The sequence below is a fragment of the Psychrobacter sp. AntiMn-1 genome (assembly GCF_001854065.1).
GTDB lineage: Bacteria > Pseudomonadota > Gammaproteobacteria > Pseudomonadales > Moraxellaceae > Psychrobacter > Psychrobacter pacificensis.
This window is the reverse complement of record NZ_CP012969.1, coordinates 576,713-1,038,085: the sequence shown is the minus strand read 5'-3', so window position 1 is coordinate 1,038,085 and position 461,373 is coordinate 576,713. Positions and strand designations below refer to the sequence as shown.

General features: G+C 43.6%; 378 protein-coding genes, 5 tRNA genes, 10 pseudogenes, 3 riboswitches and 3 other annotated features (2 of these 399 only partly in view). Of the genes and pseudogenes, 204 read left to right on the top strand and 189 right to left on the bottom strand.

Annotated elements, in window-relative coordinates; translation table 11 throughout:
• Positions 1–1,270, bottom strand: the 5' portion of a protein-coding gene (locus tag AOT82_RS04255) for an aminotransferase class I/II-fold pyridoxal phosphate-dependent enzyme (protein ID WP_071001952.1). 374 nt of this gene lie to the left of the window's left edge; the window shows 1,270 of its 1,644 coding nt (coding positions 1–1,270); it begins with the start codon at positions 1,268–1,270; its stop codon lies beyond the left edge, outside the window.
• 390 nt (positions 1,271–1,660) lie between these two features.
• Between AOT82_RS04255 and msrB the strand changes: the two genes are divergently transcribed.
• From msrB to AOT82_RS04210, 9 genes are all read left to right on the top strand, one after another.
• Positions 1,661–2,086, top strand: a complete 426-nt coding sequence (msrB, locus tag AOT82_RS04250) for a peptide-methionine (R)-S-oxide reductase MsrB (protein WP_071001951.1) — start codon at positions 1,661–1,663, stop codon at positions 2,084–2,086.
• Between the two features lie 134 nt (positions 2,087–2,220).
• Entirely contained in the window at positions 2,221–2,706 is a 486-nt protein-coding gene (locus AOT82_RS04245) for a glutathione peroxidase (RefSeq protein WP_071001950.1), read from the top strand.
• 327 nt (positions 2,707–3,033) lie between these two features.
• A tRNA-Val gene (locus AOT82_RS04240) sits at positions 3,034–3,109 on the top strand.
• A 52-nt stretch (positions 3,110–3,161) separates the two neighbouring features.
• Positions 3,162–3,238, top strand: a tRNA-Asp gene (locus tag AOT82_RS04235).
• A gap of 460 nt (positions 3,239–3,698) precedes the next feature.
• On the top strand, positions 3,699–3,854 hold the full coding sequence (locus AOT82_RS14315) for a YrhK family protein (RefSeq protein ID WP_197496725.1): 156 nt from the start codon (positions 3,699–3,701) through the stop codon (positions 3,852–3,854).
• Positions 3,855–4,076: 222 nt separating this feature from the next.
• Positions 4,077–4,439 carry an ArsR/SmtB family transcription factor gene (locus tag AOT82_RS04225; protein ID WP_071001949.1) on the top strand — a complete coding sequence of 121 codons (363 nt, stop codon included), beginning with the start codon at positions 4,077–4,079 and terminating at the stop codon, positions 4,437–4,439.
• A gap of 48 nt (positions 4,440–4,487) precedes the next feature.
• Positions 4,488–4,895: an arsenate reductase (glutaredoxin) gene (gene arsC, locus AOT82_RS04220; RefSeq protein ID WP_071001948.1), complete on the top strand. Its 408-nt coding sequence runs from the start codon at positions 4,488–4,490 to the stop codon at positions 4,893–4,895.
• 19 nt (positions 4,896–4,914) lie between these two features.
• The gene (gene arsH / locus AOT82_RS04215; protein WP_071003651.1) at positions 4,915–5,655 is read left to right on the top strand and encodes an arsenical resistance protein ArsH; all 741 of its coding nucleotides are present in this window, start codon (positions 4,915–4,917) and stop codon (positions 5,653–5,655) included.
• A 68-nt stretch (positions 5,656–5,723) separates the two neighbouring features.
• Positions 5,724–7,031, top strand: a complete 1,308-nt coding sequence (locus tag AOT82_RS04210) for an arsenic transporter (RefSeq protein ID WP_071001947.1) — start codon at positions 5,724–5,726, stop codon at positions 7,029–7,031.
• Between the two features lie 131 nt (positions 7,032–7,162).
• Here the strand turns inward: AOT82_RS04210 and AOT82_RS04205 are convergent.
• A tRNA-Asn gene (locus tag AOT82_RS04205) sits at positions 7,163–7,238 on the bottom strand.
• A gap of 258 nt (positions 7,239–7,496) precedes the next feature.
• A complete protein-coding gene (locus tag AOT82_RS04200) occupies positions 7,497–8,699 on the bottom strand; it encodes a pyridoxal phosphate-dependent aminotransferase (protein ID WP_071001946.1) in 1,203 nt (400 codons plus the stop codon).
• A gap of 522 nt (positions 8,700–9,221) precedes the next feature.
• On the opposite strand from AOT82_RS04200, the gene AOT82_RS04195 reads away from it, so the two are divergent.
• The 4 genes from AOT82_RS04195 (at position 9,222) to AOT82_RS04180 (ending at position 14,487) form a co-directional block, all read left to right on the top strand.
• Positions 9,222–9,959 (top strand): SDR family NAD(P)-dependent oxidoreductase, encoded by a 738-nt coding sequence (locus AOT82_RS04195; protein ID WP_071001945.1) that lies wholly within the window; start codon positions 9,222–9,224, stop codon positions 9,957–9,959.
• Between the two features lie 66 nt (positions 9,960–10,025).
• Complete coding sequence (locus AOT82_RS04190) at positions 10,026–11,747, top strand: NAD(P)/FAD-dependent oxidoreductase (RefSeq protein WP_071001944.1); 1,722 nt, start codon at positions 10,026–10,028, stop codon at positions 11,745–11,747.
• Positions 11,748–11,807: 60 nt separating this feature from the next.
• Positions 11,808–12,950 carry a DUF1365 domain-containing protein gene (locus AOT82_RS04185; protein ID WP_071001943.1) on the top strand — a complete coding sequence of 381 codons (1,143 nt, stop codon included), beginning with the start codon at positions 11,808–11,810 and terminating at the stop codon, positions 12,948–12,950.
• A gap of 82 nt (positions 12,951–13,032) precedes the next feature.
• A complete protein-coding gene (locus tag AOT82_RS04180; protein ID WP_083328843.1) occupies positions 13,033–14,487 on the top strand; it encodes an SAM-dependent methyltransferase in 1,455 nt (484 codons plus the stop codon).
• Positions 14,488–14,603: 116 nt separating this feature from the next.
• On the opposite strand, the gene AOT82_RS04175 is transcribed toward AOT82_RS04180, so the two are convergent.
• The gene (locus AOT82_RS04175; protein WP_071001942.1) at positions 14,604–15,776 is read right to left on the bottom strand and encodes an MFS transporter; all 1,173 of its coding nucleotides are present in this window, start codon (positions 15,774–15,776) and stop codon (positions 14,604–14,606) included.
• A gap of 105 nt (positions 15,777–15,881) precedes the next feature.
• Between AOT82_RS04175 and AOT82_RS04170 the strand changes: the two genes are divergently transcribed.
• The 4 genes from AOT82_RS04170 (at position 15,882) to AOT82_RS04155 (ending at position 19,188) form a co-directional block, all read left to right on the top strand.
• Entirely contained in the window at positions 15,882–16,772 is an 891-nt protein-coding gene (locus AOT82_RS04170) for a LysR family transcriptional regulator (RefSeq protein WP_228724559.1), read from the top strand.
• 39 nt (positions 16,773–16,811) lie between these two features.
• Positions 16,812–17,222, top strand: a complete 411-nt coding sequence (locus tag AOT82_RS04165; RefSeq protein ID WP_071001940.1) for a DUF2177 family protein — start codon at positions 16,812–16,814, stop codon at positions 17,220–17,222.
• 154 nt (positions 17,223–17,376) lie between these two features.
• A complete protein-coding gene (locus AOT82_RS04160) occupies positions 17,377–17,928 on the top strand; it encodes an acyl-CoA thioesterase (protein WP_071001939.1) in 552 nt (183 codons plus the stop codon).
• Positions 17,929–18,099: 171 nt separating this feature from the next.
• On the top strand, positions 18,100–19,188 hold the full coding sequence (locus AOT82_RS04155) for a cation diffusion facilitator family transporter (RefSeq protein WP_083328842.1): 1,089 nt from the start codon (positions 18,100–18,102) through the stop codon (positions 19,186–19,188).
• A 189-nt stretch (positions 19,189–19,377) separates the two neighbouring features.
• On the opposite strand, the gene dps is transcribed toward AOT82_RS04155, so the two are convergent.
• Entirely contained in the window at positions 19,378–19,860 is a 483-nt protein-coding gene (dps, locus tag AOT82_RS04150; protein WP_071001938.1) for a DNA starvation/stationary phase protection protein Dps, read from the bottom strand.
• Positions 19,861–20,315: 455 nt separating this feature from the next.
• Between dps and uvrB the strand changes: the two genes are divergently transcribed.
• The 3 genes from uvrB to AOT82_RS04140 all read left to right on the top strand — a co-directional run bounded on the left by uvrB (position 20,316) and on the right by AOT82_RS04140 (position 23,480).
• A complete protein-coding gene (gene uvrB / locus AOT82_RS04145) occupies positions 20,316–22,427 on the top strand; it encodes an excinuclease ABC subunit UvrB (protein ID WP_071001937.1) in 2,112 nt (703 codons plus the stop codon).
• Positions 22,428–22,607: 180 nt separating this feature from the next.
• Entirely contained in the window at positions 22,608–22,880 is a 273-nt protein-coding gene (locus AOT82_RS13810; protein WP_237182787.1) for a hypothetical protein, read from the top strand.
• 222 nt (positions 22,881–23,102) lie between these two features.
• Positions 23,103–23,480 carry a hypothetical protein gene (locus AOT82_RS04140; protein WP_071001936.1) on the top strand — a complete coding sequence of 126 codons (378 nt, stop codon included), beginning with the start codon at positions 23,103–23,105 and terminating at the stop codon, positions 23,478–23,480.
• A 122-nt stretch (positions 23,481–23,602) separates the two neighbouring features.
• Here the strand turns inward: AOT82_RS04140 and AOT82_RS04135 are convergent, their stop codons facing one another.
• From AOT82_RS04135 to AOT82_RS04125, 3 genes are all read right to left on the bottom strand, one after another.
• Positions 23,603–23,992 carry a hypothetical protein gene (locus AOT82_RS04135; RefSeq protein ID WP_071001935.1) on the bottom strand — a complete coding sequence of 130 codons (390 nt, stop codon included), beginning with the start codon at positions 23,990–23,992 and terminating at the stop codon, positions 23,603–23,605.
• A 173-nt stretch (positions 23,993–24,165) separates the two neighbouring features.
• Positions 24,166–24,681, bottom strand: coding sequence for a hypothetical protein (locus AOT82_RS04130; RefSeq protein WP_071001934.1), 516 nt, complete (start codon positions 24,679–24,681; stop codon positions 24,166–24,168).
• Between the two features lie 237 nt (positions 24,682–24,918).
• Entirely contained in the window at positions 24,919–25,845 is a 927-nt protein-coding gene (locus AOT82_RS04125; RefSeq protein WP_025643743.1) for an IS30 family transposase, read from the bottom strand.
• 212 nt (positions 25,846–26,057) lie between these two features.
• Between AOT82_RS04125 and recJ the strand changes: the two genes are divergently transcribed.
• Positions 26,058–27,896 (top strand): single-stranded-DNA-specific exonuclease RecJ, encoded by a 1,839-nt coding sequence (recJ, locus tag AOT82_RS04120; RefSeq protein WP_071001933.1) that lies wholly within the window; start codon positions 26,058–26,060, stop codon positions 27,894–27,896.
• 68 nt (positions 27,897–27,964) lie between these two features.
• Here the strand turns inward: recJ and AOT82_RS04115 are convergent, their stop codons facing one another.
• From AOT82_RS04115 to AOT82_RS04085, 7 genes are all read right to left on the bottom strand, one after another.
• Positions 27,965–28,630, bottom strand: coding sequence for a trimeric intracellular cation channel family protein (locus AOT82_RS04115; protein WP_071001932.1), 666 nt, complete (start codon positions 28,628–28,630; stop codon positions 27,965–27,967).
• A gap of 71 nt (positions 28,631–28,701) precedes the next feature.
• Positions 28,702–29,337 carry a trimeric intracellular cation channel family protein gene (locus tag AOT82_RS04110; RefSeq protein ID WP_071001931.1) on the bottom strand — a complete coding sequence of 212 codons (636 nt, stop codon included), beginning with the start codon at positions 29,335–29,337 and terminating at the stop codon, positions 28,702–28,704.
• A 105-nt stretch (positions 29,338–29,442) separates the two neighbouring features.
• Positions 29,443–30,555, bottom strand: coding sequence for a multidrug resistance efflux transporter family protein (locus AOT82_RS04105; RefSeq protein WP_071001930.1), 1,113 nt, complete (start codon positions 30,553–30,555; stop codon positions 29,443–29,445).
• A 98-nt stretch (positions 30,556–30,653) separates the two neighbouring features.
• Positions 30,654–31,385 carry a 7-carboxy-7-deazaguanine synthase QueE gene (gene queE / locus AOT82_RS04100; protein WP_071001929.1) on the bottom strand — a complete coding sequence of 244 codons (732 nt, stop codon included), beginning with the start codon at positions 31,383–31,385 and terminating at the stop codon, positions 30,654–30,656.
• Positions 31,386–31,630: 245 nt separating this feature from the next.
• Entirely contained in the window at positions 31,631–32,452 is an 822-nt protein-coding gene (gene dapD, locus AOT82_RS04095; protein WP_071001928.1) for a 2,3,4,5-tetrahydropyridine-2,6-dicarboxylate N-succinyltransferase, read from the bottom strand.
• A gap of 247 nt (positions 32,453–32,699) precedes the next feature.
• Complete coding sequence (locus AOT82_RS04090) at positions 32,700–33,656, bottom strand: alpha/beta fold hydrolase (RefSeq protein WP_071001927.1); 957 nt, start codon at positions 33,654–33,656, stop codon at positions 32,700–32,702.
• Positions 33,657–34,021: 365 nt separating this feature from the next.
• Positions 34,022–34,906 (bottom strand): LysR family transcriptional regulator, encoded by an 885-nt coding sequence (locus tag AOT82_RS04085; protein ID WP_071003649.1) that lies wholly within the window; start codon positions 34,904–34,906, stop codon positions 34,022–34,024.
• Between the two features lie 164 nt (positions 34,907–35,070).
• On the opposite strand from AOT82_RS04085, the gene AOT82_RS04080 reads away from it, so the two are divergent.
• From AOT82_RS04080 to AOT82_RS04065, 4 genes are all read left to right on the top strand, one after another.
• Positions 35,071–36,210, top strand: a complete 1,140-nt coding sequence (locus tag AOT82_RS04080) for an alkene reductase (RefSeq protein ID WP_071001926.1) — start codon at positions 35,071–35,073, stop codon at positions 36,208–36,210.
• Positions 36,211–36,775: 565 nt separating this feature from the next.
• On the top strand, positions 36,776–37,795 hold the full coding sequence (locus AOT82_RS04075; RefSeq protein WP_071001925.1) for a TAXI family TRAP transporter solute-binding subunit: 1,020 nt from the start codon (positions 36,776–36,778) through the stop codon (positions 37,793–37,795).
• Positions 37,773–38,333 (top strand): DUF1850 domain-containing protein, encoded by a 561-nt coding sequence (locus AOT82_RS04070; RefSeq protein WP_071001924.1) that lies wholly within the window; start codon positions 37,773–37,775, stop codon positions 38,331–38,333. Before AOT82_RS04075 ends, AOT82_RS04070 begins: the two co-directional genes overlap by 23 nt.
• Complete coding sequence (locus tag AOT82_RS04065; protein ID WP_083328841.1) at positions 38,305–40,347, top strand: TRAP transporter permease; 2,043 nt, start codon at positions 38,305–38,307, stop codon at positions 40,345–40,347. Before AOT82_RS04070 ends, AOT82_RS04065 begins: the two co-directional genes overlap by 29 nt.
• 127 nt (positions 40,348–40,474) lie before the next feature.
• On the opposite strand, the gene lipA is transcribed toward AOT82_RS04065, so the two are convergent.
• On the bottom strand, positions 40,475–41,518 hold the full coding sequence (gene lipA, locus AOT82_RS04060; protein ID WP_071001923.1) for a lipoyl synthase: 1,044 nt from the start codon (positions 41,516–41,518) through the stop codon (positions 40,475–40,477).
• A 117-nt stretch (positions 41,519–41,635) separates the two neighbouring features.
• Entirely contained in the window at positions 41,636–42,049 is a 414-nt protein-coding gene (locus AOT82_RS04055) for a carboxymuconolactone decarboxylase family protein (RefSeq protein ID WP_058025284.1), read from the bottom strand.
• A 323-nt stretch (positions 42,050–42,372) separates the two neighbouring features.
• Here AOT82_RS04055 and acnB point away from each other — a divergent pair, with 323 nt between their 5' ends.
• Both acnB and AOT82_RS04045 read left to right on the top strand, forming a co-directional pair.
• A complete protein-coding gene (gene acnB / locus AOT82_RS04050; protein ID WP_071001922.1) occupies positions 42,373–44,976 on the top strand; it encodes a bifunctional aconitate hydratase 2/2-methylisocitrate dehydratase in 2,604 nt (867 codons plus the stop codon).
• Positions 44,977–45,220: 244 nt separating this feature from the next.
• Complete coding sequence (locus tag AOT82_RS04045) at positions 45,221–45,664, top strand: PACE efflux transporter (protein ID WP_083328840.1); 444 nt, start codon at positions 45,221–45,223, stop codon at positions 45,662–45,664.
• Between the two features lie 120 nt (positions 45,665–45,784).
• Here AOT82_RS04045 and AOT82_RS04040 read toward each other — a convergent pair whose 3' ends face one another.
• Entirely contained in the window at positions 45,785–46,582 is a 798-nt protein-coding gene (locus AOT82_RS04040) for an enoyl-CoA hydratase/isomerase family protein (protein ID WP_071001921.1), read from the bottom strand.
• A gap of 372 nt (positions 46,583–46,954) precedes the next feature.
• Between AOT82_RS04040 and AOT82_RS04035 the strand changes: the two genes are divergently transcribed.
• Positions 46,955–47,767, top strand: coding sequence for an alpha/beta fold hydrolase (locus AOT82_RS04035; RefSeq protein WP_071001920.1), 813 nt, complete (start codon positions 46,955–46,957; stop codon positions 47,765–47,767).
• 130 nt (positions 47,768–47,897) lie between these two features.
• Here the strand turns inward: AOT82_RS04035 and AOT82_RS04030 are convergent, their stop codons facing one another.
• The 7 genes from AOT82_RS04030 to AOT82_RS04000 all read right to left on the bottom strand — a co-directional run bounded on the left by AOT82_RS04030 (position 47,898) and on the right by AOT82_RS04000 (position 56,142).
• The gene (locus AOT82_RS04030) at positions 47,898–48,977 is read right to left on the bottom strand and encodes an HpcH/HpaI aldolase/citrate lyase family protein (RefSeq protein ID WP_083328839.1); all 1,080 of its coding nucleotides are present in this window, start codon (positions 48,975–48,977) and stop codon (positions 47,898–47,900) included.
• A 70-nt stretch (positions 48,978–49,047) separates the two neighbouring features.
• The gene (locus AOT82_RS04025) at positions 49,048–50,229 is read right to left on the bottom strand and encodes a cysteine protease StiP domain-containing protein (protein ID WP_071001919.1); all 1,182 of its coding nucleotides are present in this window, start codon (positions 50,227–50,229) and stop codon (positions 49,048–49,050) included.
• Between the two features lie 102 nt (positions 50,230–50,331).
• Complete coding sequence (locus tag AOT82_RS04020; RefSeq protein ID WP_071001918.1) at positions 50,332–51,150, bottom strand: HAD hydrolase family protein; 819 nt, start codon at positions 51,148–51,150, stop codon at positions 50,332–50,334.
• 42 nt (positions 51,151–51,192) lie between these two features.
• On the bottom strand, positions 51,193–52,509 hold the full coding sequence (locus AOT82_RS04015; protein ID WP_071001917.1) for a phosphoribosyltransferase domain-containing protein: 1,317 nt from the start codon (positions 52,507–52,509) through the stop codon (positions 51,193–51,195).
• Positions 52,510–52,557: 48 nt separating this feature from the next.
• The gene (locus tag AOT82_RS04010) at positions 52,558–53,646 is read right to left on the bottom strand and encodes an NYN domain-containing protein (RefSeq protein ID WP_071001916.1); all 1,089 of its coding nucleotides are present in this window, start codon (positions 53,644–53,646) and stop codon (positions 52,558–52,560) included.
• Positions 53,647–53,706: 60 nt separating this feature from the next.
• Positions 53,707–54,930: a S1 family peptidase gene (locus tag AOT82_RS04005; protein ID WP_071001915.1), complete on the bottom strand. Its 1,224-nt coding sequence runs from the start codon at positions 54,928–54,930 to the stop codon at positions 53,707–53,709.
• A gap of 66 nt (positions 54,931–54,996) precedes the next feature.
• Positions 54,997–56,142: an ATP-grasp domain-containing protein gene (locus AOT82_RS04000; RefSeq protein WP_071001914.1), complete on the bottom strand. Its 1,146-nt coding sequence runs from the start codon at positions 56,140–56,142 to the stop codon at positions 54,997–54,999.
• 293 nt (positions 56,143–56,435) lie between these two features.
• Here AOT82_RS04000 and AOT82_RS03990 point away from each other — a divergent pair, with 293 nt between their 5' ends.
• Positions 56,436–57,683: a TerD family protein gene (locus tag AOT82_RS03990; protein WP_071001912.1), complete on the top strand. Its 1,248-nt coding sequence runs from the start codon at positions 56,436–56,438 to the stop codon at positions 57,681–57,683.
• A gap of 280 nt (positions 57,684–57,963) precedes the next feature.
• Here AOT82_RS03990 and AOT82_RS03985 read toward each other — a convergent pair whose 3' ends face one another.
• The 11 genes from AOT82_RS03985 to queC form a co-directional block, all read right to left on the bottom strand.
• On the bottom strand, positions 57,964–58,572 hold the full coding sequence (locus AOT82_RS03985; protein WP_071001911.1) for a TerD family protein: 609 nt from the start codon (positions 58,570–58,572) through the stop codon (positions 57,964–57,966).
• A 57-nt stretch (positions 58,573–58,629) separates the two neighbouring features.
• Positions 58,630–59,382, bottom strand: a complete 753-nt coding sequence (locus AOT82_RS03980) for a TIGR00266 family protein (protein WP_071001910.1) — start codon at positions 59,380–59,382, stop codon at positions 58,630–58,632.
• Positions 59,383–59,592: 210 nt separating this feature from the next.
• Positions 59,593–60,168, bottom strand: a complete 576-nt coding sequence (locus AOT82_RS03975; protein ID WP_071001909.1) for a TerD family protein — start codon at positions 60,166–60,168, stop codon at positions 59,593–59,595.
• 586 nt (positions 60,169–60,754) lie between these two features.
• Positions 60,755–61,816 (bottom strand): DUF475 domain-containing protein, encoded by a 1,062-nt coding sequence (locus AOT82_RS03970; RefSeq protein ID WP_071001908.1) that lies wholly within the window; start codon positions 61,814–61,816, stop codon positions 60,755–60,757.
• A 222-nt stretch (positions 61,817–62,038) separates the two neighbouring features.
• A complete protein-coding gene (locus AOT82_RS03965) occupies positions 62,039–62,614 on the bottom strand; it encodes a TerD family protein (RefSeq protein ID WP_058024753.1) in 576 nt (191 codons plus the stop codon).
• A gap of 259 nt (positions 62,615–62,873) precedes the next feature.
• On the bottom strand, positions 62,874–65,168 hold the full coding sequence (gene rlmKL / locus AOT82_RS03960) for a bifunctional 23S rRNA (guanine(2069)-N(7))-methyltransferase RlmK/23S rRNA (guanine(2445)-N(2))-methyltransferase RlmL (protein ID WP_071001907.1): 2,295 nt from the start codon (positions 65,166–65,168) through the stop codon (positions 62,874–62,876).
• Between the two features lie 242 nt (positions 65,169–65,410).
• Entirely contained in the window at positions 65,411–66,595 is a 1,185-nt protein-coding gene (locus AOT82_RS03955) for a mechanosensitive ion channel family protein (RefSeq protein ID WP_227517180.1), read from the bottom strand.
• Positions 66,596–66,742: 147 nt separating this feature from the next.
• A complete protein-coding gene (locus tag AOT82_RS03950) occupies positions 66,743–68,233 on the bottom strand; it encodes a dihydrolipoyl dehydrogenase (RefSeq protein WP_071001905.1) in 1,491 nt (496 codons plus the stop codon).
• 116 nt (positions 68,234–68,349) lie between these two features.
• Positions 68,350–68,847, bottom strand: a complete 498-nt coding sequence (locus AOT82_RS03945) for a peroxiredoxin (RefSeq protein ID WP_071001904.1) — start codon at positions 68,845–68,847, stop codon at positions 68,350–68,352.
• A gap of 187 nt (positions 68,848–69,034) precedes the next feature.
• Positions 69,035–69,364, bottom strand: a complete 330-nt coding sequence (locus tag AOT82_RS03940; protein ID WP_071001903.1) for a hypothetical protein — start codon at positions 69,362–69,364, stop codon at positions 69,035–69,037.
• 275 nt (positions 69,365–69,639) lie between these two features.
• Positions 69,640–70,389, bottom strand: a complete 750-nt coding sequence (gene queC, locus AOT82_RS03935) for a 7-cyano-7-deazaguanine synthase QueC (protein WP_197496773.1) — start codon at positions 70,387–70,389, stop codon at positions 69,640–69,642.
• A 309-nt stretch (positions 70,390–70,698) separates the two neighbouring features.
• Between queC and ttcA the strand changes: the two genes are divergently transcribed.
• Entirely contained in the window at positions 70,699–71,841 is a 1,143-nt protein-coding gene (ttcA, locus tag AOT82_RS03930; protein ID WP_071001901.1) for a tRNA 2-thiocytidine(32) synthetase TtcA, read from the top strand.
• A 104-nt stretch (positions 71,842–71,945) separates the two neighbouring features.
• Here ttcA and AOT82_RS03925 read toward each other — a convergent pair whose 3' ends face one another.
• From AOT82_RS03925 to ccoN, 6 genes are all read right to left on the bottom strand, one after another.
• Complete coding sequence (locus AOT82_RS03925; protein ID WP_058024761.1) at positions 71,946–72,527, bottom strand: FixH family protein; 582 nt, start codon at positions 72,525–72,527, stop codon at positions 71,946–71,948.
• 193 nt (positions 72,528–72,720) lie between these two features.
• Positions 72,721–74,133, bottom strand: a complete 1,413-nt coding sequence (gene ccoG, locus AOT82_RS03920; protein WP_071001900.1) for a cytochrome c oxidase accessory protein CcoG — start codon at positions 74,131–74,133, stop codon at positions 72,721–72,723.
• Positions 74,134–74,551: 418 nt separating this feature from the next.
• Positions 74,552–75,697 carry a cytochrome-c oxidase, cbb3-type subunit III gene (gene ccoP / locus AOT82_RS03915; protein ID WP_071001899.1) on the bottom strand — a complete coding sequence of 382 codons (1,146 nt, stop codon included), beginning with the start codon at positions 75,695–75,697 and terminating at the stop codon, positions 74,552–74,554.
• Entirely contained in the window at positions 75,697–75,876 is a 180-nt protein-coding gene (locus tag AOT82_RS03910; protein ID WP_058024764.1) for a CcoQ/FixQ family Cbb3-type cytochrome c oxidase assembly chaperone, read from the bottom strand. The genes ccoP and AOT82_RS03910 overlap by 1 nt, the downstream gene beginning before the upstream one ends.
• Positions 75,876–76,514, bottom strand: a complete 639-nt coding sequence (ccoO, locus tag AOT82_RS03905) for a cytochrome-c oxidase, cbb3-type subunit II (protein WP_071001898.1) — start codon at positions 76,512–76,514, stop codon at positions 75,876–75,878. Before ccoO ends, AOT82_RS03910 begins: the two co-directional genes overlap by 1 nt.
• A 9-nt stretch (positions 76,515–76,523) precedes the next feature.
• On the bottom strand, positions 76,524–78,005 hold the full coding sequence (ccoN, locus tag AOT82_RS03900) for a cytochrome-c oxidase, cbb3-type subunit I (RefSeq protein ID WP_071001897.1): 1,482 nt from the start codon (positions 78,003–78,005) through the stop codon (positions 76,524–76,526).
• An 855-nt stretch (positions 78,006–78,860) separates the two neighbouring features.
• Here ccoN and AOT82_RS03895 point away from each other — a divergent pair.
• Positions 78,861–79,250, top strand: a complete 390-nt coding sequence (locus AOT82_RS03895) for an SCP-2 sterol transfer family protein (RefSeq protein WP_071001896.1) — start codon at positions 78,861–78,863, stop codon at positions 79,248–79,250.
• Between the two features lie 137 nt (positions 79,251–79,387).
• Here the strand turns inward: AOT82_RS03895 and AOT82_RS03890 are convergent, their stop codons facing one another.
• Entirely contained in the window at positions 79,388–80,359 is a 972-nt protein-coding gene (locus AOT82_RS03890; protein ID WP_071001895.1) for a hypothetical protein, read from the bottom strand.
• 449 nt (positions 80,360–80,808) lie between these two features.
• Between AOT82_RS03890 and AOT82_RS03885 the strand changes: the two genes are divergently transcribed.
• From AOT82_RS03885 to AOT82_RS03875, 3 genes are all read left to right on the top strand, one after another.
• Entirely contained in the window at positions 80,809–82,044 is a 1,236-nt protein-coding gene (locus AOT82_RS03885; protein WP_071001894.1) for a lipoprotein-releasing ABC transporter permease subunit, read from the top strand.
• A 32-nt stretch (positions 82,045–82,076) separates the two neighbouring features.
• Positions 82,077–82,757, top strand: coding sequence for a lipoprotein-releasing ABC transporter ATP-binding protein LolD (gene lolD / locus AOT82_RS03880; RefSeq protein ID WP_071001893.1), 681 nt, complete (start codon positions 82,077–82,079; stop codon positions 82,755–82,757).
• A 168-nt stretch (positions 82,758–82,925) separates the two neighbouring features.
• Positions 82,926–83,231: a hypothetical protein gene (locus AOT82_RS03875; protein WP_058024771.1), complete on the top strand. Its 306-nt coding sequence runs from the start codon at positions 82,926–82,928 to the stop codon at positions 83,229–83,231.
• Positions 83,232–83,300: 69 nt separating this feature from the next.
• Here the strand turns inward: AOT82_RS03875 and AOT82_RS03870 are convergent, their stop codons facing one another.
• Positions 83,301–83,876 (bottom strand): DUF2062 domain-containing protein, encoded by a 576-nt coding sequence (locus AOT82_RS03870; protein WP_227517179.1) that lies wholly within the window; start codon positions 83,874–83,876, stop codon positions 83,301–83,303.
• Positions 83,877–84,174: 298 nt separating this feature from the next.
• Here AOT82_RS03870 and AOT82_RS03865 point away from each other — a divergent pair, with 298 nt between their 5' ends.
• From AOT82_RS03865 to AOT82_RS03850, 4 genes are all read left to right on the top strand, one after another.
• Positions 84,175–87,132 (top strand): ComEC/Rec2 family competence protein, encoded by a 2,958-nt coding sequence (locus AOT82_RS03865; RefSeq protein WP_071001892.1) that lies wholly within the window; start codon positions 84,175–84,177, stop codon positions 87,130–87,132.
• A 196-nt stretch (positions 87,133–87,328) separates the two neighbouring features.
• Positions 87,329–88,384, top strand: coding sequence for a signal peptide peptidase SppA (gene sppA / locus AOT82_RS03860; RefSeq protein WP_071001891.1), 1,056 nt, complete (start codon positions 87,329–87,331; stop codon positions 88,382–88,384).
• A gap of 154 nt (positions 88,385–88,538) precedes the next feature.
• Entirely contained in the window at positions 88,539–89,429 is an 891-nt protein-coding gene (locus AOT82_RS03855) for an alpha/beta fold hydrolase (protein WP_071001890.1), read from the top strand.
• A 69-nt stretch (positions 89,430–89,498) separates the two neighbouring features.
• Positions 89,499–90,287 (top strand): CPBP family intramembrane glutamic endopeptidase, encoded by a 789-nt coding sequence (locus tag AOT82_RS03850; RefSeq protein ID WP_071001889.1) that lies wholly within the window; start codon positions 89,499–89,501, stop codon positions 90,285–90,287.
• A 66-nt stretch (positions 90,288–90,353) separates the two neighbouring features.
• Here AOT82_RS03850 and dusA read toward each other — a convergent pair whose 3' ends face one another.
• The 3 genes from dusA to AOT82_RS03835 form a co-directional block, all read right to left on the bottom strand.
• The gene (dusA, locus tag AOT82_RS03845; protein WP_071001888.1) at positions 90,354–91,337 is read right to left on the bottom strand and encodes a tRNA dihydrouridine(20/20a) synthase DusA; all 984 of its coding nucleotides are present in this window, start codon (positions 91,335–91,337) and stop codon (positions 90,354–90,356) included.
• A 109-nt stretch (positions 91,338–91,446) separates the two neighbouring features.
• The gene (locus tag AOT82_RS03840) at positions 91,447–92,751 is read right to left on the bottom strand and encodes an MFS transporter (RefSeq protein WP_071001887.1); all 1,305 of its coding nucleotides are present in this window, start codon (positions 92,749–92,751) and stop codon (positions 91,447–91,449) included.
• Positions 92,752–92,973: 222 nt separating this feature from the next.
• Positions 92,974–94,617, bottom strand: a complete 1,644-nt coding sequence (locus AOT82_RS03835) for a phospholipase D family protein (RefSeq protein ID WP_071001886.1) — start codon at positions 94,615–94,617, stop codon at positions 92,974–92,976.
• A 437-nt stretch (positions 94,618–95,054) separates the two neighbouring features.
• Here AOT82_RS03835 and AOT82_RS03830 point away from each other — a divergent pair, with 437 nt between their 5' ends.
• From AOT82_RS03830 to AOT82_RS03815, 4 genes are all read left to right on the top strand, one after another.
• Positions 95,055–96,347: an O-succinylhomoserine sulfhydrylase gene (locus AOT82_RS03830; protein ID WP_071001885.1), complete on the top strand. Its 1,293-nt coding sequence runs from the start codon at positions 95,055–95,057 to the stop codon at positions 96,345–96,347.
• Between the two features lie 80 nt (positions 96,348–96,427).
• Positions 96,428–96,757: a YbaB/EbfC family nucleoid-associated protein gene (locus AOT82_RS03825; protein WP_025651278.1), complete on the top strand. Its 330-nt coding sequence runs from the start codon at positions 96,428–96,430 to the stop codon at positions 96,755–96,757.
• Between the two features lie 118 nt (positions 96,758–96,875).
• A complete protein-coding gene (gene recR / locus AOT82_RS03820; protein ID WP_071001884.1) occupies positions 96,876–97,469 on the top strand; it encodes a recombination mediator RecR in 594 nt (197 codons plus the stop codon).
• 136 nt (positions 97,470–97,605) lie between these two features.
• Entirely contained in the window at positions 97,606–98,940 is a 1,335-nt protein-coding gene (locus AOT82_RS03815; protein WP_335725902.1) for a ribonuclease D, read from the top strand.
• Here AOT82_RS03815 and AOT82_RS13800 read toward each other — a convergent pair.
• Entirely contained in the window at positions 98,933–99,091 is a 159-nt protein-coding gene (locus tag AOT82_RS13800; protein ID WP_156770969.1) for a hypothetical protein, read from the bottom strand. The two genes, AOT82_RS03815 and AOT82_RS13800, sit on opposite strands and share 8 nt — an antisense overlap.
• A gap of 54 nt (positions 99,092–99,145) precedes the next feature.
• Complete coding sequence (locus tag AOT82_RS03810; protein WP_227517178.1) at positions 99,146–99,850, bottom strand: lipase family alpha/beta hydrolase; 705 nt, start codon at positions 99,848–99,850, stop codon at positions 99,146–99,148.
• A gap of 349 nt (positions 99,851–100,199) precedes the next feature.
• Here AOT82_RS03810 and AOT82_RS03805 point away from each other — a divergent pair, with 349 nt between their 5' ends.
• Positions 100,200–100,583, top strand: coding sequence for a hypothetical protein (locus AOT82_RS03805; RefSeq protein ID WP_071001883.1), 384 nt, complete (start codon positions 100,200–100,202; stop codon positions 100,581–100,583).
• 113 nt (positions 100,584–100,696) lie between these two features.
• Here the strand turns inward: AOT82_RS03805 and gcvP are convergent, their stop codons facing one another.
• The 4 genes from gcvP to gcvT form a co-directional block, all read right to left on the bottom strand.
• Positions 100,697–103,594, bottom strand: a complete 2,898-nt coding sequence (gene gcvP / locus AOT82_RS03800) for an aminomethyl-transferring glycine dehydrogenase (protein WP_071001882.1) — start codon at positions 103,592–103,594, stop codon at positions 100,697–100,699.
• Positions 103,595–103,679: 85 nt separating this feature from the next.
• On the bottom strand, positions 103,680–104,438 hold the full coding sequence (locus tag AOT82_RS03795; RefSeq protein WP_156770968.1) for a nitroreductase family protein: 759 nt from the start codon (positions 104,436–104,438) through the stop codon (positions 103,680–103,682).
• A 311-nt stretch (positions 104,439–104,749) separates the two neighbouring features.
• The gene (gcvH, locus tag AOT82_RS03790; RefSeq protein WP_071001880.1) at positions 104,750–105,130 is read right to left on the bottom strand and encodes a glycine cleavage system protein GcvH; all 381 of its coding nucleotides are present in this window, start codon (positions 105,128–105,130) and stop codon (positions 104,750–104,752) included.
• Between the two features lie 117 nt (positions 105,131–105,247).
• The gene (gene gcvT, locus AOT82_RS03785; RefSeq protein ID WP_071001879.1) at positions 105,248–106,429 is read right to left on the bottom strand and encodes a glycine cleavage system aminomethyltransferase GcvT; all 1,182 of its coding nucleotides are present in this window, start codon (positions 106,427–106,429) and stop codon (positions 105,248–105,250) included.
• A gap of 165 nt (positions 106,430–106,594) precedes the next feature.
• A riboswitch (glycine riboswitch) is annotated at positions 106,595–106,739 on the bottom strand.
• Positions 106,740–106,805: 66 nt separating this feature from the next.
• Positions 106,806–106,944, bottom strand: a riboswitch (glycine riboswitch).
• A gap of 260 nt (positions 106,945–107,204) precedes the next feature.
• Here gcvT and AOT82_RS03780 point away from each other — a divergent pair.
• From AOT82_RS03780 to AOT82_RS03765, 4 genes are all read left to right on the top strand, one after another.
• Positions 107,205–107,525, top strand: coding sequence for a YcgL domain-containing protein (locus tag AOT82_RS03780; RefSeq protein WP_071001878.1), 321 nt, complete (start codon positions 107,205–107,207; stop codon positions 107,523–107,525).
• Positions 107,526–107,837: 312 nt separating this feature from the next.
• Positions 107,838–108,470, top strand: coding sequence for a hypothetical protein (locus AOT82_RS03775; RefSeq protein WP_071003642.1), 633 nt, complete (start codon positions 107,838–107,840; stop codon positions 108,468–108,470).
• A 308-nt stretch (positions 108,471–108,778) separates the two neighbouring features.
• Positions 108,779–109,627, top strand: a complete 849-nt coding sequence (locus AOT82_RS03770; protein WP_071001877.1) for an AAA family ATPase — start codon at positions 108,779–108,781, stop codon at positions 109,625–109,627.
• A gap of 57 nt (positions 109,628–109,684) precedes the next feature.
• Positions 109,685–110,908, top strand: a complete 1,224-nt coding sequence (locus tag AOT82_RS03765) for a vWA domain-containing protein (protein WP_071001876.1) — start codon at positions 109,685–109,687, stop codon at positions 110,906–110,908.
• A gap of 156 nt (positions 110,909–111,064) precedes the next feature.
• Here AOT82_RS03765 and AOT82_RS03760 read toward each other — a convergent pair whose 3' ends face one another.
• The 6 genes from AOT82_RS03760 to AOT82_RS03735 all read right to left on the bottom strand — a co-directional run bounded on the left by AOT82_RS03760 (position 111,065) and on the right by AOT82_RS03735 (position 117,847).
• Positions 111,065–111,874, bottom strand: a complete 810-nt coding sequence (locus AOT82_RS03760; protein ID WP_071001875.1) for a phosphodiester glycosidase family protein — start codon at positions 111,872–111,874, stop codon at positions 111,065–111,067.
• A gap of 74 nt (positions 111,875–111,948) precedes the next feature.
• On the bottom strand, positions 111,949–113,772 hold the full coding sequence (locus AOT82_RS03755; RefSeq protein WP_071001874.1) for an FMN-binding glutamate synthase family protein: 1,824 nt from the start codon (positions 113,770–113,772) through the stop codon (positions 111,949–111,951).
• Positions 113,773–113,893: 121 nt separating this feature from the next.
• Positions 113,894–114,997, bottom strand: coding sequence for an RNA 3'-terminal phosphate cyclase (gene rtcA / locus AOT82_RS03750; RefSeq protein WP_071001873.1), 1,104 nt, complete (start codon positions 114,995–114,997; stop codon positions 113,894–113,896).
• A 343-nt stretch (positions 114,998–115,340) separates the two neighbouring features.
• Positions 115,341–115,799 (bottom strand): DIP1984 family protein, encoded by a 459-nt coding sequence (locus AOT82_RS03745; RefSeq protein ID WP_071001872.1) that lies wholly within the window; start codon positions 115,797–115,799, stop codon positions 115,341–115,343.
• An 11-nt stretch (positions 115,800–115,810) separates the two neighbouring features.
• Entirely contained in the window at positions 115,811–116,539 is a 729-nt protein-coding gene (locus tag AOT82_RS03740) for a hypothetical protein (RefSeq protein WP_071001871.1), read from the bottom strand.
• A gap of 75 nt (positions 116,540–116,614) precedes the next feature.
• On the bottom strand, positions 116,615–117,847 hold the full coding sequence (locus AOT82_RS03735) for an RtcB family protein (RefSeq protein ID WP_071001870.1): 1,233 nt from the start codon (positions 117,845–117,847) through the stop codon (positions 116,615–116,617).
• Positions 117,848–118,133: 286 nt separating this feature from the next.
• Here AOT82_RS03735 and AOT82_RS03730 point away from each other — a divergent pair, with 286 nt between their 5' ends.
• Genes AOT82_RS03730 through AOT82_RS03710 form a run of 5 tightly spaced genes read left to right on the top strand, consistent with a single transcriptional unit; the run spans position 118,134 to position 123,309 of the window.
• Positions 118,134–119,021 carry an alpha/beta hydrolase family protein gene (locus AOT82_RS03730; RefSeq protein ID WP_167669370.1) on the top strand — a complete coding sequence of 296 codons (888 nt, stop codon included), beginning with the start codon at positions 118,134–118,136 and terminating at the stop codon, positions 119,019–119,021.
• Between the two features lie 45 nt (positions 119,022–119,066).
• Positions 119,067–120,728, top strand: coding sequence for an RNA repair transcriptional activator RtcR (rtcR, locus tag AOT82_RS03725; protein ID WP_071001868.1), 1,662 nt, complete (start codon positions 119,067–119,069; stop codon positions 120,726–120,728).
• Between the two features lie 18 nt (positions 120,729–120,746).
• Entirely contained in the window at positions 120,747–121,736 is a 990-nt protein-coding gene (locus AOT82_RS03720; protein ID WP_071001867.1) for a Hint domain-containing protein, read from the top strand.
• A gap of 29 nt (positions 121,737–121,765) precedes the next feature.
• A complete protein-coding gene (locus tag AOT82_RS03715; RefSeq protein ID WP_071001866.1) occupies positions 121,766–122,587 on the top strand; it encodes a hypothetical protein in 822 nt (273 codons plus the stop codon).
• Between the two features lie 29 nt (positions 122,588–122,616).
• The gene (locus AOT82_RS03710) at positions 122,617–123,309 is read left to right on the top strand and encodes a Hint domain-containing protein (RefSeq protein ID WP_071001865.1); all 693 of its coding nucleotides are present in this window, start codon (positions 122,617–122,619) and stop codon (positions 123,307–123,309) included.
• On the opposite strand, the gene AOT82_RS03705 is transcribed toward AOT82_RS03710, so the two are convergent.
• Positions 123,273–124,492, bottom strand: a protein-coding gene (locus tag AOT82_RS03705; protein ID WP_379542907.1) for an IS3 family transposase whose coding sequence is annotated in 2 segments (ribosomal slippage) — positions 123,273–124,216 and positions 124,216–124,492 — 1,221 coding nt in all. Because the reading frame shifts where the segments join, the coding sequence is not laid out codon by codon here. The genes AOT82_RS03710 and AOT82_RS03705 overlap by 37 nt on opposite strands.
• Positions 124,101–124,217, bottom strand: a sequence feature (AL1L pseudoknot). (Overlaps the previous gene by 117 nt.)
• Positions 124,493–124,585: 93 nt before the next feature.
• Between AOT82_RS03705 and AOT82_RS03695 the strand changes: the two genes are divergently transcribed.
• Both AOT82_RS03695 and AOT82_RS03690 read left to right on the top strand, forming a co-directional pair.
• Positions 124,586–124,912 carry a hypothetical protein gene (locus AOT82_RS03695; protein WP_071001864.1) on the top strand — a complete coding sequence of 109 codons (327 nt, stop codon included), beginning with the start codon at positions 124,586–124,588 and terminating at the stop codon, positions 124,910–124,912.
• A 57-nt stretch (positions 124,913–124,969) separates the two neighbouring features.
• Positions 124,970–125,665, top strand: coding sequence for a haloacid dehalogenase type II (locus tag AOT82_RS03690; protein WP_071001863.1), 696 nt, complete (start codon positions 124,970–124,972; stop codon positions 125,663–125,665).
• Between the two features lie 96 nt (positions 125,666–125,761).
• Here AOT82_RS03690 and AOT82_RS03685 read toward each other — a convergent pair whose 3' ends face one another.
• Positions 125,762–126,667 carry a LysR family transcriptional regulator gene (locus AOT82_RS03685; RefSeq protein ID WP_083328836.1) on the bottom strand — a complete coding sequence of 302 codons (906 nt, stop codon included), beginning with the start codon at positions 126,665–126,667 and terminating at the stop codon, positions 125,762–125,764.
• Positions 126,668–126,903: 236 nt separating this feature from the next.
• On the opposite strand from AOT82_RS03685, the gene AOT82_RS03680 reads away from it, so the two are divergent.
• Complete coding sequence (locus tag AOT82_RS03680) at positions 126,904–128,607, top strand: L-lactate permease (protein WP_071001862.1); 1,704 nt, start codon at positions 126,904–126,906, stop codon at positions 128,605–128,607.
• 26 nt (positions 128,608–128,633) lie between these two features.
• Positions 128,634–130,376: a D-lactate dehydrogenase gene (gene dld / locus AOT82_RS03675; RefSeq protein ID WP_071003640.1), complete on the top strand. Its 1,743-nt coding sequence runs from the start codon at positions 128,634–128,636 to the stop codon at positions 130,374–130,376.
• A gap of 44 nt (positions 130,377–130,420) precedes the next feature.
• Here the strand turns inward: dld and AOT82_RS03670 are convergent, their stop codons facing one another.
• Positions 130,421–131,251 (bottom strand): IclR family transcriptional regulator, encoded by an 831-nt coding sequence (locus AOT82_RS03670; RefSeq protein ID WP_071001861.1) that lies wholly within the window; start codon positions 131,249–131,251, stop codon positions 130,421–130,423.
• Between the two features lie 205 nt (positions 131,252–131,456).
• Here AOT82_RS03670 and AOT82_RS03665 point away from each other — a divergent pair, with 205 nt between their 5' ends.
• The 3 genes from AOT82_RS03665 to AOT82_RS03655 all read left to right on the top strand — a co-directional run bounded on the left by AOT82_RS03665 (position 131,457) and on the right by AOT82_RS03655 (position 134,394).
• A complete protein-coding gene (locus tag AOT82_RS03665) occupies positions 131,457–132,641 on the top strand; it encodes an acyl-CoA dehydrogenase (RefSeq protein ID WP_071001860.1) in 1,185 nt (394 codons plus the stop codon).
• 217 nt (positions 132,642–132,858) lie between these two features.
• Positions 132,859–134,076, top strand: coding sequence for a CaiB/BaiF CoA transferase family protein (locus AOT82_RS03660; protein WP_071001859.1), 1,218 nt, complete (start codon positions 132,859–132,861; stop codon positions 134,074–134,076).
• A gap of 102 nt (positions 134,077–134,178) precedes the next feature.
• Positions 134,179–134,394 (top strand): hypothetical protein, encoded by a 216-nt coding sequence (locus AOT82_RS03655; RefSeq protein ID WP_071001858.1) that lies wholly within the window; start codon positions 134,179–134,181, stop codon positions 134,392–134,394.
• Between the two features lie 8 nt (positions 134,395–134,402).
• Here AOT82_RS03655 and AOT82_RS03650 read toward each other — a convergent pair whose 3' ends face one another.
• On the bottom strand, positions 134,403–135,167 hold the full coding sequence (locus AOT82_RS03650; protein WP_071001857.1) for an IclR family transcriptional regulator: 765 nt from the start codon (positions 135,165–135,167) through the stop codon (positions 134,403–134,405).
• Positions 135,168–135,391: 224 nt separating this feature from the next.
• Here AOT82_RS03650 and AOT82_RS03645 point away from each other — a divergent pair, with 224 nt between their 5' ends.
• The 3 genes from AOT82_RS03645 (at position 135,392) to AOT82_RS03635 (ending at position 140,033) form a co-directional block, all read left to right on the top strand.
• Positions 135,392–136,855 (top strand): NAD-dependent succinate-semialdehyde dehydrogenase, encoded by a 1,464-nt coding sequence (locus AOT82_RS03645; RefSeq protein ID WP_071001856.1) that lies wholly within the window; start codon positions 135,392–135,394, stop codon positions 136,853–136,855.
• Between the two features lie 177 nt (positions 136,856–137,032).
• Positions 137,033–138,292 (top strand): 4-aminobutyrate--2-oxoglutarate transaminase, encoded by a 1,260-nt coding sequence (gabT, locus tag AOT82_RS03640; protein ID WP_071001855.1) that lies wholly within the window; start codon positions 137,033–137,035, stop codon positions 138,290–138,292.
• Between the two features lie 301 nt (positions 138,293–138,593).
• Positions 138,594–140,033, top strand: a complete 1,440-nt coding sequence (locus AOT82_RS03635; RefSeq protein ID WP_071001854.1) for an APC family permease — start codon at positions 138,594–138,596, stop codon at positions 140,031–140,033.
• An 88-nt stretch (positions 140,034–140,121) separates the two neighbouring features.
• Here the strand turns inward: AOT82_RS03635 and AOT82_RS03630 are convergent, their stop codons facing one another.
• From AOT82_RS03630 to AOT82_RS03590, 10 genes are all read right to left on the bottom strand, one after another.
• The gene (locus tag AOT82_RS03630; protein WP_071001853.1) at positions 140,122–141,495 is read right to left on the bottom strand and encodes an NAD-dependent succinate-semialdehyde dehydrogenase; all 1,374 of its coding nucleotides are present in this window, start codon (positions 141,493–141,495) and stop codon (positions 140,122–140,124) included.
• A complete protein-coding gene (locus tag AOT82_RS14060; protein WP_227517199.1) occupies positions 141,428–141,760 on the bottom strand; it encodes an agmatine deiminase family protein in 333 nt (110 codons plus the stop codon). The genes AOT82_RS03630 and AOT82_RS14060 overlap by 68 nt, the downstream gene beginning before the upstream one ends.
• Positions 141,761–141,872: 112 nt before the next feature.
• On the bottom strand, positions 141,873–143,249 hold the full coding sequence (locus tag AOT82_RS03625; protein WP_083328834.1) for a glycosyltransferase: 1,377 nt from the start codon (positions 143,247–143,249) through the stop codon (positions 141,873–141,875).
• Positions 143,250–143,402: 153 nt separating this feature from the next.
• Entirely contained in the window at positions 143,403–144,275 is an 873-nt protein-coding gene (locus AOT82_RS03620) for a TIGR03915 family putative DNA repair protein (RefSeq protein ID WP_071001852.1), read from the bottom strand.
• A 318-nt stretch (positions 144,276–144,593) separates the two neighbouring features.
• Complete coding sequence (locus tag AOT82_RS03615) at positions 144,594–145,862, bottom strand: putative DNA modification/repair radical SAM protein (RefSeq protein WP_071001851.1); 1,269 nt, start codon at positions 145,860–145,862, stop codon at positions 144,594–144,596.
• A gap of 237 nt (positions 145,863–146,099) precedes the next feature.
• The gene (locus AOT82_RS03610) at positions 146,100–147,002 is read right to left on the bottom strand and encodes a hypothetical protein (protein ID WP_071001850.1); all 903 of its coding nucleotides are present in this window, start codon (positions 147,000–147,002) and stop codon (positions 146,100–146,102) included.
• 502 nt (positions 147,003–147,504) lie between these two features.
• Positions 147,505–147,981 carry a transcription elongation factor GreA gene (gene greA, locus AOT82_RS03605; protein ID WP_071001849.1) on the bottom strand — a complete coding sequence of 159 codons (477 nt, stop codon included), beginning with the start codon at positions 147,979–147,981 and terminating at the stop codon, positions 147,505–147,507.
• A gap of 326 nt (positions 147,982–148,307) precedes the next feature.
• The gene (gene carB / locus AOT82_RS03600) at positions 148,308–151,571 is read right to left on the bottom strand and encodes a carbamoyl-phosphate synthase large subunit (RefSeq protein ID WP_071001848.1); all 3,264 of its coding nucleotides are present in this window, start codon (positions 151,569–151,571) and stop codon (positions 148,308–148,310) included.
• Between the two features lie 152 nt (positions 151,572–151,723).
• Complete coding sequence (carA, locus tag AOT82_RS03595) at positions 151,724–152,965, bottom strand: glutamine-hydrolyzing carbamoyl-phosphate synthase small subunit (RefSeq protein ID WP_071001847.1); 1,242 nt, start codon at positions 152,963–152,965, stop codon at positions 151,724–151,726.
• Positions 152,966–153,249: 284 nt separating this feature from the next.
• Positions 153,250–153,801: a phosphatase PAP2 family protein gene (locus AOT82_RS03590; RefSeq protein WP_071001846.1), complete on the bottom strand. Its 552-nt coding sequence runs from the start codon at positions 153,799–153,801 to the stop codon at positions 153,250–153,252.
• Positions 153,802–154,071: 270 nt separating this feature from the next.
• Between AOT82_RS03590 and AOT82_RS03585 the strand changes: the two genes are divergently transcribed.
• The 11 genes from AOT82_RS03585 (at position 154,072) to AOT82_RS03535 (ending at position 167,995) form a co-directional block, all read left to right on the top strand.
• On the top strand, positions 154,072–154,608 hold the full coding sequence (locus AOT82_RS03585; protein ID WP_071001845.1) for a gamma carbonic anhydrase family protein: 537 nt from the start codon (positions 154,072–154,074) through the stop codon (positions 154,606–154,608).
• Positions 154,609–154,845: 237 nt separating this feature from the next.
• The gene (locus tag AOT82_RS03580) at positions 154,846–155,547 is read left to right on the top strand and encodes an HAD family hydrolase (protein ID WP_071001844.1); all 702 of its coding nucleotides are present in this window, start codon (positions 154,846–154,848) and stop codon (positions 155,545–155,547) included.
• 115 nt (positions 155,548–155,662) lie between these two features.
• Positions 155,663–156,758 (top strand): peptide chain release factor 2 gene (prfB, locus tag AOT82_RS03575; RefSeq protein WP_156770966.1). Its coding sequence is split into 2 segments (ribosomal slippage): positions 155,663–155,734 and positions 155,736–156,758, totalling 1,095 coding nucleotides; the frame shifts between segments, so codons are not numbered across the junction.
• Between the two features lie 42 nt (positions 156,759–156,800).
• The gene (gene ppnP / locus AOT82_RS03570) at positions 156,801–157,085 is read left to right on the top strand and encodes a pyrimidine/purine nucleoside phosphorylase (RefSeq protein ID WP_071001842.1); all 285 of its coding nucleotides are present in this window, start codon (positions 156,801–156,803) and stop codon (positions 157,083–157,085) included.
• Positions 157,086–157,397: 312 nt separating this feature from the next.
• The gene (locus AOT82_RS03565) at positions 157,398–158,516 is read left to right on the top strand and encodes a DNA topoisomerase IB (protein WP_071001841.1); all 1,119 of its coding nucleotides are present in this window, start codon (positions 157,398–157,400) and stop codon (positions 158,514–158,516) included.
• A 267-nt stretch (positions 158,517–158,783) separates the two neighbouring features.
• Positions 158,784–160,487: an AMP-binding protein gene (locus tag AOT82_RS03560; protein WP_071001840.1), complete on the top strand. Its 1,704-nt coding sequence runs from the start codon at positions 158,784–158,786 to the stop codon at positions 160,485–160,487.
• A 72-nt stretch (positions 160,488–160,559) separates the two neighbouring features.
• Complete coding sequence (locus tag AOT82_RS03555) at positions 160,560–161,366, top strand: SDR family NAD(P)-dependent oxidoreductase (RefSeq protein ID WP_071001839.1); 807 nt, start codon at positions 160,560–160,562, stop codon at positions 161,364–161,366.
• Positions 161,367–161,473: 107 nt separating this feature from the next.
• Positions 161,474–161,815: a L,D-transpeptidase family protein gene (locus AOT82_RS03550; protein ID WP_228724567.1), complete on the top strand. Its 342-nt coding sequence runs from the start codon at positions 161,474–161,476 to the stop codon at positions 161,813–161,815.
• Between the two features lie 298 nt (positions 161,816–162,113).
• On the top strand, positions 162,114–164,711 hold the full coding sequence (gene clpB, locus AOT82_RS03545) for an ATP-dependent chaperone ClpB (RefSeq protein WP_071001838.1): 2,598 nt from the start codon (positions 162,114–162,116) through the stop codon (positions 164,709–164,711).
• A gap of 208 nt (positions 164,712–164,919) precedes the next feature.
• Positions 164,920–166,185, top strand: a complete 1,266-nt coding sequence (locus AOT82_RS03540; protein ID WP_071001837.1) for a PQQ-dependent sugar dehydrogenase — start codon at positions 164,920–164,922, stop codon at positions 166,183–166,185.
• A 166-nt stretch (positions 166,186–166,351) separates the two neighbouring features.
• The gene (locus tag AOT82_RS03535; protein WP_071001836.1) at positions 166,352–167,995 is read left to right on the top strand and encodes a BCCT family transporter; all 1,644 of its coding nucleotides are present in this window, start codon (positions 166,352–166,354) and stop codon (positions 167,993–167,995) included.
• 121 nt (positions 167,996–168,116) lie between these two features.
• Here the strand turns inward: AOT82_RS03535 and AOT82_RS03530 are convergent, their stop codons facing one another.
• Positions 168,117–168,458 carry a hypothetical protein gene (locus tag AOT82_RS03530; protein ID WP_071001835.1) on the bottom strand — a complete coding sequence of 114 codons (342 nt, stop codon included), beginning with the start codon at positions 168,456–168,458 and terminating at the stop codon, positions 168,117–168,119.
• A gap of 178 nt (positions 168,459–168,636) precedes the next feature.
• On the opposite strand from AOT82_RS03530, the pseudogene AOT82_RS13620 reads away from it, so the two are divergent.
• From AOT82_RS13620 to AOT82_RS13615, 3 genes and pseudogenes are all read left to right on the top strand, one after another.
• A pseudogene (locus tag AOT82_RS13620) lies at positions 168,637–169,583 on the top strand (IS3 family transposase); the annotation flags it as partial.
• 50 nt (positions 169,584–169,633) lie between these two features.
• A protein-coding gene (locus AOT82_RS03510) for an IS3 family transposase (protein WP_379542907.1) occupies positions 169,634–170,853 on the top strand; the annotation gives its coding sequence in 2 pieces (ribosomal slippage) (positions 169,634–169,910 and positions 169,910–170,853; 1,221 coding nt in all).
• Positions 169,909–170,025 (top strand) — a sequence feature (AL1L pseudoknot). (Overlaps the previous gene by 117 nt.)
• Positions 170,854–170,892: 39 nt before the next feature.
• Positions 170,893–171,036 (top strand): annotated as a pseudogene (locus tag AOT82_RS13615) (integrase core domain-containing protein); the annotation flags it as partial.
• A 143-nt stretch (positions 171,037–171,179) separates the two neighbouring features.
• On the opposite strand, the gene AOT82_RS03505 reads toward AOT82_RS13615, so the two are convergent.
• The 5 genes from AOT82_RS03505 to AOT82_RS03485 all read right to left on the bottom strand — a co-directional run bounded on the left by AOT82_RS03505 (position 171,180) and on the right by AOT82_RS03485 (position 176,103).
• On the bottom strand, positions 171,180–171,539 hold the full coding sequence (locus AOT82_RS03505) for a DUF3144 domain-containing protein (RefSeq protein ID WP_071001833.1): 360 nt from the start codon (positions 171,537–171,539) through the stop codon (positions 171,180–171,182).
• Between the two features lie 83 nt (positions 171,540–171,622).
• Positions 171,623–172,789 (bottom strand): methionine adenosyltransferase, encoded by a 1,167-nt coding sequence (gene metK, locus AOT82_RS03500; RefSeq protein ID WP_071001832.1) that lies wholly within the window; start codon positions 172,787–172,789, stop codon positions 171,623–171,625.
• A gap of 479 nt (positions 172,790–173,268) precedes the next feature.
• Entirely contained in the window at positions 173,269–173,964 is a 696-nt protein-coding gene (gene nth / locus AOT82_RS03495) for an endonuclease III (protein WP_058025991.1), read from the bottom strand.
• A 91-nt stretch (positions 173,965–174,055) separates the two neighbouring features.
• Positions 174,056–174,913, bottom strand: a complete 858-nt coding sequence (locus AOT82_RS03490; RefSeq protein WP_071003639.1) for an RnfABCDGE type electron transport complex subunit B — start codon at positions 174,911–174,913, stop codon at positions 174,056–174,058.
• Between the two features lie 299 nt (positions 174,914–175,212).
• Positions 175,213–176,103 carry a LysR family transcriptional regulator gene (locus AOT82_RS03485; protein WP_071001831.1) on the bottom strand — a complete coding sequence of 297 codons (891 nt, stop codon included), beginning with the start codon at positions 176,101–176,103 and terminating at the stop codon, positions 175,213–175,215.
• 93 nt (positions 176,104–176,196) lie between these two features.
• On the opposite strand from AOT82_RS03485, the gene AOT82_RS03480 reads away from it, so the two are divergent.
• Complete coding sequence (locus AOT82_RS03480; protein ID WP_071001830.1) at positions 176,197–177,126, top strand: DMT family transporter; 930 nt, start codon at positions 176,197–176,199, stop codon at positions 177,124–177,126.
• Between the two features lie 65 nt (positions 177,127–177,191).
• Here AOT82_RS03480 and nudC read toward each other — a convergent pair whose 3' ends face one another.
• From nudC to dnaQ, 3 genes are all read right to left on the bottom strand, one after another.
• Positions 177,192–178,136: an NAD(+) diphosphatase gene (gene nudC / locus AOT82_RS03475; RefSeq protein ID WP_071001829.1), complete on the bottom strand. Its 945-nt coding sequence runs from the start codon at positions 178,134–178,136 to the stop codon at positions 177,192–177,194.
• Positions 178,137–178,267: 131 nt separating this feature from the next.
• Positions 178,268–179,950 (bottom strand): hypothetical protein, encoded by a 1,683-nt coding sequence (locus AOT82_RS03470; protein WP_071001828.1) that lies wholly within the window; start codon positions 179,948–179,950, stop codon positions 178,268–178,270.
• Positions 179,951–180,098: 148 nt separating this feature from the next.
• Complete coding sequence (dnaQ, locus tag AOT82_RS03465; RefSeq protein WP_071001827.1) at positions 180,099–181,739, bottom strand: DNA polymerase III subunit epsilon; 1,641 nt, start codon at positions 181,737–181,739, stop codon at positions 180,099–180,101.
• Between the two features lie 388 nt (positions 181,740–182,127).
• On the opposite strand from dnaQ, the gene AOT82_RS03460 reads away from it, so the two are divergent.
• On the top strand, positions 182,128–182,679 hold the full coding sequence (locus tag AOT82_RS03460) for a hypothetical protein (RefSeq protein ID WP_392397117.1): 552 nt from the start codon (positions 182,128–182,130) through the stop codon (positions 182,677–182,679).
• A gap of 100 nt (positions 182,680–182,779) precedes the next feature.
• The gene (locus tag AOT82_RS03455; protein WP_071003638.1) at positions 182,780–183,085 is read left to right on the top strand and encodes a hypothetical protein; all 306 of its coding nucleotides are present in this window, start codon (positions 182,780–182,782) and stop codon (positions 183,083–183,085) included.
• 122 nt (positions 183,086–183,207) lie between these two features.
• Here AOT82_RS03455 and AOT82_RS03450 read toward each other — a convergent pair whose 3' ends face one another.
• Positions 183,208–183,687: a YkvA family protein gene (locus AOT82_RS03450; protein ID WP_071001825.1), complete on the bottom strand. Its 480-nt coding sequence runs from the start codon at positions 183,685–183,687 to the stop codon at positions 183,208–183,210.
• A gap of 236 nt (positions 183,688–183,923) precedes the next feature.
• Between AOT82_RS03450 and AOT82_RS03445 the strand changes: the two genes are divergently transcribed.
• Positions 183,924–185,204: an LD-carboxypeptidase gene (locus tag AOT82_RS03445; RefSeq protein WP_083328832.1), complete on the top strand. Its 1,281-nt coding sequence runs from the start codon at positions 183,924–183,926 to the stop codon at positions 185,202–185,204.
• A gap of 27 nt (positions 185,205–185,231) precedes the next feature.
• Here AOT82_RS03445 and AOT82_RS03440 read toward each other — a convergent pair whose 3' ends face one another.
• Positions 185,232–186,242: a GlxA family transcriptional regulator gene (locus tag AOT82_RS03440; RefSeq protein WP_071001824.1), complete on the bottom strand. Its 1,011-nt coding sequence runs from the start codon at positions 186,240–186,242 to the stop codon at positions 185,232–185,234.
• Between the two features lie 272 nt (positions 186,243–186,514).
• Here AOT82_RS03440 and AOT82_RS03435 point away from each other — a divergent pair, with 272 nt between their 5' ends.
• The 6 genes from AOT82_RS03435 to arfB all read left to right on the top strand — a co-directional run bounded on the left by AOT82_RS03435 (position 186,515) and on the right by arfB (position 192,494).
• Positions 186,515–188,320 (top strand): acyl-CoA dehydrogenase, encoded by a 1,806-nt coding sequence (locus AOT82_RS03435; RefSeq protein WP_071001823.1) that lies wholly within the window; start codon positions 186,515–186,517, stop codon positions 188,318–188,320.
• Positions 188,321–188,342: 22 nt separating this feature from the next.
• The gene (locus AOT82_RS03430; RefSeq protein WP_071001822.1) at positions 188,343–189,350 is read left to right on the top strand and encodes an NADP-dependent oxidoreductase; all 1,008 of its coding nucleotides are present in this window, start codon (positions 188,343–188,345) and stop codon (positions 189,348–189,350) included.
• 3 nt (positions 189,351–189,353) lie between these two features.
• Complete coding sequence (locus AOT82_RS03425) at positions 189,354–190,136, top strand: SDR family NAD(P)-dependent oxidoreductase (protein WP_071001821.1); 783 nt, start codon at positions 189,354–189,356, stop codon at positions 190,134–190,136.
• A gap of 46 nt (positions 190,137–190,182) precedes the next feature.
• A complete protein-coding gene (locus AOT82_RS03420; RefSeq protein ID WP_071001820.1) occupies positions 190,183–190,944 on the top strand; it encodes an SDR family oxidoreductase in 762 nt (253 codons plus the stop codon).
• A gap of 205 nt (positions 190,945–191,149) precedes the next feature.
• On the top strand, positions 191,150–192,022 hold the full coding sequence (locus AOT82_RS03415) for an HpcH/HpaI aldolase/citrate lyase family protein (protein WP_071001819.1): 873 nt from the start codon (positions 191,150–191,152) through the stop codon (positions 192,020–192,022).
• A gap of 58 nt (positions 192,023–192,080) precedes the next feature.
• Positions 192,081–192,494 (top strand): alternative ribosome rescue aminoacyl-tRNA hydrolase ArfB, encoded by a 414-nt coding sequence (arfB, locus tag AOT82_RS03410; protein WP_071001818.1) that lies wholly within the window; start codon positions 192,081–192,083, stop codon positions 192,492–192,494.
• A gap of 151 nt (positions 192,495–192,645) precedes the next feature.
• On the opposite strand, the gene AOT82_RS03405 is transcribed toward arfB, so the two are convergent.
• Positions 192,646–194,523, bottom strand: coding sequence for an autotransporter domain-containing protein (locus AOT82_RS03405; RefSeq protein WP_071001817.1), 1,878 nt, complete (start codon positions 194,521–194,523; stop codon positions 192,646–192,648).
• A 342-nt stretch (positions 194,524–194,865) separates the two neighbouring features.
• Positions 194,866–196,065: a sugar transporter gene (locus tag AOT82_RS03400; RefSeq protein WP_071001816.1), complete on the bottom strand. Its 1,200-nt coding sequence runs from the start codon at positions 196,063–196,065 to the stop codon at positions 194,866–194,868.
• Positions 196,066–197,133: 1,068 nt separating this feature from the next.
• Here AOT82_RS03400 and AOT82_RS03390 point away from each other — a divergent pair.
• The 3 genes from AOT82_RS03390 (at position 197,134) to AOT82_RS03380 (ending at position 199,258) form a co-directional block, all read left to right on the top strand.
• Entirely contained in the window at positions 197,134–197,769 is a 636-nt protein-coding gene (locus AOT82_RS03390; protein WP_156770965.1) for a hypothetical protein, read from the top strand.
• A 143-nt stretch (positions 197,770–197,912) separates the two neighbouring features.
• The gene (locus AOT82_RS03385) at positions 197,913–198,431 is read left to right on the top strand and encodes a helix-turn-helix domain-containing protein (RefSeq protein WP_071001283.1); all 519 of its coding nucleotides are present in this window, start codon (positions 197,913–197,915) and stop codon (positions 198,429–198,431) included.
• Positions 198,419–199,258, top strand: coding sequence for an IS3 family transposase (locus AOT82_RS03380; protein WP_227517198.1), 840 nt, complete (start codon positions 198,419–198,421; stop codon positions 199,256–199,258). Before AOT82_RS03385 ends, AOT82_RS03380 begins: the two co-directional genes overlap by 13 nt.
• 1 nt (position 199,259) lies before the next feature.
• On the opposite strand, the gene AOT82_RS03375 is transcribed toward AOT82_RS03380, so the two are convergent.
• Complete coding sequence (locus tag AOT82_RS03375) at positions 199,260–199,970, bottom strand: TetR/AcrR family transcriptional regulator (protein ID WP_083328831.1); 711 nt, start codon at positions 199,968–199,970, stop codon at positions 199,260–199,262.
• 272 nt (positions 199,971–200,242) lie between these two features.
• On the opposite strand from AOT82_RS03375, the gene AOT82_RS03370 reads away from it, so the two are divergent.
• The 6 genes from AOT82_RS03370 to AOT82_RS03345 all read left to right on the top strand — a co-directional run bounded on the left by AOT82_RS03370 (position 200,243) and on the right by AOT82_RS03345 (position 207,586).
• Positions 200,243–201,394 carry an acyl-CoA dehydrogenase family protein gene (locus AOT82_RS03370; RefSeq protein ID WP_071001813.1) on the top strand — a complete coding sequence of 384 codons (1,152 nt, stop codon included), beginning with the start codon at positions 200,243–200,245 and terminating at the stop codon, positions 201,392–201,394.
• 62 nt (positions 201,395–201,456) lie between these two features.
• Positions 201,457–202,665, top strand: a complete 1,209-nt coding sequence (locus tag AOT82_RS03365; RefSeq protein ID WP_071001812.1) for an acetyl-CoA C-acetyltransferase — start codon at positions 201,457–201,459, stop codon at positions 202,663–202,665.
• Between the two features lie 72 nt (positions 202,666–202,737).
• Positions 202,738–204,927, top strand: coding sequence for a 3-hydroxyacyl-CoA dehydrogenase NAD-binding domain-containing protein (locus AOT82_RS03360; protein WP_227517177.1), 2,190 nt, complete (start codon positions 202,738–202,740; stop codon positions 204,925–204,927).
• Positions 204,920–206,083 carry a CaiB/BaiF CoA transferase family protein gene (locus AOT82_RS03355; protein ID WP_071001810.1) on the top strand — a complete coding sequence of 388 codons (1,164 nt, stop codon included), beginning with the start codon at positions 204,920–204,922 and terminating at the stop codon, positions 206,081–206,083. Before AOT82_RS03360 ends, AOT82_RS03355 begins: the two co-directional genes overlap by 8 nt.
• 227 nt (positions 206,084–206,310) lie before the next feature.
• Positions 206,311–207,015 carry a hypothetical protein gene (locus tag AOT82_RS03350; RefSeq protein WP_071001809.1) on the top strand — a complete coding sequence of 235 codons (705 nt, stop codon included), beginning with the start codon at positions 206,311–206,313 and terminating at the stop codon, positions 207,013–207,015.
• Between the two features lie 127 nt (positions 207,016–207,142).
• On the top strand, positions 207,143–207,586 hold the full coding sequence (locus tag AOT82_RS03345) for an SRPBCC family protein (protein ID WP_071001808.1): 444 nt from the start codon (positions 207,143–207,145) through the stop codon (positions 207,584–207,586).
• A gap of 74 nt (positions 207,587–207,660) precedes the next feature.
• Here AOT82_RS03345 and AOT82_RS03340 read toward each other — a convergent pair whose 3' ends face one another.
• Together AOT82_RS03340 and AOT82_RS03335 are read right to left on the bottom strand one after the other, a co-directional pair.
• A complete protein-coding gene (locus AOT82_RS03340) occupies positions 207,661–207,972 on the bottom strand; it encodes a DUF1244 domain-containing protein (RefSeq protein ID WP_071001807.1) in 312 nt (103 codons plus the stop codon).
• A gap of 355 nt (positions 207,973–208,327) precedes the next feature.
• Positions 208,328–208,402: transfer RNA gene (locus AOT82_RS03335), tRNA-Gly, on the bottom strand.
• A 258-nt stretch (positions 208,403–208,660) separates the two neighbouring features.
• On the opposite strand from AOT82_RS03335, the gene AOT82_RS03330 reads away from it, so the two are divergent.
• The 3 genes from AOT82_RS03330 (at position 208,661) to AOT82_RS03320 (ending at position 213,036) form a co-directional block, all read left to right on the top strand.
• Complete coding sequence (locus tag AOT82_RS03330; RefSeq protein ID WP_071001806.1) at positions 208,661–210,331, top strand: alpha-keto acid decarboxylase family protein; 1,671 nt, start codon at positions 208,661–208,663, stop codon at positions 210,329–210,331.
• 192 nt (positions 210,332–210,523) lie between these two features.
• The gene (locus AOT82_RS03325) at positions 210,524–210,859 is read left to right on the top strand and encodes a GlpM family protein (protein ID WP_083328830.1); all 336 of its coding nucleotides are present in this window, start codon (positions 210,524–210,526) and stop codon (positions 210,857–210,859) included.
• 383 nt (positions 210,860–211,242) lie between these two features.
• On the top strand, positions 211,243–213,036 hold the full coding sequence (locus tag AOT82_RS03320) for a potassium/proton antiporter (RefSeq protein ID WP_071001804.1): 1,794 nt from the start codon (positions 211,243–211,245) through the stop codon (positions 213,034–213,036).
• A gap of 14 nt (positions 213,037–213,050) precedes the next feature.
• On the opposite strand, the gene AOT82_RS03315 is transcribed toward AOT82_RS03320, so the two are convergent.
• From AOT82_RS03315 to AOT82_RS03295, 4 genes are all read right to left on the bottom strand, one after another.
• The gene (locus AOT82_RS03315) at positions 213,051–213,629 is read right to left on the bottom strand and encodes a substrate-binding domain-containing protein (protein ID WP_269466040.1); all 579 of its coding nucleotides are present in this window, start codon (positions 213,627–213,629) and stop codon (positions 213,051–213,053) included.
• 357 nt (positions 213,630–213,986) lie between these two features.
• On the bottom strand, positions 213,987–214,307 hold the full coding sequence (locus tag AOT82_RS14180) for a hypothetical protein (RefSeq protein WP_071001803.1): 321 nt from the start codon (positions 214,305–214,307) through the stop codon (positions 213,987–213,989).
• On the bottom strand, positions 214,276–214,437 hold the full coding sequence (locus AOT82_RS14175) for a hypothetical protein (RefSeq protein ID WP_237182786.1): 162 nt from the start codon (positions 214,435–214,437) through the stop codon (positions 214,276–214,278). Before AOT82_RS14175 ends, AOT82_RS14180 begins: the two co-directional genes overlap by 32 nt.
• 658 nt (positions 214,438–215,095) lie before the next feature.
• Positions 215,096–215,629, bottom strand: coding sequence for a DUF2058 domain-containing protein (locus tag AOT82_RS03295; RefSeq protein WP_058025874.1), 534 nt, complete (start codon positions 215,627–215,629; stop codon positions 215,096–215,098).
• Positions 215,630–215,961: 332 nt separating this feature from the next.
• Here AOT82_RS03295 and AOT82_RS03290 point away from each other — a divergent pair, with 332 nt between their 5' ends.
• Both AOT82_RS03290 and AOT82_RS03285 read left to right on the top strand, forming a co-directional pair.
• On the top strand, positions 215,962–216,825 hold the full coding sequence (locus tag AOT82_RS03290) for a universal stress protein (RefSeq protein WP_071001800.1): 864 nt from the start codon (positions 215,962–215,964) through the stop codon (positions 216,823–216,825).
• Positions 216,826–217,039: 214 nt separating this feature from the next.
• Positions 217,040–217,723 (top strand): cupin domain-containing protein, encoded by a 684-nt coding sequence (locus tag AOT82_RS03285; RefSeq protein WP_071001799.1) that lies wholly within the window; start codon positions 217,040–217,042, stop codon positions 217,721–217,723.
• A gap of 524 nt (positions 217,724–218,247) precedes the next feature.
• Here the strand turns inward: AOT82_RS03285 and AOT82_RS03280 are convergent.
• Positions 218,248–219,210, bottom strand: coding sequence for an acyltransferase (locus AOT82_RS03280; protein ID WP_071001798.1), 963 nt, complete (start codon positions 219,208–219,210; stop codon positions 218,248–218,250).
• 204 nt (positions 219,211–219,414) lie between these two features.
• Positions 219,415–219,609, bottom strand: a pseudogene (locus AOT82_RS13605) (integrase core domain-containing protein); the annotation flags it as partial.
• 16 nt (positions 219,610–219,625) lie between these two features.
• Between AOT82_RS13605 and AOT82_RS03275 the strand changes: the two are divergent.
• Positions 219,626–219,865 carry a glutathione binding-like protein gene (locus AOT82_RS03275; RefSeq protein WP_228724572.1) on the top strand — a complete coding sequence of 80 codons (240 nt, stop codon included), beginning with the start codon at positions 219,626–219,628 and terminating at the stop codon, positions 219,863–219,865.
• Between the two features lie 256 nt (positions 219,866–220,121).
• Positions 220,122–220,409, top strand: a complete 288-nt coding sequence (locus AOT82_RS14170) for a TetR/AcrR family transcriptional regulator (protein ID WP_071001797.1) — start codon at positions 220,122–220,124, stop codon at positions 220,407–220,409.
• Between the two features lie 69 nt (positions 220,410–220,478).
• Here the strand turns inward: AOT82_RS14170 and AOT82_RS03265 are convergent, their stop codons facing one another.
• A complete protein-coding gene (locus tag AOT82_RS03265; RefSeq protein WP_071001796.1) occupies positions 220,479–221,741 on the bottom strand; it encodes a siderophore-interacting protein in 1,263 nt (420 codons plus the stop codon).
• A gap of 188 nt (positions 221,742–221,929) precedes the next feature.
• Here AOT82_RS03265 and AOT82_RS03260 point away from each other — a divergent pair, with 188 nt between their 5' ends.
• From AOT82_RS03260 to AOT82_RS13595, 13 genes and pseudogenes are all read left to right on the top strand, one after another.
• Complete coding sequence (locus AOT82_RS03260; protein ID WP_058025721.1) at positions 221,930–222,694, top strand: ABC transporter ATP-binding protein; 765 nt, start codon at positions 221,930–221,932, stop codon at positions 222,692–222,694.
• A gap of 50 nt (positions 222,695–222,744) precedes the next feature.
• A complete protein-coding gene (locus tag AOT82_RS03255; protein WP_227517176.1) occupies positions 222,745–223,791 on the top strand; it encodes an ABC transporter substrate-binding protein in 1,047 nt (348 codons plus the stop codon).
• A complete protein-coding gene (fhuB, locus tag AOT82_RS03250; RefSeq protein WP_071001795.1) occupies positions 223,791–225,920 on the top strand; it encodes a Fe(3+)-hydroxamate ABC transporter permease FhuB in 2,130 nt (709 codons plus the stop codon). Before AOT82_RS03255 ends, fhuB begins: the two co-directional genes overlap by 1 nt.
• A 41-nt stretch (positions 225,921–225,961) precedes the next feature.
• On the top strand, positions 225,962–227,410 hold the full coding sequence (locus AOT82_RS03245; RefSeq protein WP_071001794.1) for an MFS transporter: 1,449 nt from the start codon (positions 225,962–225,964) through the stop codon (positions 227,408–227,410).
• Positions 227,411–227,760: 350 nt separating this feature from the next.
• Positions 227,761–230,145: a TonB-dependent receptor gene (locus AOT82_RS03240; protein ID WP_071001793.1), complete on the top strand. Its 2,385-nt coding sequence runs from the start codon at positions 227,761–227,763 to the stop codon at positions 230,143–230,145.
• A gap of 190 nt (positions 230,146–230,335) precedes the next feature.
• Positions 230,336–230,503: riboswitch (yybP-ykoY riboswitch) on the top strand.
• 7 nt (positions 230,504–230,510) lie between these two features.
• Positions 230,511–231,083 (top strand): manganese efflux pump MntP, encoded by a 573-nt coding sequence (locus AOT82_RS03235; RefSeq protein WP_071001792.1) that lies wholly within the window; start codon positions 230,511–230,513, stop codon positions 231,081–231,083.
• Positions 231,084–231,642: 559 nt separating this feature from the next.
• A complete protein-coding gene (locus AOT82_RS03230; RefSeq protein ID WP_058023721.1) occupies positions 231,643–233,325 on the top strand; it encodes an NAD-dependent malic enzyme in 1,683 nt (560 codons plus the stop codon).
• Positions 233,326–233,502: 177 nt separating this feature from the next.
• A pseudogene (locus tag AOT82_RS14045) lies at positions 233,503–233,622 on the top strand (IS630 transposase-related protein); the annotation flags it as partial.
• Entirely contained in the window at positions 233,597–234,121 is a 525-nt protein-coding gene (locus AOT82_RS03225; RefSeq protein WP_227517197.1) for a transposase, read from the top strand. The pseudogene AOT82_RS14045 and the gene AOT82_RS03225, both read left to right, overlap by 26 nt.
• A 370-nt stretch (positions 234,122–234,491) precedes the next feature.
• Positions 234,492–235,034 (top strand): hypothetical protein, encoded by a 543-nt coding sequence (locus AOT82_RS03220; RefSeq protein WP_071003634.1) that lies wholly within the window; start codon positions 234,492–234,494, stop codon positions 235,032–235,034.
• Between the two features lie 90 nt (positions 235,035–235,124).
• Positions 235,125–236,687: a Dyp-type peroxidase gene (locus AOT82_RS03215; protein WP_071001791.1), complete on the top strand. Its 1,563-nt coding sequence runs from the start codon at positions 235,125–235,127 to the stop codon at positions 236,685–236,687.
• A 66-nt stretch (positions 236,688–236,753) separates the two neighbouring features.
• Complete coding sequence (locus AOT82_RS03210) at positions 236,754–237,902, top strand: catalase family protein (RefSeq protein ID WP_071001790.1); 1,149 nt, start codon at positions 236,754–236,756, stop codon at positions 237,900–237,902.
• Between the two features lie 53 nt (positions 237,903–237,955).
• Positions 237,956–238,449: pseudogene (locus AOT82_RS13595) on the top strand (IS1595 family transposase).
• 271 nt (positions 238,450–238,720) lie between these two features.
• On the opposite strand, the gene AOT82_RS03195 reads toward AOT82_RS13595, so the two are convergent.
• Positions 238,721–239,428, bottom strand: coding sequence for an IS1 family transposase (locus tag AOT82_RS03195; protein WP_071001787.1), 708 nt, complete (start codon positions 239,426–239,428; stop codon positions 238,721–238,723).
• Positions 239,429–239,509: 81 nt separating this feature from the next.
• Entirely contained in the window at positions 239,510–240,574 is a 1,065-nt protein-coding gene (locus AOT82_RS03190; RefSeq protein ID WP_083328829.1) for a TIGR03571 family LLM class oxidoreductase, read from the bottom strand.
• A 150-nt stretch (positions 240,575–240,724) separates the two neighbouring features.
• On the opposite strand from AOT82_RS03190, the gene AOT82_RS03185 reads away from it, so the two are divergent.
• Complete coding sequence (locus AOT82_RS03185; RefSeq protein ID WP_197496723.1) at positions 240,725–241,630, top strand: LysR family transcriptional regulator; 906 nt, start codon at positions 240,725–240,727, stop codon at positions 241,628–241,630.
• 670 nt (positions 241,631–242,300) lie between these two features.
• Positions 242,301–242,564: pseudogene (locus tag AOT82_RS13590) on the top strand (transposase); the annotation flags it as partial.
• Between the two features lie 286 nt (positions 242,565–242,850).
• On the opposite strand, the gene AOT82_RS03175 reads toward AOT82_RS13590, so the two are convergent.
• Positions 242,851–244,404 (bottom strand): ATP-binding protein, encoded by a 1,554-nt coding sequence (locus tag AOT82_RS03175; protein WP_071001785.1) that lies wholly within the window; start codon positions 244,402–244,404, stop codon positions 242,851–242,853.
• Positions 244,394–245,128 carry a heavy metal response regulator transcription factor gene (locus AOT82_RS03170; RefSeq protein WP_025645672.1) on the bottom strand — a complete coding sequence of 245 codons (735 nt, stop codon included), beginning with the start codon at positions 245,126–245,128 and terminating at the stop codon, positions 244,394–244,396. Before AOT82_RS03170 ends, AOT82_RS03175 begins: the two co-directional genes overlap by 11 nt.
• 236 nt (positions 245,129–245,364) lie before the next feature.
• Between AOT82_RS03170 and AOT82_RS03165 the strand changes: the two genes are divergently transcribed.
• The 19 genes from AOT82_RS03165 (at position 245,365) to AOT82_RS03080 (ending at position 261,420) form a co-directional block, all read left to right on the top strand.
• A complete protein-coding gene (locus AOT82_RS03165) occupies positions 245,365–245,691 on the top strand; it encodes a hypothetical protein (RefSeq protein ID WP_071001784.1) in 327 nt (108 codons plus the stop codon).
• Between the two features lie 150 nt (positions 245,692–245,841).
• A complete protein-coding gene (locus tag AOT82_RS03160; RefSeq protein ID WP_071001783.1) occupies positions 245,842–246,120 on the top strand; it encodes a hypothetical protein in 279 nt (92 codons plus the stop codon).
• Between the two features lie 125 nt (positions 246,121–246,245).
• Positions 246,246–246,812, top strand: a complete 567-nt coding sequence (locus AOT82_RS03155) for a c-type cytochrome (RefSeq protein WP_071001782.1) — start codon at positions 246,246–246,248, stop codon at positions 246,810–246,812.
• Positions 246,813–246,951: 139 nt separating this feature from the next.
• Entirely contained in the window at positions 246,952–247,581 is a 630-nt protein-coding gene (locus AOT82_RS03150) for a DUF411 domain-containing protein (protein WP_071001781.1), read from the top strand.
• A 67-nt stretch (positions 247,582–247,648) separates the two neighbouring features.
• Positions 247,649–249,346, top strand: a complete 1,698-nt coding sequence (locus AOT82_RS03145; protein WP_071001780.1) for a copper resistance system multicopper oxidase — start codon at positions 247,649–247,651, stop codon at positions 249,344–249,346.
• Positions 249,347–249,371: 25 nt separating this feature from the next.
• The gene (locus tag AOT82_RS03140; RefSeq protein ID WP_071001779.1) at positions 249,372–250,463 is read left to right on the top strand and encodes a copper resistance protein B; all 1,092 of its coding nucleotides are present in this window, start codon (positions 249,372–249,374) and stop codon (positions 250,461–250,463) included.
• 95 nt (positions 250,464–250,558) lie between these two features.
• The gene (locus tag AOT82_RS03135; protein WP_071001778.1) at positions 250,559–251,035 is read left to right on the top strand and encodes a DUF305 domain-containing protein; all 477 of its coding nucleotides are present in this window, start codon (positions 250,559–250,561) and stop codon (positions 251,033–251,035) included.
• 145 nt (positions 251,036–251,180) lie between these two features.
• Positions 251,181–252,524, top strand: a complete 1,344-nt coding sequence (locus AOT82_RS03130; RefSeq protein WP_071001777.1) for an APC family permease — start codon at positions 251,181–251,183, stop codon at positions 252,522–252,524.
• A 130-nt stretch (positions 252,525–252,654) separates the two neighbouring features.
• Positions 252,655–253,308 carry a methyltransferase family protein gene (locus AOT82_RS03125; RefSeq protein WP_068037334.1) on the top strand — a complete coding sequence of 218 codons (654 nt, stop codon included), beginning with the start codon at positions 252,655–252,657 and terminating at the stop codon, positions 253,306–253,308.
• Positions 253,309–253,420: 112 nt separating this feature from the next.
• Positions 253,421–253,699 (top strand): DUF5676 family membrane protein, encoded by a 279-nt coding sequence (locus AOT82_RS14275; protein WP_025645689.1) that lies wholly within the window; start codon positions 253,421–253,423, stop codon positions 253,697–253,699.
• Between the two features lie 98 nt (positions 253,700–253,797).
• Positions 253,798–253,953, top strand: coding sequence for a hypothetical protein (locus AOT82_RS13790; RefSeq protein ID WP_156770962.1), 156 nt, complete (start codon positions 253,798–253,800; stop codon positions 253,951–253,953).
• Between the two features lie 417 nt (positions 253,954–254,370).
• The gene (locus AOT82_RS03115) at positions 254,371–256,980 is read left to right on the top strand and encodes a copper-transporting P-type ATPase (protein ID WP_156770961.1); all 2,610 of its coding nucleotides are present in this window, start codon (positions 254,371–254,373) and stop codon (positions 256,978–256,980) included.
• Between the two features lie 80 nt (positions 256,981–257,060).
• Positions 257,061–257,345, top strand: a complete 285-nt coding sequence (gene tatA, locus AOT82_RS03110; protein ID WP_011959992.1) for a Sec-independent protein translocase subunit TatA — start codon at positions 257,061–257,063, stop codon at positions 257,343–257,345.
• A gap of 55 nt (positions 257,346–257,400) precedes the next feature.
• On the top strand, positions 257,401–257,787 hold the full coding sequence (tatB, locus tag AOT82_RS03105; RefSeq protein WP_025645695.1) for a Sec-independent protein translocase protein TatB: 387 nt from the start codon (positions 257,401–257,403) through the stop codon (positions 257,785–257,787).
• A gap of 122 nt (positions 257,788–257,909) precedes the next feature.
• Positions 257,910–258,626 (top strand): twin-arginine translocase subunit TatC, encoded by a 717-nt coding sequence (gene tatC, locus AOT82_RS03100; protein ID WP_392397126.1) that lies wholly within the window; start codon positions 257,910–257,912, stop codon positions 258,624–258,626.
• Positions 258,627–258,801: 175 nt separating this feature from the next.
• On the top strand, positions 258,802–260,094 hold the full coding sequence (locus AOT82_RS03095) for a hypothetical protein (protein ID WP_071001775.1): 1,293 nt from the start codon (positions 258,802–258,804) through the stop codon (positions 260,092–260,094).
• Positions 260,095–260,195: 101 nt separating this feature from the next.
• Positions 260,196–260,525, top strand: a complete 330-nt coding sequence (locus tag AOT82_RS14035) for a DUF6122 family protein (protein WP_226945081.1) — start codon at positions 260,196–260,198, stop codon at positions 260,523–260,525.
• 124 nt (positions 260,526–260,649) lie between these two features.
• Entirely contained in the window at positions 260,650–261,072 is a 423-nt protein-coding gene (locus tag AOT82_RS03085; protein WP_197496721.1) for an ion channel, read from the top strand.
• Positions 261,073–261,198: 126 nt separating this feature from the next.
• The gene (locus AOT82_RS03080) at positions 261,199–261,420 is read left to right on the top strand and encodes a hypothetical protein (protein ID WP_071001773.1); all 222 of its coding nucleotides are present in this window, start codon (positions 261,199–261,201) and stop codon (positions 261,418–261,420) included.
• Between the two features lie 42 nt (positions 261,421–261,462).
• On the opposite strand, the gene AOT82_RS03075 is transcribed toward AOT82_RS03080, so the two are convergent.
• Positions 261,463–262,628 (bottom strand): IS3 family transposase gene (locus AOT82_RS03075; RefSeq protein WP_156770960.1). Its coding sequence is split into 2 segments (ribosomal slippage): positions 261,463–262,370 and positions 262,370–262,628, totalling 1,167 coding nucleotides; the frame shifts between segments, so codons are not numbered across the junction.
• Between the two features lie 332 nt (positions 262,629–262,960).
• Between AOT82_RS03075 and AOT82_RS03065 the strand changes: the two genes are divergently transcribed.
• Both AOT82_RS03065 and AOT82_RS03060 read left to right on the top strand, forming a co-directional pair.
• The gene (locus AOT82_RS03065) at positions 262,961–263,962 is read left to right on the top strand and encodes a leucine-rich repeat domain-containing protein (protein WP_071001770.1); all 1,002 of its coding nucleotides are present in this window, start codon (positions 262,961–262,963) and stop codon (positions 263,960–263,962) included.
• A 73-nt stretch (positions 263,963–264,035) separates the two neighbouring features.
• On the top strand, positions 264,036–265,706 hold the full coding sequence (locus AOT82_RS03060) for a hypothetical protein (protein ID WP_156770959.1): 1,671 nt from the start codon (positions 264,036–264,038) through the stop codon (positions 265,704–265,706).
• A 180-nt stretch (positions 265,707–265,886) separates the two neighbouring features.
• On the opposite strand, the gene AOT82_RS14310 is transcribed toward AOT82_RS03060, so the two are convergent.
• From AOT82_RS14310 to AOT82_RS02995, 14 genes and pseudogenes are all read right to left on the bottom strand, one after another.
• Entirely contained in the window at positions 265,887–266,105 is a 219-nt protein-coding gene (locus AOT82_RS14310; protein WP_156770958.1) for a helix-turn-helix domain-containing protein, read from the bottom strand.
• Positions 266,106–266,169: 64 nt separating this feature from the next.
• Positions 266,170–266,553 (bottom strand): annotated as a pseudogene (locus AOT82_RS03055) (transposase family protein); the annotation flags it as partial.
• A gap of 8 nt (positions 266,554–266,561) precedes the next feature.
• Complete coding sequence (locus AOT82_RS03050) at positions 266,562–267,002, bottom strand: IS5/IS1182 family transposase (RefSeq protein WP_071001767.1); 441 nt, start codon at positions 267,000–267,002, stop codon at positions 266,562–266,564.
• 402 nt (positions 267,003–267,404) lie between these two features.
• On the bottom strand, positions 267,405–268,691 hold the full coding sequence (locus tag AOT82_RS03045) for a Wadjet anti-phage system protein JetD domain-containing protein (protein WP_083328828.1): 1,287 nt from the start codon (positions 268,689–268,691) through the stop codon (positions 267,405–267,407).
• Positions 268,684–272,073: an ATP-binding protein gene (locus AOT82_RS03040; RefSeq protein ID WP_071001766.1), complete on the bottom strand. Its 3,390-nt coding sequence runs from the start codon at positions 272,071–272,073 to the stop codon at positions 268,684–268,686. Before AOT82_RS03040 ends, AOT82_RS03045 begins: the two co-directional genes overlap by 8 nt.
• A gap of 11 nt (positions 272,074–272,084) precedes the next feature.
• Positions 272,085–273,062, bottom strand: a complete 978-nt coding sequence (locus AOT82_RS03035) for a DUF4194 domain-containing protein (protein ID WP_071001765.1) — start codon at positions 273,060–273,062, stop codon at positions 272,085–272,087.
• A gap of 65 nt (positions 273,063–273,127) precedes the next feature.
• Positions 273,128–274,588: a DUF3375 domain-containing protein gene (locus AOT82_RS03030; protein ID WP_071001764.1), complete on the bottom strand. Its 1,461-nt coding sequence runs from the start codon at positions 274,586–274,588 to the stop codon at positions 273,128–273,130.
• Between the two features lie 308 nt (positions 274,589–274,896).
• Entirely contained in the window at positions 274,897–276,288 is a 1,392-nt protein-coding gene (locus AOT82_RS03025) for a GIY-YIG nuclease family protein (protein ID WP_071001763.1), read from the bottom strand.
• The gene (locus AOT82_RS03020) at positions 276,242–278,443 is read right to left on the bottom strand and encodes a DEAD/DEAH box helicase (RefSeq protein WP_197496719.1); all 2,202 of its coding nucleotides are present in this window, start codon (positions 278,441–278,443) and stop codon (positions 276,242–276,244) included. The genes AOT82_RS03025 and AOT82_RS03020 overlap by 47 nt, the downstream gene beginning before the upstream one ends.
• 70 nt (positions 278,444–278,513) lie before the next feature.
• Positions 278,514–281,303 carry a class I SAM-dependent DNA methyltransferase gene (locus AOT82_RS03015; RefSeq protein WP_071001762.1) on the bottom strand — a complete coding sequence of 930 codons (2,790 nt, stop codon included), beginning with the start codon at positions 281,301–281,303 and terminating at the stop codon, positions 278,514–278,516.
• A 492-nt stretch (positions 281,304–281,795) separates the two neighbouring features.
• Positions 281,796–282,062: a hypothetical protein gene (locus tag AOT82_RS03010; protein ID WP_071001761.1), complete on the bottom strand. Its 267-nt coding sequence runs from the start codon at positions 282,060–282,062 to the stop codon at positions 281,796–281,798.
• A 75-nt stretch (positions 282,063–282,137) separates the two neighbouring features.
• Positions 282,138–282,362, bottom strand: coding sequence for a hypothetical protein (locus tag AOT82_RS03005; RefSeq protein WP_071001760.1), 225 nt, complete (start codon positions 282,360–282,362; stop codon positions 282,138–282,140).
• 233 nt (positions 282,363–282,595) lie between these two features.
• Positions 282,596–282,916 carry a hypothetical protein gene (locus tag AOT82_RS03000; RefSeq protein ID WP_071001759.1) on the bottom strand — a complete coding sequence of 107 codons (321 nt, stop codon included), beginning with the start codon at positions 282,914–282,916 and terminating at the stop codon, positions 282,596–282,598.
• 810 nt (positions 282,917–283,726) lie between these two features.
• Positions 283,727–284,746: an AraC family transcriptional regulator gene (locus AOT82_RS02995; protein WP_071001758.1), complete on the bottom strand. Its 1,020-nt coding sequence runs from the start codon at positions 284,744–284,746 to the stop codon at positions 283,727–283,729.
• A gap of 174 nt (positions 284,747–284,920) precedes the next feature.
• Between AOT82_RS02995 and AOT82_RS02990 the strand changes: the two genes are divergently transcribed.
• The 4 genes from AOT82_RS02990 to AOT82_RS02975 all read left to right on the top strand — a co-directional run bounded on the left by AOT82_RS02990 (position 284,921) and on the right by AOT82_RS02975 (position 292,015).
• Positions 284,921–286,354: a coniferyl aldehyde dehydrogenase gene (locus AOT82_RS02990; protein ID WP_071001757.1), complete on the top strand. Its 1,434-nt coding sequence runs from the start codon at positions 284,921–284,923 to the stop codon at positions 286,352–286,354.
• Positions 286,355–286,463: 109 nt separating this feature from the next.
• The gene (locus AOT82_RS02985) at positions 286,464–288,224 is read left to right on the top strand and encodes a GMC oxidoreductase (RefSeq protein ID WP_071001756.1); all 1,761 of its coding nucleotides are present in this window, start codon (positions 286,464–286,466) and stop codon (positions 288,222–288,224) included.
• The gene (locus AOT82_RS02980; protein WP_071001755.1) at positions 288,224–290,191 is read left to right on the top strand and encodes an alkyl/aryl-sulfatase; all 1,968 of its coding nucleotides are present in this window, start codon (positions 288,224–288,226) and stop codon (positions 290,189–290,191) included. Before AOT82_RS02985 ends, AOT82_RS02980 begins: the two co-directional genes overlap by 1 nt.
• Positions 290,192–290,389: 198 nt before the next feature.
• Complete coding sequence (locus tag AOT82_RS02975; protein WP_071001754.1) at positions 290,390–292,015, top strand: long-chain-fatty-acid--CoA ligase; 1,626 nt, start codon at positions 290,390–290,392, stop codon at positions 292,013–292,015.
• Between the two features lie 133 nt (positions 292,016–292,148).
• Here AOT82_RS02975 and AOT82_RS02970 read toward each other — a convergent pair whose 3' ends face one another.
• Positions 292,149–293,075 carry an IS30 family transposase gene (locus AOT82_RS02970; protein WP_025643743.1) on the bottom strand — a complete coding sequence of 309 codons (927 nt, stop codon included), beginning with the start codon at positions 293,073–293,075 and terminating at the stop codon, positions 292,149–292,151.
• Between the two features lie 233 nt (positions 293,076–293,308).
• Between AOT82_RS02970 and AOT82_RS02965 the strand changes: the two genes are divergently transcribed.
• The 3 genes from AOT82_RS02965 (at position 293,309) to AOT82_RS02955 (ending at position 299,446) form a co-directional block, all read left to right on the top strand.
• Positions 293,309–293,869: a hypothetical protein gene (locus AOT82_RS02965; RefSeq protein ID WP_071001753.1), complete on the top strand. Its 561-nt coding sequence runs from the start codon at positions 293,309–293,311 to the stop codon at positions 293,867–293,869.
• A gap of 161 nt (positions 293,870–294,030) precedes the next feature.
• Entirely contained in the window at positions 294,031–296,193 is a 2,163-nt protein-coding gene (locus AOT82_RS02960) for a hypothetical protein (RefSeq protein ID WP_156770956.1), read from the top strand.
• On the top strand, positions 296,186–299,446 hold the full coding sequence (locus AOT82_RS02955) for a site-specific integrase (protein ID WP_071001751.1): 3,261 nt from the start codon (positions 296,186–296,188) through the stop codon (positions 299,444–299,446). Before AOT82_RS02960 ends, AOT82_RS02955 begins: the two co-directional genes overlap by 8 nt.
• A gap of 28 nt (positions 299,447–299,474) precedes the next feature.
• Here the strand turns inward: AOT82_RS02955 and AOT82_RS02950 are convergent, their stop codons facing one another.
• The 7 genes from AOT82_RS02950 to AOT82_RS02910 all read right to left on the bottom strand — a co-directional run bounded on the left by AOT82_RS02950 (position 299,475) and on the right by AOT82_RS02910 (position 307,885).
• Entirely contained in the window at positions 299,475–299,894 is a 420-nt protein-coding gene (locus tag AOT82_RS02950; protein WP_071001750.1) for a hypothetical protein, read from the bottom strand.
• Positions 299,895–299,946: 52 nt separating this feature from the next.
• A protein-coding gene (locus tag AOT82_RS02945) for an IS3 family transposase (protein ID WP_379542921.1) occupies positions 299,947–301,022 on the bottom strand; the annotation gives its coding sequence in 2 pieces (ribosomal slippage) (positions 299,947–300,801 and positions 300,804–301,022; 1,074 coding nt in all).
• Positions 301,023–301,077: 55 nt separating this feature from the next.
• Positions 301,078–301,812 (bottom strand): hypothetical protein, encoded by a 735-nt coding sequence (locus tag AOT82_RS02935; protein WP_071001747.1) that lies wholly within the window; start codon positions 301,810–301,812, stop codon positions 301,078–301,080.
• Between the two features lie 306 nt (positions 301,813–302,118).
• A complete protein-coding gene (locus tag AOT82_RS02930; RefSeq protein WP_071001746.1) occupies positions 302,119–302,418 on the bottom strand; it encodes a hypothetical protein in 300 nt (99 codons plus the stop codon).
• Positions 302,419–302,502: 84 nt separating this feature from the next.
• A protein-coding gene (locus tag AOT82_RS02925; protein ID WP_379542907.1) for an IS3 family transposase occupies positions 302,503–303,722 on the bottom strand; the annotation gives its coding sequence in 2 pieces (ribosomal slippage) (positions 302,503–303,446 and positions 303,446–303,722; 1,221 coding nt in all).
• Positions 303,331–303,447 (bottom strand) — a sequence feature (AL1L pseudoknot). (Overlaps the previous gene by 117 nt.)
• 47 nt (positions 303,723–303,769) lie before the next feature.
• Complete coding sequence (locus tag AOT82_RS02915; RefSeq protein WP_071001744.1) at positions 303,770–307,447, bottom strand: AAA family ATPase; 3,678 nt, start codon at positions 307,445–307,447, stop codon at positions 303,770–303,772.
• Positions 307,448–307,885 (bottom strand): hypothetical protein, encoded by a 438-nt coding sequence (locus tag AOT82_RS02910; RefSeq protein ID WP_156770955.1) that lies wholly within the window; start codon positions 307,883–307,885, stop codon positions 307,448–307,450.
• Positions 307,886–308,101: 216 nt separating this feature from the next.
• Between AOT82_RS02910 and AOT82_RS02900 the strand changes: the two genes are divergently transcribed.
• A protein-coding gene (locus AOT82_RS02900; RefSeq protein WP_156770954.1) for an IS3 family transposase occupies positions 308,102–309,267 on the top strand; the annotation gives its coding sequence in 2 pieces (ribosomal slippage) (positions 308,102–308,357 and positions 308,357–309,267; 1,167 coding nt in all).
• Here the strand turns inward: AOT82_RS02900 and AOT82_RS02895 are convergent.
• From AOT82_RS02895 to AOT82_RS02855, 9 genes are all read right to left on the bottom strand, one after another.
• Positions 309,268–312,261, bottom strand: coding sequence for an SIR2 family NAD-dependent protein deacylase (locus tag AOT82_RS02895; protein WP_071001741.1), 2,994 nt, complete (start codon positions 312,259–312,261; stop codon positions 309,268–309,270).
• Between the two features lie 328 nt (positions 312,262–312,589).
• Positions 312,590–313,861: an integrase family protein gene (locus tag AOT82_RS02890; protein ID WP_071001740.1), complete on the bottom strand. Its 1,272-nt coding sequence runs from the start codon at positions 313,859–313,861 to the stop codon at positions 312,590–312,592.
• A 170-nt stretch (positions 313,862–314,031) separates the two neighbouring features.
• Positions 314,032–314,108 (bottom strand) — tRNA-Ile (locus tag AOT82_RS02885).
• A 93-nt stretch (positions 314,109–314,201) separates the two neighbouring features.
• Complete coding sequence (locus tag AOT82_RS02880) at positions 314,202–315,014, bottom strand: pteridine reductase (RefSeq protein WP_083328827.1); 813 nt, start codon at positions 315,012–315,014, stop codon at positions 314,202–314,204.
• A gap of 35 nt (positions 315,015–315,049) precedes the next feature.
• Positions 315,050–316,228 carry a tRNA nucleotidyltransferase gene (locus AOT82_RS02875; protein ID WP_071001738.1) on the bottom strand — a complete coding sequence of 393 codons (1,179 nt, stop codon included), beginning with the start codon at positions 316,226–316,228 and terminating at the stop codon, positions 315,050–315,052.
• Positions 316,229–316,498: 270 nt separating this feature from the next.
• On the bottom strand, positions 316,499–318,817 hold the full coding sequence (locus AOT82_RS02870) for an NADP-dependent malic enzyme (RefSeq protein WP_071001737.1): 2,319 nt from the start codon (positions 318,815–318,817) through the stop codon (positions 316,499–316,501).
• A 351-nt stretch (positions 318,818–319,168) separates the two neighbouring features.
• Positions 319,169–320,635: a protein adenylyltransferase SelO gene (locus AOT82_RS02865; RefSeq protein WP_071001736.1), complete on the bottom strand. Its 1,467-nt coding sequence runs from the start codon at positions 320,633–320,635 to the stop codon at positions 319,169–319,171.
• A 447-nt stretch (positions 320,636–321,082) separates the two neighbouring features.
• Positions 321,083–322,261 carry an acyl-CoA desaturase gene (locus AOT82_RS02860; RefSeq protein ID WP_197496770.1) on the bottom strand — a complete coding sequence of 393 codons (1,179 nt, stop codon included), beginning with the start codon at positions 322,259–322,261 and terminating at the stop codon, positions 321,083–321,085.
• Positions 322,262–322,733: 472 nt separating this feature from the next.
• Positions 322,734–323,462: a glycerophosphodiester phosphodiesterase gene (locus AOT82_RS02855; protein WP_071001734.1), complete on the bottom strand. Its 729-nt coding sequence runs from the start codon at positions 323,460–323,462 to the stop codon at positions 322,734–322,736.
• Positions 323,463–323,808: 346 nt separating this feature from the next.
• Here AOT82_RS02855 and AOT82_RS02850 point away from each other — a divergent pair, with 346 nt between their 5' ends.
• On the top strand, positions 323,809–324,756 hold the full coding sequence (locus AOT82_RS02850; RefSeq protein WP_071001733.1) for a hypothetical protein: 948 nt from the start codon (positions 323,809–323,811) through the stop codon (positions 324,754–324,756).
• Between the two features lie 290 nt (positions 324,757–325,046).
• Here AOT82_RS02850 and AOT82_RS02845 read toward each other — a convergent pair whose 3' ends face one another.
• Positions 325,047–325,643, bottom strand: coding sequence for a cob(I)yrinic acid a,c-diamide adenosyltransferase (locus tag AOT82_RS02845; RefSeq protein WP_071001732.1), 597 nt, complete (start codon positions 325,641–325,643; stop codon positions 325,047–325,049).
• A gap of 191 nt (positions 325,644–325,834) precedes the next feature.
• Here AOT82_RS02845 and cysS point away from each other — a divergent pair, with 191 nt between their 5' ends.
• The 5 genes from cysS to pdxH all read left to right on the top strand — a co-directional run bounded on the left by cysS (position 325,835) and on the right by pdxH (position 333,466).
• A complete protein-coding gene (cysS, locus tag AOT82_RS02840) occupies positions 325,835–327,295 on the top strand; it encodes a cysteine--tRNA ligase (RefSeq protein WP_071001731.1) in 1,461 nt (486 codons plus the stop codon).
• A gap of 164 nt (positions 327,296–327,459) precedes the next feature.
• Positions 327,460–329,424: a mechanosensitive ion channel family protein gene (locus tag AOT82_RS02835; RefSeq protein WP_227517175.1), complete on the top strand. Its 1,965-nt coding sequence runs from the start codon at positions 327,460–327,462 to the stop codon at positions 329,422–329,424.
• Positions 329,425–329,683: 259 nt separating this feature from the next.
• Complete coding sequence (gene guaB / locus AOT82_RS02830; RefSeq protein WP_071001730.1) at positions 329,684–331,156, top strand: IMP dehydrogenase; 1,473 nt, start codon at positions 329,684–329,686, stop codon at positions 331,154–331,156.
• Positions 331,157–331,353: 197 nt separating this feature from the next.
• Positions 331,354–332,721: a phosphoglucosamine mutase gene (glmM, locus tag AOT82_RS02825; RefSeq protein ID WP_071001729.1), complete on the top strand. Its 1,368-nt coding sequence runs from the start codon at positions 331,354–331,356 to the stop codon at positions 332,719–332,721.
• An 88-nt stretch (positions 332,722–332,809) separates the two neighbouring features.
• The gene (gene pdxH / locus AOT82_RS02820) at positions 332,810–333,466 is read left to right on the top strand and encodes a pyridoxamine 5'-phosphate oxidase (RefSeq protein ID WP_071003626.1); all 657 of its coding nucleotides are present in this window, start codon (positions 332,810–332,812) and stop codon (positions 333,464–333,466) included.
• A gap of 116 nt (positions 333,467–333,582) precedes the next feature.
• Here pdxH and AOT82_RS02815 read toward each other — a convergent pair whose 3' ends face one another.
• The 7 genes from AOT82_RS02815 to AOT82_RS02785 all read right to left on the bottom strand — a co-directional run bounded on the left by AOT82_RS02815 (position 333,583) and on the right by AOT82_RS02785 (position 342,076).
• A complete protein-coding gene (locus AOT82_RS02815; protein ID WP_083328825.1) occupies positions 333,583–334,899 on the bottom strand; it encodes an HlyD family secretion protein in 1,317 nt (438 codons plus the stop codon).
• Between the two features lie 88 nt (positions 334,900–334,987).
• Entirely contained in the window at positions 334,988–336,676 is a 1,689-nt protein-coding gene (locus tag AOT82_RS02810; RefSeq protein WP_071001728.1) for an MFS transporter, read from the bottom strand.
• A 368-nt stretch (positions 336,677–337,044) separates the two neighbouring features.
• Positions 337,045–337,674, bottom strand: a complete 630-nt coding sequence (locus AOT82_RS02805; RefSeq protein WP_071003624.1) for a glutathione S-transferase family protein — start codon at positions 337,672–337,674, stop codon at positions 337,045–337,047.
• 43 nt (positions 337,675–337,717) lie between these two features.
• Entirely contained in the window at positions 337,718–338,395 is a 678-nt protein-coding gene (locus AOT82_RS02800; protein WP_071001727.1) for a type 1 glutamine amidotransferase domain-containing protein, read from the bottom strand.
• 254 nt (positions 338,396–338,649) lie between these two features.
• Entirely contained in the window at positions 338,650–339,699 is a 1,050-nt protein-coding gene (locus AOT82_RS02795; protein ID WP_071001726.1) for an NADP-dependent oxidoreductase, read from the bottom strand.
• Positions 339,700–339,969: 270 nt separating this feature from the next.
• On the bottom strand, positions 339,970–341,181 hold the full coding sequence (locus AOT82_RS02790; protein WP_071001725.1) for an iron-containing alcohol dehydrogenase: 1,212 nt from the start codon (positions 341,179–341,181) through the stop codon (positions 339,970–339,972).
• Positions 341,182–341,470: 289 nt separating this feature from the next.
• Positions 341,471–342,076: a TetR/AcrR family transcriptional regulator gene (locus tag AOT82_RS02785; RefSeq protein WP_071001724.1), complete on the bottom strand. Its 606-nt coding sequence runs from the start codon at positions 342,074–342,076 to the stop codon at positions 341,471–341,473.
• Positions 342,077–342,424: 348 nt separating this feature from the next.
• Here AOT82_RS02785 and AOT82_RS02780 point away from each other — a divergent pair, with 348 nt between their 5' ends.
• Positions 342,425–343,909, top strand: a complete 1,485-nt coding sequence (locus AOT82_RS02780) for an aldehyde dehydrogenase family protein (protein WP_071001723.1) — start codon at positions 342,425–342,427, stop codon at positions 343,907–343,909.
• Between the two features lie 118 nt (positions 343,910–344,027).
• On the opposite strand, the gene AOT82_RS02775 is transcribed toward AOT82_RS02780, so the two are convergent.
• Entirely contained in the window at positions 344,028–344,273 is a 246-nt protein-coding gene (locus AOT82_RS02775) for a hypothetical protein (RefSeq protein ID WP_071001722.1), read from the bottom strand.
• Positions 344,274–344,775: 502 nt separating this feature from the next.
• Between AOT82_RS02775 and AOT82_RS02770 the strand changes: the two genes are divergently transcribed.
• On the top strand, positions 344,776–346,143 hold the full coding sequence (locus AOT82_RS02770; RefSeq protein ID WP_071001721.1) for a DASH family cryptochrome: 1,368 nt from the start codon (positions 344,776–344,778) through the stop codon (positions 346,141–346,143).
• 207 nt (positions 346,144–346,350) lie between these two features.
• Here the strand turns inward: AOT82_RS02770 and AOT82_RS02765 are convergent, their stop codons facing one another.
• Both AOT82_RS02765 and AOT82_RS02760 read right to left on the bottom strand, forming a co-directional pair.
• Complete coding sequence (locus tag AOT82_RS02765) at positions 346,351–347,097, bottom strand: hypothetical protein (protein WP_071001720.1); 747 nt, start codon at positions 347,095–347,097, stop codon at positions 346,351–346,353.
• A gap of 88 nt (positions 347,098–347,185) precedes the next feature.
• Positions 347,186–347,932, bottom strand: a complete 747-nt coding sequence (locus AOT82_RS02760) for a hypothetical protein (protein ID WP_071001719.1) — start codon at positions 347,930–347,932, stop codon at positions 347,186–347,188.
• A 465-nt stretch (positions 347,933–348,397) separates the two neighbouring features.
• Between AOT82_RS02760 and AOT82_RS02755 the strand changes: the two genes are divergently transcribed.
• From AOT82_RS02755 to mmsB, 8 genes are all read left to right on the top strand, one after another.
• Positions 348,398–349,552, top strand: coding sequence for an MFS transporter (locus AOT82_RS02755; protein ID WP_257785224.1), 1,155 nt, complete (start codon positions 348,398–348,400; stop codon positions 349,550–349,552).
• Positions 349,553–349,859: 307 nt separating this feature from the next.
• Positions 349,860–351,530 carry a fatty acid--CoA ligase gene (locus AOT82_RS02750; protein ID WP_071001717.1) on the top strand — a complete coding sequence of 557 codons (1,671 nt, stop codon included), beginning with the start codon at positions 349,860–349,862 and terminating at the stop codon, positions 351,528–351,530.
• 313 nt (positions 351,531–351,843) lie between these two features.
• Entirely contained in the window at positions 351,844–353,865 is a 2,022-nt protein-coding gene (locus tag AOT82_RS02745) for a propionate--CoA ligase (protein WP_071001716.1), read from the top strand.
• Between the two features lie 317 nt (positions 353,866–354,182).
• Positions 354,183–355,667 carry a CoA-acylating methylmalonate-semialdehyde dehydrogenase gene (locus AOT82_RS02740; RefSeq protein WP_071001715.1) on the top strand — a complete coding sequence of 495 codons (1,485 nt, stop codon included), beginning with the start codon at positions 354,183–354,185 and terminating at the stop codon, positions 355,665–355,667.
• A 186-nt stretch (positions 355,668–355,853) separates the two neighbouring features.
• Positions 355,854–357,014, top strand: a complete 1,161-nt coding sequence (locus AOT82_RS02735) for an acyl-CoA dehydrogenase family protein (RefSeq protein WP_071001714.1) — start codon at positions 355,854–355,856, stop codon at positions 357,012–357,014.
• A gap of 32 nt (positions 357,015–357,046) precedes the next feature.
• Positions 357,047–357,829: an enoyl-CoA hydratase gene (locus AOT82_RS02730; RefSeq protein ID WP_071001713.1), complete on the top strand. Its 783-nt coding sequence runs from the start codon at positions 357,047–357,049 to the stop codon at positions 357,827–357,829.
• A 71-nt stretch (positions 357,830–357,900) separates the two neighbouring features.
• A complete protein-coding gene (locus tag AOT82_RS02725) occupies positions 357,901–359,160 on the top strand; it encodes an enoyl-CoA hydratase/isomerase family protein (RefSeq protein ID WP_071001712.1) in 1,260 nt (419 codons plus the stop codon).
• A gap of 71 nt (positions 359,161–359,231) precedes the next feature.
• Positions 359,232–360,173, top strand: coding sequence for a 3-hydroxyisobutyrate dehydrogenase (gene mmsB / locus AOT82_RS02720; protein ID WP_071001711.1), 942 nt, complete (start codon positions 359,232–359,234; stop codon positions 360,171–360,173).
• Positions 360,174–360,334: 161 nt separating this feature from the next.
• Here mmsB and AOT82_RS02715 read toward each other — a convergent pair whose 3' ends face one another.
• Positions 360,335–361,093 carry an IclR family transcriptional regulator gene (locus AOT82_RS02715; protein ID WP_058025592.1) on the bottom strand — a complete coding sequence of 253 codons (759 nt, stop codon included), beginning with the start codon at positions 361,091–361,093 and terminating at the stop codon, positions 360,335–360,337.
• A 594-nt stretch (positions 361,094–361,687) separates the two neighbouring features.
• Here AOT82_RS02715 and AOT82_RS02710 point away from each other — a divergent pair.
• The gene (locus AOT82_RS02710; RefSeq protein WP_083328824.1) at positions 361,688–362,569 is read left to right on the top strand and encodes a hypothetical protein; all 882 of its coding nucleotides are present in this window, start codon (positions 361,688–361,690) and stop codon (positions 362,567–362,569) included.
• Positions 362,570–362,685: 116 nt separating this feature from the next.
• On the opposite strand, the gene AOT82_RS02705 is transcribed toward AOT82_RS02710, so the two are convergent.
• The 3 genes from AOT82_RS02705 to AOT82_RS02695 all read right to left on the bottom strand — a co-directional run bounded on the left by AOT82_RS02705 (position 362,686) and on the right by AOT82_RS02695 (position 365,286).
• Positions 362,686–363,489 carry a 4'-phosphopantetheinyl transferase superfamily protein gene (locus AOT82_RS02705; protein ID WP_083328823.1) on the bottom strand — a complete coding sequence of 268 codons (804 nt, stop codon included), beginning with the start codon at positions 363,487–363,489 and terminating at the stop codon, positions 362,686–362,688.
• A gap of 329 nt (positions 363,490–363,818) precedes the next feature.
• Positions 363,819–364,337: a peptidoglycan-associated lipoprotein Pal gene (gene pal / locus AOT82_RS02700; RefSeq protein WP_071001710.1), complete on the bottom strand. Its 519-nt coding sequence runs from the start codon at positions 364,335–364,337 to the stop codon at positions 363,819–363,821.
• Between the two features lie 313 nt (positions 364,338–364,650).
• Positions 364,651–365,286 carry a DUF6231 family protein gene (locus tag AOT82_RS02695; protein WP_071001709.1) on the bottom strand — a complete coding sequence of 212 codons (636 nt, stop codon included), beginning with the start codon at positions 365,284–365,286 and terminating at the stop codon, positions 364,651–364,653.
• Positions 365,287–365,652: 366 nt separating this feature from the next.
• Here AOT82_RS02695 and pepN point away from each other — a divergent pair, with 366 nt between their 5' ends.
• A complete protein-coding gene (pepN, locus tag AOT82_RS02690) occupies positions 365,653–368,295 on the top strand; it encodes an aminopeptidase N (protein WP_083328822.1) in 2,643 nt (880 codons plus the stop codon).
• 229 nt (positions 368,296–368,524) lie between these two features.
• Here the strand turns inward: pepN and AOT82_RS02685 are convergent, their stop codons facing one another.
• Entirely contained in the window at positions 368,525–369,607 is a 1,083-nt protein-coding gene (locus AOT82_RS02685; protein WP_058025756.1) for a 3-deoxy-7-phosphoheptulonate synthase, read from the bottom strand.
• 452 nt (positions 369,608–370,059) lie between these two features.
• Here AOT82_RS02685 and lpxB point away from each other — a divergent pair, with 452 nt between their 5' ends.
• The 3 genes from lpxB (at position 370,060) to AOT82_RS02670 (ending at position 373,696) form a co-directional block, all read left to right on the top strand.
• The gene (gene lpxB / locus AOT82_RS02680) at positions 370,060–371,376 is read left to right on the top strand and encodes a lipid-A-disaccharide synthase (RefSeq protein ID WP_071001708.1); all 1,317 of its coding nucleotides are present in this window, start codon (positions 370,060–370,062) and stop codon (positions 371,374–371,376) included.
• 22 nt (positions 371,377–371,398) lie between these two features.
• Positions 371,399–372,271: a ribonuclease HII gene (locus AOT82_RS02675; RefSeq protein WP_083328821.1), complete on the top strand. Its 873-nt coding sequence runs from the start codon at positions 371,399–371,401 to the stop codon at positions 372,269–372,271.
• Between the two features lie 246 nt (positions 372,272–372,517).
• Complete coding sequence (locus tag AOT82_RS02670; RefSeq protein ID WP_071001706.1) at positions 372,518–373,696, top strand: CAP domain-containing protein; 1,179 nt, start codon at positions 372,518–372,520, stop codon at positions 373,694–373,696.
• A 120-nt stretch (positions 373,697–373,816) separates the two neighbouring features.
• Here the strand turns inward: AOT82_RS02670 and AOT82_RS02665 are convergent, their stop codons facing one another.
• Positions 373,817–374,482, bottom strand: coding sequence for a DUF924 family protein (locus AOT82_RS02665; RefSeq protein WP_083328820.1), 666 nt, complete (start codon positions 374,480–374,482; stop codon positions 373,817–373,819).
• A gap of 99 nt (positions 374,483–374,581) precedes the next feature.
• Between AOT82_RS02665 and AOT82_RS02660 the strand changes: the two genes are divergently transcribed.
• The 3 genes from AOT82_RS02660 to AOT82_RS13920 all read left to right on the top strand — a co-directional run bounded on the left by AOT82_RS02660 (position 374,582) and on the right by AOT82_RS13920 (position 378,540).
• Positions 374,582–375,823 (top strand): carboxynorspermidine decarboxylase, encoded by a 1,242-nt coding sequence (locus AOT82_RS02660; RefSeq protein WP_071001704.1) that lies wholly within the window; start codon positions 374,582–374,584, stop codon positions 375,821–375,823.
• A 305-nt stretch (positions 375,824–376,128) separates the two neighbouring features.
• Positions 376,129–377,403, top strand: a complete 1,275-nt coding sequence (locus AOT82_RS02655) for a saccharopine dehydrogenase family protein (protein ID WP_071001702.1) — start codon at positions 376,129–376,131, stop codon at positions 377,401–377,403.
• A gap of 195 nt (positions 377,404–377,598) precedes the next feature.
• Positions 377,599–378,540 carry an SEC-C metal-binding domain-containing protein gene (locus AOT82_RS13920; RefSeq protein WP_197496717.1) on the top strand — a complete coding sequence of 314 codons (942 nt, stop codon included), beginning with the start codon at positions 377,599–377,601 and terminating at the stop codon, positions 378,538–378,540.
• A 214-nt stretch (positions 378,541–378,754) separates the two neighbouring features.
• Here the strand turns inward: AOT82_RS13920 and htpX are convergent, their stop codons facing one another.
• Positions 378,755–379,669 carry a protease HtpX gene (gene htpX, locus AOT82_RS02645; RefSeq protein ID WP_071001698.1) on the bottom strand — a complete coding sequence of 305 codons (915 nt, stop codon included), beginning with the start codon at positions 379,667–379,669 and terminating at the stop codon, positions 378,755–378,757.
• A 356-nt stretch (positions 379,670–380,025) separates the two neighbouring features.
• Between htpX and AOT82_RS02640 the strand changes: the two genes are divergently transcribed.
• Both AOT82_RS02640 and AOT82_RS13780 read left to right on the top strand, forming a co-directional pair.
• Positions 380,026–380,838, top strand: a complete 813-nt coding sequence (locus AOT82_RS02640) for a PhzF family phenazine biosynthesis protein (protein ID WP_071001696.1) — start codon at positions 380,026–380,028, stop codon at positions 380,836–380,838.
• A 6-nt stretch (positions 380,839–380,844) separates the two neighbouring features.
• Entirely contained in the window at positions 380,845–381,177 is a 333-nt protein-coding gene (locus AOT82_RS13780) for a YnfA family protein (RefSeq protein ID WP_071001695.1), read from the top strand.
• Between the two features lie 74 nt (positions 381,178–381,251).
• Here AOT82_RS13780 and AOT82_RS13915 read toward each other — a convergent pair whose 3' ends face one another.
• Positions 381,252–381,389, bottom strand: coding sequence for a hypothetical protein (locus AOT82_RS13915; protein ID WP_197496715.1), 138 nt, complete (start codon positions 381,387–381,389; stop codon positions 381,252–381,254).
• Positions 381,390–381,731: 342 nt separating this feature from the next.
• Between AOT82_RS13915 and AOT82_RS02630 the strand changes: the two genes are divergently transcribed.
• From AOT82_RS02630 to radA, 11 genes are all read left to right on the top strand, one after another.
• Entirely contained in the window at positions 381,732–382,352 is a 621-nt protein-coding gene (locus tag AOT82_RS02630) for a 6-pyruvoyl trahydropterin synthase family protein (RefSeq protein WP_071001693.1), read from the top strand.
• On the top strand, positions 382,352–382,882 hold the full coding sequence (gene tsaE / locus AOT82_RS02625) for a tRNA (adenosine(37)-N6)-threonylcarbamoyltransferase complex ATPase subunit type 1 TsaE (protein ID WP_071001691.1): 531 nt from the start codon (positions 382,352–382,354) through the stop codon (positions 382,880–382,882). The genes AOT82_RS02630 and tsaE overlap by 1 nt, the downstream gene beginning before the upstream one ends.
• A 41-nt stretch (positions 382,883–382,923) precedes the next feature.
• The gene (gene mutL, locus AOT82_RS02620; RefSeq protein ID WP_071001690.1) at positions 382,924–384,660 is read left to right on the top strand and encodes a DNA mismatch repair endonuclease MutL; all 1,737 of its coding nucleotides are present in this window, start codon (positions 382,924–382,926) and stop codon (positions 384,658–384,660) included.
• A gap of 52 nt (positions 384,661–384,712) precedes the next feature.
• Positions 384,713–385,876, top strand: a complete 1,164-nt coding sequence (miaA, locus tag AOT82_RS02615) for a tRNA (adenosine(37)-N6)-dimethylallyltransferase MiaA (protein WP_071001689.1) — start codon at positions 384,713–384,715, stop codon at positions 385,874–385,876.
• A gap of 417 nt (positions 385,877–386,293) precedes the next feature.
• A complete protein-coding gene (hfq, locus tag AOT82_RS02610; protein ID WP_071001687.1) occupies positions 386,294–386,824 on the top strand; it encodes an RNA chaperone Hfq in 531 nt (176 codons plus the stop codon).
• Positions 386,825–387,045: 221 nt separating this feature from the next.
• Complete coding sequence (locus AOT82_RS02605; RefSeq protein WP_071001686.1) at positions 387,046–388,038, top strand: KpsF/GutQ family sugar-phosphate isomerase; 993 nt, start codon at positions 387,046–387,048, stop codon at positions 388,036–388,038.
• Between the two features lie 76 nt (positions 388,039–388,114).
• Complete coding sequence (locus AOT82_RS02600; protein ID WP_071001685.1) at positions 388,115–388,681, top strand: KdsC family phosphatase; 567 nt, start codon at positions 388,115–388,117, stop codon at positions 388,679–388,681.
• Positions 388,678–389,262 (top strand): LPS export ABC transporter periplasmic protein LptC, encoded by a 585-nt coding sequence (gene lptC, locus AOT82_RS02595; RefSeq protein WP_058024069.1) that lies wholly within the window; start codon positions 388,678–388,680, stop codon positions 389,260–389,262. The genes AOT82_RS02600 and lptC overlap by 4 nt, the downstream gene beginning before the upstream one ends.
• A gap of 153 nt (positions 389,263–389,415) precedes the next feature.
• On the top strand, positions 389,416–389,898 hold the full coding sequence (gene lptA, locus AOT82_RS02590) for a lipopolysaccharide transport periplasmic protein LptA (protein WP_223334273.1): 483 nt from the start codon (positions 389,416–389,418) through the stop codon (positions 389,896–389,898).
• Positions 389,899–389,964: 66 nt separating this feature from the next.
• Positions 389,965–390,744 (top strand): LPS export ABC transporter ATP-binding protein, encoded by a 780-nt coding sequence (gene lptB / locus AOT82_RS02585; protein WP_071001684.1) that lies wholly within the window; start codon positions 389,965–389,967, stop codon positions 390,742–390,744.
• A 267-nt stretch (positions 390,745–391,011) separates the two neighbouring features.
• Positions 391,012–392,448 carry a DNA repair protein RadA gene (radA, locus tag AOT82_RS02580; protein WP_071001683.1) on the top strand — a complete coding sequence of 479 codons (1,437 nt, stop codon included), beginning with the start codon at positions 391,012–391,014 and terminating at the stop codon, positions 392,446–392,448.
• Positions 392,449–392,537: 89 nt separating this feature from the next.
• Here radA and AOT82_RS02575 read toward each other — a convergent pair whose 3' ends face one another.
• A complete protein-coding gene (locus AOT82_RS02575; protein WP_071001681.1) occupies positions 392,538–393,152 on the bottom strand; it encodes a septal ring lytic transglycosylase RlpA family protein in 615 nt (204 codons plus the stop codon).
• A 909-nt stretch (positions 393,153–394,061) separates the two neighbouring features.
• Positions 394,062–395,204, bottom strand: coding sequence for a rod shape-determining protein RodA (gene rodA, locus AOT82_RS02570; RefSeq protein ID WP_071001679.1), 1,143 nt, complete (start codon positions 395,202–395,204; stop codon positions 394,062–394,064).
• A 348-nt stretch (positions 395,205–395,552) separates the two neighbouring features.
• Between rodA and AOT82_RS02565 the strand changes: the two genes are divergently transcribed.
• A complete protein-coding gene (locus AOT82_RS02565; protein WP_227517174.1) occupies positions 395,553–396,455 on the top strand; it encodes a D-Ala-D-Ala carboxypeptidase family metallohydrolase in 903 nt (300 codons plus the stop codon).
• 398 nt (positions 396,456–396,853) lie between these two features.
• On the top strand, positions 396,854–397,447 hold the full coding sequence (locus AOT82_RS02560) for a hypothetical protein (protein WP_143007420.1): 594 nt from the start codon (positions 396,854–396,856) through the stop codon (positions 397,445–397,447).
• A 132-nt stretch (positions 397,448–397,579) separates the two neighbouring features.
• On the opposite strand, the gene AOT82_RS02555 is transcribed toward AOT82_RS02560, so the two are convergent.
• The 3 genes from AOT82_RS02555 to AOT82_RS13775 all read right to left on the bottom strand — a co-directional run bounded on the left by AOT82_RS02555 (position 397,580) and on the right by AOT82_RS13775 (position 400,939).
• Positions 397,580–399,022: a M16 family metallopeptidase gene (locus AOT82_RS02555; protein ID WP_227517173.1), complete on the bottom strand. Its 1,443-nt coding sequence runs from the start codon at positions 399,020–399,022 to the stop codon at positions 397,580–397,582.
• Positions 399,023–399,222: 200 nt separating this feature from the next.
• Complete coding sequence (locus AOT82_RS02550) at positions 399,223–400,722, bottom strand: M16 family metallopeptidase (RefSeq protein ID WP_392397109.1); 1,500 nt, start codon at positions 400,720–400,722, stop codon at positions 399,223–399,225.
• Between the two features lie 64 nt (positions 400,723–400,786).
• On the bottom strand, positions 400,787–400,939 hold the full coding sequence (locus AOT82_RS13775) for a hypothetical protein (RefSeq protein WP_156770952.1): 153 nt from the start codon (positions 400,937–400,939) through the stop codon (positions 400,787–400,789).
• A gap of 424 nt (positions 400,940–401,363) precedes the next feature.
• Between AOT82_RS13775 and ftsY the strand changes: the two genes are divergently transcribed.
• Together ftsY and AOT82_RS02540 are read left to right on the top strand one after the other, a co-directional pair.
• A complete protein-coding gene (ftsY, locus tag AOT82_RS02545) occupies positions 401,364–402,734 on the top strand; it encodes a signal recognition particle-docking protein FtsY (protein ID WP_071001672.1) in 1,371 nt (456 codons plus the stop codon).
• Positions 402,735–402,789: 55 nt separating this feature from the next.
• The gene (locus tag AOT82_RS02540) at positions 402,790–403,374 is read left to right on the top strand and encodes a methylated-DNA--[protein]-cysteine S-methyltransferase (protein ID WP_071003615.1); all 585 of its coding nucleotides are present in this window, start codon (positions 402,790–402,792) and stop codon (positions 403,372–403,374) included.
• Between the two features lie 114 nt (positions 403,375–403,488).
• Here the strand turns inward: AOT82_RS02540 and AOT82_RS02535 are convergent, their stop codons facing one another.
• Positions 403,489–404,238 (bottom strand): YebC/PmpR family DNA-binding transcriptional regulator, encoded by a 750-nt coding sequence (locus AOT82_RS02535; protein WP_071001671.1) that lies wholly within the window; start codon positions 404,236–404,238, stop codon positions 403,489–403,491.
• 318 nt (positions 404,239–404,556) lie between these two features.
• On the opposite strand from AOT82_RS02535, the gene AOT82_RS02530 reads away from it, so the two are divergent.
• Positions 404,557–405,387: an ion transporter gene (locus AOT82_RS02530; RefSeq protein WP_057760421.1), complete on the top strand. Its 831-nt coding sequence runs from the start codon at positions 404,557–404,559 to the stop codon at positions 405,385–405,387.
• A gap of 46 nt (positions 405,388–405,433) precedes the next feature.
• On the opposite strand, the gene AOT82_RS02525 is transcribed toward AOT82_RS02530, so the two are convergent.
• Together AOT82_RS02525 and aroQ are read right to left on the bottom strand one after the other, a co-directional pair.
• A complete protein-coding gene (locus tag AOT82_RS02525) occupies positions 405,434–406,735 on the bottom strand; it encodes an ABC1 kinase family protein (RefSeq protein ID WP_071001670.1) in 1,302 nt (433 codons plus the stop codon).
• A 157-nt stretch (positions 406,736–406,892) separates the two neighbouring features.
• Complete coding sequence (gene aroQ, locus AOT82_RS02520; RefSeq protein ID WP_071001668.1) at positions 406,893–407,429, bottom strand: type II 3-dehydroquinate dehydratase; 537 nt, start codon at positions 407,427–407,429, stop codon at positions 406,893–406,895.
• 417 nt (positions 407,430–407,846) lie between these two features.
• Between aroQ and AOT82_RS02515 the strand changes: the two genes are divergently transcribed.
• Positions 407,847–408,062 carry a cold-shock protein gene (locus tag AOT82_RS02515; RefSeq protein WP_058024053.1) on the top strand — a complete coding sequence of 72 codons (216 nt, stop codon included), beginning with the start codon at positions 407,847–407,849 and terminating at the stop codon, positions 408,060–408,062.
• A 278-nt stretch (positions 408,063–408,340) separates the two neighbouring features.
• Complete coding sequence (locus AOT82_RS02510; RefSeq protein ID WP_071001666.1) at positions 408,341–409,495, top strand: DEAD/DEAH box helicase; 1,155 nt, start codon at positions 408,341–408,343, stop codon at positions 409,493–409,495.
• A 113-nt stretch (positions 409,496–409,608) separates the two neighbouring features.
• Here the strand turns inward: AOT82_RS02510 and AOT82_RS02505 are convergent, their stop codons facing one another.
• The 7 genes from AOT82_RS02505 to ilvA all read right to left on the bottom strand — a co-directional run bounded on the left by AOT82_RS02505 (position 409,609) and on the right by ilvA (position 415,953).
• Positions 409,609–410,487 carry a sulfite exporter TauE/SafE family protein gene (locus tag AOT82_RS02505; RefSeq protein WP_071001664.1) on the bottom strand — a complete coding sequence of 293 codons (879 nt, stop codon included), beginning with the start codon at positions 410,485–410,487 and terminating at the stop codon, positions 409,609–409,611.
• Between the two features lie 99 nt (positions 410,488–410,586).
• On the bottom strand, positions 410,587–410,862 hold the full coding sequence (gene ccoS / locus AOT82_RS14030) for a cbb3-type cytochrome oxidase assembly protein CcoS (protein WP_058024050.1): 276 nt from the start codon (positions 410,860–410,862) through the stop codon (positions 410,587–410,589).
• Positions 410,863–410,991: 129 nt separating this feature from the next.
• Positions 410,992–411,765 (bottom strand): YdcF family protein, encoded by a 774-nt coding sequence (locus tag AOT82_RS02495; RefSeq protein WP_071001661.1) that lies wholly within the window; start codon positions 411,763–411,765, stop codon positions 410,992–410,994.
• The gene (gene murB / locus AOT82_RS02490) at positions 411,755–412,864 is read right to left on the bottom strand and encodes a UDP-N-acetylmuramate dehydrogenase (protein WP_071003614.1); all 1,110 of its coding nucleotides are present in this window, start codon (positions 412,862–412,864) and stop codon (positions 411,755–411,757) included. Before murB ends, AOT82_RS02495 begins: the two co-directional genes overlap by 11 nt.
• Before the next feature lie 237 nt (positions 412,865–413,101).
• A complete protein-coding gene (locus AOT82_RS02485) occupies positions 413,102–413,599 on the bottom strand; it encodes a low molecular weight protein-tyrosine-phosphatase (RefSeq protein WP_083328818.1) in 498 nt (165 codons plus the stop codon).
• Between the two features lie 206 nt (positions 413,600–413,805).
• Positions 413,806–414,228 carry an RNA-binding S4 domain-containing protein gene (locus tag AOT82_RS02480; protein ID WP_071001659.1) on the bottom strand — a complete coding sequence of 141 codons (423 nt, stop codon included), beginning with the start codon at positions 414,226–414,228 and terminating at the stop codon, positions 413,806–413,808.
• A 171-nt stretch (positions 414,229–414,399) separates the two neighbouring features.
• Positions 414,400–415,953, bottom strand: a complete 1,554-nt coding sequence (gene ilvA / locus AOT82_RS02475) for a threonine ammonia-lyase, biosynthetic (RefSeq protein ID WP_071001658.1) — start codon at positions 415,951–415,953, stop codon at positions 414,400–414,402.
• A gap of 288 nt (positions 415,954–416,241) precedes the next feature.
• On the opposite strand from ilvA, the gene rpiA reads away from it, so the two are divergent.
• Positions 416,242–416,901: a ribose-5-phosphate isomerase RpiA gene (gene rpiA / locus AOT82_RS02470; RefSeq protein ID WP_071001657.1), complete on the top strand. Its 660-nt coding sequence runs from the start codon at positions 416,242–416,244 to the stop codon at positions 416,899–416,901.
• Positions 416,902–417,020: 119 nt separating this feature from the next.
• Here rpiA and argF read toward each other — a convergent pair whose 3' ends face one another.
• The 3 genes from argF to dnaB form a co-directional block, all read right to left on the bottom strand.
• On the bottom strand, positions 417,021–417,944 hold the full coding sequence (gene argF / locus AOT82_RS02465; RefSeq protein WP_071001655.1) for an ornithine carbamoyltransferase: 924 nt from the start codon (positions 417,942–417,944) through the stop codon (positions 417,021–417,023).
• A gap of 216 nt (positions 417,945–418,160) precedes the next feature.
• Positions 418,161–419,267, bottom strand: coding sequence for an alanine racemase (alr, locus tag AOT82_RS02460; RefSeq protein ID WP_071001654.1), 1,107 nt, complete (start codon positions 419,265–419,267; stop codon positions 418,161–418,163).
• Between the two features lie 164 nt (positions 419,268–419,431).
• Positions 419,432–420,835 (bottom strand): replicative DNA helicase, encoded by a 1,404-nt coding sequence (gene dnaB / locus AOT82_RS02455; protein ID WP_071001653.1) that lies wholly within the window; start codon positions 420,833–420,835, stop codon positions 419,432–419,434.
• 298 nt (positions 420,836–421,133) lie between these two features.
• Here dnaB and pdxA point away from each other — a divergent pair, with 298 nt between their 5' ends.
• The 6 genes and pseudogenes from pdxA to merA all read left to right on the top strand — a co-directional run.
• The gene (pdxA, locus tag AOT82_RS02450; RefSeq protein WP_071001651.1) at positions 421,134–422,216 is read left to right on the top strand and encodes a 4-hydroxythreonine-4-phosphate dehydrogenase PdxA; all 1,083 of its coding nucleotides are present in this window, start codon (positions 421,134–421,136) and stop codon (positions 422,214–422,216) included.
• 409 nt (positions 422,217–422,625) lie between these two features.
• Entirely contained in the window at positions 422,626–423,018 is a 393-nt protein-coding gene (gene merR / locus AOT82_RS02445) for an Hg(II)-responsive transcriptional regulator (RefSeq protein WP_442965709.1), read from the top strand.
• Between the two features lie 187 nt (positions 423,019–423,205).
• On the top strand, positions 423,206–423,553 hold the full coding sequence (locus AOT82_RS02440; protein WP_016899520.1) for a mercuric transporter MerT family protein: 348 nt from the start codon (positions 423,206–423,208) through the stop codon (positions 423,551–423,553).
• A 46-nt stretch (positions 423,554–423,599) separates the two neighbouring features.
• Positions 423,600–423,884: a mercury resistance system periplasmic binding protein MerP gene (gene merP, locus AOT82_RS02435; protein ID WP_008110847.1), complete on the top strand. Its 285-nt coding sequence runs from the start codon at positions 423,600–423,602 to the stop codon at positions 423,882–423,884.
• The gene (gene merC / locus AOT82_RS02430; protein WP_008467331.1) at positions 423,884–424,303 is read left to right on the top strand and encodes an organomercurial transporter MerC; all 420 of its coding nucleotides are present in this window, start codon (positions 423,884–423,886) and stop codon (positions 424,301–424,303) included. The genes merP and merC overlap by 1 nt, the downstream gene beginning before the upstream one ends.
• Before the next feature lie 68 nt (positions 424,304–424,371).
• Positions 424,372–425,763: pseudogene (gene merA, locus AOT82_RS02425) on the top strand (mercury(II) reductase); the annotation flags it as partial.
• 605 nt (positions 425,764–426,368) lie between these two features.
• Here the strand turns inward: merA and lspA are convergent.
• The 5 genes and pseudogenes from lspA to AOT82_RS02395 all read right to left on the bottom strand — a co-directional run bounded on the left by lspA (position 426,369) and on the right by AOT82_RS02395 (position 430,109).
• Positions 426,369–427,076, bottom strand: a complete 708-nt coding sequence (gene lspA, locus AOT82_RS02415) for a signal peptidase II (protein WP_071001646.1) — start codon at positions 427,074–427,076, stop codon at positions 426,369–426,371.
• 156 nt (positions 427,077–427,232) lie between these two features.
• The gene (locus AOT82_RS02410; protein WP_071001645.1) at positions 427,233–427,883 is read right to left on the bottom strand and encodes an IS1595-like element ISPssp3 family transposase; all 651 of its coding nucleotides are present in this window, start codon (positions 427,881–427,883) and stop codon (positions 427,233–427,235) included.
• Positions 427,884–428,085: 202 nt separating this feature from the next.
• A complete protein-coding gene (locus AOT82_RS02405) occupies positions 428,086–428,829 on the bottom strand; it encodes a TorF family putative porin (RefSeq protein WP_071001644.1) in 744 nt (247 codons plus the stop codon).
• Positions 428,830–429,177: 348 nt separating this feature from the next.
• Positions 429,178–429,405, bottom strand: a pseudogene (locus AOT82_RS02400) (threonine synthase); the annotation flags it as partial.
• Positions 429,406–429,458: 53 nt separating this feature from the next.
• A complete protein-coding gene (locus AOT82_RS02395; RefSeq protein WP_071001643.1) occupies positions 429,459–430,109 on the bottom strand; it encodes an IS1595-like element ISPssp3 family transposase in 651 nt (216 codons plus the stop codon).
• 55 nt (positions 430,110–430,164) lie between these two features.
• Between AOT82_RS02395 and AOT82_RS02390 the strand changes: the two are divergent.
• Together AOT82_RS02390 and AOT82_RS02385 are read left to right on the top strand one after the other, a co-directional pair.
• Positions 430,165–430,368: pseudogene (locus tag AOT82_RS02390) on the top strand (transposase); the annotation flags it as partial.
• Between the two features lie 113 nt (positions 430,369–430,481).
• On the top strand, positions 430,482–432,653 hold the full coding sequence (locus AOT82_RS02385) for a cytochrome c biogenesis protein CcdA (RefSeq protein WP_071001641.1): 2,172 nt from the start codon (positions 430,482–430,484) through the stop codon (positions 432,651–432,653).
• 205 nt (positions 432,654–432,858) lie between these two features.
• Here AOT82_RS02385 and AOT82_RS02380 read toward each other — a convergent pair whose 3' ends face one another.
• Positions 432,859–433,740, bottom strand: a complete 882-nt coding sequence (locus tag AOT82_RS02380; RefSeq protein ID WP_071001640.1) for an IS982 family transposase — start codon at positions 433,738–433,740, stop codon at positions 432,859–432,861.
• Between the two features lie 129 nt (positions 433,741–433,869).
• On the opposite strand from AOT82_RS02380, the gene AOT82_RS02375 reads away from it, so the two are divergent.
• From AOT82_RS02375 to AOT82_RS02365, 3 genes are all read left to right on the top strand, one after another.
• Positions 433,870–434,703 (top strand): cation transporter, encoded by an 834-nt coding sequence (locus AOT82_RS02375; protein ID WP_058023794.1) that lies wholly within the window; start codon positions 433,870–433,872, stop codon positions 434,701–434,703.
• Between the two features lie 621 nt (positions 434,704–435,324).
• Positions 435,325–436,179, top strand: a complete 855-nt coding sequence (gene rsmA, locus AOT82_RS02370) for a 16S rRNA (adenine(1518)-N(6)/adenine(1519)-N(6))-dimethyltransferase RsmA (protein WP_071001639.1) — start codon at positions 435,325–435,327, stop codon at positions 436,177–436,179.
• A gap of 51 nt (positions 436,180–436,230) precedes the next feature.
• Positions 436,231–437,067, top strand: coding sequence for a symmetrical bis(5'-nucleosyl)-tetraphosphatase (locus AOT82_RS02365; protein ID WP_071001638.1), 837 nt, complete (start codon positions 436,231–436,233; stop codon positions 437,065–437,067).
• Positions 437,068–437,261: 194 nt separating this feature from the next.
• Here AOT82_RS02365 and AOT82_RS02360 read toward each other — a convergent pair whose 3' ends face one another.
• The 9 genes from AOT82_RS02360 to AOT82_RS02320 form a co-directional block, all read right to left on the bottom strand.
• Entirely contained in the window at positions 437,262–437,897 is a 636-nt protein-coding gene (locus AOT82_RS02360) for a BLUF domain-containing protein (protein WP_071001637.1), read from the bottom strand.
• A 234-nt stretch (positions 437,898–438,131) separates the two neighbouring features.
• On the bottom strand, positions 438,132–440,579 hold the full coding sequence (locus tag AOT82_RS02355) for a site-specific recombinase (protein WP_071001636.1): 2,448 nt from the start codon (positions 440,577–440,579) through the stop codon (positions 438,132–438,134).
• Between the two features lie 233 nt (positions 440,580–440,812).
• Positions 440,813–442,597, bottom strand: coding sequence for an acyl-CoA dehydrogenase C-terminal domain-containing protein (locus AOT82_RS02350; RefSeq protein WP_071001635.1), 1,785 nt, complete (start codon positions 442,595–442,597; stop codon positions 440,813–440,815).
• Between the two features lie 329 nt (positions 442,598–442,926).
• On the bottom strand, positions 442,927–444,720 hold the full coding sequence (locus tag AOT82_RS02345) for an acyl-CoA dehydrogenase C-terminal domain-containing protein (RefSeq protein ID WP_071001634.1): 1,794 nt from the start codon (positions 444,718–444,720) through the stop codon (positions 442,927–442,929).
• A gap of 494 nt (positions 444,721–445,214) precedes the next feature.
• The gene (locus tag AOT82_RS02340) at positions 445,215–446,927 is read right to left on the bottom strand and encodes a putative bifunctional diguanylate cyclase/phosphodiesterase (protein ID WP_071001633.1); all 1,713 of its coding nucleotides are present in this window, start codon (positions 446,925–446,927) and stop codon (positions 445,215–445,217) included.
• 160 nt (positions 446,928–447,087) lie between these two features.
• On the bottom strand, positions 447,088–447,954 hold the full coding sequence (locus AOT82_RS02335; protein ID WP_071001632.1) for a 16S rRNA (uracil(1498)-N(3))-methyltransferase: 867 nt from the start codon (positions 447,952–447,954) through the stop codon (positions 447,088–447,090).
• 297 nt (positions 447,955–448,251) lie between these two features.
• Positions 448,252–449,100, bottom strand: a complete 849-nt coding sequence (metF, locus tag AOT82_RS02330) for a methylenetetrahydrofolate reductase [NAD(P)H] (protein WP_071001631.1) — start codon at positions 449,098–449,100, stop codon at positions 448,252–448,254.
• A 13-nt stretch (positions 449,101–449,113) separates the two neighbouring features.
• Positions 449,114–450,538, bottom strand: a complete 1,425-nt coding sequence (ahcY, locus tag AOT82_RS02325) for an adenosylhomocysteinase (RefSeq protein ID WP_071001630.1) — start codon at positions 450,536–450,538, stop codon at positions 449,114–449,116.
• 334 nt (positions 450,539–450,872) lie between these two features.
• Positions 450,873–452,786: a TonB-dependent receptor plug domain-containing protein gene (locus AOT82_RS02320; RefSeq protein ID WP_071003612.1), complete on the bottom strand. Its 1,914-nt coding sequence runs from the start codon at positions 452,784–452,786 to the stop codon at positions 450,873–450,875.
• A 457-nt stretch (positions 452,787–453,243) separates the two neighbouring features.
• On the opposite strand from AOT82_RS02320, the gene AOT82_RS02315 reads away from it, so the two are divergent.
• Complete coding sequence (locus tag AOT82_RS02315) at positions 453,244–455,157, top strand: mechanosensitive ion channel family protein (RefSeq protein WP_406947895.1); 1,914 nt, start codon at positions 453,244–453,246, stop codon at positions 455,155–455,157.
• Between the two features lie 40 nt (positions 455,158–455,197).
• Here the strand turns inward: AOT82_RS02315 and AOT82_RS02310 are convergent, their stop codons facing one another.
• The 5 genes from AOT82_RS02310 to AOT82_RS02290 form a co-directional block, all read right to left on the bottom strand.
• Positions 455,198–455,830, bottom strand: coding sequence for a DNA-3-methyladenine glycosylase family protein (locus AOT82_RS02310; protein ID WP_071001628.1), 633 nt, complete (start codon positions 455,828–455,830; stop codon positions 455,198–455,200).
• A gap of 171 nt (positions 455,831–456,001) precedes the next feature.
• Positions 456,002–456,733: a Smr/MutS family protein gene (locus AOT82_RS02305; protein ID WP_071001627.1), complete on the bottom strand. Its 732-nt coding sequence runs from the start codon at positions 456,731–456,733 to the stop codon at positions 456,002–456,004.
• Between the two features lie 107 nt (positions 456,734–456,840).
• Positions 456,841–457,716, bottom strand: a complete 876-nt coding sequence (gene trpC, locus AOT82_RS02300; RefSeq protein ID WP_071001626.1) for an indole-3-glycerol phosphate synthase TrpC — start codon at positions 457,714–457,716, stop codon at positions 456,841–456,843.
• 72 nt (positions 457,717–457,788) lie between these two features.
• The gene (trpD, locus tag AOT82_RS02295; RefSeq protein ID WP_071001625.1) at positions 457,789–458,910 is read right to left on the bottom strand and encodes an anthranilate phosphoribosyltransferase; all 1,122 of its coding nucleotides are present in this window, start codon (positions 458,908–458,910) and stop codon (positions 457,789–457,791) included.
• Between the two features lie 100 nt (positions 458,911–459,010).
• Positions 459,011–459,634, bottom strand: coding sequence for an anthranilate synthase component II (locus AOT82_RS02290; protein WP_071001624.1), 624 nt, complete (start codon positions 459,632–459,634; stop codon positions 459,011–459,013).
• Between the two features lie 810 nt (positions 459,635–460,444).
• On the opposite strand from AOT82_RS02290, the gene glnA reads away from it, so the two are divergent.
• On the top strand, positions 460,445–461,373 hold the 5' portion of the coding sequence (gene glnA / locus AOT82_RS02285; RefSeq protein WP_071001623.1) for a type I glutamate--ammonia ligase. 481 nt of this gene lie beyond the right edge of the window; the window shows 929 of its 1,410 coding nt (coding positions 1–929); the start codon lies at positions 460,445–460,447; its stop codon lies off the right edge, out of view.

Genomic DNA, 461,373 nt, shown 5'->3' with positions numbered 1-461,373 from the left:
TGGCATACTGTCCTTGAACATTCGAGCAAAGGCGCATGGATGCCAGCATATCCAAGCCTTCAATAAAGTCAGTCGCGTGTTGCTTGCGTCCAGACACCATCATCCAGCCTGAGCGAAATCCGGCAATACGGTGTGATTTTGACAAGCCATTGTATGAGAGTACCAGTACTTCATCGGTCAAGGTGCTCATCGGTGTATGTACATTATCATCATAGAGAATACGATCGTAAATCTCGTCCGCCATGATGATTAAGTTGTGCTCTTTAGCAACTTCGATAATTTGTTTTAATAACTCGTCGCTATAAAGGGAGCCTGTCGGGTTATTGGGGTTGATAACCACGATGCCCTTTGTTTTGCTAGTGATTTTAGATTTAATATCCTCAACATCAGGATGCCAGTTGTCCGCTTCATTACAGCGATAATGCACAGCGGTGCCGCCAGCGAGGTTAGCCGCTGCTGTCCAAAGTGGGTAATCTGGCATCGGAATCAGCACTTCATCGCCATCGTTCATTAGCGCTTGCATGGTCATGACAATCAACTCAGAGACACCATTACCCAGATAGACGTCACGCACATCAACTGCTGATAAGAGGCCTTTAGACTGGTAATATTGCAAAATGGCTTTGCGCGCCGAAAAAATCCCTTGTGAGTCCGAATAACCCGTTGCCTCAGATAAATTCATCGCCACGTCACGCAAGATTTCATGAGGCGCTTCTAAACCAAACGGCGCTGGATTGCCTACATTTAGCTTCAGTATGCGCTTACCCTCTGCTTCCATTCTATTGGCAGTTTGGAGTAGGGGGCCGCGAATGTCGTAGCAGACGTTTTGTAATTTATCGGATTTTTTTATGGTGTTCATAGCGTGACCCTTTGTCGGGTAGGTTTGTGAATGTTTATCGGTGTCGGGAAAAGTCTCAAGCTGAGTCTTAGCTGCCCCATTGTCTGATGAGCTAGCTGAAGCGTGAGCTGTCTCTAAATCCATACTTTGAGATAAATAGTTGTCTTCGGATAAAAGCATACTAGTATCTTCACTTTGAAGATCACCGCGCAAGAGATAGCCTTCGCTACAGCCTAAAATACGAGCCAGTGTGGGTAGCTTGGATGAGACAATACCGTTAGTGCCGCGCTCCCAGTTGGAGATAGCGCCGCGACTCACCTTTGCACCAGCGGCTGTCATTGCCTGTGCTAGCTGCTCTGCGGTAAATCCTTTGTCTCGGCGTAGCTGTACTAGCCGCTCTGCTTGCGTGCTTTTACTATTGCTATCGGACATTGTTATTTGAGCCTTTATCAATCAGTGAACGTGTATAGATGATACAAAATTGAATATTGTTTTCATAACTTACCAATGCAAGATATTATTGCATTGCAAAACATATTGCAAGAGATAGAAACGCTTTTTATGAAATGCAAGAATAACTTGCAATATTGTGTATTTTCCCCTTTGCCTTGATGCTCATATCTATAGATAAGCGAATATTATTGACTGTATTTTATTCGAAGGGTGCTGCCCAAAGCACTGTAAATCACATAGCATTGGCAGTACTCTTTTTAAATATGCCTTGAATAGTGAGTTGTAAACCTTCACATATAACCCATCGTTTTTATAATAATATGGCGATAAAATAGTTATCAATAATAAATAATCGAATAAGGGTACATTATGCAAGACAATCAATTGAGTAAAGAAGAAATCAGCCAATTGACCGAAGCTGACTGGAAAGAGCGTTTGAGTGCTGAAGAGTACCGTGTCATGCGCGAAAAAGGCACGGAGCGTCCGTTTACTGGCGTCTATAACGATGCGACTGATGATGGGGTTTATCGCTGCAAAGGCTGCGGTGCCAGTTTGTTTGATTCAAGCAACAAGTTTGATGCGGGTTGTGGTTGGCCAAGTTTCGATCAAGGGATTGATAACAGCGCGATAGACGAGCATGTTGACAACTCATTGGGTATGATTCGTACCGAAGTCACCTGTAGCAACTGCGGTGCACATTTAGGGCACGTGTTCCCTGATGGTCCACGTGAGACGACAGGTATGCGCTATTGTATCAACTCAGTATCTATTGATTTGGATAAATCTGAGAAGTAAGTCCTTTATCTGATTTTAGAAGTGTGAGAGGGGAAGTACAGAGTGCTTCCTTTTCAAGGGTTTCTAATATTCATGTGACAAAGAAAACGGCGTTATTGAAACAAATAATAAAATTCTCAATTTAAGGATAGATGATGAGTACTATTTATGACTTCACCGCTGAGCGTATGGACGGCAGCTCGCAAGCGTTTTCCGAGTATAAAGATAAAGTATTGCTAATCGTTAATACGGCAAGCAAATGTGGATTCACTCCGCAGTTCGAGGGGTTAGAATCGTTATATCAACAATACAAAGATCAAGGGCTGGTCGTTATCGGCTTTCCTTGTAATCAATTTGGCAGCCAAGATCCCGGTAGCAATGATGAGATCGGCGCGTTTTGCCAAAAGAACTATGGTGTCAGCTTTCCTATGATGGCGAAAATTGATGTCAATGGCGCAGACGCTCATCCTATCTATGACTGGCTTAAAGACCAAAAAGGCGGCCTACTGACAGATGGCATCAAATGGAATTTTACCAAGTTTTTAATTGACAGCAAAGGGCAGGTCATCGATCGTTATGCGCCAACAACCAAGCCAGATGCCATCAAAAAAGACATTGAGCAAGCATTAACCAATAAGTAAGTATCGAGTCTAAAAAAAATGATTTTTTATGAAAATATAAAATCAATAAAAACATATGCTTGCTAAAAATTTCGATATAAAATTGAAAAATATTTAAAAAATTGAAAAATAGCGTTTGACAGCCAAGTGTAAATCTATATAATACACACCCACAGCAAGAGGACTTACTTAGATAAGCCCAGCTGATTAAGTTAACATTGAGTGTGACAGCTGATGATAGCTTTAGAAGTTGAAAAGCTTGATTGCTTTAAAAGCTTCAGAAAATTCCCTTTAAGGAATTTTCTCTTGCGAACCTAAAATTGCAGTGCAATTTTTTAACGGTTCTCAGGGTGATTAGCTCAGTTGGTAGAGCGTCTGCCTTACACGCAGAATGTCGGCGGTTCGAATCCGTCATCACCCACCACTTTTTAGCAAGTGGGCTCTTTAAATAAGAGCAAGAAGCTAAGACGACCTAAGCAGCGGTAGTTCAGTTGGTTAGAATACCGGCCTGTCACGCCGGGGGTCGCGGGTTCGAGTCCCGTCCGCTGCGCCATATTTAAAACGAATTTAGACTGTAAAGTTTAAGCAAGTTTCGCCTCAAGTATTAGTTTACTTGGGGTTTTTTTGTGTTTAGGTGTTTTTGCTTAATGTCATCATATTTTGGTATATTGCAGATGAGCCACCCACGATAGCACGATCATCAATCGAAAATCCTTTTTGCCACTATTTTCAGTAATATGTAATATAAGTAAAAATTAGTCTTAAAATTATTGGATAAATAAGCCATAGCAGGTATTAATCTCTTTATTTTCGTACGCCTTACAGCGCCTTCTGTTGACAGCGGCATTTGCAGCCTGATATATCTGTTTGCCTAATAAATATAGATATATAAGGGATGCATTTTGAGTGATAGTAAAAAGCTAGATTTAGGGGTTGGACAAGATCATATTGTGATACAGCGACGTTACGATGCGTTGGGCGCAGTCAATGATTTACTTATCGCTATTTAGTTTTTGATTGGTAGGTCTTTCTTTTTAAAAGAGTCGCTCACCACAGATGGGACGTGGCTGTTTATTCTTGGTAGTGCACAGCTACTTATAAAGCCACTGATCAAGCTGATCAGCTTGATTCATGTCGGTCGAGTATACAACCTATCAAATCAGCGGTAAGTTATAGCGTTAGGTAATACCGCGCTTGTTATAACCCATAAGCTGTAACTATAAATACAAATACAATCAATTTATCCAGTATTACTCCTAAGGATAATAGCTATTAGTGCTAGAAGTAGTTTGGTTCATTGAACGATGGTGAGTGTTCTTTGATACTTCCAAAAGAAAAAATTTCATCCAAAAATCATTGAATTATTTCCATATGTCTATATAATTGGACATATGGAAATAACTACTGCTACTGCAAGCTTTGCAGCACTTTCTCAAGACACTCGTCTAAAGGCTTTTAGGTTGTTGGTCAGCCACGAGCCTGAAGGACTCCCTGCGGGTGAAATAGCCCGTCAGCTCTCTGTGCCGCACAATACCATGTCGGCGCATCTAGCAGTGCTGGCACGAGCAGGGTGGGTGGTCTCACAGCGACAGAGTCGGCAAATTATCTATCGGGCGTCGCTCTCACATATGGATAGCGTCATTCAGTTTTTACTACAAGACTGCTGTGCAGGCCATCCAGAATTGTGTGCCTCACTCATCGACAGTTTAAGTGGCTGCAGGGTAAGTGAATCTGCTGAGCAAGATAATCATTAAACCAATAATCGATTCAATAAACATACTGATAAAATAGGTAAGATGACGATGAAACCTTTAATTTTTCATAACCCTAATTGTGGAACCTCTCGCAACACACTTGCCATTATGAAAGCATCAGGAGAGACGCCAGAAGTGGTGGAATATCTAAAAAACCCACCAACACGAGCACGCTTAGTTGAGTTATTAGCCCAAATGCAAATCTCTCCAAGAGAGTTGCTAAGAAGCAAAGAGGCGATTAATGATGAGCTTGGCCTAGACAATCCTGAGCTCTCTGATGATCACATCATCGATGCCATGATCGCGCATCCTATTTTGATCAATCGTCCGATCGTGGTGACTGATAAAGGTGCGGCCTTATGTCGTCCTTCAGAGCGCGTGTTTGAACTGCTAGCAAACCCTGTCAGTAGCTTCACAAAAGAAGATGGAGAGGTCATTTATCATGGCAAACACTAAGGCCGAACCAGCATCAATAATGGAGTCTACTGCTTCAGCAAATTCTAGCTTTGACGATTTACCCAATATCGATGTCGACAATATTCAACCCATCGATATTGAGTCGTTAATCGCGCCCAATGACCCACGTCATGCGCCCAAAATATTGGTGTTGTACGGCTCTGTCCGCGCGCGCTCATTCTCTAGATTGGCCGCGGAAGAGTCGAGCCGACTGTTACGCTGGTATGGTTGTGAGGTGCGGATGTTTGACCCATCAGGCTTGCCACTGCCTGACGATGTAGATTCAGATCATCCCAAAGTGCAAGAATTGCGCGAGTTGGCGCAGTGGTCAGAAGGGATGCTGTGGGTGAGTCCAGAGCGTCATGGCAGTATCACCAGTATCATGAAAGCGCAAATCGATTGGATTCCGCTGTCTTTGGGTGGCGTGCGTCCAACACAGGGTAAAACCTTAGCACTAATGCAAGTCAGTGGCGGCAGTCAAAGCTTTAATACGGTCAATCAGATGCGTATTCTTGGACGTTGGATGCGGATGATCACTATCCCTAATCAGTCCTCTATACCCAAAGCCTTTTTAGAATTTAACGATAACAATCGTATGGATATGTCGCCGTTATATCTGCGTCTTGTCGATGTCTGCGAAGAGTTGGTGAAATTTACTTGGCTTACCCGCGGACGCTCAGCGTATCTTACCGATCGCTATTCAGAACGCGTCGAGAGCGCTGAAGAAGTATCGAACCGCGTCAATCAAAAGTCGCTTTGATACGGATACGCTAAGACTGTCACCCCAATACAATCACATTAATATTATTATCTAAGTAAGGCTGTGCCATGCTTGCGTTCGCTATTTTTGTTGTCACTCTGGTGCTGGTCATATGGCAACCGAAAGGGTTGGGTATCGGTTGGAGTGCGATGGGCGGCGCCTTGGTCGCGTTAGCGCTTGGCGTCGTGCAGCTATCAGATGTCGGTATCGTGTGGGATATTGTTTGGGATGCGACCTTTACTTTTGTGGCGCTGATCATCATCTCGCTTATCTTGGATAGAGCAGGATTTTTTGGTTGGGCAGCGCTGCATGTGGCACGCCTTGGCAATGGGCAAGGGCGACTGCTGTTTCCGATGATTGTTATATTGGGTGCGTTTATTTCTGCGTTTTTTGCCAATGATGGGGCGGCGCTATTACTGACGCCCATTGTGATTGCGATCTTGCTGCGCCTAAATTTTGCACCACCTTCCGCTTTAGCTTTTATCATCGCGACGGGTTTTATCGCTGATACAGCAAGTCTGCCCTTGGTCACCTCAAATTTAGTTAATATCGTTAGCGCCAATTATTTTGATATTGGTTTTGGGCGTTATGCGGCAGTTATGGTGCCCGTGAATATTGTGTCCGTATTGGCGACGCTACTGGTATTGTGGATGGTCTATGCCCGTCATATTCCTAAGCACTATCCAGTCGATAATCTAAGTGCCCCTGCATCCGCTATTACCGATCCATTGGTCTTTCGCGCCGCTTTTCCATTGTTGGGTTTGCTACTGGTTGCTTATTTTGCGACCGAGCCGCTAGGGTTACCTATTTCACTTGTCACTGGCGCTATCGCATTGTTGCTAATGGCCATCGCTGGTCGTTTGTGGCAAGGCGGACGCGGCGCGGTGATTTCTGTCAGTGATGTCGTACGCAAAGCTCCTTGGCAAATCGTCCTGTTTTCGATTGGTATGTATTTGGTGGTGTATGGCTTGGGCAATGCAGGTCTTACCGCCTATGGCGCGCGCGTGCTTAACTGGCTAGGAGGGCAGGGCGCAGTCATTGCCACAGTAGGGACTGGGTTTTTATCTGCTATTGTCGCCTCTATTATGAACAATATGCCAGCGACTTTGGTCGGTGCGCTTGCGATTGATCAGGCGCAAGTGCCCGCTGCGACGCGAGAACTGATGATTTATGCCAATGTAATCGGCAACGATTTGGGCCCTAAGTTTACACCGATTGGCAGTCTTGCGACGTTATTATGGTTGCATGTATTGGCAGAAAAAAACTACAAAATTAGCTGGGGACAATATATAAAAATAGGCCTGCTGATTACGCCTCCTGTGTTACTAGTGACGCTTTTGGCCTTGGTTGTTTGGCTGCCTATGCTGCCAAGCTAATTAAGACAGTAGAGTCAGTGCAGAGTTGCTTTCAAATACAAGCCATAAAAAAACCCCCATCAAACTGATGGGGGTTTTGGCAAATGCCATAATTGAATCTATAGTGACTCAAAAGGTTTACTACTAAAATGTGGCTCTCCAACCTGGGCTCGAACCAGGGACACACGGATTAACAGTCCGTTGCTCTACCAACTGAGCTATTGGAGAATAGGTTGTAAGTAACTAATCGCTTACAACGAGCCTTAGAAGTCTCTAACGAGTTCTTGCTAAGTGGGGCGTATTCTAGCAAAGATAAAAAATACGTCAAGCGTTTTTTTTCATAACTCGTAAAAAATATCACTTTAATGATGAGGGAGAGGGCTTTTACGGATAAATAGCAAAAACAACCATAAAAAAGACGCCGCATAGAAACGACGCGGCGTCTTTTTTGTTAAAGCACTTGTAAGGCTAACGATGCTTTGTGACTTATTCGGCAACGTCCAAGTCAGCAATGGCTTTTTCGATACGTGACAAGGCATCTTGCAATGTGGCTTCATCAGTCGCGTAAGAGATACGCATATAGCCACCAAGACCGAAAGCATCACCAGGTACGACCGCGACACCGACTTTTTCTAGTAACCATGCTGAAAACTCAGTACATGATGATAGGCCAGCGGCTTTGATGAGTGGCTTGATTTCAGGATACACGTAGAACGCACCGTCAGGGCGCAAGCAAGTGATCCCTTTGATGGCGTTTAGACCATTAACGACTAGGTCGCAGCGCTTCTCAAATGCCGCTACCATTGGCTCAAGTACGCTCTGATCGCCACTGATGGCTGCTTCTGCAGCCACTTGGCTGATGGAGGTTGGGCATGAAGTAGACTGTGACTGTACTTTTTTCATCGCGCCGATGAGTTTGGCAGGGCCACCAGCATAGCCAATACGCCAGCCTGTCATCGCATAGGCTTTAGACACACCGTTTAGGATAATGGCACGGTCTTTTAGCTCAGGCGCGGCATTGAGGATATTGTAGAACTTATCACCCGTCCAGCGGATGTGCTCGTACATGTCGTCTGATGCCACATACACGTGTGGATGCTTTTTCAATACTTCAGCGATGGCTTTTAGCTCATCCAAGGTATAAATCATACCAGTCGGGTTAGAAGGGCTGTTCAATACCAACAGTTTGGTTTTTTCAGTGATGGCGTCTTCTAGCTGCTCAGCGGTGATTTTGAAATCTTGCTCAGCGGGGCATTTTACGATGACTGGTACGCCTTCTGCGATGATAACCATATCAGGATAGCTCACCCAGTATGGTGCTGGGATGATGACTTCGTCGCCAGGATTGATAAACGCTTGGGCAAGGTTAAAGAATGACTGCTTACCACCGACCGATACTAGGATTTCGTTTGGCTCGTAGCTGATGTCATTGTCACGCTTGAATTTCTCTATGATGGCGGTTTTTAGCTCTGGCGTACCATCAACAGCGGTGTATTTGGTGAAGCCATTATTGATGGCATCGATTGCTGCTTTTTTGATGTGGTCAGGGGTATCAAAATCAGGCTCGCCTGCACCCAAACCGATAATGTCTTTGCCAGCTGCTTTTAGTTCTTTTGCTTTATTAGTAATCGCTAGCGTAGGAGAGGGTTTGATGCTATTGACGCGGTCAGACAGTTGCAACTCGCTCATGAGAGATCCTTTTTTATATGGGAGTGGGATTGGTAAAAATCGATATTAATTATATAACGCTTTTATCACTATCAGGACAAGATATCGGGCAGTTTAGACAATCACCTCATCTTGTCGTGAAGATAGCCACAATTCGATCATAAATGAGACGCTCATCCATGTCTGCGCGGCTATTTTAATATTGTAGCATGCTGATATAGCGCTGTCTTATTACCCCGATAACAAAACATTGCGGACTGTCTTTTAGCATGACTCACTGTATAAATATGAAGACCACAGCAAAGTTAAGATGCTTTTGTTGTGGCAATTGCGAAGACACAACAATAAACCTATAGCCGACCACTATAATTATTTAGGTTTGTTAAATAAGATGGCGTATAGGTTAATAAAAACAAGCCATATAACAGAGCACAAATACGCTCAGATGAAAGCTTGCATCCGAATTTAAAGACAGCTCTATTCAGCTCTTTGTTGAGCGATACGCTTTTCATATTATAAGAACATTTAAAAAGGATATTCACGATGACAGATTCTGCTGAAAAACAACACATTCTTATTACTGGTGCGACCTCCGGTATTGGCAATCAATTGACCAAGGATTATCTGCTAGAGGGCCATACCGTGTATGCTGTCGGCCGTGATGACGAGGCGCTGGCTGAGCTAAAATCGCTCGGCGCAGAGACGATTGATTTGGATCTCATGGATCGTGACAAAGTCATTGCAGCGTTTGAAAAAGTCGACACCATTGATTTGGCGATTTGCGGTGCTGGCATGTGTGAGTATTTAGATATGCCAAACTTCGATAGCGAAGTATTTATGAAAGTGATGTCAGTCAATATGGGCACGTTGTCTCATGCCATCGAAGGCGTATTGCCAAAGCTCATTGCGTCTAAAGGTCGCCTAGTCGGTATCGGTTCAGCGTCTGCTTATGTGCCGTTTGCGCGTGCTGAAGCTTATGGTAGCTCAAAAGCTGCTATCCATTATCTGATGAAAACATTACAGATTAGCCTCGCACCACACGATGTATCGGTGAGCTTGGTCGTACCGGGTTTTGTTGAAACGCCAATGACTGAGCAAAATGATTTCCCTATGCCGTTTATCCAGACGCCAAAGCAGGCCAGTCAAGCCATCCGTGATGGCATAGAAAGCGGTCATGAGGTTATTGAGTTTCCCAAAAAACTAACGATGCCACTAAAAGCATTGGGCACACTACCTGACTTGGTCTGGCAGCAAGTCAGTGAAAAGCTCAATAAAAAGTAATTCATCATTATTAACAAACCTATTATCCACTATAAAAACAGCAAAAATATAGAAGGGAATGCTTTTATGCCGTTTATTCGTTTCAAGCGTGCAATTAGCCAAAAAACTGACAATCAAAATACTGATAAGAGCAATCATGCCAAAAATGCTGACCATCAGAGAGCACAAAAACGTATCGCCATTATTGGCTCCGGTGTGTCAGGGCTGACCTGTGCGCATTACCTAGGCGCGCAACATGAGGTGACCGTTTTTGAGGCCAATGATTATATCGGCGGGCATGTAAATACCATTGATGTGGCACTACAGGACGGCAAAAAAGCAAAGACTAGTAACGTAGAGAGCAGCGCCATAGACACCGGTTTTATTGTTTTTAATGAGCGTACTTATCCCAATTTCTTCCGTTTGCTCCACGATCTGCAAGTGCCATTTCAGGCGACGGATATGAGCTTTTCGGTCAAAAATACCGCACGTCGTTTTGAATACAATGGGCATACGCTCAACACCTTATTATCGCAGCGCAAAAACGTACTCAATCCGAAGTTCTGGCAGTTTATCAAAGATATCTTGCAGTTTAATAAGCACATCAAGCAGCTCCGTCAAGAGTATGATAGTGCGCGTGCTGCGGGGCAAGACATTAGCGGATTTACTGAGCAGACGCTAGGTAATTACTTGGCTCAAAAAAACTATGGTCAGCTATTTACTGATAACTATCTGCTGCCAATGGTCTCAGCCATTTGGTCAACCAGTCTGGATGAAGTGCAAGATTTCCCACTGGTGTTTTTTGCGCAATTTTTTGACAATCATGGCTTGCTCGATGTGGTCAATCGTCCGCAGTGGTTCACGGTCAAAGGCGGCTCAAAACAATACGTTAATAAGTTGATTCCACGCTTTATCAAAGCAGGTGGCAAAGTGCGAGTCAATAGTCCAGTACAGTCTGTGACACGTGATGGTGAGCAAGTGCTGTTGACGGTTCAGAACAAAGGTGATGCCAACAACAGCGAGAACCTTGTATTTGATGAGGTTGTTTTTGCCTGTCATGCAGACACCGCACTGAAAATTCTAACAGATGCCAGTACCACTGAAACTGAGGTGCTGAGTCACTTCCGCTTCACCAAAAACACGGTGATATTGCATACCGATACGAGCGTCTTGCCCAAGAAGCCACTGGCATGGGCAAGCTGGAACTACCTTATTGATAGAAAGACTTCAGACAATGTGACAGACAAGAATCAAGCTAGCGTAAATACACAAGCACCTGCAAAACCCGTGCTAACGTATCATATGAATATCTTGCAACGTCTGACCAAGAAGCATAATTATTTGGTTACGCTTAACCATGAAGTCGATGATCAGCAAATCGTCAAAAGCATTGATTATAGCCATCCAGTGTTCGATCTAAAAATGATTGAGGCGCAAACCAAATGGTCAAGTATCTCTGGCACAGGGTTGCATACGCATTTTTGCGGGGCATATTGGTTTAATGGCTTTCATGAAGATGGCGTACGCAGCGGTCTACGTGTGTGTCAGGCGCTCGGCCATGATATCGATATAAAAGACGAGGTTGATCCAGCGCATTTGCCTGCTGCGGATAGCGTACATACGCCGTTTCGTTATAAAGACTTGCCAGTAAAAGCTGACACAAAGGCACGCACCCTTGATAAGCGTCAGATTAACACTGCGACCACCAACCAGGAGCTGGTTGAGTATGCTGAGCGCTTACAGAGTGCGGCTGATGATAATAATCAAAATAAAAAACGTGGTTTATTTGCTCGCCGTAAAGCCAAATAGCCTTGCGAGCAATATTGCAAATTTTTCTATCATCATGTGCCTTTACCGAAGAGAGTGTCTATGACCGTGTCCACCAAACCTACTAATGATATGTTACGTCATGAGCTAGCTTGTGATACTACTGCATTAGCGCATCAATTGCTTGAGGGCACGACATGGCATAGCCGTTTGCTACCTAGTGTGAATAATTTTGTTTATCCGTATCGCTATTGGGGCATCAATATCAGTGCATTGGCGGCAGGACAGGCACTGCCAGAAGTAAACACGGCAGCTTTTGGTGAGCATAAGGTTTTAGGCGAGTCACACCTGAGCAAGATATTACCAAAGAAGTTACTGGCAAAGGGATTGCCTTTATTTTCAGCTAAGACAAAGGCGCTACAACAATTTTGCCCTAATGATTATCTAGAGGGTTTCAATAGCCTAAGTAGTAATGAAAGCCTAAATGACAATGAAAGCCTAAATGACAATGAGAGCATAAGTGACAATGAGAGCATAAGTGACAATGAGAGCATAAGTGACAATGAGAGCATAAATAGCAACGAAGATATTGATAATGACCTACCGTCTAATCAAGCACTAGAGCAGCGTCTGAGCCAAGCATTTATCAAACATGCAGGTAGCAGTCCTACAGGAGATATGTTGGGATTACTCGTATGCCGTAATGCAGGTATGTATTTTAGCCCAGTCAATTTTTACCTAGGGTTTAATGAGCAGCAGACGCCGACGCACTTATTGGCTGAAGTATCCAATACACCATGGGACAAGCGTCATTACTATGGGTTTTTGTTAGAAGGAGAGGAGACTGAGTTTTGTCATGACAAGGACTTTCATGTGTCACCTTTTAATCCTATCGATCAGCTATACCGCTGGCAGGTGACGGTAAAACGTACACAACAACATACGGTAGATAAGCAGTCAAGCACAGGCTTGCAAGTTCGTATCGCTATTGATATCAGTGATGAGCGTGGGGAGGTCCTAAAAACGGGTATAAAGATATCAGGGGTGCCGCTGACAGAAACCACCGTTCGCAATAGCTTACGAAAAAACCCACTGATGAACATGACCTCGTTAGCGCGTATTTATGGGCAAGCCTTTAAACTCTATGCGATCAAAAAGGTGCCTTATATCAATTATGATGAAAAGCTAGCCGACAGTAATCAGAAAACATCTGCCTCTTTAAAAAGCGAAACTTTAAACGATTGATAATCTAGAAATCCAAAAATCAGCAACACATTTTATATAGTCAATTTCAAAACAAAAGAACCTAGACAAGGACAACCATACGATGTCAGTACGACCGACCGACCGAGCACCAGTGACAAAATTAGAGAAATTAACCGCTCGCATGAGTAAAGTGGTTAACGAAAGTGCCGTACTACAACCCGTCAGCGATGGGATGAATCATTTAGCTAGAAAGCTTATATTTCGCGCATTACAGCATATCCAGTTTGGCAGTCTTACTTTGATTGAGACCTTTGGTGAGCAAACAGCAAAGACAACTAGCTTTGGCAAAGTCACTCCTCAGGTAGCAAGTAGTTCAGCAGTAGGTCGACATTCTCTAAACGTCACGTTAGAGATTCATGATAGTGCGGTTTATCGTCAACTGCTGCTTGGTGGCTCTATCGCTTTGGCAGACAGGTATATCGATGGCGAATGGGACACGGATGATTTGACGGGCCTGATCCGTTTGGCGGCGCGTAATTTGGAAGTGCTTAATAAATTAGAAAATCGTTTTGCGGGCGTTAGTAAAGCATTTGAGAAAGCAAAGCATCAGCTACGTAGTAATGACAAATCTGGTTCTAAATCCAATATCCTAGCGCATTATGACTTGGGCAATGATATGTATCAGCGTTTTTTGGATGATACGATGATGTACTCATCGGCAGTCTATCCTACGCCTGACGTGACGCTTAGCGATGCTCAGCAGCACAAACTGTCGCTCATATGCCAACGTTTACAGCTGAGTGCTGATGATAGTGTCATTGAGATTGGTACAGGCTGGGGTGGTTTTGCGATTTATGCAGCTACTCATTATGGCTGCCATGTGACCACCACGACTATCTCTGATGCTCAGTATGATGAAGCGAAGCGACGAGTCGAAGCGGCAGGATTGTCTGATAAGATCACGCTACTCAAACAAGATTACCGCGAGTTGACAGGTCAATATGACAAGCTAGTCAGTATCGAGATGATTGAGGCGGTGGGACATGAGTACTTACCGACGTTCTTTGCTAAATGTAATAGCTTGCTCAAACCGACAGGTCTTATGGTATTGCAGGCCATCACTTTTAATGATCAGAATTATCAAGACTATATCGATTCGGTCGATTTTATCCAAACGCATATTTTTCCAGGGGGCTGTCTGCTATCCAATCAAGAGCTGACGACACAGTTTACTGAGCAGACGGACATGGTCATCAAGCAACTACATGATTATGGCTTTGATTATGCATACACGCTGCGTGATTGGCGTGCTGCATTTATGGCACAGCGTGCAGAGATTCAGGCGCTTGGCTATGACGATGCCTTTATCCGCCTATGGGCGTTTTATTTCTGTTACTGCGAAGGGGGATTCTTGGAGCGTACCATCGGTGTGGTTCAAGTCACTGCGGTGAAGCCTAACAATATTGACACGCTGCATTTTTCCGATTTACCAAGTGCGGTCTTAAAAAACGAAACGGTTTCGAACGATGAGACGGCCTTTAATGACGCAGATATGGCAAACACAGCGACAGTATAAGTTAAGTGATATAGATACGGCTTTTTCATAACACTTATATGGTCTCATACTGTATAGACAGTTTGAGACCCTTATGTTGAGAGGTTGTATATTGAAAAGTTTTACATTGAAAGGTTCTATGATGTTTGCAGGGCACGCTTATCAAGTAGACCTGAATAGCGTGTTACCGCTAATGCCATTAAAGAGATAACAGCACCGATCCAAGCTGTATCTTGCAGTGACATATTTTCAACCACGCTACCACCGATGACTGAGCCCAGTGCAATACCGATATTAAATGCAGCAATGTTCAATCCAGAAGCGACATCGACAGCGTTCGGTGTATATTTTTCAGCTTGTTTGACCACGTAGATTTGTAGGCCCGGTACATTACCAAAGGCAAACGCACCCCATACCAAAATAGTGAGTACAGCAGCGATCTTGGATTGCATAGTAAAGGTGAATAATAAAAGAATAATGCTTAAGGCGCTAAATATAATGCTAAGCGCACTAATAGGGCCACGTTTATCTGCAAGTTTGCCGCCCCAGATATTACCGATAGCAACGGACACGCCATATACGAGCATGATAATACCGATGGCTGATGGCGCAAATTTGGTTTGTTGTTCTAAGATAGGTGCTAGGTAGGTAAATGCCGTAAACGTACCGCCATAGCCGAGAATAGTCATTAAATAGACCAGTAGTAATTGCGGTTTTACAATGACTTGTAATTGCTCTTTGAAGGTTGCAGGGATAGATTTTTTTAGGTTTTTTGGTACTAATATCGCGCTACCAATTAAAGCGATTAAACCCAGTGCTGAGACGACCAAAAACGTAGCGCGCCAACCGAAATGCTGTCCAATCCATGTACCAAGGGGGACGCCAGTGACGAGCGCCACAGTGAGTCCGGCAAACATAATGGCAATTGCACTGGCTTCTTTTTCTTTACTGACAAGGCTAGTAGCTATCATGGAACCAATAGAGAAAAACACACCATGTGCCAGACCAGTCAAGATACGGGCAAGTATTAAGGTTTCATAACTGGGTGCTTGCCAAGCCAGCAAGTTGCCGATGACAAACAGACCCATTAGGCTCATCAGTACTATTTTACGATTCCAGCGACCAGTGAGTGCAGTAAGGATAGGGGCACCGATAGCGACACCAACGGCATATAGGCTGACGAGCAACCCTGCTGAAGGCAAGCTCACGCCCAAATCGGTGGCAATAGTTGGTACCAATCCAACAATGACAAATTCGGTTGTCCCAATTGCAAATGCGCTTAGAGTAAGCGCCCATAAAGCGAGTGGCATAACGACATCCTAATAATTAAATAATGCGCGTAGTTTGACCGATTTATAGTTTGCAAAAAACAGCACAAATGACAAAATACCTTTGTTAATTTTGTAAAGGTCATCATGATGATGGGACATGCTAAAACAGAAGATATAGAGATATTTTTGACCGTAGTGGATACGGGCAGTTTTACTGGCGCTGCCAACTTGCTGAATCAGCAAGTCGCTAAAGTGTCTCGTGCGGTGTCCAGACTCGAAGATACGCTGCAATGCACGCTATTAAATAGAACGACACGGCGCTTAGAGCTGACGGAGGAAGGACATGTCTTTATTAGATATGCGCGTGAGAGTTTAAATACGTTATATACCGGTGAAGAGGCAATTAAGCTGTTAAAACAAGCGCCGAGTGGGCATCTACGAATTGACGCTGCGAGTCCGTTTGTATTGCATCAGCTGACGCCTTTGGTTGGTGAGTTTGTGCAGCAGTATCCGCATATTACGCTTGATTTGACCTCGCATGACAATATCATCGACTTGCTTGAGCATAAGACGGATCTGGCTATCAGAATTGGCGATTTAAAAGACTCAAACTTGCATGCGCGTCTATTGGGTAAAAGTCAGCTGCGGCTAGTAGTCAGTCCTGAATATTTATATCAGCATAATGAAGTAGCTCATATTAATGATTTAAGCACTCATAAATTAATTGGCTTTAACGATGCGTCAAAGCTAAATAGCTGGCCACTAAAAACACCAGTGAAACTGAACTTTCATATGACTGGCAGTAGCGGCGAGACTTTGCGTCAGCTGTGTTTAAATCATCAAGGTATCGCTTTACTGTCAAATTTTATGATTGGTGACGATTTGAAATCTGGACGATTGGTTGAGGTGTTGCCTGAGGCTATAGTAACACCAAACAATCGCGAATCCATACAGGCGGTCTATTACAAAAACAGTGCCGTATCATCGCGTATTTTAGCATTTTTAGATTTTATTCAGCCACGACTGACATTATAAGTTTTATCCGTTTTTATTCATTTTATAAGGGGTATTATCATGGGTTACGTTTTTATTTATCTTGCCGCGGTGGTTATCTTTCTAGGAGTGGATGCTGTTTGGCTGACGACCATGAAAGGGGCTTTTTATGAGTCGCGCATCGGTCATCTATTGGCGGATGAGCCTAACATGATGGCAGCTGGTATCTTTTATATGTTTTATATCTTGGCACTCTGCATATTGATTCTATATCCACAAATCAAAGCAGGTGCATCAGTTGGTCATATTTTCTTACTTGGTGGTTTGATTGGTCTAATGGCCTACGGTACATATGACTTTACTAACTTGGCACTATATAAGGGCTTTACGCTAGATACAGCGCTCGTTGACTTTGTATGGGGCGGTGTTTTAACGGGGTCAGTCAGCGCGATTGTCGCTTGGCTGGCTTATCGTTTTCATTGGTTGAGCTAACCAAGATCGCCCTTATTCATAAAAGCTGGCCCTATATAGCTTTGATTTACATAACCTAGACCGATTAGAGACATAGGGCTGTTTGCGCTATTTGGTGTCCTACTGTATAAATGGTAGGCACAACAAATAAGTGTCAAACCATTTAAGGAACGTTATGCCGCAATACAATACCAGCTCGACTGCCAAAAAAGCCCCACTGAATCATGAACTATATATGTCGATATTGATGACGCCTGATATGGCAAATTTTATCGGTAATGTCCATGGCGGTGATTTGCTAAAGATGCTCGATCAGGTCGCTTACGCTTGTGCCAGTCGTTATAGTGGTAGCTATGTCGTGACATTGTCCGTGGACCAAGTTATGTTTCGTGAGCCTATTTATGTGGGCGAATTAGTAACCTTTGCAGCCAGTGTCAATCATGTGGGAAATACCTCAATGGAGATTGGCATTCGTGTTGAGGCAGAAGATGTGCGTGCTCGTACCGTGCGCCATACCAATAGCTGCTATTTTACAATGGTTGCTATCGATGATAATGGCAAGCCAACTCCTGTCCCTCCGCTTGTCATCAAAAATAAATTACAGCAATGCCGAGCAGATGCAGCGATAGAGCGAAAAAAACTGCGTATGGAAAGCGCACATCGTCCCAGTTGTGATATTGAAAGCTTGAATCAAAATTTTGGCGAGCCTGAAGATATTGCCAAATAGAGTCACTAGATCTGGTTATCAGATGTTGATGATATAACGGCCTTACGCTACAACGACTCACTAAAAAGACACTGATATTGTAAAGCGCTTACTTTAAGCTGATAGGTATTTCAAGCCATTCGTCCATGGTGAATATATTCACTATCAACATGTTATTCCAGTGAGTTTAGTATGAGTCTAAAGCCATCCGTTGGTAATCCCCAACATCATTCGTCAGCTTCTTCTAAAGTGCCGAGTCATCGTGCGCGTGGAGGTGGCAACCTGACAACCTTCAATGATCCTAAATTAAAGCATACCCTTAACCAAAGTCCTGAAACCAACGATGAGCACTCAGGCTCGCTCATTACGGTGTTGATTGCCGTTGGTGCCAATGTCATTATCGCGATTGCAAAAACCGTGGCTGCCTTTTTGACAGGATCTGCTTCCATGATTGCTGAAGCAGCTCATTCATGGGCGGATGCGTGCAATGGTACGTTGCTCATTGTCGCCGAAAAAAAATCTGTTAAACCTGCTGATAAGAGCCATCCATTAGGCTATGGCAAAGAATCCTATGTCTGGTCAATGATTGCTGCTTTTGGTGTATTTACGGCAGGCTCGATTGTGTCTATTTATACGGGTATTAAGGAGTGGAACGCTACTGAATCTGAGACCAATTATACGATTGCTTTTATCGTTTTAGCAGTCGCCTTTGTGCTTGAGGGGTTTTCGCTGGTTCAGGCTTATAGACAGAGTAAAAAGCACGGCGAAGCATTAGATGTGAGTGCGCTTGGCTATGTGGTAGATACCTCTAATCCGACTTTGCGTGGTGTGTTTTTTGAGGATTTAGCTGCCGTTATTGGCTTGGTGGTTGCCGCCGCCGCTATGGGCATGCATGCCTATACTGGAGAGGCTTATTGGGATGCGCTTGGTTCTATCATTGTAGGCTTATTACTGGGGGTGGTCGCGATATTTTTGATTAGCCGTAACCGTGATTTTTTGGTGGGGTATAGAGTCACTGACCGTATGCACGAGTATGTGTTGAGCGAACTGCTCAATCATCCAGATATCGATAGTGTGTCCTATCTACACCTAGAGTGGGTTGGTCCTAAAAAGATCTTTATGGTCGCCGCAGTGGATATCGCAGGCAATCAGAAAGAAGAACATGTCGCTCAAAAGTTTGAGGAGATTGAAAACTTGTTCCGAGATAACCCTGTATTCCAAGAGGCAATTTTGACACTATCGGCACCGAATGCTGATATTCTGAAATTAGAAGATATTTGAGCTATAAAGCAAGTCAATAAAAGAGAATACAGTGGACGGATTTATTGGCAGCAGGTAGATTGTTAAATATTCGATACGTCATTCATTGTGTAAGACACAAAAAAGTGTAAGGCACAAAAAAGCCGTCAATAATGACGGCTTTTTTTATTCGCAATTATGAGTCTAAAATACCCATTAATTCACGGATACTTATTTCTTTGGCGCATTCGCACCGATGAACCAAGCATCTTTATCGACGATGCGACTAGCTTCAGTGAATAGGTCAGCGGTATCTTCATCACCAGCGTCGCCAGCAGTAGCAATAGCTTCTCTTAATGTCTCTGCTACTTTTTTGTAGCGGCTAGTTAGCTCGCGTACGTGTTGATCTACTTCAGTAATATCAGTTGGGTAGTCATCTAGAATAGACTCTTTTACCACACGACTTGCCAGACCGTTTGGTTGACCACCCAAAATCACAATACGCTCAGCAATAGTATCTGATACTTCAAGGATACGATCTGACGTTTCGTCTAACAACTGATGCACACCGATGAAACCAGTACCTTGTAGGTTCCAATGACACTGTTTGCCATCTAGGGTTAGATCAATCACGTTTGCTAAGTTAGCATTTAGCAAATCAATCATTTTTTTTGCGGTATCGTCTGAAATTCCACTTGCGTAACGTTCTCTCATATTTTACTCCGTTATTTATTTAAAATTATTATATTGAATGAAAATCTCAATGTATTGTTATTAGTCTTTTACTCTTACCTGATGACAATCAATCCAAAATAAATATCAGAAATATCTCTATCTGCCGGCTGATAAGTCACCTGCTTGTTAATTCATGATCGATAATAGCAGCTTGAATCGATGTTGGAACCCCTCAGTGTTAGGCTTTGTTAGGTGGTCGTGTAACGGGTTTGTTAACCGTGAAAATCTTTGTAAATTTATCAAAGTCTATGTGCGTTTTTTATAACAACGGCAGGTTTATTTATCGATAAATAGTATCTTTACAGACTTATATTTTGTGTAGCGCGATATGGCAATATGTATAAGATAAGACTCGTCATTATCCGTTAAAAAGCCTTTAAAAACCGCTGCTCAGACTCCATATTGTTATAAACTTTAATAAGAAGAAAATTACTATGAGAATGCCTGAACCGCGCTCATCGCGTCAGTTAAACCAATTGGCCGCTCAGCTCCAAGGCGAAGCTGAAATCAGTGGTGTCAATGCGTCTGGAACGAAAATATCCAGCCGTGCCTTTGAGATGGTCACCGATTTTGAGCCAGCAGGCGATCAGCCGCAAGCCATCGAAAAGCTGGTCAAAGGTATTGACTCTGGTATGGATGAACAGCTATTGCTAGGTGTGACGGGCTCTGGTAAAACTTATACCATGGCTAAGGTCATCTCTGAATGTCAGCGCCCAACCATCATCATGGCGCATAATAAGACCCTTGCCGCGCAGCTATATGGCGAGTTTAAGTCGTTTTTCCCAAACAATGCGGTTGAGTATTTTGTCAGTTATTATGACTACTATCAGCCAGAGGCCTATGTCGCTGCTAGCGATACCTTTATCGAAAAGGACAGCGCCATCAATGATCACATTGATCAGATGCGTTTGTCTGCCACTCGTGCACTACTTGAGCGTCGTGATGCGATTATCGTTGCATCGGTATCGTGTATTTATGGCTTGGGTGATCCAGAAAGTTATTTAAAAATGCTATTGCATGTGGTGGTTGGTGATCAGATAGACCGTACCGCAACTATTAAGCGTTTGGTTGAAATGCAATACACCCGTAACGAGTTAGATTTTGGCCGTGGTACTTATCGTTTGCGTGGTGAACTGCTAGATATCTATCCTGCTGAGTCTGAGCAACTGGCGGTACGTGTGCATTTGTTTGACAATGAAGTGGAGAAAATCACGTGGTTTGATCCGTTAACGGGCAAGACCGTACGTAGTGTGCCGCGTATTACCATTTATCCAAAATCACATTATGTGACGCCGCGCAATAAGTTAGAAGCGGCCAGTGAAACCATACGCGCTGAGCTTGAGTCGCGTTTGGAGTATTTTCGCGAAAACAACAAGCTGATTGAAGCACAGCGTCTCAAAGAGCGTACCCAGTATGATCTTGAGATGATTCAGCAGCTTGGCTACTGTAATGGTATCGAAAACTACTCACAGCATCTCTCTGGTCGTCCATCAGGGGAAGCGCCGCCGACGTTGTTTGATTACATTCCAGAAGATGCTCTGCTGTTCATCGACGAGTCACACGTGACCGTCTCTCAGATCGGTGCAATGTATAAAGGGGATAGATCACGCAAAGAGAACTTGGTCAACTATGGCTTTCGTCTGCCAAGTGCGATGAACAACCGCCCGATGAAGTTTGAAGAATGGGAGCGCATTAAGCCCAAAACCATTTATGTCAGTGCCACGCCAGCGCTGTATGAGCTTGAACATAGTGAGCAGGTGGTAGAGCAGGTTGTACGTCCAACGGGTCTGATTGATCCTGAGATCGAGATACGTCCGGTCTTGACACAGGTCGATGATGTGCTGTCTGAGATTACCAAACGCCGTGAAAAAGACGAGCGCGTATTGATTACCACCCTGACTAAGCGCATGTCAGAGGACTTGACCAGCTATCTAAAAGAATATGGTGTCAAGGTCGCTTATCTGCATTCAGATATCGACACGGTAGAGCGTATGGAGATCATTCATGAGCTACGTACTGGTAAGTATGATGTGTTGGTCGGCATTAACTTGCTGCGCGAAGGTTTGGATATGCCTGAGGTCTCATTGGTGGCGATATTCGACGCAGATAAAGAAGGGTTTTTGCGTTCTGAGCGTTCACTTATTCAGACCATTGGTCGTGCAGCACGTCATTTGAACGGCAAGGCCATTCTCTATGCAGATAGCATTACTCCAAGTATGCAAAAGGCGATAGATGAGACAGAACGTCGCCGCGACAAACAGATTGCTTTTAACCTTGAGCATAATATTACGCCAAAAGGCGCGCGCCGTAGCATCACTGATAAGATTGATACAGGCGAAAGCCTAGATGCCAATGACAATCAGGCTATCCCAGTCAAGAGCAATTTGCCTGATGTCGATATCAATATCTTGCATAGTCCTGATTTATTGGCCAAAGAAATCAAACGTCTTGAGAAGCAAATGCAGCAAATGTCGCGTGATTTGAAATTTGAAGAGGCGGCGAAGACCCGCGATAAAGTGCTGGAGCTTAAAGCACATTTGAGCTGATTGTCTGTATTAAATAATATAAAAAATGGGGTGCGCACTGAGCACCTCATTTTTTTGGTCTATTCGATAAGAGGGCGCTGACAAAGATTGGAATAGAACCCAGTGCCACTTACCATATCGGTATCAATCTTATAATTCATACAGCATTCCAAAGCATTGACTCATGATGGGTTCGGTAGTTTGCCATATGCAGCGGAGTTTTTGGAATCGACACAATTTAGGCGTATTGTTTATGGTGCTTACCAATATCTACCCTCACAAGCCAGCTTTATATTTCATGAGGTAAAGGGGGACGTACAAACCTATGTCAACAGAATGCACGAGCATGGTATTGCGGTTGGTCGCGAGTTTGCGCCCATCACAGGTTTCAATCGTCTAACGCTTGGCAGACCTGATGAGATGGCAGTATTCGTTGAGGTGCTCAAATCATTTCGTGAACAAAGCTGGGTTTAATCACTATAAATAGGATAGTGTCATGATAAGACTTGAGGCAAGCTCTTTATTTTTACCAAAATCAAACGCAGTTTTACATATCGCACCTTAAAAAATCGCTCTCTATCTTATAGAATAGCCGCATAAAGCATGATCTACTCAGCATATACATAAAAGCTTTATTACAGCAATAGAAGTAGGCATGCTCTTGTATTTTATAATTATAAAGTTAGGGAAGTACTTATGTTTGATATCAAGTCGTTTTTTAAGCGGGAAGTAGAAAAAAAGCTTATCAACGTGGACGATTATATTTTTATGCCTGAGCGGGTAGAGATGGAGCTTGAAGGTGGTCAACTAAACTGTGTGTTAAATAGTGATGGGCGTGTAGATATTTTTTATAGCAAGGAAGGGGTAACTGAGGTTGGTTCAGCGTCACGCAAGCATCCTTTTACCGCATTTGAAAAAGAGCTGTATCATGGTGTTTATGATGATGTTATTACCGAATTAGTAAAAGAGGTGGATAAAATTATTGATGGCTCCTCTAAGTATTTCCGGCGCAGCCAGACATTGCCTTTTACAGCTGCTCTATCCCAAAACCCAGCTGATTCAAACAAATTTTAGGCAAATGCGATAACGTAAGTAGGTAGTAAGTAGGTAGATAGTATAAAGCGTCAAAAAAAGGGGAGTGCTATTGGTAGCGTACCCCTTTTTTCGTGACGTTTTTTATTTATTAATATTGTGCTCTATTTGACAAAACTGGCATAGCAGCTTTGAAGCGATTTGGCGACAACTCTAGTGACCAGTTGAGCGCGATACTGAGAATCGATAGCGGCATTACCCAATTCAACGATGGTCACTTGCTGCGGGGCTTGCTCACTCACGCAACCACAAACGTTACTTTTAACAGACTCTTGCTGCGCTTCCGTCATGGCGACACTTGCAACACGCCAAGCGGTTTGTTTTTCAATTTGGCTACGGCATTGGTTGTCGATCGCCGCTTTAAAGACATTCATGCCAATCTCATTTGCGGTACCAATTGCTGTGCCTGTGCCGTCATTTGTAGCACCCGTCGTGGTGCAGCCTGCTAGCGCGACAGTAGCCAGCATAACGGTCGATGCCAAAAGTTTTTTCATAAGTGAATCCTTTAAGGTATTTGATAATCTCTAAAGTGCTATATTATCAGTAAAATATAGTAATGGCATCATTAACCCGTCGCCTGAGACAGTCTACAATGCGCTTACTCACAAAAAAGCCAGCTAAAAAATCTCATAGCTGGCTTTGTAAATATAGCGTTGCCTAATGTTTATTAAACATTTTTACCATGTTCTTTTTGCTGAATGTCTTTTGCAAGCTTATAGCATTCGTTGATATGGTCAGTAGCGATTTTCTTAAAAATCGTATAACCCATGGTCGCAGCAACCAGTTGACCGCCTAATGGGACAAATTTGGTGACTTGTTTGGCGGCAATACGACCACCAAAACCTTGAATGGTTTTCTTAACGATACCACGTGTTGCCATCAATCCTGCAAAATCTACAGTGCGATCTTTGACAGCGCTCCAATGCACTTCGCGTGACTGAAGATCGATTGCTGACTGACGGTCTTCAATCAAACCAAAACGTTCGCTAATCTCAGGAATCAATTGCGTCAGCATGCCGGCATCAACCGCCACATCAAAGAACGGTACAGGCACGATGGCAACACCAGCAGATATTCTGGCGCGTTTTTTTACCATATCGAGGCATTCTTTTTTGACTTTATCAAGATCTAAGCTAGGATCGATCGTATTTGGTAATTTTTCAGCAGCTGGTGTGGTTTTCATAAAGTATCCTTATAAATAGTTAAAATATTGATGATGTAACCGTCAATAATTAGCAAGTCTCTCAGTTGTTTACTATTCTATGAATTTATAGGCGCCATACAATCATTGCTTTGTAGCAAAATGCAGAAAACTACGGTCACTATGCATCCTTTTTGTAAATGAAGAGCCACATGCGATACGTTTTCACTGAATAAATCCTTTTTCCAAATTACTTAGATTAACACACCAAGTGCAACGCTAATTAATATTATAGAACGCCTGCATAGGCGTTTTAAACCCTAATCGTTTTCTTGGTCTGTTGTTTAGTTTGTTCTCAATGTCCTGTATTTCATTATCAGAGACTTGTCTAAAGTCACAACCCTTAGGCAAGTACTCTCTGATAAGGCCATTGGTATTCTCGTTGGTTCCTCGCTGCCATGACGCATAAGCATCGGCAAAGAAGAAAGGGCTAAAGAGCTTTTGTTTCACCTTCTTATGCTGAGCAAACTCTTTACCATTGTCAGAGGTAATGGTCTTAACCTGCAACCTCACTGGCGCTAAGAGTTCTATCATTGCCTCTGATACTTGCTGTGCTGTTTTATGACCCACACGCTTCATCTTCAGCAGCCCCGTTTTACGTTCAACGAGCGTGACAATCGCTTGCTTGTGATGCTGACCGATAACGGTATCCGCTTCCCAATCTCCAATACGTGAGCGTTCTTCAACAATACAAGGGCGCTCATGAATCGAGACTCTGTCATTGATACGGCCTCGAGTCTCAGCGGTTAGACGCTGCCGGTATGGTTTTCCTTTACGTCTGAGACACTGCCACAATGTACCGCCCTGCCTCTTATCACGCCAAATATAGCGATAAATGCTCATATGACTGATACCAGCATGAACGCCAGATATTTGCTCAGGACTCCAGTTCTCTTTAAGCTTGTCTGTCACCCATGCCCAGAGGTCAGTCACAATAGTTGTGGCGTTGTTAGCCCGTCTGTCACAAGCCTTGTTATTAGCATGCTTTGCTCGGTAACCTCGTAGGCTTTTATTACGCCTAAGCTCTCTTGATATGGTACTGGGACTTCTGTTTAACACCCTCGCTATAAAATTAATACTATGTTTTGCCCCTTTAAGGGCATAAATCTGGTATCGTTCACCTAGGCTTAGATGTGTATAGCTCATGGTTGCAATCTCACTTTGGTCGGTGGATAAAAACTTTGATGCTAGCGCATCTAGGTCTTTTTTTCACCTTGCATTTGGTATTGCACTTCATGTGTTAATCTAAGTTACCATTTAAGCCAACATCTTTGGTAAATAAATGCAATATTAGCTAGTGTACAGAGACGCTATAAATTGTCGTTGTGACCCTGCATTAAAGGCAGTAAAATACGCTCATGCTAAATTTAACCCCCCGTAATACCAGCACTCGCATTGACGAGTTGCCCGCCGCGTTGCAACCACTTGCCGCACAATCATTGACGCTTGCTCGCTTATATGCAGGCCGAGGTATCACTGCACCTGATGAGCTGGAGACTGGTTTGTCTGGCCTGTTGCCTGCTGACATGCTGCACGGTATCACTGAAGCCGTGCGTCTATTGGACATCGCTATCGATGACGGTCAGCGTATCCTGATCGTTGGTGACTTTGACTGTGATGGCGCAACCAGTACCGCGCTGATGATGCGCGCACTCACAAAGATGGGGGCAGTCGTCGATTTTTTGGTGCCCGATCGTTTTAAATATGGTTATGGGCTAACGCCAGAGATTGTCGAATTGGGCATCGAAACCTATCAGCCGGACATGATCGTGACAGTCGATAATGGTATTTCCAGTCATGAAGGTGTGGCGCGCGCCCAAGCGGATGGTATTACGGTAATTATCACTGACCATCATCTCACGACCAAAGAAACACCACCTGCTGAAGCCGTCGTCAATCCCAATCAGCTTGATTGCAATTTCACCAGTAAAGCACTGGTCGGGGTAGGGGTCGCGTTTTATGTGCTCGGACGATTGGCAAAGCTGCGCCGCGACGCTGGCAAGTCTACGGTGCAGGTTAGTCAGTATTTAGATTTGGTAGCGCTTGGTACGATCGCAGATGTCGGCGTACTCGATAAAAACAATCGTATCTTGGTCCATCATGGGCTATCTGCTATTCGTCAAGGTCGCTGTTGTATGGGTATTTTAGCGTTACTTGAGCAAGCAGGCCGTGACCCCAAGCAATTACACGCACAGGATTTTGGCTTTGTGTTAGGGCCACGTATCAATGCGGCTGGACGTATGGATAATATGCGTATCGGGATTGAGTGCCTATTGACCGAAGACTGGAGCACCGCCCAGCGTTTGGCGCAAGAGCTTGAGCAACTAAACCGTACACGCCGTCATGTAGAAGGCGAGATGCGTGCGCAGGCAGATAGTATTGTACAGACATTGGCTACTGAAACTGATATTGAGGTCGATGAAAATACAAGCGACAGTGGCGATGACATTACTCAGGAAGTTAATACTCAATTCGCCACTACTCATAAGACAAGCCATACAGACACTCGTAGTATCGTTCTGTATCAGGATGATTGGCATCAAGGGGTGATTGGTATTGTCGCTGGACGTTTAAAAGAAAGTCATTATCTACCTAGCATTGTTTTTGCGCCAGCAGATACGGAGCAGACTGGTGAAGACGATGCGATTAAGGGATCAGCACGGTCAATTGCTGGCGTGCATATTCGTGATGCGATTGAGCAAGTCGCTGAGCGTCAGCCTGATCTCATCAGTCATTTTGGCGGTCACGCGATGGCAGCAGGTCTGACCCTCAAGCGTCGTAATTTTGAGCCATTTGTCGCCGCGTTTAACGAAGTTATGGCACAAATGGATGATGACGTGTTTGCAGAGCAGAAATTCACTGATGGACCTTTGCAAGCGGGAGATTTTAGCTTGTGGTTTGCTGAACATTTAGCAGATGCTAGCATTTGGGGTCATGGATTTGCACCGCCGATATTTGACGGTGTGTTTGAGGTATTGAGTTTTAAGATATTAAAAGACAAGCATCTTAAACTATCGCTGCGTTATCCAGACGTCCAATATCCAATCGAGGCAATCTGTTTTAACTTTGATAATGACGCTTGGGATTATCGTGCCAAAAAAGTGCATTTACTATTTCAGCTAGATATCAATGAATGGAATGGCAAACAAAGCTTACAGCTGATGGTAAAAGACTTGGCTGTGGTAGAGCAAGGTTAAGGCTTAAATGCTATCAGTACAGTCAAGTTTGAGTGTGCTGATAGCATTTGCTACTTTTTGACTTAACGTCAGTATTTCCACTCAAGAGTGGGGAACTGCCAATCATAACGAATAGCCAGCATACGCAAGGTAAAAATCGTACTCATCGCAGAGATATCAGCAACCCAATCGGTAACGCCTAAGTTCTTTAGAGCAAAATATAGAATACCCCCAGTTAACGCCGCAGTGATATAAATCTCTTGCTGCAATACCAGTGGAATCTCATTACAAATCATATCGCGAATGATGCCACCAACGATGATGGTAATCACCCCCAACAACAGTGCCACTGGCACATTGGTACCCATACTATCAGCGACTTTGATACCGATGAGCGTAAAGGCAGATAGACCGATGGTATCGGAGAGCTTAAGAAACTTATCAACGCGTCTTGAGTTTGGATGAAAAAATATCTGCATGGCTAGGGAAGAGATCGTAATGAGTGTCAGATAGCTCATATCTACCATCCAAAACAGCGGATGACGATCCAAAATCACATCGCGTACGGTGCCGCCACCGATGGCTGTGACAATAGACACCAGCAAGCAACCAAAGACATCAAAGTTCTTATGCTTGGCTAGTATCGTCCCTGAAACGCTACAGGCGATAATCCCAATCATATCAAAAAAATAGATCAAAGAGCGCGGATCAAAAGTCGTGATTAGGACAGCAGGATCTAATACGATAGCCAACATAAGCCATTCTCACTATTTTTGATGATTGTCAGCTTTTATGTACAAAAAGCATTGCATTTTTGATCAGCTATTTAAGCAACCAAACGGATAGAGGGCAAATGCCAGTCGAATCTGAGCGCCAGCATGCGTACCGCAAAGATGACAAACAACATAATAAACTCATTGATACCAGCGCTGACACCGACATACTGCATGCATAAATACGTTACAGATCCTGCGATACTGGCCGTGATATAAATCTCACGCTGTAATACTAATGGTATCTCATTGCAGATAATATCACGGAGCATCCCACCAATAATGGCTGTCCAGACGCCCATCATGATAGCAATAAGAGGTGACATGTCTTGGGTCAATGCGACCTTAAAGCCAATCACGCTAAATGCCGCGAGACCAATGGCATCGAAAAGCTTAAGCGCATTGTCGATCTTGTGATATAGATGAAAGAATATTTGTAATACAAGGGATGTCACGGTAATGACGATCACATAGTTGAGATCCGTCATCCAAAATAGTGGGTGACGATCTAGTGCCATGTCACGTAGCGTACCGCCGCCGATGGCATTGACCATCGAAACCAAGATGCAGCCAGCAATATCAAAGCCTTTGTGCTGAGCGAGCAATGTCCCTGCAATTGCGCAGGCGATGATACCCACCATGTCCAATAAATATAATAGAATATCAGGAAAAATTAAATCATTAACCATACTTATATTGCCAATTCTTGATCATAAAAAATGATGGGTATTCTCGTTTTAAATGGGTGTCTTGTAGATGAGCCAAACAAAATCAGCCCATTGTTAAATTGTCGTCTAGCCGTCTTTTGCAAACAGTATCAAGCCGATGATAATCAGTACAATACCGATCAAACCCATTGCCGACGGTAGCGGATTGCCCAACAAAATCATCCCTCCGATCAAGGCAAAAATGATTTCACTGGCTTGGGTTGAGTCCACACCAGCCACTTCACTTGAAGTTACCGCCTGCTCACGCGCATACAAGAACAGACTGGTCGCAGCCACCCCTGATAACAAAGCAACCAGCAAGGTATTGAATACCTGACCGCTGCCAGGTAACTCAGGGCGCACCATGATGCCTAAAACGAGCCAAAATGGCAAACTCCCTACGGTCATCAACCACACTTTGTTAAAGGCGTTCTGTAACAGATCCGTCTCGATAACAGGAATACGTCTGATCAGGGTTTGCAGTGTGGAGTTGTTCGCAGTATCACGGTCAGCGCTATGCGTATCAGTAGCATTGTGGGCACTGGCCAATAGCGCTGTTTCGGCACGCATCGGCTGCGAGTGGTGCTCACTATCTTGATGCCTATCTTGGTGTCTAGCTTTATGCTGTTTCGCATTGTAAGAGGCCTGCCAAACCAACTGATTGCCAATAGGATAGCTAAACGCCGCGATCAGTGCTGGCAGCGCGCCATACAGTAGCATTTGCGTCAGTGGTATGGCATTGGCATCACTAGGTGCGTGCAAACCTTCACTAACGTTGACCAGTACCACGCCTACGAAGACAATCAGGGCATAAAAAATGAATTTTTTATCAAAGCGTTGTCCGAATGCCAGTAAGACAAGCAAACTGGTCACGACGGTAAACATAAAGGTCGCCGCCACGACCCAACCACTGGCGTGATCACCTGCATAACAGATGCCAGTATAAAACACGCCGAAGCCAATACTACCAGTAATGCACCAGAAGCCTATATGTTGACGAAAAATCGCCCAAAGCTCTTTGATGCGTCCCATACCGTGTTGAACAGCAATCATTGCCGTCAGTAGTAGTAGCACAAATACGTAGCGCAAGCTCGCTGACCAAAACCAATGCCCACCAGCAGCGCTCATCAGCTCATTTAATACAAAGGTTGAGCTAAAAAATGCACCTGACAGTAGTCCTAGCAAGATCAGCCGAATCATGTTTCCTCCTTGAAAGTACGTGCCTGTATTTGTATTTATATTTATATTTATTGTTCTAAATGGATGTTCTATCAGTGACTAGCGTATGGTTTGTCTTTTTATTTGCCTTTAGCATCTGCCCAAATAATTTTGTGTAGTTGCAGCTGAAAACGAACGGGCAAGGCATCTGCCAGCATCCACTCAGCAAGCTCTCTTGCCAACACAGGCACCTCAGGGCTGAGCGTTTCATCGACATCATCTGCCACGTTGAACATCGGCGAAAACCAAACGGTACCGACCAATTCATTTAACTTATGCTCGACTAATTTTTCTTTTGCCCAGTCATAATCTGTGCGGTTCATGATGACAAACTTGATCTGATCGTGCTCGGTGAGATGATCGAGATTTGACCATAAGTTTTTGTCCACTTCGCCTGAGCTTGGTGTTTTGAGATCCATCACTTTGCTGACGGCTGGTGGTACATTTTGCACCGAGAGCGCGCCCGCTGTCTCAAGGGATATCTCATAGCCATCGCTGAGCAAGCGTTTCATCAACTCAATCGCGTTGGGCTGTGCTAATGGCTCACCGCCAGTCAGGCAAATGCGCTTACATGGATAGCTTTTGATCGTGTCTATGATGGTTTCTAATGACTGACGCTCGCCGCCCGTAAAGGCATATTCGGTATCACAGTAGACGCAGCGCAGCGGACAGCCCGTTAGACGTACAAATATCGTCGGCAAGCCAGAAGTCAGGGCCTCACCTTGCAAGGAATAGAAAATCTCAGTCAAACGTAACCCCGCTTCAGGGTCAGTGACGGGGATAGCGGCGGTGCGCAATAGTGATTCACTCATAATATGTCAAATACAGTTAAAGGTTGATAAGGCGATGGAGCGGTAATCAATCATAATAAAGAAGAAGGCAGGCTGTGGTATTTGTCGTTTTATGTTTGGATAAAACAAAACCAAAAAACGGATTATAACGCAACGCTCTGCATTAGGGTGCAAAAAAGACGCTGAAGTTTTCTTCAGCGTCTTTAGTAACTATGATTTATCGACGTCCGTACCGTTCGGGTACGAGGCTATAAATATTAAAAATACTAATCTAAACGTAATAGCTCATTCACAGCGGTTTTAGCACGCGTTTGTGCGTCTACCTTTTTCACGATGATTGCAGCGTACAAGCTGTGAGTGCCGTCTTCTGATGGCAAGCTACCTGGTACGACAACAGAGCCCGCTGGTACACGGCCGCGATGGATCTCGCCAGTCTCACGGTCATAGATGCGTGTAGATTGACCGATATAGACACCCATAGAGATGACAGCGCCTTCTTCGACGATCACGCCTTCAACGATTTCAGAGCGCGCACCGATAAAGCAGTTGTCTTCGATGATGGTTGGGTTGGCTTGTAATGGCTCTAATACGCCACCGATGCCAACACCGCCTGATAGATGCACGTTTTTGCCGATTTGCGCACATGAGCCAACGGTCGCCCACGTATCGACCATCGCGCCTTGATCGACATACGCACCGATGTTGACATAAGAAGGCATCAATACCGCACCCGCTGCGATATATGAACCTTTGCGAGCAACGGCTGGTGGTACCACACGGACGCCTGCTTCTTTGAACTGTGCTTCAGTCCAGTTAGCAAATTTCGTTGGCACTTTGTCATAGAACTGCACATGCTCGCCCGCTGCTTGAACGTAGTTGTCGTTCAAACGGAACGATAGTAGTACTGCTTTTTTGGCCCACTGATTGACGACCCATTCGCCATCTTTCTTTTCGGCAACGCGTAGGCTGCCATTATCTAACTGCTCAAGTACTTGCTCAATCGCATCACGCACGTCTTGTGGCATGTTACTTGGGCTGTATTCGTTGCGGTTTTCAAAAGCTTGTTCGATGGTTTGTTGTAATGACATAAAGATTCCTAAAATAAGTAAAAGGGAGAGGTGACTCGTATTTATAGTGACATAACTTGGGCGGACCGGCTTAAAATACAATACTTGTAAAATATGGACGATTGTACAAGATAACTGGGCCAAAAAACTTGCTTGCCATATTGTCGCTAATTTGACCACTTTTAGCAAACAAGTTCAGTATGTCATTGTGGCAGTGCTCGAGAAGAAGCGCTCACAAGACTGCTCAAGATGAATTGTTTATCGTGCTTTAAGCGCCTGGTGTGGTATTTTTTATCCACGCTAAAATGTCTTGGTAAACCGTTTGATTGTCTGTCTCGTGTAATACTTCATGGCGCATATTGGGATACAGTTGAATGTCAACGTGGTTAAATTTTTGTTTATGTAGGCGTTTGACCACGCGGCGAATACCGCGTCCCATGTTACCAATAGGATCATCTTCACCGCTGATAAATAGCATTGGGAAGTTTTTGGCAATGGTGGTAGCCCAGCCTTTATTTAGTCCAGTATCCATCAAAGTAAACAATGTCATAAAGCCATTATTGGTAAAGTCAAAACCAGTCTTTGGATCAGCTTCATAGGCTTCAATATTTGCAGTATTTTCACTCAACCAAGCAAACTTCGATGATGCGGTGCGATCCTTTAGTTGACTGTTCAATACCTTATTCATGGTATTGGCAAGTACTGAGTTCGGCTGTCTAGGTGCTACTTTTGCCAATACTTTATTGATAGGTAGCAAAACTTTGGTCAATGGATTGACGTCTGCTGAACCCATCAATATTGCGCCTGCAAAATTATGCGCATGATGCTTAAGTACGTTACGCACGATAAACGAGCCCATGGAGTGGCCCATCACAAAATGCGGTACATCGGGGTAACGTGCTTTTAGGCTATCTGCCATGACAATCACATCTTTTAACAGCGACTGCACGGGATGCTCTTCACCAAAAAACCCTAAATCTGCTTCGGTTTTGATGGTTTGACCATGACCAAGATGATCATAGGTTGCAACAGCGATGCCATTGTCCGCCAAGAACTGTGCAAAATCTGCATAGCGACCACTGTGCTCTGCCATCCCATGCACAATCAATAGCGTCGCGCTGATGGCAACATTTTTGTCACTTGGCTCAAAAAAGTTGTGGTGTAAGTAGTGAGTGTTGTCGGAGGAGAGAATGTTATCATTACTGGTATCGAGAGTGTTACTCATATAAGCTTCCTTGACAGGTTTTAATGGTCTATAGTCAATCCACTATAAAAGCGTTACAGCGTTAACCTTGCTTGAAGTATGACAGATACATCTGCACTCGATTGCCTTGTACCGCTCTTAAATTGGATCAACTATATATTTTTTATGGATCGTTATTTCAAAAATGTCGATCAGTTAGGTGGCGTCGTTATGATTTTATTTTACTAGGCGCTGATTGGTCGAGCATTTTACCTTATTTTTTTGTGTTACGTGACAGGGTAATGAAATCTATATTTGCTAGCACCATTTAACGACAAAAATGAATGTGATCAATATTCTCTACGCCATTTTTAAGTGGGATTGACTATACTAACTACTCCTATCCATTATAAATCTCGTAATTGCTCGATTAGCCAGCGGTGAATGCCACTGTCATTGGTACGTGGATGCCAAGCGGCTATTATCTTAAAGGTAGGCGGTAGGGCTTCTACTTTAAGCGTTTTAACTTTACTGTTTGGCAGTAGTCGCGCGGGATAAAAGGCAATCATGTCAGTGGTATGCAAAATATCTGGCACAGCTGAAAAGCTAGGCACTGACATCACAATGTTTCGCTTAAGCCCTTTTTCGGCAAACCACTGATCATGAGAACCGCGCAAGTTGGCACGCGAAGGCGATACCACCAGCTGCGGGTGTGCTGCAATTTGTGCCAGTGTTAACACCTTTGTTGCGAACTCGTTTTTATAACCTGTAATGCATAAATGTTGTTCTTCAAACAAAGTGACATAAGATAAATTATCAGGGATAAACTCTGGAAAGGTAAGTAGTAAATCAAGTTCGCCTGCCGCAATAAGCTGATTGATATTGTCTGAGGCAAAATCTCGCACTATCAATTTTAAGTTAGGCGCTTCACGGCGCGTTAGATTAAACAACTGCGGTAATAATGCCTGCGTCGCATAATCGGTCACACTAATCGTAAAAACACCTTTATAGGTTTGCGGCATAAACACATCCGGCTCCAAGAGCACCTCTAACTGTCTTAATATATCGTTAATAGGTTGCTGCATCGATAGTGCTTTTGGTGTGGGCACCATGCTATTTCCTTGACGAATAAACAGACGATCATCAAATAGATCACGTAGCTTACGCAGCTGCTCACTGATAGCTTGTTGGGTTAAGCCCATTTTACGTGCAACTTTTGATAGGTTCTTTAGATCAAGCAATGCCTGTAGCACTCTGAGCTGTTTGATATCAAGCCGATTTATACCATTCATCATCTGTACCATTAATAATTGTATCTTCAACAAGAAAACGTTGTTTCTAATTGTACCTCTAAAACTTTATGCTTACTCATATTACTTAAGTGATCAATCAAACCTTAAAACAACGGATAAATTTCAAGTAATAAGCCTATCTGTTTGCTATAAAAGAGAATGTCATGAAACAAACTATTCCTAATACCAGTGCACTGTTTTCGCCTGTAAAACTTGGGCCTTATACGCTTAAAAATCGTATTGTGATGCCACCATTGACGCGCTCTCGTAGCACGCAACCTGGCAATATTCCTAATGATTTAATGGCAAGTTATTATGCCCAGCGTGCTTCTGCAGGCTTTATGGTGACGGAGGGGACACAGATCGAACCTAGAGGCCAAGGTTATGCATGGACGCCAGGTATTCATACGCAAGCACAAATTGAAGGCTGGAAAAAAATCACGCAAGCGGTACATGCCAAGGGCGGTATTATCTTTGCTCAGCTATGGCACGTTGGCCGTGTGTCTCATACTAGCTTACAACCCAACCAAAATCAGCCTGTAGCGCCCTCTGCTATTACTGCTGATAATGTCAAAGTATTCATTGAAACAGGTCCAGGCGAAGGTGCTTTAGCTGATCCAAGTGAGCCGCGGGCACTGAGCACAGAAGAGGTGAGCGAGTTGGTAACGATGTACGCTCAAGCCGCTCGCAACGCCTTAGAAGCGGGTTTTGATGGGGTAGAGCTGCACTGTGCCAATGGTTATTTAGTGAACCAGTTTATCTCTGAGCATAGCAATAAACGTGATGACCAGTATGGTGGCTCGCTAGAGAATCGTTTGCGGTTCCTAAAAGAAGTGGTTGCTGCTGTGAGTGATGTGGTCGGTGCTGATCGTTTAGGCGTCCGTTTTGCGCCTTTGTTTGCTAGTACCGGTGAGGATCGTGTGTACTTAGGGCTGGTAGAATCAGATCCTCATCATACTTATATTGAAGCGGTTAAAGTACTTGAGAAAGCGGGCATCGCTTATTTGTCCATTGCAGAAGCTGATTGGGATAATGCACCTGATTTACCAGAGCCCTTTTATCAAGCGGTTAGAGCTGAGTTTTCAGGACGTATTATTTATGCGGGAAAATACACTGTAGAGAAATCGCTCAATATGTTATCTAAAGGTTATGGTGATTTATTTGCTTTTGGTCGTCCTTTTATTGCTAATCCTGATTTACCAGAGCGCATAGCTCATCATTGGTCGCTCAATGAGGTAGATCCAGCCACAATGTATGGAGGCACGGAAATAGGCTATAGCGATTATCCTTATTATCAAAAGTAGCTATTGAAAAAATAAGGCCATTCGTGGCCTTATTTTTTTATAAAGTGAATACTGGATTATGAAAATAATCGAAAATGGCGTAGATAATCTTAGTAGTGTTGAACATTGGGTATAAATTGATGGCAAAAAAGATATCGTTCGCTATGCCTCGCACCATGCTCAAAGATGAACACTGGACAAGACTGAAACCTATATTACTAGAACTTAATATCTATGTCATACTTCAAGCGAGGTTAACGCTGTAACGCTTTTATAGTGGATTGACTATATACAGCGTAATGCATGCACATAAACCGTGATAAAGGTTTACAACAGCATCGAAATTTGCTTAAATAAAGTTGAAACTAAGTTTCACATAGCGAAACAATATAAGTTTTGGCTATGATAAAAGATGCAAGTATTTTCTCAAAAAGCCTGAAATATAAGGCATTGAAAGCAAAAGAGAAAACAGTCTTTGGTTTATTTATAACAAAAATTGCTATATCATTACTCAGGTGTAACGGATTAATACCTATATATTAATGCCGTTTATTGTATTAAATCGATTATTTCAAGGATGAACTCAATGCTCACTTCTCTAAAATCTCCCTTACTTTTTTCAGCGATATTAAGCGCCATGCTAGGTTTAACCGCCTGCTCATCGCCAAGCTCAGAAGGCAATGAGACGGCTGCTGCGGATAGTACGTCAGCTGATGCGGCTACCGATACACTCGATACTAAGTTCCTAACCATTGCCACAGGCGGTGCGTCTGGCCCTTATAACATCATCGGCACTGCATTGTCCGAAGTCTATGTAAAAAACTTTGGGGTCAACTCAAAAACACAAACCACGGGCGCATCGGTCGAAAACGTCAATCTACTGACGCAAGGCAAAGTCGATATGGTGTTGGCGCTCAGTGATGTGGTCACGGACGCGGTCGAAGGCAAAAATAACTTTGATAAGCCCATTACCAACATTCAGCAGATTGCAGTCTTGTACCCGAACGTGGTGCAAATCGTGACGACAAAAGACTCTGGTATCAAAAATATTGAAGGTTTGAGAGGCAAGCGTATTGCCGTTGGCGATCAAGGCTCTGGTACGGAAGTCAATGCGCGAACCCTACTAGAAGGGTTTGGCATCACTTATGATGACATCACTGTTGATTACTTGGGCTTTGCTGAAGCAGCTGATGGTATGAAAGCGGGCAAGATTGAAGCCGCATTCTTTAGTAGTGGTCTGCCAAACTCATCGCTTATGGAGCTAGAGCAAGGTTTAGATTTGCAGTTGGTTACTATCGATCAAGACAAGCTAAAAGAAATCATTGCAACCAAGCCTTACTTCAAAACCTTTGAGATTCCTGCTGGAACGTATGGCAATGATGCTGCGATTCCAACTGCCGCAATCATGAATGCGCTATTGGTGAGCTCTGATCTGTCTGAATCTGATGGCTACAAATTGACTAAGGCGTTATTTGATAATCTGGACGGTCTAAAAACAGCACACCAAGCAGCCAACGATATCAGTCTAGAGACGGCTAGTGAAGGTATGGTCGCTCCAATTCATCCTGGCGCTAAAAAGTACTATGACGAACAAGCAGCCAAATAATTTATTATGGTTATCGACTGGCGCAGCATGTATTGCAGCGCTGGTTTTTTTGACCCTATGGATAGGTGTCGCGCGTCAGTCTGTGGTCGAGGTTCGCGTTGCAATAGAGGGTAGCGACGACAAGGTATGTTATTTCACTGACCCTGACTTTCAGCTGCGCTGGATACATTCTGTAGAAAAGCAGTGGTGGGAAGAGCAGTACCAACGCATAGAAAAAAGCAGCACAGAAGACGCTATGCTACTCCTCACCACCACATACTTTGAAGCATTTGGTGCTGGTACGCCTTCGACCGAACCCCTTGCACCCATACAAAAACCTGGCTATCTGGGTTATCAAGTCAATGAAAAACTACCTAGCCTAAATTGGGTAGTCTCTAGACTGACCAAAGGCGAGATCGATTATACTGGTCACCGTTTTTTGATTCATCAGTGGGTGCCAGATTATTCTGAAGTGGTGATCATGCCTAAGACGTATGGTTTAATTGATAGATTTAAAAAGGACTTGTGTCATGAACTCCCAAGTGACGGATCACGGTAGCGTGAATACCACGCCAGATGCCAATGTTGATAAAGATGCTGATGCAGATGCGATCAACAAAGCAGTACTGGAAAAATATGACCGAGAGTCAATCACACGTCATATTACGCAAGGACCAGTAAAGTATTTCATTGCTGGTATTTGTATACTCTATTCACTTTTTCATCTTTATATTACCTTTAACCCGATGCCTGCATTGCTACAGCGCTCTGTACACGTCGGTGTTGGTTTTGCCTTAATTTTCTTGATTTTCCCCGCCAGTAAAAATAGCAGTCGCAGTCGCGTCGCTTGGTATGACTGGATTTGGTTTTTATTGTCTTTGTCCGGTATGAGCTATTTGATCTACGAATATCAAGACATTGTGACCTCACGTGGTGGCATGGCCAATCCGCTTGACGTGATATTTTCGCTGATCACTGTGGTCTGTGTGCTAGAAGGCAGTCGCCGTATCACTGGTTGGATTTTGCCAATATTGGCAGGGATATTTTTGGCCTATCCGTTTGTCAGTCACATGGATTTCATGCCTGATAGATTGCTGACTCGCCCTTATGACATGGGCGATATTTTTGGTCAATTATTTCTAAAAACGGAAGGTCTTTATTCTGTTGCGATTGGCGCGTCAGTGACCTTTATCTTTTTGTTCATTCTCTTTGGTGCATTCTTGGCACGCTCAGGAATGGGACAGCTGTTTAATGATTTGGCATTAGCCATCGCAGGTCACAAAAAAGGAGGACCTGCAAAAGTCGCGGTGATTTCTAGTGGCTTTATGGGCAGTATTAATGGTTCTGCATTATCAAACGTGGTAAGTACGGGTGCCTTTACCATTCCATTGATGAAAAAGGTTGGTTATCATAAAGATTTTGCAGGCGCGGTTGAGGCCAGTGCCTCGGTTGGCGGACAGATTTTGCCACCGATTATGGGAGCCAGTGCGTTCATTATGGCGGAGACCACTGGTCTGCCGTATAGCACGATTGCGCTTGCCGCTTTGTTGCCTGCGATATTGTACTACTTAGGGGTCATTGCACAAGTGCACTTCCGCGCTGGACGTCGTGACCTAAAAGGTATCGCCAAAGAAAATCTGCCAGCAGTAAAAGCAGTCCTAAAAGCACGTGGTCATATGCTATTACCGATTGTCTTCTTGATTTTCTTATTAATCAGAAATGTACCTGTGGGATATGCAGCTGCTTATACGATTGGTTTTACCGTGGTAATCAGTATGCTACGTGCTGAGACGCGCATGAGCTTCTCTGATATTTTGGGTGCTTTAGAAGATGGCGCGCGCCAGTCGCTTGCGGTTATGGCGGCTTGTGCGGTCGTGGGTATTATCATCGGCGTAGTCAGTCTGACCAGCTTTGGTACAGTAATGACCTCATCTATCGTCACGCTAGGCGCAGGGTCGTTATTTTTCACACTCATCTTAACCATGCTAGCGTCTATGGTCTTGGGTATGGGGTTACCGTCTATTCCTGCCTATATTATTACTGCGACCATGGCTGCTCCAGCATTGGCAGGGTTTGATATTCCAATCTTGTCAGCGCATATGTTTGTATTCTACTTTGGTATCTTTGCCAATATTACACCGCCTGTGTGTCTGGCAGCTTTTGCTGGTGCTGGGATATCCGGAGGCGATCCGATGAAAACAGGGTTCTTGTCGCTCAAACTGGCACTTGCTGGATTCATCGTACCATTTATGTTTATCTATAATCCAACGATGCTGATGATAGATCCAACCGATTTGGCAGTCACGGCAAAAGACTTCCCGCTACCGCCTATTTTGGATATCATCACAGTCGTTGTGACCTCAGTGACAGGTGTGATTGCATTAAGCTCGGCACTTGAAGGTTACTTCAAAGGCGATATGAATACGGTAACGCGTGTCATCTTAGCCATTGGCGCTTTATTGCTCATTTATCCTGAAATTACGACTGGTATTGCAGGTGGCGTGATTGTCCTTGGTATTGCTGCATGGAATATGAAAACAAGTAAAGCACCGACACCAACGGTGAGTGTCTAGTCGCTAATATTAGTAGATTTTTGAACCAAAAAAAGGGTGAATAACAAAATATGTTATTCACCCTTTTATATTTTTGGCTACTATCTTTAGTACTTTGATATCGGTTTAACAATAATCAAATCAGCAATTAGCAGCCAAGTTTGCCTTCAGCTTCTAAGGCTTTTTTGCTACGGATAGGTGCTGGGCAGTCTTCGCCGTAGTATTGACGATCGGCAAAGTAGCTTGAGCGTACCATGGGACCGGCCCAAATGCTAAAGAAGCCAATCTTTTTGCCATAGTCCATATAGCGCTGAAACTCGTCCGGATGCACATAGCGATCGACAGGAGCATGATTTTTACTCGGCTGCAAGTATTGACCCACCGTAATCATATCGACATCATGCGCTTTGAGATCATCAAGTAGCGCATAGACCTCTTCTTCGGTCTCGCCGAGGCCAACCATAAAGCCGCATTTGGTCGCGATATCAGGGCGACGTTCTTTATAAAGCTTGAGCAGATCGAGTGAGTGCTGATAGTCAGAACCCGGACGAAACGCTTTGTATAGACGTGGCACGGTTTCAATATTGTGGTTAAACACATCTGGCGCAGTCTCTGTCAGTAAGTCTAAGGCAATATCCATACGGCCACGGAAATCAGGCACTAAGATTTCGATCAGGCAGTTTGGGCTTAGCGCCCGTGATTCGTTTAGCACTTCTACAAAATGCTGCGCGCCGCCATCTTTTAAATCGTCGCGATCGACTGAGGTGATCACCGCATATTTGAGCTCAAGACCTTGAATAGTCTCGGCGGTATGACGCGGCTCATCCTTGTCTAGCTCATTAGGGCGACCATGACCGACATCACAGAACGGACAGCGGCGAGTACAGATATCACCCATAATCATAAAGGTGGCGGTACCATCCGCGAAGCACTGCGGCAGGTTAGGGCAGGCCGCTTCTTCACATACGGTATAGAGCTTTTGCTCACGCAAAGTCGCTTTGATACGCGCTACTTCAGCAGGCGAGGACATTTTTACCCGAATCCAATCAGGCTTTTTCTTTGCCTCGACAGTCGGGATTACCTTAATTGGGATACGGGCAACTTTGTCATAGCCACGCAGCTTTTCACCTTGAATGGCTTTTTTGGGTTTTACTCTTGGCGCAGGAATATGGGTTTGTACGGCAGTAGTCATAATCAATGATCTCTTAACCCTTTATAGTATAAGGGTTTATGGAATTATCAGCATGCTTTATAGGTGTCTTTATTATAACAGATATTGCGCTCAGGGTTTATTATTCAACCCTTTGTGCTATGGCTTTTTGTTTAAGTTGTCAATATCTATACCCATCTCATTAAACACTTCGATAGCCGCGCGAAACGCTTCTTGCGTGGCAGGTGCGCCGCAGTATGGTAGGCTATGCATCAAGACCTCTCGAATCTCGGCGACGCTAGCGCCATTGTTGATGGCACCTCGGATATGTCCTTTTAACTCATTTGGGCTTTTTTGCGCAATTAAAAAGGCAATGGTAATCAGTGAGCGATATTTGCGTGGTAGTACTGACTCATCTTGCCATGTGCTGCCCCACGCGTGCTCTATAATCCAGTCTTGCAGCGGCTGAGTAAATCCAGTCGCCGCATCGAGTGAGCGTTTTACATGTGCTTCACCCATCACTTCTGTGCGGACTTTTAGACCTGCCTGATAGTTGGCATTACTATCATTCATATTGCATCCTCCCTAATCCTGTTATAAAAATCTATAATCGTCATATGGTGTCTGCGCACTCATAAAGCAAGTTTTTATCAATCAGTGCAGGTACGTAAATACGAGCGATTATAAGGTGTGCAATCATATTATTGATGGGACTATTTTTATAATAAATGTTGGATATGGCCTTACTATGAGCCTTTTGAAGGCTCAGCCATTAACATTTAGAGCGTTTTAAGCTATGATTGCACGGATAATTATTTTCTATAGTATATAGACGCAGGCGGTCATGCTGACTACCCACGTAATGTGCTAAATCCCAACTGACGAGGACGACTATTGTGTTAGAAGCTTATCGTAAACATGTCGAAGAACGTGCTGAGCTAGGAACGGTTCCGCTACCATTGAACGAAAAACAAGTAGCAGAGTTGGTTGAATTACTAAAGAACCCGCCAGCGGGCGAAGAAGCATTTTTGATGAACTTGCTAGAAAACCGTATCCCTGCTGGTGTAGACCAAGCAGCCTACGTCAAAGCGGCATTTTTGGCAGCTATCTTAAAAGGTGAGACGTCATCACCATTGATCAGCAAGCAAAAAGCGGTTGAAATCCTAGGTACGATGCAAGGTGGCTACAATGTACAGCCATTGGTTGCGGCACTAGATGACAGCGAAGTCGCACAAGACGCTGCTGAAGCATTAAAGAAAACTTTGCTCGTATTTGACGCGTTCAATGACGTGACTGAAAAAGCCGAAGCGGGCAACACCATTGCTAAAGAAGTCGTTCAATCTTGGGCTGACGCAGAATGGTTCTTGAATCGCCCTGAAGTACCAAAGAAAACCACTTACACGACGTTCAAAGTCACTGGCGAGACCAACACGGATGACTTGTCACCAGCGCAAGACGCATGGAGCCGTCCTGATATCCCACTGCATTCATTAGCCATGCACAAAAACTCTCGTGACGGCATTACTGCTGACGAAGAGGGCGTGCGTGGTCCAATGAAACTTATTGATGAGCTAAAAGAAAAAGGCCACCCACTTGCGTACGTTGGTGACGTTGTCGGTACCGGCTCTAGCCGTAAGTCTGCGACCAACTCAGTGCTATGGCTGATGGGTGAAGACATTCCTAACGTGCCAAACAAACGTGGTGGCGGTCTAGTACTAGGTAACAACATCGCACCGATCTTCTTTAATACGATGGAAGATTCTGGCGCCTTGCCAATCGAAAAAGTAGCTGTCGATAAGCTAAACATGGGCGATGTGTTTGACATCTATCCACATGACGGCAAAATCACCAAGCATGACTCTGATGAAGTGCTATCAACGTTTACGCTAAGCTCGCCAACATTGCTTGATGAAGTGCGTGCTGGTGGCCGTATTCCATTGATCGTTGGTCGTGGTTTGACCAACCGTGCGCGTGAATACATGGGTCTTGGTCACTCAGACGTGTTTGCGAAACCTGAAGAGCCAGCCGATACGGGTAAAGGCTTTACGCTAGCGCAGAAAATGGTTGGTAAAGCGTGTGGCCTAGAAGGCGTACGTCCAGGTATGTACTGTGAGCCTAAGATGACTACGGTCGGCTCTCAGGATACGACTGGCCCAATGACACGTGACGAGCTAAAAGACTTGGCATGTTTGGGTTTCCAAGCGGATCTCGTGATGCAGTCATTCTGTCATACTGCGGCTTATCCAAAACCAGTTGACGTTGAGACTCAGCACACACTACCTGACTTTATCATGAACCGTGGTGGCGTCAGCTTACGTCCAGGTGATGGTATCATTCACTCATGGTTGAACCGTATGCTACTGCCAGATACCGTTGGTACTGGTGGTGACTCACATACTCGTTTCCCAATGGGTATCTCGTTCCCAGCAGGTTCTGGTCTGGTTGCTTTCGCAGCGGCAACTGGTGTGATGCCACTAGATATGCCCGAATCTGTTCGTGTTCGTTTCGTTGGTGAGCGTCAGCCTGGTATTACCTTGCGTGACCTCGTCCATGCGATTCCTTATCAAGCGATCAAAGAAGGTTACTTGACGGTTGATAAGAAAAGTAAAATCAACGAGTTCAACGGCCGTATCCTTGAAATCGAAGGTCTAGAAGATTTGACCGCTGAGCAGGCGTTCGAGCTGTCTGATGCGTCTGCGGAGCGTAGTGCGGCTGGCTGTACCATCACGCTATCTGAAGAATCGGTAACTGAGTACCTAAACTCAAACATCACGCTACTTAAGTGGATGATTTCAGAAGGCTATGGCGATGCGCGTACCATCAGCCGCCGTATCGAAGCCATGCAAGAGTGGCTTGCGAACCCAAGCCTCATGCGTGCGGATGATGATGCTGAATATGCTATCGACATCACTATCGATATGAGCGAGATCAAAGAGCCTATCCTTTGCTGCCCGAACGATCCAGATGATGCCAAGACCTTGGCAGACGTGGCTGGTGATACCATTGATGAAGTATTCATTGGTTCGTGCATGACCAACATCGGTCACTTCCGTGCCGCTGGTAAATTGCTACAAGACGTACCAGCAGGTAGCCTCAAGACGCGTCTATGGATTGCACCGCCTACTAAGATGGATGCACGCCAGTTGATGGAAGAAGGTTATTACAACGTCTACGCACAAGCCGGCGCTCGTACTGAAATGCCAGGTTGTTCACTATGTATGGGTAACCAAGCACGTATCGCACCGAAATCGACTGCGGTATCAACATCAACGCGTAACTTCCCGAACCGTCTGGGTCAAGGCGCTAACGTATACCTAGCATCTGCAGAGCTTGCCGCAGTTGCCGCGGTACTTGGTAAATTGCCGACTAACGATGAGTATCAGCAGTATGCTGGCATGCTCAACAGCATGGGTGATGAAGTCTATCAATACATGAACTTCGACCGTATGGAAGAGTACACTGAAGAAGCGGATAAAATTAACGTTGCTCAGTTGACCTAATTTTGGTTAAAAATTGAGTTAGCCGTTTTTAAGTAAACAAAAACCCCGTATCGTCATGATGCGGGGTTTTTGTTATGAAGGCACCAGCTGATTTCTCTCACTATCTTCTGTATAATATAAGGGCAGGCGGAAACCGTGGCTCTGCACTTCGCTTACCTCTTTTTTATCTTTTCTATCTCGGGACGGACCGATACTTTGATATGCACTTTTTTGTTTAAATACAGGTGCTTTGGAGTTTTGGTTGATGATTACATTATCACCGTTTAGACGTCGTATTGTCTACGTAACTGTGTTCGAGATTGTCGCAATTATCTCCTCTACCTTTGTATTGATGAAGCTGAGCAATAGCAAGGCGTCAGAATCATTGCCCGTTGCGATGATGGTCTCTCTAGCAGCCGTTATTTGGAACTTTCTATATAATACTGCTTTTGAAGCATGGGAGCGTCGCAGGCATATTGCGTGTCGTACGTTATGGATACGTAGTGCTCATGCGTTTGGTTTTGAAGGTGGGCTGGTGTTGATCTGCTTGCCACTATATATGGTTTGGTATCACGTTGGCTTGCTCCAAGCGTTTATGATGGAAGCTGCCTTGCTAGTGTTTTTCTTAATTTATAATTTCGTATTCACCTTTATTTTTGACAAGATATTTACCTTACCGTATCACTATAAGTCAGTATCTGCTTCTTAACCGCAGACATAAACGAAAAGAGGGCTACCATATTGGCAGCCCTTTTTTTTGATACTATAAATAGCGAGTTATTTGGTTATGAATAAATTTAGCCGTCAAATCAACCCGCTTACTACTCAATCATTTACCTTGATAAACTGGTTTGCGCTTTTCAATAAAGGCGCTGACGCCTTCGATAAAGTCATCGGTTTTTGCCATCATGGTCTGCTGCTCCACTTCCATATCTAATGCTTCGTTCAAACCCATAAACGCGTGCACATTGAACATATGTTTCATAGAGGCTAGGGCTTTACCTGGCAGCTGGCTCAATCTTAGAGCCAATGCTTGAACGGTGGCGTCTAGCTCTTCTGCACTAACCACTTGATTGACCAGATTTAAGCGTGCCATATCTTCTGCTTTTAGCTTATCACCCAGCATCACAAGCTCAGTGGCTTTTGCTGTACCAACCAATTGATTCAATAAATAAATACCGCCTGCATCTGGCACTAAACCAATATTGACAAAGGCTTGGACAAACTTTGCATTATCCGCTGCGATACGAAAATCACAGGTAAGCGCTAAGTTCATGCCAGCCCCTGCTACGGCACCTTCTAATTTGGCAATGATTGGTTTATGGACATTACGTAGCTTTAAGCTGACTTCGCCTGCGCCTTCTACCATGCCCTTTAGTTTGTTTGAAACAATGTCCTTGTCCAATCCTTCAGATAACATCTCTTTGATATCGCCGCCACTTGAAAAATTACCACCAGCGCCTTGCAAGATAATGACTCGTACTTGATCATCAGCCGCTGCTTTATCTAGCGCTATTAACACGTTGTTTTTTAGTGGCGTGCCAAACGCATTTAAGCTTTTTGGATCGTTAAACGTAATGGTGGCAATGTGATTATTCACTTGATAATCAACGATAGACTGTGACATTTGAGATTTCCTTATTTTCAATGACTGTGTTAAGCAGCGATTTTTGGTACCCGTATAAAAGACAGCGGGACAAATGGATGGTAATAAATAACGCAATGCTGATTACTATAGCAGCTTGCGCGCATTATAAAAGCAGGTTTTGTGGGCGCTTAAGACACATCTACATGGCGGTTAGCTCTTTGAGTTGCTCGTATAAACTGCCGCGCCTGTACGAACAAAAAGAGTGTATGAATAAGATACAGATAATACGCATGGTTCATAAAAAGGTGAGTTCCTGACTTATTAATAGATTATGCTACTATGCAGGTAGCGCGTTAGGTCATGCGCAGCCCAACTGATTAATCAAAGTTTTCACCAAACAAGGAAGTGATTATGCCAACAATAAAAGTCAACGATGTCGATATCTATTATGAAGACAGCGCGCCCAATAATACGCAAAAACCCGTTATCGTGTTTGCCCATGGTCTGCTGTGGAGCTCGCAGATGTATGACAAGCAAGTGGCGTATTTTCAAACGGACTATCGCTGCATTGCGTTTGATTTTCGAGGGCAGGGTCAGTCACAGATTACCAAATCTGGCTATGATATGGAGACATTGACCGAAGATACGCTAGGGTTACTTGACGCACTCGCTATTGCTAAATGTCATTTTGTTGGGTTATCCATGGGCGGGTTTGTCGCTCAACGTATTGCGCTTAAGCGACCGGAGTTGCTGTTATCATTAACGCTACTTGAGACGTCAGCCGACCCTGAAGATCCAAAAAATGTCCCGCAGTATCGTAAGTTAGTCAAAGCCATTCGTTGGCTAGGGATGAAGCGTGTGAGCAAAAAAGTCATGCCCATTATGTTTGGCAGTACCTTTTTGGCCGACAAGCTGCGCAAATCTGATCGCAAACAGTGGCTCACGATGCTGCAAAGCAATCGTAAGGGTGGTGTCGTCAAGGCGACAATGGGTGTCATCGATCGCACTGGCACTTATGAGCAACTGGGTGATATCACGACACCGACATTGATTGTGGTCGGTGATGAGGATGCAGCGACGCCTTATGAAAAGTCTGAGCGTATGCATTTTGCTATCGCTGGGTCGAAGCTTGCTATTATTAAAGGCGCTGGCCATACGTCGACAGTGGAAGAGCCTGATCAAGTGAACCGAGTGCTCAGTCAGTTTTTGACAAGCTGTGTGTAATGCTAAGCTGCTGAGGCAAATTCGCATAAAGTCAGACTGTTTTAGCAGTAGGTTATAACAATTCATAGAAAAGCCGCTACCAGTCATTGATAGCGGCTTTTTTTTATCCTATTATGCTCAATACTGACGATTACATTCGTGAGCTGTATTGACTGTGACCATCATCGATAGTGCCAAATGCTTCTGCACGATTGACGATTTCGGTTGCCCATGCCCGGTGGGTCGCAGGTTCTAGCATGGTGTTGTTGTACTTAAACACCGCCTTGGCCTCAGAGTGCAGGATTGCTTGTGCTTCATCTAATGTACTGAGTGGCACACAGTAGGCTTGCTGCACCAGTGCAATTTGGCTTGGATGAATGACCGTTTTACCGACCAGTCCCAAACTGACATCATGATTTAGCTCCTGCATAAAAAGGGTTGGCTGATCTAAATACTCAAATACAGGTGCAGTGAGATAAAAACCATGCGGTACAAAGCAGCCAAGCAGCTGATAGGCAAGGGTGCCGATAGGCGTGTCATAGACAATTCTATTCTTTGGACGACGCAGGCGCAATGCGGCAAATAAGTCATTACCCCCGATACGTAGCGCAAACACTGGCTGACTAAACGCTTCTTTAAAGGCAATCGCCAGCTCTTGATTGTGACGCGGATTGAATAATGCAGCGGTTTCAAGTGTCGGCATCAGCAGATGGTCAGCATTGAGGTTCTGACAGGCCATGCGCCAATTGGATAAGCTATACATATCGACTTTTGGCATGACAAAACCATCAATGAGATCAATATGCGTATAATCAGCCAATTGCTGTAGCATCATTGGGCTACGCGGACGTATAAAGACCAGTGGACGCGTTGGGTGCTGTGCGTGAATAGCAGCGGCTCGGGATGGATCATTGATGCTATTGACATGCTCAGCCCACGTACCCAGTAGCGTGCGCAAACGCTTAAGTGCCAACTCCACATCTTCATTACTAACGGCATCTTCTAAACAGATAATAATACTATTGATCGTTGGTAGCTTGTCGCGCTTAATCACTTGCCAGATATCTTGGCGAGTGGCAGGCATATATAGGCTAGCACCCAGCTGGTAGGGGTGGTGCGTGTGCGGTCTGACCATCGCATGACGCTCAGTAATCAGATGCACATAAGACTGGGTATCATAGGACTGAGTGTCAAGGTAAGTCGCTGACTCGTTGTTTGTTATATCTGACATAGTTGGCATCATAAATAGAGGGATAAAGGGCAAGCGTTCAATCGCGCTAGTGGTGCTCAAGCCAAAAGCATTAACTGTCTTTGGAGCGTTGCTTGATCAGAGTGATGGCTTGATAAGGGTATATTTTATCACCTAATACCTCAATAGTGATGCCTCGCTGCGCACATAAATGACGCAGTAGTGCGGTATCGGGATGCGCCGCGGTCGCGAGCAATATACGCTCTGGATCGCGGCGTAGTATCGCGCGCGTCGCCTCGGCGATAGTCGGCTTAATACGGTTGCGATTGGTAATGTCATAGTCCGTGGCGAGCGCATCTATTAATGCTGCCGTCTGGTAGCGCGGCTGCTGATAGGTTGGCAAATGCTCTGGCAGCATAGTCAATGAGCGTCTGGCTGCATCAACATGATCGATAAATGCCAAACTATGATCTGCGTCTATCAAATCCTCATAAAAGACACTGCGGTGTAGACCAGATGACGGCTCGGTGTATAAGCTGCGTGAAATCAGTCCTGATACGGTACTATTTAACAAACCCGATGGAATTAACCAATCTTCCGCGCTCGCGGCGAGCCAAGCAACGCCCGCCGGATCGGCAAGGGTCAGTAGTGGAATGACATCAGCACCTTGATGAAAAATATTGGCAAAGCTGGTGTGAATGGGATCGCTAAATGTCTCTAAGCTACGAGCAAGCTCCTTATAAATCGCGCCTTTACCTGTCCAGCCATCGACAAATACAATCGGACTGTTTGGGTAAGCGTCAAGCAGCATTTGCAGCGCCACAGGATCTAGCCCGCGATCACGAATGATACTGATGCCATAATGTATACTTGGCAAATGATAGCTGCTATCTGTGTCAGATAACGCACGCTGCAATAGCACACCAATCGGTAGACCTGCCCGTACCAAGCTAATCAAGACTAGCGGATGCTCGTCACTGACATCATGACAAAAGACATGATGTAGGGTATGCGCTAAGCGTGCGATATCAGTTGCGGCTCTCTTGCCACCTTGCGCTAGTGCCTGTTGGTATAGCTCTTCATGCATCGCGGTAGGCGCTTGCTCCAAGGTCAACATATCAGAGTAGTGACGTTGCCCACTTTGAATGAGTGCCTCTTTTTGACTGACGGGCACATCAGCAACAGCGTCTTTATCGACGATATCGAGCAGTACGGTCACATCACTGGCAAGGTAGCTACCTGAGCCGTAATTGTTTAGATTGGCTCTGTTGGTCTGTATGTTAGGTAAAGTCATAGTATGAATAATAGCACTCGTGATGATAAAAGAGAGGTTCTGTGTCTGCTTTTTGGCTGATTTTCTGGGCTGATGTTCTAGCCCAAATAATTAGACAGATGGCTAAGGCTGATACTGCTCATGCATCTGACCGCGGCTTGGCATACCGTACCAGTCAAGCAGCTGCAAAAAAGGCAAGTCTGCCAAGCTATCACCAAAACCAAAACTGGGACGCTGATGGTCTAAATGATTGTCTAATAAAAACTGTACAGCATGGCGCTTGTGTACCGCGTGCGGTAATATCGCTAGATTGTTGGCATTCACATGCACATAAAAATCTTGCTCAAAATCGCGTATTAACGTGGGCAGTTTTTTGGCCAGTTCAACTAATGCTTGATGGTCTTTTTGCGCGTGTTTGATCGCTAGATAAATCGTTAATTCTTCATTTACAGACCCATTATTAAAGCTATCGACATGCGGCGTAAATACCAAATGACTCTGCTCACTTTTGCTATGACTAGCAAACAGCTCGCTTAGTTGGTTTAACTTATCTTGCAACGGTGCAAGCTTGCTATGCATATGTTGCTGCCACGCGCTTAGTAACTGCCCATCAGCCGTTAAAATAATGGCGCCATGGGTCAATACTTGCCAACTGTCGAATGGCAGTTTCACGCGTTTGATCTCACTGCGGTCACGTGCTGTTACTACGATTAATTCAGTGCTATTGAGTAGCCAATTAAAAAAAGTCGCTTGGCGCTGACTCATAAAGCTTAGTGGCTCATTTTGCTTATTGACCGTCGCACAAACCAAGTGTTCTGGCTCTGCAGTCGGGACTTGCCAAGCATCAATCTTGCGCTGGGTTTGAAAAAGTGTATCGTCCAAATCCATTAAGGCATAGGGTTTGATAATATCGGCGCTGGGCTTGAAAAATGGGATAGTCATGACGTCGTCCATAAACAGTTAGTATGAAAGTTAAAGAATGGTTTAAATTGTCGGACTTACCACCAACACATTATTCAAACCGCGCCACATCGCATCGACGCTATCAGCAGCTGTCTCCACACACAACACAATCAAGTCCCACTCGTCAGGGTCAACATTATAAGCAAAGTTGGTCATGCCAAGCCCATAATTATCATGAAAGCTCAGCATCGTAGTAATGGCGCCGCCAAGCGCAATCGGTGAGCGAGTTAATGCACTAAATTTCACGATAGCATTTGTGTCAGCTTTGAGGTTTTGAGATGTTGTCTCAAGCCATTCCGCCAACAAAAACGGCAACCAAACAAACTCATTGCTACCCAACACCAATATTTTTTTGGGCAATTGAGTGACATCAAAGCTGTCTTGATTATGGAAGCTTGCAAATGCAGCCTGAAAGCTCGAAAGATAGTTATTAAAGCCATCTGTGCTATTTAATGTGGGAAAACGTCCCCAGTTACCTGTAAATCCAAGCGCTTGACTACCAGCGGCAGTGGTATCAACCGATGGCATGGTGATAGGCTCTGGGTTGGGCGCGTCTGTCCATTGCCATGCGCCTGACAGTAAGTGATGGCGATGAAACTCAATACCAGTTAAGCGATCTGCCATACGCGCAGGCATAATATCATCTGTCTGCTGGTTTGTATTTTCTTGATCCAATGACCAATCAACCAAAGTCGTTAGATGTACTTGCTCTAGCTGAGTGAGCCCTGCATCACGTAAGGCCGTGACGACATTGACACAAGTATTGCCTGTTGATGCTTCATCATCGACCATAATCAGCGTTTTGCTAGCGAGTAGCTGCTCTTGCGTGACGCTATCTGTACTTTGATAAATTAAATGCTGGCTGGCATGACTATGATCTTCATTAAACGTTGTTAATAACGCTTCGGAGTTATTGTCACTATGCTGCGTGTGACGCGTAGAGTTTAGCAATAACGCATTTGGATAACGTGTTTGTAGTGCTTGATGCACGCCAGCGGATAGACCCACTGCTGTCTCTGCCATACCAATAACTAAAATTGGCTTGGGCAAATCGCTAGGAACTAAATTGGCTAAATCAGTAAACGCATCTCGCATCGTGCTGGGTGCCACGGGGATATGACGGCCCAATACTTTGGATACAAACAAAAACGCCCGTTTTGGATTAATACGCTGAGCAAAACCAAGCAGATCTTCTAATTGATAACTGTCGTTTTGTTTCAGGCTATTTTTGTTAGCCATTGAGTTGGTCTGATAGGTCAGATCAAGGGTGCCGCGAGGTAGGGTGATGCTGCGTTTATAGGTTTTGTTAGAAGTTATATCTTGATTTGTATCATTCATTATTTCTTGTTGTCCTATGTATTATCAGATTTTGTTTGTTGCTAGTGTTTACTTAGCTTTATGACGTACATAGAGCGTAGAGTTTACCGTTTTGGTTTCAAATATTCCGATATTTCTAATCATGCTAGAGAGTCTGGCATAACCGTAATTTTTAGGATCGAAATTTGGGTAGTGTGTTTTTATGGCGTTGCCAATCAAACCGAAATTCACCCAGCGCTCGTGGTCGGCTTTCGGGTGATCGATAATGGAAGCACGCAGACTATTTAATAATTTTGTATCACATTTTAGGCGACTCTCATTCCATGTTGACGTGACATTGCCGTTTGGTGCTACACTGGACATTGGCAATGTACCATTTTTTAGTTTAATAGAAATGACTTTGTTCACAGTACGGATGTCATATAACGCCATTGCTATAATTAATTCTGAAAACTTTGCATAGCCATATCTATCTAACTTGATATTTGTATGGTGTTGTTTAATCTGGCTGGCAAGATAAGATAAATTTGACCAGCCTTTGGCAGAATTTGGGTCTTCTTTTATCAGCTTGTTTAATATGCTAATAAGATGTGTCTGCTTTTGAAGTGCTTTGGTTGTCCATTTTTCGGGTGATGTTTTGGATTCGGCGACAGGCAGCAATGGTTTTGTCTTAGTATCAAAGCTAGGCGTGTCTTTGTGCTCGCTAATGGGCAGTGCTTTTGGTAAAGGTACTAGATCCTCCACGTAGTAAAAACTGTCACAGGCTTGTGTGAATGCTTTAACGGTCTGCTTTTTACCGAAACCAAAGACTTTGATACCATTTTTTCGTATGCGTAACGCCAAAGCAGTGAAGTCACTATCACTAGATACTAAGCAAAAACCGTCATAATGACCACTATGTAATAAGTCCATAGCTTCAATAACTAGACCAATATCAGTCGTATTTTTACCTTTAGCATAGGCGAAATGTTGTATTGGGTCGATAGCGTGTTTTAAGAGTGCTTCTTGCCAACCTTGAATATGTACATTGCCCCAGTCACCATAGACTTTTTTGCAAGTAACATTACCGATACTCTCTATCTTACGTAAAATATAATTAATGTTATTAGCTGAAGCATTATCGGCATCGATAAGAACGGCTATGTTGTTGAGTTTCATTGATATAACAGTCCTTGATTAATACCGTTTTTCTTTTGATCTTATCATTGTAGTATGTCGTTAACCCTGACAGCCTACCAGCCATAATGCACTGCGACTTTGCTTGCTCAGTTGCGGCGTGGTCAGAAGCGTGGCGCTTGACGAATCAGCCTTACTCTCCAAACTGATCCCAGCGCTCGCAATTAAGGCAGATAATAACTGAAATTTCACCGCATAGTTCATGTTTTGGGCGTGTTCATGAACGAGACTGGCAGTCACCATGCCGATGACCTCACCGGTTGGTAGTAGTAAAGGACTACCACTAGAGCCAGGCTGAATGGGTGCGGTAAACTGAAGATAACGAATATCATCGTTTAAGCCCGTTAGCCCTGAGATACAGCCTTGTGTGACTTGTAGTTGACTGCTTAGCCCTGATAATGGAAATCCTAATGTAGTAATGGTCTCACCCAATATGTCACTGCATTGCTGTGCCAATGGTATATGGCTGGGCAGGGGGTCACTGACTCTGATAATAGCGGAGTCGCTACCGATATCACTGAGCACGACTTGTGCCTCGCGATCAGGCTGACCTTGCTGGCGTATGCCAATCATTTGAGCGGACTCAATCACATGATAGCAGGTGAGCAAGTGGTGCGGATCAATGGCAAACGCCGTCCCTGTCCATGTCTCACCTGCCTGCACGTGACGAGGCGGACGCATTTCATTGTGAGGGCAGGCTTGCTGTTGCTGTGCTGCTTGGATACGTGCATGTGTGTTGGGTGGACGAACATCAAGACTGACTTGTACTCGCTGCTCAAGACTCGTCAAACCTTGGGTCGAAGCTTCGTCAAGCGCCCGACATTTAAACTGTCCATTCCGCTGATATATCTCTAGTATAATCGCAGCTTTGACGTGGCGTTCGCGCGCTGTAAAGTCGTAGCGAAGTGCGCCATCATTCAGTGTTAAGCAAACATTGCTTAGCTCAACCGCAGGCAAGTTCAGGCTAGGCTCATCGTAAGCATAAGCAATCAGCTGTAAAAAATGCACACCTTGTTGCTCAAACAATTTGGGTAGATTAAGCTGCCATTTGCTTGGGTTATTGGCATCATCTATCGTTGCCCAGTCTTTGGGCTCATGTAAATAAGCAGGGCTACAAACAGCCTGACGATTGGCATCTAATGGCAACCAAAGTAGCCCAAGCTGCTGTCCAAACTTAAGCGGAGAAGTGCTAGAAAATGCGACCGAGCAGCGCACGTCTGCGATAACAGCATTAGCGCCTAACACGAGTGTGGTCTGTGCTGTCATCGTCTACCTTTTATTGGATATATACTCGGTTGTCAGTCGTTCTTTATGTTGCCTGCTTATTTTTACTTATTCAGCAGTATCTTCAATTTTTACGCCTACCATAATGGAGCGTACTTGACAGGGCGTTATTTGCTGTATGATATCAGTCAATTGTGGCTTATCGGTCAAGCCAAGCCAATAGCCAAATCCGACCTGTGTCAAATCCACATCGCTATGCGTTGTGTAACCAATACCACCAGACGGGCGGCTATTGATCTCAAGCACACGGTGCTGACCGTCATCATCAGCTTTGGTCTGCACACTGACGATACCGTCACAGCCAAAGGCTTTAATCAATGGAATCACCACATCCATGACGGATTGCTCATAGCCAATATGCTGGATTTTGCCGGTTTTATAACGCGTGACGGCGGCCAAGACCTCACCGTATTCGCAGACCACATCGATAGAGTATTCCTGCCCTGATAGATAAGGCATAAGCAGCATAGGAATAGGGCGCTCACGTACCATTAGACTGTTGGTATACGCATTGATAAACTGCGCGGTATTGATTTTTTTCTCTTCGGTAAAGTACAAATGCTCAAAACTATCGTAGTGTTCATCAGGTTCTTTACCTGAGTCCAAGCGCCAAAATCCTTGAGCAAAAATACCAACAACTGGTTTGACACATAGGGGCTGATGACCGTGTTCGGCAAGTAATGCTTCCAGCTCTGTCACATTATCAAAGCGCCAAGCATCAGCGACAGGGATATTGTGTTGGTGACACTGCTGCATAAAGGCAAACTTATCTTCGATCGACTCTAGTGCTGCTACGCTGGTTGCGCCTGTAAGCAAACGAATACCAGCGGCATCAAACGCCTCACGATGCGCTTCATAATCGACCCCATTGCGCCCCGTTAATAATACTTTGACGTTGTGCTCTTTGGCGTGTTCCAAGACGAATTGCCAGCGAGGTATAACAGGCTCAGTTGTCTCTTGTGCCTCATCCTCTATGGCTGCTTTTTCTGGATATGGTTCGCGATAGACCCTATCAGCAAATTCAAAAATCTCAGGTCGGTTATGACGGTGTGAGGCAATAATATTAAAAGGGGTGCTAGATTTGCTTTTTAAGTTCTGTAAGCTCTCTAACATATCGCGCTGGCTGGATTGACCCTCAGCTAACCAAGCAGCTATTGATGTGGAGTGGACGCTATCGTTAGCAAGGTTAGTCATAATTCTCTCAGCGTTATTATCATATGTAGGGAGTTGGATGAGTGGATACGGTTATTGAAAACTGGCGGCAGTATAGTCAAAATTTGATCATTCAGCAGCATATATTATATACAAATGGCACAGGTTATAAATGCCCCTGATGAAATAGGCAAAAGGATTTGTAAGAGTGATCTTGTAGCTAGTAGCGCGGTTGGTCGGTTTAAAATGTTCATAATATTCATGCTACTATATGACGATAGTGAGCATGCCAATGACAACAACGACAACATAATAAAGAATCTAAAGGACGTATGATGAATCAACCTCAGCAACTGATCGCAGGTGCCAATGCACCATTACCAACTGATAATATTAGTGTCCGCATCTTAAGCCAAAACGCCATTGATTGCGCCGCTTATCGTCTGACGACTGATGGCAAAGTACGCGGCGATGGTGACATGATATTTTATGGTCAGAAACGTAGCGATGATGGCAATGTTAGTTTTCGTGGTCACGACAGTGACGGATTTTTTGATATCAATTTGCCCGCGCAGCCTGCGAGTATTGAAAAAATCGCTTTGGCATTCTCTAGCGAGCAAACGCTGGCACAAGTCGGCGATGTCGATATTCAGGTACTACAAGGCAGTCAGGTATTGATGACTTGTCAGCTGAGCAGTGCTGGGCGTAATGAAAAAGCCATTATTTTGGCGGAGTGTTATCGCAGACAAGGCAACTGGAAGTTTCGCTTTATCGCGCAAGGATTTAATGGCGGCCTAAAACCGTTGTCGGAGCACTTTGGCGTTGAGATTGCTGATGATGCGCCAGCACCCCAAAATACAACGCAAAATCAGGCTCAGCTGATTAATACGCAAAAAGCAGACAATACCTCTCAAGCGAGTACTCCGCCACCGATTCCTGCGACCCCGTCGGTCAACCTAAACAAAATCACTTTAACCAAAAATCAGTCCAGCATCAATCTGAAAAAGCGCGATGATTTTGGCAAAATCTCAGTGAACTTAGACTGGAACCAACGTCCAGAGAGTAATAAGTCAGCACCCAAGGAAGGCCTATTGGGTGATCTGTTCAAACAGCATCAATCAAGCGGTATAGATCTAGATGTTGGCGCGATGATTCATCTAAAAAACGGCGAAAAAACCCTGATTCAAGCACTGGGTAATCGCTTTGGTAGCCTGCAATCAGCGCCTTATGTATGCCTGCGAGCCGATGATAGAACGGGGCAGGTGAGTGGCGGTGAGTGGCTTGATATCAATGGTAAGCAGTGGTCACAGATTGAGGAGGTATTTATCTTTGCCTTTATTTATGAGGGCGCGCCAAACTGGGAAAAAACCGATGGCGTCGTGACCATTCATGTACCCGATCAGTCACCGATTGAGACCCGTTTAACAGAAGGGGCTAGTAACTTGCCGATGTGTGCCATCGCGCGTTTGGTCAATCAGCAAGGCAGTATCAATGTCGAGCGTATCAATCAGTATTTTAAAGGGCATCAGGAAATGGATAAGGCCTTTAACTGGGGGTTTAGCTGGAAGCGTGGTCGTAAATAACAGCGTTAATAATACTTTTTTATAGTGAATTCAGTATAAAAACGATACAGCGGGACTGGGATAAATTTTTCGCAGCATCGAGCAGCGTAGGTACAGCACGCAAGGAAAATTTAGACCAGTTCCACCTTAATATATAATGTATCTGTTTTATTTAGGATTGACTATAGTGTAAAAGCCCATTGATAAAAAGAGCGGCCCATCTATTGATAGATGGGCCGCTCTTTTTTGAAATAAATTATTCAACTGGATTAGTAATACTCCAGTTAAAGGCTCAACTCAGTTATGCGTGCGGCGTAATTGCAGGCATTAAATCATGGAAAGTGCGACCAGACGCAGTCTCGCCAATAGCGTGCATTTTCCATTCATTGTTATGCCGATAGACTTTTGCCATCACCATAGCAGTATGTCCACCTTGTGCCGATAAGTTGTAGCGAGCTACTTCGCTGTTGTTATTGGCATTAACGATACGGCAAAACGCGTTTTCTACCGTCTCAAACGTCTGGCCGGTAAAGCTATTGACCGTAAACACTAATGAAGTCACGTTGGCTGGGACTCTTGAGAGATCAACGTCGATGACTTCATCATCGCCATCGCCGTCGCCAGTACGGTTGTCGCCTGTATGGACGATACTGCCATCTTTTGATTTAAGCTGACTGAACCAGATAGCATCGACCGCTTGTTTGTTTGCGTCAAACATAATGCACGAAGCATCCAAATCGATAGAATCGCCGCCGCTACCACCGCCGAATAATTTACCTAAAAAGCCACCTTTTTTGTCTTGTGGATTTTGAGCGACATCCCAACCTAGACCTAATTTGACTTGAGTCAGCTCGCCGCCTGCTTCTTTGCTTAGGGAGATTTTCTGTCCCTTTTGTAGACTAACTGCCATGTGAGTATCCTTATAATAATTGTGAGTAAAACTGCTTAAACATAGTTCTAAAAAACGCTATAAGATATTATCTAAAAAACCACCGCCGCCGCCGCGACCGCCTGAGCTCGTTCCTAAGACACTCTGCAGCCAACCTTGATAGCTGTCGCGATTGCGCGAGCAAATAATGACTTTACCGCTTCCTGAAAAGTTCAGAACCATACCTTCGCCACTGGTGACGGAATTGATGATATTGCTCATGATGCCTTTTTTCTTGCTGGTCGAGACAGACAGCTTATAGTCGAGGTTCGAATCCCAGCAAACCACATGACCATTATCAATAATGACATCTTTGTCTGGGGTGACCTCAATCTCAAACAATGAGCCAAAACCAGATACCACAACCTGACCTTTTCCTTGCGTCTGCATGACCATAAAGCCACCATTATCACCGAATACCGCGCCGCCTAGATTACGCTGAATATTGGCTCTGATATCAACGCCAGTTTGCGCCGCGACAAAAGCACCATCACTCAAGGTATATTGCTGTGATCCCACCTCGATGATTTGCATATCGCCATCTAGTGTGGGGGCAAGCAAACAGTCGCCTTCGCCATGGACTGCTTCAATCTGCTGTTGAAATAACGATTCATCATTGGCAAAGCGGCGCATAAGCGATTGCATCAGTCCACCTTGTAGCTTACCTTTTAGCTCAAGGTTAGACTCCATCATTACCATTGCATTGGCTTCACAATAAATTGAATCACCTTTTTTGAGATTACAATGCAAAAAAGGCTCAATAGTACCGATTAAACTGAATGTTGCGGCCATGGGGTGCAAATCCTTATTCTAATATCTTTGATAGGTGCTCTTAATGTGGGGGGGGATAGACCTATGTGTTTTAGCGTTTTTATATTGATGAGCCTATTAAATTTAAAGCCATCAAATGCGTTAAAAGGGCACACTTGATGGCTCATAGGCGTTGCTATCAGAAAACTGATAGCAACGCTTGGCTCGCTAGATATTTACGTCAATTTAACGTTACACGTTTACGCCGTAAGACGCTGCTAATGGTCCAAGACCACCGCTGAAACCTTGACCGACGGCACGGAATTTCCAATCGCCGCTGTGGCGATATAGCTCACCAAAGATCATAGCTGTTTCAGTGCTGCCATCTTCTGATAGGTCGTAACGGGCGATTTCAGATTGACCATTATCGTTTACAACACGGATATAAGCATCGCCAACTTGACCGAAGTTTTGGTTACGTGCTTGGCCTTCATAGATGATGGCACAAATGGCAACTTTGTTTACATCAGCTGGGATGCTCGCAAGATTTATTTTGATTTTTTCGTCATCGCCATCGCCTTCGCCAGTACGGTTATCACCAGTGTGCTCAACGGCGCCATTGTCTGACTTTAGATTATTAAAAAAGATAAAATCTTGATCGTTACGGACTTTGCCTGCTTCGTTGATTAAGAAGGCAATAGCGTCCAAGTCAAACTCTTGACCGTCAGTTGCGCGTGGATCCCAGCCTAAACCAACTGTGATGTTGGTTAAACCTGGTGCTTCTTTTGATAAGTTTACGTTGCCGCCTTTTGTTAAGCTAATAGCCATACAAATACCCTTTGGATTAATAATTAAGTGGATTGGGTCGAAAAAATAAATTAAAGGTTGTGCAGTGACTGATGTGAAAGGACAACTGGTAAAGAACCTAGTTGTATACCACGTCCTGCATATCATTACGTTTTACTATACTAAGCGTTTGCTCACTAAGCAAGGCGTATTTTGTGCGCTTACTATATGCTTACTAAGCGACATAATAACCCTGCATTTTTGATACTTTTTAATCATCTTAGCAATAGTGGTTAACGTATTGTTATGCAAAGGTAAATTATTTAATGACTGTTTCCTTTGGATTAAGCCATAGAATGAAGAGAAACCTACCCTAGGTTGCAAAGACATAACCAAAAAAAGCGGGTCGTACCAGATATGTTGGTACGACCCGCTATAAGCTTGACAACTCAATAAAATTTAAACGTAATATTGTACTGAATAATCCATTAATAAAAGTATTTAGATAAAGGTTTTATTCGGCAAAAACCGACCAGCCTGTTTGCCTGCCATTATAACGCAAAAAAGCAGGCCATATCTGATGATACGACCTGCTCAAAGCTATACAGCATCATGCGAACAACAGGTGCTAATTAAGCCTTGCTGCTTCCGCTTTACGATGTTTCAGCGACGCCCATAATGCAAAACCAATAAAGGCAATACCGATAAGACCAGTAATAATTTCTGGTACATGGAACTTCACTGACAACAGCATAATGATGGCTAAGGCACCGATGGCGTAATGTGCGCCATGCTCAAGATAAATAAACTCATCAAGCGTGCCTTTGTCTACCAAGAAGATAGTCATCGAACGTACGAACATCGCACCAATGGCAAGACCAAGCATGATAACAATGACATCATTGGTAATGGCAAATGCGCCAATCACACCATCGAAACTGAATGAAGCATCGAGGATTTCTAAGTATAAGAAACCAATGATACCGCCTTTCATGATAGCGCTGGTTGCGGCTGCGCCACTTCCTTCGTTTTCTAAGTCTTCTTCGAGATCACCTTCTAGCATACCAGAGACAACCTGTACACCAAGGTATACTAGAATGCCCCAAACGCCAGCAATGAGCACAGCACTTGACTGCTCTGCACTGGCCCATGATACCGCAATCATTAAGACGATAAGCGCAACAAATACGCTCATCGCATCGACTTTGCCTAGCTTGACCAAACGGCTCTCAAGCCAGTCAAACCAATGGACATCTTTGTCATCAAAAATAAAGTTCAAGAAAACCAATAGTAAGAAAATACCACCAAAGGCTGAGATTTCAGCATGGTGCGCCATCAATCTGGCTGAGTATTCTTGAGGATTGTTCAAGGCCAAATCGATCACTTGCATCATACCAAGGTCAGCGGTAACCGCAACGATGACAATAGGGAAGACCAAGCGCATACCGAATACCGCAATTAAAATACCCACGGTTAAAAATATCTTTTTCCAAAATTCGTCCCAGCCCTTAAGGACTGAAGCGTTGACCACCGCGTTATCAAAAGATAACGAAATCTCCATGACGGCCAAAATAGCGGTAATCGATAGCGTGGTTATCATCCCACCCATACCGCCATGTGAATATCCCCACCATGCCGCTATTGCTAAGGCAATGATTGTGAAGATAATATCTAAATAAAAATGTCTCATGACACATCCTATCTGGTTGCGTAAAGCTGGTCTATTATAGACACAAGCCGCAAAAAAGTGGTTATTGCTAACCACTTTTTATGCATAATTTTAAACGAAACGTAAAGCATTACTAGTCATTGGGGCATTAAAAATTGTGACTATTTGCAACGATGCTCGCTTGATATCTTGGACGTGATAATCGGAATGGCTGATAGCCCAAATGCCAATAAAAATAAGGCTCTAGATATCAACGCCGTACTGATGACACATCGCCTGTAAGCCACCTGAATAACCTTGACCTACCGCGCGGAACTTCCATTCACCGTTATGGCGATATACTTCACCGAATACCATGGCTGTCTCAACAGAGTAATCTTCTGCTAGATCAAAACGTACCACTTCAGTACCGGTTTCTTCGTTAACAACGCGGATAAAGGCATTGGCTACCTGACCGAAGTTTTGGTTGCGAGTAGCAGCGTCATGGATAGTCACCGTCACGACTACTTTATCAACGTCAGCAGGTACTTGGGTTAAGTTTACTTTGATAACTTCATCATCACCATCGCCTTCGCCAGTACGGTTGTCACCTGTGTGCTCGACCGCGCCATTATCAGATTTCAGCTGATTATAGAAGATAAAATCATGGTCGCCGCGCACTTTACCTGCACCATTTAGCAAAAATACGCTGGCATCAAGATCGAACTCAGCACCAGAGGTGGCGCGCTCATCCCAGCCTAGACCGATTAGTAGCTTGGTCAAATTTGGATCAGTTTTCGTTAGCGATAAGTTACCGCCTTTGTTAAGTGATAGAGCCATAGTGTTATCCTTATTATTAGACGTTAGAGATTTAATGACATAAAAGGCGATGCTTACGCTATCACTGCGCAAATCCATCGCCTAGTAATGCTCTATCATAACAACAAAAAATGACCCAATCAAAGCCGATTGGGTCATGGTTATATTTTATATACATTGGGCAAAAAACTTAAGTTTCAGGCAGTTACGTTACTCATTATAGCTACCTTGTTCATGGCATTTGCCAGTATAGCAGCATTGCTCACTCATAAATGCTTATCTATAGACTCTGACGATGACGAATCTCAAAGCTTTGATGAATAGGTTTTTTGATATTAAAATCAAAGCCGATCGTCTTTTGGGTGATATGAATAATATCGTAGCGCTCGACTAACTGCTCATCTAGCTCAAAGCGAGTGAAGTTATTAGAAAAATACAAGACGCCATCAGAGGTTAAGCGGTTCATGGCCCGATTGATCAGAGCTGCATGATCACGCTGCACATCAAAGGTGCCTTGGAACTTCTTCGAGTTTGAGAACGTCGGTGGATCAATAAAGATAATATCAAACTGCTCGGTATTGTCCTTGATCCACTCAAAAATATCGGCAGCAACGAACTGATATTTATTGCGGCTGACGTCTAGACCGTTCAAGGCAAAGTTTTGTTTGCCCCAATCTAGGTAGTTCTGTGACAAATCAACGCTCGTGACTTTTTTGGCACCAGCAAGCGCTGCATGCACACTGGCGGTACAAGTATAAGCAAACAGGTTAAGTACAGATTTGCCGTGGCTGTTGCTTTTGATCCGTGCGCGCATATTACGGTGATCAATGAAAAGCCCCGTATCGAGATAGTCGGTAAAGTTGACATAAAAATACGCCCCATCTTCGCGGGCGACATGAAACTTGCCGCGTTTTTCTGTGGTGCTCTGTTTACTATACTGATCATTGCCAGACTGACGGGCACGCGTTTTGATAAAGATTTGCTCACGGTTAATATCAAACACTTCACGGATACCCATCAGTGCGAGATTAAAGCGTTTTTTGGCTGTTTCAGGTGGAATAGTCTTAGGCGGTGCATACTCTTGCACGTGGGCATAATCGCCGTATAAATCGATAGCAACCTTAAAGTCAGGCAAGTCGGCATCGTAGACACGAATGTTACTGACATTGTCTTTTTTGGCCAGTTTTTTGAGTTTGCTTAGATTTTTTTGTAGACGATTAATAAAGTCTTGTCCGTCTTCTACGTCGATCTCACGCTTTTCAAAACGGCTGACAAGATTGCCTGTCTGTCCAGCGATAAGCGTTCCGTAGCGGAAATAGACGGTGATCGCGCCATTATGACAGCGTAACGTTTTTGGTTCTTTAATCGGTAGGATATCTACTTGCTCGACACGAGCGGCCAATATGCCAAGCATTGGATCGATACCGCTGCCAGCGAAGCTGTCTTGTATAATCAGGCCAATGGCTTGATACAGTGGCTTAATCATTTCTTCATCACCCAAACGCTCACCATAAGGCGGGTTGGTAATGATTAAAGGATTACTCAAGCGACCGTCATCCACGAGCGGTTTTAGGGCGCTACCAAGTTGATCAAGCGCACGCTGTTCGATGTCTAGTAGCGGAAGCAAATCTTGAAGTCCTGCCGCGATGAGGTTTTTTTCGGTTGCGATAATCGCGCCATTATCAGCATCAAAACCCAACACAAGCGGCAGCGTATCTGGTTGCTCATTGGCAATCTCTAATGCTTCGCGAAAACGTGTCTGTGCATCCTCAATCATCTCCTGCCATAGCGTCTCGTCATGATGCTGCCACTCATAGAAGCCAAATTGATTGGCCGCTTTGTCGATACCTACAGCATAATCACAGTGCATGAGTAGAGCTTCGATAAGGAAGGTACCAGAGCCACACATTGGGTCTATTAACGCATTATAGTAAGGTGCATCGCCTGCTTCGTTTTTCTTGTGCCAACCAGCGCTATAGAGTAGGGCAGCTGCCAAGTTTTCTTTTAATGGGGCTTCTGTCATAGCCACGCGATAACCACGGCGATGCAAACTGGTCCCTGATAAATCTAAATACAGCTCGGCCTGTTTGTCATTGACGGTCGCAAAGATAGAAAAATCTGGGTTTTTGCTATCGACATTCGGACGGCTGTCGTACACTTCGTTGAAGGTGTCCGCAATGGCGTCTTTGACCCGTAACATGGCAAACTGCTGGCTGACGGCAACGCGCTTATCGACAGACAGACGGATGGCAAAGGTTTGCTCTAAGCTAAACTGCTCAGTCCAATTGACGGATTTTGCCAAACCATATAGCTGCTCTGCAATATCGTATTCTGCATTGATGTTTTTGCGTTTGATGAGCATCAATACCCGCGAAGCCACACGTGACCAAAGGCAGATGGTATACAAGTCGCGTAAATCACCCGTGACGGCAAGACGACCAGTACTCTTGATTTCGCTATCAATACCGAAACTTGTCAGCTCAGTCTGCAGCGGTGCCTCAAGCCCATCGGCACAAGTAATGATAAGATCAAGCGACAATGTGGAAGAGGGTGCAGCTGCGGTTTGTTCGGTCATACGGGTACCTGTGGGCTAAATTGACAAAAGAGGCAAATAATAAAATAGATGTTTTAACCAGTAATTTTACCATAATTCACGGTAGGATGGTTCAAAGTGGCTATGTTTAAGGTGCGATAGGTTTAAGGTGCGATAACTAGATCTCTTGCAAAAGTACCAGTTCATTGACTTCCACTGACGGAGTTACAAGGGCTGACGATGACTTATGCAAGAAGTCTACTAAATACATGAACATAAGTCAGCTACTCATTCTTTGCCAATGATCCCTTTCCTGATACAACTTGAGTGGTGGTTGCAAAAGGTTTAGTCGCGATAGGGTAGTCGACGTCTTTTGGCATGAGCAGGCGCATATGTGGATAAGGCGTTGAGATATTGGCCGCATCAAAGGCAATTTTTATCTCTTCTTGTAGCACTTCTTTGATTTTGGGTATACGTGCCACGGCTGCTGGCTTGACCCAAAAACGCACGATAAAAAATACGCCATACTCTCCGATTTCGGCCACGGTCGCTGAGGTCTCAGGACGATTGAGTACTGCATCGGTATTGCTGAGTACTTGCAAAATCTCTTTGCGTGCAAGCTCAATATCATTTTCGAAGGCAATACGCACGCGAATATCAAAACGTATAAAGTTTTTGGAGGTTAAGTTAATCACTTCTGAGGAGGCGACATTAGAGTTTGGAATAATAACAGTAATATTGTCTCGAGTTAGGATATGGGTAGTGCGCAAGGCAATAAGCACCACGCGTCCCTCATTATCATTGATATGAATCCAGTCCCCAACTTGAAACGACTGCTCCAGCAAAATAGTGATACCGGCGATAAAGTTGGCAAGCGTCGATTGAGCAGCGAAACCGACAGCTAAGCCGACAATACCCAAACCTGCAACTAACGATACGATATCAAAACCAAATTGTGCCATCACGCTGGCAAGCCCAAGTACCAATAGGAGCACCGACAAGATATTTTTGAGCAGCTGCTCTATCGAGGCATTGAGTCCATAATGCTGTAGGACTTTATGAATAATCTGACCAGACGACGCCCACAGTACGTAGTAGATACCAGCCCACGTACTTGCTTTTGCTGTCGCCTTGATGGTTTCTGGTTCAAAATTTATTTGACTCATGATCGCTATCAGACTGGCGACAATCCAAACGTAACGTAGCGTTGAGCGGGCAATCTTGGTACGGCGATCGTTTAAGCGAATCTTAGTTTTACTTTGTCTAAGAATATAATTGGCCAACCAATAAAAAAATCCCAATACCGCAAGCAGTATTAGGATCTTTATGCCAGTGCTAGCAAGCTCTACTGCTTGAGAAGACCAGTTGAGTGTCTCTTCATCGATAGAGCCGCCAAGCGCAAGGTAGAGGCTAGTATGCAGGTCACGAATGATTTCTTTAAAAAAGTCGGTAACACTAGCGATTGGCATTTTTTCGTCCATGCAGGGTGTGTTTATACAAGGTTTGATAAATAAGGTGTCTGGTTAAGCGTCACCTCAAGTTGTCTAGTCAATCAAATATAGCATGAGTGATGACTAAGCCTAACTCTATTTTTTAGAGCAAGGCCTAACTGTAAATTAAAAATTGTCTTCTTGCGCGTCTTGAGATTGATAGGGTATCTCCATTTTGTCCTGCACATCACGGAGTGCTGTACGCAGTCCTTCTAATATCGTAGGATGATAAAAAGGCGTGTCAAGCATCTCTTTAATGCTCAAGTCATTGGTAATCGCTGTGGCTAATATATGACCGATATACTCAGCATCAGGGCCCACCATGCTCGCGCCTAATATTCTGTCGGTTTTTTTGCAGGCATAGATATGTAGCAGACCACAATTAACGCCCATCACACGGCTGCGCCCTTGGTTGTCAAAACTGACGCGACCAATCACAAATTCCAGCTCAGGGTCTTCTTGAATCTCGGGTAGAGACATTCCGACATTGACGATTTGCGGTGAACAAAATACGATAGAAAATGGGGTGGCGGGCGGGCGAATATAAGCATCTTCGGTATTTTCACAGACCATGTTGCCAGCACTATAGCCCTCATCACTCGCTACATGCAGTAGAGGAATGTGAGCATTGGCGTCTCCAACGATATAGATATCTGAATCGCCAATTTGCCCTGTTTTTTTACTCAAGTTTTTCGGGCGGTTTTTGTCATCAAGCTCAACGCCTAAGTGTTCGACACCCAACTGCTTGATGTTGTTGCGGCGACCAGTCGCGACCAAGACACAGTCGCCTTGCCATTGTCTTGACTCACCAGCACTGTCTTCATATTCAATAAACGCAGTTTGAGTGTCTTTATTTACTTTTTGACCCACATCAGTAATCTTGCTTCCCAAGTGCATGGTAAGCTCATGACTTAAGCACTCGATGGCTTTTTGGTTGATGTCATTATCCTTGAGACCAGCAACTTGTTTGACTCGGTTGAGTAGCGTAACCTCTACGCCCAAGCGCGTAAATGCTTGTGCAAGTTCTAGACCAATGGCGCCAGCACCGACGACGGCCATAGAGTTGGGTAAGTCTGTAAGCTCAAACACGTTATCAGAGGTGAGCATCGTGTCACCCAGTTTGTCAGCCCAACCGTCAGGTATAAAAGGTGAGCTGCCAGTTGCCACAATGATTTGCTCTGCGGCAATGAGCTCATCATTAACCTCGATTAACCCTTGCTCATTGATATGAGCACGCCCATCGATTTTTTTGTGATCAGGCCAGCTATCTACTTGTTTTTTTATGTAGCTTGCAAAATGACTGCGCTCATCACGCACGCGCTGCATCACTTGCTTGCCATCTATTTGCGCAGTTGCATGAACCCCAAACTCAGCCGAATGATTGGTATCATGTGCACGATCAGCGGCTGCAATCAGCAGTTTGCTAGGCATACAGCCGACAGCGACACAGGTAGTGGTCCAAAACCCTTCGTTGATAATGACGACATCGTCTTTAGTTTTACTTGCTTGGCGAAAGGCATTTTGACCAGCCGTGCCTGCACCGATAACGGCAACAGAGACGTTGCGCGTGATTTTTTGCGGTGCCTTATCAGTAGTAGTACCAGACTGTTTATTCATATGATTCTCTAGTAAGAAGGGATTATAAGCGTATGTGTTGACCGGTGACTCAGAGCCTTATATTCGCGCGTTTTATCGTTTTTGCGGCAAAAATGTACTCTGTTATAACGATCAGGTTATGGTGCCAATATGCTGAGTAGACGACTGGTGTAATCTTTGGCACGTAGGTTACGCTGTGCGTGGGTCAGCTTGCCTTCTTTATCAAATACAAATGCTGATCTCACCAGTCCCAAAGTAATATTGCCGTACATGTTTTTCTCTTTAATGACTTCAAAATACTGGCATAGTTTTTCATCAGTGTCACTGACAAGTGGGATCTGTAAGTCGTATTTATCGATGAACTTCTCATGTGACTCAACGCTGTCACGAGAGACGCCAACGATGTCATAGCCTAAGTCGTCAAAGTCGTGGATATGCGCCGTGAACTCCGTCGCTTGTGTGGTACAGCCTGGTGTATTGTCTTTAGGATAAAAATAGAGAATAAGACCTTTGTCGGTATTGGCAACCATCTCTTTGAGACTAATCTCAGCATGGATAAAGTTTCCGGCAAGTTTGCGTACGATGGTCACTGGAAAGTCGGGTAGGTTGATCGTTTCTGTTGTTGGTTTTGCCATGGTAAAATCCTTATTGATTTTGGTTATGTATATTGGTTTTTTTGATGGTTTAGATAGGGTTTTATTTATCGTCTTCTTATTATAGGCAGATTGGTAGCAATAAATAATCAGTTTTACACTTTGCTTATCCATTGGTAACAAAAAAGACTGGCAATGGCCAGTCTTTTGTATATCAAACGAATAGTAATTAAGCAGGCTTTTGCGGCTGCTTCAAGTCTAAGCCGACTGTGCACTGCTGCAGGTCTTTTTGCATGGTTTTGACATAAGGCAAGCTTGAAGGGTCTTTTTTGTCTTTTGCGTAGCTTTCGATCTCCCACATCTGACCAATCGTCATGTTGCTACGCACACCGATAGTGCACTTACATAACTTTGTCGCATCACTTTTACTAGCGACTTTATATTTAACTGCGCCATCGACGCATGAGTTGATATTACTTTGCTTAATATCAGTAGCATTCGCCTGCGGCATTGCGAACGCGGCCGCTAAGGCTAGGGGGAGTAATGGCAATAACTTCATAAATATCCTCTTACAGGTAGTGTCAATTTTTGACTATGGTATTCAATGTGATTTTATAATCAACAGACAGCTGGATCACTGATATGTGAGTGACTGAATCATTGGTGATATCTCATGTAACCTATATCACATGTAATCTATTCAATTGGCAAAAATGATTGTCCATACCATAGCAAGTATATTGATTAAAATACAATGTCGACGTGCTGTGTTAATGCAAGCGAATGTTTCGCTAATGTTGATTGATGCCGCTGTTTGATAAAAAGTCAGTATCTCTATCCAGCTTGGTAATGAGTAGGGTCAGTGACGCCAGCTTGAGCAAAGCCTTGGCGACGTAGCGCACAGCTATCACAAACGCCGCAAGCAAGTCCGTTTGCATCGGCACGATAACAAGAAATCGTTTGTCCATAATCAACGCCCAATGATAGACCAAGCTCAATAGTTTGAGCTTTGGACAGCTTTTGTAGTGGGGTTTGGATAGACAAGCGATGACCGGTAACGCCCGCTTTTGTCGCCAGATTGGCCATGTGCTCAAATGCTTCGATATACTCTGGACGGCAATCGGGATAGCCAGAGTAATCGACTGAGCTGACCCCAATGACGATATGATTGGCATCAGTCACTTCAGCGACGGCTAGCGCATAAGACAAAAAGATCGTATTGCGCGCAGGCACATAAGTATTCGGAATGGCATCGTTATCGATCTCATCGTGCTTCTTGCTAGGGAATTTGTCGGTATCGCCGTCTGGTACAATCATGCTGTGATCGGTGAGTGATGAGCCACCAAGCTGGGCGATATCAATGTCGATAATTCTGTGGTTGACGCCTGCTGTCTCAGCGATAGTCTTTGCTGCAACAAGCTCACTATTATGACGTTGCCCATAGTCAAAGCTAACCGCTGTCACCGAGGCATAGCGCGCCTTTGCCCAATACAAACACGTCACCGAATCGAGACCACCTGATAAAAGCACCACGGCATTTTGGTTTTTGTGAGGAGTATCGTTGCTGTTGGACGCTTGATTCATTGAGGGATTCTGCAAAGTAACGTTAGTCATAGTGTTATCTATTATTGGTTTACGAAAACGGCTATTTTAGCAAAAATACGGCTATTACAGAACCACGAAGCGACCAATCACGTATCACTAAAGTGACAAAGCCATGCTAAGCAGTATTGCAATAAAAATAAAGTGCGTATTACTGTCATCTTTTCAATCTGTTAGCAATATTTGTTATAATTGCCGCTTTTAAAGCATCGATAACCCTACCTCATTGATCTTGCTTTATCGCAAACTACTTTATAGTAAAATCATCCTTATAAAGATATTGAGTAACTTATGACCGCAGCAACCTTATTTACGCCAAACATCCCTTCTCACTCTGACGATATATCTAATGAATCAGACTTTAATCGTTATGTTTTAGAGGCTGATGCTGAAGAGGGTAGCAATGAAGATATCGTTGATGAACAGTCTACTGACTCACAATCGCCTACTGAATCTGCGGCTTTTCGTAAGCTACAAAAGAAGCTTCGTCGCCAAGTCTCTTGGGCCATTCGTGATTTTAATATGATTGAAGACGGTGATGTGGTGATGGTCTGTGTCTCGGGCGGTAAAGACAGCTATACCTTGCTGGATATTTTGCTCCTACTAAAACGTATCGCCCCCATTCATTTCGATATCGTCGCAGTCAATCTTGACCAAAAGCAGCCCGGCTATCCTGAAGATATTCTGCCTGCTTATCTAAACGAGCAGGGCATTGCCCATTATATCTTGGAAAAAGACACGTATAGTATTGTCAAAAGTGTGGTGCCAGAAGGCAAGACCTATTGCTCAGCGTGTTCACGTCTGCGCCGTGGTTCGTTGTATGGTTTTGCTAAGCAGATTGGTGCGACCAAAATCGCCTTGGGTCATCATCGCGATGACATGCTGGCGACTTTCTTCTTGAATTTATTTCATGGCGGCGCGCTCAAATCAATGCCGCCTAAACTGCTGAGTGATGACAAGCAAAACCTGCTGATTCGTCCATTGGCGTATGTCGAAGAAAAAGACATCATCGAGTATGCCAAATTAAAAGAATTCCCGATTATTCCTTGTAATCTGTGTGGCAGCCAGACCAATCTACAACGTGCCATTATCAATGACATGCTACGCGAATGGGATGACGCTCATCCGCAGCGTTTGGCGTCTATCTTTAAGGCAATGCAAAACGTAGCGCCATCACAGTTAGCGGATCGTGAGTTGTTTGACTTTGAGACACTCAGTCTTGATCGTGATAACGACGAGCGTTTGTTTGAAGGGGATAATATTCAATCAGGGCAGACCGACAGTCTGGCTGAGATTGGTTTGCCGGTATCACCAAAGACGCAAACGTTCAATCCTAAGTTTGCTAGCGATAAGCCGTATGCAACAGAATCAGACAATGCTGTAACAAGTAGAACTACACCTCAGAAAATTCCAACAATTAACCCACTTATTTAGCATCTCATGAGCGAATACTGATCGAGTAACCCATAAAAAACCAGCCATTCATAAAGAAAAGGCTGGTTTTTTAAATGTAGATATTAGGGCATAGCTTAATAATATTAACTTTTAGCAAAGACAGGTAAAGGTTTAAAGCTAACCTCTGAGCGCGGAAGCTTGGCGACATCTTGCATACGCCAATCGTCCTTGCCATCGTTATTCACTTGCAGGTAATATTTGGCTTTTACCGAATCAAGATTTACTTGGGCGCTGTATTTATTGCCTTCAACATGCTTTAGCACGACGTCACGGTCTTTTTTGATATCGGTGGCATGCGAGATTGAAAGATTAAGCGTATCGGGATAAGTAAGTGGCTGGCCGTTCAATAGCTTGCCTGACTGCACACTTTGCTCAGGATAATTGAGATAAAACACAACATCGCCATTATCCGCAAATTGCATTTTGCCATGCAAGTCCAAGTCATAAGCAAGCTTGTCACGTGATACGTCGTGATAGAGCGTCTTGCCATCCATATACCAGTCGTCACGTACCACGCTGTCGCGGATCTGGTAAGAGTAGTAGACAAACCAGATACAAGCGATCACGACCGCAGCTGGCATGCCAATCACAAAAATCATAACCATGTAATTCTTGTACCATGGCTGAGTATCTTGATGTTTAAAATTCGGTGCTGGATTAGACATAAAATACCTATTTATCAGATACTTATTTATCAAAGATCTGCTTATCAGATATCGACAAATGGTATCAACGGACAATTTGACGGCTACCTGCTGCCAGTTTAACCATAAATCATTCACCCGATAGCCTTTGACTCTCAAAGTCGCTGACTACCGAATGACATAAAGGAAACTAAATAATCAGTTCAGTGATGAATTACTGACCTTGAGTCGTAAAGACGTTTTGCTTACTGACTTTGTACTTACCGTCTTCACTGGTCACATTTAACGTCACTGGCGTTTGACCAAATTCAATCACATCAGGGTCACCGTAAATACTGACAGGCATATCGAAGCTTTCGCCTGCTTCTAAGGGTACATCGTTGAAGCGCAGCTCTAAACTCAGACCCTCTTGCGGTGCGAGCGTTATTTTATAATTGTGTGGCTCTTGGGTTTTGTTGGTTAGCTTGACGATATAGCTGTTCTCAATCATGCCTTGGGTATTGATAGATGATAACTGGTTACGATCACGGCGGATATCAATCTCTAGCGGCACGCGGTCTGTCAACGCATAGATAACCCCGCCACATAGCACTGCCAATAGCGCCAAATAAGCAAATAATCGTGGACGAAATACACGGCTCGGTTCTTTTTCGACCAGCTGACGCTCGGTTGTATAACGAATCAGCCCGCGTGGATAGCCGACTTTGTCCATGATTTCGTTGCAGGCATCAATACAGGCGGCGCACTGAATACAGGCAACTTGCAAGCCATCACGAATATCGATACCAGTGGGGCAGACCTGCACACACATGGTACATTCGATACAGTCACCCAGCTCTTCAGGGTGTGTGCCTTTTTTACGCGCGCCGCGTGGCTCACCACGCTCATAGTCGTAAGAGACAATCAGCGTATCTTTATCAAACATCACACTTTGGAAGCGGCCATAAGGACAAATCTGTACACACATCTGCTCACGCATATAACCTGCATTGGCATAAGTGGCAAAGGTAAAGATAAACATCGATATCCATACCCATGTTGGCCAGTCAGGAAAAGGAATCAGTCCCACGGTCTGCCAGCTATGATAAAGCGAATCTGTACCTGCCACATAACTGACAAAGGTTGCTGCTGTAATCACAGAAAGTACAAACCAAATCGCATAGACTACCGTTCGCTTGAACACTTTACTCGCGCTCATAGGCGATTTATCAAACTTCATGCGCTTATTGCGATCACCAATGACCCATTTTTCAACGTACTGGTAGAGATGCGTCCAGATGGTTTGTGGACAAGCATAACCACACCAAACGCGGCCAGCATATACAGTCACCATAAACAAAGTAAACGCTGCAATAATGGCAAATGCGGCAATAAAATAAAAATCTTGAGTCAAAAAAGTCAAACCAAAAATATAGTAATGCTGTGAGGGAACATCAAACCATATTGCTTGTCTGCCATTATAACGCAGCCACGGTAAAATTAAAAAAGCGGCCAAAAGGGCATACATCGTGATGACACGAATATTTTGATAAAACCCTGTCACAAACCTCGGATGTACCCGATGCTTGGTGGCATCAAGATCGACTTGTCGTACGGGAATTTTATTGGATGATTGCTGTGCTGACATAAACGTGCCTCTTTAAAAAAGAATCAGTCTGCTGGCATGATGAACAAATACCTCTCGTCGTGAAGTATATGAATGTATGATGTTATCAATGTCAGTAAATAATGGATAGCGACTTGAATAAAAGTCCTCTAGTACACTTACTAAATAATTGATTATAAGTGGGTAATTAGATCGAGCTAAGACATCATCAGTCTGGCTCGTTAGCCATTTGGAAAACAGCTATTCTAACATTCTCCATACTAACAATGGGGTAATAATCGTAAAAAGCAATCACTATAGATCATAATAATGTCTACTGAGAAGTATCTGTGATAGCGACTATTAGGTAAATTCTGCAAAAATAAACGAAAAAAGGAGAACTGTACTGACAGTCCTCCCTTTATTAAATCTCATCCATGTACAGTACGGCAATAGTGTCTTAGTTAGCAGTAGCTTCTTTGGTCGCTACTGGCTGAGTCGCTGCAGTATTTGCCATCGCAGTTTCAGGTGCTTTGCCAGTTTTGTCCGATAGTGAGTAGACGTAAGCGGCAAGTAGCATGATACGCTCATTACCTAGCTTCGTTTCCCACTGAGGCATTACACCTGCGCGGCCATAACGTAGCGTTTCACGAATGGTCTCGCGATCACCACCATATAACCAGATATTATCCGTCAAATTCGGTGCGCCAGCTGAAATCATACCTTTACCATCTGGTCCATGACAAAGAACGCAGTTGGTCGGCTCATGAAAAATAACTTTACCTTGAGCAACTTTCGTTTGATCAAGATCATAGTCATTTTGGTTGCCTGATAGTGATAAGACATATTCAGCGACCGCACGTATGCCGTCTTCACCAAGCTGATCACGCCATGCTGCCATACCACCAACACGACCATTGTGTAGCGTGGTCAAGATGTTACCGGCTTTACCACCATACAACCAATCATTGTCAGTCAAATTAGGATAGCCTGGGGCACCCTTAGCATTCGAGCCATGACATACTGCACAGTTCTGTAAGAACAAACGGCTACCAACTTTTAAAGCATTTGGATTTTCAGACAGTTTTTCGACATAAGGCGCAAGTTCTGTGACCTTCTCATCGATTTGTGCCTGTAGATCCGCTGGTGGATTGTCACTGCGACGCATGGTCGCTTGTAGCTCGTTTAGCGTCGCTAGTGTCGCGGTTGCGCCTGCTGCATCTGCTTTAACCAAGATATTCTTTTCAAAGTTATCTGTAAATACTTTGTTGTTGCTCTCAAGCTCACTGAACAGCTCGTTTTTAGAAGTCCATGGTACATCTTCACCATCGACTTTTATGGTTGCAAGACCGTTCCAGTTTCCCGGAAGCATGGCTGGGAAAAACACCCAGTAAACCACGCCCCAGACGATTGAGCCAAAAAATATCACTAACCACCATTTAGGAAGTGGTTTATCGTATTCTCGGATACCATCGTATTCATGACCAGTGGTACCGTCTTCTTCAACCTCTGGCTTGTATTTTAATACAAACAGCAGAACGCCAAGAATGAACGCCCAACAACCAAAACTGATTAGCGTAATCCAAGAACTCCAAAAAAATGTCATCATTTATCCTTATTGCGCTGCTCTTCAGACAGAGATCTAATATCCTCGTCATCAAGCGCAAGTTGTGCATCTTCTTCGAAGCGTTTTTTGTTTTTTGGCGAATACGCCCACCATGCAACGCCTACGAAGGCAATAAAGGCAGAAACGGTCGCAATTGTTTGTAATTCACCAATACCCATTAGCGCTGTCCTTCCATTGCGGTACCTAACTGCTGTAGATAGGCAACCAAAGCATCAAGCTCAGTGGCGCCAAGTACGGCATCTGGAGCACCTTCGATATCTTCTTCAGTATAAGGCACACCGAAGCGATCACGGAATAGACGCATTTTAGCTTGAATGTTCTCACCATCGACTTCGTTCTCGGCCAACCACGGGAAACCTGGCATGACTGACTCAGGCACTAGCGAACGTGGATTGATTAGATGCTGCTTTTGCCAATCTTCAGAATAACGGCCACCAACACGTGCTAAGTCTGGTCCAGTACGTTTCGATCCCCATAAAAACGGGTGATCCCACGTAGACTCAGCGGCACGTGAGTATGGTCCATAACGTTCAACTTCTGCACGTAGTGGGCGAACCATTTGCGTATGACAAACGTGACATCCTTCACGGATATAAATATCACGACCTTCAAATTCAAGCGCAGTCCAAGGCTCCATAGCGGGAAGGGGCTTGTTCAAACCGCCTTCTTCAGGACTGTCGTTGTTATAAATCAAAGGCACGATTTCAACTAGCGTTGCAAAACTGATAGCAATGACGATGCCAATGACTAACAAGCCTGTATTTTTTTCAATAATTTCATGCGGTGTACCAGCCATGATCGCTCCTTATACGTTAGCTGTCGAAGGTTTTTCGACACTAGGTTCATGATCCGTTGGATCAGCGACATCTACAGGCTTACCTTCTGGCATTTTGAGTGTTTTATAGCAGTTATAAGCCATAACAAACATACCCGATACATATAAGAAGCCACCAAAAGCTCGGCCAATATATGGGAAATGCGAGAATTCAACAGTATCAACGAAGCTATATACCAAAGTACCGTCTGGGTTAGTAGCAAGCCACATCATGCCTTGGCCGATACCTGAGATCCACATAGACACGATATAGAAAATCGTTCCTGCAGTCGCCAGCCAAAAATGCGTGGTGATTAAGCTGATAGAGTACATTTTGGGTTTGTTATAGACACGTGGTAACAGCACATATAGCGAACCAATCGTAATCATACCAACCCAGCCAAGTGCGCCTGAGTGTACGTGACCAACTGTCCAGTCAGTGTTATGCGATAAAGCATTTACTGTCTTGATTGACATCATTGGGCCTTCGAACGTCGACATCGCGTAGAACGACAACGCCACAATCATAAAGCGAATGATCGGATCGGTACGTAGCTTATCCCAACTACCTGATAGCGTGAGTACACCGTTAATCATACCACCCCAAGAGGGTGCAAATAGAATGATGGAGAATACCATTGCCAATGACTGCGTCCAATCAGGAAGCGCTGAATAATGCAAATGGTGACCACCAGCCCACATATAGGAAGCAATCAATGCCCAAAAGTGAACGATAGACAAGCGATAAGAGTAGATAGGACGACCAATCTGTACTGGAACGAAGTAATACATCATGCCAAGGAAAGCTGCCGTTAAGTAAAAACCTACCGCGTTATGCCCGTACCACCACTGGACCATGGCATCAGTTGCACCGCCAAATAGCGAGTAAGATTTGAACGCACTAACAGGAATAGCCATGCTGTTTACGATGTGTAGTAGTGCAATCGTAATAATGAAGGCGGCAAAGAACCAGTTAGCCACATAAATATGTGAGGTTTTGCGTTTGATGAGTGTACCAAAAAATACGATGGCATAAGAGATCCATACCAAAGCAATTAAGATATCGATAGGCCACTCAAGCTCAGCGTACTCTTTACTTGACGTCAAACCTAGAGGAAGGGTAATAACAGCAGAAACAATCACTGCTTGCCAACCCCAAAAGGTAAACCAAGCCAAATATGGCGCAAATAAGCGCGTCTTGCAGGTACGCTGAACGATATAGTAAGACGTTGCGAACAAGGCACAGCCACCGAACGCAAAAATCACCGCATTGGTGTGCAGTGGTCTTAAATGACTAAAGGTCAGCCATGGAATGTCAAAGTTTAGTGATGGCCATGCTAACTGTGAAGCAATGAACACACCAAGACTCATGCCGACGATGCCCCAAACGACAGCCATGATCGTAAAAAATCTTACGATAGTAATTTCATACTCACGGTCAACTGGGGCGACTGCTGTGTTTTGTAAACTCATTGGATGATTCCTTTACAGCCCGAATTATCAACAGAATTAACCAACAGTCCGCATTATAGATATTATAAAAACTTATAAACCTACAATAGCTACGGTACATAATGTTTTTTGACCTTTTATCACCATAATCTTATTAACTATCAATTTAGGCTTTGATTTTATGTCAGTTGATACTGATGGATAAAATGAGGCGCTTCGTGCACCTTGTTTACAGCCAATCGATAGTAGGATTGTTAATACATCATCAAGATAAATAAAAAGACGCGCCGTTTTTGAGCATCAAACATCTTATGAGGCTAAATATATATCTTAATTATTACGAAAAAATCTGTACTAATGAAGATAGATACCCATATCTATAGGGCTATAAAAACGCACTGACCATAGATGTATGCTAGCGGCGGCTGACAAAAAACATGTTTATGTAATGTTTGGTTAAAACTCCCGACTCTGTTTAAGGGTATTGTAACGCAATCCTAATTAAATATCATCAGAACTATGCGGCAAAATACAAACTCTTTGGTATAAATGATAGCGAGCAACTTATTATTATTGCGCTACTTGCTTATTTTATACCCAATTTTGTCACTATTCTAGATGCGTGTTTGCATCAAACTAAGACAAACGTTGCTAAATATAATTGTGATATTCGAAAGGAATTTTGTAACAATCGTACCACTAGCGGCACAAATAGGTTTTACTTCTCATCAAGTCGCCCCTTATAATGAGCCTGAACATATTTAATGCCCGTATACTTGTGGGCTATTAATAACAGGCATTTTAATAATTTGCTAGTCAGGTTAATGCGTAAAATAGCAGCGTTAACCCAACAAAACACCCGTTAAGGATAATAATATGGCAGTTTTTTTGACAGATGAATGGTTTGAGCAAGTGGAGAAAATGGGCAGTGAGGCGGGTGAGTTAAACTTGCCACCAGCACTTGCTAATATGATTGTTAACCTAAAAGTGTCTGATACTGACAAAGATATCGAAGCCAACTTTGCCGATGGTTTATTACATCGTGGTCTAAATAGTAACGGCACGACGACTTTATTATTAGATCGTAGCATTCTACAGTCTATCATCACTGATTTTGACACCAATCAAATTATGGGTGCTTTTATGAGCGGTAAAATTCGCGTTGAAGGGGATATGTCACAATTGATGGCAGTACAGACTGCTCGTCCAAGCGCTGAGCAAAAAGAGTTGTATAAGCGTATCAAATCAATGACGACGATGGCGTAGATCTTATATTGAATGGTTTGTACTCAAGCCATTGATATACAATTCACTCAGATATACAAAAGCCCCTATTTAGGGGCTTTTTATTGTGTAAAAAACTAGGCATAACACGTAATACAATAGGCTGTTATATTCAGTAACTAGCTGGCTTTAGACTGCGCCGACGCTTGCTGATTCTCTTTATATATCGCTGCCTGCAACCAGACATTGGCTTGTACATAGTCATGCACTTTAATGCTGGCGGTCTCTGGCGTATTAAGCGCACCAATACGTACGACAAAGGGATCTGCATCCTGCTCACGTAATGTCACTACATCAAACAAAATGACAGATTTATCGTTAAATATCGTTTCTTGTTTGCCAAGCACTTGACCTTGACACCAAGCCTCATCTTCTTGCCCTAAAGTATCGCCAAATAAATAAGCACACATGTGTCCTAAGTTGATTTCGACCGGTGCCATTTGTTCTTCGGTTTCAGGTTTCCATTCACTGATTTGCGCTTGCAGATCGTCTGGAATTTTTCCGTCATTAGCCGCGACGATATCGTTAAACGCACGGTGATAGCGGATAGATTCTTGGTCTTCTACCATGATGACTTCGTTTTGCTCACTGAGCTTAATCTCGTGCGCCCATGCGCTAAAGTTAACGAAATAAGACGTATCGCGCTGATACAAGTGACGGTTGGTGGTATAGAGCTGATCAAACGCATAAATAATGCTGCCATCAGCCGTGCGTAAGCGTAATACCGCATCGTGTAAGTTGTCATTGACAATGACGCGCTCGATTTTACAGTCAAGCCCATAAGGACTATCAACACAAGGATAAGCATTGATGAAGCGCTCAGGCTTACCGTCTTTCATTGCAAGTACTTGATTGATATGGCAGGGCTTGTCTTCTGATAACAACAAACAGCTGTCTTTTGCACTGACGTTGTTGTTCAGACCTTTAGGCATTGCCGCCACTTCGATCATTTTTTGTAGCCACTCTGGCACATCATTGCTCATATCATCGGTCAAAATACGCCAATGATCGCCATGACCTGCAGACTGTTCATCGGTCAGTGTGATCTTGGTAGGAGTTTGAATGTTTTTATATTGATAATTTATGGTCATGAAAATACTCAAAATTAAGTCAGCGTGGGGTTTGTGTCTAATACTGTAGTGCGACGGTTACTTACGTACCATTCAGTATTTCAAATAACTGGTTTATGATGTCAGCGACATTACCAGCAAAGTGTGAACAAACCACAATGAGGGTTAATGACAATTGTCTTTAGCATATAATATATAGGTATTGACATATCTAATAGCAAGGCCTCTATAAAAAATAATAACAAAACCCAGTTTTTTGGTAAAAAATACTCTTAGTATCGGCTAATGACTGGCACATATTGGCTAAATTGTGTCAAACTAGCTCCCTTTTGACGGCTGTCCTCGGCTCGTCTGATCTCCTGTTTTGTGTTTGATTTATATGTGAGTAGTAGCAGCTGTATGATGCATTTACTACTGCTCGTGATGCAACCTATATAAAGTCGCACGTAGATAAGATAAAGAGTTTGAATATGTTTCGTCCTTTAGCGTTATTTATCGGCTTACGATATACCCGAGCAGAGCGTAGTAATGGCTTTATCTCCTTTATATCCCTGATTTCAATGATTGGTCTGACGCTTGGGGTTGCCGTATTGATTACGGTGCTATCGGTCATGAATGGTTTTGATCGAGAATTAAAAACCCGTATTTTGGGCATGGTGCCGCAAGCCACCGTGGTCTCAACTGAGATTATTGGTGATTGGGAGCAGCTCGCTGATAAGATTAAAGAAGATCCAGAAGTATCAGATGTCGCCCCCTTTATCCAATTGCAAGGGATGCTGACATCAAACGGTCAGGTCGCCGGGATTATGGTGACTGGCGTCGAGCCTGAATACGAAAAAAACGTCTCTATCATTAATGATCATATGGTCGAGGGCAGTATTGATACCTTGCAAAGTGGTGACTTTAGCATTGTATTGGGTGAAGAGATGGTGCAGTCTTTGGGCTTGCAGATAGGGGACAAAGTGACTTTGGTGCTGCCAGAAGCATCGCCATCGCCAGCCGGTGTGATACCGCGGTTTAAGCGCTTTACTTTGACAGGTATTTTTACCATCAGCCCAGAGGTAGACAGTCTGATGGCGTTCATCCCGATGGGTGATGCAGCAAAACTGCTGCGTCTGCCAGAAGGGGCGCAAGGCGTGCGTATGAAGCTCAATGATATCTTTACTGCGCCGATTGCCGCAGAAAAAGCCGCTGCTATTTCTCCTCAGCAGTTGTTCCCCAATGATTGGACGCAGACGCACGGCAATCTATTTGGTGCAATTCAGATGGAAAAAGCCATGGTTGGTTTGCTACTATTTTTAATCATCTTAGTTGCCGCTTTCAACATTGTCTCAAGTCTTGTGATGCTCGTCACTGACAAAAAAGCAGATATTGCCATTCTAAAAACCTTTGGTGCGTCTCCTCGTTTGATTACCCAAGTCTTTATGGTACAAGGCGTGGTCATCGGTGTGATCGGTACCGTTGCTGGTACGATATTGGGTGTGATATTCGCACTCACCGTCAGTGATATTTTAGGCTTTATTAATCAAGTCTTTAATTTGAATCTGTTTGATGCTTATTTTGTGAATTATTTGCCGTCAGAGTTGCGTTTACTTGACGTGGTATTCATTACAGGTGCCTCATTTATATTGAGCTTTTTGGCAACGATTTATCCAGCACGCCGAGCGGCTAAAATTCAGCCTGCCCAGACACTACGTTATGAGTAATTCAATCGCATAAATAAAATAAAGGAAGCGCTATGTCTGCCATTTTAAAGGCGACCAATATCAATAAAATATATGATGAGGGAGCCGTTAGTACGCAAGTTTTGACGGGCCTCGATCTGACAGTTCATGCTGGTGAGCGCATTGCTATTGTCGGGACCAGTGGTTCAGGAAAAAGTACCTTGCTACATTTGCTTGGTGGTTTAGATACGCCCACGAGTGGTGAAGTCTGGTTACATGGTCAGTTATTAAATAGCATGAATGAGACCGAACGCGGCGCGATGCGCAACAAGCATTTGGGTTTTATTTATCAGTTTCACCATTTGCTAGCAGAGTTTACCGCAGTCGAGAACGTTGCGATGCCTTTACTGATGCGTCCAGAAGTATCAACGACTGACGCTCGCAAGCAAGCGATTGAGATTCTCGAAAACGTCGGTCTAGATCATCGGTTGATGCACAGACCGGGTGAGCTATCAGGTGGTGAGCGTCAGCGTGTGGCGATTGCGCGCGCACTAGTTACCAAGCCTTCGCTTATCTTGGCGGATGAGCCAACTGGTAACTTGGATTATGACAATGCGCAAAGTGTCTTTGCATTGCTATCAGAGCTACAAAGCACGATGCAAACAGCACTTTTGATGGTGACACATGATCGCAACTTGGCGGCGCTTGCTGATCGTCAATTATTGCTACGTAATGGTCATTGGGAACAGTATTAACGTCTATATATGTTGAGATTTTCAGATGAATATAAGTGTCATAAATTGGCACTTATAAGGGTTGTCCTAACGAAATATATTGTTGTATTATCAAGTAAATATCTCATAGCAAAAGATATAAAAGCTTGATTAACTAGCTGCTATATCTATTTTATAGGACTCCGAATAATGAACAAAGATGACAATCCAATCGCCGCTTTTGGCAGTGCTGAAGAAGGCGATGAGCCGTTAAAGCCTTATATCGATCCAACCTTGTTTGACACCATCGATAGACAAGAACAAAAGGATCTTATCACCCCCGTGTTTGATGCGATCACTTTGGCTGGGGTTGACTATGATTTAAAGGTTCAAGACAGCGCGACAGGTAAGCGTTATACGCTCTGTAAAAACGACGAGGTTATTGAGATCGTCTCTATGGATAAAGATTTTACGGATAAGCTTATAGATGCCATAGAAAGAACCAAAGAAGAGTGATAGCTATTGCTTCAGACGCTGACGTTGATACTGTTTAATATTAATACCGTTTAATGATGTTAAACGGTATTAATATTTAGGCGATTTATCATCAGGTTTTTGCTGACGTTTTTGCCAACTTACGACCGTCTTGTAACGCCAAATCGCTTTAAAAGCAAGTCCACAAATGATGCTGGTTATAACCGCTAAAATCGTTAGCCCTATACAAAATGCTGTAAGCGATACAGTGCCCTTATAAGTAATAAAAGGGTTGGCGCCATCTGATAATGCCCATAAGCTAAAATCAGCAATCATTCTGCCGATAAAGCGCAAACTGATCACTGGTGCATCAATGATTTTTGCCCCGATATAATACCCAGCATAAAAGATAGGCAAGCTGGTGACTGGATTGGTAATCCACGTCAGACCGAGAGCCATAGGCACATTGGCTCGAAAAATAAGTGAGCCAATCAAAGCCAGCAACATCTGTCCTGGCAGTGGAAAAAATGCGCTAAGCACGCCAATATAGACTGCTTTATTTAAGCTATGGCGGTTGAAGTGCCATAACCGAGGATCTGCCAAATGCGGGGCGAACAGTTTTAGGGTGCGACTTTCTAGGATTTTTTCCGGTGTAGGAAGCAGGTCTTTTAGACGTTTGTGGGGCACAGTATCGCCTTTAATCGTTAACGACAGTCCGCTCAATTGTATTGATGGGCTGGTATAAAGTAATATTATGGATAAAAAATACCGATGAGAATACATAGAGTGGTGATGGTAGAAAGCCATCATTTTAATATGCCTCATCAGTATAGGGTAATATAAATATAAATGCTATTGCCTCACAGATATGATGCTTCAGTCGCTTCTAAAATGTCGATAAAAATGGCTGCTTTGGCGCCTTATTATCATCAATAACTGGCGTTAGCTGCATTATAATATTTTGCTCATCAAGCAAGGAGTGCTGGTGTATTGGTTAGTTGGTAGCCTAGTAATTATTGCTATGATGGGTGTGTTGGCAGTTGCAGATAATGTGGCGATGCCGATCGACATGCCTTTATTGAATGTGGTCAGCGCCACAGGTTTGCTTTGGTTGCTTGTCATATTTACTATTATTCTGCTTAGTGCTACTCAACTTAATAGCCCTTCAGTAAATACTCAAAGTACCAATAAAACGCGTTCTGTCAGCTCACCTAATGATGTTAAATTGTCACTTTTTAGCAAATACTTCTTATTTGGTCTATTAGCCATTGGGTTGGTCGTGGGTAGCGCGCTACAAGCGCTAGTTGCACATCAGCAAGCCGAAACGACCAAAATCACTGACTCTATACGTGTACAAGCACTCGTTCGTATCGAAGGGATAAGTGACAGTGTATATGATGCCAGTACAGATAGCGGCTATCGACAAGTAGCAGTGGTCACGCATTTAATGCCATTAGTCGCTGAGTTGACTCCCCAAGATTTGGCAGATAGTACAAGGAATTATTCGAAGGAAGAAAATAATAGCCTAAGTAAAAGCTATAGTGACAATTTTGAAAAAAAACCCAATAATCATATCGAATACCGAGTATTGCTCAATGCCTATCCAAAAAACACATCAAATAATGACTCGTTCTCAAATTTAAATGATTTGCAGCCAGGCGATGAGCTATTTATGAGCTTGGCACTGGTACCATTGTCTACCTCCAAGCAAGCAATAAGCAACCCGTCTGGTTTTGATGGTTATCGCTGGTTGCGAGGTCGACACATTGATGGTGTGGCAAATATACTGGCGGTTAGTGCGTTGACTGTCAGCAAAAGCAATAACGATGAAGCTTTACAACAAGCATCGACGTCTGACTCTTATTTCCAGCGATTTCGTACTCGTATTGATATAGGACGTTGGCAATTAAGAGATCATTTCTATAGAGATTGGCCTGCACAAACCACAGCAGAGCAGCAGGCCAGAGCTGTCACATTGAGTTTGCTCACAGGTGACCGTAGCTTGATCAATCGCGACACCAAGGATCTATATCAACTGGCGGGTATCTCGCATTTGCTTGCAATATCAGGGACACATGTACTGTTTTTAGCCATTGTATTGGGCGGCGCCGTTGTGTTGCTATTCAATCGACTGTGCCCAGTGGTTTATCGCTATATGCCACGCTGGCAAGTGCGTTGGTGGGTAATGATTGGTGCTGCTTTTATTTATGCACTATTTACAGGTTTTGATGTGCCTGCTGCACGTACGGCGTGGATGCTACTGGCTATCGGCTTGGTGAGATTGACATTGCTACCTATCAGTACCATGCGTGTGTTGTTAGCATTAGCTGTCTTGATGGCATGGCAAGATCCGTATGTATTGTGGCAGGCAGGGTATTGGTTGTCCTTCATCGCAGTGGCGCTGTTGCTCAAATACGAAGATACCTCGTATCAGCATACTACAGAGGCTTTGAGATCATCGTACGACGAGCATAGGAGTAAGGGCGATAGAGTGCTCTATCATGCTCTGCGAGCTGGACGGCGTATGTTCAAGCTACAGTTTTGGTTGTTTCTGACGTTATTGCCTATTACGCTGCTCTTATTTGGTAAAGCATCATTGTGGGGACTTATTGTCAATTTATTTGCGATTGGGCTGTTTGGGTGGGTGATTGTACCGCTCAATCTGTTAGCAGGGCTTTTTTACCTGTTATCACCCACGATAGCTGACAGCATTTGGTCTTTAGTAAGTGCCATCGTCGGCAATCTACATGAGTTGATTGGTTGGCTGACATCATTACCAGCATTAACAGACGCATGGTTGTATACGCCAGTTAATATGGCGATATTGCTCATGGTGTTGTTAAGTATAGTACCTTGGCTTTTGCCAAGAGGGCTGCTCAGTCGCTGGTTGGCACTGCCTCCACTGACGCTGTTAATGATGACGGTGTATGCCAATCAGCAGTCACTTGTAACAGTACCGACGTTATATATTTTGCCAACGGGTGATCCCTATATCAGTGCAGCCTTGCTACAATTCCCTTTACATAACCAAAGCGTTAGTAACAGTAAGGATAGATCTTCACTTGCGAAAGACAATACCAGCTGGCTATTTTTGGCCGATCATAGACCAACCGCAACACAGACCATGCCAAGCAATCTCACAGCGGATAAACTATCTGTATCTTTAGAGCAGCAACTGGGCAGTTTGTCAGTTGATAAACTAGAAGGCATCATAGTGCAGAGCAGTAGCACTGTACTGACTGACACGTTGAATGCCAGTGAGCAAAATATGGTCGTTAGCGCCAAAAATTCTGAGTTATTACCGCTGGCAGTTGCGCAGTTAAATCAGCAGCTACCTGTCAGTCAATATTGGCAAGCGGGACGCTCCGAGCGTTGGTCTGCATTCCAGCAAGCCTCTAAAATAGCAGCTCAGTCTAAAGGTAAGACGAATATCAGTGCGCAAGGATGCGAGCAAGGCAAAACATGGCAGGTGGCTAGTGGTGATTTATCCATCCAAGCAATGACAGGCTGGAGCGAGATAGGTGATACTAGCGTGTGGGACTGTACAATTGCGATTGATAGCAGCGTACCTATACAAGTTCTAAGATACAACGCAGCCGATCCGCTAAAGTCATTATCTGTAAACTCTCAAACGAAAATAGCAGATAACCAGTTAGATACGGATCACAAAAACTCGTCTCTATCACGGCTTGTTTTAGACACTGATACCCATCCACGCGTTTGGCAGATGTGGTCATTATTATGTTCAGCTGATTCGAATAACGACAGCATGAGGTTTAAAAATATCACATGGCTTGGTCATAGTGCATCACAGATGACAACTGATGTCATAAGTCGTCAAAGCATCAATGATATTATCACCTACGATGACAAACCTTTAGAAGCGTCTTTATCGCTGAATATAATGGACAACGGTGTTGACGCAGAAGCGATGAGTCCTTAAAAATATTGCTTATACTCGCAGTGTTACAATATGGTGATATTTCACAGTTATACTATTGAACCATTATCGAAATACCACCATACTTACCAGCTTATTCATACCGATAAGTGATGTGACGATAAGATATTTATCTTTTGCGGTCATTATCAGTATCATCTTTTTATTGTTTTAGATTGTTTCTGACTTAGGAAGTTATATGCCCAACTGGCCACCAGACCCAAACAAACGTCCTGATAATTCGGCAAATCAGCCAACGCCAATGCAGCAACCAAACGCGCCGAGCGGACAAGAGTGGAAAGTACTGGAAAACACCTTATTAGCTAGTGTGGTTGAGCAGCGCCGTGCTCGTCGCTGGAGTATTTTCTTTAAACTGTTGACCTTTGGTTATATATTATTGATATTTTTGACCATAGGTCGCGGATGTAGTGGTTCGCCAACAGGTATGGATGCCGTTGATACTAGCTCGCCGCATTTGGCAGTGGTTGAGCTGCAAGGTGTGATCAGTAATGATGATGTGGCCAACGCTTACGATGTCAATGAGGCATTGACAGACGCTTTTGCAAATAGTAACTCTAAAGCGGTGGCGTTAGACATTAACTCACCTGGTGGCTCACCGGTACAGTCTGATGAAATTTGGCAGACTATGATGGATCTGCGTAAAGAATATCCCGATAAAAAGCTTTATGCTGTTATCGGTGATATTGGTGCTTCAGGTGCTTATTATATCGCCTCTGCCGCAGATGAGATCTATGTCAATCCATCGAGCTTGGTTGGTTCTATCGGTGTCATTATGCCAAGTTACAATGTCAAGGGCCTAATGGACAAGGTCGGCGTAGAAGATCGTACTATCACTGCGGGTGAGTACAAAGACATCTTGAGTTTGTCGCGCCCATTGACTGACTACGAAGAAAAACATGTCGAAGGTGTGCTTGCTAATACGCACAAGCATTTCATCAATGCCGTCAAAGAAGGCCGCGGTGATCGCTTGAAAAATCCTGAACAAAACAAACTGTTTTCAGGACTGTTTTGGACCGGTGAGCAATCTATCGAGTTAGGTTTGGCAGACAAAACGGGCAGTATTACAAGCCTCAGTAAACAATTGGATCTTGATACGATCATCAGCTATAGCCCAACCGATCCGTTCCAAATGTTTATGGATCGCTTTGCGGTACAATTGGGTGCAGGCATTGGCTCTAGCATGAGCCTTGATGGGTTTTTGCCCCAAGAAGAAGGTAATGCAAAAATGCGTTAAGCGTTTAATATTTTAGATATACTGTGTATGATTGTTGAGGCTGAGCATATAATTATGCTCAGCCTCAATTGTATATAATGCTAAAAACTACCTTAATATGAAAGACAGTTGAATTATTAAAAATAATATATAAACCATCCCACGAGAGCCTGTTATGAGTGATGAAATCAATTTGCAGACCTTTGCTGCGCTACCTGTCTCCAAGATAACAAAAAAGCCTGTGCTACATTTTGCCCATGCCAATGGCATGCCAAGTGCTGTCTATGAGCCGTTTTTTGCAGGATTGTCCGCATTTTTTACGATTGAATATATTGCCATGTTGGGTGACACGCCGGATTATCCCGTGGATAATCATTGGCGCAGTCTGACGCAGCAGGTGATCGATAGCGTAAAAACTGCCTGTGAGAAGCATAGCGTCAGTCAGGTGGTGGGCGTGGGTCATTCACTTGGCGCCATGTGTACCTTGCAAGCAGTGTACCGTGAGCCTAAGCTGTTTGCTCAAGCAGTGCTCATGGATCCGCCTTGGATTTATGGCAAAGTTAGCTTGTTATGGCATTTGGCAAAGACAGTAGATAAATTGCCTCTTACGAGTAAGCGTTTGATGGATAAATTGTCACCAGCGGGTATCTCTAAGCATCGCCGTGATGTGTGGGACAGCCGAGCAGATGCGTACGAAAAAATGCGGCACAAAGGATTTTTCAAAAACTTTGATGAGCGCAGCTTCCAAGGCTATATCGATCATGGCTTGCATGAGCGCGCGGATGGTAAAGTGACACTGGCCATTCCTAAAGCTAATGAAGTAGAAGTGTTTCGTACCAATCCTTCTTGGTATTGGCTGACGCCCAATCGTGGCCCCAAAGTGCCTGTTACCTTGATTATCGGTCAAGACAGTATCTTTTTGAAACGTCGGTTTCCCCAACAGATAAAGTCGCGCTTGGGCATACCTTATGAGACTCATGAAGGGGGGCATATGTTCCCACTTGAGCACCCAGAGTCTGTATCGCAGCAGGTACTAGAACTGATTAAGCGGCAACTATCAAAATAAAAGCAACGTATCGTTATGTAGGCTTGTGTCTAATACAAGCTGACAGCGTATTTTTTAAGTGACATATATATGCCAAAAAACGTGACAGCTTTACCGGATATCGCAACCTCGTCTGAGCGTCCGCCATTATTTTCACGCGTTGGTACATTTATGCTGACGGTAGGGATGGTGCTTGCGTTTTTTATCAGTCAATTGGTAGGCGTCTATATCGCTGGCAAGCTGGTATTACCTGCGACCAAAAATGCTTCGATGGGCGATATCTTCTTTTTTGGCAGTAACGATGGAACAGTCGTGAGCTTATCAATACTCATAGGCTGTGTGCTGCTGATGACAACCAGTGTTCTCATTATTCGTATAAAAGGCGGGGAATGGCGACAGTATTTAGCATTAAAGCCGTTTTCATTTACGGTAGGTATGGGCATGCTAGGATTGCTGTTGATATTTATGATAGTCAGTCAGGCGCTGACTTATATGCTGGATATGACGCCGCTGGTATTTGTCGACCCTCTATATCAGTCTGTTAGTTCAGTGTGGCTGCTGGTCTTTGCAATGGTCGTCGTTGCACCTATTTACGAAGAAGTGATCTTTCGTGGCATATTATGGTCAGCCATCAAAGAGCAGTTCACCGCACCGTCATACTCTGTGCAGCACGGTGCGATAGTAGCAAGTATCGTGACCAGTTTGATATTTGCCACTATCCATGTGCAGTATGGCATTTATGAAATCAGTACTATTGTGGTTTTGGCATTCATATTTTGTTATGCACGTATCAAGTCAGGGTCGCTATTACTGCCAATCGTACTACATATCGTTAATAATGGCGCAGCAATGTGGCAGTATCTTGCGCAAGCGGCGTAGATAACATGCTAGCCACGACAATGGCTAGCATGTGAATTCTATCAAGCCAGTTATATCAGCATTTAGCTATGCGTCAGGATTTAACAATAATACTTCATCGGCTGCTCGTTTAATGTCATCGAGCGTGAGCTGAGGTTTGCCGCTCAATGCTTGCCGCCATTTGCGTGCACCCATCAATCCTTGAAACAATCCTAGATAATGCCGTGTCATCGTGGGTAGTGCTTCGCCTTTGGCGATTTGTTCTTGTAGATAAGGGTAGAGCTGCTCTAAAATCTCTGAGCGCTTAGGTATTGTTTCGGGTGCTGCCTCGTTCCATAAGCTATTGGCCTCTGCTAATAGATACGGGTTGTGATAAAACGCCCGACCAATCATCACGCCATCGATATGTTGCAAATGCATTTTTATGTCTTCAATGGTATCAATACCGCCATTGATCTCAATATCAAGCTCAGGAAAGTCTTGTTTTAGACGATAGACATCCTCGTAGCGTAGCGGTGGTATCTCGCGGTTTTGCTTAGGACTCAGCCCTTGTAGCCACGCGGTACGTGCATGAACGATAAAACGCGTACAGCCAGCCGCCGCAACGGTCTGCACAAAATCCACCATAAACTCGTAACTGTCAAAATCATCGATACCGATACGGTGTTTGACCGTCACGGGGATATCGACTGCAGCTTGCATGTGCTTGACCAAGTCAGCCACCGTTTTTGGCTCTGCCATTAGACAGGCGCCTATCTTGTTGTGTTGCACACGATCAGAAGGGCAACCAACATTGATATTGACTTCATCATAGCCGTATTGCTGAGCAAATTCGGCGCATTGTGTCATCTCACTGATATCTGCTCCGCCAAGCTGCAATACCAGTGGATGCTCAAGTGTGTCAAAGCGTAGGTGACGTGCGCGGTTACCGTGTATCAATGCACCGGTGCTAATCATTTCGGTATACAGGTACGTGTGCGGGTTAAATAGTCGCGCAAAGTAACGATAGTCTGTCGTTGTCCAATCAATCATTGGCGCAACGGAGAGGCGTTTGTTGGTCATATCAACCATGGTTATCAAGCCTTAATATCTGTGTCTTAAACAAATGGATAAGGTGCAATGAGATATCTCATTGCACCTTAGTTTTAAACATCGTTCGAATTAGTGACTGATCTATTATTTATAAAATAACATGATCAATCTTTTTGAATTCAGGCAAATTATAGAAATAAAGCCCCATAATAATACCGATAGAGCCCACAAAGGCAATATATAGCGCTGGCGAGAAACTGATGAGTGTCGTGGCGTAACCAAGACCAAAGGGTATCAGCACACCCACGATACCGTAGGTAATATTATAACAAAAAGAAATGCCGGTGAGACGTACATTGGTCGGAAATAGCTGCACTAAAATGGCAGGGATCATGCCCATGATACCGGCACAGAACCCTAGCAATGCATACATGATTAAGATATAGTCGCCACCCGCCTGCAGATGATAAAAGAACGCCAGTGTTTGAGCGATAAGTAAAACAGAACCAATGACCAAAATTTTACCAAAGTTCTCATGGGTCGAGATCATGCCATAAAAGACACAGCCAAGAACCATAAATACGATGCCCAAGCTATGAGAAAAGCTAAACAAATCACTGTCTAAAGTAAAGTTGATTTCTATTAGTTCTGGCAGTAGTAGGACAATGACAGAGGTGATACTAGATATCACTATAGTCAGTACCATACTGACAAAGATAGAATGTTTGCAGCGCTTGAATAATACCGTAAATGGTCTACCTAGATTCTTACCAGTTTTTGGCTTATCTAACGCCAAGAAAAACGGAGTCTCTTTAACCAATCGCCATACCAACAATGGCAGACAGGTTAGTAAGGCGCCAACAAAAAACGGCAAACGCCAGCCATAATCAGTCAGCTGTACGGTGGTCATAAAGTCAGTCAGCCACAGAAAAAACGCATTAGAGAACAGTACACCTACCAAAAAGCTAGCCGTAACGTAGCTACAAGCCACTGACAAATACTGCCGAGGGACATGCTCCGCCACAAATACCCAAGATAGCGGTGTGTAAAGACCAAATGCCATACCTTGTATGATTCTCAGCAATATGAATAACGCAGGTGCAAGCGCACCCCACTGCGCATAAGTAGGCAGACACGCCATTGCGAGCAAGCTACCTGCCGTAACGATTATGCTCAGGAAAAAGGTCGGCTTTCGACCTTTGAGATCACCATAACGCCCGAACACAATACCACCAAATGGCCGAGCCAAATAACCAATGACAAACAGCCCCATTCCTTGCAGCTTAGCAACCGTAGGATCGTTATTAGCGGGGAAAATAGCAGCTGAGACAATGTCTGCAATGTACAAATAAATCAAGAAATCAAAAAAGATTACAGCGCTGACAAAGCTTACGAATATGACTGTATTTTTGTCTTTTTTAGACATCAGGGCGTATTGAGAACGAGTCGGCATAATAGATCACGCATCCACGGAGTAAAGTGGTCATTAAGACGATCATCGTTTAGATAATCGGCCATGATAAAAACCGGCAAATCAAAGTATATAAACAATGATTCGCCGGAACAGTAATTTTGTGTATTGTAATAAGAACTTTGATTACAGGATTTGGCTTTTAACAAAAGCAAAACTGCACATCCTGCAATTTTAGGGACTATTTAGAAAAGAGTTTACATATTACAGTAGCCAGTCAATGGGTAACCAAGACATAATAGTAAGCCAGATATGATCACTCATATCGACCCGTGGCTCTGACTCGTAAACGACTTCTTTGCCATCTTCCATGGTGTGCCACTCCAAGCTACCGTTGTCTAGCAGCTTAACTTCATAAGCTTGGTTTAGTAAATCATCACTCAGCGCCCCATGCAGCTGTCTTGCCAACTCATCATCATTGATGATGACGCCCATCTCAGTATTGATATTGGCAGAGCGAGGGTCAACGTTGTAGGAACCGATAAACACTTGATAGTCGTCTACCGCAAACGTTTTTGCATGTAGGCTGGTTGATGACTGACTGCGTGCACGCCAGAGTTTATTGTCACGTTTTTCTTCAGCTGCCGTTGATTTTAGCTCGTATATTTTTACGCCTGACCGCAGCAGGCTAGGGCGCCATTGACTATAACCAGAATGAACAGCGGTCACGTCGGTCGCATCAAATGAGTTGGTTAATATTTTGATATCAACGCCAGATTTGGCGAGCTTCACCAAAGTATCGACCCCATCTTTGGTCGGGACAAAATAAGACGAGATGATGGTCAGTTTTTTGGTTGGGCTACCGAGTAACGTACGCAGTTGATGCACCAAGTTGGTCTCAGATGAGACGCTTTTGGACAGCTTGCCAACATCGTCACTCAAAAACTGCATGTCTGTCCAACGAAATGGTACACGCTTGTTGATCAGATCAGTGTCTATCGTCGAGTCTTTGATGGCGGCTTTATAAACCGTCAAGCTACTGCCTTCGTTATTTTCCTCATCTATACCCAGCTTGTCTAATGCCTTCAAAAAATCAGGCGTGACGTCATCGTCGAACTTGGCTAAAGTTTCGATGTCAAACGACAGTGGCGATGACCAGTAACTGGCAAAGCTATTATCAATGTCTGCGACGACTTTACCAATCAGTAAAACATCCAAATCCGCAAACTGGCTGCTTTGATCGTTACTCATGTACTCATTACCGATATTACGTCCGCCGATAACGGTAATCTGTTTATCAAACGTCATGCTTTTATTGTGCATACGGCGATTGATACGCGGCAAACCTGTGACGTAGTTCAATGTTGAAAACTTACGGTGCATTAATGGGTTGATGATACGCACCGCGATATTAGGGTGGCTCGCAAAACGTAATAGGTGCTGATCAAACTTTGCACTGTTATTAAAATCATCCAACAACAAACGCACGATCACACCGCGCTCAGCCGCTTCCCACAAGTCTTTTAATAGCAGTTGGCCAGCCTGATCATTATGCCAAATATAATACTGCGCATCGATATTGCGCGTGGCCATACCTGTTAAGATACTACGGGCGGCAAACGCATTTGCCCCAGTGACGATCGGATGATAGCCTGACAGATCAGGATGAATCTCATTTTGTGCTGTGATGGCGGTCACTAGATCAGTATTGTTGGTTGTAGTCGCTGTATTTTGCTCAATCTTTGGGCTGTCTTCTTGTTGGTATAAAGCATTGACTCGCGCTGATAACGCTTGGCTCTCAGGTAGATGTGGCTGTTTGGGTAGGCTCTGGCAAGCGCTCAGACCTAAAGTCAGCCCAAGTGTCAGACTCAACGATAAGCTGCTTGGTTCTATACTGAACATCGACATAACGAATTTACCTTGATGAGCCTAAATATACTGATAAATAAAATGCATGGATAAGTAATTTACTGAAATTGTTCATCTATTTTTAAGGATGATAGCATTGATTGGACGGTCTATAAAAATATCACCAACGCCAAAATTCAAATCGTCGCTAAGCTTAGCAGCTGTTAGCATATCTGCCTATTATAAATACGTTATTTTTGTTAGGTTTGACGATTGAGTTTATCGTGATTTATTGTCGGTTAAGCGGTTAAGTCTGCATAATGGCTGTCATATTGAACATCCAGTTATTTTAATAGGCAAAATTAATAATTAGAAGTTATCTGAAACCAGATGTGTGGAATAAGTCGGCATGTTATGATAACGCTGATGAATTTGCTTAATAATCAAAAAAATAAGCAGTCCTTTTATACCAACCAAAACAAAGCAACGGAACGTCTATGAGTCAGTCGCAAACGAAAGATGAGAATAATTTGAACCAAAAAAACTCAAACGATGGGTTAGATCCAAACTGGCGTAACGATGCCTTAGATTTAGGATTAGATTACGGTATGCAAACTATCGCCGTGCGCGCAGGTCAGCATCGTACCGATGAGGGCGAGCATTCAGAGCCGATTTTTACGACCAGCTCTTATGTTTATCAATCAGCCGCTGATGCTGCGGCACATTTTGACGGTACAAAGACAGGAAACGTTTACTCTCGTCATACCAACCCAAGCGTCCGTACTTTTGAGCGTCGTCTCGCCGCGCTAGAAAACGGTGAACGTGCGGTTGCAACGGCCTCTGGTATGGGTGCAATCCTGACCATGTGCTTGGCATATCTAAAAGCGGGTGACCATCTGCTCGCTGCCAATCAGTTATTTGGCTCGTCTATTGGGCTGTTTAATAACTATATGGCCAAGTTTGGCGTTGAAGTTAGCTATGTTGATTGCTTTGACAATGAGGCATGGGCCAATGCCGTTCAACCAAACACCAAAGTGATCTATTGTGAAAGCCCAAGTAATCCACTGGCGCAGATTTGCGATATCGGTTATTTGAGCACGCTTTGCAAAGCCAATGACATACTACTGGTCGTTGATAACTGCTTTGCCACGCCAGCATTGCAGCGCCCTCTAGATTTGGGTGCCGATGTCGTTATTCACTCTGCGACCAAGTACTTAGACGGTCAGGGCCGAGTACTTGGCGGGGCGTTGGTTGGTAGTGACAAACTCATGCAAGAAGCGTTTACCGTAGTGCGCTCAGGCGGTATCAGCATGAGCCCGTTTAATGCTTGGGTATTTACCAAGGGGCTTGAAACGCTAAAACTCCGAATGCAAGCGCATTGTAACAATGCCAATCAAGTCGCAGAATTTTTGGTCAATCATCCTAATGTCAGTACCGTACATTTCTCCGGCCTAAGTGACCATCCTGCACATGAGCTCGCCACACGCCAGCATCATATGAAAGACGGTTACGGTGCTATCATGGGTTTTGAAGTCAAAGCATCTGACAGCCGCGATACGAAAGAAGCGGCTTGGCATGTGATTGACTCGACTCAAATGGTCTCTATCACCAACAACTTGGGCGATGCAAAAACCACGATTACGCATCCTGCGACGACCACGCATTTTCGCCTAACCCCTGAGGCGCGTGCTGAAGCTGGCGTGAAAGACGGTCTGATTCGTCTATCAGTCGGTTTGGAAGATGTCGAAGATATTATCAAAGATTTGGCGCGTGGTTTAGACAGTTTGTAAAGATAGCGGTATAATGCCGTCAGTATTTTATTTTACACTTTAAAGTATCCCATTTATTATTATAAGACAAAGAGGCAGCTATGAACATTCAAGCATTGATGCAACAAGCACAAACGATGCAAAAGAAAGTAGAAGCAAACGTTGAAAATGCTAAGAAAGAGCTTGCGAACAAAGAAGTTCAAGCAGAAGCGGGCAGTGGTCTGGTTAAAGTCACCATGACTGGTCGCCATGTGGTCAAGCGTTTGACCATCGATCCAAGTCTGCTAGAAGATGAGCCAGATATGATCGAAGATCTTATCGCTGCCGCTATCAATGATGCGGTGCGTCAAGCGGATGAGCTATACGAAGAAACCATGGCTGGCGCGACCTCAGGTATGGGTCTGCCACCAGGTATGCAAGGTATGTTCTAAGCATTAAATACTTTAGACTGAACACAAAAATGGGGTTGTTATCGGCACGATACGACCCCATTTTTATAGCTACGATTTATAAATTTAGTTAAATAAAGTCAACTAAAGGAAAGCCACTTTGCTTACAGCCAAATTTGATCAGCTGGTCAAACAGCTGCGTATATTGCCAGGCGTCGGTCAAAAAAGTGCCCAACGAATGGCGCTACATTTGCTTAGTAAAAAACGTCCGCAAGGCATGGCGCTTGCCCAAGCACTAGATGAAGCCATGCGCGATATCGTTGAATGTCAGCGCTGTCATAGCTTTAGTGATGAAGCGGTGTGTCCTCTATGCCAAGACCCTAGACGTGATGATGGGCTGCTGTGTGTGGTCGAGACAGCAGCAGATGTGATGGCAATCGAGCAAACGGCAGGGTATCGTGGTCGCTATTTTGTGCTTGGCGGACACTTATCCCCGATTGATGGAATCAGTGCAGATGACTTAAATATTGATCAGCTGGTATGGCGAGTCAAACAAGAGCCTGTTGAAGAGATTATACTGGCAACAGGTACGACGGTTGAAGGCCAGACCACCGCACATTTTATTAGCGAGGCCGTCAGTCGTCATGTCAATAAAGTCACACGTTTGGCACAAGGGATACCGATGGGCGGCGAGCTTGAGTATCTAGATAGTATGACGCTGGGTCAAGCCATGCAAAACCGCTCTTTTTTATAAGGTTTTGCTGACATCAAAGTCTTACCCATTTCATTTCGTGAAATTGTTATAATTGCTTTATTATTGTTCTCCTTTTTCATTTTATTAAGACGCAGTATCGCGTTTTATTTTCTCCTATTTATGCAGGTATCTGCCCGTGTCCAACAACGTTTCAAACGCTTCAGTCAAATCAAACCCTTCTGAGATTACTGATAACTCATCACAAAAAGCAGCTAATACTGAGATGACATCAGTGGCGACACCTTCGGAATCAAATGATGATGCACTGGATGTTGATGCAATTGATATCGATGCACTGTTGGATGTCGCTGATGCTGTTGATGTCACATGGGTGCGTGAGCAGCACCAATTGGCTGAGGTGATCAATGCCTTGGCAACTTGTGGCCGCGTCGCACTAGATACTGAGTTTATCAAACGCGACACTTACTATCCGCGTTTGGCACTCGTACAGTTAAATACGGGTAATCACGTGTATTTACTAGATGCGCCTGAGTTGCAACTGTCTGAGCTGTGGGAGGCCTTGCGCCAAGTCGATGTGGCCATCTGGCATGCTTGCGGCGAAGATTTAGGCATTTTTTATCTGCTATCTGGTTGTCCACCATTGACCAATATTTTTGATACGCAAATTGCGTTGTCTTATTTAACCGGTCAATTACAAATGGGCTATCAGCAGGCATTGGCAGATCAGCTAGATATGCATATCGATAAAGAGCACAGTCAGTCTGATTGGCTCCAGCGCCCGTTGACAGACGAGCAAGAGCAATATGCCATCGATGATGTGCGTTATTTGCCAGCGCTGTATCTCAGTATCGAACATGCGCTTAAGGCACAAGGCCTATACGATTACGTCTGGGCGGATTGTCAGCTCTACGCCAGTGATTTGTATGACTTGCAGCACGTCGAAGATGAAGCGATGTATCTGACGATGGCAGATTATCGCTATAACTCACAGCAAATGGCGATACTCAAAGGGATTGCGACGTGGCGAGAAGAGCTGGCACGTGCGACCAATCAGCCGCGTACGTTTATCATCAAAAAGCAAGCGGTACGCGAGATCGTCACTGAAAAACCAAACAGCATGCGTGAGCTGGCGCACAAAACGACGATGCACCGTAGTATGCTGCGTCTCTATGGTGAAGAGCTGCTTAAGATAATAAGAAACGCCAAAAACCTACCACCTGCCGAGCATCCAGCTTGTCTTGTGCCGCCATATCGCTCAAAAAACAAAATCCTGTCAAAAGCAGTGCAGCAAGCGATTGATGATCACGCTAAGGCTATCGGCATGCCTAGCAGCGTTTTAATGCGCAAAAAATGGCTAGGACAGTTGTATGAAGTGATTGCTCTTGATAAAAATCTCAGCGAACTGCCACAAGGTCTCAAAGGTTGGCGCAATGACTGGGTCGTCCAGACGTTGATTCCAGTGATCAGCAAGCATAAAACTGAATTGCAGCAAGGGATGGGTATTAGATAGCAAATACAGCCAACTCAAAAAATTGATGCCTAATTTCACATTGCTTGTTTTTTAAATCAATTTTTTTTAAATCAATCAATGGCAGCATCAATTTTCTCTCTATCGATAAATGGCCGTTTTGACAATCTTGCTTATACTTTTGCTCGGTCATATCTATTCCATTATTCGCTGTCATCTAGAGCATTTTAGGTATTAAAAATATGCCCTAGCGTTCAAACTCACCATTTTCTAAAAAGTAAATCACTTGCCGAGCCACTTCTTTATCGACCAGCATGCCTGTATGGGTCACAGGCAGTACGATATGGTCGTTGGCGCAGTCAAGACGTGTTTCGCTGACGTAAACTGTACCATCATGAGCACAGTTTTCTGTGGCTGCTGATTCGCTTTCTTTATTCAGTTTGCGATTATGATATTGCAAAAAAGGTTGTCCTAAGCCGCGCGGTTTATCGCCTGCAATCACGCCTATATGAATATGTTCAGGACAGGACGTCGCTGTACCATCGAGCGCATCAGCATAAGATCGTCCTACAATCAAAGGGCTCAAACGCCATACGTAATCCGCGCAAACACTTCCCACATGCGGCGTGCCCAGCGTGACGCAGCGCCCAATTTGCCACTTGGGATAATTGGCCAAAAAATCACGAATAATCAATCCACCCAAGCTATGACCGACCAAATCTATTGGCTGATCAGGGTTGTGGTTGGCACTCAGCCACTCATGTAGTCGCTGGCTGTTGGTTTTGATACCGTCGCGCATGCTGCGATAACTGTATTGATGGGTGGCAAAACCTTGTGCTTGTAAACGCTTCGCTAAGGGACGCATCATCCAAGTCGTTTGATGCAAACCATGTATCAAAATCACAAGGTTTTTTCGTGTAGGCGCTTTTTGTGCCATGTCTTTTTGTTGCATAACAATATCCAAATGAGTAGCATTATAAGATTTTTTATCGACGCTTGTTTATAAAAATGAGCGGATAGACAGACATCTTATATTAGCGCTTTAGGGGTAAGGGTTGTCAAATTATCTGAGTTTTTTCATTTCAATATTAGCTATTTTTTCGCTGTCAGGTTGTACTACTTATAGTGAATTCAGTATAAAAACGATACAGTGGGACTGGGATAAATTTTTCGCAGCATCGAGCAGCGTAGGCACAGCACGCAAGGAGAATTTAGACCAGTTCCACCTTGATATATCATGTATCTGTTTTATTTAGGATTGACTATATAGAGTAGATAGACCACTAATTGTTAAGGTAGAGATGCCAGAAATGATAGTGGTAAGCGAACCTGTGCCAGCTAAGACACCTCTGCAAATTGCTACTTGGTCCCCAACTAAATATGATGGTCGATTTACAGCGATGACAGCGGGATATTTGACAGTTATCAATAACTGCCTTGCTTTAACTAGAGATAATGAAGAAGTAATGACACAGGACAATACTCTTTTATTAGTATTAGCGAATACTTCCTTTTCGTGGGAGGCGGATAAAGAGATTATATTATTTGAAGGTAAGTCCTATAAGATCGGCGACGAGCTTTATCTAGGTGGTGTGGCGTTTACTTATCCCAATGCTAATATTACAGATCAGATAAAAGTGAACTGGATAGACTGTGGTTTGAATAAAGGATGGTTGGGCGGCTAAGTCTCATTGATAGTGTCAAAATTTAACAATGCGTGCATAAAATAAAACCGCCAAATCAGTCGCTGATTTGGCGGTTTTTTATAAAATAAACGAGCAGTTATCGAAAATGATCATTACATATAGTTTTCGATACTTGGGCAAGAACACATAAGGTTCTTGTCACCGTACGCATCATCGACGCGTGCCACACTTGGCCAGAACTTGTTTGCACGGATGTAAGGCAGTGGGAACGCAGCAGTCTCACGGCTGTATGGATGCGTCCATTCTTCATTAGTAATCATAGCAGCCGTATGCGGTGCATTGACCAATGGGTTGTCTTCTAGCGTCCAGTTGTCTTCGCCCGCTTTTGCTTTCATCGCTTCAGCTTTGATAGATTTCAGCGCACTGATAAAACGATCCAACTCCTCGACAGACTCAGACTCTGTGGGCTCAATCATCAGTGTGCCTGCGACTGGGAAGCTCATCGTTGGTGAGTGAAAACCGTAATCCATCAAGCGCTTAGCAATATCGCTTTCAGTGATGCCAGTCTCTTCTTTTAACGGACGAATATCGATGATACATTCGTGAGCCACGCGGCCGTTTTTACCTGTATATAATACAGGGTAGTGGTCTTTTAGCTGGGCGGCTACATAGTTAGCGTTTAGCAGGGCAAGCTCGGTTGCTTTTAGTAGGCCATCGCGGCCCATCATAGTGATATACATCCATGAGATAGGTAAGATGCTCGCTGAACCATAAGGCGCAGCCGATACCGCTGAGCAGTCTTTTTGCGCGTTATGCACAGGGCTTAGCGTATGGTTTGCCATGAATGGTGCCAAATGCGCCTTCATACCGATAGGACCCATACCTGGACCGCCGCCGCCATGCGGGATACAGAAGGTTTTGTGCAGGTTCATATGTAGTACATCAGCACCAACGTCTGCAGGCTGCATCATGCCTACCTGAGCATTCATGTTGGCGCCATCCATATAGACCTGACCACCGTGCTTGTGAGTCAAATCACAGATATGACGGATGCCTTCTTCAAACACGCCATGAGTCGATGGGTACGTGATCATTAAAGCGCCCAAACGCTCGCTGTGCTCTTCACACTTGGCGGTTAAATCCTCAATATCAACGTTGCCGTTTTCATCGGTTTTGACCACGACGACTTTCATACCCATCATCATGGCAGTAGCAGGGTTGGTACCGTGCGCTGACATTGGAATGAGGCACACATCGCGATCGGTTTCGCCCAATGACTCATGATAACGGCGAATCGCGAGCAGACCAGCATATTCACCAGAAGCGCCAGAGTTTGGCTGCATAGAGACATCATCAAAACCAGTGATGGCTTTTAATTGATCTTGTAAGCTATCGATCATCGCAATATAGCCTGTGACTTGGTCACGCGGTGCGAATGGATGCACATTGGCAAACTCAGGCCAAGTAATCGGTAGCATCTCACTGGTGGCATTCAACTTCATGGTGCAGCTGCCTAGTGAAATCATGCTGCGGTTCATCGCTAGATCTTTGTCTTCAAGCGACTTTAGGTAGCGTAGCATTTCATGCTCGGTATGATGCGAGTTGAATACTGGATGAGTCAAGATGTCATCCGTACGCAGGTGTGCGCTGTCAAGTGAGATGCGAGCGGTTTCAGGTAGATCGTGTGACTTGTTGACGAATAACTGAGTCAATACGCCAAAATCTTGCTGATCACTGGTTTCACTAAAGGCAACGCTCAATTTGGTGTCGCTTAGACGCCATAAGTTGTAGCCAACGTTGTCTGCATTTTTAAAGATTTGCGTAGCTAGCTTCTCTGAACCGCAATCAACCACGACTGTATCGAAGAATTGATCGTGTACCACGCTTAAGCTGCTGTCATTCGCTGCTGTGATAGCATCAGCGAAAGCAGTCGCAAAGGCATGAATACGAGTGGCGATGCGTTTGACGCCGCCTGGTCCATGATATACCGCATACATACCAGCGAGGTTAGCGAGCAATACTTGCGAGGTACAGATGTTTGAGTTGGCTTTTTCGCGGCGGATATGCTGCTCACGCGTCTGTAGCGCCATACGTAATGCGGTATTGCCCTGTGCGTCTTTAGATACGCCAATGATACGACCAGGCGCTGAGCGTTTTGCTTTATCAGAGAACGCAAAATAAGCGGCATGTGGACCACCAAAGCCCATTGGAATACCGAAACGCTGAGTACTACCTAGCGCTACGTCCGCACCCATGTCGGCTGGTGATTTTAATAACACCAAGCTCATGATGTCACTGACGACACTGACGTAAGTCTTGTTTTCTTTTACGGCCGCGATGACGTCTGTTAAGTCTTTAACGTCGCCTTCTACGCCAACATACTGGAATAGCGCGCCGAAATAGTCGCCAGATTTAGCCGTCTCAAAATCACCCACGACCACGTCCCAACCAAAGTATTTCGCACGAGTATTGATCACATCTAGCGTCTGTGGATAGACACGCTCATCGACGAAGTACTGCGTTGATTTGCTTTTACTCACACGCTTTGACATCGCCATTGCTTCTGCCGCTGCTGTTGCTTCATCAAGCAATGATGCACCAGCCAGCTCAAGACCAGTCAAATCGATACATACTTGTTGGAAGTTCAGCAATGCCTCTAAACGACCTTGAGCGATTTCTGCTTGGTAAGGCGTATAAGCGGTATACCAGCCTGGATTTTCAAGGACGTTGCGCTGAATGACGGCAGGCATACGAACAGGAGAGTAGCCTTGACCAATATAGCTTTTGTTAACAGTGATGTCGTCTGCCATCGTGCGTAGTTTGGCAAGTGCAGCATGCTCACTCATCGCTACTGGCAAGTCCAATTCTTTGTGCAAACGTACTGGCTCAGGCACAGTGTCATTGATAAAGCTTTGCATATCTTTATAACCAACAGCGCTGAGTAGGTCAGCTTGCTTGGTTTCGTTCGAACCTAAGTGGCGATAGACAAATTCAGCTTCGTTGAACAATCCTTGAAAGGTATCAAACGATGGGTTTTGAGAGATAGTCATAACAATCCTTGGTTAAGGGAGTAATAAACAAAATAGCAATTAAGAAAACATTGTGAGCAGTTAAGGAAACACTGTGAGCGGTACGTTATACGTAATGCACAAACTGTTTTTGATCAAATCGGAATTGGGTGTTGTAAACGCCATTATCAGCACGCTCACCTGCGCCAATCATCATAACGATATGATGGTCGTCGCTAAGATTGAGCAACGCTTTCATGGCAGGCTCATCAAAGCCGCCCATAGGACAGCTATCAAAACCATGAGCACGTAGAGCCAACATTAGGTTTTCGGCGGCAAGCGCGGTGTTATTGGTTGCCCAGTTTTTGGTGTCTTCAAAGGTATAGTAAGGCGATTTGAGAGGGCCTTTGACGCGTCTGACCACTTGCGTGGCGCCCCATTTTGCAGCCGAAACCACGTTGGCTGGGCCGCGCAAAAAGTCCATCGTAACGACTTTGTTATAGTAGTCTTTCACTTTCTTAGGGACTGGCTGATCAGGGTATTCGCGCAATATTTGCTGAGCATGCTCATGCCAGATGTCGGTGCGAGCAACGATAGCGATTAAGCGCGCCGATGTTTTTGCCGCGTTTTGGTTCATACAGTTTTTGATGGCGCGTTTGCGATTATCAGCATCATCGATAACATAAAACTCCCACGGCTGTAGGTTGCTAGAGTTTGGTGCTAGCATGGCCAAACGCAGACAGTCTGCCAGTACGTCGTCAGGGATGGGCGTGTCAGTAAAACGGCGCACGGAACGGCGTGATTCTACGATATCGCGAAAGGCTTGTAGCTGCGGTGTATGGTTTGGTGTGGCGATGGGGTCTTTATTATCGGTGTTGGTATTCATATTAGGATCCATGCTGAGAATTGGGTTATCAGTTTGCGTCGTTATTGATAGCACGTATTCATTGGAATTCGAAGAGGTGATCAATACGAGTCAATGAGATAACGCTTGAGAGCAATAACATCGGACGATAATGGTTTTTGGTGGTCTATATATAAAGCTGCTTTGTTATCAAAGGCGTCATCTATGAATCAACCTTGCTGATAAGAAAGGGGTATCAAATAGGAGATGTAGATACCCGCTTTTGCCAGTATCTACAAGTTTGGCTGCTATTTTGGTTTGGCTACTGTCTTTCTGCTATACAGAGGTGGTTATTATAATTCGCTTTCGTACTCGTCAGCGGTCATCAGTGCTTCATAGTCAGCGATGTTGTCAGGCTTCACTTTAAAGAACCAGCCTTCACCATATGGGTCAGAGTTGATGATTTCAGGATCATCTTCTAGTGCTTCGTTGATAGCGATGACTTCGCCTGAGATAGGCGCGTATACGTCAGAGGCGGCTTTTACTGATTCAACAACTGAGATTTCGTCGTCAACAGCGATAATATCGCCCACTTCTGGTAGCTCAACAAACACCACATCACCCAATAGGTCTTGAGCATGGTCAGTGATACCAACAGTGATCGTACCGTCGTCTTCTAGGCGCAGCCACTCGTGACTTGCAATATATTTTAGCTCTGCTGGGATGTTGCTCATGGTCTCTCTCCTAAATGATAGAGGTTAATTAACAAAAATAATGGAGGCTGGGCGTGTCGTCGTTTTTATCATTATGTCTAAAACGACAATGCGCTCTAATAATAAGATTTATAAGACCTACGAGTCAAACTGTTGCTTGCCGTTACGGACAAAAGGCAGCTTTAATACGCGTACATCGACGAATTTACCTTTGCCGCGTAGATCGACCTGTACGTGATCATCTTCTGATAAGCTGGCAGGCACGCGAGCAATCGCAATGGAGTTTTTTAGGCTAGGGGAGAATGTACCGCTGGTGATAAGGCCAGTTTGCTCATTGTTAGTGCCCTGATTGATAGTCACTGTCATGCCTTCACGCAATACGCCGCGCGTGGTCAATAGCAGACCTACTTGCTTCATAGCGGTGTTGTCTTCTTTTGCCTGCTTGCGTTTGCTGACCAAAGCGTCACGACCGACAAAGGCGCGATCGTCTTTTAGTGCAAGCGTCCAGCCCATATTGCACTCATAAGGGCTAACATTCTCATCCATGTCATGGCCATATAGGTTCATGCCCGCTTCCATACGCAAGGTATCACGTGCGCCAAGACCGGCAGGTTTGATGCCATTTGTTTTTAGCTGCTCAAAAAAAGCAGGGGCATCATCGGCATGCATAATGACTTCGACGCCATCTTCACCAGTATAGCCAGTACGAGCCACAAACCAATCGGTGCCTTCGATATCGGTCAAGTCAGCGCCAACGAAAGGTTTTAGCCCAGCTAAGGTATCTGCCCAGTTTGGTTTGGCTTGAGCCAGTTTCTCAATAGCATTTGGCCCTTGAACGGCGAGCATGGCAAGCTCAGGACGCTCGGTAATCGCAATATCAAAGCCTTCAGCGACTTTATTAAACTGTGCTAAGTCTTTGTCACGAGTGGCTGCATTGGAGACGATACGGTACTCAGTTTCCTCTGCATTCATCAGATAGACGATCAAATCATCGATGACGCCGCCTTGCTCATTGAGCATGCCAGAGTACAGCGCTTTACCAGCGGTAGTGAGTTTGTTGACATCATTTGCGAGTAGTTTTTGGAGCCATGCTTTAGTATCTGCGCCTTTGATATCTGTGACAACCATATGTGAGACATCAAACATACCGGCATCTGTCCGTACCGCGTCGTGCTCTTCGATTTGTGAACCGTAATGAATTGGCAATTCCCAACCAGAAAAATCGACCAATTTGCCCTCACTATCAAGATGAGACTGGTAAAAAGGGGTGCGCTTAGGGGTTTGGGTGTTGCTAGAGTCTTGAGAGTGGGTATCAGTCATAACAAATCCTTATGTGTACATCAGTCGTACTCGATAGAGTAGAGTGGTGTGCAACGTAAAAGTAGCGAGAAGCAATATTGCAAGGCGCAATATTACATCAAAGGGTGACACAGAAAGCAAAGATAAAGACGTAGGCCAAACAGACGCTGAACGTCGGTTTAAGCTAAAGCCCTATCTGTCCTGTGACCTGAGATTTTCAACACGCCTCATTTGTGAGCAATTATATAAAGCTCCAATGAATGATTGCGTATTTTCTCCCCTTCGGTGGGTAAGACGTCGTCCGTTCTTACCACTCTCCAGATTTGTTATGTCTGACGTTTGATAAAGTAGTGCGCTATGAGCGTGATGCTAGCAAACACTACCAAACAACAGTGACATGTGTTTTTCAGTCCTTTTACCTGAGCGATTGGCAGGGTGGATGCGCCTTCGGTGGTCGTATGGCAGTTGTCAGTTTGTATCACCAATAGGGTTTGATACAAAATCTGTGCCGACAGACTCTCTCCTGAAAAACGCTTTTATTATGAAAGGTTCAAAGCGCTTTTACAAGTCATCACCGCCATTAAAACAAATAAATTTGGCAAAAATGTGTGCTCATTAGGACATTTGCTCACCAAAGACGCTTAGCAAGATAGTGTTTTTTATCTCTATCAGCCGTTTTGAGAATCAATAAAATGATGTATGGGCGCAAAAATTACCATAGCAACACGCAAAGCGACTACTGGTGTTTGCCTGAAATATGCTAACCTACGACCATAGTTTCTGATAGGTGGTTTTTATGCATTGCGATATTTATAAATTTCCCAAACATGACGACATGTATGTATATATTGCGCGCCCTGAATATCCTGATGATACCGATGAGATCAAAGATTGGCTTGGCGTACTGCCAAAGGACTTTCGTGCAGGGTTGGGCCGTAGCCAGTTTGTCATGCATCTTGATTTGGCGGCGACGCCCACTCTGGCGCGTGTTGATAAAGAAGAAGTACTGGCAAAGCTAGCGTCCCAAGGTTATTTTGTGCAGATGCCACCGCAAGATGTCATGCGCCGCCAAGCAGAGCTACGCGCTCGTGAAGCGCAGGACAATATCTACGACTAGATACATTTTACCACTAGATAACATTGACGATTGGTACGCTTATTGATAAGACGGTTGTGGCAAGATGATTGAGAGAATGGTCTTTACAATGCCATGGACAAAACACTCATGACACATTTGGTCACATGCATTTGGGTAGAAAGTCGTGATAAACTGACACCCCATGACATCCACATAAAAAAATACAGATAGAAACGCACATGATGTGTGCATCGATACTGTATTTGATCTTATTTTGGTACGACAGAACGCACCATACACTGCTAGGCACATAACGTGTCAACGGTGATAAACGCAGGTAGTGAAACACGTATGGATTGGTTAAAAAATATTTTGCACAGCTTACCATTAGAATCTATTAGTGACATTCTCGGTGAGATTGCTATTTGGTGGGGCCAAATGGTGAAAGATGTACCGCCCGCCGATTTGCCAATGTATGCGTATCTTGGTGGTTCCATTTTGGTATTGGTGTTATGGTTGCTAGTCGCTCGCATATTGCCAAAACCACTGGGCGGTATGAGTTGGATGATACTGTTTGCAGTGTTATTGGCACCCGGCACAGCGCTTGGTGACTCTAGTGAAATTGCACCAGCCAGTATCAGCGTCGTCTACGCTGTTATGATGAAGGACTTTGCAGGCGCGATTGCCAATATGCTGCCAATATTGGTGGTACTGGTCATCGGTTTGTTTATCGGTTTTATGTGGCAGCTGATACGCGGCGCATTCGCATCGAGCTTGGACAAAGCCCGCAGCCGTACGGCAGAGGATACGCAAGCGACAATGCAACTGACGACCGGCAGTTATTTGGCAGAAGGTTCTACGTTGACTGAGCAGTCTGATGATACGGCCCTAGCCGCTAAGCCTGAGAGCAGTAATACTAAAAGTCATGTTGACTTAAAAAAACAGAATGGCTTGTCTAAGAATACTGATGCTGACAATCGCTAAAACGCTGAAGTCTGTTTGTACGGTGTAATAAATAAGCAGGCGAGCCAGTAAAGTAATCGAGTAATGATAAAAAAAGACACCCATGCGTGTCTTTTTTTATGCCAAATCGTCTGGCAACCTTATGAATTATTGAGAATTATGAGAGGCACCCAACCATTGCTCACAAAGGCGAACGCATGAGTATTTTGGCAATGCCTCAGGCTGTGCTAATCTAATTTATCTTTTATTCATTATCAAATTTTTAGTTCTACTTATTTATAACCATATATTCATAACAATTTATCTATAACAACAATCGAGACCTGATTATGAACAAGCAAACCTTTACCGGCACTCAAAATTATATCGCCACAGACGATTTACAACTGGCAGTGAATGCGGCCATGACATTACAAAAGCCGCTCCTTATCAAAGGTGAACCTGGTACGGGCAAAACCTTACTTGCCGAAGAGGTTGCTGAGAGTCTAGGGATGCCACTGATTACGTGGCACATCAAGTCGACGACTAAAGCCGAGCAGGGTTTATACGAGTACGATGCGGTATCGCGCCTACGTGACTCGCAGTTGGGTGATGACAAGGTTTATGAGATTGGCAATTACATCAAGCCGGGCAAGCTGTGGGATGCCTTCACTAGCACCGAGCGCAGCGTACTACTAATCGATGAGATCGATAAAGCCGATATCGAGTTCCCTAATGACTTGCTGCATGAGCTCGATAAGATGTCGTTTTATGTGTATGAGACGGGCGAGACCATTACCGCCGCGCAGCGTCCAGTAGTAATCATTACATCAAACAATGAAAAAGAGCTGCCCGATGCGTTTTTGCGTCGTTGCTTCTTCCATTACATCGACTTTCCAGAAGAGCAAACCATGCGCCAAATCATAGAGGTGCATTTCCCCGATATTCAGGAAAAATTGGTCAACGACGCGTTGGATATATTCTACAAGCTGCGCAATATCCAAGGCCTTAAAAAACCACCATCAACGTCTGAATTGGTCGATTGGTTGACGTTATTGCTCGCTGATGACATGGCGCAGGATGAGTTAGAAGAAAACTTACGCGGCGAAAAATCCATTCCGCCATTATACGGTGCATTGCTGAAAAACGAAGCCGATGTGAATTTACTACAGCGTTTTGCCAATATGATGCGTCGTTAAGCGCGTCTAAGTGTTCAGTGCTTTTTTTGTTTTACGTCAATCAGTGGTGCGTCTCTTATGTTCATAAAACTATTCTATACCTTGCGGACTTACGGCGTACCAGTCAGTACGCGTGAGCTGCTTGATCTTAATGCCGCGTTAGATAAGGGCCTGATGATGCAGCCGCATCCTGAAGATCCAGCACTGGCGACTTTTGCGAGCCGTGAGGATATGTATCGGCTGATTCGGCTGTGCATGGTCAAAGACGAGCGCCATTTTGATAAATTTGATCGGGCAATGGCAGACTATTTTGAAGGGGTGGATAGCCTTGATATGGATGCGCTGTTGGCTAAGCTGACCGATGTGCCTAAAGAATGGCTCGATCTAAAGCTCGATCCAAAAAACTTAACCGAAGAGCAAAGACGCCTGCTCAAAAAATACGGCTCGCTTGAGGAGCTGATGAAAGCGTTAGAGGAGCGGTTACAAGAGCAAAAAGAGCGTCACCAAGGTGGTAGTAAATGGGTGGGGACAGGTGGCACCTCGCCATTTGGTGCTTATGGCGACCATCCAGAAGGGGTGCGCGTCGGCGGTGAATCGCGTAAACGTAGCGCGGCGAAAGTCTGGGAGCAGCGTAAATATCGCAATCTTGATGATGATAATCAACTTGGTACCCGCCAAATCCAAATGGCACTACGCAACCTACGTCAGTTTGCGCGCACAGGCAGCGCTGACGAGCTCGATATTCATGAGACCATTAAACGTACTGCCAAAAAGGGCGTGCTTGACATACATATGCAAGCCGAGCGCCGCAACCGTGTCAAAGTATTAATGCTATTTGACGTAGGCGGTAGTATGGATATCCATGTTGAAGCACTTGAGAAATTGTTCTCTGCGGCAAAGAATGAATTTAAAACATTAGAGTTCTTTTATTTTCATAACTGCCTATATGACTATGTATGGAAAGACAATAATCGTCGCCATAGCGCACTGATGCCAACGTTTGAGCTACTCAATAAATATGGGCGCGAGTATCGCGTCATCTTCGTCGGTGATGCATCGATGTCGCCCTATGAGCTGATGACCGTGGGCGGTAGTGTCGAGTATATGAACAATGAAGCCGGTATTGTATGGCTAAGGCGTGTACTTGATCATTTTGATAAAGTGGCGTGGCTCAATCCTGAAACCCCAAGCTATTGGCAGTACACGCAAACCATCGTTGAGATCAAAAAGCTATTCGAAGATAAGATGTATCCGATGACCTTGCATGGTGTTGAGGAAATGACCCAGTACATGGCGCGGTAGTATTAGTCTACATTGGACGAGTAATATGAAAAAAGCACTTAAGACGATGTGATCGTTTTAAGTGCTTTTTTATGTTAATTTAAATGCTTTTTTATGTTAAGTAGTGCCAATTTTGAGAAGGCATATTAGTGACAAATGCTATGGTGACGATAGATGCTAGCTTTTGTTTTCAACCAGTCCAATCATTACGCCCATCTCTTTTTTGTCTTGCTTATCGATACTGGGTGCATACAGTGCTGAGGCAATGCCGCCATCCAAAAACAGCGCATTTGGACAATCTAACTCGTCTTTGAATAGAGTCGCAAACTGATAAAACGTCACAGGCTCATCTGTATTGACGAATTGTATGCTGCCATCGTCACAAATGCCTGCACCATTACGCAGTTTGATGGAGGTACTATCAGGATTGAACTCGGGATGTATCTCATCATTGATGACTAGCATAGGACCAGATTGCGTCGCATACCAAGGCTGTGCGTTGCCATTGTTTATCTGTTCATCTAAAGCGTGGCTTTCGGTGATTTGTACGTGACCAGTTTTGTCCCACCACATAACGCCATTGGGTAATAAATGAAAATTGCCACCACCTTCTTTTAGATTGAGCGATTTGACTTCTTTGCCTTTGATGACGGTGTAACCAATTGGTGCATAGTTTTCGTTGTACATTCCTGCATTCATGGCAAAGTTTAGAGTTTCAGTCTTTGGTAAAGTAGATAGCAACGTATCAAAGGTTAGTAGTGATTGGTCATTAGAGGCTTGCCAAAACAGCTGCAGTGAATAACGATCGCTTGTTAATCCACTTGCATCCACGCGGCACACGCTATAAGTAAATGGCGAGTCTTTTGTCTGACATGACCAGTTGTCTGTGTCGCTATTGACAGTCTCAGTATTGGTCTGCTGGCAAGCGCTAAGGCCAAGCGCAAGCACTATCAATGATAACAATAAGGTCAAAATGGAGGTTGGCATCAATCACACGTCTTTTAACATAGTGGTATTTGTGGTTTGCTACTGATTCATATATAAATCTTGGGTACTCGCTTTTAGTCGCTACTGGGCGGATAGTCACGGAAGGTGTTATTCACATTGCCGATGAGCTGCCCGCCATCGGTTGTGATCGCATGATCGGTGCTGTATGGAGAGCTGTATCCAGCGCGATGTTCGGTTGGTGCGCCAGTCTCTTTACCTTTATCACGAGAGTCTTTGTTATAAGCAATGAGCGCATCATTATTGGCTAAGAAACTATCAGGATTGGCCATCACCCACATTTGATTGAAAATATCCGCACGCGCGCTATTGTCAAGTAATGCGCCCTTATCCGTAAAGTAGAAAAACTTAGATAGTAGCTTAATCTGCCCGTCATCTAGACGGCGGGCGATATGATAAGGTTGTAGCTGACTCGGATGCTGTAAGCCCACCGCACCGACGATACTGGCTAATGACTTGAGTGTGTTTTTATGGAAGCTTGCCACGCGCTCTGCTTTGCTAGGGACATCGAGCGCCTTTTGACGGTAAGGGTCTTGGGTAGCCACGCCTGTCGGGCAAGTATTGGTGTGACAAGAGCGCGACTGAATACAACCAACCGCAAACATAAAGCCACGCGCCGAGTTACACCAATCGGCACCTAGCGCAATCATCCGTGCAATATCAAACCCTGAGACGATCTTGCCACTGACGCCAAGTCTGATCTTGTCACGAATGCCTGCACCGACCAAAGTATTGTGAACAAGCAAAAACCCTTCGACCATCGGCATGCCGACATTGTCCATAAACTCAACAGGCGCCGCACCTGTACCGCCTTCGGCACCATCAATAACAATAAAATCAGGATAGTTGTCCGTCTCTATCATGGCTTTGACAATCGCCATAAACTGCCAAGGCTGACCCACGCATAGCTTAAAGCCAACAGGCTTGCCGCCAGATAATTCGCGTAGCTGCTGCCAAAAGGCGACAAGCTCACGCGGTGTACTAAACGCGGTGTGCGAAGCGGGCGAAATACAGTCTTGACCTGTCGGCACTTGGCGAGTATCGGCAATCTCTTGAGTGATTTTGCTCGATGGCAACACGCCGCCTTTACCCGGTTTGGCACCTTGCGACAGCTTGATCTCGATCATTTTGACTTGTGGATCGACAGCTTTTTCGGCGAAAGACTGTGGGTCAAAATTGCCTTCGGCATCACGGCAGCCAAAATACCCTGTACCCAACTCCCAAATCAGATCACCACCGAACTTACGATGATAAGGGCTGATTGCGCCTTCGCCCGTATCATGTGTAAATCCGCCTATTTTTGCGCCTTGATTGAGTGCCATAATGGCGTTTGCGGACAGACTGCCAAAACTCATCGCGGAGATGTTAAATACCGACATATCATGCGGCTGCTTACAACGCTCGCCGCCAACAGTGATACGAAAGTCTTTGTTTTCTAACGGCTGGCTAATGGCAGATTGCAAAAACCATTCTTTACCATGAGTATAAAGATTGTCCAGCGTACCAAACGCATTGGTATCGCTGACGTTCTTTGCCCGCTGATACACTAGCGCGCGCTGCTGGCGTGAAAATGGCACCTGCTCTTTGTCATCTTCAAGCAAATACTGACGAATCTCAGGACGAAAATCCTCTAGTACGTAGCGTATATGTCCTGCTATCGGGTAGTTTTTTAGCACTGAATGCTTGGACTGAATCAGATCATAAATACCGAGTCCTACGCCAAAACCGCCAATCACAATTAGCCAACCGTGCATCAGCAGCAATCCGGCTAATAATAGACAAATGGCTGCACCCAGCGTGCTATAGCGCAGCAGCAACCCGACAAAATACGGCGAGCTGGTTTTGGGTTCAGGGTGTAGATTGGTACGAGATTCAGGCATAGCAAGGCTCAACAGTCATTGTAAATATAGATAAGACGCTCAAATTTGTAGCGTATATCATACACCGATACTATCGCCACGTCGGTATCATTGGGTAACAGTATACTAATGCTGGCAAATTTTAGCAGGTGATTCTGACTAATATTTGCTCATCGTCTATAGCATCAAACGTGATCGCAACGGGTAAGAACTGCTCAATGAGCCATGCTTGGGTTTTGCTATGCTCGCTAATAACCCGCGCGCTAAACGCACCGCCGCCTGCTAAGGCTAACGGTAACAGCAGCTGATCGGTCAAATATTCATCAATCAGCGCATCGGTGTCAAACAAATAACGCTTTACTAAGCCTGACAAACGACCACCTATCTTTTCTGCTGAGCTGCGTTTTTCTCCTAGTAACGTAAATATTTCAGAGTGATATTCTTTGTGATTTTGGATACTAATACTCTCGTGAGTGACTTTTGCATAGCAGGTATTGCCTTCACCAATGCCGTATAATTTATTACCGCGTGTTGTGATAAGCGCCTCATCCATACCCGCTTCAATCAACGCGGCTTTGGCGCTGGCAAGCTCACGCAGGCAGATATCGTATTCTAGATTGAGCACGCTTGCGACCAGCTCCGTGCTGACAAGCTTACCGCGTTCCGTGAGGTCTAATCGTGAAGCATTAGCACGGCGCACAAATGGCGCAACAGTTGCTTTAATCGCGCCGCCGCCGATAGGGGCAAAGCCCGCTTGCACGCACTCAATCTCGACCTGCATGCCGAGCTTGGCAAGTAGCGGCACAAAGGCGTGCTGCAAAAAGTCGGTGGTTGGCGCTAACGGATTGTGCGTGCCGCCTATGATGGTAACGGTGGACTTGTTGCTTGAGTCAGCATTGGCAAAGAGTAGGGCAGGCAGTAGCGTCTGTAACACCAGACTGGTACTGCCTGCCGAGCCGATATCGAAGGTATAATCGCCCGCTTGCACGGTGCTTGGCGTAAAGGTGAACGCCATACTACCTAAATGAGCGCCCGATACGCTAGCGTTTGATATCTGTTGTGACGCTTGTACACACATCAAATGCTGACGCATCAATCCGGGTTTGGCGCGTCCAGCACGAATATTGGTGATTTCAATCGGTGTGCCTGTGAGCATCGATAATGACAGTGCCGTACGAATGATTTGTCCACCGCCTTCGCCTGTGCTGCCGTCGATTTTTAGGGCTTTACGTGTTGATGCTGGCATGATAAATGTCTTTATGATTTGTAAGACTATTGATTGGTAGTGTCGTTAATGGGCATAATAAAATGCTTCCCAATACTTTTCGGGTCGCATTTAAAATAAGATTGAAACCGACTGTCAGTGTCTGGTGGTAAGGTCTAAATGGTGCATTGTGCCAAGTGCCATGTGCGGGGCATAAGTGGTAAAAAATGCGCCTGCCCACAACGCGTAGCAGCCACGACAGTATATTTTCAACCCCCTGCTGTGGGTCGCGGGGTCTGACACTCGCCCAGTCGATTTCAAAAGGGTGGTCTGTCCATTATCAGACAGACAAAGCTAAAAAAGGTTTAATGAGCTAGGTAAGCGCCTAGTCCACAAGGTCAATTTGCCAGTTGTTGGCTTGAATGACAATGTTAAGCTGACGTAGCTTCATGGCAATATCGTCCGCTTGCTTTTGCAATGCGCCGACCGAGACCATCACTTGCCATTTAATCTCACGCGGGCTATAGCGATCGACCTCGGTTTCGGTCGCGGCTATCGACTCGGTCAATAGCTTGTGGCGCATCTCAAGGGTGTCGCGCTCAACGAGCAGCGCCAGCATCGATTGATTGTTGTCCGTCAGCGCCACCGCGTTGGTACGCTGGATACGGGCGATAAGCGCGGACAGCTCGGTAATCAGCTGGCTTGCGTCCATCAATAGCTGATTGGGGTCTTCGCTTGGCGTATCGCCATCTTGGACTTTTACATTGCTGCGAATGCGTCCTTTGATTTGCGCCAGCTTTTTTTGCATATCACTGCGGATAAGTAGGGCTTCTGCGAGTTTCATTTTAGTTTTCCTTAAATTCTATTTTTCATTCTAATGAAATGTTTCATAAATGAAGAGGTTATTTCAAGGATAAACTCAACTTCTTCTTCGATAACTTGAGAGTCATGTTTGACGTAATCGTTTTGATACTTAGTAAAATAATCAATTAGCTTTACAAACATATTTACTAGTTCTCGGGAGCCATTATTCCTCTTAATAAATGTACCAATATCAGTAAGCTGATTTTCTAAAGACTTGGAATTTCCTAGTATTTCTTTTACTAATAGCTCTAACGATAGTCGAAGGTCATCTAACAAGTTTCTCTCAAATATATTTCCTTTATATTTTTCTAAAGCATAGTTATATTGTTCTAGGGATTTAGTATAGTCATCTAACCAAAATCTAGTTTCATCTACTAAAATTTCATTGACCGTGTCTATGTCAGTATTCAAACCTTTAAAGCGTGTCAACAGCTTGATCTTAAGATCTCTAACTTCAGGTAAGTCTTTAATTTCCGGATGCTCGCAAAGTTCTTTTATGATTTTAAATTGTTGTTTAGGGTTAAACGAGCTTAAGTTTTTCTTTAAGGCATACCTTTTATTAGGTGTGGATACTGTAAAGGGATAACTTGTATAAGGAATATCAGTGTTATAGTCAACTGCGTATGCTGCAAATAAACTAGCAATTTTAGAGCCTGATAAGCCTTTCTCGGTGCTACCTAGAATATCACCTGCTGTTTCAATAAATGTCTGGGGAATCATATTTAGCCTTATTTTTTGGATTAATTAATATAGGTTAAAGTAATATAATTAACTGATTTTTTTAAATATTTTGGTTTAACCCTTCACACAAACCACTTGCCGCAAGGTATGTACCACTTCCACCAAGTCACTTTGTGCGCTCATCACGTCTTCAATATTTTTGTACGCCGCTGGGATTTCGTCAATCACGTTTGCGTCTTTACGACATTCTACGCCTTTGGTTTGGGCGATTTGGTCATCAATAGTAAAGACTTTTTTCGCCTCAGTGCGTGACATCACGCGACCTGCGCCATGCGAGCAAGAGCAAAACGATTCTTCGTTGCCTTTACCTTTGACGATAAAGGATTTTGCGCCCATCGACCCTGGGATGATGCCGTATTCGCCGACGCGTGCGCGCACTGCGCCTTTACGCGTGACAAAGACTTCCTCGCCGTAGTGCTCTTCTTTTGCCACATAGTTGTGGTGACAGTTGACCGCTTTTACCGCAGCATCGAACGGTTTTGGCACGATGGTGCGTAGCGCTTGGATGGCTTTTTCCATCATGATTTCGCGGTTTTTAAAGGCAAAGCGCTGCGCCCAGCCAACCGCAAACCAATAATCGTCAAAATGTTCAGTCCCCTCAGCAAAATACGCCAAATCTTTATCAGGCAGGTTAATAAACCATTTGCGCATGTCCTCACGCGCCAGCTCAATAAAGTAGCGCCCGATGGCATTGCCCACGCCGCGTGAGCCTGAATGCAGCATAATCCACACCTGATTGGTCTCATCAAGGCACACCTCAACAAAGTGATTGCCTGTACCCAGAGTGCCCAAATGCTTTAGATTGTTGGTGTTTTTTAGTTTGGGATGCTTTTGGGTCAGATAATTAAAATCATCGACCAGCGTACCCCAGCCATTCATCACGGTATCATCAGGGTTCGCCCACGCGCCCACGTCACGGCGCGAGCCGCGACCGCGTGTCTTGCTGCGTCCATGCGGAATGGCTTTTTCCAGCTCGGTGCGCAGACCGTGCAGGTTGTCGGGCAAATCATCTGCGGACAGCGTGGTCTGCACCGCCATCATGCCGCAGCCGATATCCACGCCGACCGCTGCTGGGATAATCGCTTCTTTGGTCGGCAGCACCGTACCGATGGTCGCACCGATACCGACATGGACATCAGGCATCACCGCGAGCCACTTATAAATAAAGGGCATCTGTGAGGCTTTAATCAGCTGGTCGTGGGCTTTTGGGTCGACAGGCACGCCTTTGGTCCATAGGCGGATAGGGGTGCCACCGTCTTGAATGATATTGTGATTGATAGGCTGCATAGTGTCTCCTTAGTTTTTTATAAAAATGTTCTGTCTGTACTTTATATACTGCTAAGGGTGTGCCAGTTTTTGGGAAAGATAGTTTTTATTTTTATAAGCATTTGATATTGAATAATAAAAAACATTTTAAATTCTTTTTTTATAAAAAAATGGACTTTAATCAAGTAAATAAAGATATAATTTATTCTATAAATATAGCTTTTATTCTATAAAGGAATTGTGTGTAATGGTGAAGGTTCAATATAAAACAAAGCATAACGTTGTCTCTAACAAACGCTTATTCAGCATGGCGATTTTACTAGGCGTGAGCATCAGCAGTTGTTTTGCTGCGCCGTCTTTGGCATCGCTACGCGGCAATTATCAGACCTCGATACAAGTTGCGCCCACCATGCAAATGCCATTGCCCAAGCCGCCCGCAGCCCTATTTGACAGCGTGCGCTATGACAGTGACGGCATGTCGCTCGCCGCCTTTGTCACGCCCGATCCAAACGATGGCGACAAGCATCCTGCTATCGTTTGGATAACGGGCGGTGAGTCCAACACGCTGGCGGACTTTTGGCGCAAAGGCTCAAGGCAAAATGACCAAACCGCCAGCCCATATCGTGATGCTGGCGTGATCATGATGTTTCCCACCTTGCGCGGTGGCAATGACAATGCGGGCAATATCGAAGTGAATTATGGTGAAGTCGATGATGTCATCGCGGCGGCAGAATATTTGGCGACCCTGCCATATGTCGATAGCAGCCGTATCTATTTGGGCGGGCACAGTACGGGCGGCACGCTCGCGCTATTGGTCAGTGAGGTGGCGAGCAGCACGCATCCTGAGTTGTTTAAAGAAGTGATTAGCTTTGGCGCTACGCAAGAGACGATGTTTTTGCAAGAGGTTGACTTTACTGGTGATGAGCAACGCGAAATGGATTTGCGTGCGCCTGCAAACTGGACGAATGATATTCGCATGCCGACGTGGATTATTGAGGGCAAGCGTGACGGTAACTATCGCGACCTAAAGCCGATGTGTGATAAGAACAAAAGCCCCATGCTGCACTGTGCGTTTATTGCACGGCACGAGCACTTTAGCGTGCTGTATCCGTTGAATCGTCACCTTGCGCAGCAGATTATGGCAGACGAGCCGTTGTCTATTGACAGTATGAAGTCGTGGGCAATCAAAAAGTAACATCAAAACCAATAAGCCAAGCGCATTATTATGAGTAAAAGCAACATGATTAAATGTCATAAAACCGCCGTTATCGGCTTTCTCGGTACGACCTTGGACAACGGCTTTAATGACAAACGTTGGCAGCGCTGGCGGCCGAGCGTCAGCCTGTGCCTGCATGATGACCTGCTGGTCGATGAGCTGCATATCCTCTATAGCAAGCGCGACAAGCGACTGTTCAACGTCATCGTTGATGATGTGGCGCAGGTCAGCGCCAATACCAAAGTCATTGGGCATCGGGTGACGCTGGCGAGTCCGTGGGATTTTGCCGATGTCTATGCTGAGCTGTATGACTTTGTCACAGGCTTCGCCTTTCGTGAAGACACAGACTATCTGCTGCATCTGACCACAGGGACGCATGTGGCGCAGATTTGCTGGTTTTTGCTGGTTGAGGCGGGGTTTTTGCCTGCCGATTTGATTCAGACCTCGCCGTGTCCCAAGCCTGACCAATACGACCCACAAGGGCGCTATCAAGTCATTGATTTGGACGTGTCGCGTTATGACAGTTTGCGCGCGCGTTTTGAGGCCGAAAAAGCCCAGCATTGGCAAACCTTACAAGCCAATCTTGTTACCCAAAACGCCGCCTATCAACAGCTGATTGCTGATATTGAAAAAGTCGCCACGCGCTCCAACGCGCCGATTTTATTGATGGGCGCGACAGGGGCGGGCAAGTCGCAACTGGCAACGCAAATCTATACGCTCAAGAAAAACAAAGCCAACAACAAACAGGCACTCGGCGCGTTCGTCGAAGTCAACTGCGCCACCTTGCGCGGCGATACGGCAATGAGCGTGCTGTTTGGTCATGTCAAAGGCGCGTTTACGGGCGCGGCGTCGAGCCGTGAGGGGCTACTCAAATCAGCGGACGGTGGCTTGCTGTTTTTGGATGAAATCGGCGAGCTGGGGCTGGACGAACAGGCGATGCTCTTGACTGCGCTTGAGGCGCAGCGCTTTTATCCGCTCGGTAGCGATACGCCCATTGATGTGTCGTTTCAGCTGATGGCAGGGACGAATAAGGATTTGCGCCAAGCGGTCGCGGACGGCGAATTTCGTGCCGACTTGTTTGCGCGTCTGAACACGTGGACGTTTTTTTTACCGTCGTTAAAAGACCGTATCGAGGACTTACCCGCCAATATTGATTACGAGCTGGCGCGTCTGGGCAGCGAGCAGCAGTACCAGTACCGCTTTGAGCCTGAGGCGCGTGCGTACTTTGAAGACTTTGCCATGAGTTCTGAGGCGACGTGGCAGGGCAACTTTCGTGATTTAAGCGCCAGTATGACGCGCTTAACGACATTGTGCGAGGGCAAAGTGATTCGTATGCCCGATGTTAAGGCAGAAATCACCCGCCTTAAGCATCTGTGGGCATTACCTAGTAGCGCGCAACATCAAGTGGACAAGGCGGATACGCCCAGCCTAACTGAGCAGCAAGCGCACGCAGATACGGTGCTGAGCCGCCATCTATCAAGCGACGACAAAGACGCGCTCGACCCGTTTGATGCGGTGCAGCTGGCGTATGTGATTGAGGTCTGCTATCAGCACAGCAGCCAAGCGGCGGCAGGGCGCTATCTGTATGCCAACTCCAGAAACCAGCTAAAAAGTAACAATGACAGCGACCGACTGCGGAAGTATCTGCTAAAGTTTGGGCTGAGGTTTGATGGATTAAAACGATAATATTAAAAAGGAGAGGATATGAATAACACAGGATTTGTCGCAGGAACGCTCGTTCATACGGATAAAGGGTTAGTGCCGATTCAGGATATCAAAGTGGGCGACCTCATTTTATCAAAGCCTGTATCCTCTAAGTCTGAAGATGGTAGTGGTGATATAGAGTACAAACCCGTACTCAGCACTTTTAAATCACCCAGTAAGAAACGCATCTTTAAAGTTGAGTATTTTAATGAGACCGCTGATGCGCGAGGAGAAAAGGGTAGCAATTATATCTTATGCACCAGCAATCACCCATTCTGGGTAACTCGCCAGCCTAAAGATTTAGAGGGTGAATGGCTATCGGCGGAGCGCTTGCCAGCTGGATATCTAACCTCTGCTCATGGTGATACGATTGCGCTTGATGATTACTCGTTCATCCCTGTGCGTACCTTGCCGAACTTCCCTGAAGGTACAGCTTATACTCAAAGTATTGAGGAACATGACTTATGGGAGACAGACGGTCTGGTTCAGTTTGTGAAGTTTTCAGATAGTGGCTATCAGTATGTGAGCTTGGCGGATACAAAAGAAGCATTTGAGCATGAGATTAAAACATTGAACTGGAAAACCTCTGATGCTAAGTTGCTTATCAATCAAAAAGCCCCCTTCTTAGTTGACTCGGAATTATATAAAACTTTGAACATTCGCTTAGCACAAGATACGGCTCCTCATTCTCATTCAGTAGAAAGCTATATAGAATTTGTCAACGCACCTTTAATGTTTAATGGCAAGGTAGTAAAAGACAATAAGATTTCTGATGAATCTCTATACAAAAAAGCAGTAAGTAATCTTAGAAAATATGGCAATGCAACGGGTTTAACAGAGGAAAGTATCCATGAGCAAATGGAGAACTACTATGACGCTTGCCCGAACCCCTACGAGGACTATGTTTATAATATAGAAGTCGCTGATACACATACCTATTTTATAGGAGAGCAGGCTATATGGGTACATGACGCCAGTTTAAATAGCTAACCATATCAATAATAAAAAAAGGAAAACTCATGAATAACACAGGATTTGTCGCAGGAACGCTCGTTCATACGGATAAAGGGTTAGTGCCGATTCAAGATATCAAAGTGGGCGACCTTATTTTATCAAAGCCTGTACTCTCTAAGCCTGAAGATGGTAGCGGTGACATAGAGTATAAGCCTGTGGTCAAGACCTTTGTGCATGAAGACAAAGAGATGTGGATCGTGCGTTTAGAGAAAAATCTTGAGAAGTTTAATAAAGATCGAGAGATGGTTGATTATCAAACATACAAGTCAGCTAGTCGCTTTAGTAGTTTTCTAGCGACGCTCAATCACCCTGTTTGGGTAGTCGGTGCCATGGAAAACCCACAGGAAGATATTGAGTTCTATGACCAGCCTCACTTTAAACGTGTGGATGAACTACAGCAGTATGAAATTGCTGTGAATACCGATGGCGTAATGTATACCGTTGAGCGTGTGCAACCTACCTATCAAGTCGCTAATGATAATTTAGAATTCAATCCAAATTATTACTGGTATCAAAAACATTATCATGAAGACTACTACGATGATTATGTACAAGATGCCGAAGCGCATATGCTCGACTACAGCGAAGTAGAATATAAGGGTATGGGATATGTTGATGACATTAGCTTTTATCAGGAGAAAGGCTATTTGGGCCAACATATTGAAGATAATGGAGGCACCATGCGGATGTTCAATCAATTGACCAACGCGCAAGGTGAACACATTTTATATCAGGCAACCGTCTATAACTTTGAGGTGGCAGACAACCATACCTACTTCATTGGTCGCGTAGGACTATGGGTACATGACGCCAGTTTAAATAGCTAACCATATCAATAATAAAAAAAGGAAAACTCATGAATAACAGAGGCTTCGTTGCAGGCACGCTCGTTCATACGGACAAAGGTCTAGTACCGATTCAAGATATTAAAGTCGGCGACCTCATTTTATCAAAGCCTGTATCCTCTAAGTCTGAAGATGGTAGTGGTGATATAGAGTACAAACCCGTACTCAGCACTTTTAAATCACCCAGTAAGAAACGCATCTTTAAAGTTGAGTATTTTAATGAGACCGCTGATGCGCGAGGAGAAAAGGGTAGCAATTATATCTTATGCACCAGCAATCACCCATTCTGGGTAACTCGCCAGCCTAAAGATTTAGAGGGTGAATGGCTATCGGCGGAGCGCTTGCCAGCTGGATATCTAACCTCTGCTCATGGTGATACGATTGCGCTTGATGATTACTCGTTCATCCCTGTGCGTACCTTGCCGAACTTCCCTGAAGGTACAGCTTATACTCAAAGTATTGAGGAACATGACTTATGGGAGACAGACGGTCTGGTTCAGTTTGTGAGATTTACGGATGATGGCTACCAGTTTGTCAGTTTAGCCAATACAGAAGAAGCGTTCAAAGAAGAGATCAAAACCGTTAATATGCAAACTTCCGATGCCAAGTTGGTTATTAATGAAAGGGCTGAACCGCCCCGACTATATCGGAGAGTGATTTACTTGAGTCAGGCAGCGATGCCTGACAGGGTTAAATTATCGTAATACCGCTTTTCAAACTCAAAAGGTGACACATAACCAATCGTGCTATGCAGACGTGTTTTATTAAACCAGTCCACCCATTCAAGGGTTGCCAGTTCAACATCATTAACGCCAGTCCAATTCTCCTTTAAATAGTCAATTACCTCAGATTTATACAGCCCGTTAACCGTTTCAGCCAGTGCGTTATCGTATGAATCACCAGTCGTGCCGACCGAGGCAATGATGCTAGAGTCCTTCATCTTATCAGTATAACGAATGGATAAGTACTGAACCCCGCGATCACTGTGATGAATCACATCTTTGGGGTTGTTCCTGTCTGCTATCGCCTGATTTAGCGCAGCCATAACCATATCCGTGTTCATGCGATTAGATACTTTCCAACCGACAATGCTACGGGCAAACACGTCAATAATAAAAGCGGTATATACCCAGCCGCTAGTTGTTTTTATATAGGTGAAGTCAGCTACCCATAGCTGATTAGGACGATGGGCATTAAAATTACGATTAATCAGGTCATCAGAGCATTTTTGGTCATCACGGCTATTGGTGGTGATCTTGCCCTTACCGCGCCAGATGCCTTGCATACCATACTGCTTCATTAAACGCTCTACCGTACAACGAGCCACATGAATACCATCTGCCTTCATCTGCTGCCAGACTTTACGAACACCGTAACGGCATTTACTGTCCTGCCAGATGCGTTTAATCTCGTTGATATAATAATCGTCATGCTGCTGACGCAACGAGCGCTTTTCAGGGTAACTCTCCAAGTCTTTAGTACGGTAGTAGGTTGATGGGGCAATCGGTAGTACTCTACAGATTGGCTCGATCCCGTATTTCTGCTTGTGATCATCGATAAATGTGACCATTATTTCGGTGGACGGTCGAGCTCCGCCTGGGCGAAAAAAGCGGCTGCCTTACGTATGATCTCATTGGCCTGTTTGAGTTCTTTGTTCTCACGTTCAAGATCTTTAATACGTTGCTCTTGGCTTTGAGCTTGTACCGATGCAGGGATAGTTTGATCTATATGCTTCTTGTGCCATGAGCGCAGGGTTTCAGGCGTGCAGCCAATCTTAGGGGCAATGGCTTGAATGGCTGCCCATGTGGAGGGATAGTCGTTTGCTGCTTCGATCAGCATACGGACGGCGCGTTCTTTAATCTCAGGAGTGTAGGTTTGTCTTTTCATTGTCGTATTCTCTCAGAATGTTAAGTCTCCGACAATACCGGGGCGGTTCAGGCACCTTTTATTGTAGACCCTGAGCTTTATAAAACATTGAATGTGAGGTTTAGTCAAGATAAAGATCCTGCTACACACACAATTGGTAAGTTTATAAAAGAAATGTATTCGCCTTTAATTTTTGATGGAAGGGTAGTCAAGGATAACAGTATTGGTGATGAAAAGTTATTTGAAAAGGCTCTAGCTAACATTGAAAGATATGGTAATGCAACAGGATTGTTAGAGAGCAGTATTCACGAGCAGATGCAACGCTATAACGATGTCTGTCCTAACCCTTATGAGGATAATGTCTATAATATAGAAGTGGCAGATCATCATACATATTTTGTTGGACACGATGCGGTGTGTGTAAACGCTACAAACTCGTAGGCATCATCCATGCTAACCTAACCCAAAACCACAATAACAATAATAATAGGAAAACGCATGCCCACCGACACCCGCCCGATTCTCGTCTTTGATGTTAATGAAACCTTGCTCGATATCAGTACCCTTACGCCTTTATTTAGCCGCCTTTTTAATGATGGCAGCATACTGCGCGAATGGTTCGCCCAGCTGGTGCTGTACTCGCAAACCCTGACCTTATCAGGACTGTATACGCCGTTTGGTGAGATTGGGGTCGGCGCGCTGCGGATGGTTGCTGATATTCATGGCGTTGAGATTGCCGATGCCGATATTGACGAGCTAAAGACGCGCATGGGCAAGATGCCCGCGTATGCCGATGTCGTGCCCGCGCTGACGCTGCTTAAGGAGGCAGGCTTTCGACTGGTGACCTTGACCAATTCAGAGTCCAGCGAGTCACCGCCACCGCTAGAAAAGGCGGGGTTGAGCGAATTTTTTGAGCGCTCATTTCATATTGAGGCGGTGCGTCAGTTTAAACCCGCACCTGCGACTTACAATCTGGTCGCCGAGGCACTGTCTGTGCCTACATCCGAGCTGTGTTTGGTCGCTTGCCATCTGTGGGATACGATAGGCGCGCAGGCAGCAGGCTGTCAGGGCGCGTTTTTATTGCGTCCGCACAATGCGTTATTGCCCGCCAACAACGTACCAACGCCCGATTATATGGCGGATGACTTACGCACATTAGCGCAGCAAATCATTGCGCAAAACACCGACTCATAACGCCCAAAAAGAAACATCAAACAAGCCATCCAAACAGGTGGCTTTTTTATATCTGATAAAACAGTTGGGTGTGAGGCCGCTTATAAAACTAGTGCTTTAGCAGTAGTAGGCTTCTTTGTCTTTTAGCGCGTCTTGCAAATAAGCAACCAGTTGTTTGAGCTTTTGGTCAGGCTGGCGCGCTTTGGGATACACCGCGTACATACCCATGCGCTTGCGCGTGAAGGGCTGCAAAATCTGCGTGAGGCGCTGCTCTTGTAACGCGTTATAGACCAAGGCTTGCGGCAAAAAAGCAATGCCCAAATCACTAAGCGCGGCGTGCTTGATAGCGCTTAAATGATTGCTATAAAAGCGTCCATAGACAGGCAACAGCAGCTCAGCACCATCCTCATATAACGGCCACAAGTCGCTACTGGTGTTATCAAATTTATAAATCAGGCAATCATGATTTTGCAGTTGGGCGGGGGTTTGCGGCGTACCATATTTGTTGAGGTAATTTTGGGTGGCGCAAATCACCCATTGACTGTCTATCAGGCGTTTGACAATCAAGGAGGAGTCTTCAAGCTCCGCCGTTCGGATGGCCAAATCAAAGCCATCTTCGACCAAATCAATCAAACGGTTGGTGATGTATAGCTCTACGGTTATCTCAGGATATTTTTTACAAAATTCAGCGATAGCCGTGCTGAGTAGTAAGTCAGAAGAGACCACAGGGGCGGTGACGCGGATATAGCCTTTCATGTTTTCGCCGTAGCCTGTGACAGCATTTTCCGCTTCTTGAAAGGCAAGCTGAGCCAATTTGGCTTTGTGATACAGCGTTCGGCCGGCATCGGTCAAGCTGAGTTTTCGGGTGGTTCGGTAGAGCAGTTGTGCATTTAAGTTGGCTTCTAGGCGCGCGATACGTTTGCTCACTACAGAATTGGTCAGCGCCAGTTTGTCAGCAACTTTGGAAAAAGAGCCTTCATCGACTACCAAAACAAACAAAACCATGTCATCAGCTTTAATCATACCGATTCTCTAATCAGGGTAATATATTTCGTATTATAGCAAAAAAGGAAAATAACCTTGTCTGATCATGCTGTTTATCTTTGCACTTGTAAAGCGTAGAGTGTGTGAATTCTACCCTAAGCACAATGAGGCTGTTAATCTGAGCGATTGAGTGGCTGTATGTAAGGACTGTGTTTAAGGGCGGCGTTTAAGAGTGGTGTTCAAGGATGCACAGACGATAACAGGGAGAGGGAATTTTGAATCAGACTGTCTATGGGTTACTTGCCCTATTGCCAATCATACTCAGTGGCATATTTCTTATTGGTCTACAATGGTCGGCCAAAAAAACCATGCCGATCATTTTGGCGGTGACTGCCGCGCTCGCACTTTTTATTTGGGACATGACGTTTAACCGCGTGTCGTCCTCTATTCTTCAAGGGACCGTGATTACGATATCGGTATTGTGGATCGTATTTGGTGCGCTGTTCTTATTAAATACTCTAAAACACACGGGCGCTATAGCAGTGATTCGTGCAGGTTTTATCAACGTATCGCCTGACCGCCGAGTGCAAGCCATCATCATTGCATGGTGTTTTGGTACGTTTTTGGAAGGTGCATCGGGCTTTGGCACACCGGCTGCAATTGCGGCACCGCTGCTGGTCGCGATAGGGTTTCCTGCATTGGGTGCGGTGCTTATGGGGATGATGATCCAAAGCACGCCCGTATCGTTCGGGGCGGTCGGTACGCCGATTGTTATTGGGGTGAATAAGGGTCTAGATACCGTGGCCATCAGTGCGCTGCTGGCGCAAGAAGGCATGCAATGGGAAGAATTTTTACAACTGATTACCACCCAAGTGGCGATTATTCACGGTGTGATTGGGACGTTTATGCCGCTGCTGATGGTGATGATGCTCACCCGCTTTTTTGGTAAAAATAAAAGCTGGAAAGAAGGCTTAGCCATTTGGCCCTTTGCCATCTTTGCAGGGTTGGCCTTCACTGTACCTTACGCTTTAACGGGCATTTTCTTGGGTCCTGAATTTCCATCGTTGGTTGGTGGACTGGTCAGTGTGGCGATTGTCATTCAGGCGGCTAAAAAAGGATTTTTGGTACCAAAGACCACGTGGGACTTTGAAGCCAAAAGCAGCTGGCCAAGCGATTGGATGGGTAAACTGGTGGTCAGCAAAGAAGATGTGGCGACCCCAGCAGGCAAGACCATGTCTACGCTGATGGCATGGTTTCCTTACTTGCTAGTGGCGCTGCTACTGGTGTGTTCGAGAATGTTTGCTGGCTTTAAGGACTTGCTCAGCAGCGCCACGCTAGATTTTAATACGATTTTGGGCGAGGCCGATATCAGTGCAGGTTTTAGTCCTTTATACTTGCCCGGCGGCCTGTTGTTAATCAGCGCCTTAATCGCAGCTTTTGTGCAAACTAAAAATCCAACGCGTGCGCTGGGTGATGCTTTGAGCGAATCAAGCAAAACCGTCTTAAGCGCTGGGTTTGTGCTTATTTTTACCATCCCTATGGTTCGGATTTTTATCAACTCTGGGGCCAATCTATCCGATGTCGCGAGTATGCCAGTTGCCAGTGCTGAGTTGTTTGCAGGCACGTTTGGCAGCGCCTTTCCGCTGATCAGCTCAACCATCGGTGCCCTAGGTGCGTTTATCGCAGGCTCGAATACCGTATCAAACATGATGTTCAGTCAGTTCCAGTATGAAGCGGCCATGAGCTTGCACATCTCGCCCTCACTCATCATCGCAGCACAAGCGGTTGGCGCCGCGGCGGGTAACATGATTGCCATTCACAATGTGGTGGCCGCATCAGCAACCGTTGGGCTGCTTGGGATGGAGGGCGCGACGCTGAGACGCACCATCTTACCAACCATCTATTATGTGTTGTTCAGTGGCATCATCGTTATGGCAGCTATTTATCTCTTTGGCGTTCAAGGACCGCTAACCTTATGAATGCACAGCAAGAAAAAGAGCATGTAATGAACCGTTATCGATCAACCGCCTCCTATACAAGCCAGCTACCATCAGATCAGGTGTTGGTTAAATTGACCAAAATACTGGGCGCTGCCAATATACAGGCAGATCCAGCAAAAAATGAGCACTACCGCATGGGCTGGCGCTCAGGCGGCGGTAGCGCGCTGGCAGTGTTGTTTCCGCAAACGCTGCTTGAGATTTGGCAATGTCTGGAAGTGTGTGTTGAGGGCAACTGTATCATCATCATGCAGGCGGCCAAAACAGGTCTGACAGAAGGCTCAACGCCCAGCGGTGATGACTACGATAGACCCGTGGTGGTCATCAATACGCTGGCGATAAATAAGCTGTATTTGATCAATGATAATGAGCAAATTATCAGCCTACCGGGTACGACTTTGCATCAACTGCAGAACGAGCTAAAAGCGGTCAATCGAGCGCCGCACTCGGTGATTGGCTCATCGACTTTGGGCGCGTCAATCGTCGGTGGTGTCTCCAATAATTCAGGCGGCGCGCTGGTCAAACGAGGCCCTGCTTACACAGAGCTGTCGCTGTTTGCTCAGATTAATGAACACGGTCAGCTGGTACTGGTGAATCATTTAGAGGTTGAATTGGGTGATACGCCCGAAGAAATCCTCATCAATTTACAAAACGGCTATTTTGACAAGTCACAGTTATCCCAAAGCAACAAACTGGCCTCAGACAAAGAGTATGTCGCCCGAATACAGGATGTCAATGCCGACACGCCGAGCCGCTTTAATGCGGATAAGCGCAGGCTGTATGAAGCCAGTGGCTGTGCAGGCAAGATTGCGGTATTTGCGGTGCGTCTGGACACATATCCGACAGCGAAAGCGGAGCAGACCTTTTATATCGGTAGCAACAGCGTGCGCGAGCTTGCCGAGCTAAGACGGCAAGTGTTGTCAACGTTTAAAAATATGCCTGAAGTGGGCGAATATATGCACCGCGATATATTTGATGTGTCTGCCAAGTACGGCAAAGACACCTTTTTGAGCATCAAGCATCTGGGCACCAATGCTTTGCCCAAGCTGTTTTCTATCAAAGGCAGTATTGTTGCCAAACTGAGTAAATGGTCATGGGTGCCCAATCATTTGACCGATAAAGTCATGCAAATGATCGCCCAAGTATTGCCGCAGCATTTGCCCAAGCGCATGCTTGAGTACCGCAACCAGTATGAGCATCACCTGATTATCAAAATGAGCGATGATGGCATCTATGAGGCGCAGTCTTTTTTAGAGTCGTTTTTTGCAGATTCAGAAACGGGCAGTTATTTTACCTGCACGCAAGCTGAGTCAGACAGCGCCTTTTTGCATCGCTTTGCTGCTGCAGGGGCCGCCATACGTTATGAAGTCATGCATGAAGAAACCGCCGGAGAGATACTGGCGCTCGATATTGCTATCCCGCGTAACACGCTTGATTGGCTGGAAAACTTGCCTGAGAGCATCACTCAGCACTTAGAAAAAAAGCTGTATTACGGTCACTTTTTTTGTTATGTGTTTCATCAAGATTATATTTTAAAAAAGGGCAGTGATGCCAAGCAGGTCAAAAAGATGATGCTTGAGCTATTAAACAAGCGCGGTGCCAAATACCCTGCTGAGCATAATGTCGGCCACTTATATGAAGCCGAACCTGACTTGCAGCAATTTTATGAGCGCCTAGATCCTACCAATACTTTTAACCCTGGTATCGGTCAAATGCCAAAAACCAAACGCAACTGCGCGTGCTGTTTATAGCCATTTATAATGGTGATGAAACTTGAAGTGACAGTCGCTTACTTTTACGCATCACCACCGCCAATCCGCTCCGCCAATGCCTGCAATTTTGGCACTATGATTGCCGCATAGTCGTCCGCTTCCCAGTTGGCACTTGGTACACTGGCATTAAGCGAATAGGCGTATTGCCCAGTCGCGACATCATAGACGCCAACCGCGACTGCCAAGATATCAGTAGAGAACTCCCCATCAGAGACGGTATAGCCGTACTGCTCATAGTGCTGGGCTGCTTGAGTGAGCGCTGACTGTGCGTGAATGTAATCTTCATCAGATAAATTCTCTTTCAAATTGCTAATAATCATTGCCTGTCTCGCTTGAGAGCTTACTGCATAAAAAGCCCGTCCAATGGCAGTACGTGCCACCGGCACCGCTGAGCCAACCTGCAAGTTGACCGATAGGCGTGCAGGACTACGACAGCAGGCGTGATAGCGCATCTCTCCTTCAACTTCGGTCGCTAGATTTACCGATACCTCATTTTCGCTAGCGAACTGCCGTAATAGTGGCTCAGCATAGGCCACCATGTCATGACGACCCCATGCGGTCGCGCTTAGGCGTACTGCACTGCTGCCCAGTTGATACTGTCCGTGCTCATTAGTACGCAAAAACCCAAGCGTGGTCAAGGTATGAATCAGGCGACTAATGGTCGCTTTTGGCAGTTTGGTCATCTGACATAGTTGCTGATGGGTAAGGCGCTCATGGTGTTCAAAGGCAGCCAGTATAACCAATCCACGACCTAGTGCCGTCACAAACTGTCGATCGTTCTCTTCCTTGCTTTGACCCATCAGGTGATCCATTCGTCCGAGTAGTGAGGTAGCTGCCGATGTAGATGTTGTCATTTTATCTCCATTTCTCTTAATGATTATCTCTTTTGATGCCTATTTTTTAATAAAGGTTTACAGGATGGCAAAAGTTTGTTTAAATAGTTTTATATTATGAAACAAAGTTTCGCATAGCGGAATAACAAAGTCAATAACTTGTTAAACCAAATGATGTATCAACCACTATTCGTCAGTCAGGATGACTGATATCAAGGAGAGACACATGGCAACATCGACTAGCCCACGCTTTGATTGGGAAGATCCTTTCTTATTACGCGACCAGCTCACTGAAGAAGAGCGCATGGTCACTGACAGTGCCCGTCAATTTTTTCAAAAGGAATTGATGCCTGGCATCATCAATGCCAACCGTAATGAGCATTTTGATCGTAATATCATGCGTCAAATGGGTGAGATGGGTCTGCTTGGTGTGACCATCGAAGGTTACGGTTGTGCGGGTTTGTCCAGTGTCGCTTACGGTCTGATTGCCAAGGAAGTGGAAGCGGTCGACTCAGGCTACCGTTCAGCGATGAGTGTGCAGTCAAGCCTAGTGATGCATCCGATCTGGGCGTATGGCACTGAAGAGCAAAGAGAAAAGTATCTGCCAAAACTTGCTACAGGTGAGTACGTCGGCTGCTTTGGTCTGACTGAGCCTGATTCGGGATCTGATCCTTCTTCAATGTCGACACGTGCGCGCGCCGTTGATGGTGGTTATGAGCTGACGGGTAATAAAATGTGGATTACCAACAGTCCTATCGCGGATGTGTTTGTGGTCTGGGCAAAAGATGATGCAGGCGAGATTCGTGGTTTTGTCTTAGAAAAAGGCATGAAAGGCCTATCTGCGCCGAAAATCGAAGGCAAGTTCTCACTACGCGCCTCGGTCACCGGTGAGATCGTCATGGACAAAGTGTTCGTTCCTGAAGCCAATGCTTTCCCAGATATCCGCGGTCTAAAAGGGCCGTTTGGCTGCTTGAATAAAGCGCGTTATGGTATCGCTTGGGGCAGTATGGGCGCGGCAGAGTTTTGCTGGAAAGCGGCGCGTCAATACACGCTCGATCGCAAGCAGTTTGGTCGTCCGCTTGCTGCAACACAGTTGGTGCAGTTAAAGCTTGCCAATATGCAAACCGAAATCAGCTTAGGTCTACAGGCCGCGCTACGTGTCGGTCGTTTGATGGATGAAGACAACGCTGCACCTGAGATGATCTCCATGATTAAGCGTAATAACTGCGGTAAAGCGCTCGATATCGCTCGTATTGCCCGCGATATGCATGGTGGTAATGGCATCTCTGATGAGTTCCACATCATCCGTCACGTGATGAACTTGGAAGCCGTCAATACTTACGAGGGCACGCATGATATTCATGCGCTTATCTTAGGCCGTGCACAGACAGGTATTCAGGCGTTCTTTTAAGTATTTTTAGCTAAGAAAATTTAACAAAGTGGTACTTCATGACGTACGTTACTGCTTGGCTTTTTATCAAAAAGAGTATCGACAGTGGCGTACGTTTTTCAATTGTTATTCACCATTTATTTAACAGTGTGTCATTAAACAACGCAAAAAACTAAATGATGAATAGCAATTTTCTAATCAGAAAATCGAAGAATACGCCACAGAGTAAGGGAATTTCATGGCAGATATAACTGATATGACGGATATACCAAAAGGTGCATTGCAGGGTATCAAGGTGCTCGATTTATCAAGAGTGTTGGCAGGTCCTTCTTGTACGCAAGTGCTCGCTGATCTGGGCGCAGACGTCATCAAAGTTGAGCGTCCACATATCGGTGATGAAACGCGCCACTGGGCACCGCCAACATTCAGCGATGACACCTCCGCTTATTACGCTACCATCAATCGCAACAAAAAATCGCTCACGGTAGACATCACCACGCCAGCAGGGCAGACCATAATCAAACAGCTCATCGCTGACAGTGATATTTTGGTAGAGAATTTCAAAGTCGGTGGTCTCAAAAAATACGGTTTAGATTACGACAGCCTCAAGCAAGACAATCCGCGCCTGATTTATGCGTCTTTGACAGGGTTTGGGCAGACAGGACCAGATGCCAAGCGTCCCGGTTATGATTATATTATTCAAGGGTTGTCAGGGTTGATGAGTATCACAGGACCAAGTGATGGCGAACCACACAAAGTTGGCGTCGCAGTGATTGATTTATTTGCAGGTTTACAGCTGACGATTGGTATCCAAGCGGCGCTATTGGCGCGTCAACATACTGGCGTCGGTCAACATGTCGATGTCGCACTCTTAGACAGTGCGCTGTCTATGCTGGCCAATGTCGGCATGAATCATTTGGCTTCAGATAAGATTCCACCAAGACTGGGCAATCAGCATCCCAACATTGTGCCTTATCAAGTATTTGCGGCTAAAGGGGAGGCGCACTTTATTTTAGCGTGCGGTAATGATCATCAATTTGCCAAACTGTGCAACGTATTGTCAGTTGATTGGCATCTTGATACGCGTTTTGCGACCAATCCTAATCGCGTTGCCAATCGTGGGCTGCTTTGTGCTGAGCTGACTAAAATATTTGCCAAACAGCCTCGGGCTTACTGGCTTGCAGCTTTGGATCAGGTCGGCGTACCTTGCGGTGCGATTCACAACGTCGCCGAAGCTTTGGCGATGCCGCAAGCACAAGCGCGAGAAATGATCGTGAGTTTCGCTCAGCAAGGCAGCCCCGTTCGCGCCCTTGGCAATCCCATCAAATTATCGGCATCCCCTGTCAGCTATCGCACACCGCCACCGCGTTTGAGCGAGCATACCGATAGTACGCTTGCTGATTTAGGCTACGACAGCGAGATAATCGCCAAGCTAAAGGCGGACGGCATTGTTTAGTTCAATGCTTGCCACAGTATCTTTACAGTGATAAATACTAAAAAATGGAATTTTTAAACAAAACAAGCTAAACCAAGTAGTGTAAAACAAGGAATGTTAAGCATGAAAATATATAGCCATGAAAACCTAAGTCTGTATAGACCGTTGCCCTATTTTTCTTATGGCAAGATGTTTGAGCCGCTGGAGATACCAGAGCGTATGGTGGAATTGTTAAAAGAACCAGCAGCATTGGGTTTAGAGGTTACCGCTGTCACCGATATCGGTATCGCGCCCATATTAGCCGTTCATGATAATGAATCTTGCAACTACGTCACATAAGCAATCAATTATGAGTCAGCTATAAAGCCCAAATGCCGCTCAATCTGTTCGGCCAATTCAATCAATACCGCACTGACCTCAGCCCGTTTGGACTCATACTCTCCTTGCAGAAAACTCACTGCCATGCCAGCGACCGCCGTGCCGGATGCATTACGAATATACGTGCCCAAGCAGTACATCCCATCACGCAACTGCCCATTATCGAGCGACACTCGACTTTCCTGAATCACCGCAAGCTCAGTGGATAAATCCGCAAAGTTTTTGACGCCATGTTGGGTCATGGGTGTGGGGAACTTTTCTTTATACAGTGACTTTATGCTATCCATCGACAATGTGGATAGCATGGCTTTGCCTGTCGCCGAAAATACCGCAGGCACGCGCACGCCTGCACGAAAGGTAAAACCAAGCGGGGCAGGTGATTCATGGCAGGCCAAAAACACCACTTCTCCCAAATCCAGTTTTGACAACGTCACCGTGTGTTGCAGTAGCACCGGATACTGCACGATCAAATCCTTAAACAATCGTACAACGCCTTGCTGCTGCTCGTACTTTCCCGCCCAATACATTAGATATGAGCCCAAATAAAAGCGGCTTTCAGGATCTTTATAAATGACGTGCTTGGACAGTAGGCTCTGCAAAATATTATGCGTAGAGCTGCGAGGAAGCCCCAATTCTTTGGCAATATGAGCGGCTGTCAGCGGCTGGGCGCTATCGGTAATCAAGTCCAAAATCTGAAAGGTTTTGTCTAAGGCAGGTACGGCAGTCGAGCTCATAAGTAACCTATAAAAGTAAAATAAAATGAAAAAGCACAAGATAATTATCAAAATAATGCGATTAAGGGTTGCAAATCACGACATATCGTTCTTATAATGATGTCTCGTATATAGAATACGTGTTCAGTATATTGAACAAAAAAACAATTATCAATCATTATCTCATGACTACTATTATATCCACTCTTATAAACATACCTATATGACAAGGAAGGAGCGTTAACATGTCAAATACGCTACAGTTATCCAATCCAGACCTACTCAAACAATCTTGTTTTATCAAAGACGGCTGGTATGCTGCCAGTGACGAGGCGGTACTTGAAGTCAATAACCCATTCAACGACGAGCTTATCGGTACCGTGCCTAGCCTCACGACCGATGATGTCAATGACGCCGTTGCCTATGCTCATGAAGCGCAAGTTGCTTGGGCGGCAAAAACGGCTAAAGAGCGTGCAGAGCTGTTGCAAAAGTGGGCGGATCTCATTGATGCCAATAAAGAAGATCTTGCGATCATCATGACCGCTGAGCAAGGCAAGCCGCTTACTGAGTCACGCGGCGAAATCGGTTATGCCAATAGCTTTATTCGCTGGTTCGCCGAAGAAGGCAAGCGCGTTTACGGTGATGTCATTCCTGCCAATAGTACGCAATTACGTCACGTCGTGCTCAAGCAGCCCGTCGGTGTTTGTGCCGCTATCACCCCTTGGAACTTTCCAGCGGCGATGATCACGCGCAAAGTCGCTCCAGCGATGGCAGCAGGCTGTACAATTATCGTCAAACCAGCCACCGAAACGCCATTCTCAGCATTGGCGTTGGGCGCTTTGGCAGAGCAAGCGGGTATTCCTGCAGGCGTGCTCCAGATTGTAACGGGCAAATCATCAACTATTGGTGAAATCCTAACGGGTGATGCACGTATTCATAAGCTGTCGTTCACAGGCTCTACAGAAGTCGGTCGTACGCTAATGGCGCAATGCGCGCCGACTATTAAAAAGCTATCACTCGAGCTGGGTGGCAACGCGCCATTTATCGTTTTTGATGATGCCGATCTTGAGAAAGCGGCGGCAGGCCTTATCGCTTCCAAATATCGCAATGCGGGTCAGACCTGTGTGTGCGCCAACCGTGTCTACGTGCAAGACAGCATCAAAGATAAGTTCCTAGACGTCTTTGTCAAAAAAGTCGCTGAACTAAAAGTAGGTAACGGCTTAGAAGAGGGCGTCGATATTGGCCCGCTTATCAACAAAAAAGCGTTAGATAAAGTTCAAGCCCTGCTAAAAGACGCCTTAGATAAGGGTGCCAAATTGGTCACGGGCGGTAGTGTCAATGATGCCTCAGAGCTGACGTATAACCCAACCGTTATTACCGATATCAGCAGCGATATGGATATCGCCTCTGAAGAAATCTTTGGACCAATTGCGACCATATTTACCTTCAAAGACGAAGCAGAAGTGATTCGTGCTGCCAACGATACCATTTATGGCTTGGCCGCTTACTTCTATAGTAGTGACTATGCACGCTCATGGCGCGTCACTGAAGGGTTAGAGTACGGCATGATCGGCCATAACACGGGTTTGATTTCTACAGAAGTTGCCCCATTTGGCGGCGTAAAACAGTCTGGTTTTGGTCGTGAAGGTTCAAAATATGGTATCGAAGACTATATTACGACTAAATACTGGTGTTCTGACATCAGCTAATAAATAACTCGGCTAGCATTTAGCAGAACATTCGTTTAACAAAAAACTTAACGAAACATTTTAGATGTCGAATGGTGTTTTATCTTAAACAAACATCGCTCGATATCTAAAAGGTATCAACTGAACCGCCAATCACTAGATGGCATTTATGTTACGAACACAGAAAAGGACATTCCCATGACTACCAATCAGTCATTACTTGAGCGCCGCAAAGCTGTTTTACCAACAGGACTTGGGGTTGCCTTTCCTATCTTTGCAGAAAAAGCAAAGAACTCAGAGATTTGGGACATCGAAGGCAAGCGTTATATCGACTTTGTCGGTGGTATCTCAGTATTGAACACCGGTCACAGCCATCCAAAAATCACTCAGCGTGTGCATGAGCAGCTCGACAAATTTACGCACACTGCGGCGCAAATGATCAACTATGAGTGCTATGTGGATTTGGCAGAAAAGCTGTGTGAAAAAGCACCGATCAGCGGTGATAAAAAAGCGTTCTTTTTGACTACTGGCGCAGAAGCGGTCGAAAACTGCATCAAGATTGCACGTGCTAAAACGGGGCGTCCAGGTGTGATCTCTTTTGTTGGTGGCTGGCATGGTCGCACCATGATGTGCATGAGCCTGACTGGTAAAGTACTGCCATACAAAAAGAACTTCGGCCCAATGCCAGGACCTGTGTTCCATGCATTGTTCCCTGCAGAAGAGTTGAATGTGACCGAAGAACAAGCGCTACATAGCCTTGATATGATCTTCCAAGCAGACATCGATCCGAGTGAAGTGGCAGCGATGATTGTTGAGCCAGTCCAAGGCGAGGGCGGTTTCCATCAGGTAACGCCATCATTTGCCAAAGCACTACGCGAGATCTGTGATGAGCATGGCATCGTGCTTATTTTTGACGAAGTACAGTGTGGTTTTGCTCGTACAGGTACGTTGTTCGCCACTGAACAGTTAGGCGTCGAGCCTGATTTGATGACTGCCGCGAAAAGCTTGGCGGGTGGTTATCCTATCTCTGCGGTCATCGGCCGTGCTGATATCATGGATGCGCCGCAAGTCGGCGGCTTAGGTGGCACTTACTCTGGTAACCCGCTCGCCTGTGTGGCTGCGCTTGCTGTCATGGAAGTGATCGAAGAAGAAAACTTACTGGAGCGTAGTATCGAGATTGGCGATACCATCGCGTCGTTCTTAAAAGGCTTGAACCTAAGCAGCATCGGTCATATCCGTCATAAAGGCGCGATGCTAGCGTTTGAATTGATTGATAGCGAAGGCAAACCTGATGCAGCAGCAGCAGCCAACCTAAAAGCAAAAGCATTTGAGCAAGGCTTGCTACTAGCGTCTTGTGGTATGTATGGCAATGCTATTCGTGTGATGGTGCCATTAACAGTTGAAGACGAGGTGCTACAAGAAGGTCTTGATATCATTAAAGATATCCTTGCAGCTTAATAGTTATCGAGTGTCATAAAATTTAGCGATGGATCGCTTCTAATCAAACATTGATTTTGATTGAAAAGTTATAGTGAAGATAACGGCAAGGTTGCCCTTATGACACTCACATGGAGTGTGATTTTAAACGGCGCCTTGCAAGTCAAGGCGCCGTTTTTGCTATGTGAATATCAAACAACGAGCAATCGGCTTTCTTTGGCGGAAACGATATACAGTAAATATGATGGGTATTACTCCATTAAATAGAAATAGTGTAACCATAAAAGGTTCACACGGATGACACACAGACAAGGAGTAGGTTATGTCTGAATTAAAGAAAACGTTAGGTGTGTTCGATATCATTGCGCTGGCATTCGGTGCGATGGTTGGTTGGGGCTGGGTCGTGCTGGCGGGTGGTTGGATTATCTCGGCAGGCATCTGGGGCGCAATCAGTGCATTCTTAATTGGCGGTCTTGTGGTGGTTTTGATTGGCGTGACCTATGCTGAATTGGCGGCATCTATGCCTATCACAGGAGGCGAGCACACGTATACACACCGTGCACTGGGGGTAAATATATCCTTTATCTGCTCATGGAGTATTTTATTTGGTTATTTTTCCGTCGTTGCTTTTGAGGCGGTGGCACTGCCAACCGTTGTCGAATATGTCATTCCCAATTATAGTCAAGGCTATCTTTGGAATGTCGCAGGCTGGGATGTTTATGCCACGTGGGTAGCTGTCGGTATGCTTGGCTCCATCATTGTCACCTGGCTCAATATACGCGGTATGGAAGTCAGTGCGTGGTTCCAAAAGTTGGCCGTCGTCGGTATTTTCTGCGTCGGTATCTTACTATTCGTTGGTGCGTTATTATTCAATCCTGAAACCTCCAACTCAGTACAAGCACCAAACTTTATCGGTGGTATGGGCGGTATCATGACGGTGATGGTGATGGTACCGTTTTTATTCGTGGGCTTCGATGTGATTCCACAAGCCGCAGAAGAAATCAACCTAACGCGTCCAAATATCGGCAAATTTTTGATTGTCTCTATTATCATTGCCGTGCTTTGGTACGTGGCTGTCGCTTGGAGTGTGGGCAAAACCCTGCCGCTATTGCAAGCACAAGATTCAACATTGGCAACCGCTGATGCGATGACCAATGCATGGAATGGCAAATGGGCAGGTACGCTGCTAGTTATCGGCGGTGTACTGGGTATTTTATCAAGCTGGAACGCGTTTCTTATTGGTGGCAGTCGCTTATTGTACGCCATGGGTAAAACGCACATGTTGCCACAGTTCTTGTGCAAGCTACATCCTAAATACAACACCCCAGTCAATGCGATCTTGTTGATCGGTGGCCTTGCCACACTAGCGCCATTATTTGGTCGCAAAATGCTCGTGTGGATTGTTGATGCAGGCGGCTTTGGTATCGTTATCGCTTATACTTGTGTTGCATTGTCATTTTTAGTGCTACGCTACCGTGAGCCTAATATGATACGTCCATTTAGAGTACCAGCAGGTAAATTGGTTGGTGTCATCACAATCATACTCAGCCTTGGTATGTTGGCGCTTTATCTGCCAGGTATGCCGTCGGCATTGGTTCCTATCGAGTGGTGGATTTTCCTTGGCTGGACGGTTCTTGGCGGCGCAATGTATGGCTATGCGTCAATGAAAAACCCTGGTAAGAGTAAAGAGATTATGGATCATGAGCTGCATGAGCTCAAAATCATTAATCAACAATGGTTAAAAGAAAATCCATATAAATAATAGTCTCATTTTAGTCAGTTAACTACCTTAAAAAGCCTAACGTCAAACGTTAGGCTTTTTTAGTGCATACAATCAAGTGCTTATACGATTAAGACTTATCACGGATAAGCTTATAGTTTAAGAACTCAGTGATACCAAGCGTACCAAGCTCGCGACCAAATCCTGAACGTTTAACGCCGCCAAATGGGGTATTGGCTTCGGTACCAGACGGCGCGTTGATAGTGACCATGCCCACTTCTAATTTATCAGCAATATCAGCAGCTAGGGCAGCATCTTGCGTTTGGATAGAAGCACCAAGACCAAAAGGCACATCATTAGCAATCTTGATAGCGTGATCGACATCACGAGCCTTGTAGACGACAGCGACAGGACCAAACAACTCTTCACGGTAGACATCCATTGATTCAGTGACATCTGTTAGTACCGCAGGTTTGAACCATGCACCAGGCTTGTCCTTGACTAGGCCGCCCTCGACTAGGACCGTCGCGCCTGCTTCAACGGCACTATCTAACTGCGCTTGCAGATTGACCGCGGCAGCCTTTGAAGACATTGGGCCGATAAAGGTTTTTTCATCAAGAGGATCGGCCAATGTCATACCACGTACAGCATCAGTAAAGCCCTCAACGAACTTGTCATAGACAGACTCAAGCACGATTAGGCGTTTGGCGGCGTTACAGGCTTGGCCGGCATTACCAAAACGACCAGAGATCGCGCCTTTTACGGCTTTTTTGATATCCGCATCAGCTGCAACGATAAAGGCATCGGAGCCGCCAAGCTCCAACACGACTTTTTTGAGTGCGCCGCCTGCTTCTTTGGCAACGGCTTGTCCAGCGCGCTCAGAGCCAGTGAGTGAGATACCTTGTACACGCTTGTCATGAATAATAGTCGCTGCCTGCTCGTTGGTGGCAAAGATATTGTTATAAACACCTTCAGGTACGACGACCTCTTTGAACATATCAGCGATAACTTCTGCAGTCTTAGGGCATTGAGGCGCGTGCTTTAAGATAATAGTATTACCTGCCATAAAGTTTGGCGCGACAAAACGTGCCACTTGATAATGCGGATAATTCCACGGCATGATACCGAGTAGAACGCCAACAGGACGTTTTTCTACCGAAGCTGATCCTGAATCAACGTCAATGGTATTCGGCGCGAGTAGCTGCTCAGCATTGTCTGCATAGTAACGATAGATCTCAGCGACCAGACCGATTTCACCCTTTGCTTGTGCAACGGGTTTACCCATCTCACCCGCCACAATACGAGCCAGCTCGTCTTGACGTTCCAGATAGCTATCGGCAATTTTATGCAGTAGTGCACTGCGCTCACTCAATGAGACTTGACGCCAGTCTTGATAGGCGTTGTCAGCCTGCTCGATGACTTGCTGGATATCTTGTTCAGTGGCGGTAGGGTAAGTGGCTTCTAGTTCGCCAGTGGCTGGATTGTTGATTTGATAATCGCTCATACTTTTTCCTTATTTTTAGCGTGTTTTTGGGTTTAAAATCCATTTTTGTGTTTATGCTTATACTTTCAGTTGCTGCTATGCTTTCATTCGCTAATAAGTGCGATTTATTATGGTTCATTGTAATACAATGAATATTACCGCCGCCATGGACAATCTCTTTTGTGCGTACTCCCACTACTTGATGCTGAGTAAAGATTTTTTCAAAGTGCACATACACCAATGACTTATTAGGCTCGTGTTCTGTAACTTTAAACTGAATACTCATCTTAATACAGATTGAAAATGCCACTTCCATTGCTGGAAATGGCATTTTTTTGCTTAATATATCTCATCATGACTGAGATTGGCTCCTGCACAGATAGAGGTAGGCAGTCAGCTTATGACTTTTGATCAGCGTCAGGTGCTTCTGATTTGATATCTACTTTTGTTGTTTCTTCTACTTTTATTTCATCTTCTATTTCTGGCGATTCCGCTTTGCTTGCTTTTTCTTTGATCAATTTGACTTTTGGGCGTTTGGGGATGGGTTCGACATGTTTGACCGCCGCACCAAAGGCAGGTTTATAGGTTTTTTTAAGGTTTCTTTTGATTCTTCGTACGGCGAGCGCATCGGCCTCAGCCTGTTCTTCTGCCAGCGCAGTATCGTACAATCCTTGGTATACCGCGATTGTCTTTTCGATCATCTCACGCATGGTGAATTTGTTGGTCATCTCAGGTCGCGTCACACTTTCTAATTGATTGCGCACCGCTTTACATAACGAGTTGGCATTGTGTTCTTTTACCAAACCTTGCGGATAGAGCGGTTGTAAGATTTCGCTAAAGGCGGCTTTATCCCAGCCAATGACAGGTGTGCCCAAATGAATCGCTTGCAGGGCATTAATGCCGATCGATTCTGGTTCATTGGCAAGTGCCATAACGATATTGGCCGCTGAGAGCCATTCACGCATGTCATTACGCTTGCTACCCACATAAGTAATGCGCTCAGCCAACCCCAGACTGTGAGTACGTTGACGAAAGTCTTCATGAGCGACATCACCATCTTTATCATCATCGTCCATAATGATGACATGAATATTGGGAAATTGCTCTTGTAGATTGCCCAAGATATCAATCAGCCATTCTTGACCATACTCATTGCCAATGACCGTTGGAAATACGAGCCACTTCTTATGCTCAAGCTCAGGATATTCCGCAAAGGTATGACGCAACCAATAGACCGATGGATTGTGCCGATAAGGATAGCGCCGAGTATCAATGCCGCGGTAGATACGCGTGATGACTTTGGGATCGGCTTCCTCGCGGCGCAGTCTTCTTGTTAGATATTGGGTGACGCTATCAGAGACCGTTATAATTGTATCGACATTGAGCAATGCTTGAGAGTATTTATTGATAGGATAAAACCCATACATGGTCGAGACCAGCTTTGGGAAACGCTTGACCCGCGCTCGGCGCAATGCTAAATGCAATATCCATGCAGGGGTGCGCGAATGTACATGAATGACATCAGGCTCATACTTCTCAATCAAATGCCGTAGTGCTGAAACTTGCAGCAATGACAGCCACGATTTTTTGTTCATGTGGACTTGATGATAGTGATTGCCATCACGCTTGAGCCGTCTGACCAAGTCATTGCTCTCATCAGCGCTAGAAACAATGATCGAGGTATGCCCGTTTTTGACCAGTGCGCGCCCAAGATGAAAAATACCGCGCTCGGATTCATCATGCTTCAAAGACGACAGTAGGCGCATCACTTTCATAATAACATAGGTCACAGGTTAGGAGGATCAAGCTGCTATTGTCAGTTAAAAGCGCATAAAACTCAACCATCAAGATAAAAAGATGGCGTCAGATATGTGGCTTTCCAGCAGATATGAGCATAATTTTCTTGGCTCAAAACTACTCAAATGTATTTAGCGGCGTTTTTGTAGATGCTCAGCGTTGGGCAATACTTGTTTTTCGCTTAAGTATTTCCAATATCGCTGCGGTAGATATTGCCTGTGTAGCTTGGGATTTTTGCGCTCCTTGATATTGACGTTGGTAAAGTAGCCTTGCCAAAACTTTTGATAACGCTGCTCATCAGGGCTATGAATGCTGGCAGGATTGCGTAGTACCGCATCATCAAGGTCGGTGATGGTTTGTAGCGGCGCGGGACGAGTAGGCGTGCTATTACTTTTATCATAATAAATGCCGTAGCCGCGTGTCAGATCATAAATCGCCCAGTGCTGATCTTGATAACGCTGACGAAAATGCTCCCCAATCAGTGGCAATACATTAAAATCAGGCTCGACCCGTGCAAAATAAATATCATCGGTCGTGTGCTCAAAACGTACAAAGGCCTCCATGCGATGTTTTTCACGGCCGACGGATTTGACCGTCTGTACCAGCTCTAACACATCCAAGTGACCAAGATCTTGCATGATATTTCGGCTAGGGTAGTCAATGGCATACTTAACCACACGGAATAAAGTCGTGCCGATATCGTCCTTTTCTGATAAAAACCCCCACAAGATATTGCGCATACCTGAGCGACCAAGCAAGCTATTTAGTTTAACCAATACGCGCTCTGCGTTGTCTGCATCCGTTGCGACGCTAATCGCTTGCGCAATCAAGGAGGGTATATAACAGTCTTGAGCGGTGAGTTTGAGTGAGGCGTCTTCTTGCAATCGATTGGCATAGACATAAAACACCGCGCTGAGCCAGCCCTCAAAGCTTGGCTCATACAGCACAATGCTGGGCGTTAACTGACCGATAGTATAATTGTCGTTTTGCACAAGTGCTGACATGGTTTATCCTGAAACGATGTGAAATGTATTTTGGCTCGCCATAAAATGTATGTAAGTATTGTCAAATGCTACTGGGGGATATTTTTCTTGCGTGCTGTTCGCATCGCGTGACAGAGGCTGCAAAAAAGAGTCCTGTCCCCTGCTTTTTATCGTTGGGGCTGATGCTAAAATTGCCCCATACTGCGTTACAAATCTCGCTAAGGCATCTGCATTATCGTCGCTTTGTGCCTTGTCTGGAACAGTTTTAGCGATCAGCAGTGCCTATTTGCGAATGTTCAACACGCCCTAGATTGATTTATATTTATGACAATGCCAAATTTAAAACAACGCTAGCTGTCCGCTACGTTGATCTTTAAACTTGGTCTGCGTTTGCGCCAGTACATACTGACGGAAGTTATCGCGTGTCAAATGGGCAAGGTGCTCGTTTTTGCCAGTGGTTGCGATAAAATACTTGGCACGGTTGACCGCGGCTCCCATCTTTTTTAGATGATAGAGCGTCAACTGGTTAAATTTGCGCGCTTTGACGATTTTTTTGGCCGTCTTGGTACCGATGCCAGGGATACGCACGATCATCTCATAAGTCGCTGTCTGAATATTGACGGGGAAATGCTCGCGATGGCGTATCGCCCACGCCAGTTTTGGGTCACAGTCTAAGTCCAAAAATGGCGATTCTGGCTCGACAATTTCATGCGCACCAAACCCATAAAAACGCATTAACCAATCTGCTTGATATAGACGGTTCTCGCGCACCATCGGCACAGGGGTCCCAATCGCTGGCAAGCGATTATCAGAGAGCATCGGTACATAACCTGAGTAATAGACACGCTTGAGATCGTAGGTTTTGTAAAAGTGACTCGATAGCTGAATCACTTGCAGATCCGTCTCGTTACTTGCACCGACGATCATTTGACTGGTCTGACCCGCGGGCGTAAATTTAGGCGCTTTTTTGTGGGTTTTGCGACTCTCACGGATAGTTATAATCTCTTCTTTAACCGTTTCCATCGGTGCTTTTAGCTCATCATGTGACTTCTCAGGCGCAAGCAATGCGAGCCCTGACTTAGTCGGAATTTCGATGTTGACGCTCAGACGGTCTGCATATAGTCCTGCCTCTAGCAATAGCTCTTTTGAAGCGCCAGGAATAGTTTTTAGATGAATATAACCGTTAAAACGCTCGCGAGTACGCAGGAGCTTGGCAACTTCGACCAGTCGCTCCATCGTATAGTCGCCACTTTTGAATATACCAGAGCTGAGAAATAGCCCCTCAATATAGTTGCGGCGATAAAACTGCATGGTCAAATCAACCACTTCTTCAACCGTAAAAGCAGCGCGCGGCGTGTCGTTGCTTTTACGTGAAGTACAATACGCGCAATCATAGATGCAATGGTTGGTCAAAAGAATTTTTAGCAGACTGACGCAGCGACCATCTTCGGTATAGCTGTGACAGATACCGGTTGCTGAGGCATCGCCTAGAGCGCCGCCTTGGTTTTTGCGAGTACCAGCGGAGGAGGAGCAAGAGACATCATACTTGGCAGCGTCAGCCAAGATATTGAGCTTGCCCTGTAATCTTTCATAATTGATGTTTGCCATAAGTCGGTTGTTACCAATTAATTAACGAGTAACCATTTTACCAAAATATGTATTAAGTCATTGTATTTATAAGAAAATTTAAAAAATAACACGACAGATAGTGTCGTATCCATCAAGAGGTTGTGAGCGAGCATACATGCTACTCGATATGACATACATTAAAAAAGGCCTTGAATATTCAAGACCCTTTGCAACATGATACTGTTAAAGATACGTATTTTGTAGTGAGTGCATTATTTATTGAACCTTGGCACGTATCACGACGGTTTGATTACCATTGGCATTAAGATTTGCTAAGTTCCATTTCAGGCCAGAGTAGTTTTCTTGCACAACAACGGTATTGCCAACTTGCTGAATGGTTTTATAAGTGTCGCCGCCAGTGGTGGCAAACGTTGGTAATGGGCTATTTAACGATACCAGCTGGACGCCGCTTGGCAATGAAACCATAGCATTGATGTCATTAACTGGCTGTGCCGTGGTGTTGGTGTATGTGGTGTGATACTCAATGATATCACCAGGGGCGATATGGTTGGCAGGCACCGCAACTTCACGTCCAGCACTATTCTTCATGATTTTCATGACCTTGGTGTTTGCATTGACGACACCCGGCGTGCTAAAAGTCGGGGTCAATTGCAAGGTATCTAACGTGGTCGTCGTGATTTGATTGCTCACAGATGGATGGATAGATGGCTGGTTAGTGATGACGGTTGTCGCTGGGGCATTCATCACAGGTAATGGAGTAGCGGTAGTGACAGGCAGGGCTTGTGTCACAGTGCTAACTGGCGCCGTGACGACGTCTACCTTGGTGACGCTATTGGTCACTCGATTGGTTACAGGTACGCTTGTGACAGTCGTGCTGCCTTGAACCACAGGAGATTGGCGAACGACATAGCGCGGCACAGTCGTCACTTTTGTCACGGCATAAGGCATGCCATCTTGCATGGTGATACCGTTAGGTGTCGCAGTAATAGTGGCTGTTTTGCCATCAGAGTATTGTTCAACTACCGTCGTGCTACCACCAGCAGATGAGCTAATCGCAATCTCAGGATCGGCATGGGCTGAGGATGCAAGCACCATACCTGCGAGCATTGCAGATACCGTGGTGGTTAGTGCTGATGGTGTATAAGATTTCATGGTCATAATAGACTCCTTAACAGTATCAATAAAAAAAAGCAGCAATAAGTAAAACAGCAATAATTAACGTCTAAACAAGCAAAACCCCCGCTAAATGACACCAAAAAGTATGCCAAATAACGAGGGTATCAGTACTGACGATAGTCGGTGTCTATAATCAGACCATCATTATTTTGAGTAAAAGTGCTTCAGTATAAATTTACATCGATATTATGTGGGTAATATCACCTAATATAAAAATTACGATGCACTAAAAACTCAAATAATTATGTGCCAAAACAAATCGTGTATAAAAGCTGCATTGTGTAACCGAAACGGTATAAATGCTATCAATACGTAATGTTGCTTATATTCATGTTATTGGGTAGCGAATAGCCAGCCGTATCTGTCACTGTCAAACATGTTTGCTATTTAAGAGAACTAGTATTTAAAGAGCTATTATTCAAAGCGCCTTTCATCCAGCCTTGAAAGCATCACGCCTACGGATGACCAGAAATAGTGAGTCTTATTAGTCGTAGATAACTTTCATCACTTCGTATTCCACCACGCCCTTTGGCGTTTCGATACGTACTTCATCGCCTTCAAACTTACCGATGAGGCCACGAGCGATCGGTGAGTTAACTGAGATTTTGCCAGCCTTGAAATCGGCTTCATCATCGCCGACGATTTTGTACTGTTTTTCTTCTTCAGTGTCCATGTTTTCGATTATGACGCTGACGCCAAACACGACACGACCTTCTTTTGGCAATGTTGAAGGATCGATGATTTGTGCGCCGCCAAGCTTGGCTTCGATATCACGAATACGCGCTTCGCAAAAGCCTTGTTGCTCACGGGCAGCGTGGTATTCAGCGTTTTCTTTTAAATCGCCGTGCTCGCGGGCTTCAGCAATCGATGCGGTGATGCGTGGACGGTCGACACTTTTTAACTGTTTTAATTCAGCTTCTAAAGCTGCATGTCCTTGCGGAGTCATGGGATAACGTTGCATGTTTTTTCCTTAAACCAATAACACCACACCATCTCATAAGGAGATGGTGCCAGTGTTGTTGCAATGAGTATGAAATATAAAAAGAGCGGGGTTCAGATGGTGTCGTTAGTAAATAGGCTGTTGTGTGTTAGCACCTCTACTTTTAGCACCAAGCGCACTGAACCTTACGTAATAAAAAGCATAGTCGCAGTTCAGCCACTATGCTTTTGTAGGTTTGTCTCTTTCAAGATATTGTTTTTTTAACGTATGATTATCACAAAATAATCAATAACAAGTCTTGGCTAAGCTTTTATATAAGCTTAGCGGTTATGCTTAATCTACTGAAATTATTCAGCCGCGTCAATAGACTTTGCTTGCTCATGCAAATCTTGTAACTTATAGACATCAAACGGTAAGTCAATGGCATAAGATTTACAAACCGCATCGGCTGCGCCTAACGTCGTGACATAGAATACCTTGCCCTGTAGCGCACTACGGCGGATAGAGAACGAATCCTCTTGTGCCTGCTTGCCTTCGGTCGTATTGATAATCAGGTCAATTTTGCCGTTTTTCAAGGCATCAACGATGTGCGGGCGACCTTCAGTGACCTTGTTGATTTGCTGACTTTCGATACCAGCGTCGCTCAGTACTTTTTGCGTGCCAGTGGTTGATACGATATTAAAACCGAAATCTGCAAGCTGACGGGCGATTGGGGCGATTTGTCCTTTGTCGCTATCACGAACTGAGATAAAGACCGTCTTGGTCTCGCCTTCAGTAGGCAGACCCGGCAGACGCTCATTACTACCGATGATAGCTTTGTAAAATGCTTCACCAAAGGTTTTGCCCACGCCCATGACTTCGCCTGTTGATTTCATCTCAGGACTCAAGATGGGATCAACACCTGGGAACTTAGCAAATGGGAACACCGCTTCTTTGACCGCATAAAATGCTGGAACAATCTCAGTCGTAAAGCCTTGGTCTTTGAGCGAGGTGCCAGCCATACAGCGAGCCGCGACCTGAGCTAGCGAAGTACCGATACACTTAGAGACAAACGGTACGGTACGTGCAGCACGTGGGTTCACCTCCAAAATATATACGGTTTCGCCTTTGACCGCAAACTGAACATTCATCAGACCGACAACGCCAAGCTCTTTTGCCATAGCAATGGTTTGGGCGCGCATCACATCACATAGCTCATCAGACAATGAATATGGTGGTAGTGAACATGCTGAGTCACCTGAGTGGACACCTGCCTGTTCGATATGTTGCATGATACCGCCGATGACGACATCATTACCATCACATACGCAGTCGACATCGACTTCGATAGCGTCATCTAAGAAGCGATCAAGCAGGACAGGCGCTTCGTTTGAGGCTTGTACTGCGGTGCGCAGGTAATGTTTTAGCTCATCTTCGTTATAGACGATTTCCATCGCGCGGCCACCTAACACATAAGATGGACGTACCACCAATGGATAGCCCACGTCTTTTGCTTTAACCAAGCCATCTTCTAAGCTGGTTGCTAAAGCGTTCGATGGTTGTACAAGGTTTAGCTGCTGAATCATGTGTTGGAAGCGCTCACGGTCTTCAGCGCGGTCGATCGCATCAGGACTCGTACCGATGATTTTTACGCCCGCTGATTCTAGCGCACGCGCAAGTTTCAATGGCGTTTGGCCACCGAACTGCACAATCACACCGTCTGGGTTTTCGATACGGACGATTTCTAGCACGTCTTCTAATGTGATTGGCTCAAAGTACAGACGGTCGGAGGTGTCATAATCGGTTGAAACCGTTTCTGGGTTACAGTTGACCATAATGGTCTCATAGCCGTCTTCACGCATGGCAAGCGCTGCATGTACACAGCAATAATCAAACTCGATACCTTGACCGATACGGTTAGGGCCGCCACCGATGACCATGATTTTTTTCTTGTCAGTTGGATTGGCTTCACATTCGCTATCGTAGGTTGAGTACATATAAGCGGTGCTGGTCGCAAACTCTGCAGCACAGGTATCGACACGCTTATACACGGGATAGACGCCTAAATCCCAACGCTTTTTGCGTAGTTGCTTTTGTGAGATACCAAGCAATTTAGCCAAACGCAAATCTGACAAGCCTTTACGCTTAAAGCGACGTAGGTTGTTTTCGTTTAAGCCACCAAAGCCGAGTGATTTTACCGTCGCTTCAGTCTTAACGATGTCTTCGATTTGTACCAAGAACCACGGGTCAATCTTGGTGTAATTAAATACGTCATCAACGCTCATACCGACACGGAAGGCATCAGCAACGTAATAGATACGCTCAGGCGTTGGAATGGTTAAGCGGTTGATAATCTCACTACGAGCCTTCTCAGCACTGACTTTGGATAAATCAATTTGCTCATCGAAACCATCCGCGCCAGTTTCCATACCGCGTAATGCCTTTTGCATCGACTCTTGGAAGTTACGACCGATCGCCATCACTTCGCCAACCGATTTCATCTGAGTCGATAGGATGTTGTCCGCTTGTGGGAATTTTTCAAAGTTAAAACGAGGTATCTTGGTGACAACGTAATCAAGCGCAGGCTCAAAGCTGGCTGGCGTTTTGCCGCCTGTGATGTCATTTTGCAATTCATCTAACGTATAACCGATTGCCAGTTTTGCCGCGATTTTGGCAATCGGGAAGCCAGTCGCTTTTGAGGCGAGGGCAGACGAGCGTGATACACGTGGGTTCATCTCGATGACGACCATACGTCCCGTATCAGGGTTGATACCGAACTGGACGTTTGAGCCGCCTGTTTCGACACCGATCTCACGCAATACTGCTAATGACGCATTACGCATGATTTGGTATTCTTTATCGGTCAAGGTCTGCGCGGGTGCGACAGTGATTGAGTCGCCTGTATGTACGCCCATTGGGTCAAAGTTTTCGATGGCACAGATAATGATGCAGTTGTCGTTTTTGTCACGAACCACTTCCATCTCGTACTCTTTCCAACCGATGAGTGACTCATCGATGAGTAGCTGATGATTTGGTGATAAATCAAAGCCGCGCTCACAAATCTCGATGAACTCATCGCGGTTATAAGCGATACCGCCGCCCGAACCACCCATGGTGAATGAGGGACGAATGATACAGGGGTAGCCCATCTTTTCTTGCGTGGCAAAAGCTTCTTCCATCGTTTCAGCCGTTTCAGCGCGCGGACACTCAAGGCCGATACGTTTCATCGCCTTGTCGAATAAGTCGCGATCTTCTGCCATCTCAATTGAGTCTTTGGTGGCGCCAATTAGCTCGCAGTCGTACTTAGTCAGTACGCCATGCTTATCTAGATCTAGCGCACAGTTGAGCGCGGTCTGTCCGCCCATGGTTGGCAAGATTGCATCAGGACGCTCTTTGGCAATGATTTGCTCAACCGTCTGCCACGTGATCGGCTCGATATAGGTCGCATCTGCCATGACAGGGTCGGTCATGATGGTCGCAGGGTTTGAGTTGACCAAGATGACACGGTAGCCTTCCTCGCGTAGTGCTTTACACGCCTGTGCGCCTGAGTAGTCAAACTCACACGCTTGGCCGATAACGATGGGGCCTGCGCCAATGATAAGAATGCTTTTTATGTCGGTACGTTTTGGCATAGTTAGAGCTACCTTCGTTTGATGATATTTTAAGTAATCTTTATTTTTGATAACGCTTATGGCGTTTTATACTTACAATGCGTTGTTACAGTACTGCTCAAACCGCTTTTAGCGATTCAAGCATTGACTTATTATCAAGTTATAATGAATCGTTAAGCTTGAGCAGTTTTAGCCGCTTCCATCATCTCAGCAAACTTATCAAATAGCGGACCACAATCATGCGGGCCAGGGCTGGCCTCTGGGTGACCTTGGAAGCTAAATACTGGCTTGTTGGTCAGCTCGATGCCTTGGTTAGTACCATCGAATAATGAGCGATGCGTTGACTTAACGTTTTCTGGTAGCGTGTCTTCATCAACCGCAAAGCCATGGTTTTGACTGGTGATCATCACTGTGCCAGTCGCTAGATCTTGTACTGGATGGTTGGCACCATGGTGGCCCGTTTTCATTTTGATGGTATTGGCGCCGCTGGCAAGACCAATTAGCTGATGACCTAAGCAGATGCCAAACGTTGGTACGTCTGTTTCTTCAATAATGTGACGTACGGCGTCGATAGCGTAGTCACAGGCGGCAGGATCGCCAGGGCCATTTGATAAGAAGATACCGTCTGGGTTCATCGCGAGCACATCAGCAATAGGCGTTTGTGCTGGGACAACCGTCACATGGCAGCCGCGGTCGACGAGCATACGTAGGATATTGGTTTTGCTACCGAAGTCATAAGCGACGACGTTGAATTTGGCATCGATATGAGTGCCGAGCTGCTTAAAGAAGCCGCCAGTACCACTGTCATGGCTACCCGCCACGTCACGGTTGAGTAGGGTGTCTGATAGATCCCATGTGCCTGCTGTCCATTCAAAGCTTTCTGTCGTGCAGCATTCTTTTGCCAGATCCATGCCCTTTAGACCTGCAAAGCCTTGTGCCAGCTCAATCGCTTTTTGCTCATCTTCAACGCTGATCGTCTCACCGTTTGAGGCAGTCATGATACAACCGTTTTGTGCGCCTTTATCACGTAATAGGCGGGTCAACTGGCGTGTATCAATTTCAGCGATAGCGACGGTATTGTTACGCTGTAGATAGTCGCTAAGCGACTCAGAGTTGCGGAAGTTAGAAGTGGCCATAGTGGCGTCACGGATGATCAGACCGTCTGCCCATACTTTGTGACCGTTACCAGACTCGGTATCCTCGGCATTGGTGCCTGTATTACCGATATGCGGATATGTCAAGGTCACCAGCTGTCGCGCATAACTTGGATCGGTTAGAATTTCTTGATACCCTGTCATGGCGGTATTAAATACGACCTCACCAACACGATGACCTAGGCTGCCGATACTGACACCGCGAAAAATTGTACCGTCTGCTAGTGCCAAAATTGCTTGTGTTTCTACCGATGAATTCAAGGATTGCCTCCGCTGTTATTGGTGAGTGCCATCATGTTTTGTTGGTCTAAAATTGCTCCGTATCCTTTTATTTACGGCATTTGACTGTTGTCATATAGAAGTAATAAAAGGACGACACACAAAAATTTTCCACAAAAAAGCGAGAAGACATTATTGATGAAAACTACAAAACCCACTAGATAGTGAATAGGTAACTTGCATCATGTCCGCTCGCTTAGGCACAGATTTTGCGTATTATATACAAAATAGTAACTTATGGCTAGTATCAAGGGAAAACTGAGTGATTAAAACTGGTAGTGGATAGACAGCCCGTAATAGTCAGGCGCAAGATTGGTTGTGAGGAGAAGCTGATCGTTATAGCTTTTGGTCAAATACATACTACTGGCAACCCCTAGTGCTGCACCAGCAAATACATCAGCCACATCATGTTTTTCCGCTTTAACACGGCTATAACCCACAAAAGTTGCGCCAACATAAGCTGGAATACTATATTCTAATCCATAGCGTTTATGAATGAAGCTTGCGCCCTGAAATGCCAAAGAAGTATGTCCTGATGGGAAGGAGTCATTGTCGCTATGGTCAGGGCGCTCTTTATTAATGGTTGACTTCACAGCATAGGTCACGGCAAGATTGGTAGCAAATGATTGATAAAATTGCTGACGTCCCTCTTTATCATTCATATAATGCGTGCTGCCATAAGCAATGGCAGGTATGGCAACCGCAACAATGTCACCGGCTCTCTCCAAACTTGAGGTATCTTCAGCATAACTGGGCGCGGTGATGATCACACTACTTGCCAACAAGATAATAATAGGTACGTGTGTTTCGCGAAGCATGGATGCGTCCTTAGTAGGGTAGCGGTACTTGTTAGGGCAGGCGCTACGATAGCAAAATGAGAATGTTGGCCTTGCTAATTGTACTATAAAGTGGACATACGATAAGGTATTAAATGGGATTGTATACTGTAAAATATATTTTTTATGGCTATGGTCCAAAGGTCCAAAGTGAGATGCTTCTTTGACATGCGAATCAAATAAGCATAAAAATGATTGTGGTATAACCAATGACTTACTCCAAAATAACATTATCCTTACTAAGGAAAAACGATGATATTTAAATATTTAGACAAAACCCCTGAGTTTGCTGTACCGTTCAACGGTTGGATTGCTGACTCAGCACAAGTAATCGGTGATGTGTATTTGGGTCATCAGGCCAATGTTTGGTTTGGTGCGGTGATACGCGGCGATAACGATCGTATTCATATCGGCGACTATAGTAATGTGCAAGAAAATAGTGTGATTCACACTGATGCAGGTATCAAAGTGACTATCGGTGATTACGTGACTATTGGCCATCTAGCGATGCTGCATGGCTGTGAGATCGGTGATAACAGTCTGGTTGGTATCGGTGCGGTGGTACTCAATAATGTCAAAATAGGTAAAAACTGCCTGATAGGGGCGAAAGCTTTAATTACTGAAGGTCAGGTTATTCCTGATAACTCACTAGTGATGGGCGCACCTGCAAAAGTGGTCAAGACACTGACAGATGAGCAAGTAGCGATGTTGAAAATGTCAGCGCTGCATTATGCTGAGCGTTGTCAAAAATTCAAAACAGGTTTAACAGAAATAGCGATGCCTGATTAACTAAGCGCTTATTTTTAACGATGAAGCGGCAAAAAAGAGTCCTATCCTCTGCTTTTATCGTTAGGTCTGATGCTAAAATTGCCCCATACTGCGTTACAAATCTCGCTAAGGCATCTGCATTATCGTCGCTTTGTGCCTTGTCTGGAACCATTTTAGCGATCAGCAGTGCCTATTTGCGAATGTTCAACACGCCCTAAAAGATTCATATTTTTTCGCAACCAACGATAAGGTCTCACCATGCAGGCAAATCCAGCACAAAAACAACAAAAACAACTGGCGTTATTTGATTTAGATCATACCTTACTGGATGTCGATAGTGACTATCTGTGGGGTGAGTATATCGTCAAGCACGACCTTGTCGATGAGGCTGAGTACCGTACAGCCAACCAGAAGTTTTATAATGACTATATCGAAGGGACGTTAGATGCGACAGAGTACAATGAATTCGTCGCGCAGTTTTTGAGTAGTCTGCCGCTTGATAGACTTGATAAGCTAAGAGAAGACTATATCAAAAGTGAAATTGAGCCGCATATTCGCCCAAAAGCAATGGAAGCATTGTGCCAGCATATTGAGCAAGGGCACGATGTGGTGATTATTTCTGCAACCAACGATTTTGTGGTGTCCGCTATTGCCAAGCGCTTTGGCATTGAGTCAGCCAATGTATTGGCTACGCCGCTTGAGATCAAAGACAATCGTTATACGGGCAAGCTGACTGATAAACCAAACTTTCAGGCAGGCAAGATCTACCATTTAGATAAGTGGCTTGATAAGCAGCAAGCAGCGGGCATCACCTTTGAAAAAACCTATGCCTATTCAGACTCCAAAAACGACATTCCATTGCTAGAATGGGCGGATGTGGCGATCTGTGTGTCACCTGATGAGGCGCTACATGCTCATGCCTTGGCGCATCGCTGGGCCATAGAAGATTGGTCAATCTAGATTGCTTAATCTAGTAATAGTAGGAACAAGAATAATTAGACAACCATTTATGCTTAATCTCATTTAAAATAGCGCCAAATGCGTTATTTATTTTTTTAGAAAAACAGGAACACTTATGGAAATCAATCCGTATCAAGAACAGATTAAAGATTTATCCGAGCGCGGGCAGGATTTGCGGAGGTATCTTTGACTTCGATGGTAAGCAAGAACGCTTAGAAGAAGTCAATTTAGAGCTAGAAAACCCAGAGCTGTGGAATGATCCAGAGCGTGCCACCAAGATCAATAAAGAAAAAAGCCACCTTGATGGTGTCATCGATGTGGTGCTCTCTCTTGAAACCACGCTAGAAGATGCGTCTGCCATGCTAGAGTTGGCAGTAGAAGCAGAGGATGAGTCCTTGCTAGCTGACGTGCAAAGCGAGCTAGATGATGCTGAGCAGCGCGTGGCTGATCTAGAGTTCCGCCGTATGTTCAGCGGCGAGATGGATCCAAACAACTGCTACTTGGATATCCAGTCGGGCAGTGGCGGCACCGAAGCACAAGACTGGGCGGAGATGCTGCTGCGTATGTATACACGCTGGGCGGAAGCTCATGGCTTTAAGGTAGATGTGATTGAAGTGTCTGCTGGCAGTGTCGCGGGTATCAAGTCGGCCACCATTGAGATTAAAGGCGATTATGCGTTTGGTTGGCTGCGTACCGAGATTGGCGTCCATCGTTTGGTACGTAAGTCACCATTTGATAGCAACAATGGTCGTCATACCTCATTTGCGGCGGTGTTTGTCTCGCCTGAGATTGATGATAATGTCGAGATTGACATCAATCCTGCGGATTTGCGTATCGATACCTATCGCTCCTCAGGAGCGGGCGGTCAGCACGTCAACACGACAGATTCTGCGGTACGTATTACCCATGAGCCAAGTGGTGTGGTGGTGACTTGTCAGAATGAGCGTAGTCAGCACGGTAACAGAGCCACGGCAATGAAGATGCTGCGTGCTAAGCTCTATGAGCTTGAGATGCAAAAACGTATGGAAAAACAACAAGCGGTTGAAGACAATAAGTCTGATGTCGGCTGGGGCAGCCAGATTCGCTCATACGTGCTCGATGATTCTCGTATCAAGGATCTGCGTACCGGCGTTGAAACCTTCAACACGGGCGCGGTACTAGATGGCGACCTCGATCAGTTTATCGAAGCCAGTCTAAAAGCAGGTCTATAAAATAGAATTCAAATACCAACTAACATGTAATTAAGGAAGATTATGCCAAGCGTAAATAATTATTTTGATAATAAAGTCACTTCGATTGCCTTTCAAACAGCAACCAAGCCTGCAACGGTAGGTGTTATGGAAATTGGTGAGTATGAATTTGGCACCAGTGAGTTTGAGACCATGAGCGTGGTGAGCGGTGCATTGATGGTCAAGCTACCAGAGAGTGATGAATGGCAAACGTTTAATGCTGGCGAGCACTTCACCGTTGAAGCCAATCAAAAATTCCAAGTAAAAGTTGACGTCGAAACCGCTTATTTATGTGTATACGGTAAATAATCACTTTTATTGTAAAGTAGTATCAAAATAAAAAAAGCCAAGTATTTGATGCTTGGCTTTTTTTGTGGGCATGTCATTCTCTAGCTTACCCTTATCAAGCAGATTGCGCCACATCGTCTCCGTCGTGCTTGATGGCAAACTGGTTTCATAGAACGTGAGATAGTTTTGCCATAAGTGCGCCCAAAGATCATGATCGGCGAGGGCGAGTGGCTTTATTTTACACAGGATTACACTTTGTCCGTGGCAAACAAACAGCAAAAATAAGCGCAGTTGATTATGCTAAAACCATAAAATTATTAGAAGAGTGTTTTTATGGGCAAAACAAATGAGCAGTCGACAACGCAGGATGTGCGCCATGACTATGAGCGTCTCGCACGCCGTGCCAATCTGCGTTATGTGAGTGACGACGAACCAGGTTATGAGCGTAGACGTTGGGGCCGCGGCTTTACCTATCGTGATGCAACGGGCAAGACAGTCAAAGACAAAGCGTTGCGTCAGCGGTTTGATGCATTGGTGATACCGCCCATGTGGTCAGAGGTGTGGATATGCCAAGACGAAAAAGGCCATCTGCAATCGACAGGACGCGACGAAAAATCACGCAAGCAGTACTTGTATCATCCCTCGTGGAATAATATTCGTGACCAAGCCAAGTTTGATGCAATGATAGGCTTTGCAGAGGCGCTGCCCAATTTACGCGCGCAGGTCGAGACAGATTTGGAAGCAGAATCATTGTCACGCACCAATGTACTCGCTGCCGTGGTCAAATTGCTTGAAACCACGTTGATTCGTATCGGTAATAGCCGCTATGCCAAGCAAAATAAAAGCTATGGTCTGAGTACGCTACGTAGTAAGCATGTCAGCGAAACGGATAATGGACTGGCGTTTGATTTTGTCGGAAAAAGCGCCAAAGAACACCACATTGAGCTGCAAGATGAGCGTTTGATTGACATCGTGCAGGCATGTTCTGAGCTGCCGGGCTATCAAATATTTAAATACTTAGATGACAATGGACATAAACAAGTCGTCGACAGTAGCGATATCAACGACTACTTGCGAATGCATACATGCGGTATGGACTGCGAAAGCAAATTATATAGTGCAAAAGATTTTCGAACATGGATGGCAAGTGTACTCGCGGCAAGTTATCTATATGATGAGCTACAAACGACGGCAGGCGCTAACATACTTGCCAGCGCACCAGAAAGTGCTGAGCGTCAGCAGCTGGTCACCGATATGGTAAAAAGCGTGGCGGCAGAGCTGGGCAATACGCCAACCGTATGCCGCGCGTCGTATATTCACCCCATCATTATTGAGCGTTTTTTGGCAGGGGAATTTTATGATGACTACAAACAAGCACGCCGCGGTCGTACGAAAAAATACCAAAGCTGTGAGGAGAAAGCCTTACTAGGTTTTCTCAGTGCTGATCGTTAAATATCGATTCTTGAGAAAGTACTTCAAAAATAATTTAAATATTTGATCCTACAAGTTTTTTAAGTTTACTATTAGCTATTTGATGATAAATAGTTATAGGTCATGCTTATTTATATAAAATAAAAATGATACGTTATGTATTGAAATAAGTATAAAAATACGTTACTAATAGAGCATGTTAAATACAAAGATATTAAACGGTCTATAGGATGTGACCGTTTTACAATATGAATATCATTTTATCTGCTATTGCTAAAGGATTAGCTTATGAATACCGCTTCTCAAACTCCTACCCTCAGTCACACAGATGCTTCAACGACACCAAAAAACTATACCGATTATTATAATAATTTTGACATGGATACATTGCTGTCAGAAATCTTTGGCGAACATGTCGACGATCGCTTAAATGCCTATATGGCGTGCTGTGGTCGTCATGTCCGTGATGGCCGCGCGGATAATGCTGCACTGGTACACGAAGATACGGCAGGCAATGTCACGCGCATGAGCTTTGGTGAGCTTGATAAAGCCAGTGCGCAAGTCGCTAACTTACTACAGTCGTATGGCGTAAAAGCGGGGGACAAAGTAGCGACGATGCTACCGCGTACACCTGAGCTACTGACCGTTGTATTGGCAACATGGCGCATCGGCGCGGTATATCAGCCATTATTCACCGCTTTTGGCTATGACTCAATCAAATATCGCATGGATAAAGCCGATACCAAAGTCGTTTTTACCAATGTAGAGAACCGCAGCAAGTTTGATGATTTGGCTGTGCAAACCAAAATGGTATTGGTCGGCAGTACTGAAGATGCTCAGACGTGGGGTGACGATCACTACCGTCAGTCCATGGAATCACAGGCGCAAACGATAGAACCCGTTATGCTCGATACGGATGCACCATTTTTGCAGATGTTTACCTCAGGGACAGTCGGTAAGTCAAAAGGCGTGAGTGTGCCATTATCAGCCTTACCTGCGTTTTATCTCTATATGCGTTATGCCATTGACCTACGCGCAGACGATCAATATTGGAACATGGCCGATCCTGGCTGGGCGTATGGATTGTATTACGCCATCACAGGGCCACTGCTATTAGGGATCACGACTTATTTTAATGAAGCAGGATTTGACGCGACCAATACGCGCGACTTTATGATGCGTCATCAGATCACCAATTTGGCCTCTTCACCAACGGCATTTCGTATGATGAAATCCAGCGGCGTTTTTGACAACGTTAATGAAGACAATAACGCCAAACTCGCTTTGCGCTGTGCCAACTCGGCAGGGGAAACATTGAACACCGAAGTCGTTAACTGGGTCGAGACCTATCTGGGCTGTCAGGTAAAAGATCATTACGGTCAAACAGAAACGGGCATGACGTGCTGTGCGCATCATGCGCTAAAACACGAATCACCAGTTGGCTCGATGGGAATGGCGCTACCAGGTCACACGCTGGTCGTATTGGATGATAATATGAAGGTACTACCAGATGGTGAGCAAGGACAGTTAGCAGTCGTGGTTAGTCAGTCACCTGCGTTTTATTTCCGTGGTTATAGCTGGAATGAGAAGCAAGCCTTTGTAGATGACTACTATCTGACAGGTGATGTGGTTGAGCGTCATAGTGACGGCAGCTATTGGTTCTCAGGACGTGATGATGACATTATCATTACGGCAGGTTACCGCGTGGGGCCTACTGATGTCGAAAACACCGTCTTAGAGCATGACGCAGTGGCAGAATCTGCGGCTGTGGGCGTGCCAGACGAAGTGCGTGGACATACGATCAAATCTTATGTGGTATTAAAAGAAGGCGTCGAAGGTAGCGAGCAAATCGCCAAAGAAATTCAAGAGCTGGTGCGTAAACGTCTATCCACTCATGCCTATCCACGTGAGGTCGAGTTTGTGACCGAGTTACCAAAAACACCAAGTGGCAAAATTCAACGCTTTTTGCTACGCAGTTTATCTGCCGCGTAACTACCCGATAGAGCGTTTATAGATAATTCATAGAAAACAGCTAATAAAAAATGAAGATTTAAAGGAATAATCATGCAAATTCAAGAAAACAGCTTTTTGGTCACAGGTGGTGCATCAGGTTTGGGTGAGTCAGTGGCTCGGGCAATTGTCTCTCAAGGCGGCAACGTCGTCATCGCTGATCTAAACGAATCAGCAGGGCAAGCACTGGTCGCTGAGCTGGGTGATAGTACGCGCTTTGTGCGCTGTGACATCACTAAAGGCGATGAAGTACAATCAGCGGTTGAAATGGCAGAGTCAGCTTTTGGCGGCTTACAAGGCTCAATCAACTGTGCGGGTATCGTAGTGGTACAAAAGCTACTGGATTGTGATAACAATCCGGCAGACCTTGAGTCATTTAGCCGCGGGGTCAATGTCAATCTGGTCGGTTCATTTAACGTTGCGCGTTTGGTCGCGGCTAGCATTGCCAAACGCATAGCGAATGATAGCAATGCAGGCGAGCATGCAGAAAAAAACCATGTACAAAAGAATGTAGATCAAGGCATTATTATTAATACAGCTTCTATCGCAGCCTTTGATGGTCAAGTGGGTCAAGCCAGCTATTCTTCTTCCAAGGCAGGCGTGGTTGGTCTGACCTTGCCGCTTGCTCGTGAGCTGGCACGTCATGGCATCCGCGTTATGACCATCGCGCCAGGTGTCTTTGCTACCCCGATGATGGAGAGCATTCCTGAAAAAGCTCGCGAGCAGCTAGAAGCAGGCGTGCCTTATCCCAAACGTTTGGGCGCTCCCAATGAGTTTGCCAAGCTGGTCACTCATATCATTGATAATGCCTATCTAAATGGTGAAGTCATCCGCTTAGATGGGGCAATTCGTATGGTGTAACATTTGAGTAATTCATTCGTTTTGCACAAAACTTATCTAAATAGTCTGACATAGTGCTTTGATACATATGATTAATGACAAAAAACTCATCATGAGGATCAAAGCCTATGTCATTTTTTTGCAAAAAAACACACTCATCAGATAAGCTGAGCCCATATAGCTGGCTGATCAGTATTGGCGTTACTGTCGTTATCAGCGCCAGTGTTATTGCACATCGCTCTATCCATATTAGCTATCCAAATGATGAAGACAAGGCACGAGCGAAGTCATTAGAGGTCAATCCGGGCGGCGACATTATGATTCATGGGCAAATGAATGGCTTTGGACATTTGGGCTGGTTGAATCAACGACGCGATTGGACCGATGGTTGTATCGCGGTGACCAATACCGAGATGGATGAGATTATGGTATCGGTGATACTTGGTACGCCTATTGAAATCGTGGAGTAGCATAGTCGGATTATGATTGGGTCTATACTCAATAAGTGCATTGCTTATTACCATATTCAACGGAGATTTCTCTTGAATTTACAACAATAAAATGGCATTTCTTACCTACTAATTTCCTTTATCTGGTATTAATAGCCCATTTAAATATTGTTAATAATAAATATCATTGTCTTAAGTAAGGTTTTATTGATTTGTTGTCTTGAAATAACCGTATGCATACCTTATATAAATGACAGATAACAGTGACGCCAGAGATGAACGCGATTACTGATAATACCAATTATAAAAGGATATAAACATGAGATTTGAGAAGTTTACGCAAAAACTGCAATCGGCGATTCAAGAAGCTCAGAGCCTAGCGTTAGGTCGTGATCATACGGGCATTGATCCTGTGCATTTGCTTGCGGTATTGCTACAAGATGAATCTAATTTATCTATCTGCCAACAAGCAGGCGCTTCTATTCCAGCGCTAAAAAATGGCGTTGCCAAAGCACTCGATAACCAAGCGACCATTTCGGAGCCAACAGGTGACGTCAATCTAAACCCAAACTCAGTCAAAATTCTGAACTTGGCAGATCGTCAGGCGCAAAAAGAAGGCGATGATTTTATTGCGACTGAATGGGTCATGTTGGCACTCGCTGAGCAAGGCGAAACCAAAAAAATATTTGAAAGTGCAGGTGTGACGGCAAGCAAACTAAAAGCGGTCATTGAGCAGCTGCGCGGTGATGATACGGTCAATAACCAAAACGCTGAAGATCAGCGTGATGCACTCAACAAATACACGATTAATCTGACTGAGCAAGCAGAGCTTGGCAAACTAGATCCAGTCATTGGCCGTGACGAAGAAATTCGCCGTACCATTCAGGTACTGTCGCGCCGTACCAAAAACAACCCTGTACTCATCGGTGAGCCGGGCGTTGGTAAAACAGCCATCGTCGAAGGCTTGGCACAAAAAATCATCAATGGCGACGTACCAGAAGGTCTGCGCCGTAAAGAAGTGTTGTCATTAGACTTGGGCGCGCTGATTGCAGGGGCAAAATTCCGCGGTGAGTTCGAAGAGCGTCTAAAAGGCGTACTGAGCGATTTGGCCAAACAAGAAGGCAATGTCATTTTGTTCATCGATGAGCTGCATACGATGGTTGGTGCAGGCAAGTCTGAAGGTGCAATGGATGCGGGTAATATGCTAAAACCTGCACTGGCACGCGGTGAGCTGCACTGCGTTGGTGCGACCACCCTTGATGAGTATCGCCAGTACATCGAAAAAGACGCTGCGCTTGAACGTCGTTTTCAAAAGGTTTTGGTCGATGAGCCAACGGTCGAAGATACTATTGCGATATTACGGGGTTTAAAAGAGCGTTACGAGCTGCACCATGGCGTCGATATTCAAGATAGCGCCATCATTGCTGCTGCGCGCATGAGCCATCGCTATATCACTGACCGTAAGCTACCAGATAAGGCGATTGATTTAATTGACGAAGCGGCCAGCCGCTTGCGCATGGAGATGGACAGTAAGCCTGAATCATTAGGTAAGCTCGATAGTCGCCTCATTCAGCTAAAAATGCAGCGCGAAGTCCTCAAAAACGAAGAAGATGCGGGCGCGCAATCAGAACGTAAAGTGCTCGATGCGCAAATAGCAGAGTTAGAAAAAGAGTACGCTGATCTTAATGAAGTTTGGCAGGCAGAGAAAGCGTTGGTCAAAGGCAGTCAACAGCTAAAAGACGAGCTAGATAAAGCCCGTATCGCTTATGACAAAGCCAGCCGCGAAGGCGACTACGAGACCATGAGTAAGCTGCAATACGAGACCATTCCGCAGTTAGAACGACGTATTCATGAGTCTGACTTGGCTGAGCAAAAAGAGCAGACAGGTGAAGGTAGTGGTGTCAAACTGCTACGTAATAAAGTCACCGACAATGAAATTGCAGAAGTGGTGGCAGCCGCCACTGGTATCCCAGTCAGTAAAATGATGCAAGGCGAGCGTGACAAAATGATCGCAATGGAAGAAAAGCTCCATGAGCGTGTTATCGGTCAAAACGAAGCGGTCGAATCGGTGGCCAATGCGGTACGTCGTAGCCGTGCAGGATTATCTGATCCCAACCGTCCTTCAGGCTCGTTCTTATTCTTAGGACCTACAGGTGTTGGTAAAACTGAGCTGACCAAATCGCTAGCGAACTTCTTGTTTGACTCTGAAGATGCAATCGTACGTATCGACATGAGTGAATATATGGAAAAACACAGTGTCAGTCGTCTTGTAGGGGCACCTCCAGGTTACGTTGGTTACGAAGAAGGCGGTACGTTGACTGAAGCGGTACGCCGTAAGCCATATAGCGTCATATTGTTCGATGAAGTAGAAAAAGCGCATCCAGATGTGTTCAATATCTTGCTACAAGTATTGGACGATGGTCGCTTAACCGATTCGCAAGGTCGGGTGGTAGATTTTAAAAACACCGTCATTATCATGACCAGTAACTTGGGTTCGCACAAGATTCAAGAAATGGTTGGCGAAAGTTACGAGGATATTAAAGCGGAAGTAATGGATTCTGTTGGGCAGCATTTCCGTCCAGAGTTCGTCAACCGTATTGATGAAATCGTAGTATTCCATCCGCTTGGTATGTCGCAGATGGCAGGTATTGCTGATATTCAATTGAATCGTTTGCGTCAGCGCATCCAAGAGCGTGAGATGGATATTGAGCTATCATCAGATGCCATGAATAAATTGGTTGCCGTGGGCTATGATCCTGTTTATGGCGCTCGTCCTTTGAAGCGTGCTATTCAACAGGAGATCGAAAACCCATTGTCATTAAAACTCTTGGCGGGCGACTTTGTCGCGGGTGACATCATTAAAATCGATGTGGGTAGTGATGACCAACTGACTTTTGATAAGCTTAGAATGAGCTAATGTCATTGGCTTTGACGTCTTTATGACCTCACGATACTCCCACAACAAACCCCTTATCTACAATCGTAGGTAAGGGGTTTTTCGTTTATGGTGGTATTTTGCGTTACTGTTTTTTTACCATTTAAATATCTCTTAAATATCAAGACTATGCTATAAATAAATGGATGACCAATAAAATAAATGCCAATTGGATAGAAAGGACAAAACCATGACAACCCCTATTGAACGTGTAAGTCTGCCCTTAACATCGCCGTTACTCATTGCGGCTTTATTGTTTAGTACATCAGCTTGCTCCAATCCTGCAACCGTCAATACCAGCAACAACGTACCAGAACAGAAAGAGAGCCAAACCTCTAAAGCAGATATGCGGACAAGTGATGCTCAAGTTAGCGCAGACAAGCCTGAGTTTACAACCAAAGCGGTCGCCACTTTTGATGAGCCTTGGGCTATGACAGCACTACCCAGTATAGATGGCAAAGCGCCCAAACTACTAGTGACGCAAAAAACAGGAGAGTTATTCATTGTAGACACGGCGACGGGTAGCAAGACACAAGTAGCAGGCATCCCTAAAGTGGCCTATGGTGGTCAAGGTGGTTTGGGAGATATTATATTAGCACCAGATTTTGCGACTTCTAATGCTGTATATATCAGCTACGTAGAAGCAGGAAAGGGGGGTGATAGTAATAAGTTTGGGGCAAAAGTAATCAAAGCGACACTGGCAGGATTAGGCACAAATGCGCCCACACTACAGGTCATCACGCCTATTTGGGAGCAATCTCCAAAAGTCACGGGGCAAGGTCATTATAGCCATCGCTTATTGTTTTCACCTGATGGACAGTATCTATATATCAGCTCAGGAGAACGCCAGAAAAAAGAGCCTGCACAAAATATGAGCATGAATCTAGGTAAGATTATTAGATTGTATGCTGACGGCTCGGTTCCAAAGGACAATCCATTTGTCAATGATAGCAATGACATTGCCTCTCAGTTTTGGACAATGGGCAATCGCAATGTGCTCGGCATAAGATTTGATGAAAGCGGCAGGCTTTGGGCAAACGAGATGGGGCCAAAGGGCGGTGATGAATTTAATCTGATTGAAAAAGGCAAAAACTACGGCTGGCCGATTGTATCAAATGGTCGTAATTATTCAGGTACACCAATCCCAGATCACGACACTCGCCCTGAGTTTGAAATGCCTAAAATCACATGGACACCCGTTATTTCACCGTCATCACTGAGTCTATATACGGCTGGTAGCCACAATGACTTTCCAGCATTACAAGGCGATTTTTTAATCAGTGGTTTATCTTCAAAAGCGCTTATTGTCGTAAGTGTCGATGAAGATGATAGTGCTACTGAACGCTATCGTTATGACATGGGTGAGCGTGTTCGTAGCGTGCTGGCAGTCGATGGACAAGTGTGGGTATTGGAAGATGGTGATGGTGGACGATTACTCAGATTATTGCCTAAATAACATCATGATAAAGCTGCTTTTAAATCTGTATTTATGTAGACATTTTAAAAAAACTATCAATCTTATTAGAATAAGTTAAAGGTTTTATCAAGTTTTATTTTGTAATTGATTGATAGTTAAAGCCTATTTTGTTAAGGTAATATTCCTTAAATTTTGAGACTTGCACATGGAAGAAGTAAAAGTAGGCAGATTAGGACCTTTTCCACGGGTGAGTAAACCTGTGTTTATTACATCGTCACTGTTGATCGTTGGATTTATTATTTTCGGCGCGCTTTTCACTGAAACAGCAGGGGCGGTTTTTAGTTTTTTACAGAATTTTATTACCGATAAGTTCGGTTGGTTATTTATTATCTTAGTGAATACAGCGCTTGGGCTTTGCATTTACTTAGGAATGAGTCGCTATGGTGATATTCGTTTAGGCAGCCAAACGGAGCGACCGCAGTACAATCTGTTTTCTTGGATTGGTATGTTGTTCTCTGCTGGTATTGGTATTGGTCTTGTCTACTGGGGTACAGCGGAGCCGTTGTATCACTTTATGGCACCACCAATGGGCGAGGCCGAAACGGTTGAAGCCGCAAAGCAAGCGATGAATATCTCATTTATGCATTGGGGTCTACACGCTTGGGGCATCTATACGATTGTGGCACTGTCGTTAGCGTATTTTCATTTTCGTCGCGGTTTGCCTTTATCGATTCGCTCAACTTTGTATCCTTTGCTCGGCAAAAGAATCTATGGTCGCTGGGGGCATACGGTCGATATCTTGGCCGTGTTCGGTACGATGTTTGGTGTGGTCACCTCACTCGGGCTTGGAGTGATGCAGATCAATGCGGGACTTGAGAAACTATTTGGCACGCCGAATAGTCTCACTGTACAGTTCGGTTTGATCGCTTTCATCACAGCGCTTGCAGCCGCTTCCGTTATGATGGGTCTGGATAAAGGTATTAAGCGCCTTAGTGATATCAATATCGGTTTTACAATCGTTTTATTGGTATTCATGGTGGCTTTAGGGCCAACGCTCTTTATCTTTGATAGCTTTATCGAAAATATCGGCAACTATCTGACTGTACTCGTGCCTTTGGGTACGTGGGGCGAGTCTTATAGTGGAACAGATTGGCAAAGTGCTTGGACGATATTTTATTGGGCATGGTGGGTGAGCTGGGCACCATTCGTTGGTATCTTTATTGCCCGTATCTCTCGTGGTCGTACCATCCGTGAGTTTACGTTTGGGGTACTGTTAATCCCTATGCTTATCTTGTTCTTTTGGTTCACGACCTTTGGTGGCGTAGCGATTCATATGGAGCTTGCCTCTGCTGTGACAGGTATTAGCCCAGGTTTGGTTGAAGCAGTACAAGCAGATACCGGTAGCGCAATCTTTAAGCTAGTTGAGTACTACCCACTAGCCAAACCGATTACGTTAATGATTGTTGTCATGATTATGCTTTGGTTTGTGACTTCGTCAGATTCGGCCAGTTTTGTTATCGATATGCTGACCGCTGGTGGCGATACCAATCCACCAAAGATTCAGCGTTTGTTTTGGGCAACCACAGAAGGCGTTATCGCTGCCATATTGTTAGCGGCTGGTGGATTGTCTGCTTTGCAGGCAGCTGCCATCGTAGCAGGATTGCCATTTGCTTTAGTGGTTTTTGTCATAATGTATGCGTTGTTACGCGGATTAGGACGTGATCGTCTGATTCTTTACCGTGCGCAGCAAAGCTATATCACAGATGAGTCAGCAGATCATAACTCTGCAGATGAGTTTGTTGATGAGCATTTACTCAAAGGCCCACCTAAGATTGTTAAGGGTGACTAAGCAGTAAAATCGTTATTTTAACCATTGTTCTAATCATTAATAGAAGCCCCAATTTATTTTTAAATTGGGGCTTCTTTGTGGCTACTCAAATATATTTTTTGGAATGAAGTATTCTTATGAATTAACTGCATTCACCTTTGGTATAACTAATGGCCTCAGGTATGTTACAGGCCGAGCAAGCATTACCTGCCGTACGGTAGCTTATCACTGAGCCAACTTTCGTTTTTACACAGACTGGATCATATTGCATGGTACACATGGTCTTCTCAGAGCGAGAGGTTGGACAGTGAGTTAAGGTGTTTTCAAGCATTTGACTGTTATCTGTTGCAGGTTGCGTGGGAGTAACTGCGCCAGGCGTAGCGCTGCAACCCGCCAGTGCTAATACCAAGGAGACGACAGCTAATGATGGTTTGAGGGATTGCGCCAGTGTAGGCAGTGATAATTTAGATAGCGTTTTTTGCATGATGTGATGTCCTTATTTGCAAGCGTTCTATTACCGCTCGTCACGTTATTGATAGATCGATATAGCACTTAAAGTTTTATAATAACTAATGAATGGCTATGGACTGGTAATCCCCCCAATAAATAAGAACACTTACAAATAGAGATTAACTGCTAAAATACACCAGCAGGAGAATCCTATGAAAAAGACACGCTTTAGCGACAACCAAATCGTCAACATCCTAAAACAAGCCGAACAAGGCGTCCCTATTACCGAGCTCTGCCGTGAGCATAACATCAGCCAAAGCACCTTCTACAACTGGCGATCTAAATATGGTGGTATGGACGCCACACTTATCAGCCGTCTTAAAGAGCTTGAAGTTGAAAATGCCCGCTTAAAGAAGATGTACGCTGATGAATGTCTTAAATCCGACATCCTACAGGATGCTATGTCAAAAAAGTGGTAGCGCCCCAAAGGCGCAAAGCGTTGGTTTGTCACTACATTGAAGATCGTAGCATTAGCATACGCCGTGCTTGCCGTATCTTTAACATCAGCGTCACCTGTTATTATCACAAGTCGGTGGTAACAGATGAGAACCAGCAAATAGCGGACTTACTTATCAAACTGACTGATGAGAACAAGAACTGGGGCTTTGGCTTGTGCTTTTTAGCCTTGCGTAATGTGCTAGGACTGCCGTACAACCATAAGCGGGTATATCGCATCTACTGCGAGCTTGAACTCAACCTTAGAATCAAGCCTAAGCGTCGCATTAAACGTGCTAAACCAATACCATTAGCAGTACCTGATAGGATTAACCAAAGCTGGAGCATGGACTTTATGCACGACAGCTTAACTGATGGCCGCGGCTTTAGACTGTTCAATATCATTGATGATTACAACCGTGAGGCACTCACCGTTGAAGTCGACTTCTCGCTACCGGCCGGGAGGGTCATACGCAGTCTTAATCAGCTTATTGAGTACCGAGGCAAACCTGTGCAGATAAGATGCGATAACGGCCCTGAATACATCAGCAATGCGCTCAAAGACTGGGCTGAACAGCAAGGCATCATCTTAAGCTATATTGAACCTGGCAATCCACAGCAAAATGCGTATGTAGAGCGCTTTAACAGAACCATGAGATATGATTGAACCGCCCCGGTATTGTCGGAGACTTAACATTCTGAGAGAATACGACAATGAAAAGACAAACCTACACTCCTGAGATTAAAGAACGCGCCGTCCGTATGCTGATCGAAGCAGCAAACGACTATCCCTCCACATGGGCAGCCATTCAAGCCATTGCCCCTAAGATTGGCTGCACGCCTGAAACCCTGCGCTCATGGCACAAGAAGCATATAGATCAAACTATCCCTGCATCGGTACAAGCTCAAAGCCAAGAGCAACGTATTAAAGATCTTGAACGTGAGAACAAAGAACTCAAACAGGCCAATGAGATCATACGTAAGGCAGCCGCTTTTTTCGCCCAGGCGGAGCTCGACCGTCCACCGAAATAATGGTCACATTTATCGATGATCACAAGCAGAAATACGGGATCGAGCCAATCTGTAGAGTACTACCGATTGCCCCATCAACCTACTACCGTACTAAAGACTTGGAGAGTTACCCTGAAAAGCGCTCGTTGCGTCAGCAGCATGACGATTATTATATCAACGAGATTAAACGCATCTGGCAGGACAGTAAATGCCGTTACGGTGTTCGTAAAGTCTGGCAGCAGATGAAGGCAGATGGTATTCATGTGGCTCGTTGTACGGTAGAGCGTTTAATGAAGCAGTATGGTATGCAAGGCATCTGGCGCGGTAAGGGCAAGATCACCACCAATAGCCGTGATGACCAAAAATGCTCTGATGACCTGATTAATCGTAATTTTAATGCCCATCGTCCTAATCAGCTATGGGTAGCTGACTTCACCTATATAAAAACAACTAGCGGCTGGGTATATACCGCTTTTATTATTGACGTGTTTGCCCGTAGCATTGTCGGTTGGAAAGTATCTAATCGCATGAACACGGATATGGTTATGGCTGCGCTAAATCAGGCGATAGCAGACAGGAACAACCCCAAAGATGTGATTCATCACAGTGATCGCGGGGTTCAGTACTTATCCATTCGTTATACTGATAAGATGAAGGACTCTAGCATCATTGCCTCGGTCGGCACGACTGGTGATTCATACGATAACGCACTGGCTGAAACGGTTAACGGGCTGTATAAATCTGAGGTAATTGACTATTTAAAGGAGAATTGGACTGGCGTTAATGATGTTGAACTGGCAACCCTTGAATGGGTGGACTGGTTTAATAAAACACGTCTGCATAGCACGATTGGTTATGTGTCACCTTTTGAGTTTGAAAAGCGGTATTACGATAATTTAACCCTGTCAGGCATCGCTGCCTGACTCAAGTAAATCACTCTCCGATATAGTCGGGGCGGTTCAGATTGGTTAAATCAGGAGCTGTTTGATAATCTAGAGCAGGTACGCGCACAAGCAGAAAACTGGTTATACCATTATAATCATAAGCGCCCAAACATGGGCAATGGCGGTTTTACACCGATACAGAAACTCAATCAGGCAGCTTAATTCTATTTATTAGGTGTCTTAAGTTTGGGAGGGTTACCGACTCAATAACATAATACAAAAAACCCAAGCTTGAGCGGCTTGGGTTTTTTGTTAAATACAGATGATTGTCACAGCAGAATATCTACCTAGATAAGAATAGCAACTTATTCAGCTGGCTTATCATCTTTGTTTAGCTGCACATATTTATCGAAATTTTGTGCATAATCTGTCAAATTGTCACTTAGCATCTGGCGATATTGTTTGACATAAAACTCGACGATATCGTCTTTTTCTTTGGCAAAATCATCGGCTTTCACGAAGCCAATCGAGGCCACAGAGGCGCTGTAGCGTGCGGCAGCATATAACAAAGAAGCACCTACCTGTCCTGAATGGGCATCAGGGCCTAGCTGACTATTGGCGACACCGATGATAGCATCAGCGCGTTGGTAAAACGCCTGCATTTCAGGGGTGATTTCAATGCTTGCATCCACATTGTTGTCTTGAGTGTTGCTGTCTTGAGACATAAGCTGCTCCTAATAATAAGTGTCGATAATTTTAGTATATAAAGGCGGTTTGTAAATGATTCAACGTAATGACTCTATGACCCTTATAAGCCAGCGTCTGCTTTTAAGATATCTGCTTTGTCTGTTTTTTCCCAAGTAAAGGCAGTTTCTGAGCCTTGACGACCAAAATGTCCAAAGGTAGCCGTCTGCTGATACATTGGCTGTGATAGGTTCAGCATACGAGTGATGCCATAAGGACGCAAATCAAAATGAGTACGAATCAGGCGAATGATTTCATCGTTACTGATTTTGCTCGTGCCAAAAGTGTTGACAGAGATAGACGTTGGCTCAGCAACCCCAATCGCGTAACTGACTTGTACTTCACAGCGATCAGCAAGACCAGCTGCGACGATGTTTTTGGCCACATAACGTACCGCATAAGCAGCACTGCGATCTACTTTTGAGGGATCTTTACCACTAAAAGCACCGCCCCCATGACGTGCCATACCGCCGTAAGTATCGACAATGATTTTGCGGCCTGTTAAGCCTGCATCACCCACAGGACCACCAATGACAAACTTACCCGTTGGATTGATATGGTAGCGTGTACCCGCATGTAACAGATCAGCCGGTAGCACTTGCTTGATGATAGATTCCATCACTGCTTCTTGCAGATCAGACTGCGAGATGCTCGGATCATGCTGAGTTGATAGAACGACCGCATCGATTGCAGCAGGACGGTTGCCATCATACTTCAAGGTAACCTGCGCTTTGGCATCAGGACGGAGCCATGGTAGCTCGCCTGCACGGCGCAGCTCAGATTGACGCTCCATCAAACGATGGGCATATTCAATAGGGGCCGGCATTAATACATCAGTTTCATTACTGGCGTAACCAAACATTAAACCTTGATCGCCTGCACCTTGCTCTTCAGGATCATGACGATCGACACCTTGAGCGATTTCAGGAGACTGCTTACCCAGCATATTGATGACCGCACAAGTCTCGCCATCAAAACCCAAATCTGAGTGGTGATAACCAATGCCGTTGACCGTGTCACGCACCAGCCGCTCTAAATCGATATTGGCAGTTGTGGTGATTTCACCGGCAAGTATCACCGCGCCTGTTTTTACTAAAGTTTCGCAGGCCACACGTGCGTGTAAGTCTTCACGTAAGATAGCATCAAGGATGGCGTCTGATATTTGGTCAGCCATTTTGTCAGGGTGGCCTTCGCTCACAGATTCGGAGGTAAATAAGTTGTATTCACGCATAATGGGATCGCTTAATTGAATCAATAAAGGTAGGAAAAGCAACACTCTGGGTGCTGCTCTAATTAATGTTGACCACGCATTTACGCGGCAGATAATCGGTATTTCTCAATGCTAAAAATCGGTGTTGAACAAAGTTTTTGTCATCAATTTGGCTAAAATCTAGACCTACTATCATTCAATCAATTCATATATGGAGCAATGATAATAAGCTTTTATGGCTATGGCGGTAGAGAGTTAGGTCAATGTTCGCTCTAATAGGCTACTGTCAGTGTGCAGATTGCCTTATCAGAAGCGGGGTAATTGCCAAAATCTCTTAACACAAAATAGGGTTATTCTACCCTGAAACGTTATAAAACTCTAGTGAGCAGCACTTGCTATACTATAAGAAATGCTCAACAAGTGATTCACTGTCGTAAAACGTAGGTACTTGCCAGTTCATGGCTACATAAGTTTGTCTTTGAGACAGGAGTGTCACTACGTTATAGTTCTAAAAAGGTCGCTTTATCTTTAAACATGCACTCTTCATAGACGGGGCAAGCGCCGCATTTGGGTGTACGCGCTTGGCAGGTATAGCGCCCGTGCAAAATAAGATAATGATGCGCATCAACGATAAAGTCATCGGGTATACGCTCGACCAGTTTGTTTTCGACGATGAGCACCGTTTTACCAGTAGCGAGTCCAGTACGATTGCCGACGCGAAAGATATGCGTGTCGACCGCCATGGTTGGCTGACCAAAAGCAGTATTCAAAACTACGTTGGCGGTTTTACGCCCCACACCAGCTAATGATTCTAGATCTTTGCGGTTGTCAGGGACGGTGCTATCAAACTTTTCAATCAAATCGCGGCAAGTCTTGATGACATTTTTGGCTTTTGCGTTATATAAGCCAATATTTTTGATATACGTCTTTAGACCTTCTTCGCCTAGTGCCAGTATAGCTTCAGGTGTGTTCGCCACGGGGTACAACTGCTGAGTGGCAATATTGACGCTCACATCAGTTGCCTGTGCAGATAAGATAACGGCGATGAGCAGCTCGAAATTACTGCCGTAATTTAGCTCGGTGACAGGCTCGTCAATCGTCGCCGCTAGCTTTTCAAAAAATGGACGCACATCGCGATTGGGCATTCTTCTAGAGGGCGGTGTATCGGCTGTTTTATGTTTGACCGTTTTACTCATGGTGTTTTAACTATTATTTTAGTGAGTGGTGTTGCAAAATTATATGCTAGCGATGGCATTTATATGAGTTATTAAAGTATCAATCACGTAATCACAGCACCGCTTGTAATGCGTCGAGCTCTGCTTGCAAGCCTTCAAGCTCCATTTGTTTTTTATCATTGGCGCGCACGCTGAGCTGCTTTTCGAGTTTTTTGATTTTGGTACGTAGTTTAGCCGCTGCAATGGTATTCTTTGCTTGTGCTTCGCTAATATTTAGCGATTGGCTCGTTGCATTGTTGAGCTTGGCCTCTACCATGCTGACCACAGGTTTGCTATTGCTGGTATCAGCCAGTTGTTCTGTCACGCGTTTGAGATGCGTGTGGTAGCGCTGTCTCAAGTCTTCTTGTTCGGCTACTCTCTCAAAGGGAGAAAGCTCACGCTCGACAATGACCAAGTCGATACAATCAACAGGGCAGGGTGCGATACATAGCTCACAGCCTGTGCACAAATCGGTAAAAATCGTATGCATGTGTTTGCCAGTACCGACGATAGCATCCACTGGACAAGCCGGAATACATTTGGTACAGCCGATACAGTCGTCTTCACGAATCACAGCACGAACCTCTGTTGGACGTCCTGATGTCATGTCTATCGGCCATTGTGATGGTGCGGCTGTCAGATGAGTATCTATCCCAATTGTCTGAGCGATAGCGTCCGTTACTGGCTGGCCACCAGGCACACATTTATTGTATGGCTCACCCTTTAATACGATAGCAGTGGCGTAAGGCAAGCAGCCATCTGGATGCTCACAAAGCCCGCATTGCGTTTGCGGCAGACAAGCATCAACGCGTGCAATTTTTGTCTGTACATCATTTGGCAGGGTATCAATGTGCAGCGACTTAAACAAGATCGGTAAATCTGTCAAGCGTGTCTGTTCAGTACTTTGAGGATGGGTGTCGGTTTGGGACATGGTATTACTGGCCTTAGTATCGGTCATCATTAGCGACTGTCACTTATGTCTGTCAGTGGCTAGGTAGATAAGTGACTATTGATTGCATATTTTATAGGCAAATTATGGATCTTTGTACTGACGTTCTATATCAAATAGTCAATCACCCAGCCGTATTGATCGCTGTTGCGCTGCGAAGATTAACACATTTAAAGCCGTAAAACATCAGGGTCGAAAACCTAGTCTTTAACATTAAAAATTAAAGCATAAGATCAATGATATTGTGATGCATTTATTCTCGGTGAGCGTTTGCGGAATGTCTACTTACCAAAACGCTTGAGGATAAAATCAATTAATAGATGCATGCGATGAGGCATGTTATCACGGTCGCGATAGAGCATCTGGCAGCCTCTAGGTTGGTTATTCCAATCAGGCAATACTTGCTGCAAACCGCCTGATGTGATCAAAGGCTGTGCATCATAATCGGGGATGAAACCTAGACCGATACCATCTGCAATAGCCCCCGTTAGTAAACTAATATTATCAACTTTTAGACGGATATTATTTGTTGGCTGATGCGTCTGTACCTCGCCCGTTATACGATGCTGTAGATGCCAAGTAGACATAGGGGTGCACAGTACCGTAGGGTAGCCTGCCAAATCATTGGGCGTTTGGATATCGGATACATCGATATCGCTGGCTGCACAAATGATAAAGCGAATATTGGTCAGCTGCCGCCCAATCCAATGATTGGCACTGTGTTCACCAATACGAAAAGCGACATCAATAGCTTGCGCGTCAATATCAATGGTCTGATTGGACAGACGCAAATCTAAATGGATATCTGGATATTGTTTTAAAAAAGCATTGAAATGCGGCGCTAAAATATCACTACCAAAATTGACAGGGGCGCTGATTCTGATTGTGCCTTTGGCCTCATTTTTATCTTGTAGTAAGCAACACGCGACGTTTTCTAATTCATCAAAGAGATGGGCGCTGCTCTTATAATATTGTTGCCCTGCATGGGTCAACTGTACGCGGTGCGCATCTCGGTTGAGCAACCTAAGTGCCAGATCTGCTTCTAGTTTGGCAACTCGGCGACTCAATGTCGATAGGGGCATGTCAAGCATTATAGAGGCTTGGCGAAAGCTGCCGTAGCGGACAACCGCGCAAAAACTGCGCATGTCATCGAGGGAGTAGTTAAATTTCATATTCAGAATCTATGCTCTCGTTATTGCTTGTTTATACCGTATTTAAAATATATACACTGGTGGTTATCTTTTCGCAAGTTTTTTGGGTGCAGTATGAGCCGTTCAGCGAACACCACCGCCGTCCTATATTTATTACTGTGTACGTTTCTCTGGGGCGCAAGTTTTCCTGTCGGCAAGCATGCCTTGAGTGAAGTAAATGCATTAACCTTAGTCATGTGGCGTTTTAGCATTGCCTCGATGTGTCTGTACCTTTATACAAAATATAAGCACATGCCAATCCCTAATCTCACACCCAAACAATGGGCGTGGGCGATTGGTGTATCCATCATTGGTGTTGGTGGCTTAAACTTGGGGCTGTTTACTGGGCTTGAACAGACCAATGCTAACAATGGTGCGTTGATTATGGCGCTTAGCCCGCTGGTGACTTCTTTGATTGGTTCTATAGCGCAGCGCCAGTTTCCTACCAAAGGCGCGCTGTTTAGTTTGGTGGTTTGTCTCTCTGGCGTACTGCTGGTACTGACCGATGGCGCATTTGCCAAACTGCTAGGGTTTGAATTTAACCATGGCGATCAAATGATTTTTTTAGGTATGCTGTGCTGGAGTCTCTATACTTATCTGACTCAAGGTATCAGCCGCTGGATGCCGATGATTCCTTATACCTTGGTCGGTATGCTGTCAGGTCTTGGGGTGATATCGCTCATGGTGTTATTTAGTGCAGAGGTACATCCATTGCAAGAAAGCTTAGCCATCAGTCGCAGTGTCTTTGGCGACTTGATATTTATTGGCGTCTTCGGCACGGTTGGCGGTTATCTATTGTGGATCTCTGGCGTCAAGCAGTTGGGCGCTGCTAATGCGTCATTATTCTTTAATTTTGTGCCAGTGTTTGCTGCGCTCACGGCCTTTGCTTACGGTCAGCAAGTGACCGCTTTGCAATTATTAGGTATGGCGATTGTGATTGCAGGGCTATTGATACCCAGACTTGTCAAATGGCAACATCAGCGTCTGACCGCCCATAATGTCTAAGTGAGACGCAGTAGGCACTGACATTAGCCGCTAAAATGAGCTGCCAGTGACAGTGTCATTTAATTTCATAATAAAATGCCTTGTTCTTTGGCAATCTGATCGATCAATTCTCGAGCGATACTGCCCTTTGGTGGAATCTTTGGCAGGTTAGAGAGATCAAAAAAATCAGCATGCGCCAGTTCGTCTTCTTGAATAATAATATCGCCACTGGCATAAGAGGCACGGAACCCAAGCATCAAATTGGAGGGAAATGGCCAAGGCTGGCTACTCACATAACGAATATCTGATATGCTGATATTGACCTCTTCTGCCACCTCACGTACCACCGCATGCTCAAGGTTCTCACCCACCTCAACAAACCCAGCGATCAAACCATACATGGGCGGCAGTTTTTGCTGTCCATGTCGATGGTGGTGCGCGAGTAAGATTTGCATTTCATCTGTTACTGGGTTTGGGCGGGTAATCGCCGTAATCACACATGGCTGGACGCGAGGATACTGGCGCAGCTGGCATACTGGACAAACCATAGCGCGCTCGTCTTGGTCAGCATGTACGGTAGGACTGGCACAGCGACTACAGAACTGCGTATCTGCTTGCCACCTTAATAACTGTATCGCTTGACTGATCTGGTCAGATAGGGCAACAGGTATGTTATTTATCAGCTGTCGATAAGGGACAAAGGTATCAGTACTGCTTTCGGCGATGATAGGCAGCGTCACGTTATGAGCGACTGCGTAATCATAAGTCATGGCAGTGGTGGACGGCGCAGTGAAGGTTTGGGCAGTGTTTTCATTGATCAAATCAGATGAAAGGCTATCCATATTATTATTATCATCAGATTGCCAGTGATTTGGCGATAGACTCTCATGTAGCGTCACGTGACCGAGCCGATAAGCTTGCTCGTCTGAACCAGTACGACTCTGTGGTAGTTGGATTTGTAATGGCCACCAACCATCTGGCATTTGACGGCATAAAACAGTGTCATCACTCAATATAAAAGCATGGGCCATAAAAGATTCCAAACAGTTTGAAGCAAATCCGTATCGATTTAGATACAGACTTATTTAACGTGAAGTATTCTGATTAAGTTTTATCGCCGCAAAATGACAAAATGGCGACGATAAAACCTGTGCAAGCAGTACTAAGCAGCAAGTAGATGACTTAAGCTTTGCTGGCCAACGTCAAGCGCTTGTTTACTGACAGGACGATTGTTCTCAAAACCATCCAGATGATGATCGACCGCCATAATCACATCAGCGATGCAGGCGAGTGTAGGGTCTTCGATACGTTGTCCACTCTCTATACGTTTTTCGATATAAATGGCTAATTGACCAAGCATGCTGGCGGGTGTTGGCAAATGTAAAAAGCGCAATGCACCTGCCACTTGGCGCATCATTCCCGGTATATTCTGAATATTAAGCATGTCGCGTTCAGGCTCTGCCAAATAGTCGTTAATTGCTTGCTCGGCACTTGCAATGGCGGTACGGCTTTCTTGTATGAGGGTATCGTATGATGTATTGAGCTGATGCAATGAGATATGCTGATTATTCAGTGGTAAGTAGATCGCCCCTGGGGTATGCATCTCTGCCATTGCAATTGTAGCATTCTCTGCATGCATCAATGCCAGTAATAAGTGATCAAAGTCATCCGGCGAAGGCGCCTGCCAATGGCTGACCGCACCCGCCGCTGTGATAAGACTATCAGCTGCATTGGACAATCCTAGCAGGCGCAGTGCTGAGCTCAATTCAGTCAAATCTTCAATGATCTGGGCAGTTTGCATATCAACAGGATTGATGGAGTCGCCACGTGCATAGCTGTCGACATTTTCTTTAATATTATTGATTTGAGACTGAATAATGTCATTTAGTGTATCGGTGAGTGCGCGATTGGGACCAAACAAGAAACGCTTCATCTCATCAAGCTGATCGCCTTCTAGATAGTTACTTGCGTACTGCTCACGTAATTGCTGCGCCTCAACAGTATCACGCTGACAGGCAAAATTAACTAAGTCTGCAAAACGTGTATCCATCACAGGTAAGTAGCTTTGGAACTGCTGCTCCACATAAATCAGCGTATGCTTTTGGCTCACGTTCAACGGTAAGACCGCGGCAATATCTGTCACAGCAGTCGCTGCTGCTTGCCAAAATAGGCTGTTACTATTTGATGCGATCAAAGCGCAGGCAGCACTCATGGCATCGAGTTTTTGCTGATCGTTTGAGTCAATATTGCCATCTTGGTTGAGTAGGGCAACGCCAAGACCGCTACGATAGGCATAGGTCAGGAGTTTTGTATCCAAATTGAGCGCGCTTAGTGGTTCAAAGTTTTGCTCTGGGTTAGCAATGATGACGCTACTGCTCCCAAAAGTAGAAAAGTCCTCGACCGTCATTGGTGGTTTTTGTCCATGCGCATTGAGATTGTTAACCACTGGCAATAACAAAGTAGGCTCTACCGACTCAGTCAATAATACAAACTCGACATAGCGTTCTAAAGTCATAATGGCTTCTGATAAATCCATGATGAGAGCCATGTCATTGTTGTCGCCGTTGTCATAAAGGCGCTGTAGACCGTCAACGATCGCATTGTTTAACACTTCTGCACCAACAAGAGAAATCAGTTTAAAAATACAAGACAGCTGCTTTAGAACATCAATAGAATCTGACAATAAAGGTGCTTGGCTACTATCGTCATTGAATTCGCTCAGATGAATCTCAGTATCTTTGAGCGTTGCGATAATCTCATCATGCAATAAGTGGAGTGACGGTAGGTTGAAATCAGTAACACTAAGCGTGGGGGCGGTTAACTTCATTTGCGCAGACTGGTCCATAAGTATTTTTCCATAATGTACTGATGAGAATGACGATGGTATCAATGGGGTAGTAAAAATATTGGTTAATGATGTTTTAACGTTTTATATGATAATAATCAAGGCTATATTGTACAAATGTTGGTGTAATTCAGGCTTGATGTAGCGGCTACATATTGGCTTTTAGCTCAGGGTAGTCCTCTGCAAGAGAAGCGTACCAGCTTTGATTGGTAGTCTCATCTGACGTCGATGCTAGCAATAAATTGGCCAAATTGGCAAAACTGGTATGGGCAGTTTGCCCGCCCTCTGTGGGTGCGTCTTCTTCAATGGCAAGCGTCACTTGACCGCCAGTCATCGCCAAGTAAACTTCGGCTAAAATCTCTGAATCCAGTAAGGCGCCGTGAAAGGTACGGTCTTGCTTACCAACGTCCAGACGACGTACGAGGGCATCCAATGTGTTCTTTTGTCCAGGATATTGCTGCTTTGCCATGACCAGTGAATCGGTCACTTGTACGCGCTCAGCAAAGTCATTGAGACCGACTTTCGCAAACTCCATGTTTAAGAAGTTCATATCAAAGGTGGCGTTGTGAGCGATAATCTCAGCACCATCCATAAAGTCGTATAATGACTGGGCAACTTGATCAAAGGTGGGCTTGTCCGCCAAAAATGCCTCAGAGATCCCATGAATACGAATAACTTCATCATCCATGCCACGCTGCGGATTGATATAGACGTGTAGTTTTTCACCAGTAAATTTACGCCCAACCATCTCAACAATACCGACCTCAATGATACGGTCGCCTTTTAATGCGTCCAGTCCTGTGGTCTCTGTATCCATGATGAGCTGACGATTTGCTTCATGACGATGTATCGGCTTTGGTAGTAGCGGCCTAAAATGAGGATTGGCACGACTCGTATCCCCATCAAACTTGGGTGTATCAGTATCTATAGTTGGGATATCACTAGTCATGTCGGTATCATTCATGGGTACTTGGGCTTCTGGCATGGCTTTATTACTCATCATTTTGGGTGCGTTGTCTGGATGGTGAGGAGTCTCTACCATGACATCATTATGCATCATACGTGCTTCATGGCTATGTTGACTGTCATTGATTCGTAACTCATCTTCTGACACATCGTCAAACTCGTCATCTACCATATCTAGACCCAATGGGTCGAACTTTAGCCAATCATCATTGGCGACAGGTTTTTTATCAGTCGCTATGCGGTCTTTTTTTTTAGGGGCGTCTGATTCGTTTATCACAGGTTTTTGTGCCACAGATGCTTTTATCATAGAGGAGTGACCACTGTTTGACGTAACCCCTAAGTTTGCCAGTTCGTCTGCTTTTTCATTACCGGCATGTCCAGCGTGACCCTTAACCCAGTGCCAATCAACATCACGCTGTTGACATAGCTTATCCAATTGTTGCCAAAGATCTTGATTGGCGACGGGCTTTTTGCTCGCTGTTTTCCAGCCTTTTTTCTTCCAGCCTTCAATCCATTCGGTGATGCCTTTTTGGACGTAGCTGGAATCTGTCCAAATCTCAAGTTTTTGCTCATGTGAGCTATGTGTTAGGGCCTGTATCGCACCCATGAGCTCCATGCGATTATTGGTGGTTTCCGTATCACCGCCATATAAATCCTGCGTGCTACCATCGCTAAATATAAGGTGCGCGCCCCAACCGCCAGCGCCGGGATTGCCTTTGCAGGCACCGTCAGTATACGCTACCGTTATGTTTTTCTTGGCGGCTAACGGATCAGTTGCGTTGCTTGTATTAGAGTGTGGCATGGCGTTACGGTTGTCTGACATAGAGATGTATAAACCTGATAAATAGTAAGCATAAAAGTAGTATTAGAGCATCGCGCTCATACTAATTGAACGATGCTAGTGCCGCTGTGAGTATAACAAATCTATCGTAAATATGGGTGGTCGTGACAAACAAAATCACAAAACTAGCGATGGCAACGCATAACACAATAGTAACCTGATTGTTTTCTGTTAAAATAGCTTGGCTCGCTAAAAAACGTCTACTTTTTAGCGAAAATGCTTTTAAAGAAGCCAATACCAGCGCGCTGTCTTTGTCACATTTGTCACAATAGTATCCACAGAAAATATTTGTAGATAGCTATTTGATAGTTTTCTTATGACAACGCGCTCAGTGCAAGTCTCCCATACATGACCGCAGGATAGCTTTATTATGTCTTTATGCTCAAGTATTTTTTATAAGCGACTGACGTATCTGATGCTCAGTGCTACGGCCAGCACAGTGCTCCTTTTGAGTGGCTGTAGTGATAGCAGTGATGCTCAGGCAGATACTGAGGTCGCGGCAACCGATTTATCTGTGTTTGCAGGCTGTTATACAGTGAGTCAAGACGAGCCTGCGCAAATAAAGGTTAGCCAACAAGAAGGCGCTTGGGTGATGCAGATGAAAGAGCCTGCAAGTGCTAGGCGTGTGTGGGATGAGCCTGAAGCGTTAGAAGTGATTAAAAATAGTGATATACCGCAGTTTTTTTCTATTGATCCAGATAATGTCGATGCGGTGATCGGGCGTCCTGATCGAGTGCTAGTATTGGCGCATGTCAAGCCTGCCTATGCCAATATCGACCCACTCTTAGACAGTGAGTATCTGTCTTATATTTACCGAGGTGCTAACACCATCTATCGAGTAGCGTGTGATGACGTCAATACCGATATATTGGCCAATCCACACGCCAACATCATTATCGATAATGTGAATGAGAGTAGTTAGATAAGTATTGCTCATAGGTAGCATAAATATCGTTGATGATCAATTGTATTTGTCCAAAACGATCTTGCTACAAGCCTTTAAATCAGTAGAGTCAAGCTATATGAATTTTTTTAGTTATGTTGTGTTAGGTGGGTTTTCTTATGCCGCGGGTTGGGCGATAAGAACGTATGTATTAGAAAAGCAGCCGAAGACTGACCAACCTTATAATCTCAAGCATCCTGCTATTTTGGCGTACTTGGCTGGGTTTTTTATCGTTATGCTGATTGTCTCTTGGTTGATTGGTCGCTATATTTTAGGTCATGTGGTGATTGACTTACCGTTTATCATCGTCAATAGTCTGGTTGCAACTTTCGTGTACTCGTTTGGCCTTAATCCAGAAAAAGCAAGCTACGATGTGCCTAATTAAAATCTGACGTTTGGAGGTTTAACCGTTCAGCGTCAGATTGATTAAAGCAACAAAAAAGCCACAACCAAGTGAGTGGCTGTGGCTTTTTTTAAACTGCTAATTATCGGTTAAGAAATAACTAGTTACGAAGCCTTTTTGAGATCAGTACTGGTTTCATTATCATCTTCTTCATCAGTGCTGCTTTTATCATGACTGATCTTGTCTGTGTACTTGTCATTTTCCGATGTGCTTTTGGTGTCTGATTGTTCTTGTTTCCATACTTTATATTTTTGCAAATCTTTTCTGGCCTGTTTTAGGCAGAACTTGAGCACAAGCGCATCATCGATATAACCGATAAACGGAATAGAGTCTGGGATAAGGTCAATAGGATTTAGTGTGTATATTGCCCCAACCACACCAGCTGAAATGGTTCTAAAAGGAATCTTGCGATAATCCCCTTTGTAATAGTCTTTGATTAGACTCATAAATAGCATCAAATCATAGCTAAAAGGTTCAAGATAACTATTGTCTTCTAGCTTTTCTTTAAGTTTGTCTTCTTTTCCAATCAAGTATTTCAAATTAGAAACGAGTGTTTTTTCTTTATCATTTTTCTTGGTAAACATAATTGTTGCCTTTATTTTTGTGCGATGAATTTGTATCTACAGTAACAAACATACTCGCCCCATGTTGTATGTCTCGGTAGCGAAAAAGTAAATATAGGTAAAGGCTTGGGTAACTTGACTGCTGGCAAGATGCGTTACAATGTTTGAGTATGACGGCTTCATTTGTGATGTGCGCTACTGCAAAAGATGACAATGTATAAATCATAAAAACAAAAATGTATAGGTAGTAACAACGTATGGGTTCAAAAATACCGTCCATCCAGCAATCAATAGAGGATAAAAACCTACAGTCAAACCTAGCTGATGAGCTTAATGTTGGCCTAAACCGTCGACAGTTTTTGCACCGAATAGGTGTTGGCGCAGGTGCTGCGGCATTAGCAGCGCAAAGTATTCCTCACGCATTGGCTGCCAGCCTCATTGAGGCAGATAATAGCTCGCAGCTGACCAAAGACGATCTGCCGACTGCATTGTTGGATGAGCGCTCAGCGCAAACTTCTCTAATAACAAGCTGCCCTACGCCCACGATTGAGACCAAACTGTTTGCCAGCTCCAATGTAGGCGGCAGTGATGAGCGCAATCAGTTGGCATTAGATCGCATGAGCTGTGCTGGGTTTAAAATAAGTAATCCCGATATTACCAATCGTCAATATTTGCGCTTTGCAGGTACGGACTCGCAGCGTGCCAGTGACTTCCAAAACCTCGCGACCGGAGCGATAGCAGCGCCAAAACTGCTTTTGGGTGTGCGCGGTGGTTATGGTGCTATGCGTATATTACCCATGGTTGATTGGACGACGCTTGGGCGTATTATGAAAGAGCGCGGCACAATACTCGCAGGGTTCAGTGATGTGACTGCGATCCAATGTGCGCTATTGGCGAAAGGGTCTATGAGTTCACTTGCGGCACCGATGCTTTATAGCGAGTTTGGCAAAACTGTGCCTGATAAGGTCAGCTGTCGCCAGTTCGCTGAGGCCTTAACCAATCCCAACCTCACGATCACCATACAAGATGCGTCTTTAACCAGTCAGCAATTGCCTACCATACTCACAGCGGGCGAGTCCAAAGTGCTCACTGGTACGATTTGGGGTGGTAACCTAAGCGTGGTCTCTGCGCTGGCAGGTAGCGAGTATTTACCGCGCATTGAGGGCGGTATTGTGTTTTTAGAGGATGTGGGCGAGCAGGCGTATCGTATTGAGCGTATGCTGTATGATTTGTATTTAGCGGGAGTGTTTAAAGGTCAACAAGCGATTGTGTTTGGGGCGTTGTCTGGTTCAGGTGAGGACAGCTATGACAAGCGTTATGATGTTGCCACAGTGATTCGTCAATTACATAAGCTGACTGGATTACCAATTTATAGTGGCTTGCGATTTGGTCATATTGGCAAAAAACACAGCTTTCCGCTTGGCGCAATGTGTCAACTGACGCCCAATACATCAGGCGGCTACCAGTTGTCCTTTAGCGATTATCCAATCATCAAGGCGGATGCTATCCATGTCGAAGGCCTATGGCAGAATATGTAAACATGCATGACCACTAACTAACAGACTCTAAATCGCCAGCCGTGAAAACTTATCTTGATATTCCTTAGGCGTCAACTCTGTTGCCCGTTTGAACAGGCGTGTGAACGAAGAGATATCATCATAGCCGACTTGATCGGCAAGAGACTTGATACTCACATCTCCCAATTCGAGCAAGCGCTTGGCTTGCTCAATTCTGACGGCCTGAATATATTCAACGGGTCGCATCGCGACGCTGGCCTGAAAGCGTCTATTCAAAGTGCGCGGAGTGATATTTGCCATGGCAGCTAGGCTGCTGACTTGTATTGGCTGTTGAAAATTCTGCTCGATGAATTCTTGCACTTGTTTGACCAACTGATCGGAATGCGGCTTATGCAAAGTCACGTTGGTATAGCTATTCTGATTGCCTCGTTTGCTATCAATAATCTGAGTTTTTGCCACTTGTGTAGAGATCTCTCGCCCGCAGTAGCGCTCTATTAATAATAGCCCCAAATCATAAAAGGCGCTGCCGCCTGCTGCACAAAATATACTACCCAGCTCATCGCTTGCATGAGTGACAAACTGGTTCTCTTGTAAGTCCACCAGTGGAAAGTCTGCCTTAAATTTATTGGCATAGCCCCAATGGGTGGTGGCGACTTTATGATCTAATAGCCCTGCCTCCGCCAAGAAAAAAGCCCCGCTACAGTTGCTCGCTATATCGGCCTTGGTATTGGCAAGCCGTACTAAATGTGGCAGCAGCCCATTATTTTGCTTCAATACCTTATCAATAGAGTCGCCAATGGTGGGCACCAGCAACAAGTCGCACTCCGTGACATCTTGGATATCGCAGTGCGCTCGCATCATTAAGCGGTTGCTACATCTGATATCACCGCCGCCTAAGCTTGCGATCTGCACCTTAAACCTAGGTTCAACCGCTTCATTTGAAAATCGCTGCCAGCTAACCCCTGTAAATGAAAACAAATCTAAGGCACCAGCGAGCACGCTACCAAGCACACCATCGAAGCCAAGAACGATTACATTAAATGGTTTGAAATAGGGCATCAGTTACTCGCATCTGTTATTTTTCTCACTAATCATAACGTCCATAGGAGAAATTATTTCCAAATTTATGTCACATTTGACCATGATTATGTCATAAATGACAATACGGCAGTGCGCTAATTTAGATTAATATCAATTGATAAGCATTAAACCCCTTTGTTTTGCCTTCTCAATAATGCGGTAAATAGAAGAGATAAAGCCATTACAGGTGGCAGTAAGATAAACGGATTTTCATGATTGACGATATTTGAATTTTACTAAAAGAGACGACTATGGCAGCAGACACCCTTATCAACGACTTTGAATTACCTTTTCAATTGTATGATGTACTAGGCACGGAATCACTCACCAAACACGCAAAGTTCTCAGAGCACAGCCGCGAGACCTTTGATGCGGTATTAGATACCGCAAATAAGATCGCAACGGATTTATTTTTGCCGCACAATCACTTGGCAGATAAGAACGAACCGCAGTTTGATGGCAAAAAAGTCAGCATGATAAGCGATGTCAAAGTCGCTTTTGATGCGTTTCGTGACTCAGGTTTTGTCGCTGGTCGTTATAGTTTTGAAGATGGTGGTATGCAGCTGCCTGAGACAATCATGACCGCGGTGGCAGGCTATTTTATGGCAGCCAACCCATCAACGACGGCCTATCCATTTTTGACCACTGCAGCCATCAATGTCATCTCTCACTTTGCCAGTGAGGATATCAAAGCCGCCTTTATGCCGCGTATGCTAACAGGCGAGTTCACTGGTACCATGGCGCTGACAGAGCCGCACGCGGGCTCGTCACTTGCCGACATCAAAACCACCGCGGTTAAACAAGACGACGGCTCGTACCGCATCAAAGGCAGCAAGATTTATATCTCAGCAGGGGACCATGAACTGTCTGACAATATCGTGCATTTAGTATTGGCCAAGATTCCAGGTGGCCCTAGTGGGGTAAAAGGCATCTCCTTATTTGCGGTGCCAAAGTATCGCTTGAACGATGATATGTCTGTCGGCGAGCGCAATGACGTGCATCTGACAGGACTGATTCACAAACTTGGCTATCGAGGGGCAACCTCGACGGCATTGAGCTTCGGTGACGCGGGCGATTGTCACGGCTACCTGATCGGTGATGAGCATTTTGGCCTGCGTTATATGTTCAAGATGATGAACGAGGCGCGTATTGCAGTTGGATTTGGTGCGGCGATGATTGGCTATCGCGGTTATCAGTATTCGCTTGATTACGCCAAAGACCGAACGCAGGGGCGCATTGCACCGAATAATAAACCTGAAGATGATGCAACTGCTATCATCCAGCATGGTGACGTCAAGCGCATGCTGTTGGCACAAAAAGCCTATTCTGAAGGTGGTATCTCCTTGTGCTTATACGGCTCAAACCTAATTGACCGTATCAATACTTGCGAAGACGACACCCTAAAAAACGAGCTAACCGAATTGTTAGATCTGCTAACGCCCGTACTAAAAGCATGGCCGTCTGAATATGGGCCAAAAGCCAATGATTTGGGTATTCAAGTATTGGGCGGCGCTGGTTATACGCGTGAATATCATGCTGAGCAGTTTTGGCGTGACAATCGTCTCAATCCTATTCACGAAGGGACAAATGGCGTACAGGCACTAGATTTGTCATTTCGTAAGTTATGGCAAAAAGGTGGTCTTGGCATTCAGATTCTAAAGCGTGAAATCACGCAAGATCTAGAAAATATCACCACGCCTGAGACTGCGGCACTCGCGGGTAAATTAACGCCTTACATGGGTCAGCTGCATGAAGTGCTGGTGCATCTAAGCAAAGTGTTGCAGACAGAAGAAGCCATTACGCTTACTGGTAACGCCCAAGCGCTGATGAATATTTTTGCCTCGATCGTGCTGAGCTGGATTTGGATTCGCCAAGCCAGTAAAGCTGAGCAGCTATTAAGCACGACGCAAGATATTGAGCAACAAAACTTTTATAAAGGCAAGATACAAGCGGCGAAGTACTTCATCGATTGGGAACTACCGTTGATTAACCGTGATATAGCCATTTTAAACAATGACAACGCTGTTTGCACCGACATGCAGGCAGACTGGTTCTAAGAACAACGCTAAGGAAAGAGCAATGACAACCATAAATAGACAATGGCGACTAAAAACAAGACCAGTTGGCGCACCAAGCACTGAGACTTGGGATTATACTGAGACAGAAATACCGACTATCACCGATGGTCAATTACTGATTAAAATTGATTATATCTCGATAGATCCTGCAATGCGTGGCTGGCTAAATGATGCCAAATCATATATCAAACCTGTCCAGATTGGGGAAGTCATGCGTGCCGGTACGGTGGGCGAGGTGATTGAAAGTAAGCATGAGAAATTTGCCGTTGGGGATTATGTCGCAGGTCACGATGGCGTGCAGTCATATGCGGTCAGTGACGGCACAGGATTGCATAAAGTTGATCCAAATCTTGCACCGCTACCTTATTATTTAGGCGTACTTGGGATGCCGGGCATGACAGGGTATTTTGGTTTGCTCAAAACAGGCCAACCAAAAGCAGGCGAGACCGTTGTGGTATCTGGTGCTGCGGGTGCCGTTGGTAGTTTGGTCGGTCAGATTGCCAAAATCAAAGGCTGCCGCGTCGTTGGTATTGCAGGCGGTAGCGAGAAATGCAAATTCTTAGTTGATGAGCTTGGGTTTGATGCAACGATCGATTATAAAAACGAAAACGTCAAAAAAGCCTTGAAGCAAACTTGTCCAAATGGCGTCGATGTCTATTTTGATAACGTTGGCGGTGACATTTTAAATGACGTACTTACTCAAATAAACCTACATGCGCGTATCGTCATCTGCGGTGCGATCAGTCAATACAACAACACGGAAGCCGTCAAAGGCCCATCGAACTATTTATCACTCCTGGTCAACCGCGCCCGTATGGAAGGCATTGTGGTGTTTGATAATATCAAAGAATATCCAATCGCCATGAAAGAGATTGCAGGCTGGATTCAGTCAGGCGACATCAAAGTAAAAGATCATATCGTTAAGGGGATTGAGACATTCCCTGATACGCTTATGATGCTCTTTAACGGTGAAAACTTCGGCAAACTGGTACTTAAAGTAGAGGAATAACTCATGACACTGAATACAAACGGAATTGCATCAGATGTAACGGGTAAGCGTATTTTGATCACAGGCGGCGCATCAGGCATTGGTGCGGCAAGCGCGCTGCTACTGGCCAGTCGCGGCGCAAAAGTCGTGATCGGTGATATGGCAGAAAAGATGGGTGAGTCTGTTGCCCAGCAAGGCCGAGATGCGGGCAACAGTATCGTCTTCAAAAAAGTAGACGTGACCAGTGGTGATGAAGTGCGTGCGTTGTTTGACTTTGCGGTAGAGACGCTAGGCGGTCTAGATGTGGTGGTCAATAACGCGGGTATCGACCACAAGCCTTCGCCCATGCATGAGCTGAGTGATGAGGACTTTGATCGCAATATCGCCGTCAATCTAAAAGGGGTCTGGCACTGCATGCGTGCCGCTGTCAATTGTATGATACCGAATGGCGGTGGTCATGTAATCAATGTGGCGTCTATCGCTGGTCTGCGTTCTGCGCCCATGTTATCGGCTTACAGTGCCGCCAAACATGGCGTGATGGGTCTGACCAAGTCGGCAGCCCACGAGTACGCCCGCGCCAATATCCGTTTTAATGCAGTCTGTCCAAGCTTTATTGATACGCCAATGGTACGCAATACCATGGCAGCCATGAATGAACGCGCACAGCAAGCAACCGTCAAAGCCAGTCCGCTGCGCCGTTTGGGTGAGGTGGACGAGGTGTCTGCCGCGATTGCATGGCTCGCTAGCGACGAGAGCAGCTTTATGAATGGCCATGCCTTTACCTTGGATGGCGGCATGTTGGCATAATTTGTGCGAAAAACGTCTAGAATATTTAAAACTATAAGGAATAGTGATGAAGGATTTATTTGATTTAACCGGTAAAATTGCCCTAGTGACAGGTGCGAGCCGCGGTATTGGAGAGTCTATTGCTCGTCTGCTGGCCTCAAGAGGGGCACACGTGATTGTCTCTAGCCGCAAAATCGATGCTTGCCAAGCAGTCGCAGATAGCATCAAATCTGACGGTCATAAAGCCAGTGCCTTTGCCTGTCATGTGGGAGATATGGAGCAAATTGACGCGATTTTTGAGCATATTAAAAGTGAGTTTGGTCAAATTGATATCTTGGTCAATAACGCTGCAGCCAACCCGTATTATGGCCATATTTTAGATACAGACTTAGCCGCTTTTGATAAAACGGTGGAGGTCAACATTCGTGGTTACTTCTTTATGTCAACAGCCGCTGGCAAAATGATGAAAGAGCAAGGCGGCGGTGTTATATTGAATACCGCGTCAGTCAATGGACTGGTGGCAGGTGATAAGCAAGGCATTTACTCAATCACTAAAGCGGCAGTTATTAGCATGACCAAGGCCTTTGCCAAAGAATGTGGTCCACTTAATATCCGTGTGAATGCGTTATTACCAGGCCTGACGGATACCAAGTTTGCCTCAGCGCTAACGACCAATGATAAGGTCTTAAAAATGGCGCTACATTCGATCCCGCTAGGGCGAGTGGCAGAGCCTGATGAAATGGCAGGTACGGTGCTGTATCTGGTGTCGGACGCTTCAAGCTATACCACAGGCGCGACTATCGTTGTCGATGGTGGTATGCTGGCTTAATTAGCTAATCTATAAGACATAGGTTAGATAAGAAAGTAATTGTTTAAAACTGCATGAGATAAATTTTCATGCGGTTTTTTTGTTTTCATTTTTAATGAATTGCATAGCTACTCTTCCTACTTTGTCATTGAATAGACTATTAGTGCGAAGTAAAAATGGGCTATACCGTGGCATAATTAATTTAAATAACCAAAAGGAGTCAAATATGGACTCATTGACCAATCATAAAATAAATACTATTTCTCAAAATAAAACATGGCTATTTGTGCCAGCGACTCGCATCGATAGGATAGAAAAAGCCTTTGCTAGTGGCGCAGATGCCGTGATTGTGGATTTAGAAGATGCCGTTGCCAAGCAAGACAAAGCGGCGGCTCGAGACGCATTAAAAAACTACTACGATGAGCAAAATGCAAAGCAAACTTATCGGCCCATTTGGCTGCGTATCAATCAAGCGGGTAGTGAGGAGTTTTTCAAAGACATCGTGCTTTGTCAGAGAATGCCTAACTTGGCTGGTGTGTTATTGGCTAAGGCCGAGCGCGCCGAAGATATCGACAGCATACATCAGCTGACAGGTTTACCTGTAATCGCTTTGATAGAGAGTGCCATCGGGCTATACCAAATCGATAGCATGGCAAAAGCAGTAGGTTTGGCCGCTTTTAGCTATGGGTTTTTGGATCTGTGTAATGATCTACAAGTACAAGTAGGGACGCCATCAGCCGAGATAGTTGCCAATCAGATTCGCTATCAGCTTATTTTGACCTCAAAAGTACATCAGCTATCGCCGCCAATCGATACGATTTATCCTGATTTTAAAGATGAGTCAGGGTTAAGTAATCGAGTAAATTTGTGGTCACAAATGGGTATGGCAGGGATGTTATGCATTCATTCTAAGCAAGTTGCCACTGTGCAACAAGCCTTGCAGCCGATAGACAAAGCGCTTGCGTTTGCAACGCGGGTGATAGAAGAGTATGAGAAAAGCGGGCAAGCGGTGTTTAAAATAGATGGCGAGATGGTCGATGCGCCAGTGATTGCGCGCAGTCGTCAACTTTTGGAGAAGCAGCGGTTATTAGCAAAGTAGCAGGCAAAGCTATAATGCTTTATTATGAGCCATATCTACTCGTATATAAAAGCACATTATGATTTTTATCAATAACCAGATTAGCCTCAATGATAATGAGGTAGAGATTAGTGCCATACGCGCACAAGGCGCAGGCGGGCAGAATGTCAATAAAGTCTCCTCTGCCATCCATCTACGTTTTAATATTCACACCTCAAGCCTAAGCGATGCGTACAAACAACGATTGCTAGACAGTAAAGACAGCCGTATCACCAAAGAGGGCGTACTTATCATTAAAGCACAGCAGTTTCGTACGCAAGAGCGCAATAAAATCGATGCGCTTGAACGGCTGCAAAGCTTTATCAATAAAGCCACGCATGTCAATAAAACCAGACGGCCCACCAAACCAAGTCGGAATGCCAAACGCAAACGGGTGGATCAAAAAACCCAGCGCGGCAAAACCAAAGCTTTACGCGGTAAAGTAGATTTCTAGAGAATTTGTGATACTAGCTTTTGTCATTGAGAGGTTTTGCGACACAACAGCTATACAGCAAAAGTCATCGTAGATTATGGCGGTTTTTGAGTTTATAGTGGTATAGGCGAGAAATTATCACCTATACCGTTATGCTAGATTAAATAGTTATTTAGAATGCGCCATTAAGTCCAATAAATAGGATGGTTGAGTCATCGTCATCACCTTGTGAATGTGTGACACCAGCATTAGCGTTTAATAGACCAAAGCTTCTAGACACTCCAAGTGTCATGGCAACGTTATCATCATCAGTTTCGACCATAGGTGTCTCAAAACTAATATTAGATAGCGTATTCAAACTTGCTGTTACCGCTTTGCGATTGTCACTCAGCTGCTTTTGATAATGAATATCACCAAATAAGTTGAGGTTCTCCATCAAGGTATGATTGGCTTTGATACCAATCTTGCCGTATGTCGTAGAGTACTTCTGCTCATCGAACTGCATGGCAACGCCAGACATCTCTTTTTCTTTGAGTCCGTCAATTTTTACGCGGCTCGCTGTTGCACCGATATAAGGTGTGACGGCAATATTACTTACCTGCAATGGGTAGCCTGCCTGCAGGTTGGCATAATAACGTTTACCATCAGCATTTGACTTGAACTGTTGTTGGTTGCTACCAAGTGTGACAGCACGTGTGACATCGACATCCATGTTGCCAAATCCTGCAGCACCATTTATCTGTAAACCACCAAACTTGTTGCTATGATAGACACCAAAACCAACTTCTCCCAGATCAATATCACTTAAACCTGTGCCGACATCTGAGTTTTCAAAGTCTTTTTGGGTGATGTTACCGTATAAGCCTGTCACGGCATTGGCTGAATTAGGATGAGCAAAATCTACACCAAGTAATACTTGGGTATTATTATCACCATCAAACCCTGCAATGTCTTGATTGGCGACTTCACCGACAGCCCATAGTGTACGGGCAGGTTTTTGCTCACTGCTTTGGATTTGGTTGACGTGTGACTGTAAGCGCTCATTGGTTGCAAGTCCGGTTGTCGTTGCAATATGTGGCAGCACACCGATTAGGCTGGGGGCAGTGACAACAGCATTTGCATAGTCAGCAATCATTTGATGCGCCTGACCGGTCGGGTGAATGCCATCAGCGAAAAAGTAGGTTTCGTTGGCATCAGGTGTTTCTAGATTGCTTGACCCGCAAAATAGTGAGCTATCAGTAACCAAGTCTTCAGTACAGGCTGGCGTGGTCATATTAGTAAATCCATAAGCCGTAGGATTACTAGCGATTTGTTGTAATAAGCTAAAAGTGTCTAGCGGTATGATATTTGCCCCAGTATTTGCTGCAGCACTAAGCATAAATTGATTATATAGACTAGTAGCGCCAGTACTTTGCGCTTGTGCCACAGGCCCTTGATCAATAGCTCTAGGCGTCAGACCGATATCAGGAATATTAGGTACTAAAATGTAGTTTGCGCCATTGTCTTTTAGTGTATTAATTGTTTCGGCCTGGCTCGCTACTGCGCCAAGTATCGTAGCTTGGGCATTAGCAGGATCTTCAGCCGCCGCAAGCAAGTCATTTGCACCTGCCCACACGACATAAAGTCCATTAGGATCTACTTGATTATTATCAATATAATTATTAACTTGGCTATTGGCAGAGGCCACCGGAATACCAAAAGCAGTGACATCTACGCCTGCTCTTGCACCACCAATTGCATAATTATTACCTGTCTGACTACCATCATAAGTATTGGCGACAGCAGTAGTACCTAGTTGTTCAGCGAATGACGCTGCCCATGTATTATCAGGGTTAGTAGTAAATTGACCTGACTCTTCAAGCCCAAACGCACCTTGAGTGAGGGGGCTAAAATATCCGCCATCCGTTAAACTGTCGCCAAAAAAGGTGACACTGTCATAAGCATTTGCGTGATAAATACCAGCGATAGATAGGCTGATGGCAAGCATGCTTTTGTTAAAATTTTTGAGAGTAGTATGACCAACTATGGAGCGAGCGGTATTACGGGGCATAGCGACATCCTTGTCATTAATGTAATAGATTGTCAATGGAGTGTAACTATTTTTTAGAAGGCTAGCAATCATTTTGATTACAACATCAAAAGAATATTGTCTTATTTTTACAACTTTTGTATAGTCAATCAATATTAAAAGTGGTACAAGGCAGACGATTGCAAGTACCACAGTAGTAGGCTAAACGAGTCTAACGCTGTAACACTTCAATAGTGGTTCGACTATATCCTTAGAAGAAATCTAGCAAGCCTTGCAAGGCTGTACTATTACCTAACCATTTTATTACATACATCACTACTTTTAATCCTTCACAAAGCATCGGTATCAATAGATAGATTACACTTAGCCAAGTCGCCGACTCAACTCAGGGAAGCGTTTTATCATAAATAACATTAGGAGCAGAGCGATACTCGCAATAGCCGCGCCGACATAACCCACGCTTGATATCGAGATATGCGTCACTGCATAGCCACCAAACAAAGCGCCTGTTCCAATACCTAAATTGATAATACCTGAGAACATCGCCATCAGCATGTCTTGTGCATTGACATCGACCATGATGACTTTTGCCTGCATTGAGATAATCAGTAGCATGAGTGCCGCGCCCCATAGCAGTGCACTAACACTAAGCGCCCATACCGAGGTCACGACAAACAGCAATGTCAGCATAGAGACAAGTATTAATATCGTAGATACCAGCATCAATTGGGTGTTATATCTATCACCCCAACGACTGAATATCACACTGCCCACAATGCCTGCTGCCCCAAACAGTAGTAGCACAAAAGTAGCTGCGTTTTCGCTGATATTACCGACCTGACGCATAAAGGGTTCTATGTAAGAGTAGGCCGTATAGTGTGCGGTAAAGACGAGCAAGATAAGCAAATATAGACAGACTAGTAAGGGGTTCTTGAGTAGTTCTGGAATCTTTCTAAAAGATCCCTCAAACATACTTGGTAAGGTAGGTAATAGTTTCGCTTGCAAAATAAAGACGACAAGCGCAATGACACCAATGCCGCCAAATGTCGCGCGCCAACCAAACCATTGACCAACCAACCGTCCCAACGGCACACCGAGTACCATTGCAAGCGACGTCCCAGTTGCGAGCACACTCAGCGCCATGGCTTTCTTGCCTTCGGGTGCCACACGTATGGCGATTGCTGCTGTAATGGACCAAAATATCGCATGCGACAGCGCAACCCCAACTCGGCTAATGAGCAGTACATCAAAGCTCCATGCAAATACAGATAGCATATGACTGGCAATAAAGACGGCAAACAGTCCTAAGAGTAACCGTTTGCGCTCAAATCGACTGGTCAATAGCATCAGCGGCAATGACATCGCTGCCACAATCCAAGCATAGAGCGTCAACATCCAGCCCGTTTCTGCTGTGGTAATAGAGAAATCTTGGGCGATATCGCTCAATAGCGCCACAGGGACAAATTCTGTGGTGTTCATAATAAAGGCACTAACGCCCATCAAAAATACTTGAAAATACTGAGTTCGGCGAGCGTTCGCGCTCGCCTCAAGGTTATGTGTCATAAAATCCAATACAAAGCAGGTGCTAGGGCGTGTCCCTAATTCAAACGTTTATCACTAAATGGGCTAAAAATGGCTAAATCTTTGACAAACGGCGTCAAATAGCTAGTCAATATCTCGATATTAGCCAGCTACTTTCCTTGTTTGTCTGCGATTTATATTATCTTTATCACCATTTTTAAAATAGGGACACGCCCTAATACAGCGGGTGACAAGTCAAGGTGGGGCAGGTATTCTTGGAATACAAGCGTCGCGAGGCAAGATAGCAAGCCAAAGTCGATTGTAAAAGATGTTTTTTGATAAGGATTGTTAACCTAAAGCTCAGCATGAAAGGCCTAGGAAAAGAGAGTTAATAAAAATACGCAATAGATATAGGAAAATAAAACTCAATATTAGGGCGTGTTGAACATTTGCAAATAGGCACTGCTGATCGCTAAAATGGTTCCAGACAAGGCACAAAGCGACGATAATGCAGATGCCTTAGCGAGATTTGTAACGCAGTATGGGGCAATTTTAGCATCAGCCCCAACGATAAAAGCAGGGGACAGGACTCTTTTTTGCCGCTTCATCGTAAAAAATAAGCGCTTAGAGTGACTAAACTTATTATTTTTAACATCGAGTCGCCTAAAAAATAGTCGCTGTCAGTGCCATGGTCGAATGTTCAACACGCCCTAGTTTTTTTAATCTAAAAACCTAACCATTTACTATTGAAAAATAGACTTCTTGCATAAGTCATCGTCAGCCCTTGTAACTCCGTCAGTGGAAGTCAATGAACTGGTACTTTTGCAAGAGTTCTAATAAGTAAACATATCGGTATTTATTTTCTGCTATCTGTTGTGCTATCATCATTGAACGATCTATCGTGGGTTTAACAGTTTTGTTATTGCCGTCCGTGACAACCGTTTCATGGCAGCGTAATAAACCTTGCAACTTCCAGCACGATATAAAATAACCTTGGTAAAGCGCATGAGCCTGTACTCCGACAACCTCATTTGTGCCTGATTTTTTGCCCATTTGGGCGTATATCAACCTTTTTCGTCGGAGTTATAGGAGTCTAAGGTGTTCAATATCATGAGCCACATTGCCAACCAATCTCAATATACCCGCCGTTATCACCCACGCCATCTCTTAGCACAATATGCGATCAATCAGATAGCCACACTTGAGCTACGTTCGCAAGATATTGTCAGCGCCATGGGTTATCCTATCAAGCATACCATTCCTGCCTGTGACCGCCTGCGCCATGTACTGTCGCATAGGTATCTTGGACTTGATAGCAGCTATATGGACAAATACTTTACCGCTGATGAGTTTTTGGCAAAGCTATTTGTCGTGCTTGAGATACCGTATCAACCATTCGCAGAAGATATTGCTCAGATTAAAAATGACTTGACGAACCACTCTAATACGCTACCTAAATATAGCTTACGAGCGCAAGTGGATTTTACCTTTACGAGTGTCGATAATTGGGTGTCTCGTGGTAATGCTGCACGTTTGGCTCACATACCTCTCCCAGATGGATTTGCCAAATTAGACGATGCTCAACGTAAATCAGTGATTCAAGACAGCATCTGCGAGCATTATCAGCAGTATGAGGGCAGTTTGCCATACGATGGTGTTATCAAAGGTTATCGACTGACGATTGAACAAAACAACCATGTGGTTGATCATGCAGATTATGGCTTACCAAAATCCAGCAGTATCTAAAATGCTGTGAGTATATGAAGAGTATAATAATCTAAGCTCATCGACTAAGAAGCCTTAGTATAAATTAGAAGACTCAGTATAAAAAAGCCTCACTTTATCTGAACTGCCCCCCATAAGTTGGACACAACTTATGGGGTATTTTTATGCGCTACGATCTAGACTTTAAGCTTGAAGTCATCGCATACTATATGCAAGGACATACTGGTCGTGCTACAGCTGAGGAATTTAACCTAGATAATAAGATAGTTATCAAATGGGTTAAGCAATATCAAAGCGGTGGTATTGAAGCTATCAAACCAAAGACCAGCAAAGCTTACTATAGTCACGAGTTTAAACACAAAGTCATTACAACGATGCTTAGCCAAGGCTTAAGTCAATTGGAAGTTGCTTTAAGGTATAACATCAGCTCACCGGCGCTTATTAGTCACTGGCATAAAGCGTATCGACTAGAAGGCATATCTGGACTCATCTCCAAACCTAAAGGTAGAACCGTCATGAGCAAACCCTTCATTACAGACAAACCAGAGGATGAAAAAAGCTTAGCAGAATTGAAGCGTGAGAATGAGTACTTACGTGCAGAGGTTGCCTACCTAAAAAAGCTCGATGCCTTGCTCAAAGCGGAGGAAAAAGCAGGCAAAAAGCAAGGCTCATCGAAGGACTAAGAGAGCGCTGCTGTTTATCTGACTTACTTAAAGCCGCTGGTATGCCTAAAAGCGTCTTTTACTATCATAGAGAAAAGCTTGGTGATAAAGATAAACATGCTGACTTAAAACAGCGTATTACTAAGCTGTATCACCAGCATAAAGGCAGGTACGGCTATCGTAGAATAACGGCAGCGCTAAAGCAGTTAGGTAGCCATTACAATCACAAGCTCATCGCTAAGCTTATGCGTCATTTAAACTTAAGTGCACGGATTCGACGACAAAGATATCGCTCTTATAAAGGTGTACAAGGCAAAATTGCAAAGAATTATTTAAAGCGTCAGTTTCATGCAGATAGACCAAACACACGCTGGCTCACTGATATTACTGAGTTTAAGGTAGGTGATCATAAGCTATATTTATCACCGATACTCGATTGTTATAACAATGAGATCATCAGCTATACGCTCTCAAAGAGACCTACCTATGATTTGGTTAGCAAGATGCTAGATAAGGCGTTAGATAAGATAGATACGCACCAGAACAACCGTTTAATGCTGCATTCAGATCAAGGCTGGCATTATCAGATGAGACCGTTCAGTAAGGCGCTTAAACAGCACGGTATTAAGCAAAGCATGAGCAGAAAAGGCAACTGCTTGGATAATGCGCTGATGGAGGGGTTCTTTGGTACGCTGAAGTGCGAGACGATTTATATTGAGAAACCAAAATCGATTGAGCAGTTAGAACAACAGATTCATGAGTATATGCATTATTACAATAATGAGCGTATTCAACTCAAACTAAAAGGACTGAGCCCTGTGCAGTACAGAACTCAGTCCTTGGTATAAACTAAACCGTCCAAGTTTCGGGGGTCAGTTCATATCGTGGGGCTTTTTGGTTCTTTGCATTAAATTTTTTGTTTAATGCTTCAGGTTTAGAGATGGCGCGCCATAAAATTACAAATAGCGCATCAAACTCTGCATTTAATGGCGTCTCTGTTTGGCGAATGGTATGCATTAAGCCAAGTCGACTAATAAATCCCATAAACACATCGAAGAGTATGTGCAGTGGGACAGTGTCATTGAGCACCCCACGATTTTGACCATCTTCTAATACCGCCAAAAACGCGCCAATTAACTCTTTGTTTTCATAGATTGCGATATTACGTATACGCGAGGCCGACACAGAAGACAGCACCATCACCGCATCTGGATGCGAGTCTACAAAATCAAAGCAGACCCACAGCGTCTTACGTAGACGATCTTGTACGCTATCAATCCCTTGCAGATGATCCATGATGCGAGCGGCTAATCTGCCGAGCACAATATCCATAATGGTATAAAACAGCGTTTGCTTGTCCCCGAAGTACTTGTAGAGCGTTTGCAAGGAAACGTTTGCAGACTTTGCAATCTGCGCCATCGTCACCTCATTAGCGTCAAATCCTGCAAAGACCTTACGAACGGCTTGCTCAATTTTATCCAAAGTTGCGGGCCGCATATCGGATAGGGGTGCTAGCGATCGCGTTTGCGTGGGGCTATCTGACTGATTAAAGGTTTTCATATTTATCGCTTCTTAAAGTATTAGCTATTTGATATGTCCTACCAACTGAATAAATTGCTGACTAATTCTCATCATTAAATTAATGAGTAATTTGAATTACCATTTTTATTTAATGGATTGCGAAGTGGTTTTTCATAGCCTAGTATAAGACTCGTATATTAATAAATACAAAGAATTTATGGCATATCTATAACGGTAATATAAATTACCATAATTTAAAAAATGACTTGGATATAGCTGTTATTCATTCAACCTTGTCAAGGATAGACATCATGAGTATCGAAAAATTTACCCCAAACTGGATGACTGAAGAGCATGAGATGGTATACGACAGTGCCTTAAAAATGTTTCAATCTTGGGAGCCAAAGGATGAGCAGTGGCGCAAAAATGGCATGATCGATCGCGATGCGTGGGAAGAGGCAGGCGAGATGGGATTTTTGTGTGCGGCAATACCAAGCGAGTATGGCGGCGGTGGTGGCGATTTCGGTCACGAAGCCGCGCTTATCTACGCACAGACTGAGGCCAATCAGTCAGGATTTGGCGGTATGGTGCATTCAGGTATTGTCGCGCCTTATATTTTAGCCCATGGTACTGAAGCACAAAAACAAGCATGGCTACCAAAAATGGCAACGGGCGAATATATCGGCGCTATCGCCATGACTGAGCCTGGCACTGGCTCCGACCTACAAAACATCAAAACCTATGCAGTAAAAGACGGTGATGATTACATTATCAATGGCTCTAAGACTTTTATCACTAATGGGCAGCACGCCAATCTTATCTTATTAGCATGCAAAACAGATCGTGAAAAAGGCGCACAAGGTGTCTCACTTATCATCGTAGAAACGGACAACGTAGAAGGGTTTGAACGTGGGCGCAATCTCGATAAGATTGGCCTGACCTCTCAAGACACCTCAGAGCTTTTCTTTAGCAATGTCCGTGTACCGCAAACCAACCTGCTGGGTACGGTGGAAGGCATGGGCTTTATACAGATGATGCAGGAGTTGCCACGTGAGCGCCTCATCATTGCGCTATCAGGGGTCGGTTCGATGAAGCTGGCTATCAATCTAACACTAGATTATGTAAAGGGCCGTGAAGCCTTTGGCAAACCTATTTGGAAGTTTCAAAACACGCGTTTTAAGATGGCTGAATGCTATGCCGATTATCTCGCTGCCAGTACCATGTGTGATGCGGCAGTCGATGCGATGTTAGATGGCAAACTGTCTGTACCGCATGCGTCATTGATCAAATACTGGGTCACCGAAAAACAGTGCGAAGTAATCGATGAATGCGTGCAGCTGTTTGGTGGCTATGGCTATATGACCGAGTATCCTATCGCCCGCTTATATGCTGATGCGCGCGTGCAAAAAATCTATGGCGGCACCAATGAGATTATGAAAGAGCTGGCTTCACGCTTTATGTAAACGCTTATATTATAAGATTACAATAGTTATTGTTTATTTAAAAAATAAAAAAAGGATTTTTTATGACTGAGACTGCTTACATTTATGATGCTATCCGCACGCCACGCGGCAAAGGAAAAAAGGACGGCGCTTTGTATCAGGCGTCACCAATCTGGCTGACACGTACCTTATTAAAGGAGATGGAGCAGCGTCATAACTTGGATACCAGTTTGGTCGATGATGTGGTGCTTGGCTGCGTGACCCCAGTGGGCGAGCAAGGCTCTGATATTGCGCGTATCGCCGTCATTGATGCTGGTTGGGCACAAAGTGTGGCAGGTCTTACCTTGTCTCGTTTTTGTGCCTCTGGTCTGGAGTCTATTAATCTGGCAGCGGCCAAGATCATGTCAGGTATGGAAGACATGGTAGTGGCAGGCGGTGTGGAGTCAATGAGCCGCGTGCCGATGGGCTCTGATGGCGGTGCTTGGTACATGGATCCGCGTGTGAATGAAGCGACGCATTTCGTACCGCAAGGGGTGGGCGCGGATACCATTGCAACGCTTAAAGGCTTTAGCCGTAGCGATGTCGATGCTTTTGCCACTGAATCACATCGCCGCGCAGCAAAGGCTTGGGAGAACGGCTATTACGACAAATCTGTTGTCCCTGTCACCGATATCAATGGCATGATGCTATTGGATAAAGACGAAACCATCCGTCCTAATACCAATGTCGAAACCTTAGCGGGTCTTAAACCTTCTTTTATTATGCCGGGAAAAATGGGCTTTGATAGTGTGATATTAGACCGATACACCACGATTGAAACCGTGAGTCATGTGCATCATGCGGGTAATTCTTCTGGCATCGTTGATGGGGCGGCGATTTGTTTGGTCGGTAGCGCGGCGGCTGGGCAAAAAGCAGGACTAAAACCACGCGCCAAAATCACAATGGCCTCAGTCATTGGTTCAGAGCCTGCCATTATGCTGACAGGTCCAACGCCAGCTTGCCAAAAAGCCCTCGATAAAGCGGGCATGCAAGCCTCTGACATAGACCTTTGGGAGATTAATGAAGCATTCGCTGCTGTGCCGATGAATACCGCTGATGATTTTGGAATCTCGCTTGATATTGTCAACGTCAATGGTGGTGCAATCGCTATGGGTCATCCGCTTGGGGCAACGGGCGCGATGCTAATGACGACAGTCCTTGATGAGTTGGAACGCCGCGACTTACAGACTGCTATGATTACGCTATGTGTGGGCGGTGGTATGGGAATTGCCACTATTATCGAGCGTGTTTAACCTTTCTCTAAAATAGACTGAAAACCAATTAGACTAAAACGCAATATACAAAGAATCATTTAAGGGATAAAAATGATGACAAATAACCAAACAGTAGATAGCGTAATAGCCATTAACGCATTAGATGACTTCTCCGCCCAGCGTGATGACGAGGGTGTCGTCACCGTTACGATTGACCAAAGCAAACGCAAAATGAATGTCATTGGTGATGGCTTTACGGAGGCATTCGCCACGATAGTTGATAGTTTTATCAATGATGACGCCGCCACAGGCTTAATTCTCACATCGGCCAAAGACACCTTTGTGGTTGGCGCAGATATTGATCAATTGAACCAGATAGAGACAGCGGAGCAAGCATTTACATTGACCGAGGAATTAAAAGGGAGTTTGCGTACGCTTGAGACCTCAGGTAAACCCGTCGTCGCTGCTATGACAGGAACCGCATTAGGCGGTGGTTTAGAGTTGGCACTTGCCTGTCATTATCGTATTGCCATTGACATGCCTAAGACCAAGCTTGGTTTGCCTGAGGTGAAACTGGGCTTGTTACCTGGCGGCGGCGGTACTCAGCGCTTACCAAGGTTGGTCGGTATTCAAGTAGCACTGGAGCTGATGACGCAAGGCAAAGAATTGCGACCAGCAGCGGCAAAAGATATTGGACTTATTGATGCAATAGCCACTGATCGAGCAGATATGCTGAAGCAAGCAAAAAACTGGATTCAAAACAATCCAAGCGCTCAGCAGCCATGGGATGAGAAGGGTTTTAAAATTCCTGGCGGCGATAGTAAGCATCCTAGCGTTGTACCGATATTCTCTATCGCCCCAGCCATGGCCAATCAAAAATCTCACGGCAACTATCCAGCGATTACTCATATTATGTCTTGTGTGTTTGAAGGATGCCTAGTGGATATCGATACAGGGCTTGAGATCGAGTCGCGTTATTTTGCCGCTTGCGTACTGTCAACTGAATCTAAAAACATGATTAACACTTTATGGACGCAGCTGAATAGCATCAAAAAAGGTCAGTCTCGACCTCAAGGGTTTGAGCAGACCCAAACCAAAAAAGTCGGTATCTTGGGGGCTGGCATGATGGGCGCTGGCATCGCCTATGTCACTGCCAAAGCAGGTATAGATGTCGTGTTATTGGACACGGAAATTGCCAATGCAGAAAAAGGCAAAGCGTACTCTGCTAATATTTTGGATAAAGCCATCAGCCGACAGCGCGCTACCGAAGAGAAAAAACAAGCTCTCCTAAAACGTATCACGCCAACCGTCTCTTACGATGATTTAGCTGATTGTGATCTCATCATCGAAGCGGTGTTCGAAAATCGAGAAATCAAAGCTAAATGTACCCAGCAGAGTGAAGCAGTGATTTCAAACACGGCTATTTATGCGTCTAATACCTCAACATTACCGATTACTGGACTAGCAAAAGCCAGTACACGACCAAACCAGTTTATCGGTCTGCATTTTTTCTCGCCAGTAGATAAGATGCCGCTCGTTGAGATTATCGTAGGCGCGCAAACTGATGATGAAACGTTGGCCAAAGCTTTTGATTATGTTGTGCAAATAGGCAAAACGCCTATCGTCGTCAATGACAGTCACGGCTTTTATACCTCGCGGGTATTTGGCACCTATGTATCAGAGGGTATCGCAATGCTAGGAGAGGGTGTGCATCCGCGTAGCATCGAAGTTGCCGGACTAAAAACAGGTATGCCGATGCCGCCCTTAGCATTACAAGATGAAGTGTCGTTAAGCCTAGCGTTGCATGTCAGCGAGCAACAGCAGGTAGATATGGCAGCCGAAAGCAAGTCCGTTGCTGTGCGCCCTTCTTACGAGATACTAAAGACGCTGGTCAATGAGCATGGGCGCGAGGGCAAGAAAAATGGCAAAGGGTTTTATGATTATCCAGAAGACGGTGATAAGCATCTATGGCCTGAGTTGATAAACTTATATCCGCCAAAGTCAGAGCAACCGTCGCAGCAAGATTTGGTTGATCGTTTGATGTTTATTCAAGCCAATGAATCTGCCAAATGCTATGAGGAAAACGTCGTGCGCTCAGTTGCCGACACCAATATAGGGTCTATCTTTGGCTGGGGGTTTGCACCGCAGCACGGGGGCACGCTACAGTTTATCAATGCAATGGGCGTGAGTGCATTTGTTAAGCGGAGTCGTGAGCTGGCTGCGAAATATGGTGAACGGTTTGAGCCTGCCCAGATATTGTTAGACATGGCAGCCAAAGGCGAGGCGTTCTCCGATGACTGATACGCATTTATCAAATCATGATCAAATGGCAGATTGTCTACAAGGGTTACGAGTGATCGATCTGACTCGTAACCTACCTGGGCCATTTGCCACGCGCCTGCTTGCGGATTTGGGTGCGGACGTTCTTAAAATCGAACCCAAACAAGGTGATCCTGCTCGCGTATTTGGTGAGTTATTCGCAGCTTTGAACCACGGTAAGACGACTGAAAAGCATGATTTTCATGATCCCGAAGCGATTGAAGCTATTAAGGCACATCTCAAAGAAGCTGACCTGATGCTAGACAGCTTTCGCCCAGGTGTCTTAGCAGAAATGGGATTAGATACTAAAACCCTGCATGTCATCAACCCAAAGCTGGTAATGGTATCTATTACTGGCTATGGTATCGCAGGCAGTTACGCAAAAGAAGGTGTCTACTTAGAAAGTGCTGAGCCAAAAAATAGCTCTCAAATAAATCATAATTGGTCTGATAAGGCCGGTCATGATATTAATTTTATGTCTATGAGTGGTGTGCTTGATCAGTTAAAAACAGCTCAGGGTGAGCAGGCTATGCCCAATGTCCAGTTTGCGGACTTGGCAGGTGGTAGTGATACAGCAGTGATAGCACTGTTGGCTGCTGTATTTGCCGCGCAACGTACCGGAAAAGGACGACATATTGCGATTAGCATGACGCACAGTTTGTACAATCATATGGTCATGCCAAAGGCGACGGGTAAGCTAATCAGTCGTTTTTCAGGTGACAATTCAAATAGTGCTTCAAATAATACTTCAAGTACAGCTCCCATGCCACAGCATGACTTTTTAGGCGGTGCATTACCATGTTATCGACTGTACCAAACCGCTGACCAGCGACATATGGCGGTTGGTTCGTTAGAGTTGAAATTTTGGCAAGGTCTATGTGAGGTATTGGAGTTGCCAGCGCTTAAAGACGTACATTGGCAGCTTGGCATCATGCCCAATAGGCCTGAGAGTCAAATAGCGACTAAAACAATGGCGGAAAAATTCGCCAGTCAAACGCTTGAGCATTGGCAAGGCGTATTTGCGGCAACGGATGTCTGTGTGACCCCCGTGCTGAATTTACAGGAAGCCAAGGCTCACCCTTTGTTTGCGCATCAAGATGAATATCAGGCAACCTCAGGATGGCAGCAAATTAGCTAGTCACTGGTATGGAGATGCCTTTTTAGTTTGTGTTATTTAGCCTGTCTGTCTAAATCAGAGTGATTGAACTTGTATATCTGTCTATCTAAAATTGCCTAGATAAGAGACAATATGCGCATAAAATCTAGAGCGCCGTGATATTAAGAAAGTATCATGTACTAAGGCTCTTAAAGATTAAGCCACACAGACATTTCACAAATTTAACTCAAGCAAAAAGGCAGTCTCGAATGACCAAAGATAATCCATATAATTTCCTACCACTACAGCCCACTGGCAGAAATGAAACCGACACGGCGAATACCTACGCGCCTGAAGACATGATTAAAATATATGAGCAGCAGTTTCTCATTCAAGTACCTGAAGAGGAGCTGACAGGGTTTTTGCCTGCCCTAAAAGCATTTTATGATATTGATAATCATACTTTAGATGTCAGCGCCGTTATTTTTGAGGCAATTGCAGACTCCTCTATCATTTATAATCACAAAATCAAAGTGGGCGGCTATCAGTTGCTAGGCGGATTGGTAGAGGAAGCGATTGAATATGATGAGGATACTCAAAATGATGACAGTACTGACAGCGAAGAGATTCAGGCCTATACACTAGAGTGCCAACGTACCTTCTTCATCAATGATGTAGAAATACCTTATCATTTTAATCTGTTCATTTATGGCGATGGCTATTCTACGTTGACCAAAAAAGAAACCGTGCTAGAAAAAATGTATTGGTTTGTCAGAGGCAGGTTTGAAGAAGAGTTGTTGGACGACTCCAAAGATAATGATAGCTTGGAATCAATCAATGAGCAGCTAGCCAGCTTGGGCATTGCGGCCATGGATCTAACGACTGTAGATGAGATCGTAAGTTATATTGAAGCCAGCATCATAGATGACGCAATGGTTGATGAGCTAAATAAGCTATTGGATGATGTCGAGTAGTATTGATGGTAAGCGTCTTTCAAAAGGACGAGCTTCTTCACGATCATAAGTTTTTGAAGTGTAACGGCTTTATTTGTTTCTAAAATGGCACTAAGCGAAATAACTTTAATCCTAACGAGATTATATTATGTTCAAAATAAAAGTAGAACGCATTGTCAAAAAACCGATTGATGAGGTATTTGAAGCACTGAGCGACCATGCCAGTTATGGCTCATTTAAAGCGGTGGGAGTTGCTAAGTTAGTCGCTGAAGGTAATGAGGAGCGCAATGGTGTTGGCGCTTTACGTAGCATTCAAGCGGGACCTGTTAAGTTTTGGGAGCGGATTACAGCGTTTGAGCGTCCTACTCATATGCAATACCAAATCGAAAAAGCTAAACCTGTCAAAATGCGACATGATAAAGGCGTCATTGATTTAAAAGACTTGGGCGATGGCACCACACACGTGACTTGGATATCCGAGGGTCGATTGATTGTACCGTTGCCATTAATCGGTCGCCTACTTGATCGTCAAATGCAGAAACAAGGAACCATAGGATTTAGTAGTATACTCAAATCTATAGAAAGCCGCTAATCTAGCGGCAATATTGTCTTCTTCGATATAATTATATCATGGTGGCTCTTTTATTTGAGCCACTACTGTTGGTTTTAATTCGTTTTGTTCTTGGTAGCTTCAATTTCGTTAAAACGTGCTAACTGTTCTGGTGTTGCTTTTTGCTGGTACTTCGCTTTCCACTCAGCGTAGGGCATGCCATAAACAAGCTCGCGCGCATCCTCGTAGTCGATTTCAATACCACGCTCTTCACCAGCAGCTTTGTACCATTTGGATAAACAGTTACGACAAAAATCGGCAAGGTTCATCAGCTCAATATTCTGTACATCTTTACGCTCGTCTAAATGAGCCAATAAGCGACGAAATGTCGCCGCTTCTAATTCGATGTTTGATTCTAATTTTGCCATAATATTTTTCCTAATTGTCATTGAGCCATCTAAAACTTAGTTAATACTAACCAGAAAACTCATTATAGTAGAGGTTCGCTAATTTAAAAGCTTTTAATCATAATATTAAACCACGCTTCATTTTTATCTGCTCTAAAAATAGCTAGGTTGGGGGCAATTCAGTATTCGCAGTTTTAGGGCAGGGCACGGTTTGGGCACCAAATGGGCACCGCACCAAAAATGAGCTTTTTAATTGAGTAGATAAACTTAACTATATTAAAAAATATATTTCGAGAATCTCTCTACAAGCCCCGAAAATTGGACAAAAAAAAAGCCTCACTGCTCATATAAAGAGTAGTGAGGCTTTTTAAGTATTTGGAGCGGGATAAGAGATTCGAACTCTCGACCCCAACCTTGGCAAGGTTATGCTCTACCACTGAGCTAATCCCGCTGATTCATCTTTTGATTAACTATCATCAGATGATGAAGGCGTATTATACGCAGTTTTTTTTATGTGTCAACACCTATGACGAAAAAAGTTAAAGTTATTAAAATAGGCATGTCTTCTATCTACAAATGTGTGTTATAACGGTTCATTATAATATGTATTCCAAAAGCTTTGCATACATAAATAAGCTGGTATACATATTATGATTTAATTACATTCACAATGATCAATACTTACGAAGATAAGTTATAAGGATGAAAAATGAGTCAACAGTATACTATCGCTGATTATTTGTTTGATCGTGTCGCAGAAGCAGGTGCCTCTGAGATATTCGGCGTACCAGGCGATTTTAACTTAACCTTTTTGGACAATGTCCTTGCTTCTGATAAGCTGCGCTGGGTGGGTAACACCAATGAGCTAAATGCTGGCTATGCGGCCGACGGTTATGCACGCGAGCGTGGGTTTGCCGCCATGGTGACGACTTTTGGCGTAGGCGAGCTATCAGCGATTAACGCGACCGCAGGCTCTTTTGCTGAGTACGCGCCAGTATTGCACATCGTAGGTGCACCAAGCACAGCTTTGCAAGACGCAAAACGCCGTATTCATCATTCGCTTGGCGATGGCGTATTTAATCATTTTATTAAGATGGTTGAGCCCGTGACGGTAGCACGAGCGCAGCTTACTCCTGAAAATGCCGCCTCAGAAATTGATCGAGTGATTCGATTGATTCTCAAAAAGCATCGCCCAGGTTATCTACTGCTATCACCTGATGTTGCGCGTCAGCCTATTTATCCGCCAACAACTAAGCTGATTGATAGCCAAGAAGACATCACCAGTCAAGCGGCATTGGCAGATTTCAAGCAAGCGCTCACCGAGTTTTTACCAAACAAAACCACGACGCTCATGGCAGATTTGATGGTGCATCGTTTGGGGTTGCAGTCACAGCTCAAAGCACTGATTGCTGATACAGACATTCCTTATACCACGCTATCGTGGGGCAAAACGCTGCTTGATGAAAACAGCGAGCGCTGGGCTGGGACTTATGCAGGCGTTGCCTCGCGTCCCATTGTCAAAGACGCGGTAGAAAACTGCGAATGTCTGATCAAAGTAGGGGTGCAATATACCGACACGACCACCGCGGGATTTAGCCAAGATATTGACGAGAGTATAGTAGTAGACTTGCATTATGAGCGTGCTTCTATTAGTGGTAAGAACTTTGCACCGATTGCCTTGCAAGATGCATTACAGGCCCTGCACGAAGTCATGACATCTGGTATAAACATCGTACCAAAGCCTTTTTGTGAGCCAGTCAAGCCGCATGAGCAGAAGGGTAGAGATGATGAGGCGATTCTCCAAGATGACCTATGGCATATCATTGCTGATTGCTTAGATCGTAATAATTTGGTGTTCTCTGAGCAAGGAACTGCCTATTTTGGCATCAGTGATGTACGCTTGCCAGAAGGGGTGGCCTCCTATGGGCAGCCAATGTGGGGCTCGATTGGCTACACATTACCAGCCAGCTTAGGTGCTGCTATCGCGTCACCGAATAAACGCAGCGTTGTACTGATTGGTGATGGCTCGGCGCTCTTGACGGTTCAAGAAATGGCGGTCATGATTCAAGAGCGTATCAATCCAGTCATCGTCCTAATCAATAACGACGGCTATACCGTAGAGCGTGCGATTCATGGTGAAAACCAATACTACAACGATATCCCAAAATGCGATTGGCAGATCATGCCAAAAGCGTTTGGCGCAACCGAAGCGAATAGCTTACTACTCAAAGCAGAAACAGCAGGTGAGCTAAAAGCGGCTTTAAACAAAGCTGCCGAGACTACCGATAAGCTAGTAATGATTGAGGTCATCGCAGATAAGCATGATATACCCCCATTGCTAGCAGACATCAGCGCGGCACTAAAGCCAAAAAAGGATTAAATAATCCGTAAAAGCTTTCTTAATAAAAGTACTAGCCCCATTTAGCAGCGTAGCTAAATGGGGTTTTTTGCGTTTTTTTTATCACACGGGTCAATTAATCAGCGATGCCTCTTATGTCAATTTGTAGACTCTAGTATGATGGCTGATTGGGCTATGTTCAGCCCGTCATACTCAATAGGAGAGTGATTCATCATGATCTGGCTAAAAATGCTCATTGGCGCTTTGATGGTATTGGCAATTCAATTATTTGCACAAACGCGATTTTTTTATCTGGCGGCGCTTGCACCTCTTTTCCCCACGTTTACGCTCATCAGTCACTTCATTGTTGGTACTGATCGCAGTCCTACTGATTTAAGGGTTGCCCTGATATTTAGTATGCTGGGTGTGATACCGCATTTGATTTATACCTTGGTGGTATTTTTTAGCATCAGTTATATGAGCTTATATAAGGCATTATTGTTAGGCGTTGTCGCTTGGACAGTAGCTGCCACTCTTTTGGTGCTGACATGGCAGTATATTCAGGGCTAAATAGTCAAGCGTAACTATATAGTCAAGCGTAACTATTTAAATTTAATTGTGTAGGCCTAAATACTGTCAAAAGTTAGGATAAAAAATAGTTAAACAAAGGTCATAAGTTCATAGGTACGCGCTGGTATATTCGATAACTTTTTTCGAAATACTGTCTATAAATTTAGTCGCAGATGTTACTCTTAATGCCGATATAGAATCAGTGTAAATTTCTTGTGTTAATGGCTCTGACAATGTTAATAGCTCTGACAATCGTTGCTGATGACAAACTCTCTGGCGTGATATCTAATAACAGTGCGATAACGGAAATATTTTCGCAATCAAGTACTATTATGCTTCATTCAATATTGATGCAATAACGATAAAAAACAGGGCTTTAGAAAATGGATACCTTGAATATCCTATACCTCGTAGGGGCAGTACTTATTTTCGCCAGTATCATGGCGAGCACGTTATCGGCGCGTTTGGGTGTGCCCTTGCTATTGCTGTTTTTGATCGTCGGTATGTTGGCAGGCGAGCAGGGTATCTTGGGTATTGAGTTTTCTCAATATGGGCTGGCCAATTTTGTGGGTCAAGCGGCGCTGGCTTGTATTCTATTAGATGGTGGTCTACGTACGTCTTTTAAGTCGTTTCGGGTCGGTCTAAAACCTGCGATTACCTTGGCTACTTGGGGCGTACTGGTCACGGTTTTGGTGCTCGGAGTATTTGTTACTTGGCTACTCGATGTTGATTGGCGCTTTGGTCTATTGATGGCAGCGATTGTTGGCTCAACCGATGCGGCCGCTGTATTCTCTCTACTGCGTAATGGCGGGGTCAAGCTCAACGACCGCGTCCAAGCCACGCTTGAGTTAGAGTCTGGTGCCAACGACCCCTTGGCTATTTTATTAGTAACGGGTTTGATTGCTCTAAACGTTGACCCTGCTGGTCAGACAGCATTTGGCTTTTTGGTTTTACTGTTTCAACAGCTGAGCTTTGGGTTGGGCATGGGCTTGCTCTTTGGTTATTTGCTCTCTCGGTTATTGCCCAAGATACATCTGGCAGAGGGCATGTATGCCATTTTGATACTCTCAGCGGGCTTGGCGGTATTTGCTGCGACCAACTTGATCGGCGGCAGTGGGTTTTTGGCGGTGTATCTGACAGGGGTGCTCATCGGTAATCACAAAGTGCGCTCAACCGAGCATGTCATGCGCGTGATGGACAGCTTTGCATGGTTGTCGCAAGCGGTATTGTTTGTGGTGTTGGGATTATTGGTCACGCCATCAAACGTCCTCAACGTCTGGCATTATTCGGTGGCGATAGCGGCGTTCATGATCTTCGTTGCCCGTCCTATCGCGGTCTATACTAGTGTGAAACCATTTAAATTTAAAGATCAAGAGATTGGATTTATCTCTTGGGTTGGTTTGCGCGGAGCGGTGCCCATTACCCTTGCGATTTTGCCTGTGATGGCAGGGATTGATAATGCCTTTATGCTCTTTGATATTGCCTTTGGGGTCGTGGTGTTGTCGTTGATACTGCAAGGTACGACCATTCCTACTATGGCGAATTTATTTAAGGTACGTATTCCAACCAATAAAGATCCCAAAGAAGAGCACGAGGTTTGGGTATCGGATAAGGCGAGTATTACCTTATACGAGTTTGAGGCGCAATCAGGCGCATTTGCTATTGGCCGCCATCCTATGGGTATCTCTAAAGGCATTAGCCCTGATGAAATCAGCGTATTTGCGCTGGTGCGCGGTCAACAAATCGTCGTCGTCGATGAACAGACCAAAATAAAATTTGGTGATAGTGTTTGGTACGCCATGCGCGGCAATCATGCGAGCAAAATTGCCAAGATTTTTAATGACACAACGTTAGATCGTAAGGCTATTGATGACTTTTATGGTGATTGGTTGCTATCACCCAGTGTAAAACTCGGAGATTTGCCATTTTTTTCAGAAGCCATGGTCGCCAAACCTTTGGTAAAAACGCTGAAAACGACCGAAGCAGACAGTACCAAAGATATGTGGGAGCAGACAGTCGCTGAGTATGTGACCTCACATTTAGGTACCGCACCCGTTTCAGGCGATACAGTTGTGGTGAACGATGAGTGGTCACTGGTCATCAAAGAAGTAGGCGAAAAAGGTAAGCTTAGAAGCATTGGTCTCAAGCATCAACGACCGTCCGTAGCAGTGCAGTGATATTCGTATTCTTTTTATAGCAAGTTCATCATTTTATGTAGAAAGTCAGCGGTTTGTTTTTGCTGATTTTCCCGATATGCCCAGTGGGGCTCGACGTCGTAGCTTGCTTCATTGGGCAGGAGTATTTTCATCACTCCCATGCCCTCATATCGTCTCGCCAGATCACGCGGTAAGTACCCCACATGATGGCCTGCAAGGATAAGCTGCGCAGTTGCTTCCATGTGATAAGTGGTGGCGCTTAGGGTTTTTGGGCGGATATGATTGATATGATGCTCGACCACGTAGCCCCTTTTTATCCACGGATAATTCTGCTCTAAATCCTCAAAAGTCAATCCTTCTGAGTTATAAAATAGCTTATGCTCACGTCCGCAGCAGACCACTTGTTTTTCGACAAATGCTGGCTGAAACGTCAGTAACGGCGGAAAGCTACCAAAATACCCCACACCAATGTCACTCTCGTTACTTAAGAGCTTTTCTAGCATGCTCTCAGGGCTTTGCACATTGATAGAAAAGTGTATCAGTGGGTTTTCTCGGTAGCTGCTGGCGAGGCGCTGTCTAAGCGCATCATAAAAAAAACTTGGGCATCTGATCAATTAAGCAAGGCCTAATATGTCCACCGTGTACTGAGTCTAGTTGCTTAATATAGTGCAGCTGGTGCTGAAAGCTTGCGACCGATTCGGTAAAGCCCAAACAAGCCTCATAGACAGCCGCACCATCCTCTGTCAGCTTAAATCCTGCTCGACCGCGATGGCAAAGTGTCATGCCCAAGCGGTCTTCTAATTGCTGACTGATTGAGTCGCTCTTAGTTTTATTGGCTGTTTTAGAACTTCGTACCTAGCTGTTAATATCGTTATTGATAGCTAGCGTCCAAACCTGTTCTGCAAGTCAGGTTGCTTATCGGTAAATGCCTAACTAACCGCGCCGCCATGTGTGGTATTTTTCTAACCAGTTCAGTACCGTGTCGGGGCGTGATTGCGTTTCCATTCACCAGCGACGTATTTGTTGCCTTCCGCCCATGTCGGGTAGGTATGAATTGTACCCAATATTTTATTGAGCCCCAAACCATGTTTCATCGCCAGTACAAAATCGCTCATTAAATCGCCAGCATGCTCAGCCACTATCGTCACTCCTAGGGTTTTATCTTTGCCTTTCGCGGTGATGACTTTAATAAAATCCTTAGCTACGCTGTCTGTAATGGCGCGATCTAACTCTTTAAAGTCATAACGTGTCACTTCAAAATCAATGCCCTTTGCCGATTGCTTCTTGCTCATTCAAACCCACGCGAGCGACTTCTGGATCAATGAAAGTCGTCCATATAATTACTCGGTAATCGACCTTGAATTTCTTAAAGTGACCAAACAAGCCGTTAACCGCTGCGTACCAGCCTTGATGCGACGCCACATGTGTAAACTGATAGGGCCCAACGATTTGATAGTGTCGCGCAGCAGGTAACGTGAGGTCAAAAAAGCCAGCGTTGCACCGGTACTGGAAGCAAAAGAGGCAATGAGTAAGCCTTGAGCTAAGCCAAACAGCGTGCCTGCGGCCAGCGTCAAAATAGTGGCGCTAGGTAAGGAAAGAGCAGTGACGACCACATAAAGTAAAAATAATCCACCAATAATCAATAATCAATAATGGCGACTGCGTTTTATACGCATCAAACTGCGCCATCAATCCTTTTAAGCCCTCAAGCGTCAATAATTGATTGAGATCAAAATAAAAAAAACTGGCCACTACGATCAGTAGAAATAGTATTAAAAATATTCTTTTCATCATGATTGGTCTGGCCTCATAGTCTGGTGAAGGCGACCGTTATCGCTTTATGATCCAAATGCTGACGGTGTGCGCTAACGGCGGTATGCGCTAACATAGCAATACGAATATGGATGACGCGACTGTGATAACAGTCAGAGCGCTTGCCTTTATAGTATAGGGCTTGGGCTGCGTTGTCTGGTATTTATATCAGCATCTCACAAATAAAAGCAGCCCTTCATAGAACGGATGCTCCATGAAGGGCTGCTGTTTGAATGCTTATCTAATCGCTGCATGAAAAGGCGAGAGATTACCACATCAAATCGTCTGGGATCACATAAGCGGCGTAAGGATCATCTTCTTCTGGCGTGTCTTCAGCGGTATCGTTGGACACGACCATAAACCCTTCCATTTTTGTATCGATACGATCGGCGAGTGGGCGCGGCAGGAGCGCGTAGCTATCCTCTAAGCGTGCAATCACCACGTGACCGGCGACGATTTGATCGTATAGCTTTTGCGTGATGGATATTTTTTTCACTTTAGACGCATCGACGAATTGATAGCTAACGTCACCATCCGTATCGGCTATCTGATGCTGCTTAATCATTTGAATGATGTTAGCCCTCAGCGCCTTTTCTTCTAAAGCTTGCTGTTTTTGCTGATTGAGCTTTTGGTCTTTCTCAAGCTTTTGCGCTTGAGCCTCTGCCAATGCTTTTTTGGTCTCTAAACTCTCTGAGTCGCCAATACGCTTAGCATGCTGCGTTTGCTTGCTGATTTTTTTGGCTTTTTTACTATCGACCAATCCAGCCTTTAATAGTTGAGCCTGTAGGGCGTTCTTTGCCATAATTCAATCACCTAAATAACGATACGTAAGTCTTAAATACTGCATCATAAATACTAAAAGAGGTATTGTAGCAAACTTTACTAACGCTTGTGGTTAGACAATGACCAGAGTTCATCGGGGTGTTAAAACAATACTCTTGTAAACTATATAAAATAATAGTGCTAGCACGTTTGTGATTTTACAAAAGCGTGTACATCGCTGGATGAAACCGACCAAATTGGGTATCATCAAATTAAGAGAGCAGTTTTTATAAACATCTCTCAAACAATGGGCATAGCTTGGTCATATATAACAAGCTGTATGGGATTAAATAACATATCTAAGGACAGATTATGACAACATCACAGCACATTCTAGCCTGTATTGACGGCTCAGCAGTGACTGAATCGGTTTGTGACTATGCCGCATGGTATGCCAGCAGACTGAATTTGCCCGTTGGATTGCTGCATGTCAGTGATATTCCTGCCTCAGTGAGACGAGATCTGTCAGGAGCGATAGGGATCAACAGTCGCCAGTTCTTATTAGATGAGTTGTCCCAGCTAGATGAGCAAAGGGCAAAAGTCGTCAATAGCTATAGCAACGCCTTAGTACAAGATGCAAAAAGCCATATCAAAGACAGCTTTGCGGATGTCAATGTGCGCATTTATCAACGTCATGGTAAATTGCTTCCTAGCATCGAGTATTTCAAAGAAGAAAATCGCGCGATCGTCATGGGACGCCGCGGCGAAGACCACAAAAATAGCCGCATCAATATCGGCAGCCAAATCGAAACGGTAGCTCGCGCATCGGATATCCCTATCCTGATTTGCTCAGAAACCTTTAAAGAGCCTAGCTCATATATGATTGCTTTTGATGGTAGCAAGACCTCTATAAAAGCGGCATGGATGGTCGCAAAAAGCCCTTTGTTAAAAGGTTTGAAAGGCCACATCGTGATGGTCGGCAATTATAATGAAGCCGCCAAGCAAAGCATGAGCGCGGCTGCTGCAAAATTGGAAGATGCAGGTTATATCGTTGAGGCGCATCATCTGTCTGCTTCTGATGCGGTCGATGGGTTATTAACGTTTCAAGTCGACAACGATATTGACATCATGGTGGTCGGTGCTTATGGACACTCTAAATGGCAGCAGTTGTTTCTTGGTAGTACAACGACAGAGATCATTGCAAGTACCTTATCCCCTGTAATTTTGGTACGCTAATGGATGCATTAATAAATTGTCATGAGTCGCTTGTTTTTCGATAAAGCGACACTAAATTAAGGCCGTGCCTTGTTCGAGACACGAGCGATCAGTGTATCGCTCTCAGCAGCGCAATATTCATAAAGAGGGTTGGTTATCGATATTTTAGATAACCAATCTATATCTCATAACGGCTCACTTGCTGACGCCACTCATTCTATCTTTGGAACCCCTTATGCGTATCAATGCAGATTTTTCACGTCGTGCTTCGCTAGCACCTGAAGACCACGGGTGGGTCAAATCACCACAGAATGGCGTGGAGCGAGTGATGCTTGACCGCATCGGTGAAGAGAAGGCTCGTGCGACGAGCCTAGTACGTTATGCACCGAACTCTTATTTTCCGCACCACTTGCATCCCGGCGGCGAGGAGATACTCGTACTGTCAGGGACTTTTTCTGCAGACGATACCCATTATCCGGCAGGTTGGTACGTGCGCAATCCACCAGCATCCGGTCATAGGCCTTATAGTGATGAAGGCGCAGTGATTTTCGTTAAACTACGGCAGATGTCACCTGATGAAGCGCATCATGTGGCCATCGACACTCACGATAGCGCCAATTGGCAGCGACAAGGTGACCGTGACGTTTGTCCTCTTTTCTCAGATGATGTCGAGCAGGTGAGCTTGCAACGTATAGAGGCAGGAGAGTTGTTATTCAATGAGCCAATCCTTAATGGCGCAGAGCTGTTAGTCATTGCAGGCGAGCTGGTAGATGATGACCGAGTCTATCAGCGTTGGGGGTGGTTACGTCTGCCTGCAGGTGAGTACGCGCAAATCACAGCAGGACGAGAGGGCGCGACGATATATCTAAAAACAGGGCATCTCAGCCAAGTCATCGGAGACAAGCCAGACGATGCCTAAAGACCTATGATCAATAACACTGCGCTGATTGCTAATCACGGATTGAGCCTGATTGCTTATTAATTTGACTCATCAATTTGAATGGTTAGCGCCAGCATGAAGTGACCTATTTAGCTGATTTATATAACGTATCACCTCGTCTCAAGCCAGATAAACGGCTCTATATCAATACAGCCCTTTCTTATACAACATCACAAGTCCGCTTCTAAAAATAGTCGATTTCTTCTATCCATGTCTTATAGTCAATCCATAATAAAATTAGCACAGCTCATATCATTGAACAGTTTAGGTAGTTTATTCTTTATTCACCCTTGTCGTAGAAACTTAGCCTGTGCCCACTTTTTTTCAATAGGGTGACGATTACGCATTTCGTTTTGAGGCATGGTATTAGCGTGTTTTTACACCATTGGCAGAAAAGGCTCTACTATATATTAGTACACGCGCAGAACACCTCGAGGTTATCAAATACTAAGCATTATTGGTATAAAGAATTTACTCAGTCTGTTGAACTATCTGTTTGTAGACTAAGCCTCTTTCATCGGAGCTTCATGCTCAAAGTCAGCCAGCATCTCTGTGATCAGCTGGTCTTTTTTGTGCCATACCTGCTCAACCCAGTCAAACATCTGCGCTTTTACCGTGTCATCTGTTTCATAACCACCATTTTTAATTGCCGTAAATAAGTCTTCAGGTATCTCGATATGACGCACATCGACGCCTAACCGTTTGATGTTGCCTTTCCATAAGTCACTATAAGTGGGTATGCCATCAGGGTAGACAATCGTCATGTCCAAGATACCGTCGATCTCTGAGCCTAGGGCACTCAAAGCAAGTGATAATCCGCCAGCACGGGGCTTGAGCAAGTGCTTATATGGTGAGTTTTGTTTGTCACGTTTGCTAGGGGTGAAGCGCGTTCCTTCCAAATAATTTAGCAAAGTAAAAGGCTTGTCCTTTAATAGCGCACAGGCTCGTTTGGCCTCTTCGATGTCTTTACCCTTTAAAGCAGGGTTTTTGGCAATGGCTTCTTTAGAATGTCGACGCATCATAGGGAAGTCGAGAAAGTAGAAAGCCTGCCCAATCACTGGAATATAGATGAGCTCAAACTTGGTAAAAAAGCGCGTCAATGGTAGGCGCTTTTCACTGATATATTGCATGATGCTGGTATCGACCCACGATTGGTGGTTGCTGATCAGTAGGTATTGACCATCTGTGTGTACATCATCAGGCAAGCTGATACGCCAGTCTTTACGTGGTAGGATATTGTCGATGACTGCATTATTGCTATTGATCCAGTAATTGGTGACATCGATAACGGCTTTGTCAGCGATAGCAGCACCCGTGAAGGCTTTGGCGGCGCCCATTATCCATACAGGAGGTCCTGCCAAGATGCTATTAAAGGTAATCACACCCGTGGCTGTGGTGAGTGATGCGGCTTTACCCAATTTTGGGGCGCGTTCATGTAGTTTTTGAACGACTGATTTCAATCGCATAGTAAGTCCTTTTTCTTAGACCAGTGATGAGGTATTGATAATATTACTGCATGATTTTAGCAGAAATAAATCTTAGTGTACGAGTGTTAACAACAAATAATACACAGCACCTTTAGTGAAAAGTATTATTTTTGCCATAAAAAAGCGTACCAAGGCATGACCTTGTAAATACCCCATTCTTAACACAACATCATTGTAGAATAATTAAGCCACCTGCCTGTACTCGGCAGGTGTCATATCATTAAGTGAATCATGGGATCTTTCAGTGTTATAAACCTTGATCCAGTCTTCAGTCAGCTTACTAACCTCGTTTAAATTATTAAAAAAATAACAGTCTAAAACCTCATTGCGGTAACTGCGATTAAACCGTTCAATATAAGCATTCTGATAAGGACAGCCAGAAGATCGTAGCGAGATGCTCTCATGGTTGATGTTTTTAGCAACTGGTCTGGGCCCTTATTATGGTCAGTCTGTGCATTTTAGACACAAGGCGCCAGAAAAAATCCCCTATGCGATGAACCGCTATCTTCGTGAGGCTGAGCGTCATTACGAAGTGCTCGACACCCATCTGGAAGGCTGTGAGTATTTGGTTAGAGACGAGTATTCAATCGCTGATATCTCCGCATGGGGCTGGATCGATAAAGCATCAGCCTGAAATGACAGGGCTCTTTTTTGCCGCTTCATTGCTAAAAATACACGTATAGAATGACTATACTCACTATTTTTACCTGCGAATCGCCTAAAAAATAGCCTCTGTCAGTGCCATGGTTGAATGTTCAGCACGCCCTAATAACAGCAAAGAGACGTAAAAAGCTTTATAATAAAAAAGTGATTAAAAACAGCAGCTAATATTGGTTCTACAAACTTTGCCTTAAAATAGATTTTGAGGCAAAGTGATTAAGGTAAACACTATGAGTGCTGCGATAAAGTTCAATCGCGAGGATGTGAGCGAAAAAGCAAAAAATCTCTATTGGGAAAAAGGCTATCACGCAACCTCGATGCGCAATCTGCAAGACGTCATCAATATGCATCCTGGTAGTATTTATGCCGCTTTTGGTAGTAAAGATAAGCTCTTTATATTGAACTGCGGTGTCTCTTGCGAGAACTACTGCCATAATAAGGTCTTGAATAAAGACTATAGCGTACAATGCTTTGCTGCTACAAACCTTAGTCATGAACAGGTCAGTGGTGAATGCTAGGCATAAGAATGCTAAAAAACTGTCCTCTTCAGCTCGATTGTTGCGGTCAACAAGCCATATCTTATGGATTTAATCCTGACGCCAATAAACCTTTATCACCACCTCTGCGCGGCTAAGATCAAGCCGCTCTCTAAGCATGGGCCGTAGTGCCTTGACAGTGCTTGCCTCTAATGCACCCCAGACTTTATCAATTTTTATAGGTTGATCTATCAAATAATTGCCTATCGTATTATCGATTAAGGGTGCTAAATGCTGTCCTGAGCATTGCTGATCGGTGACGATGGGAAGGACAGTAAAGTTGTCTTTAACGGTATTCTTGGTAGTGCGCTCACTATTGCTGTCAATACGATTAGTTATGCTGCCATCAATACCACTACGTATTTTTACGGTATCAAAATAACGTTGATCCGCCGCGTTTTGTGTGACACTAACAACTAACGGCGGTGTTGGGTTTTCCCATAGCTCGAGTAATCTCGCGACAGTTGGCATAGACGTTTCATCAGCGATCAGTAACGCTTGACCGTCACGCAAATGCTCAATTTTTTCAGGAAACTCCCTTTTGGTCACTACGGTATCACCTGCTTGTAGTGAGTTGGCCCAATTACCGCCCGGTGTATTGCCATGCAAGAAAACATCGACCCACGCTTGTATGCCAGCAGGGGTATGCCATGCTTTTCTTAAGGTGTAATAACAATGAGATCGAGCAAGGCGTGAGGTATTTTTGCTGTCATCAATATTGTCAGCTGTTGTGTCTTTAATCAATGCATTGTGCTCTAAATCAAATAAATACGCGTAACCTGCCTCGTTGATGGGTACTGAGGTCGGGTTTGATGTGCCGTTAGTATTATTCAACGTGGGCATGTTCAGTTCAAGGCGCAGCATATTTTTGCTGACTCTATAACTGTCTTGCACATCAAATACTTGCTTGGTCAGTTTAATCGTTTTTTTACCCAGCTTTTTATCCGCTTTTTGTTTGAGTGCAATATATTGAATTTGTAGCTCATCAGGATGCGTAATGGCTGCAGGAAAGGCAATAAAAAAAGTCTGACTCTGTTCAGGGTGATTTTGAGCATTGGTAGATGGAGATTCTGTATTTTTTGTCTGTACTTGTAACTCAAGGCCTTCAGCGTAAACGGTGGTTAATTTCACCTCTATATTATCCAATTCAGCAGTGGATATAGGAGTAAATGCGTTTAAAAACCCTAATAGTTCATCTAGATGCTCTTCGTTGATATAGGTGATGATGTCGTTTAGTTCAGGAGTGTTTAAGGAAGTATATGGTTTGTCTTGATCATAGGTATTATATGCAGAAGATAGGAAGATATTAGCCATATTGATACTCATAAGCAGATGATAAGTGAGGAGATAAAACGTCTAGTTGGTTAATGATAATTGTTTTTATTATCGTTTACGAGTAAAATCCTCTTTTATTGTCGCTTTTGTTTCAAAACTATAAGCATCATCGACGCCAATTTTTTACTTTTTATCAATTTTGATTTTTATCAATAATGAGTGCCTATATGTTACGTGCAAACCAACTGACCATCAGTCGACAAGGGAATACTTTACTAGATAACGTGAGCTGCGAGATTGATATCAAGCAGTTGGTGGCGCTAGTTGGACACAATGGTTCAGGAAAGTCGACTCTGATTAAGGCATTGGCAGGGGAAATGGCGAGTAGTAGCGGTAGTATTACCTTAGATGATACTCGCATCAATGATTACGGCAGTAAGGAGCTGGCACGTCATATGGCTTATCTGCCACAGCAACTACCTGACGCCGCTGGATTTACCGTGCGTGAGCTTGTGATGCTCGGACGCTATCCGCATCAAAAGTGGCTACAAAAGCCAACCCAAATGGATAGAGATAAAGTTGATCAAGCGCTAAAGGTAACCCAAACCGAAGCATTTGCTGATCGCATTACATCGACGCTATCAGGCGGTGAGCGTGCCCGTGCTTGGCTTGCGATGTGCTTGGCGCAAGATACCAAGTATCTACTGCTTGATGAGCCGCTCGCTGCATTAGATATGCATTATCAGATTGAGGTCATTCAGCTTATCCGCCGCTTGGTAGATGAGCAGGGCTTGAGTGTGGTGATTATTATTCATGATATCAATCTGGCAGCGCAGTATGCGGATCGAATCATTGCGCTAAAAAACGGCCGAGTTTGCCACAATGGCACTATCAAAAGTACGATGCAATCTGAGGTATTATACGATATTTTTAATGTGGATATGCAGCTGCTCAGTCATCCCATTACTGGGCAGCCTGTTGCAGTTGCTTGACATCAGATCGCTTCTCTTTCACCCAAACTCGCCTAAAAAGATATGCTCCTATGTTTTCTATTTTTTATCAATACGAATCATTCAAGCGCTCGATACTCATGCCAGCGTCAGTGACGCCAATAACAGTACGCAAGTGGCAGACGCTTTTAGCTTTTATAATATTAGTCTGTCTAACGTTGACCGCTTGTAGTCACTCAGCATCTGACAAAGCTATTACTCACTTTGACACATCACCTCCCAAAGATATTACCGAAACAGCAAACAGCCATAGTGACCGTATTGATAGTGACCGTATCAATATCGTCTCCCCTGATTGGGGTAATGCTGCAACGCTGACGGCGATGGGTCATGCACCGATTGCCACTGGTGATATCAGAGTGTGGGACAGATGGGTGGGGCGCCCCCATCTCCCAGCAGCAACCACCGATATTGGGATTCGTTATCAGCCCAATGCTGAGCTGGTTGCACAGCTTCCTGTTGATATGGTCATAGATAACGCTTTTTATGAGCATGCCCGTAGCTTATACGGTGATGTGCCTGCGCAGTCGGTGATGTTTGCGGCAAAAGGAAAAGCGGCAACGTGGGCTGACTATACGGAGCCGACGCGCGCGCTTGGTGCATTGATTGATAATCCCAAGATGGCTGAAGACTATATTGTACAAAGTCAAAAAGACATACAGCTTGCCAGTCAGCAGTTTCAGCAGCGCTATCCAATAATCAAAAAGTTCGCGGTCGTCCAGTTTGCGGATGCCAATAACATGCGCATGTATGTTGATAACAGCCTGTTTAAGGTGGCATTAGAACAGATGGGCAAAGAGCTTGTGGTTTTAGGGGAGGGCAATCAGTGGGGGTTTGTACCGATACGAATGGGTGATTTGGCGCAGTTAGATGATGAGACTTGCCTGCTGATCATCGACCCACTCAGTCCCATCACCAGAGCTGAGATTAATGACAGTTTGGTATGGCAGCGTTTGGGCTATGGTGAGCGCCGCTGTATGGCGGAGTTGCCGCCAGTCTGGATATATGGCGGGATGTCGTCATTGGTCAGCTTGGCCAATAATTTATCCACGGTTTCGTTAACAGGTGGCGCGATATAATGACTATTCATACCAATCATGCGAGCAGTGCCAGCAACACCAGTAGCGCTAATAGCCTAAGCTCCACGTCCTCCTCACATACGGCAACTGTGATGACCTCATCGCCCAAGCCACCACCACATCCATCTCAGCCTCCGTCGTCTGTCGTGAGCAGTGCGTCTTGGCGATTGTGGGTGATTTTTATAGGATTGGTGGTTTTGTCCGCATGCAGTGGCTGGGCACTATTAGAGCGAGAATGGACACGCCCACTCAGTGAGCTATTTTTACCAAGTTTGCAGCTTGATATTGCCAGTATGGCGACTCAGCTTCATTTGGTTGCGACCAGTGTGGTGGCGCTATTGGCAGGTGGATTATTAGGCGTAGTCAGTATTTTATTACAACAGTTGGTCAAAAATCCATTGGCATCAGACACCACTTTGGGAGTCGGAATCGGTGCTCAGTTGGCTATGTTGATTGTGACGCTATTTTTGCCGAGTTTGGCTATTTATGGTGGTCTCTACGTGGCCTTTGTCGGTGCCATCATGAGTATGGGCTTGGTGTTTGCCTTGTCCGCGCCTAGTCGCTTCAATCCGCTGATTCTGATACTGGCAGGTCTGGTCGTCAATATCTTGCTTGCCGCTGTTGCCAATGTATTGGTGTTATTTTTTGCTGAAAGAAGCAACGGTATGTTGTCATGGGCGGCTGGGTTTTTGGCACAAAGCAGCTGGGATAGCAGTCGAGCGCTGATGATCACAGCGACCTTGGCGGCGATAGCCTGCCTGCCTTTATTGAAGCCGCTGACACTGATGAGCTTAGACGACTCACAAGCCAAACGTTTGGGCGTGCCTATCAATGGTATTCGCGCCTTAGTGGTCGTCATTGTGGCGGTGGTGACCGCACTAGTCATCAGTGAGGTTGGGCTGATTGGTTTTATAGGGCTTGGTGCCGCAAGCTTGGTCAATGCGCTAGGTATCTCGTCCATTGGTAAGCGCTTGGTCACGGCATTTGGGCTGGGTGCATTGTTATTGCTATTGACCAGTAACGTTGCCTTATTGCTTGAGCCTATACTGGGGATGCAAATTCCCGCTGGTGCCATGACGGGAATCTTAGGAGCGCCACTGATTATTTGGCTGATTTTGCGCCAGCGCCGCGATCGGATAGAAACCATCACCCCTATGATGAGCGGTCAAAATAAGACCGTTGTGTTTTGGCGATGGAGCGTTGGAGTTATCATCACGATAATGTTGGCTTGTCTTTTTGTACAGGATATCAATGGTTGGGGAATTAGTACTGATTGGGCGCTGACACAGCAGTATCGTCTGCCTCGTAGCTTGAGCGCGGCGGCAACAGGGATGATGCTTGCGGTCGCAGGCGTATTATTACAGACGCTAACGCGTAACCCTATGGCCAGTCCTGAGGTCTTAGGGGTCAGCTCAGGCGCGGCGCTTGGGGTTATTTTAGGATTTTTATTATTACCCATTTTGGGACTCTCTGCTGGCGCAGGTACGTTACTGATTTCAGGACTGTCAGGTGCGATGGCGGTGCTGCTGTTGATTATGTGGCTGGCACGTAGAGTCAGCTCAGGCTATTTGCTGTTAGTCGGTATTGGTATCGCTGCCATGATGGATGGGGTCATGCACATGGTCAAGCTCTCAGGTGACCCGCGTCTTGAGGCGATGCTCAGTTGGCTATCAGGCACTACCTATAGTGCGCAGCCTAGTACAGTATGGTATCTGATGGGCATTGCGCTTATCTTATTGGTACTTAGCTTATTGATTGTCAAACCCTTACGTGTTCTTGGTCTAGGGACGGGTGTGGCACGTAATTTGGGTGTGGCAGTGACCCCCGTGACATTATCACTACTGGCGCTCGTTGCTGCCCTTAGTACCGCGAGCACGCTTGCGGTGGGTCCTTTGAGTTTTATTGGGCTGATGGTACCGCATTTGGCGACGTCTCTTGGCGCTGTCAAACTTGAGCGCCAATTGCTGCTGGCTGCTCTCTTAGGCGCGGGGGTTATGGTAATGGCGGACTGGATCGGGCGGTATGTGATGTTTCCTTATGAGCTGCCTGCTGGTACGGTTGCCGCTATCATTGGCGGTGGCTATTTCTTATGGCTTATTCGTAAAGTGCCAACCACCGCTAATGGTTAGTTTGTCTTTTTATGAAACGATGAACCAACAATCAAGCGCTTATGAATGACGCTCATAAAAATAGCAGGGATCAGCGCTTGAGCGATGAGCAAGTACGGCGGGTACTAGTGACCTTATTGCTCGCTGGTACGGTCATCAGCTTTAGTAACAGCGCGCTCAACCCAGCCATTCCTGTATTTATGTCAGTGTTTGACGTCGATATCGTGCTTGGCGGCTGGGTACTAAATGCTTATGTGTTGGCCATGAGTGTGGGGCTCATGCTGAGCGGTTACTTAAACAAAAGGTTTGCTTCTAAGCCAGTCTATTTGGCGGCAGTACTTGGGTTTATGCTCGGTTCGGTCATGGGTATGATGGCGTTTAATATGAGCTTTGTCATCATGGCGAGAGCCGTACAAGGGCTGAGTGGTGGGCTGATTATTCCGCTCTCAATTGGTATGCTGTATCAGATTTACCCAAAGCAGCAGCACGGTAGGATAATGGCGCTATGGGGCATCGTTATTATGATGTCCTTGGCATTTGGTCCTTTGATTGGTGCTTATTTGGTTGATCAGTTTGCATGGTGGACACTGTTTGCCGTTACATTACCCCTTAGTGTGATCGTTATGGCGATGGTGTGGCGATTGATACCTGAACTTGATAGAGGCACGCATGACACCGCAAGCCCTTTTGATACGGTAGGGTTTGTCAGTTTGATCATCTGGCTACTGGCGATGATGATTTGGCTGAGCACCCTCAAAATAGATTTTACTCACGGTATCTCAAGCCGCGATGATTTGTTAAAAATAGTGGCATTAGGCGCATTGTCTATTTTATTTTTGCTGTCAGCCGTGGCTTGGTGGGCGTATGAGCGTCGTCAGAGCCATCCGTTGCTAAATGTGGGTTTGTTCGACAATAAAACTTATTTGCACAGTAATGTCATTAGTATCACCCAAACAGTAGGCTTGATGCTGTGTCTTTTATTATTGCCGATATTGATTCAAGAGGTGATGGGTGAAAGCGCTTTATGGACAGGCGTCGTTCTGATGGTTGCGACGCTCGTCGCCAGTATCACCACGTATTATGCTGGCAAGCGGGTAGACAAACGCGGTGCGCGAGGGGTTGGTATGGCGGGTATCACGATTAGTGCGCTGTCTACTTTGATGCTCGCATGGTGTTTGTACCAGCCCACACTTTGGCTACTCATATTGACGATGAGTGTGCGCGGTGTCGGCGTGGGTTTGGCGTATCTGCCAACCACCACAGTGGGTTTTAGTAGCTTACCTAAAGACTCGGTCACTGAGGGAGCTGCACTCAATAATATCAGTCGCCGTATCATCTCTACCATCGTTATCACGTTGACAACCCTTTATATCCATAGTCGAAGCGCGCAGCTACTAGCCGCAGGTAGTGATGTTGGCATAGCAAGCGCTATCCAAGAAATACTGGTAATAATCGCGTTGATGCTATTGTTCACACTTCCTTCTGCCTGCAAATTACCCCGCGCGCCATAACGATCAACTTCATAGTTGGGCAGTATGTAGATTACCGGTGTCAATGACGATCTGCTTGAAGGCTTATCCCTTTTATCTATTTATTTGAACAAACTTTGAGACAAGCCGCTTATGTCACTGTCTAACCATTTCGCCAAATTTACCAAAGAAACGGACGGTAATTGCAGTAAGTCAGTCAACATGGTCACTCGCTACTTATAAAAACCTATTTGTAAATACTTATAGAAATAAAAATCATTATCATTTAGAATATCATTTACAAAGTTAGTACACACAGTATCATTTGCTAAATATAACGCATATCACTGTCCACCTATCCAATTAAGTGAAACAACCTAAGTGAAGTAATTATGAAAAGCCACCATCACGTTGCTCTATCTCTTCTTACCCTTTGTATCAGCCAGCAGTTATACGCCCAAACCAATGCCAATTCAGTGCAAAGTGCATCAGGTGTGCAGGCCACCGCTGCGGCGACCTCGAATGCATCATCAAGCGATGTACCTAGTGTGACTTTAGATGCTATTACAGTTAGTGCCAATGCCAAAACAGGCACAGCGCTGGCACAGAAAATTAGTGAAATGCCTGCTGTCACGCAAGTGATTTATGAGGCGGACATTCAGGCGCAGGCGACAGGTAACCGCACGGTTGGGGACATCTTAGCCCAGCTCGTGCCCAGCCTTGGCGTGAGTAGCGGCTCGGTCAGTAACTACGGCACGACCATGCACGGGCGTCCTGTACAGTATTTGCTCAACGGCGTGCCATTATCTGGCTCGCGCAGTTTATCACGCGAGCTAAACAGCATCGACCCTGAGCAAATTGAGCGCGTCGAAGTGCTCTCAGGTGCGACCAGCATCTATGGCGCGGGGGCAGCAGGCGGTCTGATTAATATCGTGACCAAATCAACGGCAGGTTATGGCTTGACAAGACAGACGCGCCTTGGCATTAACAGCAGCCGCGAGTTTAAATCCGACTCGCTCGGCTATCATGTGGGACAAAGCATCGGCTACGGCGGCGAGCGCGTGTATGGTAATGTCGATGTAGACTACGAGACCACAGGTGGCAAGTTTGACAGTCATGGCGACCGCATCAGCCCTGATGCCAACCAAACCGACAACCAAGACACCGATACTATTAGCGTCAACGCCAACCTTGGCTTTGATATTAGCGATACCAAGACCATGAATCTTGCGGCGACCTATTATGACAGCGAGCAAGACACCGATTATGGCGTTGATTATGGGGATAATCTATCCGTGCTCCAAGAAGGAACTACGCCTTCATTGCGTGCTATTGACGGTGCTAAAATCGAAAATCAACCCTACAATACCAAAAGCTCGGTCAACCTAAACTATAATGACAGTGACTTTTTGGGTTCTAACCTAAGTCTGACAGGCTATTATCGTGACGAAAAAGCACGTTTTTATCCGTCAGGAAAATCATTTACCAGTCAAGCCAAAGACGTTTGGGTAAATAATGGTTTAACCGATGCAGACACTTTAGGAAAGCTATTGGGTGCATCGGTCGTAGTTACGCAGTCTGAAGCGGATATTGAGGTGATTGGACTGCGCGCCGCTATGCAGACTGAAACCGATGTCATGGGTAAAAATACCTTGTTCAGCTATGGCGTGGACTTTGAACGTGAAGAGAGTGAGCAGACCTATTATGGCCAAGACCTGACTACCTTCCTTGCAAGTAATGGCTTGACTTCAACAAGTAATGGTCTGAGCTATAACGGCGGACCAAAAACCACCATCGATAAATGGGGCGCGTTCGTCAATGCCGATGTGGATATGACCGATAAATGGCACACCAGCGCTGGCGTGCGCTATCAAAACATCAAATCAGATACCGACCGTTTTGTGCCCATTTATGAGCAGCTATTGGCGGATTATTTTGCGACCAATGGCATCAGTGATATTGCTGACGCTTACGGTATTGATTACGAAGCAGGCGCGGTTGAGGCGGGTAGCAGTAAGCACGACAAAGTGCTGTTTAACCTTGGTACCAGCTATCAGTTGACCGATGACGACCAAGTCTTTGCTAACTTCTCGCAAGGCTTTACCACGGCTGACGTGCAGCGCGCTTTACGTGACGTGCGTGCTGGATTTGTGGTCAACTCAGACAATATTCAGCCGATTTCTATCAATAACTATGAGCTGGGCTGGCAAGGTAAGCGCGGTGATACCAGCGCAAAGGTTAGCGGTTTTTATAACGACTCGGACAAAACCGTGCGCTTTACCAACGACTATACCGTCGAAGTCGTCGATACGGACGAACGTATTTACGGCGCTGAAGCCTCGCTCACGCATGATTTGAACAAAGACTGGCAGTTTGGCGGCAGCCTTGCCTATACCCGCGGGCAATACAAAAAAGACGGCGACTGGCTGGAGCTGGATGCAGTACGCCTGACGCCACTCAAAGGCACGGCATACGCGCAGTATAACTTTAGCGAAGGCAGCAATATTCGCTTGCAAGCGCTGGCAGTCGGCGGTAGCGACAAGGCTTATAAGGACCAACAGAACGACCCAGACGCGAGTGCGCAGCCATTAACAGGCTATGCGACCTTTGATGTGCTTGGGCAAGTCAAACTGCCTGTCGGCCGTATGGGCTACGGCGTGTATAATATCTTAAACAAAGACTATCAGACCGTGTATCATCAAACGACCTTTGGCGATTTAAACCGTTTGCCTGCTTCAGGGACAACTTACGGCTTGAGCTATACCGTGGATTACTAAAAAGCGCCACGCATTAAAAAACCCTTCATGCTATGAAAATTTAGCGTGAAGGGTTTCTTTATGTTCATAACTCTCTAAATCATTCATCTGCTCCAAGAGTATTTGCTAGCGTTTCCAACTTCACGCTTTATCAGGTGTAAAATTCTTCTTTAGTATTTTATGATTGACTTATAGCGTATCAATGCTAATCTAAGCACTCTTTGGGGAGTAGCCTGCTTTCGTACTGCGAAAGCGTTCGTATCAACACACTTGGCCACATGCCATGGTGCGAACACCTCTCGGTTGGCGAGACCATCGATATATCTACACTGCAGGTCGGGGGTGTGGCTATGTCGTGGACTCTATACTCGACCAGAGAAAATCACATGAATCCTATCGCACTTCTATTACTTGCTTTTTCTATGTCTACGGATGCCTTTTCTGTGGCAATCAGTAAAGGAGCAATTCTTAAAAACCCTCGTTTTACCGAAGCCTTCAGAATGGGTGTTATTTTTGGCACCATTGAAGCGATCACGCCGATTATTGGTTGGTTAATTGGTCACTCTGCCACATCCTTTATAGATGCGTCTTTTATTGAGGCATGGGATCATTGGGTCGCGTTTGTCATACTTTTTACGCTCGGTCTGCACATGCTGTATGAGGGACTGAAGCCAAGTGATGAAACGGCAGAAGTGCTATCGAGACATTCTGTTTTCAAACTTGCTTTGACTGCATTTGGTACCAGCATCGATGCCATGGCTGTCGGTGTGAGCCTAGCATTTGTCAAGGTCAATATTTTGCTGGCGGCAGGTCTGATTGGTCTAGCGACTACGATAATGGTCACGCTAGGGGTGATGTTAGGAAAGGTGTTGGGCTCCATAATCGGTCACAGAGCTGAAATATTTGGTGGTGTGATGCTAATTGCCATCGGTACATGGATTTTATTTAGTCATCTTTAGTCACTTGATAGATATGAGCTACTTGATAAATATAAGCCTAGCTATTGATATAGCTGGGCTTTTTTATGTCTATAATCAGCACATAACACCATAACTCTTGCTAAATGAACGGAACATCTCAGTACTACAAAAATTGTTAATCATCAATAGAATAATCATGATGAAGATAAAAATGCCAATGCCCCACATAGGCAAAGTGAGCATCCAATTCGTCAAATTTTGGTTACCACAGTGGCTACAGCTCCAATCAGAACGTTTGAGGCTAGTATCACATTTCGGACATCTTTTATGATTAATAAACAATTTAGCCTCCCTTACAAATATATGCTTTTATAAGAGTATATATCTGCTATATCAATTGGGCAATTGTTTATCAAGACAATTATATATTGTCAGCGATTGGATGCGAATCAGGATGGAATGCATAATGATAAAGATCTCTAAAAAAATACATGTTTAAAATGATTTTGTTACATATTGTTAAATAGCAGTCGATGCTATGTATAATGCAGCCCTAATACAGTTTTCATTCATATGCCCTTAAGAAGAATATTTTATCATGTCAAATAAGCGTCCCTTATATATTCCCGTTGCTGGCCCCGCTCTTTTAGAGACCCCTTTACTCAATAAAGGCAGTGCCTTCTCAGCAGAAGAGCGCAATAGCTTTAATTTAACTGGGTTACTACCGCATAATATTGAGACGATTGAAGAGCAATCATTGCGTGCTTATCATCAGCTGCGCTCATTCACGAGTGATATGGACAAGCATATCTATTTGCGTAATATTCAAGACACCAATGAAACCTTGTTTTATCATTTGGTTGAGCAGCACATTGAAGAAATCATGCCGCTCATATATACCCCGACAGTTGGTCAAGCGTGTGAAAAATTCTCGCAAATCTATCGCCGTAAACGGGGGCTATTTGTCTCATATGCTGAGCGCCATCAAATTGATGATATATTGCAAAATGCCACCAAACAAAACGTCAAAGTGATCGTTGTCACTGACGGCGAACGTATATTGGGCCTTGGAGACCAAGGTATTGGCGGTATGGGCATTCCAATCGGTAAGTTGTCTTTATACACGGCGTGCGGTGGTATTAGCCCAGCGTATTGCTTACCAATCTTGTTAGATGTCGGCACCAATAATCAACAGCTCCTTGACGATCCTATGTATATGGGCTGGAGAAACCCACGTATCTCTGGCGATGAGTATAATGAGTTTGTGGATTTATTCATTCAAGCCGTTAAACGCCGTTGGCCAGAAGCGTTATTGCAGTTTGAAGATTTTGCACAGGAAAATGCCACCCCATTATTGAATAAATATCGTGACCAGCTATGCTGTTTCAATGATGATATCCAAGGGACAGCTGCGGTATCGGTCGGTACCTTGATTGCTGCTTGCTTGAATAAAGGTCAAAAATTAAGCGAGCAAAAAATCGCGTTTTTGGGCGCAGGCTCGGCAGGTTGTGGTATCGCCGAACATATTGTTCGCCAAATGCAGCGTGAAGGGTTGACTGAAGCGCAAGCACGTAGCCAAGTATTTATGGTGGATCGTTATGGTCTGTTGACCGACAGCATGACCGAGCTACAAAAATTCCAAGTACCATTGGTACAAAAAGAATCAGACATTGCGCATTGGGACAAGAGCAACAAGCTCGGTTTGGCACAAGTCGTTCAGCAAGGCGGTGTGACGGTATTGTTCGGTGTCAGTGGCCAAAAAGGTCTGTTTACCCAAGAGGTCATCGAAGCGTTATGCGCCAATACGGAACATCCAATTGTATTACCGCTGTCAAACCCAACAACTCGTGTTGAGGCAACACCGCAAGAAGTGATGAACTGGAGTCGTGGCAAAGCCATCATTGCAACAGGCAGTCCTTTTCCTCCCACGACCTTCAATGGCCAGACCTTTGAGGTGTCTCAGTGTAATAACAGCTATATATTCCCAGGCATCGGTCTTGGCGTTTTGGCGGCTCAGGCGACAAGTATCAGTGATAATATGCTAATGGCGGCAAGCCAAGCCCTTGCAGATATCTCTATGGAGTACCAAAAAGCACCGGGTGCTATACTACCGCCAATCAAAGTGATCAGAGAGATTAGTGAAAAAATAGCCTATGCCGTAGCAGTGCAAGCGGTTGAAGATAAGCTGGCACTACCTGATACCGCGGAAAACTTACAACGCAGAATAGAGGCAAACTTTTGGTTACCTGAATACCGTCACTATCGCCGTACTTCTTTTTAATATAGAAAAGATATAAAAAAATCCTAATACCACGATGAAAAGTGGTATTAGGATTTTTTGTTTGAGCAAACAGATAAGGCTTATACTCGCAGAGATGCAAGAAAATTGGAAGGATATCGATAGTATAATGGCAGCTTAGTTCTACTTATTTGGTGTTTTAAATTTGGGGGGTATTTCCGTTTGAACTGTAGTAAAACAGGCATTCATCATGCCCTAAAGCGGCTTGGTATCAGTCAAAAAAAAGACTTTAGAACATCCAAAAGCCTGTCCGATCAAAAGAGCGATATACCACAGTAAGCTTTATAGCTTTAGGCAGCAAGGCTACCCCATCGTTTATATATACGCGCGCGGCTTTGAGAGTCAGACCATTCGCTCTCATGGTTATGCACCGATTGGTAAGCCTTGTATCGATAGCTACAACTGGCAAGGTAAAAAGCGAACCAACGTTATCGGTGCTCTGTATGAAAAGATGCTGTTTGCCCTAGATTACTTTGAGACAAACATCAACAGCATCGTCTTCTATCACTGGTGCAAACACAAGCTAATCCCAAGTCTTAAAACCAAATGCTTGATTGTGATGGATAATGCCAGATTTCATAAGAGTAAGCGTATTCAAAAGCTACTGAATAGGCATGGTCATCGTATTCTATGGCTGCCACCATACAGCCCTGATCTGAATTCCATTGAAAAGAAATGGGCACAAGTAAAGTTTCTACGCCAAGGCTGGATGGAAAACGACTTATCCAAATTGTTTTATGATGTTTGTCCTAACCATAACAATTTTATTTTGAACTGACTATATAAATAATTATAAAAACTCGAAGTATGATTTCAAAGCTTGGTTACCTAGAGTAGCCAAGCTTTTTTAGTATTTAATAACGAGTACAAAAACAGTCATGCTTTTAAAGACTTAATAAGTACGACCAAGATTTATTGCACCGGTAAGTGCGCCGTCTATTTTTGTAACACTGCTGCAATTTAAAACGTTATTGTTAAATCTATGTTTTGTTTTGTGTGATTAGTCCGCTATTACTTGAGCCTTTTACCGTTTTTGCTATGGTAATAGCTCAACAGCAATCATATAGGAAAGACTTATGAGTAAAAACAATAATAAAGAGCGGATTATCGATAATTCAGAAGATCTGAAAGATAAAATCACTGAGTCTATGGATGCCTTTAAACTGCGGGCAGATCTGTTAGTGGCGAATTTAAAAGAGGGCGGCAATGATGGTTATGATCACTCAATCTCTAGCGCCGGCGAGAAAGGTCTAAAGTCAGGCAAAGTATCCGAGCTTACCGTTATCGCACCGCTAAAAGACGGCGGCGCTGCCCGTCTCAAAGAGATTCTAAAAATAGCAGGGGGCAATCTAAAAGGCGCGACAAGGGTAGGCACTTTGCACGATTTGCGCTTCGTCTTTTTAGATAATGATACAAGAGTGCTTTTTTGCACCGCTTATGACGGCGACTGGGATCCTTATATTGATGATTTCGCCACCAAAATTCCTGAACTCATGGATATTTTATTCGGCAATGTCGAGGGCTGGCCGGGTATCAAAGACCCAAGTGTTAAGCAGTTTATTCTTGATCATCAGATTACTGCTGCAGGCTGGTACGTAGGCGTCCCGCATCTGACGGTACAAGATATTCGCCGTCATGAGCGTATTGTTAAAGGCATCAATAAAGCTTTAGATGAAGCGCAAACAAACTAATTTTCTAGACATTGTATTTTTAAACGCATAAATTTCAAGGCTTTGATACGGTCATACTTTAATAACGATAAAAAATGAATAGGGCGATGTATGAGTAATGATGATAACAAACCTTTAACGGGATTGACCGATAAGTTGCAAGACTTAAAAGATGAGTTTGGCAATCGCATCGAAAACAGCGATTTTGAGACGTGGCTTAAAGGCGTGAAAGAGGAAGTCGGTGACGGTATTGAGATGATGGCTCGTAGGGCGCGCGGGGTCTTTAACCCCAATCTCGTCACCATGCAGCTAAAAGATATTCAATCTATCGTCCTACGTGAGCGTCCCGCCCCATATTTTGGCACGGTAGTAGCACTAAAAATCAATAATGCTGACGTTGGCAAACAAATGCTAGCGCAGGTGTTGCCTCATGTAACCGGTAGTGAAGACTGGCACAAAGACATGCAAGCCACGCTGTCTATCGTCATGACTTACGAGGGTCTACAAGCGTTAGGTGTACCGCAGTCATCACTTGATAGCTTTCCTGAGTCTTTTAAAGCAGGTATGGCAGCGCGTGCTGAGCAGTTGCGCGATTTTGATGTTAATGCCCCTGAGAATTGGATGGCACCTTTTGGGGATAAGGGTGATATCCATGTGGGCGCGGCTATTATCGCTGATACTAAAGATAAATGGCAGGCCAAACTTGACGAGCTTCGAGATAATCTTACCGATCATATCGATGTGGACAATCCTGCTAATGGTGATGTAGAAATCCTAATCGAGCAGGACTTTGGTTCAAATGACAACGTCAAAAACGTCTTTGGGTATCGTGACGGTATCAGTAATCCTGAGATTCAAGGCAGTGGTATTCAGACGCCTTCGAACCATGACGGCGATCCTATTGCCGCAGGGGAGTTTGTGCTCGGTTACGAAGGGGAGGCAGGGCTGGTTGCGCCTATGCCGCAGCCTGAAGTCTTAGGCAAGAACGGCTCGTTTATGGTGTTACGTGCTTATCATAGCCATGTTGCTGCTTTTAATAAATACCGCAAAGATAATACCGACAGCGAAGAAGAGGCGGAGCTGCTAGGTGCAAAAATGTGGGGACGCTGGCGTTCAGGCGCGCCGCTCGTTTTGTCTCCCGATCATGATGATAAAGCGCTTGGCGATGATCCTAGCCGCAATAACGACTTTGGTTATAAAGACGATCCTTACGGTAAAAAGTGTCCGTTTGGCGCGCATATCAGGCGTATGAACCCACGCGATAGCGAAGATTTTATTTTATCCGATGTGCGTATTCACCGTATCGTTAGACGTAGCGTGGGCTTTGGTGAAGTTGTGCCACCCGATGTAATAGAGGACGATGGCAAAGATCGCGGTCTGTTTTTTATTGGTATTAATGCTCATGCCATGGAGACGGTTGAGTTCTTGCAATCGCAGTGGATCAACGATGGCAACTTTATGAGCTTAGGCGAAGAAAAAGATCCTATGGTTGGTTTGCACTTTGGTGATAAAGGAGGAAGTGATAAAGACAGCGATGCAGATACCTTTACTGTTCCGGCTGATCCAATTCGCAAACGCTACCATGGTATTGAAACCTTTAATACCTTGCACGGCGGCGAGTACTTTTTTATTCCGAGTTTATCGGCGCTAAAATGGATTAGCGAGCTGTCTTAACTCTCAGTACCATTTGTAATAGTCACCACTTAACAATAATAATCATGAATAAAATTAGGAAATATAATGCTAAAAAAATTATTTAAACCCAAATACGTCCCCTACGATCCAAAATATATCGAATTAAGTGCTGAGGACGAAAAAAACATTCGTACTATTACCGACGATATCAAAAGCTATATTTCGCGTAGTGATAAAGCCAGTAATATCGATTATCACACGCGTGATGCCCATGCCAAGGGGTACTGCGCACTAAAAGCCAAGTTTGAGATATTAGATGATATTCCCAAAGAGTACGCGCAAGGTTTGTATGCTAAAGCGGGCATTCATGATGCGGTGATTCGTTTGTCCAACGGTTCATCTCGAGTATTCGCTGATCGTAAGTTGGGCTTTGCTCAAGGTCTCGCGATTAAAGTTTTTGACGTACCGGGTAAGAAGCTCGCTCCCGGTGAGGAGGACAGTACGACCTTTGATTATAACTTTATCAATCATCCGGTGTTCTTTTGCAATAGAATTGAGGAGTATACCTATCTCTCAAGACTGTTTTTGGAATTACCTAAATACACGGAGAAGGGCGCGATCGGTAAAGCGCAGTTGGCGTTTAACTGGCTGACCAATTACGGCTCAAGATTACCAACCAAAGAGTCGATTAAAACCTTTAAAGCTATCGGCGGCTTTACGAGGATTGAACCAAAAAATACCTTGTTATACGACTTTCATTCGCAAGGTGTGGTGCGTCATGGTGATTATATGGCAAAGATACGGGCAACGCCAACAGCCTCTTCTGTCAAAAAAGTCACGCGCCGTGATGTCGATGTCGACGCCCGCGAAGAGGCGCTGCGACCGCTTATCGTCGAGGAGATACGCGAACATGATTATCAGTTTGATATCCAGATTCAGCTATGCCGTAATCTCAAAAAGCAGCCGATTGAAGAGATTACGACGCAGTGGCAAGAGTCGGATACGCCCTTTGTCACCGTAGCGCGTTTAACCCTTCCTTGCCAAGACGTACCAGATGACGGTAATTTTGAGATTATGGAGAATCTATCCTTTACCCCATTTCGCTGTCTTGAAGAGAACCGTCCTATCGGAAACTTACAACAGTCGCGTCTCAAGGCCTATCAAGTCGCCTCCGAGACTCGCCATAAACTCAACGACGTCAAGCGCCGTGAGCCAAAGAGTTTAAAGGAGACGTTTGCTAAGTCTTTTTTTTAGACTAATTGTTTTTGGGGCTGTCCTAGATAAGTAAAATTATTTAGGATAGCACTATGAGAAAGAGTAAACTAAGTTGGTATAAACAAAACAGACTCATCGAGTTATTTGTTGCTGGTTCTACCGCGAGAACAGCAGCAAGCCTAATCGGTGTTAATAAAACCACAGCCAGTTAAAGCGTAATGGCAAGGTCTACGCTTGTATTATACCCAATGCTAAAGCAGATACTTTGATCCCCATCATAAGAGAAAAAGTGAAGCCTGATAGCATTGTTTATACTGACTCATTTAAAAGCTATAACGCATTAGATGTCAGTGAGTTTACTCATTATCGTATCAACCACTCCAAAACCTTTGTTAATGATAAGAATCACATTAATGGTATAGAGAACTTTTGGAACCAAGCTAAACGGCATCTACGTAAGTTTAACGGAGTTCCAAAAGAGCATTTTCACCTCTATTTAAAGGAATGTGAGTGGCGTTTTAATCACAGTGACCCAAAGTCGCAATTACTACAATTAAAACAATGGGTTAAACAGGGTTTAAACTAGTTATCTAGGACAGCCCCTAAAAAAATCCTAATACCACTTTTCATCGTGGTATTAGGATTTTTTGTTTGAGCAAACAGATAAGGCTTATACTCGCAGAGATGCAAGAAAATTGCCATGCGTGCTGAAAAAACGGATGAGTCGTTTGCTGCTAATATCTATTTAGCAGCGACGATTATCCATTGACGGTAATTGTCAACACACCCTAGTTAAATCTACAATTTAGAATTAATACCTTTAAAGTATCGGTGGTGTTCTAAAAAGTATGCTGACATCAGACATAGCCATCATTGATATAAAAGAATACCAAATCAAACACTTTTAAGTGATTATCGAGCTTCTTAGAGAAACAACAGGTTCTTCTAACGGCTCGTTTTAGTCGGTGTCTAAGACGGCAATTATTGCCTTCAATACCTATCGTATGCTGTTTGCCAACTTGTTTGTTATCTGGTTTAAAGGACGTTATGAAACTGTCCCAATTGTCCATGCTAATAGAGTCATAGCTCACTTTAAGTTGCTTAAGACGCGCTCTTAGTTTCTGAGCTGTTTTTAAGTCGCGTTTGCCCCAAACATAAGCGACAATCTCATTAGTAGCCCGGTCATAAGCATAAATAAGCCAGACTTTACGCTTCTTACGATATACGTAAGTCCAAAAATCATCAACTTCTAAGCGTTCATAGTAGCGCTTATTAGGCAGGATCTTATAAACGGATGAGCTTATGGTGCTGAGCACTTTACCAATACTCACCGAGGTAATGATGGCTATGTCTCTAACACCGCAGCCTCGAGCAGTCATCAGCCGTAAGATGTCTTCTATTTGAGAGTAACAGCCTTGGTAGTTTAAGACATGGTCATCAATGAATTGTCGTTTGCAGTCCTTACATTGGTAGTTCTGCTTGCCATAGCTTTTTATACCATTTTTCTTTAGACTAAGACTGTGACTAAGACAGTCGGGGCAATTGATCTGTATTTGTGTCTTCATAACCTCAAATATATCATCTTGCTTCGGCTGTCACCCTTCCTTTATTACCCCAGCATACTTTTTGATACACCACCCCCATTTTTATTGGTTTAATTTGGCCAACACATTTTCTGCTAAGTCTTGCAACGTTTCTTTGACAGGGCGTTTGGTAGGCTTTAAATTAATGGCGACATGAGATAAGCCTTGTTCTTTCTGCTCTTGCCAAAATTCCAGCAAACTATGTGACCCGCCTCGTAGATAAATATTGCGAGATAATTGAGCAGGCTCATTCGGCTTCTCACTAAGTTCGACAAAATTGGCATAACCAAAAGGATGCCAAGCGTCATCTTGATTTAAATCCGCCAAGGTTTGCACAATGTTTTTGGTATCTTTTGGGTTTACCCCATGCCAAATCCACGCATCGGCAGTATTAGCAAGCCAATCTAGTTCCTGTCTGGCACGACCAATAGCAACCATCGGTAAGCGTTGTTCAAGGGTAGGGATAAAGCCAATATTGCCTGTTAAATCCCCATAATGTTGCCCTTTAAACTGCGGAAATTTTTGGGTGGTTAAGGCACGAATCATGTCCCAACTTTCTCGAAAACGCTCGGCACGATTGTCAAAGTTTTGCTGAAACACAGGGTATTCCACAGGTCTATCGCCACTCGACATCCCCAAAATAAAGCGATTATTGCTTAATACTGCCGTACTTGCTGAGGCTTTGGCGATATGAATGGGACTCCGCAAAGGTGCAACGATGCCTGCTGAACCTATCGCAATTCGTTGGGTTTTCGCAGTCAAATAGCCCATGGCAACCATGGGGTCAAATGCTTGTCCAACATCGCCAAAACTTGGGTCATAAAATGGCACATCTCGCAACCATAGTGCAGAAAATCCAAGCTGTTCTGCCAAGACAGCGGTTTCCCCAAAGTCTTCTAAGCTCGGAATCGGACTATTGGGATAGCCTTTAAACGGGGCAATCAATCCCAAGGTGAGTTTATCCGCTTGAAACACCTCACTAAATGCAGGGTGATTGGCAAGATGAGGGGGTAGTTGTTTTTGTTGCGGGGTTATATTTTCATTCGTCTGAGCGGTGTGAAGTAATTGGCTATTGTCTTGTCCAAGAACAGAGAGGTTTGGTACAGCAGTTTGTGAGCTTGTGGTCATGAGAGTTACTCCGTTAAATTAAGCATTAAAAAATATAGCCCTAGTATAATGCTTTTGTTTTTAATGATAATTGGGGTAAAATTGGAAACAGTTTTGCTTTTTTTGCAAAAATATGTTTATTCAAAAATACACTTAACTGCTAACAAACCCATGACCATCAATTACTTCTATGCCCTCACTATTTTTCACCATGTGGCGAATACTAATAGCTTTACTGCCACGGCAAGTCAGCTTGGGCTGGCGGTGTCGTCTGTCACTCGGCAAATTGATAACTTAGAACAATCCTTGCAAGTTAAGCTATTGAATCGCTCAACCAGACATTTGGATTTGACCCATGCAGGGATGCGTTATTTACAACAGACTGAGCCGATATTAGCTGAATTACAACAGGTAAATGAAGCGATTAAAGAGGAGCAAATTGAGCCACAAGGGCGATTGTGCCTTACTTTTCCCAGTGCCTATGGGATTGAAAAAATCGCCCCATTGCTTGCCGAATTTGCCCATTTATACCCAAAAATTGAATTGGAGCTATTTGCCAGTGATGAATTTGTAGATTTATTTAATGAGAAATATGATGTAGGGGTGCGGTTAGGGCGTGTGGAGGATGACCGCTTGGTAGCAAAATTTATTGCCTCTCAGCAACGGCTGTTATGTGCCAGTCCCGATTATCTACGATTGCATGGAATACCACAAACACCGTCACAATTAGCCGAGCATAATTGTTTGCCGTTTATGTATCAAGGCTATGCGTCAAAGTGGTATTTCCATCAAACGGGTAAAACGCAAAGTTTGCGGGTGACAGGGAATTTGATGGGTAATAATATAGAAATGCTGAAACAAGCCACGCTTGATGGACAAGGGATTAGCCATTTACCTAATTGGCTGATTGAGAAAGCGTTGCAGTCTGGGGCGTTGGTACAGGTGTTGTCTGATTGGCAAGTGACCCCGTCTTTGGCGACCGATGACGGGATTTATTTGGTGTATCCGCCCACTAGCCGTAATGTGGTAAAAATTGGCGTGTTGGTAAATTTTCTAGCACAGCGTTTGATAGGTTAAACTGTAGATGGTGATATTGTGAAAAGCAGTAGAATATTATGCGTATCTAATTTAGGGAGGGTTTTCTTCATAAAAGTAGTCTAGCATAGTGCTTATCTACTACAGCCCCAAAAATTAATTACATCCATGCAGTCACATAAATTTTAGACAATAAAAAACCCTTACAAGTCAATGACTGTAAGGGTTTGAATATGGTGGGCCCAGTATCAACCATACTTATTGATTAAGTTTTTGATATTAAAAGATATTTATAAATATTAATTTTATTATACCAACATTTATACCAACAATCTTATGAGTTAGATAGCTGATCCTGAAGATATATTATTCATAAAAAATATTGTTATCTTTTGTTATATTAGGCTGCTAATTTACATTTATCAGGTTTGAGCTGCTTAGTGTTTACTATGAATAATATCATTAGTTGATATAATCTAAAAAAGAAGTCTTTTGTCTGGATGAATAAATGTATATTAATGAGTTAAGAGTAAACAGTTATTATGACTGGGAAGTTATTTGTAAATATTTAGCTAATATTTACACATTAAATAAATATGGGTAACCCTCCCAAACCTAAGACACCTTATAAATGGAATTAAGCTGCCTGAGCTATGCTGAATAAAACGTAGAGCTAAACTTGGTAAACTAAGCACAATAACAGGAGTTTACCATGACCAAGAAAATCAGAACTTATAGTGACGAATTTAAAGCCGAAGCTGTCAAGAAAATAGCAGATAATAATGGCAATATTTCAGCGACTGCAAAGCAGCTTGGTATTGCCATGCAAACGCTCTCAAACTGGAATAACAAATCCAATCAAGGCAAGCTTGTCGGCACAGAGCAATATGATCCTGACCTTATGAGTGCTCTTCAAGAAATAAAGCAGCTCAAGCGTCAGCTCAAAGTGGCTGAAGAGGAGCGTGAAATACTAAAAAATGCGACGGCGTACTTCGCGAATGAGGAACGTTAAGAAACAGTCTGGGAGACTGTTTTAGTGACGCAAGGCGTAGGGCTATGCCCGAAGTGGCAGTTAGTAAAGTACGCCTTTATCAAACCCCCATATCAACAACATCACCTAAGAAAACTAGACTTCATAATCTAGCCTTATACACTATATGAATAATAGCATTCAGAGCCTTTTCGACTTATCAAAATAAAATAGACCTATAGTAGGTCTACATATTATTAATATTTTGAACACTAGGATATTGAGGTGTATGCTACTTAGCAATCAATAATCCTACAGTAACTTCAAAACAATACTCATCTTTGATAGTGATATTGACCGTCCCTTTATGAGCATTAGCAATAGCCTGAACGATAGATAAACCCAAACCTGAGCCTGAGTGGTGCTGGCTAGTTTTATCATGACGATAAAAGCGCTCAAACAATCGATCTGCTTCGCTTTGGTTTAACGGTTTTTCTAGAAGATTAGTAAAAGTTATCTCTAGCCAAGATTGCTTCGCGGTTTGAGTGTTACTTTGATCGTCTTCAAGCATCTTATAAGTATTAACGGAAGTATTTGGAGTGTTGACAGTGGCTGATATTGTGATGACACTATTACTAGCGGCGTAGTAGATCGCGTTTGATAGCAGATTAGCAAATAGCCTTTGCAATAAACCTTCATCGCCTAATACTGCCTTAAAATCTCCTAATTTTACAAAAGTTATTTTACGATCCTCGGCAATCATTTCAAAGTAATCTAACAGCTTATTGATTAGGACCTCAGTATCTACAGTAGTCACTTGCGAATCACTCAGTCCTTTTTGGGTTTTTGCTAGCAGTAGCATGTTGTTAATCATCGCCGATAATTGCTCTAAGGTGTCATGTTGCTGATGTAATTGTTCGACATATTCCTCTTCCTCTCTAGGCTTATTTAACATGACTTGCGTTTGCGTAATCAGCGTCGCTATTGGCGTGCGTAGCTCATGCGCGATATTGTCTGAAAATCGCGACAACGACTCAAAATTGCTTTCAAGCTTAGCCATCATCGAGTTATAGGATTCTGCTAAAGGTCTTAGCTCTAATGGCATATCACTAACTATTACTCTTTCGCTCAATCTTTCAGGATGAATACCTTTCATCCTTTGCACGATAGTGGATAAAGGGGCAAAACCCCAATACACGCTTAAGGCTGCTATTGAAATCAACAGTAGTGTGATGGCAAATAGGATCAGACTAAGTTGACGGTTAAACTGTAATAAATACTGATGATGCACGTCAATGGGTAAGGCGATAAGGGCAAGCATGTCATCGTCTCCAATAACCATAGCTCGATAACGTCTGTCTTTAATATTTATTACAAACTGTCTGTCATCATGATTTTGCTGTAATGATAATAGGTTAAAGTCGGCACTTAATTCATTAGCAAAGTTTTTGGGAGTACTAGATAGCAATCGCCCCTCTTTATCAGCAATGATAGTTTTTAGATCGTAATCTAGCGCTGATGAATGCAGGTGATCATCATTTTCTGTGGCTATTGTAGGAAGTAGATTTGAAGAAGCTTTCGAGCTTAGCGGTTGTTGAGTGTTTGATGGACTTTGAGGCTTAGGTAGTGTCTGAGAGGCTATTTGGTTATCCGCCTCTGTTACGCGCTTACGCAGGTTAAAAGCTGCATGGGTAATAATCTCTGAGTCCATTTGCTCAAAGTGCTCGTTAACAGAGCGCTGAACCCATATATAAATAACAACTTGAGAGATAACAACAAATATTGTCAGTAAAAAAACAGTACGCCATAGTAAGGGTAAGCGTCGATTGTCCAATCTATTTATCATATTGGCTATCTTCCGTTTCGCTGGCAGCTTTATTACTAGCTGAAACGTCGACAGCATCTAATCGGTAGCCCATGCCACGCACAGTATGAATTAGCTTGGTATCAAACTCATCGTCTATTTTTATACGCAGACGTCTTATTGCCACATCAATCACATTAGTATCGTTATCAAAGTTCATATCCCATACTTGTGAAGCAATGATTGAGCGTGGTAATACTTCACCGCGGCGCTCTAATAGAAACTGTAATAGGGAGAACTCTTTTGCGGTTAGTTTAATGGGCGTGTCTCCTCTATGTACAGTGCGCTTGGCAATGTCCATTTTGAGATCCGCTATTTGCATGAGCGTACTTTTATAGTCGGCTTGATTGGCGCGTCGTAATAAGCTTTTTATCCTGACTATTAACTCTGCAAAGGCAAAAGGTTTGGTCAGATAATCATCACCGCCAATCTCAATCCCCTTGATTTTGTCATCTAAATCATCTTTTGCGGTTAGAAATAACACTGGCGTATGCTTGCCAGCCGCTCGGTAATTACGTACTAGCTCAAAACCGCTAACATCAGGCAGCATAACATCCATGAGTATCACGCTAAACTCTTCAGTCATCATAGCATGGTAGCCATCTAAACCTGTCAGCTGATGATCAACAATGAAGCCTGCTTCACTTAAGCCTTTTTTTACATATTCGCCGAGTTTTAATTCATCTTCTACTAGTAGTACTTTCATAGTAATCCTTCAATATAATTATGATTTTATAATACCCAAATCAATATAAATGACAAAACGGACTGGTATCTGACAAAGATGTCATGCGCTCGTCATCAAATGGTCAGTCTTCGTTTGTTAATCTATACCTATAGTACATAGCGGCTCATTCTTGACATTCTTGATACGAGTAGCTACTATGAATTATTACTACAGGTAATTAGTTTCAATATTTAATAATTTATTAAGGATGTTATATGAAAAGCTATCGTTCATTCAAAAAAGTGGTGCTGCTATCCGCTTCGATGCTTATCGGTATATCAGCAGCTAATGCGCATACTACCAATCTAAGCACTTCAATTATCGATAATTGCGATAACTTAACTACGTTTGCCAGAAATCTAGATCACAATAACGCGCAGATGTCTGATGCTCAAATGAAAAGCTATGTTGATGCACGAGTCGCTTGCGAAGTTCAGCATCAAAATCAACATCTGCAGTCTGAAAAGTATTTTATAAAAAAATATGGTAGCGATCGTGATAGAAATGCTGATGCCATACTAAATGAATACGTGCCGGATTAAAATATAAAAGTAGCAAGATGACAATATTGTCATCTTGCTGTCATCTCTCTGTCAGAATCAATAAGTTATGCTTTAGACTGGTTATGCTTTAGACTGAATTAATATCCTAAAGCTTTATGTACCCTCAACTAAATCAATTAAGGATTAACCATGTCACTCTTTAAATCAAAGTCTTTACCTAAAGCAATCGTAGCCACTGCCGTCGCTCTAGTCGTTTCAACCTCAGCTATGGCGCATGATCCAAAAATGCATGCGCAAAAAGATCAGATGAACTGTGAAAAAATGCAAAAGCATATGCAAATGATGCAAAAAATGGATCATAGCAAAATGGATATGAACGATCCTGCCATGAAAGCGATGATGGCTAACATGGGTAAAATGAAACAAATGTATCAAAAGCACTGCGTAACAGATAAAAGTGACTCTTAAACATTGATTTTATAAATCCTTTATTACTGCTAGATAGTTTCATCAATCAGTAATAAGGGTTTGTAGGAAATATTTGTAGACGCTAAGAGTAGGGTATTAAAGAAAATGGATTATAGGATAAACCCATGAAGTTTTTACTAGGAGTACTTTTCACTGTCGTGGTCGCTATTGTTGGTGTCTTTACTGTGGTTATGAGTGGTGTCATTAATATTGGCGCTGATCAAGGACATAGTCCATTGGTTTATAATTTCTTGGAAACCGCTCGCAATCGTTCCATAGCAAATGCCAGTAAAGATATTGTGGTACCAGACTTAGAGAAGGTCGATATCAGCTCTGGGGGCGCGGACTATAAGGATATGTGCGCAGGCTGCCATTTGTCTCCTGGGGTAGAGAGCACTGATTTTAGTGAGAGCCTATACCCTAAGCCACCTAATTTCACTAATGCGCAAGTAGTTGATCGTTATAAAACGGATGCAGGAGCTCAGCAAAGTTTTTGGGCGATTAAGCACGGTATTATGGCATCAGGCATGCCAGCATGGGGTGCTTCTCATGACGACGATAGAATGTGGGCAATGGTCGCTTTTATTAGATCACTACCTGAGTTAAATGAGAATCAGTATACCATGCTAACCACTAGACTGGATGATGACATGATGGATATGTCAGAAGGTGGAGCTGGAATGCAGCATTAATTCTTCCATATTCCTTTATAAAAGCGCAGTGCTAAATAGTGCTGCCTTTTGGGATTTAAACTTTGCCTATACTACACTTAGTTATAGGGTATAAATCTTTAGAAGGTTCAACAGATAAGCAGACGCTTAGGAGTAAGTTATGAGACGCTATATAAATATAATGGGCAATGGACATAAAAAGGTATCAGCTTCTGCTCTTTTACTAGTAGCAACGTCAACAGTAATGGCTTGTAGTCAGCCCGATACTAGTGTTTCAAATTCTACTCAAACTGAGCCAGCGTTTGCCACCAAAAGTGCTCAAATAGAGCAACCACAACCGCAAATGATGTCTGTCAGTGCTAATTCAGGTACTGGGTCGACAATTCTACAAAACGTCTCGGCTACAGTTTACAAAGATGCTAATTGTGGCTGCTGCAAAGAATGGGTAGGCTATGCCGAAGGTCATGGTCTAAGCGCAACTGCGCAAGACGTTACAGATTTATCTTTATTTAAAGAGCGTTACGGTGTCCCGCAGCAAATGCGCTCTTGTCATACCACCGTCACTACTAATGGTTATGTTTTTGAAGGTCACGTTCCTGCCAAATACATGGCACAGTTTCTAGCCAATCCGCCAACTGATTCCATCGGTCTTGCGGTACCGAGTATGCCAGTTGGTAGTCCGGGCATGGAATATCAAGATAAATTTATGCCCTATAAAGTCATGCAATTGAACAAGGATGGCAGCACTCAAGTGTATGCGGCTATTGAGTCGCCAGCGCAGCAGATGTAGTTCTATTAATAAGTTATCAGATATATAAGTTCAACTCTCATTTCATGGATTAACTTAGGTCAATATTATGAATAAAAACAGATTTAACCGCAGGCGTTTTTTGACAGGGTCATCCACCTTGCTCGGCGCGTCGATGCTATCCACACTACCGACGATGGCTAATAGTGCTTTAACTAAAAGCCAAAATGTTGTAGTCAATAGTGATAGAGCCGATCACATTGTACCTATACTAACGGGTAATGAATTTGATCTTTATGTCAGTGAGAAGATGATAACGGTCAACGGCAAGTCAAGCATGGCAACGCTGATAAATGACTCACTGCCTGCACCAACGCTTAAGATGCAAGAAGGCGATACGGTCACCATTCGAGTCCATAATCAGCTGAATGAGTCGACCTCTATTCACTGGCATGGCCTCTTAGTGCCGTTTGAGATGGATGGCGTACCGGGTATCAGCTTTGATGGTATTCCTGCGGGTAGCACCTTCACGTACAAATTTAAACTGACACAGTCAGGCACTTATTGGTATCACTCGCATACTGGCTTCCAAGAGCAGACCGGTATGCGCGGGGCTATTGTGATTGAACCTAAAGGGCGCGAACGCTACCCTATCGAGGAAGATCACGTTATCCTGCTTAGTGATTGGACGCATCGCGATCCGCATAATCTGCTAAAACTGCTTAAGCAGCGTGCTGACTTTGATAATTACCATTTGCCAGATTTTAAAAAACTGTTATCTGATATTGCAGCAAAGGATTTAGAAGCCGCTTATGATAAGCGTAAAATGTGGAACCAGATGCGCATGATGCCGACTGATTTTACTGATTTATCTGGTGAGACCACGTTTACTTATCTTATGAATGGTAAAACGACAGCGGCTAACTGGTCGCAATTGGTCAAAGCCGGTCAGCCGGTCAAACTACGCTTTATCAATGGCTCCGCGCAGACCATATTTGATGTGCGCATTCCAGGGCTCAAAATAAAAGTGGTCGGCACCGATGGTAATGATGTCGCGCCCGTTGATGTCGATGATTTTCGCATCGGTGTGGCTGAGACTTATGACGTCATCGTCACCCCAACCCGTGACGCGCATACCATATTTGCCCAAAACATCGATCGCACCGGCTTTGTCGCAACCACGCTTGCCACTAAAAGAGGCGCTCGCGCTGCCATACCTGCTATGGATGATGTTGAGTGGCTAACTATGTCCGATATGATGGGGGCTATGGGTGCTAATGGCTATGATTCCCGTCATGCTAAGACCGAATATGACTTTAAGACAGATATGCGCGTCGATAGTCCACGGATGAATCTCGATGATCCGGGTATTAATTTGCGTGATATTAATCGTAAGGTTTTAACTTATAACCAACTGCATTCTGTTGGCAATGAAATAATGGCCGAGCAGCGCAAACCTACCAGAGAGATTGAAATACATCTAACCGGTAATATGGAGCGCTATATCTGGGCGTTAGACGGCATTATGTTTAAGGACGCACCGCCTGTTAATATCAAACCGGGCGAGCGTGTGCGTATTACCTTAGTCAATGACACCATGATGAATCATCCCATGCATCTGCATGGTATGTGGAGCGATTTGCGCGCGCCTGATGGCGATTTTCAAGTTCGCAAACATACGATAATGGTGCAACCAGCTCAAAAAATTAGCTTTGATGTCACAGGAGAAGCTGGTCGCTGGGCATGGCATTGCCACTTGCTCTATCATATGGAAGCCGGGATGTTTAGAGAAGTTGCCGTTGTTTAATAAACCTTCGAATATGAGCCTTATTATGAAAATATATAAAGTAGGTCTACCGTTTATTGGCATGTCATCTTTGATGCTACTAATGTCACCTTTAGCAAACGCTGCTGAGATGTCGAACATGGATCATGGCAGTATGGACATGTCTGGTATGGATATGTCAGATATGGATCACAGCAGCATGGATATGTCGGGCAATATGTCAGATATGGACCATAGTGGCATGGATATGTCAGGCGATATGTCGGATATGGATCATAGTGGTATGGATATGTCAGGCGATATGTCGGATATGGATCACAGTGGTATGGATATGTCAGGTGACATGTCAGATATGGATCATAGTGGCATGGATATGTCAGGTATGGATCATAGCAGTATGAATATGGATATGTCTGGAATGCAAGGCGGCGAACCACCTCCTAATGCTCGTAGTCCCGACTACTCAAATGGTGTTGACTATGGACAGTATGGTAAGCCTGTGATGATGGATAGCTTACCGTTATGGGGTGTGTCAGTAGAAACTTTGGGCTATCAGTTTGAGAATGACCAAATCGATTTTGAGTTTGATACGTGGTACGGTACTGATAGTAATCGTGTCACTCTACGCAGTGAGGGTAGTGCTCAAACTAACGATGATAAAGAAATCGATAGTCTGACCTCGCTCGCTTACTGGAAGCCTCTCGGTATCTATTGGAACGGAGAAGCAGGTGTCGCTTATAATACTGAAAACGATAAGTCCGCAATCATGGCTGGCATTGTCGGTACAGCGCCGTACTTTGTTGAGACTGACGCAAGAGCCTACGTATATACTGATGGACAAGTCCAGCTTGATCTTGGTACAGCGTACGAGTGGCGCTTAGCTCAGCGTTGGGTGGTCAGACCAGAAGTGCAGTTGACTGCTTTCAGTAAAGATGATACTGACAACGGTATTACTAAAGGTTTTAATGAGCTTGAAACTGAAGTTCGGTTAGCTTATGAAACCCTAAGTCGTCAATTATCACCCTACGTTGGTTTTAGTTATGCATCAGCCTTAGGGGATGCACGAGACTTACGCCGCCAAGAAAACGTAGCCGTTGATTCTAATAGTCTGACTGCTGGTGTGATGTTTTGGTTCTAGTGTTAACCATGTAAGTAACAACAGTTTATAACACTAGCTCTAAAAAAAGGCACCTCTTTATTTAGGTGCCTTTTTACTAAATTAAGGACAAGAATATGAATAACCATATGGATAATAAACAGAAGCAAATGAACCCTTATGTAAAGTTCACAATCATGATTTTAACATCGACAGTGGTGATGTTTATCATGATGTATTTTAACACCTATCAGTGGGATCACGTTTATTTTAGCGAAACCAGAGCTTATATGGCGTTATATATGGGCGCTATGATGGCAATTATCATGCTCGCCTTTATGACTAATATGTATAAAAAAACCAAGATAAACTTGATGGTTTATGGGGTTAGCGTAGTTTTATTTGCCTTTGGTCTTTGGGGCGTTAGATCACAACAAACGGTCGATCAAGTGGATTGGATGCAGGCGATGATACCGCATCACTCGATTGCTATTTTGACCAGTTCGCGTGCTGATATCGAAGATCCACGTGTACGTCAGCTTGCTGATGACATTATCGAAGCACAAAAGCGTGAAATCGGTGAGATGCAAGCACTTATTGATGAGTTGGAATAATATATTATGATACCAATAAGTAAGCTCTTCTTTAAAAACTATTTACTATATCGCGTCTTTTAATTCTAACTATACCTACTCCTTACTTCAAAAATAACCTGTAAAACTGAAGTTCTACGAAGAAATAAATTAAGGTCGAATAAGTATGAAGCAAGATAGAACGACTCGCTATCAGAAGGATAGTTTGACATTATCAGGAACAGTTATGCTAGGTACCGGTGTCATGATCGGTGCTGGTATTTTCGCTCTGACCGGTCAGATGGCTCAGATGACGGGTTCGCTTTTCCCACTTGCTTTTCTAGCCGCCGCAATCGTTGTTTCTTTTAGTGCCTATTCTTATATCAAAATCTCTAACGCTTACCCGTCGGCTGGCGGTGTTGCAATGTACCTGCATCAGGCATACGGAGATCGTTTACCGACTGGATTTAATGCCATGCTGATGTATTTCTCCATGGTTATAGCGCAGAGCTTTTTGGCCCGGACGTTCGGGTCATACACTATGCAGTTATTCGGTGGCGATGACAGCGGTCGCATGGTATCCATCCTTGGCGCCGCGCTTATTCTTGCTGCGTTCTTTATCAATTTACTTGGTAATCGTTGGATTCAGGGGGTTGCATCGGTTATCGGTATTATAAAAATTGTCGGTATTCTTATATTCGGGTTGGTTGGTATCTGGCTAGCTGATAGCTTTGCAGTTGATTCTTCTACATTAGATGACACTAATACTGTTGGTGACTTTCTTGGCGCAACGGCGCTAGGCATACTGGCATTTAAAGGCTTTACCACGATTACCAACAGTGGCTCGGAAGTAAAAAATCCTCATCGCAACGTCGGCCGTGCCATTGTAATATCAATCGCAATATGCGTAGTTATTTACACTCTAGTCGGTTTCGCGGTGTCTAGTAATCTATCTCTTGCCGAAATCATCGAAACTAAAGATTACTCCTTGGCTGCCGCCGCACGCCCAGCACTTGGCGACTATGGTCTATGGTTCACAGTTGCAATCGCAATGGTAGCTACCGCTGGCGGCCTCCTTGCTAGCATCTTCGCAGTCTCTCGTATGCTTGCTATGTTGACTGAGATGAAGCTGGTGCCTCATCGTCATTTGGGAATGCCGGGAAGCGTTCAAAAACATACGTTGGTCTATACTGTGGTGTTGGGTTTAGCTTTTACGACGTTATTTGACTTATCACGAATTGCAGCGCTTGGCATTGTTTTCTATCTAATTATGGATATCGCCATTCATTGGGGTGTTTTGCGATACCTTCGTCAGGATATAAAGGCGGTGATGTGGGTGCCTATAGTGGCCATACTTCTTGACCTGTTGGTTCTCGGCGGTTTTGTCTGGATTAAACTAAACTCAGATCCATTCGTACTTGGCGTAGCAGTCGTCACTATTGTAGTGATTGCTGTGGCTGAGCAGGTTTACCTGAAATCTTCAGCGAGGAAAAAAGCTATCGAAAAAGATACGCTTGCAGACCATCATTGACAGTAACATCAAAGAGTTTACAGAAAAATTGTTTGGTTAAAAATTGCATAGATTTAAGCGTCTGCTTACTATCTTCAAGAATTGATTTCATGCAATACGATATTCATAAAGACAACAGGGAAAGTAAGCTATGAATGAGTCATTTAATCACGCTGGAACTTGGGGTCTCGCACTAATTGTTATTGTTCTGATTTCTTGGTTCTTTTACCGTTATTTCGCACCAAAGAACTGGCGTGAATGGGCGGGTGCTGGTGTAGTTCAGGCTTTCATTATTGCACTTTACGCAGAAATGTATGGCTTTCCGCTCACTATATATTTATTAGTACGGTTTTTTGGTTTGGACAGCCAATATGTCAGCGCTAGCTTATGGTCGACCCTTGTTGGTTTAGGTGAGACAGGCATGATGATCTCAATGCTACTCGGCTATGCTATTGCATTTTTAGGAGTCGGTCTTTTTGCTCAAGGTTGGCGCCAAGTCCACAAAGCACGAGGGGAAAATCGTTTAGTAACTGATGGACTCTATGCCTACGTACGTCATCCTCAGTACACCGGGTTGTTTATTGCACTGTTCGGTGAGGGTGTGGTGCATTGGCCAACTCTGTTTTCAATCGGTCTGTTTCCAGTGATTGTGCTTGTATACACATGGTTAGCTCGACGTGAGGAACGGCATATGTTTGAAGAGTTTGGTAAAGACTACCTTGCTTACAAACAGCAAGTGCCAATGTTTATTCCTCAATGGGGTCAATGGCGTCAACTTGCCGCCGCCGCACGAGTTAAAAAGTAATATCAATACAGGATAAAGCTTTAATTCATACAAATCCTTAGAGTTAGCATGGTTAGATACGATTGGTTATGTTGAGCTTGAACCACATCATACAATAGTGAGGATTACTAAGATGGTCAAATCAAACTTAACAACAAGTACTTTAAGGATTGCCCCTGTTGGCAATAGTGTATCGTTGTTTCTACTTATTAGTTATCTATTATGCATAGGGTTTGGTTTACTCGCACCCGAACAGATAGCGATGCACGAAGCTTGGGCACCTCTACTACCTGGCTTTGAGTGGTTAACATGGACAGGTTTTCTAATTGGACTTGTAGAATCATATCTTTACGGTTGGTATTTCGCCATCTTGTTCGTGCCACTATATCGTTGGTTCGCCAAAGTGCGCTAAAGATATTGATATATTAACAGTCAGTAAACCTCTTCGGTTCGAGTAAAAATTAATTGAAGAGTTGGAGTGATCACAGTTTAGACTGAGGAGAAATCATAATGAATGGGTCAATGCATGGCATGATGAACGGCTCAATGATGTATGGCATGGGCTGGGTTATGATGCTTATCTGTTTGTTATTCACCCTACTATTTTTCGCAGTACTAGTACTAACAATCATGGCACTGCTCAAGTATTTGCGTGATAAAAACTAAATTCCAATTGAAAAGTATAGAAATTATTTTTTAGAGGTTTTTAGATTAATGACTAGGGCGTGTTGAACATTCGACCATGGCACTGACAGCGACTATTTTTTAGGCGATTCGATGTTAAAAATAATAAGTTTCGTCATTCTAAGCGCTTATTTTTAACGATGAAGCGGCAAAAAAGAGTCCTGTCCCCTGCTTTTATCGTTGGGGCTGATGCTAAAATTGCCCCATACTGCGTTACAAATCTCGCTAAGGCATCTGCATTATCGTCGCTTTGTGCCTTGTCTGGAACAATTTTAGCGATCAGCAGTGCCTATTTGCGAATGTTCAACACGCCCTAGATGAATAGCAATCGAGGATTGATGATAGTGCTTTAAGAGTTGTACTTATTATAAATATTTATTATCTTCAAGGAGTGGTTTTATGAAACATATTGCCGATGAAAAATCTATCAAAGGTGGTCAGTACGATAAAGTACCAGAAAATTATAGTGGTACGGTTTATATCTGCCCGATGCATCCTGAGGTTAGAGATACTGAAAAGAGCGATTGTCCGATATGCGGCATGTTTCTTAAACCTGAAGACGAGGTTGCTGAATCCAACAACCATGAAGATAGTCATGCGCATTGTCATGGAGCGGATGCTAATAATAGTAATGAGGTAAATTCTGTCGAAGGCAATAAGTACGACAAGATACCGGAAAATTATAGCGGTACGGTCTATATTTGTCCTATGCATCCAGAAGTAAGAGATGTTGAAAAAAGTGACTGCCCAATATGTGGCATGTTTCTTAAACCTGAAGACGAAGTTGCTAAAGATGATAGTCACGCTAGCTGTCATGGAAAGGATACTGATAGTAGCGGAGTAAAATCTGTTAAAGGCGGTAAATACGATAAAGTACCTGCTGATTACGATGGCACGGTATATACCTGTCCTATGCATCCTGAAGTGAGAGACGTTAGAAATAGCGGTTGTCCGATATGTGGTATGGCGCTTGAGCCCGAAACGCTTACTATCGGTGAAGAGGACACCTCAGAGCTTGACGACATGACTCGTCGTTTTTGGATATGTACCGTGTTGACTGTACCGCTATTAATATATGTGATGAGCGGTATGTTTGGAGTTGACTTTAGTCAGTATGGTATACCTTCACAGGTTTTACAATGGGCTGAGTTAGTGCTCGCGACCCCTGTAGTGCTTTGGGGCGCCGCCCCGTTTTTCGTTCGTGGCTGGCAGTCTATAAAAAGCCGCAATCTAAATATGTTTACTTTGATTGCGATAGGCGTAGGCGCTGCTTATATTTTTAGTATTGTCGCGACCTTTTTTCCCGATATTTTCCCAGACAGTTTCAGAGATGCCTCTGGTCAAGTCGGAGTCTACTATGAAGCAGCAGCGGTCATTGTAACCTTGGTGCTACTGGGTCAAGTATTAGAGCTCAAAGCCAGAAGCCAAACTTCAGGTGCGATTAGAGCTTTGCTTGAGCTCGCACCACCAACCGCAAGACGTGTCGATGAAAACGGTGAAGAAGTCGAAGTCTCGCTTGATGAGGTCGTCACTGGCGATAAGCTACGGGTTAAACCAGGTGAGAAACTACCCGTAGATGGTACAGTGATCGATGGTAATAGTAGTGTTGATGAATCAATGGTGACGGGTGAGCCAATCCCTGTATCAAAAGTAGCAGGAGATACAGTGACTGGTGGTACGGTAAATGGCACCGGAACGCTATTAGTCGAAGCGGTCAATGTTGGAGCAGATTCAGTATTATCTAAAATTGTACAAATGGTTGCTGAAGCCCAGCGTAGCCGCGCGCCTATCCAGCGCTTGGTAGATCAAGTGGCGGGTTGGTTCGTACCTATTGTTATTGTCAGCTCTATCATAACCTTTATTGTCTGGGCGATATTCGGCCCTGAGCCCGCTATGACCTATGCTTTGGTTAACGCGATTGCGGTACTGATTATTGCTTGTCCTTGTGCCCTTGGTCTAGCGACGCCGATGTCCATTATGGTTGGTACCGGCAAAGGCGCGCAAAACGGCGTCCTCATCAAAAATGCTGAAGCGTTAGAGAGTATGGAAAAAGTCGATACCATTGTCGTCGACAAGACTGGCACATTAACCGCTGGTAAGCCCGAGCTTACCGCAATTGATGCGCAGGTAGGTCAAGATGAAGACGAGTTCCTCGCATTGGTAGCCTCAGTAGAAAGCACTAGCGAGCATCCTTTAGCAGAAGCTATCGTTAGAGCAGCTCAAGAAAGATCACTCATTATTCCTAAAGCTACTGACTTTAATTCGACTACTGGCGAAGGCGTACAAGCCGTGGTCGATGGTAAGAAAGTCGCTATTGGTAACTCTAAGCTTATGGAAAGCCTAAATAGTTTTGATAATGAGCTGTCCACTAAAGCTGATGTCCGTAGAAAAGACGGTGAAACGGTAATGTTTGTGGCTATAGACGGTAAAGCTGCTGGTATTATTTCAGTTGCTGACCCTATTAAACCAAGCACTAAAGAGGCTATTTCACTGCTTCATGACGCAGGTTTAAAAGTTGTGATGCTAACCGGTGACAACGAAAAAACCGCGCAGGCAGTCGCCAATAAACTAGGTATTGATGAAGTTCATGCGGATGTCTCACCAGAGGATAAAAACCGTATCGTCAAAGAAATGCAAGACAGCGGTAAATTGGTCGCTATGGCGGGTGATGGTATCAATGACGCACCAGCGCTAGCGCAAGCTAATGTTGGTATCGCTATGGGAACCGGTACCGATGTGGCGATGGAGAGTGCGGGCATTACCCTGCTAAAAGGTGATTTAATGGGCATTGCCAAAGCTTATAAGCTTAGCCGCGCCACCATGCGCAATATCAGACAGAATCTGTTTTTTGCCTTTATCTACAATGCACTTGGTGTTCCTATTGCCGCAGGTGTGCTCTATCCCATATTTGGGCTTCTGCTCAGTCCGATGATAGCAGCGGCAGCGATGAGCTTGTCGTCATTCTCGGTGATTGCTAACGCGCTGCGATTGCGCCGTTTGAAACTATAATTCTGGTACGGTAAAAAGTGTTCTAAAGCACACTGACACATACTGGTCTAAACAAGATCACAAAATATAAGGATACCGTTATGGGCAGCTTTTCTATTACACATTGGCTGATTTTATTGGTCGTAGTGGTGGTCGTATTTGGTACTGCCAAGCTTAAAAATGCAGGTAAAGATTTAGGCGGTGCGGTGAAGGGTTTTAAAGAAGCGGTCAAAGATGAAGAACCCGAGAATGCTCGCAAAAATCATGTGCTTAGCCATGAAAATAGTACGCCAGCTGCAAGTAATGATTTAAATACGCGTGTAGGTAATCAGGCTGATGATATGGAAATCAGCCCTATTTCCACTGATGACCAGCCTAAAGTATGAAGCGCGCCGCTTATAAATAGCGGCACTAAGTAGTCTATTAATATATGTGACTGTTATGTTTGATATTGGGTTTTCCGAATTACTCTTGTTTGGCGTCATTGCTTTAATCGTATTGGGCCCAGAAAAACTGCCGCAAGCCGCACGTACCGCTGGGCAATGGTATGCCAAACTGCGCCGTACAGTATCCACTCTACAATCTGAAATAGAAGCTGAGCTTGATCTAGCTGAGACACGAAAACAGATGCAAGATGAGCTGGCAAAGATTCGTCAGACTGAGACAGACATGCGGCGTGAGTTAGCCGAGATGCGCGGTAGTATGGATAAGTTTGAAAACTCGCAAAACCAAAGCTTAGATACTTCCTATCAGTCAAACACTCCTCAGCAGCAAAATCATCAGCCAGATACTTCCTCTTCTTCAGCTATAGAGAAGGGGGATAAATGAGCTTATTTAAGCGCCAAAAAAGTCGCCAAAGAAAGTTAGCAAATACAGATGCTAAGGCGTCAGATGCTACCCATAATGTTGAGACTGATAATGTGCTGAATGTGCTGAATGTGCTTAGCGACATGCCTATTACTGAGCATTTGATTGAATTACGCAAGCATCTCATCAAAATATGCGTAGCCGTTTTGATCGTCTTCTTAGCATTGGTAGGGTTTTCGCGTGAGCTCTACAATCTTTTATCAGACCCTCTGGTTGCGCAGCTGCCTGCGAATTCGACTATGATTGCTACTGATATTACCTCGAACTTTATGGCACCTATTCGCTTGACGATTTTCGTTGCTGCCTTTGTAGTGATGCCGTATATTCTGTATCAAATTTGGTCATTTATAGCGCCTGGATTATATAAAAAAGAGAAAAAAATCACTATTCCAGTGCTGATATCTTCGATATTCCTATTTTATTCTGGTGTCGCTTTTGCCTACTTTGTGGTACTCAAAGGCGTATTGAAGTTCTTTATTTTATTCGCTCCGCAAAACGTTATACCTATGACCGATATCGACAGTTATTTAAGCTTTGCGCTAAAGTTATTTATGGTATTTGGACTCACTTTTGAGATTCCAGTGGTTACTTTATTATTGATAATGGTCGGTATCATATCCACTCAGAGTCTAGAGAGTAAGCGCCGATATATCATCGTCGGTTGTTTTGCTGTGTCAGCGGTAGTCACACCGCCCGATGGGGTGTCAATGCTATTGCTCGCGATTCCAATGTGGCTACTGTTCGAGTTAGGTTTGTTTTTAGCGAAAGTACTCATTAAAGAAGAGCGTAAAACCGTATAACCTTGCAAAGTAGCTAATTTATAAACTAGATATATTGCAAATTAAGTATCTTGCAAAATGACTATTTCGTAAAGTAACTATAAAAATAACCTTATCTTAAACATTTAAGACACTTTTTTTATTTTGGCTGTCCCCTAAACCCTATCAGTACATTCAACTTAGTAATGAGATTTAAATGGAATCCCTAATTAATAATAAAAACAAAACGAATGATAATCTGGCAAATCAGCTTAATCAAGAGTGCTATTGCCGTACTTTAGATCGTAAAGCGCTTAATAACAGCCTGCAAGATCAATTAGTAAACACAAGAGATAATCCACTAGGAGCCAATGAGCTTAATAAGCTGTTTTCAGCGACACCGGTGTTCGTCCCTAAGACAGAGATAGAAGCAATGGTGCGAATCATCGCAGCTATTGAGTCGACTGCTAGACTACCGTCATATCAACAGCAAGTACTGTCGTGGGCACCCAATATCGCGGCTTTCGATCCGGGGCCAATAGGGGCCTTTATGGGTTATGACTTTCACTTAGGGAGCGATGACCCCAAGCTTATTGAGATCAATACCAATGCTGGAGGCGCATTTTTAAACGTAGCACTTGCCCGCGCACAAAAACACTGCTGTCGCCCCTCAGAGCAAAGTGTTGCTACTACTAAAATGCTTGATGGGTTTGAAGAAGCGGTCGCTAATATGTTCATACAAGAATGGCAGCGACAATCGGCAACTAGCATGCCCAATCGCATTGCTATTGTGGATAATGAGCCCAAAAGCCAGTTCATGTATTTGGAGTTTCAGCTAGCCTGCCAACTACTTCAAGCTAAAGGCATTGATACCGTTATACTCGATCCGTCTGAGCTTAACTATGCTGATGGTGTACTGACAGCTCATAGCAAGCCCATTGATATGATCTATAATCGGTTAGTCGATTTCGCCTTTGAAAACCCCAACCACGCCGTGCTTAAAAGTGCCTATTTAGAGGGTGCGGTAGTAGTAACCCCCAATCCGCATGCCCATGCTATATTCGCTAATAAGCGCAACCTGACTTTACTATCCGATACGCAAACTTTGCAGTCGTGGGGACTAGGTGATGATGATGCAGAATATCTAAAAAAGTCAGTACCAACTACCAGAATGGTTACAAAAGAGGATGCAGCAGAATTATGGCGTACTCGGAGACAATTGTTTTTTAAGCCAGTAGCTGGTTATGGTAGTAAGGGCGTTTACCGTGGCAGCAAGATTACCCGCCGCGTATTCGAGACTATTTTAGATGAAAGCTATATTGCGCAGACCTTTATCCCTGCTACAGAGCGATCAATAAAGATTGATGATGTGGTGACGACTAGAAAGGTAGATATACGTCTTTATACCTATGCAGGACAGCTGCTACTAACTGCTGGGCGTATCTATCAAGGCCAAGCGACTAACTTTCGCACACCAGGGGGTGGCTTTGCGCCTGTTTTTCAAGTCTGAACATAGCATGAACATGTAGCTTTGGCTTCTTAAGTAACGTTTACTAGTTTAATTATTCTGCATACCAACTTATCAATAAAACATCATGCTGAATTGGAAAGATGATGATCCAAACCGTTATCCACTACTTCCTGCATTTTGGCATGCCGTTGATTATTGCCTATACTTTTTTTCGTGATGATTACAAACGAGTATATTTGATTCTTTTAGCAACCATGCTGGTAGATTTAGATCACTTGCTAGCAACACCTGTTTTCTTACCTGATCGCTGTAGTATTAATTTTCATCCATTACATACTTACTATGCAATGGCAGTTTATGCGGCTATGCTATTTCTACCAAAGCCCTATAGAATAATTGGTCTAGGATTGTTACTACATATGCTGACTGATTCAAATGACTGCGTAATGACCTATCTGAATAGACTCTAGTGCTTATGCGTAGTCGTTAGCTATAGTGAAAAAATTATACAGGATTAGTTAAAATAAATAGGGTAATCTTCCTTTAATGTCGTTCCTTCCTCAAAAAGGATAAAAAGTGATTCTGGCAATTATAATGGCAGCGATTCTAATCGCTGTCTGCACAGCAATACATTATGGCGTATTAAAATTCTCGTCACAGTTTGTGACGCCGTCGCGCCATCTGGGACACTGCCTTGGGGTCGCAGTTGCCTCAATCGTGCTGGCTCATATCCTTGAGGCACTGCTTTATGCGACTGGCTTTTGGGTTGCTGTGCATAACTTTCAGGTTGGTGACCTCGTCTCGTCCTCATCCAACGGCAGTGCCTCCCTTACCTTTATGGACTACTTTTACTTCTCGCTAGTTAACTACACAACGCTTGGGCGAGGTGACCTCATGCCTAACGGACATCTTCGATTTATGACCGCGATGGAGGCCTTCCATGGTTTCCTACTGATTACAATGTCCGGAACCTTTGTGCTGCAGATCATGAATGGTAAAAAACCCCTTGCAAATTAGCTAAAGACTATTTAGCTAAAGACTATCTCGACTATGTGTAGCATAGGGCTGCATAAACCTATGTCAGGATACTAACGTTATTCTGGCATAAGAAAAATAGTTCAAGTTGTTATAAGGAATAAAGCTATGAATCCAAACAATAATAACTACCATCAGGACATTCATCAGTCTGATACTTCTAATAAAACATTAAATACTAATGACAACTGGATTGAGAAAATATGGGCGTGGGCAGATGAGTTTGAGCTCAAGCATTCTGAAATTCCTCGTAATAAAGAATCACTGTTAGCCCTAAAGAAGCTAGAGATCTTAGAGCCTGAACATGATGAGCAACACTCAAAAGACTGACCTCTGCTGTCAACAACGGAGAAAAACACTTGGTAGATTTCATCAGGCAGCCTGACGGTAAAAGTCTTGGAATACTTGAGCAGGCGACTTAAATCCTAACCCTTTTTGTATCCGTTGACGGTTGTAAAAAATCTCAATATATCTTGTAACATCAGCGATGGCTTGCTGACGAGTTTCATAGACCTTGTGGTAAATCAGCTCATTTTTTAGCTGACCCCAGAAACTCTCAATCGGGGCATTATCGTAGCAATTGCCTTTTCGGCTCATAGAGCCAGCTAAGCCATGCTTTTGAATGATTTGGCGGTACTGATAACTGCAATATTGGCTACCCCTATCAGAATGCACGATAAGCCCTTTAGCGGGTCGTTTATACTTGATGGCATTGTTTAACGCTTGGCATACTAAATCAGAGGTCATGCGTTTATTTAGGGCATAGCCCACGATTTCTTTGCTATACAAGTCTTTGACCGCTGCTAGATATAACCAGCCTTCATTGGTCCAGATATACGTTATATCGCTGACCCAGGCAATATTGGGTGCTACCACGTCAAATTGCTGTTCTAGCAAGTTTGGATAAACAGGCTTGTTGTGATTTGAGTCAGTAGTCGTTTTAAATCGCTTGTGACGCTTGCAGTAAATACTATGTTCTTGCTTAATTTGTCGCACCATGTAAAGGCTGATGTCATGTCCTTGGTTAGTTAAATGCTGATGTAAGCGTTCATGACCGTAGCTTTCTTTGGTATCCATGTGAGCGGATTTGACCAGTAATTCACAGCGGTTGTGGTGCTGTTTTCGCTTGCTGATGCCTCGCTTTAGCCAGTCATAGTAGCCTGATAGGCTGACTTCAAATAGGGTCGCCATACGTTGTATGCAGTATTTTAATCGATTCTCTTGCATAAAGGCGTACTTGGCTACTGGTTCTTGGCAAAGTACGCCGTTGCCTTTTTTAGAATTTCTCGTTCTTCTTGAGCGATTTTTAGTTGTTTTTTAAGGTCTTTGATTTCATCCAAGGCGGCTATGAGTTCAGGGTTATAGTTTTGTGTGCCTGCAAGTACGCCGCTTTCTGCTTTCCTGTGCCAGTTCGCTAGTGTGTTCATGGGTATCCCTAGCTCCTTAGCCGTTTGACTGATGTTGCCGTTATTTTCTTTGATTTTGGCGATGGCTTCGGCTTTGAAGGTGTCGCTGTATTCTACTCTTTTCTTACTCATGGTAAACTCCTGTTTAGATTACAAGTTTACCAAATATTTTTGTCCGTTTTTTTCAGCATACATCAGACGTCTATAGAATAGCCTATCTACCCGATGAGCTTACCAACCTTACAAATCTAGTAGATATAACTATCAGTGGCATATGTTCAAGTCATTTACTGCCCAATATCGGTAAGCTCACTAATCTAACCAAACTGTCTATTAGTCACTCTAAACTTGTCGCATTACCTGAGAGCATCGGGCAACTGAGTTATCTTACTGAACTCTTTATTGATCAAAGTGAACTCGAAGCGCTACCTGATAGTATTGGACAACTTCATAACCTTACTAAGATGTTCATTGGTCGCTGTCAGATTCAATGTTTACCTGACAGCATTGGACAGCTTACTAAGCTTACGGTACTTGATATAGTTCACTGTGAGATTGAAGAACTGCCTGACAGCATAGGGCAGCTTATTAACCTCGCTAAGCTTTTTATTAGTTATTGCCCGCTCAAGCACTTGCCTGACAGCATAGGGCAACTCAAAAATTTAAATGACCTTGATCTTATTAACTGTGATCTCAAAGACCTACCTAGTAGTATTGGACAGCTTACCAACCTCAACAAGCTTTATATTAATCGTTGTCGTATTAAAGAGTTGCCCGCCAGCGTTGGACAACTGAGCAGTCTTACAGAGCTTTTTATTACTCATTGTGAGCTTGAAGAGCTACCTGATAGCATAGGCCAGCTTTTGAGCTTAACTCACCTTGACCTGCTTCACCTTGAACTAACGGAGCTACCCGATAGCTTTGGACACCTCATTAACCTTGCTGAGCTTAATATTATCAACTGTAAACTTAAAGTATTGCCTGATAGCATCGGACAGCTCGTTAACTTAACTAAGCTCAATTTTAATCACTCTAAGCTTGAAGTCCTACCTGATAGCATAGGGCAGCTTATTAGCTTAACTGAGCTTTTTATTAGTCATGGCAAGTTTGACAAGCTACCTGATAGCGTAGGTCAACTTACTAATCTAGAGAAGCTTTATATTAACCATTGTAGCCTCAAAGAGCTGCCTGAAATCATAGGGCAACTTAAGAGTCTGACTGAGTTTTTTATCAGTTATTGTAAATTGGGCAAGCTACCTAATAGTATTGGTGAGCTTAATAATCTTGTTAAGCTTGAGCTTGTTTATTGTAATCTTAGAAACCTGCCAGATAGTTTTACACAGCTGAATAGTTTGAGATGTATCAATCTTACTGGTAATCCTCTTGATAGGCTTTCTCCGAGGGTGAAATGTTATTTACGTTCTATTGATACAGTCTACGGTTGGGATAAACAATCATACTCTTAGCGGTTGTGCGATATTCACATCATACTCTTAGCAAACTTCAAACATTAAGTTACGAGACAATGCCACAATAGCATTGACTCGCCTTCTACAAAACCATATTCATGTTGCGGTTCAATTGCTATCAACCTTTCAAGAAGTAGATGATCCTTATGTGTTTGAGCGTGTTTTAGCTTCAGTGTATGGTGCAATATTATCGTCACAGAGCCATGAATCAATAAATGAGATATCCAGTTTTATCCTTAGCAATATTTTCGCTAAAGAAGAGGTGTATCCTAATGTTCTTGTAAGAGACTTTGCTCGAAATATCATTGAATATGCTAATAGTCATAATTTAGTAGGTTTTAGCGAAAGTGAGCTGAAGTTAGCTAGACCATCATATAAAAGTGTGTTTCCTAAAACTATTCCTAGTAATGAAGACATTGACAATGAGTACGCGAATGATTATGAAGATAAAACCATTCCTAAACATCGTTTTGCTCAAGATAAAATTATAGACTCAATGACGACAGAGTATGGTAGAGGTACAGGTTGGTACGGTGATTTTGGGCGTTACGTTTTTCAGTCTAATTTTAGTAACTGGAGTAATATAAATATTGATAAGCTTAGCAATTATGCTGTAGAAATAATTTTTAATAAATTTGGTTATGATGCAGAAAAACATGGTGAATTTGATAGAAACACTCCCTATACAGGTCGTGGTGAAAATAGAGTTGAACGAATTGGCAAAAAATATCAGTGGATGGCAATGTATGAAGTGGTAGCTAGAGTAGCGGATAACTTTGAAATGACAGACCCATCAACACGTTGGAAAGATGATAAGAAATATCTATGGTATAACGGTTCTGTAGAGCCTTCTTTTAGAGATATTGACCCTACATTCATACCTCCTGATTCAACTAACATCCGTCTTATAACTCCCCCTAATTACAATGGGTGGAGTGATGATTTTGAAAATTGGGTAGTTTCAAAAAATGATTTAATTGATTCAAAAGAAGTCATCTTAAACCATTTTCAGAACGAAGACTGGTTATCCCTAGATAGGCATATTGAATTTGAGCCTAATAAGAAGTTAGGTGATGGTGACCATTCTGGCTCATATCAACGTGTATGGTATATGATCAACGCATATTTGGTAAAAAATGAAGACTTTGATCTGGTCGTATCAAATATACAGAATAAAAACTTTATGGGTCGATGGATGCCTGAGTCTGTAGAGAGGTATAACGATATATTCAACTTAGAGTATTACTGGTCACCTTTACTTGAAATCTATGATAATGAATATTATGGTAATTCTGGGTGGCAAAACATATATGAACGCCGAGTTGGTTCAGATGAAGATAGTTTAGGTGAAGTTTACGTTTGTTCAGAAAGTCATATTTCAGAAGGGATAAAAAATCGTGATTTAGGCTATAACATCAGTGCACCTGCTAGATTATTATTCGAAACTTTGAGTCTAAAAAATGATAAGTTCTCTGGTTCATGGGTTGATAAGCATGATGAATTAGTGATGTTCGACGCTTCTTTTTATGGTAATGAATCTGGTAACAACCTAATGGTGAAAAAGGACGCATTAGAAGAGCTGCAAAAAAGCACTGGATGTAGAGTGATCTGGACAATACTTTCAGAGAAGATTGCGATGTACGGAGGTACCAAATCAACTGAAAAAAGGTTAAATATTTCGGGTGTATATTACCTAGAGGATGGTGAGTTGGTCGGTGAGGATTTTTTCTTTACAACTTGATTTTTATAAGTTATTTACAATTAATTAAACGTTACTGTAGTTAGTGTGGCTCTCTGACTTGAAATAAAAAAGCTACTTAAATGTAAGTAGCTTTTTTATATGCCTATTTCTAACCTTAAAATAAGTTTATGAAATATGAGTTTATTCATGAAAGAGCTAAAGAGTAACTATTGTCACTAATCAAAAATTAGATGTACATTTTTTCTCACATTTATCCAGATAAGCATCCAAATTCTTACGCCGATATACAATGTGGCCACCAGTTTTACTGTACGTTATTGCATCAGACTTATGACAGCGCATATACTGCAGAGTGTTCACGGATTTGTTTAGATAGGCCGCTGCGTACTCAGGCGAAAATGGAGTGTCAGCAGATGCATTCGCTACAGTTTCTTTCATTAATGTGAGCTCATCATGTGTGTAATCAGCCCATTTCTTTTTCTTAATAGACCTCTTGCAAAAGTCATAGTCTAAGCTCGGAATTAATGATACCAGCAAACAGCTTCATTCTAAGATCATAGCGCTGACGACGGTTGCGATATTTATGAGCCACGATTTTGAACAACTTGATTAAGCCTATTTTGTGCTCAACCACAATACGGAACTTTGCCAGATAGTGATTGGCCTGTTTGCATATCTCCAATAACTGACCACCACGAGGTTTCTTAAATGGTGTGAAGGTTTGCTTATGTAGATTTGCTATACCCTGATAACCACTGTCTGCTAGATAGTTAGTATTCTCAGGCAACCAATCAGGACAAGTATCTTTATACAGCTTAAAATCGTGGATTGACCCTTTGCAGGTTTGTACATCAAGTATCAACCCTGTTTGCCAATGAACGATAACCTGCGCTTTTAAGGTGTGTTGTTTTTTCTTACCGCTATAGTAGTCGCTTTGGTTTTTTTTGGACGCTCAATAGGGGTTTCGGTGGCATCGACAATGACGACTGACCAATTGGTATCCTCATCGACACGACTAGGCAGCTTTTTAGGCAATTCAAACTTGCCAGAGTCAATCAGGATGTCTTCTACTTTACGAATGATACGGCTAGCAGAAGACTCATGAATACCAAAGTCCATACTGATATGATAAAGCGTGCGGTATTCACGCCAATAAGTCAGGGCTAATAGTATTTGTGCTTTAAGACTGAGCACACTTGGTCTGCCTGATTTGGTCTTAGATGCTTCATGCTCTTGCATGGCCTCAAGCATGTCATAAAAGGTGGCTTTATGAATGCCAGTGTAGCGTTTAAAACCAGCGTCACTTTGTTTGAGTAGCTTATTTATGTTTGGCATGGTTCCTAAAAAGTTATGAGTGTCTTCCTATTTTAATTCCCTTTGCTACTTTTGCAAGAGGTCTAATATACATAGTTAAATCTTCATCTTTGTTAATGTCATTCAACAATACAATGATTAGAATTAAATAAATATAAATAGCAATGAAAAAAAACTACTATAAAGTGTGGATATAAGCAAAAACTCTAATTTTTGCTTATGTTTACTTTTAAACTTACATATCAGTTACAATTTCTAAAAATAAAAAATTGCTACGGGGAGAGTAGATCAGTATGAGTAACTTCAGTAGTTTTAGAGGCTAAGTATTTTGAGACATAACTACGATAAGGAAATAAATTAGCTGAAAGATATTATCAATCGTAGCGAAATCTCAAATAATTGATCTTTTAAGCTAAATAGCAATTATGAAGAATATGGAGTAGGCTTATCGAGCCACTTTTCCAATGCTTGTTTAATATATTCGCTTGGAAGTCTTTCTTGTTCTAATCTCTTAAAGCCATATATTCCTCGGCGCAATTCTGTAAATAATGTTAACTCGTCATGAGTTAAGTGTGTTGGCTCATGATTTATAGAGTCCGGCTCATCTACCATACGATTGATAAACTGTTTTATCGTTTGGTCGTCCATCATGATAGCGGTCAACTTTGGACAGTATTCTCTGGCGCGGCTTAATATCATTAAACCTTCAGAGTCAATATCGCCCCAGTACGCTACTGTCTTTTTCTGTAACCAGCCAGCATTCATCCAATTAATATTTTTACCACCCCCTGCAACTGCAATCGTGTTTTCTGTTTCTGGGAGTGCTAAGCAAGATTGCTCATTTTCTACGACTAAAATATGTTTAGCAGGCAGCGCTTGGCTATGTAGAACATGTATCGGTAATCTTAAAATAGGCAAGCCAGATAAAGCATATCTTGTATCAGGGCACAAAGGTCGTACCATTAACCAGCCTTTAGGCTTATCCAAGCATCCGAGCCAATAAGCTAAGCCTTGTTCTTTGATTTGCCCAGGATAAAAAGCTTCCAATAAGGTCTCGATAAGCTTGTGATAGGTTTCTATAAACTTGGTATCAACGTAACATACTGGCAAAGCGCGCAAGTATAGCCCGGCACCCATTCCTTTTTTTAATTGCGGTATAAGCGCGACCAGTAACTTTAGATCATCAGCACTCAAGTTATCAACAACTTCTAACATATCAATGAGAGCAAAAAATAAATTCTCATGCCAGCTATCTGCAATCTTATTTGTACTGTTAGCAGATGACATTGTCATGCCTTTAGCGATTTCGGTATGAAGGTAGCTTAGTTTTTTTTGCCAGTCTTTAAGCTGCTGGCGTGCCGATGCGCCTAATATTTCAGACAGTGCTTGAATATTAGGAATAGTTAAAGTGATAGGAAGGGTCTGTTCAGAAAAATGTCGAAAGCTATTATGCTGCCATTGCACCATATCAGCGAAAGCAAAATTACGCCACGCTTGCACAAATTCGTGGAAATGCAGTGTATGGTTGAGTAATTCATTACCTGTTTTGGGAGGCTTTAGGCTTATGACAATAGGGAAGGCTCTTTCATTTTTTAAACGGGCTTTAAGGCGTGGTAGATTGTCCCACTCTCGCTTTTTTAGTTGTGTGATGACGGCTGCAGGCATCAAACCCCAATTTGGTGTTTCTGTAGTTATCATCTCTTTAGTCATGAAGCTCAATACCTAATTCTGCAATTTCTTGGTTGTCTTGGGAGAACTGTTCAAGCTTATTCTTTGCCAGGATGTTATCCACTTCTTTCCAAGTAACTTCGCATAATCGGCTTTCATGATGTTCTTGGTTACGCTCAGCAATCAGTAAGCTTCTGGCAGATTCACGTGCCAAATTTAGGTTCTTAAATGGGGTGATTAAGTTGACATGAATGTTTAGCTTTTTGAATACTTTTAGTACGCGGCGACTAACTTGTTCGGCAGTATTTGAAAAAGCTTCGTCCAGAAACACAGTACTATATATTGGCATATCACAGCCATCGGGCGTTAACACATAAGCGAGGCTTGCTGCAACAATCATACCCGCAAAAGATTCTTTTTCGCCGCCCGATTTGCCACTTGATGAGCTGAGCACGTCCAAGACCTCTTGTGTATCGTTATCAATTTCTTCAGCAAAAAATGCCAGCTGATAGCGAGGGTCTAATAAACGTAAACTTTCAAGGGTAGTACTCGAAGTGGAGCTAGTAGCTTTATCCAATATGTCGATGACCTCTTTAAGTAGGTAAAACCTTCTTGTATGGTTATCGTCGTTCACCGCAGAGAGGGCCTGATTGAGTTTTTGGTTAAAGGTTTGTACATGCAAGAAGTTTTCACGTTTTAAACTGAGCTTAAGATGAGAGTCTTGCCTAAACTCAGTTTTCTTTAATACCTCATTGATATGTCCAATACGCCGACGAATATCGTCATGCACCATAGATAAGTGATTACTTAGACGTGCCAGCGATTGAGTGGCATGTTTGTTTAAGCGTTTTTTAAATTCATCCAGTAACTCAGGTAATCCCTCATTGCTTAATTGGTTCAAATGGGCGATATAGTCATCCATACCATTCAGCCCTGTTTCCCATTCAACCGTATAAGCCTGCCATTGTGGTTTTGATTTATAGCTACTCATAATGCCGATAGCTGTATGAGTATATTTGTTGAGCCTACTTTGGTTTTCGTTTATTTTTTCTTCAAGCTGTTTGGTTATTTGCGTTTGATAGCTAGAATTGTCAAGCTCGATATTACCAACCAACGCCTTTAGCTGCTGTTTTACCTGCTCATCTAACTCTACTTCAGCTAATCTCTTAGATCTATCAAGCTCCTTTTGCACAGATGATAACTCTTGCTCTTTTGCACCGTTTTGACGCACCTTCTCTTTTTTATCTTGAGCGACTTTAGATAAAGCTTCTTCAGCATTATCAAAGCGTACTTTAGCTTGTTTTAAATCGCCTTGGGCGTTTTCAATAGCGCTTAGCTCATGTTCCTCATGCTCCAGTCTTTGTTGCCAATACGGTACATTGATTTGTGACCATTCAAATTCCTCTAACTTCTTCCATGAGGATATTTGCTCACTGACACTACGCATGGCTGCGCGTGCATCTTTCCAGTGTTTACTATCTTCTTGCAGCTTTGTTTTGAGCTGCTCTATTTCTACTTGCAGCAATGCGAGCTTGTTTTTGTTGCTAAAGCCCAGTTGCCAATGACGCCTATCATTAATACTCTGCAAGTCTTTTTTATCAAAGCGGCCTTTTTCTTTATGAATTAATCCTTGCCGAGTCATTGAAAAAGCAGTGCGGTCGAGCTGTTCGGTGTTAGCCACACACAGCAAATCATAACGAGATAAAAATGTTTTGAGCCAGTCACGATAAGAGTGAGTACGCCATTTTAGCTTACATAAAAAACCGTCAGCTTTAAATGCAGTATGGCTCTTAGCTTGTTGATTATCCAATACTACTTGTACACGGACATGTAATCCTGTGTGCTGGCTATTAAGCCATTTAGTAACAAGCGAGTAATACTCTTTTGGTACAAGTAATGTGGTTTTTAATCCTCCAAGTGCTCGCTCGATAGCGCCTTGCCAATCTTGTTCATCTTCTTCTATATCGACCAATTCACCGATATACATGAGTGTATTAGGATCAATGCCTAAACTACGGGAAATTGCGTCTTTTAGTTGGTTAAACTTCGGTGGAATATTTGAGTTAGGTTGGCTTTTAAGTGCTTCAATCTCATTTGATAGCTCTCGATGGTGTTCCTCAGTTTCATTTAAAGCAATGGCGCAGTCACCAAATTCACGTTCACGGTCTGCTTCTTGCTCAGCGAGATGCTCTTGAATATTATTGGCTTGAGTAATATTGCTGTGAAAAGTCTGCTCATCTAAAGTGGTTTTAATACTTAGGTTACGGCATAGTATTTGGTAACGAGAGGCGTTCGCATTGGTGCGGTTAAGGGTATCTTTAGTAGCTTGGATGTCTTTTTTTAGGCTATCAATGCGATTGCCGCCGAGGTTCATATATTCATCACGGCAGCGGTTTACTGTTTCAGTAGCATCACGCTCTTGTTGTTCGATTTGCGCAAGATCGCGCTCTAATTGCTCCAGCTGTTGTGACAACTGCTGTTGCTTTTGCTGATATAGTTTGGCGTAGCACTGAGCAAAATAGATCGGCAGCGCTTGTTTTTGCTTAGAAGTGTCATTAATAACTAATTGTGTTTTTACGATATCATCAGCAAGCTTTGGTAAGCGTTCAAGGTGGGTAACTTGCTCTTTGGCATCTTGCAGGCGAGTATGAATGGCAACCAAGTCACCGAATTCTTTCACAATCTCTTTGGCGTCATCACGAACGCCACTTGGCTCAAGTACCAGCGTACGAATCAGCTCAGTTAAGTCATCAATCTTTTTTAGACCCAGCGCTCGCGAGAGAAGGGCCGGCGCGTTTGGGTTGTCCATATAGAGCATGCGTCGGTACAGCTCTTGATAGTCGCCAAAATTATCATCACAGCAAGTTACTTCTGGCTGCATGCTTAACCATTGTTTTAATTTACGGACATTGCCTTGAGCAAACTGATCTAAGACCTCTGACAGTGGCAACTGTTTTTGAGCGACGACATACAGTCTTTTCACATCACTTAACGAGTTACTAGCGACAGTCGTCCAAAATAGTGCCAATAAAGTCATTTTTTGACCATCGTCACTGAGATATTCAGCAGATAGTCCTGTAATAACACCTTTATCGCGCTTACTTTTTACCTTAGTGTTGATACCATCGTGCGCTGAGCCAAAACTGCCACGCATGTAGCTGATTAGTGAGCGGTCACTTTTGTCATTTTGTGCTGCTGCGACATTAAAAGTTGCTCTACCAGCAGGCATGAGCAGTGCCATTAATCCATCAATTAAGGTGGACTTTCCTGAGCCATTATCTCCTGTGATGAGGGTTCCTTCCACGTCGATATTTGCCGTATGTAACCCATGGAATGACCCCCAATTAAATACAGACAGTTTGGCTAAGCGTATTTGGCTAAGTGGCGTGATGTTCAGAGTCGCGTCATTTGATGATTGTTGCATTATATTCATCCTCATTCGCCAAATAAATCGGACTGATTATCTATAGATTGATTATTGGAAGTTTTTTCGGATTTTACTTTGTTTGTAGATTGATTGTTTAAGGAGTAATCCTGAGAATGTTTGTTATCTTCGAAATCGTCATCTTCAAAAGTAGGTGATTCTACTCCTGTGTTTGTTGTACCTTGTGCCAAGCGCAGATATTCACCCAGCATACTCTCTAAAAAATCAGCACTGACCACATAACGAATCAAAGGCGTTATCTCGTAACGATCATCATTGCCGCGAATGCTACTTAATAAATGGCGACGGCTAAGCTCTTTGAGTCGCGCGCTCAATTTTTTAAGATCTCGGCTGGTATGATCAGTTAATGGTAAAAAAGGGATGAGTAGCGATGACAGGCGTTCAATGTCGATGATGATTTTTTGTTCGCCACTGGTTTCGCGCTCTTGATAATATTTTCGCAACATTAACAATATCAAGGTGTCATATAAGCTCAGTGTGCGTTTGCTAATCAGCGAGTGAGTGTGCTCATCATCATTACTATCTATAAGCTCATCTGCTAACAGGTCTTTAGGGTGGCTTGTACTTGCTGAATCAAAGCTATCTTGGCTGTTGCCTGCAGTCTCACTATCAGAACGAGCAATAAAAGCAATACCTTGCCGCTCATCTAAAACTAAGGTTAAGTAGACCTCAGACAAATGGCGCTGAATCATCGACTGATATCGGCATAATGAATGATATAAATTAGGTTTTTGCGCATGAAAAATAACCCCATGGCGCATGATATGTACTAAGACGCGACTGGCATCGCCAGGCATAGGGTCTAGCATAGTATTTTTAATCGCAGACTCATCGTTAACACTTTCGCTATCAGGACTAATAGTTTCGTTCTTACTCGATGATGTAGATTTCTTATCGTGATTACTACTAACGGCAGTGTCACTGTTGGTACCAATGACCATGTCAAAAAAATGATTGGATACACTCATTCTAATCCTCTATATTCAGTCCGTTGTCATTAGTCTTTTATAATTAGTCTTATTAGAAGGTATGGTTACAGCGATAAGTCTTCAATATTTTCAGGGAATAAAGAAGGCGTTAGTAGCATTGTTGGTATGCTGGCACGTAACATATTGCCTTGATGGTCATTGATGATAACTTCCTCCACTGATGCAAGCTCAGTAGCTTTTACAGCACGGGCAATACGAATGTAAGCAACTAATTCTTCAAGCCCTTCACTAATGGGTAGTTGATGAATAAGCTGAGAAATGGTTTGTGGACTGTTTTGCATGAGCATAGACTTTACTTTTATGGCCACTTCTTGCACTTTAACTGAGTTTAGACTCGCAAGCATCTTGACGCTTGGCTCACGGCTATTAATATGAGGTGTTGTGAGGCCCATTTGTAGCCGCTCATCGGGTTGTTTTAGTCTGATTGAGTCTGGAGATGACAACTCAATCTTACCCACAGACAATGACAATGAGGTGTTTGATTTTAAGTTGCACTCTTCATTACGTAAGGTTACCGCCAACTGCTCAAGCTTGTTGATGAGTTTGCCTACGGTACGGTTTTCGCTCATTGCGCCACTTTCAATATAGGCTCTTAATTCTTGTTCGGTACGTCTGCGAATGCGAAGTACTCTTTCGCTCTCACGGCTCAGTTCTGCTATCAAATCCGCTAAAAACTGACGTTGATGTAAGCTTAAATGCTTTGCTGCAGGTGTTTGTAAGACATACTGCAATTGCTCACGAAACTCTGTGACACGGTTGTAATCACATAATAGTTGAAAAAACCCTTCAAAAGCACTGCCAGCTTCGGTCTCTGATAACACATTTTCTTTTTTCATAACTTCATTTAGCAGATTGCCTCTTGAAGTAGCGTCGTCGATCATCTGTATGCGAACGTCTTTATCAAGCTTACGTATTTGTTCTTCTAATAACCTAAAATCACCGGTGAGTTGTGACGCAAGCTGGTATATTTCACGGATATATTCACGCTGTTCATTGTCGCTCAACGTATGTACCACACCTGCCTGCAAATCGTCTATTTGACGCTGAATGGCTGTTTTTTTTTCTTCAAGTAACTTAACTCGGCTCTCAGTATCTTCATTGGTAACGACCACAAAATCTCGAACAGCTTCTTGTACGATACGCAAGTGTGAGGCACTGACACCAATACTACGTTCTTCTAGCCCATGACAAAAGCGTATCACCATTTCTGTTGCATCAGTTTTGGTCAATAGATCATCAAGTTCACGAAGCCAGCCCTGAGCTATCCATTGATTAAGGTAAGTAGTAGCGTTGGTTTGGGTTTCCCAAATACCAAGATTACGACTGTGTTCAATTTGCGCCTCTAATAGTAATTTAGCTCGGTTATAGGGCACTTCGCTACGTTCACTGAATAGATCAGAGATAAACGCCATTATGTGCGGTGCATTGTCTGCTCGCATCAATCGCCATCCTGCATGCTCTTGATATAAGCGCCGATACTTAGCAGATAGGCCTTGAAAACTCACAATAGACTCCTTATCGGATAGAGGAAATTAACCCCAAATTTATTTAATATGGCAAATATGCTTGTCAGTCTATTTTTATTATTATCAAACCCCGATTTTCACAAAGCCACCTGACAAATATTATGATTAGCAAGTTGTAGTGCTAGCTTTATATAAACAGGCTTAGATGAATTATCACCATAGTATTTTCATATTGTGGTTGATAATCAGTATTTCTATAAATACTATTTATAGACCCGTAATATTATAGGTAATCACATCTGATAACTTTTAAACATATGGATATAAGTTAATGCTGCAAGAGCCCATCACTTCAAAACCACCTTGCCAGCCGCACCATCCATGCGATAATTTTTGATATCACCAGCGATAACTAAGTTAATGGCTTTTTCGATTTCATCTAAAGGAACGTTGAACCATTCGGTCGCCTTGTAAAGATTATCATCTACTGCTTTTAAGGATACTTTCACTCTCTGATCATAGAAGAAGGCATGCAAGACCCTTTCCACACTACGAGCATTGGCATCATAGACTTGCCATTCAGCTATGATATCTACGGGCTGTTGCAAGAAAGCGGTATCCCTAATCGAGTGTTTAGTACGCGCTTCTCCTGTAAGGGTTGAGAAGCCAATTTTGTGCAGATGTTTATAGTGCGCTAAATCACTTGGGGTCTCAGTCAGCTTAGCAACATAAATGACACCGGTAAGTTGTCGCTCGTCCCCAAAGTTTTTGGCCAGTTCATCGTCCATCCAGTCGGGATCAGTAATTAACAGCTGATAGCTGTTTTCGTATTTATACTGCGCGGTAGCCAATGAGTGAGTGAGCATATTGGACTCTGTACCATTAGAAAATATTAAGCGTAATCTCTCTTGGCTACGGGTGTTTTTTCTGGCCTCTGCTTTATAAATATTAGCCACATAGCAAAGCATGCCATTTAAAACAAAGACGCTGCCAATGTTGATATCTTTCACTGATGAAAAGTTGGTTTTAGTAAAAGCACCCGTTTGAATGGCTTTAGATATACGCTCAAACGTCGCTTCAAATTTATAAAAGTCCTTACATTTGAACCGGCTGGCTATATCTTCGTCGTTATATTGATCATAGCTGGCACGTGTACTGGCCTTATGATCACTGATTAGGATTTCAGAATGAATATTGTCAAAAATCCCTAGGTCGTCACTGTTAAAAATATCATCTAGACTATTAATCACAGGAGGCTCGCTAACAACCTCAACTACCGGCTCAGCTTTTTCAGTGCCAGCGCTATTTGTCTTTTCAGACTCATTATTCTTATTACTTATACTTTTGTCTGAGAGTGTCGGTTTTTCGTCAGATAGGGTAGAGGCCGTACTTTGAGCAGTTAATAAACCATGTCTATCTAAAGCTAGCAGTTCTTGCGAGTCTGCGTGGTTGGTTTGTATAGTCGCTAACAGGCGAGCTTGTATCTTTTCATTGATATCGTTGGCACTGCTACTAGGCACGTGTCCCTGTTGGTCGATAAAAAGGTTGATAGTGTCAAACTGCTGCGCTAAAACACTATTAGTATCTGCGCTTTTGGTAGTAGGCTTAACATCATCAAGTAGGCCAGTACTGTCATTGATAAAAATATCGTCTAGCGTTTTGTACTCACGACTTTGATAGATCTCATCGAGTTTAATCATGACTATTGGCGTCTCGTTTTGCTTTTTGGTTTCTGACATAAGTGATAACCTCAGCCATACGTCGCTCGATAGCGTCCTCTGAGTTTTTATTAGGTTGACGATTTTTATCTTTCATAAATGCAACTATTTTTGGCCACATCAGGACCGCTTCTTCCTCAGTGACAGTAGAGCGGCTGGCATAGACGACGTCATTGATGGTTTGCAGTACTTCTTTATCGACGGTTCTAGAGAGAACTTCATACGCATCATGAAAGGGGTTGACTGATTTCACAAGGTCAATGGGAAGGTTGTTTACATTGACGAACTTACTGCCCACCTTCACAAAACCGTTGCTAGGGTTCGAGTCGTTGCTACTGCTTGATTGAGTTTTGGGGTTATAAATTTTTGCATCAGCTGGCAGGTGGCGCTCTTTAATAATGTCACTTTCATTGAGCTGACCTTTCCGTTCAGCGTTTAGAGTGGCGATATCGACATATTCAGTGCCTTGCTTAATAAAAAAACGCTCATTTTCGATGACCGCATCCTCAGGAATATCCTTACCTTCAACCACGCCGCCTTGGCGGTTGATGGCCATATACTGCATGACGCCTTCTTGTACTTGCCGTACTTCATTGGTATCTAGCGCTGGATACTTACTACGAATAATACTAGGGATGACGGAATCTGATACGGCTTCTGTTTCTACGTTATTGGTCTCAGCAGCGATATACTTTTTGATGTTCTCTGTATTTTGGGCTAACTGCGCCAATATCTCATCACGGTCTTGGTTGAGTATCTTCATGACTCGATCGGAGGGAGGGTTTACTGTATCGTCAATGACAATGGTACCTGCCGGCAAGTCGGCCTTGCCTAATATATCCAGCTCACTACGACGTTTAAAGTTGATGTTAGGTTTGAGCACTTGCTCCATCAGTAGCGATAGAGTAATGGCTTTTAATAAGTCATTAACAGAGCTTGTCACCTCAGACTTATCTGCTTCTGGTTCAGCGATTAGGTTAGTAAATTGAGCATGGTGTTTGCCCGCGCTATCTCGTGTTGAACGGCCAATAATCTGCACCACTTCAGTCAGCGAGCCTCGATAGCCAATGGTCAATACATGTTCGCAATACTCCCAGTCAAAGCCTTCTTTTGCCATGCCAAGAGCAATAATGATATCCATCTGATCGCGAGAGGTAATATCAGCTAAATAAGCCTGAGTGTTCGCCCGCATAGCGTCATCAGTCACTAGGTCTGCGAGTAGCAATTGCTTACCGTCATGTGCGCGTATTGTCATAACACCAGTAATATCATCACGAGACTCAACTTCACCAATGACATCTATGATACGGCCAACGGTCTCATACTTGTCTGTCTCAGCAGTGAGACTGTTGACGTTAGGAATGTGAATGATGGTCTTCTTACTGGTGTCCAAGCATTCATCTAAGGCATCAAAAAATGATTTTTTATAAAAGTGATAGCCGAGCCCTAATGATTTTAAGTATTCATAACCATTCAGCTGTTCGTAGTAGGTGTAAGTTACCTTATCGAACTTCTCTTCGTCGTTGTCTGACAAGATGGGTACTGAGTCACCACGGAAATATGAACCCGTCATTGCCACAATATGCGCGCTAGTCTGTGTCATAATGCCATCTAGTATGGCACCCAAGCGATTAGAGTCATCCGCTGACACGTGATGGAACTCATCAATACCGATCAGCACATCGTTAAATAGCTCAATACTGCCGCCATCTTCAATCACTTTGTCAAACCCATATCGAAAGCTATGATGGGTGCAGACTAATACTTGGGGTAGGGCGCTGTCATCTACATCTTGGGTAATAAACTCTGAGAATATCGCAGTCTTGCGCGTATCACTTTGGGCGAGACTTAAGCATAAGTTATAACGATCGGCCACTTCCCAATCAGCAAAAAAACCATAGTCGCTTAAAGGCGTTGATTTAAAGGATTTACCGATACTCATCTCTGGCACGGCAATAATGACCTTTTTGATACCTTGATTGATCAGCTTGTCGAGTGCCAAAAACATCATGGCACGTGACTTACCAGAGGCTGGCGGCGATTTGATGAGCAAATACTGGCTATTACGTTTCTCGAACGCACGTGCCTGCATTTCACGCATGCCAAGCGCGTTGTTCTTTTTGCTTTGACCCGTGCGGGCATAATTTTGGTTTAAAATATTGACCGTTTGAGACATGGTTTACTCTACTTACTATATGCAAAAAGCTTAATTTTGGGTTTTACTGCTATGGTTTATAAGCTAAAAGCTACTTAACTTTCTTTTGGGTTTTCTTTTTACCCTTACTCTGCTTTTCAGCTTCGATTAGCTGCTCATAACGTGCCAGCAAATGTGCCAAGCGCTCTTCGGTATTGGCAAAGCCTTGCGGGCGATACAGCTTGTCCACTGCTTCATCGAGATTGCTATGCGCTTGTTTTAAATCTTCTGGCATCTTATCTGGATCGTACAACTCAGCTAAAGTCATGCCAGCATTGCTGGCTCGAGCAAGTAGGATTTCTTCGGCAAGACTTTCAATGTGCTGTTTCTGTTCGTCAGTCGCATCAGGGAAAGGGAAGGTATTGTAGACGATGGTTCCAGAGTATCTATAGTCGCTTTTTAGGCGGCCAGCAACTAGGCGCATCCAGTCGTTATGTGCTAACGAAGTGAGCATACCGAAATCAAAAATATTGCCATCAGGAATTATCTGATTTCCATCAGAGGATATTGTGGATTTATTAAGAAAGCCAACAGGAATATAACGTCGGCGTTCTGAGGATACTCTAGGAACAAGAATATAGTTTTTAGGATTTCTTGTATCTCTAAACTCGTGAGGTCTTTCAGCCAGTTTATTTGCCCCTCCATCCTTGCTTGCTAGGCGCATTTCCTCGGTTTTATTCACTCTGTTTTTCACCAGTGGTAAATTATCTAGTTCTTCGTCTGATATATTAACTAACCAAAGGCAATAACGTTCTTTAGCATTTAAAAACTCAGCAGAGCCAAGTAGCTTTTTTATCCATTTTTCAGATGCTGGTTCTTTACTGATTAATTCATCTTTTTCTTCAGAACTTAATATTAAATTTCCTCCATCAACTGGCTTATTACCATAAACCATTTTTGAACCATCATGGATGGGAGCTCGTTGGCTTTGAACAGCGATATTTGACCCTTTAATTAAATAAGGGCTAATATTAGAAACAACTTCACTATGCCAAGTTTTATCAATTAATTTAAAGATTAATTTTTTGCTATTAGGTTTTGCGGATAAGCCAATAATCACTACGTGTACAGCCGCATTATGTTTGGCATTATTACGCCATGGAAATGTTTGATAAGCAAAGCTAATATGAATGCCCAAATCAAATATATATGGAAATAACATTGCCACTTGCTCACCTTGCGCAATTGAGTTGGTTGATACCAAGGCAAGCTCAGCATTAGAGTTAGCAATATATTGTGAGCCTTTCCAAAACCATGAAGTCACATAGTCAAGCGATTTAAAGTTTTTAAGCTCTTCAAACACCTTTTCCATATCTTTTGACTGTTCATCACTACGACTCCCAGTACCACCAAACGGCGGATTACCAATAATATAAATCTCATCACTGCCGTTATTTGGACAGACCTCATTCCAATCAATACGTAAGCTATTGCCATGAATGATATGCCCACTGTCTTTCAGCGGCAGCATTGGCTGGGATACACCGAACTCCTGCTCGCACAGCACATTCATTTGATGCTCAGCGAGCCATAGTGACAAACGCGCTATTTGACTGGCAAAGTCGTCATACTCAATACCGTACAGGTTATCTAAGCTGATCGCGCTTTGAAAGCCTAAACCTAACAGATTATCCTTAGAGCCTTTGAGTAGCTCACGCTGTGCTTTTAATACCTCAATCTCCAGCTTACGTAGCTCTTTATAAGCAATGATCAAAAAGTTACCTGATCCGCACGCTGGGTCAAATACTTTGATTTGGCTGATACGCTCAAGCAGGGCATCTAAGCGCTCGGCTTTATTATTCTTATGGCGATTGTCATAACTTAATGCTCTTACCGCGTCTAGCTCTGTACGTAGCTCGTCTAAGAATAATGGCTGAATCACCTTCATAATATTGCTAACACTGGTGTAATGCTGTCCTAAGCTGCCACGCTGCTCAGGGTCAATCACCGCTTGAAACATAGAGCCGAAAATATCTGGGTTAATCTCGGCCCAGCTCAAACGTGCGCACTCTAACAAGATACGGCGGGTGCGTGCATCAAACTCCGGGATGGCAAAGGGATATTCAAATAAGCTACCGTTCACATAGGGGAATGCACTTAGGTGAGTGGGCTTGGCATCGCGCTCGGTGCTAGACTCAGGTAAGTTGAGAATGTCAAACAGCTCATATAAGACGCTATCGACATCGCTACCATCTATATTGGTAGTGCCATCGATCACATCATGGAACTGATCTGGCTTAAAGATACCCGTATCTTCGGCATAAAAGCAGAACAGTAGTCTCGTCAAAAATATATTAAGCGCATGTAAGTCATCAGCAGTATTAAACTCATTGAGCTTGCGGATGTGGTCAAACAAGCGCCCCATTTTCTCTGATGCTTGCACATCAGCCGGATGTTCTGAGTATTCGCGAGCACGCTCTAGGCCGGCAAGTGGCAATAGGAAATGGTAGTTCTTATAAAGATCAGCAAAGTCGCAGTCGAGCGTCTCATCATACTTAGTGTCGTTAATCAGTACTGTATTGAAGTCTGTCACCATTACCATACGGATTTTGTGCTGATTGATGATTGGGCTGCTTATCACCTCACTTAGTGCTTTATCAAGGTCTTGGCCTTCAGCGACAGGCTTAAAGTAGATACGATGCTTATTGGCAACCTCACCAGCTTCAGGGTTGGCGGCAACGTTAAAACGGCTATCGTTCTTTTTAAGTGCCGTTATCGTGGTTTTCGAGACATCGAGCAGTTTTAGAAAATCAAAGATAAAGTCGTCTTTTTTGTTCTTATCAATGACTTTGGACGTTAATTTTTCTAAATCTTCAAAAAACTGGGTTTGGTTAAATGCCATGGAGGTCTCTTTCGATGAATTACGGGTGTAAATTAGCAGGCTAATGTGCAATTATAGCGCTATCTTATCGTATTTGAAGGCTTAAGTGTTCTGAAAAATAGGGTGGATATGGTGTTTTATTGCTCAGGTAATCAAACCCCAATATTAACAACATCACCTGAGAAAATCGGATTTCATACCTCAGCCTTTCATGCTATACAAGTAATAGTATGTAGGGGTTTTTAGACTCATCAGAGTAAATAAATCCATGGTATATGGAGATGTTATTGATATTTTGGACACCATGGTTTTTGGGGTATATGCCCCCTGCTAAGGTATAGTTTAAATTAATATTTGGTCTACTCTAGCATTGAATAATTCTTCGCTATCGATATTAATTTTAAAACTATACCTTAATAAAAATAAACTGCAGATCAAAATTTCTTAAAATTATAATATCCCAAGTTAATGTCTACTGATTTGACAGCAAAGGTCATTACTCAAAAATCCTATTTACCAAAACTCGCAGGTGACCGTTTTATTTTTAGAGTCGTATTCAGCCCCTCTTTTTTCCATTTCACCCCAGTATTCCATGGTTCGAGTTTGAAAATTCGGCATAATGGTAGGTACAGTCGCAGTCGATGCAAACTTTAAAACGTTTTCACCACCTGATGATTCAGGTATAAAACTGAATGTATACTCGTCTAGAGGCTGACCGCGGTAGGTAACGCCTTTGTTAAAAATAACCCGATATTCAGTGTATGGTTCACCTTTCTTCATTTTTACATCTTTTATCATATTTCGATATTCTGATAACCATTTCGCCTTCGGCTTTACAAAGTCTCCAGAGGCCTTTTAACCGCTAATACTCTCTATAAATGCTGTGTCTTTAGCAGCAATCTTTTTATAAGGCGGTTTTTCACCAGAACAAGCATCTTCCATCCAACCAAATACATGGACCATATCATTACTTTTATAGCTGCTGACACTTTTAGAAGAGTTAGGAGCAGCTAGAGTAATAGTAGATAGTAAAGATGCAGTCGTTAATAAGGCCAAAGAAGTTATAGATATGGATTTCATAAGTGCTCCAGTAGATAAATATAGGTAGTTAAAGTAGAGAGTAAAGAACTCATTATAGCCGAATAATTATTAGGAGATGCTGCTAATAAATTCATAAGGTACGCAGAAAGCAGTGTCTTTTTTGATGTACTTGAAACATTGCAAAACATCAGAAAAATTAGGACTTTTCTTTTCATAGCGACTTTCTATTTCTTTATCGGAAATTTTTTTAAATGTCTTATGATGTAAATTTATTATTTCAGCTGCTTTACCATTGACTGAGATACTTTTTTTAAATTTTGGACGTTTCCATTTTTATCAAAATCAAACGTAGCATTATTGACGGTACGATAAGTACTACCATTAGGCAGTTTAAAATTTAGTTGGCTAATGGCATAACTCATGCTCCCTCCTACTGCACCATCGTAAGTACAAGACTTTGCAATAACCTTCTTCTTACTAATAGAGTCAACGATGGTGCATTTGGTGTTACCATTAATATCACCCATGCCGGCAATAGCATTAATAGAAAGTAATAACAATGGAGTAACCATCAGTGTTTTTTTGAGCTTCATGACTATATCCTTTTATGGTTTTTAATTTCAGACAAAGTAAATGATAGCCTTGCTGATGAGTTGATTATAGCGTCTGAAATACTGATTATTTTTCTAACCGATGAACGGTTGCCAATCGAATTTGAATTCCTAATGCATATCCCCGTTTTTAGTAGTTAAGGCTATTAGTCGGTTTCAGAGCTTAAGAGGTTAAGAACAAAAATAATAAAGTAAAAACCCAAACCCCAAGACCCCATCTTTGAGCTCATCATCTAGTAAAATTCTAAAAAATAATGACCTCTTAAAGCCATATCAATTGTGGCTTTAAGAGGTTTTTTTGTGCTTAAAATAATCTGAAATATCTAAAACTAGTAGCTATTCTCCAATTTTAAGCACCACAACGCTAAAGCGTTTAACACCTACGTTATTACTGGATAACATAAATTATATTCACTATTTTTATAAAAATGACGAAAAATAATAAAATTAAGGTTAGGCAAAAACTTGTCAATCCTATTAAGGATGATTTGTATGTACATTCGTATGCTAGAGTCTCTTTATGTGTTTGGCAGGGATTGAGACCTAAAACGTCTTATATCAAAATTCGACATTAATAGCGTCACATAAGAAAATTAAGTTTCATAGTCCAGCCCTATGCACTATATAAATAATAGAAGCTAGAAATAGAGATTAACTGCTAAGCTAGCAGTATGATTCACCTATGAAAAAGACATGTTTTAGCGAAAACCAAATCGCTAATGTATTAAAACAGGCATAACTCTAGTGGTCAACTAAGTTAGGAGCGCATATGGGTAGTTAAACCATAATTAACTATGTTACTAATACCTTGGAGCTGTCCTTCCATTCTGTTGGCGTAATACCAAACCAGCTTTTGAATTGTCGGCTAAAAACAGACAGCTCAGCATAACCCAGCTGAAAAGCCACGTCCGTTAGGCTGACGTCGCCAGTATTAATAATTCGCACTGCTTCCTTTTTTCGCACTTCCTCTAATAAGTCTCTGTAAGTAGTCCCTTCGTTTTTCAGTTGACGTTGGACTTTTTTGGGATGCTGTCCTACGCATAACGCAACATTTGCCATACTACAATCAGCAGTAGCTAGTAGCATCTTCATAGAGCTTTCTATCAAAAATATATCATCATGAGTACAGGTACTGTTTTCATTTTCTAGCTGTTGCACAATCAGTTGATTCACCAAATTATCTTCAAAGTAGTGCGGTTTGTAGCTTAAATAAACAGTAGAAAAATATATCGCATTCTTTTTGGTATTGAACTCGACCGGGCATCCTAATACTTGGGTTAATAACTTTTTTGATTGAGGTGATGGATTTTGTTTTAATCTTACTTTTTCTGGACGCCATTTTGGACCAATTAAATCTTTTAAAATATTACAAATTAAGCATATAGATAGCTGTGATTTCTGTGCTCTATCTATGTTCTGTGCATTTTGACGCACCACATCAAGCTCGCATAATTTATCAGAGACCTCATTGATCTGGAAAACAAAACTTTCAGCATGACTATAAATATATTTTTGTGCCACAAGTAATGCTTTGGCTATGTCAGTTTGTTTAGACATGTAGACGCCAATCAACCCTATCGTCTGGATACTCTGCTTGGCGCCAAGCTTTAAACCAAAACATTCCTCGTTACAGACAATCGCTGCCAGCTCTAATAAATTAATATATTTATCATGATCAATCAGAGAATTTGGTTCGCGTATCACAGAAGGTATTAAGCCTATCCTATCAAAGATATTTGTAGGGTCTTTTCCATAGCTGCGAACCAATTCTTCAAAACCGTTTAGACCTGCCGCTCTGATGTAGCTACCCATATCACCCTCTATTTTGTCTCAAATAGTTAAATTAATGTTCTATATAATCAATAATTTGTCCTAAAATGTCAAGAATGTATTAGAAAACCTTGTTAAAGTAAAGTGAATAAAGATTCAATCAATCTATTAAAATCTAATTGAATCATCACGATAGCGGCTGTACAGGGAGTTTTTATGAAAGCCAAATTTGATTCTACAGACATGGAAGGTGAACTACACTACTGCCTGCAACAGCAGAAAAGCTATGCAGAGAAACAAGGTATTGAAAGCATTGCGGTTAGAAAAGCACATCTATTAAATTTAAAAGCAATCATTAACGATCATCGTGAAGCATTAATTGAAGCCGTCAATCAGGATTATGGCAATCGTTCAAGACATGAGACCTTGTTAGCCGAAATTATTACGGCAACAGATGATATAAATAGCAGTATCAAAAATCTAAAAAAATGGACTAAAGTACAAAAGCGTAAAGTAGATATGAGTATGTACTTTGGCGCAAAAAACCGTCTGGTTCCGCAACCCTTAGGCGTTATTGGCTTAATAGTGCCATGGAATTTTCCTATTAATTTATTATTTTCTCAACTTTCCGCCGTTTTTGCCGCAGGCAATAAAGCTATGGTCAAGCTATCAGAGAACTCCCGTCATCTAGCTGCCTTGTTGATTCAACTGATCCCGCAGTATTTTGAGCCTGAAAAACTACAAATTTTTGATGAAACGGGCGGGGTAGGTGTTGCTTTTTCTAAGCTATCCTTTGACCATCTTATATTTACCGGTTCTGGCGCTACAGGCAAAAAGGTTATGGCAGCGGCGGCAGAGAATTTAACAGCAGTCACTTTAGAGCTAGGCGGTAAATCACCTGCGGTCATTGATCCCAATTATCCTTTGACAAAAGCAGTTGAGCGCCTCATGTTCGTCAAACAATTCAATGCTGGGCAAATCTGTACCACTATCGATTATTTATTTGTACATAAGTCACAAAAAGATCACTTTATCCAAGCGGCTAGTGAGTGGGTAGGAAAGCATGTCCCTGATATTCATCATAAAGACTATACCTCAATTATTGATGATCGCGCCTTTCAGCGTTTGTGCCACTGTGTGGAGGAAGCAGAAAATAAGGGCGCTACAGTCATCAACTTAAATAATCAACAAGCAGATAGCTCAGCGCGTAAATTTCCACTGACTTTGATTTTTGATAGTACTGATGAGATGGAAATTGATACTAGAGAGACCTTTGGTCCGATTCTGATGGTTAAGACTTATCTTCAGCCTGAAGAGGTCGTCACTTACATCGCTCAGCGCGATCGTCCGTTAGCCTTTTATCCGTTTAGCCAAGATAAAGCTCTAGTTAACTTTTATATCAATAACGTGATGTCTGGCGGCGTATCGGTAAATGATGCTTTATTTCATGTCGGTCAACATGACTTGCCGTTTGGCGGAGTTGGCGCTAGCGGTATGGGCCATTATCACGGTTACGAAGGATTTTTAAACTTCTCAAAGATGCGACCTGTATTTTATCAAGCTAGCTTTTCAAGCTTAAAGTTTTTGGCACCGCCCTACGGTAACCTTGCCGATCGAGTTCTGAAGTTTTTGACCCATGCCAAATCTTAGTGTAGAGAGCCATACTCAAATACAATCCTACACTTCAATCTTTAAATTATCGAAAAACTATCTGTATCAACTAAGTGACAAAACGCAAACTATTAAAGGAGTTAATAGCATGTTAAATAAGGATGTTAAACCACAGTCAGAGCCACATTTTGATTTTGATCAAATCATTATTGGTTCAGGGTTCGGCGGTTCTGTCAGTGCATTACGCCTAAGTGAAAAAGGTAATAGCGTGTTAGTCCTTGAAAAAGGATTGCGCCGAGAAGATCAGGATTTTCCCAAAACCAACTTAGATACCAAAAACTACCTATGGGTACCTGAATTAGGTATGCAAGGTACCTTGCAGATGAGTTTTACCAACAAAGTCACTGTCGTGCATGGTGTAGGCGTTGGCGGTGGATCGCAGATATATGCCAATGTACATCTTATCCCTGATGATGAAGTCTTTAAGTCTAAGGCTTGGACGCGGCTGCGTAGCGATTGGAAAGAGACGCTGTTACCATATTATGGCTTAGCACAGCGGATGCTTGGCACTGCCAAAAATACCTATACCAACATCGCTGATGATACCTTACAACAAGTCGGCCAAGAGATGGGGTACGGTGACAGCTACAAAACGGTCAACACTGGAGTATTCTTCCCGCTACCAGACGGTGAGAGAGGCAAGATTGTAAAAGACCCTTATTTCAATGGCGACGGTCCAGATCGTCGAACCTGTCAGTATTGTGGCAACTGCATTATTGGCTGTCGATATAACTCTAAAAATACCTTAATGAAGAATTATTTGTATTTTGCCGAGCGTAATGGCGTTGAGATACGCCCTAGTTCTGAAGTCGTCAAAATCATTCCGTTAAATTACGATGGTAGTGATGGCTATGAGCTTATTGTGAAAGAAACGCTTGGTAAAAAAGTGCGCCAGTATAAATTACGTAGCCGAGGGGTTGTGGTATCTGGCGGCGTCATGGGCACAGTGCCGTTGTTACTCAAAATGCGGGATAAATATAAAACGCTGCCAAACATCTCATCCGAATTAGGACAGGAGATTCGCACTAACTCTGAAACCTTAACCACTGCCAATGACACCCGTGAAAAAGTGGACGATGGAGTCGCTATTAGCTCATTTATATCTGTCGATGAAAATACCAATATGGAAGTCAATCGATTCCGAGAAGGCTCAGATGGTACTTGGCTATATGTGCCTTACGTGCCGATGGTCACAGGACCTAGGTTTATAAGGATTGTGAAGTTCTTGATTAATAGTTTAATTCATCCGTTAAAGACTGGCAGAATGCTGCGTCCAAAAGGCAAAGCTCGTAGTTCTATTTTGTTTTTGGTGATGCAAAAATCTGAGGCTTTTATTCATTTAGAGTGGCGACGCAAATGGTATCGCTTTTTTAAAAATGGCATTACTGCTGTACAAAAAGCCAATGACACCCCGTTGACAGTCTCTTTTCCATCAGCTGAAAAAGCAACTCGATTATATGCTGAAAAACTAGGCGGGGAACCAGGATCGTCATTGAGTGAAGTCCTACTAGGAACACCAACGACAGCGCACATCATGAGTGGGGTTTCAATGGGAACCGACGCTTCCAATGGTGTCGTAGATTTTTCAGGGGAGGTTTTCGGTTATAAAAATTTGCGAGTGCTCGATGGATCGATCATTCCAGGAAACCTAGGAGTTAACCCATCTTTGACCATTACCGCCCTCTCAGAGTTTGCCATGAGTCAGATTCCTGTGTTTTCGGAAGAAAAAGCTTCTAAGGTTAAACGTATTCAATTCAGTGAACCGCTTGTAGGACAAACCTCTCATATCAAAGGGATAGGAGATTTAGCAAGTGACTTAAACCGAGTAAAAGAAAAGGAGTTCGTATAATGATTAAGAAAATTTTAGTAGCCGCAATTTCGGGCACATTAATAATAGGGGCTGCACAAGCAGACGATAGTTTGAGTAGTAAACCTGCAAGTAAATTTACTATGCAGCAAAACTATGCCGTATTATCACAATTGCCATTTAATGACAAACAGGATTTTGAATTTGCTGCTAAAGGACTAATTGCAAAGCCTGAGTCGAAGCAAATAAAAAACGCAAAAGGAGAGGTTGTCTGGGATCTAGCGCAATTTGATTTTTTGGATCAAGGTAAGTTCATGGCTTCAATCAATCCAAGTCTACAACGTCAAGCCAAGCTCAATATGAACTATGGTCTCTTCAAGGTAACCGATCGAATTTATCAAGTTCGTGGTTTTGACCTGACCAATATTACATACATTCAAGGTGATACAGGTTGGATTGTTTTTGACCCACTAACCGTTCCAGAAACAGCAAAAGCCGCACATGCTTTGGTGACCAAGCATTTAGGAGATCGGCCAATTAAAGCCGTCGTTTATAGTCATGCTCATGTGGATCATTTTGGTGGAGTGGAAGGCATTATCAGCAAAAATCAGGTAGATAAAGGCGAGGTGCAAGTCATTGCACCACGTGATTTTATGGAGCATGTCGTTAAGGAAAGTGTACTTGCAGGCAATGCTATGGCGCGGCGTGGCTCATATCAATACGGCATCATGATACCTAAAAATCAATATGGCGTGGTGGATGCAGCTTTAGGTAAAGGAGTGCCTACTGGTTTGGTGGGTTTGATTGCGCCAACTTATATCGTAGAAAAAGATCAAGAAACTTTAAATATTGATGGTGTAGAAATGGTGTTCCAAAATACACCAAATACAGAGTCCCCATCAGAGATGAATACATGGTTCCCTCAGTTTAAAACCTTATGGATGGCAGAAAACACCGTCGCAGGTATGCATAACTTGTACACCATACGTGGCGCAGCAGCTCGGGATGCCTCTATGTGGAGTAAAAGCATCAACGTTGCATTACAAAAATTTGGGGTGAAGGCGGATGTGTTAATGGCTTCCCATCATTGGCCGCGTTGGGGTAAAGAAAATATTGTGAAGTACATGGAAAAGCAACGTGACATGTATGGTTATTTGCATGATCAGAGCCTACATTTAGCAAATAGTGGGGTAACAATTAACGAAATTCATAACGAATTTAAGATGCCTAAAGCTTTGGACCAAGAGTGGTATAACCGCGGTTATCACGGTTCAGTCAGTCATAATGTGCGAGGTGTAGTCAATAAATATATAGGTTATTACGACGGTAATCCAGCTACCCTAAACAAACTCAGTCCAGAAGAGGCAGGTAAGAACTATGTGGCTTTGGCGGGTGGTGGTGAAGCGTTATTAAGAAAAGCGAAAGTGGCTTTTGACCGTGGTGAGTATCGCTGGGTTGCAGAACTGATGAATCATTTAGTATTTGCAGAGCCTGACAACATAAAAGCAAAATCCTTACAAGCAGACACTTTGGAACAACTAGGCTATCAGGCTGAAAGTGCAGGATGGCGAAATGCTTATCTATCGGCAGCTTATGAATTACGTCATGGTGTGCCTAAAGAGGTCAAAACGACTCAAGTTGGTCCAGACCTCGTAATAGCGATGGATACAGAGTTGGTATTTGACTACATGGGTGTGCGCTTAAATGCTGAGCGTGCGCTAGACCAAGCGTTTAAAATCAACTTTGTACTGCCAGATCGCAATGAAAAGATCGCCTTAGAATTAAAGAATTCACATTTAAATGTGATGGCCAATACTCAAGCACCTGATGCTGATTTGACTCTCACTTTAAATCGTGAAGATTTTAATAAATTGTTAATAAAAACAGCCTCTTTTGAGACGTTAGTGGCACAGGGGAAAGTACAGCACCAAGGTGATTTAAAATTGGTTCAGCAGTTTTTCTCTATGCTAGATGACTTTGAGTATGGGTTTAATCTGGCAACACCTTAATAAGGTGAAAAATAACTTAAGTTCACTAATAAAATTTAGATAGTTCATAGTAATGGTTTTCGTAAAGTGATATTTATCAGCTTTTCATGGGTATGTTCATAGCTGTTTTTTAAACTGCTTTGTAGTATTGAGCGAAGCACTTTATTACAGCAGATAATATCAAATGGCTGATTGTTATTTGAAATAAGGATATTTTATATGTTAGGAAATATGATGTTTAAACCGCTGCTGATTAGCAGTTTAATTGAACATGCTGCACACTACCATGGCGATACAAAGATTTTTTCTAAAGAGGTGGATGGTCACATCGTTGAAACCACATGGCTAGAAATTTCTAAAAATGCAAAAAGGTATGCAAATGCATTAAAAAGTCTAAACCTACAACCGAATGATAGAGTAGCTACAATAGCATGGAACAACCATCGTCATCTAGAATCTTGGTATGCAATTTCTGGCTCAGGTATGATATGTCATACTATTAACCCACGCCTATTTCCTGAGCAATTGACGTATATTATTAATGACGCGAATGATAAGGTTTTAATGTTTGATAAGACATTTGTGGCTTTAATTGCATCTATCCAAGAAGAGATTCCAAACGTCCAACACTTTGTTTGTATGAGCGAAGCAGATCCTGAGATCACTAAGGTTTTGCCAGGCGTAAAATTCTATGATGAGTTAGTTGCAGCACAAAAAGCAAGTTTTGAGTGGCCTGAGTTTGATGAAAATACAGCAAGTTCATTATGTTATACCTCTGGAACTACAGGGAACCCAAAAGGAATTTTATATTCACATCGATCAACGGTTCTACATAGTTTTGTAACCTGCTTCCCTGATACTATTAGTTTATCTTCACGCGAAATTGTCCTTCCCGTAGTTCCGATGTTCCATGTAAATGCATGGGGTATTCCCTATGCATCTGCAATGGTTGGATGTAGCTTAGTACTACCAGGGCCAGATTTAGATGGCAAAAGCTTAGTTGAACTCATTGATCGTTATGACATTACTATGGCTTTGGGTGTACCAACGATTTGGCAAGGGCTTTTAACATATGCTCGAACTTCAGCTACCAAGCTTAAGAGTTTAACAAGAACTGTCGTGGGTGGTTCTTCTTGTCCACCATCAATTATTTCAGAATTTAAGGATCGCTATGCTTGTGACACTATTCATGCATGGGGAATGACTGAAACAAGTCCGCTAGGTACGATTAATCAGTTGAAGGCAAAGCATGGTGAATTGTCTGAAGATGAACAGCTTAAGATCCGTTTATCTCAAGGGCGCCCACCTTTTGGTGTTTCTATCCGTATTACAGACGAAGAAAATGGAACTAATCGTTTAGCTGAGGATGGACGACAGACAGGACACCTACAGATTAAAGGACATTGGATTATTGAGCATTATTATAACAAAGATATGGCCTTACTAACTGAAGACGGTTGGTTTGATACAGGCGATATCGCTTCAATCGATAGTGATGGTTATCTCAGTTTAAGTGATCGTGCCAAAGACTTAATCAAATCAGGAGGTGAGTGGATTTCATCTGCTGAACTTGAAAATATTGCATTAGAACATCCAGGAGTTGCGATGGCAGCTGTAATTGCTGCTGTGCATCCGAAATGGGATGAACGCCCAGTTTTAATTGTAAAAAAACATAGCGAGAATCAAGCTACAGAAGAATGCGTTCTGCAGGTTTATCAGGGAAAAATTGCTAAATGGCAGATACCTGACAAGGTTATCTTTGTTGATGAAATTCCAATTAGCGGTACTGGAAAAATGGTAAAAAAGGATTTACGTGAGAAGTATAGTCGAATTTTATTTGAATAGCTAAGAGGCATGAAACTCCAAGTTTAACCTTCTCAGCTAATAAAAGTATAAAAATCAACAACCTCTTAAAGCTATATTCTTTATAGTTTCAAGAGGTTTTTTTATGCCTTAGATTAACACACCAAGTGCAACGCTAATTAATATTATAGAACGCCTGCATAGGCGTTTTAAACCCTAATCGTTTTCTTGGTCTGTTGTTTAGTTTGTTCTCAATGTCCTGTATTTCATTATCAGAGACTTGTCTAAAGTCACAACCCTTAGGCAAGTACTCTCTGATAAGGCCATTGGTATTCTCGTTGGTTCCTCGCTGCCATGACGCATAAGCATCGGCAAAGAAGAAAGGGCTAAAGAGCTTTTGTTTCACCTTCTTATGCTGAGCAAACTCTTTACCATTGTCAGAGGTAATGGTCTTAACCTGCAACCTCACTGGCGCTAAGAGTTCTATCATTGCCTCTGATACTTGCTGTGCTGTTTTATGACCCACACGCTTCATCTTCAGCAGCCCCGTTTTACGTTCAACGAGCGTGACAATCGCTTGCTTGTGATGCTGACCGATAACGGTATCCGCTTCCCAATCTCCAATACGTGAGCGTTCTTCAACAATACAAGGGCGCTCATGAATCGAGACTCTGTCATTGATACGGCCTCGAGTCTCAGCGGTTAGACGCTGCCGGTATGGTTTTCCTTTACGTCTGAGACACTGCCACAATGTACCGCCCTGCCTCTTATCACGCCAAATATAGCGATAAATGCTCATATGACTGATACCAGCATGAACGCCAGATATTTGCTCAGGACTCCAGTTCTCTTTAAGCTTGTCTGTCACCCATGCCCAGAGGTCAGTCACAATAGTTGTGGCGTTGTTAGCCCGTCTGTCACAAGCCTTGTTATTAGCATGCTTTGCTCGGTAACCTCGTAGGCTTTTATTACGCCTAAGCTCTCTTGATATGGTACTGGGACTTCTGTTTAACACCCTCGCTATAAAATTAATACTATGTTTTGCCCCTTTAAGGGCATAAATCTGGTATCGTTCACCTAGGCTTAGATGTGTATAGCTCATGGTTGCAATCTCACTTTGGTCGGTGGATAAAAACTTTGATGCTAGCGCATCTAGGTCTTTTTTTCACCTTGCATTTGGTATTGCACTTCATGTGTTAATCTAAGTGCCTAAAATAATACTAACTACTTAATAATACTAATTATTTTATGATATTAAGACCGCAATAATAAAGCGTTTGACACCTAAGTGTTCATTAGATAACATGAATTATATTCACTATTTTTGTAAAAAAGATGAAAAATAATAAACTTAAGGTTGGGCAAAAGCTTGCCAATCCTAGTAAGGATGATTTGTATGTACATCCGTATGCTAGAGCCGCGTTATGTGTTTGGCAGAGATTGAGACCTAAAACGACTTATATCAATACGAAGTTTTTGGATAACTTCTACCGTCCACCACTGCGCTTGGTTGATGGAGGAAGCGGTACTTTCTATTTCTTTAATGATTTCCAAAGAGTCGATCAGGTCTTAAGGTTCGAGAATAATAGGGATTATCCATGCTTGATAATCCCTGAAAGTATTAAAGACGTTCAGCAGCTCGCATGGATGGAGGTCATAGACTTGATGTTCTTGAAAGGCATTCATCATCCTGATTTGTTTAAAGCGCTTAAAAGCACTGCACCTCAAAGTGTAATATGTCAGCTTATGGGGGTTAGGCAACTGACTGTAAGGGAGTATTGCCATTTTGCAGGTATTAGCCAGAGTAGTTATGAATATCGCCAATGTAAGTTTGCACTAGAAGAGCGTGTTCTAGGTATTCCTCAAAGTATGAGCTGGTTGAGTGGTGCACCCTAATGAATATAAAGCAGTTTGATAACAGCGAATTACAGAGGGTTTTAGATCATCTAGTGCCACTTGATTCACCGTACTGTATAAAAGTACAAACCTTGATTATTAATACTCTTTATATTAATCCAGGCTTCTGCCTACATATTGGTAAGCAGGCCAACATAGATATGCCAGTATTTGCATCGTCTGAATGTGAAGCTATTGCCAGGGAAGTCGTCAAAGAGAAAAAGATCGAGGCTTGGGCAGTCACTTATATGCTGGTCTTGTTTTACCAGATGTATGGCCAAGCACGTAGGGATGATGAAGCATGGCAGTTTATGAGTGCATATCTGCAGATAATTATAATGATTGCTATACGTAAGGATGAGCACTCTGCCAAAGTCAGTCAGCTAAGTGTGCGTCTAAGGATGGGGTTAAAGGACAATAACCCACAGTCTGAGATTGTTAAAAAACTGTTTGATATCCATGCTCAACGTGCTTCACTGAAGAATGCACTAGAAGCATTACGCGTATATGAAGCTAAGATAAGAAGTGATGAAGAGTCAGGCAAAGTGGTTAATCAAAAGTTGGCGGGTAAAATTGGTCAAATAAGACTTGCCTATGAAGTGATTGCAGATAATAAAGCGTTTGTGGGTAAAACCTATACCAACTCACAAAACAATAAATTTAGCAAAGAACACACTAATAAGCGATACCTTGATTGTACTGATGAACCATTAAGAGCAACAGTATTCGGCAAACCCCATAAAAATGATAACGTGGCGGACGCTGAAAATACTGCTGATGATGACCCGCCTGCGCTTCTAGACAATGACTTTAAGCCTTCCAGGACAACCGCTAAATCCTCAGAATTACAGCAATGGAAGCTAAAAAACAACTATCGACATGCCCGCCGTAACCAGTTTTATTTTCCTACTAATTTACGTCAGCTAAGTCTACTGAGCTATCAGATGTTATTTGCTCGGGTGTGGCAGATTTTTGGCGTTGTCAGCTATAAACAGCGTCGGGTTTATGCCGTTATATTACTATCAATGCTAAGTGGTCGGAAGGTCCAAGACGTGATTTATGAGCTGGCGTTGGATAAAAGTCAGCGCAAGTGGTTGAGTCATGAGAGCGGTTCGGCTGCTGATAGTTATGCTATGAGTAATACTATTAACGTAACTTCAAATCGTAGAAGCCACTTATTGCCACATCGTCAAAGCCATGATAATGAATTTAAATTACCTCTGCCAGCGAGGCTACAAGCAGTTATTGAAAATAAGTTTTCGGTGGATGGCGATGAAGTGTCTGAAGTGCTGGCAAGCTTGAAAGTGCAACTAGAGCTACCGGTGTTATCAAATCAGCATATTGACGCTTGTTTATATACAGTTATAAAGAATGAGCTGCAAGAGTCATTACATGCCGACATGATTACTGGAGTTGATGTGAAACACAGCTCGCCCTTGTACTACACCAGTATTGAGACAATAAGCTTAGAGAAGACTTACTACAGCGCCATACAACTATTGACCGAATACTGTACTGCGGACAGCCAAGGTGAGCTGCGACAGCTTAGTATGTCTAGCACGAAAAGCAATCGTTATAAAAAATATATTGGTAGTGACATGACTTTAAATATTGATATCTGCCAAAGATTTTTTGATGAGCTTGCTGAAGCAACTGAGAGTTATAACGGTCGATTAAAGCGGAACGTAAGCATAAGGCAGGACCGTTATATTGAGCAGTTCAATGCTTATGGTATCTGGCTATGGCATATCATCTTTATTCAGACTGGGATTAGACCCGTAAAGCACGCACCTGGGCTTTTAAATCAGTTTGACTTTAGGCAGCGGCTGTTATGGGTATCGGATAAAGAAGAACGTCAGGGACAAGGGCAGGGAAGGCTTATTCCTCTTAGTGATTTCTTAATCATAGCGATTCAAAATTATATTGAATATATCAAGCAATTTGCGGTCATGCATAATTCTATATATCCCAATGATCAATTTCCTATAAATAACATTTTGAACTCTAGTCAGCCACTCATTCAGCTATTTAGCCAAAATCCAAAAGGCTTTACCGGTATTACGCCTAGTAAGGTTCGCTATCAGATAAAACACTTTTTTAGTCATCAAGATAATTGGCTTAGACATCAATTACGCTCACTACTAACGAATAAGTCTCCTGAGCATTTGATCTGCGCCCTATATGGTCATGAACATCCAGATCAGGAGGCTATGCATCCCATGTCGTCATTATCCATTAATGAGCTAAAAGCGTTATCCGCTGACTTAGAGAAAGTTGCAGTTGAGCTTAATCTACGACAAGTTGAGGTGAATATATATGGATAATGCCGTTGCTCATCAGTTAAGAGAAGAAAATAAAAGCAAAAGTCATGAGAGTATCAAAAATGAGGCGAAAGTTTTGATAGCGTCTTATGTTGATGACAATCACATACCCACAGGAACAGACCTAACTGAATACTATCAAACCATTGGTAGCATACTTGAGGTGCATTTTGATACTGCGCATAGCTATCACTTAGCCAGACAAGGATTTTTAGAATACATACGGAGTTATAACAAAGCTCATGAACTGAGTATGGATGAACCAGTTGTGCCAGTCATAGCAGAGCGTGATCATTTAACAATATCCTATGATTGGATGGTAAGTGGTGCTCAAGTAAGCCTTGCTAGCCAGCAAATAATTGAGATATGGCAACGGAAAAGAAGGTTCTCAAACAATGATTTGATTGAGTCAGTGCTCTACTGTAGCGTGATGTATGGGGGATTGAATGACATAGATGTGTTAAAAGCACTGTATCAATGGCTCCTAGGCGAACGTGACATATATCAATTGCAGCTACCAGCAACTGATGAATTACCAGATTCAGGTGTCAGCAGCGAGAGTTTGGCGCTAATCTTGCTCAGTATTGATGATGACAATTACGGTTGTTCTTATACGCAAAGTCATACCTCAGAGGATGTATCTGCTACAAGCTTACAGCGCTATGTAGAGTACATACCTGATGATATGACACTTTGCTTTTTATACGCGCTAAAAGATAAAAAGTTAAAAAAAGAAAATGTGAAGTCGTTTGAAACCATTATCAGTGATATTTGTAAGAAGCTAAAACTACAAAATAAAGATAAAAGTAAACCGCATTTATCACAGTTAATAAAATACGCTGACTATCATTGGCGGCAAATGAAAGGAGGCGATATAGACACTGCACTGGCTATTGTTAGACAGGGCAAGATTAAAACGACGGGCTTAACCACAAATAAGCTTATTAATTATAATCAAGAGGTGATTAACTCAAATCTACAGCCGCTCACTTGGGAAGAGTTATTTGTAGCAAGCTTTTCAGAATCTGACGAAAAGGGTACCAATAGTAGGGAGTATCCAAATTTTAGTAAGAATCTCATTAAAGAGGTTCAAGATGCCCTTAAAGGCAGTAAAGCATCAGCTATTACGCAAGTAGAGTTGTTACAACAGGGGTTTACCCAGCCTAATGCCATGCGTCTCTTAGGATGGGTCAGAAGCTTGTTGAGTGATAGTAACAACAGGTTAGATACCATTAGTAAATATCTGGGATGTATTGGTCGGGATTGGCTGATGCTAACAATGGATGAGAATCTTGATGAATGGTCTGGTGAGGACTTTGAAGCTGTATATGAGGAGATCATTCAAAGTAAGATTAAGGATGGAAGAAAGCAGTCTATTTTAAACAAAGAATCAGACTTTGGCGAAGACAATCTAGATACGGATGATGATTTAGTTGGCTGTGCAGACGATGTGTTAAGTCAAGGTAGTCTCAATGTCTTGAATAATGTGTATTTAAAGAAAAATAAAGTTTCATATCTGGATAAGCTCAAAGATACTCAAAAATTTACTTATGGCAGACTACGAGCTTTCCATGATTATCAGCGAGCGCACTATAATGCGCCATTTGTGTATTTCCCGTGGGGTAATAAACGCCAAGTGGTAAATGCGAACATGATATCACCTCGGATATATCATGCGATGAAAGAGTATCTGGTCAACTCGGATTTAGGCGATGAACAGAAAAACCTGTGCTTAGTAGTCTTAAGTCTTGCGTATCGGACAGGGTTGCGAATCAAAGAACTTATCGGTGTTAAAGTTCGTGATATAGCTGACATCTATATTGATGAGCATGGACAACGAATAGAGCAGCCACAAATATGGTTAAGACCAAATCGCTATCGGAGATTGAAAAGTAGCAGCGCAAGCCGCCTTATACCCATTAACTGCCTACTTAAGAAAGACGAGCTAAAACAACTTATTCAGTTATATCGTCAGCAGAAAAGATTGAAGCGTCGTTACTTTTTTTCTCAAGGTTCAGGCGATCAGCCATTACCCAGTGTGGTTTTTAGTAATCTCATGAAGTTAATTTGGGACAGATTGCTAGGAAAGCACGACTTCACATTTCATAGCTTTAGGCATACTGCGATTAGTCAGCTGGCGTTAGTACTAAGTAAGTCGCCATTGGCACAGGTGATGACTGATTATGATAATGAGCAGTGCGAAAAAGTAATAAAAGGCGTCCTTGGCTATCACAAGGATCAAGGCTCCTGGTTTGGGCTGGCTAGCTTTGCAGGGCATTTAACGTGCGACACAACCTTCGAGCATTATATTCATACTGCTCATCTGCTGGCAGGGGAACAGCTCAGTAACGCTTACTTAGAGCTACCTATAACCGTTTTAGACTTAATAACAGGACTAGATTATTCTGTTATATATAGACAAGACAAAACTGCTTATGATGCAACGACAAAGACGGTGCAGCTAAATAAGATAAGATCATACTTTGTTAAAAAAACAGCTGTTAATAAAACACGATTATTTAAGAATATAGATCAACCTGATAACAATACTAGCCAGCAACTGTTGAATAGTAATTTGGATGACTTTAAAGAGTCGAATGCAAATTCAATTTTCATTCATCCTAAATATGCGGACGTCATAGGTTTTCTAGAGCAGATGCAGGAGTTAAAAGAAAACTCTCGAGATCAGCTGTTACCTGAAGTTGCTATTAGACATGGTATAAGTCTAAATGACTCTAAATGTTTATACCTGCGCGCTAGTGAGCTGTTCGACGATGACAGGCTATTACTAGGTAGGCCTAAAGGTAGTAAGAATCAGGAAGTAATAATTAGAGCATTAGATAGAGCATATCAGATGTCTATAAAGGATCCTGAGAAGTTGAGAGTATTTATTGAGATATTTGCGCATAAGCATAACTTAAATAACTCATCGATCCATTTTGGTATTAAGGAGACCCAGATTGAGATGCTACAGAGTTTTATGCTAGTAGGTTGTCAGCTTATTGATGCCAGTCATTGGCAGGTGAGGGCATATAGCGAGCAAGTTGTAAGTGATGTTAAAAAAGACTTGAGTCTGAACAGCTCAATACGTGTCGGTGCACGTGAGAGTTTTCATGGCTATGAAGTAAGGGTTGTACAGAAAAAACGTAAACACTCTGACAAAAACTTGGCTACCACTAATCACTATTATGCGTCATCGGGGGTGCTTAAATATCTAGGATATCTGTTGATGGTACTAACAAAAAATAAAGTATAGAGTTTAGAGCTATTTATAGCTAGCTTATTCAATTAACCTTGATGCTTCTAAACAATTCGCTTTGTTGTAGTGAAGCACTTCGTCTATCACCTTGGTCAATCAGCCAGTCAATAATTCGTAAGAGCTTCTTACCAGTCTCTAAATCTAAAGGATTGTCCCTTTCTGCAAGGAATTGCACCAGTTCAGCTATACGAGAATACAATGTGCTACCTTGCCAGCCTACAAGCTTAGGCTTAGATATGACGGTTAAGACTTGATCTGCGAAAACTTCAGCAGGATAGTCATTTTTGGCATGGTCGCATAATTGCACAAAGTTTTGCATTACAGCACCAACCCAACCAGCTTCACGAACCAATTTATTAATTATGGGCATTACCAAATGAATGTCAGTCCAGTTACCATTTGCGAATCGTTTAGCACTATCAAATTGAGTGATGCGAGTAAACATTAACGTCTCTATGTAAATACCCCATTCTTAACACAACATCATCGTAGAATTGTTAAGCCACCTGCCTGTACTCAGCAGGTGTCATATCATTAAGTGAATCATGGGGTCTTTCGTTGTTATAAACCTTGATCCAGTCTTCAGTCAGCATATTGACCTCGTTTAAATTGTTGAAAAGGTAGCAATCTAAAACCTCATTGCGATAACTGCGATTAAACCGTTCAATATAAGCGTTCTGATAAGGACAGCCAGGCTCGATATAATCAATATAGATGCCATGAGCTGATGCCCAATCAGTGAATACCCTGGATGTAAACTCACTGCCGTTATCCACACGAATTTGCTTAGGATAACCATGCCACTCAGCCAGCTGATCAAGGTAGCGAATCACTCGGAGTGAGGGAATACTGGTACCAATATCAATGCCTAATACCTCACGGTTATAATCATCAATCACATTAAAGGTTCGAAAGCGAATATTGTTGTGTAGTCTGTCGCTCATGAAGTCCATTGACCATGTATGCCCCAATGCATTTGGCACACTTAGCGGCTGAGGGTTACGTGTTGGTAAGCGTTTTTTAGACTTGCGGCGTAGGTTTAAGTTTAACGCTGTATAAACTCGATGTACGCGCTTATGATTCCATGAATAGCCAAGCTTACGTATACGTTTAAAGCACTTTGGAAAGCCCCAGCGATTGTGCTTGTCAGTAAGCTCATTTAAGACATCAACAATCTCACTATCATCAAATAGCTTAGGCTTATAGTAGTAAGCGGTTCGACTCATGCAGACCACCTGACAACTCACTGCAATGCTGACATCATACTGCGCCTGTAATTCTTGCGCCCAGACTTTGCGCTCGGGTACAGGCGCTATAGCTTTTTTATGATCTCTTCCTGCATTTGCGCTTTGAGGCTTAAATCAGCATACATCTGTTTGAGCCTACGGTTTTCTTCTTCAAGCTCTTTTAATCGCTTAACATCAGAAGCTTCCATACCACCGTACTTGGAGCGCCATTTATAGAAAGTCGAGCTAGCAATCCCGTATTTACGGCACAGCTCTTTAGCAGGTATTCCAGCTTCTGCTTCTTTTAAAATGGATACTATTTGGGTCTCAGTCATTCGTTTGCTCATATCAAAACTCCTTATGGGTATTTTATAAGAAATTCTACGTTTGAGCTGTGTTATTTTAGGGGATAGTTACATCTAGTGCATTATTTTTGAATACATCAAACTCTCCAATGCGATAGCTATTTGTGTTCAACTCTTCGACCTGCAAGAATCTTTCCATACAGTGTTCAAGTATTCTTACAATATCTTCTGATGCAACGATCTCGTCATATAGATTGCAGCTGCAATAGCTGATTAAAGGTTCTATAAGTTGCCAACCTTCTTGAGATTTTAGGTTCAATATAGGCTTTACAAACCTATGATAAGTCACGTTGAATGGCAATACTCCACAGATTGTACCAATGATATTACATAGAGCATCTGAGAATTCATAAAGACTGCCATGGTTGCCTTTGTGATTAGACTGTTCAGACCATGAAGGCTCAATTAGCTCAATAGTCCAATTAATTAAATTCTCTATAAAACTTAGAAGTTCTTCTTTGAATTCTGACTGTAGTAATTCCTTAATAGGTAGCTGCTTTAAGATATGACTCAAAAAAGTAGTATCCCATTGTTCATCAGATCTTTCCCACTTTATAGCGTCAAAAGACTTATTTAAAGAATAGTTCAAAGAAGGTCTATATTTTTCCTGTTCCAACTCAACCCAAGGACTTCCACATTTTGGAAGTTCAATGAATTGTTTATCAGACTCATAATATTCAGCTAAAATAGATTCTATACTCTGTAACTCCACATTTATTTTAGCTGTATCATCTGAGTTACAATTACGATATTTCAAATGATTATGACTCATTGATATAGCTATGAATATAGCGGAGTAACTGAGTTTTCTATCAACTTCATATAATGAGAGACATTCGTTTAAAGCTGATATGGATATTTCATTTACTGGACTCGCAATAATGCATAATATTTGGATTTTTGAGTTATCATCAGCTGTATCAAATTTTATTTCAGAAGCTAGGGCGTGTCCCTATTTTAAAAATGGTGATAAAGATAATATAAATCGCAGACAAACAAGGAAAATAGCTGGTTAATATCGAGATATTGACTAGCTATTTGACGCCGTTTGTCAAAGATTTAGCTATTTTTAGCCCATTTAGTGATAAACGTTTGAATTAGGGACACGCCCTAGTGCTTTACTAGCAAATATCTTTGGATGAAATGTAAGTTTTGCTTCTGGGGTGCTGCACTCATATGAGTTAAATGGTAAATCTAATATTTTATTTATTACCTCGCGTGCCCATTCTAAATCTGTATCAGCTAGCGCTTCTCTAAAGCATAAGGCCATCGTTGCTACGGCGACAACAGCATTTTGTTTCATGCGTTTATGAGTAGATTCCTCGGTCCATCCTTCACAACCATCTTCAAAGAGCTCTAGCTCATCGTATTGTTTCATAAACTCTAGAGCAGATTGAATAGAATATCCTTCTACAATGGAGTCTGAACCGCCCCGACTATATCGGAGAGTGATTTACTTGAGTCAGGCAGCGATGCCTGACAGGGTTAAATTATCGTAATACCGCTTTTCAAACTCAAAAGGTGACACATAACCAATCGTGCTATGCAGACGTGTTTTATTAAACCAGTCCACCCATTCAAGGGTTGCCAGTTCAACATCATTAACGCCAGTCCAATTCTCCTTTAAATAGTCAATTACCTCAGATTTATACAGCCCGTTAACCGTTTCAGCCAGTGCGTTATCGTATGAATCACCAGTCGTGCCGACCGAGGCAATGATGCTAGAGTCCTTCATCTTATCAGTATAACGAATGGATAAGTACTGAACCCCGCGATCACTGTGATGAATCACATCTTTGGGGTTGTTCCTGTCTGCTATCGCCTGATTTAGCGCAGCCATAACCATATCCGTGTTCATGCGATTAGATACTTTCCAACCGACAATGCTACGGGCAAACACGTCAATAATAAAAGCGGTATATACCCAGCCGCTAGTTGTTTTTATATAGGTGAAGTCAGCTACCCATAGCTGATTAGGACGATGGGCATTAAAATTACGATTAATCAGGTCATCAGAGCATTTTTGGTCATCACGGCTATTGGTGGTGATCTTGCCCTTACCGCGCCAGATGCCTTGCATACCATACTGCTTCATTAAACGCTCTACCGTACAACGAGCCACATGAATACCATCTGCCTTCATCTGCTGCCAGACTTTACGAACACCGTAACGGCATTTACTGTCCTGCCAGATGCGTTTAATCTCGTTGATATAATAATCGTCATGCTGCTGACGCAACGAGCGCTTTTCAGGGTAACTCTCCAAGTCTTTAGTACGGTAGTAGGTTGATGGGGCAATCGGTAGTACTCTACAGATTGGCTCGATCCCGTATTTCTGCTTGTGATCATCGATAAATGTGACCATTATTTCGGTGGACGGTCGAGCTCCGCCTGGGCGAAAAAAGCGGCTGCCTTACGTATGATCTCATTGGCCTGTTTGAGTTCTTTGTTCTCACGTTCAAGATCTTTAATACGTTGCTCTTGGCTTTGAGCTTGTACCGATGCAGGGATAGTTTGATCTATATGCTTCTTGTGCCATGAGCGCAGGGTTTCAGGCGTGCAGCCAATCTTAGGGGCAATGGCTTGAATGGCTGCCCATGTGGAGGGATAGTCGTTTGCTGCTTCGATCAGCATACGGACGGCGCGTTCTTTAATCTCAGGAGTGTAGGTTTGTCTTTTCATTGTCGTATTCTCTCAGAATGTTAAGTCTCCGACAATACCGGGGCGGTTCAGTCTTGTAAAAGAGATTTATGAGCCCAATAGGCTATATTATTAAAACTAAGAAAATCTACACTTTTCTTCTGTTCTTCTATGTTTTTGCTATTATTCAAAGAAGGGCTATGATGCGAAATAGTGACTATACTTTCGTTTTCAGTAGGCTGAACTATATAAGTAGCTTCATCTGCATATTCGGCATAAAATTTAGCTCGTTCTATTAATCTTTTAGTAACTACTGCATTATCCATCTGTTCTTCGAAATTGTATGGTAGAAAGTTTGCAAGTCCAATTAATCTTTTTTTGATCTCCTCACTAAATTTAGAAAAAACGAATGCACTTAGTAAATTTGACAAGCAAAATTTATAGCTTTTCCTGTCTGACGATGAACCACGTATATCTTGAGTAAATCGATAGTAATCTAGATCAAGCACCTTTTGATTCGTCACCAAAGGAAATACAGTTTTGCTAATGCACTGTTGTTCAAGAGCAAGTACAGATACAACACTTAGGATAGCTACTGATTCATGATCTTTAGTTATTTTTTGAATTAACTCGTCTAGATTCGCACCCGCTTCTAACTGCTCAAAACACCACTTTTCTAAGGTCATAAATGCTGATGACAATGTATCATTTATCCAGTATGGACGTGACCAAATATATTCTTTCTCATTGCCCCAGAATGCTTGAGATCCCCAAGGAAATTCTAATGTAATAGGAATTGGTGTGAGCTTTTCATCTGATAGCTCATGAAGCTGTCGCCAAGCCTTATTAGCATGGTTTGATAGCGCTGTAATTAGTCTTAAGCCAGAGTCGGGAGCATATTTTAATAATGAATGGAATGGCTCTTTGATTGGAGAGGAAGGATAGAAGCCAATAAAGTCACTGTTAATAGCAAGGCTTTTCCAGTCACTGTCGCTAACGACTTCAGTTGGAAATGGACTTAAAAACATTGCTCTACGTTGAAGTAGTTTTTTTTGCTTATCAGTAAGCTCTTCTTGTGGAATGCTATTTAATTCCAACCAATACTCTTGAGATCGTTTTCGTTCTTCACAGTCACGTTTATATTTATCTAATGGTAATTCACACAATAATTTTTTTAAGCAAAACTCAACAATTAGGTCAGCATGTTTTTGTACTATAAATCCAGATAATTGGATTATATGTTTGAAAATCTCATTAGGTATTTCATCTAGATCGAGTAGCCTATTCAAATAGGTTTGAATGAAAGTTGGATTAGAATTTGCTGAAACTATAATCAAATTACGTAGCGCATCTTTAAATCCTGTTATGTCATTAACTAATTGCCAGTTATGAGTACTAGGATGATCTTTTATCCCTTCGATTTCAGATAGCCAATCTAAAGCTATTTGTAATATTTTGGATGAAAACTCAATAACAACCTGTGAAGGCTGTGTAGCGTTTTCAAAATTTATTGCTAGGTTTTGAAAAACTTTAAAGACATCGACAACTCTTGGATATATGTTTTCTGGCAATGAAGGAGTATCTTCTAATATAAAAATAATAACTTGAAACCATAGGGTTAAATCAGTCGGCCACGCAAGAGAGGTAGCAACTTTTATATCTTTGGAAGTAGCAAGTATCAGCGGGTTTGGCTGTGTCTTTTCTGCTTGAAACCAAACCAATAACTTCTCATAGAGATCATAGTCGTTTTCAGCCAGTTTGCCTCTAAATTGACCACTGTATTGTGCTGTATTTGGATGGCTGATAGCACCTAATAGCCAAGCTCGCAACCATTGTGAACGAAGTGTTTTAAACTTTGGGTTTTCTATTGCTATAGACCACTCTTCGTCCTGGAGCTTCTGCTGAGCCAATAACTCAACAACTCTAGCAATAGCAGGAGGTTGACCGAACGCTTCAATTTTATCAAGCCATGCATCATCAGCTTCAAATAGGTTGTACAATAATGACCATTCAAAAAAGATATCATGAGCAAAATCTACTACAGATTTTCTATTATCGACTCTAATCACACCGTCGCTGTTTAGTTCATCTAATTCCGAATTGCTATTAAGCGATCTTCTTTTTACGGGCTTACTAAGATTTTTTACCTTACGCTCAGCTAATTCTAGTAAAGCGTTCTGTCTATCTATAACTTTTTGACTCGTCGCACTATATCCACCACGTTTCCACCATTCATGAATCAAATCCAGTTCAGACTCTGGGGATGTATCGTTTGATAAACTTAGCGTAGATAGAACCTTTGCAAAAAATGGAGTTCTAGTGACATGCTTCACGTTTTCAGAAGAACTAAAAAGTAAGCTTCTTAAATTTGGAAACTGTGTTGAGAGAATATTGGCTTCATTATCATCTAATTTATTGACAGTGACGTTACCAATTGAAGCCTGCTTAAGAACAGACCCAAGCCATGTTCTTAGCGGCTCTAGCCCTGTCTCACGTAAGGTAACGACTATTTTCCACTTTATTAACAATGGGTCATTTAAAATTAAGCTTATTAACTCTTCGATAATTGGTCGATGCTGATTGTCTACACGGTCAATACCATCAATAAATAAGATAGGTGTGCCTGCTGATTGAATTTCAACTAATAGATCTTTTAAATTATGAGTTGAAGGTATCCCAGAGCTTTGAGCGTATTGAGACCAATTTTTACCGACCAATTGATTAGACTTTAAAAACAACACAAACGAGCTATTCAAATAACCTTCAACTACTTGACGTAGCAGAGCCGACTTGCCAGTACCCGGCATACCAGTTATTTGAATAAAGCGTTTTGATTTAATCTTTTCAGTAAACTCTAGTTTTAAACCAGTCCTATCTAAACTATACCCATCAATATCGCTTTGAATTTGATGCAAGTAAGTATTCGTAAGCTCTTTTATCTTTGCAATCTGCTCTTCAAAAGTTCTACCTTCTTTGAGTTTAACCACCTTACTTAACTCGTGGACCAACCGAACCCTATCAAACTGACCCGCTTTCCCTGCAGACTCTCTTCCTAACTCGTAAACATAAGACCAGACCAATACGGGCGATACAATACTATTGGTAGGTAACTGTGATTGAATCTGCTGTTCTGCTATATGTGCATCAACTTCACCATCATGTAAGAAGTCAAACCTGACAATAATAAAATGTTTTAGAAAGTCATGCTTTTCAGTAGGTGCTAACGGGGCAGCAGAGAACTCATCCAATAGCTGATATACCACTTCTTTAATAGCTTTAATATCCGCACTGGCATTCCCATTAGTGCTAAACCGTTGCTCAAAGTGCTCAATATCGCCACTTTCAACAGCTATATGACAAAGAAACCCTAAATCACGAAATTTAGCAGAGGATATCTCATTAACCGCCACTCCGTACTTATCTACATCATCATTAAAACTAGCATCTTGGTAGCTGGCAAGGCTGTCACGAATAATATCTCTAAAGTTTTTATTGCTTTGAGCAGAGCTAATCGTGAGGTCACGTTTGACCTGTAAACTAGTGGTTCCAATTCGACCTGATGCATCTTTCCACTTTATTATGACGTCATCTAAAGGGTAGCCAAAGTCTCTTTGCTGGCCAGCTACATTTACTACCGTACCATCACAGCCGGGCGCACTCGCTTCAGCTAGTAATGCAGTTAAATAGAAAGCCATGACATGACCTTCATAGGTAAAGCCATCACCACCGGCAAGCTCTGGAGACTGTGAAGTGTTTTTATTTTTCATCTATACGAATCTTACCTCTGGCAGTGGGTCTGTTTTGGCTTCTTCAGTTATCCTTTTTAACTCACTGTTTGAATTATTTTTTAGTAATTCACGAGCAAGCTTTATACATTCAGATCTAACCGAAGTGACGTTAATGGCTAAATGACTGGTTGGATTTACGTTTTCGTAGGCAGTACCATCAAAAATGATTGGAACCACTTCAATTAATGTTGAGACGTTTTCGTTACTTAAGTATTTTAGAGAGTATAGGTTATTTGCAGTATATATTAGTGTTGTAAGCCCATTAGTACGGCTCAAGTTTATTGAATAAATTAATTTTGAGATCAATGGCTTTAATGCATCGTTAAAGTCAAATTTACACCAGTTCAGTAAAGCATTTGCTGACGATACAACTTTTCTTATATCTTCTTTATAAAAACCTTCACGTATATCTTTCATAAGAGTATCAAAAGCCGTATCAAATTTCTTAGAGAAAAATATGAATGAAGACAATACCTCAAAGGTCTCCGTCTTCTCGTAAAAATCAAGTAACTTATTTAAGTTAGCTTCATTTAAATTGGGTTTTCCTAAATAAGGTGTTATAGCATGGTGAGCTATGCTGAAGAAACCGTACAACTAAACTTGGTAAACTAAGCGTATTAACTGGAGTTTACCATGACCAAGAAAGTAAGAACCTACAGTGACGAATTTAAAGCCGAAGCTGTTAAAAAGATAGCAGACAACAACGGCAATATTTCAGCAACTGCAAAGCAGCTTGGCATTGCCATGCAAACCTTATCGAACTGGCAGAACAAAGCCAATCAAGGCAAGCTTGTTGGCACAGAGCAATATGATCCTGACCTTATGAGTGCTCTTCAAGAAATAAAGCAGCTCAAGCGGCAGCTTAAAGTGGCTGAAGAGGAGCGCGAGATCTTAAAAAAGGCGACGGCGTACTTTGCCAAGCACAGTTAGTGAAGTACGCCTTTATTAAAGACAATCAGCAGATATTTAGCATCACCACTATGTGCCGTGTGTTAAGGGTTAAGCCATCAAGCTATTACGACTGGATTAGTCGTGACATCAGTGACCAGCAGATACATCGCAACCATTGTGAAATATTAGTTAAAGCCGCGCACAGTGAAACGAAAGAACGTTATGGCGTAGATCGACTGCATGCTCATCTAAGCGAGCAAGGGCATGACATTAGCCTATATATGGTAAGAAGCATCAAAGAGGAACACGGCATTAAATGTCGTCGTCATAAGCGCTTTAAAGTCACCACTGACTCTAATCATCACAAACTGGTCTATCCAAACGTGCTCGATCAGAAGTTTGACACCAGTCGCCCTAACCAAGCATGGGTAAGCGATATTACTTATATCTGGACACATGAGGGCTGGTTGTACTTAGCAGGAGTGAAAGACTTATATACCAAAGAGTTGGTCGGCTATGCGATCAACAAACGCATGACCGCAGATCTAGTATGCAAAGCATTGAACATGGCCATCAGGAATAAACGTCCAAGCAAAGGGCTAATCGTTCACTCTGACAGAGGCAGTCAGTACTGTAGCCATGCCTACCACAAGATCGTTAAGCAGCATCAATTTACAGGCTCAATGAGCGCTAAAGGTAATTGCTTCGACAATGCTCCAATAGAAAGCTTCTGGGGCATATTGAAGAATGAGTTGGTATATCATAAAGATTATAAAACTAGATTTGCCGCCATTACCGATATCATTAGATACATCGAGCTATATTACAACCAGACTAGGATTCAAAAGGGTTTGGGCTATAAATCGCCAAGACAGGTGTGGTTTGACTTTTATCGTCAGGCTGCGTAATCAAAATCTCCCAAGTTTAGTTCTACGGGATTGACAGCAGGGGTCATGGTTCAAAGTGTATGCAATTTCTTTGGCCAAACGTTCTTCCGTATTATCTATAAAAAACTCAGGAACATCAGTGTCTTCTGCAGTGAACCGCCATGCAGTTAAAGTATTGAATATCTTGTTAGACTGTTTCTTCGTAGGCAGTTCTCTATGTTTTTCATTCAAAACAAGATTTTTAATCGCTATAAGCGTATGGATATTAATTAAATCATTACTTTCAAAAAGATGTTTTCTAACAACTAAAGCTAACGCTTGACTATCATCGCCAGACAGTCCTAACAAAGCATGGTCTAAAATACCTAGTTTAGGAATGAAATTGTAGTTGGCTGGATTTCCCCATATTTTCCATTTTATAGATTCTAACTCGTTAGCATTCAAATAGTTATTTTCAATTAAAGGAAATAGCTTTATTAAAGCATGGACGCTGTCCTCATTGTTCGGAGAAATATGGTTTATGATTTCATCTAAACGTGAACTGATTTTAAGACTATCATTTCTTACGGGAGGTAATTTTACAACAGGGTTTGGCCATCTCTGACCAAAATCATTATCAATATTCACTTCGGTAGCTAAAGGAAATATGAGGGCATCTTCAAATATCTCTGATTTTCGATTATCTGATATAGCTAGTAAGCTGTATTCTATGAGATGACTATAAGGTTTGGACAGCCAGAAATGCTTTATTCCATCTATGATTGCAATACTGCAACCCCATTTAAACACTTCTATAGCCTTGTCTGGCTTCGCCCGTATAACGAACCTAGCTAAAGCCTCCATAAAAACTTGTAATCTACTAAAATAATAATGTACAGACTTATTGCTAGTTTGAATAATTTTTTCTAGCCAATAAATACAACCTTTATACGTCTGATCTAATAGATACTCTAAATCCTCCTCTGTTAGCTTTGCAATATTAATTCTTGATAGAGTTGTTTTAAGTATATCTGTAGTATCTGAGGTTGATGCTCGTATAGCATATATGAAACGATTTTTATTTTCTAAACTCTCCAGCTTAGCTAAATTCTCTACTATATCTTTAACGAAATTGACATCTCTCCATCTAATAGGAACTCCGACAGTGTTAGTTAACCCCTCTACAAGTAATAAAGGGTGTAACTCATTACTGAATGAAAGAGATTTAGAATGGTCTGTATAGCTTCCAGGGTCAAAAGAAGGCTCTATACTATTATTCTTAGCTTGTTTATCCAATGCTTCTGATAATCTCTTCCTGATATGTTCAAGATAAGTCCAAGGATTTGAATCCATATAGTCAAAATCATTGGGCTTAACTTCTAAATCATTACGGTTAAAGAAATCAGCTCCTTGAAGAAGAAAACTAACCCAAGCTAAACGTGATAAAACGTAAACTGAGGTTGGATCATTTCTAGATTGTAGTTTAAGATTTTTAAAAGCATCCTTTAAAAGAAACTCACCTTCATCAAACCTTCCCAACTCGGCTAGAAGTGATGCTTTTTTCATGTTCCATGATGGGTCTATGGCTTCAATATCTTCAACTAATTCTTCTAAACCAGAGTAATCGAAGCTTTCTCTAGCTAAAATAGCTTTATGATAGTTTATTTCGTTTTTTACTTCTGAAGAAGTCAGTTTAACTGTGTCTAAAATATGAGCTACTCTTGAGTTAATATTTTTATAATCGTTATCATCAAACCAGCGTGTACTTCTAAAAAGCCATAATGCTATTTCAATCTGCTGTTTGCTAGTTAGTCCACTAAGTTGAGAAGGATCACAAATTTCTAGAAGTTCTTCAGCTAAATGAATAGCATCCACACTAAAAGTAATGGTGTTACGCCATACGATTTCGTAAAGCATCCTTGATCGCAAATCAGGTTTCATTTCAGCTAAGTTTTTAGAGTTTGGAAAAGGATCGGTAATTTGATTTTGTAAGCTCCACCGTATATTAGATGGGCATACCAACCATACTGGATAAGACTCCCTATCTTTAACAAGTTGATCTAACTGAGTCTCAAGTAAAGCTGCTGCGTAGCTATGCTCCTTATGTACTTTACCTATTTCGTTTTCTGGGATAGTTTTACGAGTAATCGAAGTTGGTTCCCAATCCCAGCTATCTTTAGGCTTAAGTATCTGAAGAGCATTGAGAAACATTTTTGTTGCTTCACGATGTCTTTGATCATGGTTATCCAAGTGTTTAACTAGACTTGATAAATCAATAGGTGCTACATTGATTGACTCTAAATATTTGCGTTTAGCTGGACTTAAATCTAACGCTCCTACCAAGTATATTCGACGAGCATGACTTGCTAAATGATCTCTTACCCATCCAACCCATTGTAAGAAATTAGGATCATCACCTGAAAATCCTAATAAGCAAAACTCGTTTTCGATAAATATTTGACGGGCTAAATTTACAAATGCCGCATGAGTCTTGGGATACTGGCGATAATCTTCTTGAGTAAATATTAGATTATGAGATATTTGTACTGTTCCATGTAATTTTACGATTCTAGGAGAGCGAGAAGAGGATAGATCTTCAGGTTTGTTAACGATACTATAGATAGGTTTATAAATATCAGATGCTGCGCGTTCTAACAGCGTGTCCCAATTAGTTGTAAGCACTTCTGTCCAAGGTAGCTTTAACAGTGAGCCATACAAGTCGCTTGGTATCCATGCAGGGTCATTAACAGTTTGTTCGATTAAATCCCTCAAAGCTTGTTTACCGAAATAAGAACTATATTCTTCAGCGATTTGTAGCGGGTCGCCCCATGGATCGGATCCTAAATCTTCTGATAGTATTTTTAGAAGATCATTCCACAAAGGTAACTTACTATTTATATCACCACTACTAGCAGCGCTTCTACTAAAGCCAGAGCCTACCATTATAGCAGCGCCTTGATATGAAGTTTCATTTCGCCAAAGAGCTTCGGCGAGCTTTTTTAGTAATGGATAGTCGGGTAAGCTTTCAATACTCATAATGGCTACTCGTAAATAGTTAAATATTTATCATTATATTTAGTCAAACACAGCGTACCCGAAACTGAACGTAAAGCACGATCAAACAATGACTGCTCTCACAGCTATGACAGTCCAATTTATCATACTAAGAAGTATACTGCTTATAAAATAGAGTAGTAGTAAAACCCATCACAGAGAAGCGCTAATTGCGTTGGTTAAACTCTTGCAAACAATCATAGAGCTATTACAAATGAATATAGGTAGTGTAACTGGTCGCCATCACGGCTCGTTCTTACTAAATTAGTTGACGATATTTTTAGAGTACTCTTCTTGAAATGTTAGTAGGTTAGTAATATTTACTGATGATTTCATCTTGTGTCATGCCAGCAAGCCGACAATAGAAAGACTCTATTGAATTTGAAGCGTCTCTTAGTTGCCGCTGTGACACTTGGATATATTGTAGGGTAACATCATCGGTTGATTTAGCTTCACGGTGATTGAGCAAGCGTTTAAGGACTGGATAGCTGATGCTTGAGTTATTAGCTACCGTTCCAAAAGTGCGGCGCAAATCATGTGGTGTAATATACAAGTTTGTTTGATTACTTATGGCCTTATAACTACGGCTTAAATCTTTTATATGGTCATCGCTAGCTTTCAAGTTGCTCGGGAATACCCATTGCTTGCCAGCGCTTAATCTGAATCTTTCTTCAAGCAGAGCTTGTAAGATATCACTAGTAGGCATATGATAATTAGAACCATTTTTTGTAGCTTTGAATACTATCCTGCCAGCTATAAGGTCGACGTCAGACCACTTTAAGGGCTGCGCTTCATTTAAACGCACACCAGTGAACATAAAAAGTAGCATGATATCTCGTGCATTATTGCTATGGGGCGCTTGCAGGTGTGAGCTTCTATCAACATAATTTAAAAGTGTTTTGAGATACATACCTAAATATTCTTCTTCAACATGTTTAGTACGCGGCTTAATTATATTCCAATCTTTCTTGGCGTTAAGTATGCGTACTGGTTGCTCTTTAATTAAAAAGTCTTCGTTATCATCTAAAAAGCTATCACGACAATAATTCCAAACTGACCTTAGAGCTCTCATAGTTGCGTTAGCCTGAGCTTTACTATGCTTGCTTATCTCTTTATGCTTATCACTTATCATTGACTTAGATATATCATTTAAAGATATATCTAGCCAATCATCTAGCTTGTTTAGTATTTGACCATCATAAGTGTCAATAGTGCCTTTAGCTAAGCTAGTCTTTGCTGATTTAAAGTAGGTATATGCATCTCTCAGTGTTGGTACATTATTGGTCTTATCTTTCGGCTCTTCCAAGACCTCATGAAGCCCGTCATAAACATGCAGACCTTTTTTTATATTAGCCATCATTATGCTGGCTTTTTCACGTGCTTCGGTTAGCGTAATCAAGTGCGTTTCTTCCACTTCATCTCTATATAGCTTTCCGTTAATACGCTTATGTAATGTATAACGTTTGGATTGTTTGCCCACGCGTAGCGCAAAACCAGTTAACACATCGTCCATATAGATTTCAGTACCTTTAGCGGTATAGTCTACTGAATCTATAAATTTTTTGGTAAGTTTAACCTTCATATATCACCCATGCAGCAGTATATAACCATAGTGTTAGTAATATCATACTTTAATTACTATAAGGGTCAAAGTATCAAGATAGTATCAAAAAACCAACTAAGTCCATGCGTTCGCATAAATTTTAGACAATAAAAAACCCTTACAAGTCAATGACTGTAAGGGTTTGAATATGGTGGGCCCAGTAGGACTTGAACCTACGACCAAAGGATTATGAGTCCTCTGCTCTAACCAACTGAGCTATGGGCCCTAACGTTAGACGCACAATGATACCTGATTTTTTGAATTTTTCAAGTAAAAGATAGCAAGTAACCAATAAATTTTTAATCGGTTTAAAAGCGGATTAAAAGCCACTACCAGCCAAAGTCAGGCTACGCCCCCCATCGATTGTGATAATTTCACCTGTGACATAATGCGCCTGTACCAAGTACAGTACACTATGAGCAATCTCCTCAGGTTTGCCGATTCTTTGCATAGGGATTGAATCGATAATATGGGTTTGTTGTACTTCATCCATGGCTTGGTCGCCATTGGGTTCGGGTAAGATATTGACGCCAGGTGCAACACCATTGACGCGTATGTCTGGTGCCAGCTCTAACGCTAGCGACTGAACCATCATTCGATGCGCAGCCTTTGCCATGTTATAGACCGTATAATTGTTAAACGGTCTATCATGCGCGTGAATATCCAATAAGCTCACAATACAGCCTTGCTGACGTTTGAGATAGGGCAGTAGTGCTTGACTCAAAAATAGGGGTGCCTTGGCATTGGTTAAGAAAAGCTCATTCCATTGCTCATGATTGATGTAGCCAATTGGGCTTGGGTAGAACCGTGACGCATTATGTACCAGTACATCTAGCTGTCCAAAGGCTTCTATGATATTTTTAACAAAATCCTCTAACGCTGCTCCATGATTGACTACTGCCAAATCCGCAACAATAACCACTGCGCTATTAGCACGGCTTTTATTAAGTTGGTCAGCTAAGCTATTAGCTTCTTTTTCGCTACGATGACAATGAATAATGACACGGTAGCCTTGAGTGTGCGCTGCTCTGATAATTGCCGCACCGATGCGCTTAGCGCTACCGGTTACCAGCATCACCGGAGGTTGGATGTCAGTATTCTTTGATAGCAGAGTGTTAGGTTCTTGGTTCATAGTGACAATATTGACAATGTTTTTTAAAATGTTTTTTAATAGGTGTCATGCGCTTGTAAGTGTTCAATTCTGCTTTGACGTAAGGCTGCCCCGATAGCTGGCCCTTTAAGATCTGGTGCAATATCTGTCATGCCGATTGCATGAAAGCTATTTAGTGCTAGCATCATCTGACGGTGCTGTGTTGCCAGCTGTAAGACGTGACTGCAGACAAGGAGCTGTGACAGCTTATCTGGCTCTTTATGAGCACCACAAGCTTGTATAAGGTCAATCTTTTTGGCAGCGCTCAGACTGTTTATCATGCTCAGCGTTTCGGCTTGCTGAGCGAATAGGATAGCAAACTGCGTATGCGCTTTGGGGACTTTAGCTTTATTACCGATATCATTGATATCTCTTAGCGCTTTTGATTGGTCATGCGTATGTTCATTATTAAATAGTGACGGGGTCAGGCTGACCATTAACAGTGCCCAACGCTGTGGCAAGTTTAGGCGCATTTGGCCTGCAAAATATAATGCTGTCTGAACCGTCTCTCGTATATGAGTGTCCTCCCAAGCATCATGCAATGGGGCAAAGTACTCTGTAAGCGCACCAATCTCAAACAATTGCTGCCAGTATACTTGCGGTGATAGTTGCATCGTTGCACGGCTCGACTCTTGCCAGATACGCTCCGCACTCAAATGAGCAAGCTCTCCTGAGTTGACCAGTTGACGCATTAGGGTCAAGGTGTCTTCCGCAATGGTAAAACCCAAATCATAATAACGCCCGTAAAATCGAGCCGTCCTCAGCACTCGTAATGGGTCTTCGCTAAAAGCGTCAGATACATGACGTAGCGTTTTGTTCTCTAAATCTTGTAATCCTCCGTAATAGTCAATGACATCGCCACTGACAGGGGTATCATCGGTGAGACTCACAACCTCGATAGCCATTGCATTGATAGTCAAATCACGACGTTGTAAATCGTCCTCTAAGCTCACATCAGGGCTGGCATGTACGCTAAAGCCTTTATATCCTGAGCCTTGCTTGCGCTCCGTGCGCGCAAGGGCATATTCTTCATGAGTGGTGGGGTGCAAAAACACAGGAAAGTCCGCACCTACTTGTTGAAACCCTGCATCAAGCATCTCTGAGACAGTTGCACCAACGACGACGAAGTCTTTATCTTTGACAGGTTGTTGTAATAGTTGATCTCGAACCGCACCACCCACAAGATAAATTTGCATAAAAGCCTCTTCTTATTGAACCGATATCAGCGGCCCAATCGCAATAAATCAAAAAACCGCCCATGCGTGAAGTGCATTGACCGGTTTTAGTATAGCAGAAGGGCTCTGTCAATGGATGACAGAGCCCTTCTTAATATAGTCAATCCTCTATAAATTGGCTACGGTGTCAGCCTCGCTCAGTCTACTATTTGTAGTACTGTCACTCGGCTTCCTTGTATCCAAGTTATATTGAACCGACTATAGTGCATTCATACTGTGTATGGTGAATGACTATTTTTCGTTTTCTAGGTCTTGAGCTTCCGTGACCGTAAGCGCAGTCATATTAACGATACCGCGAGCAGTCGCTGATGGCGTCAAGATATGCACTGGCTTATTCGTACCTAACAAGATAGGTCCAATAGACGCACTGCTGGTTGCCGTTTTAAGTAAATTAAAGGCAATATTTGAGGCGTCAAGCGTTGGCAAGATCAGCAAGTTCGCAGCGCCTTTTAGTGGGCTTGATGGCATATCGTTTAGGCGGATATGTTCATTCAGTGCGGCATCTCCTTGCATCTCGCCTTCAAAATCAAAGTCGACATTCATGTCAGTTAGTAGCTCATGAACCTTGCGCATTTTGACCGCGCTGGCAAGATTTGAAGCGCCAAAGTTTGAATGAGAGACTAATGCAACACGTGGCGTGATACCAAAACGGCGGATTTGATCGGCAGCCAGAACGGTCATTTCAGCCAACTGTTCAGCGGTTGGATCTTCATGCACGTACGTATCAGCGATAAAGATGTTGCGATCTTGCATCAATACGGCATTCATCGAATAAAAATCATTGATGCCTTCTTTTTTGCCAATGACGCTTTCGACATACTTTAGGTGCATCTGGTAGTCACTAAAGGTACCACAAACCATACCGTCAGCATCACCGTTGTCAACCAATAAAGAACCAATCAACGTGGTTTTACGGCGAACATCACGACGAGCAAGCTCGATACTCACGCCGCGGCGCTTGTTTTTCTCGTAGTAGCCCTGCCAGTAGTCTTTGTAGCGAGGATCATCATCTTGGTTGACGATCGTGATGTTTTCGCCATCTTTTAGACGTAAGCCCAACTTATTGATGTGATCGTTGATGACTGCTGGACGACCAACCAAGATTGGCTGAGCCAAGCCTTCATCGACGACCACTTGTACGGCCAATAAGATATTATTGTCTTCGCCTTCACAGTATACGATACGCTTTGGCGCAGACTTAGCGCGTGCAAAGATAGGCTTCATAACAAACGCAGAGTTGTAGACAAACTCAGACAGACGCTGACGATATGCCTTCATGTCTTCGATTGGCAGTGTCGCTACGCCTGAGTCCATTGCCGCTTTGGCAACCGCAGAGGCAATCTCGATGATTAGGTTTGGCTCTAGTGGGCCAGGGATTAGGTAATCACGACCGAAGCTTTTCATCGTCTCGATGTTTCTGACGTTGGTCGTAGGGGTTGCTTCGACGTGTGCCATGGCAGCGATGGCTTTTACGCAAGCGACTTTCATCTCTTCGTTGACGGTTGTCGCACCAACGTCCAATGCACCGCGGAAGATGTATGGGAAGCATAGTGCGTTGTTTACTTGGTTTGGATAATCTGAGCGACCAGTTGCCATGATGACGTCTGGACGTACCGCATGTGCCAATTCTGGCATGATTTCAGGTGTTGGGTTGGCAAGTGCAAAGACAATAGGATCTTTTGCCATACGGCGAACCATATCTTCTGATAGTGTACCGGGCATTGATAGGCCTAGGAACATATCCACATCGTCCATCACTTCTTCGATAGAGGTAGCGGTTGTCTCACGAGCATAACGTTGTTTGGTTTCATCAAGGTTTTCACGACTAGTGCTGATAATGCCACGTGAATCTGAAACAATAATGTTGTTTTTATTAACACCAAGCGCGCAAATGATGTCTAGACAAGAGATGGCGGCTGCGCCCGCGCCTGAACAGACAACTTTAATTTCTTCGATTTTTTTGCCAGTAATCAACAAAGCGTTTAGCATCGCTGCGGCAACAATGATTGAGGTGCCATGTTGATCATCATGGAACACAGGAATGTTCATACGCTCACGTAATACGCGCTCAATTTTGAAACATTCTGGTGCTTTGATATCTTCTAAGTTGATACCACCAAAGGTAGGCTCAAGAGAAGCAACAGCTTCGATGAACTTATCTGGATCATCTTGATCAATTTCAATATCAAAAACGTCGATACCTGCGAACTTTTTGAATAGAACGCCTTTACCTTCCATCACTGGTTTTGATGCCAATGGACCGATATTACCCAGACCTAGTACGGCAGTACCGTTAGTGATGACACCAACTAAGTTGTTACGTGCCGTATATTTAGAAGCGAGCTTTGGGTCTTTTTGAATCTCAAGACACGGTACAGCCACACCTGGAGAGTAGGCGAGTGCCAGATCGCGTTGGTTAGCCAGCTGCTTAGTTGGAGTTACTGAGATTTTACCTGGGCGTGGAAATTCATGGTAATGTAAGGCAGCTTGTTCAAACTGCTCTTTTTCTGTACTGAGGTTATCCGTATTCGAAGTGGTATCGTCATTCATAATAATTGCCATGGTTGGAATAAATTGGAATAAATTAAATGGTGATAAAAAACGTCTAACCCTCAGAAATAATTGAATGATTATAATCATCAGCAAAGGGTTTTGAACGTTAAATGACTAACGACCATCGGAATCATGGTCGTTGATCAAAAATCAGGTCAGAAAAGCAATCTAGCAAAAATAGTCATTCTACCATTATTGGCAATTCGCTGCCTAGTCGACCGTATGGAAGCGTGCGAATAATATAATAAAATGATATTCGTTATTTATCTGGTTGATAATGCCAAAAAACACCGACCAATATCAACCTTAATTTGATAATACTTCAAAATATTACAGTATACATCCATATTAAGATGAGCAGCTAATAGGCATTTGCGGTACGTTTGGCGCCGGTGTACTCGTATCGAGATCAGTCGCGATATCTTGGACGTGATAAGGATTAGCTAGCAGGCGATAGACACGATCGACTTCTTCAAACTGACCTTGCTCTGCGGCAGTAATGGCACGCTGCGCCATACTATTACGCAAAACGTACACAGGGTTATTGGTCTGCATATCATTGATTGCTTGCTCAGTTGATGATTGCTCAACCTGTGCCAGATAACGTATAGACCAATCTTGCCACACTTGCTGTGCATCACTGCTTAATTCAGTAGTCATGGTAGTCAGTAATTTTTGCTCATATGGGTGATCGTTCGGCGCGACCAAACCGAGGAGCGCACGGAAACTATTGGTATAATCGAGCAAGTTGTCTTCTAACAACGTTAACCATTCAAAAGCCAAGCTCAGGCTGTCGCTTTGGTGTGGTAGTCCAAGCTTGCGGCATAGACCTTGCTGATAATGCTGCATAAAGGTTGCTTCGTAAGGTGCCAAGCACTCAGAGAGCGTCTCACGGCTAATACCTTGCAGGCGCATAAAATGCGGCAGCCAAACGTTCAGATTCCAATGACCGATAGCAGGCTGGTTTTGGTAGGCGTAGCGACCCGTATGGTCTGAGTGATTATTAATCCATGCAGGATTGAAGCGCTCCATAAAGCCAAACGGCCCAAAGTCCAAAGTACTGCCTGTGATAGATAAGTTATCTGTGTTCATCACACCGTGAGCAAAGCCAATCAGTTGCCAATCAGCAATCATCCGAGCAGTGCGCTCAACGACTGAAGTCAAAAAAGCTGCTATGGGCGCATCGCTATCGCGGCACTCTGGATAATAAGTATCAATCATATAGTCGGTAAACTCACCGAGTAAGTCAGGTGCAAAGCTGGCAATCCATTCAACATGACCAAGGCGAATATGGCTATCAGCGACACGCATCAATGCCGCACCCGCTTCGATACGCTCACGGCGCACTCTCGTATCAGAGACAACAAACCCCAAAGCATTAGAAGAGGAGATACCAAGCTGCGTCAATGCGTGACCGCATAAGTACTCTCGAATCGTACTACGTAAGACCGCACGTCCGTCACCCATGCGTGAGTAGGGCGTCAGGCCAGCCCCTTTGAGGTGCAAGTCTTGTAATTGTCCGTTGCTATCGAGCACTTGCGCCATCAGCAAACCGCGTCCGTCACCCAGTTGCCCAGCCCATTGTCCGAACTGATGACCTGCATATGCCATTGCCAATGGTTTAAAGTCAGATGGCACATATTGGCCACCCAATATCTCAACCCAATTGGTCATCAGATCTTCATTGTCTGCCCAACCTAATTGCTGTGCGACTTGGGTATTGAAGTGTCCAGCACGTGGAGTGTCCAGTGGCGTGGGCGGCTGCTCATGATAAAGGCGCGTGTCGAGATTGACATAAGTATTTTGATAACGCATACAGGCCGTTTCCATTAAAATATAAAAGTGAGAATGTCACTATAACATAGCACTCATATGGCATCGTTGCACTCTGTCCATCTCTTGTAATATCCAGCCAAAAAATAAAACTAGCTACTTTGGGTGAGCTGAGTTTAGTGGATTATAGTCGAACCACTATTAAAGTGTTACAGCGTTAGACTCGTTTAGCCTACTACTGTAGTACTTGCACTCGTCTGCCTTGTACCACTTTTAGTATTGATTGACTATAGTTGGTTACTGTCTCTAGGTTGGAGGTTGCAACGATTGAGCCTATATATTTCATCATTTACTACGAGGATAAGATTATTAAAAGTAGAGGTAGTGACATAAACCATAAATTATAAATTATAAACAAAAAAATCCCCCTATCTAGGGCAGATAGAGGGAAGGAGAAACCTGACAATTACGATAGCTTATAAAAACCAGTTAGGCGGCTTTTTTGCTGATACTAATAGAGCGAAAAGCATTTTTCAAGTTATTGTTATGCTCAAGAATTTTTTGCTCAATCTTAGCATAATCATGCTTCAATTTATCATCAGCCTCGTGCAAGCGATCAGCGAACTCTGTCTTTTTAAGTTCAATTGTTTTTGCTTTTAGCGCTTGCCACTCTTCAACTGTCTGCGTAAAGGCATCATATTCAAACTTAATGCGATCTTGGAAGCTCTTCATCGCATGAGTTAAGTCAATACCGCCACCAGTCGCGGTATCGATTTTCTGCTGAGCTGCTTTAAATTGCATTTGAACTTCGGCATGCTTGATGGTCGTATCATCGACCGTGCGCAGATCAGAGGTCAACCCAAGTTTTGATAAGCCAGCAATCAACCATTTGGTTGGATCATACTGCCACCATTTTACGCCATTACGATAGTCGTACTGGAAGAAGTGATGGTAGTTGTGATAACCCTCACCCCATGTAAATATCGCTAAAATGAAGTTATCACGAGCAGTATTGGTATCGGTATAAGGACGGCTACCAAACATATGACACAATGAGTTAATGAAGAAAGTAAAGTGATGCGTCAATACCAAGCGCAGCAAACCTGCCAACACAAGCGTGCCCCAAACATCACCCAACAACCAACCAACAGCCGCGACCAAACCAACGTTGGTGGCTAGTACCCATAGGCCATAATATTTATGCTGTATCTGTAGGACTTTGTCTTTGGTCAAGTCAGGAATGTTTTTGTAGTCAAAGTTGCCGCTAGGATAGTTACGTAGCATCCAGCCGATATGGCTGAACCAGAACCCACGTTTTGCTGAGTACGGATCGTCCATTACATCATCGACATGACGATGATGAACACGGTGACCTGAAACCCAGTCAAATGCAGACCCTTGTACCGCTAGGGTAGCTCCTAGCAATAAAAAGTTTTTGACGATTGGATGCGCTTTGTAAGCACGGTGTGCCAACAGGCGATGATAACCAGCGGTGATACTAATGCCAGTCCATACCATAAAGGCACCAAATACACCCCAGACAGGAGCGCTTACATCATGAGTAAACAAATACCATGGTGTAATGATAGCAGCAGCAATCGGCGTCGTTACCAAAAAAGTCGCTGGAATCCAGTTGATTGGCGCTTTTGTAAATTCAAACTCACGCATATCAATGCTTTGCTCTTTTGTCAGAACATCCGTTTGCTCAGAAGCGTTAGCGTAGTTGCGTTTTGCCGTAGGCTGCTCGTCAAGAGCCATTTGCGCTTTCTTTTCATCAAAACGAGTCTTGAAACGCGTGACTTGAGTGCTGGCGTTCTTTACAAAGGTATCGCCAGATTTGATAGCGAAACGTAAGCCTTTAAGCGGTAAGCCAAGTGCTTTTTTTGCAATCATATAATATCCCTAACGGTATTAATTTAAGTCCCCATAGTACCTGAAAAATCATATAAAGTGAACACTTATACACTATAAAAATATTGCTAAATAACAATAACTTGTATGAATTATAGACTGTATGAGTCAAAAATGCCGATAACTTGTCAGGCATTAAGGGGAAGTGTAAGTAACGCTATAGATATGTAGGGACTGTAAGGGTGAAAAAAGAGATTTATCTAAAAGTGAAAAAATATAGATAGACAGTTCAAGGTAATAATAAATGACGTGGAAAGTCAGTAATAATCACGTCGGTATTCCAGCTTATAAGCTGTTCAATCGTATGGACATCATTGACCGTCCAAGCGCTTACAGGCAACCCATAACGGTGACTGTGTTTGATAACGTCTTGGGTCAAAAGCGGATAATGAATACCTAACTGAATACAACCAAGCTGCAAAGCGGTGTTTGTCGCTTTTGCCAAGGCAGTTGGCGTGCGAATCAATAATCCTCGCGGTATGCGAGATAATAGTTTGTGGCGTTGCAACCGATTATGCAGCTCCACATCAAAGCTGGTCAGCACCACTGGTAAGCTGGCAAGCGGTGTATCGATAAGCTCTTGCGCCAGTGCATTGATCAATACTGCATAATTGGTTCGATTGTGTGTTTTAATCTCAAGCTCAATCACCCTAAATCCTCTCAGTACAGGCGCTATATTGGCTAAAGTCATGATTGGCTGCCCGAATTGTAAGCGGCACTGAATCTCTGTGAGCCCGAGCTGATCAATACGCGACTGTTGACCGCACATACGCTCCAAATCATCGTCATGGAACACAATCAAGTGACCATCGGCATTCAGTTGAATATCAAATTCAACCCCTGCCAAGCCTTGTGAGGTTAGATTTTGAGAATACTTAAAACCTGAAAAGGTATTCTCTAAACTCTCTCCGCGAGCGCCACGATGACCTAATAAACGCGTGTTTTTGAAATTTACCATATCACATGACTACTGACTGATTTTACGACTCATCATATATTGTCATGACATCAACGTCTAATAGAATTTATGGCGTGAACCAATATACTTTGCGTCTGATGTTTCTCTAGTATTTGTTATGTTTTTGCAACCAAACGCAGGTTTTACCCATAATGAGGGGCGCTATTTGTATATCCATGGGCTACACTAATGACCATTTCAACCAAACACCGTATAATGATGTGGTTTTCAAATCTATCACAGACCGTTAATGACACCATTGTTTTATAAGTCTGCCATGCAGTTTGAGTGTTAAATACTGTCTATCAGTGGCGGTAAGAACCAGTAAATTGGGAGTGAAGTAAATATGAGCGTAGCAAATATAAGTTTGAGCAAGTGGCATAAAGTGGCTGGAATCGGAATAGTATGTGGTTTGGCGCTTGCAGGCTGTGATCGCTCAGAGAAAGAAGATACTGCCGATACGGCAGAGATGACGGAACAAGAGCCAGTAGCGACCGAAAGTGCCGTCGCTCCTGCTATCAATTGTGATGACCCGATGGTACAAGACCGTCTCAAATCTGCTTTAAAAAATACACTCAACCAACAGGCACAAGCGTTGGCTGCTAATTATGCCAATGATGCCGAGATTAGTCTAGAAAGCGGCGTTGTCACTGAAAAAATCAATGGCGTGGTTATCGATGTACAAAACGCTGCCATACTACAAAAAGCCAATGACAATGGTATGACAACGTGCCAAGCAAGTGTCAGCATGACATTGCCAAGTGAAGACTTGTATCAAGCCAGTCAAGTGCAAGCGGCTAACAATCAGCCAAGCCTGCAATCTCGTTTGGCGCAAGACAATATCCGTATCAATAACAACATGCTCGTTGATGACGCCTTTACTTACGTTGTCGGTACTCAAGGCGGGCAAGTGCGCACGCGTATTGCTGGACAGCCAGCGTTGATTACTGTGGTTTCAGATGTGATGGCAGGCTCTGTGTTGAAATCTGCGATGGATGAGGAGCGTGCTGAGCGCCGTGCAGCAGCCCAAAGCAGAAACAATAATACTCAAGCAGCACCCGCTCGTCAGCAGCCTAGAACCATCACGCCAGTTGAGCCAATTCGTCCTACTGAACCTGCGACGCCGCCAACCATCAATAAACCGACCAGCAACCAAAACAGCTCGACAGAAAACAATCAAGCAGCGGCTACTACTGAGACCAAAAAACCAGTAACGCCAGCGACGCCAAAATCAGTGCCGAAAGATGAAACCATCGATATGGTCATCATTGAAGATGATAGCGCCACTTACTAATTTGCAATTTTATGAGTAGTTAGCAACTGGTAGTCGATAGATATTGCTAAGTAATAAAAACCCCGTAACATGAGTGCTGCGGGTTTTTTTATAATCGAAAAATCAACCTATAGTTAAGTCTAAATAAAAACGATACAGGATAATAAATTCATTTGATTAAACGCTATTTTTCTTGCTTACTGTGACTACGTCTCCAGAGGCTGCGAAAAATAGCGTTTAATCTTATTGTATCGATTTTATAGTGAACCGACTATAGTTCAGAGAATGCTAGCAAGATTAGGTTTAATTCACTAGCGATTGTCAGCGAAGTTTTGCAAGACTTGACTGTCCCATAGTACTTCAGAGACTTGTTCGGGATCTGTACAAAAGCGCGCAGCGACAAACAACCAATCAGATAAACGATTGATAAAGCTGATGGCAGTGCGGCGTATGGCTGCTGGGCGCTGCTCCTGCAATAACACAGCTTGGCGCTCAGCTCGGCGACACACACTACGTGCGACATGCAACTGGCTCACCAGTACAGAGCCTGTGGGTAAAATAAAGTCTTTTAGTGGTGGCAGCGTGGTATTCATCATATCGATTTGTTGCTCTAGCCACTCGATATGGGTGGCATTGACGCCCTCATATTCTGGCATGGCAAGCTCACCGCCGATATTGAACAATAGATGCTGAATAATAACTAAGGCTTGAGAAAAATCCTTACTAATCGATTGGCCTTTGTTTCTTTGTAGTTGAGCACGCACCAGTCCGATATGTGAGTTGAGCTCGTCGATATCACCCATGACACCGAACAGATTGTCAGCTTTACTGAGTCGACTGCCATCAGCCATACCCGTGCTGCCATCATCTCCAGTACGCGTGTATATTTTGCTTAATCGATTGCCCATCTTTATATCCTTAACGGTTTTTATGATTGAATGGTGGTAGTTGCCTGCTCATTGTAGTATTTTACGCCTGTTTTCGCTAAGATAATGGGTTACGTTAAAATTATAATCATATCATCGGTACGGCTTGCTTACTTGCTGCGGCTGATATTTTCAATTTATTTATTTTATTTATGCTAAAAGGCTCTTTTATTATGACCACACCACTTGCAGATGCGATGTCTCAACTTGCTATTTATGACTCACTGACTGGCGGCAAGCGTCCGTTTGAACCGCTCAAAGCAGGGAAGGTGGGTATGTATGTGTGTGGTATGACCGTCTATGACTATTGTCATATCGGGCACGCTCGAATGATGATTGGATTTGATATGGTGGTACGTTGGCTCACCCAATTGGGTTATGACGTCAATTACGTGCGTAATATCACTGATATCGATGACAAAATCATTGCGCGCGCCGCTGAAAATGGCGAAGAGATTGGGGCGTTGACCCAGCGCTTTATTACAGCGATGCACGAGGATTTTGCAGCCCTTGGCTGCTTGGCACCTGATGCTGAGCCGCGCGCGACTGATCATATCGATGATATGCAGCAAATGATTGAGACGCTGGTCACAGGTGACTATGCGTATGCAGGCGACAATGGCGATGTCTACTATGCTGTTGATAGTTTTGCGAATTATGGCAAATTGTCTAAGCGCAATCTTGATGAGATGCAGGCAGGTTCACGTGTCGATGTCGAAAACGATAAGCGCAACCCATTTGACTTTGTGCTTTGGAAAGCGGCGAAACCTGATGAGCCGCAATGGGCGTCACCTTGGGGGCAGGGGCGTCCGGGTTGGCATATTGAATGCTCGGCCATGTCGACCAAGTGCTTGGGCAATACCTTTGATATTCATGGCGGCGGTCACGACTTGCAGTTCCCGCATCATGAGAATGAAATTGCCCAGTCTGAGGCAGCGACGGGTTGCGAGTACGCGCGTAACTGGATGCACGTCGGGTTTATCAATGTTGACGGCGAAAAAATGTCCAAGTCGTTGGCTAATTTCTCAACCATTCGCGATGTTATAGCAAAATACTTGCCTGAAACGGTGCGTTTTTTCTTATTATCTAGCCATTATCGTAGCCAAGTTAATTTCTCTGATAGCGCATTAGATGAAGCCCATAATAGCCTAAGCAGACTGTATAATGCGTTAAAACTGGCTGAACAGCAAAAAGGGCAAACAATCGTAATCGATGACAACTTGACGAGCGAAGCTTATCGTACGGCTGCTGGACAAGATTTTATTAAAGCCATGAATGATGACTTCAATAGCTCAACAGCGATTAGTGTTTTATTTGGTCTGGCACGCGACATCAATAAAGCCATCAAAGCTGAAGAAGTCGAGACAGCATGGCAGTTGGCACAGCAATTAAAAGCACTGGCACAGGTGTTGAATATCTTACAACAACCTGTGCAGCAGTTTTTGCAAGCGGTGATTGGTGATAAAGCAGAAGATGGTTTGACTGATGCGGCTATTGACGGATTGATCGTCGAGCGTGCCGATGCCAAAACCAACAAAAACTTTGCGCGTGCTGATGAAATACGCGAGCGGCTAAAAGAGGCTGGTATTGAGCTTGAAGACAGCCGCGCTGGTACAACATGGCGCCGCGCATAGATATATAGACGCTGTGCATCAGATTACATACGCATGCTAATAAATTAAGTCAGCTCACGCTGGCTTTTTTTTGCAGAGTGCATTAGGTTAAAGCATACCGAATGCACTTTTTATATCCATTCCTTTTATATCCGTTCCTTTTGTAGACCAGTGGCTTTGAAAATATGAATACTCTTAAAAATAGTAATGCTGATGATCGTGGCATAGCAATGGATATTGACGGTGGTCACCGCCGCGATGTAGAGCGTAATAATATCCGCTACAATGCACTGCAGGTAGTTTTAGGGTTTCTTATTATAGCCATCAGCGCTATCTATATACCTGCCAGTGCAGCAAATGAGGAAGGCCGCTCACAAGTCGCTAGCAAACCTGACAATTTGGCTGAGTACGCTGTCCAACAAATAAATACAATCAAAGACGAAAATATTAGCGTCTCTGGTATTACCGAAGAGATATTTGATCCCACTGAGCGTAGCGCAGTACAGCAAGCAGGGACGTTGCAAGGTGATGTGGGACTGACAGGGGAGTATAGCGAGAATTACTACTTACTCAACAAGCTCAATGTCGGGTTACCACCATTAGCTGAGCCACCAAATTTGGCGACGCCGCTTGCGACTTTGGGGTTTTTTCAATCTGCGGTGATGAAGCAGCAGTATGATTTGGCCGCTTATGCACTCAATATGAATCTGATTGATGAGAAAAACCAGCGTACCCGTTCGCTTGATTTGACCAAGCAGCTTGATTTTTTACTATCTGAAAAAGAGCTATACGTATTTGATGATATGCCCGATCGTCCTGATGGTCTGATTGAACCACCATTGGGTAACGATAGTAGTGTCATGGGTATCCCTAGACGCTCTATCCAGCTGGGTTATATCGAGTACCGAGAACGTCGTGTTCCTGTTTACTTGGAGCGGGTAAGGGTAGGTGATCAGGCGCCAGTTTGGATGTTCTCTGCGCAGACAGTGGGTAATATTGAAAATCTTTATAAACAATATCATCCATCGGAGTTTGAGCGTTATCTACCTACTTGGTTAAAATTCCAGTTTTTTGGTATTGCCTTATGGGAGTTTTCAGCGCTCATCCTGTTTTTCTTATTTACCATGGGCGTAGGTTGGATACTAAGTAAAAGCACGGAAAAACTCATCAGCCGTTATGTTGATAATGAAAAATACAACATCTCTGCTGGCAGTGCCAATGGCGTGGCAGATTTGGCCAATAAGCTAACCGTGCCTTTGACCTTTACCATCAGTTTTTCGCTCGTTTTTACCTTAGTTTCTGGTGGTTTTCCTTATCTAGATGCAGTGGCTTCATCAACCCGTCCGCTGATTTGGACGGGGTTGGTATTTAGTGCGATGTGGCTAGGCATTCGTACTATTAATTTTTTTGCCAATCGTTACCAAGACATGCAGATTGAAAACCTAGGAGAAGAGCATTTTGATAAAGTGCGCCGTCGTCGCACTTATGTGTCGATATTCCGCCGCGTTTTCATTTTTGTCATGATATTGGGTAGTATCTGGATAGGACTGAGTGAGTTTGCCAACATGGAAGGTCTTGGCAAAACCTTACTGACTTCAGCTGGTATTGCTGGCGTGGTTATTGGTATCGCCGCTCAGCCTATATTGGGTAACATCATTGCTGGGGTGCAGGTGGCAGTGACGCAGCCTGTACGGATTGGCGATAGCGTGATAATGGATGGTAATTTCAGCACTGTGGAAGACTTGCGTTACACTTATGCGGTACTCAAAACATGGGATGAGCGTCGATTAATTGTGCCGATGCGCCAGTTGATCACTGAAAGGGTAGAGAACTGGTCACATACAGAAGTGCATCAAACCTGTCCTGTGTTTTTATACATTGATTATGGTGCAGATATAGAGGCCATTCGCCAGCAGTTTGTCTCAGTAACTAAAGATAATGAGCTTTGGGACAATGAAACTGAGCCCGAAATATTTGTTGTTAAAGTGACAGAAAACACCATTCAGCTGCGCGGTGCTGTTTCAGCAGTAGGTCCCATAGAAGCATGGACGCTTGCTTGCGAAGTGCGTGAGCAGATGCTTGGCTACTTGCATCAGCAGCAAAACAAGTATTTGCCGACAGAGCGTTTTACGTTAACAGAAAGTCTGTAACGTTCAAGGAGAGCTATTCGCTATAAAAAAGCGCCATTAAACATATAGTGCATGATTATCATCGACAAAGACGTATTTGTGTAAAATAATCTGATAAATATAGTATGTCAGAGAGGTGCTTATTTGTTATAATGTGGCGTTATTTTTATAGGATAACTGAGTGGTTAGCCATGAGTCAGCACTGTGTATGCAGTTGCAATGATTGATATGCCTAACTCTGAGCTCCTACCCATCAAAATAACCACCACTAGGGGTCTGTATGTTGCGAATTGTCGATGAAGCCTTAACCTTTGATGACGTTTTATTATTGCCAGCCTATTCTGAAGTTCTGCCAAAAACTGCCGATCTGTCTACCCGTTTGACCAAAAACATCACACTAAACCTTCCGCTGATCTCTGCGGCTATGGATACCGTCACTGAGTCTGAGATGGCCATTACCATGGCACAGCTTGGTGGTATGGGTATCTTGCACAAGAGCATGGACATCGAAAAGCAGGCCACACAAGTACGCCGCGTCAAAAAGTTTGAAGCGGGTACGGTTGTTGACCCAATCACCGTACATCCAGAGATGACGATTGGTGAATTGCTACGCTTGACGCAAGACAATAATATCTCAGGCGTACCTGTGGTCGAAAAGGGTACAGACAACGTAGTAGGTATCGTGACTCACAGAGATTGGCGTTTTGAGACCAACTTGTCATTGCCAGTTAGTCAGATCATGACACCAAAAGAGCAGTTGGTCACCGTACATGAAGGTGAGAGCAACGAGAATATCAAAAAATTGCTACATGAGCATCGCATCGAAAAAGTCATCGTTATCGACGACAACTTCCGCTTACGTGGTTTAATTACGGTCAATGATTTTGCCAAAGCCGAAAACAATCCAAATGCGTGTAAAGACGAGAAAGGTCGTCTGCGTGTTGGTGCAGCGGTTGGTACAGGTGCAGACACGCAAGCACGCGTCGAAGCATTAATCGCTGCTGATGTTGATGTGATCGTAGTGGATACGGCGCATGGTCACTCAAAAGGCGTAATTGAAAAAGTCTCTTGGATCAAGAAAAACTATCCGCATGTTCAAGTTGTCGGTGGCAACATCGCAACAGGCGAAGCGGCACTTGCACTACGTGATGCTGGCGCTGATGCGGTAAAAGTCGGTATCGGCCCTGGGTCTATCTGTACCACGCGTATCATTGCCGGTATCGGTGTACCACAAATATCAGCTATTGATAATGTTGCTAGCGCATTAAAAGACAGCATCCCATTAATCGCTGATGGCGGTATCCGCTATTCAGGTGATATGGCAAAAGCGATTGCGGCTGGTGCATCGTGCATTATGGTAGGCTCACTAATGGCTGGTACGGAAGAGGCACCAGGTGAAGTTGAGCTGTTCCAAGGCCGTTATTACAAAGCTTACCGCGGTATGGGTAGTCTGGGTGCAATGTCTGGATCAAACGGCTCATCGGATCGTTATTTCCAAGATGCCAAAGATGGCGTAGAGAAGCTCGTACCAGAAGGTATTGAAGGCCGCGTTCCTTATAAAGGACCTGTCGCTGGTATTGTCAACCAATTGGTTGGTGGCTTACGCTCATCAATGGGCTATACAGGCTCTGCGACTATCGAAGATATGCGCACCAACCCACAGTTTATCAAAGTCACATCAGCAGGCATGAAAGAGTCGCATGTTCATGATGTACAGATCACGAAAGAAGCGCCGAACTACCGTGTAAACTAATCGGTATTTTATAGCTCTGCACTGTTTGAGAACTGGCCCAGTTGCAGAGCTGTAGTGACGTTAAGATACAAACAGCCAACAATGCTTTGTTATTGTTGGCTGTTTTTTTTGTAGAATATAAAAGCATATTATTACAATAGCAGTATTGCCTGCGTATACGCTTGGCCTTTTATTTTTAGACTTGAGGAATATAAATAATGAGTTACTTTGGCACTGATGGTATCCGTGGAAAATTTGGTGAATTGCCTATTACCCCTGACTTTATTTTAAAACTGGGTTATGCGACTGGACAGGTGCTCATAGAAGCCAACGAAAATTCTACGCGCAAACCAAGTGTGGTCATCGGCAAAGATACTCGTCTCTCAGGTTATGTCATTGAAGCTGCTCTGCAAGCAGGTTTTAACGGGGCTGGCGTCGATGTTTATATGCTTGGTCCATTACCGACGCCAGCGATTGCACATTTGACTCGCAGTTTTAATGCCGATGCAGGTGTGGTTATCTCAGCGTCACATAATCCTTATTATGATAACGGTATCAAGTTCTTCTCAGGTAGTGGCAAAAAAATCAGTGATGAGATGCAGAATGCCATCAACGAAAAACTAGCAGCGATTATAAATGACACGGATAGTAAAGAAGCAGCGATGCCGATTCTTGATCCAGCAAATTTGGGCAAAAACCGCCGAATTGACGATGCAAAAGGTCGATACATTGAATTTTGCAAAGGCAGCTTCCCATATCAGTATGATCTTAGCCATCTGACCGTCGTGGTTGATTGTGCCAATGGTGCAGGCTATAGCGTCGCACCTAGAGTCATGCGGGAGCTTGGTGCTAATGTTATCGCTATCAATAACACTCCAGACGGCATCAATATCAATGCTGAGTGTGGCTCTACCCATCCTGAAGGTCTGCAAAAAGCGGTGCTTGAGCATGAAGCAGATGTTGGTATCGCATTAGATGGTGACGGCGATCGCATTGTGATGGTTGATGAGACAGGTAAGCTGGTTGATGGTGACGGTATCTTATATGTGCTCGCGACCCAAGGACTCACCAAAGCGCAAGGCGTCGTTGGTACGCTTATGAGTAATATGGGATTAGAGTTAGCACTAAAGGCGGCTGACATTGATTTTACTCGTGCAAAAGTAGGCGACCGCTATGTCATGCAAGACTTGGAGGCCAATGGTTGGATACTAGGCGGTGAGCCATCTGGACATATTCTGTGCCTGGACAAAAGCCGTACAGGCGATGCGATCATAGCAGGGTTGCAAGTATTGGCTGTGATGCAAGCGCAAGGACGTGCACTGAGTGAGCTGGTCGAAGGGTTTGACGTACTACCACAGAAGCTGGTCAATGTACGCTTGTCTCAGATGCAAGACCCATACAAGCATGAAGAACTGGTCGCCGCTTTTGACAAAGCACAGACGACTTTAGAAGGTCGTGGTCGTCTTCTTATTCGCCAATCAGGTACAGAGCCTATGATTCGAGTCATGGTTGAGTCTGATGATGAGATAGAGTGTGATGTGATGGCAAATGATTTGGCTGATCATATCAAGTCGGTATTAGGCTAATAGTATTCAAAGCTTAATATTCAAAGCTTAGCACTCAAGATTACAATGTTGAGATGTCATAATTTTATAATAAGGAATGACCATGAGCATGGACTTTACCGACCAGCGCCTTTCATATGAAAAAGGCGCGCTTGATCAACAGTCAGTACCAGCGTCACCATTTGAGCTATTTAAGGTTTGGATGGATGAGGCAATAGCGCAAAAAGTGCAAGAACCTTATGCTATGAGTTTGGCAACTTGCGGTGCAGACAATAAGCCTAGCGTCCGTATCGTGTTACTGCGTGAAATTACGGATACAGGTATTATTTTTTATACCAATTATGACAGCGCGAAAGGACAGGACGTTGCAGCAAACCCCAATGCTGAAGCGCTGTTTTTTTGGCATGAGCTGGAGCGCCAAATTCGTATTAGTGGTCGTATTGCTAAAATTGACGCTGAAAAATCTGCTGCCTATTTTCAAAAACGTCCACATGATAGCCAAATAGGTGCTTGGGTCAGTCAACCGCAAAGTGGTGAAGTCACCAATCGTGAGGTGATGGAGCAAACGTTCGAGCAACTTCAGGCCAAATATCCAGAAAACACCACAGTGCCAACGCCAGCGTTTTGGGGTGGGTATGAGATTATGGTTGAAAAAATCGAGTTCTGGCAAGGTCGCGCCAACCGTATGCATGACCGCATCGTATATACGCAAGATGGTGATAGCCAAAGCGCTGAAAGCTGGACGACCAAGCGTCTACTACCATAGTGTTTGGCTGATTTTGAAATCCTAGCTCATTTAAAAGTATAAAAAAGCCACTCTATATCCAGTCTCTCGGGTATTTAGAGTGGCTTTTTTATATCAGTTATTTGCTTTATTTGGCTTTATTTGTCATTGGTATCGACATCCACAGAGACGGACATACCAGGACGCAAGCGTGCAAGCTCAGGTTGGTTCGGATCCAAGTCGATACGTACTGGGATGCGCTGCGCAATTTTTATATAGTTACCTGTCGCAGGATTGGCGGCACCTGCACTAAACTCACTGCCAGTGGCTGGTGAGATGTTGCTCACATGACCTGTGAATTTGGCACCGCCAAGCGCATCCACATGAATAGTAGCTGGTTCGCCGATTGCCATACTAGCTATTTGGGTTTCCTTAAAGTTTGCGATAATCCAAATGCCTTTTGGCACGATATACATGAGCTGGGTGCCCGCGCTAACGTACTGGCCTTCTTTGACACTGACTTGGCTCAGCTGACCGGACTCAGGTGCTGTGATGATCGTATTATCGAGATTGATTTGTGCTTGCTTCACACCTGCCTCAGCACTTTTGATATTTGCGTCCAGCGAGGGTTGGGTGCCACTGGTTTTGGCGCGGTTTTGTTGCGCGGCTTGTAAATTGGCTTCAGCCTGTTGCACGCTTGCCTGTGCTTGAGCCAGCTTTGCTTTGATATGAGCCACTTCTGCTTTTGATACCGCACCGATAGCATCTAAGCCCTGATAGCGATTGACGTCTTCACGAGCGCTCTCGACATTGATTTTGGCGCTATATAAGTCTGCTTTGCGTGCTTCGATTTGTGCTTGGCTAGATTGCGTGTCTTGAACATTGGTAGAGCGGCTGGTGATCGCCACTTCAGTATTGGCCTCTGCTTGTTCAAGTTGCTGTTGAAACGTTCGGTCGTCTATTTTTATCAGTAGATCGCCCGCTTTTACATCAGCAAAATCCTGCACCGCCACTTCGGTGACATAGCCGGAAACTTGCGGACTAATAATAGTGGTTTGACCTTTGACAAAGGCGTTATTGGTTTGTTGCACCGTAGGCGTAAATGGCGGCAGTTTCCAAGCATATAAAATCAAGGCCGCACCAATGACAATCAGCGCAATCAATAATCCCAAATTTAGATAGGATTTTTTCTTGGGAGACCAGCCAGCCGTATTTGAGATGGGCTCTTTTGGCGGCATAGGCGTTTCATTATCATCGTCTTGATTTTCTATAGAGCCTTCTACAGAGTTATCCTCACGCACGCTATCAGGCGTATCAGTAGCTGCTTGTATCTCGGATGTATCCGTTTTCTTTTGCGTAGCGCTTGTAGCGGTCTCTACTGGAGCCGTAGCAGACTCTGTACGTGTGTCTGTTGCTGGAGCTTCAGTTGACGTCTGAGGTATTTTATTAAGCTCATTTGGTTTTTCTTGGCTCATGACGTGATCCTAAATGTTAATAAGCAGATATCTGATGGGTCTGACTATAAATGAATATGATAAAAAATCACTAAGATAATAAGTTGAATTATTTTGTTTCGCGCATCTTGGCGATGACGGCGAGCTCTTTGGCCAGTGGATTGCGCTTGTGGTAGCGGTTATAAAGATAATTGATGAGCAAAATAATCGTAACGGCAGTAGCAAGACAGGCCATCAGAAAAAACAGGTCGCTGTATGCTGCGACCGTTGCTTGGCGCTGAATGCCTTGCAGTACTTGGCTCATTGCACCGATATTTGCTTGGGCCGCGTCAGTAGTCTGATTCGACAGCATGTTACGAGTGCCTGCCACCTGGGCGCTAAATGCAGGATCGCCCAAATTCAATGAGCTGACCATATCTGCATAATGCATTTGTGTACGAATGGTCGTAAATGCCTGAATGGCTGCCGCACCTGCCAGTCCGCCAACTGTTTGGGAGATGCCAAAAATCACTGAAAAACTAATAATATATGCAGGGCCACTGCCAATAGCCCGCAAAAACCCTTCAAAAACCAAAGGCCCCATGAAATACACCGCGGCAAAGGCAATCAAAAACTGGCTGAGATAAAACATATAGGGTGCTGAATTAATAGATACACCAACATCCATCCAAGAACCTAAGGCAATCAATGCCACGGCAAAAATAACAGGTCGGCGCAAATCCATCGCATTGGTACTAAAAATACTAATAATCAAAGCCAGTGCACTGGCGGCTATAATAACAGCATAAAAAGTAACCAGCTGATCGTTACCGTAGCCGAGGTTAGCGAGCAATCCTGCCGCTCCGACGTTTTGCTCAGATAGCAAAATCCGCATAACAGCGCCCGTCACCATGAAGGCAATAATATTGCGGCTACGCATCCAGCGCACTTGTAGCATCGGATTTTTGCGATGCGTCTCAATCCATAACGCGATGCTAATCCCGACGATAGCAATCATCAGTGGATAGACGAGCCAAGGTGTCGTCCACCATAAAATTCGACCTTGTACCAAAACGACAGCCAATGCAGCCAGACCACTAGCAAAAAAACCAAAGCTTACAAAATCCAATTTCTCAAATACTTTTTCTGTATTCCCTGGTGGTAGCTCTAATATATTAATCAGCCCAAAACAAATCAGCGCCAGACCAAATTGAAATAAAAATAAGTTTTCAAGCTGACCGTCGATGGCGAGGTAGGGCGAGATGACACGTGATAATGGAATACCAAACTGTACCAGACCAAATCCCAATATCAGACCACTAGTACGTTTGACGGTTGGCATACCCTGAAGACAATAAAACAAGCCCAATACGGTCATACCACTTGCCACCATACCACTAAGTCCCCTAGCGACAATCTCTAAATAATAGGGCTCAATGCTAATATTAGGTGTGTCTAACAAGTGACTGCTGATCAGCCACTGTAGACTGGTGGCGGCTAACAAAAATGACAGGGTGATTTTGCTAAAAAGCGACATGCCAAATTGCTGACGAATTTTGTACAGCAGAACGGTGATACAGGCATTGGTCATATTATAACTGACCGATATCCAACCACCTTCAGCTGGCGTTAAGCCTAGCTGACCCTGAATTTGCGTCAGGTTGGCGACAAGTAGACCATTTTGGAAGCTGGCTGTGAGACCCACAAAAATCCCAATGAGCAAATAAAATACTTTACGGCGTGCCGGATGGTCAGGATTGGCTGGAGAGCCTACCATTATTGGCTGTTCGTGGGGCTTAAACTGGTATTCGTTACTCATGGGCGTACCACAATCTATATAAGGAAATAGAGTGAAATAGGACAGATGCCAGGCGGGGAGTCAGGTCAGTGCAGTTAGCATTTATAGCGTGAAACGCCAGTCAACTCACTGATGGTATCTGAAAGATAACCCAGAAAATTCAGAAAGGATTTTATCATAAATTTTATCGTGCTTTTGTCATCGACACGTAATTGATGGATGGTGCTGAGCAATTTATTTGCTCTACAGCTTAATTTTCTTATGTAACATTGATGACTATAATTCGATGGTTATTCATGCAATCGTAAAATAAAGCACGCATAAAAAACAGCTCTATACAGAGCTGTTTGTGTGTATCGGAAAATTGGTCTGTCAATTATGATGCAATGCTAAACAGATTGATCGTACTTAGCCTCTAGCTGCATAGCGCGCTGATAGCTATCAAGACGAGCCAGCTGTTCGGCATACTGTCTGATATTTGGATACGCGTCAAGCTTTTGGCGCTTAGCAAGAATGATTAAGTCAAATGACAGCATAAAATCAGCACCACTTAGTTTATCACCCACAATGAACGACTTACCTTCAACCGAAGCATCCAGATATTCAAACAATCTGGTTTTTTCTCTATCGATATAGCCATTCAAAAACTCATTGTCATCAATGCCTGCTTTTTTGGTAAATAGTTCAAGCATTAATGGCAACATCAGCGAGCTTTCTGCAAAGTCAATCCACTGTAGATAATACCCATAGTCCGAGCTGTCTGTCGCAGGACGTAGACGCTCGGGCGCAAATCGCTCAATCAGTAACTCAGTAATGGCCCCTGATTCAGCATAAATTTGGCCGTCCATCTCGATAACTGGAGATTTACCGAGTGGATGCACCGCTTTTAAAGAATCCGGTGCCAAATGAGTTTTGGCATCACGTTGGTAACTAACAACTTCGTAGGGCACACCTAGCTCTTCTAAAAGCCAAAGCGTACGTAATGAACGTGATTGATTAAGATGATGTAAGCGAATCATAATATCGACCTTAGGCATGGCTTGATTTATCGGTTTCTGAGTCCTAACCTTTTAGCTTGGCAACAAGGCGCGTAGCCGCTTCTTCTGAAGATGCTGGGTTTTGACCAGTGATCAATAAACCATCTTCCACGACAAACGATTCCCAATCGGCCGCTTTTTCGTAGTTACCACCATTAGCTTTTAATACGTCTTCTACTAGGAACGGTACTACGTCTGTTAGACCAACGGCATCTTCTTCTGAGTTGGTAAAGCCTGTGACTGTTTTGCCTTTTACTAAGTACTCGCCATCAACTTTCACGTTTTTAAGCGCGCCAGGTGCATGACAAACAAACGCGACAGGCTTGTCTTGCTTGACGAAATTCTCGATCAATTCGATAGAGTTCTTATCTACTGCCAAGTCCCACAATGGGCCGTGACCGCCAGGGTAGAAAACTGAATCAAAATCTTCTACTTTCATGTCAGCAAGTTTCTTGGTATTAGCCAAGTGCTCTTGCGCCTCTTTGTCGTCTTTAAAACGCTTGGTATCTTTGGTTTGCGCGTCTTCTGTGTCACTACTAGGATCTAGTGGTGGTTGACCGCCAGCAGGCGAGGCCAAGGTTACGTTGACGCCTGCATCAAGAAATGCATAGTAGGGAGCTGCAAATTCTTCTAGCCAAAATCCTGTCTTTTTACCAGTATCGCCTAGACGGTCGTGTGAGGTTAGTACCATTAAAATATTCATGATTATCCTTATTTATTGTTTATATGTGAGTAAAGCAAATTATTGACAGCCACATTTTTATTGATAGGGGATTCATTCAAATGAAAAGCCAGATGACCAAAACGTTATCAGTATAATAAGTGGTGACCGCTAATATTATTCCTGCTTCAGACGTAACTTTCAGTAGTGATTTTAGCAAGTTGTGTTGTTAAGTTGTTGTTAACAATAGTTATTACCTATCGTCAATTATTTAACAGTCAATTATTTAACATAAGTTACTGAACGTCAGAGACCTTAACCACTGTTTTACCAAAGTTATCACCGTTTAACATACCGACAAAGGCTTCTGGTGCATTGTCTAAACCATCAGCGATGTATTCTTTGGTTTTGACGTCGCCTGACTCTACCCATTTGCTCATGGTTTCTAAGAACTCTGGGAAGTGGTCGCCATACTCTTCAAAGATAATGAAGCCTCTGACCGTGAGACGCTGACGGAGAATGAGTCCCATCAATTGACCTAGGCGGTCTTTGCCATCAGGTAGATCGGTTGCATTGTATTGTGAGACCAGACCGCATACGGGAATACGAGCATGATCATTTAATAATGGCATGACAGCGTCAAACACGTGCCCACCGACGTTTTCGTAATAGATATCGATCCCATCTGGGCACGCGGCTTTTAGTTGCTCAGCGAAGTCATCAGCTCTGTGGTCGATACAGACATCAAAGCCAAGCTCGTTGACCGCGAAATCGCATTTCTCTTTCCCGCCTGCTACACCAACAGTGCGAAGACCATATTGATTACCCACTTGACCGACCGTAGCACCGACAGGTCCAGTGGCTGCAGCGACAACTAACGTTTCGCCTTTTTGCGGTTTGCCGATATCAGTCAGACCCATGTAACCAGTGAAGCCGGGCATACCTAACACACCTAAACCATAAGAAGGGTTTGCCATGTTTTTGTCCAGTTTCAGGACGCCTTCGCCATCACTGACACTGTAGTCCTGCCAGCCGGAATTTGATACGACCAAATCACCGACAGCAAATTTATCGATATTAGACTCAACCACTTGCGCGACTGTGCCCCCCATGATGACGTCACCGACTGCTAATGGGTCTGCATAGCTTTTTGCATCGCTCATACGTCCACGCATATATGGGTCTAATGACAGATATACCGTGCGTAATAACATCTCGTTATCGTTTGGCGTTGGGATGTCGCTGGTTGTCAGATCAAAGTTGTCAGCGGTTGGCTCGCCGTTCGGGCGGCTGGCAAGTTTAATTTGACGGTTGGTTTGTTGATTCTGCTCTTTATCGAAGCTCATAGTAGGACTCCTTTATATTCATTGTCATTATTATAGAGGTATTAGATGTAGTAACTACTCAGTATTGAATTGAATATAGTCGAACCACTATTAAAGTGTTACAGCGTTAGACTCGTTTAGCCTACTACTGTAGTACTTGCACTCGTCTGCCTTGTACCACTTTTAATATTGATTGACTACAACTACTATAAATAGCATAACGTTATGTAGTTATTGTTACTGTCGCGATTTTTCTTATAATTCTTCTGACAGTTCTTGCTATATCGCTTATTAAGACGCTTTGCTAGTTACAGCACGCTGTAAGATACGACGTGAGACGTCCAAATCATTTTTACCGTGCTCACCAAGTTCGACCATGTTATGTGCATCAAGTTGCTTGATAATTGGATCAATCGCTGACTCAGTCAAATCGACGTCTTCTAGGCTCACTGGCAAGCCAAGTTCGCGGAAGAAGTTTTCAGTATAGACAATGGCCGTCTCGATGATGGCATCGTCGTCTTGGTCAGTATCAGTGATGTTCCATACGTTACGTGCGTACTGGAGTAGTTTTTCTTTTTTGCTTTCTTTTAGCTCACGCATGACCGATGGCAAGACGATGGTCAAGGTACGTGCATGATCGATAGCGTGCAAAGACGTAAGCTCATGACCGATCATATGGGTTGTCCAGTCTTGTGGCACACCAGTACCGATCAGGCCGTTCAATGCCATGGTTGCTGTCCACATAATGTTCTTACGTGTTTCTAGGTTCTCTGGATCTTGCTTAACGACTAGACCTTCATCGATAAGGATTTTGAGCAAGCTTTCAGCAAAAGCGTCTTGAACCTTGGCATTGACTGGATAAGTTAAATACTGTTCCATCACATGGACAAAGGCATCAGCAACGCCGTTCATAACCTGACGTTCAGGTAATGTAAGGGTTTTTACTGGATCTAGGATTGAGAATTTAGGGAAGGCCAGTGGGTTACCAAATGGTAGTTTTGCTTGACGTTCGCTATAGTTAATCACGCCGCCTGAGTTCATCTCAGAACCCGTTGCTGGGATGGTCAATACCGCACCTAGGTCAATAGCAGAATCGATGTTCTTGCAATAGCCCGTTAGCGCGTCCCAAGCTTGATCACGTGAGACCGTACCATCTTCTTCAGTTAATGAAGATACGAGTGCCACAAATTTACTGCCATCAATCACTGAACCACCGCCAACTGCTAATAAGAAGTCGATGTTATGCTCATTCACCATGTCGGCTGCTTTTAATAGTGTGGTGAATTCTGGATTGGCTTCGATACCACCAAATTCAAACACAGTACGGTTACCGCTTGCCGCTAATGCAGTTTTCACTTCATCCAAAGTACCGGTACGCTGTGCTGAACCACCACCGTAAGTAATAAGAACGCGTGCATCAGTAGGCACTAGGTCTGATAACTGTTCGATTTGACCTTCACCAAAAACGATGCGGACTGGGTTGTAGTATTGAAAGTTATTCATAAAATTCCTAATGTTGATAAAAATGGTTCCGTCAAATATGTTGACGTTAAACAATGAGTGGTAAGCAATGCTTGTTTTATATTTGCTCTAAATGCTTGATGCGCATTGTACACCAATTAGACCAGTCGTCTAGTGGTTGTTTATAAATGATTACAAAACTCTCATACAACGTTTTTATCAAGCATTGGGTTTTTAAATAACAATATGATGTGTGGGCGCAAACATAAGCCGCCAATTTAGGGGCTCTAATACCGAAAACGTTACTGTTTATTATCTTATTATCTTATTATCAACGTCCCATCTGAGTCGTCGTCATTTGCCAAATTTCCGCTAGGGGCGTATTCGTTTGGCTGATCTTAGCCATTAGGCTGGCGCCAAGCCACGCGAAATACCAACGTTTGGCCATACTCTCAGCTGATATATTATCGTGGCGAGGTACAGACCCATCTATCCAGCCTGCCTTGATCTGCTCGGCGAGCCACATGGTCGTTTGTTGATAGCCAGTATCAAGTGCTTTACGCATGGTTTCTGATATATCAGCCACTTCTGCGCTTAGCTTCACTACCAAGCATTTATCGTGATCACAGCCGTTCTGCTGGGTGTCGTACCAGTTTTGGAAGTAATCATATAGCTTTTGCTGGGCGCTCACATTTTGTGCATCGATGATATCAAGACGAGCTTTATATAAGCTGAAGTAATGATTGATGATGGCCTCACCAAAGGCTTCTTTTGAGGCAAAATAATGATAAAAAGAGCCTTTAGGCACGCCAGCTGTGTCTAATATTTGTTTGAGGCCGACAGCGGTAAAGCCTTTTTTGGCTATTAATTGGTAACCAGTGGCAAGCAAATGAGCTTTGGTATCGGGTGTGGTGCCAGTGTCTATGATATTAGACATAAATAGAATTTTCTCCCTTGATAATCGTAGTAATAGGGTCGTCAGGTTTCATTTGAGCGTCATGTCGATGGCATATTCTAATGCTATACATTTATATGTGTTACGTTTTATCGACAATATTGGCTGAAAAAACAGTCCTGTTTTACTAATATCTATGGTAGCATTAGACCAGTCGGCTATCAAGGTAGGTTTTGTTCTTATCAGTTATCATAAATGTTCGATTTTAATTTATGTCAATTTGTGATTTAACCATAACTGTGAGTATCTTACCTATAAGACAGCTTCAACTATTTTATTCAAAGTACTGAAAATAAATTTTTATATAACAAAGCAAAAATAAGGATAATTATGTCAAGCAATGATAATAACAGTAATGCCTATAGCGATTTTCATTTGCAATTCATTGGCGGTGAATGGCAAAAAGGTAAAGATGATAGCATTAATACTGATACCAATCCCTACAATGGCGATACGATTGTAGAAATTCAGCAAGCGACTAAAGACCAGCTTGATGAAGCATACGATGCTGCCGACCAAGCGCAAGCCAAATGGGCAAAAACGACGCCAGCTGAGCGTGCAGCTGTTATGTATAAGGTAGTCAGTATCCTAGATCAGCGCCAAGATGAAATCGTTGACTGGTTGATCAAAGAGTCGGGCAGTACACGCATTAAAGCCATGGTTGAATTTAGCTCGGCACGTGCCATCACGCTTGAAGCAGCGTCTTTTCCTAACCGCGTACACGGTGAGATTCGCCCCTCTAACACTCCTGGCAAAGAAAACTTCATTTACCGTGAGCCCATCGGAGTGGTAGCAGTCATTAGCCCATGGAACTTTCCGCTGCATTTAACCCAGCGTTCTATCGCACCAGCATTAGCCCTTGGTAATGCGGTTGTATTAAAGCCAGCAAGCGACACACCAGTGACAGGTGGCTTACTACTAGCAAAAGTGTTTGAAGAAGCGGGTCTGCCAAAAGGTCTATTAAACGTCGTGGTCGGCTCCGGTAGTGAGATAGGCGATGCCATCGTCGAGCACAAAGCGCCAAGCTTAGTATCATTCACAGGCTCAACCTCAGTAGGCCAGCACATCGGTGAGCTAGCAAATGGCGGTGAGTATATCAAACAAGTCGCGCTTGAGCTTGGCGGCAACAGTCCATTTGTGGTACTCAAGGATGCTGACATTGAGCAAGCAGTCAAAGCAGCTGCCTTCGGTAAATTCTTGCATCAAGGCCAAATCTGTATCGCGATCAATAGGGTTGTCGTGGAAGACGAGATATATGATGACTTCGTAGAGCGTTTCTTGGCACATGTCAAAACATTGAATGTCGGTGATCCTAATAAGCAAGATACGGCTGTTGGCCCTATCATCAACGAAAAACAACTCAAATCGCTCAAAGATAAAATCGCCAAAGCGCAGGACGAAGGCGCGAAAATGATACTCAGTGGTGAGATTGAAGGCCAAGTCGTACCGCCGCATATCTTTACTGAAGTCACTCGCGAGATGGATCTATCCTGTAATGAAGTATTTGGCCCATTGGTTGGTATCATTCGTGCTAAAGACGAAGACGATGCATTATCAATCGCCAATGACTCTATGTATGGCCTATCTAGTGCGGTATTCACTGCTGATATGCAAAAAGGTTTGCGTTTTGCTCGTGGTATCAGAGCAGGTATGACCCATATCAATGACATCTCGGTCAATGACGAAAGCAATACGCCATTTGGTGGTGAAAAAAACTCAGGTATCGGTCGCTTTAACGGTGAATGGGTACTAGAAGAGTTCACCAGAACACATTGGATTTCAATGCAAAACGAGCCACGTCAGTATCCGTTCTAATAGCATTGCACTACGATAAATAATAAAAAAAGACCGCTTCGATAGCGGTCTTTTTTTGTGATGTTCGATGGTTGTGCTTGAACCTACTTATATGACAATTAGTCTATAGTCTAGTCATCTATCTAGCATGAAAGCCCAATAACCCTTCAATCTCTTCGATACTCATACGTCTGACCAGCGCTTGCTCTTCTACTGACAAGCGATTGGTATGTTCTTTTATCATGGTATGGATGCTCCGAGATATCTCAGAGGTGGTGGCATAATACATTTGTGGCTGCTCTTTTGTCAGTCTCATCAAGAATTGATTGATAAGTTTACGTTTTTCATCCGATTTGTTCTCTTCAGCGATATTTTTTTCAGTCATGGTATTCTCCTAGAGGTAGGCCATTTAAGCAGTCCGGAGCATGAGAGTCAATGGCGATAAGTAGATTTTAGCTTGGATAATTACTACCTTGCTAGTAGGTTATTAATGCCATGAGTCAATACCAAACTTGTCGTAAGCAAGATATGCTATTTTATAATAAAGCCCAATAAAAAAAGAGTATTGAGATTAGGGCGTGTTGAACATTCGCAAATAGGCACTGCTGATCGCTAAAATTGTTCCAGACAAGGCACAAAGCGACGATAATGCAGATGCCTTAGCGAGATTTGTAACGCAGTATGGGGCAATGTTAGCATCAGCCCCAACGATAAAAGCAGGGGACAGGACTCTTTTTTGCCGCTTCATCGTTAAAAATAAGCGCTTAGAATGACTAAACTTATTATTTTTAACCTCGAATCGCCTAAAAAATAGTCGCTGTCAGTGCCATGGTCGAATGTTCAACACGCTCTAATTAAAAGCTATCGAACAATAAGAGGTTTATGCCATGTCCCATCAGCTATCTGGTAAAAATGTATTGGTTCTCTTTCACAATGACCTGCGAGTAATGGATAATGCCACGTTATCGAAAGCCGCCAAGCTCGCGCGTGATGGGCGATTATTACTGGTTTATGCCTCATCCTTGATGGATATATTGGACAATCAAAACTCTCAGGCTGCTTATCATTATGACACGATAGGCATCGCCCGCCAGCAATTTTTGCAAGAGAGTTTGGCGGACTTAAATACATCATTAGAGCTGCTTGGTAACAAGTTGCTACATCTACACAAAACCCCAACGTCACCGAATACCTTCATGCAGTTGAATGAGCTCATTGAAGCGCAGCAGGTGACAGATATCTGTGTGAGTCAAACGGCTGATTATTATCAGAACCAAATATATGTACGACTACAGAATAAACATCCACAGATATGTTGGCATATTGAGACAACGGCTACTTTGTTTGATGAATTACCGCTAAATGATTTGCCCAAAAGCTTTACGCAGTTCCGCAAAAAAATTGAAGCAGATTATGATTTATTGCATGCAGCACAAGACATCACTATTTGCGCGACGCCAGAGCGATTGGCCCCAATACCTGAGAGTCTGGTGGATAGGTGCGAGTACTTCTTTAAAGTAGGCGAAGATAATGCGCAGGCAATCTCCCAACAAAAACAGCAAGCGCCTAATTTCAAAGGTGGTGAGTCGAACGGGCTAAATCACTTAAAGAATTATTTTAATTCCGACGCGCCAAGTACTTATAAAATCACACGAAACGCGCTTGATGAATGGACGCATTCCACAAAATTTTCTGCTTGGCTGGCGAATGGCTCGTTGTCTGTCAATACTGTATTGAATCGACTGCGCCATTATGAGCGTGATGTCATCGCAAATGAATCCACTTATTGGATATGGTTTGAGCTGCTTTGGCGTGAATATTTTTATTGGTACGCTGTCACCCATCAGCAAAAATTATTCTGGTTTAAAGGTATTGGTCAGCACACGCCATCAACCCAACTGGATCAGAAAAAATTAGAACAATGGAGAAATGGTGATACAGCATATCCTATTGTCAACACCTGTATGCATCAACTGAAGGCAACAGGATATATGTCAAACCGTGGACGACAGTTAGTCGCCAGTTGCTTTATCCATGAGTTGGGTCTTGATTGGCGTTATGGGGCGACTTACTTTGAGCAGCATCTTATCGATTATGACGTCGCCAGTAACTGGGGGAATTGGCAATATCTGGCGGGCGTGGGGGCGGATCCAAGAGGATGTCGGCAATTTAATCTTGATAAACAAACCCAGCAATATGATCCAAACGGTGAGTTTATCCATCAGTGGCAAGGGGTATTAAAACAAGACAGCTAATCATAAGCGACCACTATCTTGGTTGTCTCTTTAGTCGTGGCAGCGCTTCAATGACACATCATGCTCTTTTGCATTAAACATAGCGATACTAGAGTATACAGATAGCGACCGCCAGACTACTCTCATGCGACTTAATAAGCACGTGGTAAAAAGGGGCTATCTTTTAGCCCCTTTTTTATCATTACGCGATATCAATATAAGAAGAGATTAGGCTTTGATAAGTTTGGGTCGAGCTTTATCAATGGCTTTTATCAGTGCCTTCTCAAACTCACCGTCTTTGAACCTAACAAGATAAGAGTGTGCGGCACAAAAATTTCGAACATCGCGCCACTCATGTGCTAGGTTGGTTGCCCAGTCGCAATATTGTGCGCCTGCATTTGGCTTGTCTTTGAGTGCTTTTTTGGTGGTAGGGTGCAATATCAGCTCAGGCAATACCGCTTCTAGTAGCTTGATGGGCGGACTCATAAACGTATCATCAACGTGTAAGCTTTGGCTGGCAGGATGATAGGCCAACAAGGAGCCTGCATGAATCATCTCATTAGGCGATATATAGTAAATGCCCTCTGACATTGAAAATTTAAGCTCAGGATAGCGTTCAGCAACCGCGTCACTCTCTACCAAATCGTCAGCCCAGCGCACTTCTGGTATCTTTTTATGATGGCGACTACTGCCGTAAAACGTGGCTTGAGGGAAGTCTTTTGCCATTTGCGCACAATATACAGTATGGAATGGATGAACGTTTAGCACCGCCTCGACATCTTGACCATTATTGGTGAGCGCCATGACTTCGTCTCGAACGTCACCTGTTAAGGCGTAGCTGTCCAAAAAGACAAAGCGTCCTGAGGATAGCTTGACCAGTGAGCACTGGGTACCAATGTTTATCACACCGCCGATACGGAATGACCCGCGTATGTTCCAAAATCCTGCCCCTAAATCATGAATTTTATCTGACATTTATCGTTTTCCTTATGTAATAGATTGAATCAACAAGTGATTGTTTTTCTTGTCGAAATTTTTATATTTTACGTTTTTCTTAGAGTCGTTATTTTGCCTCAAGCTCGCTACGCGCGTTATCAATAGCAGATAATAACGCTGCTTCAAATTGGCCTTCTTCAAATACGACTAATCCTGAATGTGCACCGCAAAAATGATGTACGCTGCGCCATTCGTGTGCAAGATCTATCGCCCAATCACAATAGGCTTTGCCAGCGTCGGGCTCATCTTTTAGTGCTTGTTTGGTGGTGGGGTGTAAACCTAGGTTTGGCTGTACGGCATCAAACAGCTTAGAAGGTGGTATCTCAAACGTATCATCGACATATATACTTTGGCTGGCAGGATGATAGACCAATAGTGAGCTTGCATGGACTGACTCATCAGGGGCGATGTAGTAGATGCCCTGAGGTAGGGAGAACTTCAGCTCAGGATAACGCTCAGCGACCGCATCGCTTTCGACCAAATCCTCTGCCCAGCTTACTTCTGGTACTTGTTTTGGGTGTCGACTACTACCGTAAAACGTGGCTTGCGGAAAGTCTTTGACCATTTGCGCACAATGTATCGTATGAAATGGATGAACATTTAAGACGGCTTCGACATCTTGACCATCATTGGTCAATGCCATCACTTGCTGACGAACCTCGTCTTTTAAAGTATAGCTGTCCAAAAAAATAAATCGGCCTGATGATAGCTTTATAAGCGCACATTGGACGCCGATATCTATAATGCCGTTTTTTATAAATGACCCTCGAATACTCCAAAATCCTGCACCTAAATCGTAAATCTCATCATTCATTGACATGACTCCTTAATCATTTAGTTGTTCAATTATTTTGCTTATTGATAGGTAGCACCCTATGATTATTGATTTTTGAGCGCGTAAAGTCTGTAATAGAAAAGATATAAGCAATATAGATGTGTAAAAATAAAAAGTTGTTAGGTAAATGTCATCATTGAGGGTATAGATCCAAGTCTTTATTCTAAATGGAGAGTCTAACCAAGCGCCAATAACACATTTAAACCTGAGTATATCGGTTGGTGTGCTAACATGCTTTTCTGGTCATTATGATAAATAGATATCCTGTATGGCTGTGCACCTCCTTCATAGTTTCACATTATATTCTTTCATTATCCAAGCCAATGACGCCTCCTTGTCATAGCATAATCAATTATAGTAAGCGCCCTTGTGAATAATTCTAAAGATAAAAATCAAAATTTTGCACCAAAGGCAGTAGCCTCATCCAGTCACTCTACGTCGTGGATATTAAAGCTCACGATTGGCCTGATTGGTATGTTTGCTTTTTTACAGGTGTACTCTATCCAAGCCGTGCTGCCAGTCATGATGGTGGACTTTTCTGCGACGGAAGTGCAAGCGGGCATGATCGTTGGCGCTACTGTATTGGCCATTGCCATCATGTCACCATTTTTGGGTATGCTCTCAGATGCCGTCGGGCGCAAATCCTTTATCGTCGGTGCTTTGTTATTTTTGGCCATACCAACAGCGCTGATTGCCCAAAGCTCGAGTATTGAATGGGTCGGTATTTGGCGTTTTATGCAAGGACTGTCTGTACCCGGTATTACGGTGGTGACGATTGCTTATATCGGTGAGGAGTTTGAGGGCCGAGCAATGACTGATCTGATGTCCTTTTATGTGTCAGGAAGCGTGCTTGGCGGCTTTATGGGCCGGTTTTTGATGGGGCATTTGCATGAGCTGATTGGCTGGCGTGACGGTTACTATGTGATGACAGCGATGACGCTGCTGGGAGCGATATGGGTTGGCAATATGCTACCATCGTCTCGTCACTTTGAGGCCAATCCTAATTTTCGCTCAGCGATACAGACGTTAGGTGAGCATGTCACCAATCGTTATGTGGTGACCGCTTGTTTGCTTGGCGCTTGTGTGCTGTTCTCCCTTGTAGGCTGCTTCACTTTTATCAACTTACATTTGGCGGATAAGCCTTATGAGCTTGGTACAGGTGCGCTCGCCAATATTTTTGCCGTGTATTTGCTTGGTGTGATTATTACGCCACTATCAACGACCTTGCTGCGCCGGTTTGGCTCAGCACGTACGGTTCGGGTAGCCATCATTATCTCCATGATTGGAGTTCTGTTGACCTTGGTGACCCCACTATGGGGGGTAATCATAGGACTTGCTGTTATGTCATCTGGTGTGTTTATTACGCAGTCAGCGACCATCAGCTATATTGCTGTTAATGTCAAAAAAGGTCGATCATTGGCATCAGGCTTATATTACATGGGCTATTACACAGGCGGTACACTTGGAGCGTGGCTGGGTGGTATAGCCTATGCGCGAGGGCAGTGGTCTCTTACCGTATGGTTGTTATTGTTTGTTCAGGTATTGGCACTCTTGATAGCCAGTTTTGGGATGATTAAAACGACAAGACGCGCCACTTAACGGTATATCAGGTATTATCTATGTTTGGTTACCCGTCTTATGATACGTAATGTAAGGTCGCTTTACATGGTGATGGTTTTTTCTTACTATCAAAGAGGTATTCAATCTTATTGCGGTCAGTGAAGCTTGTTGCTTTTACTGCGCCAAAACCGATTGGTATTCAGCAGGACGCTATCAACAGTAATAATGACTCTATATTATAAAAATAGTGTGGTTATAGCGGTTCATTCTGTATTAGTATGTCTTATTGCTACTTATTTATTACTATCTATAACTTATAAGCGCGACAAACAAGGAAATTAGGTCTATGTCAAATATGTACCATGGTGCCCCCTCTGCCTATGATTATCCATTACTGGTCAAGCAGCTCTTAAACCGTGCAAAAACAGTGTCACAAGACCAAGAGATTGTCTATGCGGACAAAAAGCGACTCACTTACAAGGACTTGTTTGAGCGTATCAATCGCTTGGCAAACGTACTTGCTGACCTGAACCTTGATGCAGGCGACATCGTTGCCGTTATGGACTGGGACAGCAATCGCTATCTTGAGTCTTATTTTGCGGTACCGATGTCAGAGTACATTCTACAAACTGTCAATATCCGTCTATCACCAGAAAAAGTCCTCTACACCATCAACCATGCCAAGCCTAAAGTGCTGATGCTAAACTCTGAGTTTGCGCCATTGGTCAAAGACTATCAATTTGAAAATTCTAGTATCGAGCACATTATTTGGCTAGACGACAATGGTTTGACCGCTGAAGGGGTTTTTGGCAGTAATCAAAGCCGCGTGACAGGCGAGTATGAAGCATTGCTAGAAGCTGCTGATAGTCATTTTGACTTTCCAGACTTTGATGAAAATACCATCGCGACGACCTTTTATACCTCAGGTACGACAGGGAATCCCAAAGGCGTTTTCTTTAGTCACCGTCAGTTGGTACTGCACAGTCTAGCGGAAGCGGCAACATTGGGTATGCTACCAAATAAGCAAGGTGTTAGCTACGGTGATGTCTATATGCCGATGACGCCGATGTTCCACGTACACGCATGGGGTTTCCCATTTACAGCAACGATGGTGGGTCTAAAGCAAGTCTATCCAGGACGTTATGCGCCTGATAGCTTGCTGGATTTGATCCTCAATGAAAAGGTGAGTATCACACATTGTGTGCCAACGATTTTGCAGATGGTGCTCAAAGAGGCGCAAGATCGCGATGCCAGCTTTAATGGGCTAAAAATGATCATTGGTGGTTCAAGATTGACCGAAGGGCTAGCAAAAACAGCAATGTCTCAAGGCATCGAAGTTTACACCGGCTACGGTATGTCAGAGACGGCACCGCTTATCAGTCTGACTGAATTTAGTCTCAATGAGCCTGAAATGACGGAAGATGAAGACATCGCCCGTCGCTGTATGACAGGTAAGCCAGTGCTTATGGTCGATGCACAAGTATGGGGTGAGGGCAACAAACCAGTAGGTAAGGGTCAAGAGAATACGGGTGAGCTGGTGCTACGGGCACCTTGGTTGACCCAAAGCTATTTCAAAAATGACGACGCTGGTAAGGAGCTGTGGGAGAGTGGCTATATGCACACTCAAGACATCGCTTACATACGTCCTGATGGTTATATTAAAATCACTGATCGCCTAAAAGATGTGATCAAATCAGGGGGCGAGTGGATCTCATCGCTTGAGATTGAGACGATTTTATCACTGCATCCATCCGTAGCGGATGTCTCAGTGATTGGCGTTCGGGATAAGCAATGGGGCGAGCGCCCGTTGGCTTTGGTGGTACTAAAACCAAATGCTCAAGAAACCAGTGCTGACGATATTAAAGCCATTGCAGAAAAAGCGGTAGAGCGCGGTATCATTCCTAAATATGGCGTGCCAAGTCAATTTAAATTCGTTGATGAACTGCCAAAAACCTCTGTTGGCAAGCATGACAAAAAAGTCATGCGTGAGATGTATGCCAATCAAACTCAAGTATAATATTATCTATCGATTGAATGTCAAAACGCTTGTGCTCATCAAAATGTAATGCGTGTTGCACGCTTAACAGTTGACCTTTGTGATGGGCTCTGCTACATTTTAAACCGATACATAACGTATCGGTTTTTTAATTCTGGCAAGGATGACCAGTATTTATCAGGACATTGTTTACCGCAGTCACAACAGTGTAGCGTTGATAAAGCCAATCGCGTACAAAGATCATATCACGCGATACAAGTGCAATAACAACTTACCAATGCGCCGATTATAAAAAATCTTATCCCATTTCTCGTTTATGCTAAGGACAGCTACTATGAGCGACCACGCCCAACACCCAGTCTCTACTCTAGCGGCAGACGTGCCCACGTTCGCGGATATTTATCATGATTCCATTATGGCTCGAGAGAATTTTTGGGCTGAGCAAGCAAAGCGCATCTACTGGCATAAAGAGCCTGAGCAGATTCTCGATGACAGCAATCTGCCTTTTGCGAAATGGTTTGTTGGCGGTGAAACCAATCTTTGCTATAACTGTGTCGATCGTCATCTGCCAGACCGTGCAGAGCAAGATGCCTTTGTGTGGGTGTCATCAGAGATCAATCAAGAGTTAATAGAAACCTTTCCAGCGGTCGTTGATTCGTTTAAAGATCTGGGCAATAACGTTGAGTTTTATACAGATTATGCCAAGCGCCGCCTGACTTATAATGATTTATACAAAGAAGTGAATTACTTCGCAGACGTGCTACAGCGTCATGGTATTGGCAAAGGCGACTGTGTCATTATCTATATGCCAATGATTCTAGAAGCAGCATATGCCATGCTGGCTTGTGCTCGCATTGGTGCTATACACTCAGTCGTATTTGGCGGATTTGCCGCGCATAACTTGGCGATCCGCATGGATGATGCTGAGGCAAAAATGGTCATTACAGTGGATGCAAGTCTGCGTGATGGTAAGGTTATTAACTATAAAAATCTCGTCAATCAAGGCGTTGAACAAGCAGCAACCAAGCCTGAGCATGTATTAGTTGTCAATCGTGGTATTTTACCGTTTGAGCCGAGAGGTGTTGACGTCGATTATGCGACTGAACGACGTCACAGCTGCGAGGCCCATGCAGTTGTGGCACCAGTTTGGCTTGAATCCAACACACCGTCCTATCTGCTTTATACCTCTGGTACGACTGGCACACCAAAAGGGGTGCAACGTGATACTGGTGGTTATGCAGTCGCGCTGACGACCTCGATGGATTATGTCTATGATGGTAAGGCAGGCGAGACATTCTGGGCGATATCAGATATTGGCTGGGCGGTTGGGCATTCGTATACGATTTATGCGCCACTGCTAGCGGGTATGACCAGTGTTATGTACGAAGGCTTACCACACTTACCGAACCCAGGTATCTGGTGGCGTATCGTTGAAGCTAATAAAGTTAATATTCTATTTACGGCGCCTACAGGCGTACGTATGCTCAAAAAGCAAGATGAAAGCTGGATGACGCGCTACGATGTGTCTAGTGTCAAGTCGTTCTTTTTGGCAGGTGAGCCGCTTGATGAGTCAACGGCTAATTGGTTATCTCAGCATTTAGGCGTACCGATTCTAGATCACTATTGGCAGACAGAGTCTGGCTGGCCGATCTTGAGCCATACACCAAAATTCAATCATAAACCGCACAAGCAGGGCTCGCCCGGCTATCCTATGTATGGCTATGAAGCGAAAGTCCTCAATGAGGAAACAGGTGAACCTTGCAGGGCGGGTGAAAAAGGGTTGCTTGCGATTAAAGCGCCACTACCACCTGGCTGTCTCACCACGGTATGGCGTAACGATGAGCGCTTTGTCAGCAGCTACTTTGGTCTGTTTGATGGCCAGCAGTATTCTACCTCAGACTATGCAGTGACAGATGAAGACGGTTACTTTTACATCTTGGGGCGTACCGATGACGTGATAAACGTCGCAGGCCATCGAATAGGTACGCAAGAGATAGAAGAAGCAATTAGTACTCATCCAGAGATGGCAGAATGCGCTGTGGTAGGCATCCAAGATGAGCTAAAAGGCGAGCTACCAATTGCGTTCTGCGTCCTAAAAGATCAATCGCAAGTCGAAACCACCGAAAACCGCTTCCGCATTGAGCAGCAAGTCATAGGTGCTGTGGTCAAATCCTTAGGCGGTATTGCAAGGCCGGCGGCCATTTATTTCCCGCAGGCATTGCCAAAGACGCGCTCTGGCAAAATCCTACGCCGATCTATTCGGGCGTTAGCAGAGGACAGGCCTACCGGCGACATGTCGACGCTTGATAATCCAGCCGCTATTGATGCGATTAAGCAATCGATGAAGGATTATTAGTTGGTATAGGCTAGCAAATATGTTGGTTCCGCCTAAAAACTAGGTTGATCTTATTAGAAGCTCATGAGCAATCATGGGCTTTTTGTTTCTACTATTTGGATAAATCGCCTTTAACAAAACAAACTTAGCGAAAATTTTGATAAAGCGCTTGACCGTAAAATTGATTTATTGTTATAGTCAATAACGATACAAAATAAATCATTTTAAAATTTTATTTTCTATAAATATTTTGCAAATAACTATTTATAGCGCTTAACTTTTAATGAATACTCAGATACCGTCACACGGTAGTCTCGCAAAAAAGATAAGGATATCTTATGCACCACGTTCAGCAGCTCATCAATGGTCAGTTCGTACAATCAAATACCGACGAATGGATTGATATCACCGATCCAGCAACTCAAGAAGTCATCGCAAAAGTCCCTCAAACCACCAATGATGAGATTAATCAAGCGGTTGCCGCCGCACAGACAGCGTTTGAAACCTGGCGCAAAACGCCAATCACCACACGTGCGCGTATTTTTTTGACCTATCAAACACTTATTCGCGAGCATATGGATGGGTTGGCAGAAATCTTGACCGCAGAGCAAGGCAAAACGATTGCTGATGCGCGCGGTGATGTGTTCCGCGGTCTAGAAGTGGTAGAGCATGCCGCTGGTATCGCCAATTTGCAAATCGGCGACTTTGTAGAAAACGTCGCATCAGGCGTTGATACTTATAGTATTTGGCAACCACTCGGTGTTTGTGCTGGTATTACGCCGTTTAACTTCCCCGCGATGATTCCGCTATGGATGTTCCCAATGGCGATTGCTACGGGTAATACATTCATCCTAAAACCGTCTGAACAAGATCCGATGGTGACTATGCGCTTAGTTGAGCTAGCGATTGAAGCGGGAGTACCAGAAGGCGTGCTGAACGTAGTGCACGGTGGCAAGGCTACCGTTGATGCTATCTGTGATCATCCAGATATCAAAGCGGTTTCTTTTGTGGGTTCTACCAACGTTGGTAAACATGTCTATGAGCGTGCCAGCCAATCAGGTAAGCGCGCCCAATGCATGATGGGTGCAAAAAACCACGGTGTTATCTTACCTGATGCCAATAAAGAGCAAACGCTCAATCAGCTAGCGGGCGCGGCGTTCGGTGCCGCTGGTCAACGCTGTATGGCATTGTCAGTGGTCGTGCTAGTGGGCGCAGCTGGTGAATGGATTGACGAGATTAAAGCCAAAGCAGAAAGTTTAGTTGTCTCAGCAGGTAAAAATGACAAAGATTTAGGACCATTGATTTCTCCTGCTGCAAAAGCCCGTGTCGAGCATTTGATTGGAACTGGGGTAGAAGAGGGCGCAAGTTTACTACTTGACGGTCGCGGAATTACTGTTGAAGGGTTTGAGAACGGTAACTTTGTTGGGCCGACTATTTTTGATAATGTCACAAGCGACATGCAAATCTATAAAGAAGAAATATTCGGTCCCGTACTGTGTATTATGCGCGCTGATAGCTTGGACGAAGCAATTGCACTGCTTAATGCCAATCCACATGGCAATGGTACCGCGATATTTACCCAGTCAGGAGCGGCAGCCCACAAATTCCAACAAGATATCCAAGTCGGTCAAATCGGTATTAATTTGCCAATACCTGTGCCACTTCCAATGTTCTCATTCTCAGGTTCACGTGGCAGTAAACTTGGCGACCTAGGTCCTTATGGCAAGCAAGCCGTACAGTTCTATACTCAGACGAAGACAGTGACGGCACGTTGGTTCGATGATGAAGCGAGCCGCGGTGTTAACACGACGATTTCGATTTAATCGTCGGATTACTGTATTTTCGGTATAACGTTAATACGACTTGCGGTACTATTGAACGCAATTTTATTATCGTTATGCCGTTATCATATAGCGCTAATGTCCTATAAAATCTCTGACCAGCGTTTTTATTAACGTTTATCTGAGATTTAAGCCCTCTATTTGATCTATAAGAACAAGGATGACCCTATGGATTTTTCATTGACCGATGACCAAGTTGCTTTTCGTCAAACAGCCCGTCAGTTTGCGCAAAAAGAGCTTAAACCGAACGCTGCTGAATGGGATCGCACCTCGCATTTCCCAGTGGACATCATCAAAAAAACGGGTGAGCTTGGTTTTTTGGGACTATACACCAATCCAGAATATGATGGCTTGGGCCTGCCAAGACTCGACTCAGCAATGGTATTCGAAGAGCTGGCATGGGGTGATACGTCCGTGGCGGCTTATATGAGCATTCATAATATGGCCGCCTGGATGATCGGTGAGTATGGTAGCGAACCCTTATGCAAAAAATACTTGCCCAATATGGTCAGCGGTGAGTGGCTTGGCAGCTATTGCTTAACAGAGCCAAATGCAGGCTCTGATGCGGCCTCACTCCGTACCAAAGCGGAGAAGCAAGGCGATTACTACGTATTAAACGGTGAAAAAACCTTTATCTCTGGCGCAGGCTCGACCGATGTATTGGTGGTGATGGCGCGTACTGGTGGTGCTGGGCCAAAAGGTGTATCAGCGTTTGTTGTAGATGCCAATAGTGCTGGTATCGAATACGGCAAAAATGAGCATAAGATGGGCTGGAAAGCACAGCCGACACGAACGATTAGCTTTAAAGATGTCAAAGTCCCAGCAGAAAACCTGATAGGCGAAGAAGGTCAAGGTTTTCGTATCGCGATGAAAGGTCTAGACGGTGGTCGTATCAATATCGGTATTTGCGCGGTAGGAACGGCGCAGGCTGCATTAGAGACGGCAACCAGTTACGTACAAGAGCGCAGTCAATTTGGCAGTCCAATTGCTAGCTTACAGTCGGTACAGTTTAAACTTGCTGATATGTTGACTCAGACCATCGCTGCACGGCAAATGCTGTATCTTGCAGCGAGTAAAGTCGATAACAATGATGGGCAAGCGTCTACCTACTGCGCAATGGCCAAGCGTCTCTCCACCGACCTTTGTTTCGATGTTGCCAATGAAGCTCTGCAATTGCACGGCGGCTATGGGTATTTAAACGAGTATCCGCTCGAGCGTCATGTACGAGACTTACGTGTGCACCAAATTTTAGAAGGCACCAATGAGATCATGCGCGTGATTATTTCACGTCAAGTCTTGCAAGATGAAGGATTAAGCCAGCTACGCTAATTTATCTCGATCTACTAAAACAAGGATGTTTTATGACAGATTATACCAATCTACAGCTATCGATCGATGGTCATACCGCAACATTGACGTTGAACAATCCACCTGCACATACGTGGACGATGGACAGTTTGCATGCGCTTAAGCAGCTCATCACAGATCTCAATGCCAATGACGATGTTTACGCATTAATCGTGCATGGAGATGGTGAAAAATTCTTCTCGGCTGGTGCAGATTTAAACAATTTTTCAGATGGTGATAAAGGCCGTGCGATAAGTATGGCGATTGCATTTGGTGAGGCGTTCGAAGCCCTGTCTGCCTATCGTGGTGTCAGTATCGCCGTCATCAACGGCTATGCGATGGGCGGTGGACTGGAGTGTGCGCTCGCGTGTGATATCCGTATCGCAGAAGCGCACGCCCAGATGGCACTGCCAGAGACAGGTGTGGGATTACTGCCCTGTGCAGGCGGTACGCAAAACCTACCTTGGCTAGTGGGTGAAGGTTGGGCCAAGCGCATGATACTGTGCGGTGAGCGCGTTGATGCAGAGACCGCATTGCGTATCGGTCTGGTTGAAGAGGTCACGGCAAAAGGTGAAGGTTTGCAAGCCGCTCAAGATTTGGCAAAAAAAGTCGCTAAGCAATCACCCGTCGCCGTCAGTTATTCTAAAGCGCTGATTCAAGCGGCTAGAGACACGCCACCTGCACAAAATCTTATTCATGAGCGTGAAGCTTTCGTTAAGCTATTTGACACAATGGATCAGCGTGAAGGGGTGCAAGCCTTTTTAGAAAAGCGTCAACCCAATTGGCAAAACAAATAAGCATTGCTTAAAATGCTTGGGTCATAACACTCATGACATTATTTAACTTTTTAACTTTGTAGGTCACTTTTATGACAGCAGCTACCGACGACACCCAAAACTCTTCGAACAATACCGAGCAAGAGGCATCTGTATTGTTCAATACTGAACCAACAGATTGCGGACATCTAATCGGGATAATGACACTTAATACCCCAAAATCGCTTAATGCGCTCAGTGTTGATATGTGTCAACTGCTAGCAGCGCAGTTAGAGGAGTGGCAAGCGGATGACCAAGTAGTGGCGATTGTGTTAAAAGGTGCAGGCGATAAGGCCTTTTGTGCAGGCGGTGATATTCGTAAGCTCTATGACAGTATGTCTACTAGTGCGCCGATACCAAACCCTTATGCCACTGAGTTTTTCAGTCACGAGTATCGTCTATATCGTCAAATGCACTTTTACTCAAAACCATTAATACTTTGGGGTGATGGCATCATCATGGGCGGCGGTATGGGGCTGATGGCAGGATGCAGTCATCGTCTGGTCACTGAGCGCACACGTTTTGCTATGCCTGAGATTACCATTGGCCTATTTCCTGATGCCTCAGGCAGTTGGTTTTTGCAGCGAATGCCCGCCAAAACAGGTTTGTTCTTAGGCTTGACTGGCGCGATGTGTAACGCCAATGACGCGCTGTTGGCCAACCTAGCAGAGTATGCTGTTGCAAGTCATGATTATGATGCTGTCATACAACGTCTTAAGCAGAGCGACTGGCAAACGCTCGATAGTGCCAGTAGTTCAAACAAGTTCCATCATAATAGTGCGCATAGTATCGTCGGCCGTGCACTTGCTGAGCTGCCAGTAGCCGAGTTGTCTGATAGTAAGCTTGCGACCTACTGGCAGCCTATCCAAAAATTGATGAACAGTGGCGGTTTGGCAGATATCGATGCATTGCTACAAAGTGATGAAGCGCTAGTACAGTTAAATAAAGACTTTTCAGAAGACAGTTGGACTCAGCGAGCAGTTGCAACCTATCGTCATGGTTGCCCAGTGACAGCAGCGTTAACCTACGCGCTGTATCACAAAGTCGCTGATTTATCGATAGAACAAGTTTTATATTTAGAAGCCAACGTGGCGGTACATTGTGCAGCCAATCCTGATTTTAAAGAAGGTGTGCGTGCGTTATTGATTGATAAAGATAAAGATCCGCAGTGGTCGCGCTCGTTGGCAGACTGCGTAAGTGTAGAAGGCCAAGCGTATATCGATAAGCACTTTGCCAATCCTTATCCAAAAGGTGAGCACCCTCTAGAAGATTGGCTGGGTGAGGAAGCTTTGGGCAGTCAGTATGTGCGCTAATTATCTACTAACAAATATTGTCAAATAGTATGTAGCAATGGCTACATCATAAATCATCAAGGAGTGATGAGATGGGTACAAAAGATACAGTGATGATGGATAATAACTCTAAACCAAATATTGCCTTTATTGGGCTTGGTAATATGGGTGCGCCTATGGCAGAAAACTTATTAAAGGCAGGATATACACTTTCTGTCTTTGATTTGTCTGATGCAGCAACCCAGCGCCTAGAAAAAGCAGGTGCTCGCGTGGCACAGAGTCCTAAAGATGCGGCGAGCAATGCTCAAGTTGTCATTAGTATGCTGCCGGCGGGTCAGCATGTGCACTCTGTGTATCTGGGCGATAGTGGCGCTAATGGTCTGCTGGCAGAATTACCAAAAGGCACGCTTGTGATTGATAGTAGTACAATAGCGGCTGCTGATGCTAGGACAGTGGCAGACGCTGCAAGCCATCTTGGCATCGACTTTTTGGATGCCCCCGTGTCTGGCGGGACAGGCGGGGCGATTGCTGGTAGCTTGACCTTTATTATTGGTGGTGATGACGACGCTTTTGCCAAAGCTGAGCCGATACTCGCTGTAATGGGGAAAAATATTTTTCATGCAGGCGAACATGGTGCAGGACAAGTTGCGAAGATTTGCAACAACATGCTGTTAGGTATCCTAATGGCAGGCACGGCAGAGGCGATTAATTTAGGGGTGAAGAACGGTCTAGATCCCAAAGTATTATCAGATATTATGCTACAAAGCTCAGGCCGTAACTGGACGTTAGAGGTCTATAACCCTTATCCGCAAGTTATGGAAAACGTTCCCTCTAGCAATGGCTACCAAGGTGGCTTTATGAGTAAGCTGATGCAAAAAGATCTCAATCTTGCTATGCAAACGGCAAAGGATACTCATGTAGACACGCCAATGGGTGCCAAGGCAACAGAGTTATATGCCACGCATACGCTTGAGAACGGTGATAAAGACTTCTCTAGTATTATGGGCCGTCATGATGCCTCGGTATTGTTTTAGAATTACCTTAGAAATAACGACTCATATACTCAATCACTCTTACTATCGTGAATAGTGAGGACTGATTAAAGAGGGCTTGTTAGATGAAAAAAGGTTCATGCTACATTTATAGCATGAACCTTTTTTTATTTGATCATAGTAATGAATGAGCAATGACTCTATTAGCTTTGTAAGTCATACACGAGAGCTTGAATATCTTGCGCTGCTTGCTGTAGTCGAGGTACATGAGTCAGTAATTCGTCGAGCGATACGCGTATCGTTGGTGCATGCAGGTACAATGAGGCCAGATAGCGCGACTTTTTATCTAATATAGGCACCGCCACCCCCACCATTTCAGAGATAAACTCCTCGTTATCAATACCAATGCCAGTGGTAGCGATACGGTCGAGCTCGGCATTCAAAGCATCAATATCGGTGATGGTGTTTTTGGTGAATTTGTCTAATGGTAAACCCTGCAATATTTTATTGCGACTGGTGGTAGACAGTTGGCTCAAATACAATTTACCAGTTGCCGTACACCACATGGGCGACTTTGCACCTACTGGGAGGTATATCTGCAATGGTAAGGTCGTTTGTGCGCGGTTGGTATAAATCATATTCATATGATAAGGAACACCGATACCGCAAGTTTCTTTAAGCTCATCAACCAGTTTTTGCAAAATCATCTGGCGCTCATTAAAGAATAAGCGCTGCTGCCAAAGCTCAACGCTCAGATTGCGAACCCGTTTACCAGGAACAATACCGCCACCGATATCAACGGTCAAAAAACCATCGTCGACCAAATTCTGAATTAAACGGTGTATGGTCGGTTTAGGAATATCCAACTCTTGCGATAGCTCAAGTGGAGAGAGAGGTTTAGAAGCATATGACACGGCTTCTATGATCTCTAACACACGGGTGATCGAGGATACTTTAGGCATATAAAAGGCTCAGTAGTAGTAAAAGGGGGTGAGGCTGACGAGACTATAATGTTTTCATAACGAAGATAAATAGTAATAAATCTGCATTCCCACAATAGATCTATTTCTATGTCTAATTTAGCACAATATCAAGCTGAGACAAGGCTTGGTGACACTATATAAGAACATTTGTACTGTTAGCTTCCATATTTACAATTTTTTCTAAGCGAAACAGTAGATACCTCAACTCACACGTTGCAATATTCTGTAGTAATAAGCTATATAACTGCTGTTGAGTTGAGTGGCTTACTCAGACATTATGATGAAACATTTTGTAATACCCTCACATGAACATTAAGCGGATCAGTATTCATGTCTACCCTGATTAATTGCTTTGAGAGAGTTGTGTAACAGGAATTCAAAGTTTTGCAGGTTGGTGTAGCAATTATTACAGTAACTATGCAATCTTTACATAACGGCAAATAAAAAGCGCATCCATGGGGGTGACTTTTTGAGTCAAAATTGTTTTAATCTCTTCAACAAAATGGTGGTTTAAAAAAGAGCAAAATTATCATTTTTTACGGGCGAGTTACTTTACACTTTAGGAGAATAATTATGAAACTTATTAAACTTACAGCTATCTCTGCTGCTGTTCTAGCATCAACTGCTGCATTAGCCGCTGATCCGGTTATCGTTGTTGATAATAACGATGCGGTAGTATACAAAGCTGAACCAGTGGCTGTTGCCTACCAAGCAGAACCTGCTTATGCATATAACTCTGATGCTGGTATCGTACGCAACACTACTGGTGCTGTAGTTGGTGGTACTAAAACTTTCTTCCAAACAGCTGTTAACCCAGCATCTGTTAGTGCTGAAGTTGGTACTCTAGGTTATGGTGCTAACATCGGTTGGTCACTTAACGAGAAAACTGAATTACAAGCTGGTTGGGCAGGTGGCGACGCTGCTGAGCTTTTCGGCGGTGATTTTGATGCAAACGATGTAAACTATGATGTTGACACTGACTTTAGCAACCCATATCTAGGTGTGCAATTGCGTCCTGCTGGTAACTGGTTCACTATGGGCGCTGGTATCATCGTTCCTGATAACGAAATCACAGCGACTGCTAATGCTAAAGATGCAGGTGATAATGGCTACTATCCAGTTGACGGCGCTCGTTACTTCGTAGGTACGCCTGATGCTGATCAAATTGATATAGAGCGTGGCGATATTACAGAAGTTGGTGGCGTGCAAGCTGATCTTGAGCATCGTAACAAGCTAGCTCCTTACTTAACTATTGGTTTCCGCCCTAACATCACTAACAACTTCGGTGTATTTGGCGAGCTAGGTGCTGCGTATCTTGGTAAGACAACAGCAACTGTTAATGCTAACGGTACTAACGGTGCACTTGCTGAAGATCAAATCAAGAAAGAATTAGAAGACGAGAATTATCTTGAGTGGATGCCAATCGTTAAACTTGGTGCAACTTACCGTTTCTAATCTAATCACAGTGTAAATACTGTCATTAGAACAAAAAAAACGACCCTTTTTAGGGTCGTTTTTTTATGTCTAGAAGAAAGCGAAGATAATAACTGCGAGAGCATTATCAGATATGATCAAAAAACGACGACTGTTTGATCTGCTTGCAATACTGCAATTTGGTGATTGGATTGATCGTTAGTATGACTGATAGTAATAAAGTCTTTATTCATATTATCAGTCAAGGCAGGAATGACATCAGAGTAATCTATACCTAAACCTTGTGCCAACGTATACTGATGGATCTTGATAAAGCTTTCTTTGATTTGCCATAGTAACTTTGCAATATAATCACGCTGATTTTTTGGTAATGTCTGTAAGATAGTAACTTCATTATCTGAGTAAAAACGCTTGACGATATGCCAAGCAACATCATTGTGCTCGATATCGATGCCAGCAGGGCGACGACGACTGATGACCGCTGCTATTTTGCTGTATGAAATAGCAGGGATATTTTGATGAGATTTTTTATTAAATTCGTCTTTGTTATGAGCGGCTGTATGGCTAAAACAGACGTAATACTTGCTTTTGCTAAGGCGATAGGGAAAGCTCGACTCATCTAAGGTATCGCTGATTTCTAGCTTGTTAAGTAGCGCTTGTAGTAACTGTCTTACACCTTGGCGCTGCTGTTGACGTTGCCTATGAGCAATACTACGTTTTGATATTGGTTTTTGTACTGCATGATAATGCCATTTGAAATGACGAAGCTCAGTAAAGACTATATGTGATGATGGATATACTGATAACCAGTATAAGTCGTTCCACAAGTTGCTCATTCCTACAGGACTGGATAAATCACTTACTTGAGCAGTCACGCACCAAGTTTCATGGTCGAGTTGAGTAAGTTGGACGTTAGTGATATTTAGTACTGGTATTATCATGAGTGGTCATTAGTATTTTTAATTGAAAACAAAGTTTTTTTAGAAATGTAAATAATATACTTAAAATTAGGTATCTTACATTTGAGTTTGAAATATTTATATCTTACTTATAGTGAAACCATTATAAAAATGGTATAGCAAGATTAAACGCTATTTTTCGCAGCCTCTGGAGACGCAGTCACAGCAAGCAAGAAAAGTAGCGTTTAATCGAGCGCGTTTCCTATGCTGTATCAATTTTATTGAGGTTCTACTGTAGCTCAATAGAATATAAAAAGCCCAGTAATATAACATTACTGGGCTTTTTTAAAGCAAATGATTTTTAATGACGCTTAGTAAGACAGCTCAGCACGGCGGTTTTGTGCATAGGCATCTTCGGTGTTGCCAGCCGCTGCAGGACGTTCTTCACCATAGCTAATGACACGGATGTTGTTGGCGGCGACACCCTGAGCAGCAAGATAATTACGTGCTGCTTGGGCGCGGCGCTCACCGAGTGCCATATTGTATTCACGGCTACCGCGCTCATCAGTATGACCTGCGATAACGACACCAGCTGCTGGGTTTGAGTTTAATAGGCTCACGTGTTGGTTAAGGACACTCGCCGCTTGCGCAGTGATTTCGCTGCTATCAAAAGCAAAGTAGACAACCGCTTGTAAGTTTTCAGCACCAGTAATGACAGCGGCTGAGTTATCAACAATGACGGCACCATTATAGCCAACTTGACCACCTGGAATACCTAGCGGCGCGACCACAACCTCTGAAGTAGCACGTTTAGTCGCACAACCTGTAGTGAGTGCAACGGCGCTTGATAGTACAGCTAAAAAAGCGATCTTAGAAAAACTGATTGACATGACGAGCTCCTAAAATTTTAATTAAATTTATTTTTTAAACTGCTTACGATAAAACTCAGGCAATCTTTATCCATCATATACTAGGGCGTGTCCCTAATTCAAACGTTTATGACTAAATGGGCTAAAAATGGCTAAATCTTTGGCAAACGGTGTCAAATAGCTGGCCAATATCTTGATATTACCTGCGCTATTTTCCTTGTTTGCCTTTAATTTATCTCATTTTTATCACCATTTTTAAAATAGGGACAAGCCCTAACTGTTAATTTATGTAAGTATTTTTACTGTAAATAACGATAGATAGATATGTAACGTATCACCAGCGGTGTTTGCCCCAGTTTTCAGGATTGGCCCAGTAATCAGCATTGAGCCAATTCGGTAGCTGTTTATAATCATATAAATTGAACTGCCAAAGCGCCGCTGATACAGTGGAAGATGTTATGGATTCAATATCACTAATATCTAAAGATGGCTCGCTTAAGACATCAAATGGCGTAAACCCATAAGGTTTCAAATCAATGGAACTATCAAGCGCAACCAGCAAGTGTGCTGCATAGAGATCACGATAACGCATGAGGGCAGGGATGTATTGATGTAACAGCTCTTGTGAGAGGGTGGGTAGCCAAAAGCAAGCAAGCTCGTATCGTTCAAGCACAGGCTGTTTAGCAAGCTCTGATAAAGTGGAGACGTGCCATGCTTCAGCTGATACGTTATTATCATCTTTAACATTCGTATCTTTAATATGTGTAGTTTTCTTGAGCTGTGTTTGCAGAGTTGATAATTCTGTTTTGTCGTGTGCTACCCATAACAGCTGAGTAGTGTCATCAGTCTGTCTAGTCATCGTTTGTGCTTGTTTATCAAGTGAGCTATCAAGCGAAGGCATGAGAGCATCAACATACTCTATCAGTAGAGGTAACGTGATCTTTGAGTATTTGGCAGTGTGTGTTGTCATATAATAAGCCGTTTATGAAAGGTGAGTTATTAGTGCGCCTATTAAATCATTTTCATCGGCATTATCCAATTGATAACGTGAGCCAATTGTTGATTTAATCATTCATATAGAGGCTAACCAACACACATGAATGTATACGAGGAAATGTATATGAAGGATAAACTCAGTTATCTCGATGCCCATACTTGAAATATAAGGATTTAGGTCAATCTACCTATAAGCAGGAAACCATATATAACATGCGCCCGTTGTGACTTTCATTGTGACTTTGAGCGCCATAAACGTTGCTATCAAGACGAAAGCTATAATGCGAATAGCAAAACAATAACACTCATAACATATCATCAATAATAATAGGAAATTACCATGTCTACTGCTGAAACCGATGCTCAGATCATCAACCCTGAAATGCCAGATGTACCCCCACATGCACCAAGTAAAATTAATCTAAAGGATTACCAAAAACCAAGTTTTGATGTGGAAACGGTCCATTTGGACATCAAGCTGTTTGAAGATTATGCTCAGGTAAATAGTACGCTTAAGATGGTACGCCAAACCACAGGGGATATTGTCTTATTTGGCGAATCGTTAGAGCTGCTGTCTATTATCATGAATGATAAAGCGTTAACATCTGAGCACTACCAGCAAGAAGATGGCAAGCTAACGATTTATGAAGCACCTGATGAGGTTACCTTAGACATTCAGGTACGTATCTGCCCGCAAACTAACACCGCGCTTGAAGGTCTATACATGGCAGGTAGTGGTGACGACACGATGTTTGTGACTCAGTGCGAACCAGAGGGTTTCCGTAAGATTACTTTTTATCCTGATCGCCCTGATGTACTCGCGATATTTACCACTCGACTGGAAGCCGATAAGCGCTATCCGACGTTATTGGCTAACGGTAATTTAGTTGAAGCAGGCGAGGTTGCTGATGCGCCAGAGCGTCATTATGCGATTTGGCAGGATCCAACCAACAAGCCGAGTTATTTATTTGCCTGTGTTATTGCTGATTTGGATGTGTTGACAGACTCTTATACGACCAGCGAAGGTCGGGACGTATTACTTGAGGTGTATGCAAAATCTGCCGATATCGATAAATGTGATGTTGGTATGCAAGCCTTAAAAGACGCCATGAGATGGGATGAGGTCAATTACGGCCGAGCCTATGATTTAGATCGCTATATGATTGTGGCGGTCAGTCAGTTCAATATGGGCGCAATGGAGAATAAGGGTCTTAATATCTTTAACACCGCTTGCGTGTTATCGAGCCCTGAGACCACTACCGATGCGCGCAGTTTTAGCGTAAAAGCCATTATTGCTCACGAATATTTTCACAACTGGACGGGCAACCGTATCACGTGCCGTGATTGGTTCCAATTGTGTTTGAAAGAAGGTTTTACGGTTTACCGTGATCAGTCGTTTTCAGCAGATCAGCAATCAAGTGCGGTACAGCGTATCGATGATGTGGCGACCTTGCGTGCGCATCAGTTTGCAGAAGATGCAGGCCCATTAGCACATCCTGTACGTCCAGAGAGCTTTGTTGAGATTAATAACTTTTATACGACGACCGTCTATGAGAAAGGCGCTGAAATCGTACGAATGATTGCCAACACATTAGGGCCGGATGATTTTCGCAAAGGAACAGACGAGTATTTCCGTCGTTATGATGGACAAGCGGTCACGGTAGAAGACTTTTTATCAGCCCTTAGCATCACTGATGACAAAATCGAGGACTTTATCGACTGGTATCGTCAGCCAGGTACGCCAGTGGTATCAGGCTCTCAAACTTATGATAGTGCAGCGCAGACATTAGCGATTACTTTGAATCAGCAAACACGTCATGTGAAAGGCTTTGATGCACCAAAACCGTTGCCGATACCTGTAGCAACAGCATTGTTTGATAAAGACTCAGGCGCTATCGTCGCTGAGCGTATGTTATTGCTTGACGAGGCGACGCAAACGTTTGTGTTTGAAAATGTCGCAAGTGAGCCTATTGTGTCTTTACTGCGTGATTTTAGTGCGCCAGTACAGCTCAACTATGATTACCAAGATGCAGACTTAGCATTTTTGCTCAAGCATGAAACCAATGGGTTTAACCGCTGGCAAGTCACCCAAATGCTGGTCAACCGTATTTTACTGCAAAGCCAAGGTGCGAAGAGCAGTCCTGATGTGTATTTAGAAGCCTTGGCACAGACGTTGCCCGTTTTAGCAGCTGATGATGCGATGCTGGCCGCACGATTACTTGATATTCCATCAGCGCAAGAGCTGGCTTCTGCTATTCCTCAAGACTACGATCCGGTACTAGTGAAAGAGCAGCGCGATGGACTATATCAGCAAGTAGCAGATAAATTAAAAGATCAATGGGCTACGTTATACAATGATCTGCCAATGCAGTCTTATGAAGACAGTGCTCAAGCTCGAGGCATTCGTGCGCTGCGTAATGTGGTGCTTGATATGGCACTGACTGCTAACGTTGAAGGTGCAGCCGATTGGGCACAACAGCAATATGATAATGCTAGCTGTATGACAGAGCGTTTTGGTGCGTTGAAGGCGATGGTCAACCATCAGCTGCCAAAAGCCAATCATTATTTGACCGATTTCTATAAGCGTTTCCAAGCAAACGATCTGGTGATTGATTTGTGGTTCAGTGTGCAAGCCGCCGCTGATGATGTGACACCTGATGTTATCAAGTCGTTAATTGCGCATACCGATTTTGATTGGAATACCCCTAATCGTGTCCGTTCAGTTATCGGCGCCTTTAGCTCGCAACCAACAGTACTATGGACAGCAGAGGGTCTGAAGATGTATACAGACGTGATCAAAAAACTCGATGATGCCAACCCTGTATTGGCGTCGCGACTGCTACAAGTGCTGGCACGCTGGAATACCTTGGCTGAACCACGTCGTCAAATGGCACATGAGCAGCTAACAGACTTACGCAAGAACGTTTCATCTAAGCATGTGCTTGAAAGTTTAGAGAGTGTATTAGGTGCTGCAAATAGCTGATTGATAATAGCTAGGAAATAATTTAGCTGTAGTATTAACTTTAAAATAAAGCCAACCTCAAACTAGAGTTGGCTTTATTTAATTGAGCGTATAGCATTAATGATCATTAAGAATTAAGCTGCTCAAGAAAATGTTTTTCTTAAAATTCTCTCAATAAAAAGCCCCTTTCGTATCAGTACGAAAAGGGCTTTTTAGTTTTTGCTTGACGATATACTATCGTTAATGGCTATTAGCGGTTTGGTAGCACATCTTTTACCATATCACGCAAGCCGCGCAATGCGGTGACAGTGCTATCCCAGTCTAGACAGCCATCAGTGATAGATTTACCGTACTCAAGCTGACTTAAATCAGCGGTTAGTTTTTGATTGCCGCCTTTTAGGTGACTCTCAATCATCATGCCAATGATTGATTTATTACCATTTTGAATTTGCTCAGCGACGTTTTGGATAACCATCGGCTGCAAGTAAGGGTCTTTACCTGAGTTGGCATGGCTTGAGTCAATCATGATTTTGCCATTGGTTTTGCCTTTTGCCAGTTCGTTCTCAACTTGAGCAACTGCCGTTTCATCGTAGTTAGGCTTGCCATTACCACCGCGGAGTACCACGTGTGCGTAAGGATTGCCTTTCGATTTGATGATAGAGACCTTACCATCTGAGGATAGACCTAGGAAGCTATGCCCTTCTTTAACCGCCTGCATCGCATTGACAGCAACCGTCATACCGCCGTCAGTACCGTTTTTGAAGCCAACTGGGCAAGATAAGCCTGAGCTCATTTCACGGTGTGTTTGGCTCTCGGTAGTACGGGCGCCAATCGCTGACCAGCTAATCAAATCCTGCATGTACTGCGGCGTATTTGGATCAAGGGCTTCAGTCGCACAAGGTAAGCCTTTTTCATTGAGATCAAGCAATAACTTGCGCGCCGTACGCAAGCCCTTTTCGATATCAAAGCTGTCATTCATGTCAGGGTCATTAATCATACCCTTCCAGCCGACTGTGGTACGAGGTTTTTCAAAATAAACACGCATGACCACAAATACGCTGTCTTCGATCTCTTTTGCCAATACGGCTAAGCGATCGGCATACTCATGGGCCGCTTTAATATCGTGGATAGAGCAGGGTCCAATGACCACAAACAGACGCTTGTCTTTACCATCCAAGATATTTTGGATCGTTTGGCGACCGTTTAGTACGGTTTTGTATGCATCGTCTGACAGAGGTAGCTCAGCTTTTAGCTCAGCGGGAGTAATCAAAGGAATAAATTTTTCAATATTCACGTCGTCAATGTCTGCATTATGGGTAACTGATGTTGTCATGGTTATATATCGTCTAGCTGATTTATAGGAATATTCATTATGCGGACAAAAGTGTTGGTTGACAAGGGTAGTCCGGTAGTTAATTGACTGATAACTGGAATGAGGAAACTAAAACTTAGTTATACTTACACATGATTAAGGTTATATTTGAATTCGCAAATGCACGTTTGGTATTTCGTTTTTCTGTCTATTAATAAGGATGAATTAAGTGCTGGGTGCTCAACGATCAGATTTTATGCGTGAATTTAGCTATTTGTATCATCGTCACGTATGATAGCGACCGCGATGGCTTTATGATTGCGCACTAAAACGATTGCACACTAACACATGAACGCCAAAAAATAGACACAGATAAAATGTGTATGTCATCAACCTCTATCATTGACTTACTGTGTTATATTTTACAACAACGATTTATTTTATTTGTATATCTTCAATATTGAGAGCTTGTCATGACAGATTCTGCTACGTCTCATCCACATACTGATTCCATCAGCCAAACAGAGACGGATTTTAATAAACCTAAAACGACTGCCACGCCGCTAGTGATAGCCATTGTCGCAGGTGAAGTGTCAGGTGACAGTTTAGGCGCAGATTTTATGCAACAGATGAATAATCTGCGTGATGACATCGTTTGGGTAGGCGTGGGCGGCACTAAGATGCAAGCGCAAGGATTGCAAAGTATTTTTCCATTGGAGCGTTTGGCAGTGATGGGTCTGGTTGAAGTCATGGCGCAGCTACCAGATTTGCTCAAAGCACGCCGCGAGCTGCTGAGCGCCTTTGAGGTAGCTGGTATCGATTGGTTTATTGGTATCGATGCACCTGATTTTAATCTACGGGTCGCCAAGAAACTAAAGCCAAAAGGCATCTTTTGCGTGCAGTATGTCAGTCCTTCTATTTGGGCATGGCGTGAGTCGCGTATCCATAACATTAAAGCGGCGACTCATCTGGTATTGTGCCTATTCCCATTTGAGCTACCGGTTTATGAGCGTCATAATCATCCGGCGATCTGTGTGGGGCATCCGTTGCTACGAACCATTGATCAAGCACTGATAGACACGCCAATCAATCAGCGCCGTAGCGAGCTGGTCTGGCACAATGATGGTTTACAGCAGTTTTTTATTGAACGGTTTGATGATGTCAGCCAGCTTATCTGCGTGATGCCTGGCTCTCGGCGTGGCGAGATTACCGCTATCTTGCCATTGATGCTTGACGGCATTCAAAAGCTCATATTATTAGACCCAAAGCTGTGTTTTATCATTCCAACGGTTGATCAAAATCACCAATATATTGTGCAAGAAGTCATTGATCAATGCTCAGAGCAGCTGCGGGCGGCTATTGTCGTCGTTTATGATGATACTCAGCCAGAGTTTAGTCAGCATGCGATGGCAGCGTCAGATATCGTGATGCTAGCCTCTGGGACAGCAACATTGGAGGCAATGCTGCTTGAGCGTCCGATGGTGGTGGTTTATCAATTGAATCAGATCACTTATCAGATTGCCAAACGTCTGGTAAAAGTGCCTTATGTGGCACTACCTAACATTTTGGCTAATGCGCCGATTGTGCCTGAGCTTATTCAAGAGCAGGCAAGTGGGGATAATATTTGCCGTACGGTGATGCGTCTATTACAACCGCGTGCTTATGCTGAGCAATTAAAAGATCTGCTCGCGACAAAGCACACGTTGCAGCAGCAAAGCAATCATGAGCCAGCGAATAGCGTGATTGAACAATATTTTATGAGCGATAGTAATGCCTCTAATCTTACCTAACCTAGAAAGACTTTCTAATATTATGCAAATTCAACCTAGCACAAAAAACCTAGCCCAGATAATTGACGTCAGTACTGATCATATTGATGTCAAAGGGCAGTATATTCAATTGGCGGCGCCTATACGCTTATATGGACAGTTGAATACCTCTAAGCTGTTTGCTCAATATGAGCGCGATGAAGCGCAACGCTTAGAACAGTCAATATTAAAAATTGGCGTTGATGAAGCAGGACGTGGACCGTTATTAGGTAGTGTCAATGTGGCCGCCGCGATATTGCCTGCGTCTTGGTCAGGATTGATTGAAGAACAACCACTCAAAGACACACCATTGTCGATACTGACAGACTCCAAAAAACTGAGTGAAAAAAAGCGCGATATCCTTTATCCACTGGTAAAGGTGCATGCCCTCGGTTATATCATCGCTGATATACCCGCAGCTGTCATCGATCAAGTCAATATTTTACAAGCAACGATGCTTGGTATGCGCTTGTGTACGGAGGCACTGCTAGATGCCGCTCTTACATGCTTGGTGACTAAAAACAATGAGAATACATTGCTTAAACAATTACAAATTGAAGTATTGTTTGATGGTAATCGCTGTCCTGATTTGAGCCATGCTACATTTCACGAATTGGGCATATCGCCATCTTCTGTTGATTGCCAAGCATGGGTGAAGGGTGATGCACGTCATACCAGTATCGCAGCGGCTAGTATATTGGCAAAGGTGAGCCGTGATGAGACCATGTATGCCCTTGACATGCAGTATCCAGAATACGGTATTGCCAAACATAAAGGCTATCCAACTCGCGCACATATGGAAGCCATTGAGAGACATGGTGTCTTATCAGCACATAGGCGCAGCTTTGCGCCAGTGAGAAAGGCATTAGAGAGCTAATTTTAAACGACAATATCTCGTCTAGAAATCGTCTAATAATAAAGATTTAATGTACCAGCAGAAAGAAGATATATACCTATGTTAACAAATAGGCAAATTTTCGGAAAAATAACGAGCGAAAATTTATAAAATGTAATACAATATGTTGCTCTTGGTATAAAGTGCTGTTAAATCAATAACTAAGCTTTTATTTTGAGTTTTATTCTCACTATGAATTATATATATTACTATTTTATAGGATAAGAAATGATGGCTCATCCCCCTCAAAAGAACCTTGCTGTAGTGCTTTTCTTAGCGGTATTTTTAACCGCCTGCGGTGGTGGTGGTGACTCTGATAATGGTTCTACATCCAATAATCCACAGAGCGAAACACAAGATGAGCAAGATAGTAATCCTATTAATGAAAGCAATGCGCCAACTGAGAATAATCCGCAAGCAGCCTTAAGTGCTAATAATCAATTTAGTTTGGCAAGAACCAGTTGTGGTTTAAGTGGCTTATCTGTCGATACGGCGCTTGATGATATTGCGATTAAGCACGCAAACTATATCAAATACGTCTTTGCTAATAGCACGCCGACCAGTTTTAATGCCCATGTCGAAAATAAAATCAGCGATATTGCTAGTTTGACAGGTAGCAATAACCCATTCTTCGGTGGATTAGATTTCTCAGATCGCTTATTAAACGCAAAATACAGCAACGCACAATATGGTGCCACAGAAAATATTGCTCAATCTGTCTACTTCAATTCAGCAGGAAGCTTTCTGAAAACGGATGTGGTGGCAACATCAATGGCCAAGTCGTTGTTGGCAGCACCCTATCATTTGCGTTCATTGATGCTACCCACCTCAAGCGCTGTTGGCTCAGCCATGGTTTTATATAAACCGGATGCCAAAAATCCAGCTCTTAACCAAGGTTATGTCTTGGTTAGCCATGCCTCAGCGACAAAAGCGACCAAAGATACAACCGTGTCAGGTGTTTTTACTTATCCCTGTCAAGGTGTGACTGATACAGTAACTGCTCTGTATAGTGAGTCGCCAAACCCTGTTAAAGGCACAGGTCGCGATTTACGTACCGATCCTATCGGACAGCCTGTTTATGTGAGTATGCCATCAGCAAACAAAATCAAAGTCAGCAACATCAAGTTCCGAGATACTCAGCGAAATACTAATATACCGATTCAATTGATCGACTTTGATAACGATCCGTATGTGAACACCAACTACGCATTACCAGCGAATGAGGCATTTATTTTGCCATTAACAGATGCACTAAAGAGCTGCGAAGTTAATCGCGCGGCAAATCAAAGCCAGCAATGTGGTCTGTATGGCAATACAAAGTATCAAGTAAGCTTTGATATCTTGATTGATGATAAAAACTTAGAAAGTAAGTCATTCACTTTTACGACGGGTAAGGTAAATTATTAGTTAAGCCGTTTAATCAATTGTACAAACAAAAGGACTGAACCAGATAACTGGCTCAGTCCTTGTTTTATATAAAGACACTATAAGAATGTGACAAAGTAAGCAGACTGGATAAAACCTACTTTAAAATGAAGAATTTGGCTGTTGCAAAAAGGCTTTTTCATCCTCAGTTGATTTGCGCCCTAGTGCCTCATTACGATGTGGGTAACGCCCAAATTGATCAATAATTTCTTTATGACGATATTCAAAATCTAGCGTAGTGGCATCATTTAACTGTCTAAATAATGGCAAATAGCGCTCATGAATTAAGGCAGATTCAGAGTGCATAAATGGGATAATCATAAACTTACGCCATTGCATCGGTAAAGTGTCAAAATAGGGCTGCTGAGTGGCTTCTTGTGCTAAAACTAATGCCATACCGTCTTGGGCAAAAGCACAGGCTTGTTCGCGACACAGGTTTCGTGAAAACTGATCTAAGACAATGATTTCTGCCAATCGTCCTGCTAGCGCTGTTATTGAACTATTGCCATCTAGAGAAGATTCTGCGAGGCGCCATTTAACGCATTCACCTTGCTTTGCTGCCTGCCAAATGTCACCAAACTTGTCCTTTATCTGCTTATCAAAACGATCGTTTTGTTCAAACCAACACGCTTCATTATCTTTATCAAACCAAAAATCCAATACTGCACGCGCATCCGGGTGGAGGTGCGTCAAGTCTATATGTTTTGGGTCTAATTGAGAGGCATGGGATCGACTGGCAGAGGTGGAATAATCGGTTGAGAGTGCCATAAGATATTCTAATTATGATGGATTTAGTCTACTATAGCGCAAATATTTATATCTGTCTGTCAAGATACCAACAGCAGAGTGTCTATTAGGTAACCTATTATGAATGCAAAAAATCTAGAGAATTCTATCAACGTATCGTTGCCACCAACGCCATACTACGTGCTTGATGAAGCGGCGATCGTTGCCAATATGAAAATCATCGCTAGGCTATGTGAGCTGTCTGGTGCAAAAGCATTATTGGCACTCAAATGCTTTGCCACATGGGGTGTTTTTGATGTGATGCAGCCTTATCTGCATGGCACGACTTCGTCTTCACTTAACGAAGTGAGATTGGGCTATGAGACCTTTGGTAATAACGCTGATGCCAGTAGCAGCGATAAAAAAGAAACCCACGCTTATAGCGTCGCCTATAGTGCAGATGAAATTCCTGAAGTACTCAGTTATGCTGATAAGATTATATTTAACTCAATCTCACAGCTAACTGCTTTTAAAAATCAAGCGGCAGCGCAAGGTGTTCCAGTAGGCTTACGATTAAATCCAAAAACCAGCAACTCATCATTTTTGATTGCTGATCCTGCACGTCCATTTAGCCGCCTTGGTGAGCACGATAAAGATAAAATCGCAGCGGTACTAAGCGATATTACAGGCGTTATGATTCATAACAATTGCGAGAATGACAGTTTTGAAGCCTTTAGTGAAAGTTTGGCAGATATCGAATCTAGATTTGGCGATATTTTGCAGCAACTTGAATGGGTAAGCTTAGGCGGCGGCATTCATTTTATCGCGCCTGATTATCCATTAGAAAAGCTGGCTGACAGATTAAAAGTATTTAGTGAGACCTATGGCGTGCAAGTTTATTTAGAACCAGGCGAAGCAAGTATCCATGGCGCGGGCACGTTGGTCACGACAGTGTTAGACACCATGCACAATCAAAAAAATCTCGCCGTCGTCGACGCTTCGATTGAAGCACATATGCTCGACTTGCTTATCTATCGTGAGTCCGCACCGATTGTCGCGATCAATAATACTGCTAGCAATATTGCACCTACTGGCAATCCAGCAGAAGCTGCGCCGTCTGAAGCCAATGCTGAGTCGGCAGACCATACCATTATTTATGGTCGTTCTTGCTTGGCAGGTGATATCTTTGGTGAGTATGCATTACCGAGTAATCTTCAGATAGGCGATAAGATCGCCTTTGGTAATGCTGCCGGTTATACGATGGTCAAGAAAAACTGGTTCAATGGGGTTAATATGCCAGCGATTGTGATTCGTCGTTTGGACGGCAGTACCGATATCCAGCGTGAGTTCGACTATGAGGAATATAAAGCCAGCCTATCTTAAGCCTTAGTAGCCTTAGTTTTTAAGACTATGTTATTGTCGGGTTTTGTATTTTAATGTTTAAAAAACAAAGGCTTAACCTGTATTAGTATGCATTTTAATATCTCTACTTTTTATACATATTTTTTACCGATAAGGGAATAAAAATTGTTATAATCGCGTCGGGCAAATAATGGAGTATTATCTGCCCGACGGGTGCGTGGGTTTTCCTCGGTCTTCCTTTTTAATTCACGCATATCATTCACTCGTTTCTGTTTTGCATAGCCAAAATCAATGGTATCGACAGGGACACAAAGGAGGATTGTTCATTGAACACAAACCAACCAGCCAAATCTAACAAAAAAGACGTACTTATCATCGGAGCAGGCGGCGTCGCTCAAGTGGTCGCGCATAAATGTGCGATGCACAATGATGTGCTCGGCGAGATCCATATCGCCTCACGTACCAAAGACAAATGCGATGCCATCGCGCAGAGCGTAAAAGAAAAAGACAGCTTTAAGCAGGCTGCAGTCTTGCATACGCATCAGGTCGATGCGATGGACAGCCAAGCACTCGTGCAGCTGATACAAGACACAAAAATACAGATACTTATTAATGTTGGCTCGGCATTTATCAATATGACCGTACTAGAAGCTTGTATTGAAACAGGCACGGCATATATAGATACGGCTATTCATGAAGATCCACGCAAGATTTGTGAGACGCCGCCGTGGTACAACAACTACGAGTGGCAACGCAAACAGCGCTGTGCAGACAATAATGTCACTGCTATTTTAGGTGCAGGCTTTGATCCCGGTGTGGTCAATGCGTATGCACGCTTGGGTTATGACATGATGGATGCAGGATCTGTGACTGATATTGACATCATTGATATCAATGCGGGCAGTCATGGCAAATATTTTGCGACTAACTTTGACCCAGAGATCAACTTCCGTGAGTTCACAGGGACAGTTTACTCTTGGCAAGATAGCAAGTGGCAGTCTAATAAAATGTTTGAAGTCAAACGTACAGATGATTTGCCAGTTGTGGGTGTGCAGAACAGCTATCTGAGTGGTCATGATGAAGTGCATTCATTGTCAGCCAACCTAGATGTACCAAACATTCGTTTTTGGATGGGCTTTGGTGAGCATTATATCAATGTATTCACCGTGCTACAGAGCTTAGGCCTACTGTCTGAGCAGCCAGTGATGACGGCTGAAGGCCAAGAAGTGGTGCCGCTAAAAGTCGTGAAGGCGGTACTACCAGATCCAAGCTCGCTTGCACCAGAATATACAGGCAAGACTTGCATTGGTGATAAAGTTAAAGGTAAAATCAATGGCGTTGAGACGGAAGTGTTTATCTACAATGTCTCAGATCATAAAGACGCTTACAACGAAGTGGGTAGCCAAGGTATCTCGTATACTGCAGGCGTGCCACCTGTTGCTGCGGCAATACTAGTCGCGACTGGCGAATGGGACGCAGGCAAGATGGTCAACGTCGAAGAGCTAGATGCCAAGCCATTTATTAATCTATTGAATAAGATTGGTCTGCCAACGCGTATCAAAGATAGCGAAGGTGATAGAGCGCTTGAGTTTGATATTTAATTAGCAAATGTTATTTAGAAAAGCCTATCTTTTATAGATAGGCTTTTTTTATGTCTAGTTATATGAATAAAGGGGGCTAGCGGTGACATGGCGTTCTTGCTACTATCACTGGTAGCTACCATTTTATTTTCTACAAATGCTCTACTTTTTATACTCATTAGCTTTCACTTTAAAAAAATATTAAGGACAGTAAAATTGAGAGTCAATAAATATGGTTTAAAAGATACTATATCCTCTTTAGTGAAAAGAGAAGTTAGGCAGCGCTGTGGGTTTGGTTGTGTTAACTGTGGTAACGCCGTATATCAATATGAACATCTTGATCCTACTTTTGCTGAAGCAAAGGAACACAATCCTGAACATATTGTTTTGTTGTGTGGAGGCTGCCATGATCGAGTCACTAGAATAATTCTATCTAAAGACACTATCAAAATGCGATCTTTAAATCCTATTTGTAATCAGAAAGGATTTTCTTTTGGTCCTTTTGATCTTGGTCTTGTAGAACCTACTATAAAATTAGGCACCTTGATATGTAAAAATGTAGATTCTTTAATTAATATTGATGGTGAAAGTATTTTCTCTGTGAAAAGACCTGAGTGCACAGGATCACCCTTTAGAATTAACGCCTATCTTACAAATTTTGATGGTAAAGAAATACTGAAGATTGTAAATAATGAATGGGTTACTTCTACATTAAATTGGGACGTTGAAGTTATTGGAGCAAAAATTACGATTCGAAAAAACTCAGGAAATATTTCTCTAGTATTGAGGTCAGAGGCTCCTCACACCCTAATTATCGAAAGACTTGAAATGATGCATCATGGAGTAAAGATTAGCTGTCGAGAAAATGAAGACTTAAAAGTAGTGACTCGAAGTGGTCAAGTTTTGAGCTCTTCATCTATGAGTATATCAGGTTGCAAGGTGGGGTTGGATATATTGGAACACTCGCTTTCAGTAGGTGTTGGCGGTGGTTGTGTGGAAATAAGTAATATGGAAATTAGTTATCAATCTGCAATTAATCGTTACCCTGTACCTTTTAATGAAGTGAAAAAAACTATAAAAAAAGAAAAGATAGGTCGTAACCAACAGTGTCCATGTGGTAGTGGTAAAAAATATAAAAGGTGTTGTGGAATTATATAGTCCAGAGTTTCAGGATATTTATATTGCATTTGATCTTAGGATAAAAATGATGAGCAATGTTTGATCAAGCCTAGTTGCATTGGTTCGTATAGTGAGTCTATATTTTTAAACTATAAATTTTGCTATATTGACCAAAATCAAGGTATAACCTACAGATCACTAGCCCAATTTAAAGGTTGTGCTTCTAGCAATCAATAATGAACCAAACAATCCATCACCTTTCACTAGGATTATATTCTCTCAACGCCGCAATACGATCATCCAATGTTGGGTGTGAGCGGAACAGGTTGGCAATACTAAAGCCTTGAGATTGTCCAGACGAGATTGCAAATGCTTTCATACTCTCAGGCATTTGATCTGGTCGCTGTGCAGAAGGACGCAGAGCATCAAGCGCACTGATCATTTTTTCGCGGCTGGCAAGTTTGGCGCCCATTTGATCCGCACGGAATTCACGTAAGCGTGAGAACCACATCACGATAGCAGACGCCAAAAACCCAAGCAAAATATCCATCACAATACTGGTGATAAAGTAACCGATACCTGGGCGATCACTGGTGTTTTTGAACACAGTACGGTCCACGAAACTACCGATAATGCGCGCAAAGAACATCACAAACGCATTGACCACGCCTTGAATGAGGGCAAGGGTTACCATATCACCGTTGGCTACATGACCAATCTCATGCGCTAGTACCGCTTCGACTTCATCTTGATTCATATTTTGTAGTAGACCAGAGGATACCGCTACCAGCGCTTTATTCTTATTCCAGCCAGTTGCAAACGCGTTTGGCTGCGAGTTATTAAAAATACCAACCTCAGGCATACCGATGTTTACCGCTTGCGCTTGTTTTGCCACTGTATCGACCAGCCATTGCTCAGTTGGGTTGCGTGCGGATTCTATTACCACCGTACCCGTGGATTTTTTGGCCATCCATTTCGACAGAAATAGCGAAATCATTGAGCCGACCATACCGTAGATACCGCACATAATTGCAAGGCTGACATAATTTAGCCCGCCTGCCGTATATACACCGCCAATCCCAAAAAATCTGGATAGTATCCCAAACACAATGCTAAAGACCACGATCACGGCCAAGTTGGTCAATAAAAACAATCCAATACGCATCATGACGCTAATTTCCTATTTAAATTTAAAGTGTTGGTATGGCCTAGATAGGCGGTTATTTAAGAAGTTTGTTTGCCATGATAGATTTTACTGGGGTTTTGTGTGTCATACTATTTCAATATTGTCAAAATGCTAAAGTAATTATGTTGTCCTAGCTATAGTGAGATTTTTTGAGACAATTAGCGAGCTAGGTATATTAGCTCGTTGCCAAGACCGGTTAGCTACAGTACAACATCATTGAAAGTATTGCCTATTGATCTAAGTATTAAGTTTTGGTCAACTATTTCTTATTTTGATTTCTCCTAAGATAATGATGACCAAGATTAATCTTTAAAAAATTATAAAAATGAGAACATCACATGCAACTAGAAATAAATATTATAGACGCCTTCACTGACACGTTGTTTAAAGGCAATTCTGCGGCGGTTATTGTGACATATACATGGTTAGATGATGCTTTGATGCAGTCTATTGCGTCTGAAAATAACTTGTCTGAGACCGCTTTTATTGTTGCTGATGGCAAAGGTGTTTATCATATTCGTTGGTTCTCACCATTGACCGAAATTGACTTCTGTGGTCATGCGACCTTAGCCGCTGCCTATGTATTGTTTAATAAAAATTCAAACGTACAGTCGATTAACTTTTCAGCCAAAGCGGTTGGTATTTTGACAGTCGCAAAAACGGATTCTGGCAAAATGCAAATGGATTTTCCCAATAGAATGCCTGAGAGAATCGATGAGATTCCTGATAGTTTATTAGCAGGTCTATCCATTGGGCCTGCTGAAGTCTATCGTAATACTCAAGCGTATTTCGTCATCTATGATTCTGAATCCGATGTGCTGAATGTCGCGCGTGATAATGAAAAGTTGAAGCAGCTAGCGCCCTATGATGTGGTGGTAACTTGTCAGGCAACCTCAGAGAGGTATCATGATTATGATTTTATCTCTAGATACTTTCGGCCAGCAAATGGTGGTGATGAAGACCCAGTAACAGGTTCGATTCATACTGGACTTGCCCCTTTATGGGCGAAGCGTTTAGCCAAAAATGAATTAGTCGCTTATCAAGCATCTAGTCGCGGCGGTGTGCTTGACTGTACCGTGGCAGACGATAGAGTGCTTATTTCTGGCAATGCCGTACAATACCTGACTGGATTTATTACCGTTGAGGAGTAGGTAAGTTTGACAGAATTAAAAACCGTTGGGCTTTTTGCGCTGACCGCATTGGCTGAGATTGCAGGGTGTTATTTGCCTTATCTATGGTTACGAGAAGATAAATCTATCTGGCTATTAATACCTGGCGCGCTGAGTTTGATCGCGTTTGTCTGGCTGCTGTCATTACATCCGACTGCTGCAGGTAGGGTCTATGCGGCCTATGGTGGCGTATATATTTGTATGGCGATTTTATGGTTATGGACGGTCAATGGGATACGACCAACCATGTGGGACATAGTGGGCTCAGTAGTTGCACTATTAGGAATGGCGGTTATTATGTTTGCGCCGCGCAGTGCCTAAAAAAAACGAGTGGCCAACTCAAAAAAACGCCAATCAAACCACTAGGTCAGATTGGCATATTGATACGAGAAATATTAATGTTTACCTAAGATGCTACCATTGTCGTCTTTTTTCGCCGCTTTCTTTTCTTTTGCTGTCAAAAGTGGTTTCTTTTTGACATTCTTCTTACTGTCTTGACTTTGCTCATGGTAATTCCTTTGTAGATAACGCATACAACCAGCTAAGCCAATTGGGCTGACTTAAGGTAAGTATGGTGACGACTAACATAGTCGCTTACTAAATCGAGTATAGGCTTAAGCATTAGTAATAGATAGTACTCGCACAATTCAATTCGCCTACGATTCAGTTCTCTTGCTTCTTTCCTTTAGCGAAATCATTGCTTTAGCCAAGTTATGCGCTAATCGATTCGTTCAATTAATCATGGTATTCATAAGTGCTTACTTACGGATACATGGCGATTTGCTATAATTAGCCATAAACCGATTCATAAACGCGGCAAACTCTTATTTATTAACATTTAGCACCATCGTGCTCACTGTTTTGGTCAAATTATTATGCGTATACGTAAACTATTCAAATTTGAAAACGCTCACATCGTTCGCAACTGTAGCTCTGAGCGTTGCAAGCACTCCATCCATGGTCACAGCTATCAGATTGAGCTGATTTTAGAAGCCACCCGTCTAGACCATGGGCAAATGGTTTATGACTTTGGGCTGCTAAAATCTTCGATCAAAGACATTATCGACAGCTTTGATCATGCGATTTGTTTTTGGAACAAAGACGATCCTGAATATGTCGCAGCGTGTAAGAAATTTAGCGCACGTTGGATCAGTCTGCCAGTCTCACCATCGGCAGAACAGTTTTCACGGGTGATTTTCTTTTGGGCGCAAGAAATACTGCGACAGACGCAAATGCAAAATGGTGAGGCGGATGTCAGTGTGTATTCAGTGATTGCTCATGAAACCGCGACGGGTTACGCGCAGTGTTTCGCCGATGATGTGGCAAACGAGCAAATGGGTAAGCTGGTTTTAGAGGATTTCGAATTTAGTGAACAAGTTCGTGCTGAGTGGACGGACTCTGAGCTATACGCCAAGCTGATTCGCGGTGAAAGCTTCACCAACCCAACGGTGACTATGCAGGTACAGCCAGAGCAAGCACAGGCAGGTTCAGACTGATGCATAATGATCAATCAATAGAAAACAGTGACAGCGTGCAAACTTTGATACTGAACTCTGAGCAAGATACACAGTTATTGGCTAAGCAACTGGCAGCATTGCCGCTGACGGGTAGTGTGTGGCTGGCAGGGGATTTGGGTGCAGGTAAAACCACTTTAACGCGTTACTGGTTGCATGCTCTCGGTCATACTGGAGCGGTAAAAAGCCCAACGTATACCTTGGTTGAGCCTTATAGCATTGAACAAAACAATGGCACGACTAAGCCAGTTTATCATGCAGATTTATATCGTCTCCAAGATCCAGAAGAGCTGTCTTTTATTGGCTTTGATGAGTATTTAGATGAGCCTGAAGCGCTCGTTATCATTGAATGGGCGAGCCGTGCTGATGGTTATCTACCGATGCCAACTTTGTTTATCGATATTACGCAAGTTGAAAACGATGATAAAGGTAATGAAGCACGCCAAGTGCACTTAAGAGTATCAAAAGCAGGCCAAGCGCAAGGTCTGGATTTATCAAAATTTAATATCTAAATCACACCACTTGCCATTCTTTTAAAATATGACATCTATCAATGCCAGATAATCACCCCAACACCCGTATCAAAAAACTATCGCCGCTGCTGATTAATCAACTAGCAGCAGGTGAGGTCGTGACACGTCCAGCAGCGGTCGTCAAAGAGCTGCTCGAAAATGCCATTGATGCAGGTGCCACCAATATTGAGGTACGTATTACTCAAGGTGGTATGGGCATGATTGAAGTGGTGGATAACGGTGTGGGTATTCATCCTGATGATATGGTGATGGCGATTACTCGTCATGCGACTAGCAAAGTCGCTGATGTTGCGAACTTGCACGGCATTACGACGCTCGGTTTTCGCGGTGAAGCATTGGCAGCGATGGCGGCTGTCTCTCGTTTGACCTTGACGAGTAGCCATGATGAGAGTGGTATAGGCCGTCAACTACAGGTGGCTGGAGTATTAGATGATACACCGAAGCTCACACCAGTCGTGCATAATCGCGGCACCACAGTCACGATTAAAGATTTGTATTTTAATGTGCCTGCTAGGCGCGGCAATCTAAAGTCTATCGCTACTGAATTTGCTCATATTGAAACCATCGTCCGTGAGGTTGCACTGGCGCGAGCTGATGTCGCACTGACACTTTTTCATGACAATAAAAAGCGGTTATCATTGTCTGCAAATGCTACAAACGTTAACGATAATGATGCTAACCGTCTACCGTTACCGCGTCTCGAGCAAGCGACTGGTATGCCATTAACGGACAATGCGCTAGCAGTATCGATAGATTTATCGAGTCTTGTGCAGTCGTCTGTAGCGTACGGCGCTAGCACAGTTGATCAGGCAGCAATCAGTGGCTGGTTATGGCCGATGACTGATGAGCAGATAGCATTGCCAAAGCTGATCTATGTGAATGGTCGCTTGGTAAAAGAGGCGTTGATCAGTAACCAAATGCGTCAACTGGCTCAGAGCGTACAGCTAGCAGGTATGGGGTATGCGCTTTATTTTGAGTTGCCAACCCAGTGGCTCAATGTCAATGTGCATCCATCGAAGCAGCGTATCAAAATCAGTCCGCTAAACAATATCATGGCTCACTTAAGCCATACGATTCGTTCACAGCTAAAAATAGTCAATGCTACGCCAAAGGTTGCTAGCCCCGATAATCCAGAAGTGTCAAAAAAAGACGTCTCTGTAGATAATTTGTCTGACACACATTTGCCCAATGATATGCCTATAGATCACACAAGACAGAGCAGACAAGTGCAAGCTCCTAGGCAGTCATATCAATCTGCTTCAAGCAAATCATTTTCACATAAGTCGCCAGCTAAAGAATCAACACCATCTTATGTCGATGAGCCGTTACAGCAAAGTCGCCATACTTCGTATCGTTCATCCGAAGCGCCTACAGTTTCATCCTTACCAATCTGCTTGGATATTATTAATGATGCAGAGGCTCTTGTTATCGATTCAACCGCAACTGATAAAAACCTACCTTGGCTCTTATTTCATCATCAAGGGCAATGTCTATTAATAAGTACTAAAGACTGGCAGTCAAAGGTAAGCCAGTTGTTTGAATCATCTATATTTAGCAATAAGGTATTTAATAAAGATAAAATGTCAAACAGTGCTATGGAGATCAATCAACAGCTTACAACAGCAAGCTCGCAAATGACTGCACAAGACTCAGCAGTTTTTGTCGCAGATCTCGCTGATATACTGACAAGAAATGCGATCAAAATCTTAGACAGTCATCGTTTAGTCACACTAATGTTATCTTCTACATCCGAATAAATATCAAGCTGACTACTATTTTAGTCAACTACATATTGAGAAAGGCAATTCTATGCAATATTCGTCTGATAGCGTCTCTACTAATCTGCCTGATAATAGTGTCGTGTGTCTGATGGCGCCCACTGCCAGCGGAAAAACAGCATTGGCATATGAGCTATATGACACAGGGAGATATGAGCTTGTTTCGGTAGATTCAGCGCTGATATATCGTGATATGAATATTGGTACCGCAAAACCAACAGCAGATGAGTTAACGCGTTATCCGCATCATTTGGTTGATATTATTGATCCCATGCAAAGCTATAGCGTCGCTGAGTTTGTTGGTGATGTAGCACGTCTTATTGATGAGTGTCATGAGCGCAAAAAGATACCGCTGTTAGTAGGCGGCACTATGATGTACTACATGGCGCTACTCGATGGCCTGTCTTCAGTGCCTGATAGCGATGACAGCGTACGTGCACGCGTAGAACAATGGCGTCAAGAGGAAGGTATCAGTGCTTTATATGATTATCTTGGCAATGTTGACCCGATAAGCCATCAGCGTTTGAATGCGACGGATACTCAGCGCATTACTCGGGCAATTGAGGTTTATTTGCAGACAGATAGGCCCATAAGCGACTGGCAGCGTGAGCCAAAACAAGCTTTGGCCCATCATTCAGAACAGCAGTGGCATGCATTGTCAGTGATACCAGACCGCCCGTGGTTACATGCGCGTATCGAACAGCGCCTTGATATCATGTGGCAAGAAGGGTTAGTGGCAGAGGTTGTTGGCTTACTTGAGAAGTACCCGCTGACCCCTAATATGCCGTCGATGCGCTGTGTGGGTTATCGCCAAGTATTGGAATATCTCGTTCGTACGCAGCATCCAGTATTGGATAAAACCCATTTGGACAAAGCCCAATTTTATGAAGCCTTCGCAGACTCTAAAAGCCTAATGGCCATAAATAAGATACAAGGCGAGGGCGTTTACACAAATGCTCAGCCAGATGTATCCTATGCTGAGACCGAAGCGCTTGCTTGTCAGGAAATGCAAAATAAGGCATTATATGCCACAAGGCAGCTGGCAAAGCGTCAGTACACATGGTTGCGAAAAGTAATACAGCTCCCTAATGCTTCTTCAGCATTGGCAATGGGATCTGATAGTACTGCTACTAATAACACCATAGTACTAAAAACATTTGCGAAGATGGAGCAGGCAAGAAATTATCTGTATTGAAAAGATGTTTCTTGCTTTTTACTTTATAAGAATCAAACTTAATGTGGATTATTTTCGTAGAAAGCTCTATTCATAGATGAAAGCATAATCACAATTAGTTTCAAAAATTAGCATAGATAGCTGTTATAATTTAAATTATCTGAAAATGCAGTAGGAAGCGAATATAACTGCTTCGATAATAAGCATTAGTCGACATTTATAGATAAAATAATTAGTGAAACAAGTAGTTACTTAATTATTTACAATAATAACGTATTCGCGATAAAGTGGAATAACTTAAGAACAATGAATATTTATTTAGATACGTTTTATAAAGAAAACATATTATTGTATCTACCTTTTAGCCACTATAATTAAATTGACACTTAGAATAATTGGCACTCAAAACATAACTATATAATATTTAGGAGAGATTTCATGTCAAAAGGACAAACTTTACAAGATCCATTCTTGAATTCGCTGCGCAAAGATCGCATTCCTGTCTCTATTTTTTTGGTTAACGGTATCAAGCTGCAGGGCCAAATTGAATCGTTCGATCAATATGTTGTACTCCTCAAAAATACAGTTAGTCAGATGGTATATAAACACGCCATCTCAACCGTAGTGCCAGCTCGTAACCCGCGTAGTAGTACAACTACTACAGGTACTGGCGCTCAACCTCAAGGCTTAGCGCAAACTGGCTATCAAGGTGGTGGCTTTGAGCGTGGCAGCAATCCTGCTGCGGGCGGTTTTGAAGAGCGTGGTTTCGTCTCTAGTCGTAGTGGATTTAATCGCGGAGGGTTTAGTCAAGGTCAAGAACGTGGCTTTGAGCGTGGTAGCTTTGGACAAGGTCAGGAACGCGGTTTTGAGCGCGGCGGCTTTGGACAGGATCGTGGTTTTGATGCATCGACAGACGGTACGGGCTTTGAAGAAAAGCCGGACAACGGATCGAATGATACCAATAGTTAATTAGCTGCACGCATTGAGTGTATTATCCAACTATACATTAAAAGACATGATTTATACGATTAAGACCTGCTAACATAGTGGGTTTTTTTTTATATAAATAAGCAGATAGTTACTGTAAAAAATAATGGCTGTCTCCATTATATAAATGGTAGGCCATTATTAATATGAAACAGAGTATAGTAAAATACTAGGTTGATTCATTATAAAAATAGAGCAGATCCATGAGCGATACTACAACTGATTTGACCCATGAGCAATTTATCACAACGGCTATTGACGCGATTAATACTGAGATATCTGCATTAGCATTGTTGACAGAGCAGATAGATGACAGGTTTGCACAAGCATGTGACGTTATTTTGGCTTGTCAGGGTCGAGTGGTAGTAACGGGCATGGGTAAATCAGGATTGATTGGACGTAAAATAGCAGCGACTTTTGCCTCGACGGGTACGCCTGCTTTTTTTATGCATCCTGGTGAGGCAGGTCATGGCGATTTGGGCATGCTGGTCAAAGGTGATGTACTGCTTGCTATCTCGAACTCTGGTGAATCCGATGAGATTAAGATGCTACTGCCAGTGGTCAAACGCTTACACATCCCTCTAATTAGTATCAGCCGAGATAAACGCGGTATGCTGCCACGAGCGGCTGATATTGTTTTGACCCTTGGCCACTCACAAGAGGCTTGTCCGCTCAATCTTGCCCCTACATCGAGTACAACGGCTACCTTAGCGTTAGGGGATGCTCTAGCGGTCGCCTTGGTACATGCTCGTAACTTCACTTCTGAGGACTTTGCATTATCGCATCCAGCGGGCGCATTAGGTCGTCAACTATTGACGCGTGTCGAAGATTTAATGCATACCAAGTCAGAAGACTTACCCTTGATTCACCAACAAGCACCGCTACAGCAAGCACTATTTACGATGTCTGCTGGACGCTTAGGGATGACCGTGGTGACGGATGATAGTGATAAAGTCGTTGGCGTATTTACAGATGGTGACTTACGCCGTGGTCTTGAAAAAGGTATTGATCTACAAACGCCGATGAATGAGGTAATGGTCAGTAACCCACGCCATATCAGTAAAACAATGCGCGCATCGGATGCCTTGAGTGTCATGAATGAAAATGGTATCAGTCAATTACTAATTATTGATGATGAAGATCGTTTAGAAGCAGTCATCACGGTTCATGATCTATTACAAGCTGGTGTAAAGTAATTCATTAATAGTTGATAGAACGATTGGTTTTTCATATAAAATAGTTAGAAAAATATTCGTCAAAAAGAGACAAATAATGCAAGATTTAATAAAAAAAGCCGGACAAGTAAAGCTATTGATCATGGATGTCGATGGGATTTTATCTAATGGTCAAATTATCTACGACGCAAATGGTATCGAAACCAAAGCGTTTTCAGTACAGGATGGCGTCGGTGTTAAGTCTCTAGCGCGTTATGGCATTTTAACTGCTATTATTACTGGGCGTAGCAGCGCTATGGTTGATAAACGTGCAACAGAAATGGGTGTCAATCATGTGGTACAAGGACGGGATGATAAGCTCATTGCACTAAAAGAGTTATTATCGTCTCTTGACCCTGCGCTCAATATTACTGCTGCCGACTGCGCTTATATGGGTGATGACTTGCCAGATATTAAAGCGATGCAAACGGTAGGGTTTGCAGCAACCGTACCCAATGCACACGCGGAAGTCATAAAACGCAGTGATATGGTCACCACTCGAGCAGGTGGTACCGGCGCAGTACGTGAAGTATGTGATCTCATCTTAAAGGGGTACGGACATTATCAAGACTTTATTGCACATTATACGCTTGATGAAACTCAAGCTCAGGATGAACTGTCGTGAATACACGTGTTCTCATTATATTAGCGTTGATTATTGCTGGTATTGCGGGCTGGTTTTTCCAGCAACAAGGGGATGTGTCGCCACCAGTCAATATCGAGACGACAGATGTCGATTATGAAGCCACTGATATCAAAGCAGTTCAGACAAATGAGCAAGGTGAAACTGAGTATGAACTTACTGCTGAGTCTTTAACGCATAATCCTGAGACCAATCAGGATGAGATGTCAGGCATCACGATGAATTGGGAGCCGTCAACAGAGCAGCGCTACCGTATTCAAGCAGGTAGTGCAGCCATCAGTCAGCAAACAGGGGAGTTGAGCTTATCAGGTGGCTTTACACTGGTTAGCGAAGGTAATAAAGAGGCGTCTGATATTGAGCCAATCAAAGTGACTGGTAGTACCCTAAAAGGCAATACAAAGTCTGGTCAAGTGTATAGCGATGAGCCCGTCAAAATTGAACAAGGGATGAATCGTTTTGAAGCATCCAGCATGACTGCCAATCTGGAAACGGGTGAATATGAGTTTGGGCAAGTTGCTGTCGCTTTTACGCCCGCTGATCGTCAAGACAAAGCATTATTTTAAACTAGCGTTTTCTACTACATTAAAACAGCAGCCATCATGAAGTTTGCAAATCCTATCAACAATTATGAAACGAGTTATTATATGAAATCTAAATTTTTGCCTACTTTATGCGCATCAATCTGCTCACATAAGCTACGTGTTGTTCCAACGTTTATGTTGTTAGCCCTACCATTGTATGGCCATGCACTGCCATCAGATGCCAATCAGCAAATCAAACTGCTAGCGGACAAGGCCACTTATAGTGAGCGTACTGGCGTCACTAGTTACTCAGGTAATGTCATTATTACTCAAGGCACTTTTAAAATGACTGCGGACAATATCACAGTCAATCTCTCGCAGCAGCGCAGCATTAATTCAGCGGTAGCGACGGGTCGTCCAGCAACTATGCAGCAGGTTGTGACGCAAGAAAAAGGCTTGGCAAAAGGTCAGGCAAATAAGATTGATTATAACGCGGTATCTGGCATTATCACTCTAACAGGAAATGCCAAGCTGGTTCAGAATGGGGCAAGTTTTGCCGGTAATGTTATTCGTTATAGTCTAAAAGCAGGTGATGTAGAAGCGACCGCTGGTGGTAATCAGCGAGTAGAGTTGGTATTTCCACCAAATAATAATACCAACCAAAGTGGCGTTCGCTAACCTAGCCAACCAAAGCATGAATAGGTTTTTGGTAGTATACGAATATCGTGAAAGCAAGAGTAAGCTATGAGTGACAATAAAAATATAGATTCTTCAGTATCAAATAGCAATACGGCGCCTGTCGCTCGCTTGACTATGCAAAATTTGGGTAAACGTTACGGCAAGCGCTGGGTAGTCAAAGATGTCTCGTTTTCTGTTGAGCAAGGCCAAGTTGTTGGACTGCTAGGCCCGAATGGTGCTGGTAAAACGACCAGTTTTTACATGGTGGTGGGACTGGTCAATATGGATAAGGGCCGTGTCACTCTAGGAAAAATGGATCTGTCTAAATACGCTATGCACGAGCGTGCTCGTGCTGGTATTGGTTATTTGCCGCAAGAAGCGTCGATTTTCCGTAAATTATCTATCGAAGACAATATATTGGCGATTTTGCAGACTCGTACAGAATTAAGTAAAGCTGAGCAGCAGCAAGAGCTTGAAAAGCTGATTGGCGAATTTCATTTAGAACATGTACGTACCTCACTTGGAATGAGTGTGTCAGGCGGCGAGCGTCGTCGCTGTGAAATTGCTCGTGCGCTAGCGGCGGATCCTAAATTTATCTTATTGGATGAGCCATTTGCCGGTGTAGACCCCATTTCTGTTGGCGATATCAAGGATGTTGTTTTGACACTGAAAAATCGTGGTATTGGTGTCTTAATCACTGATCACAATGTTCGTGATACGTTAGCCATCTGTGAAAAGGCTTATATTGTTTCAGAAGGGGCTATCATTGCCGAAGGTACTTCATCGGAAGTCTTAGAAAATGATCTGGTCAAATCTGTTTACTTAGGTAAAGACTTTCAAGTATAGCCCGCTGTGCTAAATCATTTTTTACTCATATTCTTATCTACACGAACTGCTGATTTTAGCATTGCAACTAACTGATAAAGCCAGCAGTCAACATTTTCATTATATTTAGAATAACCTACGCTTAACGCTCTCCCTTCTATCAGATACAGCTTTCGATACTCACAACTGGCTGATCGCGACAAACACTCTTACATTCCTACTCATCAAAGAGCGTACGATATTTTATTCATTATTCTCGACTAATCATCTGGATAAGGCTCATCATTTATGGCAAAAAATAAAAGCAGTTATGTCTGTCAGAATTGCGGCGCGCATTTTGGCAAATGGGCAGGGCAGTGTACAGATTGCGGCGAATGGAATAGCTTGGTAGAAGCGCCAAATGTCAGTATGCCGCATCACAATAAAAATACCGCCAAGCCTAATGCCGGCCGATCCACTTCTCGTAGTACTGCTGCACCAGTTGGTAACTACTCTGGCACTCACAGCGCAGTTATGCCACTTAACGCAGTCAGTGTGACGCTAGACACACGCTTGCCAACAGGCATTAGCGAGTTTGATCGTGTGCTGGGTGGCGGATTGGTAGCTGGTTCTGTCGTACTAATCGGTGGTGACCCGGGTATTGGTAAGTCAACCATATTGTTGCAGACAGCGACTAATATGGCACGTGCCGATTCTTTGGCAGGTAGCGCGCTTTATGTGACTGGCGAAGAGTCACTTGCACAAGTAGCTATGCGTGCCAAACGCTTAGATTTACCTGCTGATAGACTTCGCGTACTCGCAGAAACCAATGTAGAAACCATTTGTGCGGCCTTGACCCAAGAGCAGCCAGCCATCGCTATTATTGACTCTATCCAGACTATTTATACTGACGCCATCAATTCTGCACCAGGCGGCGTCAGTCAAATCAGAGAGTCTGCCGCGATCTTAACGCGCTATGCAAAGCAAACAGGTACAGCGCTATTTTTAGTGGGACATGTGACGAAAGAAGGCACTTTAGCAGGCCCACGTGTACTTGAGCATATGGTCGATACGGTATTGTATTTTGAAGGTCAGTCTGACTCACGTTTTCGGATGATTCGTGCAGTCAAAAACCGTTTTGGTGCGGTTAATGAGCTGGGTATTTTTGGCATGACTGACATGGGACTCAAAGAAGTTGCCAACCCATCAGCGATATTTTTGAGCCGTTATGATAAGCCCGTTGCTGGATCTGTTGTTATGGTTAGCCGTGAAGGGACTAGGCCATTACTGGTTGAGGTGCAAGCGTTGGTGGATGACTCCCAAGGACAGCCTAGACGCATGGCGTTGGGTTTGGACTTCCAGCGTTTGTCCATGCTACTAGCAGTGATGCATCGTCACGGTGGCATTCATACCAGTGGACAAGACGTCTATGTCAACGTTGTTGGTGGCGTCAAAGTCATAGAGACTGGATCTGATTTGGCAGTGTTGTTGGCATGTGCCTCAAGCATCAAAGAAAAGCCATTACCATCGTCATTAGCAGTGTTTGGTGAGGTCGGTTTATCTGGTGAAATCCGTCCAGTACCCAACGGTCAGGAGCGTTTAAAAGAAGCGATGAAGCATGGGTTCAAACATGCGATTATTCCAAAGGCCAATGCACCTGCTAAAGATGCGCCTCAATTTAAAGGAATCAATGTGATTGCTGTTGAACGTCTTGACGATGCCATCGAAAGTGCGTTTGAGTTATAACCAATCTTGAAAAGTATAAAAGATTTGATCAAAAAAGCCCCTAACTCATGATAAGTTAAGGGCTTTTTTATATGCTATAAGTTTTAAAACTAAGGTCCTGAAACACGCTCAATAGCGACATTACCGACACCTTTATTAGTGATACCTAGGCGCTTAGCTGCACCATACGATAAATCTAATACGCGGTTGCCATGGAATGGACCACGATCGTTCACTTTTACTACAACGCTCTTGCCATTCGTCTTGTTGGTCACTTTGACATAGCAGTTGAGTGGTAGTGAGCGATGTGCTGCCGTCAAACCATTCATATCAAAAGTTTCACCACTAGCAGTTTTTCGGCCATGAAACTTACGACCATACCAAGAGGCAAGACCAGTTTGCTTAAATTTACTAACAGAATTAGAGGCTACTGCGGTTAGACGCTCTAACACATCTTCATCATTAGTGACTTGAGTGGTATCACTCGCTAATAGTGAACTACTAAGTGCTAATGAAGTAGGCTGACGTGCTGATTTGACCAAACTTGATGCACCATCATGCTGACGGCTAAGCTCACCAAGTACACGATCGATATGGGAGGCGTTATCTTGTGAAATCATTGCAAGGGAGGTTTTTGCTTCTACAGCATTTACATTTGTAGCAACTGCAGAGCCAGCGAATAAAACTGCCGACATAGTAAGTAAACCAGATAAACGCTTATTCATAAATACCTCTATAACTTATACACCAAAACCTAACTCTAAATTTTTAGATTAAGTATGACAGCGTTAGACCAATCTAACAGTGAATCAAACTCTAGAATCTTTATATTAATCTATTGTTTTGATAGCGATTAATATTTAGGGCGAGACTCTTATAGGTTTCAATATATGGTAATTTTTCATTTTATGATCATAAGTAGCGGTAGTAATGACCGTAGTTACTTAGGAAATGCTTAAATGATAGTCAGTGATATTCATTGAGTACTTATTTTTAACTTGGAGAGTAAGTACCAATGTCACTATATGTCGTATCTATAAAACTTCCGATATACAAACTTTCTGATATTGCTAAAGTAATGAAGGGTTTAAAAGTTTTTGCGTGATGCTTTGTTATTAAACCGTTAATTAAGTAGTGTATTTGAAAGTCTGAAATCTACAAGATGCTAACTATACGACCAATCTACAACCAAAGTATAATTAAATGCAAATTTTGTTAGTGGCTATGTACGGGTTATGTATCAAAGTACAGTAAAACGAGGTTAACGCAATTTTTTGTAAAAAACAAGAAATAAAATATTTCAGCCCTGATTTACAATTCATTTTGGTTAAAAAAATCACTGTTAATGACAGTATGATACAAGTAATTAAATAACAATACTTTATGTCTCATGACAGCATTTTGATAGTCTGGTCATGACTGGGGGTTATGTAGTATCTATTAAAAGTAACAAAATATTAATAGTAGCAAAATCGCTGATACTTTGATTTAATCTAAACTTTGTTGTCATTAGTCATGCGAGAGTGCTTTATTTTATGCTCAGTGTTTTTGAGAGATATAAATGATGTGTGTTTGTCATATTTCAATGATAATTTACTGATGTTTTATATATAAGGTATTGTTTATCAGTGTTTTTAACCAGATTTGTGAGTGTGAATCGACATCAATAAGCCAAAACCTGCCATCAAAGTCACGATAGCGGTACCACCATAGCTGATGAAAGGAAGGGGTACGCCAACAACAGGTAAAATACCGCCAACCATACCGACATTGACGAATATATAAACGAAGAAAGACATGGCAATAGCGCCCGCAAGCAGCCTGCTATAAATGTCAGGATGGGTGAAAGCGATATACAAGGCACGCGACAAAAGGCAAAAGTAAATAAACATCAGCAGCATGACACCTAGTAAACCAAATTCTTCAGAGAAAGCTGCAATAATAAAGTCAGTATGACCTTCTGGTAAAAAATGCAGATGCGACTGTGTGCCTTCTAAATACCCTTTGCCAGTGAGACCACCTGACCCAATGGCTGTCTTTGACTGAATAATATTCCATCCAGCACCTTGTACATCGGCTTCAGGATTGAGTAAGGTTAGGACGCGCGTACGCTGATAATCATGCAACAAAAAGTTCCAAGCAAATGCAATAAAAGGTATCGCTAAAACCACAGCAGCAGAAATCAGACGCCAAGATAGGCCCGCCAAGAACAGCACAAAAATGCCACTAGCAGCGACTAAAAGCGAAGTGCCAAGATCAGGCTCTTTTGCAATCAGCAATACAGGAACGATAATCAATGCCAGAGTGATGGCAATACTGGACGGTGATGGCGGAAGATCACGCTTGGACAAAAACCAAGCACACATCATCGGCATACCAAGCTTCATAAACTCAGACGGCTGCACACTACCAAACCCAGGTAAGTTGATCCAGCGCTGAGCACCCATACGCACTTCACCAATGATATCAACCAATACCAATAATATAAGACCTAATACATAAAACACAGGCGTAAAGGTACGGTAAAGGCTTGGCGGTATTTGTGCCATCGCAAACATTACGGTGAATGCCACACCGTAACTTACCATCTGACGTATGACCATGCCGATGTCTTGACTGGCAGCACTATATAAAATCGTCAGGCCAATGCAGCAAACCGTTAACAAAAGCAAGGTCAACCACGGATCGATGTGAATACGTTGCCAGATCGTCGGTGCATGACCTTGGCCTAAGTGATGGCTCTGACGTGAAAAACGGTATTGCGGGTTAGAAGACATAGGCAAAGTTTGGCTAGCAGTTGGAGTAAAAGGGAGAGGTTCTCTAAGCTGTCTTATATAAAATATGTGATGAGTATTTGACGGTCTCTATTCTAATAGAAGCTCACGGACAAAAAAACAAGCAGATACTTAACATCTAGGCAATAAAGTCACGTAATTATAAAAGTGATAAGGATAAGTGTTAATTACGAATATCCTGCCTCAGATTAGAGGCGATAGTTTAGCCTGCTTGCTGAAAATTTGATAGTATCGATAAAACGTTTTTAGCGGTAGATTCCTGCAATGATAAAATCAAAAAACCATAACTATGGACAAATCCAGAAGCCTATTCTTGCACTGGTTGTTTGTATGAGTAGCATCAATGTTCATGCCGCTATTATAACTGATAGTAGTGAACGCCGTATCGAAGTGCGTCAAGGCAGTGGCGACACTAGCAATGCTTATATATCGCCTTCTAACAATGTCTCTAGTCAGCGCCCTGGTGTCACTATGTTAAGTGGCGCAAATGCATCAAATGGCGATAGTATGCAAAGCTTGATTGCACAAAAGCAGCGTGATTTTGAAATTGATGCCAGTCTGTCTATCGAGGAAAACAAACGCGTCAATGTGAATCAACGAAGACCGACTTATAATACAACTTACCGTAATAACAGCTACAGCACAACGAATAACACCTATAATAGTGCTAATAACGATCTTACGAGCATGGACTTTAATGCATGGCTCAACAGTAACAGTTACCGTGCTAGGCAAGTAGCCGAATATCAGCGCTATTTGAGCGCACGTGTGGGTGCACAAAATGTACCACCACTGTCTCAGCTACTTACCACCGCGCGCAGCTGGGACAAATGCGGTTATGAGCCTTATCAGCTGCCACCGCGAGAGTTGTGGGCCAATATCGTGCCAACACTACACCTCTATAGTGAGCTAAAAAATCAAGGCATTTTGCCTTTAAGTACTGAGATACGCTCGGTGTATCGTAGCCCTGGGCTGAACGACTGTGCTGGCGGTGCTGGCAGTAGCAAGCATATGAATGCAAGTGCCATGGATATTTGGGTGCCAGAGTACGAAGACAACCTATGGCGCCTCAGTACGATGCAGGATGGCTTGTGCCAGTTTTGGCAGTATCAAGGACAGTCTTACAACTTTGGCTTGGGTTTATATGCCACAGGTGCGATTCATCTCGATACCGATGGTTATCGTAAATGGGGTTTTAACCATACCAGTAGTAGCTCTTCTTGTCGCTATTAGATATAGTCAATCCTAAATAAAACAGATACATTATATATCAAGGTGGAACTGGTCTAAATTTTCCTTGCGTGCTGTGCCTACGCTGCTCGATGCTGCGAAAAATTTATCCCAGTCCCACTGTATCGTTTTTATACCGAATTCACTATAGCTAAGGGTTAACGCGTCATAAGCAAGCGCACACTCAAATTAGTGACAATAAAAAAACGAGAAACAGTATAATATCGCTTATAAATTTTACAGGTAAATGATTAATAGGATGAGCTGGCTAGACGCGCAAGTTCACTAAAAAATTGTTTGGAATTTAATATTTATGTTCTAATATGAATATTTCCATTTACTATCTTTATATCCTTATCACTCTTCAAGGAAGAAGATTATGGTTATTATAAGCGGGATTTATGACAAAGCAGCATTCAGCAGTTGCAAGATGCAGTAAATCGAATGAAAGGAAACAACGTTTTTTTCGCTCAAAATATATTTACACCACGTTAATAGGAATGGCATCATTTTCCATATTATTGGTGAGTGCCTGCAGTCCAGAACCCTATCCTGAAAACAGCTCGCTGGTGACAGATAAAGCTGCGCTAACACGTGATAGCATCGCACAAAATTCTGAAAACATTGAAGACAGTATTAGAAACTCTTATGCTCGTTTGGCCTCAGAGCGCGCTGATGTATGCCCAAAGTTGATAGAAGAACAGGGTAGTCAGGTTATTGAGCGTGTTGCAGAAGTAATGGTAAACGATTATTGTGACTATTTCCTATATCCTCGAGAAGGTCAGCATATTTCAGTCGCCACAAATAATCGCCAAATCGAAGCCTTACTTATAGTCCCCGCGCTACATAACTTTGCTAATGGTGGTTATAAGGTCATGTCTTACGACAAGCATATCATTCGACTGAGCTATAATGGTGCCACCTATAAGCCTCAAAACCTCAATTACGACATCGTAATGACCATTTCTGATAACTCTGATAAAGAGTATTCGTAGTCTTTTTTGATAGCACAAGTCAGTCACAAGATAATAAGCACATGAGTGATGAGTCGGGCATACTGAATCGCTCATCACTCACGCTATTTGTTATCTAACTGAGTGAATTTAACCTAGCTTATTTCCCTCTTGTTATTTGGTCGTTTTTGTCGTAGCTTCTATCCCCTTCCAAGGATCGTCTTGCCCAACTGTCACGATTAAAAAGTTATCCGGATTTAAGGTATCGCGCAGCGTTTTGTTGACCCCTGACAGCGTGACTTGATCAATACGGTTGACATAATCGGCCAAGTAAGTGTTTGGCAATTGATAGAAATTCATCATTCCTAACAACCCATTGATCCCTGCGTTACTTGCAAAACCCATCGGGAAGCTATTTTTGAGATTGTCTTTGGTCAGGCGTATCTCGTCCTGAGTGACTCCTTTTTCTAACGTGTCATCGATAACCGCTAAGCTTGCATCGATTGCCGCACGTGCTTTGTCATTGCGTGTTGAAAAACCAATCTGATAAGGCCCGCGTGCTAGCATCGGATTCATTGATCCTGAAATACCGTAGGTGTAGCCGAGGTTTTGTCTAATCTCAGTCATCAAACGGGCATTAAAGTCACCACCTGCCATTATCTCGTTACCAACCGCAAAATTGGTTTGCTGCTGCTGGGCTGTTGGATTGGTTGCACGTTTACTGCCTAATTGTCCCATCAATACGGTAGTTTGGGTACTTGGGAAGGGAATATGAATGTGCTGTGATTTAGTGAGAGGTTTAGGCTCAGGTAAATCAGCGGCAGCTTGACCAGCAGATAGTTTAGTCGTGATATCTTCAGCCAGTTTTTTCGCCTGTACCAAGGTCAGATTGCCTGTCATAGCGATAGAGGCATTTGCCGCCACTAAATACCGATTTTTAAAGTCTATCAGCTGTTGCTTCTGGATAGTTGGCACGCTCTCTAGCGTACCGACTGAGGGATGAGCGTAAGGATGACTGCCGTATAAAGCCTTATCAAAGGCAATACTGGCAAGACTGCCAGGGTCTTGTTTTTGCTGCTGTAAGCCAACGAGTAATCGTGACTTGTTACGTGCTAATACCTCGTCATTAAACGTAGGCTCACTCACCATTTGCGTCATCAAATCAACAGCTGGTAACAGGTGTTTATCGTCTGATAAGCTGCGTAGCGAAACAATGAACATATCCTTATAGGCACTACTGCCCAGATTGATGCCTAGTGTTTCAACAGCACGCGTGAACGCATCTTCATCTAAGCTTTTGGAGCCCTGCTCAAGCATCGTTGCGGTCATGTTGGCGATGCCAAAACCGTCTTTACTGATGCTGCCATCACGGGCACTACCAGCGTTAAAACGTATGTCCACATCGACGATCGGTAAGGCTGTGGTCTGAACGAACATGACAGGGACGCCAGCTTTGGTCTTAAACTCTTGAATCGTTGGCACTGTGACTTTTAAAGATTTGGCATCATCGATACTGGTAAGTTTAGATAAGGCTGCAATCGGCGCACTTGCATCAACAGCAGTAGGGGCTCGGTAATCTTCAGCGCCTGTAGTGTCGGCTTGGGCAGTATTAGCCAATATACTCAACGCAAAAACTATGCTGGTACTAAGGTATGATAGCTTTTTTAATGAGAGATTAGATGATGTAGAGGGCAAAGCATTACTCAAAGATTTTTGTCTTGCTTGAGAGTCATATTTATTCTGAATCATGATGTTCTTCTTATTAAGAATACGGTTATATCGTCGCTTTTATGGGACGTTCTGATAACAGGCAGTATTTATTGTGCTTTGGTAGTGTTCTCTTTTGGGGGCACAATATGCATCACCGTTAAGTTGTCCTTAACCAAATACTTCTTACTGGCAGCCTGAATGTCAGCGACACTGATACCATCTAGTTTGGTTGGTAACTTAGCAAGTAATCTGTCATCTAGCCCGATAGACTGTAGTGAGCCGATCATACGAGCTTGTCCTTCCATGCTGTCTTGTGCATATACTAGGCCAGTGACGGCATTGGTCTTGGCGCGACTGATTTCATCGGCAGCAATCGGGTCTTTTTTGAGTTTGTCTATCTCTGATATTATGGCTTGTTGCGCTTGTTCTAAACTGACACCTTCACGTGGTGTCGCTTGAATCATAAATAGTCCATCGCCGCGATCTAACAAATCGTAAGAAGTACCAACCGTGGTCAGTAGACCTTGCTCACGTATCAATCGACTCTCCAAGCGTGCAGATAGACCACCATCGAGTACGTCTTGAGCAAGCGAGAGGGCGTAAGCCTGTTTTTCATTGTTTGCGCCTGCTGTCACTAGGCTAGGTACGTTGTAACCCATTAGCAAAACGGGCACTTGCACCGCTTGCTCAGAGTCTACTTTTTGATAACCACGAAAGCCTTTTTGAGTGACAGCGTTACGCTTAGGTACGTTGCTTGGCGCGAGCTTACCGAAATATCGTTTGACTTGAGTGAGTACTTCTTGTGGTTGCACATCGCCGACGATGACTAAAGTAGCATTATTGGGTGCATACCATGTCTTGTACCAGTCTTTTAGATCCGAGAGTTTGATGGATTCTAGCTCACTCATGGGCCCAATGACAGATTCACCCTTTGGACTGTTAGGCAATGCTAGCAAACGAAAGGATTCGTAAGCTTTGGCAAGGGGATTGTCATCAGTACGCTGACGTCGCTCTTCCATGACGACTTGGTGCTCTTTGGCAAACTCTTTGTCATTGAAGGTGAGGTTTTTCATTCGATCTGCTTCAAGCTCTAACGCCAATGGCATACGATTGGCAGGAAATAGCTCGTAGTAGCCCGTATAATCATAGCTGGTAAAAGCATTGTTAACCCCGCCAAACTTGGCAATCAACCGCTCATAATCATCACTTGAAACATCAGGAGTGCCTTTAAACATCATATGCTCAAGTAAGTGAGAGATGCCGCCTTTATCCAGCGGCTCATCTGCCGAGCCCACCCGATACCAAATCTGGGTCATGGCGACGGGTGCACGGTGGTCTTCTTTTACGATGACTTTTAGGCCATTTTCTAACTGGTATTCATGTCGACCTGACATATCCATTGTCAACGCAGAGGGCTTTGCCTCATCAGTTGTTTTATTTTTACTAAATGCGCTTTGAGATGACCCATCTGTCGTGACCGTATTTTTTGTGGTGGTAGTCGTGCTAGAAGGTAATGCGGTGGTTTGACAGGCAGAAAATAATGTTGCCATCGTTAAAGCACATGCAATGCGTAATGGCGTAGTAGGTAGTGGTAAAGACAATGGCATGGTATGGTCTACTTATATAAAATAATGACTGAAGTGATGGACGTAATCATAGCAATACAATGCATCACAGTGATGTCTGTGTGCCAATCATGACACTAGCGGTCGGTCTGAACTCTTGCGTAGTATTGCAACCTGCCACAGATAATACAGTTGTCGTTAGCAAAATCGCCACACTGATATTGGCAATGCTTTTATAGTGTTTAGAGAGTGATGACATAAGCGTTTCCTAATAAGAATTTTTAGATGAGTCTTGGTAGAGTAGGCGAAGTCTTGCAAGGAACAAGTCAGAATTTTGTGTCCAAACCTTAAGCAAAACTCTCTCAAATCATTATGTGATTTTTTGAGCAGATAATTTTTGATGACAGTCTGCTATGGTAAGGGCTGAGCGCGACTTGAATTATGCTAAAATAGGCTAAAATCCATGGTCATGTCGCTGGCAAGCTTATGACAATCTAAAAATCCATTTACAATAAACAAACCCCACTCTCAACTTATTTTTCTAAGGTATTGGTTTACTTAGTTTTTAAAATTTCAGTTAAAACAATTAGAATTTTAAATTCTATAAAAATCAAAGGCCTACGATAAGTTGAGATTGGCGTAATAAACAAATAATTAATAGCGATAACTTTTAGGGCAAACTTATGAATAACCCAAACAATAGCAACCGTGTGGTCATCAACCTTGATGATGGTCTTGATGACTTAGATGACGATGATATTACCTTACCCAGTTTACCGGCGCAATCTGTACCCATTATTGATGAAACAGAGAGTGCTGCGCCACAAAGGGATAATACGGCAAATCCAGACGTCTCAAACAATCAGGCAGCAGAAAATATTGCTTTGGCCACGCCAATTGTTATGACAGAAGAGCATAACGTCCCTAAAGGTGCCTCTGAGAGCTTTTCGAGCGCTAAAGAGACAGGCACTACGAGCAAACCTAACACTGCGACAACCATTCCTGCCATGCCATTACAAGAGCAATTAGGCGATACACCAAGCGTGAGTCCAGTCGCTAGCAGTAATGTACAAGCGACTACGCCGCAAGAAACTGCTGAAGAGTCACCAGAAAATAAGAAAAAAGGCAGCTGGTTTAACCGTATGAAGACGGGGCTGAGTAAGTCACGTAAAAATTTGGCCGAAGGGATGGTCAGCATACTTATCGGTGGTAAAGAGATCGATGACGAGCTGTTAGAAGAGGTCGAAGATCAGCTATTGGTAGCCGATATCGGCGTCAACGCGACCAACCGTATCATCAAGAGCCTGACCGAGCAGACTGCTCGTGGCGACTTGATTTATGCCCATTCATTATATAAAGCCTTGCAAAGTGAGCTGGTTGATATCTTAACGCCAAAAGTTGAGCCGCTGGTGATTGATACCAGCAAAAAACCATTTGTTATCTTAGTTGTGGGCGTCAATGGTGTGGGCAAAACCACAACCATCGGTAAGCTTGCCAAGCGCTTACAAGGTGAGGGTAAATCAGTCATGCTCGCAGCAGGTGATACTTTTCGCGCGGCTGCCACCGAGCAGCTACAGATTTGGGGCGAGCGTAATCATATCCCAGTGGTGGCACAAGGTCATGGCTCTGATAGTGCTTCTGTCATTTTTGATGCGATGCAATCTGCCAAAGCAAAAAATATCGACGTACTCATAGCAGATACCGCTGGCCGTCTACAAAACAAGACGCATTTGATGGCAGAGTTAGAGAAAGTGGTGCGCGTGATGCGTAAAGCTGATCCAAGCGCTCCGCATGAAGGTATGATCGTACTCGATGCTGGCACGGGTCAAAATGCCATTAACCAAGTTGAGCTATTTAACAGGATTGTACCATTGACAGGTATCACCATTACGAAGCTAGATGGTACGGCAAAAGGTGGCGTGGTGTTTAACATTGCCGAAACGACAGACGTGCCTATCCGCTATATTGGTGTGGGTGAGTCGATTGATGACTTGCGCGCCTTTAGTCCGAAACAGTTTGTCGCCGCTTTGTTTGAGACAGATGACAAAGAATAAAAATAGCCAGTTTTATTTGGTAAATCATTTTTAAGATAATATGGAAGTAGACGCTATGATAGTTACCACAGCAGCTTTTGGGTCACATCAATTAACACTGATTGCCCGTGCTAATGCGCATGTCAGCGAGCATAGTCGGCCTACGCTTGTTGAAGCCAACTGGCTGCTGCCCGGTAATACTTGGCACAGCTCAAAATCTGTCCCTAAGCTTAAAAAATATTATGGCCTGACAGATGAAGACTTTACCTTTATAGACAGCAATAGCCTAAGCATGAAAGAGCCTACTCAAGCTTTACTGATAGAAACGATTTTCCAACTCAAAGATTACGCTGCTGGTAAGCGTAAGACACTGGATTTACCTTTGGATTTTTCTATGGGTACTGAGTTTCAACAAAGCGTATGGCGGGCACTACAAGAGATTGGCTATGGCGAAACCATCAGCTATGCCACCCTCGCGCAGCGTGTTAATAGCCCGAAGGGGTTCCGCGCGGTTGCACAGGCTAATGGCAAAAATCCTTTTAGTATCATTGTGCCTTGTCACCGAGTGATTGCGAGCGACGGTAAGCTTGGCGGTTATACAGGTGGATTAGATAAGAAGGAATATCTGCTGGCGCTTGAAGGGGTTAGGTGTAGAACATAAAGATAAATATAACGTTTGAACTATTGAATGAGTGAGCAGAAAAAAGCACCAAACCGACAATTGATTGGTGCTTTTTCTGGGGGTGTTCTTGCCAGTATTTAGTTATTAAGCTGGCTATCCCTCAAGCTGCGCTATGACGTCAGCAGAGAAGTTCACGTTAGTATAAACTTCTTGCACATCATCCGCATCTTCTAACATATCGATCATCTTTAGGATTTTTTCAGCATCTTCCACATTGTCGATTTCAGCCGTGGTAGATGGTGACATGGTGACTTCAGCATTGTCAGAGACAAGACCAGCAGCGTTAAGCGCGTCTTGAACTTGACCGAAAGTTTCCCACTCAGTGATGACAAGCAAGCTTTCACCATCGTTTTCGATATCAACGGCGCCCGCATCTAGTGCAGCTAGCATGACTTCATCTTCTAGGCTCACATCATTAAAGGTGATTTCGCCGCGTTTGGTAAACAGATAAGCCACTGAGCCTGAAGTACCAAGATTGCCATCACATTTGGTAAAGGCGTGACGTACTTCACTGACCGTACGATTGAGGTTATCAGTCATGGTTTCGACCAGTACCGCTACACCGCCGACACCGTAGCCTTCGTAACTGACTTCTTCCATGTTTTCATTATCACCGCCGCCTGTACCACGGTCGACAGCACGGTTGATCGTGTCGCGAGTCATATTGACTGATAGCGCTTTTTCGATAACAGCACGTAAGCGCGGGTTTTTGTCAGGGTCGGGGTCGCCTTGTTTGGCAGCTGAGACGATTTCACGAATAATTTTGGTAAATATTTTACCTTTTACTGCATCCTGACGGGCTTTACGGTGTTTAATATTTGCCCATTTTGAATGGCCTGCCATATAACATCCTTAAGGTTTACGTATTATTTTTTATGTGCAAAAAGGCGATGAATTACAGCCTTCGATGTCTGATCACCTTGTTTTATACTATCATTACTTTGTCTATATCAGGTAATAGCGCTACTTGCACGTTAACGATTTGTATGTTGTTGAGAGTGCTTTTTTGCTACACTGTGGCAAATTATAGATTGTATTCACTGTGATAAGTGAGCAATATTATAAACCAGTTTTAACTATTTTGACCAACTTGCCCTTATCCATCACATTTTAAGTCATGGAACGCTATCAAGCCATTGATTTTATAAAGTTACTGATTCTATGAAGCAACCAACCGCTGAAGCCCTAACACACTTGCGTAACCGTACGCATATTATTATCGAAGGTACAGATACCCGTTTGGGTAAGCTCTTTGATATTGTATTATTGATTGCGATTTTGGCCAGTGTGGCTGTCGTCATGCTTGATAGTGTGTTGTATATGCGCTTGCAATACGGCACGTTGTTTTTTTATGCAGAGTGGTTTTTTACGATTCTATTTACGATAGAGTATGCGCTCAGGCTATTTTCAGCACCCAATCGCTTGCGCTATGCGTTTAGCTTCTTTGGGATAGTGGATTTGTTGTCTGTTTTGCCAAGTTATTTGAGCCTAATGTTTGTGGGTGTGCAGTATCTACTCGTGATACGAGTACTGCGTATCTTACGTGTATTCCGTGTCCTAAAACTTAAAGCCTATATGCAACAGGCAGGTTTTTTGGCCTCTGCACTTAAGACCAGTCAGCAGAAAATCACGGTCTTTTTCTTATCGCTTGTGCTATTGGTAACCATCTTTGGTTCAATTATCTACGTAGTAGAAGGGCCTGAGAACGGGTTTACCAGTATTCCATTGTCTATCTATTGGGCGGTCGTCACGATGACAACGGTGGGTTATGGTGATATGTCGCCCAAGACGCCGTTAGGCCAAGCGATTGCAACCATGGTTATGATTACAGGTTATTCGATTATTGCCGTACCGACAGGTATTTTTACCTCTGAGCTGGCTCGTAATATGCGCCCACAGCTTAATCCTGTCACTTGCCCAAACTGTGGTAAATTCGGTCACGCAGTGGGCGCGGACTTTTGCGATCGCTGCGGGCACGCGCTCCACATTTAATGATAGGTAGTGATAGGTTTTATATCACTACCGATTGCTCTCTTATCTATACCTCAATGTACTCATCAACGAGCGGCGAGAGGTCAGTCTCAACGCCAAGATTGACCAAGTTCCAATATTGTCCGGATATAGTGCGATCTAGCATCATGGTGGTGGCAGAGGGCTGAAACTGACCGAAGTATTTTAATGAAGTGCGCATTTGGGCAATCGCCTCATGGTGTATTTGACTGCTACCAAAATCAAATGGCCCTTCTTGGTATGGGCCGATAGATAGTGGTTTTAGACCAATAGATAGCCATTTTTCATAAAACTCGCCAGGGATGTTTTTGTCATCATCACGGCGAATGTCTAAGGCGACGAGGTCTTGCTCAAGTGCGGTCACATCGCCTTTGATAGCGTGTTTTGCGAAACGACGAAACAATTGAACTTCGCTATCACTATAACTACGGATACCGCCGAAGTCATACGCCACAACACTACCATCCTGCCGAAAAGCAAAGTTGCCTGGATGCGGATCACAATGCATACGGTACAGACTAAATAGTTGTCCTGCGGTAAAATGAAACAAGCGCTTTGCTATTTTTTGCTTAATGGCATTGTCCCATGTTGCAGCGACGGTCAATGTCTCTCCTATCTCCTCAGTCAGTGTCAAAATCCGTCTAGAAGAGTGGCTGCTAATGACTTTTGGGATAATGAGACCTTCATCATCAGCATGAAAGGCACCAAATACACGCAGATTGTGCGCCTCTTTGGTATAGTCCAACTCGTCGTGTAGACTCTGTCGAATCTCATTAAATAACTGCTCTTGCAACTGCTTACTCATATTGAGCACACCTGCAATTTTTAGCGCCATGCGCACCTGTTTGAGGTCGCTATCACAGTTTTCATCGACATCAGGATACTGGACTTTGACCACGACCCTTTGTCCAGAAGGTAGCACAGCTTTATGGACTTGCCCAATAGATGCTGCGGCAAATGGCGTCTCGTCAAACTCACTGAACAGCTCTGCCATCGGTGCTTTAAGCTCACGCTCAACTTGTGCACGTATTTGCGCATAAGGCATGGGCGGTGCATCTTTTTGGAGTTTTTCTAGGGCAGTTGCGACCTCAGGCGGGAACACGTCTTTGTACTGTGAGGCAATTTGTCCGACTTTCATCACCGCACCTTTCATCTCACCCAACGTCTCGGCAATCTGGATACCCACGTCTTGCATCAAGTCTGAGCGAGCTTGTAGGCGCTTTTCTTCGTCACTCGAGAGATGCTTAAACGAGTTTTTAGCGGCTTTGCCGGCGATGCTTGCTGTCATGCCAGCGAGTTTCATAAAGCGCTTTCCGGACGTTTTTGCCATTCATATCACCATATAGTGGATTGTTTTGCTCAGTCATAATTCTATTATTTTCATCAAACAATTACTGTTTAACTAATGTGTGAAAAACAAAATGTGTGAAAAATAAGAAGTTTTACTTTATTAACAAAGCTAGTAATCTATAAAATTAGAAAACACCTTAAGTGCTTGTATTGACTGAATAAATATTGCTTAGCCAGTAGTCTAGTGCCATCTCATACCCTATATGACCCAAACCACAGATGACACCGACTGCGACATCGCTCAAATAGGAATGATGCCTGAAAGGCTCACGTGCATGGACATTGGATAAATGGACCTCTATAAAAGGCTTCTGTGTCGCTAGTAACGCATCGCGTAGGGCAACTGAGGTATGGGTAAAGGCAGCAGGATTGATAATAACGGCATCAGCTTGGGCAGATTTTTCTGCTAATAAACCATAATATTGAATCTTATCTACTAGATCGCCTTCATGGTTTGACTGTACACAAATTAATTCAATGCTGTGCTGAGCGGCTCGTTCGACCAAGCGTTTTTCGATATCTACCAGCGTCATATGGCCATAAATTTCAGGCTCACGCTTACCCAATAAGTTCAGGTTGACGCCATTCACCAATAGCAGTTTGTGATTGAGGGTCTGATCGATGTGTTGGTCAGCAGGATTTTCTGCTGCTGTAGATGGAGAAGAGGACGTCATAGTAATCTCTATCGCTGTTTAAATATGTGAATGATTTATTATAACGAATAAGGTATGCATGACAAATAGGTTGCACACGCTGATCCAGCGTATCCCTTTATAATAGCAGCTTGTAGGCTGGGTTTTAAAAAAATTACAGGAAAAACTCACCCATGCCTTAAAAAGCGTGTTAAAAGTCTTTATGTTGCTAAAAACCCGTGCTATGATATTTTTTATGCAATAAGTATTGCAAGTTTGTTACTGTCATTGATATGAGAGATAGTTTGCAAGATTGGCTTTCTTTTATATAAGCGCTTTAAAGATGACTGTGGCTAGATTAGTACTCTTAAGTTTTTGATTTCATCATCTTAGATCCCGTTTGTATGCAATGTTGCAAAGGAATTTGGGGCTAAGCGAACTTTTTTAGGAAGTAATATTATGTCAGCTCGTGAGCAAGGTATCGTTAAGTGGTTTAATGACTCAAAAGGCTTTGGTTTCATTCAACGTGACAGCGGAGAAGATATTTTTGTCCATTTCCGCGCGATTCAGGGTGATGGCTATCGTTCTTTAAAAGATGGCGAAAAAGTTGAGTTCAGCGTAGTAGAAGGTGAAAAAGGCCTACAAGCTGAAGAAGTCAGAAAGTTAGAAGAGTAATCTATCCAGACATTAAAGCAGTTTAGTTATAATGTCTGTACGAACTACTGATATACTACTGAGTCAAGCCCGTATTGTCTTACCCATGTTGAGTGAACAACAGCATATTTGGTAGGTCAGGTATTGGGCTTGGCTTTTTTTGTACCCGTATGTCTAGCGGTCATCTATAGATATAATGTTGCGACTGCTATTGGTCACGCTTATGTCAGTATAAAATTTTATTGTGAGCTGATTTGTGATTGATAAAATACAAGCAACTAATTTAAAAGGATATTTTTTTGAGTCATTTTACAACGTTTACTGATTTGCCACTTTCAACCGCGACCCTGCGGGCAGTGAATGATTTGGGTTTCACTGATTTAACGCCGATTCAGGCAAAAATACTACCGCATACATTAGCAAATCAAGATGCCATCGGACAGGCACAAACGGGAACCGGTAAGACAGCAACGTTTTTGCTGACTATTATGGAAGCGTTACTTAAGCGTCCTTTTACGCATGACGAAACGCGCTATCTTGGTGAGCCGCGTGCCGTGATTATGGCGCCAACTCGCGAGCTGGCTCAACAGATATTTGATGATTGCATTGCACTGACCAAATATACGTCGCTGCATAGTGTCTGTATCATGGGTGGGACCAATTACGAAACCCAGCAGCATGAGCTTGAGCGCCAATACGTTGATATTTTGGTGGCGACGCCTGGCCGTCTAATTGATCTTGCCAATAAAGGCATGGTGTATTTAGATCGAGTAGAGGTGTTGGTATTGGACGAAGCAGACCGTATGCTGGACATGGGTTTTATCCCTGATATCAAGCGCCTTGTGGGGCGTATGCCCGCCAATACCGACCGTCAAAGCTTACTGTTTTCTGCTACTTTTAACCAAGATGTGATGAATCTGGCGTATCGCTGGTTGCATGAGCCGCAGTTTGTGGAAATCGAGCCAGAACACAAGACCAGCGAATTGGTTGATCAGCACTTTTACTTACTGACAGAAGATCAAAAACTCGAAGCCCTTCAGCGTATTATTAGTGAGGAGGCCGTTGAAAAGGTCATTGTATTCGCCAATCGCAAAGATCAAGTCAAGCGTCTCTATCATAAACTGCGTCAAGCGCATAAGATTGTCATGCTCTCAGGTGATGTGATTCAGCAAAAACGTGAGAAATACTTGCAGCGCTTCAAGGATGGTCACGCGTCTATCTTGGTGGCGACAGATGTTGCAGGGCGCGGTATCCATGTTGATGATATCAGTCATGTCGTTAACTATACCTTGCCCGATCAACCAGATGATTATGTCCACCGTATTGGTCGTACGGGCCGCGCTGGGCAAACAGGCATTAGCATTAGCTTTGTCAGTGAAGATGACGCATTTAATATACCAGCATTAGAGAAGCATTTAGAAACCAAGTTTACGCTTGAGCAGTGGCAGGAATAATTGCTATAAATAGGTATCACTTAACCAATAAACCCCTTAATATCATTTTTGATATTAAGGGGTTTTTGTACGCTTGGTAAAGTCCGCGCAGTACTCGAGTTATGTGTTAGAAATTATTGACCATGATGCATGGAGGTGGCGTCATCACCCATATCATGCATGCTATGATCCATATGATTATCCATGTCTTGCATATCATGATCCATAGCTGGCGTCATATCGTGATTCATCTGATCTATATTATGAGCATCTGTCTCAGACATCATAGCAGAGTGGCTACTATGATCCATCTGTGCGTGTCCACCACCATGCCCGCCATGCATGTTTGCCATGACCATAGGAACGACAGCAACTGCCAAACCTGAGAGTACCATCACCGCGCCATTTAACTGCCTTAAGCGAAAACGACCAATCTTGTCACGTAACAAGCCGACTGTCTCGTGCGTTGCAACTAACATCGGTATGGTTCCTAAGCCGAATACAAACATCAATGCGGCACCGCTTAATGGGTTGTGAGCGACGACAGCAATGAGTAGGGCGCCATAGACCAAGCCGCAAGGTAAGAAGCCCCACAACAATCCAGCAGTCAGTGCGCGCGGAAAAGTATTGAGTGGAAACACTTTTTGACGTAGCGGGCTGAGGTATTGCCAAAAGCGCATACCAAAACGCTCGAGCTTATTCAAAAAAGGTGCGCCAAGCATGGTCACACCCACAAAGACCAACACTGCGCCCAGTAAAATACGTGGCAAGCTATTGCCTTTCATGAGTGGCTCTAACACCGTCGTACCGATAAATCCTGCCAGCAGACCTAACAGTGCATAACTGCTCAGACGGCCAAGATGATAGGTGGCCACCAGCGCGCGGCGTTTAGTAGGACTGACATCTTTCATAGACAGACCAAATGCCGTCACAAGACCGCCACACATACCCAAACAATGCGGCGAGCCAAAAAACCCCATCAGTAATGCCGCAGCAAGTAAAGCCATGGTCATGGATGCATCTCCTAAAAGTCATAAAGGCCGTATCTATAGACACGATTATTATCTAACGAAAGCTCATCATTACACGATGAAAAGAGAGAAGAATAAAGGTTAGATTTTTGTGTTTTTCTCTACATCAGTACGAACGAGCGCATCTTTATCAACGTTATCATCTGACGGCTCGGTATCAGCAGAAGGCTGAGACTGCACCGCGCGCTCATGAGCCTGCATGGTTTGCCTGCGCTCTTGACGATCATCCAATATGATACGCTGTGATGCATTGTCCAAATCTTCGAACTGGTTTGATTTTACCGCATAACGCACCGCCCAGATGGCAACCACAAATAGCATGAGACTTAATGGGATTAATAAAAATATACTGAGCATGGTAACTCTCTTCAATAGCAGTGTCTTTTATTATTATACACCCATCGCAAATGCAGTGGATGATCTGTAGCGATTAGAATGAGGCGTAGCATCATATGACGATATTAGCTGCGCGTTTAGTATAAAAACCTATTCATCAGATGCTTTTTTGGCACTGCCTCGCGGTGTTAGGAGCTGCTGTGAAGTCACATCATCGGCGTGACGACAGTTCATTTGCGGACGTATCACATCCCGTAGATAGGCGGCGATTTCATAAACAGCCCGCCGTGAATGACTTAGGTTTTGCGCAGGTTTCATCCAGTCGCGTCTCACTGGCAATGGTGCGCTAAGCGGTGTGCTATTAATACCATTCAAGGCAAACTGTCTGCGCGCACGTGCCATATGATAACTATCAGTAATAAGGTAAACGTGATGAAGCGGAATACGCTTGGCTGTAAAACGGGCGTTTTCGCACGTATTCATACTGGCATTTTCGCTTATCAGCCCATCGATACCATGCTCAATGAGCCATTGACCTAGCCAAGGGGCTTCAGCGCCGCTTAGTACAATAGGTAAGGGAAGATCGTGATAGGCCCCAGCCGCGGTACGGACACGATTCAGGCTATAGCGATTGAGGATGATTTGATTGTTATTATCATTAGTTAGACCACCGCCTAATACCACGTAAGCAGTCGGCGGAGAGCTCATAGCAGCAGAAGGCATTTTTGGTAAAGGAAGAAGCGCAAATATATAGACAACGGCTTGTGAAAATAGCGGTGTGAACAAACTGATTAGGACTAAAATAACAGACGTCGAGCCTAATACAAAGGTAATATTGATGATACGGAATAGCTTCACCATTCGTTCGGCTGAACGCAAATAGTTTCGCCATAAGCGTTTAGACCATGATTGTTTAGACCACATGCTCAGGATATCCAATTGAGCCATCAGCATTCACCCAAACTGGCTCACGTGATAGCTGAATTGCAAATTTCTCATAGACGATGTTGGCGATATAGCGCTGTGCTGTTTCCACATCTTCTTGAGTTGCTTGATAAGGAGTATGATTGGTCAGTACCAGCGCCTGATGTTTATGAGTCATGATAGGTGCGATGCCGCCCCCTTTTAATCCTGCTTGCTCGATGAGCCAACCTGCGGCAACTTTTACCATCGCGTCAGGCATCGGATAACCAACGATAGCTGGATAAGTTGTTTGCAGCGCCGTAAATTGATCTTGACCAATAATAGGATTTTGAAAAAAACTGCCACAGTTAGGTAGCTGTTTTGGGTCTGGTAGCTTTTGTTGTCTAATATCTATAATGGCTTGCATAACGTCATGAGGATTGGCTTGCTCGCGCTCTTGTTGTTCCGCATAGCGCTGCGCCACAGTCTGTACATCTCCATAGCTGGCTAAAATATGGGTGGGATCTGTATGCAGTCTAAAAGCCACGCGGCTGATCAGCCATGTATTTGGCGTGCGTTTAAAGATACTATCACGATAGTCAAATTGACAGTCGGCCGCTGATAAATGGTGCCAAGTTTGTGTCGGTAAATGATAGGCGCGTACATATTGTAAGCAGTCTTCTAATTGCACACCGTACGCACCAATATTTTGTACTGGCGCTGCACCAGTTAGGCCAGGTATGAGCGCAAGGTTTTCTAACCCATACCAGCCTTGATTGACTGTATGTACGACTAGATCATGCCAGTTTTCGCCCGCCATTACTTCGATATCAACATAATCGTCGGTTTGTGCAGTCAAATGAATACCGCGCATTTTGGGTTGCAATACCACTGCATTTAACGCTGCTGGTAATAAAACATTGCTACCGCCAGATAAGACAAATAATGACAGCTGATGCTCTACATCCTCTGCATAGGTTGCCATAAAGTCATCAAGCTGTGCCTCATTGGTCAACGTCACTACAGAGTCAGCGACACACGACAGTGCCATCGTATTGCTATGTGCCAAATCGACTGAATTACTGACTAACAGAGTCGCTGATGAGTCATTTATAGTCATGGTCTGAGCGTCGAGATCAAGGCGTGCAGCTTGGGTCATAACATAGCCTATGGGGCAAAAGGATAATAAATAATAAGGTAGCTATAGTTGATTCAATTTAAAAGAGATACAAGGCAGTTGAGTACAGACGTAACTGTGTTACTTCAAGCACGGTTAACGCTGCAGCTCTTTTATAGAGGATTAACCATATTATAGAGGATACCGGATGCAAGAGTAGCAGAAATATAGAATTTATAGCTAGCAAGCCTTCCAGCTTTCGATCCAAGCTTGGGCGCTTGATTCGATGCGCTCGATCACCTCTTCGAAATCATCGTTATCGCCTTTATATGGATCTGGCACATCACTGCCGCAATAGGTAGGGTCTTCTTCACTAAATAGGGCCAGCTTTGCCAAGTCCTCTTCTGACTCTGCCATGTCGTCTTTAATGGCTTGTAGGTCAGCCAAATTCTGTGAATCCATGGCTAAGATCAAATCAAAATCACGGAAGTCATCGGCGCTGACTTGGCGTGCAACCAATTTATTAATTTTGTAGCCATGTGATTTCGCATGGCGCTGCGAACGTGGGTCAGGTTTGTCGCCGACATGTGAATCACTGGTACCTGCTGAGTCTATCTTTATTGAGAGTCCAGCAATCGCCGCTTGCTGACGGAAAACTTCCTCAGCGGTAGGGGAGCGGCAGATGTTTCCTAAACAAACCAATAATACAGACGAGGGAGTACAGGCTTTCATCAGCATAATATGACCTTCTATAACAAAAAAACATGCTATAAGAAACCAGCACTGTTAATGCGGCTTTTATTAGCATGCAATCGATTGAACCAACGACTAGCGTAACGCTTAATCGCTTGAATGGCAAGGACAGAGACTAGACAATAGCGTCACTTAATACTGGGTTTATGACAATGCTATAGGTAACTGGGTGATGCGAGGGTAATGCTGTATCAATCTTGATTGCTTTTGAAGCGCTGTAAGTCACGGCGCTCTTTTTTGTTGGGCTTATTATCAGGACGAGCAAGGTTGGCCAGTTTGCGCTGTTCAGCATAATAAGCACGCCGCGTTTCGCTCTCTTTGGTCTCTGAGTATAGCACCTCAGCGGCGGTCGCATTGCCCCGCTGTGCAGATAGCGCCTCAACAATGACAGTCTTTTCAGTCATGGCGGTCGCTGAGCCTTGACGAATGGTTAGCTCATCGCCGACTGAAATCTCTTTACTGGTCTTGACGCGGCTGCCACCATAATGCACACGTCCGCTTTCAATGGCTTGCTTGGCAAGGGTGCGTGTGCGGTAAAACCGAGCGGCCCATAACCATTTATCGAGACGAATTTTGACCAAACCTTGGGTGTTATCATCAGTATTTTTTTTCATAAAGCTCACTCTGTATTTGTTTTTATATCAAATAATATGAGGGCATATTTGGTATTTACAAATAAGGTTTTGTGTTCGTCGCCGTCTGTAGCAGATTATAGAAAGTAAAAAGCGACCCATCATATGACAAGTCGCTTTTATAATAAGGTCTAAATATATCCCGTTAAGTCATTATTTCAAAAATAACTGATAGCCAATATTGTCATTGACCGTCGTGCAGTCATAGCCGATGTCTAGTAAGGCGTCTTGTAGCTGACGAGAGTTGCTTTCTGAGGCTTGTAGACCAACCAGTACACGGCCTTCAGCGGCACCATGGTTGCGGTAATGGAATAAAGTGATATTAAAGTCATCGCCCAATTTTTCTAAGAAAGTCAGCAGGGCGCCCGGACGCTCTGGGAATATCACTTGTAGTAACTGCTCGTTTTCGACCTTAGCGTGACCACCAATCAAATGACGGATATGTGACTTGGCGATATCATCGTCAGTCAGATCGTGAGCGGTATAGCCATCATTTGCCAATTGAGTACTAATAGTTTGACGCTCTTTTTCACCTTCTTTTAATGCAATACCGACAAAGATTGAGGCAGGCTCCATTGAGTCTGGTGACTTTTTGCTATCGGCACGGTAGTTAAACTCAGTAATATTACGACCGTGCAGACTGCGGCAGAAGTTCAAGAAAGCGCCAGTTTGTTCTGGTATAGTAACCCCAAAGATAGCTTCTTTTTTCTCGCCAATCTCAGTGCGCTCAGCAATATAACGCAGACGGTCAAAATTCATATTAGCGCCGCAAATGATGGCCGCGCAGTTTTTGCCTTGAATATTGTTCGCTGTGATATATTTTTTCATACCAGCAACTGCCAACGCACCTGCAGGCTCTACGATACTGCGGCTCTCCTCAAACACATCTTTGACTGCTGCGCAGACTTCATCGTTGCTACAGGTGACGACGTTAGGCTCCACGATAGGGCCTGAATTGTCACTTTTCTGAGTACGCACGACGTCAAAAGGCAGTTCACCAATTTGCGCGACTGCCACGCCATCGACGAACAGTCCGACTTGCTCAAGTTTGACACGTTCACCCGTTTCAAGTGCGGCTTTTAGGCAAGCTGATTGTTCCGCTTCTACCGCGATCACTTTGACATGCGGTGCCACTTCTCCCAAAAATGCGGCGACACCTGAGATGAGACCGCCACCACCAACGGCAACAAACACATAATCCATGTTACGCCACTGTTGGGTCAACTCAAGCGCGATGGTTCCTTGCCCAGCAATCACCAATTCATCATCATAAGGCGGTATAAAGGTCAGGCCCTCGCGCTCAGCACGATCTATTGCATAGCGGTTTGCTTGATCAAAACTATCGCCATGCAGATCGACATTGCCACCAAGCGCTCTGACGGCTTCTACCTTAATATCAGGCGTAGTCGTTGGCATAACGATGATGTTGTTTAGTGACAGTTTGCGCGCAGAGTAAGCCACGCCTTGAGCATGGTTGCCTGCTGAGGCGCAGATAACGCCGCGCGCTTTTTGCTCATCGCTTAGCTGACTGATACGGTTGTAGGCACCTCGTAACTTAAAAGATTTGACAGGTTGTAAGTCTTCACGTTTAAAACGAATGTCATTGGCAAAACGTTGGGTCAGCTTGGGCGCCGTTTCAAGTGGTGTTTGAATCGCAACGTCATAGACGGTGGCTTGTAGTATGGCTCGTACCCAGTGTGACAGCATAGTAATCCCTAAACAGAATGAATATAAAAATGAAATAGATTAGCCTATGCTGATTTTGAGTATCTTGCAAGACTCAATTGCAGTTTTCTTGGGATTTTATGCCTGAATGAATATAAAGTGAAAGCGTGTGGTGAAGAACGTTGTGAGATAAGTATTATATGACTACCGAATTAGAATTGTGATTGCGCTAACATCGATCAATATCATCGGTTATAATAGCCACGCATTTTATTTGTTTTAGCCTTTTACTTTTTTTAAGACCATACGTTTATTTTCCAAGGATTTATGATGAGTGATCAGCAAGCACAAAAGCAAGCCGCCGCCCGCGCTGCCCTAAGCTATATCGAAGATGATATGATACTTGGGGTGGGGACGGGTAGTACGGTCAACTGTTTGATTGAGTTGTTGCCACAATTGAAGCTTGCTGGTGCGGTTGCCAGCTCACAGGTGACTGAAGACAAACTGCGTGCGCTTGGTATCGAAATTGTTGATCTAAACTTTGCTGGTACGCTTGATGTTTATATCGATGGTGCTGATGAGGTCAATGAGCACTTGCAACTTATCAAAGGCGGCGGCGGTGCATTGACTCGCGAAAAGATCGTCGCGGCTGCTTCCAAAAAGTTTGTGTGTATGGTTGATGAGAGCAAAAGCGTTGAGATCTTAGGTCGCGCGTTTCCAGTGCCGATTGAAGTCCTGCCGCAAGCGCGCTCTTATGTCGCGCGTCAATTAGCAAAATTGGGCGGTGAGCCTGTCTATCGTGAAGACTTTGTCACTGATTACGGCAACGTTATTCTAGATACTTATGACTTGGATGTGAGTAATCCAATCGCGCTTGAAAAAGAGCTGAATAATATCGTGGGTGTGGTCTGTAATGGTATCTTTGCGGCAAACCAAGCGGATGTGCTATTAAAAGCCAGTGCAGATGGCGTAACAACGCTTACGCGCTAATACAGTCTCAAGAATACAGTCTCAAGCCATTTTTACAGATAAAAAGCCGTCCAAATCTGAACGGCTTTTTTATTTATGAACGGACTAATAACTTATCTTACTGTTTTTTACACGGTAAGTTAGGCAGGTAGTTTGATTTTGTCTTTTAGCAAAAACTCCATCAAGGCTTTTTGCGCATGTAGACGATTTTCGGCTTCATCCCACACAACAGAGCGCGGATCATTTAGCATATCATGAGAGATCTCCTCACCACGATGGGCGGGCAGACAGTGCATAAACACCACTTCAGGGTCGGCTTTGTCTAGTAGAGACGGCGTCACTTGATAAGGGGCAAAACGACGTGCGCGCGTATTTTGCTCGGACTCTTGACCCATACTTGCCCATACATCGGTGACAATCAAATTAGAATCTTTGGCTGCGTCTTGTACGTTTTCGACCAAGCTCACGCAATGTGAGAAGCGTTCCATAAGTTTCGGATCAGGCTCGAACCCATAAGGCGCTGCCACGCGTAATTCAAAACCAAACTGATTGGCGGCTTGCATAAATGACGAGCACATATTGTTGCCGTCACCGACCCACGTGACGATCTTATTTTCGATGCTACCGCGATGCTCATAATAAGTCTGCATATCAGCAAGCAATTGACAAGGATGGTATTCATCGGTCAACGCATTGATAATAGGGACGCTTGAGTATTCAGCAAAGGTCTCGACTTTTTCGTGCCCAAAGGTACGAATCATAATGATATCAACCATGCTGGAGATCACGCGTGCTGAGTCTTCTAATGGCTCACCGCGACCGAGCTGCGTATCGTTGGGTGATAAAAATATAGCATTACCACCAAATTGACCCATGCCGGTCTCAAATGAGATACGGGTACGCGTTGAAGATTTTTCAAATATCATGCCAAGCGTACGACCAACGAAAGGCTGATATATCTCGCCTGCGTGTTGCATCTTACGCAATTCGCTTGCGCGTTTGATTAAGTTTTCTAGTTCTTGTTTGGTTAAATCAGATAAGGTTAAAAAATGGCGCAAACTCATAGTAATCCTAGCAGTCGATCGCAGTCAGTGAAACGTCATCAGTCTTCAATATCATCGCGTCAGTGCGTATACTGGGTTGACAACAAACTTTTAGTATAGCGTATTTACTTTCAATGTAAACGTGCAATTTTATCAAGATCGAATGGCTTGCTAAATAGACCGAAATCGCATTAGCAAGCCATAGTACTCGTATGCTAATGCCTGTGCCGTTAATGATTATGCCTGTGTACGGTTTGGACGTATGCTGAGGCGACATAACAGCTCATAGCTAATCGTTCCAGCATGACCTGCCACTTCATCGACACGCGGCGCATCGCCCCAGAGCATGACTTTGCTATCCAAAGCAAGGCTTTCAGGCGTTTTGCTGACATCAATGACGATCATATCCATTGCCACACGCCCAATCACAGGACAACGGTAGCTTTGATTGTCGTTAGTATCGATGACGGTGACATAAGCGTCGTCACTTATTACACGCGGGTAGCCGTCTCCGTAACCCACACTCACGAGAGCGGTTCTGGTGTCTTGCTGCGCACGCCAGCGGCTACCATAGCCGATCGCATCATTGGCACTGACCGTTTGTAATGCCATAATTTGAGCACTAAATTCCATCGCGGGCTGCAAGTCTAACTCTTGTGCGCTTTTATCGACGACAGGCGAGCTACCGTATAAGATGATGCCTGGGCGTACCCAATCATAATGGTACTCTGGGAAGTTGACGATGCCAGCAGAGTTGCATAATGAGCCTTTGATATCTAGGCTAATGGTATCTTTCAAAGTCGCAAGTACGCTTGAGAAGCGCTCAATCTGCATGGCATTTAATGGATGGTCATGATCATCAGCATTGGCAAAATGGGTGGCTAGGATCAGCTGATAACCTGCTTCATGCAAACGCTTGGCTGCTGATAGCACACCCTCAGCATTGAAACCCAAACGGTTCATACCTGTATTATATTTTAGCCAAACCACATTAGTTGCACTACCAGCTGGCGGGAAGTTTTGTAGTGCCCATTCTAACTGTGGTCCGTGGTGAATCACGCAGCTAATATCATGATCAATGGCTTGTTGCCACTCATCAGCGCTAAATGCCCCTTCTACTAGACCAATGGTTTTCTCCCAACCTAATTGTCTGGCTTCTAATGCTTCGGTTAAAGTCGCAACCCCAATACCATCTGCTTGCTGCAGGGCTGGTAATACCGCCGCCACGCCATGCCCATACGCATTGGATTTGACCATCGCTAAGACTTTTGCTTGCGGTGCGCGTTGTTTTACTTGATTGAGATTATGAGTAATGGCTTTTGGTTTTATGGTAATGGTGCGCATAATCGCCTTCTTTATGAGTAGAATTATGAAGTGATAAAGCCAGTACAGCATCAATGGAGTTGATACTATACTGGCTATGTGGTTAAAGCTACTTACTAACTTGTGAGTAAGCCAAAATCGGTATGGGCTTACATTTTACTAAGACTTAAATGTTATAACGCTGATTACTCATCATTCTCAAAACTGACGCCTTGATAGTATTCTGGCGTTAGATTAATGAAGCGGGTGAATTGACCTTCAAAACCCAAGCGTACGGTACCAATAGGGCCGTTACGCTGCTTGCCGATAATAATTTCCGCCACACCTTTGTGGTCTGAGTTTTCATTATAAACCTCATCACGATAGATGAACATAATCAAATCGGCATCCTGCTCAATTGCACCAGACTCACGTAGATCCGACATAATTGGGCGTTTATTTGGACGGTTTTCTAGACTACGATTAAGCTGTGACAACGCAATCACGGGACATTCAAGCTCACGTGCGAGCGCCTTTAGACTGCGCGAAATCTCAGAAATCTCGCCAACACGGTTGCCATCTAGGCTCGGCACTTTCATCAGCTGAAGATAATCGACCACGATAGCACCCAAGCGCCCATCATGGTTTTTGGCAATACGTCGACAGCGTGAGCGCATCTCGGATGGCGGCAAGGCGGTACTGTCATCAATATATAAATGCTTAGACTGTAGATGCTGAATGGCGTTCATCATCTTTGCCCACTCATCTTCATTCATTTGCCCAGAACGTAGATGCGTCTGGTTAATCGCGCCCCATGAAGACAGCAAACGCATGACAATAGACTCTGCCGGCATCTCCATCGAAAACACCACAACAGGCAAATCTTCATTAAATAAAATCCCTTCTGCCAAGTTCATTGCAAAAGTGGTTTTACCCATAGAAGGACGAGCGGCGACGATAATCAAGTCGCCTGATTGTAGCCCTTGCGTTTTATTATTCAGCTCGACAAATGGCGTTTGTAAACCAATCATGCCATCGGGGTTGGATTTTAACTCTTGAATCTGATCGATAACATTGGTTAAGACCGAAGTAATACCGACAGGGCCACGCTGTTCCGCGCGTTTGTTATGCTGCTCATTGATACTAAATATCTTACCTTCGACATTGTCCAAGATATCACTAACGCTTTGGTCTTTCGGATTGTAGGCCAGCGCTAGCATATCATTACCCGTGGTAATGAGCTGACGCAGCGTTGAGAGCTCACGTACGCGCTGAGCGTAAGCGGTCAGGTTAAACAAGGTCGCCGGACTTTGGCTCAAAATATCAGCTAAGTAGCTGTCCCCACCTGCACCTTTGAGTAACTTTTGCGCCTCTAACCAGTCGTGTACCATGACCGTATCATAAGGCTCATTAACGGCTGCAAGGTGAGCAATCGCATCAAAAATATATTGATGTCGCCCCGCATAAAAGTCATCTTTGGTGACGATATCGGCAATCTTGTCGTACGCCTCTTCGATACTCATCAAAGACGCGAGCAATGCCTTTTCAATATCGATATTGTGCGGCGGTGTCTGATTGAGTAAGTCGTCGGTTTTGTCGTTTTCTGCCATGAGTGCCTAATGAGTCAAAATGGGTATAAAAAAAGATGTCGATGGTAGCGCAAAACAGATATGGTACATCTCTACGGTAGATGTACCAAAACGTGGTTTTAGATTTGCCTGCAAATGCTACAATCAGAAGCGAAAGTTTAACACATAATGTGATTTTTTAGGCTGGGTAAGCAACTAAATCTACAGTGATTGTTATGCATAAAATAAGAGACCGCATCCATTGTCTAAACGTAACAACTGAAAATATTGACGATAAATATAATAAAATCAAAAATTTAAATAAAATAAGGCTATTGCTATGACAGAACAAAAACGACCATTATTAATCACGACAGGTGAACCTGCGGGCATTGGAATGGATGTCGTATTGAATCTGGCGGCAGAGGGCAAGCTGCAAGATTTTGACCGTCCCATTTGGGTAACCGCTGATGCGAGCACGATGCAAGTCCGTGCAGAGGAGTTGGTTTCAGCTGGCGTGTTGACAGAAGTGCCTATTTGGCAAACCATTGACAACGAGGCTGGTGACTTTGATATGGACGCGGCCGAGCAGATAGCACAGCAGGATATAGATGCTGATAGTGCTTTTATTTTGCTTAACGTCCCTTGTGCAGGACCAGTTACTGGCGGACAAATCAATATTGCCAACTCAGCGATGGTGGCTCAGCAATTAGACATTGCTCATCAGTTAGCAGTAAATGGAACAGTTGCCGCTATCGTCACAGGTCCTTTACAAAAATCAGCGCTGATAGATGCTGGTATCAAGCTATTGGATGGCACTATGTTTAGCGGTCACACCGAGTTTTTTATGCAGCAAAGTGGCTGTGAGAAAGTGGTGATGATGCTTGCCAATCAAGCGATGAAAGTCGCGCTTGTCACTACCCATTTGCCATTAAAAGACATACCTGCTGCCATCACCGCGGATAATGTACGTCAAACAGTACAAATCGTTGTCAATGACATGAGAGAAAAGTTTGGCCTCACGCAGCCTCGTATTTTGGTGTGCGGTCTCAATCCACATGCAGGCGAGGGCGGGCATTTGGGTATGGAGGAGATTGAGATTATCAATCCAGTCTTACGAGAGTTCACCGATGCAGGCGTCAATATTTCAGAGGCGATGCCAGCCGATACGCTGTTTACCCCCAGACACTTAGCAAACTGCGATGCAGTCATCGCCATGTATCACGATCAAGGGTTGCCCGTACTCAAATCACACGGCTTTGGTGATACGGTAAATCTCACCTTAGGACTGCCTTATATTCGCACCTCTGTCGATCATGGTACGGCGCTAGACTTGGCGGGACGCGGCGGCGCAAGTGCGACGAGTTTATACCAAGCATTGAAGATGGCTAATGAAATGGCGGATAAGTCGCTTACTAATTGATATATTTGTTATGGCTCATCGCCGTATAGGTATTGTTCACGTCGTACTTGATTATTTTAGTGTGAATAATACCTATTTATAAATAATCAAAGACGACTTAATATAAGTGGTTCCATTATACCAGTCTGTTTTAAGCGGTCTGTTAATTAGTTATAAGGTCTGTTTGGGTGGTTCCAGTGGGGTATACTCATGTAGAACTGCATGTAATAACACTAATTTGGACTTTGATAATGAAAAAGGATAAACCATACATTGTTGTGGTTTAATATTGTTGTAACAACGGTAACTTTACTTATTTAATAGAAGAAAAAACAAAATCAATTAGCGATGTTTAAACTGGTATTCATTGATGGTCACTTTAATTAGATATAAAGTAAGTAAACAAAAAGTCAGTAAGGTAATTGATAACGTGTCTAAACGAACCATAAGTATGTTGGCTAAAGAACTGAGTGTAAATGTCGAAACAATTCGCTTTTATGAACGCAAAGGCTTAATTAAACAACCACCAAAGCCTATGCAGGGCTATAGACATTACCCGAAAGAAACGGTAAATAGAATACATTTTATCAAGCGTTCTCAAGAATTAGGTTTTACGCTAAATGAGATTGAAGGGTTACTTGCGTTAAACGATAGTCCATGTAGTAAAGTACAAGAATTAGCTAATAAAAAACTGATCGCAGTACAAAAAAAGCTGGCTGACTTGTTGTTGTTAGAACACGCTTTGGAAGAACATTTAGGACAATGCCAAAATAATGATGACGATAGCCACTGCCCAATAATTGATTCGTTGCAACCGAAGTAAATGATTCACTTAACTACCATTTCCCACTAAAACAGCATATCCAATTTTACTTCTGCGCCTTAATTCAAGTTAGCTTATTCCCCGTATCTGTCGTAGCAGATTATCAAAGATAAATTTTTTATAAATCACCCTTGACTCCGTACTTAGGTACATGCAATACACTTGCATTATCTAATGAGGTATCTATATGAATCAAAAAGAATCAAACCTTCCAATGATAGGAGGCATCATAGCAGCATTAGGCGCAGGCGTATGCTGTGTAGGTCCTTTGCTCCTGTTATTACTTGGGGTAAGTGGCTCATGGATTGGTAATTTAACTGCATTTGAACCCTATAGGCCATTATTTATCGCATTTGTAGTGTTGTTGTTTGGTTACTCAGGTTGGAAAATTTACCGTCCTGTAGAAGAGTGTGAGCCGGGAACGGCCTGTGCAATTCCTAAGAAACAGCAACAACGAAAAGTCATTTTCTGGCTGAGCGCTATAGTTGCGACAATTTTAGTGACCAGTAATTATTGGATACTTTTGTTTGCTTAATATACAGATCAAGAAATTTATAACATTTTAAAATTTGGAGCTAATTATGAAAAAATTATTATTAACCGCACTGCTTTCACTTTCTAGTTTTGGTGCTTTTGCTGAAGTAAAAACAGTTACACTGGAAGTGCCAACGATGAACTGTGCGACATGTCCAATCACAGTTAAAAAGTCATTAGAAAATGTTGATGGCGTTGAAAATGCGAAAGTTACCTACAAGCCTAAGCTAGCTGTTGTTTCTTTTGATGACACTAAAACCAACATCAATGCATTAATTGCAGCGACTACCAACGCTGGCTACCCTTCAAATTTAAAAAGTGAAAATAAGTAATATTTAGCCCCTTAGAACTAGTTACGCGTATCGGAGATAAAGCAGGCTCTATAGGTGCACTTGTTTCGGCAATGGGATGCGCCATGTGTTTTCCCGCGATAGCTAGTCTTGGTGCGGCAATTGGGATGGGATTTCTTAGTCAGTGGGAAGGGGTATTTATCAATACGTTGTTACCACTGTTTGCAGTATTAGCGCTGGCAATGAATATCTTAGGCTGGTTTAGCCATCGTCAATGGCACCGTAGTTTTATCGGTTCAATTGGCCCCATTTTGGTTTTACTCTCTTTATACCCTTGGTTCCAGTACGGGTGGAGTTCATACGTTACTTATACGGGGCTAGGACTAATGGTTGCTGTATCAATTTGGGACATGGTTTCTCCTGCGAATAAACGCTGTGATGATGAAACTTGTACCGCTTAACTTTTTAAGAGGAATAAAATATGTCAACGAATAGTTGTTGCTCGCCAAATGACATCCAGCCAGAACAATTACATGTAGCCATTATTGGTAGTGGTTCAGGGGCCTTTGCCAGTGCGATTAAAGCAGCAGAAGGCGGAGCAAGAGTTACTATCATTGAAGGAGCCGATGTAATCGGAGGTTGCTGTGTAAATGTCGGCTGTGTTCCTTCAAAAATATTGATCCGTGCTGCGCAATTAGCGCATCAGCAACGTACTAACCCGTTTGATGGTTTAGAAAATATTCAGCCACAACTTAGCCGCTCCTTATTAGCACATCAGCAAAACGCTCGCGTCGAAGAACTACGCGATGCTAAATATCAACGTATTTTAGAGAGTAATCCCGCGCTATCTTTACTTAAAGGTTATGCACGTTTTAAAAATCAAAATACCTTGCTAGTTCACAAGTCTGATGGTAGTGAAGAAGAGCTGGTTGCAGATCGCATTTTAATTGCAACAGGCTCTACACCAAGCATTCCGCCAATTAAGGGTTTAGTTGATACACCTTATTGGACATCAACAGAAGCCTTATTTGCAGAAGAGTTACCGAGTAGTCTAGTTGTCATCGGCTCCTCCGTTGTTGCTCTGGAAATTGCGCAAGCTTATGCCCGTTTAGGTAGCCGTGTGACAATTCTAGCCAGACATACCCTTTTATATGCTGAAGATCCGTTATTAGGTGAAAAACTGGCAGAGTGCTTTGAAAAAGAAGGTATTAGGGTACTTAATAATACGCAAGCAAGTCATGTTTCTTATGATAGCAATGGTTTTTCATTGGAAACTAACGAAGGAACATTAATCGCTGAAAAATTGCTTATCTCTACGGGTCGCCATGCAAATACTGGAAAGCTTGGTTTAGAAAATGTTGGTGTTGAAACAGATAAAAGTGGTGCCATTGTTGTTAATAGTATGATGGAAACATCAACAGCTAACATTTATGCCGCTGGAGATTGCTCCAATATGCCACAATTTGTTTATGTTGCTGCTGCTGCCGGAAGTAGGGCTGGAATTAATATGACAGGTGGAAATGCGCAACTCGACTTATCTACCATGCCTGCTGTTATATTCACCGACCCACAAGTTGCTACGGTAGGTCTAACCGAAGTACAAGCTTCAGCGGTAGGAATAAATACGATAAGTCGTGTACTTGATATGGAAAACGTACCAAGAGCTTTAGCAAATTTTGAAACGGATGGTTTTATCAAGTTGGTAGCTGAAGAATCCACGGGAAAACTGATAGGCGCACAAATTTTAGCCCATGAAGGCGGAGAACTGATTCAAAGTGCGGCTCTTGCTATTCATAATAAAATGACAGTCGAAGAATTGGCAGGTCAACTATTTCCGTATTTGACGATGGTTGAAGGATTGAAGTTATGCGCTCAAACCTTTAGCAAAGACGTTAAAGAGCTATCTTGCTGCGCAGGGTAATCATTTAACGGTAATGTACTTACAGAAATGTTAATGGAGTGCCATTAATAGCTGTTATTTCAAATAATTTTCTAGCGGTTTTTTCTCAAAATCTTCAGGATACATAGTAATAAAATTCTTCATTTCATTTCTGAATGTGTCTGTATCCCGCTTACCCTCGCCTGACAAACGATGGTAATTATTATAGTCCGCTTCAAATTTCTTTGAGCGCACGATAGGAGGCTGCGCAAAATTCATCCCAGTAGTGCTATGACATTTTTAGAGTGTATCGACTATATAAGGGTAAGACTTTTTAACGCTGTCTCTTGTTTTTTTTCTAAGGCTGTGAATTTTTTCAATAGTTGGCTGAGTCTGTGACACTGTATTTTCCTTTTGTTATTATCAATAAAGAATTTATGGATTATTCAATTTCTCTATAATAATGGCTCTACGCAGAGCTTTTAAGTATTGAGTTTTAAGACCTAAAATGAGTGAGTACCTATACCAGTCATACATTACCTTCCAGTTCACATTTTATAAACATACTCAAGTATAAAAAGTATTTTTCCGTATAGAGTGACTATGACGCTAGTTCTTTTTATTTGTACTGATCAATATTCACTTGTTTATTCATTACGCTTACTTTCCAAAAATATCATATCAATTATAATCAACGCTACACCGACACAGACACCTATATCTGCAACATTGAAAAGAGGATAATTCCAGACATCAGCATAATGCACATGGATAAAGTCAACCACTTTACCAATTCTTAAACGATCGATTAAGTTGCCAATCGCACCACCAAGCATTAAGGCCAACCCCATAGATAATAGCTTGGCTGCACGTGGCGCTTTGATTAAATAAACCGTTAAAAAGATAGCCATTACAAAAGCTAAGCCTGAGAAAAACCATTTCTGCCAACCGCCAGCGTTGGCTAAAAAGCTAAATGCTGCCCCATAGTTATAAGCGAGTGTCCAGTTGAGAAATGGTTCAATGACCGGTACGGGGTCATTGAACGCTAATGTGGTTTGGGCCAACCACTTAGTCCATTGATCAAGTATTAATACCATTATCGCCAACAAATACCAGATAAAAGCGCGACTGCCATTGGCAACCATTTTTGGCATTTTGTCCAACTTATCTTTAGGTGTTATTGAGTTGCCTGAAGTCACGTACATAGCTTTAGGCGTATGATTCATGGTTTTAGAGTCAATCGATTGATGAGTACTACTCACAGCTATAGGTACTTTATTGTCAGCAATATTAGTACTAGCCGATTCAACGCTATTCAATTTAGTACTATCTAATCTGTCGGTAGATTCAGTCATAGTTGTTTTCTTTATCTGTGTTTATACAATGAACAATGTTAAACGTATATGTTTTTGGTATACGACTATTAATCGCGCCACTTTTATAAACGGCTCCACTTACCGCTCTGGTGTTATGAAACTTACGGTAATAATTTTTGGGGCTGTCCTAGATAACTAGTTCAAACCCTGTTTAACCCATTGTTTTAATTGTAGTAATTGCGACTTTGGGTCACTGTGATTAAAACGCCACTCACATTCCTTTAAATAGAGGTGAAAATGCTCTTTTGGGACCCCGTTAAACTTACGTAGATGCCGTTTAGCTTGGTTCCAGAAGTTCTCTATACCGTTAATATGATTCTTGTCATTAACAAAGGTTTTAGAGTGGTTGATACGATAATGAGTAAACTCACTGACATCTAATGCGTTATAGCTTTTAAATGAGTCAGTATAAACAATGCTATCAGGCTTCACTTTTTCTCTTATAATGGGGATCAAAGTATCTGCTTTAGCATTGGGTATAATACAAGCGTAGACCTTGCCATTACGCTTTAATAGACCAAACACGGGCACTTTGCTACCAGCACCTCGCCCTCGCTTGCCTTTACGAGTGCCATCAAAGTATGATTCGTCTACTTCGATTTCGCCTTCAAATAGACCAGGGTCTTGACTATTCTCGTAAATAAGCAGTCTTAGCCTATGAAAGTAATAACTGGCTGTGGTTTTATTAACACCAACTAAGCTTGCTGCTGTTCTCGCGGTAGAACCGGCAACAAATAACTCGATGAGTCTGCTTTGTTTATACCAACTTAGTTTACTCTTTCTCATAGTGCTATCCTAAATAATTTTACTCATCTAGGACAGCCCCTTCTTTTTAATCTATTCAAACAATCTTTATTCGATATAAATATTAAGCATTTAACATGCCAAGACGTATTTAGAACCAATTCTCCATAAAAAAATCCTGCCTTGAAGTAAGACAGGATTTTTTTATCGCAAGGCTAATTTTCTAGCCTATGCTATTTACAACTTAGAATGCTTTAGTAATTGTAAATACAGCACCAGTCTCTACACCACGTTTGTACGGGTTGGTGTCGGCGTCAATATTTGTGCCGACAGCAGCAAGCTCAGCTGACAGGTCTTCAACAGAAGCAAAGCTGTAAGTCACACCAACTTTCCAGTCGATGTAGTTATCATCGCCACTAGCGTTATCACTGAAATCATAATCGTCAGCAGTGGTATAACCTAAGCTTGCTACACCACCGAAAGATGCGCTCAATGGCATGCTATAAGTCAGGTTTAAATACCATGCATCAGTATCTAAGCCAAAAAAATCATTAGTGAAATTCACGCTTGCAAGCAAACTGTCACCAACAGTGATGGTGTCTGCAAAACCTAGACGTGCATACAGCTCAAGCCAATTCAAATCAGAAGCACTTGGATAGCCGTAGTACCATAAACCGACATCTAAAACTGGTTTAGACGCCAAAGAGCCAAGTTCAGTGCTATAACCTACATATGGATCGAGCTCTAATGAGCTACCAAAGCCGACATTCGAGCCCCAGACACCTGCGTATAAGCCAGAGCTATGGGTTAATCCATAACCAACTTGAACGGCAGGGTCGCTTTCAGTTTGTGTCATACCACGATAGCGGTAATCTGAAGTCATTGCTGCAGTACCAGAGAATGATACATCGCTTTCAGCTGCCATAGTCAAGCCACTTGCACAAGTGAGTAAAGATGCAGCCACTAATGTAGAAAGTTTAAAGTTCATGTTGGTATTCCCCCAAGCTGTTTATTACAAATGTTCAAATCGAAATGATTTGACTCTGAACTTGTTATTGAAATAGCAAAGGGCGTGCCAACTTTATTAAGTTACTGTTTTATCTTATTTCTTTGCAATAAAACTGCAATAACTTACAAAACCAACTTTGAAGCATTATTGTATTGCACAAATATTGGGCGATTTATTGATTTTGCACCAAAACAAATCAAACTGTATCAAATTGTTTGTAAATAGGAATTATTCTTATACAGTTTATATTCTGCACGATGCAATAAAAAAAACCAACCGCAGTTGGTTGGCTTTTTAAGTATTTTCTTCTGAGCAAAGCATGAAAAATTATTTTTCCATATTTGATAGGATTGATGTTCTGACATCATCCAATGTGGCATTGATGGTGAGCATCACGGCATCGGCACATTGTTTGATCGCAGTGTCAGGATCTTTTAGACCATTACCCGTCACTGTGCAAACGATCACCGAACCTTCAGCGATTTTACCTGCTTTAATATCACGGATTGCACCGCCGATTGAAGCCGCCGATGCAGGCTCAACGAATACGCCTTTTACTTCTAATACTCTTGGATTAGGTTTGGTCATTTTGGGGCTGTCCTAGATAACTAGCTCAAACCCTGTTTAACCCATTGTTTTAATTGTAGTAATTGCGACTTTGGGTCACTGTGATTAAAACGCCACTCACATTCCTTTAAATAAAGGTGAAAATGCTCTTTTGGAACTCCGTTAAACTTACGTAGATGCCGTTTAGCTTGGTTCCAAAAGTTCTCTATACCGTTAATATGATTCTTATCATTAACAAAGGTTTTGGAGTGGTTAATACGATAATGAGTAAACTCACTGACATCTAATGCGTTATAGCTTTTAAATGAGTCAGTATAAACAATGCTATCAGGCTTCACTTTTTCTCTTATAATGGGGATCAAAGTATCTGCTTTAGCATTGGGTATAATACAAGCGTAGACCTTGCCATTACGCTTTAATAGACCAAACACGGGCACTTTGCTACCAGCACCTCGCCCTCGCTTGCCTTTACGAGTGCCACCAAAGTATGATTCGTCTACTTCGATTTCGCCTTCAAATAGACCAGGGTCTTGACTATTCTCGTAAATAAGCAGTCTTAGCCTATGAAAGTAATAACTGGCTGTGGTTTTATTAACACCAACTAAGCTTGCTGCTGTTCTCGCGGTAGAACCGGCAACAAATAGCTCGATGAGTCTGTTTTGTTTATACCAACTTAGTTTACTCTTTCTCATAGTGCTATCCTAAATAATTTTACTTATCTAGGACAGCCCCTTACTTGAGCCTATGGATGAGGTACTACTCAATCATCGCTCTTTGGTTGAAACGGTGTTTGGGGAGCTTAAAAACTTGTGCCAAATCGAACACTCACGCCATCGTAGTGTCACGGGGTTTATCACAAACTTGCTGTCAGGTTTAATTGCTTATTGCTGGTTTCCCTATAAACCCACCATCAAAAATATGCCTCAGCAGGGACAGGTAGCAACATTGTAAATAGTGTCAATGAGTTACAATGTGGCTTATCCCGAACTGGGGTTGTAAATAGACAAGTCCATACAGACAGTGAATTGGTCAATTCGAATATTGGAAATAATAGGTAGCCCTTCATGTCCCTTAAGAGCGCAGAAAAGTCTCCGTCATTAACGCAAAATAAATCGTCGAAAAAATCTTATCTGTTGGCGTTCGCTTTCAGCGCGGGTTCATTATTGACAGGGCTAGCAGCGACTGGGCTGACGGCCGTGCCAGTGGCATCGCAAGCGGCAGGATTGGGCGATTTATTTAGCAGTGATAAAAGCGCGACCCAACCGAAATTTTTGCCTGTTGATGAAGCGTTTCAGGTCAGTAGCAGTAGTAAACCTGTCAATAATGGCACGCGCTTAGCCATTAACTTTGACATTACGCCTGAGCACTATGTTTATAAAGACCAAATTAAGCTAACGTTGCCTGCTGGCGTGAGCGCTGCACCTTTTAGCTTTAGCCAAAAGCCTATCTCCATAGATGATCCGACCTTTGGTCAAGTATTGGTCTTTGACCAAGCCAATATGGTTGCTACTACCATTTTGAGTAGTAGTAATGGCAAGGCGATAAATAATGCCGCCGTGACAATAGGTTGGCAAGGCTGTGCCAAAGCGGGTCTATGCTATCCACCGGAGAAAATAAAAACCACAGTCAATATCGCTGCTGCTTCACAATCGGCAGCCAATAGTTCAAGTAGTACTGCTACAGTTTCTGCGAGCAATAACAGCAATGTAGAAACTGCGCAAGCCTCTACAGATGGGACAGTTACCAATAGTCTTGCTACAGAGCAAACTACGCCAGATGACGAGGTGATTGATTATGCATTGTTAGATGACGAAGCGTTAGATGCAGAGCTTGGTGCAATCAATACCATCTCTGGAGCCGATGAAGAAGTGGTAGGCGATAATGTCACAAGTGAAGCAGCGAACAATGACGCTGTCATAAATAATGCTGCTGCAACAAACAATACCGTTGTTGGTGATAACACGATTGATAGCGACCCTTTTGGCTTAGCTTCGCATCCGTGGTTGGCATTGGTGTTATTGTTCTTGGCAGGGTTGGTCTTGGCATTGACGCCATGCGTGTTACCGATGCTACCGATTGTTGCCAATATCGTCGCGCGTGAAGACAATCCAACGGTAAAACGCGGTGTTATTTTAACGACCAGCTACGCTATTGGTGTTGCCATCGCTTATGGTATTTTAGGCGCGGTCATTGCGGTATTTGGCGAATCGTTAGGCATTATCGGTTGGCTACAAAATCCGATTATTTTAATTGGGTTTGCCATCGTTTTTGTCTTATTAGCCCTTTATATGTTGGGCGTATTTAGCATTCGTCTGCCGAGATTTATCAGTAGTAAAATGCAGGGTCTAAGCCAAGCGGGGGATAGCAAGCTTGGTAGTACGGGCGGCAGTTTAATTGCGGGATTCTTATCGGCGCTCGTGGTATCGCCTTGTGTTTCGGCACCCTTATTTGGGGCGCTGCTTGCTGTATCAACGATTGGAAGTCCATTACTTGGCTTTGCGGCTTTATTTATGCTCGGTTTTGGTTTATCAGCGCCGCTTATTTTAATCGGCGCGACCCAAGGTAAAATCATGCCAAAAGCGGGTGAGTGGATGAACTGGGTCAAGCAGGGCTTTGCTTTGTTGCTTTTTGCCGTGGCATTGTTATTAATTGAACGCGTCTTTATCTCGCCTGTGATGCTGATGGTTTGGGCGCTGTGGTTTATGGTCGTGGCGATGTGGGCGTGGAGCTGGCTAGGCAAAGGTCGGATGCTGACCCAAGCGCTAGGCTTAATCGCTGGTATTTGGGCGACGTGTTTAATCGTCGGCGCCGCATTGGGCAATGACGACAGCTTGCATCCGCTTGCCTCCCTAACTGCGGTTCCGGTGCTGCAGACAACTGCTGGTCAACCAGCCACCAGTAATGCAACCGATAAGACGGTCACGACGCTGGCTGAGTTAGATGCCATTGTCGCCGCCAATCCTAAAGTGCTGGTCGATGTCACCGCCGAATGGTGTGTTGCATGCCGGACTATGGAGAAAAACTTATTTCATAATCGCCCTGCGCAAATGCAAGATTGGCAATTGGTCAGACTTGATATCACGGAGACTACGGCTGATTCAAAAGCAATCTTAGCGCGTTATAAACTATTTGGTCCGCCAGCATTGCTGTATTATCAAGACGGGCAATTGGTCAATCAGCAAGTGGGTGAAATCGGGCGCGCAGCGTTTGAGCAAACCTTAACCGCGCTAAATTAATCGTTTAAATGTAGATAAATTCCACATCATTTCTACCCATTAAAAAGCCAACGTCCTTTGATAATAGGACGTTGTCTTTTTCAATCTTACTAAATAGCCTTTTTAATATAGACGCTAAATCCTTGGTTTAACGTTATTTATTACTATTCATTTAACTACTTAACCCCAGTTCGGGATAAGCCACATTGTAACTCATTGATACTATTTACAATGTGGCTACCTGTCCCTGCTGAGGCATGTTTTTGATGGTGGGTTTATAGGGAAACCAGCAATAAGCAATCAAACCTGACAGCAAGTTTGTAATAAAACCCGTCACACTACGATGGCGTGAATGCTCAATCTGACACAAGTTTTTCAGCTCCCTAAACACCGTCTCAACCAAAGAGCGATGATTGAGTAGCGCCTCATCTATCGGCTTGAGTAATTGGGGTTTCATATTACGCCGAAGTTTGGTTATCAACGTGGTATCATTGTGTTTTGTGAGCCACTCGTTTAGGGCTTTACTGATATAGCCTCTATCCCCAAACACCTTGCCAAACACAGGCGTTGCCATATCCTTAACAGGCACTCTGTCATCCGTATTACCCGCAGTGACTTTAACAGATACAAGCTCGCCCTTATGATTGATAATGGCGTGCAGCTTAAAGCCATAGAACCAGCCCATGCTGCTTTTGCCTCGGGTTGCAAGTCCCTTAACGACTTTATGACGGTAGATACGCTTGTTATGACAAACTGCTATCTTGGTTGAATCAATATAGCTGATGCCCGTACAGTCGCCCATCATGCTTTGCAAGTAGCTGCACAGTGGCATGATACTGCGCGGCACAAGCTCTATAAATCGCGAGTAGCTCGGCAGATTTGGAAACGCCCGTTTCATCATGCCAAGCATGTGATGGTAGTAAAACGCCTTAAACTGTCGATACCGCAGTTGATGAAACAGTACCAAGATGGTCATAATCTCTGCTACACTTATCTGGCATGCTCTTAACCTTTGGTGTCCCGTTGCGATTAAATGAGCGTCAAACTCAGGTTTGAATTGCTGATAAAAGTCGTCAATATGGCAGTATAGTTCGGTTAGGTTGTCCATGTAAGAAGTCCTTGTTGTGAAGTTTGTCTTGGTAAACTCACTTTAGCAACTTCGGACTTCTTTTTTTATCTTTTTTTATCTTTTTTTTCAGCCTACTTTTTGAACCACCACCCGGATATAAATGTAGCTATGAATAAAACAACTTTTAAAATATCGAAGATGGACTGCCCTTCGGAGGAAAACCTAATCCGAATGAAATTAGAGGGCCACTCGAATATTGAACATCTTGAGTTCGACATTCCTAACCGTCAATTAACTGTGTTTCATCATGATAATATAGAAGGGATAGAGACTGCTATTCATGACCTAAAATTAGGAGACACCCTACTCTCGACCGAAACCATTGACCCCTCTGATCCCAACAATAATTTTAAAATTGATGCTGACTCTAGTCACAAAAAAGATGCTGAGCAAAGAAAGCTACTATGGATAGTGCTGGTCATTAACTTTGCTTTCTTTATTATTGAAATGAGCACGGGACTGATTTCTCGTTCGATGGGGTTGGTCGCCGACAGCTTAGATATGTTAGCAGATAGCTTCGTGTACGGAATTAGCTTATTTGCGGTCGGTGGAACGGTCATTAAGAAAAAACGGATTGCTAGAATTGCCGGATATTTTCAAATTACGCTAGCGATTCTTGGTTTTTTAGAAGTACTAAGACGTTTCTTTGGCAATGAGCAGTTACCTGACTTTTCTACCATGATAGTCATATCGATTCTTGCGCTAATTGCAAACTTGATTTGCCTCTATTTACTACAAAAATCGAAAAGCAAAGAAGAAGAAGCCCATATGCAAGCCAGTATGATTTTCACTTCAAACGATGTGATTATCAATTTAGGGGTAATTGTTGCAGGGATTTTGGTTAATTGGTTACACTCTAGTACGCCTGATTTGATTATTGGTAGCATCGTATTTGCTTTAGTTATTCAGGGCGCCTTTAGAATATTGAAGTTGAGTAAGTAGCCAAGCCTAATAACTGAAGCAAATAGCTCAAGTAAGTAGCTTAATTAAACCGCTAAGTGTAAAGTAACTGGGTTTGAAGCAAATAAACATCATAAGGATATGAGACCTCAAGCAATGATTGAACAAACTTTAAATCTAGTCACCACCAAAGACCATCAGCAAGTTGCCGTTTGGCGAATAATAGATGATGAAGTCTTTGATAAGAATCTGGGAGACCTTCCTAAATTTTGTGTAAGTATTTAATCTAAACGTCAGTTACACAGAATCTGGGATGGTCTCTTCAAGTCCTCACTAGCGCACCGATCATAGATAGAATATCTATGGTAAGTACATCATGAAGTACACTGTGGCTATCTCAGCAAGTTGAAACCTTAATACCATTAGCTCACAGCCAAGAGTTCAAGTCCTCATTAGGGTACCATCCTTATTCCCATTATGGGTCTTATGCTAGATGGTTCGAGAACAAAAAAGTGCCATGTCGGTTGTGATACATTTTAGATGACTTATAGATAAACTACCTCAAAAACACAGCCTAATTATGAGCTGTGTTATAATTTGCCATTATAACACCAGCACATTGCTATCATCTCTCATTTATCTTTTATCCATTAAGACTCTCTTATGTCCAACTCTACATTTGATGCTCAAGCCATTTCTAACAGTTTACGTACAGCCAAGCACCAACCGCGTAAGCGCTTTGGTCAAAACTTCTTGCATGATACCAGCGTCATTCGCGAAATCGTGGAAAGCATTCGTCTCGAGCGCGATGACAATTTGATTGAGATTGGGCCTGGTATGGGCGCATTGACCGAGCCTTTATTGGCAGAAGTAGATGCGATGACAGTCGTAGAGTTGGATCGCGATTTGGCAGACAGCTTGCGCATTCGTATTGGTGCCAATAGCCATCCAAATTTTACGATTATTAAAGATAACGCCATGCATGTGGACTATCGTGAGCTTTACAGCGAGGAGCGCGGTAAGCTACGTGTCGTCGGGAACTTACCATATAACATCTCAACGCCTATTTTGTTTCATTTGCTTGAGTTTGCTGATGTCATTCAAGACATGCACTTTATGCTACAAAAAGAAGTGGTTGAGCGCATCACAGCCGACGTTGGTAGCAAAACTTACGGTCGTCTGTCTGTGATTATGCAGTATTACTGTGATACAGATTATTTGCTGACTGTGCCTCGCGGCGCTTTTAATCCACCGCCCAAAGTCACCAGTGCCGTTTTTCGCCTAACGCCGCATATTGACAAACCGATAGTAGCAGAGGATGAAGAGTATTTTGCCATTGTGGTACGTGAGACCTTTAACCATCGTCGCAAGACGCTTCGCGCTATCTTCAAAAAATCAACCTTGCTGCCGACGCTGAGTGAGGATGATTTTGCCGCTTGCGGTATCGACCCACAGGCACGTCCTGAGACGTTGAGCGTTACAGATTTTGTCAATCTAAGCAATCAGGCTCGTCAATAGACGTTTAATGTAAATAATGACCAATTATTATATAAAAATCATAGAGGGATTATGAGTTTTCGCCATCAATATGTCATTGGTGACCTACAAGGTTGCCACGCGGCTTATCTACAATTACTAAAGACATTAGATTTTGATCCTAATCAAGACAAGTTATGGTTCGCCGGTGATTTGGTAGCGCGTGGTGAGGACTCATTAAATACCTTACGCGACGTCAAAGCGTTGTGTGAGCAGGGCGCTGCAGCAACGGTATTAGGCAATCATGATATCAATTTAATTGCAGTCTGGCGCGGCGCTGCAAAACTCAAGAGCAAAGACAAAACTGCGCCAATTTTTGCAGCGGATGACTGTGATGAATTGCTTGAGTGGTTACGCAGGCAGCCGATATTGGCGTATCCAGATGAGCATACGGTGTTGGTACATGCAGGGATTCCACCACATTGGAGTATTGAGGCAGCAGCAACATATGCAAAAGAGCTAGAATCGCAGCTGCAAGGGAGCTTAGAGCAGCTTGATGAACTACTGCCAAATCTCTATAGTAAAAAAGCCGATAAATGGCATTCAGGTATTGAAGGCTTTACCAGAATGCGAGCAATTGCCAATTACTTTACTCGTATGCGCCTGTGTCAGCAGGATGGTTTGCTTGAGTTTGATTTTAATGCTGGGCTAGATGAGCCTATGCCAACCGATTTTTTACCATGGTTTGAGTGGCAAGTACCGCGCACGCGTAAGATACTATTTGGTCATTGGGCCGCGCTACAAGGCGAGATTGATTTACCACATGCGCGTGCACTCGATGGTGGGTGTGTATGGGGCAACTGTCTGTTGGCGTATCGTCTCAGCGACGGCAAGGTAATAGCCTCAAGTGCACAGTGCCCGAGTTCATAACGTAGGCTACAAATACCCGGACTACAAATACCTTAGTATAAAAGCCTAAATAATCTTTTTAAATAGGTCCGCAAAAGCCGTCTGTTTCAAGTGGGCTATTGATTAATTAACAGCCCTGTTTTGATGGTTCTACTGAGATATACTCAGATGATTGAGTTATGCTCAAATGATTCATAAGGTGTCTAACTGAGTCATTAAGGAATAACGTCGTACCTGAATAATAGGACAGCGGCGGTTGACGCGACCAGTAGCCCAAGAAATATAAATAATAAGATATTATCTTGAGTTAACTTTTCTTCAAGCTCAGAGTAACCTAAGTCATCAAAGGTGATGTAGTTTGTGTCATGACTGATGTTAGAGTATTCGAACTTCCTCACACATTCAATAAAGTATTCAATAAACCAGTATGGCCAGTGTTCTGGTTTGAATGGTGAGATCTCTCCTAACTGCGCATGATCAGACAGTCTATGCCAATTGCTGGCGCTTAAGTTAAGACTGTGCATACGCCAATCTTCAAAGCGGCATTGACTGACCTGCTCAACAGCAACGACGTCTACTTTTTTATGGTTCCTATCTTTAAATATTCTTTGCATAAGAGAAAATACAACGTCTTTTGCGCCTTCTAAGCATTGAAGGAAGCTTTTTTCATCATTGCATAGAAAACCTGCAATTTTATTATTTTTATTGTAGACATGCGAGTGTCTTTGGATATGCTCAAATACAGATCTATCGGTGGTATTAACTCTACTAACATAGATGAGTCTTACAAGGGAGGTTGATGCAACGTCCTTCATAGATTCTTCCAGTTTGCTATGGCTGGCTATATTCATTCTTGTCCTTGTTTAGTGATCTATCCCAATATCTTATTGAGCCCGCTCTTCATTATTTTAGATGATTTTTGAATCCTAAGTTTGTTGAGCTGTGCGAGAGTTTTGCTTCTACGTCCATATTTTCAAGATTAAGGGGTAAAAGCTTTAGCTAAGTTGTGTGAGTGTTTCAGGCCTTGTACCAAATAGTTTTAATCTCAATAATTCACCAAGCATAAAGCCGCCCAAGCGAGCCTTTTAATCAGGCAGCTTTGGCGGCTTTTTAGGTTTTGGCAAAGGTGTTTTGGCATCGACAGTAGACTTGCCGTCAGCATCCGCATGATTTGACTTGTGACCAACAGTATCCTCATTATCGATGGTATTGAGCGTCTTGGTGACTTTGTCATATTGGATATCGTCGGTATAAGGCGTGCTATTTAGCTCTTCATCTGCCAGACCATCATCAAGATTGACAACCTTCTTAGGAGAGTTGTGAGGTTGGGTGTGATCGCCTTGTGGTTGACTGTCATAGTATATGTCTGTACTCGCTTCCGCGTTTTGCGCTACTGCTTGCTTAGACTCGGGTAATATTCTGACATCAGACAATCGGCGTACCACATAATTGCTTGGTATGGCTTTTCCATTTTTTTGTGCTGAAGTGTCATCAAATATCATGTGACCTTGACTATCGATTCGTGCATATTTCATTGGCTTGTCGCGTGGCCAGAAAAAGTCAGAAGGATGGCTAATGATATGTCCAAAAACTAGCTTTGTGAGACGACTCCATTCAAAGAAACGCACTTCTTTTGAACGTAAAGCAACAAATAACGCCAGCGAAAAACTGACTATCAAGTTGACCATACCAATAAGCGCCACACCCAATATAGAAATCAGAATGAGGCTCCAGCTGATGTCATCAGCAGATATATTGAACAATCCGTGTGCCAAGTTCGCTGATGCAAAAGCAATGTGGCGAATATCAATTGGTAAGCCGAATATGTAGCCGATGGTTGCTGTACTACCTAAGAAAACCCCGAATAAAAAGTTACCCATGATAGCGCCCAAGTTCGCTTCTATAAAGCCGCCTAAGCGCTTAAGCCATGATACAGGCAGTATATATTGTAGTAGTTTATGGCGTTGAATACGCGCACCTACTTTGTTATAGACCGCTAAATTGTCGTAATAACCGGCGATCAAACCCGCTAAGAACAAATATACGCCAGCGATAGCCGCATGAGGAAGCGCTAATGAGTGAAATGGATCCAAGTCATGGAGTAGATGACCTGCTTTTTCGGTACCAATCATCGGTGCGCCTGTGTACTGTAACCAAGCAAAAGAGATGATAAGTGCAACGGGTATCGCTAACATAACGTTGCCCATGATAGCGATGAACTGAGTACGTAAAATATCAACGACCAACTCTGATAGCTTATTTAGCTGATGAGACTTCTTGCCAGAGCCTTCAGATATAGTAGAAGCAATAGCAGCAGCGGTCATGGCTGGTTGCTTGGTAGCGACCGTTCCGCGAATCACGTGAATGAACACAAAGCCCAAGCCATAAATCATACTGTTAATAAATGCTCGACCCATCGGTGCGAGCGCCAATTGGTAAGCCAGTATTTTTATGGTGGCCATAAAGGCAATGACAAAACCGCCAATAGAGGCCTTTTTGAGCATCTTTTGATAGCCAGTCTTATCGGTGCTGATATAGTGTTCACCCACGCGACTGGCATTTTCAGTGACTTTACGTGACAGCAGTTTTGTGTTGTTATCAATCAAATGGCCAATGCTATAGCGGCGATTGGTAGTGGTGATCAGGGTCTGGATCAACTCAATGACGGCGCGATCTCTTCTTTGATTGTCGTCTGTGACAAGTTCTGTCAAGATACGCATGCGCTGCAAGCTTTGATCTAAGCGCAGCATCATATTGGTCAAACGAATAGAAATACCTGTTTTGTAGATCCGTTTGCGGATAGTCGCAACGATATCTTCGCATTGCTCAATCATAACCAGCAATGGCGCTGGATCAACGGCTTGCTCTGGGGTAATGTCGGTTAAGGTATCAAGCTCGTGCGCTTGTCTATATTGATTAACAAAGAGCACCGCTTCTTGGTTTTGAGCAACAAAAGAAGCAGAGTAGTTGAGCATCTGCGGATAAGAATCCATCAAATCAGGATGTAAGCCAAGACCGCTGATGCGATAAGACAAAATAATAATCGCATTCAAAATACTGTTTTTTGCCGTGGCAACCAAGTCTAGGTGTTTTTCTTCCACCCTCAGAAGCTGCACGAGTTCGTCCCATTTTTTTGTCTCAATATTGGCAAGCCAGCGCTCATCAGTACGCTTATCAAACAAGTAACCAACCAGTTCAACGACGGAGTCATCTTGAGGGAGTATCGGCAAAAACCGATGTCCGACCAATCGTCTTAAGCTATTAAAGAATCCTTGATCCGACATAATACCTGTATCGGTATATAGCGAGATTTGACGATATTGGATAATCAATTTCAGGACAAAGCTAGAGAGTCCATCGCCGTATTCTGGATGTTGATGGAGAATATCAATAAGGGTTTGAATGTTTTGGTTGGCTAAAGCAGGTTCTTTGTCGCTGACTCGTAGTTCATCGATCAAGCGTTTGAGCACCGCAGGATCGGGCACATCACTTAGGGCTGTAATCTGTTGTAATATGCGTTTTAATTCTGACACGTCGCACCCTTTATTGTGGTTGTTTCAATCGTTTTTATTATTTAACACTGTGCATGATATTGTTAGGAATCATGGCTTTTTATGGCACTTAAGTGACACCTTATCTTGCGCTATTTTAATCGTAACCACGCATCGATAGTGAATTATTTTGTTAGCAGTTATTTTGCCAAAAAAAAGGACAGTCATTGAACTGTCCTTTTTTCATGGTTTTATCGGGTCTTCATAATGAGCATTTAGCTGGCTGGTACATCAAAGTAGTCAAGATCAAAGTTCATCATCGGGTCACTACCAGCTTTGACCATCTGTGCATGCGCATTGATACGTGGCAAGATACGGCCAACGAAATAATCAGCAAGCTTGGCTTTGTTGGTGTAGAACTCACCCTCTTTGCCATTGGCGGCCTCGACCATCAACGCAAACATGTATGAGTAAGCAAGGTAGCCAAACGCATGCATGTAGTCAACCGCGCAGCCATTGATTTCGTTTTTGCGTTCGCCAATATTGTTCAGCACCGTTGTGGTGAGCTCTTCAATCGTATCCGCTGCATCTAAAGTAGCTTGTTTGATACCATGATCCGCTTGCATATTGTTAACAAAATCACGAATCTCACCCAAGAAATGGGTGACATATTTGCCGTTATTTTTTGCCACTTTACGGCCTAACAGATCAAGTGCCTGAATACCGTTGGTGCCTTCATAAATCTGCGCAATACGAGTATCACGAACGATTTGCTCCATACCCCATTCGCGGATATAACCATGACCGCCAAATACTTGCTGGCAATCAACCGTGGCTTCTAGTGCTTTGTCGGTTAAGAAGGCTTTGGCAACTGGCGTCAGTAGGGCAACGCGCGCCGCCGCGGCTTGAGCGGCCTCTGGGTCAGTACTAAACTTTTCTTCGTCAAGGTTTTTGGCGACATACATGGCAAAGCAGCGTGACGCTTCGGTGTTGGCTTTGGCATTTAGCAGCATGCGGCGCACATCAGCATGGTGGATGATGGCATCGGCAGGTTTTTCTGGGCTTTGGATTTGAGTGTCACTGCGACCCTGACCACGGTCATTGGCGTATAATGCTGCGTTTTGATAAGCCAGCTCAGAGCCACCAAGACCTTGCAGACCCATGGTCACACGCTCATAGTTCATCATAATAAACATAGAAAATAATCCGGTGTTTTCTGCGCCAACCATCCAGCCTTTGGCGTTATCAAAGTTCATCACGCAAGTGGCAGACGCTTTGATACCCATTTTGTGCTCGATAGAGCCAACCGCCAAGGTGTTGCGCTCGCCCAAGCTACCATCTTCATTGACCAAGAATTTTGGCACGACAAACAATGAAATGCCTTTTGAGCCTTCTGGCGCATTGGGGGTTTTTGCCAATACCAAATGAATGATATTGTCAGTGAGGTCATGCTCACCACCAGTGATAAAGATTTTGGTACCAGAGATATTATAGCTACCATCATCGTTTGGCACGGCTTTGGTTTTGATGATACCGAGGTCAGTACCCGCATGCGGCTCTGTCAAGCACATGGTACCAGACCATTCACCGTTATACATTTTTTCTAAGTAAGTCTGTTTTTGTTCTTCAGAGGCAGCGGCATTCAGACACAGCGTTGCACCGACGGTTAGGTTAGGGTATAGGGCAAACGATTGGTTGGCCGTAAAAACCATCTCTTCGGTGAGCATGGTAACCATTTTCGGGAAGCCTTGACCGCCGTATTCAGCGTTACCGCTTAAGCCAACCCAGCCTGATTCAGCATACTGTTTGTACGCGTCTTTAAAACCTGTTGGCGTAGTAACAACGCCGTCACCCTCAAAGGTTGCACCTTCTTCGTCACCGCTACGGTTGATAGGCAACAAAACGTTTTTTGACAGTTTTGCCATTTCTTCTAAAATCATATCGACGGTTTCGGTATCGACATGAGCTAGGTTTTCGTTATTTTGCCAAAATTGTGGCGCTTTAAATACATCATTTAATATAAAACGCATGTCATTAAGAGGGGCGTTATAAACAGCCATAAACATTCCTTTGGTTTAAATAGATAAAATTGGAGTTGTTAAGATTATCAACTGTTCTCTTGATGTAACCTTAGCGATTCATGTTCAAAGTTTAACAAATAAGCTTGTAGGCGGGTGTATTTCTTCGTGAATTGTGCGTGCACCAAAAGTTAGCAGCCACTATTGCAGTCATTGAGTAGGTTTTGGACAGAGCAACTACTTATAAAAAGCACGCGACTGGTTGCTATCAACGATCATAATCAGCATAGTAAGACCCATACCAAAAAAATCGGCAACACAGCTTGGTATGTTGCCGATAAAAATACGATATGAGAGGGATTTGGGGCTAATTAAAAAGCAAACTGGTCTACATCCATGCTCATGTATGGCTCAACGCCTGTGCTGATACGCTGTACATAGGTCGTGGTGCGTGGTAGTAGTTTAGTGAAATAGAACTGAGCCGTTTTAACCTTGGCATCATAGAATGCTTTTTCACCAGTGCCGTCGGCAATAGCGGTTTGAGCAACCAATGCCATACGCGCCCATAAATAAGCCAAAGTTACATAACCACTAAAGTACATGTAATCAACCGCGGCAGCGCCAACAGCGTCTGGGTTTTCGGTGGCTTGCATGCCAATACGTGATGTTAGATCACCCCATTCTTTGACATGTTTGGCAAGCGGGCGGATGAACTGACCCATCTCGTCATTGTCTTTGTGCTCTTGGCAGAACGTCTGGATAATTTTGACAAAGTTTGCAAGTAGTTTGCCTTGCGAGCCCAGCACTTTACGTCCAAGAAGATCAAGAGCTTGGATCTCAGTGGTGCCTTCGTATAGGCAAGCAATACGGGTATCACGGACGTTTTGCTCCATGCCCCATTCACTGATAAAGCCATGACCACCATACACTTGGACGCCGTGATTGGCAGCTTCGAGCCCCGTTTCAGTCAAGAAAGCTTTAGCAATCGGTGTCAATAGTGACAGCATTTGGTCAGCAAACTTCAGGTCATCGCCTTCGCCTTTGGCAACGGTATCGGCAAAGTGTGAGAGGTAATAAACCAGCGCACGACCACCTTCGGCAAAGGCTTTTTCGGTCAACAGCATGTTGCGAACGGCTGGATGAACGATGATTGGGTCAGCGACTTTTTCTGGCGCTTTGGCACCTGATAGTGAGCGCATCGCTAGGCGGTCTTTTGCGTAAGTCAATGAGCCTTGGAACGCGTACTCTGCTGCAGTCAAACCTTGAACTGCTGTACCGATACGAGCGACGTTCATAAAGGTAAACATGCACTGTAAACCGCGGTTTTCTGGGCCAATCAAGTAGCCTTTTGCACCATCAAAGTTCATCACGCAAGTCGCTGAGGCTTTGATACCCATTTTGTGCTCAATAGAGCCACAGACGACGTTGTTGTTTTCGCCAAGGCTGTTGTCTTCATTGACCAACACTTTAGGTACGATAAACAGTGAGATGCCTTTGGTGCCAGCAGGCGCGCCTGGTAGACGGGCTAGAACGATATGAATGATGTTGTCGGTGAGGTCGTGCTCGCCTGCTGAGATGAAGATTTTTTGACCGGTGATGCTATAAGTACCGTCATCATTTGGCTCAGCTTTGGTACGGATAATACCCAAGTCAGAACCCGCATGGGCTTCTGTCAAGCACATGGTGCCTGACCATTCGCCGGTGACCATTTTTTCTAGGTAAGTTTGTTTTTGCTCATCAGTGCCATGATGCTCGATGGTTTGAATTGCGCCATGCGATAGGCCAGGATACATAGAAAATGACCAGTTAGCCGTACCGACCATCTCATTGATGACCGTTGATAGTGAGAACGGCATGTTTTGACCACCAAACTCTTCTTCAGCAGATAAAGCAGGGAAGCCAAGCTCACAGTACTGCTTATAAGCTTCTTTAAAGCCTTTTGGCGTGGTGACCTTACCATTGTCAAACTTACAGCCTTCTGCATCGCCGCTTTGGTTCAGTGGTGACAACTCGTTTTCAGCAAAGCTTGCAGCCATTTCAAATAGGCTGTCCATTAGCTCGCGGTCAGCTTCTTGGAACGCTGGTAATGTTTTGTAGTGGCTTTCACTATCGAGTAGTTCATGCATCACGAACTGAATATCACGTAAGGGCGCTTTGTATTGCATAACTTCCTGTCCTTTTTAGAATGTAACCGATCATAGCCAACAATGAGCATATGGCCGCACTATCCTCTAGTGTGTTATTCTTACCTAGCCAGTCTGGAAATCTAAATAAATGATAAACAGTGAAGCAGGTCAACCATGCTATCGATTACATAAAATAGTGTTGAAAAGAGTGGTGATTGTCAGAGTCAAAGAAAGATTAAATGTGCTCTAACAAATTCACTATAAAAGATAGGCTTTCATTAGCGATTATACAAGTTTGGTGAAAGCACTGATAAGTCATGAACCTGTCTTGCATCGATTGTGCAATCAACGTTAGGCCTCAATCTGAATCATTAATAACCCTATGAAACATTGACCGATATACAATAGGACAGATCAAAGATTCAGAGTTATATCAGCCAATTTTCATCATAAAAATAACGTTCACATAAAGAAAAACCGCTTCAGAGGCAAAGGCGCCAATAAGCGGTTTTATGATACCCAGAAAACAAGAGCTATTCGGTGGCATACTGTTTGACCAGCATCTCAGTGGCCACATCAGCGGGCACAGGTTTGCCAAACCAATAGCCTTGTCCATTTTTGCAGCCCATATCGAGCAACACATCGCGCTGCTGTTCGGTTTCTATACCTTCTGCCACCACATGCATGTTTAGAGCATCTGCCAAGTCTAGAATGGCTTTTACAATGGCATGCTGAGTACGGTCGGTATCAATTTTTGAGATAAAACTTTTATCAATTTTGATAAAGTCAAAGGGGTAGTCTTGCAGATAACTCAAGGATGCATAGCCCGTACCAAAATCATCTAAGGCAAGACGGACGCCCAATTCTTTGAGAGAGTTGAGTTGTTTTCTGACATCATCATGGCGCTGAATCAAAGAGGATTCAGTCACTTCGATATGCAACTGACACGCCGCAATATTGTGCTCTACCAATAGGCCGCTCACCATGTCAAAAAATTCAGGATGACTAAATTCGGCCGCATCGGCATTGATGCAGATATGCTGACAAAACCCTTGCTGTTGCCATTCAGATAACTGCTTGGCAATCTTGTTAGCCATCTGTGAAAACAGCTCAAACGAGAGCTTATGGGTCAAAATAGCATCGATAAAATGTTTTGGTTTTAGTAGACCGCGAGTGGGATGTTGCCAGCGAACTAGGGCTTCAAACCCTGTGATAATCCCCGTATCCAATAAGAATTTTGGTTGATAATACGGTATGAACTGTCCTTCAGCCGATGCTGCTCTCAGATCGGCTTCTAACTGTAGGCTACCTGAAGTGGCTTCCTCAATCGTTTTGTCATACCAACGGATATCATCGCCGCCGTGTTGTTTGACATACTGTAAGGCTTTTTCTGCTTTGCTCAACAGTCCTGTTACCTGAGCATCATTTTTGGGAAAGTAACTGACGCCTACAGAAATATGGCAGTAGATATTTGAATTTGTGGCCGCGTTTCCATTCATTGTGAAGGGTATCTCGCACATCTGCATGAGCGTATCTAATTGATGACGTACCATATTGCCATCTTGACACTCAAACAATAACGCAAAGTCATCCCCGCCAAAGTGGGAAAAGCAGCGTAAATGCTCTAAATGGAGCTCTTTGATACGTTTCACAAACTTCTGTATTAAAGTGTTTATTCCCTCAGATCCCAGCAAGCTTGCCAGATTGCGATAGCGGTCTATATTGAGACGTACAATCACAACTTCTTGATAGGTGTCTAATAAAACGTCACTGGCCTGACTCAAAAACACTTTGCGATTGGGCAATCCAGTGAGTTGATCGTAGTTGAGTAAATGAGCAACCTGCTTTTTGTCTTTAACGACGGCAGACATGTCACGTAGCATACCTACATGAAACACCGTTTGGTCGATACAAATTTTACGATAGGTGATTTGGCAATCGATCGTCTCACCATAGCGATTGGCCATGGAAAAATCCAACTTGTAGAAACCTGACTCTCTTAAATTATCCTTAATCTCTTTTAGGATAAGCTGCTCTTCTTCTGACAAAAATTCAGCCGCGTAAATACCGAGTGGACGACCGACCAAAAAGGATTCTTTATAGCCAATCATAAGCTCATAGCTGGCATTGACAGATAGATAGCGTAAATTACTGTCTAGCACAAAAATAGCATCTTCGATCTGCTCACACAGTTGGGCCATGAGTCGCTGTTTAATCGATACTGGAATGGGGTCAAAGTTGCTCATAATAATGTTTCACAAAAAATAAAGGCTTATAAAAAATAAGTACTGTGATTCAATTTACTAAATTAAAACTAAGATCACTTTTGATTCTACAGAGTATAAAACAAAAGTTCTATTTTAAAGTGTCTATAAATGATAGTAAATCTCATTAATAATACTGATTTTAACCATACAAAGCGAGTAAAGTAGTCAATGCAACCACGGGTGCTGTCTCTGTACGTAATACCCTACTGCCAATTTGCCAAGGCATAAAACCTACAGATTCGGCTTTTTGACATTCATCGTCACTGAGACCTCCTTCAGGACCAATCAATAGTTCAATATAGGGAGACTCTTGCTTGAGAACTGAGGCCAGTTTCTCGGGTTTTGCAGGTTGTCCTGCTGCTGGCACACTCATCTGCATACGTAGATTTGCAGCGCTACGTAGCACTTGATAATAAGTGTCTTGGCTGAGTATAGAGACGATAGGACTGACCAATGTTGCTGTATTCAACGCATCAGACGCAGGTTGATTCAGCCATTCATTGATAGATAGTGGGGCAAGTATCAGAGGTGGGCGATTCAGGCCGCATTGCTCGCAGGCTGCTATAGCGACTTGTTGCCAGTGAGCCAGTTTTTTCTCGATTTGTGCAGGTTTCAGATTGACCTCGCCATGATGACTACTAAGCAGTTGAATAGCCGTGACGCCAAGCTCGGTTGCTTTTTGTACCGCATAATCCATACGCTCGCCGCGACTCATTACTAAGCCGATTTTACTAATAATAGGCGCCGTACGATCATCCTTTAGATGAGTGAGGAGGGTAGCCGTCGCGTTTTTTTTACTGATTGCTTTTAGCTCTACTTTATATTCACCACCAAATCCATCGAACAAGATACCTTGATCACCGATATTTGCACGCAGCACTCGGCACCAATGATGGACGATGCTGTCTGGCAACTCAACGTGGCTCCCTAGAGGTAGGTCACCCAACTTAGGTAAAGGCATAGCATCAATATTGTCGTTATTAATGGCATAAAAAAAACGTCGCACTTGGTCTTATTCCTATTATTTGATTGTGAGTGGTTATTATTGACCCAATAGAATATCACTTGATGCCACGAAAGGCATTCCTTTTATGATACTTACTGCCAGATAACAGCGCTCAACGGATAAACGACATTATCATATAGTCAGAAAAATTTAAGAAATACATTAAGATGAAATGTGTTTTTTGATACATGAATGTCCAGTAGATAAAATTTTCCAATAAAAAAACTGGCACTCCGAAGAGCGCCAGTTAGTTATAAATTCATTATATACTTGTTTAATTATCAAGATTATCAAGTATTAAACAGTAAGTCCTAATGCTTCAACCAAGCGTTTATTTGGCTCAACTTTGTTCATGCTATAAAAATGCATGGCTGGCACGCCTTCGCTCATTAAGCGCTCACATAAGCGATACACCACATCAAAACCAAACTCGCGAATAGATTTGCTGTCATCGCCAAAATCCGCCAATTGCTTGCGCACATAACGCGGAATATCAGCGCCGCAGCTATCAGCAAAGCGTATCAGGTTACTAGAGTTGGTGATCGGCATGATGCCAGCTACCAATGGCTGGGCAATGGTATCGATACCGCGTTTTTCTAACGTGTCACGCAAATACAGATAGCTGTCTGCATTGTAGAAAAACTGCGTAATTGATGCATTGGCACCAGCGCGGTACTTATTCACCAAGTTGTCAACATCAAACTCAAAGCTACGCGCTTGTGGATGCATCTCAGGATAGGCCGCCACTTCGATATGGAAGTGATCGCCTGAGTACTCACGAATGAACTTGACCAAATCTACTGCAAATGGCAGCTCACCCATACCCACCTGACCGGATGGCAAATCGCCACGTAGTGCGACAAGACGTCTGATGCCTAGGCTTTTATAAAACTCAAGTAACTCAGCGATTTGCGCTTTGTCATCGCCGATACAAGACATATGCGGCGCAATTTCAGTCTCACTGCGCGCACTTAGTGCTTGTACGATGTCTAAGGTACGGCTACGAGTTGACCCGCCCGCACCGTAGGTCACCGAAAAATACGCCGGTGACAACTTATTTAGCTCATCATAAGTGCTAAGAAGCTTTTCGTGACCTTGCTCAGTTTTTGCAGGAAAGAACTCAAAGGAGAAAGCAGGCTTACTCACAGTCAGGCTCCTTTTAGTATTTATAAGTGTCAGGTTTGAATGGACCTTCGACAGGCACACCCAAATATTCAGCTTGCTTTTGGGTCAGCTTAGTCAATGTACCGTTAAAGCCTGCAACCATAGCAGCGGCCACTTCTTCGTCCAACTTCTTAGGCAATACTTTTACGTATAAGTTATCAAAGCGCTCATCAGTCGGCAGATCAGCGAACTTTTCTTCGAACAGATACATTTGAGCCAATACTTGGTTGGCAAATGAGCCGTCCATGACGCGTGATGGGTGACCAGTAGCATTACCTAAGTTCACTAGACGACCTTCAGCAAGCAAGATCAAATAATCGTTTTCATCGTCTGAGCGGAATACTTGATGCACCTGTGGCTTGATCTCAACCCAGCGCCAGTTATCACGCATAAACTGAGTATCAATCTCGGTATCAAAGTGACCAATGTTACATACAACCGCACCAGGCTTAAGAGCAGCTAGCATATGACGGTCACAAACGTGATAGTTACCAGTCGTGGTGACAATCAAGTCTGTGTCTTCAAGCAAGCGTTTATTGATATTGTCCGCGCCGCCAGTGTTGTCACCGTCAATGTATGGTGATAATACTTCGAAGCCATCCATACATGCCTGCATGGCACAGATAGGATCCACTTCTGAGACACGGACGATCATGCCTTCTTGGCGTAAGCTTTGCGTAGAACCTTTACCTACATCGCCGTAACCGATAACCAAAGCGCGGCGACCAGCAAGGAACATATCGGTAGCACGTTTGATAGCATCGTTTAAGCTATGACGGCAACCGTATTTGTTGTCATTTTTAGACTTGGTAACTGCATCGTTGACGTTGATGGCAGGCACCTTTAATGTACCTTTATTCAACATCTCAACCAAACGGTGTACACCAGTGGTGGTCTCTTCTGAGATACCATGGATAATATCGAGCATTTGCGGATAGTCATTGTGAACAAGAGCTGTCAAATCACCGCCATCATCTAAGATTAAGTTGGCATCCCACAGCTGACCTGAGGCTTCGCCGCCAACGTGTACTTGCTGGCGTAGGCACCATTCGTACTCTTCTTCTGTTTCGCCTTTCCACGCATAAACAGGGATGCCAGCAGCAGCAATCGCAGCAGCAGCATGGTCTTGGGTCGAAAAGATATTACATGAGGTCCAGCGGACTTCCGCACCTAGTGCGACTAGTGTCTCGATGAGGACAGCAGTCTGAATAGTCATGTGGATACAGCCAGCGATTTTCGCGCCTTTTAGCGGCTGGTCTGCTTCGTAGCGACGACGCAAGCCCATTAGGGCAGGCATTTCAGCTTCGGCAAGGGTAATTTCACGGCGGCCATAATCAGCAAGGCTGATGTCAGCGACTTTATAGTCAGTAAAAGAGGGATCGATCGTATGGGCAGAGGGTGTAGTAGACACTGCGTCCATAATATGCTCCTATCAGTGGTTAACGAATGATAAAAAGAATAAAAACGCAGGTGCCGTTGTTTGCGCTGTTGATGACCAAGAATAGGTAGCCAACAGTTAACCGAGCCTAACATAACCTGTGACTGCATAACGATAGAATGTTAATGCGGTAAATCACTGTTATGGCGCAACACCTCTCGGAGGTCGTTATTGTAATAGATGAGTGGTTAATTGTCACCTTTTGCTTGATATAAATAGTAAGCGTTTGGAGTATTTACTCATACAAAAAAAGGCCATCGATTGATGACCTTAATTTATTTTGATAATGATAGGATTTTTATACTGCTAGACAGGCTTAGAACCAGTTATAGGTTAAAGAGGTGAAAAAGTTAGTACCGTCAGTATTATAGCCAATATCTGTTATATAATCTTCGTTAGTGATGTTGTTTAAGCGTGCCGTCATAGACAAGTTATCAGTAAGCTTATAGTTACCACTGATGTTCAGCAATCCATAATTGTCTACAAATTGAGCGTCAGTATTGGTAATTCTGCTGTAATAGTCTCCCACATACTGATATTCAGCGCGTATATCTAAACTTGGTAAACGGTAGCCTATGTAGACTAATCCTTTATGTTCAGGACGATAAGGAAGGTGGTTACCACTGTAATCTATGGCATTCTGACTAAAATCTACTCTGCCAGTATAGTCACTCTTATCTTTAGCATCTTGATAGTCATAGCTACCACCAAATAAATAGCTATCAATAACCCAATCAGATGTTAATGATACACCTCTAATTTCAGCTTTATCTACATTGACAGCTGTGCCTTCTGGAAACGAAATTAGATCATCAACATCATTATAATAGCCAGTCAGCCGTGTAGCTTGTAATGGTGTGCTGTATTCAACAAAGGCTTCATAGTTGTCGCTGGTTTCCGGCTGTAGATCAGGGTTGCCACCATATCCAGGGTATATATCATTGAACGTAGGTGCGCGGAACCCTTTTGCGTAGCTGGTACCAATACGCCATTCAGGGTTAATATGGTAGGCGCCGCCGAAATTATAAGTGGTTTCATCACCATATTGTGAGTTGTCATCAAAACGTATATTAGCTTGGGCATCGAACTGGTTAGTTGCCAAAACATAGCCTAAAAAGGTACTGGTCACATCGCGATCATCAATGTCATATTCACTACTATCTAGGCTTTGATTTAGGTACTCAACGCCGTAAACGCCTTGGCCGACCGCAAGTTGATGTTGACCTACTAAGCTGATTTGATCTTGTTTGCTGTCAAACACTCCACCGTATTCGCTAGAAGAGTCACTTTTATCAATTGAGTGACCATACTGTAATTTAAGTGAAGAGCCTGGTAGATAACGCCAATCTACGTATGCTTGAGCGCTACCGTTTTCTTGATCAGCATGAGCATTCTCATAATCACCATCATCAAAATCGGTAGTGGATTTACTGTACAAAGCACTGGCGCCTGCCAACCATTGATCATTAATACGTTGATTTAAAGCAATACTTACGTTGTCGCTTTCAAATCCATCTTCATCTTTATTATAACCAACTGCATTAGGCAGCTTGGCGCTAATGCCGTCATCTTCATTGTGACTAGCTGACAAACTCAATGTCGTGCCAGTCTCGTTAGCGAACTGTGCGCTAGCACCGTATAAGTATTGATCATTTGAGCCGACACCAGCGGTAACTGACATACTGCTTCGATTTATATTGCCGCCTTTAGTGAATACTTGAATGACACCGCCCATCGCATCCGCACCGTAGATGCTAGAACCTGATGCTCCATAGAGAACTTCAATTCGATCAATTTGATCAGCAGGTAGCAAGTTTAACGCGGCGCCGCCCGCACTTAACGAGCTATACCGTATACCATCAATAAGTACTAATATTTGTTTATTATCATAACCGCGCATATAAAAATTTGAGGTAGTCCCTGAGCCGCCATTGGTGTAATGACTGAACCCTGGCTGACGTTTTAAAACGTCAAGTGCCGTCTGACCTTGATAACGCTGTAGCTCTTCCTTATCAATCACGCGAGTTTGTGCAATCACATTACTGGTTTTGGTAGGCGTACGCGTGGCTGTTACGACAATTTTGTCAAGCTCAACTTGGGGCATCTCGCTATCGTTAGTATTGATTATCTCAGGGGTCGCCGCCATTGCTGTGTTGACTGCAAATAAACCAAGCGTGCTTAAGATACTTAGGCGAAGATAGGTACGTGAAGATGAACGTGATAAAGACATGGTCAATTCCAAAATAATCAAATTAAAAAATACAGACATAAAAAATAACTATTAAGACGTAAAAGGTGTCAAAAGTTACAAAAAACAGTATATAAGCAAAACTGCGCTCATTATCTACAAAAGTTCCGCCTTTATAAACCACTTTAACCTAATGTTTCTTCACGGTAGGATGAATATAATTCATGATGAGATGCTGATTATTAATTAGAGAGCTACTTTTTTATTAACGCCTATTATTTTAGTAAGCGGAATGGATTGCACAGAGCGCTAAAAACAACTGACTCACACAGTTAGCGACAAAAACCTATAATCAAAAGCACTGCTGTTATAAATAATTGTTATCATAGTGCCGATATTATGTGTTCTTCATTGTGCCACTCATAAAGTTAAGAGGTTTGTTTTGTCTACTCAGCATAATCTGACTCCCAGTACCGCGTCCTCTCTCCTAAATTCCATCATCAAAATATCCTCTATAGTCATAGCGCTGGTGCTGGCTGCCGTGTTGAGTATGGTGGTGCCGCATACTGCTTTTGCTGTGGATGCGGGCGCGCTTGGCGTGAATGGTGATAGTAGTGAGGAGACGGTAGCTACACCTTTACCTGATTCATTTGGGCGAGATACACCGCGTCATACTGTACAGGGTTTTATCAGTGCGCTGAGCGAAAACGACTACTTGCTGGCAAGTAACTATCTAAATTTATCCAAGTCCGATAACCCAACGACTGTCGTACGTCAGTTTAAACAAGCGCTTGATGCGGGTGGGCGATTCCAACCTGATTTGCAAATCAGTAATACCCCTGAGGGCAATCTCACCGATCAACTACCACCAAGTCAAGAAAATGTCGGTGTGATTAACATCGGTGAAAAAAGTGTGTCGTTGTTACTAGAAAGAGTGGTCTCCAAGGAGAACGAGCAGTATTGGCAGTTCTCGAGTGAGACGCTGAGTTCTATACCGGAAGTGATAGAAAACTCAGAGCCGACCTTGGTATCGCGCTACACGGTGGATTCATTAGATGGCAAAAAGCTCTTTGGTTATCAGCTGGCTGATTTGGTTGCTGCGCTATCCATGATTGTGAGTAGCTTTGTCCTCACTTATATCGCAGTATGGCTGTTATACCATCTATTGAGGATTGTTTATCCTCGTGTGCGCGGCGTGCCTTTGCCATTACCTGACAAAGTGATACTGCCGCTTTCTGTGGTCATTATGGCGCTGATCTTATCTGAAGTGATGGTCTATGCAGGTGTGTCCGTCACGCTGCGCGAACCAGTCAATCGCTTTACTGATATTGCTTCTTGGCTTGCGCTAACTTGGCTGCTATTACGAGTTATTGATGCCATATTTACTCGAGCGGTCAACCTAAGCTATAAGAAAAACTATACTGAGCGTGTCTCAATCTTGGGACTGCTCCGAAAAGTCGTCAAAGCGCTACTCTTAATATTTGCGGTCATTGTCATTTTTGGTAATTTGGGTTTTGACTTAACCACAGGTATTGCTGCACTGGGTGTGGGTGGTTTGGCATTGGCACTTGGTGCACAAAAGACCATTGAAAACCTTGTTGGTAGTGTCGTAGTCGTCGCGGATTCACCAGTACGTATCGGTGATTATTGCAAATTTGGCACTTATGAAGGTACTGTTATTGACATCGGTATTCGCTCATCACGTGTGCGCACATTGACACGGACCGTTGTCACGGTGCCAAACGGTGATTTTTCATCGATGCAGATTGAAAACTTTACCTCGCGTGATATGTTCCGCTTCTTTCATCAGTTGTATCTGAAGCGTACTGCGGATATCGATGTGGTCTTCAAGATGGTCAAAGACTTAGATGAGTTTTTAAAAGAGCATGAGATGACCAACCAAGAGTGGAATCAAGTTAATATTTTAGAGCTACGCCAAGACTGCTACGTCATTCAGCTACAGGCATATATCAATGCCAATGATGTGATGGAGTTTTATGATAAGCAAAACGTGGTGTTCGTTGATGTATTAAACCAAGTCGCAAAATATGATGTCGAACATGCATTGCCAACCCAGCAGCTGATTGTCAATCAAGCGGAGCTTGAACATCATATGGAAAACAATATTGTTAAAACAGAGGATGACGCCTCAGAAGACCATAGCGATACGAATAGCAATGAAACAAATGTCAGTTTAGAAGACAATGATGATAATAATTCTGATGATGTGACTATCAACAAAGACACCGACAATGCTAACGATGATATGGCAAATAACCAAAAGTCATCTATGGCAACTGTCAGTAGAAAGGGTGCGCTCAAAGCGCTCAAACACAAAAGTCGTATGCTAAGAAAAAGCAAATTTAAGCATACTAAAAACAAATTTAGCTTGTCTATATGGAATCAGCCTTAGAAGTGATTTTTCCATATAGGCAATTATTCTACACGGTCAGCTATAAAGGTACTGCGGTTTTATTGCGTAATAAGCCGTAGTATGACCAGAGCAGTAAGCTGGCAGCGCTGCGATACGGTGACCAGTGCTGAGTGAGGTTGTTAAGCTGCTTGGGTGTTGGTCGTTCTGCTAAGCCTAATAACTCCATCGCCGCAACCTTGATGGCCAAGTCGTCAACAGCAAGCACATCTGCGCGTTTTAAAGAAAAGAGCAGGTACATCTCAGCGGTCCAGCGTCCGATACCAGTGACCGCCGTAAGCGTTTTGATGGCGTCTTCATTAGGCATATTTTCTAAAGCTGCAAAATCGATATTATGATCCACTAAGGAGCGGATATAGCGAGTTTTTTGCTTAGACAATCCCTGAGCTTTTAAAGCCTCGTCAGTTGCTTCACCGATTTTATACGGCGTTGTCAACGCAGCATCAACCAACCGCTTCCAGATACTTGCCGCCGCCGCAACAGACAACTGCTGACCGACCATTGCTCTCATTAATTGCTCAAACCCACCTGCATTGTGCCTAAGATCAGGTAGACCAACTTGCTCGTAGATAGCCGCGAATTTTGGCTCAATTGCAATCAATGCGCTGATGTTTTCGGATAGCTCTTGGGGTGTCTCAATGGTTTGTATGCTCATATTGATGTCACTTTGGTAGTTAAATAGTGAGTGGATAATTCAATAGTAAAGGCTGATAGGTGAATATCAAAGGAATAATCGTTAAGGATTGACAGGTGGATAATCGATAAAAAAAGGACTGCAAGTAAGCAGTCCTTTTTTATTTAATAGAGTTATCATAAGCGATGACTTCTATTCGCCATCTGTTTTAGGCTTTTTGAGCAGTACCAATACCGCGCCATTGCCACCGTCTTTTGGCGGTGCAGAGCAAAATGCCAATACTTCTGGCAATTGACGTAACCAACCATTGACACAGGTTTTTAGAATTGCTTCGCTACCTTTACCGTGGACGATTTTTACCATGGTTTCATTTTTTTGCTTCGCTTGACTCAGTAGCTGAGTCATGGCGTCACGTGCTTCTTCTATCGTACAGCCATGGATGTCTACCGCATCGTACCAACGCAGCTTGCCTTTTTTGAGCTGGTCAAAGATTTTGTTTTGCAAGGTTGGCTGCTTATATGACAGGTAAGCTTCAGCGGCGACAGGGTTCAGTAGGGCTTGCATGTCTGACAAGCCTGCGCCTAAATCGCTGGCTTCACTGCCTTGAGCGGCCGCACGTTTTGATAGTGTTGCGGCATCAGGTTTGCCTACTCTTGCCGTGCTAGTAGGTGAGCGTACGTTTTTGTCTTCTAGCTGAATGACACCATGCATAGCTTGCATGAACAGTACTTTGTCATCGTCAACATGTTCACTGTCTAGCTGCTTGACGGTCTTTTTCACTTGCTTTTGCGTTGGCAAAGTAACAGGCTCAGTGGGCTTTTGGTTTTCACCTTCAGGTGAGTTGGTATCACGGCCTTTACTCAATTGGCCTTTTAATTCTTTAAGTTGGTCTTGCATTTCTTTTGAAAACAGAGAGTTTGACATAAAAGTTAACGTATCGTTGGTTGATGAATGAAAAGTTGAGTCATTTATAGGGTAAATATTTTATTCAAGCTATCTGATTCTATTGAGGCTTGAACTATTGAGTTACTTTACTCGTCTACTGCGACGCCCGCAAGTAAGGATTGTAACGCTTGTCCCGGATGATCGGTTTTCATAAATTGTTCACCGATTAAAAAGTGCTGAATATCATGACTTAGCATAAGCCGAATATCATCCCTGCTATGAATGCCGCTCTCGGTCACGATCAGTGGTTTTTGATCGGCATTATCAGCATCAGCAGAGAGTGCTTCGATTAAGATATTTTTCAAATCGAGCGTGGTTTGTAGGTCCACATCAAACGTGTTTAAATCACGATTGTTAATACCGTAAATATTGTGCGCTGAGCGTGGTAGCTGTAGCGCCCGATCAAGCTCAGACTGTGTATGCACTTCTATCAACACATCCATACCAAGCTCAATACTGAGCGCGTGCAACTCTTGTACTTGTGTGTCATCTAGGCAGGCCATGATGAGTAAGATGCAGTCAGCACCCATTAAGTAAGATTGATATATCTGATAGACATCAATCATAAAATCTTTGCGAAGTATTGGTAAGCTTGAGACATTTGCCGCTTGAATAAGGTACGTATCATCGCCCTGAAAATAATCGCGATCAGTCAACACTGATAGACAGCTGGCACCCGCTTGCTCGTACTGCTGCGCAAATAGAGCAGGGGTAAAATTATGATTGATAACGCCTTTAGATGGCGAGGCTTTTTTGATTTCAGCAATAATGCCAACACCATTATTTTCAGGGCTAGCAGCACGTAGGGCAGCAGCAAAACCTCGGCGCGGTTTGTTAGCAGCTGCGACTTGCGCTTTTAAGTCTGCAAGGGATAGCGCCGCGCGAGCTGCTTTTACTTCTTCTACTTTGGTTGCGACAATGCGCTGTAGTACCGAAGGTATGTCTGAATGAGTTGTGGTCATGCTGTTATCCGAATATTGTTAAAGGTAAATAGGTAGTGATATATAGTTTTGCACTGTATTGGTGCGTATAAATCAACCCTCAATCACTAGCTGCTGCGTGTATTTGGCCAAAGACTCAAGCTTGAGTAAAGCATCACCATTTTGGATAATTTTTTGAGCTCGGCTAACGCCATTAGGATAGTTGCTGGCAAGTCCGGCGGTATATATTGCCGCACCTGCGTTCAAAGCAATCATATCGCGGGCTTTAAGTACAGCACGGTCATGGGTATCAGCACCAGATAGAGCAGCGCGGATCAGTGCAAGGCTTTGTTCAGGAGAGTCGACATCGAGACCAATCAGGGTTTGCGATTCGATACCTGCATCTTCTGGCATCATCTCATAAACGGATATTTCACCATCTTTTAGTTCAGCAACTGTGGTCGAGGTTGCTAGACTGATTTCATCCAAACCATCTTTTGCGCCGACGACCATGACATGCCGTGCGCCTAGGTTTTTCATGACTTTGGCAATTGGCTCACACAGCTGCGCGGTAAAGACACCAATAACTAAATTGGGCGTACCAGCAGGGTTGGTTAATGGGCCTAAAATATTAAAGATGGTACGCGCTTTTAGCTCACGACGTACAGGATTGGCATAACGCATGGCGCTGTGATGGTTGGGCGCAAACAAAAATCCAACCCCTTCATTCTCGATACAATCTTTTGCTTGTTCTGGAGTCAGCGCAAGACTGATGCCTGCTTGCTCAAGCAAATCTGAGCTACCAGATCTGGTTGAGACACCACGATTACCATGCTTGGCAACTTGTGCGCCAGCCGCCGCGACAACGAATGCCGATGCAGTCGATACGTTAAATAAGTTGGCACCATCACCGCCAGTACCAACGATGTCGACCAAATAGTCGCAGTTTTTTGGCTCAATATTGGCAGCCAGCGCACGCATCGCACTGGCTGATGCGGTGATCTCATCGATAGATTCACCTTTCATACGTAGACCTGTCAAGATAGCGCCCATCATCGCGTCGCTACATCTACCTTGCATGATGATCAGCATCACTTGATACATCTCATCAAAGGTCAAATCGATGTGCTGAAAGATTCTACTCAAAGCCGTCGTCAATAATTGATGTATTTGGGCATCAGACAGTTTTGCAATATCCTCTGGCGTGTGAGCTTCTTCTGTTTTTGTCGTACTCATGATGATCTCGCTTATGATTGTTTTTTATGTGAATCTATTTTTTATGTGAATCTATCTATGATTTGAGATAGAGTAATGAAAGCAGGTTCTTAAGTCAAAACTAGCCTACCTGTGGTAGCGCATCTGATGCTAGTTTTGCCAAGCCATAAGTGTGTAAAAAGTTATTAAGTAGTTGATAACCTGCTTCGCTCAAAATGGACTCAGGGTGAAACTGGACGCCTTCTATGGCAAGTGACTTGTGGCGAATACCCATGATCTCTTCAATACTACCATCAACGTTCTGCGTCCATGCGGTCAGCTCAAAGCAATCTGGCAGGGTATGCCTATCAATGACAAGTGAATGATAGCGTGTGACTTGCGATGGGTTTGGTAGTCCGGCAAATACGCCTTGGTCATTATGATAGACGGCTGATAACCGTCCGTGCATAACTTCGCCCGCTTTGACGACTTGTCCACCAAACGCCTGCCCAATCGCTTGATGACCCAAACAAATACCAAGTATCGGAATAATGCCTTTGAATGTCTCGATAACTTCGAGCGAAACACCCGCACGATCAGGGTCGCATGGACCTGGGCCAATAACAATCACGTCCGGTGCTAACGTTCGAATCTGCTCGATAGTAACTTGATCATTACGCCAAACGGTGATGTCCTGCTGCAATTCACCAAAATATTGTACGATATTGTACGTAAAGCTGTCGTAATTATCGATCATCAAAATCATGAAGGTTTCAACTTATCAGTTTTATTCTGTTTGTAATATGGGATATACGCCTACCGTTGTTCAAGGCTTTAGTTACCAAACAAAAGCAGCTATGATAACGACAGAGGGCATTATGGCGCGCGGTTATCTTACCACTATTTTGTCCTCTATCAAATGCAGAGCATGGGCTAGCTAAATAAGCATTACATAAAAATAGTTTTCTCTCATCATAATGATTTCACGAGCAGAGAAAAATCAGCAAATCGATATTTTATTATTGCACCGTAAAAGAACAATATAATAATTATAAGATTTTCTTAGCACCAATATAGTGCAAAATTATCACAACTAGTGCGTCGAATAACCTCTCAACATAAAGGTTGTTAGCAAAAATATATTTTTATATAAAAATTATTTGGCGTAAGTCACTGTAATTATTGTAAAATATTGTTTTAAGTGAGGTAAATAGTAATTTATTTGAGATATTGGCATAGCCTTTGCATTGAAGTTGGTATGATTATTGATGACCATAAAAACGGGTCTAAAAATAATTATTCATAAGTGCCAGAAGAGTTCAGCATGACGAGTTATATATTGCTAGAATGATATGAGAATTGACTTAAGATGTTTGTAGACCATTGAGATGACTATTGGGCTAATTAAGAAAGCGTCTTAGGTGAGTGTCTTGACTAATCCGACAAATAGTGCTGATAATAAGCATAATATCGAATGCGCTGTTTGGTATTGGAAGGACATCTGGAATTCTTGCACAAGAAATGGCACCAACAATTTTAAATTGCAATAACGTGACCAACACAACGGAGATTATGTATGTCGAACAAATTATTAGATCTTATTCAATCCTCTAATGCTAAATGGGTTGACTTTCGCTTCACTGATACGCGCGGTAAAGAGCAGCACATCAGTTTCCCAGCATCGACTGTCGATGAAGATGTCATGGAAGATGGCAAAATGTTTGACGGCTCATCTATCGCTGGTTGGAAGGGTATCGAAGCGTCTGATATGATCTTGCGTCCTGATCCAGAAACGGCGTTCGTTGATCCGTTCTTTGATGCGGTTACTGTGGTCGTGACTTGCGATATTATCGAGCCATCAACACTACAAGGCTATGATCGTGACCCACGCTCTATCGCACGCCGCGCTGAAGAGTACTTGAAGTCGACTGGTATCGGTGACACGGCTTACTTCGGTCCTGAGCCTGAGTTCTTTGTATTTGACGATGTAAAATGGTCAGTTGACATGTCTGGCGTCAGCCACAAGATCACGGCTGAAGAAGCGGCTTGGTCAACTAATGAGACTTATGAGTGGGGCAACATGGCTCACCGTCCACGCGTCAAAGGCGGTTACTTCCCAGTACCACCAATCGATAGCTCACACGATATGCGTTCTGTCATGTGTGAACGCATCGAAGAAATCGTTGGTGAAGGCCGCGTAGAAGTTCATCATCACGAAGTGGCTTCTTGCCAGTCTGAGATTGGTGTTGCATTCAACACGATGGTACGTAAAGCGGATGAAGTTCAGCAATTGAAATATGTTGTCCATAACGTGGCGCACCAGTTTGGTAAAACAGCGACCTTTATGCCAAAACCAATCGTTGGTGACAACGGTTCAGGTATGCACGTGCATATGTCAATCTCAAAGGACGGCGTAAACACGTTCTCTGGTGATGAGTATGCTGGTTTGTCTGAGACCGCATTGTACTTCATCGGTGGTATCATCAAGCATGCTCGTGCGCTGAA

Bases quoted from the DNA above. Each gene is read 5' to 3' on its own strand.
- msrB (WP_071001951.1), top strand. From the start codon at position 1,661: ATGCAAGACAATCAATTGAGTAAAGAAGAAATCAGCCAATTGACCGAA.
- AOT82_RS04245 (WP_071001950.1), top strand. From the start codon at position 2,221: ATGAGTACTATTTATGACTTCACCGCTGAGCGTATGGACGGCAGCTCG.
- AOT82_RS04225 (WP_071001949.1), top strand. From the start codon at position 4,077: ATGGAAATAACTACTGCTACTGCAAGCTTTGCAGCACTTTCTCAAGAC.
- arsC (WP_071001948.1), top strand. From the start codon at position 4,488: ATGAAACCTTTAATTTTTCATAACCCTAATTGTGGAACCTCTCGCAAC.
- arsH (WP_071003651.1), top strand. From the start codon at position 4,915: ATGGAGTCTACTGCTTCAGCAAATTCTAGCTTTGACGATTTACCCAAT.
- AOT82_RS04210 (WP_071001947.1), top strand. From the start codon at position 5,724: ATGCTTGCGTTCGCTATTTTTGTTGTCACTCTGGTGCTGGTCATATGG.
- AOT82_RS04200 (WP_071001946.1), bottom strand. From the start codon at position 8,699: ATGAGCGAGTTGCAACTGTCTGACCGCGTCAATAGCATCAAACCCTCT.
- AOT82_RS04195 (WP_071001945.1), top strand. From the start codon at position 9,222: ATGACAGATTCTGCTGAAAAACAACACATTCTTATTACTGGTGCGACC.
- AOT82_RS04190 (WP_071001944.1), top strand. From the start codon at position 10,026: ATGCCGTTTATTCGTTTCAAGCGTGCAATTAGCCAAAAAACTGACAAT.
- AOT82_RS04185 (WP_071001943.1), top strand. From the start codon at position 11,808: ATGACCGTGTCCACCAAACCTACTAATGATATGTTACGTCATGAGCTA.
- AOT82_RS04180 (WP_083328843.1), top strand. From the start codon at position 13,033: ATGTCAGTACGACCGACCGACCGAGCACCAGTGACAAAATTAGAGAAA.
- AOT82_RS04175 (WP_071001942.1), bottom strand. From the start codon at position 15,776: ATGCCACTCGCTTTATGGGCGCTTACTCTAAGCGCATTTGCAATTGGG.
- AOT82_RS04170 (WP_228724559.1), top strand. From the start codon at position 15,882: ATGATGATGGGACATGCTAAAACAGAAGATATAGAGATATTTTTGACC.
- AOT82_RS04165 (WP_071001940.1), top strand. From the start codon at position 16,812: ATGGGTTACGTTTTTATTTATCTTGCCGCGGTGGTTATCTTTCTAGGA.
- AOT82_RS04160 (WP_071001939.1), top strand. From the start codon at position 17,377: ATGCCGCAATACAATACCAGCTCGACTGCCAAAAAAGCCCCACTGAAT.
- AOT82_RS04155 (WP_083328842.1), top strand. From the start codon at position 18,100: ATGAGTCTAAAGCCATCCGTTGGTAATCCCCAACATCATTCGTCAGCT.
- dps (WP_071001938.1), bottom strand. From the start codon at position 19,860: ATGAGAGAACGTTACGCAAGTGGAATTTCAGACGATACCGCAAAAAAA.
- uvrB (WP_071001937.1), top strand. From the start codon at position 20,316: ATGAGAATGCCTGAACCGCGCTCATCGCGTCAGTTAAACCAATTGGCC.
- AOT82_RS04140 (WP_071001936.1), top strand. From the start codon at position 23,103: ATGTTTGATATCAAGTCGTTTTTTAAGCGGGAAGTAGAAAAAAAGCTT.
- AOT82_RS04135 (WP_071001935.1), bottom strand. From the start codon at position 23,992: ATGAAAAAACTTTTGGCATCGACCGTTATGCTGGCTACTGTCGCGCTA.
- AOT82_RS04130 (WP_071001934.1), bottom strand. From the start codon at position 24,681: ATGAAAACCACACCAGCTGCTGAAAAATTACCAAATACGATCGATCCT.
- AOT82_RS04125 (WP_025643743.1), bottom strand. From the start codon at position 25,845: ATGAGCTATACACATCTAAGCCTAGGTGAACGATACCAGATTTATGCC.
- recJ (WP_071001933.1), top strand. From the start codon at position 26,058: ATGCTAAATTTAACCCCCCGTAATACCAGCACTCGCATTGACGAGTTG.
- AOT82_RS04115 (WP_071001932.1), bottom strand. From the start codon at position 28,630: ATGTTGGCTATCGTATTAGATCCTGCTGTCCTAATCACGACTTTTGAT.
- AOT82_RS04110 (WP_071001931.1), bottom strand. From the start codon at position 29,337: ATGGTTAATGATTTAATTTTTCCTGATATTCTATTATATTTATTGGAC.
- AOT82_RS04105 (WP_071001930.1), bottom strand. From the start codon at position 30,555: ATGATTCGGCTGATCTTGCTAGGACTACTGTCAGGTGCATTTTTTAGC.
- queE (WP_071001929.1), bottom strand. From the start codon at position 31,385: ATGAGTGAATCACTATTGCGCACCGCCGCTATCCCCGTCACTGACCCT.
- dapD (WP_071001928.1), bottom strand. From the start codon at position 32,452: ATGTCATTACAACAAACCATCGAACAAGCTTTTGAAAACCGCAACGAA.
- AOT82_RS04090 (WP_071001927.1), bottom strand. From the start codon at position 33,656: ATGAGTAACACTCTCGATACCAGTAATGATAACATTCTCTCCTCCGAC.
- AOT82_RS04085 (WP_071003649.1), bottom strand. From the start codon at position 34,906: ATGAATGGTATAAATCGGCTTGATATCAAACAGCTCAGAGTGCTACAG.
- AOT82_RS04080 (WP_071001926.1), top strand. From the start codon at position 35,071: ATGAAACAAACTATTCCTAATACCAGTGCACTGTTTTCGCCTGTAAAA.
- AOT82_RS04075 (WP_071001925.1), top strand. From the start codon at position 36,776: ATGCTCACTTCTCTAAAATCTCCCTTACTTTTTTCAGCGATATTAAGC.
- AOT82_RS04070 (WP_071001924.1), top strand. From the start codon at position 37,773: ATGACGAACAAGCAGCCAAATAATTTATTATGGTTATCGACTGGCGCA.
- AOT82_RS04065 (WP_083328841.1), top strand. From the start codon at position 38,305: ATGAACTCCCAAGTGACGGATCACGGTAGCGTGAATACCACGCCAGAT.
- lipA (WP_071001923.1), bottom strand. From the start codon at position 41,518: ATGACTACTGCCGTACAAACCCATATTCCTGCGCCAAGAGTAAAACCC.
- AOT82_RS04055 (WP_058025284.1), bottom strand. From the start codon at position 42,049: ATGAATGATAGTAATGCCAACTATCAGGCAGGTCTAAAAGTCCGCACA.
- AOT82_RS04045 (WP_083328840.1), top strand. From the start codon at position 45,221: ATGATTACATTATCACCGTTTAGACGTCGTATTGTCTACGTAACTGTG.
- AOT82_RS04040 (WP_071001921.1), bottom strand. From the start codon at position 46,582: ATGTCACAGTCTATCGTTGATTATCAAGTGAATAATCACATTGCCACC.
- AOT82_RS04035 (WP_071001920.1), top strand. From the start codon at position 46,955: ATGCCAACAATAAAAGTCAACGATGTCGATATCTATTATGAAGACAGC.
- AOT82_RS04030 (WP_083328839.1), bottom strand. From the start codon at position 48,977: ATGTCAGATATAACAAACAACGAGTCAGCGACTTACCTTGACACTCAG.
- AOT82_RS04025 (WP_071001919.1), bottom strand. From the start codon at position 50,229: ATGACTTTACCTAACATACAGACCAACAGAGCCAATCTAAACAATTAC.
- AOT82_RS04020 (WP_071001918.1), bottom strand. From the start codon at position 51,150: ATGACTATCCCATTTTTCAAGCCCAGCGCCGATATTATCAAACCCTAT.
- AOT82_RS04015 (WP_071001917.1), bottom strand. From the start codon at position 52,509: ATGAATGATACAAATCAAGATATAACTTCTAACAAAACCTATAAACGC.
- AOT82_RS04010 (WP_071001916.1), bottom strand. From the start codon at position 53,646: ATGAAACTCAACAACATAGCCGTTCTTATCGATGCCGATAATGCTTCA.
- AOT82_RS04005 (WP_071001915.1), bottom strand. From the start codon at position 54,930: ATGACAGCACAGACCACACTCGTGTTAGGCGCTAATGCTGTTATCGCA.
- AOT82_RS04000 (WP_071001914.1), bottom strand. From the start codon at position 56,142: ATGACTAACCTTGCTAACGATAGCGTCCACTCCACATCAATAGCTGCT.
- AOT82_RS03990 (WP_071001912.1), top strand. From the start codon at position 56,436: ATGAATCAACCTCAGCAACTGATCGCAGGTGCCAATGCACCATTACCA.
- AOT82_RS03985 (WP_071001911.1), bottom strand. From the start codon at position 58,572: ATGGCAGTTAGTCTACAAAAGGGACAGAAAATCTCCCTAAGCAAAGAA.
- AOT82_RS03980 (WP_071001910.1), bottom strand. From the start codon at position 59,382: ATGGCCGCAACATTCAGTTTAATCGGTACTATTGAGCCTTTTTTGCAT.
- AOT82_RS03975 (WP_071001909.1), bottom strand. From the start codon at position 60,168: ATGGCTATTAGCTTAACAAAAGGCGGCAACGTAAACTTATCAAAAGAA.
- AOT82_RS03970 (WP_071001908.1), bottom strand. From the start codon at position 61,816: ATGAGACATTTTTATTTAGATATTATCTTCACAATCATTGCCTTAGCA.
- AOT82_RS03965 (WP_058024753.1), bottom strand. From the start codon at position 62,614: ATGGCTCTATCACTTAACAAAGGCGGTAACTTATCGCTAACGAAAACT.
- rlmKL (WP_071001907.1), bottom strand. From the start codon at position 65,168: ATGACCGAACAAACCGCAGCTGCACCCTCTTCCACATTGTCGCTTGAT.
- AOT82_RS03955 (WP_227517180.1), bottom strand. From the start codon at position 66,595: ATGCCAATCGCTAGTGTTACCGACTTTTTTAAAGAAATCATTCGTGAC.
- AOT82_RS03950 (WP_071001905.1), bottom strand. From the start codon at position 68,233: ATGAATAAACAGTCTGGTACTACTACTGATAAGGCACCGCAAAAAATC.
- AOT82_RS03945 (WP_071001904.1), bottom strand. From the start codon at position 68,847: ATGGCAAAACCAACAACAGAAACGATCAACCTACCCGACTTTCCAGTG.
- AOT82_RS03940 (WP_071001903.1), bottom strand. From the start codon at position 69,364: ATGAAGTTATTGCCATTACTCCCCCTAGCCTTAGCGGCCGCGTTCGCA.
- queC (WP_197496773.1), bottom strand. From the start codon at position 70,389: ATGAATCAAGCGTCCAACAGCAACGATACTCCTCACAAAAACCAAAAT.
- ttcA (WP_071001901.1), top strand. From the start codon at position 70,699: ATGACCGCAGCAACCTTATTTACGCCAAACATCCCTTCTCACTCTGAC.
- AOT82_RS03925 (WP_058024761.1), bottom strand. From the start codon at position 72,527: ATGTCTAATCCAGCACCGAATTTTAAACATCAAGATACTCAGCCATGG.
- ccoG (WP_071001900.1), bottom strand. From the start codon at position 74,133: ATGTCAGCACAGCAATCATCCAATAAAATTCCCGTACGACAAGTCGAT.
- ccoP (WP_071001899.1), bottom strand. From the start codon at position 75,697: ATGACATTTTTTTGGAGTTCTTGGATTACGCTAATCAGTTTTGGTTGT.
- AOT82_RS03910 (WP_058024764.1), bottom strand. From the start codon at position 75,876: ATGGGTATTGGTGAATTACAAACAATTGCGACCGTTTCTGCCTTTATT.
- ccoO (WP_071001898.1), bottom strand. From the start codon at position 76,514: ATGGCTGGTACACCGCATGAAATTATTGAAAAAAATACAGGCTTGTTA.
- ccoN (WP_071001897.1), bottom strand. From the start codon at position 78,005: ATGAGTTTACAAAACACAGCAGTCGCCCCAGTTGACCGTGAGTATGAA.
- AOT82_RS03895 (WP_071001896.1), top strand. From the start codon at position 78,861: ATGGCAGTTTTTTTGACAGATGAATGGTTTGAGCAAGTGGAGAAAATG.
- AOT82_RS03890 (WP_071001895.1), bottom strand. From the start codon at position 80,359: ATGACCATAAATTATCAATATAAAAACATTCAAACTCCTACCAAGATC.
- AOT82_RS03885 (WP_071001894.1), top strand. From the start codon at position 80,809: ATGTTTCGTCCTTTAGCGTTATTTATCGGCTTACGATATACCCGAGCA.
- lolD (WP_071001893.1), top strand. From the start codon at position 82,077: ATGTCTGCCATTTTAAAGGCGACCAATATCAATAAAATATATGATGAG.
- AOT82_RS03875 (WP_058024771.1), top strand. From the start codon at position 82,926: ATGAACAAAGATGACAATCCAATCGCCGCTTTTGGCAGTGCTGAAGAA.
- sppA (WP_071001891.1), top strand. From the start codon at position 87,329: ATGCCCAACTGGCCACCAGACCCAAACAAACGTCCTGATAATTCGGCA.
- AOT82_RS03855 (WP_071001890.1), top strand. From the start codon at position 88,539: ATGAGTGATGAAATCAATTTGCAGACCTTTGCTGCGCTACCTGTCTCC.
- AOT82_RS03850 (WP_071001889.1), top strand. From the start codon at position 89,499: ATGCCAAAAAACGTGACAGCTTTACCGGATATCGCAACCTCGTCTGAG.
- dusA (WP_071001888.1), bottom strand. From the start codon at position 91,337: ATGGTTGATATGACCAACAAACGCCTCTCCGTTGCGCCAATGATTGAT.
- AOT82_RS03840 (WP_071001887.1), bottom strand. From the start codon at position 92,751: ATGCCGACTCGTTCTCAATACGCCCTGATGTCTAAAAAAGACAAAAAT.
- AOT82_RS03835 (WP_071001886.1), bottom strand. From the start codon at position 94,617: ATGTCGATGTTCAGTATAGAACCAAGCAGCTTATCGTTGAGTCTGACA.
- AOT82_RS03830 (WP_071001885.1), top strand. From the start codon at position 95,055: ATGAGTCAGTCGCAAACGAAAGATGAGAATAATTTGAACCAAAAAAAC.
- AOT82_RS03825 (WP_025651278.1), top strand. From the start codon at position 96,428: ATGAACATTCAAGCATTGATGCAACAAGCACAAACGATGCAAAAGAAA.
- AOT82_RS13800 (WP_156770969.1), bottom strand. From the start codon at position 99,091: ATGACCGAGCAAAAGTATAAGCAAGATTGTCAAAACGGCCATTTATCG.
- AOT82_RS03810 (WP_227517178.1), bottom strand. From the start codon at position 99,850: ATGCAACAAAAAGACATGGCACAAAAAGCGCCTACACGAAAAAACCTT.
- AOT82_RS03805 (WP_071001883.1), top strand. From the start codon at position 100,200: ATGCCAGAAATGATAGTGGTAAGCGAACCTGTGCCAGCTAAGACACCT.
- gcvP (WP_071001882.1), bottom strand. From the start codon at position 103,594: ATGACTATCTCTCAAAACCCATCGTTTGATACCTTTCAAGGATTGTTC.
- AOT82_RS03795 (WP_156770968.1), bottom strand. From the start codon at position 104,438: ATGAATACCAACACCGATAATAAAGACCCCATCGCCACACCAAACCAT.
- gcvH (WP_071001880.1), bottom strand. From the start codon at position 105,130: ATGAGCAACATCCCAGCAGAGCTAAAATATATTGCAAGTCACGAGTGG.
- gcvT (WP_071001879.1), bottom strand. From the start codon at position 106,429: ATGACTGATACCCACTCTCAAGACTCTAGCAACACCCAAACCCCTAAG.
- AOT82_RS03780 (WP_071001878.1), top strand. From the start codon at position 107,205: ATGCATTGCGATATTTATAAATTTCCCAAACATGACGACATGTATGTA.
- AOT82_RS03775 (WP_071003642.1), top strand. From the start codon at position 107,838: ATGGATTGGTTAAAAAATATTTTGCACAGCTTACCATTAGAATCTATT.
- AOT82_RS03770 (WP_071001877.1), top strand. From the start codon at position 108,779: ATGAACAAGCAAACCTTTACCGGCACTCAAAATTATATCGCCACAGAC.
- AOT82_RS03765 (WP_071001876.1), top strand. From the start codon at position 109,685: ATGTTCATAAAACTATTCTATACCTTGCGGACTTACGGCGTACCAGTC.
- AOT82_RS03760 (WP_071001875.1), bottom strand. From the start codon at position 111,874: ATGCCAACCTCCATTTTGACCTTATTGTTATCATTGATAGTGCTTGCG.
- AOT82_RS03755 (WP_071001874.1), bottom strand. From the start codon at position 113,772: ATGCCTGAATCTCGTACCAATCTACACCCTGAACCCAAAACCAGCTCG.
- rtcA (WP_071001873.1), bottom strand. From the start codon at position 114,997: ATGCCAGCATCAACACGTAAAGCCCTAAAAATCGACGGCAGCACAGGC.
- AOT82_RS03745 (WP_071001872.1), bottom strand. From the start codon at position 115,799: ATGAAACTCGCAGAAGCCCTACTTATCCGCAGTGATATGCAAAAAAAG.
- AOT82_RS03740 (WP_071001871.1), bottom strand. From the start codon at position 116,539: ATGATTCCCCAGACATTTATTGAAACAGCAGGTGATATTCTAGGTAGC.
- AOT82_RS03735 (WP_071001870.1), bottom strand. From the start codon at position 117,847: ATGCAGCCTATCAATCACAATATCATTCAAGACGGTGGCACCCCTATC.
- AOT82_RS03730 (WP_167669370.1), top strand. From the start codon at position 118,134: ATGGCGATTTTACTAGGCGTGAGCATCAGCAGTTGTTTTGCTGCGCCG.
- rtcR (WP_071001868.1), top strand. From the start codon at position 119,067: ATGATTAAATGTCATAAAACCGCCGTTATCGGCTTTCTCGGTACGACC.
- AOT82_RS03720 (WP_071001867.1), top strand. From the start codon at position 120,747: ATGAATAACACAGGATTTGTCGCAGGAACGCTCGTTCATACGGATAAA.
- AOT82_RS03715 (WP_071001866.1), top strand. From the start codon at position 121,766: ATGAATAACACAGGATTTGTCGCAGGAACGCTCGTTCATACGGATAAA.
- AOT82_RS03710 (WP_071001865.1), top strand. From the start codon at position 122,617: ATGAATAACAGAGGCTTCGTTGCAGGCACGCTCGTTCATACGGACAAA.
- AOT82_RS03690 (WP_071001863.1), top strand. From the start codon at position 124,970: ATGCCCACCGACACCCGCCCGATTCTCGTCTTTGATGTTAATGAAACC.
- AOT82_RS03685 (WP_083328836.1), bottom strand. From the start codon at position 126,667: ATGATTAAAGCTGATGACATGGTTTTGTTTGTTTTGGTAGTCGATGAA.
- dld (WP_071003640.1), top strand. From the start codon at position 128,634: ATGAACCGTTATCGATCAACCGCCTCCTATACAAGCCAGCTACCATCA.
- AOT82_RS03670 (WP_071001861.1), bottom strand. From the start codon at position 131,251: ATGACAACATCTACATCGGCAGCTACCTCACTACTCGGACGAATGGAT.
- AOT82_RS03665 (WP_071001860.1), top strand. From the start codon at position 131,457: ATGGCAACATCGACTAGCCCACGCTTTGATTGGGAAGATCCTTTCTTA.
- AOT82_RS03660 (WP_071001859.1), top strand. From the start codon at position 132,859: ATGGCAGATATAACTGATATGACGGATATACCAAAAGGTGCATTGCAG.
- AOT82_RS03655 (WP_071001858.1), top strand. From the start codon at position 134,179: ATGAAAATATATAGCCATGAAAACCTAAGTCTGTATAGACCGTTGCCC.
- AOT82_RS03650 (WP_071001857.1), bottom strand. From the start codon at position 135,167: ATGAGCTCGACTGCCGTACCTGCCTTAGACAAAACCTTTCAGATTTTG.
- AOT82_RS03645 (WP_071001856.1), top strand. From the start codon at position 135,392: ATGTCAAATACGCTACAGTTATCCAATCCAGACCTACTCAAACAATCT.
- gabT (WP_071001855.1), top strand. From the start codon at position 137,033: ATGACTACCAATCAGTCATTACTTGAGCGCCGCAAAGCTGTTTTACCA.
- AOT82_RS03635 (WP_071001854.1), top strand. From the start codon at position 138,594: ATGTCTGAATTAAAGAAAACGTTAGGTGTGTTCGATATCATTGCGCTG.
- AOT82_RS03630 (WP_071001853.1), bottom strand. From the start codon at position 141,495: ATGAGCGATTATCAAATCAACAATCCAGCCACTGGCGAACTAGAAGCC.
- AOT82_RS14060 (WP_227517199.1), bottom strand. From the start codon at position 141,760: ATGAGTATTCAGTTTAAAGTTACAGAACACGAGCCTAATAAGTCATTG.
- AOT82_RS03625 (WP_083328834.1), bottom strand. From the start codon at position 143,249: ATGAAAGTGATGCGCCTACTGTCGTCTTTGAAGCATGATGAATCCGAG.
- AOT82_RS03620 (WP_071001852.1), bottom strand. From the start codon at position 144,275: ATGTCAGCACTTGTGCAAAACGACAATTATACTATCGGTCAGTTAACG.
- AOT82_RS03615 (WP_071001851.1), bottom strand. From the start codon at position 145,862: ATGGCAAACATCAATTATGAAAGATTACAGGGCAAGCTCAATATCTTG.
- AOT82_RS03610 (WP_071001850.1), bottom strand. From the start codon at position 147,002: ATGACCATGAAATCTTATACACCATCAGCACTAACCACCACGGTATCT.
- greA (WP_071001849.1), bottom strand. From the start codon at position 147,981: ATGCAACGTTATCCCATGACTCCGCAAGGACATGCAGCTTTAGAAGCT.
- carB (WP_071001848.1), bottom strand. From the start codon at position 151,571: ATGCCAAAACGTACCGACATAAAAAGCATTCTTATCATTGGCGCAGGC.
- AOT82_RS03590 (WP_071001846.1), bottom strand. From the start codon at position 153,801: ATGCTTCGCGAAACACACGTACCTATTATTATCTTGTTGGCAAGTAGT.
- AOT82_RS03585 (WP_071001845.1), top strand. From the start codon at position 154,072: ATGATATTTAAATATTTAGACAAAACCCCTGAGTTTGCTGTACCGTTC.
- AOT82_RS03580 (WP_071001844.1), top strand. From the start codon at position 154,846: ATGCAGGCAAATCCAGCACAAAAACAACAAAAACAACTGGCGTTATTT.
- ppnP (WP_071001842.1), top strand. From the start codon at position 156,801: ATGCCAAGCGTAAATAATTATTTTGATAATAAAGTCACTTCGATTGCC.
- AOT82_RS03565 (WP_071001841.1), top strand. From the start codon at position 157,398: ATGGGCAAAACAAATGAGCAGTCGACAACGCAGGATGTGCGCCATGAC.
- AOT82_RS03560 (WP_071001840.1), top strand. From the start codon at position 158,784: ATGAATACCGCTTCTCAAACTCCTACCCTCAGTCACACAGATGCTTCA.
- AOT82_RS03555 (WP_071001839.1), top strand. From the start codon at position 160,560: ATGCAAATTCAAGAAAACAGCTTTTTGGTCACAGGTGGTGCATCAGGT.
- AOT82_RS03550 (WP_228724567.1), top strand. From the start codon at position 161,474: ATGTCATTTTTTTGCAAAAAAACACACTCATCAGATAAGCTGAGCCCA.
- clpB (WP_071001838.1), top strand. From the start codon at position 162,114: ATGAGATTTGAGAAGTTTACGCAAAAACTGCAATCGGCGATTCAAGAA.
- AOT82_RS03540 (WP_071001837.1), top strand. From the start codon at position 164,920: ATGACAACCCCTATTGAACGTGTAAGTCTGCCCTTAACATCGCCGTTA.
- AOT82_RS03535 (WP_071001836.1), top strand. From the start codon at position 166,352: ATGGAAGAAGTAAAAGTAGGCAGATTAGGACCTTTTCCACGGGTGAGT.
- AOT82_RS03530 (WP_071001835.1), bottom strand. From the start codon at position 168,458: ATGCAAAAAACGCTATCTAAATTATCACTGCCTACACTGGCGCAATCC.
- AOT82_RS03505 (WP_071001833.1), bottom strand. From the start codon at position 171,539: ATGTCTCAAGACAGCAACACTCAAGACAACAATGTGGATGCAAGCATT.
- metK (WP_071001832.1), bottom strand. From the start codon at position 172,789: ATGCGTGAATACAACTTATTTACCTCCGAATCTGTGAGCGAAGGCCAC.
- nth (WP_058025991.1), bottom strand. From the start codon at position 173,964: ATGAGTAAAACGGTCAAACATAAAACAGCCGATACACCGCCCTCTAGA.
- AOT82_RS03490 (WP_071003639.1), bottom strand. From the start codon at position 174,913: ATGTCCCAAACCGACACCCATCCTCAAAGTACTGAACAGACACGCTTG.
- AOT82_RS03485 (WP_071001831.1), bottom strand. From the start codon at position 176,103: ATGAAATTTAACTACTCCCTCGATGACATGCGCAGTTTTTGCGCGGTT.
- AOT82_RS03480 (WP_071001830.1), top strand. From the start codon at position 176,197: ATGAGCCGTTCAGCGAACACCACCGCCGTCCTATATTTATTACTGTGT.
- nudC (WP_071001829.1), bottom strand. From the start codon at position 178,136: ATGGCCCATGCTTTTATATTGAGTGATGACACTGTTTTATGCCGTCAA.
- AOT82_RS03470 (WP_071001828.1), bottom strand. From the start codon at position 179,950: ATGGACCAGTCTGCGCAAATGAAGTTAACCGCCCCCACGCTTAGTGTT.
- dnaQ (WP_071001827.1), bottom strand. From the start codon at position 181,739: ATGTCAGACAACCGTAACGCCATGCCACACTCTAATACAAGCAACGCA.
- AOT82_RS03460 (WP_392397117.1), top strand. From the start codon at position 182,128: ATGTCTTTATGCTCAAGTATTTTTTATAAGCGACTGACGTATCTGATG.
- AOT82_RS03455 (WP_071003638.1), top strand. From the start codon at position 182,780: ATGAATTTTTTTAGTTATGTTGTGTTAGGTGGGTTTTCTTATGCCGCG.
- AOT82_RS03450 (WP_071001825.1), bottom strand. From the start codon at position 183,687: ATGTTTACCAAGAAAAATGATAAAGAAAAAACACTCGTTTCTAATTTG.
- AOT82_RS03445 (WP_083328832.1), top strand. From the start codon at position 183,924: ATGGGTTCAAAAATACCGTCCATCCAGCAATCAATAGAGGATAAAAAC.
- AOT82_RS03440 (WP_071001824.1), bottom strand. From the start codon at position 186,242: ATGCCCTATTTCAAACCATTTAATGTAATCGTTCTTGGCTTCGATGGT.
- AOT82_RS03435 (WP_071001823.1), top strand. From the start codon at position 186,515: ATGGCAGCAGACACCCTTATCAACGACTTTGAATTACCTTTTCAATTG.
- AOT82_RS03430 (WP_071001822.1), top strand. From the start codon at position 188,343: ATGACAACCATAAATAGACAATGGCGACTAAAAACAAGACCAGTTGGC.
- AOT82_RS03425 (WP_071001821.1), top strand. From the start codon at position 189,354: ATGACACTGAATACAAACGGAATTGCATCAGATGTAACGGGTAAGCGT.
- AOT82_RS03420 (WP_071001820.1), top strand. From the start codon at position 190,183: ATGAAGGATTTATTTGATTTAACCGGTAAAATTGCCCTAGTGACAGGT.
- AOT82_RS03415 (WP_071001819.1), top strand. From the start codon at position 191,150: ATGGACTCATTGACCAATCATAAAATAAATACTATTTCTCAAAATAAA.
- arfB (WP_071001818.1), top strand. From the start codon at position 192,081: ATGATTTTTATCAATAACCAGATTAGCCTCAATGATAATGAGGTAGAG.
- AOT82_RS03405 (WP_071001817.1), bottom strand. From the start codon at position 194,523: ATGCCCCGTAATACCGCTCGCTCCATAGTTGGTCATACTACTCTCAAA.
- AOT82_RS03400 (WP_071001816.1), bottom strand. From the start codon at position 196,065: ATGACACATAACCTTGAGGCGAGCGCGAACGCTCGCCGAACTCAGTAT.
- AOT82_RS03390 (WP_156770965.1), top strand. From the start codon at position 197,134: ATGAGCCACATTGCCAACCAATCTCAATATACCCGCCGTTATCACCCA.
- AOT82_RS03385 (WP_071001283.1), top strand. From the start codon at position 197,913: ATGCGCTACGATCTAGACTTTAAGCTTGAAGTCATCGCATACTATATG.
- AOT82_RS03375 (WP_083328831.1), bottom strand. From the start codon at position 199,970: ATGAAAACCTTTAATCAGTCAGATAGCCCCACGCAAACGCGATCGCTA.
- AOT82_RS03370 (WP_071001813.1), top strand. From the start codon at position 200,243: ATGAGTATCGAAAAATTTACCCCAAACTGGATGACTGAAGAGCATGAG.
- AOT82_RS03365 (WP_071001812.1), top strand. From the start codon at position 201,457: ATGACTGAGACTGCTTACATTTATGATGCTATCCGCACGCCACGCGGC.
- AOT82_RS03360 (WP_227517177.1), top strand. From the start codon at position 202,738: ATGATGACAAATAACCAAACAGTAGATAGCGTAATAGCCATTAACGCA.
- AOT82_RS03355 (WP_071001810.1), top strand. From the start codon at position 204,920: ATGACTGATACGCATTTATCAAATCATGATCAAATGGCAGATTGTCTA.
- AOT82_RS03350 (WP_071001809.1), top strand. From the start codon at position 206,311: ATGACCAAAGATAATCCATATAATTTCCTACCACTACAGCCCACTGGC.
- AOT82_RS03345 (WP_071001808.1), top strand. From the start codon at position 207,143: ATGTTCAAAATAAAAGTAGAACGCATTGTCAAAAAACCGATTGATGAG.
- AOT82_RS03340 (WP_071001807.1), bottom strand. From the start codon at position 207,972: ATGGCAAAATTAGAATCAAACATCGAATTAGAAGCGGCGACATTTCGT.
- AOT82_RS03330 (WP_071001806.1), top strand. From the start codon at position 208,661: ATGAGTCAACAGTATACTATCGCTGATTATTTGTTTGATCGTGTCGCA.
- AOT82_RS03325 (WP_083328830.1), top strand. From the start codon at position 210,524: ATGATCTGGCTAAAAATGCTCATTGGCGCTTTGATGGTATTGGCAATT.
- AOT82_RS03320 (WP_071001804.1), top strand. From the start codon at position 211,243: ATGGATACCTTGAATATCCTATACCTCGTAGGGGCAGTACTTATTTTC.
- AOT82_RS14180 (WP_071001803.1), bottom strand. From the start codon at position 214,307: ATGAGCAAGAAGCAATCGGCAAAGGGCATTGATTTTGAAGTGACACGT.
- AOT82_RS03295 (WP_058025874.1), bottom strand. From the start codon at position 215,629: ATGGCAAAGAACGCCCTACAGGCTCAACTATTAAAGGCTGGATTGGTC.
- AOT82_RS03290 (WP_071001800.1), top strand. From the start codon at position 215,962: ATGACAACATCACAGCACATTCTAGCCTGTATTGACGGCTCAGCAGTG.
- AOT82_RS03285 (WP_071001799.1), top strand. From the start codon at position 217,040: ATGCGTATCAATGCAGATTTTTCACGTCGTGCTTCGCTAGCACCTGAA.
- AOT82_RS03280 (WP_071001798.1), bottom strand. From the start codon at position 219,210: ATGCGATTGAAATCAGTCGTTCAAAAACTACATGAACGCGCCCCAAAA.
- AOT82_RS03275 (WP_228724572.1), top strand. From the start codon at position 219,626: ATGCTCTCATGGTTGATGTTTTTAGCAACTGGTCTGGGCCCTTATTAT.
- AOT82_RS14170 (WP_071001797.1), top strand. From the start codon at position 220,122: ATGAGTGCTGCGATAAAGTTCAATCGCGAGGATGTGAGCGAAAAAGCA.
- AOT82_RS03265 (WP_071001796.1), bottom strand. From the start codon at position 221,741: ATGGCTAATATCTTCCTATCTTCTGCATATAATACCTATGATCAAGAC.
- AOT82_RS03260 (WP_058025721.1), top strand. From the start codon at position 221,930: ATGTTACGTGCAAACCAACTGACCATCAGTCGACAAGGGAATACTTTA.
- AOT82_RS03255 (WP_227517176.1), top strand. From the start codon at position 222,745: ATGTTTTCTATTTTTTATCAATACGAATCATTCAAGCGCTCGATACTC.
- fhuB (WP_071001795.1), top strand. From the start codon at position 223,791: ATGACTATTCATACCAATCATGCGAGCAGTGCCAGCAACACCAGTAGC.
- AOT82_RS03245 (WP_071001794.1), top strand. From the start codon at position 225,962: ATGAATGACGCTCATAAAAATAGCAGGGATCAGCGCTTGAGCGATGAG.
- AOT82_RS03240 (WP_071001793.1), top strand. From the start codon at position 227,761: ATGAAAAGCCACCATCACGTTGCTCTATCTCTTCTTACCCTTTGTATC.
- AOT82_RS03235 (WP_071001792.1), top strand. From the start codon at position 230,511: ATGAATCCTATCGCACTTCTATTACTTGCTTTTTCTATGTCTACGGAT.
- AOT82_RS03230 (WP_058023721.1), top strand. From the start codon at position 231,643: ATGTCAAATAAGCGTCCCTTATATATTCCCGTTGCTGGCCCCGCTCTT.
- AOT82_RS03220 (WP_071003634.1), top strand. From the start codon at position 234,492: ATGGATGCCTTTAAACTGCGGGCAGATCTGTTAGTGGCGAATTTAAAA.
- AOT82_RS03215 (WP_071001791.1), top strand. From the start codon at position 235,125: ATGAGTAATGATGATAACAAACCTTTAACGGGATTGACCGATAAGTTG.
- AOT82_RS03210 (WP_071001790.1), top strand. From the start codon at position 236,754: ATGCTAAAAAAATTATTTAAACCCAAATACGTCCCCTACGATCCAAAA.
- AOT82_RS03195 (WP_071001787.1), bottom strand. From the start codon at position 239,428: ATGAAGACACAAATACAGATCAATTGCCCCGACTGTCTTAGTCACAGT.
- AOT82_RS03190 (WP_083328829.1), bottom strand. From the start codon at position 240,574: ATGACCACAAGCTCACAAACTGCTGTACCAAACCTCTCTGTTCTTGGA.
- AOT82_RS03185 (WP_197496723.1), top strand. From the start codon at position 240,725: ATGACCATCAATTACTTCTATGCCCTCACTATTTTTCACCATGTGGCG.
- AOT82_RS03175 (WP_071001785.1), bottom strand. From the start codon at position 244,404: ATGATAAATAGATTGGACAATCGACGCTTACCCTTACTATGGCGTACT.
- AOT82_RS03170 (WP_025645672.1), bottom strand. From the start codon at position 245,128: ATGAAAGTACTACTAGTAGAAGATGAATTAAAACTCGGCGAATATGTA.
- AOT82_RS03165 (WP_071001784.1), top strand. From the start codon at position 245,365: ATGAAAAGCTATCGTTCATTCAAAAAAGTGGTGCTGCTATCCGCTTCG.
- AOT82_RS03160 (WP_071001783.1), top strand. From the start codon at position 245,842: ATGTCACTCTTTAAATCAAAGTCTTTACCTAAAGCAATCGTAGCCACT.
- AOT82_RS03155 (WP_071001782.1), top strand. From the start codon at position 246,246: ATGAAGTTTTTACTAGGAGTACTTTTCACTGTCGTGGTCGCTATTGTT.
- AOT82_RS03150 (WP_071001781.1), top strand. From the start codon at position 246,952: ATGAGACGCTATATAAATATAATGGGCAATGGACATAAAAAGGTATCA.
- AOT82_RS03145 (WP_071001780.1), top strand. From the start codon at position 247,649: ATGAATAAAAACAGATTTAACCGCAGGCGTTTTTTGACAGGGTCATCC.
- AOT82_RS03140 (WP_071001779.1), top strand. From the start codon at position 249,372: ATGAAAATATATAAAGTAGGTCTACCGTTTATTGGCATGTCATCTTTG.
- AOT82_RS03135 (WP_071001778.1), top strand. From the start codon at position 250,559: ATGAATAACCATATGGATAATAAACAGAAGCAAATGAACCCTTATGTA.
- AOT82_RS03130 (WP_071001777.1), top strand. From the start codon at position 251,181: ATGAAGCAAGATAGAACGACTCGCTATCAGAAGGATAGTTTGACATTA.
- AOT82_RS03125 (WP_068037334.1), top strand. From the start codon at position 252,655: ATGAATGAGTCATTTAATCACGCTGGAACTTGGGGTCTCGCACTAATT.
- AOT82_RS14275 (WP_025645689.1), top strand. From the start codon at position 253,421: ATGGTCAAATCAAACTTAACAACAAGTACTTTAAGGATTGCCCCTGTT.
- AOT82_RS13790 (WP_156770962.1), top strand. From the start codon at position 253,798: ATGAATGGGTCAATGCATGGCATGATGAACGGCTCAATGATGTATGGC.
- AOT82_RS03115 (WP_156770961.1), top strand. From the start codon at position 254,371: ATGAAACATATTGCCGATGAAAAATCTATCAAAGGTGGTCAGTACGAT.
- tatA (WP_011959992.1), top strand. From the start codon at position 257,061: ATGGGCAGCTTTTCTATTACACATTGGCTGATTTTATTGGTCGTAGTG.
- tatB (WP_025645695.1), top strand. From the start codon at position 257,401: ATGTTTGATATTGGGTTTTCCGAATTACTCTTGTTTGGCGTCATTGCT.
- tatC (WP_392397126.1), top strand. From the start codon at position 257,910: ATGCCTATTACTGAGCATTTGATTGAATTACGCAAGCATCTCATCAAA.
- AOT82_RS03095 (WP_071001775.1), top strand. From the start codon at position 258,802: ATGGAATCCCTAATTAATAATAAAAACAAAACGAATGATAATCTGGCA.
- AOT82_RS14035 (WP_226945081.1), top strand. From the start codon at position 260,196: ATGATGATCCAAACCGTTATCCACTACTTCCTGCATTTTGGCATGCCG.
- AOT82_RS03085 (WP_197496721.1), top strand. From the start codon at position 260,650: ATGGCAGCGATTCTAATCGCTGTCTGCACAGCAATACATTATGGCGTA.
- AOT82_RS03080 (WP_071001773.1), top strand. From the start codon at position 261,199: ATGAATCCAAACAATAATAACTACCATCAGGACATTCATCAGTCTGAT.
- AOT82_RS03065 (WP_071001770.1), top strand. From the start codon at position 262,961: ATGTTCATTGGTCGCTGTCAGATTCAATGTTTACCTGACAGCATTGGA.
- AOT82_RS14310 (WP_156770958.1), bottom strand. From the start codon at position 266,105: ATGAAAGAAACTGTAGCGAATGCATCTGCTGACACTCCATTTTCGCCT.
- AOT82_RS03050 (WP_071001767.1), bottom strand. From the start codon at position 267,002: ATGCCAAACATAAATAAGCTACTCAAACAAAGTGACGCTGGTTTTAAA.
- AOT82_RS03045 (WP_083328828.1), bottom strand. From the start codon at position 268,691: ATGACTAAAGAGATGATAACTACAGAAACACCAAATTGGGGTTTGATG.
- AOT82_RS03040 (WP_071001766.1), bottom strand. From the start codon at position 272,073: ATGCAACAATCATCAAATGACGCGACTCTGAACATCACGCCACTTAGC.
- AOT82_RS03035 (WP_071001765.1), bottom strand. From the start codon at position 273,062: ATGAGTGTATCCAATCATTTTTTTGACATGGTCATTGGTACCAACAGT.
- AOT82_RS03025 (WP_071001763.1), bottom strand. From the start codon at position 276,288: ATGTCAGAAACCAAAAAGCAAAACGAGACGCCAATAGTCATGATTAAA.
- AOT82_RS03020 (WP_197496719.1), bottom strand. From the start codon at position 278,443: ATGTCTCAAACGGTCAATATTTTAAACCAAAATTATGCCCGCACGGGT.
- AOT82_RS03015 (WP_071001762.1), bottom strand. From the start codon at position 281,303: ATGGCATTTAACCAAACCCAGTTTTTTGAAGATTTAGAAAAATTAACG.
- AOT82_RS03010 (WP_071001761.1), bottom strand. From the start codon at position 282,062: ATGAAGAAAGGTGAACCATACACTGAATATCGGGTTATTTTTAACAAA.
- AOT82_RS03005 (WP_071001760.1), bottom strand. From the start codon at position 282,362: ATGAAATCCATATCTATAACTTCTTTGGCCTTATTAACGACTGCATCT.
- AOT82_RS03000 (WP_071001759.1), bottom strand. From the start codon at position 282,916: ATGAAGCTCAAAAAAACACTGATGGTTACTCCATTGTTATTACTTTCT.
- AOT82_RS02995 (WP_071001758.1), bottom strand. From the start codon at position 284,746: ATGGGTAGCTACATCAGAGCGGCAGGTCTAAACGGTTTTGAAGAATTG.
- AOT82_RS02990 (WP_071001757.1), top strand. From the start codon at position 284,921: ATGAAAGCCAAATTTGATTCTACAGACATGGAAGGTGAACTACACTAC.
- AOT82_RS02985 (WP_071001756.1), top strand. From the start codon at position 286,464: ATGTTAAATAAGGATGTTAAACCACAGTCAGAGCCACATTTTGATTTT.
- AOT82_RS02980 (WP_071001755.1), top strand. From the start codon at position 288,224: ATGATTAAGAAAATTTTAGTAGCCGCAATTTCGGGCACATTAATAATA.
- AOT82_RS02975 (WP_071001754.1), top strand. From the start codon at position 290,390: ATGTTAGGAAATATGATGTTTAAACCGCTGCTGATTAGCAGTTTAATT.
- AOT82_RS02970 (WP_025643743.1), bottom strand. From the start codon at position 293,075: ATGAGCTATACACATCTAAGCCTAGGTGAACGATACCAGATTTATGCC.
- AOT82_RS02965 (WP_071001753.1), top strand. From the start codon at position 293,309: ATGAAAAATAATAAACTTAAGGTTGGGCAAAAGCTTGCCAATCCTAGT.
- AOT82_RS02960 (WP_156770956.1), top strand. From the start codon at position 294,031: ATGCCAGTATTTGCATCGTCTGAATGTGAAGCTATTGCCAGGGAAGTC.
- AOT82_RS02955 (WP_071001751.1), top strand. From the start codon at position 296,186: ATGGATAATGCCGTTGCTCATCAGTTAAGAGAAGAAAATAAAAGCAAA.
- AOT82_RS02950 (WP_071001750.1), bottom strand. From the start codon at position 299,894: ATGTTTACTCGCATCACTCAATTTGATAGTGCTAAACGATTCGCAAAT.
- AOT82_RS02935 (WP_071001747.1), bottom strand. From the start codon at position 301,812: ATGAGTCATAATCATTTGAAATATCGTAATTGTAACTCAGATGATACA.
- AOT82_RS02930 (WP_071001746.1), bottom strand. From the start codon at position 302,418: ATGAAACAATACGATGAGCTAGAGCTCTTTGAAGATGGTTGTGAAGGA.
- AOT82_RS02915 (WP_071001744.1), bottom strand. From the start codon at position 307,447: ATGAAAAATAAAAACACTTCACAGTCTCCAGAGCTTGCCGGTGGTGAT.
- AOT82_RS02910 (WP_156770955.1), bottom strand. From the start codon at position 307,885: ATGAAAGATATACGTGAAGGTTTTTATAAAGAAGATATAAGAAAAGTT.
- AOT82_RS02895 (WP_071001741.1), bottom strand. From the start codon at position 312,261: ATGAGTATTGAAAGCTTACCCGACTATCCATTACTAAAAAAGCTCGCC.
- AOT82_RS02890 (WP_071001740.1), bottom strand. From the start codon at position 313,861: ATGAAGGTTAAACTTACCAAAAAATTTATAGATTCAGTAGACTATACC.
- AOT82_RS02880 (WP_083328827.1), bottom strand. From the start codon at position 315,014: ATGAACCAAGAACCTAACACTCTGCTATCAAAGAATACTGACATCCAA.
- AOT82_RS02875 (WP_071001738.1), bottom strand. From the start codon at position 316,228: ATGCAAATTTATCTTGTGGGTGGTGCGGTTCGAGATCAACTATTACAA.
- AOT82_RS02870 (WP_071001737.1), bottom strand. From the start codon at position 318,817: ATGAATGACGATACCACTTCGAATACGGATAACCTCAGTACAGAAAAA.
- AOT82_RS02865 (WP_071001736.1), bottom strand. From the start codon at position 320,635: ATGCGTTATCAAAATACTTATGTCAATCTCGACACGCGCCTTTATCAT.
- AOT82_RS02860 (WP_197496770.1), bottom strand. From the start codon at position 322,261: ATGCGTGAGTTTGAATTTACAAAAGCGCCAATCAACTGGATTCCAGCG.
- AOT82_RS02855 (WP_071001734.1), bottom strand. From the start codon at position 323,462: ATGGTAAATTTCAAAAACACGCGTTTATTAGGTCATCGTGGCGCTCGC.
- AOT82_RS02850 (WP_071001733.1), top strand. From the start codon at position 323,809: ATGAGCGTAGCAAATATAAGTTTGAGCAAGTGGCATAAAGTGGCTGGA.
- AOT82_RS02845 (WP_071001732.1), bottom strand. From the start codon at position 325,643: ATGGGCAATCGATTAAGCAAAATATACACGCGTACTGGAGATGATGGC.
- cysS (WP_071001731.1), top strand. From the start codon at position 325,835: ATGACCACACCACTTGCAGATGCGATGTCTCAACTTGCTATTTATGAC.
- AOT82_RS02835 (WP_227517175.1), top strand. From the start codon at position 327,460: ATGAATACTCTTAAAAATAGTAATGCTGATGATCGTGGCATAGCAATG.
- guaB (WP_071001730.1), top strand. From the start codon at position 329,684: ATGTTGCGAATTGTCGATGAAGCCTTAACCTTTGATGACGTTTTATTA.
- glmM (WP_071001729.1), top strand. From the start codon at position 331,354: ATGAGTTACTTTGGCACTGATGGTATCCGTGGAAAATTTGGTGAATTG.
- pdxH (WP_071003626.1), top strand. From the start codon at position 332,810: ATGGACTTTACCGACCAGCGCCTTTCATATGAAAAAGGCGCGCTTGAT.
- AOT82_RS02815 (WP_083328825.1), bottom strand. From the start codon at position 334,899: ATGAGCCAAGAAAAACCAAATGAGCTTAATAAAATACCTCAGACGTCA.
- AOT82_RS02810 (WP_071001728.1), bottom strand. From the start codon at position 336,676: ATGAGTAACGAATACCAGTTTAAGCCCCACGAACAGCCAATAATGGTA.
- AOT82_RS02805 (WP_071003624.1), bottom strand. From the start codon at position 337,674: ATGATTCGCTTACATCATCTTAATCAATCACGTTCATTACGTACGCTT.
- AOT82_RS02800 (WP_071001727.1), bottom strand. From the start codon at position 338,395: ATGAATATTTTAATGGTACTAACCTCACACGACCGTCTAGGCGATACT.
- AOT82_RS02795 (WP_071001726.1), bottom strand. From the start codon at position 339,699: ATGAGCTTCGATAAAGAGCAGAATCAACAAACCAACCGTCAAATTAAA.
- AOT82_RS02790 (WP_071001725.1), bottom strand. From the start codon at position 341,181: ATGAATAACTTTCAATACTACAACCCAGTCCGCATCGTTTTTGGTGAA.
- AOT82_RS02785 (WP_071001724.1), bottom strand. From the start codon at position 342,076: ATGTCTAATATCATAGACACTGGCACCACACCCGATACCAAAGCTCAT.
- AOT82_RS02780 (WP_071001723.1), top strand. From the start codon at position 342,425: ATGTCAAGCAATGATAATAACAGTAATGCCTATAGCGATTTTCATTTG.
- AOT82_RS02775 (WP_071001722.1), bottom strand. From the start codon at position 344,273: ATGACTGAAAAAAATATCGCTGAAGAGAACAAATCGGATGAAAAACGT.
- AOT82_RS02770 (WP_071001721.1), top strand. From the start codon at position 344,776: ATGTCCCATCAGCTATCTGGTAAAAATGTATTGGTTCTCTTTCACAAT.
- AOT82_RS02765 (WP_071001720.1), bottom strand. From the start codon at position 347,097: ATGTCAGATAAAATTCATGATTTAGGGGCAGGATTTTGGAACATACGC.
- AOT82_RS02760 (WP_071001719.1), bottom strand. From the start codon at position 347,932: ATGAATGATGAGATTTACGATTTAGGTGCAGGATTTTGGAGTATTCGA.
- AOT82_RS02750 (WP_071001717.1), top strand. From the start codon at position 349,860: ATGTCAAATATGTACCATGGTGCCCCCTCTGCCTATGATTATCCATTA.
- AOT82_RS02745 (WP_071001716.1), top strand. From the start codon at position 351,844: ATGAGCGACCACGCCCAACACCCAGTCTCTACTCTAGCGGCAGACGTG.
- AOT82_RS02740 (WP_071001715.1), top strand. From the start codon at position 354,183: ATGCACCACGTTCAGCAGCTCATCAATGGTCAGTTCGTACAATCAAAT.
- AOT82_RS02735 (WP_071001714.1), top strand. From the start codon at position 355,854: ATGGATTTTTCATTGACCGATGACCAAGTTGCTTTTCGTCAAACAGCC.
- AOT82_RS02730 (WP_071001713.1), top strand. From the start codon at position 357,047: ATGACAGATTATACCAATCTACAGCTATCGATCGATGGTCATACCGCA.
- AOT82_RS02725 (WP_071001712.1), top strand. From the start codon at position 357,901: ATGACAGCAGCTACCGACGACACCCAAAACTCTTCGAACAATACCGAG.
- mmsB (WP_071001711.1), top strand. From the start codon at position 359,232: ATGGGTACAAAAGATACAGTGATGATGGATAATAACTCTAAACCAAAT.
- AOT82_RS02715 (WP_058025592.1), bottom strand. From the start codon at position 361,093: ATGCCTAAAGTATCCTCGATCACCCGTGTGTTAGAGATCATAGAAGCC.
- AOT82_RS02710 (WP_083328824.1), top strand. From the start codon at position 361,688: ATGAAACTTATTAAACTTACAGCTATCTCTGCTGCTGTTCTAGCATCA.
- AOT82_RS02705 (WP_083328823.1), bottom strand. From the start codon at position 363,489: ATGATAATACCAGTACTAAATATCACTAACGTCCAACTTACTCAACTC.
- pal (WP_071001710.1), bottom strand. From the start codon at position 364,337: ATGTCAATCAGTTTTTCTAAGATCGCTTTTTTAGCTGTACTATCAAGC.
- AOT82_RS02695 (WP_071001709.1), bottom strand. From the start codon at position 365,286: ATGACAACACACACTGCCAAATACTCAAAGATCACGTTACCTCTACTG.
- pepN (WP_083328822.1), top strand. From the start codon at position 365,653: ATGTCTACTGCTGAAACCGATGCTCAGATCATCAACCCTGAAATGCCA.
- AOT82_RS02685 (WP_058025756.1), bottom strand. From the start codon at position 369,607: ATGACAACATCAGTTACCCATAATGCAGACATTGACGACGTGAATATT.
- lpxB (WP_071001708.1), top strand. From the start codon at position 370,060: ATGACAGATTCTGCTACGTCTCATCCACATACTGATTCCATCAGCCAA.
- AOT82_RS02675 (WP_083328821.1), top strand. From the start codon at position 371,399: ATGCAAATTCAACCTAGCACAAAAAACCTAGCCCAGATAATTGACGTC.
- AOT82_RS02670 (WP_071001706.1), top strand. From the start codon at position 372,518: ATGATGGCTCATCCCCCTCAAAAGAACCTTGCTGTAGTGCTTTTCTTA.
- AOT82_RS02665 (WP_083328820.1), bottom strand. From the start codon at position 374,482: ATGGCACTCTCAACCGATTATTCCACCTCTGCCAGTCGATCCCATGCC.
- AOT82_RS02660 (WP_071001704.1), top strand. From the start codon at position 374,582: ATGAATGCAAAAAATCTAGAGAATTCTATCAACGTATCGTTGCCACCA.
- htpX (WP_071001698.1), bottom strand. From the start codon at position 379,669: ATGATGCGTATTGGATTGTTTTTATTGACCAACTTGGCCGTGATCGTG.
- AOT82_RS02640 (WP_071001696.1), top strand. From the start codon at position 380,026: ATGCAACTAGAAATAAATATTATAGACGCCTTCACTGACACGTTGTTT.
- AOT82_RS13915 (WP_197496715.1), bottom strand. From the start codon at position 381,389: ATGCGTTATCTACAAAGGAATTACCATGAGCAAAGTCAAGACAGTAAG.
- AOT82_RS02630 (WP_071001693.1), top strand. From the start codon at position 381,732: ATGCGTATACGTAAACTATTCAAATTTGAAAACGCTCACATCGTTCGC.
- tsaE (WP_071001691.1), top strand. From the start codon at position 382,352: ATGCATAATGATCAATCAATAGAAAACAGTGACAGCGTGCAAACTTTG.
- mutL (WP_071001690.1), top strand. From the start codon at position 382,924: ATGCCAGATAATCACCCCAACACCCGTATCAAAAAACTATCGCCGCTG.
- miaA (WP_071001689.1), top strand. From the start codon at position 384,713: ATGCAATATTCGTCTGATAGCGTCTCTACTAATCTGCCTGATAATAGT.
- hfq (WP_071001687.1), top strand. From the start codon at position 386,294: ATGTCAAAAGGACAAACTTTACAAGATCCATTCTTGAATTCGCTGCGC.
- AOT82_RS02605 (WP_071001686.1), top strand. From the start codon at position 387,046: ATGAGCGATACTACAACTGATTTGACCCATGAGCAATTTATCACAACG.
- AOT82_RS02600 (WP_071001685.1), top strand. From the start codon at position 388,115: ATGCAAGATTTAATAAAAAAAGCCGGACAAGTAAAGCTATTGATCATG.
- lptA (WP_223334273.1), top strand. From the start codon at position 389,416: ATGTTGTTAGCCCTACCATTGTATGGCCATGCACTGCCATCAGATGCC.
- lptB (WP_071001684.1), top strand. From the start codon at position 389,965: ATGAGTGACAATAAAAATATAGATTCTTCAGTATCAAATAGCAATACG.
- radA (WP_071001683.1), top strand. From the start codon at position 391,012: ATGGCAAAAAATAAAAGCAGTTATGTCTGTCAGAATTGCGGCGCGCAT.
- AOT82_RS02575 (WP_071001681.1), bottom strand. From the start codon at position 393,152: ATGAATAAGCGTTTATCTGGTTTACTTACTATGTCGGCAGTTTTATTC.
- rodA (WP_071001679.1), bottom strand. From the start codon at position 395,204: ATGTCTTCTAACCCGCAATACCGTTTTTCACGTCAGAGCCATCACTTA.
- AOT82_RS02565 (WP_227517174.1), top strand. From the start codon at position 395,553: ATGAGTAGCATCAATGTTCATGCCGCTATTATAACTGATAGTAGTGAA.
- AOT82_RS02560 (WP_143007420.1), top strand. From the start codon at position 396,854: ATGACAAAGCAGCATTCAGCAGTTGCAAGATGCAGTAAATCGAATGAA.
- AOT82_RS02550 (WP_392397109.1), bottom strand. From the start codon at position 400,722: ATGCCATTGTCTTTACCACTACCTACTACGCCATTACGCATTGCATGT.
- AOT82_RS13775 (WP_156770952.1), bottom strand. From the start codon at position 400,939: ATGTCATCACTCTCTAAACACTATAAAAGCATTGCCAATATCAGTGTG.
- ftsY (WP_071001672.1), top strand. From the start codon at position 401,364: ATGAATAACCCAAACAATAGCAACCGTGTGGTCATCAACCTTGATGAT.
- AOT82_RS02540 (WP_071003615.1), top strand. From the start codon at position 402,790: ATGATAGTTACCACAGCAGCTTTTGGGTCACATCAATTAACACTGATT.
- AOT82_RS02535 (WP_071001671.1), bottom strand. From the start codon at position 404,238: ATGGCAGGCCATTCAAAATGGGCAAATATTAAACACCGTAAAGCCCGT.
- AOT82_RS02530 (WP_057760421.1), top strand. From the start codon at position 404,557: ATGAAGCAACCAACCGCTGAAGCCCTAACACACTTGCGTAACCGTACG.
- AOT82_RS02525 (WP_071001670.1), bottom strand. From the start codon at position 406,735: ATGGCAAAAACGTCCGGAAAGCGCTTTATGAAACTCGCTGGCATGACA.
- aroQ (WP_071001668.1), bottom strand. From the start codon at position 407,429: ATGACGTCCTCTTCTCCATCTACAGCAGCAGAAAATCCTGCTGACCAA.
- AOT82_RS02515 (WP_058024053.1), top strand. From the start codon at position 407,847: ATGTCAGCTCGTGAGCAAGGTATCGTTAAGTGGTTTAATGACTCAAAA.
- AOT82_RS02505 (WP_071001664.1), bottom strand. From the start codon at position 410,487: ATGACCATGGCTTTACTTGCTGCGGCATTACTGATGGGGTTTTTTGGC.
- ccoS (WP_058024050.1), bottom strand. From the start codon at position 410,862: ATGCTCAGTATATTTTTATTAATCCCATTAAGTCTCATGCTATTTGTG.
- AOT82_RS02495 (WP_071001661.1), bottom strand. From the start codon at position 411,765: ATGTGGTCTAAACAATCATGGTCTAAACGCTTATGGCGAAACTATTTG.
- murB (WP_071003614.1), bottom strand. From the start codon at position 412,864: ATGACTATAAATGACTCATCAGCGACTCTGTTAGTCAGTAATTCAGTC.
- AOT82_RS02485 (WP_083328818.1), bottom strand. From the start codon at position 413,599: ATGCTGATGAAAGCCTGTACTCCCTCGTCTGTATTATTGGTTTGTTTA.
- AOT82_RS02480 (WP_071001659.1), bottom strand. From the start codon at position 414,228: ATGAAAAAAAATACTGATGATAACACCCAAGGTTTGGTCAAAATTCGT.
- ilvA (WP_071001658.1), bottom strand. From the start codon at position 415,953: ATGCTGTCACACTGGGTACGAGCCATACTACAAGCCACCGTCTATGAC.
- rpiA (WP_071001657.1), top strand. From the start codon at position 416,242: ATGAGTGATCAGCAAGCACAAAAGCAAGCCGCCGCCCGCGCTGCCCTA.
- argF (WP_071001655.1), bottom strand. From the start codon at position 417,944: ATGAGTTTGCGCCATTTTTTAACCTTATCTGATTTAACCAAACAAGAA.
- alr (WP_071001654.1), bottom strand. From the start codon at position 419,267: ATGCGCACCATTACCATAAAACCAAAAGCCATTACTCATAATCTCAAT.
- dnaB (WP_071001653.1), bottom strand. From the start codon at position 420,835: ATGGCAGAAAACGACAAAACCGACGACTTACTCAATCAGACACCGCCG.
- pdxA (WP_071001651.1), top strand. From the start codon at position 421,134: ATGACAGAACAAAAACGACCATTATTAATCACGACAGGTGAACCTGCG.
- AOT82_RS02440 (WP_016899520.1), top strand. From the start codon at position 423,206: ATGAATCAAAAAGAATCAAACCTTCCAATGATAGGAGGCATCATAGCA.
- merP (WP_008110847.1), top strand. From the start codon at position 423,600: ATGAAAAAATTATTATTAACCGCACTGCTTTCACTTTCTAGTTTTGGT.
- lspA (WP_071001646.1), bottom strand. From the start codon at position 427,076: ATGACTGAATCTACCGACAGATTAGATAGTACTAAATTGAATAGCGTT.
- AOT82_RS02410 (WP_071001645.1), bottom strand. From the start codon at position 427,883: ATGAGAAAGAGTAAACTAAGTTGGTATAAACAAAGCAGACTCATCGAG.
- AOT82_RS02405 (WP_071001644.1), bottom strand. From the start codon at position 428,829: ATGAACTTTAAACTTTCTACATTAGTGGCTGCATCTTTACTCACTTGT.
- AOT82_RS02395 (WP_071001643.1), bottom strand. From the start codon at position 430,109: ATGAGAAAGAGTAAACTAAGTTGGTATAAACAAAACAGACTCATCGAG.
- AOT82_RS02385 (WP_071001641.1), top strand. From the start codon at position 430,482: ATGTCCCTTAAGAGCGCAGAAAAGTCTCCGTCATTAACGCAAAATAAA.
- AOT82_RS02380 (WP_071001640.1), bottom strand. From the start codon at position 433,740: ATGGACAACCTAACCGAACTATACTGCCATATTGACGACTTTTATCAG.
- AOT82_RS02375 (WP_058023794.1), top strand. From the start codon at position 433,870: ATGAATAAAACAACTTTTAAAATATCGAAGATGGACTGCCCTTCGGAG.
- rsmA (WP_071001639.1), top strand. From the start codon at position 435,325: ATGTCCAACTCTACATTTGATGCTCAAGCCATTTCTAACAGTTTACGT.
- AOT82_RS02365 (WP_071001638.1), top strand. From the start codon at position 436,231: ATGAGTTTTCGCCATCAATATGTCATTGGTGACCTACAAGGTTGCCAC.
- AOT82_RS02360 (WP_071001637.1), bottom strand. From the start codon at position 437,897: ATGAATATAGCCAGCCATAGCAAACTGGAAGAATCTATGAAGGACGTT.
- AOT82_RS02350 (WP_071001635.1), bottom strand. From the start codon at position 442,597: ATGGCTGTTTATAACGCCCCTCTTAATGACATGCGTTTTATATTAAAT.
- AOT82_RS02345 (WP_071001634.1), bottom strand. From the start codon at position 444,720: ATGCAATACAAAGCGCCCTTACGTGATATTCAGTTCGTGATGCATGAA.
- AOT82_RS02340 (WP_071001633.1), bottom strand. From the start codon at position 446,927: ATGAGCAACTTTGACCCCATTCCAGTATCGATTAAACAGCGACTCATG.
- ahcY (WP_071001630.1), bottom strand. From the start codon at position 450,538: ATGGACGCAGTGTCTACTACACCCTCTGCCCATACGATCGATCCCTCT.
- AOT82_RS02320 (WP_071003612.1), bottom strand. From the start codon at position 452,786: ATGTCTTTATCACGTTCATCTTCACGTACCTATCTTCGCCTAAGTATC.
- AOT82_RS02310 (WP_071001628.1), bottom strand. From the start codon at position 455,830: ATGAGCATACAAACCATTGAGACACCCCAAGAGCTATCCGAAAACATC.
- AOT82_RS02305 (WP_071001627.1), bottom strand. From the start codon at position 456,733: ATGTCAAACTCTCTGTTTTCAAAAGAAATGCAAGACCAACTTAAAGAA.
- trpC (WP_071001626.1), bottom strand. From the start codon at position 457,716: ATGACCACAACTCATTCAGACATACCTTCGGTACTACAGCGCATTGTC.
- trpD (WP_071001625.1), bottom strand. From the start codon at position 458,910: ATGAGTACGACAAAAACAGAAGAAGCTCACACGCCAGAGGATATTGCA.
- AOT82_RS02290 (WP_071001624.1), bottom strand. From the start codon at position 459,634: ATGATTTTGATGATCGATAATTACGACAGCTTTACGTACAATATCGTA.